Here is a 461,373-nt window from a genome sequence, read left to right as displayed (position 1 = left end):
CGTAATCAGCATGGCGATCAGCGGTCTTGCTGCTTTGGTCCGGAGGTCACGGAGGCTGACATTTAAACCAAGACCAACCATAGCGGATGTTAGGATAAAGGTGGTGGCGGTTGAAACCCCATCCATGGCTGCTTTTGAAACAGGGATGGATTTGCCAAGGATATAGCTTCCGAACAAGCTCATCAAAATAAAGCCTATGAGAAACCAAGGAAATTCAATTTTTGTATCTCCTGTATTTCCGGAACTGCGTTTTTTCATCCAATACATAAGAATAAAGCACAATGGAACGAGCAGGAGTACCCGGCCTAGTTTGGCGAGCAGGGCAATGGCCAGGCCATCTGGACCTGCAGGTGCCCCGGCTAAGGCAACATGGGCAATTTCGTGAAGGCTGATGCCGCTCCAGATGCCATAATCAATGGCCGATAACGGGAGAATAGGTCTTAAGATCGTATAGGTTATCGAAAAAATTGTCCCCACCAAGGCAATTATTCCGACCCCAATGGCTGTATCTTCGTCCTTTGCCTTGAGAATGGGCGAAACGGCGGCAATTGCGGCAGCCCCACATACACCGGTTCCGACACCAAGTAGAAGCACGAGGGAGGATTCCGCTTTTAGCAATCTTCCTAGCCATACGGTTAACAATATCGCAAAAGCAATGACACCGATATCACGGGCAATTAACCCCAGCCCTTGATGAATGACTACATCTATGTTTAACTTGAGCCCGTATAAAATAATCGCAAAACGTAAAAAGCGTTTGGCAGAAAATTGAATCCCCGCGCGTAGCACTTCCGGATAACCGAAAGATTGCCGGTAGATTACCGCAATCACAATTGCACAGGCAAGCGGTCCGACACGATCAAACCCTGGGACTTTTGCTAATGCAAAACCGAACGCTGCAATGACAATGGTAAAAACAATTCCTCCCAGCCATAAATAAGCGGAAGGTTTTGTTTCCGGCTTTTTAAGAGGTTTTTCGTTCTGTTCGTCATGAGGTAAAATTCTTGCACTTTGACTTCCCATTCCAATCACCTCAAATGATTTGATTTTGTAACTTAAGCATACTCGCGATTGGTGTATAAGAAAAATAATGATATATAATAGGGATGATAAGTAAATTTATATACATAGGTTATTTTTGAAAAAGGGGGCAGAGGATGGACCAGCATTTAGAGGTGTTTATTAAAGTGGTGGAGAAGGAGAATTTTTCAAAAGCGGCGGAGGAGCTGCATATGACCCAGCCGGCGGTGAGCCAGTATATTAGAACGTTAGAACAATCGATTGGCACAAGGCTCTTGGAAAGAAGTAATAAGTTTGTCCGCCTTAATCAGGCGGGTGAGATCGTTTATCACCATGCGAAAGAAATCATCGCCCTTTATACCAAAATGCAGTCCTTAGTCGATGACCTGACCAATAAGGCGAGCGGCCCGATTGCGATTGGGGCGAGCTATACGTTTGGCGAGTATATCCTGCCGCATATTATTGCCAAAATGAAGGAGCAATACCCCGACATTCACCCGTCGATTCGGATCCAAAATACAAAGGAAATCATTGAGCTGGTAAAAAAACATCAATTGGACATCGGCATCATTGAAGGATTTTATGAGGAAAATATCCTAAATTCAAAAGTGGTTTCTAAAGATCGAATGGTCATTGTTGCTTCACCTCGGCATCCTCTTTTAGGCGAAAAAGGGGAAATAAGTCTGGCCAACTTGGAGGAAGAAACATGGATTCTCAGGGAAGAGGGCTCTGGGACCAGAGAGGCTGCGGAAAATCTGTTTCGGAGGTACAAGTTCACCCCGAAAAAAGTCATGGAATTTGGCAGCACCCAACTCATCAAGGAATCGGTTGAAGCAGGACTTGGCATCAGTTTGTTATCAAGCTGGGCGATTAAGAAGGAGCTCACAAACGGCTACATTGGCACCCTTCGCGTAAAGGGACTCCCGTTTAAACGCAACTTCTCCATCCTAACCCACGCAACCTACCAAACAAAAGCACTACAAACATTCATAGAAACACTAAAAACATACCTCGGCGACCCGAAAAAGAGCAGATTTTGAAGCATGGGGACGGTTCTTCTGCCTCACAAAGTGAGGCAAGAGAACCGTCCCCATGCTTCACTTGACAGAATCTTTAACAAATAGTAATATTTAGTACGTGATTATAGTGTTTAGGTGATTTCTTTCAATATAGAACTTTAGCATATGGTTAATAATGATCTATTGGCTTTTATGAAAAAGGAATCGTATTGAAAAGGAATTCAAGCTTTTAATGAATTACATATGATTAAGGTAGACTATTTAAAAGCCCGATTGGGAAGTTAAAGGTAAACCGGCAATCTTCAAAGTTTAATGGTGGGAGTATGACCATTAAGCTTAGAGTTTGCCGGTTTTTTTGTTTTTAAAAAAGAGATTCATATTATTAAAATCTAAGAGGGAGAGAGCGAGGATGTTCAATTATTTGGAGCTAATTTCATTACCGACTGCATTTTTTATCATTCTAGCAGTTTCCTTGGTAAGCGCCATTTTCCTGCTATGGGAAAAGGTCCCCGTACGTTTTGTTCGATATCACATCGGCATCATTTCGTTGCCGCCAATCGTCGCCATGTGGGGGCTGTTCTCTAGCAAACAGGATGGAAGTGTGCTGTATGGACCTTGGCGTTTCGATTCGCTCTCATTACTCCTCGCCCTTTTTGTCCTGACCATTGGTGTCATTGTGCAGCGCTACTCACTACGGTACTTATTCGGTGATCGTTCTTACCGAAAATATTTTACGCTGCTGACACTCACTACATTTGCTGATACCCTTGTCTGGCTCAGCAATGACCTTCGGATTCTGTTGGTCTGCTGGGGAGTGACCCTTTTGGGCTTGACCCTGCTGATCAGATTAAATAAGGAGTGGCAGGTGGCCAGAAAAGCAGCTGCCTCCTCCGGCCGGATATTTTTACTTAGCTGGGTGATTCTGCTCGTGGCTGTTATCTGGATTACACAAACGACAGGACAATGGCAGCTATCGGCTATTCTTGAAAAAAATAACCTGGCTCAACTTGCATCATGGGAGAGGACCTGCCTCAGCCTCCTATTGATTGTGGCGATGATCATTCCATCGGCACAGTTTCCTTTCCAGCGCTGGCTGCTGGACTCAGTCGTGGCGCCGACGCCTGTTTCGGCTGTCATGCATGCCGGCATCGTCAATGCCGGCGGTCTGATGTTTACCCGTTTTGCACCGCTCTTTAACGGCGGTGATACAGCCCAGCTAGTTCTGCTTGTTCTATCCGGCATTTCCGTCCTGCTTGGGACTGGAATTATGCTAGTTCATGTTGATTATAAACGGCAGTTGGTCGGCTCGACCATAGCCCAAATGGGATTCATGCTTGTTCAGTGTGCCTTAGGCGCGTATTTGGCAGCGATTATTCATGCTGTCTTACATGGATTATTCAAAGCGAGCCTTTTTCTGCAGGCAGGTTCCGCCATCCAGCACCGGGAAACTCATTCCTTCAAAGGCCGTCCGTTCCCCGTTTTGTGGACGATCACCGGAGTAGTTTTAGGTCTTATTTTTTCGATTGGCTATTGGCTGAATTCCGGTGGAGAGGGTTATCACATCATCAGCACCCTCATTTTAGGCTGGTCCGTGATGTTTGCTTGGACCGGACTCGTTGCTTTTGGATCTGGCCGGGTTGGCAAAGTGGCAGGACTTGCGTTCCTTGCGGGAGCGGTCATCATGTTCAAATTCATCCATACGCTCTTGGACAGTCTGTTACATGAAACGGTTCTGTCTGGTATGCAGCCACCCACACCTGCGGTCATCTTGGCCCTGATTATCTTGCTGGGCGGCAGTGCTTTTGGGTTATGGCTCGCACGCCATCGTTCCTCAACGGCATTTACGGTTATTTATCTTTGGCTTGTCCATTTGGGTGAGCCTCACAAAGATTTAGTGGAAAGTCATCCAAAATACTTGTCTTATAGGAGGTCATTCAGATGACACCGACATTGGCCAGAACATTAAGTTGGGAAAAGGAACAAGAAAATCTCAGTCTTGATATTCATGATTTAGTGAAATCAGCTAGCGACGTCATCGCACCGCTCGGCCCGATCAGCAAGTTCGCGGCACGCAGCCCCTGGGCCGGGGTAGAACGGCTATCCTTTGAACAGACAGCACGCCGGTTTAAAGATGTTTCTGATATCGAGATGTTTCCCAATGATTCTTTATTAAAATCAGCACGGGACCAAGGCGAAATTGATGTGAATTTTTTAGAAAAAGGGCTTCAGCAATGGCTTAAGCAGCACTCTTTCGGACTCCCGCTTAAAGCAGCAGAGGAGTTTTGCTGGGGGGCACTAACAAAGGATTTGCCTTCTTCTGATTTGATGGCACTTCCTGAAGTAAAAAGATTGGCAAAGAAACTTAGTGGCTTTAAGTATCAACTAAAGACCAGACAATCGGTAAAAACTCTTAGTCAGCGTTTCGAACAGATCGGCGGCGAGTCCGTGTTAAGGGATCTCAACCGCCATCTGATTAAGTGGTGTAAATTGTTTTTGGATGAGTCCCAGGCTGTCTGGTCGATGCCAAATCGCAAGGAGGGTTTCTACCAGGCATGGCACCAAATGGCCTCCTTAGACCCAGCCTTAACGCTAGAGGAACGTAAACAGATAAAAAATTTGCCGAAAGAAGCGGACATAGCTTTAAATGAGGCTTTGTCCCATTTAGGAATCCATCCTTCGGAGACACAAGAATATCTAGAAGCTCATTTGCTGGCCCTGCCAGGCTGGGCGGGAATGATGCTTTGGCGCTCGCAGCAACGTAGTAACGAAAGCTCCTTGCTTGCTGACTATTTGGCAGTAAGAATTTCAATGGAGCTAATCTTGATAAAGCCATATCTTCCTTTGCCCACCCAAGGAACGGAAGCGGACGTACTCCTGGAATCTTTAATTGCTGCCTGGCTTCATTGGGGGAACTTCCCGATCAAAGCATGGTCGCAACTGTCTGCCGCGGAGCAAAAAGCCCGTTTGAACCTTGCTTGGCAATTTGATCACATTGTCCGCAGCAGACTTTGGATGGAAGCTTGGGAACAAACATATGAACAGCAATTGAAGGAAAAAATCACTGCGAAACAGCAGTCAGCGTCTAAGACAAAAGCTTCGTCGTTGGCGCAATTTGTTTTTTGCATTGACGTAAGGTCGGAGCCTTTCCGCCGTCAGCTGGAACAGACAGAGGGCTTTGAAACCTTTGGGGCAGCTGGATTTTTCGGCTTGCCGATTGAAACCTGCAAACTCGATAGCCATCATAGCCATCCATCCTTGCCGGTATTGAATAGACCGCAATTTAAGGTAAAAGAATACTTGCCTGAATCGCAATACCAACCGTTTCACGAGCGGCTGCAGGCAGTTAATTCACTGCAAGGTACCTTTAAAACCATGAAGCACAACATGCTTGCAAGCCTATTACTGCCGGAGGTAAGCGGACCGTGGCTTAGTATGCAGACACTGGCTCGTACTTTTTTACCAAGAAGGGCTGGACGCACGTTCAAGAAACTGCTTGACACCTGGTTCAGGAAACCGGATGTGAAGCTGACGCTTGACCGGATGGAGGACCCTGCTGAAACGGAGATTCCGATTGGTTTTTCAGAAGAAGAAAAAGTACAATATGTGGAGCAAGCCTTAAAAACAATCGGGCTCACCGATCATTTCGCACCACTCGTGGTGATTTGCGGACACGGAAGTCACAGCACCAATAATCCCTATGCTGCTTCGCTCGATTGCGGGGCCTGCGGCGGGACATCGAGCGCCTTTAATGCGCGGGTGCTGGCAGCGTTGTGCAACCTTCCGAATGTACGGGAGGCCCTCAAAGCAAGGGGGATTTTGATTCCGGAAGACACCGTTTTTGCAGCAGCCGAGCATATTACCACACTTGACGAGTTGCAGTGGGTTTATCTTCCTAACCTTTCGGGCAAGGCTGAAGATGCGTATACCCGCATCCAAGCGGTCCTGCCAAAGGTGAGTGAGGAGGCTAACGCCGAGCGAATCCGGGAATTACCAGGTCTTAAAGACCGCTTGAAAAATCCGAAAGCGGAAGCGGAGCGGTTGGCGGAGGACTGGAGTGAAATCCGTCCGGAATGGGGGCTGGCCGGTAATGCTGCGTTTGTGATTGGAGAACGAAGCCTGACCGAGGCGTGCAATCTCGAGGGAAGAGTGTTTCTCCATAATTATAACTGGAAAAAGGATAAAAATGGTTCGCTGCTGAGCGGTATCATTGCTGGACCGGGAACGGTTTGTCAAATGATTAACCTGCAATATTACGCATCGGCCGTTGCGCCTCATTATTATGGAAGTGGAAATAAAGCGACCCAGACCGTGACGTCCGGAATCGGCGTGATGCAGGGGAATGCCAGCGATTTATTATCCGGACTCCCATGGCAGTCCGTGATGCAATCGGACGACACCGTCTATCATGCGCCGTTACGGCTGCTGGTGGTAATCCAGGCACCAAAGGAATATGTGGAACGATTGTTGAATCAAGACCGGGTATTTTTTCAAAAAGTCCAAAACGGCTGGCTGCGGCTTGCGTCGATTGATCCGGAAGGGAACTGGAAAAGCTGGTCTTAACGCTGCTTCGGTGTAAAATATTTTTAGACAGCTTTGGTTATAAAGTAATATAGCCATTTATGGTAGAGAAGGGATAAAAGTCGATATGGAGAAATCAAAAGGCGCTATTGAAGCTGAAATTAGTAAAGCATTAACGCAATGGGAGAAAAGCTATCTTGGACGGGGTTCCCTTTCTGTTAAGACTGACATTTTACGGGATATGGTGATTGTTGTATTAAATGGCATCCTAACCCCTGCTGAATATGCCTTATGCAGAGATAAAGAGGGATTGTTATCAATAAAGACGACCCGAAATGGCTTGGTGGAATCAGGTCAAGAGGAGCTAAAGCAAATTATTTTCTCGATAACAGGTCAGGAACTCATCAGTTTCCATACCGACATCAGCACCCAAACCGGCGAACGGGTCATGGTTTTTAAACTATCAGGGAATTTGGAGAAAGAACCATCGTAACAAAGGATTTTGGCTGAATTCAATTCAAAAACGGGGTGAACGTAATGAATATGAACGAAAAGAAAAAAGTGCTGTTTGTGATGGGAATGGAGCAAAGTCCGGAAAGTATCATAGAAAAGATGAGCAGTCTTGAGCCGAATAATATCTTAGTCTTGCAATCTTATGGACCATCCATTGCACCCTTCAGTGATCTCATGCGGGACATCATCCTTGCTGTCTATCGGGAAAATGTTGAAGAAATCTTCGTTAGCGTTCCAACAGCTAATCGAAAGAATGCTAGAGAAACACTTAAGAAAATATACGATAATAAAGAATTACAAGAGAAAATTAAAACATTAGATTACCTGTTTAAAAATAGCATGCCTGAACACCCAAAGGGCAGCATAAGAGAATGGCTTGAGGGCAACGAATCCTCATCGTCAGCCAACAGTATCCAAAATAATGCTAATGTCATTCGAAACCATCCACTAATGCCTTCAAATGTAAAAGTTACAGAATTAATTATCGAAACTAAAAATCTAGCAAAAGTGATGCATAGGGACGGTTCTCTTGCCTCAAATTATTGATGCATGGGGACGGTTCTCGTGCATCATTTGGAGACTCTATTAACCCCCAAAAAAGGGCTGACTTCTTTTTGGAGTCAGCCCTTTCTTTTCAAGTTCATAATTCCATCCCATTTAATAAATCCCTTAATGCCCGCAGCTCCTCTTTTGAAAGTGTGACGCCTTTTCCCATCTATTCATGACCGGGTGCCCAATCCCGCAAATCATATTTGGGTTCTTTTCCGTTCCAGCTAACGAGATTCAGCTCCTTACTCCATCCCTTAGGTGATTCGGATAGTTTGCCCATGGATGCGGTTATTTCATATTTAATTTCCGCCATAAATATTCCTCCTCCATTTAATCTACTGCCTCTTATTATGGTCAAGGCCGCATTCAGATAAACAACTCTATTAAACTATGGATAGTGCTTAATGGCGAGAAAAATCAAGCACCAACCGCACCGCCTTGTTACCAATCTTGATTTTACATGCAGTCTAGAACAATTTTGATGCATCAGAACCGTCCCCATACATCACTTGCGCCTCTCCTAGTATTACAAATAGGTTTAAAAGGTATGTATCAGAACGGCACTGGTTTAAAAGGAGGCAATTATGGAGCATGAGAAGCGGATGCGGAATATCATTTAGGGCTTACGGGAAATGGGTAAATTCCCATTTATTTGGATGATGGTTTGGTTGCGGGAAGCCATTCTTTGCGACAATGGATGGCTGAAAAGTTTAATCATAATTTTGACGAATATGATAGGGCCATTGATTCTGTTTATAATAGCACCCATATTGGGGGTTCCCAGTATCATCACATAATCGACGGCAATCACTCCATCTGATCGGCTTTTGGGGCAGTAAAGGATGTCAAGGCGGACGACTCCTTTGTCACGGAGTTTTTGGAGGCAGGTGAGCATTTATTGCGGGATACTGCCTCCGTATCAGGAATCAATCCCATCTTCACCCTTTCTCAAGGCCAGTTTGATCAGCTTACCGATATTGCTTGGCATTTCGGCATTTTGAAGCCATTTTTGGCAGATGCCTTAACCATCAACGGCCCGGAACTCCTGGGTGGAACGATTGCGATATTATCCACCCTGCTGGGGGAAAAAACATAATTCGTCCTGTGTTTCGAGACTATCAGGCGCCTATATCGTCTCATCGCTGGCAAGTGCCAACCCGCTGCTTTTTCCGGTGGCTGGCGGTGGTCTCGTTTATTCTTTTTTAAAAGTGACGGATAAGAAAGGGGCCTTCGTTCAGTAAGGCAAGGGGGCGATAGTTTCAGGCGGAGCCCTGCTTGCCGGCGGATTGGTTGGCGGGCCTGTCTGGGTTGGATGCCTAGCTTCCATTGGCGCAGCCATGGCGCTTCATTATTAGATGGATCACCCAGAACAGGCGTTTCAGCGAATAAAAGATATGGTAAAACCGGCTCCCTCGATCCTCCGAAAAGTATCACTGTTGATTGTGTAGGTGAATGAAATGGATTTTTCTTTTAAAAGTGAAATCGTAAACTTGGAGGCGTTTCAGCCGGTTTTAAACGAGCTTAAGCAAATTGATGCAAACATGGGCGAAAACATAGAAAAGTCGCTGCGGGCAGCAGTGTCCGAAAGCCATGCCCTGTTAAAAGCGGAGCGCTCAAAGGAGCAGCTGCAGCTTTCCCTCATGAAAGAGCAGCTGATAATCCAGGCTCAAAGCAGTCAATATTTAATATTACTGATGAAATAATGAAAAAGAAAAATCATTTATTGGAGTTCAATCGCAGGGTGTAGAACGAGTTTATGAATTAGGTGGAAATGGAGGTTGTTTCATTTTTACAGGAAAAACAGGCTTTGATGCATTGAGAATTGAGCTGGACGGCTCGTGGTACAGCGGTCTTAGGGATTCCGCGAAAAAGGGCGGCGGGATGCTGTTAAATGTAACGATGGAGAAAATTAATGACCTTAGGGGCTAGGAAGTCTTTGAAAAAAATAAAATGGGCGATGCTCGAATGATTGTCGAGGCACAATTGGAGAAGCATTTAAATCAACAAGTGGTCACAGCCAAAATGGAAACCGTTATTGAAGGCGCCCTCAAGCGATACAAGGGGAAGTGGATATAAGAGATAGCAGCTAATTTGCCCAATCTAAAAAGATTATCTGCTTTTTCCATCGCCACTTCGGCGCAGGTAAAATTAAAGATTGGCTTTCAGTTTGGCACCGCTGAACAATTCCTAGCGATGGGCTTGGGGTCGGCTGTCATCGGTGTGGTTGGTTTGGTGGCTGGCATACCCTTTCATACGCATTAGGGAATGTGTGTTTCCGCCGATTGCTGTATTAACCGCCGTTATTACGGTTGCGTTTGGTTTTCCGACGAAAGAAAAGGCAATTGAAAAATGAAAAAAAGACATTGATGAGGCAGTAAACCGCTATCTCCAATTTCTGCCCCAGCAGTTATATACCTTAAAGCTGACAGAATTGGATCAACGGAGCATTTCCACTTATATGGAGGAGGTCGGCCGGGATATTATCATAGAAACCCTCCTCCAATGGGAGACCCATTATTTTGGCCGCTTGAAGATGGAACATTTCCGAAAGTTGAATCAGACCTTTGTCCAGCATTTGATGTTTGTAAATGAAGCGATGGAGGAACTTTACAGAGAATTTTGTAGGAAAAAGTTCCCGCTTTTTTGGTAAAATAAATCTATTAAGTGGAGTTGAACATGACAGGGTCGCAACAAAGAGGAGAAAAAAATGTTAGATAACAAGATGAAAATTATTAAATTACTAGACTTTTTAACTCCAATTTTGGCTGAATATTTGTACAGGCATTTGAAAAATAAATATAAGCAGAATTGGTGGCAGGCCGGAGTTTTGGGCAAATTGGAGGAACACCACAAACGGGATTTGCCGAGCGGGGGTGAGGACCAGTCACTCCTGAATAAATTAGACATCGATAAATTGACCATCTTAATAGCGATTGTTCATTGGGAGGAGATCTTCTTACCCTTGACGACCTCAAGAGTTCGGACATATATCAGGGAAATCCGTGATATTCGGATTCATTTTTATGCACATCGGGGGATGGAACCGATTGAGGATCGAGAAGTCAGCAGAGCCGCGGATACCATCACTCGTGTACTGGAAATAATAGGAGAGCACGAAAAAATTCTGGACCTTCAAACCCTTTTGCAAGACATGGAAAGGTTTCAGCCTGCAGAATCAGAGCAAATTGACCGGCTTGATAACAAGGTGGCGGAATTGGAGGCCCTGCGGCTCTTGCTAAAGGATGAAGAGGAAGGCAGCCGTTTGCTTCATGAGCTAGCCGAACAGGGGAGATGGATTCCAAAGCACATTTTGAGCTATGACCTTGGTTTTGATTTGTTTCCGCCTAAGGAAATCAAGGAAAAGGTTAAATATCCTGTTGAATTAATTAATCTATTATTAAACGCTGAAAATCAGTTAACACCTAACCTATTATGTGTTTTAGGAGATATCTACCAACTTGGTTTAGGTGTCCCTAAAAATCAGAAAAGTGGAACGGAGTATTTTTTTAAGGCGGCTGAACAAGGGGCGGCGAAAGCGCAATATTTAGTGGGCAAGATGTATGAGGAAGGAAAGGTTGTTCCAAAGGATTATCAAAAAGCAATTTATTGGTACGGAATGGCGGTAGGAAGAGATTCAAAAGAAGCGCAATTTTCGTTGGGTTACCTGTATTACGAAGGAAAAGTTGTTTCGCAGGACTTTGAGAAAGCGTGGAAACTGTGCCAAAAGGCGGCAAATCAAGGTTCAAATGAAGCAAAGTATTTGATAGGTTCTATCCATTTAAAAAGAGGAAGCTATAAAAAAGCTTTGTTTTGGCTGCAAAAGGCGGCTGATCGGGATATTGCCGAGGCCCAATATTTGTTGGGGTATATATATTATAAAGGAAAAGGTGGCGTTGAAAAAAATTATAAAGTGGCCATGCAGGTACTTGTGAAAGCTGCTGATCAAGGTATTGCAGAGGCACAATTCCTAATTGGCGAAATGTACTGTGAAGGGAAGAAAGGTGAAATTAAAAGGAACTATAATAAAGCCATGCAGTGGTATTTAAAAGCAGCGCACCAAGGGCATGCTGAGGCACAAATAAAGTTGGCCCATCTATATAACAAAGGAAATGTTGACAAAGAGTAATATAAAGAAGTAATGAAATGATTTCTAAAGGCAGCTTACTAAGAGATAAAGAGAGACAATACTGGATTGTCTGATAATATTTTCTAGGGTACGGTGTCATATGTGACAACAAACGAAGTAAAGAAATGGTGTCAAAAAGCGACTCATCAAGGTATTAAAGAGGCAATAATCCTAATAAATTATATAGGGAAACATGGTTGAGGCACGGGAACGATTCCCGTGCTTATTTTTGTATAAGGCATAGGGGGAATGAATTTGGAGAAAATGACTGAATGATATTCTAGTGAATAAAAGCACAAAAAAATTATTCCAAAATGGAAAAAATTAATAATCATCTTCCGTTAATATCCAATTTTTTGTACAATGGTAATATATTAATAGGCATAAAGAATTATATTTATAGAAAATTCAGAAAATAGGAGGTGGCATAATTGAAGGATAACGGTAATCTCTTTGAGAAATTAAAAGAATCAGTTTTCGGGCCAAAGTCGAGTAAAGACGGAAATACAGCTTACCATTCCACAAATAAAGATTCATGGGAGAAACATGAATTGGAGCTCCAATCTTCAAAAAGTATTGAAACAGGTCCAAGAATAAATATAGGTAATAATGAGGAGTTAAAAGAGAATCCATGTTCAGTTTCTAATTTTGTCGATAGTGAGATTCCGAAAAGCGGGTGCGAGAGTGTAATGGCTACTGTTGAAAAAATTAATAGAATGGAAGTTTCAAAAAGTGACTATTTTGATGAAATTGGGGGGGATTTCTCGAATTACTTCGACACGGAAAATGTAAAAAGAGAGTTTGAAAACCAATTTCAAGACCGGGTAAACGAAAAAGATGAAAAAGTTACATCCTTAGAGGGTGAAATAGCTGAACTAAAAGTAGAAAAAATAAAATATGAAATACTTGAAGACGAGATGAAGGCGCTACGTGAAGAAGTAAAAAAATATAAAACAACGAATTCGATTTCTCAAACAGGAATTTCTGAATGTTCAGTGTATAACAAAGGGACCTCATCCAATATTTTTAAGGCAGAGTTCGTAAAAATAATTGAAAATGCACCTGTTAGAGAAATTCCCAAGAATGAGGAGAGTCAAAAGGGTTATTCTTTTAAAGAAGCAGTGGTAACCATAGAAGGCACTTCAGATTCCACTGGTGAAGAAATCCCTATGGGAAGTTTCGAAGTTTCTTGTTTCGAAGAAACTGCAGAAGGTGCTACAGTGCCTTCTGATAAGGGGGGGGCGGTGGAAACCTCCGAAAATCCTGCTATTAATGAAATAATTGTAACTGAGGAAAATACGATAGATTTTGGTCATAAAGTTGAGGAACCAATAGCAGATCCTTCTCACGCGGTTTCTTCACCGGCCTTAAACAATGACGAAGCATTTGGCAAAGAAAAGGAAAACAATACTGTAGAAACAAACGGACAAGTCTCTGAAGAAGAAGTTTATGAAAAGTTAAGTAAGCAAATTCATCAACTTAATCAAGAGGTTGCTAGGAAGTTCAAAATTGATGAAAGCAAAGATAAGATAATCGATAATTTACACCGGGAATTACAAGGTTATAAGGACAATCAAACAAAGGACCTTGTGAAACCGATTATTTTGGACTTAATTATGATGATTGACCGCACCAAAAAACAGGCAGATGAATTTGATCAAGCGAAAGACCAGTATCCTCAAAAGTTGGTAAATGTTATTAAGGATTTTGTCCAAGATCTGGAGGATATTTTATATCGTCAAGGGATTGATTCGTATAACTGCGAAACAGAAGATTTTGATGCGAAGCAGCAGTATATTGTGAAAAGGATCAAAGTCGATGACCCTTTAAAGGATAAAAAGGTAGCAGAAGTAGTAGGAAATGGATACATATGGGATGAAAAAATCGTTCGTCCCGAAAGAGTAAATGTCTATGTGTATGACCAATCAAAATCAACCATAAATATTGACTAACGGGGAGTGTTTTTAGTGGCTGAAGTGAAAAAAGTTTTTGGTATTGACTTAGGGACAACCTATTCTTGTATTTCCTATATGGATGAGCATTATAAAGCTGTGGTCATTCCAAATTCGGAAGGGGAAAGAATTACTCCATCTGTTGTTTTTTTTGAAGATACCGATGGAGAACAGCCGAATATCATTGTCGGTTCTGTTGCGAAGGAAAGCGCAAAGCTATTTCCAAGTGATGTCTCTTTATTTATCAAAAGGCAAATGGGAACTAATTTGCCATTCTATCGTGGGAACGAAAAATACAGGCCGGAGGAAATCTCCGCTTATATTTTAAGAAAATTGGTCCAGGACGCGGAGGTTCACATCGGTGAGAAAATTGAAGACGTTGTCATTACCGTTCCTGCCTATTTTGGAATAAATGAAAAAGAGGCAACCCAGCGTGCCGGAGAAATTGCAGGTTTGAATGTTGTAGGATTAATTCCGGAGCCGACAGCGGCAGCCATTGCCTATGGTCTTTCGAAAGATAGCCACAAGAAAGTATTAGTGTATGATCTTGGGGGAGGTACATTTGACGTAACGTTGATTGATATCTCACTAGAGTCCATTGAAGTGATAGTCACCGGCGGAGACCACAATCTCGGTGGTAAAGATTGGGATGATGCTATTATTGGTTATTTATCCGATCAATTTAAGGAAAAAACCGGGATTGAGGAAGATATCTTAGAAGATGAGGAAACAGCCCAGCTATTGCAGCTGGAGGCAGAAAAGGCCAAGAAAACATTAACTTCAAGAAAAAATGCGCCAATCGCTGTCATTCACGGTAGTGAAAGAGTCCGAATCGAGCTTTCCCGTGAAAAATTTGAAGAACTTACTGAACATTTGCTCGAACGAACCATTGAACTGACAAAGCTGATGCTTGAAGAGGCGAAGAAAAAAGGGGAAGGCAAGGATCGTATTGATGAAATTATCCTTGTCGGCGGTTCGACAAGAATGCCCCAAGTTCAGGCACGTCTAAGCAAAGAATTCAATGTTTCCATCAACGTATTTGATCCGGACGAGGCTGTTGCCAAGGGTGCTGCGTTATATGGCATGCAAAAGTCGGTTCAGGATTGGGTAAAATCAAAGGTCAAGGAATCGGAAGCAAAAGGTGTTGACAGTGACAAAGCTGTCGATGATGCAATCGATGAGTTAGTGAGTAAGAATCCAGCTATAGGTGCTGCATCAACTGTTCAATCATTGATAAACAAAACCATTATCAATGTAACAAGTAAAAGCTTCGGTATTGTGGCCTTCGATGAGAATGAAGAAAAAAAGGTTTTTAACCTAATTAAGAAAAATGACCAGCTGAAAGCAGATGTTACAAGCCCATTTGGAACACATGAAACAGACCAACAGTCTGTCCTTCTTGAAATTATGGAAAGCGAAGTATCGGATGATCTGCTTGAAATTGAGAATGCAGTAAAAATTGGCGAAGCCATTCTGGAATTGCCCGCAGGTCTGCCTGAAGGCTCTCAAATTGAAGTATCATTTATTCTGAATGAAGATGGTCGGCTTTTTGTGAAAGGCTTGGAGGTAACGGATAATCGAATTGTTGAATCTGAGTTCCAAACAACATCCATTATTTCAAAGGAAGAGGTCGAATTGGCGAAGAAGAGAAGTAATGCTCTACAAGTCAGCTAAGATAATGAGGGATCAAAAATGAAGTATAGCTTAGGTATTGATCTGGGAACAACTTATTCCGTTATGGCGGTGGTGGATGAGTCAGGCAAACCGGTTGTCTTGCCAAATAAAGAGGGCCAAAACACGACCCCTTCGGTTGTTTACTTTGGCGGCCAGGAGCCGGTTGTTGGCGAGGAGGCAAAGGATTATCAATCCATGGGTTCAGAAAACGTTGCTGCCTTTTTTAAACGGTCGATGGGGGAAAAGTATTATCGGCAGGAATTTAACGGAAAAACCTACGATACCATCGAATTGTCCTCGTTAGTTTTAAAAAAATTGAAAAGTGATGCTGAGCTTCAGCTGGGACAGGTGATTACCGATGCTGTTATCACTGTTCCTGCCTACTTTAATAACAGCCAGAGGGAAGCGACGATTAAGGCAGGCGAGAGGGCTGGGCTCCATGTATTAAGAATCATCAATGAACCAACCGCCGCCGCTATTTCCTATGGGATGAGGGACGGACAATCGAAAAATGTCATGGTTTACGACCTGGGCGGCGGCACGTTCGACGTGACGGTTGCCGCCATTAAAGAGGAGTCGATTGATGTTTTGGCCACGGACGGCGATCATAATCTTGGCGGGAAAGATTGGGATGACTGCTTAACCATGCATGTCTCCGAACGGTTTCGTGAAGATTATGGGCTCGACCCAATGGACGATGATGAGGCCTTTAATAGTATTCTCGTAAGCTGTGAAAAGGCGAAAAAGACACTTTCCGCCCGCGGAGCTACCACCGTCAGGGTGGCTTGCGGCGGCAAAAGCGGCACATATGAACTGACACAAGCCCTTTTTGAAGACTTAACTTCTCATTTGATCGAGCGAACCTGGAAGCTTTCTGAACATGCGCTTGAGCAAGCGGGACTGAAGTGGCAGGACTTGGCCGAGATAATCTTGGTAGGCGGCTCAACAAGAATGCCGATGATTGCCAAGTATATCGAAAAATCTACCGGCAAAAAGCCCAAAACCGGACATAATGTCGATGAGGTGGTGGCTTTGGGGGCGGCTATTCAAGCAAGCATCGAAGCTGCACACAAGGAGAAGAAAAGGCCCGTTTTCTCATTGGGGCCAGCCAGGAAAATCCATGATGTTATGAGCCACAGCTTAGGAATGGTCGCCAAGAACACGGATGCCACCCGGTTTATCAACAGTAAAATCATTGCAAAAAACAAACCCATTCCGGCGACAGAAAAAAAGCCGTTTAAGATTCAGACCAGTCCGAGCGGGGGTAATGCTTTAGAGATTTATATTTTACAAGGGGAAAGTGAGCGGCCGTTGGATTGCACCATATTAGGGAAATACGTTGTTTCAAATATCACCCATGTCCCAAAAGGGCAAGCGGTCATTGAGGTTTCCTATTCCTATGATCAAAATGGTGTGGTCAAGGTTATGGCGCATGAACGGAGCACCGGCGGCCAGCTGCCCATTACCATTGAGGAACTGACGGATGACCTATCTTGGACGGATGCAGCTCCTCCTGCTTCCGAAGTCGTGTATCAGCAGATGTCGGTATTGATTGCGATTGATTTATCGGGGAGCATGAGCGGAAGACCACTCCGTGAAGCTCAAAAAGCGGCTGTCCGTTTTGTGGAGGACATGAATTTGGAACATACGTCAGTAGGATTGATTGGCTTCGCTGATGATTCACTTGTTACCTTGGACCTTTCGCAAAGCGATAAAGATCTTGCTAGGGAGATTGATAGATTCCGGACGTTATTCGATAGAGGCAAGGTGGGCTATGGAAACTGGGGTGAGCCGTTTACCGATGCCAATAAACTCCTGTCCGGAATAGAAGGGCCGCGGTTCCTCATCGTTCTCACCGATGGCGTCTGGGATCGGCCAAAGGAATCCATTGATGCGGCACATAGGTGCCATAAGGCAGGGATTGAAGTAATTGCCGTCGGTTTTGGTGAGGCCAATAGGCATTTCCTGAAGGAAATCGAGACAGCAGATGAAAATGCTTTAAATACAGACATAACCCAGCTTGTCAGCTCCTTCTCAAAAATCGCACAGGTTTTGACGGAGTCAGGCCTAAGTTATAAAAAGCAACAAAAGCTGCAATTCTTTAACTAGGAGGAGGGGCATTCCTCCTCCTCGATTTATTTGCGAAAAAAGGTGATGAATCAGAGATATGGCCGAGCAGAATTATTATCTACTTCTCGAATTAGAAATAGATCCCCCAGAGCATGATTATGACAAAATCAAAGCTGCGATTCAGAGCAAGAGGGTGCACTGGTCAAGAAGGATTAATAATCCCAAATTTCAAGATGAAGCGCAGGCTAATATGGATTTATTAGATAATGCGGAACGGGAAATGAAAGATCCTGATATAAGGGCAAAACATGCAAAGGATGCTTTAGAAGCCCAACAAGAGGCAATACGAAAAATAGAAATTGAAGCGTATGAAAGGCTGAACCGATATATTAGTGTGCTGGCCCAAAAAGGGGTTATTTATGAGCGTGAAATTGATTTGCTAGAAACCGAGCTGGGCCTCACCAGAGAACAAATAAAAAAGCAAATTACCATAGTTCCAATTGCTGATGCAGAGGCGCAGACGGAAGAGGCACCAATCGAGATCAAGGAAGCATTGAGTAAAGATATAATGCGGCAAATAAATGATTTGCTTGCAAAGCTCATCACCGATCAACCGCAATGGGGCAATGTCCCGACATTGTATGATTTATTGAATTTGTCAGAAAAGGCTGGTCTTGAAGAACTTTATGATATGGCGGAAAGCCGCACCAAATTAACTTTTAGCAAAGGTGCAACCTCTCAGGTTACAAATGAACGAAACGCCCTTGCCCATGCGATGAGAGTTTTTAAAAAAGAAGAGTTGCGCGCCCAGTACGATGAGGCCGTAAAAAATCAAAGATTTGAGCCTGTTTGTGATTTGATTAAAATTGCCGGAAGCACTGGGGAGCTCGACCCGCTTGTCTATGAGGGGCTTGTCACCCAGGCGATGAATGAAGGTTTGGTTCAATCCGATGCTGAACAAAGAATCCAATTATTTTGTAAACGGGAAAAAATCAGAATCGGGAAGCACGAGGAAGACAGTCAGCCGGAGAAGTTGAATCTGTTGCAATGCGGAGTTTGCGGCCTTGTAAATGATGATAAAGTGAGCTCCTGTAGAAGGTGCGGAAGTGATTTAAAGACCATCTGTAAAAAATGCCACGCCACATCTTCAACCGCTGATGATTACTGCTCCAATTGCGGAATTTCCTTTGCGGACTTACGGATCCAGGAGCATTATTTAAAACGTGCAGAATGGGCTTTGCTCAGAAATGATTTTGATCTGGCAATCGAGTTCGTCGGGCAGGCAAGGTATTATTGGGCAGACAATGAGGAAGTGAAAACGGCCTCCAACGAAATTGAACAGGCCAGGAGTCGCCTGAAGTCAACCCTCCAGGCGGTCGAAAAGTTAATCGTCGAGAGAAAGTTTTATAGCGCGGAAAAGGAATTAATAAAGGTTAAGCATAACTATCCAAAGAATGCAGAATTGGCCATTCTTGACCGTACCGTAAAAAACAAAATCAATCTTGCCGAAGCCTTGCTCAACAAGGCCGGAAGTGCAGCGAACACACAGGAAATAATCCAGTATAATATGAGGGCACTGGAAGAATGCGCCGACTGCCAGCAGGCGATTGACAATCTTAATCGGTTTCCTCCTAGACCGCCTCATCATCTTGAGGTGAAGACGAATATGGATTACATTCGTTTGGATTGGGATTCCCTTTATAAAGGCGATAATATCTTTTATGTTGTAGAACGCCAGGAAGGAACGTCGGGCCCAATAAAAAAGCTTGCGGAAACAAGATATCACTCTTTTCTTGATAAAACTTCGGAGGCGGGGAAGCATTATTTTTATACCATTTACACTGTCCGGGGGTCACAGCAATCAGAAAATGGAAGTGTAATCGGCCCTGTTATGAGAGTGGGAGAGGTTGGTCAGTTAAGGACGATTGCAGGAGAGGAAGGGATTTCTCTTACGTGGAAGACCCCTGCCGGTACAAAGATTGAAATTTGGCGTAAAGAGGAGACCATCCCAACTGAGCAGGGAGATGGGAAGAAAATTAGTGCAACAACTTCTCATGAGTACCTTGACACAACGGTTGAGAAAGACAAAATCTATGGATATTTGATCATAGCCGAATACGTGGATCCAAAAGGAAAACCTGTTTTTTCAAAAGGTACTGGGATCCTTGCCACAACTGCTAATCGGTGCGGTTGCAAAATTTCAATAGAGGAACGGTCCGATGAATTCTCTTTCCAATGGGCAAATCCTGAAAACGGAACAACCCGTTTATTTTTTGCAGAGTATCCATTTGAGAAAGTCGCGGCAAATGAATGCTTCCTCTATAACCGTTTTATTAGCGGTTTAGATGGGAAGCCGATTATACTCACGGAACCGGGTGTATATAGAATCAACAACGATTTCAACGGAATCCTGCATATTCTTCCGGTGACCCAGTATGGGGACTGCACAGTTGCCGGAGAGGCTTTTATGATTACATCCATTCAACCTGTTTCCCGTGTAAAAGGACGACGCTATGAAAATGGAGAGCTCCTCCTTACATGGAGCTGGCCAAGAAATGCAGAAAAGGTAACGGTTAGTTATAGCGAAATTGGTTTCTCCGATCCATTAGCGCAAAATAGGGAATGCTCAAAAACCTATTATGATAGTTCCGGAGGTTTTAAGATTGACCATGTTGGAGCGGACAAGCGATTTTTCATCACGATTCTTGTCACGGAAGAACTTGATGGGAAAAAATATTATTCCAATCCGGTTCAGTACCAATACCCTGAGATGGATTTGGCGGAGATTGGCTATAGTTTAACCGTTAAGAAGAAGTGGTTCTTCTTATCGAAAAGGCAGGCATTCTTAACGATAAAGGCACCTGAAGCGGGCATTCCGGATTTGGTGGTCGTTCAGCAAAAAGGCAGGGTGCCAAATGAATTGAAGGATGGAGTAGTCATAAAAAGAATTAATGTTAAAGAAGGCAAGGAAAATTATGTTGTTGATTTAACTAGCCATTTGAAAGACGATTCCTATATTAAATTGTTTTTCGTAGAAGGCAATGACTCCGAAGGCCATTCTTTTATACTAAAGCCAAAAGGCCAGCTAAAGCTTTTTTAAAAAAAGGAGTATTCATGTTGAATATCTTCTATTGACTATACTTCTTGCTTAAAGGAATGGAGCTGCATTATGGGAGAAATTTTTATTTCAAAAGGGTTTTATATTGGTTACTCAATCTTTCTGGTTCTTTTATTTATCGGGCTCGCTTGTTTCATTTTTATCCCGTATTACCATGCAAAAAAGAACAGCGAGCTGGCTGTTGACAAGCTGAAAGACGTTGGCGGGCATTCTCCATTGAACCGGCGCATCATGGAGTTCCATAGCTGGGTTGAGGAGAATGCGGCGCTGCCTTTTATAAAAGAGTGTATGAAGCCGGCATGGGATTATTTTAAGCAAAAATATCAACAATCAGAGGCAAAGCATTACGATTTTGCTCCCGATGTTTATGATTTCTTTTTGGAGGATCAGTTTATCCAAAAATACGGGAATCGGAAATTAGCCGAAGTCATTCCCGGGATATTTCTAGCATTGGGGATTTTCGGGACCTTCCTATCGATTGCCGTGGGTATTTCCAAATTGAGTGTAAATGGCGATGCCACAGCCATGCAGAATGGCATCGAGGTACTGCTTCATGGGATGGAAGGGAAGTTTATCTCCTCTTTGGTGGGAATCTCCTTATCAATCATTTGGCAGGGTCTTGACAGAGGGGCAGGGTATCCATTTTTGGCAAAGAGCTTTCAGCAATTGCGCCAGCAGTTAGATTATACATTTCCTACCAAGGATGAAAGTTCAGTATTGTTGCAGCTGTTAAAGAATGAAGAGACCCGTGTGAATGAATACCGGGAGTTAATAAAAAATGATATCGTACCAGAACTTTCTAAAACAATCAGCGAAGGTTTACAAACTGCTTTAGTGCCGGCGATTGAAAAAATGAAGATTGATATTTTGGAGCTCCAGAAAAATGGTGTTTCCGAAATGGTCCATTATTTTATTGATTCTTTAAATAGCATGGCTGGAAGCCATATGAATGAGCTTGTAGAAACCGTCAATAAAACAATGGAGTGGCAGGAGCGGGTACGCAAGGAAGTCGACCTGTTAGTCAAAGCCATTCAGGAATCTTCAGAAACACAGATGAAGATTACCGAAAAAAATAATCTGATTTCGATGGACATTGTTTCCTACGCCGACCGTTTAGAAGAAATGGTTAGCCAGTTTTCAGATGTGACCGGGAAAATGAACATTTATCAAGCCGAAGTGGCTAACTTGCTTGATAAATTAACATTGGAACGGGATTTATTCCACGAGTTCTATTCGAAACATATGGGTAACCTGCAGGATGATATTGATAAGATTAATAGTTTAACAAAGCACCAGGTTGAGTATCAAAGCAAGTTGGAAGGTAATTTACAGATGATGCAGGATTTAAGTCATTTGCAAGTAGATTTAGCTTCCTCCTTAACAGATCAGGCTAAGAATGCCCAGTCGATGACAGATGAGCTAAATAAGACGTTAACGATGATTGAACACCATGGTTCGACATTTATCCGATTACAGTCAGCGATGAAAGATGAATATGATAAGTTATCCGTTGACAGAAAACAGCAGGACGAGCAGTACCAGCAGATTCTCACCAACGTAAGCATCCAGTCGGCCAACATAGATGACCAGGTTAAAGCGTTAAGGGACATTTGGGATTCTGCATCCAACACCTTATCAACATCCATCAATCATTTCATCAGGGATATGAATCAAGGGCTATCTGATGCATTCAAGCGAATGGATAGTGAACTTGCAAGGTCCGTTGACTATCTTACAGAGAGTACAAATGCCATCCAGAACGGTGTTTCAGAGTTACCGAATATTATTGGCGATTTAAAACAATCCCTTGATGAGGTTAATAAGAGAGCGGTAGGGTGATAGGAAGTGTCCAGAAATTATCGTAGGATGCAGCGGAATGTTGTCCATCATGAAGAAGAAAAAGAGAGCAGTTGGGTATCATATACCGATCTGATGTCTGCCTTACTGATTATTTTTGCATTGGTTTTAATGGTAACCATGTTTTCTATGCAGCAGTTATCGGAAAAAAGGGAGGAAGAAATAGCAAATTATAAAGCAGAAATAGATAAGCGGGATAAAATGATCCAGGATATCATCGGGGTAAGAGAGAAAATTATTAGTCGATTAGTTAAGGAATTCAATGGTCAACTCGAAATAGACAAGAAAACAGGGGCGATTACAATTCCAGGCGGTGTATTTTTCGACTACAATAGCACGACCATATCACCTGCCGGCAGGACGTACCTAGATGAATTTATTCCAAAATATTCTTCGGTCCTTTTGTCTGATGAATTTAAAGATAATATTGCGCAAATCATTGTAGAAGGCCATACAGATAATCAAGGTACCTATATTTATAACTTAAAGCTATCTCAAGATAGAGCGTTATCAGTAGTGGAAGCAATTTATGGACCAGACTTCAGAGCATTTGACCAAAAAGATGCATTAAGAGAGATTATTACTGCTAATGGCAGATCCTTCAGTGACCCAGTATTGGTCAACGGGCAGATAGACCCAGATAGATCGCGAAGGGTTGTTTTTAAATTTAGTTTAAAAGAGGAGAGAATGTTAGACAGAATCCAAACAATGTTAAGCGAAATTGGAAAGTAAAATATTTTACCCATTAAGGAATGAAAGCCAACTATCCCGAAAATTTAAGATAGTTGGCTTTATTCTTGAACCGTCCCCATGCATCAAGACATATTCCCGTCATTTCCTTCATACATATATAAGTGGTACAAAAATCCGTATAGAAGGGATTTGTCCATTTGGAACGGAAAATGAATATATGGGTCCGCTATAAGAAGTCAACGTATAAAATTAATCTGCGGGATGGCCTTTATATTTGGGGGCAATTGTTATGGCTGTTGAGTAGGCGAATTTTGCGGGGCTTAAAAAGGGTGCTGCTTAGGTCGAGGAACCTGATTATTGTCTTCGTATGTGCCGTGATCTTTAGCCTTGTCATCATTCCAATTGGTCTTATGATGGAAAAATATCATACCTGGTACGATGCCCTATGGGATTTGCGGACGTTTTTCTTTACCTCAATATTTATTGTCTTCGTGACGACGAATGTGAATGAGGAAAAAAGACGGAGAGAAGGGCTGCGGAAGCAATTTGAGATTTATAGTGGCTATAGTTTTTATGCGGAATGGTATCTCAACCGTCTTGTTCATCTTGTGGGGATTCCTATTTCTGAAAAAATTTTTTTAACTGACCAAGACTTCGAGAATTTTGAAAAAGTGGTAACGGAAAGCCACCAAACGGTCGGGTTTACTTTTTCGGGTTTAAATAATAGAAGATATAAGAATCTCTATGTGTATTTGATTGCCATCCATAAAAAACAACTTTCTCACTTGAGAGATGTTTTATATTTTATCAATTCGGCCGATTCGGATTCGCTAGAAACGCACAGGGACCAGGCCCGGCAATGGATTTTAAGCGGCATCGATATGATTGAAGAGGAAATTCTACTAATCGAAAATCTCCATGACAACTACACCCCCCAGGACCTGATCCACTTTGTCCAAAACTCACTAACTTACAATCTCTACATCATCGCCGAACTAAGAAGACCCTGGCGGTGGGACCACCAACGAAACATGGAAATTCGAAAAAAGCTCACCACAAACGGCCAACATATAAAAGGAACGTTCGACTCGAATCAATACTGGATGTGAGGCATGGGGACGGTTCTTGTGCCTCATTTCAGGTGCTTTTAGAGTAGAATGATGCTAATTTTAGGAAGAAAAGCCAGCTATCCTAAAAAGGTGGTTGGCATTATTCTTGATGGGGCTCTCAGACGACTCTGGATTGATTGGTCCACTAAATCCAGTTTTAATAGAAGGGGAAAATTTTTAAATAAAAAACGACAAGTTTGTATAATCTATGAAAAAAATGTCCATCCTTGAAATATAGTATCTTGGGGAAGTTTATGAGATTGGCAGAAATAGAGATATTTTAAAAGGTAGGGGTGGCTATTAATGACAGTAGAAGAATTAAACAAGATTATTGAAGTTAAAAAGATGGATTTAGAAGAATGTGAACAAGAACTTTATAACCGTTACTATCCTTCCATCGTCAGAGTCGCAATGATGAACTACATATTGGCCTTGAAAGAGCAAATAAAAGAATATGAAGCGTAGGGACGGTTCTCATGCATCACTTTTACTGTGAAGTTGGAGGGGGAATGATGCAGAAGAACCGTCCCCATGCATCCCATGCATCACTAATTATTATACGGGCTGATTTATAAATAACCGCCCATTTCCAGCTAGTTGGGTGGTTTCCCCTTCGCTTGTAGCACTTTGTCAAAACTTGTAATATAATAATCTTTGAATATGAAACCGTTTTCAATTATAATAAGAACAGGTGGATGGCGCGTGTGGCCATCATGGTATTGTGCGTAGGGCGGGGCCGATACTGTTAGGCTAGGCATTTAACCGAGGAATAAAATCTTAAGGTAAAATTATTTTTATTTAGATATGGTGTATGTCTAGATTTCCAAATCACGACGAAGAAAGGGGAAGAGACGTGGAAAAAAGTAAACCTTCGTTTGACGACTTTTTAAAAGAAGACCGATTTGAACTTCAATCTTATCTCACTTACCTGTTTACCCGTATTTCCGACTATTTTCCGGAACAAACAGAAGAAAACATGATCAATCAATAAAAACATGGAGACAAATACATGAGCAAAAATAAATAAAGCGGCCAATTTCATTTAAAATGAAATTGGCCGCTTTTTTGATGTATGTTGACGGTTCTTGTGCACCAAACGTGTCCCTGTGCCTCAACAAAATGAGGCATGAGAACCGTCCCCGTGCATCATCCTACGAGGCAACCCTTAGTATCAGGATGCCGATAAAGGCCAGGATGAGGCCGGTGACTTCGCGTCTATTCCAGGCTTCTTTGAGGTAGAAGCGGGCGTAAAGAATGACAAAGGCCACGTTCATGGCGACGATGGCGGAGACAATTCCGGTAATCCCATCACGGAAGGCAGGGAAGATTAAAATCATTCCCAAAGCATTGGTGATCCCCACTCCCATTCCAACACCGAGTGTTTTTTTCACGGTCCAGCTGCTGGCACGACCCATATCTTCCGACTCAACCGCAGCTGCGGCTTCATGTCGGGCTTTGTTTGCTTTGGCGTTGCCGAGTGCCCATGATAGTCCGAACAAGACAGCACCAGTTGCAAACATGACCGTTAAAGCAGGAAACGTTGACGTGCCAGACAAGGTAGCTAGTTTTACTGTCGTATCGGTAAACCCGAAAAACAGCATCGTCAAGATTCCCCATTGAATCCCTTTTAATTGATTGAGCTTGAGATCCTGTGAATATTTGATTAAAAGCAAACCTGCCAAAACGATGAAAAATGCAATGAACTGCCACGTTGAAAGTGCCTCGTGCCAAAGGATATAGGCAAGAATCACGACTACGAGCGGCGGCAGTCCTGTAAATAATGCGATAATCGAGGCCTTGCCGACGGCATAACCCTTATACATCGAGGCATTAGCGATAAACGAAAATAGCCCCAAAAAGAAACCTAACAATGCTTCGATCGTCCACGGCTGCTGGAACAATACATTGCTGGCCAGTGTGATAACGGTTCCAGAAATATAAACGCCTAACAGCATAAGATTACGATCAATCGGCCGCTGCGAGGTCCAATGATAAAGAATCCCCCGGAGCCCAAAACAAGCAGCTGCCAAAACAGCAAAAACAAACCACATAGCAAACTCTCCTAAACTTTAAAAATACACTCCTTCTAGTATACATCAAACGCTTACATGGGGGAGTTTAGTTTTTTTGTCATTTTATGGGGGTTAATTTTAGGTTTGAGGCATGGGGACGGTTCTTGTGCATCATTCCTAGACGGTCTTAGATTGAATGAGGCAGAAGAACCGCCCCCTTGCATCTTTTCATCCATGGATGATTTTGGCTAAAGTGAGGCAAGAGAACCGTCCCCATGCATCTTTTTGTCTGATTTTTGAACACTATTTGGAAAAAAGTTATTTTTATGATAGATATAGTAAAATTGTAATAGATTTAGGTTGTGTTCGGGGGAGATTCTTTTGCAGCTTAGGATAAATGACCTGTTAAATAAGCCTGTTATTTTTCGTTATGGATTTATGATTGTTATGGCGATTAATCTCTTTTTCCATTTTCTTAAAATGGGAGAGCAAAATTTATATATTGGTTTTATCCTCGCTGTTGTTTTTTTAGGCATCGGCTATTATCGGCGGTCCGTTTCATTCTTGGTTACCGTAACCACGTTGGTGGTGTATTTCAGGTTCCAGCTGGACCTGCAATCTAACACGTTACTAAGATTCATGATCCTAGAAGTTACGTATCTTATCATTCTGTATATTTCGGTTGGATTTATGAAAAAAAGTCAGAAGATAAAGGACGATCATTTAGAATTAATCTCCGCTTTATCAAATGCATTAGATTCAAGAGATACCTATACATCGGGACATTCCCATAATGTTTCCGACTATGCTGCAAAAATTGCTAAGCAATTGAAATTGTCGAGTGAGATGATTGAATCCGTTAGAATAGGAGGATTACTTCACGATATTGGTAAAATCGGGGTCCCAGAATCCATCCTGTTAAAGCCAGGAAAACTAACGGAGAAGGAATTTTCTTTTATAAAAAAACACCCCGTAATAGGCTGTGAAATGGTTAAACACGTGAAGGAGTTTCAAGAAAAGGGGATTTTAGACATCGTTTTGTACCATCATGAAAGATTCGATGGAAAAGGTTATCCAAGCGGACTAAAAGGGGAAGAGATCCCATTAGCCGCTCGAATCGTCGCGGTTGCGGACAGCTTTGATGCCATCATCTCAAAACGTGCCTACAGTCCAGAGGTGCCGGTAGAAATGGCGCTGCTGGAAATTGAAAAACATAAGGGGAAGCAATTTGACCCTGATATTGCGGATGCTTTTTTAAGCCTATTCGAATGGAAAAAAGAAGACATCATGATGAAGAGAAACGACCATTTTCCTGTCGGCAGCCTATTGGCCAAAAAACAAAGGGACCGTTTCACAGGCACACTTTAAAAACCGTGAGAATAGTCCAAGTGAAACTTTCCGAAGGGTTAAAGCATTTTTTAAATGATAAGAAGGATGTTGGTCTTATGGCAATTAAAGGCAGGGTTGTAACGTTCTTAATGGTTTTAATCATTAATTCCTTGTATATGAGCTATTATTTTTATAGGGATGGATATATAAGCTGGTTTGAAATAATCGGATTGCCTATCATGCTTACGTTTGCTTGGTGGTTCGGGAAACAATATGATATTGCCATCTATTATTCAGAGAAGGATATCTTGACGACACTTTATAATAGAAGATTTGTTGAGAAATATATTTCTAGCCAAAAGGACCAAAACTTTGCTCTTTTGCTGCTGGATGTGAATGATTTTAAGGTGATCAATGACGTTTATGGCCATAAAGCTGGAGATCAATATTTAATGACGATCGCTGCTCAATTAAAGAAAAGTGTAAAGGAAAAGGATATCCTCGCGCGGTGGGGTGGAGATGAATTTTTAATCATTACCCTTGGAACCAAGAAAAAGGAAAACTTGGCTGAAATGATCGACAAAATCCATCAAAATTTAAAGGATGTATCACCAGTTGAGCTTGAAATTAGCGTATCCATCGGCGCAGCCCTATATCCCAGCGAAGGAAAAACATTTGACGACCTACTGAAATTAGCTGATATGAACATGTACAGCATGAAGGCGCTTAAGCATGGGTGAGGCATGGGGACGGTTCTCGTGCCTCAATTTTGTCTACGAAGGAAGGGGACGGTTCCGCTGGCAAAAGCAAAAGCCAGATGAATCGTCCCCTTGGTTTTTCCTAAGTCTTTTACAATTTTTACAATCCCAAAAGTATTTGTATCCTACAAACTCCTAATACTACCTCCATAAGGAGGCAGTATATGAACTTCGATTATTTTATTATCGCAATGATTTGGATTGTTTCTATTATCACTTTGCTTATAGTCGTGCCGCGGCTAAGAATTCGGGAGTATATGGCGGTTTTTTTCTTTTTTCAGTCATTAACTTGGATTTTTGGCATTGTCCTTACAGCCTTTGGCTCCTTATCAACGGAAGTTCGCCTATTTGAAAAGGCAACCAAAATTAGTTTTACCTCGGAGTTTATGTTCTATCCGACCATGGCCGTTGTCTTTCATCGCTGGTATCCCGACCAGGGCGGGAAACTAAGAGTAATTCTCCACTACGTTCTTTTCACCGGGGGCATTATTTTATATATGTATTTACTAGCGACGTTTACTAGAATTATGAGAGTCGATGCCCAGCAACTAATTAGATTCTTTTTTAATTTTGTATTTGAATTTTGGGTCTGCAGAAAATATATCGCTTGGCTTATGGGAACCACAAAGCTCCAGGCTCATCATGAAGTGGGAGGATCGGAAGAATGGAAGTGACATTCCTCTATGCAATCTGGTCCATCACTATCTTCTCATTGGTCTTAATCCCTAGAAGACGTTTAAATGAAGCAAGTGTCATTTTTGTTTATCAGCAGTTAATAACTTGGTCTTTAGGCCTTATTGTGGCAGAGTTAAATTGGATCGAATACCCAGTCCGGGAGTTTGCCTCGGTTAACAGAACGAGCTTCACCTTTGAGTTTTTGGTCTATCCTGTCATAAGTATTTTTTATGTCTTGCATTATCCGGTTCATAAAAGCATTTGGAAACGGATCCTTTACACAGCTGTGATCACAACCGTGTTAATTATTTCAGAAGTCCTTTTTGAAAAATTCACCAACCTAATAAAATACATCCACTGGGAATGGCACGTCTCTTGGATTTCAGTCTACGCCACCCTATACGTAGCTCAACGTTTCCACCGCTGGTTTTTCAAATTTGGGTGAGGCATGGGGACGGTTCTCATGCCTCACTTTTCCCCAGCTTTGGTTGGAGAAGAGAAATGATTTTTTTAAAAAAAGGGGTTTCGCCGTAATAAACCAGGCTCACCCCTTTTTTTCTGTCTTAAAATAGTTGCCTGATCATGTCCTCCAGCTGTTGATAGGTATTTACTTCGTATTCGGGCTGGATATGAGGATGGGACTTGGCCCGTTTTTTTGTATTCACCCAAATCGCACTCCATTCGGCTTGCACTGCTCCTGCGATATCATTCGCAAATGAGTCGCCAATCATATATGAATGAGTACTGCCAGTTTTGGTTTTGGCATTAACATAATCGAAATATTCCTTGTCCGGCTTAGCAAAACCAATCTCACTTGAAATAAAGATATGTTCAGACGGGATCCAGTTCCCTATATCCAAGGCGTTGATTTTTGAACGCTGATGGGCTGACGGACCATTTGTCGTAATATACAGGGGAATGTTTTTCTTATATAAATACTGCAGAATCCTTTTCATTTCTGGAATAAGTGAAATCTTATATTGGTGTTCCTTATACACCTTTTGAAATTCATCAGCCTCATCATCCGAAATTTTCCTGCCCAAATCATGAAAGGCATGTACCATTCTATATCGATGCATTTGTGCTAAAGTCATTTCCCCGGACTCTGTTTGGGCAAAGACTCTATCACTATACTCTCTGCTTTTCGTAAATAAATCTACTATTGAAATATTATTAACACTAGGAAAAACACTATCAAATGCTATCCGAAACGGCTCTAACTGATCATATAAGGTATCATCCAAATCAAAAAAAACTGCTTTCATACCTGACACTCCATTATATTTATTATCTGATTTTTATTATACATAAAAAGGTATGGGTGCTCGCTCTATTTGTCTTTTATACGGTTCAATTAGACAATCCAACAGGGCCTAGTGGCTGGGCGACTATTATAACATGACCAACTTTGGGCGATAACAAATAAATGGTATGATATTCCTATAAAAAGTCTAGTAAAAAATGAGGGCTATGATGGAACACGAGAAGAGATTAAAAAATATTCAAATGGGTTTATCAGGAGACGGCAGAATTCCCATTGCAATGGATGCCGGTCTGGTTACAGGCAGTCATTCGCTGGCACAGTGGATGGCGCAGCAATTTAACCATAATTTCGATGACTATGATAGAGCGATTGACTCTGTCTATAATTCTATCCATGTAGGGGGTTCTGCCTACCACCACCTGCTAGATGGACAGCATTCTGTTTGGGGAGCCTTTCGTGCTGTAAAGGATGTAAAGGCGGATGATTCATTTCTTACGGAGTTTTTACAGGCAGGGGAGCATTTACTGAGGGACATTGCTTCTGTTTCCGGAATTAATCCCTTTTTCTCCCTAACTTCTGACCAATGGGATAATCTTGCTGGGATTGTCCAGTCGTTCGGTATTTCCAAACCTTTTCTAGCCGATGCCCTAACCGTTAATGCTCCGGAATTATTGGGCGGCAGTATTGGACTATTATCGGCGTTGTTGGTCGGAAAAAAGCAGGACCCAACCGCAGTATCAAAGCTGTCAGGAGCTTATATTCTTTCGTCGATTGCGAGTGGAAATCCAGTTCTTTTTCCTGTTGCTGCCGGAGGCCTGGTCTATTCGCTTATAAAAAGCGACAGTAAAAAGGAAACGTTGGTTAAAGGGGGAAAGGGAGCGATTGTTTCAGGAGGGGCGCTGCTTGCAGGCAGTATAGTTGGCGGTCCCGTCTGGATTGGTTGTTTGGCATCCGTCGCTGCCGCCATCAGCATCAACTATGCTCTAGAAAATCCCGAAAAGACGTTTACCAGGGTCAAAGAAATCATTAAACCTACAGCTTCCATTCTTCGAAAGGTCTCTTTATCCATAGGGTAGGTGATTATGTTGGATTTTATTTTTAAAAAAGAAATCTTAAAATTAGAGGCGTTTCAACCGGTTCTGACAGAAATAAAAAGTGTCGACCCGGCAATGGGAGAGAACATTGAACAAGCGTTGAAAGCGGCTGTGAAGGAAAGTCATGAGCTCATTATAAAGGCCAACACACCGGATCAGCTGCATATTGGATTAATCAAGGAGCAATTACATATCCAGGCTCAGAGCAGCCAGTATTTAAATATAACTGATGAAATGACAATGAAGAAGAATAACCTGCTTGAATTTATGCCGCAAATTTATAACCAATTCATGAATGAAGTTGAGCAGGAAATGACCCGTTTTTTTCAGGAAAAGAAGCGGAAAATGTATGCAGAGATTAACCAGGATGGTTCCTGGTATAGCGGCCTTCGGGACACGACAAAGAAAAGCGGCCAGCTTTATAATTTTGCGATTGATAAAATCAATTTGGTTTCAAAAGAGATTCAAGGTAAAAAAGTAATCGCTGACCAGCATTTAGTGGATACTAAATCGATTGTGGAAAAGGTGCTTGAGAAGCATTTGAGTAATCAGACGGTAACAAATCAGGTTACGCAAATTTTTGAAGCAGCTGCCAAAAGGTATAAAGACGCTTGGATGCAGCGGATAGCAGACAACGTCCCGGACATGAAACGGATATCTGCGTTTTCTCTTACCCAAACAACCAAGGCCAATTTAAAAATCAATTTCCAGTACGGGGACGCGGAAACAGTATTGGCCATGGGAATCGGCTCAGCCGTATTTGGCACGGTTGGTCTCGCGATGGGCTGGCATACTCTAACATACGCCCTTTTTAACGTGTTTCCGCCTATTGCACTCTTTGCAGCCCTTGCCACTGTTTTGGTGGGTGTCTTAACAAAGGATAAGGCAGTAGAGAAACGAAAGCAAGACATTAACGAGGCGGTAACACGATATCATCATTTCTTTTTACAACAGCTGTATGTTCTAAAATTGTCAGAACTTGAGAACAAAAGTATTTCTGAATATATAGAACTCAAGGGCCGCGCAATCGTTGAGGAGACGGTAAAGGAATGGGAAAGAAAATACTTTAGAAAATTGAGGATAGAGCATTTTCGGAAGCTTAATCAGGCGTTTGTCAGGCATCTCATGTATGTGAATGAAGCGGTTGAGGAGCTTGAGTGAGGCATGGGGACGGTTCTCGTGCCTCATCTTTAGTTTGGGCATCGGTTAGAGTATAACCGATGCTTACTTACTTCTTACTTAAATGGGAGTAAAAAGATGAATATATCCATGTTTTTTATATTATTTATTAAACTATTATTTGAATTTGCACCTAAACCGGATACGAATTCTATTTATTCCAAATAAAATCCTTTGCTTTCCATAAACACCCGCATGTGCGTTCTTCTCTTATCCTTCATAAAATGGGCCATGGACTCAGTCCAGTTAGTATTTTTGTTATTGGTAGAACGCATCTGATAGTAGCTGCTCATGGTTTGGTCATAGTCATCAAGTAAACTCTCGTATTTCTCCTCATCGTAGACATTTTCATGGAGAATCGCGTCTAACGGCAGTCTTGGTTTTACCTCGTTCCTTTCGGCAGGAACTCCTAAGCATAGTCCAAATAGTGGAAATACTTTGTCTGGAAGACCGACAAGCTCGCTAATCGGGCCGGGAGTATTCCGGACACCGCCGATATAGCAGCCGCCGTAACCTAGTGATTCCGCCGCCGTGATGATATTTTGGGCGATGAGGGCGGTATCGACTGTTGCAACTATAAAATTTTCCAAATTATCATGTTCAATGACAATCCCATTCTTCCTGCCGGCAGCTTCCAGGCGCTTTAAATCACCGCAAAATAATAAAAATTCGGAAGCGTCACTGATATGCTTATTTTTTGCAAGTTCAGCGATTTGGTCCTTTTTATCTCTGTCGGTGATGCGGATAATCGAATACGCCTGGACAAAATGCGAGGACGCCGCACTAGTCCCCGACCTGAGGATTTCCAACAAATGTTCTTTCGGGATCGGTTCCGCCAAATACTTGCGGACAGAGACATGACTTTGCATTACATTAATAGTTTCAGATAACGAATTCGTGTTTTTCATCTAAACCTTCCTTTCTTGAGGCAGAGGGACGGTTCTCGTGCATCAATCTTATTAAATTTTGGCTTGAGAGAATCGCCCCCATGTTTTTTGCCTATCCATTGCTAGAGTTTATTATAACTTATTGGAAAAGAAAGATTCTCGTATCACGGGGACGGTTCTCATGCATCATTTCAGCCGGTAGTTCTGCCATTCAAAGCTGAGTACACCATTTTAGTGCTAAGAATTGACTATGTTCCCTGCCAGCATCCATTTTTGAGGCAAAAAAACCGTCCCTATGCATCACTTATTACATAAATTTCCCAACATCGGCGAATATTAAGTCTATATTAAATTCTAGATTTGATAGGAGCCTGGGAATGATGGAAATCGCCAATATATTAGTGATTATTGAGTTTGTTTTTATTGCGCTTGTGCTGCTGGGTGTGGTTCTTTTTATCGGGTATTTGTTGGTTTTCGACCGGAAACAGAAGCAGCATTCGATTTTGCGGAATTATCCCGCGTTGGGCCGGATTCGTTATTTTTTTGAAAAAATTGGCCCTGAGATGCGGCAGTATTGGTTTAACAATGATACGGAAGGAAAGCCTTTTTCGCGGGATGATTATGAGCACATTGTCAGGAGCGCGAAGTATAAGCGGGATGTCGTGGGCTTCGGGTCGAGACGCGATTTTGATGAAGAGGGATTTTTTGTCCGCAATTCTATGTTCCCGAAACTAAACGAAGAAATCAAAATGGACCAGGAAACAATGGTTACGACGAAAAAATATATTTTGCTAAATGACCCGCTGTTTACGGACCGGAAGGAAAAATGGGAGGATGACGATGCGCTGGCCAACTTGCTGCATGATGATGATGCGGTCGTGATTGGTCCCAAAACCAGGCACCCTTTCGTTGTCAAAAGCTTAATCGGCATGTCAGCGATGAGTTACGGCGCATTGGGGAAAAACGCCATTACGGCGCTTTCCAAAGGTTTGGCCCTTGCGAAGGGGACCTGGATGAATACCGGCGAAGGCGGCTTGTCCCCATATCATTTGGAGGGCGGTGCCGACATCATTATGCAGATTGGCCCGGCCATGTTCGGGGTTCGTGACGAAAATGGGGAAATGGATTGGGACGAATTAAAGCGAAAAAGTGAGATTCCGCAGGTGAAGGCCTTTGAAATCAAGCTTGCGCAAGGGGCAAAGACCCGCGGCGGGCATATTGACGCAGAAAAGGTCAATCCGGAAATCGCTGCCATCCGCAAGGTCGAGCCCTATAAATCGGTGGACAGCCCGAATCGCTTTAAACAATTTGGCGATATCGCGTCGATGTGTGATTTTATTGAAAAAATTCGCGAGCATACAGGGAAGCCGGTTGGTATGAAGATTGTCATCGGTAGTCCTGATAGTGCGGAGGAACTCGCCAAATATATGAAGGACTCCGGAAAAGGTCCGGACTTCATTACCGTCGATGGCGGCGAAGGCGGAACGGGCGCATCCTATCAAGAATTAATTGATAGCGTTGGCCTGCCGATTAAGTCAGCGCTTCCTATATTAGATCTAACCTTGAAAAAATATGGTGTGCGTGACCGCGTGAAAATCATTGCTGCGGGGAAACTGTTTACGCCCGACCGGATTGCCATTGCCATAGCGATGGGGGCGGATTTGGTCAACATTGCCCGTGGGTTTATGATTACTGTCGGCTGTATTCAAACGCTAAAGTGTCACTCGAATGCTTGTCCGGTGGGAGTGGCCACCACAGACCCTGACCTGCAATATGCACTCGTAGTAGATGAGAAGAAATACCGTGTGGTAAATTACCTTGTCACACTGCGACAAGGACTATTTCGAATTGCGGCAGCGGCCGGACTGGACTCCCCCGTCCACTTCCGCCCAAACCACATCTGCTACAAGGATGATAAGGGTATTGTAGTTACATTAGAGAACATTCTTAAGGAAATGGAGCAGCAGATTGGGTGAGGCATGGGGACGGTTCTCGTGCATCATTCCATGTGTGTGGGAGTGGTGCGTGTGACGGTTCCCGTGCATCATTTCAAGGTCGCAATACGAAGCCTTACCGATGAAAAGGCCCGACTAGCCGATATAAGCTAGTCGGGCCTTTATTTACACAAAAATTTTCGTTTAACTCATGCATTATCCAAACCATTTTGAGGCAAAATAACCGTCCCCATGCATCACATTTATATCTCTATGCGCGTGATAAAATGTCGATCTTCTACGCTATCGAGCGAGAATGCTGGGCCGCGCCCGTCAGCGACGTCAATGATGAGTTTGGTATTTTGCCAGTATTCGTACTGGCTTTTGTGCATGTAGAAAGGGACGCCGCCGATGCTGCCAAAACAAATATCAGCATCGCCTAGGCGAAAGTCGCCTTCTTGATAGCACATCGGGGCGGAGCCGTCGCAGCAGCCGCTTGATTGGTAAAACAAGATCGGCCCGTGCGTTTTTTTCATATACTCGATGAAATGAAGTGCTTCATCTGTTACAGCCAAGCGTTCGGCCATTTTCCTTCGTTCCTTTCGATTTAGAAGAAGCCTTGTGCTTTGCGATCATAGCTTACTAATAAGCATTTTGTTTGTTGATAGTGTTCAAGCATCATCGCATGGTTTTCACGGCCGATACCGGATTGTTTATAACCGCCAAAAGCAGCCCCTGCTGGATATTGGTGATAAGTGTTGGTCCAAACCCGTCCGGCTTGGATGGCACGTCCAGCACGGTAAGCAATGTCGCCGCTGCGTGACCATACACCGGCACCTAAACCATATAATGTATCGTTGGCAATTTCGATCGCCTCGTCAAAATCTTTGAAAGTGGTAACAGCGAGCACTGGGCCAAAGATTTCTTCTTGGAAGATTCTCATTTTGTTGTTGCCTTTGAAGACTGTTGGCTGAATATAGTTACCAGTTTCCAGACTGCCGCCAAGATGGTTTTCATCGCCGCCAATTAACAGCTCGGCACCTTCTTCTTTACCTTGTTTAATATAAGAAAGGATTTTATCCTTTTGTGCTTGGGAAGCTTGAGCACCCATCATGACCTCTGTATCAAGCGGGTTGCCCACTTTGATTGCTTTTACCCGTTCCAAAGCACGTTCGATAAATTTATCATAGATCGATTCTTGGATTAAAGCGCGAGAAGGGCATGTACAAATTTCGCCGGAATTTAAGGCAAACATCACAAAGCCTTCGATGGCTTTATCTAAAAATTCATCATCTTTGTCCATTACGTCTTCAAAGAATACGTTAGGAGACTTCCCTCCAAGTTCGAGAGTGACAGGGATAATGTTTTCGGTTGCATATTGCATAATTTGACGGCCGACAGCAGTTGAACCAGTGAAGGCAACCTTTGCAATTCTCGGATTGGTGGCAAGCGGTTTGCCGGTTTCAATACCAAAGCCGTTGACAACATTGAGTACACCGGCAGGAAGCAGGTCTTGGATTAACTCTACTACTACCAAAATGGATACTGGAGTTTGTTCAGCTGGTTTTAGGACAATACAGTTACCTGCGGCTAGTGCTGGGGCAATTTTCCATGCTGCCATTAAAATTGGGAAGTTCCATGGAATAATTTGTCCGACAACACCAAGAGGCTCGTGGAAGTGGTAGGCGACCGTATCATTGTCTAATTGAGTCGTACGGCCCTCTTGTGCACGAATGGCACCGGCGAAGTAGCGGAAGTGGTCGATAGCCAAAGGAATATCAGCATTTAAGGTTTCGCGTACGGCTTTCCCGTTATCCCACGTTTCAGCCACTGCGATCATTTCTAAGTTTTCTTCTAAACGGTCAGCAATTTTATTGAGAATGCTGGCACGTTCCGTTGCAGAGGTTTTTGCCCAGGCATCTTTGGCAGCGTGGGCTGCATCCAAAGCAAGCTCAATGTCTTCTGCTGAAGAACGGGCTGCTTTTGTAAAAACTTCACCTGTAACCGGGGACTTGTTATCAAAATATTGGCCTTTTACCGGTGCAACCCATTTGCCGCCGATAAAGTTATCATATTTTTCTTTGAAATGAATAACTGCCCCTTCAGTATTAGGATTTGCATAAATCATGATGAATCTCCCCTTTGATGTATATTTCGAAAACTCGCCGTAATGAAACCGCTCTTATTTTCGCTGAGAATCATTATCAGCGCTTTCTCTATCTTTATGTTCTGCCTATTTTTAAAAGAGTTCAAGAAATATGCTCGGTGATGCACGGGGACGGTTCTTGCATCACACACTCCGAGGGGTTGGACAAATCGGAGCTCTCTATGGAGCCCTAATCGGCGGGTCAGGCGGATTTTTTTTGATTTCAGGATGTGTCGTTATAGAAATTTCTGAGAGTGACGTCCTTCACAACTGGTTTTTTCTAAAAAATGCTCTTCCCAATTGAGAAGAGCATTTTTGTGATCTTAATAGGCATATAAACAGTGACCGGGTTTCTAGGCCGACCTCTTCGACCCGAGGGTTTCCTGTACTTGGGCTCCTAACTTTTGGAGCTGTTCCACAATGCTTTTGATTTCTTTTATAGGCTGCAACAGTTCGTTCGCTTCTTCGAGAAGAGAAGGGTCAAGTTTGCCGTCCATTATATTTTTTAAATAAATGTCAATTTGATCAGCTAAAAGGGCATTTTGCTGGATGATTTGCTGGTGAAATTCAGCCGCCGTTTCCGGGACCTTGAGGGAATTAAAGGATTCAATTTCTTTTTTCATTTGCAGGAGCTTTGTTTTGAGGTCATTTGCTGCTGTTTGGCTCTCAGCAGCCTGTGTGATAAGTGGAGGGATTTCATTGGAAAACTGCGATACCTTTTCTAAATAGTTCTTGGCGTCCTTTACATAGTCAAGCGTATCATATGCGCTGTTCAAAAAGGAACAACTGCTTAAAAGCAACAAAAGACCAGCAAAGAAAGCCGCTAACCACCTTTTCATGTAAAAAACCTCCGCTTCGAAATTAGGCATTGAACTGCACCTATTATCATCATATGTGCAGGGAATTGGAGGAAGACCCGGAGGAACGTGGCCAGAAAAAGGCGTATAAAAAATTTCCATCTCATAAGAAAAATAAGGCGAGGCTAGTCACGGTTTGACCTTATAGTACTTATACTCAAAAGGGAAGGCATCCAGATAACATTTGGATGACTTTTGTGTGGGTTTTTCTTATCATAAAAAAAGCAAGATTCTCCACTTAAAACTATCCTTAAGATTACTAGCTTGTTAACGCAAATATTCCATGGCAACCTACAATTTTGAGGCAAAAGAACCGTCCCCATGCATCACTTTTGTGTAAGTTAAACTTACAGATATGTCGGTAAGTTTAACTGTTTATTTATCAAGATTAACTTTATAATGTAGATAATTCTAAATTTTATGATTATTTGAGAAAGGGGATGGATATGAATTCGTTACAGTTGAATTTAAGGACGTTTTTGGAGAGGACGGCTAGGTTTTTTCCTGATAAAGAGATTGTTTCACGGGAGTCGGATGGTTCGATTTTTCGTTACAATTACGCGGAATTTTATCAGCGGGTAAAGAGATTAGCTAACGTTTTAAAATCCTTAGGCATTGAAAAAGGGGATAAAATTGCTTCGATGGCCTGGAATAATCATCGGCATCTGGAGCTGTATTTAGGAGTCCCGTGCTATGGTGCAGCGCTGCATACCGTTAATATTCGCTACGGCAATCCCGAAATTATCTATACCATTAACCACGCTGAAGATAAGGTTTTATTTTTCGATGAAGATTTGTTGCCAATTGTGGAAGCGATTTCGCCGCAATTGCCTAATATCGAGGCATATGTCTTCCTTGGCAAGAACCTTCCCGATACCGAAACAAAGCTTTCGCCGCTTTATTGTTATGAAGAGCTTCTAGATCGGGCGGAACCGGAGTTCCAGTTTAACATGCTGGACGAGTATACGCCTGCCACCATTTGCTTTACATCAGCTACCACGGGGCTTCCTAAAGGAGTTACTTACACGCAAAGAAGCCTATACTTATACACCTCAGCCTTGCTTTATACAGATGTAACCGCCATCTCAGAGAAAGATTGCATCATGCCCATCGTTCCCATGTTCCATGTTAATGCCTGGGGGCTGCCTTATGCCGCTATTGCCACAGGCGCAAAGTTAGTATTGCCGGGTACTCGCCCGAATGCTCATCAGCTATTGTCATTAATAGAATCCGAGAGTGTCACCGTAACGGCTGCAGCCGTCACCATCGGCGTTGATATGGCCAATATTTTAGAAGAGCATCCCTATCAAATTTCCAGTTTAAGAGCACTTTTCCTTGGGGGACAAGCACCACCTAAGGCAATTATTGAAAAATTTCTCTATCAACACCGCGTTCCGGTCGTCCAAGGCTATGGCGCAACAGAAACTTCCCCACTAATTACATTTTTGCATTTTAGAAAAGATCAGGACAACAACTCAGAGAGTGAAAATATACATTATCGCACCAGACAGGGCATCTTAATTCCTGGAATTGAAATGAAAATCGTCGATGAATTCGGCGAAGAAGTCTTATGGGATGACCAGCAAATGGGCGAAATTCTGGCCCGAGGCCCATGGGTGGCCAGCGAATATCTGAATGATGAGCGTTCCGCCTCTTCCTTCGACAATGGCTGGTGGAAGAGTGGCGACATTGCCACGATTAACAAACAAGGGGCGATTCGGCTTGTCGATCGGAATAAGGATTTGATCAAGAGCGGCGGGGAGTGGATTTCCTCCGTTCAACTTGAAAATGAATTAATGGCCCATCCGGAAGTGGCGGAAGCATGTGTTGTCGCGATGCCTGACGAAAAATGGCTGGAACGTCCGCTGGCGTATGTCGTCCTTAAACAGGATGGAAATACAAGTTTACTAGAACAAGAGCTTACCCAATGGTTAGGTGCCAGGTTCCCTAAATGGTGGCTGCCGGACCGATATGTTTTTACAAATGAAATCCCTAAAAATGCCAACGGAAAGTATAATAAGAATCTTTTGCGCCAGCGTTTTAGTGAAAAGCTAGTTTGAAAAAAATCATAAATTTACGAAACAAGAGGTGGGATGGGTATGGAGGTAACTGAAAAAGTACGTAAGAAGCAGATGAGAAAAGTGGCACTAGCCAGTATTGTAGGAACTTCGATCGAGTGGTATGACTTTTTCCTATATGGAACCATGGCAGCATTAGTTTTTCCAAAATTATTTTTTCCAGAATCAACTGCCTTTATGGGGGTTTTGCAATCTTTCATCACATTATTTATCGGGTTTTTGGCGCGTCCGCTTGGGGCGATTATCTTTAGTTCCTACGGTGATAAAATCGGGCGAAAGGCGGCCTTGGTCACTTCGTTATTGTTAATGGGAGTCAGCAGTACGGTGATGGGATTATTGCCTACCTACGATTCCATCGGCGTGTATGGAGCTGTCCTGCTTGTTATTCTCCGGTTCCTTCAAGGAATTGGTGTTGGCGGCGAATGGGGCGGGTCGGTTACCCTTTCCGTTGAATGGAGTTCTAAAAAATCCCGCGGTTTAATGGGAAGTATGACGCAATTGGGTGTTCCAATCGGAATGTTAGCCTCTACATCCATTGTTTCGCTATGTATCTTTCTAACCGGCGATAACTTTGGGGTATGGGGATGGAGAATTCCATTTATTTTAAGTATCATTCTTGTCTTTATTGGCTTATATATCCGTCTTGGGATTGAGGAATCTCCAGAGTTCGCAAAAATGAAAAAGGAGAACCGCACCGCCAAATCACCAGTGCTTGAATCGATTAAAGGATATCCTAAAGAGATTATTCTGGCGGCGTTTACGCGTCTGGCGGACAATGTGCCGTTCTATATTTATACTACCTTTGCCATCTACTATGCGACCGTGCATCTCAAACTAGATAAACAATTTATTACGAATGCAGTATTACTTGTTTCCGTCGTGTTCTTAGTCGTCGTCCCTTTGTCAGCTCATTTATCGGATCGAATCGGCCGGAGAAATATCACGCTTGCTGGGATGATCATGACATTGGCAATGGCTTTCCCGTATTTTTATTTAGTGAATACAGAGGAAAAGGGGCTAATTATTTTGGCCACCATGCTTGCCAGTGTAGGGCCGGCCGTGGTGTACGGTCCGCAGGCAGCGCTGATTTCGGAAATTTTCCCAGTGCATTTACGGTTTAGCGGCTCGTCCATTGCCTATCAGTTTGCTTCTATAATCGCCGGAGGACTGGCTCCAACGATTTCATTAACCCTATTGGAAAAATTCAAAAGCACTACTGCCATTGGTACGTATGTGACGATTTGCTGTATCATTTCGATTATCGCGTTAACGCTGCTTAAACCGAGTGAAAAGAGGGTATTAAAAGGAGCAGATTCTTCAGAAGTTAGCCAAATTATATAATTGTTAAAAACACTCTTAGCAGGTAATAATAGGCTGCTAAGAGTGTTTTTTTTTCAAAAAAGAAAGATTATAATTCTGATTTGTAAGATTCAATGGACTCCAGCAAACATTTAATGAATTCCTTCTCAACGATGGAGGAATATTTATTCTTTGCTTGGATGCAGATGAGATGGTAGTTTGGCACTTCAATTGGATCAAAATAAGGGATTAAGCAAATATCGCCCCGTACAACCAACGGATCTTTTTTCATCAAATCAGTAAAGAAGCCGATGGCTAAATCGTTTGCGATCACATTTTTCATCACTTCGTCATTGTTTGTATAACATAATATGTTTCCTTGGCCATACCTTAAAAAGATATCCTCCCATGTTTTTCGGTTTGGCCGTTCATTCCGGATGACTAAAGGGTAGTTCAACATCTCTTTGGGAGTAATCACATCCATTTTAGCTAATGGAGAGTTTTTACTAACCGCTACCATTAGCTTGATGGTATAAATAATTCGGGCATTCATATAACGGGAGACTTCCTTATGTGTTTCATCAGTGCCCATTATTAAACCAATATCCGTTTGGAAACTTTTCGCTTTTTCGATAATGGGAACAAGCGTATTTGAATCGATTTCCATTTGGATCTGTGGATATTCTAATTTAAATGATTTTATAGCTTCTAGCAGAAATGTGGAGAAGAAAATAGCGGATGCTGAAATGGATAAGCTGCCCGGCATTTCCTTCGAATGATGGCCCAATTCTTTTAACTCCGTGATTTTATTCATAATTTCATAGGATAATTTAAGAACCGCTTCTCCTTTGTCAGTAAACGTGCTCCCAGATCGTGACCGTATAAAAATAGGAATCCCAAGCTCCGCTTCCAGGCTCGAAATTGCCTGACTAACAGCAGAATGAGAAACATGCAGCCGATCCGCTGCCTTCGAAATATTCCCCCTCCTCGCCACCTCAATCACATACTCAAACTGTTCAATATGCATAAAATCAAGCCACCTTTTGAGGCATGGGGACGGTTCTTATGCCTCATTTTCAGTAATAATTTCATTATAACAGACAAGTTTAATTTATTAATGTGGAACATGGTGAAGCATGGGGACGGTTCTCGTGCCTCAATTCTGTAGATAGTCCAAACCATATTTCACCTAATCCGCCACTAATAAATAGGTGCAGTTTTATCAAGGAAATTCGATTATGATGGAAATGGATGATGCAAATAAGCCAATTAGGAGGATTTTAAGTGTCGCAAGGATTAATCCATCATATAGAGCTATATGTTTCAAATTTAAAGATATCGGCTGACTTTTGGGGATGGTTTTTGGAGGATTTAGGTTATCAAGTGCATCAAAAATGGGATCGGGGCCAGAGCTGGAAATTGGGTGAAACTTATCTTGTTTTTGTGCAGGCAGAGGAAAAATATTTAAATGTAGCATATCACCGATGCCGTGTGGGGCTGAATCATCTGGCCTTTCATGCAAACTCCCGCCAGCAGGTTGAGGAAATAACGAGTAAATTGAAAGATAGAAATGTACCGATTTTATATGAGGACAAACATCCCTTTGCCGGCGGAACAGACCATTATGCGGTGTATTTTGAAGACCCGGATAGAATGAAAGTGGAATTGGTGGCACCTTCGCAGGGATGAAAGGATTATCAAAGTGCTATCGTGGTGTGATTTTGTTCTTCTATCCTATTTTGAAACAGAAGAACCGTCCCCATGCATCAACTATGCCTCCAAACCCTCTCGGGTCTTTCGCGGGGGGTTAGGTTTAAGAGGAAGTAGCCGATGATAAGGATTAGGATGACCAGTGCGTTGATTAAGGTGTTTATAGCAGAATCGTGCTCCACTATAATGAGCCTGATCATGGCGGTAATGCCAATGTATAGGAAGTATCGAATCGGAAAATGGTATTGTTCTTTGAAGTATTTAACAATCATCGCGATGAACTCAAAATATAAAAAGAAGAGCAGGATATTGGCAAAAAACTGCTGGTGGTCATGGCTGCCATTGTCCATTAACATCCGTCCAAAAATGAGTAATTCTTTCACCAATAATATTGCTAGAATGGTAGCCAGCAAGACAAGCGTCACATTCAAAAATAGTTGCAGAGCCCGTGGAAGTATCCGCAATAGAAAATTGAAATTCTTTTTTACTTGTTCCATGCACATCATCCCCTGTAAATTATGAAAGAGGCAGAGGGACGGTTCTCATGCCTCATTTTAGTACGTTGTTTTTTGGTAGTTGCATTGCCTGACCACTATTTTGAAACGCAAAAACCGTCCCCATGCTTCACTCCATCACTCCAGTTCGAAGGTGTGGCTGAAGTGGGTTTTGCCGTTTTCGTCTTGGATTTCTACTGTTGCCTGTTGTGTTGCTGGGTCGACGCGGAAGACGCCGTAGTTGAAGAAGCTGCCTTCTGCGTATAGTTTTTCAGGTCCGAAGGTTGGGTCCAATGTGCCAGGGTTTATTTTTACCGCGCCGATTGGGCCGCTGATGAGTTCGTTATAATCCGCTTTTCCGTCGTGGTTGGCGTCATACTTGATGACTTCCGCAAAATGGACATCGGTCGTGACGAAAAAGACGTTCTTGATTCCTTTTTCGATAATAAAATCAGAGATTTCCTTGAACTCGTTCTCATAGCCGGTCGGGTCATTCGGGTTGACATTGTTGCCATTTGCCCATCCGTCCCGTGCCATTGCTTTGCCGGTTGGGATTGAGATTGGCACAGAAGTTGCGACTAGTTTCACTTTGGCATCTGACTCAAGAAGCTGCTGCTTAAGCCATTGTACCTGCTCATCGCCAAGCATGGTTTTATCCGCTCCATCGGCCTCGGTGTTCGGTGAGCGGTATCCCCGGTTATTAAGGATGACCATATCCATCGTGTTGCCCCAAGAATATTTGTGATAAAGCTTGTCTGCCTCACTGCGTTCACCTGAAATCGGCCAGTAGTCCTTGAATGCCTGCAATCCGGTAGGAGTCAGCGGCTGGGACGGTCCGGAAAAATCATTGATTACCTCGTGGTCATCCCAAATGGCAAAGGTTCCTGTTTTTTGCAAAAGGCTGCGCAGCCCGGCATCGGTCCGGTTCTCCTTATACTTCGCCCAGAAATCCTGTACGGTTTCAGACGGAGGATTCGGAACGGCCGGTGTTGCATTATCAGCATAAATGGTGTCCCCGCTGAACAGGAAGAAGTCTGGATTTAAAGCTGCCATCGATTTGTACGATTTAAATGGCGGGATCTCTCCCTGGCCGCCGGTATCCCCGCCCCAAACCATGGTTAACGGTTTTAAGCTGTTTTCTTCCGGTGCGGTTTTGAAGGAACCGTTCACGTTATATTTGCTGGATACCGCATGGGCACGGTAATAATAGGTTGTATCTGGCTTCAACCCGTCAATTTTTACATTCACTGTAAAATCATGCGCCACATCAGCGGGGCTAGTTTTAACAATTGTATCTTTCTTAAAAGTGCTGTCCGTGGAAATTTCAAATTGAACATTTGTTGCCGCGTTAGTGCGTGCCCATAGAATCGCAGACGAATCGGTTACATCCCCGCTCGCCACTCCATGTGAAATAAACGGTTTTTCAACTAAATCGACAAGCAGGTCCGTATTGTTGGTAAACGCACCGTCCACACCCAGGGAAAGCAATGAAACCATATCGTCCTGAGCATTTACGGTCCACGGGTGGATGAGAAGCTGGTTCTGGTGGGCAGCCTCCATCAGCTTCGGAACAACCAGCTCCTTACTTGGGCCGACCCCTGCAGCGTATTCAGAGATTCGCTTCATTTCCTGATGGACATCCTTACCTGCCAGCATGGCTCCAGTATAAAGCTGGATCAGCTTGACATCAGGGGCAAGTGTTTTTAACTTACGCAGTGAGTCCTCGCTGAACGACTCTAGAAAAAGCATTTCGCTGTCAAGGACATTTGTTTTTTTCAAAATATCAATGACTTTCTCTTCCATTCCAGGGTAAACGTTCGGTGCTTTTGTTTCCATATAGAGGCCGACTTTGCCGTTTCCGTGCTGTTTGACAAACTCGATGGCTTCCTCAAGGGTTGGTACCTGCTGTCCGATGTACGCTTGTTTCGCCTTGTCCGGGTAAGCTTTGTTAAACCAGGAACCTGCATCCAAACGCTTGATTTCATCGAGGGTAAAATCCTTTACCCGCCATGGTGCCCGGTCCGGATAAAGCTCCTTGGCATTCGTTGTCCTCGCCAGTGTTTCATCATGCATCGCGATCAGCTGACCATCCTTGGTCATTTGCAAATCAAATTCTACATAATCTGCCTTCAGCGTCATCGCCTGCTTGTAGGCTGCAAGAGTATGTTCCGGGCCATAAGCGGAGGCACCGCGGTGGGCAATCACCGCCACATCAGAGGTAAGCGGGCGCAAAGTCGATTGTCCATTTTCAGTCGGAGAAATTTCAATCGGCTTGGCCAATGCGGCATAAGGGGCGGCGGCCGTTACCGCCAAAGACAAACAAGCCAATCCTGCTACTAAACTCTTTCTCATTCTTCCATCAACTCCTGTAAGAATATGTATTTCATATCTAAAAATACAGGAGAAATATTGAGCCGCTATTAATAGAATTTGAGAATATTGTAAATCGGCCAAAAACAGGTCTTTTGATGCATGGGGACGGTTCTCATGCATCATCGCCAGTTACTCTAAACAAAAGTACCGCCAGAATGGTTCACAGTCTTCATTTTTTCGAAATATTCTATAAAGGGTTAAATCTTTTATAGGGAGTATGTTTATGAATCCTGATTTCAATCCTTCTAAGCTGCATGTTAACTGCTTGCCTTCCTCACCATCGTTGCAGGTTTATGGCCGAAAATACACTTTGACACATTCCGATACGACAGGTGACTTGTTTTTGAGCATTGGCTATCATTATGATTTAACAGGTATTAACGTTTCCAAGCGTGATGAAGTAATGGCAGAATGGATGACAACAAAGAAGGGGGCGCCTATTTTAAGCGGAAATGTGTATGTGAGTGGAGGGGAATTTGATGAACAAACGGCACAGCGGCGATTCCTGATCTTCCAGCGTGAATTGAACCTTGCCCTATCTGCTATCATCTATGGCGACCAATGTCTTTTCCGTCAGTATCCCGAACTGCTCGATGCAAACATCTTTATACACTTTAACTCAATCTATCCAGCCTTTAACCAGACCATGTACTATCGTACTCCGCGTCATTATACGTAGGGACGGTTCTCGTGCCTCATTTCAGTTGTTGCCCGCCATTTCCCCTAACTTAACTATTGGTAATAATCGGATTGACTTTTGACTTCTAGTACACCATTTTTTGAAACATAAGAACCGTCCCTCTGCCTCAAAGCTGACTCAGTACAGGCAATTGTGAGGCAAGAGAACCGTCCCCGTGCTTCAATCTGAGACTATTGATGTATTCCATTATTTTTTTTAAAAAGTTATTATATTTCGTTGTAATGGTTTAATGATGTTATAAAGTCTTGGAGTAGAGGGAAGGTATTTTTGAAATGTCTTTGGATTCTTTGGTATTGGCTTTTTCAACGGCGGACATAGACTATGACATGTTAAAAAATTTAGGAATTTCGATTGGAATTTTGGCTGTATTTATTCTTTTTAGAAACCTGTTTACCAAATATGTGTTTCAGTTGATTGTAAAATTGGCCCGCAAAACACCGACTGAATTTTTAACACAGATTTGTTTGAGTTTTGAGCGTCCTTTAGGGTGGGCGTTTATTATTGTAGGTTTGTACCTGGCGATGGATTATTTCCCTTTTATGGAGCAGCAAAATGCGTTGTTTATCAAATTTTTGCGTTCGATGATCATTGTTTTAATTACATGGGGATTGTTTAATTTGTCCTCTCCTAGCACAGGAATATTGATCAGTGTTAATGAAAAAATGAACAATAAGATTGATTTGATTCTTCTTCCGTTTATTTCGAGGACCATTCGCGTCATTATTATCGCCATTAGTATCAGTATTATCGGGCAGGAATTTAATTATGATGTCAATGGATTGGTTGCCGGCCTTGGCTTAGGGGGACTTGCCTTTGCTTTAGCGGCAAAGGAAGCTGTTGGGAATCTCATTGGCGGGGTCGTGATTGTCACGGAAAAACCTTTTTCGATTGGAGATTGGATCAAGACGCCGAGCGTTGAGGGAATCGTCGAAGATATCAATTTTAGAAGCACGAAGGTTCGAACCTTTAGCCAAGCTCTAGTGACGGTTCCAAATGCGACACTCGCGAACGAAGCGATTACGAACTGGAGCCGTATGGGAAAAAGAAAGATCGATTTTCACTTAGGACTTAACTATAAAACCACGAAGGAAGAATTGGAACGAGTAGTAAGGCGGATTGAACAATTGCTAAGGACTCATGAAGAAATCCACCCGGATACCATTATGGTCGCGTTCGACCACTATAATGAGAGCAGTCTCGATGTTTTGATTTACTTTTTCACAAACTCGACCGTTTGGGCAGAACACGTAAAAATCAAACACGAAATCAATCTAGAAATCATGGCAATACTAGAGGAAGAGGCAGTAGAAATAGCCTTCCCAAGCCGAACCCTCTACGTCACCCCACAAACAAACGAAGTATTCCAAACAATGGGCTCTGTTGATTGAGTGATGCATGGGGACGGTTCTCGTGCATCATTTTTTGGAGCATAGTTTTGTTATTTAAGGGTTTGACAACTATTTTGATGCATAAGAACCGTCCCTCTGCATCATTTTAACGGGACCATCTACTCATTTTTTGTTGTTTGTTATATATTTAAGTAGAAAATGATGGACGGGAGTCTTTTGGGTGTCGTTCTTCATTTGTAAAAGGCAAATCTATCGAAAGGTAGAGACGCAAAGTCACAGGCCTAAGGCATATATCGCTATGGCGGCTGGGTTGCCAAATGAAGAATCGCGAAAAGGCTCTAGTTTAATAGAGTTTATTTCGAGATTCTTCCTTTAAACAAAAACTAGTTTAGGAGGAATTTTTTTATGCAAAAAAGTAATCAGTCGTTCAAAAAGGTTCGCAATGTTCTTGCGACAAGTGTCGTAGCTGCGGGATTTGTGTTTTCTGGTGGAGCAGGCTCGGCGTTCGCGGAGGAACCCGTGACGACTGCTACACCAACAGAAGACACTGTTCAACAGGATCAGACGGTTCAGGAAGGACAAACAGTTGATACAACTACTGAATTTGAATCAACCGATGCAGAGGCAACATCTTCGGAGGCTTCCGAACCAACAACTACCGTGGATGCGGGGGCTGCAGCAGATACTACTGAAACAACAACCGATGCTACGCAAACAGAGGGTACGACAGAAGTATCAGGTGAAGAACCATCTTTACTACCTGGAGATTTTTTCTACTTTGTAAAAAAATTAATGGAGAATGTTCAATTAGCGTTAACCTTTGATGAAGTAAAAGAGTCCGAGTTGCTGGCATCTTTCGCGGAGGAACGCATTAAAGAGGCAGAGGCGTTGCTTGCTTCTGGCGAAGAGGAATTAGCCAATGAAACGCTTCAACAAGCGCTGGAACAACAGGAATTGGCTTTGGCCAAATATCAGCAAGGTGAGGCGGTTGAGGATTCTCAGCCTGGGACGTCTGAAGATGAACCAGCGACTAACGATGATGGTACAACTGTTGAAGGCGACGAAACGGCAGCACCTGTTGACCCAGTCCGGGCAGCGATTGAGGCTAAGTTTGCTGCTAACCTGTTAGCGTTGCAGACCGCTTTGGAAAAAGTGGACAATCCTCGTGCAAAAGAGGCGTTAGCCAAGAATGTCAGCAAAGTCCAAGAAAAGATTGAAAAGAAAATCAACAAGAAGTTAGCGGAGTTGGAGCTTAAGCAGGAAAACACTGGGGACGACCAAGCCGCGGGCGAAGTGGAAGATGAAACCACCAATGAACAACCTGAAGAAGTAAATATGGAGTCTACGGAAGATACCGCAAATACGGCAGATGTTGAAAAAGCCACGAATGAGGCTGCCGAGGAAACTGAGCAAAAGCCTCTTGAGAAAGTTAAGGCAGTTGCACAGACCACTGTAAATCAAGCTAAAGCAGAAGCGCAAAAACTGGCAGAAAGCCAGCGTGAGGCGGCAGTTAAAATAGAGGAACAAAAACGTGCTGATGCGGCAAAACTAGCAGAGCAAAAACGTGAAGAGGCCGCAAAGCAGGCAGAACAAGCGAAAGAACAAGCCCAAAAGGCTCTGGAACAACAACGCGAAAAAGCACAGAAGCAGGCCGAACAAGCCAAAAAGGCCCAGGAAAACTCAAAGAAAACAGAAGGTCAGTAAAAAGAATGATGCATGGGGACGGTTCTCATGCATCATTTTTTGATTCGCCACTGATGCATGGGGACGGTTCTCATGCCTCTAATTTTTTGCACCCCCTAAATGGTAAAAAGATGAAAAGCAATTTAAAATATTATATGATAGAGCTGTAACCTCAGATAAACCCCAGGAACCAGGCAGAACCTAGGGACGGTTCTCGCGCTTCTTAATTAATCCACTTTTACACTACTTCTATATGACTATTCCCTTAATAATAACTATTTGGTCTACAAAACTTTTTATTTAATACGGCCTTTGTACATTTTTTGAGACATAAGAACCGTCCCCGTGCTTCACCTTGTTTCCCCATTTAAATTCAAGGTTAGGTGATTGTGATGCCCCGAAGTGCAAGGTTGAAGAGTATGAGCGGTGTTTACCATATTATGTGGAGAGGAGCGAATCGGCAGGAGATTTTCCATGATGATGACGATTGTAATAGGTTTCTTGATATTTTAGTAAAGTATAAAGTGGAATCGGACTTGGAGATATATGCCTGGTGTTTGATGGGCAATCATGTCCATCTCCTTATCCGGGAAGGTATTGAAACCATTTCCAATACGATGAAGCGGATTGGTGTCAGCTATGCCTCGTATTATAACTGGAAGTACGACACGACAGGGCATTTGTTCCAGGGGCGATTCAGAAGTGAAAATGTAGAAGATAATAGGTATTTACTAACAGTTACTAGGTACATTCATCAAAATCCCGTTAAGGCTGGAATCGCAGACAGTCCAAATGAATGGAGATGGAGCAGTTGCCGTGAGTATTATAGTGAACACCGTGATGGTAGAAAGCTGCTTGATGCAAATTTTATTTTCGAAAAAATTTCCCCTGATCAAACCTTTGCGATGGAAAAATTCAAAGAATATAACGAAAAAATTAACAACGATGAATGCTTGGAAGAAAAAAGAAGAAGGCTGCCTGACGAAGAGGCAAGGGTCGTCATTAAGAAACTGCTTGGCCCTGGGGATATCACTCGCGTAAAGGTATTGCCAAAGGCGCAAAGAAAGGAAGTCTTTCAAAAAGTAAAAACAATCAAAGGTGTATCCCAACGCCAGGCTGCAAGAATTTTAGGGGTATCGCCTAATCTGATATTTAGAGCATGAGGCATGGGGACGGTTCTCCTGCCTCATTTTTCTTTCCTCCGCCCAGCCCATTTTGATGCACGAGAACCGTCCCCGTGCCTCACCCGTGCATCACAACTCCGATTGATCGACGTTTAATTCTATGAGATTTCCATCCGGGTCGGCGCAGAAGATTTGGGCAAAGCCGCTGACACTGTTTGGCTTTTCTAGGACGTTTACTCCATTCTTTTTCAGCCAAGCCAAAGTTTCTGCATAGTTTTTGACTCGAAGGGCAAAGTGTCCTTCCCTGCTGCTTAAGCTTTTGTCTTGCCGAAGGGTTTGCGAGTGGGGAAGCACGATTAAGTGCAGCTGTTGATTCCCTATACCGTACCAAGCTCCTTCAAAATCAAAAGCAGGTCGGGTAAGTTCTTTTAGACATAGTATCTCACTATAAAATTTCTTAGCCCTGCTTAAATCTGTAACATTCAAACTTACATGATGCAGCTCAGTGTACTCAATCAAAGTAGTCAACCCCAATACTAAAATTTCTTAATACAAGGAAATATAACATATATAGCGCGAGGTTTCACGGTTGAGGCATGGGGACGGTTCTCCTGCCTCATTTATTTCTCTATGAAAAACTTTTTGGTAACAGAAGAACCTTCCCCATGTCTCCCCTTGCTTCAGTTAGCCCCATTTTGATGCACGAGAACCGTCCCTATGCATCACTTGACGAAAACTAAATTTCGAAATATCATAATAATATAAACAGTTTTAATAGTGAATGAGAAGCAGTTTCTTAATGGTGAAATTACCCGTTTCATGTAATTTAGGATACCTAGCTTTCCATTGAAAGATAAGGATGGGTTTGTTCTTATTTTTTATGGGGCTGGGTTTTTTTATTTTCAAATTAAGGAGGGACCACGCTCATATGGAAGATAGAAAAATTACGATTGTTGGTGCGGGAACGATGGGTAGAGGGATTGCTCAATTACTTGCGCAAAATCATGTAAACGTTCACATGGTAGAACAGAATCAAGGGATTCTGAACGAAGCCGTGGATAGAATTAGGGACCAGTATGAGATTCTAAGAGAATATGAGTTTATCTCTGAACAAGAAGTGAATGACGCACTTGACCGGATCTCACTTTCAGACAGCCTTCAAGATGCGCAAAACTCCTGGATGGTGATTGAAGCGATACCGGAAATCTTAGAATTAAAGCAAACACTCTTTCAAACGCTGGAAGAAATTTGCGGCCCGGCGACAATTTTTGCAACAAACACTTCGGGGTTATCCATTAACCAAATCAGCGAACAGCTAAAGCACCGCGAACGCTTTATTGGCACGCATTTTTTCATGCCGGCGGCGATTATTCCGTTAGTGGAAATCATCCGCGGGGACGAGACTTCGAATCAAGTCTGTGATGAAGTCATGAGTTTTTTCAAAAAAATCCATAAGGAACCTGTCCTGATTCGAAAAGACATCCCGGGTTTCATCGGCAACCGGATTCAGCATGCGATGGCGCGTGAGGCGATTTCGCTGCTGGAGGAAGGGATTGCGACAGCGGAGGAAATCGATACGGTTGTCCGCTGGAGTCTTGGGGTCCGGCTTCTATTCACCGGTCCACTCGAGCAGCGAGACCTGAACGGCTTGGACGTCCATCACCACATTGCGTCTTACCTTTATAAGGATTTGGAGAACAGGACCGAACCTTCCAGGCTGCTTTCGGAAAAAGTGCAAAATGGTGAGCTCGGGATCAAATCGGGCAAAGGGTTTTACGATTGGGACAAGGACTCCCAAACTGACGCCATTCAAACGAAAAATGCCCAGTTGCTTCAATTGATGAAATGGCTGAAGAAATAGAGCAGCACGCTCATTTTTAAAAAATAAACTACTAGAGGTGTGTAAATCATGAAAACAGTTGATTTATCTGTATTGTTATACGACGGCTTAGTTTCTTTTCCATCCCATCCAAAAGTAGTGTTCATGGATCATATCACACACGATTTTTCCAAACCAAGATACACGGCACCCTGTGAAGGCTATGCTAGCAAGATTTTCATGATGTCTGACCATAGCGGCACGCACATGGATGCCCCCTATCATTTTTTCAAAGATGGCTTAACGATCGAACAGATCCCGATTGATGCGACTATGGGCGACGCTGTTTTAATTGATTGTTCGGATAAAAACCCCTCAGAACCGGTAACGCGGGAAATGGTAGAAGCGGTGGTTGAGAGGGATCAGCTTGAAATTAAAGAGAATAGTATAGTTCTGTTCCGCTGCTGGGACGGAGAATGGAATGGCGAAGGCTTCCATGAGTGCAAATCACTTGCTCCTTCTGTCGGGGATTGGGTTGTGGAGAACAAGATTAAAGCAATCGGCCTGGACCTAGCGAATGCCGATATCAATGACAATATGCAACGGGATGTCCACCTTGCTTTGCTGAGCAGAAATATTCTCATTATGGAGAACATCGTCAACTTAGATAAGTTATCGAAAAAGCATTTCTACTTTATCGGAACCCCGTTGAATTTAAAGGGGTTAACAGGTTCACCAATCAGGGCGATTGCGGTTGAAGAGTGGTAATTAGTTTTTAAAAGGATCAAGAAAGGGTGAGAAAACATGAAAGCAGTTGTCAAAGCAACAAGAGACCATGGGGTAGAAGTAAAAGAAGTGGAAACTCCTAAACTGAAGGAAAACGAAGTGCTTGTCCGTGTCGAGGCCGTAAGCATTTGTGGGAGCGATCTGCACATGTACGAGGGGATGCGTGCGTATGAGTGGGTTTCGACACCTGTCATTCTCGGCCATGAATTTGCCGGCCGAGTCGTTGGCGTGAACAATCCTGACCATGAGCACCTGTTGGACAGCCGGGTCATTATCAATCCATATGTGGCCTGCGGCGAATGTGCGAATTGCCAGCGGGGCAGGACGAATCTTTGTGACCATGGTAAAGGTGCGATGGACAAGGTGCCGGCAAAATCCCTGCAATATGGCTTCCGGCAAAATGGCGGAATGGCCGAATACGCGGCGATTCATTATAAAAATGTGCTGCCGATTCCGGAAACGATGCCGATTGAGGTGGCCGGCATGCTCGAGGCGCTTGGCATTGGCGTACGTGCGCTTGAGCGCGCCGACATTCTGCCAGGCGACACCGCTGTTGTCATCGGACCGGGCCCAATCGGTCTTTCCCTAATCGCATCCTTATCCAGCCTCGGCTTGAAAAAGCTGATTGTAACAGGCTTGTCTGTCGATGAAGAAAGACTGCAGCTGGCCAAGGAGCTAGGCGCGACGGATATTGTATATGCCGATCAGGTGAACGATGTGGAGGCCATATCCGAGCTGACAAACGGTCAGGGTGTAGACCATGTGTTTGAAACTAGCGGATTCCATCAATCAATGGTATCTGGGGTCAGAATGTGCACAAAAGGCGGCGAACTGTTATTGGTTGGCATTTCCGCCAAAGAAACCGTGCTGCCATCAAACGAAATTGTTCGTGGGGAAGTAACGGTAAAAGGGGTTTACGGGGTAACCGAACAAACCTTGAAGCGGACCATCGCCATGGCTGCATCCGGAAAATTTCCTTATCTGAAGCTGGTTTCCCATGTCCTTCCGCTAGAAAAAGCAGTCGAAGGCTTCGAAGTCGGCGTTCAAAAGCAAGGGGTCAAGGTAATCCTAAAACCATAAAGTGAGGCGTGGGGACGGTTCTCGTGCCTCACTTCCTTCGTTTGCAAAACAGGAACCCAACCCTTTCCTTGCTCAAAATGATGCAGAAGAACCGTCCCCATGCATCACCCATGCATCACCCATGCATCACATTTGGTATAATAAGAGTAAAATTAAGGGAGGGTCCAACTTGAATTCACAACATGAGATGAATACGGTGTTGGTGACTGCTTATGCGAAGGCGCCGACTGGAAGTGCGATGTACGAGATTTATAAGCATGCCGGAATTGTTCTGGAGGTTGATCCGACGAACCATTCCATTGTCGACGCAGAGTTTACGTTTATTACCGACTTGGCCAAGGATTTTATCAAGCGGCTAGTGATTGGTTATGATTTATCGAATGGTGTCGACGAGCTGGTCAAACGGATTGAAGAGCATTATTTTGCGCCTTCGGTTAATTCTGTGATTGTCGCCTTGAAAGCAGCCCATAAAAGATATTTTGAAAAAATAAATCAATTGGAAAATAAAAAATAATTTGACAACTAAACGAAAGATATATTATAGTTTTTTTATAAAATAAATACCTTTCGAAAAGCGTCTTCTTAACGATGGAATTACCCATTCCACCTTAAATTAAGAATACCCAGCTTTTCCAAAAGACAATAGGGAACCCTTGTGTTTTCTTATTCCTTTTGGCAGGGCTGGGTATTTTTTATTGACATTATGGTGGGGAGCGGCAGCACAGCGAACGTTGTCATCCATTATTTGTTAATGAGGAAACCTTTTCGATTCCTTTACAATAAGGATAGAAGCTTTTACGAAGGGGATTTTTTTCGAATGTAATGAAAGCGTTAACTTAAACTATTTTTCTAAAACAACAAGGGGGCGAAAAGCATGGAGAAAATTACTGGTTTTTTCACGAATCTGATGAGGAAGTATCTTCCCGATCCATTCGTATTTGCGATTGGGTTAACCATTTTGACGCTAATCTTGGCAGTTCTTGTCGAAGGACAGGGATTCGTGGCCGCTACAACCAGCTGGGGAGCAGGCTTTTGGAATCTGTTATCTTTTACCACCCAGATGGCAGTCATCCTGGCGATGGGCTATGTACTGGCAAAGGCGCCGATTATTGACCGGTTCTTAAACAAAATTGTTTCACTCGTTCATACTCCTCGAATGGCCATTATCGTTGCGACATTGGTCGGAGGAATCGGCAGTTATTTGAACTGGGGCTTTGGTTTGGTAATTGGGGGAATCATCGCCAAGAAACTCGCTTTAAAGGTCAAAGGGGTTCATTACCCGCTGATTATCGCAGCAGCGTACAGCGGATTTACGTTATACGGATTAGGTCTTTCCGCTAGTATTCCAGTGTTGATTTCAACACCTGGCCACCCGATGGAAAAAGCAATGGGCGTTGTGCCGCTTTCGGAGACCATTTTTTCAATACCAATGCTCGTTACCAGCTTGATCGTTATCATCACTCTTCCTTTATTAAACGCTTGGCTTCATCCGAAGAAGAAGGAAAATGTCATTGAAATCAATCCTGAGATTGAGGCGCGTGAACAGGTGGCAGCAGCATCTGCTCTTGGCAACGAAGAAGTGACGTTTGCAACCAAATTAAACAACAGCCGTTTGCTTTCACTGGCAATTGGAATTATCGGTATCATTTATGTCGTGTCTTTCTTTTCAAAGGGCGGCAAATTAGATTTAAACATGATCAACTTTATTATTCTTTTCCTTGGCATTATCCTTTTAGGAACTCCGGCAAACTATGTTTCTAGTTTAAATGACGGAATTAAGACAATTTCCGGTATCATCCTGCAATATCCGTTCTATGCTGGGATTATGGCGATCATGGCGGGTTCCGGTCTGGTTGATACAATTGCTCACTGGTTTGTGCAGTTCTCTTCCAATCACACACTGCCATTCTGGGGACTGGTCAGCTCATTCGTCATCAACTTCTTTGCTCCGTCTGCCGGCGGACACTGGGTCGTTCAAGGACCGTTCATGATTGATGCAGCGAAAGAATTGCACGCATCCATCGCCCATACGTCTATGTCCGTCATGCTCGGAAATGCCTGGAACGATTTAGTCCAGCCATTCTGGATCTTGCCTGCGCTGGCCTTATCGAACCTTAAGTTAAAAGATGTCATGGGTTACACCGTTGTCATGATGTTCTGGGTTGGGATTATCTATTGTGGTGCCGTTCTACTTTGGGGATTCTTTGGGTAAAAATAAAGTAGTATAATATATATAGAAGAAATCGGGTCACAAGTTGACTACGACGATGGAAAGTTGAGATCTTCACGGTGAGAACGGCATCCCCGTTTTCACACTAATGAGGGTAGCCCAGCCTTTCCAAAAGAAGTGCACTAGAGTTGCGCTCTCTTTTGGGATGGCTGGGCTTTTTGTTTGGAAAAAAGGTGTTGGAAATGAACGCCAGTCGAGTTTAGGCGATTAATTTTTAGAGGTGATCGAAGTGCAAAAACAAATGAAGCCAGAAGAGGCAATTCAAAAAATTCAATCAGGACACACCCTGATGGTTGGCGGGTTCGGCCTTGTCGGTGCACCGTTAACATTGATTGACGAACTGACACGCCACGATGTCAATGAGTTGACCGTGATCAGTAATAATCTTGGCGAGGCTGGAAAAGGCCTTGGGATTTTATTGCGCCAGGGAAAAATCAAAAAGGCGATTGGGTCTTATTTTACCAGCAATCGCGAGGTCGGCGATTTTTATAATCAAGGCAAGCTTGAAATTCAATTAATGCCGCAGGGAACGATGTCTGAATCGATTCGTGCAGGAGGTGCCGGGATTGGCGGTTATTTTACCAAAACAAGCGCCGGAACGGAACTAGCAAAAGGGAAAGAAACAAGGGAAATCAACGGTGAGCTTTATGTGCTTGAGTCTCCATTGAAAGCCAATGTCGCGCTTGTCAAAGCGGCCAAAGCCGACACTCTTGGAAACTTGGTTTTTTATAAAACGGCACGAAATTTCAATCCGTTAATGGCAACGGCAGCGGACTTTGTGATTGCCGAGGTCGATGAGATCGTTGAAGCGGGCGAGCTTTCACCGGAAGAAATCGTCACCCCGCATTTGTTCGTGGACGCGATTGTCGAAAGTCAATTGATTTTAAGTAAAGAAGGAGTTGTTTCCAAATGACCAACAAAGATATTCAAGAGTTGATTGCCAAGCGCGCGGCAGCAGAACTGAAGCCAAACTCGGTTGTGAACCTTGGAATTGGCATCCCTACGCTTGTCGCGAAATATGTTGAGCCGGGTTCGGTCTTTTTCCACACTGAAAATGGGATGCTCGGGGTGGAGGAGCTGACGAGCGAGGAGGATTTGGATCCAAGCTTGGTCAATGCCGGAAAGCTTCCTATTTCAGAAGGTATTGGCGCTTCTTATTTTAATAGTGGCGAGTCCTTCGCCATGATCCGCGGCGGGCACGTGAATGTTGCCATCCTTGGCGCGCTTCAGGTTGATCAGGAAGGTTACATTGCCAACTGGGCGATTCCCGGAAAAAACATTATGGGCGTCGGCGGCGCAATGGATCTGTTGAGCGGAGCTGGCAAGGTCATTGTTACGACGAATCATACATCGAAAAATGGCGAGTCGAAAATCGTCGCGAAGTGTTCATATCCGATTACATCACTTCGGAAGATCGATGTTATCATTACCGAATTAGCGGTATTTAAGATTGAAGGCGGAAAGCTCGTGTTAAAGGAACTAATGCCGGGTGTGAGCTTGGATGAAGTCAGAGAAAAGACCGAGGCGTCTTTTGAAATAAGTGAAGAGATTATTGTCTTACAGTAGGGAGTTGGAAAGAATGGATAATCGAGTATTTGTGGTCAGCGCCCAGCGGACGGCGGTAGGAAAAATCGGCGGAACATTGAAGGACCTGCAGCCGGATGAGCTGCTAGTGCCGTTATTTAAGGATTTACTTTCGAAAAATTTCATTCCGGTTGAGGAAATTGATGAAGTCATTATCGGCCAGGCAAAACAAAGCCAGGACCAATCCAATATTGCGAGGAAAGCTCTTCTGATGGCGGACCTGCCTGAATCACTGCCAGGCTATACTGTTCACCGTGCCTGCGGCTCCGGTATGCAGGCCATCCATAATGCGTTTATGGCAATCCGCTCCGGCATCGGCCATGCCTACATTGTCGGCGGGGTAGAAAGTATGAGTGCTGCTCCTTATTACATCCGCAATGGCCGCTATGGATTCTTGTCCGGCAATGCGGAAATTTTGGACCCAAATAAAGAAAGCCAGCCTGGTTCACAGCCTGAGGATAAATATGGCCGGCTGGTGATGGGAATGACGGCTGAAAATCTGGCTGAAGACTATGCGATTTCCCGCGAGGAGCAGGATGTTTTTGCCTATGAAAGCCAGGTAAAAGCACATGAAGCGATTGAAAGCGGCGCTTTTGAGGATGAAATTGTTCCTGTGAAAATTCCCCAAAAAAAGGGCGAGCCGATTATCTTTTCAGTAGATGAGCACCCAAGGAAAACGAGTTTGGAAAAATTAGCTGCACTAAAGCCTGCTTTTAAAAAGGATGGAACGGTGACGGCAGGAAATGCCTCTGGATTAAATGACGGAGCTTCGATGCTTCTAGTCGTATCCGGGGATATGGTCGAAAAATATAAGCTTGAACCGTTAGCGGAAATTACCGCACTTGGACTTTCCGGCGTAAAGCCCGACCGGATGGGAATCGGCCCGGTTGAAGCGAGTGAAAGAGCTTTGAAAATGGCTGGAATCAGCAAAGACGAGTTGGATTTGGTAGAATTAAATGAAGCGTTTGCAGCTCAGTCCCTGGCGTGCTTGAAAGAATTGCAACTGCCGATGGAAAAGGTAAATGTCAACGGCGGAGCCATCGCCCTTGGCCACCCGATCGGCAACAGCGGCGCCAGAATCTGCGTATCGCTCATCCACGCAATGAAAAAAAGACAAGCAAAATGGGGCCTCGGCACCCTCTGCATCGCCGGCGGCCAAGGGATTGCTACCGTTTTCCGTTCTGTAAATTGAAGCATAGGGACGGTTCTCATGCATCATTTTTTCATGGGGACGGCTCTTAGAAAAATAAATGTTTGGAGATGGTGACATGTCAACAGAATTTAATGGGTTGGAATTTTTCGAACAGGTATACGGTCAGGTTCCAGAATGGGTAGCCAAAATGCATCATTTTGCTCCTAAGGCGCTTGAATATTACACAAAATTACGGGGCGAAATTTTAGTAGACGGAGCCCTTTCCAAAAAAGAAAAAGAATTAATCTTAGTCGGCATCAATGCGGCCCGCCGATATGAACGCAGCATGATTTATCATACCAAGGGAGCCATTGATTCAGGCGCAACCCTCGAAGAACTTGCAGACATCCTATCCGTCTGCATCATCTCCAGAGGCATCCCAGCCTGGTTCACCGGCGTAAAAGCCCTCGAATACGCGGTATCTGAACTCGGAGTGAAGCAGGGGGACGGTTCTTCTGCCTCATTTTCGGACGAGGCAGCAGTTAGTGCTCTGGCTTATTATGAAAAAGAAGCAGGCGGAGAACTTCCTGGCTGGGTGAAGGTTTTACATCAATACAACCCGGCATGTTTAGAAGGATACGCTGACTTAAGAAAAACAGTCCTAAGAGACCATGTTGTCTCTCGTAAACTGAAAGAACTAGTTTTAGTCGGAATCAACGTCGCGGAAATGTATCCAAAAGGAATTGAACTCCATACCCAGGGAGCCAAAAAATTCGGAGCAACCGACGCAGAAATCGCCGACGTCTCCCTAGTCGCTCTACTGACTGCAGGCATCCCAGCCTGGTTTGAAGGCAGCGATTTTTTAGAGGTTAAGTGATGAGAGGGTGATGCAAGGGGACGGTTCTCATGCCTCATGTGTTTTTTTAAATGATGCATGGGGACGGTTCTCCTGCCTCATCCCTTTTTTGAAATACTATTATAAGTAACAGGGGTGTTTTTTCATGAATTTTATCGATGTAAACGGGGTTCGTCTGCATTACCGTTTCGACGGGGCGGAGGAGCTTCCGGTTGTAGTCCTATCCAACTCGTTGGGAACGGATATCACCATGTGGGATCCCCAAATAGAAGAGTTAACGAAATACTTCCGTGTGCTGCGTTATGACACACGCGGTCACGGGGTTTCTGATGTTCCTGCTGGTCCCTATTCCATTGATCAGCTTGGCCAGGATGTTGTGGGCCTGTTAGACAGTTTGGAGATTGAGCGTGCCCACTTTGCAGGCGTTTCGATGGGAGGCATGACCGGCATGTGGTTAGGTCTGAATGCTCCCGAGCGCCTTGGGAAACTGGCGCTTTGCAATACGGCTGCCTTTATCGGGCCGCGTGAAATTTGGGATACCAGAATTAACGCTGTACAAAACGGCGGGATGGAGCCAATAGCTGAGGGTGTCACAGCTCGCTGGTTTACTGAATCCTATGTGCAGCAGGGGACGGAAGAAGTGGAGCAGGTAAGAAAGGTGTTCATAGAGACATCTGCTGCTGGCTATGCTGCTGCCTGTGCGGCTGTTCGCGACATGGACGAGCGTGACACGGTGAAAAATATTACTGTGCCGACATTGGTCATCTCAAGTAAAGATGATTTGGCTACTCCACCACGCGACGGTCAATACTTAACCGACCAAATTGAAGGTGCACGCTATGTTGAACTTGAAGGTTCTCACCTTTCGAATATCGAATCAGCAAAAGAGTTTACAAAGGCATTGGTAGATTTTCTTCGAGGGATTGCTTAAATTATTATCAAAAAAAGACCTTAAAACGTCGTATCACAGCTTAAAGCCCAACCAGCAATCGTCCGCTGGTTGGGCCTTTTTGTGTGAAAAAAACGGAATGATGCACAAGAACTGTCCCTCTGTTTCATGCGAATACTTATAATGAGGCACGAGAACCGTCCCCATGCATCACTTACCCAATTTAAAAAAGATTGACTATGATGATTCATTCTATTAATATATCCATATACTTAACTGCGTAAAAGCATAAAAGCATAAAAGCGTTGAACTATTAAAGCGACTGATATCATCTTTGAAATCAGAGCCTGAGAGGGAACTAAGGGCCAGCTTCGGCCGTTATAATCCGCTAACTAGGGTGGTACCGTGGAGCTTCCTTCCCTTTTAGGGATAGGGGGTTTTTTATTTTATTAAATTATCTAAGGAGAAGGTGTACATGAAAAAGGAACTGTCTACAGGGAAGTCGCTCATTCCTATTATTGCTTTGATTGGCGCTGCTGCGTTTTCTATTTTCATTTGGAAAGCGGGGATGCATATTCCGTTAATGATTGGAGTAATCGCAGCAGCCATTGTTTCCATTATGGCTGGGTGGAGCTGGGATGATGTCCAAAAGATGATGGTAAATGGTGTCGCAAGGGCATTGCCTGCCGTATTTATTTTGCTTATTATCGGTATTATTGTCGGCACATGGATTGCGAGCGGAGTCATTCCGACGATGATTTACTATGGATTGTCCATTATTAAACCTGCCATGTTTATACCGATTGTGGCACTGGTTACCGGAATTATCTCTATTACACTAGGAAGCTCATTTACTTCTATTGCAACAATTGGCCTTGCTTTCATGGCGATCGGACAAGGCCTTGGTTTCTCTCCAGGGCTTGTAGCAGGAGCAGTGATTTCAGGTGCCTATTTTGGTGATAAATTATCTCCCTTGTCTGATACAACCAACATTGCTCCAGCGATGGCTGAAACCGACTTGTTTAGTCATGTCAAGCACATGCTTTGGGATACGATTCCAGCTTTTCTACTTTCCATTCTATTGTATTGGGTAGTGGGCCAGTCAGCAGGGATCAATAGCGGGGCAGACACAAAGGTCATTGGTGCAATGAAAACAGGTTTGGATAATGTTTTTGTCATACACCCCTTACTATTATTGATGCCAGTATTAACCATTATTTTAATGGTTAAAAAAACACCTGCCATTCCGGCATTAATGGGTGTCGGTATTTTAGGCGGTGTGCTCGCCATCTTCGTTCAGGGTTCTTCAGTAACTACTGTCATTCAAGTCATGACAAGCGGATTCCATGTAGAGTCTGGAGTAAAAGCATTAGATTCCTTGTTAAATCGAGGCGGACTTATGTCGATGCTGGGGACAATTGGCTTGTTAATTTTAGCAACCGCACTTGGGGGAATTTTAGAAGAGACGGGTTCGTTCGAAGTATTAACTAAAAAGTTGATGTCAAAAGTTCATTCTACTGGCACCTTAATCAGCACCACCATTCTTTCTACCTTTATAGTCGCATTTGCCAGCGGGGCACAATTTTTAGCCATTATTTTACCAGCCAGAACATTTGTTAAGAACTATAAGAAGATGGGGATTGATACGAAGAACCTTTCTCGCTGTGTAGAAGCTGCAGGAACTGTTGGAATCAACCTTGTTCCGTGGGGGGTACCTGCTGTATTTGCTGCGGGAATACTCGGTGTTAGTCCAGGTGAATTTATTCCGTTTGCGTTCTTTGCCTTCCTTGTCCCACTCATGAATATTTTATTCGGATTTACCGGTTGGACGATTACAAAGAAAAACTACGAAGGCGAAACAAATCACAAAAGGAGTGTTTCACTATGAGTGAGGTCATCTTAAGCGTATTAGGAACTGCTCAAGATGCTGGGCTGCCCCATCCCAATTGTTTTTGTAAAAATTGTTCAGAGGCAATCAGAAACCCGAAGTTTAGACGCCTTGCCGCATCGTTGGCGATTGTCGAACCCAATGATCAAACATGGCATTTGATTGATGCATCACCTGATCTGAAGGAGCAAATGGCAAGGCTGCAAATGAAATACGATCTGCAAACCAAGCTAATGGATCATATTTTTTTAACTCATGCCCATTTGGGACATTACCCCGGTTTATTATTTTTAGGACGAGAAGCCATTGGCGCAAAGGGAATCCCGGTAATGGCCGGTTCAAAAATGAAGTATTTATTAGAAGAACAGGCTCCATGGAGCCAATTAACGAAGCTTGGCAATATAAATGTCCAAGAAATCCAGGATAGCCAAGACGTTCAGGTTTCTCCTCTGGTTACGGTAACACCTGTTGAAGTACCGCATCGAAATGAATTTTCGGAGACATTTGCTTTTTGGATTAAGGGGCCAAATAAGAAAGTCCTCTATATTCCAGATATTGATCGCTGGCACGAGTGGGACCATGACATTCACTCCGTTTGCGAGGAAGCAGACATATGTTTACTCGATGGGACCTTTCATTCTGAAAAAGACCTTGAACATATTGGGCGGGATTATCGCGAAATCCCCCATCCGCTCATGACAGAAACAATGGATTTGCTGCAAGATTTAACAACAACGACTGAGATTTATTTCACCCATTTAAATCATTCAAATCCGGCAATCGATTCAGAGCAGGAGATTCGGAACCAAATTGAGGCAAATGGATTTCATATTGCAGAAGAGGGAGTGGAGTTTAGGTTATAATCCTGCTAAGTAATTTGGGCTCGGTCATAAATATTAATGAAAGCCAATTCAAATGCGAATGGCTTTCATTTTTTGCCTTTTATACTAATGTTTCTCTTAATTTAGATCATATTTTTTACACTTTAAAATAAAAATCTTCCGATACTAATTAGACTGCTGAGAATTCCCAGCCCCCCTAATGCTCCTTTTCCAACCTTAAGTAAACCTCCGAACATCCCCGGTTGACCTTGACCCGCGTTATTCCACCAGCCCATCGGAACTCTTGGATTACCCCAGCCTGCTGGATATCCATAATTTCCCAAGACCAGCGGACGTCCAGGACCTCCCCAACCCATCATTTGCCCTTGAGTGTTCCAACCTGTTTGATTCACTGGCGACCAACTGGCTGGCTGACCCTGGGTACTTAAACCAGTTTGATTTATGGGGGCCCAACTGGCTGGCTGTCCTTGAACACCTAAACCTGTTTGATTTATTTTCGCCGCCCAATTAACCGGATGCCCAGGATCATTATTAACCGGACCCCACCAACCTACTGGATTAACTGGACCACTCCAGCCTGCTGGAATTCCAAGACCATTTAATTGGTTAACTTTAGGCATTTGTTCTTGCAGGTGTAATGGTGATACCGAAATTTGGTTATTATATGACTGCCTTTGTCCACTTAATTTCGTATATTTATAATGGTACATCTGCATAACTCCCCATCTTAAAAACATAATGTTAAGGTTAGGGTATGTAATTTGACTTTTTATGATTGGTTAAATAACTACGTGAATAGGCCAAAATAAAAAAGTGCGCCGGGAGGGCTTGCATAAACTTTTTATAGAAAAAAAGAGCTTAAAACGTCGTATAACAATCTAAGGCCCAATCAGCATTCGTCCGCTTGTTGGGCTTTTTTCCGTGATAACAGCCAATGAGGCAAAAGAACCGTCCCCGTGCCTCACCCAAAGTTAAAAACAGCTTGGTTTCTGACGATTTCTGTGATGTAGTTCATGGTCATTTGCATGGCTTCTTCTGGTGTGTATTGCCTGCGGTTGTTTAGGATGTTGGTGAACATGCCTTGCCAGATGAGGATGGTGATTTCGTTGATGGCATCGATATTTTCCACTTTGATATAACCTTCCTTTAGGGCTAATTCCAAGTATGATCTTCCTCGTTTGGACATGTTCCGTTCGAATAGAATCGGTTTTAGCTCCTCCGGGATGGTGATCAGTTCCTCCGGATAAATCTGATAATAACGTTCAAGCAGATTTTCCGGTTGTTCTCCTAGGTCCATGATAAAGACAGCATGAAAAATCTGCGGGTTTTGGAACGAGTGCTTGCAGAAGCATTCCCAGGCCAACAAGTATTTCTCAATGGGATTATTCCCTTTATCCATATATGTGGCCACTTCATCTGTATAGGGCTTTAGAAACTTCATCGCCGCGAAAAAAGTTAAATGTGAGATCTCGGAAAAATAATTATAGATGGTGGCACTATTGTAGCCTGCTTTATCGGCCACCTTCCGAATGGTGATCTTATTAATGCCCTCTTCCTCAATAATTTCCGCCGTCGCTTCTACAAAATATTGCCACATACGGCTCATTTGGATTTTCTTCTTCATCACAGCCATTTCTCCTCACATCCATCATCTTTTTTGAGTATATCAAATTTTTAGAATTTTCATTGAAAAATTTCGGATAGAATAATATAATCTTAATTATAAAGTAATCATGATTATATTTTAACCAATTTTACCACGATTGGGGGCTTTTAGAAACTATTTTACTAGAAATGAAATTTTCACAAAGGAGTGAAAGAATGGGGAAGGTAAAAATTGATCCGATTGTATTTTGGTCTTCATTAATTGTTATTGTTGCTGCAACCTTACTACTGGTCTTCAATCGTGAAACGGCGGAGCCGTTATTAAACAACATGATGACAGACATTACGTTTAAGCTGGATTGGGCGTTTCAGTTTCTGACTGCAGGATTATTTATCTTGCTAGTTTGGCTGATTTTTGGACGCTATGGAAAAATCAAACTCGGCGAAGGAAAGCCTGAATTCTCCAACTTCAGCTGGGGCGCGATGCTGTTTTGCGCCGGGATGGGTACGAGTATTATGTTCTGGTCGATCATGGAACCGATCTATTATTATACCGGCCCGCCATTCGGCATCAAGGCAAAAAGCCCTGAAGCGGCGGAGTGGGCTGTCACCTACGGTTTATTCCATTGGGGGATTTCAGCATGGTCATTGTATGCGCTTCCGACCGTAACCATTGCTTACTCATTCTTTGTGAAAAAGCAATCCTCTTTAAAAATCAGTACGGCCTGCCGTGGCATTCTCGGCAAACATGCCGACGGTTTAGTTGGGAAAATCATTGATATCCTTGTAATTTGGAGCTTGGTCGGAGGACTTGGTACTTCCCTGGGACTTGGTGTTCCGATGATTTCTGCCGTTATTGGAGAACTTTTGGGAATGGAACAATCACTTGGCTTAAGCATCATCATCATTCTTATCTGGACCGTTATATATTGCTCGAGCGCCTATCTTGGACTCTATAAGGGCATCCGTAAATTAAGTGACATTAACGTGTACATGGCCTTGGCGCTCGCCTTATTTGTGTTGCTAGCAGGACCTACGCTGTTTATTTTGTCCTATTTTACAAACAGCTTTGGTCTGATGCTGCAAAATATTGTACGCATGAGCTTTTATACAGACCCGATTAATAAAGGAGGCTTCCCACAGGGATGGACCGTCTTTTACTGGGCCTGGTTTGCGGCAACCGCTCCATTTATGGGTCTGTTTGTTGCCCGTATTTCAAAAGGAAGAACAATTAGGGAATTAATCAGCGCGGTTCTGTTATGGGGCTCGTTAGGAAGCTGGCTGTACTTTGCGGTGTTTGGCGGTTATGCGATGAACCTTCAGCTGAATGATATTGTCCCAATCACAGAAATTCTCGACAAACAAGGAGGCCCTGCCGCGATTGTCGCTGTCTTAAAATCTCTGCCGCTCAGCACCATTGTCTTGATTTTCTTCGTGGTTCTCGGCTTTATTTTCCTAGCGACTTCATTGGATTCAGCCACTTATATTCTTTCTGCTATTGCCACTAAAGAACTAGTGGGTGAGCAGGAGCCGGCGCGCTGGCACCGTCTGTTATGGGGAGGCATTCTGGCCATTATGGCGGTAGCCTTGTTAATGATTGGCGGGCTGAAGGTCATTCAAACTTCCTCCGTGATTGTGTCCGTTCCGGTTATCATCATTTATCTGTTGCTGACAGTGTCCTTACTCCGGTGGTTAAAGCAAGATTACGGCAGCCCATCTTCAAAAGACCTTGATTTAGAGGAAAAGGCGGGCTAAGTCCTCAAAGAAATGATTGCTAACGCGCAGTGTGCCGCCATGGCTGCTGCGCTTATCCTTATCAGGCGTTTTTTGAAAAATTTTAGGGAAAAGGTTTTGGAGGTTTTTTCATGGTTTTTAATGTACGTGATTCTAATCTTTCTATTAAAAAGGAATTCCCGCGCAAGGTCCGTGTAATCGAGCATGTTTGGATTCCGATGTCGGACGGCACGCGCCTTTCTGCAAAAATCTGGCTCCCGGAGGATGCCGAACAGCATCCGGTGCCGGCAATTTTAGAATATATCCCATACCGGAAAAATGATTTTACGGCATTAAGGGATTCGATCCGCCATCCTTATTTTGCGGGGCATGGCTATGCGAGCATTCGCGTCGATATGCGGGGGGCTGGCGATTCGGAAGGAATTCTTTATGATGAATACCTGCCACAGGAGCAGGAGGATGCCCTTGATGTATTAAGCTGGATTGCGGAACAGCCATGGAGTACCGGAGCGGCCGGCATGATTGGCAAGTCGTGGGGTGGCTTTAATGGCCTTCAGGTGGCTGCAAGGCGTCACCCTTCTTTAAAAGCGATTATTACCCTTTGCTCGACTGACGACCGCTACGCCGATGATGTCCATTATATGGGGGGCTGCGTGCTGGCATCTGATATGCTTTGGTGGGCTTCGACGATGCTTGTTTATAATGGCCGTCCTGCAGACCCGGAAGTGGTCGGGGAAACGTGGCGCTCGAGCTGGCTTGAGCGGCTTGAAAAAACACCGCCATTTGCCGAGGAGTGGTTGAAGCATCAGCGAAGGGATGCCTATTGGAAGCATGGTTCTGTCTGTGAAAATTATGCGGATATCGATATTCCGGTCTTTGCTGTTGGCGGCTGGGCAGACGGTTATACGAATGCTATCCTGAGGCTGCTAGAGGGATTGCCGGGACCACGGAAAGGATTAATCGGCCCGTGGGCGCATGAGTATCCGGAGGTAGCAGTTCCCGGTCCGGCGATTGGCTTTTTACAGGAAGCCTTGCGCTGGTGGGATTATTGGTTAAAGGGAATCGACACCGGCATAATGGAGGAGCCGATGCTGAGGGCTTGGGTGCAGGAAAGTGTACCACCGCAAGTAGATTACGAGGAACGTCCTGGCCGGTGGGTGGCCGAAACAGCCTGGCCGTCGCCGGCGATCGAACCTGTGGATTTTTGGCTGGATGAAAAAAGAATGTCAGAATTGGTCCCGGGTGAAAAACAGGAAATCCTCGTTTCTAGTGTCCAGCAGCATGGACTTTATTCCGGTGTTTGGTGCCCATTTGGCCAGCCGGGCGACCTCGCTTCTGATCAACGGCTCGAAGACGGGCTGTCGGTGTGCTTCGCTTCAGAACCCATGACGGAACCGGTGGAAATCCTCGGTTTTCCGGAGGTAACAGTGGAATTGTCGTCTGACCGGCCGAACGCTTTGCTTGCCGTCCGGCTTTGCGATATCGCGCCAGACGGGGCCTCAACCTTGGTCAGCTGGGGCATGTTGAATTTAACTCATCGGGACAGCCATGAGTTCCCAACTCCGCTTGTTCCAGGTGAGCGTTATACCGTAACCGTCAAGCTCAATGCGATTGGGCATGTGCTGCCTGAAGGACACCGCTGGTCGGTCGCGTTATCGCCAACCTATTGGCCGCATGCCTGGCCATCGCCGGAACCGGTGACCTTGAAAGTTTTTACAGGTGAAAAAACGCGTGTGACCTTGCCGGTACGGCCGCCGCAGCCGCTGGATCAGGAACTGCCTGAATTTGGTCCTCCGGAAACCGCCGCTGTCGCCGAACGGGAAATCCTTAGGGCCGAGAACCGCACCCGGAAAGTCCACCATGATTTAATTAACGGAGTATGGGTACTCGATGACTTTTCAGACGAAGGAGCCCGCCGCCTGCCTAGTAATGGTCTCGAATATGGCAGTATTAATCGGAATGTTTACACCATTAAAGAGGGCGACCCGCTGTCGGCCGAGGTTAGCTGCGAATGGACGCTGACGGTGGGCCGCGGAAGCTGGCAGACACGTCTTGAGAGTGTGAGTACCATGAAAGCAGATGTCTCTAAGTTTTATCTCACCAATGAATTGACAGCTTTTGAGGGTGAGGAGCAAGTTTTTTCAAAAAAATGGAATAAGGAAATTCCGCGCGATCTAGTGTGAAATGATATAAATGATCCCCTGGTGAAGACCTAGTCTGCCAGGGGGTTTTTTGAGGGAAAAAGTAGATTTGGGGGGAGTTTTAATGAAGATAAATAAAAGGATTCAAATTTTTCGAGAGTTTATGGAGCAGAAGGGCGTCAGACTTAGTCTGATTTGGGATCCCGACAATCAATATTATTTAAGCGGGTTTCGAGCGATTATCTATTCGCGTCCCATTGTGACGCTCATCCATGCGGATAAAACTGAACTTATTGTTCCAGGGCTGGAAGAGCTTCATGCCTTAGAAAAGGCAAAAGTTGACAAACTCTATGTTTATTATGAGCAGATTGATATGTCTCACAAGGAGATTTCCTATTTAGATCATTTAACTAGATTGCTAAAAAAATATCCTGCCGGAACAAAGCTTGGCGTTGAATTGGGGCTGCTGCCTGCGAGCGTCTATTTATTTTTACAAGAGCAGGGCTTTGAGCTTGTCGATGTTGGCCAAAAAATTATTAACATGAGAGCGATTAAAGATGAACAAGAGATAGAGCTGCTGAAAATTGCCGGCCAGCTGTCCGACTATGCGATCGGCGAATCGCTCAAACATGCACGGGCCGGAATTAGTGAATTGGAATTCGATTCGTATGGTGACAAGTTTTTATTGGAAATTGCCTCAAAGGACTATCCGGAGGAGTTAATTGGCTACGCGAATTGGACCTGTTCCGGAATCAAGCGGAGCGCCATGCCGCACCTTTACTCCAGCACGCGGAAATTTGCCGATGGCGATGTTGTCGTTCACAGCCGTCAGGTGTGGTTTAACGGATACCGAGCCGAAAACGAGCGGACGTTTTTTGTCGGAAAGCCATCTGAAAAACAAAAGGACTTATTGAAATTGGCGATCGAGGCGCAGCGGGTCGGCATGGAAATGATTCAGCCGGGAATTACGGCAAAAGAGGTCGATATTGCGTCGTATCAGGTTTTTAAAAAGGCTGGTTACGGAGAATATGTGAATCATCGAATCGGACATGGGTTAGGATTATCGGAACACGAGGAACCGTACTTGCGGTTTGATAATGACTTGGTGCTCGAGGAGGGCATGGTTTACACTATTGAGCCAGGCGTGTATGTGCCGGGCCTTGGGGGCTTTAGGCATTCCGATACGATTATTTTGACCAAGACAGGAAGTTTTTCGATTACCCAATACCCTCGTGAACTAGAATACATGCTTTTTGATTAACAGCTGAGGTGGACGTCATGTCGTCAATTATTCTTACCATCATTGTGATTAACGTTTTATATGTTTCTTTATTTACTTTGAGAGTGATGATTGTCATTAAAGGTTACCGGGTCCTAGCCTCAGTGCTGTCGATGGGTGAGGTGTTTGTCTATTTGATGGGACTGACGATTGTCCTTGATAATCTTGATAAACCCATGAACATCGCAGCCTACTGCTTTGGTTGGGGACTAGGTGTGTTTGTCGGCAGTAAAATTGAAGGGTATTTGGCTCTTGGTTACGTCGTGATGGAGGTCATCGTGGAGCCGGTGGACTGTATCCTGCCTGACAAACTCAGGGAACAGGGCTATGGAGTCACTTCTTGGGGGGCCGATGGAAAGGAAGGCAAGCGGCTGGTCATGAAAATCCTGGCCAAACGAAACCGCGAACAAAAACTCAAAAACCTCATCCTATCCCTATCACCAAAAGCCTTCATCATCTCCTACGACCCCACCCACTTTAATGGAGGGTTCTTGCTAAAGAGGCTTGGGTGAAGCATGGGGACGGTTCTCATGCCTCATTTATAGAAAAGGAGAAAAGGGGACGGTTCTTTTGCTTCCAAAGTGAAGCAAAAGAACCGTCCCCGTGCTCTATTTCGACGTATTTTCTGATAGGATGGATGATATTTTGATGTAGACTAATAGGTCTTCTTCGGAAAATTGGTGTAGTTTGTTTAGTATTTTGGTATATTCCGCTTTATCTAATTGGTAATGGAAATCGTAAACCATCTTTCCTTTTTCTGTTAGTTCTAGGATGAATTCCCGTTTATCGATTGGATTTTTGGATTTTAAAACTAGGCCTTTTTTAATTAGTTTATTAACCATTTGAGAGATGGCGCCTTTTGTTTTTTTTGTAAGATTGGCAAGTTCGGAAGCAGTTGTTTGGGTCTTGTTTCCGATTAAATTGATTGTATGTGCTTCGACCATATAAAGCTCATCTTCGGTACCGTACTTTCTAGGTATACTTTCGTAGGAGCTAATTTGTCTGGAAAGGTCATAGACAGATTCCATTAATTCATAAATAATCTCTTCCTTTTTCATTTCTGCTCCTTTTTAAAAATTTAATAGATTCTTATCTTTATTATAGCATAATACTTATTTTTCCAGTCATTTTTATCAGATGGAATAGCCTCCAATATCGATGAGAAGAAAGACCTAACAATTATATTTCGATATAGTTGTTTTAATTTTCAGAATTTTTATTGACTAAATATAGTATAGTTGCTAAACTATATTTAGATGGTTTAGGTACTAAACTATCGTTAAAAGGATTTATTTTAAAAGTTCTTGAAAGCGTTTTAATTCAAAAGAGGGGGAGTTGATTTCAAGTGAAGTACGATTTTGACCAAATCGTCGACCGCAGAAATACGTATTCCTTGAAATGGGACGGCGGCGATTTAATTAAGGAATTGGGAATTACCAAGAGGTATGATCAAGAAACTTTGCCTTTATTTACGGCGGACATGGATTTTCCCGTTCCACAGCCTTTACTCGATGCTTTGCATCAAACAGTCGAGCATCGGATATTTGGTTACTCCATTTTTCCAAAGGAGTACTTCGAGGCGATTCAGCATTGGTTTAAGAAGAGACATGACTGGGACATCCAAACAGAAGAAATTGTCTATAGCCCGGGAACGGTCCACGCATTAAATGTGGCGGTACGAGCTTTTACAGAGCCAGGTGATGGGGTCATTATTCAGAGACCAGTCTACCCCCCGTTTACAGCAGCGATTGAAGGAAACGGAAGACAAGTCGTCAATAACGCCCTGATCCGCGAACAGGATGGAACCTATTCAATTGATTTTGAAGACTTCGAGACAAAAGCAAAGAATGAAAACACGAAGCTTTTTATCCTCTGCAATCCGCATAATCCCACCGGAAGAATTTTTACACCAGAAGAATTAACAAGATTAGCAGATATTTGTGAAAAAAATCAGGTTATTATCATTGCGGATGAAATTCACGGGGACTTAATTCGCCGAAACCAAACCTTTATCCCAATCGCCAAAGCGGCAGCGAACACGCAACATATTATTACCTGCACGGCCATCAACAAAACCTTCAATGTGGCCGGGCTTCATTGCACCAATGTCATCATTCCGAATCCTGAGCTTAGGAACATCTTCAGTCAAGCCATGGGGTTCCAATTACCATCGCCTTTTACCGTATCAGCTTTAATCGCTGTCTACCATGAAGGAGAGGAATGGCTTGAACAGTTGAAGGAGTATTTAGATGAAACGATGGAATATGTTAAAGGCTTTTTTGCTGAAAAAATGCCACATGTAAAGGTACACATTCCGGAAGGAACGTATGTGATGTGGATGGACTTTAGTGCCTATGGAATCACGCCAGAAGAGGTTCATGATCGTATTTACAACAAAGCCAATGTCTTATTGGAAGATGGTAGTATGTTTGGTGAAGAGGGACAAGACTACCAGCGAATTTGCGTATCTTCCCCAAGACCGATTATTAAGGAAGCGCTGGTAAGGATCGAAAAGGAATTTGCCGACCTTGCGTCTCCGAACCACAATACAGTTACCACACGATGATGCAGCAACAATCCCAAAAAAACATATAAGAGGTGAATGAAATGGCTAGTCAAGAATCTAATTTAAAAAAGGTTTTAGGTCTTGGAGATGTAATGAGTATTAGTATCGGACAAATAATTGGTGCTGGAGTCATGGCCCTCACTGGAATTGCTATTGGGATGACGGGGAGCGGCGTTTCGTTGGCCTTTGTCATTTCATCCATCTTTACGATATTTATGGTTATTCCAGTTGCCGTGATGGGTTCTGCGATTCCGACAACAGGAGGATTGTACAGATATACAAGCCGGCTATTGTCTCCAAAAATCGGGTTCTTTTGGTTAACGTTATTTATTCTTGGACAGTTAACCCTGGCCATGTATGCGATATCCTTTGCGGAATATGTTCAAGGTCTTGTGCCGAACGCACCGTTAAAGCTGATCGCCTTTTTGCTTCTGACTGTGTTTTATATTGCGAATATAGTGGGCGTACACTTCGCAGCCCTTGTTGAAAAATTAATGGTTGTTGTCTTGCTGCTTGCCTTGATTGTTTTTGTTGTCTGGGGAATGCCAGAGGTAAATTATGCCGTGTTTAATTCAGGAGAAATGTTCACGGGCGGCTTTGTTGGATTTTTTATGGCGGTAGGATTGTTATCCTTTGCTACCGGCGGTGCGCAGGTCATTGCCGAGCTAGGCGGGGAGATGAAAAATCCGGGGAGAGATATCCCGCTGACGATCATCACAACGACATTGGGTGTCGGAATCTTGTATGCGTTTATGGCGACGATTGCTGCAGGGGTGCTGCCGATTGCCGATGTTGCGAACAAGCCTTTAACAGATGTGGCCAAAACGATTTTACCAAAACCTCTCTTTATCTTCTTTATGGTGGGCGGAGCCATGTTTGCCTTAGCGACAACGTTAAATGCGACTCTTTCCTGGGTTACCAAAGGAATTATGATTGCCTGTGAAGACGGCTGGCTGCCAAAATCCTTAGGGCAAGTAAATAAAAAGTTTGGAACACCGCACTGGTTACTTACTTTATTTTATGTGATTGGAATAATTCCTATTTTAACAGGACTTTCTTTAGGCGTCATATCGGCACTGGGTACTGGAGTATTCTTGCTGGCAAATATGATTCCGGTTTTCGCTGCTACCAAGCTGCCTAAAAAACATCCTGAGCTATATCAGGCGGCACCATTTAAACTCCCGCCGCTGGTTTTAAATGCCGTTGTCTATATTGCGATTGCCCTATTATTTTTCCAAGGATATTTACTCATGTCATCATTATCTATGCCAATCATTATCGGGACGATTGTCTATATAGTAGCTGCCGCAGCCTACGTTATGATAGTAGGTAAAAAAATAACCCACGATCCCGGCCACTTCGGCTTCGGCGGGCATGTAAACCCAACTGAAAACCCCAAGAATATAGGAGTCTAAAATGATGCATGGGGACGGTTCTCATGCCTCACTTTGTGAGGCAGAAGAACCGTCCCCCCGCATCCAATGAAATGGAGGTAAAAGATTTGATAAATGAAAGTTTATATAAAAAGTCAAATATTCGTAGATTGCCGGAATTAGGAAAGCTTGCGCCCGAAACATTTAAAGCTTTTGTAAAGTTTGACCAACTAGCTTTGGCGCCAGGTGCGATTCCTCAAAAAACAAAGGAACTCATTGCTGTCGCTGTGGCACATGTAACGGGTTGCCCTTATTGCATTGATGGTCATGTTTCGAAGGTGAAAAAACTAGAGGCTTCGAAGGAAGAGATGCTGGAGGCGATTATGGTCGCGACTGCTTTGAAAGCAGGTTCGGCCTTGGCACATAGATTAAATGCCTTGAATGCCTATGATGAGGATGGGGAAGAAGAGCTTTACAAACGCTCAAATATGAATCGATTTGGCGAATTCAAAGAATTAGGGCCAGAATCCTTTCAAGCCTTTGTGAAGTTTGATACGCAAGCTTTGAAAGCCGGGTTATTAAGCTGTAAGGAGAAGGAATTAATTGCTGTTGCTGTCGCCCATGTGACAGGCTGTGCATACTGTATTGAAACTCATACGAAAAAGGCCAAGCAATTGGATGTTACGAAGGAAGAGCTCGTCGAAGCCATCTTTGTCGCAACCGCACTAAAGGCAGGGTCTGCACTGGCCCATAGTGTGAATGCGCTAAACGCATACGATGAAAATTAAATAGTGAGGCGTGGGGACGGTTCTTGTGCATCATGATGCACAATAACCGTCCCCATGTTTCATTTTTAGGTTTATAGCAAATAATAGAAATGGTAGTAAAATTGTTTTTTGAAAAGGATTTGAGGGAACGTAATGTTACACACTGTGGTTTCGTATTTAAGATTTGCGCTGCCTTTTCTTTATTTGCTGGGTTCCTGGCGCTGGGGTGATTGGAGGAATTGGAAGGAGTACTATCCAACCATTCTTTTTTTCGTAACCGTGAACTTTTTTATTTCTATTATTATGTATGAATATCCACTATGGACTTATAAAGAATCTTTTTTTATTCCCAACCATACTATTGTTGATTTTATTATTGCTTTTTTGATTTTCCCCCAAATAGCCTTTATATTTCTTTCAAAATACCCTTTTCAGGCAAAAATGCTTAACCAGATAGTATATATATCTTTCTGGGTCATCTTTGGTATCGCATTGGAAAGCCTTTTTAAGGCTGCAAACCTCATCTCCTATGATCATGGATGGAATTTCTGGTGGTCTCTCATAGTCTGGATTTTTATGTTTTTTGGCCTGCGCCTCCACCACACCAGGCCCATCTTAGCCTGGCTCGTCTGCTTCATATGTACAATTTTTTTAATAACATACTTTAACATCCCCCTATCGAAATACAAATGATGCATGGAATGATGCATGGGGACGGTTCTTATGCTTCACTCGAAATGATGCACGAGAACCGTCCCCACGCCTCCCCACATTACTCATCAAACAAACTCTATTACGTCCTCCACAGGAATCCGTGTGGTTTTGAATGCCGGTGCCGCTGCTTTTCCTAGGGAGATCAGGAGCATTGGCATGTAGCGGTCGGATACTTGGAACTTGTCCATGAATTTTTGTTTGTCAAAGCCGCCCATTGGGACAGTGTCGTAGCCTTTTGCTTTGGCAGACAGCATTAGCTGCATCGACACTAGGCCTGTATCAAAGGCCGCTATATTTTTGCGAACTTCTTCGGGTAAGTTTGAGTACAAGCTGTTTGAACCAGCAATTAGACGGTGCATGTTGGCTTCATCCATATATCCGGCTTCATTAGCACTTCGGTACACCTTCTCAATATTTCTGTACATTTCCTTATCACCCAAAATTGCAATCACGGCTGAAGAGGTTTCGACCTGCTCTTGATTGTTTGCAATCTGCCGGAGCTCTTTCTTCACTTCTTGGTCCTCAATCACGATAAATCGCCAAGGCTGGAGATTGCTTGAAGAAGGAGCCAGGATAGCCTCATTTAAGATTTCTTCAATTTCCTCGCGGGCTATTTTAAAAGTAGGATCATATTTTCGAACAGAGTGACGTTCTCTGATTACATCGCTAAAACTTTGTGCATTCATAGTTGCAGTGGACATTCTTATTGCCTCCTTTTGAAAAATAAAACTTACTAAAAGTAAGCTATTTTAGTTTCGTGTTTTAGCTTACTATTAGTAAGTAAATGAGTCAAGTGAAAACTATTGTGATATAATGTGAAAATATTGGTGAAAAGCAAATGAGGTAAGAAAATGGAAAAATCAAACTGTACCTGTAGCGAACAAGAGATTAGTAAAATTTGTAAGGATTTTCACGGAACGATTGAATTTATCGGAAAACGCTGGATGGGGATTATCATCTATCAATTACTCAATGGGCCTAAACGCTTTCATGAACTAGTGGAGAACATCCCTGGCATTTCTGACAGGCTATTAACAGAACGGCTGCGAGATCTTGAAAAAGAAGGCCTGGTCATCAAAAAAGCCCTTGTCCCTTCGCAAAAGAAGGTCGAATATGAATTAACCCCAGCAGGCAAGGAGCTTGAAACGGTTATTACTTCGATCCTTCACTGGGTTAAAACAAGGCAGAAGTGAGGCATGGGGACGGTTCTTGCGCCTCATTAATGCACAAGAACCGTCCCCACGTATCAAAACTACTAATAAAAAAGGGCAGCAATAACATGCTGCCCGTAGCTTCGGATATTGAGGATCTACAGTTGGTTTGAGACTATCGTTAGTAATGCACTAAGAACGATAGTGGCAAAAACTATAGAGACATATACAAGGTTTTTCTTCATCTTTTTCCTTCTTAGTACTTCCTCCGGCGTAAGCCAGTAACTCTTCGACATCAAAATTCCCCCTATATATTTGATGGCAGCTGGCTGGCCTTGTTCCATCACAGAGGCCCCTATAGCTTTGCGTCATCACCTTTCAGTGATTTTGCCCTTACATAGATTAAAGGATTTTAAGAAATTTGTCTATATTTGTCGAAAATGAAACGTGGGGACGGTTCTCGTGCCTCATTTTGGGCTCGTTGTGATGCACAGGGACGGTTCTCGCTCCTCATTCCCGGCTCGTTTTGATGCACAAGAACCGTCCCCATGCATCGTTCTAAAGCTCTCCTATTGTTAATAGAATATATTAATTTGAGGAAGTTGAAAGTGGTGAATGTCGAGGATGAAGGAAACTGCCCATATAGAGATTAGTGGGATGTATTGTGCCGCTTGCGCCGCCAGAATTGAAAAGGTTGTCTCCAAATTAGACGGGGTCGAGGAAGTGCAAGTCAATCTGGCAACGGAAAAGGGGCGCGTTACATTCAGTAAGAATCGGACAAGCATTCAAGAAATTATAAATAGAATCATTAAGATAGGCTATGATGCAAAAATCGACCGGCAGAATCATGTTCAGTCCGAATTGGAGAAACGGAAAGAAATGACGGTTCTCAAGCGGCATTTTTTTGTCTCTGCCTTGCTTACTTTACCTTTGGCGTGGGCGATGTTTGCGCATTTTACATGGGCTTCTTTTATTATAGTGCCAGAGCTGTTTCTCCAGCCCCTCTTCCAATTTGCTTTGACGATTCCGATTCAATTTGTCATCGGGTTCAAATTTTATGAACGGGCTTGGAAGGCGCTGAAAAGCGGCAGTGCGAATATGGATGTTTTAGTCGTGTTAAGTACGTCGGCCGCCTTTTTTTATAGCCACTATTTAACATTCACGCATTTAAATAGTTCAGCACATCCTGTGTTGTATTATGAAACAAGCGCCTTTATCATTACTTTCATTTTATTAGGAAAATTTCTTGAAGCTAGAACCAAAATGAGAACCACACAGGCGATTAAGCAGCTTTACCAATTACAGATGAAAACCGCCACTTTGTTTTTGAATGGAAAGGAATCTCCATCCCCTGTTGACAGACTGTCTCCGGGGCAGGTGATTATTGTAAAATCTGGCGAAAAGGTCCCGATTGACGGGAAGGTAATCGAAGGGAGTTCGATGGTTGACGAGTCTTTGTTAACAGGAGAAAGCATTCCTGTTGAAAAAAGCAACGGTGATGCTGTCTATGCTGGGACCATCAATCAGAACGGCACTTTAAAAATAAAGGTCACAAAACGGGACTCTGAGACGACGTTGTCGCAAATCATTCGGATTGTCGAGGAGGCGCAAGGATCTAAGGCGCCGATTCAGCATATCGCCGATAAAGTGACCGGCATTTTTGTCCCGATTATTATTTTGATTGCGCTGCTTACGTTTGTTCTGTGGTATTGGATGCTTCAGCCGGGGGTTTTAAGCGAGGCACTCGAGAAGATGATTGCCGTCTTAATTATCGCCTGCCCTTGTGCCTTAGGGCTGGCCACGCCTACGTCCGTCATGGTGGGGAGTGGACGAGCCGCCCAGTCGGGGATTCTTTTTAAAGAAGGGAAGTTTCTTGAATTACTTGGGAAGAGCACCACGGTAATCTTGGATAAAACCGGAACGATCACGAAAGGCGAGCCGCACGTTACGGACGTGTATGTAGAGCATGTTAGTGAGGGAGAGTTCTTTGCCATTATCGGTGCGGTGGAGGGATCTTCGGGCCACCCAATCGCGAAGGCTATCGTAGCAGAAGCCCGAAGAAGGATAGGTAGTCTTCCAATTGCAAATGAGGTTGTCGCGATCCCGGGTTATGGGATTAAGGCGGTTGTGGACGGAAAAGACGTGTTGATTGCGAATCCAAGTTATTTTTTGAAAAATAAACTTTATATCCCGCGTAGAGCGGGTAAGGAAATTGGACGACTTGAACAAGAAAGGAAGACGGTGATGGCGGTTGCGATTCAAAACCGCTTTGCCGGGATGATTGCTGTTGCCGATGAGGTAAAATCAGCCTCGAAAGTGGTGGTATCTGGCTTGAAAGGGATGGGACTGGACGTCATCATGCTGACAGGCGACAACCTTGAGACTGCCAAGGCGGTTGCAAAAAAGACCGGGATTTCAAAGGTGAAAGCGACCGTCACACCACAGCAAAAGGCGGAAATCATCCGAGTATTGCAGAAGCAAGGAAAGAAAGTAGTGATGGTGGGGGACGGGATGAATGATGCTCCGGCCTTGACTGTCGCCGATGTCGGCATCGCCATGGGGACCGGCTCTGACCTGGCCATCGAATCCGGCGACATTACCGTCATCAAAGGAGATTTAAGCAAAGTGGTTGAGGCCATCCAAATCAGCAAAGCCACTATGACCAACATCAAACAGAACTTCCTCTGGGCCTTCCTATACAACATCATCAGCATCCCATTCGCCATGCTCGGCCTCCTAGCCCCCTGGCTCGCCGGCGCCGTCATGGCCTTCAGCTCCGTCTCAGTAGTCCTAAACGCCCTTCGCCTAAACAGAATGTGATGCATGGGGACGGTTCTCATGCATCATTTTCAGTGCGTTTTCCAATGATGCATGGTGATGCACAGGGACGGTTCTTATGCCTCAATTTCAAAAGCAGCTTGCCTACGATAACGGGCAAACTGCTTTGTTTATTACATTAAAATGAGGTTATTTTTTATTGGCTTGACGTCCGCTTTTTTTCTGGCTTTGTGAACTGGTGTTTCCAATTTGAAATTCATTGCCTAATTCAATATCGTTTCTTTTATCGTGTTTCTCAATTTGTTCTCGCGTTTGATCTCGTTGCATACCCTGGCTATTAGACACGATTCATTCCATCTCGCTTTCCGATTAGTCTTTTTAAAAATTGCAAATAAGGCATGAAAAAAAGGGGGTACTGAAGCAAATCAGTATCCCTTTTTTGTGGAAGTACAGAAGAAATCCTGGGTTGGGTCTGTTCCGAAGACTTTTCTGATCTCACACAACTATTATTATGTACTCATACTCAATATTATATTAGGTCATGGGGACGGTTCTCGTGCCTCACTTTCGAAAACTGGCTTGCTTACATCTCAGGCAGGGTGGTTTTTTTTGCTAAAGGAAAACTCGAAATTTGTTCGAGTATGGAGGAAAAGTATCCTCTATTTCCCAAGCAATTTTCGACGAGTTTTTCCACTGCATTCAAGGAAAAATGTATAATAACGGGGTTTTGTAAGGATTCAACCAAACGATTGGTTGAAAAAGAAAAACGGGAACCCTGTAAAAGTCTCCCGAAAAATCATAAAACAGTCTCTTTGAACTCGTCATTTTGATGCACAAGAACCGTCCCCATGCATCACCCATGCATCAATTTGTGGTAAACTATATAATATTTAATCCTATATAAGGTGTTTGATTTATTTGGAGTTTAAACAGTTGGAGTGTTTTATTGAGGTTACACGGACGGGGAGTTTTACGACGGCGGCGGAGAATTTGTTTATTACGCAGCCGGCGCTGAGCAGGATTATTAAGTCGTTGGAGGATGAGCTGGGGACGCCTCTGTTCATTCGGACGAGGAAAAAACTGGAGCTGACGGATGCGGGGCGGGTTCTCGTCAAACATGCCGTAAAAGTCGAGGAGCAGCTGCAGCTATTGAGCGAAGAGCTTGATACCGTGCTTAAGTTAAAAACGCGGCATGTCCGCATCGGGCTTCCGACGATCACCAATTCGATTTTTTTCTCGCAGCTGATTGCATCGTTCCATCAGGAATATCCAGAGGTGACCTTCCAATTAGAAGAGGATGGGTCGAAACGGATAGAAGAGAAGATTATCAATGGTTTACTCGACTTTGGAGTCATCGTTCTTTCTGAAGAAAATGATCTTCTGGACAAATATATGTTTGTAAAAGAAAAACTGAAACTGGTTGTTCCACCATCACATCGTCTGGCCGCCAAAAAAGAAGTGTCACTGCAGGAACTGAAAGAAGAAAGCTTTATCATGTTTAATAAGGATTTTGAGCTGCGAAATCTCGTCATCACGGCCTGCAGGCAGGCGGGCTTTCAACCGGCGATTATTTCTGAAACCTCACAGTTGGACTTTATTCAGGAATTGGTTGCCTACAATATCGGGATTACATTATTGCCTGAGACTACTTGTTTGGAATTGAAAAATGATTTTAAAACCATTCCCGTCACTAATCCGGTGATTGAATGGAATCTGGCGTTGATTTGGAAAAAGGATGAGCACCTATCGAAGGTTGCCAAAGAGTTTATCCGCTTTGCGAGGGTAAAACTGGCGAAGGAAAACCCCTCCACTGGAAATTATTAGAAAGCTTCCTCTTGTAAAAGGGGGAGCTTTTTTCGGTTCCACCTGACAGGAGGCGCTTTCATACAGTTTTGTTATGAACACCATGTTCTATCGGCATTGTATTATAACACAGTGGCCGTAATATAATTTTCTATATCAAAAAAATTAATGCCAACGGGGCTGCCGCTTCGAAAGGTATTTTTATATATAGGGTGATGGAAATGCAAACAAAAAAAGTGAAAGAAACACGTGTTGTTCAAACCGACCAAGTGCTCATCAATGATTTGAACAACTACCATACATTATTCGGCGGCGTTCTAATGAAGAAAATGGATGCCTGTGCAGTGCTTTCTGCCCGCAGACATACACGGATAAAAGAATGTGTAACAGCATCAACGGATTCCGTCAATTTCATCGAACCAATTCGCGTCAGTGATTCGGTCTGCATCGAATCCTTTGTCAGCTATACAGGGAAAAAGTCAATGGAGATTTTCTGCAAGGTAGTTGCTGAGGATTTGGAAACAGGAAACCGCAGAATTGCGGCAACGGCGTTCTTTACGTTTGTTCCTTTAGATGAAAATAAACGGCCAATCGAAGTGCCAGCGGTGATTCCGGAAACAGAGGAAGAAAAGTTTCTTTTTGAAACAGGCAAAGAACGTGAACAAATCCGCAAGCTGAAAAGGCAGCAAAACAAAGAACTCGTGTCTAAACTTACAGTAGATAAGCCATGGGATTAATACGAATCAAGGGGGAGAAATACATGGTCATCGTTTCAAGCTATAACGAATTAAAAAATGTGCAAACAGCTATCGAAAAATTAAATGCTTCCATTTATCAAAAATTTATTAATATCATTAAACTGACTCGCCAATTTCATTATGGATATCAATATATGGGTTCCTTACTGATGGAGGAAGACTCAAGCCATTACGAGCCAGCAACCCAGGATGAATACGTTCTGTCAGTTTATTATGGTGAAATAGAAAAATTGAAAACAGACAACAAATTCCGTGACCTAAAACAACTGCTAAACAACTACAAACAATTAGGCTACGTAAACATCAGCAAACTCGCATTAGGCGAAAACCCACAAGCACTAGTCGGTCCAACTCTCATCAGATAATGATGCATGGGGACGGTTCTCGTGCCTCAAAAATTGAGGCACAAGAACCGTCCCTTTGCTTTACCTGTGCCCCCATTTCCCTCTCTTCTTTTTCAAGCAAAGACAATACCCATTTCTGTTAAGAAAACATGGAAATCAGTCCAACTTCATCTATTTTCGACTAATTATGACAATTTTGGGACGTAAAATGATCCTTTGTGACGATTACTATAGTGGGGCAGTTTTAACCAAATAGAGAGAGAATTGGAGACATGATGATTTTGACGAGAGAAATGGTTGTAAATGGGGAAATGACGCTTAGCAGGAAAGTGACGTACGGAAACGGCAAGAAAACGCAAAGTCTGCCAGTATTCACTTCAAGGATGGAAAAACGTGAATATTATAAAAGCATCCAGTTTGATATCCGAAATGTGTTAGATGTTAAAGGCTTCTTAAAAGACATTCGGGCAAATTGGAATACATATGTTTCACAGGTTAACGAATGGATTCAAAGCAATGTCGTGAAAAAGCTTGTTGTGACAGGCATTTTTACCGTAGTTTTTGGTTTGTTTACAAGTGCAGCGAATGCCGCATTTATTCAAGAATACACCTATCAGGTTAAATCGGGTGAAAATATTGAAACCATCGCGGCAAAACACGGAGTCACCGCGCAGGAGATATTAGACGCCAATGGGATTAGGTCCATTAACGGTAAAAAAATTCTATTGCCAAAAGTGGAAGACAGGACTGTGAACGCCACAACCCTGAATGTCCGTTCCCGGCCGAACACGGATAGCAGCATACTTGGAACCTATAAAAAAGGGGAAAATGTCAAGGTTGCATTTATCGAAAACGGATGGGCGGCTATCCTGATTAACGGACGCGTTTGTTATGTTAGTGCAGCGTACCTTTCGCAAAAACAAGTTATTGCTTCTCAAGCAAAAACGATGTTTGTGACCGCCACATCATTAAGAGTCAGAGAATCTGCTTCCATGAGCGGTGCCGTACTCGGTTCGTTAAAGTTTAACGAAGGAGTGTCCGTGATCTCAACCTCTTACGGTTGGGCGCAAATTCAATACAATGGCAAAACAGCATTTGTGAGTGCAGCCTATTTAACCAATAACGCACCTGCAATTGCAAATAATGATTCTAGTATAAACAACAACAGCTCAACGACAAGTACATCTGTGTATGTGATTAAGAGCGGGGATACTTTTACAAAAATCAGTAAAGCGCTTGGGTTCTCAGTTGCAGCCATTCAGGCACTAAACCCAACAGTGAACCCGGTCAAGCTGAAAATTGGCCAAACTATTAACATCCCTAGTGAGGCAACTGCCTCCGCGCCAAGTCAAATTAGCGTAACAGCACAAATCGGCGGAGTAAACCCAAACGGTGTCTTTCGTTTCAACACCCCTGATGGCCGGACCTACAGTGCAAAAGCATCAGGCAACATGATCAATGAACTTTTTAACCGCCAAGGAAAACAAGTGACCCTAACCCTTGAAGCCAAAAGAGGACAACAAATGACCTTGGTCGCGCTTAGCTAAAACTCGGATACGCGGGGACGGTTCTCGTGCCTCACCAGTGGTGTGATGCATGGGGACGGTTCTTGTGCCTCATCCAGAACATCCGCAAAATAAAATAAATATCCCAAGACTCCTTCAGCACAACACTGCGGGAGTTTTTTTATCACAAAATCGAAAAAGGATAAATATTCCAAAACAGTAGTTTAAATGATAAAATGATTAATAGCACAATGGGCCAGGTTCCTATGTAATTAGAAAAACTCTTCTAAAGGAAGATGATCAAAATGGATGTCCATATAGAAAAACGAATATGGTCCTCGCTTGATACCTTTATTTTTTTCATCCGGATTTTCTGGATTGTCTTTAATGTATCGATCAATGCACTCCCGCTTTATCCAGACCCCGCCCAAAAAATGCTGCTCTCCATATGGTTTTTGCTCATTTTGGTTGTTCCCTACCTTTTTTACAGGCCTGGGAAGATTCAGCTCCACCTCTATTTAACCGCAGAATTGACCCTGACAGGCAGCATGTTCATCTTTCTGGTCAGCCAATTCCATCACTTGGGCCCGGAAATCCTAAGCATCATCAGTTTCCCGCTTTTCACCATCGCCTTTGTCAGCCAGTCCCGCCCATATATTTGGATTTCCCCCATCCTGAGCGCAGTTCTTGTTTTTACAGGAGCGCTGGCCGGCGATTATTTTTTCAAACAGGATTCCTGGGGGCGGTTTGCCGATATGGCGATGCTATACGGCTTCGGGTTCATGCTCGGGAGGATCGGTATGATGAACCAGCATCGCAATGAACTGCTAAATTTCATCCGTGAAAAAAATAAAACCCTGGAGCAATATACGAAAAGAATTGAAGAATTGGTGATAAAAGAAGAAAGAAGCCGGGTTTCAAAGGATATGCACGATACGGTGGGACATGTTTTCACATCGGTGATTGCCAGCCTTGATGCGCTTCCGTTTATCATCAAGGCCAATAAAGAGGCGGCGGTCTCCTCGATTCAGGAGCTATCGCAGTTGACTCGAAAAGGCTTGGCGGATGTTCGAAAAACCATCCATCAGCTGTCGGGGGATTGGAGAGACCAGGCCTTGACTGCCATATGCCAAAGTTTAATTGACGAATTCTCCACCCATACAGAGACAATCGTTGATTTTCAGGTGAGCGGGCATGAAGCCGAAATCACTGATGGAGGAAAGCACGTCCTGATGCGCAGCCTTCAAGAGTCTCTGACCAACGCGAAACGGCATGGGCAGGCGACAAATATAACAGTTACCCTTCAATTCACCGAGACGATGATTCTATTGCGCATAAAGGATAATGGCGTGGGTCGTGAGCAAATTCAATATGGCTTCGGTCTTAAGTCGATGAAAGACCGGCTGATAAACCTTGGCGGCTCCTTCCATATTGAGTCCAATGAAAAACAGGGAACGGCAGTCACCTGTATGGTTCCAGTTCCAAAGGAGTGGAGTGAAGGATGATTCGATTAATGATTGTTGAGGATCAAGAATTAATTCGAAAAAGCTTAAAAATTGTCTTGGAAAGCATATCAGACCTAAAGGATATTGTATTGGCCGAAAATGGGGAAGCGGCGATTGCCCATTGTGAGCGGTCGGTGCCTGATGTGATTTTGATGGATATTGACATGCCAATCATGGATGGGGTTCAGGCCACCAAGGTGATTAAGGATACGTGGCCGCAAGCCAAGATTATCATTTTAACGACGTTTGAAGATATCGACCACGTCCGGACCGCACTTCAGGCAGGCGCAGAGGGTTACATTTTAAAAGCGGTGGATCCGCAGTTTTTGCTAAGAGGAATCGAACTTGTCTATTACGGCGGTTCGCTTGTGCCGCAGCATTTGGCAAGAGAAGTTTTTCAAAGTGTGTCCGAATCACAGGCCGCTGCCCCGGAGGAAGAGAAACCTTCCGCCAGCAACCCGTACGACCTGAACCAGCAGGAATTGAAGATTTTGAGCCTTCTCTCCCATGGCTTCCAGAACAAGGCCATTTCGGAAAAAATGTTCTTATCCCTAGGGACGGTGAAAAATTATATCTCCAGCATCTATTCGAAGCTTGATGTTAAAAACCGCTCCGCTGCGATTACAAAAGCAATGGAGGAGTGCCTGCTGCCGGAAAAGAGAAAATAGATGCAAAAAGCTGACCTATATTGGCAGCTTTTTTTAATGGGGCGAAACCCAGCCCCTCCTTCATCATTGAAAAAAAGTCATGGTAGAAAGTAACCGAAAGTCATCTTCCCCCCTGAAAGGTTATGACTTTTCGGCACTACGATGATGCTGTTTCAAGCGTTACATTAGAGATACAAATTCACGGGGGGTTTTTAAATTGAAAAAGAATTACATTCGCTCGTTATCGATTGTCTTGATAAATGTCTTAACGCTGTTTGCCTTAATGGTTTTTTGGGGCAAAAGGATGGATCCCTTGAACATCGTCCAGTGGGGGACGCTTACGGTGATTGGGGCTGTGCTCCAAACCGTTTCAATCCTGCTTTTCTACAAATATGTCGATAAAAAATCTTTTTCTACGTTACGGCTTAAGCTGAATCGGAAGGATGTGCTATTTTCGATACTTTCCGTATTGTTAACGGCCGTTATGGTCTTGATTTACCTGTTTCAGGCTGCCAAAGTGGATCAATTTTCGGTTGAATGGAATCTTGCGGTGTTTTCGAACGTCACGTTCTACCTGCTGCTGTTGCTTGCGGCGTTTGCCTGGTTTCAGGCTGCCTTAACGGAAGAAGTGTTGTTCAGATGGTACCTGGTGACCAACCTCGACCATCTTAGTACGATAAAGCTTTACTTGATTACTAGTTTGTTTTTCATGCTGTCCCATGTATTCAAAGGTTTCGATCCGATTTACATCCTGTTTTTGCTGACCACCAGCTGCTCGCTTTTGTACGTTTATTTGCGAAGCGGACGAAAATTGATGCCAGTCACCTTTGCTCATATGGCCCAAAACCTGACCATCAATCACCTAATCGGACCAAGCGACATCGCCATCCTCCAATTCACAACAGAACCAAGCATCATCCACCTAATCGCCCTATTCATCCTTTACAACGCCCTAATCATCGGCCTATCGACCATGATTTACAGAAAGTAGAGCGTGGGGACGGTTCTCATGCCTCACTTCAGCTTGATTAACACCACCATTTTGATGCACAAGAACCGTCCCCATGCCTCATTCCCTCTAGGTCTGAGGTCTTAGTTACAATTACAGCAGCTGCCCGAGGTTGATGGGGGGTTGGAAACTCTATAATAAAAAAGGTAAATACATCCAAATACATCCGAATAAAAAGGGGAAAAGAAGTTATGAAATCGTGGATTAGGTTTTCATTAAAGAATGCGGGGGTTATTTTTATCGCCATGTTGATGGTGATTGCTGGGGGGATTTATTCCGTCAAAACAATGAAAATGGAGTCGATGCCGAATGTTGACATTCCGTATATCATCGTTCAGGTTCCATATGTCGGCGCTACCCCGGAGCAAGGATTAGAGGATATCGGCAAACCGCTCGAAGAAACGCTGTCGGGAATCAAGAAGCTTGATAACTTATATATCGAAGCCCACAGTAATGTGGTTGTCGGAGTTCTGGAGTTTGAGATGAGCAAGGATATGGATGAAGCGGAGAAGGAAGTCACGACAGCAGCCTCAACGATCAAGCTGCCTGCCGGTGCAGAAAAACCGGAGATTCTAAAGGATGGCCCTTCCGCAATGCCGGTCTTTACCTTTGCACTGTCGTCGGAAACTGCTAATCAATCCGACCTAACGCAATATATCAACGAGCGGATCAAGCCGGCCTTGACCGGAATTGATGGATCTGGCGCCATCGATATTTCGGGTGAAACTGAAAAGGAAGTGGCCATCAAGCTCGATCCGGAAAAAATGAAGCAGCACGGTGTGACCTATGATACGGTCAAGCAAACACTGCAGGCTCACCATTTTTCATTCCCAGCCGGGCAGGTCAATATCAATGAAAAGGCATTAAATGTGCAGGCCGATTTCAAGCTCGCTTCGGTTGAGGATGTAAAGGCAATTCAAATCTTGGCGCAAGGGCCAACCGGCGTGGTCGAAAAATTGCGGCTGGCCGACATTGCCGTCATTTCTTACACAAACAAACAAGAAATGGTGTATACCCGCCTGAATGAAAAGCCTGCAGTCCTTGTTGAAATGAAGGCACTGCCTGGCGCCAATACCGTTGAAGTCGTTTCGCAAGCAAAGGAAAAGCTGAATGCACTGGATCTTCCAGCTGGCTACACCTTAACGAAATTATTTGATACGTCAAAAGAAGTGAAATCATCTGTCGATGGCATGCTTCGCGAGGTATTGCTCGGAACATTGTTCGCCGTAATTGTCACTTTTCTTTTCTTACGTAACATCAGGGCAACGCTGGTGGCTGTGCTTTCCATTCCGCTGTCCATCTTGGCCTCAATGATTACGCTGAAGTATTTTGACTATAGCTTAAACATGATGACACTCGCCGGAATCGCCGTGGCAGTCGGCCGCGTCATTGATGACTCAATCGTGGTCATCGAAAATGTGTACCGCCGCACACTAACAAGCCCTAACCGAAATGAAAAGCTTGTGCTGACAGCGGCAAAGGAAGTGGGCGGAGCCATCACTTCTTCAACGTTGACGACGATTGCCGTCTTTGGCCCGCTTTCCTTTGTACCTGGAATCATTGGCCGCTTCTTTGCCCCGTTCGGCATTACGGTCATTGTGGCACTGGCTTTCTCATTGATCGTCTCGCTAACTGTCGTGCCGCTGTTGGCGAAGTTATTTTTACTAAAAATAAAACACCAAGAGATCAAGGAATCCATTTTTGAAAAAGCATATCGGCATACGCTAGCCTGGGTGTTGAATAAACGGGCAATCACGATCATTTTGGCTGTTGTCCTATTTGCCGGATCGCTAGTCTTAGTTCCGCTAATTCCAAAGAACTTCCTGCCGCAGGAAAAAGCCGTATCGTACCGTCTGACAGGTGATTTACCGGCTGGAACTTCGTTGGAAAAATCAAACCAGATTGCTGTAAAGATGGAAGAAATCTTAAAGAAGGAAAAACAGGTGAAACATGTTCAAGTCGTGGTGAATGGGGAATATGTCCGTTTATCGATTGACCTGAAGGATGACACCACGAAGAATCAAACAACTGATTTTGAGAAACGGGTCCGAAACAAGGTAGAAAAGCTTGATTCTCAAATGCTAGTAGCGCTCAGTCCCGTTGGCCTTGTCGGAACAAGCGGCTTGGCGTTAATGGTTGAAGGCGGGAATGCCGAGGATTTAGAGAAGGCTGGAAAAATGATTACAGAAAAGCTGAAAGGTATCGATGGTCTGGAAAATGTCGAATCCAACCTTTCTGGTGTGAAGGAACAGCTGCAGCTGGAAATTGATGATGCAAAAGCGGCTGAAAAGGGGTTAAACCCGATTATGGTGGCAGGTTATGTTAGGGAGCTGATTTCCGGAGATACGGTTGCCAACATGCAGGTGGAAGGAAAAACGACAAACATTCATTTGTCCTTGGCAGGGGATTCGTTAGACTCTATTGATAAGATTATGAGCCAAAGCATGGCGAATGCACTGGGACAGCAGGTCACCCTTTCCGAAGTGGCAACCTTGAAAAAGGCACCAAGTCCGTCTGCGTTATACCGGTTGAATCAGCAGCAATATGTGCAGGTGACGGGCCGTATAACCACCGATAACGCTTCGGGTGTGCAGGCAGAGGTGGATAAACGGATGAAAGCCTTGGATTTGCCGGCAGGAGTCACCTATCATTCAGAAGGCCAGGCGCAAGCAATGAATGAAGGTTTTACGAATATGATGATTGCCATGGCAGTCGCTGTTGTGCTGGTGTTTATTGTGATGCTTGTTGCATTTGGCAACACGTTAATGCCTATAGCAATTCTCTCGTCGCTGCCATTCTTATTCTCCGGCGGATTGCTGGGATTGTATTTGACGAACCAGGCACTAGGAATGCCGGCGTTAGTAGGATTTTTAATGTTAATCGGAATCGTGGTCACCAATGCCATTGTGCTGATGGACCGGGTGAAGCAAAATGAACAGAAGGGCATGGAACTAAAAGCCGCCCTGCTTGAGGCTGGAAAAACCCGCCTTCGTCCTATCCTGATGACGGCACTTGCCACAATCGGCGCTCTATTGCCATTGGCCCTATCCGACGAAGGCGGACTCATCTCCAAATCACTCGCCATCGTCGTCATATCCGGCCTGCTCACATCCACCCTGCTCACACTCGTCATCGTCCCAACCATGTACCACCTACTCAGTGGTGCACGGGGACGGTTCTTGCGCATCATCGCTAAGGGTGAAAAACGAAACACAGCGACGGTTCTCGCGTTTCATCAGCAAAAACAGTAAAAAAAAGCCCGACTCCCTAATCAAGGGAAACGGACGAAATCTCTTTCTAATAGGTTGTCTTTATTGAAGTTGCCAATAAAAAATGCACATGCGGTTTGCATCCCAAACCCCATGTGCATTTTTTTGTAGCATCAAGCTTACAGGTGCTTATTTCTTTTCAACTTTCACTAACCCTTTTCCAAAATTATGCTTATCAAAATAGCAAATGACCGTATCGTGAACTTGAACCCTTTCACCCTCGCTGATTTTATCCGCAGAAAATTCGATTTTCGTCCCGTCGGTACTTTTACCGTAGTATTGCTCACCCTTAATATCGGTAATCTCGTATTCTATAGTAGTGAACCCAGCGGAGTCGCTGCTTGCCGTTGGCGTATTGTTCACAGGAGAAGGTGTATTATTTTTCAGCAAAACCAATGCCAATAAAACTGATAAAAGAATAACCAAGATAATTAGTTTTTTGAACATATTGCTAACCCCCATATATGTATTTTATGAAATGAAAGGCAAAAGTAATATCCCTCTAAATTCCCTCGGACTTTATACCTATAAAGGGCTCCCGTGATACTTTTTGAGGCACAAGAACCGTCCCCATGCCTCACACCTATTGATTTTGAAAAAGTAAAAACCTTCAGTTGTGCTTTTTAAAGAAGATTATTCTATAATTGGGTGGGCCGGCAAATAGCGGCTTCAAAGTATGTTTGGACTAGTCGAGGAAAATAATAGTTGATATGGTTTGGTTCGAACAAGTTTGTTTAAGGTGTGTGAAAATAATGTTAGAAGAGATATTATCACAAGTCCAAAGTGGCAAATTAACGGTTTCTGAGGCAAAAGAAAAGTTAGCTACCTATGAGAATTTGGGGTTTGCAAAGGTCGACCATCACCGGAAGAATCGGCAGGGGTTCCCGGAAGTGATATATGGGGAAGGGAAGACGCGAGAGCAGATCCTTTCCATTATCCATGCAATCCGGTCAAAAGATAACGATGTATTGGTGACACGAATTTCAAAAGATAAGGCGGATTATATCCTTCAGGAACATCCGGAATTTATTTATAATGAAACAGCGCAAATTCTCTTTTGGAAAAAGAACACCACTAAAGTGGATGATTATCAAGGCTATATTGCCATTGTTTGCGCAGGCACGTCCGATCTGAAAGTGGCAGAAGAGGCTGCGGTTACGGCCGAAGCGCTGGGCAGTAACGTCCGCCGCTTTTATGATGTAGGTGTTGCAGGAATCCACCGCTTATTTGATAATATTGAACAAATCCAACAGGCGACAGTCTCCGTCGTTGTTGCAGGCATGGAAGGGGCACTGCCGAGTGTGGTTGGCGGTCTTGTCTCTCATCCGGTCATCGCCGTTCCGACGAGCATTGGATATGGTGCAAATTTCAACGGTTTGTCCGCCCTGCTGACGATGTTGAATTCCTGCGCCTCAGGTATCAGTGTGGTCAATATTGATAATGGATTTGGTGGAGCATACAACGCTGTCCTGATTGATAACATCGCAAAAAAAGGAGCAAACCAAGGATGAGAACACTTTATATTGACTGTTTTTCAGGGGTCAGCGGGGATATGTTTATCGGCGCCCTCCTTGATGCAGGGGCAGACCCTGCTGTTTTAGAGAAAGAATTAAAAAAGCTTCATTTTGAAGATGAATATCAATTAACCTGGAAGAAAATTGTGAAGAACGGTATTACTAGTACGAAGTTTGATGTGTTGTTGACACATGCTGACCATCACCATCATGAGCATGATCACCATCATGAACACGAGCACCATCATGAGCACGACCACCATCATGAGCATGACCATCACCATGAACATGATCACCATCATGAACACGACCACCATCATGAACACGACCACCATCATGAACACGACCACCATCATGAGCATGACCATCACCATGAGCATGATCATCATCATGAGCACGATCATCATCATGAACACGATCATCATCATGAACACGATCATCATCATGAGCACAATCACCATCATGAACATGACCACCATCATGACCATGGTCATCACCACCGGTCATACAGTGATATTGTAAAAATGATTGAATCATCTGATTTGGGAGCTGAAGTAAAAGCAACTTCGTTAAAAATCTTTCGCAAAATTGGTGAAGCGGAAGGACATATTCATGGTGTGCCATTAGAAAAGGTTCATTTTCATGAAGTAGGTGCCGTCGACTCCATCATTGATATTGTTGGTGCAGCAATCTTACTTCATCAACTAGACATACAGAAAGTCAAGTCCTCACCTATTCCTGTCGGCACAGGAAGAATACTTATCGACCACGGCATTTATCCAATCCCGGCACCAGCCACATTAGAAATTTTAAAAGGTGTGCCGATTGAACAAAGTGATGTCAGATTTGAACTGACAACCCCAACAGGTGCAGCGATTGCAGCCGTACTAGCAGAGGAGTTTTGCACCATTCCATCGATGGAAGTAAAGGTCATTGGTTATGGTGCCGGCACGAAAACCTTCAAAGACCGTCCAAATGTTCTTCGTGTTATCATTGGAGAATAGACCAATAGGAATTTTGAATAAGAAATGCGGATAAAGGTGTTAGCCCTTTATCCGTATTTTTTTTGAAAACAAATTTTTAAGGAGAGAATAAATAAAAAGAATGGGAAAAATAACGTTAGCCAGTAATTTATTAAGATGTTGAATGTAATAAGTGGTAATTTTCTGATCGTGTTTCATAACTGTTGAAAAAATAAACAAAATCAATCTGTTTTATCCTATTGACAAGATTATTCGTTACAGTATAAAATGATAACGTTCCCAATGTGATGCAAATACCAACGTTATTTTAATTTCGGTTTTGTTCGAAACATTGAGCGGATAAATGTGTTGCAAATATTATCTATTTACCATGATTTAGGTAAAATGCACCAAAGTTTAAAAAGGGCTTTCACAAACGACTCTAACAAGTCTTTATTTTTTCTTCTTATTTGTAAGCACTTGCACGTGTGATAAAAGAGAATTCTGTGAAAGTACTGAGACTTTAAGGCATGATAAATCTAAAAGCATCATGTGTAAAACGATAGGTTGCAACATTTAAAAAATAAAAAAAATACTACATGGGGGATGACATTATGCCTTTAGTCATAATTGCTATCGGGGTACTATTATTACTTCTTTTAATTATGCGATTCAAATTGAACACATTTGTATCCTTAATTATTGTTTCCTTTATCGTTGCCCTACTATTGGGAATTCCAGTGAAGGATGTTGTTCATTCAATTGAAACCGGTTTAGGCGGGACACTTGGCCATATCGGAATCATTTTTGGACTTGGCGCCATGCTTGGCCGCTTGATCGCCGATGCAGGTGGTGCACATCGCATTGCCACAACGTTAATTGACAAATTTGGTGAAAAACGAATTCAATGGGCTGTTTTAATCGCTTCATTCATATGCGGTATTGCCTTATTCCTTGAGGTTACCATTGTATTATTAATTCCGATTATCTTCTCAATCGCAAAAGAAGCAAAAGTTTCGGTTGTTAAATTAGGTCTTCCAATGGTTACGGCTGCATTGGCAGCACATGCTTTCTTGCCGCCGCATCCAGGTCCAATTGCTGTTGCTGCTGAATATCATGCAAATGTTGGTCTAATGTTACTGTACGGAATCATTGTTGCGATACCAACTGTTATTATTGCAGGTATTTGGTATCCAAAATTGGCTCAAAAAATTGTTCCATCTGCATTCAATAGAGAAGTCAGTTCGTCCTTTGGTGTGGCGAAATCATTTAAATTAGAAGAAACACCTGGTTTTGGAATCAGCGTTTTCACTGCCTTATTCCCTGTTATCTTAATGGCGATTGGTGCGATTGTCGATATTATGGGATTAAAAGAAAATGCGTTAATCACCGGAATTCGCTTTATCACGAACTCTGACACCGCTATGATTCTTTCCGTTCTGTTCGCTGTTTACACAATGGGCATAGCAAGAAAAATTCCGATGGGCAAGTTGATGGATTCCTGTGGTTCAGCTGTCAATGCATTAGGGATGCTGCTATTGATTATCGGCGGCGGCGGTGCCTTAAAACAGGTTATTGTTGATGGCGGCGTTGGTGATTATGTTGCTAAATTATTTGAAGGTTCTCATATGTCACCGGTTCTGTTTGCTTGGATTGTCGCAGCATTACTTCGTGTTTGTCTCGGATCAGGAACTGTTGCAACCTTAACAACTCCTGGCTTGGTTCTTCCGTTACTTGCAACTATGCCGAATGTTAACTTAGAGTTAGTTGCACTTGCAACTGGTGCAGGTAGTGCCATTGCATCTCACGTTAACGACGCGGGATTCTGGATGGTTAAAGAATCTATGGGCATGACTTTGAAAGAAGCATTCGGAACCTATACCGTTCTTTCCACAATCGTTGCTGTTTCCGGATTAGTATTTACTTTAATATTAGATATGTTCTTATAAAAAACAAAAGGGGGCCATTTTATAGAAATTCTATAAAATGGTTCTTTTTTTTGGCTAATAGGAAATTATAAATTTTTTTCAAAATTTATAATTTCCTAACGCATAAATTCAACTACGCCTCTGGCTTCGTCCTATCGGACTCGCCAATCGGCGAGTTTTCATTTAAAAAGATATATTCTTGAAATCGCTTTAGTAATTACTTTTACTTTGAGAGAAATTCGCTTATAATAAAAATGTGTTGCAAAATGCAAAAGAGAAATTTTTTTAAAAAATGTTTGTTTTGCATCAATAAAATATATACGAAAATATAGATAGGTGGAAATCTGCATGAACGAGAAATATGAGCGTTTGAAAGATATCTTAATAGAGATGGGCAATGTGGTTGTTGCTTTTTCCGGAGGTGTCGACAGTACGTTATTATTAAAAGTGGCGGTTGATGTTTTAGGAGTGCAAAACGTATTGGCTGTAACGGCAGATTCTGAAACATACCCTTCAAGTGAACTAGAAGAAGCGAAAAAGCTCGCCAAGCTGATCGGGGCCACACACCAAGTAATTGAAACCTCTGAACTGAATATTCCGGGCTACGCAGAAAATGACCGGAACCGCTGCTATTTTTGCAAAAATGGGTTGTTCGAAGAAATTGTACCAATTATGCATGAAAAGGAATTTCAAAACGTGGTCTATGGTTTAATCGCCGATGACATGAGTGAACATCGTCCTGGCGTTCGTGCAGCGAGAGAGCATGGAGTCCGCGGTCCGCTTCAGGAGGCGAATCTCTTTAAAGAAGAAATCCGGGAGCTTTCCAAGCAATTAAACCTGCCTACCTGGGAAAAACCATCATTAGCTTGCCTATCATCTCGGATTGCCTATGGTGAAAGAATTACTCAGGAAAAATTAACAAAGGTAGAAAAGTCTGAGGCATATTTAAAATTACTAGGGATTCGGCAAGTTCGTGTCCGGACGCATGAAGAGATCGCCAGAATTGAGGTTGAACCTCAAGATATGCAGTTAATTTTAGCAAACCACCAAGAAATCCAAGAAAACCTTCGAGCGTTTGGCTATAAATATGTCACCCTTGATCTTCAAGGCTATATGAGCGGCAGCATGAATAAGGTACTAACACCGAGCTTTACTAAAGGTGAATCCTGATGGAAAATAAAAGAATAGAGGAAATTTAGTAGGTGAGGGGAACATGATTAAAGCGTTGGTTATTGTCCCGTATGAGGGGCTATACGAAATGATGAAAGAGATTCAGCAGGAAGTCAAAGATTTTCAACTTGATATTGAATTAGGGAACCTGTATGAAGGTGTCGCTATTGCAAAAGAAGCCGAAAATAACGGCTATCACGTCATCATCAGCCGCGGTGGTACTGCGTCCTTGATTCAGGAGGCCGTATCAATCCCTGTGATTGACATTCAGGTGACCGGCTATGATGTATTACGCATCATCACTCTGGTAAAAGGGTTTTCCCGGAAATCGGCGATTGTTGGATTTTCGAATATTACCCAAGGTGCTGCAACAATCTGTAAGATTCTTGATTTGGATATTAAAACACTAACGATTTCAAAAGATACTGAGGTTAAAGAAATTTTAACGAATTTAAAGAAGCATGGCTATGAAGTGATTATTGGCGACGTTGTCACAGTCCAAGCTGCAAAGCAGTTGGGACTGACCGGAGTGCTGATCACTTCCGGCAAGGAAGCGATTATGGAAGCATTGGAAGAAGCGAAAAGATCCCATCGCATCTTCTCACAGCTGCAGCAGGACGTTTCATTATTTCAATCCATTCTTGATTGTAACGAACAACCAATCGGTATTTTTAACAAAGAGGAGAAACTCATTTACGGGAATGAACGTTTCAATCGCGAATTTCATTGGATGATTGTTGAAAATTCCAACGATATAAAAAAGCTGATTCAAGAAACGCTGTTAATGAAGGAAAAGCAAACAAGAACCATTAACATTAATCAGTCATTCTGGAATATCACTGCTTGTCCGCAAAATGGTACGATTGCTTTATTTTTCGAAAAAAATATTCAGAACCAAGCTGCGATGCAGGATGGGGAGAGGGAAGCGAAAAATGCTATCGAATTCCATACGTCCGCTTCGTATGTCCCGATTTCCGGAAAAAGCGAGCCGATTCAGAAGGTGTTAAAACAGATTGATCAATACAGTGCGAACGATGAACCTGTGTGGATTTCCGGTGGGAAGGGTAATGGTAAAGAATTAGTTGCCCACACCATTTATGTGAAAAGGAATAACGTGTACGACCCGTTTGTTGTGCTCCATGGTGATTTATTAAGCACAGAGCAGCTGAGGAATTTCATGAGTGACTTTCTTGAAAAATATGCTCATGGAGTCATTTATGTAAAAAACATTGACCAATTGAGCGCAGATATGCAAAAAGAGTTATACCATTTCGTCAAGAATGCTCATCACACAAAAGTAAAGTGGCTGGTGTCATCCGAAAACAACATGGAAGAAAAGATAAAAACCGGCACGTTTGATCGTGACCTATACTCTACGCTCGGTCAGCAAAAAATTTACATCCCGCTACTCCGGGAACGCCGGGAGGATATAGAGGATTTCGTTCATGTTTTTATATCTGACCTTCATCCGAAATATGGAAACGCTGTCGTTGGAATTCGCACCGATGCTTTGGCCGAGCTTGCCCGTTATGATTGGCCGGGTAATGTGGAACAGCTAAAGCAAGTAATCGAACAATTGTTTAAACAAACAAGTTCTTATTACATTGAAAAAGAAGATGTGGCGGCGGTTTTAGCAAAATGCGAGCAGCCGGAGAAAAAGGATGAAGCCTTAACTCCTATCGATTTAACCGGTACATTAGAGGAAATCGAAAAACAAGTCATCACCAAAGTTCTTGAAGAAGAAGGCTTAAACCAATCAAAAGCAGCCAAACGCCTTGGCATAAACCGCTCCACACTGTGGCGCAAGCTTAAATAATAGCTTGCGTCTTTTTTTGTGTTGTTTGTGTTGCAAAACGCAATAAAATAAAAGTTTTTATGACATTTTTTCTATAGATATTGCCAAATGCAACATTTTGTTTTAATATTAATAGTGCTGAAAGCGTTTTTAGATGAAAAATAAAACGGCATCTAGAGCCTTTAATTAAAAATCAACTGATCTGTTGCAGAACTTATCGTACCAGTATGTATAGGCGATTTAAGTCAGTTGAAAAATAATAAAACTCGAGACAAGACAAACTAGAATTAGCGTAAAAGGGGGTCGGGATGCAGGTGAAACTAGCGGTTATAGCAGACGATTTAACGGGTGCCAATGATACTGGTGTACAATTTGCCAAACAAGGGTTAAACACGACAGTGCTATTTGCCGAAACGCAATTACAGCCAGTACATTTACGTGCAGATGTGATTGTCTTAAATTCAGACAGCCGTGCCTTAACGTCTGAAAAGGCTTATGAAGCGGTTTTTAATCTAGCGGCACAATTGAATAAATTGTCTGTTTCAAAAGTCTTCAAGAAAATTGATTCTACCATGCGGGGAAATATTGGTCCGGAAATCGATGCAGTCATGGATGCATATAAGTTAAAAACCTCGTTTGTGGTTCCGGCTTTTCCGAAAAGCAATCGCGTGACCATGAACGGAAATCATTATGTGAATGGTGTTCTTTTAGAGGAAACACCGATCGCTCAGGATCCTGTCTGCCCGGTAACAGAAAGCTACCTGCCCAAGTTGCTGCAGGAGCAAAGCAAACGGGAAGTCGCAATCATTTCCATTTCCGATGTACGAAAAGGAAAAAACCATTTATTTAAAAAAATGAATGAGCTAGCCTCGGAAAGTGTTTCAAAAATTATTATTGTAGATGCAACGACTGATGAGGAATTAAAAACTATAGTCGAAGCTGCAGAATTTTTAAAGGAGAATTTCCTTTGGGTAGGTTCAGCCGGAATCGCTTATCATCTTTTTAACACTGGCCAGCCCGAAGAGCGATTACGTCATCAACAGTCGGGTGAACGGCTTCCAGTCCTGGTCGTTGCAGGCAGTGTAAATCCTGTCATTGACCGGCAAATTCAAGTCTTGAAAGAAAACTATCATGTCAAAGAAATTGTCATTTCCCCGGAAGAATTCTTTTATGAAGATAGAAGAAAACGGGAAATCGAACGGATTGTGAAAGCTGGCCAGGCGTTGCTGGAAAAAGGCGATCTAGTGGTCACGACCAATCGCGAACGCGGGGCTATTAATGGAGTGAAGGACCTGCAGCAGAAGCTTGGATTATCCAACTTTGATGTAGGATATACCATTGCCGAATCGATGGGCGTGATTGCCGGCCAATTAATTGATAGCAAGCCTATTTGCGGGGCAGTTTTAACCGGCGGGGATATTGCAGGAGCCACTTGTAAGGTATTGAACGGTGAAGGAATTCGGGTCATTGGTGAAGTGGAAGCCGGGATTCCTTACGGGAAATTGTTCGGCGGCTTCTTTGACGGTTTGCCGCTTGTGACAAAAGCGGGTGCCTTTGGAACGGACCAAGCCCTCGCTAATGCTTTACAAACCATTACAGATGTAAATGCTCATGTTAAAAACTGCGATTGGCGTCATACTGATCCGTCTTATGTGTGTGGCTAATTACAACGCTTTTATATGAAGATATTTTTAAAATAGAATAACGGGAGGAAACGAAAATGGCAGCAAATAAACCAATTATTGCAATTACAATGGGAGACCCCTCAGGTGTCGGACCGGAAATTATCGTGAAGTCCTTGAATGACAAAAACGTCTATGAAAACTGCCGCCCATTTGTAGTCGGCGATTTAAAAATTTTAAAAAGAGCTTTGGGTGTTACCAATGTTGATCTTCAATTAAACAGCATTGCAAATCCTGAAGATGCCAAGTATGAATACGGAACTATCGATATTATCGATCTAGATTTAGTTTCCGAAGATTTACCTTGGGGACAAGTTTCTCCAGAGGCTGGAAATGCAGCATTCCGTTACTTGGAAAAATCCATTTCTTTTGCGAACGAACAAAGAATTCACGGCATTTGTACCGCTCCTTTAAATAAAGAAGCGCTTCACAAAGCCGGCCATATGTATCCTGGCCACACTGAAATTTTGGCAGAATTGACCAATACAAAGGATTTCGCGATGATGCTTTCTGCACCAAACTTACGGGTGATTCATGTAACTACCCATATCGGCCTTCTTGACGCTATTCATAAAATTAATGCTGAGCGTCAATATACTGTCATCAAACTTGCGCATGATACATTGCAAAAAGCAGGGATCAAGTCTCCACGTATTGCAGTTTGCGGCATCAATCCGCATGCCGGTGAAAATGGCCTGTTTGGACATGGGGAAGAAGAAGAAAAGATTGTTCCTGCTATAGAAAAAGCGCAGGCAGAAGGTATTAATGTACAAGGTCCGCTTCCTGCTGATACCTTGTTCTTCAGAGCAAGACGCGGTGATTTTGATATTGTTGTAGCCCAATATCATGACCAGGGCCATGGACCAATTAAAGTATTGGGTCTGGAAGCAGGCGTAAATATTACCGTTGGTCTGCCAACAATCCGTACTAGCGTTGACCACGGAACTGCTTTTGATATCGCTGGAAAAAATATTGCGGATGAGCAATCATTAAAAGAAGCAATCCGCATGGCGATTGAATTGGCTCCTGAGAACTTGGCAATATAAATACGATGAAATAGAAGCAAGAGGTCATTATCCGATCTCTTGCTGCCTTTGTATGTGTGAAATTCTTTTATGAATAAGGTGTTTATTTTTGAAAGGGGAGTAGTACAATGTCTTTTCCTAAAATGGCGAAAATAAGACAAAAATTTCAAGTGGAAAGTTTACAGGATATCCCTGGAACGATTGCAGAACAATTTCAGCAAGTCAATGCCGATGAAAAAATCAAGCCGGGCATGGAGATTGCCATTACCGTAGGCAGCCGTGGGATTAACAATATCCCGTTAATCGTGAAGAGCGTGGCGGATGAAATTAGGAAGAGAGGCGCAACTCCATTTGTCTTTCCAGCAATGGGAAGCCACGGCGGCGCTACAGCTGAAGGGCAAAAAGAGATGGTCGAAAGCTTAGGTGTAACCGAAGAATACACTGGCTGCGAAATCCGTTCCTCCATGGATGTCGTGGAAGTTGGCGTAACGTCAGAAGGAATCCCTGTTTATGTAGACAAAATAGCTTACAATGCAGATGGCATCATCGTTATGGGCCGCATCAAGCCGCATACAGATTTTAAAAATAAAATTGAAAGCGGCGTCTTAAAAATGGCGTCGATCGGAATGGGTAAGCATAAACAAGCCCTGGCTTTACATACTTATGGCATCAAAGGAATCAGCGAAATGATGCCTGAAGTAGGGAAAGTGGCGATTGCCAAGTCCAATACTCTATTTGGAATTGGCATTGTGGAAAATGCTCATGAAGAAACGGCGATTATTGAAGCGATTGAACCGGATCAGATTGAAGAACGTGAAAGAGAATTATTGAAAAAAGCATTTACGTTGATGCCAAGCCTTCCAGTCGATGAAATGGATATTTTGCTCGTCGATGAAATCGGCAAAAACTATAGCGGTACCGGCTTTGATACAAACATTATCGGCCGGATCCGGGTGTTGGGCGTAGAGGAGCCGAAAAAGCCAAGCATCAAATATGTCATTGCCTCCAATTTAAGCGAGGTCAGCCACGGCAACGCTTTAGGAATCGGCTTAGCGGATTTAACTACCAAGCGTTTATTTGAAAAAATCGATATCAAAACCATGAACGAAAATGTCGTCACCAGCACCTTCTTAGCTCGTGCAAGTATTCCAATTGTCCTGGACAATGACGAAGCAGCATTGAAGGCAGCACTGCGCGCTACCTGGGGAGTGGCACCGGAACAAGCAAGAATTGTAAGGATTCCAAACACCCTCCACATCGGCGAACTATACGTATCAGAAGTCATCTTCAACGAACTAAAAGACAAAGACAACATCGAAGTACTAGAAGAACTCCAAGAAATGAAATTCGACCAAGATGGATATTTCTTGCCAATGCATTGATGCATGGGTGATGCATGGGGACGGTTCTTGTGCATCATTATTAAAAGCAGCTTTCAAAGTTGGAAGCTGTTTTTTTATATGTATTGGAAAGAGGAGTATTTTTACATAATATAGAAATGATGTTGATAGAATTTAAATAGGAGAGAGGTAATCATTATTCTCGGTATTGTATTCTGGATTTTTATCATTGCCTGCTTTGTGTTTAGTTTTGTCGGTCTTGTATACCCGATTATTCCTTCAGTGCTGCTCATTTGGGCAGGGGTAGTGCTGTATCACTTTGGAATTAACCCAAATGAACTTTCTTGGCTTTCGTGGACCATGCTTGCCTTATTGACAATTGTTTTATTTTTGGCGGATTATTTGGCAAATCTACACTTTGTCGATAAAGCTGGCGGTTCTAAATGGGGGATGCGGGCGGCAACACTAGGGTTAATCATCGGAAGCTTTGTGATTCCACCTTTTGGCGTCATTATTGTCCCGTTTGTTTTGGTATTAATCACGGAAATGCTGCAAAAAAAATCCTTCCTAGAATCCACGAAAGTGGCGTTTGCTACCTTGATTGCCTTTTTAAGCGGGACGGTTGCAAAGGCCGTTATCCAGCTGATTATGATTGGTGTGTTTGCTTTTGATGTAATTTTCTAAAAAGTCCTCCTTGGGTAGGTTTCGTTGGCCATCCCTTTTCGCTGTATCACTATTTTACATGGCAATCAAAATAGTAATTTCATCATCTGAAACTATTCCACTTTTATTTATTTTTTATTTAGTTCCATTATCACTTTTTAAACATAAGGATATGATAAGGAGTGGAATGTGATGAAAAAGGAACAGGATCAGTTTGATATCGAAACGCTTCAGCTTATTCAAAATAGACTTGATTATATTTACTCCATCGCCAAGAGGTATAACAGTGATCAGCCTGAATTAATGGACACGATTGAAAGTTTAGCAAACGTAGCAAACATGTTTGCAAAGAATAAATATGAAGAGTTGAAGGGTAAGGAAGTAACAGCGAGCCAACAAGGAAACATTGTAAGAAGGCTGGCAAACTCATACTCCAGAATGAGAGAGTATGAAAAACAAAAAGATACAGACTTTCCGGAATGGAAGCTTTGAAACATGGGTGATGCACGGGGACGGTTCTCGTGCCTCATTTTCGTTTTCTGAGGCACAAGAACCGGAAACATAGGGCCGGTCTCATTCCCCATTTCGAAAGCAGCTTGCTAATAAAAATTAGCAAGCTGTTTTATTTATTATGAAAATATAAATTCTGATGCAGACATTCATATTCTCGCAAAGAAAAACCCCTCCTGCTGCCATGAAGCAAAAGAACCGTCCCCATGCCTCATCCCCGTGTCTCACCTACATATAATTTCCCTCAGCGGGGATAATAAAGCCAACTTATCCTCAAATTGGAGATTTGTATGCAGAGCTTAGTAAAAATTTTGATTCCAAGACAGTTGTTTATGTTGCTTATTCTTTCGACTGGATTGCTTAACCATGTGATTCTTATCCCGAATTTGCTCACTGCTGCTGGGCGGGATAGTTGGTTAAGTGTTATTTTGGTTTACCCGATTGCCATCTTCTTTTCATGGCTAATTCACTTTATTGTCAAAAAAAGTCCGAAAGAGGGACTCTTTTCATTGATGAAACAGCGTTTAGGCAGGGTGTTCTCGACCATCCTGTTTATTCCGATGATGCTCTTTTTGTTGACAAGCTGCTATATCACCTTAAGGGACTTAATGATTTGGTTAAGTGCCTATTTTCTTGCCGATGCTCCCATTCTTATGATTAATATTATTCTAATTTCTGTATGTTTTCTTGTTACACTTGGCGGGGTAAAAGCAATGGCGATAGCGAGCGGATTCCTTTTACCGATTGTGATGCTGCTAGGGTTCTTTATTGCATTTACAAACATTCATCATAAGGATCCTAGTTTGTTGTTTCCAGTTCTCGCCGAGGGTTATGCCCCTCTTATGAAAGGGGCCATTTATGGACTGGCTGGTCTCCTCGAGATATACGTGGTTATTTTATTACAGCCATATTCCCAAGAACCTATTAAATTTAGACAAATGTTCGTTTTATTATCAATTTTAACGGGCTTAATATTGGGACCACTATCCGCCGCCATCATGGAATTTGGCCCAACAGATGCAGTCAATTTTCGGTATCCTGCCTATGAGCAATGGCGTATTTTAAGTATCGGTGAATATATCTCTAATTTGGACTTTTTCGCTTTATACCAATGGCTGAGTGGAGCATTAATCCGGGTAGGTTTATTCATGTATCTGCTAGGTACATTTTTCACTTCGAGGAAGCAACCCTACAGGCTGAACCCAAAGCTCGTTGTCGTTATGTATCTCCTTTTATTCGGTCTCATGATGATAAAAGTCGAGACTTTTTATTTCTATAAGGCTGTTTATGATTATTTCTTGCCGGCATGCATGGTATTTTTTCTAGTACAAATCCTGTTATCTGTTGTGCTTGTTTTAGTTTTTAATAAAAAGGGTGATCATCTTGGCAAGGACACGCAGCTCGACTCCATTTCATAAAACAGGTACAAACGAAAAAGCCGAAGAGCTAAAAAATCAATTTGCGAGGAGTCAGGATTTCCGATGTAAAGTGCATCATATAGGACAGGAAAGCTTTGAAATGCTTTATTTTGAGAGCATAATTGATGGGTATTATTTAGATCAATACATCCTGCCTAAACTTGGTTTTCATAATGAAATTCCTCTAAAAAACAAATTTAAATCCCTTTTTCAAGCAAAAGATATGACCTTGAAATCGATTGAAGATTTATCCGATTTGCTTTTTGAGGGAGAAGTCCTATTCAAAATCGATGATGTCCTTTTAAGTATTCTAGCATGCGACTTTCCCAAACGAATCCCTGAAGAGTCAGCGCTCGAGACTTCGATAAGAGGCCCAAAGGACGGATTTGTTGAGGACATAAGAACAAATATATCCCTTATCAGAAGAAGGTTGAATAGCTCATCACTATGTCTAGAAAAATACACGATCGGAAAAAGAAGTAAGACAAAAGTGGCTCTCATGTATTTAGAAGATGTCATTGATCAGAGAGTTCTTAATGAGATTCACAAAAGGCTGGATAAAGTCGAAACTGATGTTTTATTGAGTATTCATGAACTTGAGTCATTTGTCCGAGATCGTCCGTATTCTGTCTTTCCTACTATGGATTATACAGGGAGACCGGACTTTATTGTTCAGTCATTGAATCAAGGGAGATTTGCTTTGCTTGTGGACGGGAATCCTACTGTATCTGTCGCCCCCACTAGTTTACTGGTACAGACCAAATCTCCCGAGGACAATTACATCAGTTATGCTTATGTTTCAGTCGAGAGGATCATCAGACTGATAGGGTTAATGATATCCGCATTTTTACCCGGTTTGTGGATCGCCTTATCATCCTTTAACATTGAACAGATTCCATACACACTGGTAGCAACCGTAGCAGTCTCTCGTTTCGGCCTTCCTTTGTCTTCTCCCATTGAAATGGTGATTATTCTCTTTTTATTTGAGCTGTTTAATGAAGCTGGGGTACGCTTGCCGAGGGCGATCGGGCAAACGGTAGCGGTATTAGGAGGCTTAATTGTGGGGGATGCAGCCATAAGGGCAGGCTTGACATCTCCCACTATGCTGGTCATAACTGCGATCACCTATATTTCGTCATTTACGTTAGTGAATCAAACATTAAGTACAGGAATCACGGTTATCAGGTTTTCTGTTATTTTACTTAGTACCTTTTTCGGATTATTTGGAGTGGTGAGCGGCTTTATTTTAACGATATTTTATTTTTCAACGCTTTCTTCCTTTGGCATTCCATACCTCGCGTCGGTTGCACCTATAAGTGCAAAAGAAGTGATGAAGGCATTCTTAAAAATTCCGAATCAATTTTATAAATCGAGAGCTGCATCCACAAGCCCGAATGATCCCACAAGGGGCGATCAATCATGAGAATAATGAAACTCGTTTTGGTTATCGCCTGTTGTCTAATCTTTACCGGCTGTACGGGAATAAAAAATATTCAAGATATCACTTATATCGTGGCGATTGGTATGGATTATGATGTGAAAAAGAAGGAATATACTGCGTACATTCAAGGTTTGAATTTTGCCAATGTAGCAAAGACAGAGGGAGGGAGGCCTGTAGAACCGATTCCGACTTTTGTGGCATCAGCCACTGGTGAAACACTAAATTTGGCGGTAAGTAAATTATATAAAAAGTCAGAACCGCCTTTGTTTTTTGGACACGTTAAAACACTTGTGTTAAGTCAACAGTTAATCGAACACAAAGCGAAAGAAGTAATTAAAGAAGTAGGCAGAAATCGTTCACTTCGCCCCACGCTTAGAGTCGTAACGACAGAAGAGAATATCCAAAAGGTTTTTAATACAAAAGCATTATTTGACTATCCGGCGGTGTATACGGTGATTTTTAAAAAAGATGGCAGTGACCTGGCCGAGGATGAAATAAGGCCCACCACGCTCATGCGTTTTTTAAGAGACTATTATGAACCGATGGGGGCGGCCAAACTGCCATTAGTCAAAATTGATAAAAATAGTTGGAAGACTGAAAAGAACTTCCCCATTTTATTTTTTAATGGATATACTGTGTTTCAGCACAAAAAGTTTATCAAAGTTCTTCCTTTTAATGATGCAGTTTATATTAATTGGCTGCTCGAAAATAGGGTTGCATTAGATCGAAAAGTGTTAGATAACGGAAAGTTGGTAGCTGCTGTCAGGCTGACTACGCCAAAAATGAAAATAAAATACGAAAAGGGCGCAGCTTCACCAAAGTTTTCAATAGAGCTTTTTGCGCATGCTGATTTACTGGAAAAAATAGAGGATATCCCCATGAAAAAATTAAAGAATTTAATTGAAAGCGATATAAGAAAGAACCTTGAAACACTTTATAAAAAAGGGGTAGACGACCAGATTGATGTCCTAAACGCCGGGGAAAAATGGTATCGGGCCCACCCAAAACAATACCAACAATTAAAAAAATCAAAGAACTTTTATTTAGATAAAAAATCCCTAAGTAAAGTTACCGTTAAGGTACAAGTCTTTCATTATAATGCCTATAAATATGACCTGCGAGGCAATGGGGATTTTTGAGGCACGGGTTGAGGCACGGGGACAGTTCTTGTGCATCATTTTGGTGGTGCAAAAGAACCGTCCCTATTTATCATTTCCAGTAAAAACCAGGGGACAAAATGTAATCGCTTCCATTATAATAGAGATAGAAAGAGGAAAGGGGATGCAGCAATGGAACTATTAATGGAACTACTAGCCAACAACCTGTCGGAGGAGCCTTGTGAAGAAAATTCCCCAACAATAGAAGAAGAGAATTATGATGTGTCTGACTATGATTATAATAAGAGGATATGGTTTTAATAGATGAAACGCGGGGACGGTTCTCGTGCATCAATGATGCACGAGAACCGTCCCTTTGCTTCACCCTCAGTGAACAAAATGGTCGGTATTTTTATCAATATATAAAGTACCATCCTTTTGCAGTTCTGCGTAAAAAACGTCTGAAAGGTCTGTACCGTATTTGGCTAATTGTTCGTGGACCCAGGCCATATCTAGGTTAAATGGCTGAAGGTTCTCATAAATGATTTTCCCATCCGCTATTACCTGTATGGGAATCGGAATCTGCGCAGCTTGAGGCCCTCCCACGCCCATTGCCTGTGCCGGCAATGGTAAATCCCCGCGATTCAATGGCTGCTTTTGTTCTTTCAGCAAAACAGACAATTCCCCATTTGTCTCCAAAATCGCATAATCCACCTCCTCGATCGAAAAAACATCTTTATTCCTTAACAAGACTTGCAGTTCATCCATGTCGAGTCGCTGTTTTTTCAAGACATGCTCGAGTATTTTTCCTTGTTTGATAACGATGACCGGTTCCCCTTCAATAACCTTGCGGAAGGATCTTGATTTGACATCGTAAAACGCCACCAGCAGGGTCAGTCCGCACCATGTTAAAAGGCTGACAAAGCCTGAGGTAATCTTTAAGGTTGGGTCAACCGAAAACGACCCGGCAATCGCTCCAATGGAAATGCCGGTGATATAATTAAAAAAGGTAAGCTGTGAAACCTGCTTTCGACCCATTAACCTTGTTAAAAGAAAAAGTACCACAAAGGCACCGACTGCCCTCGCGAAAATCTCTACCACGAATCTCTCACCACCTAAATTGTTTATAAGCAATAGAAGTTTTTTTATTTTCACCGAAAACTATCATAAATATGCGAGAAAACCTGGCAGGAACGCGGTGGTGGTTCTTGTCTAAATGATGCATAAGAACCGTCCCCGTGCCTCACCCCTGCCTCGCTATGACCTTTTTCCTATGTTTCTTCCATTTCTCTTTATTGGTAGAAATAGTATAATGAGAGGAGAGTATTTTGAATATTTGTCAATTGATGGAAAACACAGTACCTACTAAGGGATGTCTTGAAGGAGCGGAGTTTTACATATGAAGGTCATGTCGATTGCTGCCCTTTTTGATGAGCATATGGGGATGAATGAAGCGTTAGGAAAATTAGTTGAGAGTCCGGAATTAACGATTTGGTATAGGGATTTGTCAAAGGATACGTTATGGGTATCGAAGGGAAATGCCGCCATCTATGGGTATACACAGGATGATTTTATGAATAAACCTTTTCTGTGGCGGAACTCTGTATACCCGGACGATCGGTGGATTCTTGACGATGCAATCGCCCGGCAGCTTACGGACAGCCCGACGACCGTGGAATATCGCATTATTCGTTCGGATGGCGAAGTAAGGTGGATCGAGAATCGCACCCATTCGATTTTGGATTCGAATGGAAAAGTCAGCGCTATTAGCGGGTCCATCTATGACATTACCGAGCAAAAAAGAGAGTCCCTACAATTGCAGGAACAGCTCATCATGAACGAAAAAAGGTATAAGTCACTTTTTAACTACAACCATGATTTAGTATGTTCCCTGGATTTAAAAGGGAAAGTGACGAGTGTCAATAAAAGCTGTGAGGCTTTAACTGGATACAGTGAAGCAGAGTTGATGAGTAAGTCTTTTAGAGATTGGGTTTATAAGGCCGATCTACCTAAAACCTATCAAGCTTATAAAATTGCGAAAAGTGGCCACTCCGAGCGGATGGAATTAAGAATCGTCCATAAAAGCGGTGAAATTCTCTTCACTAGCACAACCAGCATTCCAATTATGATTGATGAAAAAATGGTCGGTGTGTACTGTATTATCAAAGACATCACCAAGCATAAAAAACTGCAGAAGGAATTAGAAGAAAACAACCTGCGTTACAAATCGCTTTTTGAACATAATGCAAACTGTGTCTTCTCTATTGATTTAGATGGGAAGTTTACAAGTATTAATTCTGTTTGTGAAAATCTTATGGGGTATCGAAACGATGAATTGCTAAAGCAGCAATCTTTTCAAAGGTTCATTGTTCCGGAAAAGCTGCCAGATACCATCTATCATTTTGAACAATGTAAAAATGGCACACCGCAAAATTTCCGAACGTCCATTAAAAATAGAAATGGCTTGATTGTTCATGCCAACGTGACCATTGTTCCCATCGTTCAGGATGGGCAAATTAATGGCGTCTTTGGCATTGCACAGGACATTACCAATCAGGTGAAAATCGAAGAAACCAATGAGCATATGGCGTACCACGATTATTTAACCGGCCTGCCCAACCGAAATAAGTTAAATACGACCCTTTCGAAGGAATTGGTTCTTGCTCAAGAACGAAACCAGCAGGTGGCGATTCTCTTTTTAGACCTTGATCGCTTCAAGTTGATCAACGACACGCTTGGCCATACGACTGGAGATCATTTATTAAAGGAAGTAGCGGAACGGATGAAGTCATCCCTGCACGATAAGGACATTGTGTTCAGGCAGGGCGGAGATGAATTTATCATTATTTTAAAAAATGCCGATCGCGATGTCGCTTCCATCGTATCGAGAAGAATACTCGATATTCTGAGTGAGCCTTTCCAAATCGAAAACTATGATATTTTTACATCTCCGAGCATTGGAATCAGCATGTATCCGGAAGATGGCGAAAGCGTGGAAATCCTTATCAAAAAAGCGGATTTCGCCATGTACCATGCCAAGAATGACGGAAAAAATAATTTTAAATTTTATTCCCAAAAAGAACGTAAATCCAACATGAATCCATTGAAAATCGAGATGGACCTCCATAAGGCGCTGGAAAAAGAAGAGCTGCTTCTTCATTACCAGCCAAAGGTGAATTTAAAAACAGGGAAAATAACCGGGGTGGAGGCGTTAATCCGCTGGAACCATTCGGAATTTGGGATGATTGCTCCCGGTACCTTTATCCCGATCGCGGAAGAAACTGGGTTGATCACTCCTATTGGCGAGTGGGCCTTGTTTACCGCCTGCAAGCAATGCAAGGACTGGCAGCGCAAAGGTTTTTCGACCACGGTCTCAGTTAATCTCTCGGCACGTCAGTTTACGCAATCCAATTTGCATGAAACCGTTGCAATCGTCTTGTACGAGACGGAGTTAGAGCCTCGATTTTTAGAGCTTGAGATCACGGAAAGCATGACGGCCAGTATTGAACGGACTATTTATACGTTACAAAAGCTAAAAAAGCTTGGTGTGCGGATTAGTATCGACGATTTTGGAAAGGGATTTAGTTCGTTAAATTACCTGCAAAAATTCCCCGTCGATACGTTAAAAATTGATCAGGAGTTTGTCCAGCGTGTGCACAAAAACCCAAATGACGAGACCATTGTCAAAACGATCATTTCGATGGCGCACAATTTAAACTTGAGTGTGGTAGCGGAAGGAATCGAGACAAAGGAACAGTTATTGTTCCTGCAGCAACATCTTTGTGACGAAGGGCAGGGTTACTTTTTTACAAAACCTGTAGCGGCCGAAGAAGTTGAAAACAATTGGTTTGCCATTCAGCAGATGGTAAAGGAATTCGGCTTATCTCAAGACGTCAACGAACGCAAGTGGGCGGAAGAATTCGTCAGGATTGCGAGAAAAGAATTAAATGAAACCATCCGCCTTCAGCAAGGGATGACCTTTAAGTATAAAAAAATTAATGGCCGTTTCATTCATACCCTGTGTGATGGGGAGTTGCTGTATCGGCTTGGCCTTATCCCTAGTCTTGTTGTAGGAAAGAGTTTAGCAGAGTTTTTACCTAAGGAGTATGCCGAAGACAAGGAAGTTTACTATCAAAGGGCTTGGGACGGGGAAGAACATGTTTCCTACGAAGGCGAGCTGAATGGCGTTACCTACCTTGCTGCGTTAAGCCCGATTAAACGAGGCGGGGAAGTCGTCGAGGTCATCGCTTCGTGTGTGGATATTACGGAAAGAAGAAAAGTGGAGAAAGCCTTGCATGATAGTGAAAATAAGTACCGGTTGATTACGGAGAATATGACCGATTTGATTATTTTATTTGATCGGAACGGAAAGAGTGTTTATGCCTCTCCGTCTCATCAAACCGTACTCGGTTATGCTCCTGAATTTTTTATAGGAAACAATACGGCACATCTGATTCATCCGGAAGATGCCCAGCTTATCGAGAAGCTATTTGCAGAGGTGTTGGATAGCAAATCTCCGCTGAAAGTGGAACTTCGCTTTTTACATGCGAACGGGGATTGGAGACTGCTGGAATGTAATGGCACGCCGGTTATTGGTGAGAATGGAGAAGTGGAACATATCATGGTGGTCAGCAATGATATTACCGAGAAAAGAAGAGCAGAGGAGCTGCTATCGAAATCGGAAAAATTATCATTGGTGGGTGAGCTAGCGGCCGGTGTTGCCCATGAAATCAGAAATCCGATGACCTCGATTAAAGGGTTTATTCAGCTATTCCAGCAGGGAATCATCAGGGACGAATATTTTGATGTGGTACTTGGCGAGTTCGACCGGGTGGAGGACATTATTAAGGAGTTTCTTTCCCTGGCAAGACCTCAGGAAATCCAGCTGAAGCAAGTGAATATTCCAGTTTTGTTAAAAGAGGTGGAGACCTTAATCAAATCGGAGGCGCACCTGAAGGATGTGGAAATTCTGCTGGAAATAGAGCCAGATCTCCCGACGATAATGTGCGACACTAACCAAATCAAACAGGTGCTGTTGAATCTCTGCAAAAATAGTATGGATGCGCTGGATACCAAACGAAAAGGTCTGATTAAAATCACGGTAGGGGTTGAGTGTAACCAGCTGCTGCTTCAGGTCATCGATAACGGAATTGGAATCAGTGAGGAGCGTATCAAAAGACTTGGTGAGCCTTTCTACAGCAACAAGGAAAAGGGGACAGGCCTTGGCCTGATGATCTGCTTTAGAATCATCAAGCAGCACAATGGAACGATCACCTTTCAAAGCAAAGGAAACCACGGTACCACCGCGCAGGTGAGGCTGCCGTTATAGGAGATAACGCGTATGACAACATTGCAAAATCAAAAACTATCAGAACGATTCGAAGTGGCCTTCAACCAAATACATGCCTGGCTGCAACGGAATATAGTGGAGGAACGATCCGACAAGTTTACCGACCTGCTTCGGTCAGGGTTTCCGCGTCATTCGATTATTCGAAAGTACTACCATGACTTGAAAATGTTTGCCCGCCTCCGGAACTCCATTGTCCATGACAAGGTGGAACTAGGGTTTTATATAGCGGAGCCGCATGAGGCTGTCGTTGAAAAAATCGAACTGATTGCCGAGTTGCTCTTAGAGCCAAAGGCGGCATATTCTATTGCTTCTAAACCAGTATTCTACTATTATGAAAATGCTAGACTAAAGGATATCTTAACAGTTATCCAAAAGAAATCCGTTTCGCTTTTTCCTATTTATGATGAGAACGGTTTTAAGTGGCTGTTAACGGCGGAGGAAATCATCGGTTGGTTTGCCAATCATCTAACCGGCAACAGTATCGTGATTGACGAAGTAGAAGTAGGAGAGCTGTTTTCTGAAAAAAGAAATCGCCGTGTCGAGTTTGTTGGCAAAGATATTGATATCTTCGAGGTAGAAGAGATTTTTGAACAATATCACTTAAAAAATCAAAAGCTTGAGGCCGTCATCATTACAGAAACCGGAGAACAGCAGCAAAAACCGCTCGCCATTGTCACCTCTTGGGATTTAGTAGAAATTGATGCTATAGAGTAAAGGGTACCTGACCCCCGCTGCATTAACACTTTAAAGCAGCGGGGGTCAGGTACCTGTTTTATTTGCCCTTAATGAAATATTGAAAATATTACGTTGACAAAGGTTTTGACGGAACTGGTTAAATAGTGCCAGTTGGACGTGAATTTTTCGATATCGAAAGCGACAATCGCAATCAGAAGTGCGGCAAAGGCCAGGATGTAATTCGTCTGCGATACCTTTGCAATATTTTTGTCGAGCGTCCTGCCGCCCATCGTGTCGATAATATGATGCCATAATTTGACCAGCTGTCCTTCGCCAATATCCGTGATTTTCTTCTGCTTATTTAGTTCCTTTTTTTCATAGAGACAGTATTGATAGATGGAATTGATCATCGCTTTGAGAAAATCGTCGCTGACCCCGGCCCTTGAATAGATAATCGTCGAAGGGATACTGATGCGAATGTTATACTTCTTGCCAATCGGTGATAGTTTACTAGGTTCGGTGATATCAAAGGCCATTGTCGTTGTATCATTCGAGAAGACCGGGTCTTCTTTTTTCATGAAAAAGTTAAACCCTTCATGGATAATAAAAAGCGGGTAAATGTCAAAGTCTATAAACTTTAGAGCCCGGTTCGGCTGAATGATGGCATTTTGGATAATTTCCTTTGAATAGGATTTCAGGTTTTGCCTTATATTACGCAGTTCAGGGTGTAGGTTTTCCCCTTCAAGAATAAACCGGAAAATGACGCGATGATGGTAATATCCCATTTCCGCTGTTGTGATGGTACAAGCCGATGTGTGAAGGCTTGCCATTATTTCCTTTTGATTCAAAGGATAGTTAACCCATTTACTGGGCTGGTTGACTCTTTTGATGCCCAATTGATTTTCGATATTGGTATTGATTATGTCTAATTGTTCATTGCTAAAAACGATATTTTCGTCTTCTTCCCCTTGAAATGTAAACAGTCCAAGTATGTATACTTCCGCTTTCAACTGTAACTTCCCCTTTTCCCCTTTGCCATTTTTCTATTTAACGAAGTCATGGACGGTTTTTGATTGAAAGGCCTCATGGATGCTTTCGAATGATACGGCGTTTGGATATTCAATCCGCTGGCCAATCATGACCACCTTGCCGGATTCGCGGAACATTGGCAGGTCATTGGCGGAGTCGCCAAAGGCCAGGATATTTTCCTTCTCTATTTGTAATTCTTTCGCCAGCTTTTTTAAAGCGGCCCCTTTGTCCACCCCAACAGGAACAATGTCGATGGCATCCACATGCACATACATCACGACCTCTTTTTCAATCGGGGTCAGCATTTCCCTGATATATTCCGCAAGGTGCGGGACTTCCTGTTGGTTTTTTGGAAAAATAGTCAAGGCGATGCGGTTGGGTTGAATCCAAATCTTATCCTTAAAATCTGCCACGGCTTTCTTTTCGATTTCATCTAATACCGGAGGTCTTTTGACAATATAAGATTCCTCTAACGTGGCAGCATTAAAAATAACGCCGCCGTTTTCGCCGATTATTTGGGCCTTTTTCAATCCCATCCCCCGCGCCAAGCCTGCTAAGTAATAGGCCGGTTTCCCGGAACAAATTCCAATCATGAGCCCGCTTTGTTCATAGTGCCTTAATTGTTCCGCCACTTCCTCAGGAATTGCTGTTCCGTGCTCAGACAAAGTCCCGTCCACATCAAAAACCATTAACTTCATTTTGTCACATTCCTTTATACCAGCTGCACATTTTTGCGATTCTTTTGCCATAGCTAATTTTTCCTATTAATAACATATTATCCTTTAAATAAGGGCTATGTAAAGAGCGGTGACCGGCACTGGGACGGCCATCTTAATGAAATTTTTGCTCATCATAAGATTCTCTAACACGGAACCAGGGGGATACTTGAATGTGAATACCTTACAGCTTGTTCGCCAGCTAATTTTTCCTACATATATAAACCAAAAAGGCCCTTATCGATTAAGGGTCTTTTTGGTTTGCCGCTGTGTTCGATTGTTCAGTCTCTGCTTTAGCCTTCGAGTCTTCCTCATAATTGGTCAGACCTGCACTCGTATGGGCAAAGTTGTTGCGGTCACCGTGGATATTGCCCAGGCCCTGATTATGTTTTTTATTGCTTTTAAAATCCTCGATGAAGTTGTTGCCGATACTGAACACGGAGGCTGCTTGAATGCTGCCAATCTTGATGTTGCCGATATGAAAGGTCGGCGATAAAATGGGGGATGCCACGGATTACTCATCCTTCCTGCCTTTGGTTTTGATCCAATAGCCGTGAGTTAGTGTGTTCTCATTTCCTGATAAAGTCCCGATTACTTCATTTATCGTCGAGTCGCTGTGAAACTGTTTATGGGTATTCTTTTTTCCAAAGAACACCCCCGATGAGTCGCTGATATTGGTAATGCTGATCTTTCCCAACGAAAGTTTCATCCGAATTCAGCCCATTTCTTTTTTCGTTATCATATTCCGGGTGTGGGCGAATGACACAACTTTTCCGGAGGTTGGGCGAAATTCACCATACGAGCACTGTTCATATGAATTTAAAAAATGGAAGTATAACCGTCCAAACGAAGAACCTGCAGGCCGGGGGTTTCGTGGGGGACGTGGGGAACCTGCCTTTAGCCGCCATTTCGGAAACGGAAGCCTTTAGAGGTTTTGGTAATGTTTTCGTTTGAGGGCGCGGCCTCTTCTTCAGACATGGCCTCTTGTTTTAGCTCCTGCTTGTCAATCTTTTGGATAATCGAAGCGGCGAAATCATCAGAGCTGGTAATGTTCGTGCCAATCAGCAGCTTCCCGCTTAACTCATCAATTTCGATGTTATCTAATTGAAAGGTGATGTTCTCCAGATAATCGATTTGTACTTTATCGATATGGATGCTCTTTCCGTTTGGTTCCTGCTGCTGCTTTTCGAGGAGCTCAATCATCCGGTCCAGCTTATCTAAAAGAAGGGAGTTTATTCCATCATCGTTTTTCGTCTGCTTCTTCTTCCGAGAAAAAAACTTGAACATAAACTCCCCCCTTTGTTACGAATTTAAAAGGCTCGCCCAAAAACTTCCTACTTCTAACTATATGACTTTGTTGGAGCGGTTATTCAGTGGCCTGCCTCGCACTTCTCTGGGAAAGGATTGTGGAAATTTCACGGCAATTTTTGGCTGTTACTGTCCATATCGGCGGGTCCTACGGATATTTCGTGTTAATATTTTGCTGATTTTGTCAGAGGAAGTGGTACATTCGGACAATTTGTGTTAAGTTGCCCCCGATTTTGTCCGAAGAGCTCGGTCATTCGGACAATTCGTGTTAAGATTTTCCCAGTTTTGTCCGAAGAGACCAGTACTTCGGACAATTCGTGTTAATATTTTGCTAGTTTTGTCCGAAGAAGCCCGTCATTCGGACATTTTGCATTCATTTGCCCCTCGTTTTGTCCGAAGAAACCCCTCCTCCGCCAAAAGACCCATTCCTCTCCCCAGCCCTTCTCCCTCATAAAGGTCTTGTGGTAAAATAAACCTGAATTTTCCTTTTAAGTGGGTGATGGCATTGCCTGTGTTAAGGCTGTCGAGAATAGAAAAAAGAACGAAGGTGGAGGGCCCTGGCTTAAGGTATTGTATTTGGGTTCAAGGCTGCCCAATCCGCTGCGAGGGGTGCTTTAACCCGCATACGTGGGACCCTAACGGCGGCATCTTAATGGATATTGACGAAATCTACGAAGATATCAAAAGTACTTTGGAAGCATCACCTGAACTAGAAGGCGTCACTTTTTTAGGCGGCGAGCCGTTTAGCCAAGCCCAGGCGCTCACCATCCTTGCGCAAAAAATAAAAGCACTGAAGTTATCGATTGTGACGTTTACCGGCTATGAATATGAAACGATTTTGAAGTCGCCTAATTCAAGCTGGCACAGCCTATTAAAAGAAACAGATTTATTAATAGACGGCCCCTACATCCAAAGCCAGCATGACCTGAGCCGTCCGTGGGTTGGTTCGAAAAACCAGCAGTACCGCTTTTTGACGGATGCATATAAGCATCTTGAAACCAAACTGGCGCAGATTCCCAACAAATTAGAAATAAGGCTCCATCCCGACGGAACGATATCCGCCAACGGAATGGCGGAGCCAATCGATTTACATATGTTACTAGAACTAGATTACGAAAGAAGGAGATAGATAACATGAGTCTTGAAATTGTGCTCGTTCCGTTGGCCATTGCTGTCACAAAAGAGGTTGTCGAAGGAATCGCCAACCGTTCGCAAAAAAACAATCAGGACTACGCCGTCCTTCCGACCAGAATGAAGGATGAGTCCCTGCTTCAGCAGGCGCTGGAGGAGTGGAGCTGTTCGTTCCGCAAAGCAGAGACACTCGATTCACTAAAAACAAACAATGAGAACGAAGTGACGTTTATCGTCAACGAAGAGGGCTGCTACTCGCTTGTCCTCCCGAAATCAGCCGACATCAAGGCATTCGAGGAATGGATTGAGAAGGTAGAGGGTTCCTACACCCATTACCTGCAGCAGCGAGTCTATCAACATTTACTAGAAAAGGCGAAGGAACAGGGAATGGTTTTAGAAAAAGAAGAACTGCTCGAAGATCATTCCATCCAGCTCACCTATTTGGTGAATCGATAAAAGGGGGAGCACGACTTGGCGAAAGTATATACAGACAGGGGCAGGAAATGGGAGATGTTGAACAGCTGGTGGATCATCTTCACGTTTCTGCCGATCGGCATGACCAGTTATATTGCATTTTTCTATGCCGGCACCAAAGTGAAAAACAAGCGCTGGCGAATCTATGGGCTTGTTTATCTGGCAATCTTCCTTCTGGCATTTATCCCAACCTACACTGAATTTGAAGCGATGATTTTTCTGGCATTGTGGATTGTTCCGATTATCCATGCCTTTAAAATCCGCCCGGCCTATCTGGTTCAATTGGATGTGTTAAAGGCTAATGAAAGATTGTATTTGGACCAAGAGGTTTCGAAGCTTAGGCGGGAGGCGGAAGCGAAGTTTGGCAAGACGCAAAAGCCGCCGCAGCCGAAAAGGGAGGCCTACGTGAACCAGCAGGAGGCAAGCACTGCACCAATGTCCCCTCCAATCCAGCCGCTTTTTTCCGAAAAACAAGAAATCAAGAAACTCAATATTAATCTAGCATCGGAAAAGGAAATTGCCGCTATCCCTGAGATTGGGATTATTTTAGCAAAAAAAGTCGTCGTCAAACGTGAGGAACTTGGCGGCTTCGAATCGTTTGAACAGTTCGCGCAAATCATGGGATTGAAGGAGCACACGCTGGAAAAAATGAAACATCGTCTGATTTTCTCCGAAATGGACCATACTGATACACATATCCATTCTGGAAGAGTCATTGATTATTAAGTAAGTAGGCAAGCCGGGCGGTTCCGGCTTCCTTTTTGCCCGAACCGTTCCAAACCAAGGTGGAACGGTAAAAATAGAGTCGATCTATTGCCAGGTCCATTCCAAAACAAAGGGGAACGGTAAAAATAGAGTCGATATATTGCCCGAACCGTTCCAAACTAAGGTGGAACGGTAAAAATAGAGTCGATATATTACCAGGTCCATTCCAAAACAAAGGGGAACGGTAAAAATAGAGTCGATATATTGCCCGAACTGTTCCAAACCAAGGTGGAACGGTAAAAATAGAGTCGATATATTACCCGGTCTATTCCAAAACAAAGGGGAACGGTAAAAATAGAGTCGATATATTACCCGGTCCATTCCAAAACAAAGGGGAACGGTAAAAATAGAGTCAATATATTGCCCAAGCCATTCCCAAACAAGAGGGAACGGTAAAAATAGGGGTGGTATATTGCCCGACCCATTCAAAATCAAAAAATAACGAAAAAGGTGCGATATTAAACCAGTTGAAGAGTTTCCCCATGAAGGCCCTATGAGGACAAGACGCTCCAAAAAAACGAGTAAAGTGTCCTCATAAAGATCCCATCAATACGATCACTCCAAGTAATCTAGAAAAAGGAGGAAGAAAATGGCTATCGTCAAACAAAAAGGAACGAGAACACTTCTGGCCAACCTACTGAAGGCCAGATTTCCTTATTTATATATCCAAACCTGGGAGGAAGACCGCGTCCTATCCCTAATTCGCTCGGTAGCCCAGGATGCGGAACTGATTAAAACACCGCGCGAAGTGTTTACCTGGAGCATCACAAAGGGGATTCAGGACCATAACCGGCAGTCGGTCGGCATCGGTGACAGCAAACAGCCGATGAAGGTGCTCGAGTTTATTGAAAAGCATGATAAACCGAGCATCATTGTGCTTCAGGACTTTCATATCTATTTCGGCGGCCAGGGGCGGCATGCCGACTTCCAGGTGATCCGAAAGCTAAGGGATATTTTATTAAAAATAAAGCAAAGTCCGAGCCCGATCAATGTCATCTTCACCTCGCCGTTTCTCGTGATTCCGGATGATTTGCAAAAAGACATCACGATTGTCGATTTCGACCTGCCGAACTTCCACGAAATCCACGCAGTACTCGACGAGATGATTCGCGTCAATCAGCAAACGGGCCGGATTCAAATCTCCTTAACCACCGAAGAAAAAGAGCGACTTGCAAAAGCCGCACTAGGGCTGACCTTGTCAGAGGCAGAAAACGCTTTTGCCCGCGCAATGGTCGAAGACGGCCGGCTCGATATCAGTGACGTCAAAGTCATCTTGCAGGAAAAGGAACAAATCATCAAGAAAACAGGTATTCTCGAATTTATCGCCAGCGATTTAAAAATTGAGGATGTCGGCGGACTAGAAAACCTCAAACGCTGGCTTTCAAAGCGGAACAAGTCGTGGCTCGATTCAGCCCGCAAATATGGCCTGCCCGCGCCAAAAGGGGTACTGATTACGGGCGTTCCTGGCTGCGGAAAAAGCTTAATCAGTAAAGCGATCAGCTCGATGTGGCAGTTGCCTCTGCTAAGACTCGATATGGGAAAAATCTTCAGCGGGCTGGTTGGCAGCAGTGAAGAAAATATGAGAAAGGCGATTAAGACCGCCGAAGCGATATCTCCGTCCATCCTCTGGATTGACGAAATCGAAAAAGGGTTCAGCGGCATTACAAGCGGCGGGGACAGCGGGACCTCATCACGGATCTTCGGACAGTTTTTAACATGGATGCAGGAAAAAACAAGCCCTGTATTTGTCATCGCAACAGCTAACAACATTTCCGGACTACCGCCGGAATTAATGCGGAAAGGACGCTTTGATGAAATCTTCTTTGTCGACCTGCCGACGCTCAGGGAGCGAAAAGAAATCCTTAAGGTACACATCCAGAAGCGCATCAAGGATGAGGAAGTAAAGGGAGATTTCCGATTAACGGACGAGGTGCTTGATAGGCTTGCAAGAAACTGCGACGGCTTTGTCGGCGCAGAGATTGAGCATCTTGTCATCGATGCCTTGTTTGAGGCCTATTCCAATGACCGGCCGATTCGTCTGGAGGATTTCGAACGGGCGATTGCCAATACGGTGCCATTGTCAGTGACCCAGGCCGAGCAAATCCGCGGAATCCGAGAGTGGGCCAACGTCCGTGCTGTAGCAGCCACACCGCAGGAGGATCTCAAAGAATATGGAAAAGACCCTGTGCTTGTACCAGGCGGCGGATTGGAAAAGGCAGATAGCCCAAGTTATGCGGATGATGTCCGCTTTAACCGCGGCGGCAGGACAATCGATTTCTAAAAAGGGAGTGAAGAGGGCAGATGGAGGAAAAACTTCAAATCCGCATTTTTCCCGATGGCCGGATTGAGGCGGAAACATTGGGTATTAAAGGGGAAAAGTGTACAGATTATATATTGATATTAGAAAACATTCTGAACGCCCAGGCCGTCCAAGCGGAATATACGAAGGAATTCTACGAAACCGAACAAGTCGACCTGCAGCAAACTCAGCAGAATACTTTAAAATAAAACCTACTATTTATCAATAATAAGCGAAACTCGCCGCTGTAGTGGCGAGTTTTTTTATCGTGCTTCAACCGTAAAGACAAATCTGCCTTAATCCCAAAAAAAATGGAGTCTCGGACATACCCAACTGTTTTTTGCAAATAATAAAATTGCTAAATAATAATCGAGGAGGACTAGTATGCAGCAGAATCAACAAGCTAAACCAAATACAGCTTCTGTTATGAAACCAGAATTTGCCGGAACGGATGCTCAACAAGTTAAACAACAAATTCAAAAGGATGTAAGCGCAGGACAAGGTGCCATGACTTCCCGTGAGGCAGGAGCAATGCGCGATTAAAAAACCACTCTAAGTGGTTTTTTATTTTTATTCAGCTAACGCAAGGGAAACGCTTTCCTATAAAATGGTAATTTAGTCTCTTTTTGTAGGACATTAGTTATGTGAGAATAAGATTATGGATAATTATGGCGAATCGCAAGCTGGTTTTGCAGCGTTAGAGATAGCATGCAAGGAGAAGAATGATGAATGTTACGTTAATTAATAAGGAGCGGATTCACTCGATATCCCTGCCGGAAAAGGTGCGGGGACAGTATTGGATATACGATTCCAATGGCAAATCCTCCAGAAAACTGATCGGCATTGAAGGGATCAATGGAGAGTGGATTTTAAAATCGAATAAGGATGTGAAGGTTCTCGACAATACCGGGAAGCCGATCCGAAATACGGTCTTGCAGCCGTTAAGCATATATAATTTAGGACTTTATACCCAAGACCAAAAAACGATCATTTTCACAGAGCCGAGCACGGACGACCGACAAATTTTTACAAAATACTTGGTTAACCGAGATATCGAAATTACCATCGGCCGGACCGAACAGAACGACATTGTGCTGGCCAATCGTTTTGTCTCGGCATCCCATGCAAAGCTGTCGTTTCATAACGGCCAGTGGCGCATCGAGGATGAAAACAGTTCAAACGGAACCTTCGTCGCTGGGGAAAGAGTGAAAAACAAAGCCTTAAAGATTGGCGACACCATATACATAATGGGTTATAAAATAATCATCGGCAGCTATTTTGTTGCTTTTAACAATCCGGATGGAACACTCTCAATCCGGACCAATGCCTTAAAGCCGTTCATACCGCAAACGGTCGAAACCCCGGATGAAGAGGAAGAGTACGAAGTACCGGAAACCGACTATTTCTACCGTTCGCCCCGCTTTAAGCGCGATGTCGAAAAAGCGGTTATCAAGATCGATTCCCCGCCGCCGAACGCGATTGGCGAAGAGATGCCGATGATGCTGGTGATTGGCCCGTCGATGACGATGGGGATGGCCTCGATGGCGACTGCGCTTTTTGCTGTAAACAACGCGATGGCGACTGGCGATATTTCAAGGGCGATTCCGTCGATCGTCATGTCGTGCAGCATGCTGCTTGGAACCATCCTCTGGCCAATCCTAACCAAAAAGTTCGATATGCGGCGCAGACGGAAAAAAGAGAAAATTCGCCAGGAAAAATACAAGGATTATCTCGACCGAATCGCTGTCGTCTTTAATGAGGAAGCGGAAAAGCAGGAGGAAATTCTTCGGGAAAATCATGTTCCCATCAGCGATTGCATCAACCGGATTGAAAATGTCCAGCGCAATCTGTGGGAGCGCGGCCCCGGCCAAAACGACTTTCTGAAATTGCGGGTCGGCACAGGCAGCGGCCTGCTTGCAGCAGACCTTACCTATTCGGAGAAAAAATTTTCGATTGACGATGATAACCTGCAGGAAGAATTGTACACTTTGGTGGAATCGCCAAAGGTTTTGAAAAATATTCCGATTACCCTATCGTTATATGAAAATCATATTTCCGGCGTCATCGGCGCACGCAAGCAGACAATCGAGTTTGCCAAAGGGTTGATTTTTCAATTGGCTGCTTTATACAGCTACGATGAAGTGAAAATGATTTTCGTCTATGACCAGGAGGAAGAAGCACAATTCGGCTTTACAAAATGGCTCCCTCATGTGTGGAGCAACGATAATAAATTCCGCTTCATTGCCACCAACAATAATGAGGTGAAGGAAGTTTCGGCGTATATCGAAAAAGAAATCGAAATCCGCGCGAATACCAATGACAGCGAGATGGAGGATATCAAGCCGTACTACATCGTGTTTGCCCTAAGCAAAGAGCTCGCCTTCAAAGCCGAGATGCTGAAGCAGGTGTATGCCAAGAAAGAAAACCTGCATATCAGCGTCGTCACTTTTTATGATGAACTGAAAAACCTGCCAAAAGAGTGCTCGATGGTGGTGGAGCTGGAAGAAAACAGCGGGAAGCTGTTCGACAAAAACGATATTACTGGGAAGACGACTTCTTTTACACCGGATATCTTCCTAAACGGTGCCGACCCTTACCAGTTGAGCGTGAAGCTGGCCAATGTTCCGCTTGATGAGCTGGCCAATTCCTTTAACCTGCCGCAAATGGTCACGTTCCTAGAATTATACGGTGTGGGCAAGGTGGAGCACTTAAACGCTTTGACCCGCTGGAAGGACAACGATCCGACAAAGTCACTGGAAGCGCCGGTCGGCGTCGACACTCTCGGCGAATTGTTCAAGCTTGACCTGCATGAAAAATTCCACGGCCCGCACGGCCTAGTCGCCGGTATGACGGGTTCGGGTAAAAGTGAATTTATCATTTCCTATATCCTGTCGCTGGCGGTAAATTACCACCCGCATGAGGTGGCGTTTATTCTAATCGACTACAAAGGCGGCGGGATGGCGAAATCGTTTGAAAAATTGCCGCACACAGCCGGCATCATCACGAACCTGGACGGCGCGGCGATCAAACGCTCGCTGGTGTCCATCGAAAGTGAATTGAAGCGCCGCCAGGCTATTTTTGCCGAGGCCAGCAAGCTGGTTGGCGAGAGCAATATCGATATCTATAAATATCAAAAACTATATCGCGAAGGAGTCGTCCGCGAGCCGCTTCAGCATTTGTTTATCATTTCCGATGAGTTTGCCGAACTGAAAACGCAGCAGCCGGAGTTCATGACGCAGTTAGTCAGCGCCGCGCGGATTGGCCGGAGCCTGGGCGTCCACTTGATTTTGGCTACACAGAAGCCTAGCGGTGTCGTCGATGACCAAATCTGGAGTAACAGTAAATTCCGGGTCAGCCTGAAGGTGCAAGAGCGGGCCGACAGTATGGATATGCTGAAACGTCCGGATGCAGCCGAGCTTACCGATACAGGGCGATTTTACCTGCAGGTCGGATATAACGAATTGTTTGAAATGGGGCAGTCCGCTTGGGCCGGAGCGCCATATTACCCGTCCGATAAGGTGGTTGTTGAAAAAGATAACAGCGTAGTCGTTATTGACCGGAACGGCCGTCCGATTAAACAGGCGAAGATTGATAAAAAGAAGGGCCTTTTCACAAATCCGAAAAAGCAGCTTGATGTGATTACTGATTATTTAAGTAATATTGCGGCTGAGGAGAATATTAAGATTCGTCCGCTCTGGCTTGAGCCGATTCCAGCCCTTATTCTTCTAGAAGATATTCGAAAAAAATACAATGCAGATCGTGGTACTTGGCTAACCTCGGAAAATAAACTAGATGTTTTTCAGGAGGCTGTCAGCGAAATTGCAGCGGCAGCGGAAACCGTGCAAGAAGACGTTCGGAAATCGTTCACGTCTGCAAACCGGAGGGCTTCCTTTAAGCTCAACCCGGTTATCGGCGAATACGACGACCCGGTCCACCAGCAGCAATGCCTGCTTCGCCTGCCGCTCACCGACGAAGGCAACACCATCATTTACGGAGCAGCCGGCACCGGCAAGACGACCTTCTTAAATACGATGGTTTATTCGCTCATTCATGAGCATACCCCGGACGAAGTCAATCTCTATCTATTAGACTTTGCTTCGGAAACATTGAGGGCTTTTTCAAAAGCACCACATGTCGGCGATGTCATCCTTTCGTATGAAAGCGAAAAAGTCAGCAACCTGTTTAAAATGCTGCAGGGCGAAGTGGAAAAGCGGAAGAAGCTGTTTGCCGATTACGGCGGGGATCACCGGTCCTATGCCGAGGCAACGGGCCAGAAAGTTCCGGCGATTGTCGTTGCTATCCATAATTTCTCTGCATTCACTGAGATTTACGATGAAAAGGAAGAAGCAGTCTCCTACTTGTCGCGTGAAGGCACAAAGTATGGAATCTATTTCGTCCTCACCGCACTTGGAACCGGCGCTGTCCGCTTCAGGCTGCTGCAGAACTTTAAGCAGCTAGTAACCTTGCAATTAAATGATCAGGCCGATTATGCGACGGTGGTTGGCAAGACGGATGGTTTATTCCCATCGAAATTCAAAGGCCGCGGCCTCGTCAAGCGGGATGCTATTTATGAATTCCAGGTCGCGCAAATTACCGCCGGACCCGTGCCATATCCAACTATTCAAGCAGAATGCGAGAAGCTGCAGGAAGCCTGGATAGGAACAGCCGCTAAGAGAATTCCGATTTTGCCAGAAAGAGTGGACCACGAATTCCTGGCTGAATATTGCGGTTCAAAGGGAAGTCTGAGCATTCCAATTGGCGTGGAAAAGAACTCGCTGCAAATTCACTATTATCCGTTCGGCAAATCCTATATCCATATGATTCTATCAGCCGGAAGGGAACACGAGTTGTTCGTCCATGATTTATCTCAGTTCATGGCGCAACAGGCAGGCTTAGATGTAACTGTGATTGACGCTGAGCAAAGTTTTATTGAGAAAAACAATGCTGGTTTCAAATATTATTCAACAACCAAAGAGTTTGAGGAGATAATGGCCGACCTGTTTGATCTCGTCGTCTACCGCAACAACACCTTCAAAGAGGCATTGGAAGAGGGGCGGACAGTGGAGCAATTTGAACAAAAGGTGATTATCATCAATTCGGTTGCTGCTTTAAAAAATGCTCTTTCGAATCTGGGGGCTGAGAAACTTGGCTTAATTCTGGAAAAGGGCGACGCGAAGTATAACGTGACCGTTATTTTTGCTGAACAATACAAGAATCTGTCCGGGCTGACCTTTGACAAATGGTACAAACAACATATTCACAGTGGAAATGGTATTTGGATTGGCAGCGGCATTACCGAGCAATTCCAGCTCAAGCCGGCCAAGACCACATCCGAAATGCGTGAGGAGATGCAGGCGGAGTTTGCCTACTCCCTCCAAAATGGGAAGGCCGTCAAGGTCAAGTTATTAAACTCGCAAAAGGAGAATGATGACGACGATGAATAAAGTACTCGTGGAAATTTTTCTTCCTGCTGCAGACCAAAGCTACGATGTGTACATTCCGTTGGAAAGTCAAATGAGCGAGGTCCTCACCCTAGTGTCGACGCTAGTGACCGACCTCTCCGATGGCAAATTCAAAGCGATGGGCAGCGAGGTTTTATGCGATGCTGAAACAGGAATTATTTTCAATATTAACATGCCAGTTGCCGAACTGGGCATCAAGAACGGTTCGAAACTCATGTTGATATAAATTTTTACAAAAAGAGAAAGGAGAATGACAAATGGCGAAAAGAATTAGAGTCACACCTCAAGAACTTGAGGCGGCATCCAAAAAATTAGCCGAACTATCCGAAACCTATACAGGTATCTATACCCAGCTTATGCAGGCAGCGAACACCATGGGTGAAGCATGGGAGGGCGAGGATAACCTTGCTTTCGTTGATCAGATCAACGGCTTTAACCAGGATTTAAAACAAATGGCCGATAAGCTTCAAACGGCAAGCCGCACGCTTGATACGCAGCGCGCCAACTACGCTGCTACCCAAGAAAACAATATGGTTCAAGTTAGAAAACTAACAAACTAGGAAGGAGTGACTAAACAATGGCAGGTTCCATTAAAGTAAGCACGGCCCAGGTGGCTGATATTGCAAATACGATTGAAAGACTGAACCAACAACTGATGGAAGAATTAAAAAACAGCCAAAGCACGATAAAAAATCTTACCAATACATGGGAAGGGGAAGCAGCACAAGCAACGGTTTCCGCTTATGACGAGTTTTCCGCGAAGTACTTCCAAACCTATTACGACATTCTTGATAACTATGTAAAGTTCTTACGTGTCAATGTTGACCAAGGCTACTTTGAAACAGAAACAGCCAACGTTAACTTGGCTGACGCTTTTAAATAAACGAATTTTTGGAAAAAATTATGACGCTAAAGGTGATGGCATGCCAATCGCCTTTAGCTTGACCTTGAAAATAATTCCGCCCGGATGAAATAGATACTGATACTTGGTTTTTCTCAAAGAAAGTGGGTATTAATATGCTGAAAAAAATATTGAAAAAGGTGAGTGTCATCGCAATGGGACTATCAATTTTTAGCTTGATTGGCTGCAGCGAAATGGATAAAGAGCAGGCCACCGATGTCGAAAAGCTGCTCCAAAAAAAGTATCACCAGGAATTTGAAGTGACCCATATTGGCGGCCGATATGGGACGGCGACGAATGATACGGTTACCACTTATGTCCACCCAAAGGACCAGAAGGACTTGGTATTTAAGGCGGTTACGACAAAGGATGGAGAGCTTGTGAGTGATGGCTATATTCCAAGTCTGATTAGCAAGTCCTTCAATCAAATTATCACTCGGGAGCTTTCTTCTGCAGGAATTGAGAGTGAAACACACACAGTAGCGATGGAAGCAGACAGTTCGGCGGAGACCAATCCGGATATTTCTTTGGAAGAATACGTTAAGGCTTATAAACCAGGCTATTTTTCAGGAGATATCATTGTCAAGGAAAAGCCTGATCTGTCACCGGAACAGTTTGAAAAGGCACTGACTGCGGCTTATCAAGCCGGGGTAAACACCGCCTATCAAGTGACTGTTCATGTGATTGCGGAAGATGAATATGACAAATGCGTAAAGAAATTTAAAGAGGTTCCTTATGTCACCAGTTCATGGTTTATTGACTACAACGTTGTAAAAGAATTTGACGCAGTTGCGGACGCCAATGGCTATCATTTTGCCGATGCTTCGGCAACAGCTAAGGACGGTGAGTAGCGTTGGCAGATAAGACTGCTTTAACGGAGCAAGAATTGAAATTTGCCACCGATATCGCTTATCTGGATTTGGAACTCCTAAAAGACAAATCACGCAAAAATATTCCTGGTTCTGTTGGTGCAGGACACAGCCCGGACAATACTGTCGGGGGGCTTTTGAAAATGAAGGCGGACGGTAGCTCAAACTATTCACAGGGCCATTTTGATCAGCTGACTAAAGGCAAAGACGTGGGTAATGATCAAAGTGTCAGTCTAGATGCAGGTAAAATCAATCAACTGCCTAGTGAAGCGAAGGATTGGAAAATTGTCAAAACGTTTGACCAAAATAACCCTGGGCAATCAGGTTTCTATGGTGTCGTTATCGAGACCGATAAAGGCTTAATCGTCTCCTTCCGCGGCAGCGAATCACCCTCAGAGTATCAAAATATTCAGCAGGACTGGCTCAAGGCTGATGCTGCTTTAATCTCTGGCAGGCTTACAGACCAACAAAGAGATGCGCAGCGATTTATCGATGAGCTTAAAAAAGACGGCTATTTTGACAAGTACGACAATATTTCGTTTGCCGGGCATTCGTTAGGGGGAAATCTTGCGGAACACGCGACCTTCTACGCGGCAAAGCTTGGCTTGGCCGACCGGATTGATAGAACGATCAGCTATGATGGACCGGGCCACTCCAACGACTATTTGGAAGCGCACAAAGAGGAAATTGCATTGGCAACGAGTACGGTACAAATGGATCATGTTCTGCAATCTCTGGTAGGCGGCATACTGCAGCATGCCGATGGGGTGAACTATTTTTATGCCGATTTAGTCGGAGAAGGTGCGGTTCAGCATGGTACGGAAAATGTACACTTTGATGAAAATGGCAATATTGTGCGAACCGACCAGCCTAATGCTTTATCCACCATCATCTCAAAGTATATTACATCGCCATTTACGCAAGGCTTGGACCGCCTTATTAGTCCTGCGGTAGGTTCTTTTTTAACTACTGCTTTGGTCGCCATAACTGACGCCGGCTGGAAGCTAAAAAACGCCTTATATCAAGATGGAAAAATGACCACTGCCGGAAAAATTCTAGCGGTAACCGTGACAGTCGCTCTTGTTGTCACCGCCATCGTTGCGGGTCCTGCTCTGTTGGCGGCAACCGTTGCTCTGGTGGAATTTGCGTTTGTTGCGATTGGATATGTGGCACTGTTTGTTGCTTCGGTGATTGCGTTTGAGGTTCTAAGTGATGTTGCCGATGCAGTTGCGGCGTTTGCGGAATATGTGTTCACGGACTTGATTCCGGAAATTATTGACCGGGTGGCCGAAGGGGTGGCCCAATTTGCGAACTGGACCAAGAAACAGCTGACAGAATTCCGGGATATGCTGGCAGAGAAATTTAATCATTTTCTTGGCGGCTTGAAAAATCTGTTTGGTTCCGGTCCGAAAGCTGTTCCGACGCCGCATATTCGGATTGACACCTATAAACTCAGGGCTTACGCGAATCGGCTGGATTCGGTGAAAGCGCGGATTTCCGAAGTCGATTCGAAATTGAATTATCTCTATCTATCAGAAGGCCTGCTTGACATCATCCATTTGGCGATTGCAGAAAATCTGCCGACAAAAAGGCAGATGAATAAAGTCATAGATTACTTGCGGGATACGGCCGCCGACTTTGACGAAGCAGAAAATCGGATCATGAGTATTTAAGGGCAGGGGGCGAAAGAATGAGCGGTTTAAGCAGTGCAAAAGCAGAATTAAGCAGTATTATTTCCGAGCTTGAGTCCATCGAAGCGGGGCTCCGCCATGATTTTAAAGGAATTGGCAGCGAAGTCGCCGCGGCCCGCATCCGTGATTTTATTGAGGAATGTGAAAGGGCAAAGCGAAGCTTAAGCAGGGTAAATCCATCTAATCTATCAGAAGCCTTTTTAGCGAAATTAGGGATAGGCAAAGGCTGATAAGGGGGCAGTGAAGCGATGAGTCAAATAAAAATTGATACGGCGAAGGTCGTAAACACGGCCAGCCGGATTACCACTATCAATCAGCAAATCGATGCTGAGTTTGCACGAATGGAGAAGGCCATCGCGCATTTGAACGGCAGCTGGCAAAGCAGGGCTTCGGATCATGTCATCGGCCGTTTCCATTCTATTAAACATGCTTTTAAAGACAGCCGGTTTCAGGTGATGCAGAACTATTCCAAATTCCTTGTGCAGCAGGTATCGGACGGCTACAACAAGACGGAGACTGTCAATACAAATTTGGCAGACTCTTTTAAATAGGAGGAACGGAAAATGAGCTCTTTCATTGATGTCGATTACCGTGAGTTTGAAAAGGCGGCTTCAGCTGTGGAGGACTATGTGGATAGGCAAAAACAAAAGATGTCACAGGCGAATCAAGAGGTAGCCTCCCTTGGGGAAGGCTGGCAGGGCCGGGATTTTGAACGGCTTCAGTCCAAATGGAATGAGCTGGATAACACCGGTTCCACAGCCGTAAACCTGCAAAAGAGCCTCAAGGATTACGCGGATGTGCTCCGGTATGTGGCCGTTCAATATAAAAAAGCGCAGAAAAAGGCGATTGATCGAGTGAATAGTTTATAAGTTTAGTATTTTAAAGCAGGAGATAGTTATGGGAAAAACAACTGTTGAACAGCAGGCAAATAAATATTTGGTCGTGAACAAGCTGATTGTACCCGAGGCCATTAATGAACGGGAACTGAAGGGCATTGCAGCGGGACTGTCTGGCAGTCTTTTGCCGGTTACGGCCGAGAAGACGAAAAAGGGACTCGTTCTAAGGTGTTATGTCGAGGGGATGATGACGCTGCAATCCTATTTCAGTGGGATTGTCAGTAAGAAAATGTTCTTGGGGACGATGGCCAGAATTGCGGCGGTTGCCAAGGAATGTGAGAAAAACTTGCTAAATGTAAGCAATCTCATGTTGAATTGGGAAACGATTTTTCTCGACCCGCGGACGAAAGAGGTCAAATGCATTTACTGGCCGATTGTCAACAACCAAAACGCGAGTGTAGTGCCTGACTTTTTTAACGATATTACCTTTCGGGTGGTGTTTAATAAACACGAAGACAATGGCTATGTGACCTCCTATTTGCAATATTTCCGCAGCCATAGCCCATTTTCAATTAATGGTTTTGAAAAATTATTGTTTGAATTGCTGGGGAAAACAGTCGACAACAAGGGGTACTTGCCGTCCGGTTCGACGGGCAGTGTGGGCGAAGGTCCGCGGGAATCCGGGAGGATTGGGTATGGGACCGGAGCTGGGAAGACCGGGAATGCGGCCAGTGAAAAAGCTCGCCCCTCGAGCATTGCCTATAATCCGTTTGGCAATCAATATGATTTTTCAAAAAAATTAAAGGCATGTCCGCAGTGCGGGGCCAACAGTATGGAGGATGCCAAATTTTGCTCGGCGTGCGGGGCGCCCTTGGAGGGGCTGGCGGGCAGGCTTGAGGCTGCTGCGGAAACAAAAGAGCCTTTTGTGGCAGTGCCATCCGAAACGGAACATTTCAGTGGAACGACGGTTTTGGGTGTTGAGGATGTTGGCGGGACAACGGTACTTGAGGCTGATGTGTACGAAGAACCCCGCTTCCCTTATCTGGTCAGGGAGAAGACGCAGGAAGAAATCAGCGTCGACAAACCCGCCTTTCGGATTGGCAAGGAGCGCAGCTTTTGCGATTATTTCGTTTCCAGCAATAATGCCATCAGCCGCAGTCATGCCGATATTATCACAAAGGGCGGCCGCTATTATATCATCGACAATAATTCTACCAACAAGACTTATGTCGATGGCCGGGTGATTCCGGTTATGAAGGAGATTGAAATCTTTTCAGGTACAAAGCTGCGCCTAGCTAATGAGGACTTTACTTTTTATATATAGACTGTTTGGTCAACGGACAAAACCGTTGGAAAAATCAGAGGAAATGTCCGAAGGCAAGGTACCGATTATTTAGGCAAGGAGTTTAGATAATGGAAGTGTTATCCACGGCAGTTACAGATAAGGGGATTAAGAAACCGACGAATCAGGACAGCCTGCTTATAAAGGTTGCCGAAACATCGATGGGAGAGGTCGTTTTAGCTGTCATTTGCGATGGGATGGGCGGACTCTCCAAAGGGGAAGTGGCCAGTGCCAGTGTCGTTCGTGCTTTTTCAGAGTGGTTTGAAACTGAACTTCCGGAACAGCTTGCCCGGAAGGATTGGGACGATATCCAGTATCGCTGGGAGCGAATCATCAAAGAGCAAAACCAACGGATTGCCGAGTATGGGCGCAGGGTGAGAATCCAGCTGGGCACGACGATTACTGCGCTGCTTCTCATCGACACCACGTTCATGTTGATTGGCCATGTCGGCGACTCGCGCGTCTATCGAATCGGGGAGAGGCAGCTTGAAATCCTGACAGAGGACCAGACGGTGGTCGCTAGAGACCTGAAGCGGGGTACGATTACGCCGGAGCAGGCTAAAACTGACCCTCGGCGAAATGTCCTCCTACAGTGCATCGGGGCATCAAAGCTGGTTGAGCCTGAATTTATCCATGGCCGCGCAACCCCTGGCGAAGTCTATATGCTTTGTTCCGACGGGTTCCGCCACATGCTTACCGAGGAGGAAATTTTTCAAGCATTCTCCCCGCAGGTATTGACGGACGAAGCGGTAATGGAAACACACGCAATCACTTTAGTGGAGCTTAATAAGCAAAGACAGGAAACAGACAATATCACTGTGCTGCTTGTAAAAATTCAGTAGGGATGGGGATTTCACGTGGCAGCAATTGGATCCGTTATAGATGGAAAATATGAAATACTGAAGCAGATCGGCCAAGGCGGGATGTCCAAGGTGTACCTGGCCATGGACAAACGCCTCAACAAGCAGTGGGCCGTGAAAGAGATTGAAAAAAGAGGCAGGGACAAAAACAACGAGGTCATTATCCAGAGTGCCATCGCCGAAGCGAACATGATTAAACGCCTCGACCACCCTTCTTTGCCTCGGATTGTCGACATCATCGACAATGGCAAAGTTATTTTTGTCATCATGGATTATATCGAAGGGGAGCCTCTGAGCAAGATTATGGAGGAGTATGGCGCCCAGCCCCAGGATCTGGTGATTGAATGGGCGAAGCAGCTTTGTGAGGTGCTCGATTATTTACATACCTGCAATCCGCCGATTATTTATCGGGATATGAAGCCGGCGAACGTGATGCTGAAGCCGGATGGCAATTTGAAGCTAATTGACTTTGGGATTGCCCGTGAGTACAAGGAGCAGAATCTTGCAGATACCGTCAGCTTAGGAACGAAGGGTTACGCGGCCCCGGAGCAGTTCGGCGGGAAGGGTCAGACCGACCCACGGACCGATGTTTACTGTTTGGGCGTGACGCTCTATCATCTGGTGACCGGGCACAACCCATCCGAGCCTCCTTATGAGCTTTACCCCATCCGCCAATGGAACCCGTCGTTGTCGGGCGGTTTGGAACGGATTATTGAAAAATGCACCCAGCTGAATCCGGATGATCGTTATCAATCGTGTGCCGAGCTGATGTATGCGCTGAACCATTACGAAGAGGCTGATGACCTTTATCGCGCCAAGCAAAAGAAGAAGCTGCGCGGTTTTTATGCGCTGGCGGGGGCTTCTGTGTTGAGCCTGGGCATTGGCATTCTTGGACAGGTGATGAACATTCAAACGAATAATGCCGATTACAATAAAACGGTTCAGATGGCGGAGAAGGCTGCAACCGATCAGGCGAAGATTGATTATTTTTTAAAAGCAATCGATATTAAGCCGGTTGAAACGAAGGCCTATTTGGGATTGCTCGGCGCATTTAAGGGAGATGCTGCTTTTTCAGTCGAGGAGGAGGAGCAGTTTAAGAAAAAAATCAACGCCCACCTTATCGAGTTTCGCGACAATCCAGAGTATCCTGACCTCGCTTTTGAAGTCGGTAAGATGTATTGGTATTACTACGACTATGGAAAGAGTGAAAATAGCGACAACCAGATTACGAGAATGAAAAGCTCCATCCAATGGTTCGAGGACGCCGTCCAGTACGGCTCGAAAAAAAGCGATTATTACGAGATGGCCTTGATTTACCGCGATATCGGCCAGTTTAATCAGAATATCACTCTCCATATTGAAGAGGCATCCGACAAAGGCAAATACAAGCCGTATTGGGAAAATATCAAGGGGCTGATAAAAATGGTTGATAAAAGCCCTGAAGAGAGTGAAATTGTTAAACTCGAACTCTATAAATTGACGATGTATTCGATAGAAACTTATGCCAGGAAGTTTAAATTGGATGGCGTGAAGGAAAGCGACCTTCGTGCAGTGACAGAGGCCGTCAAGCAGAGCACCAAGGATGTCGAGGTCACCGCTGAGAAGACGGAAACAATTAAGAAGGACGTTGTCGATCGCTTTGCCCTCACCGAAAAAGCTGTTGATAACGCCTTTCGGAAGGAATAGGGGGTGACGAACATGGGAGCAGCAGCATGGCAAATCATTTCCATCGTCGGATATTCCCTCGCCGCCGTATTGTTTATTGTTGCGGTAGTTTTATTTTTCAAAATGAACATTTTGGCCATCATCGGCGATTTGTCTGGTCGGACCGCCGCCAGGCAGATCGAGGAAATCCGCGAACGAAACAAAATGACGGGCAGCAAGCGCCACCAGCCGGATGCCTTTAATCTCGACCGCGGGTCGCTGACCGAGCCAGTCGGGGTTCGCAGGCTGTGGACAGGGCGGACTGGGAATACGGGCAGGACCGGAAATACGGTCATAAATGGGAACACGTCTCGGGCCGGGAACCTGGCCGGAGCTGCAGCAAGACCGGGGGATACTGTTGGAAGAACAGGGAATATGGGGAATGCGGCATATTCTGTTGTGAACACAGGGAACATGACTGACACAGCTGCCCCAGGATTTACTGGTGCTAGAGGGAATACGGTAAGTACTGGCACCGAGTTTAATACTATAAACACGGGTTTTACTGGAAAAGTAGATCCTAAAGTTTTCGAGAGCGGCTCCTCTGAATCAACCGAAGTGCTGGCGAATGCCGGGACGGAGGTGCTTTTCCAGGCAGATGAACATCTATCAGAAGGTACGGCTGTCCTTTTAAATGAAACCGAGGTCCTTCTTGAGAGCAGTACGGAGGTGCTGTACGAAAGTACAGAGGCATTTGAGCCTGGCGTAGTGTTGCTGGATTCAGGAACCGAAGTATTGGATTCGGGGACCGAAGTCTTGGAAAGCGGCACGGAGGTTTTAATAGAAACAAATGAAACCACCGTATTAAACCCTGCCGTTGAATTGGAAGATGAAGAAGATGCCCCACTTGGAAAGATAGAATTTAGGATAATTAGAGATATCAAGATTACGCATACGGATGAAGTGATCTAGAAGCGGGGGAAGGTAACCAATACAGTGTATTGGTGCCCGAAACCACCAAAAGATTGCTGGAAAGGTAACCAATACAGTCTATTGGCGCCTGAAATCGGCAAAAGATTGCTAGAAAGGTAACCAATACGGTCTATTGGCGCCTGAAATCGGCAAAAGATTGCTAGAAAGGTAACCAATACAGTCTATTGGCGCCCGAAACGGCCCAAGGATTGCTGGAAAGGTAACCAATACAGTCTATTGGTGCCCGAAATCGGCAAAAGATTGCCGAAACGGTAATCAATACGGTCTATTGGCGCCCGAAGTCGCCAAAGGATTGTCGAAATGGTAACCAATAAGGGGCTTAGTAACCCAAACGTAAAAAAATCGCCCAAAGTGGTAACCAATAGGTATTTTAATAAAATAGTATTTTTTTAAGGGGTGGAGAAAAAGTGTTCACAAAGAGAAATTCAAGGGCAACCCGCTTCTTGGCAGTCATCCTTTCCATTCTGCTGGTTGCCTTTAACATATCGGCCGGCGCCATCATGCCGGTTTTTGCCCAAACAACAGACACTGGGACTGGTCAAACTACAGCAACTGGCGGGACAATAACCGAATCTGGCGGGCAACCGCTAACCACAACGCAGGAGCCCACCGGCCAAAGTGGAGCAACCACATCTAGTGACTCAACTGGCACTGGAGGGACAGCCGACTCCGGAACGCCAACTGACCCGCCTGAGACAGCAAACTATCAAATTACAGCTAATGTAACAGCGGGCGAGGGCATGGTCAATATCAATGAAGCGGATTACACCGCCCCTGTTCAGGTGAAATCAGGGTCAGATGTTGCCATTGTCATCACGCCTGAACCAAATTACGAAATTAAGTCGGTAAAAATCGCTGGGCAAGAACAGCCGTTAACGGACAACCAAAGGTACACCCACACGATTTCATCGATTATGGCCGACACCACCATTGAAGTCGAATTTGTGTTAAAAACATACACCGTCACCTTCCAATACAACGCACTTGAAGGGACGGTAAAGGACGACGCAAACAAAACCATTAGCTCTCTCGGCGGAACGATCAACGTCCAGCATGGCAATGATTCCTTTTTCACGGTAACTCCGTTAACAGGTTTTCATGTCGAAAGCATCAATGTCGATGGCGACAATCTCGACTTGACAAAAGATGTGACGCTAATCCAGCCGGACAGCTATAAGTACACCTTCACAAATGTTACAGCAAACCACGACGTGAAAGTAGAGTTTGTCATCAACACCTACGCCGTTACGGCTAGTGTCAACGGCGGCAACGGAGATGTGAAGCTGGATAAATCCACAGTCGATTATGACGGCGCAGCAACAGCCACGATGACACCAAACCAGGACTACCGGGTAGCTTCCATCAAGGTAAACGGAACGGCTGTGGATCTTGCCGCTGATGCGAATTTTACAGAAAATGAGGACGGGACTTATTCTTACACGGTTAAAAACATTAAAGAGCCAATTTCAATCGAAGTAACCTTTGAGAAAATCCCGACACTAGACGGAACTTGGTCGCAATTCGTTTCGATTACACCAACCGCCGGTGCATTACTCGACTCGTATAAAGAAGGCGGCAAAGAAATCCGCGTCTATTCAAAGGACGCTGTGGTGCAGGTTGCGCCAAATCCGGAATCGGCCTACAACCTTATCAATCTGCAAACCTCCGCCGGCTCCAGCAAAAAGTGGCAAACGGAGTACACCTTCAATAAATCCACTTCGATTAAAGACATGAAGGTGAAGATTGCAGGCACGAAAAAGAGCGAGCAAACGGTTAACTTGGATGGCGATATCTTGCTGGTATTCGATAACCAAGGTCCGGCCGTCAAAGAGCCTGCACTGGATGGAAAAAACAAAACCACCATCAATAACGTGACATGGTTCAGTGACACAGTGACCGTTTCCGGTGAAATCGATAACGGAACCCAAAGCTTCGACGGTGTCGCCTACTCTACTCCTATTGAAAAAGTCTTTTACAGCAATGCTACGGATGCAGCGGTTGCTCCAAGCGAGGCAGCATTCGATGCAAAAACCAACCGTTACACCTTTGGCCCAGTCGAAAAAGGCCAATACAAAGTTTGGGCTGTTGACAAGGCGGGTAACCAATCCCCCGAAAAGCTAATCAACATTAACATCGACCAGACGAACCCGACACTAGCAGACGGCAAAGCTGTGAAAGTTGAACAAATTAACGACGATACTTGGTCCCAGGTTTTAAACATCCTTACATTTGGAATGTTTTTTAACAAAGGAATTCAGGTAACGGTGAAAGCCATGGATGGGGAATCTGGTGTTCAGAAGATTACGTTGTATGCAAACACTGCGAATTCTACTGATAAAAAGCAGGTTCCATTAGTTTCCGAAACCTTCAGCAAAGATACCCGGACAGCCGAGGCAGTGTTCCTCCTCGATGATGAAAGTTTCGAAGGGACGTTTTCCGTTGAAGTAGCCGACAATGTAAATAACAAACAAAATTATGATGTTAACGAAACGAATATCCAACCGGAAGGCAACGGACACTTCATGATTGACCGGAAGGCGCCGACTGCGGAATTAACGGTTGTCTCAGAAAAAAGTCCGTATGTGGTTAATGATACCGAGTTTTACAGCGGTGATGCGAAAGTAAACATCAAAGCAGAAGACCAAGAATCCGGCGTCAACACTGTGACTATTAATCTAAATGACAAGAAATATAAAGAATATGATTTTTCACAAGAAAAGCAAGTAAGTCCGGCGATCGAAGCGATTGACACAAGCACGCTTGACCAAGAAAATCGCTTATACGATTTTTCCGTTACGGTAAAAGATAATGCTGGCAATAAAACGGATGCAGCGCCAAAGAAAATTTTTGTTGATGAAAACGAACCGGTTCTTGCAGACGGAGAGGCAGTCACTTTTGCTGTCATCAACGACAGCACGATTGCCAAGGTGTTAAACTACCTTAGCTTTGGAACATTTTTTAATAAAAAAATTGAAGTGACAGTGAAGGTCAAGGATGACGCTTCCGGAATAAAGGACTTAAAGGTAATTGCTGTTCCAGAGAACGCGGGGGAAGAGGCACCGGCGTTAACTCGGGAAAGCTTTGAAACCCAAGGTCTAACTGCCGAAGCGACCTACACTCTGGATGTGGACCGTTTCAAGGGAACGTTCCAAGTCGAAGTCACTGACAATGTGAATAACAAGAACCAGACGCCATATTTGGTGAATTCGAGCAATTCAAATATCAAGGCCAAGGATAGCGGTGTTGTGATGATTGAAAAAACAGCACCTGCTGCAGCTATCAAAATTACTGCTAAAGACGGCGTTTCATCCTATGCGGCTGATGATACAAAAGAGTTTTACAACGGCGAAGTCATGTACGATGTCGATGTGCAGGATGCCGATTCCGGTGTCAATGCGGTAAAAATCAACGTGAACGACCAGCCTGTTGATGAGTATTTTTACCATGAAGAGTCGACGGTCCAGCATCGCCCGGATTTGGCGGCGACGGATACCGGCGATTCCAGGATTACCAGAAATGAAGATGGTTCCTACCATATCGCTGTTGAAACTGTTGATAATGCTGGGAATGCGGCACAGGTTGAAAAAACTATTTTCATAGACCAATCGAGCCCAATGATTACCGATTTTCATTTTTCAACGGACGAAGAGCAGCAGGATGCAACAGAGAGTCTCCAGGAAGCAGTTGAACTCACGGAATATGGCTTCTTTTTCAAAAAGCCGATTCAGGTGACGGTGAAAGCGGAGGACCCGGTGATTGGCTTTGAAGCAACGAGCGAAGTTAAATCGATGGTGATTTATCTGCAAGATTATGAGAATGGCAAATTCTATGCGGTGCTTGCGGATGGTTCGCTGCAGGAAATCACGTCAACGGCGGTTGACAGCATTGCCGCTGTTCCGACATCAGGTGAATTCAGCTTTAATGTCCCTGCGGCATTTAAAGGGCAAATTTTTGCAAAAGCGACGGATCACGTCAATAATACAAGTGCTTTTGCCACACCGGACGGCACGGTCATTGAGGATGAAGCGCAGCACGCCAAAGAGGCACATATTACGCTTGAAAAAGCAGAAACATCCTATCGTGACAATCAGGATCTCGAGCTTTACCCGAATAACGTGGATGTGAAGCTAACCGTGACCGACACTTACTCAGGCTTGAATGAGGTAGAATGGTCGGTGGTAGCACCTTATGATACGGCGAATAACCAAGGCGGACGCCTGCAGCTTAATAATGACGGCTCGTTTGCGGATGGCGGCAATCCAGACGGCTGGCAGGTAGCGAAGACTGATAAAAACCTCGTTACCGAGATGACTAAAACGATTGCGGTCAGCAACAATAGCAACGCCATTGTGGTCAAGGCGAAGGTGACGGACCGGGCTGGCAACACGTCGGAAAAAGAGCTGACGTTCAGTATCGACAAGACCGCGCCGCAGATCAAAGTAACTTATGACAACAATTCGCCGGATCAGGATTATCCTGATTTTTATAAAGCAGACCGAACGGCAACCGTTGTGGTGACGGAACGGAACTTTAATCCAAAAGATGTGGAACATTTGATTACAAATACAGATGGGGCTGTTCCTTCGTTGGTTGGCTGGAGTACCGCAGTTAATACAGCCGACCCGGATAAAACAACACATACAGCAACAGTGAAATTCAGTGCGGATGGCGATTATACCTTTGATATCAAGTATAAGGATAATGCCGGAAATGCGGCACCAGCAGTGCCGCAGCAGAAGTTTACGATTGATAAAACCATTCCTGTTATAAAAGTTTCCTATAATAATGGCTCGGCGGCCAACGGCAACTATTATCGAGCAAGCCGGACGGCAACGATTTCGATTACCGAGCATAACTTTGATGCCGGGCGCGTAAGGGTGACTGGTACGGCCAGTGATAATGGGTCTGCCGCGGCATTCCCGAAAGTGAGCGGCTGGAGTTCGAAGGGTGACGTCCACACAGCGACGATTCAATATGCTGTGGATGGCAAGTACAGCTTTGATATCGATTTTACCGATAAGGCTGGGAATATTGCCGCCGATTATAAGGCAGAGGAGTTCACCGTTGATCAAACGGCGCCTGAACTAACAATTACCGGCGTTCAGGATCAGTCGGCCAATAACGGAGACGTGATTCCGGTGATCACTTATTCCGATACGAATTTTAATCAAAAGGCTGTAAGCATCAAGCTGACAGGAGCGAATCACGGCCCGGCAGCGCTCGATGGCAACTATGCCGATGCGCCAAATGGCCAGGTGTTTACGTTTAAAAACTTCGAGAAGAAAAAAGAAATCGATGACCTTTATACGTTAACGGCGACGCTTGTGGACTTTGCCGGAAATGAAACCTCCAAAACGATTCGTTTCTCTGTGAACCGCTTTGGTTCGGTTTATGTGTTCGATGATGCACTTAAGGCAATTGACGGAAAATATGTGCAGAAGGAAACGGACGTTATTGTGACCGAAACGAACGTCGACAGCCTGAAAGCTGATACGATTCAAGTCAAAATGACGAAGAACGGTACGCCTTCTGACTTGGCGGAGGGTAAGGATTATACCGTCACTGAAACCGGCGGCGCCGGGCAGTGGAGCCAATACAAGTATGTGGTGAAAAAATCGCTATTTACCGGCGATGGCAAATATACCGTTGCGCTTTATTCCGAAGATGCAGCAGGTAACATCAATGAGAATATCGATGAGAAGAAGCAGGCTGAAATCTCCTTTGGTATCGACAAGACCGCTCCGGTGATTGTGCCGATTGATATTGAGAGTGGGGAGCAGTATCCGGTTGATACGAAGGCCGTAACGGTTTCTGTTAAAGATAATCTAGTGCTTAAGGATACCGAAATCTATCTAAATGGTAAAAAAGTGGAGCACAAGGCGGACGGCGAAAACTACACGTTTGATATCCAAAGCTTAAACTCCAAACAGAATGTGAAGATTATTGCGGTAGATGCGGCCGGAAACGAGCTGAGCAAAAAGGTTAATGACATTCTTGTTTCCACCAACCCGATCGTCCGCTGGTATAACAATAAGACCTTGTTTATGGGATCGATTGGCGGTGTCGGCAGCCTGGCAGCTGTAATTACAGCGCTAGTCCTTGTCCGGAAGAGGAAAACTTATGGAGCCGAGACTATTGAAAAGTAATGAGAGGAGGGAGACGTAATCATGTTTAAAGATACATCACTTCTCGTTTTGATCATTGCAGCCGCCGGATTGGTTGTGAATATTATTACGTTGATCGTAGTCATTGGGGTTTTAAAGAAGTTTAAAAAAGAGGCGGTGATGTTGGATGCTGGGCAAGCCGCTGTAGCAGTGGAGGCCTCGGTGCAAAAAGAGAAGCCGGCTGGCGGGCAGTCAAAGCCTGCCGCAGCTGCTGGTGCAGGAGTAGTCTTTTGCCGTAACTGCGGGAGCCCATTCGACTCCAACAACGCTGCCTGTCCACAATGCAACACACCGCGTGGCTACAGAAAAGAAGAAGGGACCTGATTCCTTAATTGAGGTCATATGTTTAGAGGCTTGCCGTTTCGGCAAGCCTTATTTTTTGTTTCCTTTCCTTTTGGAAAATCGCCCTTTACTTTACCCGTGAGGTTTCCGAAAATGAGAGAACGGTAAAAATAGACGTCCTATTTTAAAATAAACGCCTTTTCTCCTATAATGGAAATAACAATATTCTTTACGGGAGGCAGGAAACCGATGCTAGCAGTCATAGAAAAATTAGAAAATAGCTACATCGCACGATTCGAGCGGCAATTTGATCATTCCATTGAGGAGGTATGGTCCTGGTTAACGGACAACGAAAAATTAGCCAAGTGGTTTAACGAGCTTCGAGTTGGTGAGCTGCGCGAAGGCGGGTTTATGGAGTTCGATATGGGCGACGGAACCTTTGAGAAGATGGCCATCATGGACCTCAAAGATCAATCCGTATTGGAGTTTACTTGGGGAAGTGACATGGCAGTGCGATTCGAACTTTCCACGGAAGCCTCGGGCTGCAAGCTGTTTTTAATAGAAAAGATTGAAAAAATTACCCCCCACACCCCAAAGGACCTTGCCGGCTGGCATGTATGCCTTGATGTGATTAAGGCCCTGATGGAAGGCGAAACCATCGAACGGATGGAAGAATGGAAAAAGTGGTATGAGGAATATAAACAAGCTGTTGAGAAAGTGTCTCCAAATGAATAAAAGGTCCAGACTGGAAACAGACACATTAGGAAGGAGAACTTTATGCGGTATTTACTGTTATTAATTATAGCTGTTCCGGCAGCAGAAATCGGATTTTTGCTTCTTTCGGGAAAAACAATCGGGGTCTGGCCTACCATCCTGCTTATTATTTTGACCGGCGTGTTAGGGGCATACTTAGCCAAAAGAGAGGGTCTACAAACTATCAGGAAGGCCCAGGAGCAGCTTCGAATGGGACAAATCCCGGGCGAAGCGGTTTTGGACGGCATTTGTATCATGATCGGCGGAATCCTGCTGTTAACACCGGGGTTCTTGACTGACATATTCGGCTTCCTGCTCCTATTCCCTCCAACCCGAAAGCCGGTTAAATTTCTTATGATTAACGCACTAAGAAAACGAATAGAAAAAGGCAATATACGAATCATAAAATAGGCAAGGGGCCTGAAACCCTGCTTCTGCAAAAGTTTAATGCGGCAAAGCAGCGGGATTGGGCTCCTGTTTTATTCGATAAAGGTAATTTTAAAAAAATATAAGGGGGTAGCAGGATGAATTTATCAGGTAACACGATTTTAATAACCGGCGGTGCCTCTGGTATTGGCCTGGCGTTTGCAGCGCGGTTTTTGGAAAGAGGGAACGAGGTCATCATAGTAGGCCGGCGCCAGGAAAAGCTTGAGGAAGCAAAGGCAAAGTATCCTAAACTACATATACATGCTTGTGATGTATCTAAATTAGAGGAACGGGCCAAGCTTTCGGAATGGGTTACCAAAGAATTTCCTTCTTTAAATATCTTGGTCAACAATGCCGGCATTCAGCAGCGAGTGAATCTCCTCAAACCAGATAAGGATTGGGGCTATTATCAAAATGAAATCGCCATTAACGTGGAAGGACCCATTCATCTTTCGATGCTCTTAATCCCGCAATTAAAGAAGCAGAAGGACGCGGCCATCATTAATGTTTCCTCTGGCCTGGCGCTGATGCCGGGTGTGTGGGTCCCAATCTATAGTGCGACAAAAGCAGCCCTTCATTCCTTTACGGTTTCCTTAAGGCAGCAATTAGCGGAAACGAGCATAGAGGTGGTTGAAATTTTCCCACCAGCAGTGAATACAGATTTAGGCGGGGCGGGACTGCATACCTTCGGGGCACCTTTGGCCGATTTTGCTGATACTATTTTCCAAGGTTTCGAAAATAACCGCCAAGAAATAGGCTACGGTGATACCGAGAATCGGCTTAAAGCCACAAGAGAAGAAAATTTAAAAGGAAGCCAAAAGGCATGGGAAGGATTTTTGAAAAATAACCCGGATTGGCGGGAGTGAACGGTGTTGTAATCAATAGAGAGTGACATTCTGGTCCCCGCATCTGTGATGCATCAAGGTTAATCATGGTTTCCTCCATATTTTTATGATTGAAACAATGTGATCACCGTGATAACCTTGAGATTATGTAGAAAAAAAGAGGTGAGGGGATTTTGAACATAAAAGCTTTAACCATTGCGTTGTTTACCGTTATGATATGGGGAGCATCTTTCCCTGCCATTCGTGTGATTTTACATGGAGGCTATTCTCCAGGGCATCTAATCCTCACTCGATACCTTATCGCTTCGGCACTATTTGCGATTTACGCGCTATGGCCCGGTGTTAAATTCCGTCTGCCACAAAAAGGGGATATACTGAAAATTGTGATATTGGGTTTTGTAGGGATCAGTATTTATCATATCGGCGTTGCTTTCGGTGAGAAAACCGTAAATGCAGGAGTCGCGGCGATGCTGATTTCGTCAACGCCTATTTTTACTGCCCTAATCGCTCTATTCGTATTAAAGGAACGGCTAGGGTTGTTTGGCTGGATAGGCTTAGGTTTGGGCTTTTTGGGAATCGGTATCATTGCACTTGAAACAGCAGGCTCGTCTTTCCATATCTCCAGCGGTGTGTTCCTTCTATTAATCGCTGCTTTGGGGACATCGGTGATGTTTGCCTTTCAAAAGCCTCTCTTGAGACGTTATTCATCGATCGAATTAACAGCCTACTTTACCTGGGTTGGAACGATTCCTTTTTTTATTTACTTTCCGGGATATTTTCAAGAACTGCAGCACGCATCCCTGGATGCCCATTTATCGGCTATTTATTTAGGGATTTTTCCAACTGCGATTGGCTATGTCACATGGACAATCGCCCTCTCCTTAGGAAAATCCGGGTCGGTTATGAGCATGATATATTTTGAACCGGTATTCGCCATCCTCATTGCCTGGATTTGGATCAATGAACAGCCAAGCGTCATTTCCATCATCGGGGGCGCAGTTGCCATTGCCGGAGTTATCGTCGTCAACACACTGGGATCCAAAAAACACACACCAGCAATCGAACCAGTAAGCGTCCAGCCCCCGCTGTGATGCATGGGGACGGTTCTCATGCCTCACTATTTTGAGGCATAAGAACCGTCCCTATGCATCATTTTTGTGCAAAACTTGATGGATTGATGGTACAATTGATGGTATAATGAGCCTGAACCTGTCATATCGTGAGGAAGGTAGATTACGATGAAACCATTGCAAAGTGATAGTGTGATCCCGCTTTATCATCAGCTTAAGGAAAGATTAAAACAATCGATTGATAGTGGTGACTGGAAGCCTGGGGATCAAATTCCATCCGAGCATCAATTAATGAATAATTATAATGTTAGTAGAAATACCGCAAAAAAAGCAATTGAGGAACTCGTTCAGGATGGGCTGCTTTATCGAATTCAGGGAAAAGGCACGTTTGTGGCGAAGCCGAAGCTGATGCAGCAATCCTTAATGGGATTATACAGCTTCAGCAAGGGCTTTAAGGAAAAAGGGATGGTCCCTAATGACATTGTCATAGACATCCGGGAAGTCAAACCAACCCCGGAGATTATGGAAGAGTTGCAGGTAACCGGCGATGAACAGGTCATTGAAATGAAGCGCCTTCGCTGTGTCGATGATGATCCATATATTCTGGAATCCTCCTTCTTTCCAAAAAGAGTGGTACCGAATATTGAGCCTTTGAAGAGAGTGGGAGAGACCTCCCTGTATGATTTGCTTGAGGAGGAATTTAACGTCATTGTGAACAGGGCAATTGAGGCATTTGAACCCGTTTTAATTCGTCCGGACGAAAGTGAATTCCTAAAAACAGAAGCTGGGAAACCCGCTTTGTTGTTAGAACGAACCGCCTTTGACACGAGCGGTAAGCCGGTAGAATTTTGCCGTTCGATTGTGCGCGGGGACCGCTGTCGGTTTTATACAGAACTTACGTAGGTTCGTCTTACTTAAAAAAAGTCTCACTGCAAAAGGTGAGGCTTTTTAAAAAATGTATGATTCGCGTGAACATTTAGGGCAGGATCATATTTACAAGAAATATTTTATTATAATGGATTGACTTAAAATTACGAATGGTGCTATATTCTTATTAATTCAAAAAATTTAAGCAATTGCCGTTGTAAGCTTTGACCTCGAGGTGTTTTACTAGTGGTAAGATTAAAAGATATTGCGGAATATGTAGGCGTTTCCATCTCTACGGTTTCGCGGGTCATTCAAAACGACCAAACACGAAATGTGAATCAGGAAACGAAGAATAAGATTTGGCAGGCGGTTAAGGAGTTAGGTTATACACCGAACCAGCATGCCCGTAACCTTGTTCACAACAAACAACAGAAAAGCAATACACGAACGATGAAAATTGGCTGGGTGGCCAATCCAAAGCAAGCGGAAATCAACCCGTACTTTTCCGATATCTATACCGGAATTCGTGATACATTAACGAATCAAGATTACACCCTAATAAGTATTACCAAGGATGAGCTGGAAAATGAATCGCTGCTTCTTAAGACAATTCATGACTTGGGGATTGAAGGGTTGCTACTGATCGACAGGATTGATGACAGCCTGATTGACTACATACGAAAAACAATTCCTGTGGTAGGACTAGACTTTTTCTATACGGATAAGAATATCGCCATTGTCGATTATGATCGTAAGGAAGCCATTAAAACGGTCGTTAAGCATTTGATTAGCCAAGGACATCGAGAAATTGGGTTTATTGGCGGCGGGGCAAATGAAACCTATAAGGATTTGCATGATGAATCCCGGTTTAAAGGTTTCCAAGCTGCCATGGACGAGGCAGGACTTACTGTTAAGCAGGAATGGATAATCAACACCAAGTGGAAAATGGAAAACAGCTATGAGGGAATGAACCAGCTGATTAAAAGTAACCCTGAATCATTGCCAACCGCTATGGTATGCGCCAGTGATATGATGGCCATAGCTGCGATGAGAGCTGCAATTGAAAATGAGTTAAGAATTCCCGAAGACATCGCCTTCTTTGGTGTGGATAATATCGAAATGGGAAAATATTCTTCACCACCGCTTTCAACTGTTGATATCCCTAAATATGAAATGGGAAAAATGGCAGCGAAAACAATTATGGAAATGGTAGAGGAAAAAGTAACACTCCCTATTAAAATGATTTTGCCCTTTAAATTGGTTATTCGTGAGTCATCTGCTATAAAACGGACCTAAACGGTTCCTTTTTTTAAAAGCCTTTGGAAAACGTTTGGGTAGAATACGGAAAATTTTCCGAAGAATGCAAAATGAGAGGAGAAGGATTATGAAAAGAATGACAGCAATCCTGATAGGTGCGGGTGACAGAGGGGCAAGGGCCTATGCGCCATATGCTGCGGCTTATCCAACTGAATTGAAGATTGTCGGTGTCGCGGAGCCGTGGGCCGAAAGAAGAACAAAAGTGCAAGAAGCCCACCAGATTCCAGAGGAAAATTGTTATGAATCGTGGGAAGAAGCATTGCAGCAGGAGCAGCCAATTGCCGATATTGCCATCATTTGTACACTCGACAGAGATCATTTCAAGGTAACGATGAGAGCGTTAGAGCTGGGTTATCATGTTCTGTTGGAAAAACCAATGTCCCCTGACCCATTGGAATGTATTTTGATGGAACAACAGGCGAAAACATATAACCGGCAGCTGACCATCTGCCACGTCTTGAGATATACCGATTTCTGGTCCACGATTAAAAAGGTGATTGCGAGTGGGGATATTGGTGATGTGGTCTCTCTACAGCTGAATGAAAATGTCGAAGTCATGCATATGTCCCACAGCTTTGTCAGGGGAAATTGGAACAACAAAGAAAAATCAAGTCCAATGATTCTTCAGAAATCCTGCCATGACATGGATATTATCTCGTTTGTGATGGGCAAAGAGTGTAAACGTATAAGCTCCTATGGCTCGTTGATGCATTTCAAAGAGGAAAATGCCCCAGCTGGTGCGCCGCTCCGATGTTTGGATGGCTGTCCTGCCGAGCTTGAGTGCCCATTCCATGCTGGTAGATATTATCTTGGCGAAGGAAAGGGCTGGGCAAAGAAATTCACCGAGGACCATACAAACGAAGGGATTATCAAAGCTTTAAATAAAACCCCTTACGGAAAATGCGTGTACCGCTCCGACAATAATGTTGTTGACCATCAGGTGGTAAATATGGAGTTCGAGGACGGTGCCACCGCCACCTTCAGCATGTGCGGCTTTACAAGAGAGCAGACGCGAATTGTCCAGATTATGGGGACAAAAGGGGAAATCCGCGGAAATATGGAGGAAAACAGAATTTCAATCTTTGACTTCCTGACCAAGCAAGAAACCGTCATCCATTTCGATCGGCCTATGGGCGGACATGGCGGCGGTGATCATGGAATCATGAGAACATTCCTCCGGGAAATCCAGTTTGGTAACACCGAGGGCGGGGTTTCTTCCGCATCCGCCTCCGTTAGAAGCCACCTGATGGCATTTGCCGCTGAAGAATCTCGCGTGCATGAGGGCCAATCGATTAATATAGATGACTATTATCAAAGTTTACAAGAAACTAGTAAAGCTTAAAGTTGGAAAAATTGGATTGTCACACCGCGTTTTCGTGGTGATGCAATAATAAACTAAAAGCAAGTAGAAGGAATGGGAGAATCAACTCTATTGGGAAAACGTTTGGTACGGAGGTGGTAAGCGTTATCTAAATATGTTAAGAGAAACCTAAATGAATCAACATGAAGTTTATCATCTAGAAAAACCCTTATGTGTAAAAACAGTAATGAATTGAAAAACTATTAAACTATTTTTGAAAGAAGGGCAAAAGGATGAGAAAATGGCTAATCATGCTTCTAACTGTGGTTCTAGGATTATTAGGGCTTGCAGGCTGCAGTGATAGTGACAAAGCTTCTAGTGATGCGAAGGACGGAAAAGTCGAAATAACCTATGGCATTTGGGATAAAAAGCAACTTCCTGCCATTGAAGATATTATCAAATTATTTAACGAAAAATATCCAAACATCAAGGTGAAAACGGAGATTACTCCTTATGGACAGTACTTTCAAAAGCTTGAAACAGCAGCAACGGGCGGCGCTTTACCTGATGTTCTGTGGATGAACGGAGCTCATGTTACTCAATATGCAGAGGGTAAAGTAATCCTTCCATTAAGCGATATGGCCAAAAAGGATAATTATAGCTTGGATAATTATCCGAAATCATTAATCGACCTTTACACCGTTGACGGAAAAGTTTATGGAATTCCAAAAGACTACGATACCATCGGTTTCTGGTACAATAAAAAGATTTTTGACGATGCAGGTGTACCGTATCCGGATGAAAGCTGGGATTGGAATAAATTAAAAGATGTGGCGAAACAGCTGACAAACAAAGATAAAGGGGTTTGGGGTTTTGCCTCTACGATTGCCAACCAAGAAGGCTATTATAATTTCATTTGGCAAAATGGAGGCTATGTTATTTCCAAGGATGGCAAAAAAGCTGGATTTGATGATCCAAAAACAGTCGAAGCCCTTAAATTCTATACCAGTTTCATAAAAGAAGGTTTATCACCAACACAAGCCCAAATGACAGAAACGGCAGCTTCTGAGCTTTTCTCTTCCGGAAAAGTAGCGATGATGCTTGATGGCCCTTGGATGGTACCGGAATATAAGAAGAACCCTGATTTAAATGTAACCATTCTCCCAAAAGGCGAAACCCGTGCGACAGCGATTCATGGATTGTCCAATGTGATTGCGGCCAATACAAAGCATAAAGATGCGGCATGGAAATTTGTCCAGTTCTTGGGCTCTAAGGAAGCTGCCGAGATTTATGCGAAAACGGGAACCGTCATTCCAGCGTTTAACGGTGCGCAGGATACTTGGGTGAAATCTGTTCCAAGCCTTAATCTTCAAGCCTTTATTGATGCAAGCGAATACTCTGTGCCGCTGCCGAATGCGAAAAGCACAGGGGAAATTTGGCAGTACGAGGTTGATATCCTGAAAAAGGCATGGAGCCAAGAAGAAAGCATTGAAGATGCCGCAAAAGAATTAACGAAAAAAGCAAACGAGGCTTTATCTAAGTAATAAAAAAAAGAAGAGGAGAATTGATTTCTTCTCTTCCATTTCCTTAAAGGGAGGGAATCATGTGAAAGAAATTCCTCTTCAGACCGAAGTCAAGCCAGCAAAAAAATTAAAGGCTGTGAGCCTTGCAAAGACCAGAAAGCGTTCCGATTATTTTTGGGCGTATCTGATGATTGCCCCGACGATGCTGGGGCTGGCTATTTTTTACCTGTGGCCAATCATCCAAAATTTTTACTTTAGTTTTACGGAATGGGGCTCTTTTGGCCAGTATGAGTGGACAGGGCTCGACAATTACAAGCGGATGCTTGAGGATGCCACGCTCCTGCAATCCTTTAAAAACACGAGCATCTATATAATCTTTACTGTGCCGATTGGAATCTTCCTATCTATTATTATAGCCGTTTTGTTAAACCAAAATATTAAGGGGAAATCGGTTTATCGGACGTTGTATTTTTTACCCGTGATTACCATGCCAGCAGCCATCGCCATGGTTTGGAAATGGCTGTATAACGCGGATTATGGGCTGCTCAACTATCTGTTATCATTAATCGGAATCAAAGGGCCGCAATGGGTCACCGATCCGCATATTGCCTTGTATTCGGTCATTGCCGTCGCGATTTGGAGTGGGATTGGCTATAACATGGTTATCTTCCTTTCCGGGCTGCAGGGAATTCCGAAAATGTACTATGAAGCAGCCGAAATCGATGGTGCCGGCCCAATCACGGTATTCTTTAAGATTACGCTGCCGCTGCTCTCACCTGTCATTTTCTTTGTGACCATCATGTCTCTCATCGGGGCGTTCCAGGTGTTTGACTTGATTTTCATGATGATTGGAAAAGGCAGTACGGCATTAGAAAGTACGCAGTCGATTGTGTATTTGTTCTACCAGCACGCCTTCGTCTTGAATGACAAGGGCTATGCGGCCGCGATTGCGGTTCTGCTGTTGGCTGTCATCCTAATTATTACCGCGATTCAAATGGTGTTACAGAAAAAGTGGGTTCATTATGATTAAAGGAAGTGGTACCATTGCAAAGAACAAAACAGTTTGTTACAAGTAAAACATTCCTTATCCATTTCATCCTGATTGTCGGAGCGGTGGCAATGGTAGCGCCTTTCTTGTGGATGATTCTCACCTCGTTAAAAACGTACCAAGAGTCCATTCATGTGCCCCCCGTTTTCATTCCTGAGGAGTTCCAATGGGGGAACTACAAAGAGGTATTTGGACTTCTGCCCTTTTTCAAATTTATGTATAATACGGTCATTATCACACTGCTTCGGACTGCCGGCCAGCTGTTTTTGTGTTCGCTTGCAGCCTATGCGTTTGCCCGGATTGAATTTCCCGGCAGAAATGTCCTGTTTTTGTTAGCGCTGACCGTGTTAATGGTACCGGGTCAAGTGTTTTTGCTGCCGCAATATATGATTATGGTAAAGTTAGGCTGGCTCAATACCCTGTCGGCTGTTGTTGTGCCAGGATTGTTTAGCGCTTTCGGAACCTTCCTGTTGCGTCAGTTCTTTATGGGGCTTCCAAAAGAGTTGGAGGAGGCGGCCCGGCTTGATGGCTGCAACCATTTCCAAATCTATTGGAAAATCATGCTGCCACTCGCCAAACCGGGGTTAATTGCACTGGGGATTTTCACGACGCTTTGGAGCTGGAACGAATTGATGTGGCCAATGATTGTTAATAGTTCGCCGGAATCGATGACATTATCAGTCGGCTTATCCTCCCTGCAAGGCCAATATTTGACCAATTATCCGATTCTCATGGCAGGCTCTTTCTTGGCAATTCTGCCAATGCTGATCCTGTTTATCTTCCTGCAAAGGCAGTTCATTGAAGGAATTGCCGTTACCGGTGGAAAATAAGAATTTGCTCGGAAGTTTTTTTATCTGTTGGGTTGACCCTACAAGTAAGGATGTTATAATAAAATTACAAAGTAAATGAACTCATAGCTTCAGTGTCTATGAGTTTTTCTTTAAATTAACTTGTACCAACAACCCATCCTTACATAAATTTTTTTACAGTCGAGGTGCTAAGTATGAAAAAAGCCATTGGCCTTGATATCGGCGGGACAAAGATTGCGGCGGGTATCATTTCGGAAAACGGTGAATTGTTAAAGCGCGCCGAAGTGAAAAGTGATCCTTCAGATAGAGAGCACATGTTTACTAGAGTTGTTGAAGCAGTCGAGCAGGTTCTGAACGGTTCTTCTTTTTTGATTACTGACATAGAAGGCATTGGTGTCGGCGTACCGGGCAAGGTGGACCGGGAGACCGGAATCGCTGTTTTTCAAAATAATCTGCCTTGGGCCCAATTTCCGGTCGCTGACCGCCTTAGGGAACAATTTGGACTCGAGCGAATTGAAATTGACAATGATGTCTATACGGCCGCCTTTGCCGAGTGGAAGGCGGCTGGTGGAAACAGAAATGAAACGTTTGTCTATGTAACCGTCAGCACGGGCATCTCCTGTGCCATTATCCATCAAGGTTCCTTTTTCAGAGGGGCGGGGTTTGCCGGTGAGTTTGGATTAATTCCAATTCTAGCAAATGTAGCTGGGCCGAAATTAGAGCGCCTGGAAAAAGCGGCAGCCGGGCCAGCCATTGCAAAATTGGCCGAAAAGGTACTGTCGGGGACCCTATCGACTAAGGAAGTTTTTGAACGTTATCAAGCGGGCGCGGCCGAGTACCAACCAATTATCGATGAAGTGACGAATCATTGGGCACAGGGCCTTTATTCGATTTCCTGTCTATTAGATCCGCATCAAATTGTGTTTGGCGGCAGCGTGATCGCCAAAAATCCTTTTTTACTTGAAATCATAAAAGAAAAACTAAAATCCTATCAAATTTCTGAACAGCAGCATGTATTAAAGCGGATGTCCGTCAGCACCATCAAGCAGGATAACGGCATCGTCGGAGCGGGCCTCAGGGTATTTGAAGAAAATTAGGGGAGTGTTGAGAATGTTTACGTTAAGTTTGGAAAAATTAAAGCCGTTAGGTGCAGAGATTACCACAGCGGAAATTAAACAGCAGCCTGAATTATGGGCAGAAACGTTTACACTTTATAATGAGAAAATTGAAAAAATCCAAGCATTTTTGCAAAACATAACAGAAAAGCATGGACGGGTTCGCGTCATTTTTACAGGGGCTGGAACTTCTGCTTATGTCGGCGACACCGTTACTCCATATTTAAAAGGAAAAGTCGATGAAAATCAGTGGGATGTGCAAAGTGTTCCAACGACAGCGATTGTGTCCAACCCTTATCAATTATTGAAAGCCGATATCCCGACATTGCTGGTTTCTTTTGCTAGAAGTGGCAACAGTCCGGAAAGTGTGGCGACCGTTGAGCTTGCACAGCAAATCGTCACGAATCTCTACCAAATCACGATTACCTGCTCAAAGGAAGGGCAACTGGCACAGCGGGCAGCAGGGGATGACGAGAATCTTCTATTATTAATGCCGGAGAAATCCAATGACCAAGGCTTTGCGATGACCGGAAGCTACACCTGTATGGCGCTAACTGCCCTGCTTATTTTCGATACATTGTCAGATGAAGAAAAGGGACAGATTGTTAAAACCATCCGCACTATGGGGGATAGTGTCATCAGCAGAGAAGCGGAAATCTCAGAAAAGCTTGCAGTTGATTTTGAACGGATTATTTATCTTGGTTCCGGCGGCTTTGAGGGCTTAGCACGAGAAGCTCAATTGAAAATTCTTGAATTAACCGCCGGGAAAATGGCCACCGCTTTTGATTCATCACTCGGATTCCGACACGGTCCGAAATCATTTGTGAATGATAAAGCTGTCATATTCACGTTTGTGTCCAACCAGCCTTACACCCGCCGGTACGATTTGGATATGTTGAATGAATTGAAGCAGGACCAGGTTGCGAGCCTCATTTGTGCGATCAGCGTCGACGGGGACAGCAATTATTCGGGTGACACTTTCTTATTTGACCGTGAGGCGGGCACTGTACCGGATGCTTATCTGTCACTGCCGTTTGTGATGGTTGGGCAGACAATCGCTCTGCTTGCTTCTATTAAAGTTGGAAATACACCGGATACCCCATCACCAAGCGGAACCGTCAACCGTGTGGTTAAAGGGGTAACGATTCACGAGTATAAAAATTAACAAGGATGTTATCCGCATCCATTATTCATAGAGGTGCAGGTATGGAGCTATTTATTTATGCAGATCAGTTTTTTCTTGAGGACGGGGTGGCAGGCCCTGGTTATCTGGAACTCAAAGAGGGCAAATTCTCCTATTACCATCATGAACTGCCGAATCCGTCTGCTACAGTCATCGATTATTCCGGCTATTGGATTGCTCCGGGTTTGGTTGATACGCATATTCATGGCTTCCAAAACCACGATGTCATGGACAATGACCCAGAGGGGTTAAAGGCAATTTCCGAGGGGCTGCTCTCGTGTGGTGTGACTTCGTTTTTGCCAACCACTCTGACCTCCTCTACGGAGGCATTGAACGATGTGGTCACGATAATTGGCGAACATTATTCGAGCGTTCCAGGAGCGAAAATCCGAGGAATCTTTTTAGAAGGTCCATTTTTTACAGAAAAACATAAAGGCGCTCAAAACACCAAATATTTCTGTGACCCATCAGTGGAAAAGCTGGAAACCTGGCAAGAAAAATCAAATCGTTTCATCAGAAAAATTGCCCTTGCTCCAGAACGGAATGGGGCACTGGAATTTATCGAACATGCTGTGAAGGATCAGGTAACGGTGGCGTTAGCCCATAGTGATGCCACCTATGAAGAGGCAAAACAGGCGGTTGAAAAGGGTGCATCGATCTTTGTTCATACCTTTAATGGCATGAGCGGCCTGCATCATCGTGAGCCGGGGATGGCAGGTGCGGCGATGACTCTGCCGGATGTGTTTGCGGAAGTTATTTGTGATGGTCACCATGTCCATCCTGCAGCCGCCCATATTTTAATGAATGCACGGGGCAGGAAGGAAACGGTTCTCGTTACTGATTGCATGATGGCAGGCGGGATGCCGGATGGCCGTTATCAGCTCGGTGAATTTCCAGTTGTAGTGAAAGGCGGGGCTGCCCGTTTGGAGAGCGGAAGCCTGGCGGGGAGTATTTTGCAATTAATCGAAGCTGTTAAAAATGTAGTGGATTGGGGGATTGCAACCCCGGAGGAAGCCATCTATATGGCGAGCACCGCACCTGCGAAAAGCATTCAGCTAGACGAGGAATGCGGCAAAATCGCCAATGGTCTTGCAGCCGATTTTATTGTGCTGACACCGGACCTGGAGCTTGCGGCGACGTATCTCGACGGTGTTTGCCGGTACAAGGCAGAAAACTTCACGCAGAAAGAGGGAGTTCGATGATTTTAACGGTCACGATGAACCCGTCCGTGGATATTTCTTACCCGATTCCTGAATTTAAGCTTGATGATGTAAACCGGGTCGCCGCCGTTAGAAAAACGGCAGGCGGCAAGGGGCTAAACGTCACCCGTGTCATCAAGCAGCTGGGCGAGGACGTTCTCGCGACAGGCGTGCTTGGAGGAACGATTGGCGAGTACATTGTTCAGGAATTGGAGAAAGCCGAGATTGAAAGCAAATTTTTAAAGATAAACCAAGAATCAAGAAACTGCATCGCGATTCTCCATGACGGCAAGCAGACGGAAATTTTGGAATCGGGACCGACCTTGACGAATGAAGACGGTTCTGCCTTTCTAGCAAAATATGAAACCCTTCTGCCCCAAGTTTCTATGGTTACCATCTCGGGCAGTTTACCGAAAGGTCTACCTTCTAGCTTTTACCGGCACATGGTCGAGATGGGTCGGGAAAAGGGTATTCCTGTCATTGTGGATACATCAGGGGAGTCGCTGCGGCAAGTTCTGTTACATAACGTAAAGCCATTTGCCATTAAGCCCAATATCACGGAGCTAACGCAGCTGCTCGACAGGGAAGTGGAACAAAGCATTAGCAGCCTGTCGCAGGCGTTAGAAGACGACATGTTTCAGGGAATCGAGTGGATTGTCGTATCCATGGGCGGGGAAGGTGCATTTGTTAAGCACAGTTCAGATTTTTACAGGGTTACCATCCCTCCGATTGATGTGGTGAATCCAGTTGGCTCCGGTGACGCAACGGTTGCCGGGCTTGCTGTGGCTTTGAAACACAAGCAGCCCGTCCCGGTGGTGCTGAAAACGGCAATGACCACGGGAATGTTAAATACGATGGAAGCAGCCACAGGCGATATTAATACTGCTCATTTCAGTCGATTTTTTGAATTGGTTCAAGTGGAAAAAATAGATTAATAGGGGTGATTGACCATGTTAAAGCTAACAAAAAATAAACAAGAAGCGCTTAAACGTTTGTCAGATGAAAATGGGATCATTGGTGCATTGGCGATTGACCAGCGCGGTTCCTTGAAGAAAATGATTGCCTCCGGTAGCAAAAGTCCTGTTGGCGATGAAGGTATCGTCCGCTTTAAGGAATTAGTTTCGCAGGAGCTGACACCCTATGCAACTTCGATTCTATTAGATCCGGAATATGGGCTTCCTGCAGCAAAAGTCCGTCATCCAGAAGCGGGCTTATTAGTGGCCTATGAAAAAACAGGCTACGATGCGACTGCTGTGGGCCGCTTGCCTGATTTATTGGCGGACTGGTCGGTACGGCGCCTGAAGGAAGCTGGAGCCGATGCAGTAAAATTCCTGCTGTATTACGATGTGGATGAAGATGAAAAAATTAATGAATATAAGCACGTTTATATGGAGCGTGTCGGCTCCGAGTGTGCGGCGGAGGATATTCCGTTTTTCCTTGAGATTGTTACCTACGATGCCCAAAACGATGATGTGAAAAGCTTGGAGTATGCGAAAGTGAAGCCGCATAAGGTGATTGAGGCGATGAGAGAATTCTCCAAGCCGCAGTACCAGGTGGACGTTTTGAAAGTAGAAGTGCCTGTTGATATGAACTTTGTTGAAGGGTATACAGATGGGGATGTCGCTTACTCGAAGGAAGAAGCAGCTGGCTATTTCAAGGAGCAAAGCGAAGCAACGGACCTTCCGTTTATCTTCTTAAGCGCCGGTGTAAGTGCCCAATTGTTCCAGGAAACATTGAAATTTGCCAAGGCATCCGGGTCCACCTTTAATGGTGTCTTATGCGGCCGGGCTACCTGGAAGAACGGTGTTGCTCCATTTGCCGAACAAGGTGAAGACGCAGGCCGTGCTTGGCTCCAGGGCACTGGCAGTAGAAATATCCTAGAACTGAACGCAGTCTTGAAAGAAACGGCCAGCTCTTGGTTTGAAAAGACCGCTCTAGGAATCTACCGCTAAATTAAAGATTCATAATATTTCATATTTAAAGCCGGGTTCGTCATGAATTCCGGCTTTTTGTCTATGGTTCGTGATGTTAGCCACAAACTTAATTTTTCTAAAGGTCCTAATCGATTAAACTCAGTACGGCTTCTTGTTTCCTTTAAAACCATACCGGTATTTAATTTACTACTAAATATTTTACTACTAAATATTTTAATGTTAAAATAAATTTCAAGAGGAGATGGATGACAATGTCTAATAGATTAGAAGGTAAAGTGGCTCTCATCACTGGAGGCGCCGGAGGTATAGGCAAAGGGATGGCAACGGCGTTCGTGAAAGAAGGCGCGAAAGTTGCAATCGTAGACCTAAATGGGGAATTAGGTCAGCAAGCCATTCAAGAATTACGTGAGTATCAGCCTGAATCGATTTTTATTGAAGCCAATCTTGCTGAACATGATAAGCTTGGAGTCATCATTAAGCAGGCTGTCGACCACTTTGGAAAGCTTGATATTTTGGTGAACAATGCCCATGCTTCAAGGCAGGCACCATTTGAACAAACAACCAAAGAAATGCTGGATCTTTCTTTTAACACAGGATTTTATCCAACCTTTTACCTGATGCAGGCTGCTTTGCCATATTTAAAAGAAACAAAGGGAAAAATCATTAACTTTGCGTCTGGTGCGGGAATTAATGGGGATGCGACTCAAGCATCTTATACGGCCGCAAAGGAAGCCATCCGTGCGATTTCCCGGGTTGCCGCAAATGAATTTGGTCCGTTTGGCATCAACGTCAACATCATCTCACCGATTGCCAACTCGCCTGGTGTCCAACAATGGGCGAAGGAACATCCTGATTATTACCAGGGTATGCTTTCAAGAATACCAATGAGAAGATTAGGGGAAGTTGAAAGTGACATTGGCAGAGTCGCTGTCTTTTTAGCTAGCGAGGATGCAAACTATATTACCGGACAGACCATTATGGTAGACGGCGGGGCAATTAAACTCGTCTAGGAGGATCCTTTGGAAAAAGATAATATTTTTAAACTTATTCATACAGTTGAACTATTTACAAATGAGGCAATTATCCGCTGGAACAAAGCTTTTCAGCATAATATCGGTATATCTCCCATTCTCGTATTGGCTGAACTAAAAGTGAAAGGGCCCCAAAAACAGACGGTATTGGCAGAAAAGCTAGGCTATACACCCGGGGCAATGACCAACATTGCAAATCGACTAATCAAGCTCGGTTTTGCGGAACGGAAATACAATGAAGAGGACCGGCGTACTGTGTTCTTATCCATTACAAAGGAAGGTACTGCTGTTCTCCGTGAGGCGCAGAAAAAGGGGCAGGAATTAAGAACTCAATTATTTCAGGTATTAACTGAAGAAGAGGTACAGCAATTTTTATCTATTCATGAAAAATTGCTGAAAAACTTCGAACATATTTAACAGCGTTATTTTTTAATCTTTATGTACAAAGGGGACGAGAAGATGAGAAGAGTGGAAGGAAAAGTTGCGTTAGTGACAGGCGGGGCTTCCGGAATTGGGCTGTCAGCCGCCACTTTGCTTGCAAGAGAAGGGGCAAAGGTAGTAATCGCTGACTTTAATGTTGAAGGTGCGAAAGAGGCAGCCGCAAAAATTAAGCAGCAAGGCGGGGAAGCAGCTGGTATTTTTCTTGATGCGGGGAACGAGGAATCGATTAAGGCTGCGGTTGATTTTACGGTAGAACATTACGGAACAATAACCGTCTTATTTAATAATGTTGGCCTGACAAATCTGCATAAAGATCTTGATGTTGTCAATATTGACTTGGATGAATGGGACCGGCTGATGAATGTGAATGCCAAAAGTGTTCTTTTGGGCAGTCGATTTGCGATACCGCATATGATTAAAGCAGGGGGCGGGTCGATCATTAACACAACCTCAATGGCCGCATTTGCCGGTGACTCCACCCGTTCGGCTTACGGTGCCTCAAAGGCAGCAGTTGCCAACCTGACTCGCTATATTGCAGCCCAATACGGAAAAGATGGGATACGTTGCAATGCAGTAGCACCAGGGTTAATTCTGACACCTGCCGCAAAGAATAATATGCCGCAGGAAGTGCTTGATATTTTTGCGAAATTTAACGCACTGCCGTACCATGGTGAAGCGGATGATATTGGTTACACGGTAGTGTTTCTTGCTTCAGATGAATCTAAATTTATTACCGGACAAACGATTCAAGTGGAAGGCGGGCACTATATGGCCAATCCAAGCATTGCTGATTTTAATCAATTTTTGGAGAAAGCACGTAATCAATAGGTTTGTGACGAAATCTTAAGGACCTGTGGAGGTCCTTTTTTCAATACAATAGTGGGTGTTTCATTAAGTTTCATTAACCTGGTGTTTAAATTAGTTGCCTATGCATTTCGGTCTCTATAAGATCTATAAGACCAAGTCATAGGATCTGATTTCTGAAAATATTGAATAATATAAAAGCCGATGGTACACTAAAAAATAACTAAATTTGTTAATAAAGCACCAAGACTTTTTCTCCACCTTTTGCACTTTCTATTTAAAGTCGAGGAGGTAATGATGTTAAATCATAATATTGCCAATCAAAACCGGAAGGATGGCAAGGGCGCCAGTCGACTGGCCGAACAGCTATCAGCGAAGATCGATAATTTTCTTATTCTTTGTGTCTATGAGCAGGAGCATAAATTGGAAGAAGACGAGTGGGGAGAAGTGAATCAATCAAACGGATCGCTTATGGGGATTCCACTTTTTACCAATGTTAATGGAAGCAGGTCATTTATTATTTGGGATCGAGTATATCAAGAGAGCGCACATGTCTTTAATAGCCTGCGGTTATTAGCAAGAAATCGATTAATACGATTAATTGCGGAAAATATAGTGACATTCCTGTTAACGAAGTACAAAAAGTTATCCCCTGTCTTCACCAATATTCTTAATGATAAGAGATTGAAAAATAGATCCATTCAATATATTGAAGATATCTTAAAGAGAGACACTTTTTTAGTGAATGATGAGGCATGGCAAAATTTCTGTAAATGGTTCAGAGTTCATTTGACTGAATGGGTATTGGAGGACATGGAACATTCACTAGGGAAAAACAAGTTAGTTACACTCGATAAAAAAGAATTAAATGAACTTTTCTATGAATATATTTCCAAGAATTTATCTAGTAATAATCAATTCCTCTTGCGATTTACTGATATTGTTAATGCTTATACATTTGACTGGGTTCAGAAGATTATCGACTTTTTAAATCTAGAAAATTACTCTGTCCAGCAAATTGAAGCAATGCTTTATTTAAAGGAAGACACGTCACATTTTGAGTTCCCAATGACTTCTCCGATCAACGAATTAACCTTTAATTTAGCGGTTCATGATTATATATACGTCATGAACAATTCACCATACCAATCTGTCCGCGAAGCATTTTATAAAATGTGTTTTCACCAAAATGAATCTGATTTATGGCCTACAACCGCTTTGGTAAAAGGCAGTTTAGAAGGAATTCTCCAAATTAAACCATTTAAAAAAGACCATTATCCGTTTAACAAAAACCACTCTATTGTCAAAGATACATGGAATGATGTCCAAGTTTTATCCGACTTGGAAGCTGATATATTTGACGCACTATGCACATTTTTCTTATCTATCGCTAAGCATACTGACGACATAGTGGAAATTCAATTAGATGACCTGTTAGCGATTAGAGGTTTAAAACCCAAATTAGGTGGTGAAGGCCGCCGCGGAGGGTACGAGGAAAAACAGAGACGACAAGTTTTGAAATCGCTCTCAATTATTCAAAAGCTTTGGATTGAATTGGAGAAGACGATCGTTTATGAAAAAGGGAAGCCTGTTGAGACAAAGCTGCAGGGAAGGGCGTTTGTTTTTGTTGATCAAAATCACAAGGAATTTCCAATAACAGAAGAATCTATAGAAAGAAAGATTAGATATAAAGTGGATCAAGTTTTTGCAAAGTACCTGTTTGGTTCTGGACGCCAAGTTGCACTTCTCCCATTAAAAGTATTGCATTATGATCCATATCGAAAAACTTGGGAAAAGCGGCTATTAAGATATTTAAGCTGGCGGTGGCGAATTCAGGCAAGGAAGGGTCATTTTCTACAACCGAATAAGATAAGCACATTGCTAGAGGCGATCGGTGTGAGAATAAATGAGCGGACGCCATCACGGACAAGGGAACGATTCGAAAAAGCATTGGACACTTTGCAGCAGGATGGTTTAATTGGAGCATGGTATTATGAAAAATGGGATGAGGCAATAGCAGAACAAAAAGGCTGGGGCCGGATCTGGATGAACGCAATGATTCTAATAGATCCACCTGAATTTATTAAGGAGCAATACCGTCCAATCAAGAGAAGTCAGCAAGGAAAGAGTATGAAGCATCCATCGAAAGAGTTGATCGGGGAAGTGGATGAAATAATCGGAGAGCGTTTCAGGGAGACCCGAGAAAAATATAATCTGCCATTGGCTGTTGTATCTGAGGAGCTGGAAATTTCAACTTCCTATTTAAGTAATATTGAACGAGGAAAAAAGATTCCATCTAAAAAAATACAAACAAAACTGTTGAATTGGCTGGAGCGATTTCAGTAAGCAAGGAATGACCTTATGCATAGAAAATGTGCATAAGGTTCTTTTTTGTTCAAAAAGCTGCTAAAAAAAGGTTTATCTCTTACCAATGTCGTGGTAGTTGTGAACGGTTGTCGTGATCATTGTGTACATAAAAAAATGCTGTTATTTTTTCAAGCTTGTCAGGTTCACCTTTTTTAGCATTTTTCCATTTTTATTTCGCCTAATAATTAAATAATATAAGATGATTTATTTTCTGAATTTTTAAAATCAATCATTTATGATAAGAAACAAGTTTTCAATTTTGAGATTGGGGTGGTAAACGCAATGAATGAAAACGCTTCCTATGAAAGTTTGGAGCCATTATTTTTTCCCCGTTCTGTCGCCGTATTAGGCGCATCAGAAAATCCTAATAAGCTTGGTCATATCCAAGTAAAGGCTTTATTAGATGGGAATTTTACAGGAGAAATTTATCCGATTAACCCGAGGTCATCAGAGATAGCTGGCTTGACATGTTACCCATCTTTAACAGAGGTCCCTGGATCGGTTGATTTAGCGATCTTCTGCGTTAGTGCCAATCAAGTTCAACAAAGCCTGGAGGATTGCGCCAAGAAAAGAGTAAAGGCCGGCATCATCTTTGCCTCAGGATATTCAGAAACGGGGGAAGAGGGAAAAAGGCAGCAAGCAATAATGGCGGAGATGGCCCGCAAGAACGGTATCCGCTTCATTGGCCCTAACTGCGTGGGCTTGGTCAACACCATTAACGGACTAGTCGGGACTTTTTCTCCAGGGGTTATGAGCCACCCCTTACAGGAGGAGCGGGCTGTAGGTTACGTTTCACAAAGCGGCGCCTTTGGCGTTCTTACGTATATGGCAGCAGCGCAGCATGGACTGACCTTTAATTATTTTGTGAGCGTGGGGAATGAAATGGATATAGAATTTGCGGATGTCGTCGAATACATGATTCATGATCCGAAGACTAAGGTGATCAGCGGTTATCTCGAAGGGGCGAAGGATCCAGCTAAATTGCGGCGCTTGGCAAAAGAAGCACTTAATTGCAATAAACCGATAATTGTTATGAAAACAGGGCGAAGTAACGCAGGAAGCCGGGCGGCAGCTTCTCATACCGGATCTCTTGCCGGCTCTGATCAAATCTACGATGCCTTTTTTAAACAAACAGGAATAGTCAGAGCGAATGACTATGAAGAAATCATTTCTTTTTCCAAGCTCTTCTTGTCAGGAAAACTTCCTACGGGACGCAATACTGTGATTATTACCAGCTCAGGTGGCAGAGGAATCAATGAAGCCGACCGCTGCGAAGCGAATGGGCTTCATATCCTCCCGCTTTGCGAAGAAACACAGAAGAAAATTAAACAGTGTATCCCGTCATTTGCTAGTGCATCTAACCCGATAGACCTGACTGCTGCCGCGTCGGTGACAAACCCTGAGTTATTTATTGCACCACTAAAAGCGCTTGTCGAGGATCCGGAGGTCGATAACATTATCTTCACAGAGTTCCCCATGTTTTGGGAAGCACATCATCCACTGCTAAAGGAATTTATCCAAACCTGCAAACACTCCGATAAATTCGTGCTCGTGACGACCTTCCCGTTACAAGGAATGTCGATTCCAAAAGCTGCACCAGAACTAGAGAGAAATGGCATTCCTGTGATACCAGGTGATTTGAATCCGATTAGTTCTCTCGCCAAACTTGTCGGATACAGTGACAAATACCGGAAGAATCAGCTGGCCAATACCCAGGAGAAAGCTTTTAAACAAGAGAGGCAGGATGCCAAACAATTATTGCATCATCTGCTAAAGCCGGGTGCCGCTCTAAGTGAATTTGAAGCCAGTAAATTGTTAGCGCAATACGACATTCCAACTGCAAAAAAGGCATTGGCGCAAACCTTAGAAGAAGCGGTTCAGCATGCTGATACAATCGGTTATCCGGTCGTCCTGAAGATTGATTCTAAAGACATCCCGCACAAAACGGAGGCAAATGGTATTCGGTTAAATATTGAAAACGAGCGGGAGCTGCAAAGCGCCTATGCTGATATTCTGCGCTCAGCCAAACTGTATAAATCAGACGCTGTGATAAACGGAGTATCTGTTCATGAAATGCTGCCAAAAGGCATTGAAGTCATTGTAGGCGTTACAAAGGATCCCGCCTTTGGACCGGTCATCATGTTTGGATTAGGCGGCATTTTTGTAGAGACATTTAAAGACATATCTTTCCGGGTTGCACCTATCACCAGACAGGATGCTGCCGAAATGATTGAGGAGATAAAGGCAAGGGCGATTCTTAAGGGAGTGCGGGGCCAGTCTCCAGCAGATCTGGATGCCATTATGGATGTGCTGTTGAATATCTCTGAGTTGATTATGGATGCGAATGGGTTGATCGAGGAATTGGATATTAATCCAATCATTGTCTATGAAAACGGCCTAAAAGCAGCGGATGCTTTAATCATCGCAAGTCATCCAGTTTTGGAACAATCAGAGGTTATGGGGTGAAATGATGGAATTAGATAACAGCATTATCGGATTAACAGGTCCAGCGTTTCTATTTGAGGTAGAGAAAAGACATATCCGTCAATTTGCACAAGCAATTGGGGACGATCATCCGCTTTATACAGATGAGGAGTATGCAGCAAAAACCCCTTATCGAGGAATTATTGCTCCCCCTACTTTTCCGATTGTCATCGGAGCTGAGGGAGAAGGAATTTCTCTAGATTTGGATCCAAAAAGAATGCTGCATGGTGAGCAGGAATTCATATATCATCGGCCGATTCGTCCCGGGGACCGGCTCATTTGTCAGATGAAGGTGGCAGATTTATATGAAAGGGAAGGGAAAAGCGGCAAAATGCAATTTTTAGTCCTGGACACAGAAATTGCCGATGAAAGCGGAAATATGGTTGTCGTTAGCCGGATGAATATTATTTATCGTCCCAAACTGCAGCAGGCTTAAAAAGCTGAGCTTTTGAGCAAAAGGGATAATTCAACAGTCTGTTTATCAGGAAGGAGGAGAAGAAGTTGTTAAAATACGAAGATTTGCAGCAGGGACAGGAGCTTCAGCCATTGGTTAAACCGCCTGTTACCAAGGTGCAGTTAGTGAAATATGCTGGGGCTTCAGGGGACTTTAACCCGCTTCATACGGATGATGAATTTGCCCAAAGTATCGGAATGCCGGGAGTGATTGCCCACGGTATGCTCATCATGGGGTTTTTAGGTGAATATGTAAACAGTCTGGCCGGTACTAGTGCAGAATTAGCCAATTTGCGGATGAGATTTGGCAGCATAACACAACCGGGTGACAAAATTACTTGTTCGGCAGTCGTTCAAGAGCTCTATGAAAAAGACGGGAAACAGTTTGCAAACCTGGAGCTAAAAGCACAAAAAAGTGCTCAGCAAGTCGTTGGTTCAGGACAGGCTATTTTACAGTTTTTTTAAAAAGAAAAGGGGTGTTTTATCGTGGCAAGTATTAAAGAACGCTATGCCATTGTTGGGGTAGGAGAGAGTGAGAGGTCAAAAAATTCCGGAACCACTCCCTTGCATCTGTCTTTGGATGCAGCAAGGGCGGCCATTAATGATGCCGGTCTTACCGCTAAAGATATTGATGGGTTTATGAGCTACAGTGAAAACGATTCTTGTACCTCCCATCAATTAGCAACTTATTTAGGGGTTCGTCCCAAATATGTAAAGGACATCCTTGGCGGTGGAAGCAGTACGGAAATGCTGATCGCAGATGCCATCGGGTTAATTGAAACAGGGCAGGCCAATACAGTTCTCATTTATCGTTCCATGAACGGCCGCTCCGGCGTCAGAATGGGAGGCGGAGGCTGGGATGTAAATATGCTCCAACATGCGATTGACGGAGGCAGCTTTATCATTCCATATGGAGCAGGAAGTCCTAGTCAATGGTTTGGATTATTTGCCACCCGCCATATGTATGAAACCGGCCTTACAAAGGAACATCTAGGTCATGTGTGTGTAAGTTTTTACGAGCATGCGCAGCGAAATCCGAAGGCCTTTTTCTATGGGAAACCATTGACGATGGAGGAATATAAACAGACTCCGCCTCTCAGTTATCCATTTAACAAACATGATTTTTGTTTGGAATCAGATGAGGCAAACGCTATTATCGTGACCACGGCTGATCGGGCGAAAGGCTGTAAATCTAGGCCTGTTTATATTATGGGGATTGCGGCCAGACAATGTGTGTCACATGCTCATTACTGGACCAATTTGTCGGAGGTAGCTGCTGATTATGTCGCCCCTGAAGTGTTCAAAATGGCCGGTGTAAAGCCGGAAGACCTGCATGTTGCCTCTATTTATGATTGTTATAGCTGGGTGGTGCTGCGGCAGCTGGAGGCTTACGGAATCGCTCCCCGCGGAGAAGTGGGTGACTTTGTAGCAGAGGGAAACCTAAGAATGGGAGGCAAGCTGCCGAGTAATACTGCCGGAGGCATGCTTTCGGAAGGATATACACATGGGATGAATAATGTGTTGGAAATTGTCCGTCAAATCCGTCACGAATATAAGGGAACGGATCGCCAAGTAGAAAATTGCGAAATTGGGCTATGCACCGGCTGGGCGGGACCTGATATTGCAGGTGCTATGATTCTAAGAAACTAGGAGGGAAAATGATGGATAATCAAAAACCAATTCCACTAAAAAATCAGGATAATCAGCCCTATTGGGATGGAGCAGATCGTCATGAGTTAATCATCCAAAAATGTGAAAGCTGCCAGAATTATTCACATCCACCTGGTCCAGCGTGTGCAAAATGTGGAAGCACTGAACTCAGCTGGGAAAACTTTGGTGGTGATGTAAAAGGGACGGTTTACTCGTACGTCATCTCTTACCGGCCGTTCCTGCCGGGATTCCAAGATTCCCTGCCGCTTGTCATTGCGATTGTTGAGCTTGAGAAGGCACCAGCTGTAAAGATTATCGGAAACGTCCTGGAGTGTAATCCAGAAGATGTCCGAATTGGAATGAGTGTCAGTATGACATGGCGGGACATCACGAATGAGCGTGCCTTGCCACAATGGATTCCCGCATAATAAGGGACGTTTAATAGAGTTGAAGGGAGGAGAAAGGGAATGGATTTTTCATTTACAGAACAGGAAGAAGCATTTCGCATGGAGCTAAGAACATGGCTCGAGGAAAATTTACCGGATGGCTGGCTGGAGGGAAATAGGGAGCTGCCTGAGGAGTTAGGGGAGTATTCTAAGTTTCTTAGAGATTGGCAGAAAAAATTATATGAAGGCGGCTGGGCTGCGATTGCCTGGCCGGAAAAATATGGGGGAAGAGATGCAAGTTTAATTGAGGAAATTATTTATCAGCAGGAAATGGTTCGGGTGAAGGCCCCGCCGCTGGTGAATTATGTTGGAATTCATATGGTTGCGCCAACCTTAATGCAGATAGGGACAGAAGAACAAAGAGAAGCCTATATCCCGAAAATCCTTACTGGCGAAGAGGTATGGTGTCAGGGCTATTCAGAGCCTAATGCGGGGTCGGACTTAACGGCCATTCAAACAACTGCTGTAAAAGAGGGAGAAAAATGGATCATTAACGGTCAAAAGGTCTGGACGAGTTTTGGACATTTAGCCGATCGCTGTTTTCTTCTGGCCCGTACAAGCAAAGGGGAAAAGAAGCACAAAGGGATTACCGTTTTCCTTTTAGATATGCATCAGCCAGGAGTCGAGACACGGCCGATTATCCAGATGGATGGAAAACACGATTTTAATGAAGTGTATTTAAATGACGCCGTTGCCTATGATGCCGATATCATCGGGGAAGTCGATGAAGGCTGGAAGGTAATGATTGCCTTGCTTATGCATGAAAGGACGGGGATTGGGGCACAGGTATTTACACTTGAGCAGCAATTTCAAGATTTAGTCTTCTTAACAAAAGAATTACAGGAAGAAGGCCGTCCGTTAATTAAAAGTCCTTTTGTCAGGAAGACGATGGTAGATTTATATACCCGTTCACGAGGTTCGCTATTAAATTATTATCGTAACTTAACAAAAACAATCAAGAACGGTCATCCCGGTCCAGAAGGGTCGATGGATAAGCTTCAGGTCAGTGAATTGACAAAGGAACTGTTTGCCCAATCTATATCCATTCAAGGGCACCGGGGGATGTTATGGAAAGAGGATGCTGTCTACGGGGATTCCTATTGGCAGGAAACTTATCTATATTCGTTCGGAATGACCATCGGCGGCGGAACAAGCGAGGTTCAAAGAAACACCATTGCAGAACGGATACTTGGATTGCCAAAAGATATGGGACGTTAGTGATTATGGAGGTGAAGATGAATGGATTTTTCATTAAATGAGGAACAAGAAGTATTTGGCACATATGTACGAAAGTATTTAGCTGATAAAGGACAAACAAAAATTGCCCGCCAGTTTATGAATGGTGATGTAGATTACTATCAATCTATCTTTTCAGGGTTAGTGGAATTAGGCTGCGCGTCCATTAATATTTCCGAAGAGTATGGTGGAATGGGACTTGGGGCATTGGATCTTGTCCCAGTCCTTGAGGAGTGGGGACGCAGTGTTATGCCTGGCCTATATCTAGAAACCAATGCATTTGCTGTGCCAATCCTTGAAAAATATGGAACAGAAGAGCAGAAGAAAAGATATCTTCCAGCGATTGCGGAAGGTTCCCATACCTTTTCGATTGCCTGGCTTGAGCCGGAAAGCAGCTGGCATCCCTCTGAAATCAGGATGACTGCTGTGTTAGAAGGTGAGGATATCGTTTTAAATGGAATGAAGACTTTAATACCAGATGCTGAGCTTGCAGATAGCTTCATTCTTATTGTTCGAACTGCAAATGAAGGAGGCAAAGACGGAATCTCACTTGTCATCCTTGATCGTACTGAGCAGTTCGAAATTCGCAGACAGAAGAATATTGATGAGTCACGCCAGCTCGGAGAAATAAAGCTTGATAACGTAAGGGCAGGGCGAGAACAGCTGCTAGGGCCGCTGCATCAGGGCTGGGATATTCTCGAGGAAGGATTACTCGCTATTAATGCGGCACTAGCCTCGGTGATGGTGGGGGGAATCGAGAAGATAGTGGAAATGGCTGCCGAATACGCAAAAATCAGAGTTCAATTTGGTCAGCCGATTGGCCGGTTCCAGGCCATCAAGCATCGAATCGCGGATATGAAAGTAGATCTTGAGACTGCAAGATCATTAGCGTATTATGCCAACTGGGCACTGGAGAATCAAGCTGAAGATCGTGTTCAAGCGATTGCAGGTGCCCGTCTTTTTGCGGCAGAAGCATTTAATCGGGCAGCTGGGCAAAATGTGCAGATACATGGAGGAATTGGATTTACAGAAGAAATAGATTGTCATTTATATGTCAAGCGGGCGCGTTTTTATGAACATTACCTTGGCGGCACCCACTATTACTATGAGAAAGCTGCGGCTGCGTTAGGGTGGTAAAAGGGAATATTAGTAGTTTAAAAGGGGTGAACCAATTTGGAGACAGCCAATAAGATTCGGGAATTTAATAATCTCATAAATGGAAAAATACAGCCTGCTGCATTGGGAGAAACACTCGATAGTGTAAATCCTGCAGATGGCAGGGAATGGGCAAGAATTCCCCTGAGCACGGTGGAGGATGTAAAGGAAGCAATTTCAGCTGCTAGGAAGGCTTTTGGGAAGTGGGCTTCGGTTTCCGCAATGGAACGAGCCGCATTCCTAAGACAAATCGGTGATTGTCTTTTGAGCCATGCAGAGGAGTTAGCCATGCTTGAAACGAACGACAGCGGCTGGGTAATCCGCGAAACTAGCTATGGATTAATTCCGGTGTTAAGGAGTATATGGTATGATGCCGCACAGTCAGCTTCGATTGCAAGCCGGGGCGAGACCATTCCATTAAGCCCGCAAACTTTTGGCTATACACTAAGGGAGCCATTAGGCATCGTTGTTGGAATTCTGCCATGGAATTCACCGCTGTTCACTTTTACCATCAAAGCGGCATATGCACTTGCAGCCGGAAATGCCGTGATTATCAAACCATCTGAATTTGCCTCGGTGTCCTGCTTGCGCTATGGTGAGATACTGAATGAGATTCTTCCCGCCGGGATCTTAAATGTGGTTTCCGGGGACGGACTAATAGGGGAAGCGTTGGTCAGCCATCCTGATGTCAATCGGGTATCTCTTACGGGGTCAGGCAACACTGCGAAGGCCATTGTCCGTTCAACCGCTCAAGCACCAAAGCCGCTTACATTTGAATTAGGCGGGAAGTCGCCTAATATTGTTTTTGCAGATGCAGATTTGAAAAAAGCGGCTGAAGGAGTGACCATCAATGGGATATATACAGGAAACGCAGGCCAGCTTTGTGTGGGAGGGTCACGAATTCTAATTCAGCAATCGGTATTTGAGGAAATGATTTCATTAATGACAGAAGTGGTAAAGAAAAATACCGTACTTGGAGATCCAATGGATCCACTTACAACCATGGGGCCAATCGCCAATGAAGCTCAATATAACAAGGTAAGGAGCTTTATTGAATTAGGAAAACAAGAAGGTGGAGAAATCATCTTCGGCGGGCGCTCAGGCGGTGGGACTATCTTGCCGAATGAACCCCAATTTGCTAACGGGTATTGGATAGAGCCAACTTTGATTCGTGTCGGGCATAATTCTCTACGCATTTGCCAAGAAGAGATTTTTGGCCCTGTTGCAACTGTTATGACTTTTGAAACGGAGGAGGAAGCTCTGGCAATTGCCAATGATACCAGTTTTGGTTTAGGAGCAGGCGTTTGGACATCAAATTTAGATCGTGCACACAGGATGATCAGAAAATTAGAATCAGGGAATGTATGGGTAAATACGTATCGCCATGTTGGTCCGGAATTGCCATTTGGGGGAGTAAAAGACAGCGGTTTTGGAACTGATTCCATTCTTGAAAACACAAGGGAAAAAACGTGTGTCATTCAGCTAGGGTAATCATGAGGGGCGGCTTTTGCCGTCTCTTTTACTCGGTTTGGTCAGGATAAATTCCAGTTTTTCTATATACGGAGGGGTAAATAATGGGGGAAAAATCAGTGCGCAGGTCTTTTCATTTCTTATGTCTGGGAATTCTGCTAATCGTATTTGCGGAAGCAACACATATACCGGCCTATCCTAAAATGCTTGAACACTTCCAATTGGGAGCGGGATATTCCGTATATATGCAGCTTGGGTTTGCTTTAGGTTTAACGGGATTTCAGCCGTTAATGGGATGGCTGTCTGACACATTTGGACAGAAAATTGTTATTTTGTTCGGAGCAGCTTTACTCGCGATTGGTTCCCTGTTAATTGCCGCTGCTCCCGCGTTCTGGGTTTTGGTCGTAGGGTTGTTTTTGAAAGGATTTTCAGGGGCCGCAGTGATTCCCGCTGGTGTTTCCTTCGTAGGAAAATACTTCACCCATGAGCAGCGCGGAAAAACAATGGGGATTTATGGATTTTATACGGTTATCGGAGGTCTGGCAGGACCGCTGTTAAGCGGAATCTTTGTTGATCAGCTTGGCTGGAACTCTATCTTTTTCCTTTGCAGTCTATTGGGCGTCATTACTTTATTACTATTTGCTTTTGGAGTGCCGGATGTAAAAGGAACCAAATCTTCCTCTTTTGATTTTTTAGGAGTATTGTTCGTCTTTTTGTTATTAGGAGGTCTTCTGACCGTACCAACATTTATTAATAATTATGGAATTTCCTCGTGGATGTGGGTTCCTGCCCTTGCTGTTTCGGTCGTGTCGTTCATTTTATTGCTTGTTGTTGAGAAAAGACAGAAGAAGCCGCTGCTCGATATCCAATATGCAAAGACCAGAAACTTTTGGGCTCCCTCCGTTATTGCTGTTATTATGTACATGTCCTTCAGCAGCGTGATGTATGTTTTAACCTTCTTCGTACAGAGTGTACAAGGGAAGTCTTCGATGGTTGTCGGCATGCTGCAATTCCCGCTTTTTTTAACAATGGCATTAGCTAATATCGTGAGTGGCCGGTTAATCAGTAAAATCTCAACCCGCAGGTTAATTGGTTCAAGCATTGTAGTGCTGGTAGCCGGGGTAGGCATGTTATCAATGGCTAAAGTGGATACCTCGTTCCTCTATCTATTCATTTCTATGAGTTTAATTGGTGCCTCTATTGGTACGGTAGGCCCTGTCGTTAAATCTGTGATTGTTTCAAAAGCAAGTCCATCCCGCCTTGGGGTCGTATCTTTTACTTATATTACAATAGAAAATGTTGCTTCACGTGTCGGGGCCTCTTTTGCCTTGGTTACCTTTGCTCTTTTTTCAGCAGGAGGACACGCGGTAGGTGCTCTGTCTAGTACGGCTTTGTTATTGACCATTTTTACAGCTGCCTCTTTACTTTTCCTCGTCTTTATACCTAAAAAAATTGCAGGAAATCAGCAGGAAACAGAGGCGTTGGAGGGTAATGCTGAAGGAACTGAAACTATTTCAGTATAATCTTGACTAATGTAAATTAATTGTCTCTAAGAGTAAAGATTGATATCTATATATTAGGTTGCAGGGGCTGTCTTAATCAATTAAGACAGCTTTTTTATTAAGCCTTTTTTCAATGACCTGATTATCACTTGGGGCCTAATATACAGTAAATAAATAAGGAAAGCGAATCTGGGGGTATAAAGTTTTCACCTTCCGTCATCTCTCTGTTTCTCCCTAGAATGGTAATTGTAAGCGTTTTAGCTTATAGAAGGGGAAGGAGATGGAAGTAGATGAGAATGAGAGATTCAAAACACAAGCAGCAAGATTTCCAGCAAGGAAAACAGTATCCTAAAAAAGAGGGGAAGCGTTATGGAAAACGGCTCACCGCATTAACATTAACAGCGGCTTTGACGGTGCCATTAACCATTGTACCACCTGATACAGTTAGCCCGAAAACGGCATTGGCAGCTTCAAGCACAGCCACTTCTGCAGGCGTGCAGGACCTATCAACTCGTGCCGCACAGCTAGAGAGTGACGCTCGAGCAATAGGGATCCCGCTTTTCTTGTTTGAAAACGGCATCCCGAAGACGTTTAAAACAGACAACGGGGCAGCGCTCGAACTGGATGGCCACCACTCAAAGGACGGCCAACACTCGCTAAAATGGAACTACACGAGCGGCTCAAAATTAATCGTCAATGAGAAAATTGGATTTACTCCATTTGTCCCTAACAATCAAGACCAATCAATCAAGTCATTTGTCGTCTGGGTCTACAATGAAAAGCCCGTAAACGACACTGCTACCTTTCAATTTGGCCGAGGCAATCACGTTGACAGCTGGTTTGACATGAACCTGAACTTTACAGGATGGCGGACCGTCTGGGTATCATTTGAACGTGATATGCAAGGAATACCGCACCCGCACATGAACCGCATGACCGTTGTTGCACCTAAATCCGAATCAGGGACATTGTATTTTGACTCCATGATGCTATCAACTCCAATTGACCCGCGGCACCACACCCCGGATGCTCAAGTACCATTTGTGAATCCGGACGTGATGGAAGCAGCAAACGCCCATTGGCTTGGTCTCCTGAATTATTCCAAGCTTACACCACCAGAACCTCAAACCAATGTAACCGAAGAAAGCCTGGCTGGTATCCGCCAAATCGAAACAAAATTCACAGAGTTACTTTTTAAAAAGCAAAAGGTAACAGATACACTGCTAGCTGACATTCGCAGCCGCTATGCGTCATTCGGAATATCCCGTGATGAATATGGAATACACGGTGCTTCCCTGTTTATGCCGCACTTTGACCAGGCTCCGGCGGCCATAAAACCGGATTTTAAAGAGCTTAGCAATACAGCCGATCTTAGGGCTTTCACTGACTTCATGGATTTAGTAGCTAACACGTATCTGTCTGCCACGGATGAGACGACCAAAAATGAGCTTAAACAAATGTATATCGACTTGTCCGATCATTTGGCCGATCAAGGCTGGGCCGACGGAAGCGGGCAAGGAACGATGCACCATCTCGGCTATAATATCCGCGGGTTTTATTCATCCGCCTTCCTGATGCGGGATGTTTTAAAAGAAGCCGGTCTTCTGGAGCGGACTCAAAAAGCTCTGTTTTGGTTAAGTGGTGCGGGAAAAATTTATACACCTAAAGAAGAGGTTATCAGCAATATCGACATCCTAAACACCACCTTAAATGGAATGCTGGCCAGTATCCTTGTCCAGGAGGATTCGAAGGGAAAAATAAGAGATATGGAAAGCTTCACCTCTTGGCTGTCACAAGGACTTCTTCCGGCAAATGGATTAGATCCTGCCTTTAAGAAGGACGGCTCTGCCTATCATCATGATAATCATTACCCGGCTTATGCAAAGGATGCCTTTAACGGCGTGACACCGATTATGTATGTTTTATCAGGCGGTCCTTTCAGAGTCAGCGAGGAAGCCCATGCAACATTGAAAAAGGCATTGATGTCGATGCGCCTGTATTCAAACAAAACCCAGTGGCTGATCAGTGTAGCCGGGCGACATCCGGATGGAAAAGGTGCGTTAGCATTGCCTCCTTATCGGTATATGGCGTTAGCGGGATCTCCAGACGGAAAAGAGCCGATTGACCATGAAGTGGCGGCTGCTTATTTAAGGCTCATCGACAAGGATGATACATGGTCTAAGCAGTTCAAGCAGCAGGGTATTACGGCAGAGGCAGCACCAACCGGATTTTGGTCGATGAATTACGCCAATCTTGGCATTCAAAGACGGGACAACTGGCTTGTCGGTGTAAAGGGCTTTAGCCGTTATTTGTGGGGGAATGAAACCTATCAGGATGCCAATTTATATGGACGCTATATGTCCTATGGCCAAATGCAAATTATGGGTGCCTCTAATCACCGGGACAGCGGCTATGTGCAGGAAGGCTGGGATTGGAACCGCTGGCCGGGGACCACGACGATTCATCTGCCATTTGACAAATTGCGTTCTGATGTCCGAAACGTCGACCGTTTTAGCGGCATCGAAGAAATGCTGATTTCCGATGAGACGTATTCTGGAAGCTTGAGTCTCCAAGGACAAAATGGGATGTTCGCCATGAAGCTGCATGAGCATCCAAAATATGATGGAACCCATCGGGCACGAAAATCCTATTTCTTCTTTGACAATCGAATTGTTGCCCTTGGTTCGGATATTGAAAATAATAACAGTGAATATCCAACCGAAACGACACTGTTCCAAAATTACATGGAAACAGAAGCGGAGCCGGTGTGGATGTCCAACACAGGCGCGATTTCCGCATTCCCTTATCAAAATCAGCTCGCACTCACCCAAGATGCATGGCTAATTGATAATAAGCACAATGGTTTTTATGTACCGTCTGGACAAACGATTTCCTTTACAAGGTCATTGCAGCAGTCCAAGAACCAGAAGGACGGATCAGACACGTCTGGGAATTTTTCAACTGCTTGGATAGATCATGGAAAAGCACCAAAGGACGGAAAGTACCAGTATGCCGTTTTGGTGAATACGAATGAAAACCAAATGGCCGATTTTGCTTCCTCCATGAAAGATCCCGGCATGGCCCCTTACACGGTCCTCCAGCAGAATCGGTTCGCCCATATCGTTCAAGACCGTCTAACTGGGATTACAGGCTATGCCTTGTTTGAAGCAAACGACTCTATCAACCAAGGAATCGTGCGAGGCGTCGATACCCCATCGATGGTGATGACGAAGATGGATGGAGAAAAGTTAGTCCTTAGCGCGGTTGACCCTGATTTACGCTTATACGAGGGTACCGAAGCGGACCAATATGATGAGAATGGTGTGCAAAAGGAGGTCAGTATCTATTCCCGTACATGGCGCCATGCTGAAAGTATCATGCGCCCGATGAAGCTGACTATTGAGGGGGAATGGACACTTGCTTCAACAGATTCCCGCATTAGAATTCTCTCATCTGAGAACGACCGTACCGTAATAGAGTTTGATAGCAAGAATGCACAGCCACTAGAAGTTGTCCTGCAGCCAAAATAAGACGAGGGGACGGTTCTTCTGCTTTTGAAGCAGAAGAACCGTCCCCATGCATCATGATATATCCTTAATCAAATCAAACAGTCGTAGTTCGTTGACTTCGGTGATGATTTCTTTGGTGCTGTTTTTGTCGAATTTTTTCAACAGGCTGCTGATTTGCTTCTTGATGGTTTCGACTTCGACGGCGCGGATGTCAGCAATTTCCTTGCGCTTTAGGCCGCTGCAAAGCATTTTTAAAATCTCCAGCTCCGATTGGGTCAGGTTGGCAATAATCTTAAAAAAGTGCGTTAATTGATCCTCTGATTTTTTGATACGGGCAAACTCCGTTCTAATTTTTTCTGCAATAATCGGCCGGATGGGCGATTGGTTGTTGTAAGCCGAATAAATCGCTTCAATGATTTCTTCCTTTGGGGCCGCTTTCATTAAATAGTCGACGATGCCGGTTTGAAAGGCGGCAAAGACAATATTATTATCCTGGTGAACCGTCAGCATAATGATTTTTGTATCGGGTAGAATCTTATGAATCTCTGAAGCTGCCTTAACCCCCGCCATTTGACTCTCCATTTCAATGTCCATCAAAACAATATCCGGTTTCTTAATGGCCGCATAGGCCACAGCCTCATAGCCGCTTTTGGCAGAAGCTGCAATTGAAAGGTTGTCCACACTGTTGATGATTCTTTCAAGCCTTCTGCGATGGGCTTCCATGTCGTCTGCTATTAAAATATGAATATTTTCCACGAAAATACCTCCCCCCAGATACGGGGTATATTTTATACCCTTTTTACCAGTGGCAATAGAATATCAAACTGTGTATATTTACCTACTTCACTTTTAACCTCAATCTTGCCGCTGTGTGCTGTGATAACTTTGTGGCAGAAGGATAAGCCAATTCCCCAATTGGTGATGCTTGGCTTTGTAGAGAAGAAGGGGGTGAAAATTTCTTCCACGTGATCCGCTTCAATTCCTGGTCCGTTGTCCCGAATCGAAATCGTACCCCACTGATCTACATAGTTTACACTGATCCAGATAGACCCGCCAACATTAGAAAGAGCCTCCACCGAATTTTTAAGGATATTATTGAGCACCTCGTAGATGTATTCTTCATCCATGTAGACAAGGATGCTAGAATTTGTTTTCTCAAAATGTATTTCAACATCCTTCAAACTGGAATGAAACCGTTGAATCGCCCTTTCAATAGGGATATCGAGCGGAACGGCCTTAATGTTCAACGTGATCTGCTTCAGCTTATCATTCGCTTGATTAATGCTTTGGAACGACTGCTCGCACGATTCGGTTATCAGTTTAAGGCTGTACAGCGCATCTTCATCATCTGCGAATTTCTCCTGTAAATATTCGGCCTCAGAGCGAATTGCCAGCAGATGATTTTTGATGGCATGGGTGAATGCCCGAAGCCCTAATGAGGCAGTGTCAATTTTCTTCTTGGTAATGATATTGATGTTGGAATAGCGCGCTTCGTTCGCTTTGAATTTGTAAATATTATAAAGCATGATGCCGATTGCCCCAATGACCAAGAGCGGGAAAAAGCGGTATTCCATTAAAAACAAATTAATCGAAGGCTGGACATAATTGATAAAGCTTTTACTAAAGGTGATTCTGACAAAGTTGGAGGGTGCCCAGTAAAAAATAAACAGGTGTACAAAGGTTAATGGCAGCAAACTAATAGAGATATAGAATGTATGATCTCGAATCGACCTTAATTGGTAATATCGGATGTAATGGTACAAAAATAAGGCAAGGCTGACAATCAGATAAGTGTCATTCAACACTTGAAAGACAATATCGCCCGTTCGGCTCAACTGCTCATACAGGACCATCTTATCTGCCTGAAATGCTAATTCCTGAAGCATCAGATTAAGACTTGGATCGTAAAAAAGAAACTGAATAACCCCGACAATCCCTAGTCCCAGGTAAACAAAACGCAATCTAGGGTGGCTCCTGAGACTGCTGATGAACGAAATAGAAAAACTAAGGAAGGAAAAATAAAATAAGATAATCCCCAGGTTAAACAGCCGAATTAACGTATGTGCATCAAAGTTTCTCAGGACAAGGCGGTTCCAGGTTCCAGGACCAAAATCAATGAATTGATTGACCACATTATAGTAATAATTAAATTTTGATAAATAGAGGGTGAATGAAATATAGGCCAAAATCCACCCGATGGTTAACGTACATAAAAAGAAAATGGATCTGCTGCTAAGGTATTTATAGATAAAAAAGATTAAAAATACCATAAAAACTAGGCAGAGAAAGATCATGATCGTCACTCCCGGCTGCAAAAAGGGGGAAGAAAATTTTCGACTTATTTCGAAAACTGTAAACCCTTACACTGAGTATATAACAAACTATTAGAAATTTTAAGGGGGACAATGTATGAAAAAACGTTTTAGTTTAGTTGCTTTGTTGCTTTTATGTTTTAGCTTGATTGTTGGCTGTTCCAATGGCGACACAGAGAAAAGCAGTGCAAAGCCAAAAGAAGAAAAGAGTTCCAATGAAAAAGTTAGTTTGAAAATGGCCGTTTTCCCTGCAGATGAAGCTATTTTTAAACAAGGCTATGAAAATTTCAAAAAGGATCATCCGAATGTCGACATTACATTCGAAACCTTCCCGCAGCAGCAATATTATGAAAAAATCCGCATGCAGCTTTCTGGCGGAGAAGGCTATGACCTATTTACTGGTCAAATGGATAACATGGTAGACACAGGAATTCTGGCACCGCTAGATAAGTACATTAAAGACAGCGGCGTCGATGTTTCCGGATACGGGTCGATGTATGACACCTATAAATATGATGGAAAAGTACTCAGCCTTCCTTACCGTAAGTCCAATTGGATGCTCTACTATAACAAGACTTTATTCGATCAAAAAGGCGTTCCATATCCAAGCGATGATATGACGTGGGATGAGTTCCGTGAATTAGCCAAGAAGATGACAAGCGGCAGCGGAGAAAACAAAGTATACGGAGCATACCTGCAGCAATGGCCGCAAACTTGGTACATGGGTGCTGTTCAAAAGGGAGCATCGATTATTGATAAAGACCTGAAACCATTTAAGGATGCCTTGCAAACAAGGGTTGACCTTGAAAAGGACGGTTCGATCATGAAATGGTCTGAACAGGTTTCAACAGGAGCACATTATAATGCCGCCTTCCAAAAAGGAAATATTGCGATGAACATCATTGGCGATTGGCATGTTGCCCAGCTTCGTCAGGGGGAAAAAGAAGGAACCTTAAAGTTTGATTGGGATGTTGTGCCAATTCCGCATCCAGAAGGCGTTGCCAAGAATACTTCATTGGCATTGCCAGTTTCGATCATGATGAACAAAAATACGAAACATCCGAAAGAAGCATTTGAATTCCTGAAGTACATGACAGGTAAAGAAGGGGCAGAGCTTCTTGCTGGAGCAGGCTATTTAACTGGATATATGGACAAGGATGTTGAAGCGGCTTATCTTGGCGACGGTTCACAAAAGCCAAAGAACCTTCATTATTTCTTGGAAACAAAAGAATATCCAGAATACCCAATGTTACCAGGTGTGAAAAACGTGGTCGTTGAACAAATCTTCAAGCAAGAGGGAGAACTTGCATTAATTGGCCAAAAATCAGTTGATGACACCATCAAAGACATCACGAAACGAGTAAAAGACGAATGGGCAAGTAAGTATGGAGAAAAGTAATTAGCATCGAACTTGGCACTGCTCTAAGGTCTTCATACAGCAGTGCCAATTTTTTTAAAAGAAAGGATGAAACAGTATGAAGCCTGGTAAAGCTGTAAAATCGAAAGCGATTAGGCGAAATCGAATCACCGCTTATACCTTTCTTCTGCCAAATATTATTGGCTTCCTTGTATTTATCTTCGTTCCCGTGATTGCCTCCTTCTTTATGAGTTTCACCTCTTGGAACGGCTTTGGGAATATCGAATTTATTGGACTAGATAACTATAAACAGCTGTTGAAGGATGCTAATTTCAAAATTTCATTTATTAATAGCATCTTGTTCATGTTAATCTCTGTGCCGATTACGCTATTTATTTCGGTGTTGATCGCGATTGCCTTAAACCGGGGTATCCGCTTTGTCAAAGTGTTCCGGACGGCCGTTTTCCTGCCGTATGTCACAGCGACAATTGCTGTTGCAGCTGTCTGGCAGCTTATCTTTAACCCGTCAATGGGTCCGATTAACGGAACATTAATGAAGCTGGGGATTGACTCACCTCCCGGCTGGCTATCATCGCCATCCTGGGCGTTAATCTCCGTATCGATTGTCTATATTTGGCATTCAGTTGGCTATTATATGATTCTATTTTTAGCGGGATTGCAAAACATCCCAGATTATCTTTATGAAGCAGCCGAATTGGACGGTGCGGGACCGATTACGAAGTTTTTCCATATCACGCTGCCATCGTTATCTCCTGTATTGTTCTTTACCACGATTATTGGTGTGATTAACTCGTTTAAAGTATTTGATTTAATCTATGTGCTGACAGGGGGAGGACCGGGCCGGTCGACCCATGTGCTCGTCTACGACATTTACAATACAGCCTTTAAACAATTTGAGTACGGGTACGCCTCAGCGATGGCTTATGTATTGTTCTTGGTGATTCTAATCATCTCAATCATCCAATTTAGTGGACAGAAAAAATGGGTGAACTATTAACTATGACTAAACCGACAGAAAGGAGCGGAAGTATTGTATGAATATTGCCACTGAAGCTCAAGTCTATACACCAGAAGTAAAAAAGAAGAAAAAATTCGCGGTTGGTCAAGCCATTAAGTACATCGTGGTTATTTTAGTTTCCTTGACGATGGTCCTTCCGTTTGTTTGGATGCTGTCTGCTTCTTTGAAACTGGAAACGGAGATTTTCGGATTTCCCATCAAGTGGATCCCGGAAACCTTCCGCTGGGAAAATTACAAGGAAGTTTGGACGGCTGTGCCCTTCCATATTTATTACTTAAATACGTTAAAAATTGCCGTCATCACCACCATTTTGGTGATTATCAACAGTTCACTGGCCGGCTATGCGTTTGCGAAAATTAAATTTCCGGAAAGCAACCGCCTGTTTTTCATCTATGTGGCCACAATGATGATTCCATACCAGGTCATGATGATTCCGCAATTTATGCTGATGAAGCAGCTTGGCCTTGTGAATTCGCACTGGGCACTGATTATTCTTGGCGCCTTTAATCCATTTGGCGTGTTTCTGTTCCGCCAGTTCTTCCTATCAATCCCGGATGAATTGCTGGAAGCAGCAAGAATCGACGGCTTGAGTGAGTTTGGCATCTACTGGCGGATTATCCTGCCATTATCCAAACCGGCCATCGCGACACTCGTCATTTTCTCATTCATGCATTCCTGGAATGATTTCTTGGGACCGTTAATCTATCTGACATCGGATCATTTATACACATTGCAGCTGGGCATCCAGCATTTTATCACTGAGTATAACACCGAGTATTCCCTGCTAATGGCGGCAGCGGTATCGGCTGTTGTGCCAACCATCATTGTTTATTTCTTAGCACAGGATCATTTCATCAAGGGAGTTGCCAACACGGGAATCAAAGGATAAAGGAGCGAAATGATGAACAAAAAGCCTGCAAAAGGATTGTCTGTTCTGATCATACTGTCTTTACTCATTACCATGTCCGTCAATGTACCATTGATTTTTGCTGATGAAACTACTAATCGATTATTAAATACAGGATTTGAAGAAACCGAGGTGGCTGCGTCTGGTTGGGACCAATTAGGCGCAGCCAACTGGAGCGTGTGGAAGCCGACAGGCAGTCCGCTGGTGGCGATTTCCGAAGATGCTGGACACACGGGCAAGTATGGGTTGAAAATTTCAGCCGCACAATCTGCTAGGGCGGCCGTTTCCCAGGATGTACCCGTCAAAGGGGGAAAGACTTATCAATTAAGCACGTGGCTGAAGACTAACAATCTTGTCAGCAGCCAGGGTGCGAGGATGAGAGTCGTTACCTATGAGGGAAAGACACAGCTTGGTCTTCTTTACTCATCCCGATTGACTGGAACCAATGATTGGTCGCAAATCAAAATGGAAGTAAAGACTCCGGAAAATTGTGATAGCATCCGGGTACAGCTTTTCTTTGAAACGGGAACAGGAACGGCCATGTTTGATGATGTTTCGTTGAAATTGACCGATCCGGCCACGTCCATTTCGATTGAAAATAAGGACGTAACGATTAAAGAGCAGGAGACAGCTGTTTTGAATGCCAAAATGGAACCCGCTGACGCCAGCACGAAAATTTCTTGGTTTTCAAGCGACAATTCTGTTGCCACAGTGGATAACAACGGCAAAGTAACAGGAGTAAAAGCCGGCGAAACTGTGATTATGGCTATAACAGATAATGGCCTGACTGCCACTAGTACGTTCAAGGTTTTAAGAAATGACGCCCTTGAACGGCCAGCGATTGAACAATTGGAATTGTCTCCAAAAGAACTATCATTAACGGCAGGGCAGCTCCGCCTGCTGCAAACACAGGTTACTCCGGAAAATGCAGACGCCGGCCAGCTTGTCTGGACGTCCTCCAATGAAGAGGTCGCTTCAGTAAAGAATGGTCTTGTGGAAGCGAAAGCTCCGGGAACAACGGTCATTTCTGTTGCGACAGCTGATGGGCAGATTAAAAGTGAAAGTCAGGTCACTGTTACAGCTGCTGTCGTTGATGAATACGACAAGCTTCGTCATAAGTGGGAAAACCAAATGACCAGTCTCGACTACTACGATGCTTCGAATGAACGAATGAAGCAAATGGTGGCCAGTCAAACGAAATCGGCGGAGTCCTTATGGCGGACAATGGTTAAAAACAAAGACCGTTCCTTCCTTTGGTATGAGTCCAGAAGCACTGATAATTCAGCCGATATTCGCGACAACTACCGGAATCTGACGACCATGGCCAAGGCATTTGCTAATGAAAATTCGGCCCTTTATCGCAACCCGCAATTGTTAAAGGATATTGAGGATGCCCTAGAGTGGCTTTATCAAAATCGCTATAACGAGAATATTCAGCAGTACAGCAACTGGTGGCACTGGGAAATCGGCGTGCCGAATGAACTAAACAGCATCATGGTACTTTTATATAATTATTTGGATCAGGAAACGATTCACCGCTATCTGAACGTGATTGATCATTTCCAGCCCGATCCGACGAAATCAGGTGCGACGACTCCTAGTAATTACCGCGAAGCAGTCGGCGCCAACCGTATAGATGTCAGTAAGGTAGTTGGCGTACGCGGCGTTCTTGTGAAGGATGGTGCGAAAATCGCTGCAGCCCGCGATGCACTGAGCCAAACCTTTGAAAACGTGACGTCAGGCGATGGTTTTTATGAAGATGGTTCGTTTGTTCAGCATGAGGACGTTGCCTACACCGGTTCTTATGGAAATGTGTTAATCGAAGGGTTGACTGATATGCTTGATTTATTAAGCGGTTCGACCTGGGCTGTAACGGACCCTAATGTGTCCAATGTCTATGACTGGATTGAAAACGCCTTTGAACCATTCATGTATAAAGGCGCATTGATGGATATGGTCAGAGGAAGAGCGATTTCCCGCAGTTTCCTTCAGGACCATCAGGCCGGGCAAACGATTACCAAAGTAGTGATTAGGCTGGCGCAAATTGTACCGGAGCCGTATGCAGCGAAATATAAGAGCATGGCCAAATCATGGCTTCAGGAAGATACGTACCTAGATTATCTTTCAAGCTCCAGCAATTTCAAGGACATGGTCCTGGCCAAAGAGCTGTTGCAAAATCAAGACATCAAGCCAAGGGGCGAGCTTGATTACCATAAGACCTTCGCGTCGATGGACCGTGTGGTGAACAGAAAACCTGGCTACGCTTTCGGCATCAGCATGTATTCCAACCGGATCCAAAACTATGAAGATATGAATGATGAAAACCGCAAAGGCTGGTACACAGGCGAAGGGATGACCTATTTGTACAATGCCGATCTCGCCCAATACAGCCAAGATTTCTGGCCTACCGTTGACCCTTATCGGATGCCTGGAACGACCGTTGATACGATGAGACGGGCAGACGGGAGCGGGGAACATAATTCACCAGAGTCTTGGGTTGGGGGATCGACGCTGGACCGATTTGGTACAGCTGGTATGTCTTACAAAGCTTGGAATAGTACGTTAACAGCAAAAAAATCATGGTTTGTGTTCGATAACGAGATTGTTGCACTTGGCGCAGGAATCACAAGCGGGGATAACAGAACGATCGAGACGGTTGTTGAAAATCGGAAAATCCGTGACAACGGCTCCAACGAAATGATTATTAATGGCGAAAAACCAGACTTAACCGATGGGCAAAACCATACGGCTGAAGCCAAATGGGCATTCTTAGAAGGAAATGTGCCGGGGGCTGATATCGGCTACTACTTCCCTGAAGGAAAAACCCTTACCGTGAAAAAAGAACATCGGACTGGCGCTTGGAAGGATATCAATTATACCGAACCAGCGAAATCAATTACGCGTTCCTACGCCACAATGTGGTTTGACCACGGCGTAAATCCGGCAAACGACACGTACTCTTACGTGCTGTTGCCAGGCTTAACATCGGAACAAACAAGCGAATATGCCGCCCAGCCGGAGATTTCAATTTTACGAAATGACGTGGCCGTTCAAGCGGTGCAGGAGCTGAAGGGAAATATCATCGGGGCGAACTTCTGGCGGGATGAAAAACAAACAGTTGGACCGTTAACGGTTTATCAAAAGGCGTCGGTAACGATGCAGGAGATGGATGGCGTGCTGACACTGGCTGTTTCCGACCCAACAATGCAAAATACCGGCATGATTGACATTGATTTTGACGGAAAAGCCTTCGAGGTACTCGAAGCCGATGAACAGGTGCAGGTTGTGGAAACGAAGCCTTCCATTAAATTGAAAGTGAACGTCAATCAGGCACATGGAAAGTCCTTCACTGTCAAATTAAAAATGATTCCAAGTGTAAAAGGAAACAGTCCACATTCGATTAGATAAACCTAAGAAAAAAAGGAGCGAGACAAATGGAGAGTCAACAAAGACCGAATCTCATCTATATTTTTGCCGATCAATGGCGCCGTCAGGCTGTCGGCTATGAAGAGGAGGACCAGGTGATTACGCCAAATATCGATGCTTTTGCGCAGGAGGGGACGATTTTTTCCCATGCTGTCACCTGCTCTCCATTGTGTTCTCCTCATCGGGCCTCATTGCTGACGGGCAGGTACCCAAACAGCACGGGGGTCTATACCAATTGTAAGGTCGGCGCCGACGTTATGTTGAGTCCGGATGAAACTAGTATCAGCGATGTGCTCTCAGAGAACGGCTACCAGACGGCCTATATTGGCAAGTGGCATCTTGATTTGCCGGAATTAAACGTCACCGACAAGCCGGAATCCGGGGCATCCGGCTGGGATGCGTATACCCCGCCGGGACCGAAACGCCACGGCTTCCAATACTGGTATTCCTACGGGGCATGGGATGAGCATCTTGCTCCGCATTACTGGCAGGACAGTCCGGAAAAAATAAAAGTCAGTCAATGGTCGGTTGAGCATGAGACGGACCAGACCCTTAAGTATCTTCAACACCGGGATAAAGAGCAGCCGTTTGCCTTATTCTTATCGTGGAATCCCCCGCACAGTCCGTTTGATCAGGTGCCGGAAAAATACCGGAAGCTGTACGACAGGGAGCAAATAACCTTAAGGGAAAACGTAAACCAGGCTACCTTCTTGGTGCATACCGGAGAACTAGTGGATGGCGGCATCGAGGAATTAAAGGATAAGCAATTAAACTATTTCGCTGCCATCTCAGGTATCGATGACCAGTTCGGAAGAATTTTGCAATTTTTAAAGGAAGAAAATTTGGAGGAAAACACGATTGTCGTGCTGACGTCGGACCACGGTGAAATGATGGGGTCCCATGGCTTGATGGCGAAGCATGTGTGGTTTGAGGAATCAATCGGCGTTCCTTTTTGTGTTCGCTGGCCAGGGGTGATTCCGCAAACAAGAACGGAGCTCCTGCTGAACACCGTCGATATTATGCCGACCCTATTGAGACTGCTGGATTTGGAGGTTCCTAGTTCGGTAGAGGGGGAAGATCTATCCGGGTATATCCTGAACCGCCAGAGCGGCGGACCGAAGGAAGCGTATATCAGCGCCTATCCGGGCCGCAAGGAAGCGATTGAAGCGTTTCGTGAAGCAGGACTGGATAATCGGGAATTTGGCTGGAGAGCCGTTCGAACCCATGACTTTACCTATGTGATTCACCATGGCTATGCCCCTGGTGATAAATTGGTCCGTTTGCTATACGATTTGAAAAACGATCAATACCAGCTTCACCCTGAACAGATTGAAGACCCATCCGCCCATTCGGCCGCCTTGGTGCTTGAAGAAAAGCTGTGCCGCTGGCTGAACGACTTAAATGATCCTTTTTACAACAAACTTAGAGGTGTTATGAAATGACCGTATATGCTGCCGAAGTACGCAAGGAAGACATTAAAAATATCGAACGTTTTACGAAAGCTCCAGCAGTCGACCGCGCTTTTGTGGAAAAAGCCATTCAGCATGTGTTGGCTAAAATTGACCAGAGCTTAGATATATTCACAGACAAGTTTCCCGATTCAAACAGTGTGAATCTTGTCTACAAGCCAATCGAAAACGTGGAATGGACGACAAGCTTTTGGACGGGAATGCTGTGGCTCGCGTATGAGTACACCGGGGAAGAGAAATACCGGAAAGTGGCCGAAAAGCAGATTCAGAGTTTTAAAGAACGGCTCGAAAAACGAATTGAAGTTGACCATCATGACCTGGGCTTCCTCTACACATTAAGCTGTGTCAGTGCCTATAAGTTGACTGGCAATGAAGAAGCAAAGGAAATCGCATTAAAAGCAGCAGATTTGCTCATTACCCGCTATTACGATAAAGCCGGAATTATCCAGGCCTGGGGCGACCTTAACGATCCGAAGCAGCGCGGCCGGATGATCATTGACTGCAACCTGAACCTGCCGTTGCTTTATTGGGCATCGGAGGTAACTGGAAAGTCACATTATCGGGAAATGGCCCAGTCGCATGTCAAGCAGGCAGCCAAATATATTGTCCGTGAAGACGCCTCCACTTTCCATACGTATTACATGGATCCGGAAACAGGCGACCCATTGTACGGCAATACTCACCAAGGTTTTGCGGATGATTCGTGCTGGGCGCGCGGGCAAGCTTGGGGTATCTATGGGTTTCCGCTCAGCTACCACTATACAAGTGATTGGAGTCTAGTTGAGTTAGCGAAGAAACTGACAAACTATTATTTAAACCGTTTGCCGGAAGATGAGATTTGCTACTGGGATTTAATTTTTACAGAGGGTGACGAGGAGCGGGACAGCTCAGCGGCAGCGATTACAATCTGCGGCCTGCTCGAGATGGCAAAGCACATGCCGTTAACCGACCCGGAAAAACAAATCTATGAAAATGCTGCCTTAAAAATGGTGCAGTCACTATATGAAAACTATCGGACCGAAATCGACAGTGAGGCTAATGGAATCCTTAAGCATGCCGTCTACTACAAAGCCGGCGGCCGCGGTGTGGATGAAAGCTGCATCTGGGGCGACTATTACTATTTCGAAGCATTAATCAGACTTGTGAAAGATTGGAAGATGTACTGGTAAATCTTAATGATTTGAAAGGGGAAATGTTAGGATGGATGGCAAGCTTTATAAAACAATGGAGTTTATCATGAACGCGTTTTTGCTGAATGTACTTTGGCTGGTGATGTGCCTGCCCATCCTGACCATTTTCCCCGCCACTACTGCCATGTTTGGGGTGGTCCGGGAGTGGCAGAAGCAAAAAGATATTCGCGTCATTTCAGCTTATTTCCGTCACTTTAAAGGAAACTTTAAGCAAAGCTTCGTTCTTGGCATTTTATGGCTCGTCTTTACCTGTTTTCTGATCGGTGATTTTATCATCACCAATCAGATGAATTCGAGCCTAAAATACGCACTATTTGCGTTTTTTTTCCTATTAAGTATCGTTTATCTGTTTGCGTCGATTACGATTTTTCCTGTCATCGTTCATTACCGGGTATCTTGGAAAGACGCGATCAAGAATGCCATGCTGCTTTCGATTGGCAAGCTTCATTTCACGCTTCTTTCCCTTGTGATCATCGCCGGGGCGTTGGGGATTGTTTTTTACTTCCCAGCAGCTTCAATGTTAGTCTTTAGTGTTGCTGCCTACCTGATTTATGCCTTGGTATCAAAGGGGTTTCATACGGAGAGAAAAGTTCAAACTAATGGCCAGACAGCCGCTGTTTAACATTTCAATTTCATCATGAAAGAAGGGGCAATCATGTACCAGATTCTAGTGACAGGACATGGCGGATTTCCATCCGGTATCCAATCCGCTCTCCGCTATTTAATGGGGGACATCCGAATCTATCCATCTTAGAGCTTCCTGAAGGGATGACTCACGCACAATGATGTGCACCTTTATCATAATCTGACTGTTTTACATAATGGCAAGAAAGTGACGTTTTTTTAAGGAGGGGCGGCCATGAAAAAGTATAAAGTTTTAAGCGGCGTGATTGAGTCTGGTGTTGTCGCGGTTGTTAGAGCAGATAGCAAAGAAGAGGCGATTGCCATTTCTGAGGCTTGTGTGGCAGGCGGAATAAACGCTATTGAAATTACCTTTACCATCCAAGATGCCGAGGCGGTCATCAAGGAACTGGCTTCACATTTTGCGGATCGTCCGGAAGTCATCATCGGGGCAGGGACGGTATTGGATGAGGTTACCGCAAGAATTGCGATTATGGCTGGCGCCCAATTTGTTGTCAGCCCTTGCTTTGATGAACGGACGGCCAAGCTTTGCCACTTATATCAAGTTCCCTATATGCCGGGCTGCATGACGATTACAGAAATCAAGAATGCACTGGAACATGGGATTGACTTGATCAAATTATTCCCGGGGGATACGTTGGGGCCGGGCTTTGTGAAAGCCGTCAAGGCTCCGCTGCCACAGGTGAATATCATGCCGACCGGCGGAGTCAATCTCGATAATGTAGAACAATGGATTCAAAATGGCTGTGCCGCTGTTGGTGTCGGAGGGAATCTGATTGCACCGGCAAAGACGGGAGATTATGACAAAGTTACGGAGATTGCTAGGCATTATGTAGAGAGAGTCCAGAGAGCACGCGGGGGTTTAGGATGAAAAAGGTTGTCACACTGGGAGAGATCATGCTGCGGTTATCGACACGGGAGGGAGTTCTTCTAAAACAGGCAGATCAACTGAGCGTGCATTATGGGGGAGCAGAGGCAAATGTTGCTGTATCATTAGCCAATTTTGGTTATCAGGCCTATTTTGTAAGCAAGATTCCTTCCAACCCGTTAGGCATGGCGGTCGAACGGCATTTGAAATCCCATGGAGTCCAAACCGATTACCTCATCAAAGGCGGAGAACGGCTGGGAGCCTACTATATCGAAGCCGGGGCAGGCGAACGAAGTGCACAGGTGACCTATGACCGTAAGTACTCGAGTTTTTCGGGTCTTGAAGCCGAAGAGGTAGAGATTGAGAGGATCCTGGCTGGAGTTTCCTTACTCCATGTTACGGGAATTACCCTCGCCCTGTCCGCCTCTTTACGCCAGCTTGTCCAGAGTATTTTTCAAAAAGCAAAGGAAATGGGGATTAAAGTCAGTTTTGATTTTAACTATCGTTCCAAGCTATGGTCGCAGCAGGAGGCAGCCGAAGCGTTTCAACAGCTGATGCCGTATGTCGACATTTGTTTCTTTGGTGAATTGGACGCTGTGCATTTGCTTGGGCTTCCCCAGGTTGACCGTGAGCTGCCAGCAGGAGAAAGACTAAAAATATATTATCAGAGGATAAACGAGCTTTATCCCAATCTTGAATATTTGAGTTCCACCTTCCGCACGGTAATTTCAGCATCAAGCAATCGACTGCAAGGAAACCTCTTTGTTAATGGGGAGCTGTTTCAATCGAAAGTGCATAGGATTGAGCCGATTGTTGACCGCGTTGGAGGGGGTGATTCGTTTGCAGCAGGAATTTTGGCGGGCATTTTGGAAGGACTGCCTGCACAGCAGATCATTTCTTTCGGAACAGCTGCCTCTGCATTAAAGCACACCGTTCAGGGGGACTGTAATCCGTTTACTTGGGAAGAAGTTCTTCAGTTTGCCGCTGCGGAATCAGGAGCAATTAAGCGGTAAGATTTTTTTGCTTTTGAGGTTGTAATTTTACACTCTATCGGCGGATTTTGAGGTCCTATCGGCGAATTTCAGTGTTCTATCGGCGAATTTTTGCATTCTATCAGCGAATATCAAGGCTCTCTCGGCGATTCGCAGTAATCATCTAAAAAAATCACAAAAAAAGGAGATATGAATCATGGAAACACGTTATGCCCACCATCCGGAGGATATGAAAAAATACACAACCGAGGAATTAAGAAGAGAATTCCTTGTTGAGACATTATTTGAACTAGGTCAGGTCCATTTAACCTATACGCATGTTGACCGAATGATATTTGGCGGAGTTACTCCTGCTGATCAGGAATTAACGATTAAGCTGGACAAAGAATTGGGAGTAGAGTATTTCTTAGAACGCCGTGAGCTTGGAATCATCAATATCGGCGGCGAAGGCTCCGTTGTCCTTGATGGCACTGAATATGAAATGCAGCAGCGTGACGGACTTTATGTCGGCAAAGGAACAAAGGAAGTGTTATTCCGTTCCAAGGATGCCGCCAATCCGGCGAAGTTTTATATCAACTCTGCACCGGCTCACCACACGTATCCTACTGTAAAAATCGATATCAACAAAATTGATCCGCTGCAAATGGGAGCTCCAGAAACATTAAATGAGCGGAAAATCTATCAATATGTGCACCCTAACGTTTGTCAGAGCTGCCAGCTGCAAATGGGCTTGACGATGCTGGCACCGGGAAGCGTGTGGAACACGATGCCATGCCATACCCATGAGCGCCGGATGGAAGTGTATTTATACTTTGATATGGAACCGGAAACTCGCGTTTTCCATTTCATGGGGAAACCGGATGAAACAAGACACATAGTCATGAAAAACGAACAGGCAACGATTTCACCAAGCTGGTCCATCCATACAGGTACCGCAACAAGCAATTATACCTTTATCTGGGGCATGTGCGGCGAAAACATTACGTATAGCGATATGGACCATGTAAAAATGGAAGATTTGCGCTAATTAAAACACAGAAGATGCATCATGAGCCCCGACAAGCGCGCTAGCTTTGCGGGGCTTAGACGTTAAATTCTAGAAAAATATCATTTTGGAGGTAAATAGAATGACTCTTACATCATTTTCACTGGATTACTTTAGTCTTGATGGGAAAGTAGCGATTGTTACAGGGGCCAATAAAGGGTTGGGGCAGGCATATGCTGTAGCGCTTGCCAAGGCCGGTGCCGATCTTTTTGTTGTCGCGAGAAGCGGAGATTGTGAAGAAACTCGGGCCTTAATTGAAGAAACGGGCCGCAGAGCTGAGTTTTTTCAAGCAGATTTAAGTGACCGGGCTTCGGTCAAGCAAGTTGTTCCCGGGTGTCTAAAGGTATATGGGAAAGTGGATATTTTGGTCAACAATGCCGGCACCATCCTTCGTTCACCTTTAGTCGAGTACAAGGAGGAAGATTGGGATACCGTCATGGAAGTCAATTTGAATTCGTTGTACCTGTTAAGCCAGGAGGCAGCGAAAGTGATGGTAGAGCAGAAGAGCGGGAAAATCATCAACATCGCCTCGATGCTTTCGTTCCAGGGCGGCAAGTTTGTCCCTCCTTATACTGCCAGCAAACATGCCGTTGCGGGACTGACAAAGGCCTTTGCCAATGAATTGGCTGAACATAATATTCAAATCAACGCTATTGCACCGGGCTATATTGCGACAGACAATACGGCCCCAATTCGAGCGGATGAAAAGCGAAACGTTGAAATCCTGTCGCGTATTCCGGCTGCACGATGGGCAGATCCGTCTGACCTGATGGGCACCGTTGTTTTTTTAGCGAGCAAGGCCTCTGATTATATGAATGGGCATGTTCTGGCAGTCGACGGCGGCTGGCTGGCGAGGTAAAACTCTATCTGTCCACTTGGGTTATAAGATCTGTGTCTCAAAAAATTTCTTTTTAGGATGGTGTATTTATGGGGAAAAATCTAAAGAAAATTTTAGCGACATCCGTGACATTAACGACCTTTTTTACAGTTCCGGCGATAGATTCCAACAACTCCGTTCAGGCTTCTGAACCGACGGCATCTGCTGTCACCGAGACAAACCCAGCAGAGACTGTAAACGACCTTAATCAATTAAAGGTAAACTTTAAAGAGTATCTGGTTGGCAATGAGAGTTTGAATACGAACCCATCGCTAGTCAGTAAAATAAATTCTGTCCACAATACAGCCAATACTAGACTTGGGGATTTCCTTCCAATAGAGGGAAGGGCACAAGGTCTGTTCAAAGGCGTCGTTCTTGGCGAAGATCCCAAAAATTTAAGCAACTCCTATTTATATTTATATCAAATGGCACTAGCTGCCAAGACCTATAAAGACCCTAGCCAAGCCGGATATAATTTTTACGAAAATAAGGAATTGATCAATAAGGTAATTGATGGGCTGGATTGGCTGTACGCCAATCACTTTGCCGACCAGGAAAAGGGGTACTACGGGAACTGGTATGAATGGGAAATCGGCGCCCCGATCAATGTTACGAAAATCCTGCTTTTGTTAGAGGATGAGATTAGAGCTTCTAAACCAGAATTAATCGATAACTATGTTAAGTCCATGGACCTTTATTTAAGAAATGGAAAAGTCGGGGATATTGATTTAACCGCCCGTCAACACACAGGCGCCAACCTTGCCGATATCGCCACCAACCGAATCATCCAAGGGGCACTTACTGGAGATGGGCAGAGGGTTTCAAAGGCAGTAGCCAATATCCTGACTGTCTTTCAAACGATTGACCCTAATCATATTGTGAATGGAAATACGGATGGATTTTATGAGGACGGCTCATTTATCCAGCACCACCGAGTTGCTTATACCGGTTCCTATGGAAAAGTTCTCTTAAATCGGATTATGCAAACCATGAATATTTTAAACGGCAGTTCTTATAATCCGGAAGAAATATTGGTTCCAACCGTTCAGAATTGGTTATATCAAGGGTTCTCCCCCGTTATCTTTGAAGGGTATATGATGGAAATCGTCAAAGGTCGAGCAGTTTCAAGAACGGGGACAGGGTATCAGGATGTAACAAGCATCGTGGAGGCAATGCTTGATTTATCGAACAAATTAAATGAGGAAGACAGTAAGCGTTTAAAATCCTACATCAAATATATTGCGCAAACGTCCAAAGGAGGGATTAATCCAAACTCTTTCACCTCCTATAATGCCATTATTACCTTTAACAACATCATGGCAGATAGCCAAATTGAGGCTAAAGACGCGATTGCGGAAGAAAATCATTATGCGTTTAATTTAATGGATAAAACGGTCCATTTGCGGGATTCCTACGCATTTGCTTTTTCAAGAAGCTCCGACCGAATCAGCAAGTATGAATATATGAGCGGCGAGAACTTAAAGCCATGGTTCCAAGGTGATGGCGCGTATTACTTATATCTATCAGGAAGAGATCAGACGAAGTCATTTGGGGCCGATTATTTGGCAGCCATCGATCCTTATAAACTCCCAGGGACCACTGTCCCTGTAGAGGAGAGAAAAACCATTCCTGAGCTGTATGATGGAAAGCTTTTCTATGAAAATACAAATCATCCATTAAATTTCTATGCATCCTCTGTGTCGCAAAATGATTATGTTTATTTTCCAGTAGGAACAAATCATTACTCTGGTGGAGTCAAGCTTGGGAAATATGGAGTTTCCGGTATCCAGCTTGGCGATGAGATTGGTTATCGGGATAAACAGGCAGGGCTGCTCCCTGAAGACTTTGTCGCATATAAAAATGCCAATGCCAATAAATCAGCCTTTATGTTTGATGATGAAATCGTTTTGTTAGGTTCCGGCATTCAGGATCAACTGGGGAGAGAGGTTATTTCTACTATTGATAACCGTATGTTCGACAAAAACGAAACGAGTTCGGTAGCTGGAGAAACCTATGAAAATGTTAAATTAGCGAACCCGGCTAATAGTCAATACGACCTAAAATGGATTCATTTCAATACGAATGGAGAAGGAACAAAGGTAGGTTATTACTTCCCTGAGCTTTCCAATATTCAGGTTTCAACAAACACGGTAACGGAAAGCCTAAGAAAAATCCGTACTGGCAATCCAGACACCAAGATTACTAAAAACTTCTTTACCTTAGGAATGGATCATGGAGAAAATCCACAAAATGCTAAATATGCTTATGTAATTTTGCCGAACTTTGGTGAAAACGAAACGGAACAGTATGCAAATAATCCAGGTGTGAAAATTTTAGCTAACACCGAGGATGTTCATGCTGTTGAGCAGACGAAGCTTGGGCTAAAAGGATTTAACTTTTTTGGTGATAAAAAGAGAACGGTTAGTAATGTAACATCCTATAATCCAGCATCGATTCTTGTAAAGAAGGATGGCGATACGGTAACCGTAGCGGTCTCCGACCCGACGCTCAGCTTGGAAAAAATGAAGCTTGAAGTTGACCTATCGAGGCCGGTAGTTGTAGAGGCCAGCAAGGGTGTGAAAGCCTCTGTATCAAGTAAAAAAGCTTTGATTCATATTGACTCCAAGAATTCTAATGGGAAGAGCTTTGAAATTAAGTTCAAGATTAAAGAGTAAAGGGACTTTAAGACAATAGCACCATGAGAAGAAGGCAAAAATGTCTTTGATGAGCCTTCTTAAAGACAAATCGGCATTAGTAAGAGTCGAAAATGTCTTTAATTCAAGCTGCCACTGGCGAGGTAGGTATATTTGTAAATTTAAAGGCTCCCGCTTTAGGTTTAGGATGCAAATTGGGATGTTATGACTGGAAAGAATAATAAGAAAGGCCGGTGAATTAAAAATAACCACCGGCTTTTCTTTTAATCAAAATAATCTTTTTCTATTAAAAATCTTTCTATTAATTACTCATCCCATGTTGCGTAAGATTTCTTTCCCTTACTCTTTATTCCGGCTAATAAAATTTGACCATTTCCGAATACAGGTTCACGGGCACCGTCTATAGCAGGGTCTACAAATTGGAAAAACCATTCGTCCAATCGTTCTCTCATTTTAGAAACAATATCGTTCAGTTGAGGCACATCAATTAAATTATTCTTTTCGTCGGGGTCATTAACTAAATCATACAGTTCGTGAGGTCCATAAGGATATCTATGAACATATTTCCATTCCTTGCTTCTGATCATTCTTACAGGACCGTATTCATCAAAAACGACGACACTCTCTCTTTCTTCTATCTCCTTATCTTCTATTATATAGTTAAAACTTTTTCCAGGGAGTTCGTTGGAGATAGGATTTTCAATACCTACATACTCAAGGATGGTAGGCATAAAATCATAGCCACTTAAAAGTGAATCGTTTACTTTGCCGAGTGGAATTCTTCCGGGTTGACTCAAAATGGCTGGAACTTTTACAGAAGTGTCGTACATGTTTTGTGGGAACGTACCATTTCCTTTTCCCCAAATTCCATGATGACCCATGTTCATACCATTGTCCCCAAAGAAACAAACAAGTGTATTTTCTGATAATCCAAGTTGCTCAAGTTTATCAAGAATACGTCCGATGTTCATATCCATTGCAGAAACTGCAGCATAGTATCCCTGGAGATTCTTCTCTCTTGAATGTTGATATCCAGGTGGATTTTTGATCATCCATGGATGGTTTTCTTCTATGGGGCAAGAATCAAAAGTACAATCTGAATATAAATCTAGGTATTCCTGAGGGTGATGACCAACCCATGGACTATGAGGCGCTGTGTAATGGACACTCAAATAAAAAGGTTGATCGGATTTTGAATTTTTATCAATGAATTGAAGGGCATCATTTGTAATTGCATCTGTAATGTATTCCGGTTCTATTATTCTTTCGCCATTACGAATCATTGGGGCATTATAGTATGGGCCGCCGCCTGATTCATGTACATACCAATGGGTAAAGCCTTTTTGTGGTAACGTGCTATTACCTAGGTGCCACTTACCGCTAATGCCACAAGTATAGTTACTTTTTGCTAACAAATCTACGTAAGTTAATTGGTTTTCTAAGTATTCAATTGGATTATCTTTTGTATTACCTTCTCTTATCCAATCATGTACTCCATGCTGAGAAGGGATACGCCCCGTTAGCATGGATGCTCTAGCAGGTGAACACACTGGTGAAGTACAAAAAAAGTTTTCAAATCTAATGCCATTTGTTGCAAGACGGTCTAAATTTGGGGTTTTAATTTCGGTATTACCTGCACACCCCATTGCCCATGCACCTTGGTCATCCGAAAGGATAAAAACAATGTTCGGCTTGTTTTGTGAGTTTTTAAAAGTCATAGGAAATCCTCCCAGGAAATTTGATTATATATTTTGTTGTTACACTGAAACACCGCGTAGTTAGGGGTTAAACAAAGTATTTTAATAATTATATACCTATAATGGGTTGACCCAACAACCCGTTAACATTTATAATTATAAATAAATTTCAGAATAAATGCAATTTACAGAACGAATTAAATTCTGAGCTTAATAGTCTTGGGGGGTGGGATGCAACAAAGTAATTTTTTCAAATTATCGGTTGATGTTATAAAGGCAATTAAGGGTTTTGAAGAATAGGGGGGTACTAATGAAACTAATAAAATTGTTTACGGTTGGTTTAATGATCTTTTCATTATTGCTGGCAACAGCATGCAGTAATTCGGCTTCGAGTACAAAAGCAGACAAAGTTACACTAAAGTATTGGTCCATGTGGAACAAAGGTGAAGCTCAGCAGATCGTCATTCAAAAAATCATTGATGACTATGAAAAAGCTAATCCAAATGTAGATATAGACGTTCAATGGATGGGGAGGCAGGTTTTGGCAAAGGTCCGAACTGCTTCATTATCAAACGACGCACCTGATTTGACTGATAAATCTTTTGATGAATTGATGGGAACTTTGATCAGTAAGGATTTGACAGAGCCTTTAAACGACTTACTTGAAAAACAGATACCAAATGAGAAAGTCCCATTTGAAAGTGTATTAATTGATAACTTGCTAGAAAAAGTAACATACAAAGACAATGTAGTCTTTATTCCCTATGAAGTGATTAATTCAGGTTTTCACTATAACGAAAAGTTATTTAAAGAACTTGGGGTATCTGCACCAAAAACATGGGATGAATTTGTTTCAATCGGTAAAAAGATGAAATCAGAAGGTATCGCACCGCTGGCTCAAGATGGAAATATCGATTTTTATAATGCTTACTATTATTATTGGCTAACGAATAGAATTCTCGGACCTTCAAAATTCAAAGAGGCAGCTGGAGATAAAACAGGTGCATCATGGGATGACGCGGGCTTCTTACAAGCGGCTGAAAAAATTGAAGAAATCGTTAAAGCAGGGTTCTTTATGGAGGGATATCAGGGCAGTCAATATCCAGCTGCACAAACTGCATGGGCCCAAGGTAAATCGGGGATGACTCTTAATGGTAGCTGGCTTTCAAAGGAAACAAGTTCCTATGCCCCTGCAGGATTTAGTTATCGTGCTTTCCCTTTTCCTCAGGTAGAAGGTGGTAAAGGGGACTATCATAGTACAGAATTTTATTTAATTGGCTGGACTGTACCTAAGGGTGGTAACGTGGGATCAGCAAAAGACTTCTTAGCTTTTGCGATGCAGAAGAAATATCAGCAAGAATTAAGTGGTAAATCAAGTGTTATTAGTTCTCGTAAAGATATTCCAGCACCAGAAACTCTTAAAGATTTTAAATCTATGATTGAAACAAGTACGGGTTATCACCCGGTATATGATGGATTAAGAGAAGCTTATCCTGAATGGTGGAAGACAGTGTTTTTACCATTAGATGATAAGTTGGTTTTTGGAGAAATTACTGCTTCGGATTTTATAAAAGAATTAAAAGCTCAGTCTATCAAGTATTGGCAAAAAAATTAAGGTAATACAGGTGACCCGTCTTCTTACTCCCTTAGAAGACGGGTTCATTAAAGGAGGCTGTTTGATGGAACGAAGTAGAAAAAAACTCATTGTTCCTTATTTATTGCCAGCTATTATATTATATCTAGGGTTTTTCCTTATCCCAGCTTTTTATGGGGGGTATATTAGTTTTCAAAAGTGGTCTGGGTTTAACGAAGCAATGCAGTTTGTAGGTTTAGAAAATTATTCTCGCATTTTTAGAGATCCTGTTTATTGGAGTTCTTTTAAAAACATGATGTTAATCTTAGTAGTCGGGGGAATTTATGTTTTCCTCATCAGCTTTTTATTTACTGCGTTGATGAGTCATGGACTAAAGGCAAAAAAAGCAATTCGGGCCATTATTTTTTTCCCTCATATAATCGCTCCAGTTGCTATGGCTGTTATTTGGAATTATCTATATCGGTATGACATTGGATTATTTAACTCAATTCTTGGTGCGTTTAATGTAGATCCTATAAATTGGACCGGGCCTCAAAATATCATGTCGTCAGCACTCATAAGTATTGTTTGGTATAGTGTAGGTTTGTATCTGGTTCTTTTACTTGCGGGTGTGGATAAGATTCCTAATACACTTTTTGAGGCAGCAAGAATCGAGGGAGCTTCAACCTTTCAAATTTTCGTGAAGATTACCTTGCCCCTAATCTGGGATGTAATGTCCATTGCTATTATTCTATGGGGAATTCATGCTATCCGCTTGTTTGACTTCCTTTTTGCACTAGGGGGAGCAGAACCGCCAGTGAGAATCTGGAATACAGCACTGTATCAATATTTGTTAGGGTTTGGTGAACGGACACCGATTTATGATTTGGGATATTCAAGTGCTATTGCGGTTTCAATGGTATTGATTGTTGTAATCTTTGTAGTTTTTGGAAGAAAGTTATTTAGACGAGATGTTTATGAATTTTAAATTGGGGGGGAATCGATAATGGGAAAAAAGATTTTTTTCGGGGCTTTTTCTTTTCTTGGAAAGGGATTTGTTTATCTATGGGCCCTCTTTATTTTATTGTTGCTTTTTTGGGTATTCCTATCATCCCTAAAAACCAATCAGGAATTATTTACGAGTATTTGGTCTTGGCCAAAAGAATTTCAATGGGGAAATTATTATACAGCATGGATACAATCAGATTTAGCTAGTTACTTTTTAAATACTATTTTTGTAGTTACACTGTCTGTTATCGGGATTGTTGCAGTTTCAGCTCCAGCTGCCTACGTATTGTCCCGAATAGGTTTTAAAGGAAGAGAATTTATCACGAATTCATTTGTTATTGGGATAGGGATTCCATATCAAGCAGTCCTAATTCCTATTTATCTTGTTCTATTAAAACTGGGAATAATCAATACCCTTTTTGGATTAATTGTTGTATATGTTGCTTTATCCTTACCGTTTTCAATCTTTATTTTAACTGGCTTTTTTAACACATTATCGACAGAAATTGAGGAAGCTGCTGCTATTGATGGAGCTACCGCAAACCAAACGTTTTGGAAAATCATGTTGCCTATGGCCCGACCAGGTATTATTACAGTGGTAACCTTAAACGCCGTGGGGTTATGGAATGAGTTTCTTTTAGCTAAAGCATATATAAACGTGGATGATAAATATACGTTGTCAGTTGGGTTGTATCAATTCTATTTATCCATGCAGTATAACTCGGATTGGGTAGGACTGTTGGCAGGAGTTATTATAGTAATTACCCCAATTCTACTGTTCTATTTCTGGCTCTCTGATCGTGTTATTGAAGGGATGACAGCCGGAAGCGGGAAGTAGCTTATCAAATCCTTCGGAATACAAATATAATATTTTTCAATCGGAGGGGTGTTAAGATTATGAAAAAGCCAAATATCTTACTAATCACCAGCGACCAGCAGCACTACGATACAATCGGTGCCTTTAACCCTGAGATTTCAACCCCGAACCTCGACCGGCTGGCAAGGGAAGGAACGACATTTCAGCGCGCCTATTGTCCGAATCCTACCTGTACGCCGGCAAGGTCGTCCATTATCACTGGCACCTATCCAAGCCAGCACGGTGCCTGGACACTAGGAACAAAACTAAACGAGGATCATCTGACAGTCGGAGATGTTTTCGTTGAAAATGGCTATCGGACTGCACTTGTAGGCAAAGCTCATTTCCAACCGACGCGAGCAACGGATGAATACACGTCGCTGGAGTCAATGCCGCTCCTTCAGGATATCGAGTTCTGGAAATCTTTCAATCAGCCATTCTATGGTTTTGAAAAAATCGAACTGCTTCGCAACCACACCAATGAATATTTAGTAGGCCAGCATTATGTGGCTTGGCTGGAGGAAAAGGGGTACCATGACTGGAAGCAGTATTATATGCCGCCAACTGGAACGATGGATCCGTCGATTACCTATCAGTGGGGGATTCCTGAAGAATATCACTATAATAGTTTTATTGCGGAAAAAACAAATGAGCTTCTCGAAACCTACCAAGAGCAGGACGAAAATTTCTTCCTATGGGCGAGTTTTCCCGATCCGCATCCTCCTTATTTAGTTCCTGAACCGTGGGCCTCAATGTATGACCCTGATAAGCTGACGATTCCGGAACTTTCCCCGGGGGAACATGAGAAGAATCCGCCGCATTTTCAAAAGACTCAGGAGGAGAATCCTGATTTTTCCTACCTGGCGGAAACCGGCTTTGGCATTCACGGCTATCACTCCCACCTGCTGCCGGAAGACGACCGAAAAAAATTAGTGGAGAACTACTATGGTATGATTAGTTTTATGGATAAGTATATTGGTAAGATTCTAGATAAGCTGGATGAATTGGGCATCGCCGATGATACCATTGTTGTTTTTACAACAGATCACGGTCATTTCTTCGGCCAGCATGGGTTGCAGTACAAAGGCGGGTTTCATTATGAGGATTTGATTAAACTTCCATTTATTGTCCGCTATCCTGGCAAGGTTCCAGCGCAAAAGGAATCGCATGCCATGCAATCGCTGGTTGATTTGGCTCCGACCTTTTTATCAATAGCCGGCATCCCTGTCCCGCCCATTATGTCGGGCGAAAACCAAAAGGATGTTTGGCTCGGCAGCAAAGAAAAAGCAAGGGATCACATCCTATGTGAGTTCCGCCACGAGCCAACGACTATTCATCAAAAAACCTACGTGGATGATAGATATAAAATAACCATCTATTATCGGCAAACCTATGGTGAAATATTTGACCTCAAGGAGGACCCAAAGGAAGTAAATAATTTATGGGATCATCCTGACTATCAAGAGTTGAAAAAAGAGCTTCTATTAAAATACGCCTGGGCAGAGCAGCATAAAGAGCAGCTGCCAATGCCGAGAATTTCACATGCATAAGGACGAAGGACCAAATTTTACAACAAGAAGGAGATAATCAAAATGGCGCAGGGCTGTTTAACTTCCCAACAACATTCACATATCGGTGTCATGTGGAAAACCGTTTCCGAAGCGTGCAATCTCGCTTGTGATTATTGTTATTATAGCGGCTGCGGCGGCCAGCCGGGGAAAATTGATAAAATCGATCCAGCTATCCTTGAAAAATTCATCAAAGAATATATGGTGCTGACCAACGGGGTAGCCTCCTTTGCCTGGCAGGGAGGGGAACCGCTATTAGCCGGCTTGGATTTTTTTAAACAGGTTGTGTTTCTGCAAGCAAAGTACGCACCAAAAAATACCATCATCAGCAACTCGCTGCAAACGAATGCTACGCTGATTACCGAGGATTGGGCACGATTTTTTAAACAATACAATTTCCTCATCGGGATCAGTCTTGATGGCCCAAAGGAAATCAATGATGCGAGAAGGGTGACCGGGCATGGGAAGGGAAGCTTTGACCGGGTAATGCGTGGAATTGATTACTTGCGAAAACATCATGTCGATTTTAATATCTTAACGGTCATTCACCAAGACAATGTGGGGCGGGCAAAAGAGCTGATGGAGTTTTATCAGCAAGAAGGCTTTTCTCATGTGCAGTTTATACCTTGTATGGACTTTCGGGCGCAGGAGCCGAATAAACCGGGACAATATTTGATTACTCCGGAACAATACGGTCAGTTTTTATGTGAGGCGTTTGACATCTGGTATAACGACGGCAATCCGAACCGGTCTGTCCGTTTCTTTGATAACATTCTGAGTGCCTATCTGCATCAGGAGGCGGAATTATGTATTCACCGTCAGACCTGTCCGAAAACGCTGATTCTAGAACAAAATGGCGACGCCTATCCGTGCGATTTTTATATTAATGATGATTATAAGCTCGGGAATGTTGGTCAGAATTCACTAATAGACATCCTTAATAGTCCAAAGTATGATGATTTTCTTGGCTTGAAGCCTACTTTGCCGGAGAAGTGCAAAAGCTGTGAGTTCTTAAAGCTATGCCATGGCGGCTGTCCAAGAAATCGAGCCTGGAGCCAAGCAGATGAGACGGTGAATCCAGATTATTTCTGTGAAAGCTACATGCAGGTTTATAAGCATGGACATGAACGAATGGAAAGATTGGCAGAAAGTATAAAACTTCAATGGTTACAAAATCATCTTAAAGCAGGCCGTCCAAAGCCCGAGCGAAATGATTTCTGCCTATGCGGCAGCGGAAAGAAGTTCAAAAAATGCTGTGAAAAGTTTGTTCAAATGGTTTAACTTTCCTTAATGGGGGAATGAAAATGGATCTGACAACAGGCTTCTTGCTTTTACTTATTGGGATCCTGGCTGGAGGTTATGGAACGATAGTCGGTGCCGGCGGCGGTTTTATTTTTGTGCCGGCACTGCTGCTTCTTTTTAAAATGGAGCCTGCAATTGCTGCAGGATCAGGACTTATTATCGTGTTAATTAATTCTTTGTCTGGTGTGGTTGGTTACGCAAAGCAAGAGAAGATTCAATATCGAACGGGGCTTACGCTCGCTATTGGTGCCCTGCCTGGTTCCTTTCTTGGGGTTTGGCTGCTCCAACTCTATTCATCTAGTTACTTCTATGTGATATTTGCTACGTTGTTGGTTGGATTGGGTATCTTTTTATTTACTAAAAATCTTCCAGATAAATTAAAAAGGCACCAGCCTTCTGATGGGTATGCATACATAGCGGCAGGTGACTCCAGCGGAAATGGGGATACCCTTTATACGGGTGATAATGAAGATGTCAGTTTGTTCGAAAAATGGCTGATTCCGCTCGGGTTAGTGATTGGCATTTTATCCAGTTACCTCGGGATCGGCGGCGGCTGGCTTCTCGTTCCCATCTTAATCTATGTATTTAAAGTACCGACACACAATGCGGCGGCCACGTCCATTTTTTCGCTCTGCCTTTATTCAACGATCGGTGTGATTGCGCAGCTATTCTATGGCCATGTCGATTGGCCAGCTGTCATCTTTGGCGGCATCGGTGTGATCGTCGGCTCACAAATCGGGGTCCTGCTCTCGCAAAAAATCCCCGGCAAAGTCATCATCCAAATGCTGTCCGTACTATTAATATTTATTGGAGTTCGGATGTATTTTTCTTGAAAGAAGCATGGGGACGGTTCTCATGCCTCAAAATTTTGAGGCACAAGAACCGTCCCCATGCATCAAAACCCCTGCGAGCTTAGGCCCCGGGGGTTTCGTTTATGTGGAAGTTTTCGTTTTCTGCTATTTTCTGCATTGGTGGGGCGGCTTTTTGTTTTTTGCTCATGAAGAAGAAGACGCCGAGCAGGACGAGGAGGCCGCCGGCGATTTGCCAGCCTGATAGTCGCTCTCCGAGTAAGATGACAGCCAAAATGGTGCTGCCGACCGGTTCGCCGAGAATACTCATCGAAATGGTCGTGGCGTTCACATAGTTTAGCAGCCAGTTATTAATCACATGGCTAAGGCTCGGAACGATTGCCAAGAGCAGGAAAATCCCCCATTCCTTCGGCGGATAATCGAGAAACGGCACTCCGGCCCACAGATTATAAACAACAAGCACAATCCCCGCACAAAGGAACACGCTAAAGCTGTATATCCAGTGGGATACATTTTTCACGACGGTTTGCCCAATAAATAAATAACCGACCACCGCGATAACGCTGAAAAAGGAGAGCAGATCGCCACGGATGGCATCAGCGCTTAAACCGAAGTCTCCCCAGCCAATCATCATCGCTCCGATGATTGCTATCCCCATTGTTGCCAGTGCGGAAGCAGTCGTTCTTTCTTTAAAAAGAAAAAATCCGCCTACCAGCGAAATGATCGGCTGCAGGGCGAGAATGATGGTCGAGCTTGCAACCGTGGTTAACTTTAATGAGCCGAACCAAAGAACAAAATGCAGGGCCAGAAAAACTCCGGAGAAAAAGAGCATGGCGCCATTCTTTGGACTCACTTTTTTAAACTCCTTGCGTTTCACCCAGACCATCGGTGCCAATAACAAACTGGCAAACAACATTCGGTACATACTTAAAATTGAAGCCGGCGCGTCGGACCATTTCACAAAGATAGCCGAAAACGATATGGCAATAATGGATATAGTGAGCGCCAGGCTGATGGATTTTGAACTTATAGATTGTTTCATTGCTGCTTCCTTCCTTGATGGTGTTTTGAATGAACTCACACAAATCTATTACTATTATCGCAGATATTGTTCGAAATTCGTAGACCTTTATTTTCCATGTCCAAAACCAATCAAGGGGGGAATTAATTCTTAACAATAACTATTTAATCTCATTTTATGGTAAGTAATCTTTTGTTCGAGCTTGCACTGCAACTCATAGTCAAGACAGTCTGCAAGCAACAGCTCATGGTAATTCACCCTAAACAAGTGCCACTCTTTTTTGAATTTAGCTAATAATGTATTCATTCCATTTTCAACCCCTCTTCTATTGTCATAAATCGCAGGAGTCCGTATTCGGAAGCTGGCTAGCATGATGATCGGAATGACCAATGACCTTAGCCCCTGTAGCTTTGCGTCGCCATTTTTCAATGGGTTTGCCTTTTTCGTACGATTTATGGAATTACTACTATTTTGACGATGAACAACTTGTCTCAGCAAGTGTTTTCCCGTTTTTTATATTGGGAAAAATTATTCCTGGACTTTCAGAATCATGATATCTACCCTTCGGTTAGCTTGGCGGTGCTCTACTGTGTCATTCGGATACAGCGGCTTTTGCTCGCCAAAGCCGGCAAATTGCAATTTATCAGAAGAGATGCCATTTTGCTCGAAAAAGTAAAGAACGGACAAAGCACGGGCAGAAGACAATTCCCAGTTCGACCTGAATCTGCCCCCGGTAATCGGGACATTATCCGTGTGGCCCTCAATGCTGATAGGGTTTTGCACTCCTTTAATCAAATCCAGCAAGTCACCCAAAATTGCAGGGGAATTTCCCTTCAATTCGGCGCTGCCGGACTCAAACAATATGACATCCTTAAGGGAAAGCTTGATTCCCTTAGGCTCGTCTTGAACGGTGATGACCTTCTCCAAGCCGCGTGCCTCGATATAGCTTTGAATATTCTCCATCAGGCTATGCAATTTTTCATTCTCTTCCTGTTTCTCTTCCTCGCCGGCAGTTTTTTCGAGCGGCTTCACCGTAGGCGAACTGGCATTTTCTTTTAAAATCAAACTGCTTCCTTTGCCGCTCAAAGCTGAATTCATCGAAACCATGATTTGCTGCAACTTTTCCGAATTGATACTGCTCGAAGCAAACAGGACGATAAACAAAGCAAGCAGCAGGGTCAAAAGGTCCGCGTAAGGAATTAACCAGCTTTCGTCCATATGCTCTTCATGGTCTTGCAGTTTCCGCCTCCTCACCATTCTATTCCTCCTTTCTTACAAGATGTCCTATTCAAAACGAAGCCTCTATTTTTCCAGCTTGAACTCACAGTCTTACAGACTCTCAACCTCTTTCACGACCATTTCCTCCTGTTTCAAACGTGCCTTTGTTGGCAAATAAACAGCCAGCTTTCGTTCAATCAATTTAGGTGTTAACCCTTCCTGGATGGCAAGAAGTCCCTCCATCATCATCAGTTTCAGGTCCTGCTCTTTTTTCGCAATACGCTTCAGTTTATTGGAAATCGGATGCCACAGGACATAGCCGGAAAAGATCCCTAACAGTGTTGCGATAAAGGCAGCGGCAATCGAGTGTCCGAGTTTGTCCATGTCCTGAAGATTTCCGAGCGCAGCAATTAAACCAACCACAGCACCCAAAACGCCTAGTGTCGGCGCGTACGTCCCCGCCTGGCTGAAGACGAGGCTGCCGGCCTTGTGCCGTTCTGCCGCTGCTTCCAGTTCACTGAACAAAATATCCTCCATTTGGTTCCGGTCACTGCCGTCAATAATCATTTCAAGGCCATTTTTTAAAAAAGGATCCTCGACGGACTCGGCAATTTCCTCCAATGCGAGTACGCCTTCACGCCTCGCCACCATCGACCACTCCACCATCATCTCGATGACTTCATCTTGGCTGGGCTGCTTTGGTTCGACAAAAGCAATTTTCAACAGCATCGGAATTTTTTTTATTTCACTCAAGGGAAATGCGATAAACAAGGCAGAGATCGTTCCGCCAAAAATAATTAAAAAGGCAGCAGGGTTCGCCAGTGCTTCAAACGACGCGCCTTTTAATACCATCCCTACACCGATAGAAACGATAGCCAGAATCAAACCGATAAATGTCGTCATAAATTTCTCCTTTTCTAATGATTGCTAAAATTAATAATTTATTGTAATTTAGTTTTACAAATATCGACAATCACAAACTTAAGCGTTTGGAAGGTGTTTTCCCTTGAAAGTAAGTCATGGATTTGGTGTCACGAACGATAAAATGTTTTTTCAAAAAGAAACGAAGCAAGCTGAATCATCTTCATTCCAACAGATTTTGACAGATTCAAAGACCAATTTGGTAAAAGAGCAGCTAAGCTCCCTTTTAGATGGGATTCGAAAGCAAGGGGAGCGATTGGTTCAGTCACGAACGGCTGCTGATCTTCAAAAATATAAAAAATTAATTCAATCCTTTTTGCAGGAAGTTGTAAAAAATGGCCTCTCTTTAGAAATAACGGATTCTTTCACGTCAATGAATAGGGGGAGGAGGCTAAAAATTATTAAAGAGATTGATAGAAATCTGTTGGAGCTGTCAAAGAAAATTTTAGAAAAAGAGGATGCAAATATTCAATTGCTTGATAAGATAGGGGAAATCAAAGGCCTGTTAATCGACCTCTATCTGTAATTTTGACACCAAAAGGATGAAAATAATGAAAAAAATCCTAACGCTAAGTGTAGTTCTTGTGTTAATCATCGCGGGCGGTCTTTTTTACTATCAATATCAAAAAAATAACCCTGTAAGCTCACAGGATAAGACGCTTGATCAGCTCGCTAATCAGACCATTCAAACGAAGCAAATCAGCACCAACCTAAATTCGGAAAACTTAATTCAAGTCCAGTTTTCGATTGAAATGGATTCCAAGAAAACGTTGAAGCAATCAGAAAAAATAAAGCCAATCATTGAAAGCGACATTATCAAGATTCTGTCTAAATCAAATAAAGACGATTTTAAGGATATTGCTGCCTTCGAAGGAAAAATCAAAGACAAGCTTAACGAGCGGTTCTCTGATGGGAAAATTATGAACGTCTATACAACGGAACTGTTGATTCAGTAAAATTTTAAAAAAGGAGAATGACGATGCTTAGAGGGATCGACACGGCGGCGTCCGGCATGATTGCCTTGCAAAGAAGGCAGGAGGCGTTGACGAATAACTTAGCGAATATTGAAACGCCTGGCTATAAAAAAGTGGATACAACCTTACGCTCCTTCCCGGAGGTTTTGCTTGAGCGGATTCATGACTCTGGGAATGGCAATGGCTCGAATCCGACAGGCTTCTCCTTGGTCGGGTCGTTGCAGCAGGGGGTCTATGCGCAGGAAAATATCTCAAGCTTTGCGCAAGGGGACCTTGTGACCACTGATAATCCCTTGGATGTGGCCATTGATGACAGGGCTTTGGCGGGGCAAAATGGGCAAAAGCCTGGTGCGTTTTTCGCTGTTATGACTGGTGCAGGTGAAGTCCGCTATACCCGGAACGGCAGGTTCACGGTGGACGAAGCGGGTCAGCTCCGCACGACCGAGGGGTATACGGTGCTAAACCCTAATGGCCAGCCGGTTCGGACGAGTGCGGAATTGGCCGGCGGTGATGTTTCTATTAGTGCGGACGGGGAGATTATTCTTTATCCGGATGATCTTTCTAGGAGGACGGTTCTGGATCGGATTGGGCTTGTTTTAATTCAAAATCCGAACGACCTGATTAAAGACGGGAACGGACTGTTCAAGCTGGAGGGAGGCGGAAACCCGCCGCCGTTATTGACCGAATTGCCGGCCGGTGTGCAACTGCGCCATAAGATGATTGAAAAATCGAATGTCGACCCGACAATGACAATGACGAACATGATGGAAAACGTCCGTATTTACGAAGCGAATCAGAAGGTTTTGCAGGCTTATGACAAGTCTCTGGAGCTGTTGAATTCGATTGGTAGAGTGTAATTTACACAGGTTTCTTACAAGTTTTACGGGGATTTTTTATGAAGGACTGAGCGTGTCGTCGCAAGTGGGGAAATGTCCTTCATCGAGGTTATGAAGGACAAACGGGGCCGCGGCAATCGGGGAAATGTCCTTCATCGAGGTTATGAAGGACAAATGGGGCCTTGGCAATCGGGGAAATGTCCTTCATCGAGGTTATGAAGGACAAAACGAGTCGCGGCAAGTGGGGAAATGTCCTTCATCGAAGCTATGAAGGACAAAACGAGTCGTGGTAGTCAAGAAAATGTCCTTCATCTAGGCTATGAAGTACAAACGGGGCCGTGACAGTCAAGAAAATGTCCTTCATCCTTGCCCACCATGGACACACAAGCAAAGGAGATGAATCTCATGAATACATCGCTATATATCGCCACAAGCGGCTTAAATGCCTATCAAAAAAAGTTAGATACGATCGCCAATAATATGGCCAATGCTGAAACTGCCGGATTCAAGAAAAGAGAGGCATCCTTCGAAGAAAACTTGGCGACTTCCATCGATAACCAGAAGGCTGTCAATCGCGAAGTTGGCAGATTGACCCCAAACGGGATCCGCACAGGCTTCGGGGTACACATCACTGCAGCACAGTTGAATTTGGAACAGGGGGCAGCCAAAGCAACCAACAACCCTTTAGATTTTATGATTGATGGAAAAGGATTTTTTCAAGTGGGCAAAGGGAACGAGGTGTTCTATACACGTAACGGATCCTTTCAGCAGAGCCCAACAGGTAATGGCACATACCGGTTGGTAAACGCAGAAGGCTGTTACCTTATGGACCGAAACGGCGCCCCGGTGGAAATTCCGGAAGGAGCGTCGGTTTCCGTTAACGAAAATGGCTTCATTTCGCCAACCAACCAGCAAATGGCCGTAGTGGACTTTGTGAATCCCCAGCAATTAGTCCAAGCGGGTGGAAATGTCTATCGGTTTACAGGTGGAGCGAATGAAGTGCTAGGTAATCCGGCTGCGCAAATTCGCCAGGGCTATCTTGAAGCATCCAACGTCGATTTGAGCAAAGAAATTACGGACATGCTGACAACACAGCGCGGCTTCCAATTTAATTCCCGGTCGATTTCCTTTGCGGACCAAATGATGGGGATTGCTAATGGGATTATTAGAAGTTAAGCTTTAGAAAAAAAAGAGCCGTTTTCCACGGCTCTTTTCAAGTTAAATCACGATTTTCTCTTTACTTTTCTCCCAGAGGACCTTAAATAGCTTTTGTTCTGTTTTTTCATCTAGCGGATGAAAATGAACCCCGTATTCATAAAAATCATTTTCCAAAATCTTTCTTCTACGGATCTGACCGGTCAGCGTGAAGGATTCCTGCAAGAAGGCAAACTCGACCGTTATTTCATCAATTTTACCTATATCGACCAAAGAATGCAGTTTCATGCCGGTGATGCTGATATCGCGAATCAGCCCTTTATATTCCGGTTCCCCCGAAGAAGCGGGATAGAACCAGCAATCCTGATCCAGCAAGCTAAGCCGGAATGCTGTCCGACGATTCGTTTTTTTCGGAACAACATGTTTTTCTTTTTGGAAAAAAGTTCTTCCTGCGTATAAAATAATAACCAATACCACTACTACACATAGGCCGAGGATAATATGCGACGTACTCAACTGTGATTCCCCTTATCATTTTCTCAATAATAAAAATTTACCATTCAAAACCAAATCTGAAAAGGGGCTAAACACTTTTGAAGAAATGGCCGTTAATAAATTATAAAGAATGAGGCATGGGGACGGTTCTCGTGCCTCAATGATGCACGAGAACCGTCCCCATGCTTCACCCGGAAAGGAGCCGGTCGTATGAAAGTTAATGATTTTAGCCGTTTGCAGGCTTATCAATCGTATAAAAATCAGGTTAATAAGACGCCGCAGCAGGATGTGAATAAAAAGGTTCAGGTGGATAAGGTGGAGTTTTCACCTGCTGCACAGGAAAAAATCAGCGCGGAACGAGAAAAGAGAATCGAGGAATTGAAAAAGCAGATTGAAAGCGGCACGTACAAAGTGGACAGCAAGAAAATTGCTGAGAAATTATTGGATTCTTGGGACAGAGGGACGGATCAATGAAATCGGTTGAGCCGTTAAAATCGATTCTTCAAGAAATGATTACAGTCTATGAAAACCTGCTCGCGGTAGGGGAGGAAAAGCGGGCGGCCCTGATAAAAGGTGACCCGGAGCAACTGCTTGCTATTTTTCCAAAGGAATCCGCTCTGATTAAGGAAATCAGTCTACTCGAGGAACAGCGCCAGCAGGAAGTAATTTCCCTTCAGAAGGAGACTTTAAGTGAGTTAATCGCAGAGCATCCATTCGCGGATCTTTCAACCTATCAAACCGAACTTAAAGCAAAATTAACAGAATTAGAGAAGCAGCATGAGCTGAACCGGCAGCTGGTCGAGTCGTCATTAGAATACATCAACAGCATGCTGTCATTATTTACACAAAAACAAGAACAGCCACTAACTTATTCGGCGAAAAATTACATGCAGACGAACACATCGAGAAGCTTTTTCGATGCAAAAGTGTAAGGGGAGGGTGCGAGATGACTTCAACATTTCATGGAATTGAAATTGGAAAGCGGGCTATTTTTGCTTCATCCACAGCCCTCAGCGTAACCGGGCATAATATCTCCAATGCCAATACAGAGGGTTACACCAGGCAAAAAGCCGTCACCGCAGCCTCCAATCCGCTTACATATCCGGCCATGAGTGCGGGAAAAGGCCCCTATCAGTTGGGAACAGGTGTAGATACGACAGAAATCACCCGCATCCGGGATTCATTTTTGGACGGACAGTTCCGGACACAAAACGAGCAGCTTGGGTATTGGAACGTGAAACAGGATACACTGTCAAAAATCGAACAGACCTTAAACGAACCTTCCGATAATGGATTGCAGGCAGTCTTCGATCGCTTTTGGCAGTCATGGGAGGATTTGTCGAAGGAGCCGGATAGCTTATCAGCACGCGCTGTGGTTCTTTCCAACGGCACTGCGCTGGCGGACTGTTTAAATCAAATCTCCAATTCTATCGATCATTTAAGCCAAGATTTAAAAAATAACATTTCTACGAAAATGACAGAAATGAATAATTTGACCAAACAGGTGAGTGGGTTAAATACGCAAATCGCAAAAATGGTCGCTTCCGGACAAGAGCCTAACGATTTAATGGACAAACGCGATTTGATGATTGACCAGCTTTCGAAATTGGCTGACATTGAAGTGAAGCCTGCGGCGGGCGGAATGGTTGATATTTTTATCGGCCAAAAGTATTTGGTCAATGGTGACCAAAGCAGCACAGTATCCTTTGACAGCACGAATAACCAGCCATTGCTGAACGGGCAGAACATTTCCTTGAAATCGGGCGAGCTGGCCGGCATGGTGGATTCTTTAACGAAGGATATTCCTTCTTATATGGCAAAAATCAATGAAATGGTGACGGTATTCAGTTCAGAAGTAAACAGCATCCATGCCGGTGCCAATGCTATGAATCTGGATGATATTCAAAATAGAAAAATAGATCCTAACGCCGCTCTGGAGCGGATTCCGTTTTTCGTGACAAAAGCAGGCACATCTCCAACAACAGCCGGCGACATAATGGTTAACCCACTGATTACAGCTTCCTTAAATAAAATTGCCGCGGCACAAGAGGCGAGTGCGGGTGATGCTCAAAACGCCAATCAGTTAAATAACTTAAAATTTAAGGTTCTTTCTTTTTCCAATCAGTCTACTACCTTGAATCAATTTTACCGGACGCTGGCAGGAGAGATTGGCATTAAAACGCAAGAGGCACTGCAGATGGAAAATAACTCGGACTTGTTAGTGCAGCAGGCAGAAAACCGCCGTCAGTCAGTATCAGGCGTTTCGATTGATGAAGAAATGACAAACATGGTCCGGTTCCAGCAATCCTATAATGCGGCATCGCGATACATATCGGTCATGGACGAGGTTTTAGATAAATTAATAAACGGAACGGGTCGTGTAGGGGTTTAGTCATACGCGGAGGTGAGTAAAGTGCGTGTTACGCAAAAGATGTTAAGTACGCAAATGATCCGGAATATTCAACAGAATTACCGCTCCTTGAGTCAGTATCAGGAGCAAATTGCTTCGGGCAAGGCGGTCAACAAGACTTCAGATGATCCGGTAAAATCTATTCAAATCATGTCCTACCGCTCAGCGCTGGCAGAAACGGGACAGTTTAAACGGAATGCTGAAGACGGGCTGGACTGGTTGGAGGCCACGGATAAATCCTTGGACGACTTGACGCAGGTGATGCAAAAAGCGCGCGAGTTGACGGTCCAAGGCGCAAATGGCGTCAATAACCAGGAAGCCAGGCAATCAATCGCCATAGGTTTAAAGGAACTCATCGGAGAAATCGGCGATATCGCTAATGCGAAAATCGGCGACCGCTTTTTATTTGCCGGAACCGATACCGACACTGCGCCGTTTCAGGATGGCAAGTTTATGAATACCAATCAGAACTCCCTATCATGGAATGTTGGCCAAGGCATCTATATGAACGTCAATGTCAACGGTGCGGAAATTTTTAATTTTCAAGCCGATGGACTTAATTTATCTGAACCTATTGAAAAAATTGCCGGCGAACTGGATCTGGGCAACAATCCTGAACAGCTGCTAGGCACTTTGGATAAGCAGTTAAATAATCTTTTGGCTCATCGTTCTATGGTCGGAACTAATGTGAACCGTTTAGAAATGATGGTCAACCGTTTGGACGAAACGGAAATCACCACCAAAAGCATCCTTTCCAAAAATGAAGATGCCGACATGGCGAAGGTGATAACCGATTTGACCAACCAGCAAACGATTCTAAACGTAGCACTGTCATCTGGGGCAAAGTCAATCCAGCCTACGCTAGTGGATTTTTTAAGATAATAGTTATATTAGAGGTGTTCCCGTGTATGAAGGGAGCGCCTTTTTTTTGAAAAAATGCAAGAATCTACAAAAAATAATTAAAAAACACACTTCATCCTCTCTCCATTCCGCAAAAAATGTCGTTAAAGAATAGTAGAAAGGCAATAAACCAATTTACCTACACTAGGAGGAAAAAAGAGATGAGAATTAACCATAACATTTCAGCACTAAATGCTTATCATCAATTAAGTGCAAACTCAAATGCAGCTTCAAAGAACTTAGAAAAACTTTCTTCAGGTTTGCGTATCAACCGTGCAGCTGACGATGCGACTGGCCTAGCAATCTCTGAAAAAATGAGAGCACAGATTCGCGGTTTGGACCAAGCTTCCCGTAACGCTCAAGATGGTATTTCTTTAATCCAAACGGCTGAAGGTGCAATGAACGAAACACACAGCATCCTGCAGCGTGTTCGTGAACTAGCAAACCAAGCAGCTAACGGAACTTCTACTACGCAGGATAAAGAAAATATTCAAACAGAGGTAAATCAGTTAATCAATGAGATTGATCGAGTTGCCAGCGATACAGAATTCAACAGCTTCAAAATCTTAAATGGTGATATCTCTAAAACTGCTAAATTTGCTCAGTCTTCTGGAGGTTCTGTTGCAGGTGTTGTGGCATCTTCAACAGCAGCTGCTGGAACAACAAAGGTTACAACGACTGCTGCATTGGGGTCAGCAACTTCAGCAATTTGGGAAACTGGAGCTCTTTATGATTTAAGTGGCACCGCAACACCAGCATCAGGGGGTACAAAGTTAACAGACCTTGGTACAGATACCACGAAGTATGGGTTACAGGTCGGGGATGAAATTACCTTATCGGCCGTTGTTGGGGGTGAAGTAAAATCTGCTGTTTATGTTGTTACTGCAGACAGCACTTTAGATGATTTTATGTCTTCTGTTAAAAATACTTTAGGAGCATCTTCTGTAACCGGACCAGGTGTGCCCAAAACTGCAGTTACAAACGCTGACGGGCTTGATGGTAGTGCAACGCAAGCAGATTCGATGGTGATTGTGGGTCAATCTGGAGCGGCCAATGATATTAGTGGAATTCATTTTACAGCAACTTCCTCAGAAGGCATTTCTCGTACTTCATTTAATGATGAAATGAACGGTGGGAAAAATGGCGGACTCAAACAGATCCAAGTAGCTGCAAATGCCGGCGATTCCATTGCACAGGTTGATATAGATGGTGATGGAAATGCTGAAACTGGAGATGGAAGAATCGCTGTACGTTCGAATGCAGTTGTACAAGTTTCCAATCTGCAACTAACATTTTCAGATTCAATTACAGCATCCACTTCTAACATTACTGTAGGTTCTGCCAATAATACTGTATCCATTCACGTCGGAGCTAACTCAGGACAAACATTAGAAATAGGTATTAACTCTATGGATTCAGTAGCTCTTGGCCTTAAAAAAGACGGTGTCAATATCTCTCTTATGAGTGAAACAAGTGCCGAAGATGCAATAAATGTCTTAGATAAAGCAATCAGCACGGTTTCCTCTGAACGTTCTAAATTAGGGGCAATACAAAACCGTTTAGAGCACACAATTAATAGCTTGGGAACTTCATCAGAAAACTTAACAGCTGCTGAATCCCGCTTAAGAGACGTTGACATGGCTAATGAAATGATGCAATTTACGAAAAATAACATCCTATCTCAAGCAGCACAATCTATGTTGGCTCAAGCAAATCAACAGCCTCAAGGAGTATTACAGCTATTACGTGGTTAATAGCTAGATTAAAATTTAAAAGAAGTCTCTTTTTTGGAAGGGACTTCTTTTTAAGCTATCTATTTAAAATTAAATAGGAGGAAAAGGGATGCATACAGCAATGAAGAAATTTAATATAGTCATTTTGGCTATATTATTATTTCAATTGTTTTCACCTGTAGGTTCCGTATTTGCAGCTACTAACCTACCAGCACCAACAAACTTTGGACCGTATCTTTCTGGAGTTGACAATGTAATTTTTTATTGGGATAAGGTTAGTGGTGCAGCGGGTTATCGTATTTATGAATTAAATGGGGACCAGAGGACTATTGTAGCTCAAACAACTAGCCCAAGCGGCTATATTCAAAGTGTTTCTCAAGGGACACATACGTATGCTGTCACGGCGTATACCAGCACAGGCGAATCGGCATTGTCAAACACTGGTACTATTACAATCAAATACCCTGTGATGCAACCGCCAAAAGGACTGACCTCTAGTGTTTTAAGCGGAAATAATATTTCATTAAATTGGAACGCAACTGAATTAGCTACTGGTTATAACGTGTATGAAGTGAAGAATAACCAAAGGGAGCTATTAGCTACAACAAAAGAAATTAGTCAGTATTTTAGTAATGTTACCGAGGGACAGCATGTTTATGAGGTGACCTCCTACAATACCAAGTACGGCGAATCTTCACCCAGCACTACTCAAATAAACGTTGTTTACCCTGTAATGGAAGCACCAAGTGATTTTCTTTCATATATCAGTAATGTCAACAACATCATTTTTTCTTGGCAAAAGGTATCTTATGCTACTTCCTATAATTTATATGAGATTGTAGACGGTGAAAGAAAATTAATCAGTAATTCTACTGAACAGTCCTTTTATTTGCCCAATTTGACAGAAGGTGAGCATGTTTATGAACTAACCTCCTACAGTTCTAAATTTGGCGAATCAAAAGTAGCGAGTAAAACTAGTGTTAACATCATCTATCCAGAAATGCTTCCTCCAGAACAGATTTATTCCTACAACTATAATGGTAATGATTTATTTTTAATGTGGTCTTCAGTAAAATATGCAGATTACTATGAATTGTATCAAGTAGTGGATGGTAATGATGAACTCATAACCACAACAAAAGATCAATCCTATTATTTTATTAACCTTCCAGAAGGAAATTATACTTTTAAAGTTGTTGCTTTTAGTAACCGTTTTGGAGAGTCTCCTGCGAAAACATACGATGTAAAAATTGTTTTTCCTAAAATGCAGGCTCCAGAAGCAAGTATAAAGAAGAGTGACACAACAAATGGTGCCTTAATTTATTGGACTGCAGTCCCTTTTGCAAAAGAGTACGAGGTCTATGAAATAATAGATGGTCAACCAACCTTATTAGAATCTACCAAGGAAACTTCTAAATTCGTTGGTGATTTATCGCAAGGTAAACATGAATATGCCGTAGTTGCAAAATCAGATCGATTTGGAAACTCTCCATATTCTAATGTCGTATCGGTTGATATTACACCGGTCCTGCCAGCACCTGAAGCAAGCCAACCAGTAGTTAACGGTGATTCCGTGACCCTTTCCTGGCAGCCAGTAGAAGATGCGGCATCTTATAACATTTATACAGAAGTCGACGGTGAACGTGTCCTCGTAGGCACAACAACCGATCCAAACTACACTTTGCCGGCTCCAGAAGAACAAGGCACCCACGAGTACCAAATCGTTCCTGTAACAGCTGACGGAACAGAATCAATTGACTACGCAACTGTTACAGTAGACATCGATAAACCTTCCGATGTCACACCGCCTGTAACGACCGCTGATACCAACTTAGAATGGTCAAAAGATGATGTCGGCGTTACGTTAACTGCAACAGACGACTTAAGCGGCGTCAAGACCACCTACTATTCTATCGATCTTGGCGAATTTATAGAAGGTACGACTGTTGTTCTTGATAAAGAAGGTGTACACACCGTTTCTTTCTACAGCGTGGACAATGCAGGCAACGTGGAGGAAGTGAAAACGGTTGAAGTAAAAGTCGATAAAGAGGCACCGCAAACCGTGATCAATACTAGTGCTTATTGGTATAACAAGGACGTACAAGCTGAATTAACTGCCACCGACAATCTGTCTGGCGTGAAAGCAACCTTTTATTCTGTTGACGGCTCTGAATTTGCGGAAGGAACCAGCTTCCCTCTTGAAACAGAAGGCGTCCACACCGTTTCTTTTTACAGCGTTGACAATGTTGGCAATGTTGAAGAAGTGAGAACAGTTGAAGTAAAAATCGACAAAACTGCACCCGAAACCACTGCTAACACAACTGGCGACTGGTACAACCAAGGTGTCACTATTGAATTAACAGCAGTTGACAATCTATCGGGCGTTCATTCTACTTACTATTCCGTAAATGGTTCTGACTTCCAAGAGGGCACCAATATCGTACTCGATAAAGAAGGCGTCAACAAGATTACTTTTTACAGCCTCGATAATGCTGGAAACCTCGAGGAAAAACAAACCATTGAGGTTAAAGTAGATAAAACCGCTCCAATAACAGTAAGCAATGTAGAGGACAAATGGTATACAGAGGCAGTGAACGTAGAGCTTACAGCGACCGATGATTTAAGCGGCGTGAAAGCAACCTACTACTCTATCAATGGTTCTGAGTTTGCCGAAGGGACTAATTTTGCGCTCGATAAAGAAGGCCTCAACACAATTATTTTCTACAGCGTAGACAATGCCGGAAACATCGAGGAAAAACAAACAGTCGAGGTTAAAGTGGATAAAACTGCACCAACGACAGTAAGCAATGTTGAGGACAAGTGGTACACAGATACTGTGAATGTAGAGTTAACAGCGACCGATGATTTAAGCGGCGTAAAGGCCACCTATTACTCTATCAACGGTTCTGAGTTTACAGAAGGTACAGGCTTTGTGGTCGACAAAGAAGGCGTGAACAAGATTACTTTCTACAGCGTGGATAACGCAGGTAACGTCGCGGAAAAACAAACTGTTGAGGTTAAGGTGGATAAAACCGCTCCAACAACAGTAAGCAATGTAGAGGACAAGTGGTACACAGACGGAGTAAATGTGGAGCTTACTGCTAACGATAACTTAAGCGGAGTGAAAGCAACCTATTCCTCTATTAACGGCTCTGATTTTACAGAAGGCACTAGCTTTGTTCTTGATCAAGAAGGGGTCAACACAATTTCCTTCTACAGCATCGACAATGCTGGAAATGTTGAGGAAAGTCAGACGGTTGAAGTGAAAACAGATAAAACTGCCCCAACAACTGTTAGTAATGTTGAGGATAAATGGTATACAGACGTAGTGAATGTAGGGTTAACTGCAACCGACAATCTAAGCGGCGTCAAGTCAACCTACTATTCTATCGATGGCTCTGAAATCGCTGAAGGCACAAGCTTCACTGTTGCAAGCGAAGGCCGCCATACAGTTTCCTTCTACAGCGTCGATCAAGCAGGCAATGTTGAAGAAACGAAGACAGCTTCGGTTAAAATCGATAAAACCGCTCCAACGATTACGGCTGATTTTTCAAAGGAATATGCCCTTGGTACAGTTCTAGACCTAAGCTACCAAGCAACTGACAATCTATCAGGCATTAAAGAGACATCTGTGGAAGTCAATGGTGTAGTGAACACGACTGGTAAAGTTACACTCGATAAACCAGGCACTTATACGCTTAAAATCACTGCCATTGATAATGCCGGCCTAAAAACGACAGTTACAAAGACGGTTTCCGTTTATATCCCGGCAACGATTGAAGTTCTACCAAAAGTCATGAACGGCAACAAAGGCGTTTTCACGGTTCAGGTGTCACTGCCGAAGCCATATAGCTTCGCAAATGTTGATTTATCAACAGCAAAACTGAATGGCGTTCAAGCTAATAACGACAGCAAAGGCTTAGAGAACCAAGCCAAAAAAGGTCAATTCAAATTTAATCGTGAAGATTTTGTTTGGGATGACAAAGAAGAATTTTTAGAATTCCGTGCGATGGTTGACGGCTATCTTGTCGTTGGCAGCACGACTGTAAAGGTTATTAAATAATTAAAAAGAGGCTGCCCCAAAGCCTAGAAAAGGGGCAGCCTCTTTATAGATTACGCTGTAAATGAATAGAAAAAGTTGTTAACACCCTTGACCCAGTTGTTATTTAACCCGGTTGGGTCGTTCGCGGCGCCGACGGGAGCGTATTTGGCACCGATTTTGGCAATCGTATCGTAGCCCTTGTCTAAATAATTTTGTCTTAGGTTACGGGCCATGTCAGCAATGCTTTCCGCAACGGATTCGTATTGGCGCAGGCCATTTTTGCCCATCATGCCGGCGATATTATTTTTCACATTGGCCGCATGGGACTTGCCGTTGCCAGATTCATGAACGGCGATGGATGCCAGCAGATTAGGATTGATATTATATCTTCGTCCTGCTTCAACAAAAAATTCGCCCATATTGCTCAATTTGCCTTTAAGGGCACTATTTAATTTATCAGTTGAAACATCAGTAAAACCTAATGTCATATTATCATCAAGTAAATGTGAGTAATCTTTCATCCCATTCAGAATAGGAGAGTTGTTCGTAATAAAGGACCCACTCGAATTCTCAGGGACATACGTATTTTGCTGGTCTTGCCCACTCAAAACAGCCTGCAGCAAATTCGTAAAAATATCACCTGTCGGAAAAAGGCTCGCTTCACTGCTGATGCCCTTTCCACTAAGGCTTTTTGAAATTGAAAGCAGGGCCATATTTTTAAACCACTCAGAAGAAACTGGACTATAACTCATGATAAATACCTCTGCAAATTAATTGGTAATTGGAAACAATAACCGTTTTTAATATATATTACTCTATTTTTTTAAAAATTTAAATGATAGAAAATACAAATTTTTTTGTTTATGATTAAACTACTTTCGCCGGAAAGGAGAATAATTTGTGATTCCATCCACTTCGATGAGTTCCACAAGCCACAAATTATCAGAGAAAACTAGCAGCAGTAAGCCGGAAAATCAACAGCCAGGTTCGTTTATGGAGCTGTTGAATGCATTGAAAAATGGGACAGGTTCACCTCAGAATCTTATTTCGATGGTTGACCAGGTCTTAGAGCAGCCTGACGCATCAAATCAGGAACAGGACCAAGACAGCGAGCAACAAACTCGAGATGATTTACTTGCTTTTATCAGTTCATTTTTTGAAAAGACGAATCCTGCACTTGCTCCTCTTCAAACGACGATTGCGGAGGCAGCCCACAACGAAGGGAAGCAAGCATTGCCGGCGCTGCAGACGGAGCTAGAAGGAATATTGGGTAAGAAGCAAGCTCAAGAATTAATAAAGTCATTTCAGGAACAGCTTAAATCAAATCAAAACACTGTTCAGGTGCAAAACCCGCTTCAACAACCAATCCAATTTGTGCGGGAGCAAGTTTACCAGCCAGAGAATGCGGTCGAGATAAAGAAAAATCTACCTGTTTCTAAACTTGAACCCGATTCTGATTTCAAACAGCAGCAATTCGACGGAAAAGAAGTTATTTTTCAATCCCTAACTCGCCCGGGAAGTGCAGACCAGCCAGCTGCTAAGAATGAACCTACCCAACTAACAAAGGTTTCTAAGGAACAACTGGCAGCAGAGGTGATGGGCTTATTAAAGAACCATACCAATCTACAAAAGAGCTCTGACATCATCGAAGCGAAATTTTCACTGACGCCGGAGCACCTTGGGGAGATTGATATAAAAATTGTCATTCAAAAGGGGCAGGTAACGGCGCAATTTCTGGCAGATACCGCCCATGGAAAAGAAATGCTAGATTCGCAAATGTCACTTTTGAAGGCTTCCTTGCAGCAGCAAGGCTTTCAAGTGGATAAAATTGAAGTCGCTCAAAGCGGCCAGATGTTACATAATTTTTCCCAGCAGGAGAGTCGGTCGCAGCAGGACCATTCGCAGCAGCGCCAGCCCAAAAAGAAAGTGAATCGTGATGAGTTTTATCAAAGCCATAACACGATTGACACATATATGCATAGAGGGTCCGATACGACGATTAATATTCTTGCATAAAAGGAGATGAAGAACATGACATCCGTAAATACAACCACACCATTCTCGAATACGCTCAGTACAAAACAGACAAACCAAGCCACAAATTCATTAGGCAAGGATGCATTCCTGAAACTACTGACTACCCAATTGCGGAATCAGGACCCAACCCAGCCAATGGAGGACCGGGAATTTATTTCCCAGCTGGCCCAATTTAGCACCCTTGAACAGATGTCCAACTTAAATCAGGCCTTTGCCCAATTCGCCAACTCGAACACGAAAGATATCAGCTACTATTCCCATATGATCAGCAAGGAAGCGTCCTGGCTGGATGCCGAAACAGGTCTTCAGGCGAGCGGCATCATTAATGGGGTCATCAAAAAGGATAATCAATTTTTTTATAAAATAAATGACCAAGAGATTCCAATTGAATCAATCATTTCTGCAAAAAACCAAAACTAACAAACTCTGGAGGTAGGTAACATGCTTCGTTCTTTAAATTCAAGTGTATCTGGTATGAAGGCGTTCCAAAACAAATTAGATGTCATTGGTAACAATATCGCCAACGTGAATACGGTTGGTTATAAGAAAAGCCGTATCATGTTTCAGGATGTGTTAAGCCAAACCGTCCGCGGCAGTTCATCACCGGATCCGGTCGGCGGGTCGGGCGGAACGAATCCGGTGCAAATCGGGTTAGGTGTGAAAACGGCGTCGATTGATACGATTCACATGGCCGGAAGTCCGACGACTACGAATCTATCATCGGATTTATACATGGATGGGGACGGATTTTTCGTGGTGCAAAGCGACAGCGGGGCAAAGTACTTAACACGTGCCGGTAACTTTGACCGGGACGGCGCCGGCAACCTCGTGAATCCACAAGGATATAAAGTTTTAGATTCTGATGGGAATCCTATCCAAGTTGATTCAGATGTTTATGTTTCCTACACCATTGATTATAATGGGGTTATTAAAGGGGTCACTCCTGCTGGCACCGCCGATGAGATTGCCACTTTAGGTACGGTTGTTGTTTCCAATCCAGGCGGCTTGAAAAAAGTGGGCGGTTCCCTGTATGAATTAACAGGAAATTCCGATACAGAAACCAATATTGATAATCTAATTGCGAAGCGTTCTGATAACCATGCTGGGCAAATTGTTTCCGGCCAGCTGGAAATGTCAAACGTGGACCTGTCCGAAGAGATTACCGAAATGATTACCGCACAGCGCGGTTTCCAGGCGAACGCCAAGGTGATTACCGTGTCCGACTCCATTTTGGAAGAATTGGTGAATTTAAAGCGATAATAGTTTCAAATTTTTATAAGGGAGGGAAAGTATTACTGCTTTCCCTTCGCATCATTTTATGGTGGTGGAACCTACGCAATGAAAGAAAAAATCATTCAAAACAGCCAAGACGTCAAAGTTTATGATTTTAAAAAAGCGCTTCGCTTATCGATGGAGCAGGTTCGTGTTTTGACGAGAATCCATGATAATTTCGCTTATCAGCTGGCTTCCTCAATTTCGACGCAATTAAGAACCATCGTGCAAGTGGATGTGGTGTCGGTCAATCAAATGCTTTACGAGGAATTCATCAAGGAACTGCCGGCTTATACAATTTTAAACGTTTTTGAAACGTCCGAAAAAGGGCGCATGATTATGGAGCTAAAGCCGCAAATGGCATATGCCATCCTCAATCGTCTGCTCGGCGGCCGGGAGCTTTCGGCAGCCTCCGGGGATAAAACAACGTTAACGCAAATTGAGAATAAAATTCTTCATAAGCTGTTCGAGGGCTTTGTAGAGAATTTACGGAAATCGTGGAAGGATCTCATGAACGTTGATATGAAGGTGATTGAGATAGAAACGAATCCCCAGTTTCTGCAGGTCGCCATCCCGAATGAAACCGTGATTGTGATTGCCTTTACGATTAAAATCGGTGATGTGACGGAAAAAATGCACATTTGCATTCCGTATATCATTTTGGAGCCGTTTTTGCCAAAGCTGTCATCCTATCAATTGTTCTCGACCCGAAGTCACGCCAAAAGCACGCAGGAATCCAAGCTGTTAAAGTCCAAAATTGAAGAACTGGAAATCCCGTTAAGCGTCGAACTAGGGCGCTCGAAGATTTCGATTGAAGAGTTTTTATCGTTAAACGCCGGGGATGTCATCCAGTTGAATCAGTTGTATGATGAACCGTTAAAGGCGAAGGTGGGCAAAGAAGTGAAATTCTTTGTTAAACCGGGTGTGAAGAAGACACGGCTGGCAGCCGAAATCGAAACTGTTTTAGAAAAAGAGGGAAAATAAGATGAGTAACGAGGGGAAAATTTCAAGAGAAGAATTGGAAGCTCTATTAGGCGATACCGAAAAGGAAACGAAGCCGTTTATTTTTCAAGACTTGCCGGATGAACCGCAAAAGCGGGAACCGGATGACTCCGTTAATTTGGATTTGCTCATGGATATTTCGTTGGAGCTTGTCGTGGAGCTGGGCCGGACGAAAAAGAAAATTAACGAAATTCTCGAACTCACACAAGGCTCCATTATCGAACTGGACCGTGTCTCCGGAGAGCCAGTCGATGTCTTGATCAACGGAAAAATTGTCGCCAAAGGAGAAGTGGTCGTCATCGACGATTATTTTGGGATAAGAATTACGGAAATTTTAAATAAAACAATCAATTAACCTCCAGAAAGGCTTTCGCGGCCTTTCTTTTTTTCTGTATTCTAAATATATCCGCGGATTTTTTAACGATATCTGCGAATTTCCGAATATATCCGCAAATTTTTAAATATATCCGCGGATTTCCGAATATATCGGCGAATTCTAAAATTTATCCGCGAATCTTATATCCGGCCCCCCACTCCCCAAAGTTTTCAAAAAGAACTAAACGTTACCCAGCAACCTGCCGTAATTATTAATAAAGCATGAAATGAACGTACGGAGGATTCCCAAAAATGATATCAAATGATTTTCGCTTATCCGGTCTGGCGTCGGGGATGGATACTGAGGCGCTTGTGACCAAATTAATGAACGCGGAAAAAATCCCCTTAAACAAGGTAATTCAAAATAAGACGATGACAGAATGGAAAATGGATGCGTACCGCGATGTGAATACCAAATTTCTCGATTTGCGGTCTTCGATGGAAGCGCTCAGGCTCGAATCCACTTTTCAAAAAAGCAAGCTGTCGTCCTCGGATGCCGCCAAGGTCGATGTTTCTCTTACAGGCACCTCAAGCAGAAGTGAATACGTGATTTCCTCTGCCAAACTCTATCAGCCGGGTACGCCTTCCTCTGTCAAATTCGCACAGGCAGGAGTAGCCAATGATAAAGCCGAACTAGGATCGGGATTTAGTTTTACCCTAAACAACGAACCTATCAGCCTTACTGCACAGGATACAATCCAAAGCTCGATTACAAAAATTAATGCCTTATCCACGAAAACAGGGGTGACGGCCACTTATTCCAGCGGCGATAATGCTATTATTTTCACCTCAAAGGATGACCAGACAGGTATCAGCATTGCCAATGTATCCAACAGCTCAAACGTGCTTAAGATTACAGCGGGTACGGTAGACAGCCAGCAGAATGACTTCCCAGCAGGAAACGCCAGCGGGGCTGTCGGTACCTCACCCGTCTCATCAACACCCGGCGAGGTCACCATTAACGGAACGACCATCACGATCAAAAGCAACCAATTTACCTACGACGGCATCCAGTTTAACCTAAAAACCGAATTGCCGGCCGGAAGCAATGTCAACATTACGAAGAAACCAGATGTCGATGCGATTTTTGACACAATCAAAGGCTTTGTTGACAAATACAACGAAACAATCAAAACCCTTCACGACAAATTGGGCGAAAAGCGCTATAAAGACTATACCCCTTTGTTAGATGACCAGAAGAAGGATATGAAGGACAAAGAAATCGAGCTGTGGGAGGAAAAAGCAAAGAGCGGCCTACTATCAAATGACCAGATGATTGCCTCCGCTCTCGACAAAATGCGGTCCATCCTCTATTCCAAAGTCAGTGACAAAGATCCTGCCATAATGAACAGTGACTTCGATACGCTAGCGGAAATCGGCATCACCTCAAGTACTAACTACCGGGATAATGGCAAGCTCGTCATCGATGAAACGAAATTGAAAGCGGCACTGGAAAATAATCTAGACCAAGTCGCTCAGCTTTTTTCAAAAAAATACGATATGGGGGCTTCCACCAACAACACAGTGAACAATGCCGAAGAGTTTCAAAACAGCGGGGTCGCCTGGCGGTTGTATGACCAGCTGAACGAAACGATGAAGGACATAACGAAGACGGCCGGTTATTCAAGTGATACCTACCTATCCAAGGCGTTAAAGCGGCTGGATGAGCAAATTGATTCCTGGGAGAAACGCCTGCAGACAAAGGAAAGCTATTACTGGAAGCAGTTCACCGCGATGGAGCAGGCCATCCAGAAGTCGAATACGCAAAGCAGCTGGCTGATGCAGCAAATGGGTGGTGGAATGTAATCGATGGAGCAACAAAAAGAGCAGTTTTTAAAAGATTACTATCAGCTGACAAGCAATCTACTAGAAACGAATGAAGTAGAACTTATTGAACAGCTGCTCCAAGAACGGGACCAGTGCATTGAGAAAGTAAACGAGCTAGATCAACGTAACGGTGCCATCCTCATGAGCGAAGCCATCAAGGAAGAGCTCCGGCACATTCACACGTTAGAACGAAAGCTTCAGGAAAAATTAACTAGGGCCAAGCAAACTATTCTTGCGGCGATTGGTTCTCTCCAAAAAGAGAAAACGATCAAACAGCAGTATGGGGAACCAGCTGCGGCAGCGGTAAGCGGAATTTTTTACGACAAGCGAAAATAAGGGAAAGGTGTGAGACTTTTGGCTTTGAACAATGCCTATCAATCTTACGAAAATAATCAAGTATTATATGCGAAAAAAGAAGAGCTGCCCCTTTTGTTATATACCGGGGCGATTAAATTTATCCTTCAGGCCAGAATGGCGATGGAGAAAAATGATTGGCAAAGGGCGAATGACCGAATCCAGCGGGCTCAAAAAATTGTTACCGAATTAATGGTTACCCTGAATATGGATATCGAAATCTCAAAATCTTTTATAGTACTTTACGATTACATGAAGGAAAAGTTAATAGAGGCGAATATCAAAAAGGACGAGCAGCTGTTAATCGAAGTGGAAAAAATGTTAACAGAACTGCAGGATACCTGGAAAGAAGCGCTGAAAATAGTACGGCCTGCTTAACTAATTTTAGTTAAGTAGGCCTTTTTAATTAATTTTGTTGTCAACTGACTAAAACCATTGTATTATTATTTTTGTAGGAAAAATTCGACAATATGATTTTCCAAAAATCGACAAATACAATCCGATAATAGCAAACCTGGGGAAACCCAGCGACGCAAAGCTATAGGGGCTAAGGATCCGAAGGGATTACGCCAGCCAGTTGCCGAAGAGACTCATAGTTTACCCTATTAGACTATTCTTCGGAATGGTCTTTTTTATGTCCTAAAAATTAAAATTTAAATATTCTGAATTTTTTATAGGAGAGCTGACCCATGTCGATACTTCAAAACATCAATCTAGTCCAACGTGCTTTAGATGCCTCTGTGTTAAGACATAATGCCATTTCCAACAATATCGCCAATGTGAACACTCCAAACTATAAACCACAAAAAGTTATTTTTGAAGACATTTTAAAACAAGAACTTTCCGGTGCTGGCTTTGACGGGAAGAGAACCAATGCCAAGCATATCCCAATCGGCATAGCTGCTTCAAGCAAGCCTTTGGTGACCCAGGAACCTACTGTCATGCAAAATAGCGGCAATGGGGTGGATATGGATAGTGAGATGACGGAGTTGACCAAAAACTCGATTTGGTACCAAACATTATCATACCAGATAAGCGAAGAATTCAATTTACTTAAAACAGCGATTAAGAGCAGGTAGGTGATTCATAATGTCAATGTTCCAACCCTTAAATATTAGTTCTTCAGCCCTAACCGCCCAGCGGTTAAAAATGGATACAATCTCCTCCAATATCGCCAATGCGACGACCACCCGGGGCCAATTGGTGGAGGGGGTCTGGATGCCTTACCGGCGGAAGATGGTCGAGGTGCAAGCGAATGGGACGGGAGGAACCCCGTTCAGCCAATTCTTGCAAAATGAAATGAATTCAAATGGGGTCAAGGTTACAAGAATCGTAGAAGACAAAACTCCGTTTCGGCCGGTTTATGACCCGACCCATCCCGATGCCAATAATGAAGGCTACGTGATGATGCCAAACGTGGACATTACAAAAGAAATGGTCGACCTGATGACAGCCTCCCGTACATATGAAGCGAACATCACAGCCTTTAATGTTGGAAAAAATATGTCGCTGAAAGCTTTAGATATTGGCAGATAAGGAGTGTTAAAGAATGAGAATTGATCAGCTGTTTCCGGCGAAAGCATCGATAGTGGGAAAAACCCAAAATGCACAGCCCGCTTCCGTGTCAGGCACCTCTTTTTCGAACTCGTTAAGCGAGGCCTTACAGAAAGCAAATGAAACAATTGTCCAATCGGAAAACATGTCCGAAAAAATAGCCACAGGTGAAATAAAAAATATCCATGACGTCACCATAGCTGCACAAAAAGCACAAATCGCCCTGCAGCTGACAACCCAAGTAAGGGACAAAGTAGTCGAAGCCTACCAAGAAATCATGAGAATGCAAGTTTGAGGCATGGGTGAGGCATGGGTGAGGCATGGGGACGGTTCTTGTGCATCACTTTTCAGAAGCAAAGGGGCGTTCTTGTGCATCACCTTATCAGGAAGTCATGTGAAGAATGCAGGTTTTAAAGGTGCAGCCGATTCTTGGCTAGCATAGCGGAGGGCTTATGAATCAGAAATTAAATGATTTCAAGGAAAAACTCTCGCAGTTTTGGAAAAACGCGAGCAAGAAAAATAAAACATTATATATCGGGACGTTTATTTTACTAGTGGCCCTGCTCAGCTTTGGTATTTTTTATTTTTCCAAGCCCAGCCTTGTTCCTTTGTATGCCAATAGTTTGAGTCAAAAAGAAATTGGCGAGATTAAGGCCGTCTTGGAAAAGCAGGGGGTTACGGACATAGAAGTGACCAACAATGGCACGCAAATTCTCGTTCCGAAAGAGCAATCTGCAGATCTGATCGTCAACTTGGCGGCAGAAGGGTTTCCAAAAAGCGGTCCGATTAGTTTTTCAGAACAGACCAAGGATTTGAAATTCGGCGTCACCGATCGCGAACTTGATGCCATCGAGAGAGAGGTCATTCAAGGGCAGCTGGCCAATTTGATGACGAAAATCAACGGCGTCAAAAATGCGGAGGTCATGATTACTCTTCCAAAGGACAGCGTGTTTATTCGGCCGGAGGAAGAAGGGAAAGCCAGTGCATCGATTATTGTTGACCTCGAGCCAGGCTATCAATTGGAAAAACAGCAGATTAAAGCTCTATACCATTTGGCATCGAAGAGCATTCCGAATCTGCCTGAAGAAAACATCGTCATCACCGATGAAAATGGCCAGCTTCTTTCCTTGCCGCAGTCAGGCGATAATGCCTTTGCCGGGGTAGACAGCTATGAAAGCCAACGGGAGATCAAGCAAAAGGTAGAGGCAGACATTCAGCGCAGCATCCAGCAGATGCTCGGCACGATGCTTGGGCAGGATAAGGTGCTGGTCCAGACCTTTGTGAAGCTGAATTTCGACCAGGTGAAGACGCAGCAAAACTTAGTCGAACCGCTCCCGAATTCCGATAAGGGAATGGCCGTTAGTGTTGAAGAGGTCACGAAATCCTACAGTGGCGAGGGGGCCGTTCCGAGCGGTGTAGACGGCACCGGTGAAGGCGATGTGCCTGCCTATGCGGCTGAAGGCAGCGGCGGAAAAAATGACTACCAGGAAAAAGTTAATCGCGTCAACTATGAATTCAACCGGATTACAAAGGAAATGGTCGAAAGTCCGTATACGATTGACGATTTGACCATTAACGTCGGTGTGGAACCGCCGAATCCGAAAGTTCCGTCATCCTTAACAGCAGATACACAGGATAATATCCGAAATATTATTGCCAACGTAGTACGCACAGCGATAAAGGACAATAAAGGGCTAACAGATGCTGATATTAACAACCGCATCACCGTATTCCCAAGAGAATTTGCTGGTAAAAAGGATTTAACACCTGCCAAGACGGATTTAAGTCAAAAGGAAACTTATATGAATTATATCTGGATTGGAGCAGCAGCATTAGGTCTCCTTTTGGTCGGTGGTTTAATTCTTGCCGCCCTGCTTAGAAGGAGAAAGAAAGAGGACATGGAGTCAGCCTCAGAATTTTTAGAAATGAAAAAGCTTACCGATTTTGAGCCTATCATTAACAAAAAGGAATCAGTGCAAAACGAATTAAATCAATTGGCTGGTAAAAATACGGATGAATTTGTCGACCTGTTAAGGTACTGGTTAAAGGAAGAAAAGGAGGGATAACATGCGGAAGTTAACGGGAATTCAAAAAGTTGCGATCCTTTTGGTTGCTTTGGGGAAAGAGGGGTCTTCAGCAATTTTGAAACAGCTGAAGGAAGACGAAGTGGAATTGATTACAAAGGAGATTGCCCATCTTCAATGGATCGATGCCAAGGTGAAGGAAGATGTGCTCAGAGAATTTTACCAAATGGCATCTGAGCGGAAGGTCGTTTCGACAGGTGGTGAGCACTTTGCCAAGGATGTGCTCGCACTCTCCTTTGGCGAAGAAAAGGCGAAGGAGATGCTGAACCGCTCCTCCGAAAAGAATCGAAAGAAGCCCTTTTACTTTGCGCAAAAGGCGGAGCCAGTTCAAATCCTCAACCTTTTGCAATATGAAAATTCCCAAACCATCGCACTCGTTCTTTCTTATTTGGAGCCGAAAAAGGCCTCAGCGATTTTGTCTTCTTTTTCACCGGAAAAGCAAGCGGAAATCGCCACAAAAATTGCCTTGATGGACACGGTTTCGCCTGAAGTGGTTCGGCAGGTAGAGGAAGTGCTGCAGGAAAAACTGTCGACGACGACTTCGCAGGATTATTCAGTCAACAACGGGATTGACAATATTGTCAATATCCTGACCGGGGTGGACCGAAGCACGGAAAAGCATATTTTAGAATCGTTGAGCAGGCAAAATGCGGGTCTCGCCGAAGAAATCAAAGGCAAAATGTTCGTCTTTGAAGATATCGCCTTACTCGATAATCATTCGATTCAACGGATTTTACGGGATGTGGACGGTGAAGACTTATACTTGGCATTGAAAATTGCCAGCGAAGACCTCAAAGAGGCTATTTTTAAAAATATCTCCAAACGACGTGCGGAGGCGCTCGAGGAACAAAGCCAATTCGACCGTCCTGTCCGCTTAAAGGAAGCGGAGGAAGCGCAGGGACGGATTGTCCGCATCATTCGCAGGCTCGAAGAAGAAGGCTCCATCATCATAGAGCGAGGGGTGGAGGAAATTGTCATCTAATCTTTTTAAAGCTACATTCATCTCGCCCGTCATTGAAACGAAATACTTATCTTTACATAAAGGGAAGGATTCCTATTTTCCACATTCGGACCAAAGCGCCGAGGAAGTCCTGCAGGAAGCAGAACAGCAGGCGGCGGAAATCGTCCTCCAAGCCCAAATGAAGGCGGCAATGGAAAAAGAACAAGCGGCCGAAGAGCTGGAGAAGTGGAAGTTTTTAGAGCAGGAAAAAGTGATGGCGCAGCTGGAGGAAATCAAGCAGAAGGGATTCCAGCAAGGCTATGGCGAAGGCCTACAGCAAGCCCATCACGACTACACTGGTAGAATCGAGCTGGCCCAGGAAGTGCTCGAAAAAGCGTATGAAGAGAAAAAGGCCATTATTAAGGAGTCCGAGCCGTTTGTCATTGATTTATCCATTCAAACTGCGGCCAAGGTAATCCATAAGGAATTGGCAACAAACCCGGAGGTGCTTCTTCATCTGATCAAGCAGAGCCTACTGTATTCGAACGAACGATCGTCGATTTCGATTTGTGTCAGTCCAGATGATTATGAGTTTGTGCAAAACCAGCGCCAGCAAATCCTAGAATCTGTGGAAGGGCAGATAGAGGTGAAAATCTTGCCGGAACATTCGATTGAAGAAGGCGGCTGCGTGATCCGCACCTCGTACGGAAGCATCGATGCCCGGATAGATGTCCAGCTGAAGGAAATCAAACAGGCACTCCTGAAAACGCTGAGGGATGATACGTATGAACAAGCTCTTGAAAATTGAAAAATATTTGCAAACGCTGCAGACCATCAACCCGATTAAGTTTAACGGAAAAGTCACCCAAGTCATTGGCTTGACGATTGAATCGCAGGGGCCTGATGTAAAGCTGGGCGATGTCTGCCTTATTTATCCGTCTTCATCTGAGAAGCCGTTAGAAGCAGAAGTCGTAGGCTTCAAAGGAAACCGGGTTCTGCTAATGCCATTGGGGGAACTTGTTTCCATCGGTCCTGGTTGTGAAGTAGTCTCAACAGGGAAGCCGCTTACCGTCAAAGTGGGCATGGAATTATTAGGAAAGGTGTTGGACGGTTTAGGCAAGCCAATGGATGAAAGTCCGCTTCCGTCCGGTTTGGTCGAGGTCGACACCAACAATAATCCTCCAAATCCGTTAAAGCGGCCGAGAATACATACGCCTTTGAATGTCGGGGTCCGCGCGATTGACGGACTGCTCACGGTTGGGAAAGGCCAGCGAGTCGGCATTTTTGCCGGAAGCGGCGTTGGAAAAAGTACCTTGCTCGGGATGATTGCCCGGAACACTAGCGCGGATGTCAATGTCATCGGCCTGATCGGCGAACGGGGCCGGGAGGTGCTTGATTTTATCGAACGGGACCTTGGTAAGAAGGGTTTGGAAAAATCGGTCGTGGTTGTGGCCACTAGCGACCAGCCAGCCTTGGTGAGAATAAAGGGCGCCATCATCGCTACAACGATTGCAGAATTTTTTCGGGACCAGGGGTTGAGTGTCAACCTGATGCTTGATTCGGTTACCCGTTATGCGATGGCGCAGCGGGAAATCGGCTTGGCTATCGGGGAACCGCCGACTACAAAAGGATATACCCCATCAGTCTTTGCAATGCTGCCGAAGCTTTTGGAACGGGCTGGAACCGGACCGCGCGGGGAAATCACTGCTTTTTACACAGTGTTGGTGGACGGCGATGACATGAATGAGCCGATTGCTGATACGGCTAGAGGAATCCTCGATGGACATATTGTGTTAGACCGAAAGCTTGCGCAGCAGGGACACTTCCCGTCGATTAATGTGCTGAACAGTGTCAGCCGGGTAATGAAGGATATCGGGGACCCGGAGCATCTTCGGAGTGCGGAAATCCTGAAGCAGCATATGGCCATATATAAAGAAGCAGAGGATTTAATTAAAATCGGCGCCTATAAACAAGGAACGAATGCCGAAATTGATTTATCCATTAAGTACAAGGTTTGGATAGACAGCTTTTTGAAGCAGGGCGTCAATGAAACCTCTCATTTAGATGATGCAGTCGCGGCGATGATTCAACAATTTGGAGGAATGGCTAGATGAGTTTCCAATTTCGGTTTGAAAAGATATTAAATATGAAGGAAAAAGAAAAGGAATCGGCTCTAAATGAGATGAATATGGCTCGGAAAAAGAAGGAAATCGCCGAGGGAGAACTGCTTGAGCTTGTGGAACGGAAAGAAAGTTATTTACGAGATTTCGAGCAAAAAACTTCACTTCGAGTGACGGAAATGCTGGAAAGAGACCAATACCTATATTTTTTGGATAAGCAAATAGAGAGGGTTAAGAGAAAGGTAGCGGATTTGACAAGGGATTTCAATCTAAAAAACCAGCTGCTGCTATCGAAAAATCAGGAAGAAAAGGTTTGGTCAACCTGGCGTGAAAAGTCCTTTGATGAATATTCTGAGAAAGTGAAACGGGACGAGCAAAATATGTTAGATGAGATGGCGGTTATTCGGTATTTTCACAATAGATGATTTCGATTCGCCGATAGAACTGTTCAATTCGCCGATAAAACTAGAAAATTCGCCGATAGAATCGTTGAATTCGCCGATAGAACCCGAAAATTCGCCGATAGAGTGTAATTTTACATAAAAAACCACCACTTTAAGGAACATGAATCACGAAAACAGTCTAAAAACCCAAGAGGGAGTGCAATCCAATGAGCGAAAAACCAATCAAACAGATCAAAGCAGTCCAATTTGCCCCTCTTTTTGATGAAACAAAGCCATCGGGTTCAGGAAATGAACTCTATTCGATCGATGACGTTAACCTGCAGCTGATTGTCGAGCTCGGCAAGACCCATATGAAGGTGAAGGATATCCTCAAGATTAAACCAGGCGTGATTATTCCGGTAGACAAGCTGGCCGGGGAGCATGTAGATGTGGTAATCAACGGATCCGCCGTTGCTGAGGCCGAGGTAGTGGTCGTCGATGAGAAGTTTGCCATCCGAATTACCGATATCGTTTCCAAGCAGGAACGTGAAGAAAGAATGCACGATTAGAGGTGAACCAGTTGCGGATAGTTCCTTTTTTAAAAAAAATCAGCCTTGCCTTTGCAATTGTATTCCTCTTTTCTTCATTTAATAGTCATCAAGTCGCGTTCGGAGCAGGCAGCGGTACCGTTTATGATGCCTATTCCAAGGATCAGCAAACTAAAACCGTACAAGGGAACCCTTCGGCCACAATGCCGGAACAGCCGTCCCTTGTCCCATCTTTTATCAAATTTATATTTTCATTTGCAGCGATCATCATTTTGCTGCTGTTATGCTTGAAATTTTTAAAATCGAAATCGAAACCAATATTATCGCAAGGCCCCATCCATTCGCTGGGCGGATACCCATTAGGCGGCAGCAAGTCCCTGCAAATGGTCATGATTGGGAAAACCTTGTACATTTTAGGCATCGGAAACGAGGTCCGCCTCCTGCAGACAATCGAACCAGGTGAGGAACAGGACCTTATCATGCAATCACTTGTAGAACAGACTGAGCAAAAAAAACAGCCCATTAACATTAGAAAGTTTTTTAAAAAAGGGGCTGAGAAACAATCCCAACAGACGGAAGACTGGGAGCAAACCCTGCTGTCCCAAATCAATCAAGTTAACCAAAAGAGTATTCCAATTAACAAACTAAAAGACTAGACAAAATGGCGGAGATTCAGTTGGCAAAAAAAATTCTCATTTTCATACCAATTTTCTTATTTCTTTTTCAAGATGTCAGCTTTGCTGCTCTCAATTCCCCTATTCCTGGGATTAATACATCATCCGAGCCCCAGGCAGTGGCCTCGTCGATTAAAATCATTCTCTTATTAACGGTTCTTTCGGTGGCCCCGGCCATTTTGCTGCTGATGACGTCGTTTACGAGGATTGTGATTGTGCTGTCGTTTGTCCGCACTTCCCTTGGTACGCAGCAAATGCCGCCCAACCAAGTCATAGTTGGTCTGGCACTGTTTCTGACGATGTTTGTGATGGGACCGATTTTTTCGGATATCAACCAGCATGCTTTGCAGCCGTTGATGGATGGAAAAATCACACAGGAGCAGGCATTTGATACCGCCAGCAAACCGCTAAAGGAATTTATGGCAAAACAAACGAGAGAAAAGGATTTGAATCTCTTTTTGGATTATACAAAATCGGAAAAACCGAAAACGGTTCAAGATATTCCTTTGCACGTCCTAGTGCCGGCGTTCGCCATCAGCGAGTTGAAAACAGCCTTTCAAATGGGCTTCATGATCTTTCTGCCTTTTTTAATCATTGATATGATCGTATCCAGCATTTTAATGGCGATGGGCATGATGATGCTCCCGCCCGTCCTCATCTCACTGCCATTTAAAATTCTATTATTTATCCTGGTGGACGGCTGGCATCTGATCGTCAAATCCTTGCTTACTAGCTTTTAGGGGGTCAGACCCCCGCTGGTTCACCGCATTAAAGTACCGGGGGTCTGACCCCTCAAGTAACGGAGGTTTTCATCATCATGACACCGGAAATGGTCTTCGAAGTATCCAGGCAAAGCGTTTATACCACTCTATTAGTTGCTGCACCGGTTTTGGGAATCGCGTTGGTGGTCGGCCTTGTCATCAGCATTTTTCAGTCGGTAACCCAGATTCAGGAGCAAACTCTAGTGTTTGTTCCAAAAATCATCGCAGTGTTTGTCGGGTTGCTCCTGTTCGGTCCGTGGATGCTCCAGCATCTATTGGACTTTACGCAAAATATCTTGGGCAATCTGTCCCATTTTACAGGGTAGTGCTGCAGCATGGAATGGTTGAATCAAATTCCCGACTTCCTGCTTATCCTGGCGCGGATTAGCTGTTTTTTCATCACTGTACCGGTGTTTATGATGAGAACAATTCCGGCACCCTTTAAGATTGGCTTGTCGTTTTTCATGGCCGTCATTGTATTCATTTCCGTGGAGCCGTCACATGCACCACTGGCTTTTACAGGCGGCTATATCGTGCTGCTTATTAAAGAAAGTTTAGTAGGTTTGGGGCTCGGCTTCATCGCATCGATTCTCTTTTACGCCATCCAATTGGCAGGCACCCTGATTGACCTGCAGGCGGGCTTTTCAATGGGCGCGGTCTTTGATCCGCAATCGGGTACAAATGCCAACTTAACGGGCAGGCTGAAAAATGTAATGGCGACCCTGTTTCTCCTGTCGATGAATGGCCATCACCTGCTGCTCCAAGGAGTATTGGAAAGCTACCGCTGGATTCCGGTAGATGCGCTTGTGCCTGCCTTTACGGACGGAAGAATCTCAACGTTTATGCTGGAAACTTTCAAAAGCTCGTTTGTGATTGCCTTTTTACTGGCGGCGCCCATCGTGTTTACGTTATTTTTGGTGGATTTGGTGTTAGGGATCATCGGGAAAACGTCCCCGCAAATCAATCTAATGGTGGTCGGATTTTCCGTGAAAATAGGGGTTCATTTTCTTGTCATGCTTATGGCATTGCCGAGCTTTTTCCTATTGCTCAATACGTTGTGTTCAGAAATGGTGGAATCACTCAGCCAGATGATTCGCATTATGGGGGCGTCATCATGAAGGCCAAGGGTTCATTTTACCTGACAATAGATTTGCAATTTTTCTCAGAGGAAAAAACGGAAAAAGCGACCCCGCAAAAAAGAAGGGAAGCGAGAAATAAAGGTCAAGTGGCCAAAAGTATGGAGCTTTCTTCGTCTTTGATGCTTGCTGCCTTTTTCATATTTCTTCTTATTTACGGAAAATATCTAGGGACTCAGCTGCTTTTTCTGTTCCGCGAACTTTTTTCTTCCTATTTAATAGGAGAGCTGTCACCTGCTGGCATCCATAAGCTATTCGCAGACCTGACCATGCTTTGTTTTAAAATCGTCTTGCCGGTGTTGCTCGTCTCGTTCGTAGCGGCATTATTTTCAAACTACATCCAAATCGGGTTTTTGTTTACAACGGAAAACCTTAAATTCAATTTGAAAAAATTAAACCCCGTCGAAGGGGCGAAACGCATTTTTTCGATGCGCTCGTTGGTGGAGCTGCTGAAAAATATCCTGAAAATTACCTTGATTGGTGGCGTTTCCTACTGGCTTTTAAAAAAAGAAATAGGAACCATCCTGCAGCTTTCGCAAATGGGAGCCGCACAAATGATTTCCTATCTGTTTACCTTCATCATCAAACTAGGGCTGATTACTTCCATTTTATATGTCGTCATCGGAGTGGCCGATTTTATTTTTCAAAAATATGACCATGAAAAGAAGCTGCGAATGTCGATTAAGGAAATCAAGGATGAGCATAAAAAGAGTGAAGGGGACCCGTTAGTAAAAGGGAAAATCAGAGAGTTGCAGCGGGAGATGTCGATGAACCGGATGATTCAAGACGTACCAACTGCGGATGTCGTCATCACCAACCCGACTCACTATGCGATTGCGATTTCCTATGATGCTGCAAAAGCATCGGCCCCGATAGTCGTGGCCAAGGGTGTCGATTTCATGGCGCAGAAAATCAAAGAAATCGCTAAAGAAAATGGCGTTATCATGACAGAGAACAGGCCGTTGGCCCGGGCGTTATATGCAAACGTGGAAATCGGCGAGGAAATCCCGGAGGACTTATTTAAAGCGGTGGCGGAGATTCTCGCCTATGTGTATCGATTAAAAAGAAAATTCTGAAGAAGGAAGGTGAAGAGATGAAATTTAAAGATATTTCCGTGCTGCTTGCGGTATTGCTGATTGTCGTTATGATGGTCATTCCATTGCCGCCATTTCTCTTAGATATTTTGCTTATTATCAATATCTCGTTATCGATCACGATTTTATTAGTAGGAATGAATACCAAAGAGCCTTTAGATTTCTCTATTTTTCCTTCTCTCTTACTGATCACGACTCTTTTTCGCTTGGCGTTGAATGTATCGACAACTAGGGCTATCTTGTCACATGGGCATGCAGGCCAAGTTGTCGCTACCTTCGGAGAGTTCGTCATCGGCGGGAATCCTGTGATCGGTTTTATCATCTTTTTAATTCTGATTATTATCCAGTTCCTCGTTATTACGAAAGGCTCCGAGCGGGTAGCAGAGGTAGCGGCGCGCTTTACCTTGGATGCGATGCCGGGAAAGCAGATGAGCATTGATGCCGATTTAAACGCCGGACTCATCAACGAGAAGGATGCCCGGGCCAGACGGGAGAAGGTCGGCCATGAAGCGGATTTCTACGGGGCCATGGACGGTGCCAGCAAATTCGTTAAAGGGGACGCCATCGCTGGAATCATTATTTTGTTTATCAACGTCATCGGCGGTTTCATCATCGGGATGACGATGATGGGAATGGATTTTTCCCAGGCCGCCAGCACGTTTACCCTGCTTTCTGTCGGGGACGGGCTTGTCAGCCAGATTCCGGCGCTGCTTATTTCGACGGCGACCGGTATTATCGTCACCCGCGCTGCCTCCGATGGCAACCTTGGCGATGACTTGACCCGCCAGCTATTTGCCTATCCGAAGCTGATTTATGTGGTAGCCGGTTGTATCGCCTTATTCGGTCTGGTGACGCCAATCGGTATCTTGTTGACCTGGAGCATTGCCGGTTTGCTTGCGTTTGCTGCTTATAAAATGCAAAAAGCGAAGGAAAAAGAGGAAGAAGCGCAGGAGGAGATCAGTGATACTCCTCCTGCGGAAGAAAATAGTCCGGAGAATGTGCTTAACCTTCTTCATGTCGATTCACTTGAATTTGAGTTTGGCTTAGGATTGATTCCATTAGCCGACACCTCCCAGGGAGGGGACATTTTGGATCGCGTGATTGCGATTCGTAAGCAGGTCGCATTGGAATTGGGGCTGGTCATTCCGATTATTCGGATTCGCGATAATGTCAATTTGGAGTCCAATGAGTATGTCATCAAATTAAAAGGAAACGAGATTGCTAGAGGGGAAATTTTTCTAAACCATTACCTGATGCTGTCGCCAGAGGATGAGGACCATGACATTATGGGAATTGAAACGACCGAGCCGACGTTTGGTCTGCCGGCTTTATGGATTCAGGAGGAGATGAAGAAGAAAGCGGAGATTTTCGGATTTACTGTTGTCGATGCTGCATCCGTTATTACTACCCATCTCGCGGAAACAATCAAGCGGTATGCCCACGAAATTTTGGGAAGAGAAGAGACAAAGCAGCTGCTTGATAAGGCGAAGGAACATTACCCATCCTTGGTGGAGGAATTGGTTCCGCAGCTGTTATCGGTCGGACAAGTTCAAAAGGTTTTGCAAAAGCTGTTAAAAGAAAAAATCTCCATCCGGAACCTGCCGGTTATTCTTGAGACGCTTGCCGACTGGGCCGTTTTCACAAAAAATCCGGACTTTTTGGCCGAATATGTGAGACAAGGACTCGCACGGCAAATTACCAGCCAATTGGCCGTCAATAAAATGATTCAAGTAATTACGGTGAATGCCAATGTGGAAAAGGTGATTTCCGAGAATGTTCAGGAAACGGAGCAAGGCGTGTATTTGACGCTGGACCCACAAACGATTCAGCAGCTTGTTCATGCCATTAATGATACTGTACAACAGGTGGTTAACGTGGGTATTCAGCCAATCATCTTGACTTCCCCGGCGATCCGGATGTATCTCAAACAAATTGTCGAGCGGATTAATGCCGATATGCCCGTTATATCGTTTAACGAGCTGGAATCTGATGTTGAAGTGCAAAATATTGGTGTCGTTCATTTTCAACATGCTGGAGTGGTTGCCTAATGAAGATTAAGAGATATATAGTCGATTCCCTGCCGCAGGCGATCCAGCTGATTCGCCAGGAGCTGGGAGAGAATGCCGTCATTCTAAACACGAAGGAAATCAAAACGGGCGGGTTTTTCGGTCTTTTTCAACGAAAGCAGTTAGAAGTGATTGCGGCTTCGGAGGTGGCAGAGAAGAAGGCTGAGGAGCTGCCGGTGCCAAAACAGCCGCAAGCGGAAGAATCGGAAGTGCTGAAACGGTTGGAGAATGTGGAGAAGCTGCTGGAGAATTTTTCGAAAAATGAAGCACTTGTGGAGTCTAAACAATCGGGCCAAAAGCTTCGGAAATGGCTTGCCAAGTTAGAGGAGCAGGAGGTTGACGAGGAAGTCATCCGTTTTATTGAAAAGAAAATCATCACACAATCCTCTTCGTTAGAGGAACTAACCGAACAACAAGTGGGGGAAATGGTCCAAGATGCCATAACGGGACTGTTTCAGGACGGTATCGCGTCGGAAGGGTTGGATTCTGAGGTCAACATGATTACGCTGATCGGCCCGACAGGGGTTGGCAAAACGACAACGATTGCGAAGCTCGCTTCCAGGCAGGTGTTATATCAGCGCAACAAAGTCGGCCTTTTAACCGCAGATACGTTTCGGATTGCGGCAGTGGAGCAGCTGCGGACCTACGCAAATATCTTAAATGTGCCGATTGAGGTCGCTGATAGTCCAGAACACGTGAAGCTTGCAATGGAGCGTCTAGAACATTGCCAGATGATTTTTATGGACTCAGCAGGCAGAAATTATCTGGAGGAGCAATATATCGAGGAAATGAAGGAGCTTCTCTCCAAAGCGTCCAAGCAGGAAAACCACCTTGTGCTCAGCATGACCACTAGATGGAAAGATATGAAGCAGATTGTGGAAAAGATGAAATCGCTGCAAATCGACAAGATCATCCTGACGAAGTGGGATGAAAGCACCTGTTTCGGGGCGGCCTTAAATTTGGTTTATCACTACCCCTACCCTTTATCTTTCCTTTGTTTGGGTCAGGGGGTTCCCGAGGACATCATGCTGGCAAAGGCGCAATATATGGCGAAAAAGATAATGGGAGTAGATGAACGTGCAGGATCAGGCGCAGAGACTGAGAGAATTGTATCAGCGTTTTAATGGCAGGGAGCAGAAACCAGCTGCTGAAGCGGCGATAAAGGCCCGTGATGGAGCAGCATCCGAAACGGCAATTTCCGCCCGGCGCGAAATAACTCCAATAACAGATGCAGTTCCACAACACGAAAAAGCAACAAAGGTCATATCCGTCACCAGCGGCAAGGGCGGGGTCGGCAAATCTAATTTTGCATTAAACTTTGCCCTCAGCCTGAGCGAATCCGGACAAAAGGTGGTCCTAATTGATTTCGATATTGGCATGGCGAATCTTGAAATTTTACTGGGAATGACCCCGAGGCACCATCTCATCGATATGGTGAAGGAGAAAAAGACCATCTGGGATGTCCTTGAAAAAGGCCCGAACGGACTAGAACTGATTTCCGGCGGGAGCGGTTTTGAGGGAATTTTGGATTTAAGCCATGATAATGCCGATTATTTATTTGCCGAACTTGGAAGGCTGCAGGGGTATGCCGACATTATCCTGTTTGATACAGGAGCGGGTCTTTCCAAGGAGTCGCAGCGCTGCCATCTGGCGGCGGATGAAATTATCCTAGTGACCACGCCGGAACCTACTGCCATTACAGACGCTTATTCAGTGATTAAAATTCTGCATAACCAGGACGCAAGTCTCAACGTTCGGTTAGTGGTCAACCGTGTCGTCAATTCCAAGGAAGGAATCGAGATTGCTGGCAGGGTACGGACAGTGACGAGACGATTTTTAAATAAAGAGATTGAGATTCTTGGGTTTATGCCGAATGATTCACTTGTATTTCAATCCGTTCTTGAGCAGACGCCATTTTACTTGAACTATCCGAAGTCGCAAGCGGCTAAGTGGATGAAGGACATGGTAAATATTTATTTGCATGGAGACGCCGGCAAATGCCAGGGCGCCACCGGAATCAAAGGGTTTATCCAAAAGATGTCTCAATTTGTGGTAAAAAAGTAAACAGTATCTAGGGGAGAGGAGGAGGTACCGTTGAAGCAGCAGCATGAAGAAGAGTTATTTAATCGCTATCTGCCATTGGTTTATAAAATCGTCAAAGCTATGAAAAGAAGCCTGCCCCGCCATGTTGAGGAAGATGAGCTTGTTTCGTTTGGAATGATGGGTCTATTAGATGCTTTCCGGAAATACAGCCAGCGTGACAATATCAAGTTTGAAACTTATGCGACCCAGCGAATTCGCGGCGAAATTTATGACGGACTGCGCCGAAACGACCCGCTGTCACGGACATTGCGGAAAAAAGAAAGAGAAGTTATGAAAGCCTTCGAAACATTAGAACAAACGCTGTTCAGGCAGCCAACCCTAAAAGAAGTCAGCGAATTTCTAAAGATGAGTGTGAAAGAGTGCAAGGATATACTTACGCAGGCTTCTTTTGAAAAACAAGCCTCTTTGGATGAGCCGGTTGAGAGTGGGGAGGAAACTGTTCTCAAAAGGGATTTTCTTTCCGATGATTCCGTTGTTGACCAGGCAAAGCAGGTAGAAGAGAAAGAGCGCAGCCAAATCCTCTCCTCCCTCATCGATGAGCTGCCCGAAAAGGAAAAAATAATCATGTCCCTTATTTACGAAGAAAACTTAAGCATGAGCGAAGTTGGCAGAATCCTCGGCCTACACAAATCACGAATCTCCCAACTCCACTTAAGAATAATAAAAAAGCTAAAACTAGCTTTTGAAAAGGAGTATAACTGATGCATGGGGACGGTTCTTGTGCCTCGTTGAGGCACAAGAACCGTCCCCATGCATCGATTTTTATATAAAAAATAGGATAAAAGACTCAACGCCGGATGAAAAACGGTCGTTAATAGTATTATTCATTTCATATAAAAATCGTAAATAAGGGGATTAGGTTACAATGGCTTTAAAAACGAAAGAGAAGGATTTCAGGGTCAACATCCATTTTCCGTTGGAATCTGAACTGACTCTTATTAATGTTGAAGCAAATTTGGAAAATGTCATCGTCATCGTCGAGAACGTAGGCCCAGGAGGGTTAAGGTTTATTTCAAACTTATACTTAAGGAATGACCAAGAAGTCATTTACTCCCTTAACTCAGATGTATTAGAAGACAAAATCCTCCTCCCGGGAACTGTCATCTGGAAAGAAGAACTGTCAAACGAGCTATACCAATACGGCGTCCACTTCAACACACCTGAAACCACACGTTCCTACCTGAACAAACTGCTAGGGGCCTAACTCCCACGCCATCAACGCAATAAAGCGCCGGGTTCCTGACCCGGCGCTTTATTGCGTTAAACTTGCTTAAAAAATAAGAGATGACGTAGAAACGTGTCGAAATTTGTGAATTGCTCTTATATAGGTAATTTTCTATAATAATAAGTAGAAATATGTCGATAGAACTATACGGAAGGGTCTTTATCCATATCCATTGTACTATATCTATTGAAAATTACCTACTTTTAGGGCGTGATACGTTGAAAACAGTACTAGTTCTTTTCCTATTTTATTATCCATTAGCTATGGGAGTAGTGTGGATTATTGGCAGTTTAATATATTTTGTAAAAAAAGAGCGAAATCAGGATTTTCCAAATTATCGTGATGAGGAATTACCATTTGTGTCTTTATTAATCCCTGCTTATAACGAGGAAAAAACAATTGAAGAAACCATAAACTATGCTTCACATTTGAATTATCCCCATTATGAGGTAATCGTCATCAATGATGGCAGTAAAGATCGAACACTTGAAATTCTAAAATCATTATTGCATATGAATCCAAAACTACGTGTCGTAAATGTTGTCGACAATAAAGGAAAGGCTAATGCCTTAAAACAGGGCGTTTTAGCTTCTAAAGGGGAGTTCATTGCAACCATTGATAGTGATGCCATCCTGGATAAGGATTCCCTAAGATATATTATCCCTCATTTTATCACCCCGCATAATGGGGAGAGGGTCGGTGCTGTAACCGGTAATCCTCGAATCAGAAATCGGTCAAGCTTGCTTTCTAAAATTCAACTAGTTGAATATTCCAGTATTATTGGGTTGATCAAAAGGACCCAAAGAATAATTGGAAAAGTGATGACCGTGTCCGGTGTTTTCGTTGTCTTTCGCAAAAAAGCATTGTTGGACTCTGGAATGTGGGATACCGATTTAATTACTGATGATATAGGCGTAACCTGGAAGCTGCAAAGAAGGTTTTGGGATGTGCGCTATGAACCAAGGGCACTTTGTTGGATGCTGGTCCCCGAGACAATCAAGGGAATATGTAAACAGCGTCTAAGATGGACACAGGGTGGAATTGAAGTTATTTTGCGTCATCGGGACATCTTTTTAGACTGGCGGCAGAGAAGGCTTTATCCAATCTATATTGAACAAGTGTTAAGTATCCTATGGTCCGTTATTTGGTTTATTTCGGCTATTATTTTTTTATACCGAGCTATTTTTCATCAAAATAATTTAATCCCTATCATGTGGATTGGAAATTATCTCTCCATTATTTGTTTGCTGCAATTTCTGGTTGCTCTCTTTATTGAAAGCAGGTACGAGAAAAGGATATTAACCTATTTGTTGTGGGGCATTTGGTACCCGATCATTTATTGGCATATCAATGCATTGTTAGTCATCATGGCACTGCCTAAAGGAATTAAAATTTTAAAAGAGAATAAAAGTGAATTTGCAACCTGGGAAAGTCCAGATCGCGGACTTCACTTATAAAGAAGAAAGGAGAAGCCCATGATTATTCATATAAATAGGTCTAAAGCAAGAAAGTGCTTTGATATTCTATTAACGATTTTTGGCTGGTTTTTTCTTTTAATATTTCTTTATTATTTTATAATCCACTTTGGTTCGGAATTTAGTCTAAGATTTTATTGGTTGAGTATTTCCAATGCTAACGCTATTGTGAACTTTACCATTTTGTACAGTGTATTAATTACGTTGTCATTACTATGGTGGAGTACCTATAATAAATGGAAATATGGTTCCCTCAATAGGAGGGCTTTTCCTCAGCCTGCCCATAATCATGAGATTGCTTACTATTTCCAATTAACCGAGGAAGAGATTGAACGGGTTCAAAATGATAAGTATGTTGAGGTTCGTTAATTTTAGTTTCATAGAGTTGTTAAACTGGAGAAAAGGACCGTTCATGAAACGGTCCTTTTCCTTTATTAATGCGCACTTTGTACAAGTGGATTCGTCTTCAGTTTTGTAAAAACGATGAAGCGCTGTGGTGCGTTTCCGATAAAATGAAATGGATAGCACGTCGTTAACGTTAGTGTTTCGTAATCGGTTGGAACCGCTATGGTTTCATCTGCCGCGTCGACGATTTTAAACTCGGTCGTTTCGTAGATAAAATCGCCGTATGGGGTCGTGAACGTAATTTCATCCCCGACTTTTAAGTTTTCCAGTTTTCTAAAAACAGTGTCCCGGTGGCCGCTTAAAATCACGTGGCCGCCCTGGCCAGGAAGCGTACTTCCCGCCATATGGCCAACCCCCATTTTCAGTTCGTTGTCATGTGTTCCTTGAACAACAGGATAACTTAAATTAAGAGAAGAAATGGATAGTTCTCCTAATTTTGAACCCGGTTCCGGCAGGGTTGACCATGCCTCCGTGTTAAATTTCCTGGCGTTTTGCTCAGGCTTGTAAGGCTTGATGACGGTTTTCGCTAATAGAGCCGTTTCCTTTGTCATTTCCCAGCCGAAGAATCCAATCGTTGCTGCCCCTGCGATGATGAGTAATGCGGGAATTCCAAGTAAAATCCATTTCACTCTATTTTTCTTTTTTTTCCTGGAGGATTTCATAGATTAAGCTTGACTCTCCATTCTGCGGATCGTTCTCATAGCAGGTACAAAAGCAATTCCGCCTAAAACAATTAAGAGACCGCCAATCGCCATGCCAAATGGAAGATCTGTAGCTGTTTCTGGTAATTGAGAAGCCGGCATTGGAACAAACTTACCAGATGCTTCAAGGCTTTTCTTCGCTTCAACTGCTGTTTTCAGTGCAACAAGCTTCGTGTTTAAAGCAGATGCAGTGAAATCAGATAGTTTTGGATCAATCACGGCTAATAGGTTGCCATTAAGGTCTTTAACCTGAATGTTTAAAGTCTTGGCATCTTCCAGTTTAAGCTTGCTGAGATCAATGGCGTTGCCATTTTTATCAACAAAAGCTACTTGTAAATGGGCTTTTTGGGCGCTGTCTAAAAATAGACGGCCAACCTCTGCACGGTCGGCATTTGAAAGGTTTTCAGGTGATGAAACCGACTGTAATTTTGCTGCAGCTTGTTCAGCATTCTTCACAATATCATTGAATTCGCTGTCTGTAAGATTAACAGATTGCAGATAAGCATATAAATAGTCTACTTGATTCAAACCTAATGCCTTCAATGAATCTACCAATTTTTGAGCGGAGTCTGTTGTAGCAGCAGATGCTTCGGTCAATGCAATAGGGCTAAATGCAGACAAAGAAAGTCCTAAAGCCGCAACAATTGCTCCTTTTTTCCAAACATTATGTACCATTATCCTATCATTCCTTTACAAAACATTATGATAATATTAACATATTTCGCCATAATAATCCATTTGTCCCATATTAATTTTTTGTAAGAACTAAGATTTATGCGGATGGGTGTCGAAAGTCCATCCTCATTTCATATTTGTTCGATTATTTTATTTTGGAGTAGAATGGAATAAATAGGATTAGCTTGAAAGGTGGCGTGAAAATTTGAGGAAAACAGTTTATGTAACGAAGAGGCTGCCGGATGAAGTATTGGCAAAGCTTTCGGGCCAGTTTGAGTTACGAATGTGGGGAGAAGAAGAAACCCCTGTCCCAAGGGAGATTTTATTGAAGGAAGTAGCAGAAGTTGATGGCCTTTATTGTTTTATCACGGACACAATCGACAAAGAGGTTTTCGCACAGGCTAAAAAGCTTAAAATGGTCAGCACCTGCTCGGTTGGCTACAACCATATTGATGTCCAAGCTGCAGTTGAAAAGGGTGTCAAGGTGGGTTATACACCCGGTGTCTTGACTGAAACGACTGCCGATCTAACGTTTGCCTTACTGATGGCCACAGCGCGAAGGGTTGTGGAGGCTTCGGACATATTACATAACGGTAAGTGGGGGTCATGGTCACTTATGCAGATGACCGGTCAGGACATTTTCGGCGCTACTATCGGAATTATCGGCCTGGGACGGATTGGCGAAGCCCTTGTGAAACGGGCAAAGGGCTTTGATATGAAGGTTCTTTACAACAGCCGGTCGCGAAAGCCGGAAAAAGAGGAAGAGTTGGGTATCGAGTATGTTGACCTCAAGAGTTTGCTACAGCAATCTGATTTTGTCTGTCTCATGCTTCCATATAGCGCAGAGGTGCATCACCTCATTGGCAGTGAAGAATTAGCTCTGATGAAAAAGAACGCGATTCTAATAAACACGGCTAGGGGCGGGATTGTCGATGAGGACGCCTTGTACCATGCCCTGAAAAACGGCGTTATCTGGGGTGCCGGGCTCGATGTTTTTGAGCAGGAGCCGGTTTCGCTCGATAACCCTTTATTAACCCTGCCTAACGTAGTAACGCTCCCGCACATTGGCAGCGCCAGCGTCCAAACGCGACTGGGGATGGCCCATATGGCGGCTGATAATTTAATTCATGTGTTAAATGGGAATGTGGAAAAAGCGAACGTTGTCGGGAATTAATTTGAAAAAAGGAGGACCTTACACGGATCCTCCTTTTCTCTATTCTAAAGTATATACACTTTTGTTTTGCGCCTTATAGTTGAATTTATTTTTATACATCTCCTGATCGGCGAATTCCAGGATTTCATCAAGAGTAACCGGAGTACCCGGCTTATAGTGGTAAAACCCATGGCTGGCGGAAATTTTGTACGGCTTCTGTCCAGCATCGTTAATGTTCTTGAACGCATCCTCGATATTCATCCAAACCTGCTCGACATTTGCTATTTCTTTTTCAAAAAATACAATGATGAATTCGTCACCACCAAGACGAAACAGGAAATCGTCGCACTGGATATGACGTTCAATCGTTTCGCAGCATGTCCTGATCAAATCGTCACCTATTGCATGTCCTAAGTGGTCATTGACCTTTTTTAATCCATTAATATCAATGAAGAATAGGATGAACTCACGAGCAGTGGGGCCGGCACTTAACTCATGCCTTAAAAGTTCGATTCCGCTGCGGCGGTTCCGCACCCCTGTCAGGACATCGATGGAGGCGTGCTCCATAAGCTCCTGTTCCTTTTTCTTAATGTCGGTAATATCGGTAGTGTCAATGAGAACGCAGGTTTCATCATGATAATCCACCAACTCAAAATGCAAAAGCGACCATTTCTTTTGACCGGGAGCAAGCTGCTGCTCTGTCACGTAGTTTTTGACACTATTCTCCTCATACAACCGTTTCATAATATCTTGTTTTTCAGCGGGATTGCCAAACAAGAAACCGGCATCGAGAGCCGCTAATTCTTTTCCCTCCAGTTGATAGTAGTGGATAGCTTGCTGATTGACCAACTGGATTTCGTTGTCCAGATTAATAAGGATCAAAGGATTTGGATTCCGCTGGAACAAGCGGCGGAAGCTTTCTTCATTTTTGGTTAACTTCCTCTTGTTAAAAAAATCACTTTTTCGAAATCTGTAAAAGGTTAGAGCAATTGTAAACGCGATTACGGCGGCACCGGTTGAATTGACAAGATTTAACACGAAAGAATAATTAATTTTTCCCAAAAAGGACAGTCCGGCGATAGAGATGAGATGAGCGCCGAGCATCATCATGAGCATGTGCTTTGGCCGGATGGGAAAAATAATCGCAGCCGCAAATAAAATAATCAGATAGGCGTAGATGTTTCCAGTGTTCAGCTGGCTGTTAATGGATGACACGGCTCCAATCAGCAGATACAGCGAAATATAAGAATTTACAATGAAGCTTTTGGAAACCGTGTGGCGCTTACTGTGCCGGTATAGCATGATGAATACAAGGGAGATGGCCAGACCAAATAGATGCACCACTTTAAGGGTCCATTTAAAGGCAGGCTGATTGAGATTTTGCAAAAAGAAAAAGTCAACAATAAAAAAGCATGGATAGGTAAAGATGAGCATATAGGAAACGAGCTTTAATCTCTCAAAGAGGATGTCGTAGTTTGATTGTTGGAACTCGCGGTCAGGAACGGAATTCTTTTGCAGTTTTATAGTATGTTTCTTCAAGTCTATCATCCTTTTTCCGCCAAAATCCGTTTTTTTCAATGTAGTGTAACATAGGTAGTGAAGCCTGTCCACGTAACATTTAAACCATTTTTAAGAACCATTTCATTTAAAAAATGCCATTTTCAGAGTATTATGGATTTAGTACATATTTTTCAAAAATAAATAGGAATGGAGTGAATGAAATGAAGGCAGTTGTGCATGCGGACAAGGCTGGTTTTGAGGGACTGGCTGTTCGTGAAATGGAAGAATTGAAGCCAGGAGTTGGTGAGGTACGGGTTAAGCTAAAAACGGCAGGCCTTAATCATCGTGATTTGTTCGTGCTGGTGCGCCATAAGCCGACTGACCCGCCGCTCATCATCGGATCGGACGGCGCCGGTGTGGTTGATGCGATCGGTGAGGGAGTTGTTGATGTCAGGGTCGGCGATGAGGTGCTGGTCAACCCGAGCCTTGGCTGGAAGGAAAAGAGCGATGCACCGCCGGCTGGGTTTGAAATTCTTGGTCTTCCATTCCATGGAACCTTTGCTGAGCAGGTAGTCGTTCCTGCCGATAACGTTGCTTTGAAACCTGGCTATTTAAGCTGGGAAGAGGCAGGTGTGCTATCATTAGCGGCGCTGACAGCCTACCGAGCTTTATTTACACAGGGCCAGGTGCGCGAAGGGATGAAGGTATTGATCCCCGGCATCGGCAGCGGAGTTGCGACTCTATTACTGCAGTTTGCCAAAGCGGCAGGGGCGGTTGTGTATGTGACTTCCCGTTCGTTAGAAAAATGTCAGAAGGCATTAGAGCTTGGTGCGGATAGGGCGTTTGACAGCAATGAAGACTGGGAGCAGGCGCTTGGCGGTGAAAAAATGGATCTTGTCATCGAATGCGTCGGTGCGGCAACCTTTAATAAGTCATTGAAGCAGCTCCGCCCGGGTGGAACGATTGTTACTTTTGGAGCTTCGGCGGGTGACGTCGTCGAATTCAACCTGCGCGACTTTTTCTACGGCCAGTATAAGTTGCTTGGAACCACATTGGGGAGCGGCGAGGAATACAAGGAAATGCTTGAGTTTGTGACGAAGCATGAAATTAAGCCAGTTGTTGACCGGATGTACTCATTAAAGGAGTTCGGCTCGGCATTCGAGCGGATGGAAAAGGCGGAGCAGTTAGGCAAGATTGGGTTTTATATTGGATAATATTTTAGTAAAGTGCCTGGTACCAGCTTTTTGTGCGGTAGCAGGCGTTTTTTTTGAAAATATAATACCTGATTTGGAGCGTCTAAAGGGGTTGGCGGATAACATCTTAAAGTCGGCGGATATTTTATAAAGTTTGGCGGATATTATCGAGAAAATGGCGGATAACCCGAAGAGTTAGGCGGATACCTCTTGGAAATCAGCGGATTCTTAATCAGTAGGATCATAACATTCCATCAAAAGAAAGAACGGGTCCAAGAACCCGTCCCATTAACTATTTAACAACAGCCCCAACTCTACGCTCCACAAACCGCTGAATTCGCTTTAAAGCTTCCTGCAGCTGTTCCATCGAAGTAGCATAGGAGCAGCGGATATACCCTTCGCCACTTTCCCCGAAAGCATTGCCCGGTACAACAGCGACTTTTTCTTCCAACAACAGTTCCTCGGCAAACTGCTCGGAACTCAGGCCGGTCGCCTTGATTGATGGGAACACATAAAAGGCCCCGCCTGGAATATGGCAGTCCAGACCGATATTGTTCAACGTGTCCACTACATAATTACGGCGGCGGCGATAGCTGTTTCGCATCGCTTCAACCTCATGGTATGTGTTGCGCAGTGCCTCAATGGCCCCGTGCTGAAGCATATGCGGTGCACACATGGTTGTGTATTGGTGAATTTTTAGCATATGCCCGACAAACTCAGCAGGAGCTGCCAAGAATCCCAGCCTCCAGCCTGTCATTGCAAAGCCTTTGGAAAAACCATTTATTAAAATCGTCCGCTCATACATGCCTTCAATCGCAGCGAAGCTTGTAAATTCCTCGTCATAGGTTAGTTCCGCATAAATTTCATCGGAAACGACAAGCAGGTCATGTTTTACGATCGTCGCGGCGATTTCCTTCAAATCTTTACGCGTTAAAGCCGTACCGGTTGGATTGTTTGGCGAACAGATTAAAATAGCTTTCGTTTTTTCCGTGATCGCCGCTTCAATTTGCTCGGCCGTGATCTTAAAGCCGTTTTCAGGTGAGGTGGATACAGGGATTGGTGTCCCGCCCGCCAATGCCACCAATGGTGCGTAAGAAACGAACGACGGTTCTACGATAAGGACTTCATCGCCAGGGTTTACAATTGCCCGAAAGGCAATGTCGATTGCCTCGCTCGCCCCAACAGTGACGATAATTTGGTTTACGGGATTATATTCCACGTTAAAGCCTCTCTGTAGATAGGCTGCAATTTCCTCACGCAGCTCCAGCAAGCCAGCGTTTGCTGTATAGGAGGTGAAGCCTTGTTCGATGGATAATATCGTTGCTTCACGCACGTTCCAAGGAGTGATGAAATCCGGTTCTCCGACACCTAGCGAAATAACGCCCTCCATGCCGGCGGCCAAATCGAAAAATTTCCGTATTGCTGATGGCTTAAGTTCTCTAGCTGTATTTGACAGATATTTCGAAATGTCATTACTCATGGTGTAACCACCATTCTGCGGTCTTTTTCGTCGCCGCTGTCAAAACAAACGCCATCATGCTTGTATTTTTTCAACATGAAATGAGTGGTTGTAGAAACAACACTTTCAATTGGCGATAATTTTGCCGAAACAAAGGAAGCGACTTCGTGCATTGTTCTTCCTTCGACAGTAATGGATAAATCGTAGGCACCTGACATCAGATACAAGGATGATACCTCAGGAAAACGGGCGATTCTTTGAGCTACTTCGTCAAATCCTACCCCGCGCTTTGGTGTGACCTTTACGTCAATCATGGCAATAGTATGTTCCTGCCCCTCAACCTTGCTCCAGTTGATCAATGTTGGGTAGCTCATGATGACTTTTTGCTCTTCCAGCTTTTTGATCGTTTCGCGGACTTTCTCCTCGCTGCTCATGACCATGGACGCGATGGTCGCCGTTGAAATTTTGTGGTTTTCTTCAATGATTTTTAGAATTTCAATTTCTTCACTATTAAGCTTCATAAGGGGGTACCTCCTAAACTAGCTAAACTTAAAAAATCCTACCTATGATTTTAATCCTTCTCTGCATGAAAGTCACTCCCAAATACTGTTATACAACAAATATATTGTGCTAGCACAAAAAAAGCCCACTTCAAAAAGCGGGCTGCCTGTTCTTATTAAATTACTTGCTTATTCCACTGAAATGAACACATCCGGAAATCCGGCATTTTTAATGGCGTTCATCCGTTCTTCGGCATTTTCGCGGCTTGAGAAGGCCCCGGCCTGAGCCCGGTACCAAGTTGTTCCGCTAATCACAACGGTAACAACGAACGCCTCAAAACCCTTTGAGTGCAGCAATGCCACCTGCTTGTCCGCATTTTCTTGGGACTGGAACGAGCCGGCGATTACTTTGTAAAGTGTGCTGGTGCTGGGCGGTGGGGCAGGGGCTGATTTTGCCTGTAAATTAAAAGCCTTGGCAAGCCCGTTTGCATGGCCTTGAGCGACATCTTGGCGCCACGATGACTGTTTCATTAGCGCAGCATCATGCGCATTCGTAATAAAGCCGTTTTCCGATAGCATTGCCGGCATGGCCGATTCGCGGAGGACATGGAAGTTGGCCTTTTTCATTCCGCGGTCAAATAGTTGGTTCATTTTTACGACTTCCCCATGGATGATTTCGCGGTACTTTGCCGTTTGCGAGGAATCTGACAGGCCGTTATAAATATAATCCTCATATCCTTGGGCAGCGCGTGAAGCGGAATTAATGTGGATCGACAAATAATAATCGGCCCCCCAGGCATTTGCCTCGTTCGTCCTTGCCTTCAAGCCTTTCGAGATATCGCCTTCCCGGCTCATTTTTACTTCAACATTTTCAAATTGATTGATTAAAATGCTGCGCAGTCTAAGCGAGATATCGAGCGTCACATCCTTCTCATTCAATCCATTGCCTTGGGCACCCGGATCGGTACCGCCATGGCCTGGATCAAGATAAATCTTCATTTCATCACCTCCAATCTGATTCACCTATATCTTATGAAAAAAGGTTGGACAAGGTTCGGGCCGGTGTCTGCCAGCTGTTTACCCTCTCCATCTTTTATTTATAAAAAAAGCCCCCAAAAGGGCAGGGTGTGGAAAAAATTATTTTGGAATCCTCCATTGTAAAAAAGAAAAACCCTTTTATAAAAAGGGCTCAAAACAATCTAATCAAACGTTTGAAGAGGAAATATGCTTTCATTTTTGAAAAAATCAGTAAATCAATCAACTCTTATGGCTTCCAATTAGATAATGCAAACTATGAAAATATGGGAAACTACTGCTCGTTTTCCCCAAACGTTTAATTAGCGGTAAATTCCTTAATATGGAATATCCTTTTGGATACTATCCAAATTTTGAATCGAGAAATTCACCATCCGTTTATACAGGTTTAAAACCGACTGACCATACGTGGTTCCCGGTACAGCCCACTTGCCGTTTAAGGAGGTCCATGTTGGGGCAGAACCCCTGTTGACAAGGTGGAAACGAGGGTCCACTAATGGGTATTGGTTTGGCAGTGGGTTCGTGGTTGCATAGGCGAACAAGTGCTGCAGGTGAGCGATTACCCCTTCTTCAGGTGTTTGGAAGCTGGCACCTGGATTGTTGGGACCGGTTGCTCCGATGCCGGCGAAGTTGTCCTGCCCAGGCTTGACGACGCCAGTGAATCGGAAGAAGTTTGTCTCGTGAACGGCCTGTGCAAATGCGACGTCTCCGCGAATTCCGTAGTATTCGCCATATTTTAAATAAAGGCTTCCCAAATCGGGGGCGCTTGGATTGACGTTTTTTACAAAACGGTTCATATGCTCTGGCGATAGGAAGGTTGGTCCGAAAATAGAGTTAATAGATGAATCTTGGACAGGTGCGCTCGGGGTTTCGCTGACTATGTCAGAGCGACTGCTTGAGTCAGAATCGCCACCTAATGCAGTACCATTATTTGGGTCAGCGGTGTCGGATGGGGCGGATTCACTCGCTTCATTAGTGACACTATCGGTACTAGAACCGGCATCTGGACTAGGAGCATTACCCGAAGAATTGCTGTCAGACGCCTCGGAATTATCCGGTGTACTGCTTGTTCCTCCTGTCGGGCTTGTGGCAGTTACGCCGCCTCCTTCGATAATAATGAATGAATCATTAAATCCGGCAATTTGCACAACTTTCAAGCGCTGTTCGGCGTTTTCCCGGTTCGCGAAAGCACCTATTTGGACGCGGTACCAGGTCCCACCTGAAATGTTTGTAATATCCACAAAGGCATCAAATCCCATGGACCGAAGTTTGGCTACGCGCTCGTCTGCATTTTCCCGTGATTTGAACGAACCGGAATAGACTTTGAAGAGGGTTCCGGACACGGGAGTTGACTGCGCAGGCGCTGGCTGAGGGGCAGGAGCAGGTGTTGGGGCGGGCGCTGGCTGCGGCGCTGGTGCAGGATTGGTTTTTCGAACAAGGTTAAAGGCTGCGGCAAGACCGTTCGCATGACCTTGAGCGACCTTCTGCCGCCACGCATCTTGCTTCATTAGCGCTGAATCATGAGCGTTAGAGATAAAGCCATTTTCCGTTAAGACGGCTTCCATATTGGACTCACGCAGCACATGGTAATTGGCTTGCCTCGTGCCGCGGTCAATTAACTCGTTTACTTTCATTACCTCTGCATGAATGATACCTTGGATCTGGGCTGTTCGTGAGGACCTAGAAAGGCCGTTATAAATATAGTCCTCATAACCTTGGGCGGAAGCGCCCGCTGAATTGATATGAATTGACAGGTAAAAGTCTGCGCCCCAAGCATTCGCCTCGCTTGTCCGGGCACCGAGGCTTTTGGTGATATCACTATCACGACTCATTTTGACCGATACATTTTCAAACTGATTGACTAAAATGGAGCGCAGCTTCAATGCAATATCCAAGGTGACATCCTTCTCATTTAGACCGTTTCCTTGAGCGCCAGGGTCGTTTCCGCCATGCCCCGGGTCTAAATAAATCTTCATTTCATCTCCTCCATTTCACTTATTATCATATATATCCTATGGCAAGAGTTTAAATTGGTTCGGGCCTAGTACATTGTGCCTGTGTTCCCGACTTTCTGGGCAAGGAGTACTTTTTGTGAAGTTTTTTGGAAAAAGGCTAAGAAACCGAAAATAGGGCATCATTTTTTTAATAATGGTATAATACATAAGTCACGTGAATCTTATATAAGGGGAAATGAATGATGATCCTTGTTGTAGGCGGCGCAGGTTATATTGGCAGCCATCTTGTGAAAGAACTAGTTGAAAAAGACGAGGTAGTCGTATTGGACAACCTGTCTACCGGCCATCGCGATGCCGTTGACAGCCAGGCGATTTTTGTAAAAGGCGACCTTGGCAATGAAGAAGATTTGGACATGATTTTTCATAGTTATCCGATACAGGCCGTGATGCATTTTGCGGCAAACAGTCTCGTTGGCGAGTCAGTCGTCGACCCAATGAAATATTATCAGAACAACGTTGCTTCTACTTTAACTTTATTAAAACTTATGATGAAACACAATGTTAAAAACTTTATTTTTTCATCCACAGCGGCTACATACGGGATTCCAAATGTGGACATCATCGATGAATCAACGCCAACGGCACCAATCAATCCGTATGGCCATTCAAAGTTAATGATCGAGCAGATTTTGGCTGATTTTTCAAAAGCCTATGATTTACATTATGTTGTACTAAGGTACTTTAATGCTGCAGGAGCACATGAATCTGCTGTGATTGGGGAAAACCATGATCCGGAAACGCACTTGATTCCAATTATTCTACAGCAGTTGTTAGGCCAGCGGGAAAAGATTTCTGTTTTCGGTTCGGATTACGATACCGAGGACGGCACATGTATCCGTGATTATATTCATGTCACCGATTTGGCTTCGGCTCATATTCTTGCACTTGAAGCGCTGTTAACTGGAGAGAAAACGGCGGAGATCTACAATCTCGGCAACGGGCTCGGATACTCAGTTAAAGAAGTAATTGAAACGTGCGAACGAGTAACAGGTGTGAAGGCTAATGTCGAAATGGCTGACCGCCGCGCCGGCGACCCAGCAAGACTCGTAGCCTCTTCCGATAAGATTTTCAACGAACTCGGCTGGAAAGCAGAACGCAACCTAGAACGCATCATCGCCGACGCCTGGAACTGGCACCAGGAGCAGCGATACTGATGCATGGGGACGGTTATTTTGCCTCATTTTAAATAGAACTAGCACCATCAAATTAAAAAAGTCCAATTCGCATCGATTCAGCGGATTGGACTTTTTTGCATATTGGCGTTTTTTAATGCTGTAAAAAGGCAAGCTGGATGAAGAACAGCACCGCAAAAACATAGACAAGCAGGTGTACGTCACGGCCTTTTCCTTTCACCAATTTTAACAGCGGATAGCTGATAAAACCAAGGGCGATACCAGTTGAAATGCTCGAAGTGAGCGGCATGGCCAAAATCGTCAAGAAAGCAGGGAACGCTTCCTCAAGCTCGCTCCAGCGGATTTTTGCAATGTTCCCCATCATCAGGCTGCCGACAATAATCAACGCCGGAGATGTAATCGCCGAAATCCCGGATACAGCACCGACTAGCGGCCCAAAGAAAGCGGACAAGATAAACAGAACGGCAACGGTAAGAGTGGTCAAGCCAGTCCGGCCGCCGGCGGCAACCCCGGATGTTGACTCAATATAGGCCGTGGTTGGGCTTGTCCCAAACATCGCCCCAATTGCAGTAGCCACGGAGTCAGACAGCAAAGCGTGACGTGCCCGAGGCAGCTTGTCACCCTTCATTAATCCCGCCTGGTTTGCAACCCCGACCATCGTTCCGGTTGTGTCAAAAATCGTTACTAAAATGAAAGAAAAAACAACCGCGTAAAGGCTGTGATGAACGACATCGCCAAGCGCTGTGATGGGATTGGCGACCATCAACCCTTCTGGAAGTGAAGGGAAGGATAAGAAACCTTTATCAAAAGAAAGCTGTCCGGTGAAAAAGGCAACAATTCCAGTGATAATCATCCCGAAAAATAAAGCCCCGTTCACTCTTAAAACCATAAGGATAAGAGTAACGGCTAGTCCTAAAATGGTTAACAGAGCAGATGCTGAATGAAGATCGCCGAGACGGACTAGATTGACTGGGTCCGCGACGATGATTTTGGTTAGCCGCAGGCCGATAAAAGCGATAAACAGACCAATCCCGGCGGTAATTCCATGCTTCAGATTCTCCGGAATGGCTTCAATTAATTTTTCCCTGAGGGGAGTTAATGACAAGATGACAAAAATAATACCGGCCACAAAAACAGCGGCAAAGGCGGTAGTGTAGCTGATGTGCTGACCGCCGACGACGGAATAGGCAAAGTAGGCGTTCATCCCCATTCCTGGCGCGATGGCGATTGGATAATTGGCGAACAGCGCCATCCAAAGACAGCCCACAACAGTAGCTAAAATAGTGGCAGTAAAAACCTGATCAAACGGAACGCCCGCATCAGCAAGAATAACCGGGTTTACCACGACGATATACACCATCGTGAAGAAAGTAGTGATCCCCGCAAGCACTTCTGTTCTTATGTTTGTACCATTTTCTGTAAGTCTAAACATCTTAGTTCCTCCAAAACACGAACGATATAATAAATACTTTATAATATTATTCGTATTTAAATAAACTTGCAATAGGTAATTTTATATTTCCCATACATTTTAATGATTATTATAAGGCTGGCAACAAAGGTGTCAGTAACCGTCCGTGGACAAATGTCCGCTCAGGGTGGACACTTGTCCCGGCGGCGCCTGGTCTAAATTGCTACTATTTGGACGTGTTAAGACATATTCTTTGGTATATAGGCTTTTCCATCGTAAAGGAGTGCATCATGAGGAGAAGAAATGTACCAGTAAAAGGGCTGTTTATGGGGATTTTGTTGATAGCTGCGGTTTTGATGATGGTGAGATGTGTTTTTGTTTCATCGGACCAGCAGGCAGTAGCTGTGGTGAATGAGTTTTATCAATATGAGCAGCAGGGTGATTTCGCCAGTTCCTGGGCGCTGTTCCATTCCGAGATGAAGAAAAGATTTGGCAAAGGCGCCTATATTCAGGATCGCGCCCATGTATTTATGAATCATTTCGGGGTTGAAACATTTACCTATACACTTGATGGTGCTGAGAAACTGGATAAATGGGAAATGTCGAAAGAAGGACCTGCCTTCAAAAATGTCTACAAAATCCTCGTTACCCAAACCTATAAAGGAAAATACGGAAACTTTGATCTCAAACAAGAGGTCTTCACCGTCAAAGAAAAAGAAAAATGGTGTATTCTTTGGGATTACAATGGTCAGTAATAGATGGTGTCAGGCACTGCTCGTGGACTGTGTCCGCCTCAGGCGGACAGTTGTCCTGGCTGTGCCTGTATTGCTGTTGAGGTTTGTCCTTTAGTATGGAGGAAACTAATAGATGTTTCCCGAATTAAGAACAATAAATATAAACAATATACTGGAGGTTCTAATGGGATACATAGAAGATTTGCGGAAAATTGTTGGAACACGGCCGCTGATATTGGTCGGTGCCTGTGTGGGGGCACTCGATAACCAGGGAAGGCTTCTTCTCCAAAAAAGAGCCAACGGAATGTGGGGGCTTCCTGGCGGTCTTCTGGAACTAGGTGAGTCAGCGGAAGAAGCGGCAAGACGCGAAGTATTCGAAGAAACGGGAGTTGAGATTGGCGAACTCGAGCTGGCCGGCGTCTTCTCGGGAAAGCAGTATTTTGTCGAGCTGCCGAATGGCGACCAATTCTATCCCGTCACGATTGCATACAAATCAAAAGATATTAAAAACGCAAACATCAAAATTGATGGGCATGAAACAATAGATGCTGGATTTTTTGACATCGGAAATCTTCCGGAAAAAACAAGCCCGTTAGTGGCTAGCATTATTAACACGTTTGGATGATGCATGGGGACGGTTCTTATGCATCATTTCCGTGGCGTAAGAGCCCCACTATCGAACCATATCTTTTAATGAACGAAGAGGTGAAGTTATGTTAGACAAAATAAAAGGTGCTCTTTTTGGTCTGGCCATTGGCGATGCATTGGGTGGCACTACTGAATTTTTAACAAGGGAAGAAATTCGCAGAAAATATGGGAAGGTAATTGAGATTATCGGCGGCGGGGTCTGGAACCTGGCAAAAGGGGAAACCACCGACGATACGGCGATGACCGTGGCTGTGGCAAAAGGGATTCTAACGAACCCGGAAAACCCAGTTGAAGCAATTGGGGAGGAATTTTTAAAATGGTATCGCACGAACCCTAAAGATATTGGGAATATCATTCGTTCGGTTTTAAGTACATATGGCGAAGGCAACTGGGCAGTCACTGCCGAAAAAGCCCATAACCACTATCTTGGCGGTAAATCCGCAGGCAATGGCACATTAATGCGCTGCCTGCCCATTTCATTAGCCTACCGGGACCTAAAAAAAGTTGAAGAGGTGACAAGGGAACAATCTAAAATGACACATTATGACTCCTTAGCCGATGAAGCCTGTGTCATCTATAACCGAGTCGCCTATCACGTCCTTCATGGCACAGGACTGAAGGAGGCCATCCAAGCCGAAATCAAGGGAACCATCTATGAAACTGCCTTAAATGGGCAAAGGCCAACACCCCCGCCGGATGGTTTCGTTGTAAACACCATGCATTGGGTTTTATACTGGCTTCTCAACTGCGAATCCTTCTTGGAGGTTGTGATTGGTGCGGCTAACGAAGGGTATGACACGGACACAGTCGCCGCCATCGCAGGCGGATTAGCGGGCTTAGCCTGTGGCTATAAAGAGCTGCCACGAGGGTACTGTGATGTATTGCTTGTAAAGGACGATCTAGAAGAGCTAGGATTAAATCTCTATGAATTAGTCAAATAGAAATAGGCTGAGCCATTTTAAACAAGAATAAAAAAGCTGGTCAAACCATAGGGGTACGGCCAGCTTTTTTATTTAAAATGAATATCTCGAGATTGCTGTCTAGGTATAAAGCTGCTAACAAAAAGCGCGATAAAAACGCCGGCGGAGTCAAACCCAATATCGAATAGCCTGCCATCGCGGGTAAAATATAATTGTAGAATCTCGGTGAATACCCCGTAGGAAATGGCCAGAATCAGCGCCACCCCTTTTGCTTGAAAACGTGATTGGAGCAGCAGTGTCAGGATGAAAAATGCGCTGAAATGCCCCACTTTTTGAAGCAGAAAATCACCGCTAAGGTGGGATGGCAATGGATCCAAGAATACAGATAAGTTTGGATGACGTTCCCACTCAAACCGAATCTCCCCAAACCGTATGAATTGATCAAAGCTATATGTACACGTAGAAACAAAAATGGCTCCCGCACAAAGTAGGATTAGTAAAACTCTCATAAAAGTGCCTCCTCTAGCCTCCATTTTGGTCTTCGGGAATTTATTTTATACTCGCTTAGACTTGCTGATGGCCTTGGTTTCCCTTAAATTTCTCCATTTTAATTCATATTCTAAATCATTCTACAAATACTATTTTTGTTTGTATGATTTTTTGACAGGTAAGGGGAGGATTTTTCTTTAATGAAGAGGATATCTTTTGTGGCTGTGTTGGTGCTTTTGATAGCCGGGCAGCTCACAGGTCATATTTTTCCGAAATTAGCCAACGCAGTAAGGGAGGATCCTGCGGTTCAGTTACGCCTGCTTGAAACCACTGATTTGCATGTATTTTTAGCAAACTATGATTATTACCAGACAAAAGAAGATAACAAGGTGGGGCTGGTAAAAACGTCCACCTTGATCAAACAAGCCCGCAGCGAGGTAAAAAACTCATTGCTTTTTGACAACGGAGATAATATTCAAGGGAATCCCTTGGGTGATTATGTCGCAAAGGTAAGAGGGCTAAAAGATGGTGATGTCCACCCGGTTACAAGGGCCTTTAATATGCTCGGGTACGATGCGGTCACCGTCGGCAATCATGAGTTTAATTATGGGCTGGACTTTCTAACGCGTGCCTTTGAAGGAGCGAAAATGCCCGTCGTCAACGCCAATGTATACGACGCCGCTACAGGAAAGCATTATTTTGAACCTTATGTTATTTTTAACAAAAAAGTAATCGATGATGAGGGGCAAAGTCATGTCATTAAAGTCGGGGTCATTGGCTTTGTACCGCCGCAAATCATGGAGTGGGATAAAGCCAATTTGGAAGGCAAGGTTACCACAAAGTCGATTGTAGAATCGGCGAAAAAATTTGTCCCGGAAATGAAAAAGAAGGGGGCGGACGTGATTGTTGCACTTGCCCACACCGGAATCAGCGCTGAACCCTATTCACCTGACATGGAAAATGCAGCTTACTACTTAACACAAATCAGAGGCATTGACGCCGTATTTACCGGCCATTCGCATAACTTATTCCCGGGTCCGCTCTATGCGAATCTGCCAAATACAAATCTTGAAAAAGGAACTATCTACGGTAAACCAGTCGTGATGGCGGGTTCGTTCGGAAGCCATTTGGGTGTCATTGACCTTAAGTTGCAAAAAATTCGTGGAAAATGGGCGGTCGCTGGCGGCACAAGCACGCTCAGGCCGATTGCCGATGAAAAAGGCAATTCTCTTGTGGCAACTGATGAAGCGTTAATGAAAGAAATCTTACCGGAACATATCGGTACGATTGATTACGTCAACCAGCCGATTGGCGAGACTACCGCACCGATTTTCAGTTATTTTGCCCTTGTTCAGGACGATCCGTCCGTGCAAATTGTCAATAATGCGCAAACGGAGTATTTGGTTGAAAAATTAAAGGATCCAACCTACAGCAAATTTGCAGGCATTCCGGTCCTTTCGGCAGCAGCTCCATTTAAGGCTGGCGGACGCGGTGGGCCTAGCTATTACACGGATATCCCGGAAGGAACACTTGCAATTAAAAATGTCGCTGACTTATATTTGTATCCAAATACGCTTCACGCTGTATTAGTGAATGGAGTTCAGCTAAAGGATTGGCTCGAAATGAGTGCGGGGCAGTTCAACCAGTTGAATCCGGCAGCGGGAGGTGAGCAGCAGCTGATTAATCCAGATTTCCGGTCCTATAATTTTGATATCATAGACGGTGTTCAGTACCAGGTGGATGTGACCAAGCCTGCAAAATATGATTATAACGGGAAGCTGATTAATCCGGATTCGAGCCGAATCGTGAACCTAACCTATCAGGGCAATCCGATTACTGCCGATCAGAGGTTCATTGTTGCAACAAATAATTACCGTGCATCTAGCAAAACCTTTCCGGGGGTTAGCCAGGGTGAAGTCATCCTTCAGTCACCGGATGAAAATCGCCAAATCATCACGAACTATATTCGCGAAAACAAAACGATTAACCCGTCTGCGGACCAGAACTGGTCTATTGCAAAATTCCAGGGCACAGTGGTCCCTGTATTCGAATCCTCGCCAAAAGCGCAGGATTATACGAAGCTATTTAAAAATATTCAATACATCGGACCATCGAGTGGCGGGTTTGGGAAGTATTCAATTGATTTAACAGATTAGTTCTATTTTGTAAGGCCCTTTGTCATTTTAAGGTATGACAAAGGGCTATTTTTTGTCTGAAAAACCTTGTTGTTACCAAAAAAGTTCTAAGGAATGTCGTGAGGATAACGGATTTTGTAGTGAGATTCAAAAATTATGTAGTGAGAGCTGCAATTTATGTAGTGAGAAATGAGCGGATTAAACACTTTTCCTAAATTTCCCAAAAAGTGTCGTGAGGATAATTGATTTTGTCGTGAGACCCCATTTTATGTCGTGAAATCCCAAAATTATGTAGTGAGGCACAAAAAAGCAGTCTAACCAGGGGGTACCCCAAGTCAGACTGCTTTACGTATCTAAAACAATTATTGTGTCACTCTCTGGATTCGTCCCTCGGCCTTATATTCAAATGATTTTGGCAGGGATTTGACAAAGTCAACTGTTGCTTGTAAATCCTCAGGGCCTACTTCTAAACCTGTTGAAAGTGCTCCAATACCATAGCTGGCGTTGCCATACATATAGTTATTGACAACAACGGAATACTCTTTCGCTGGATCTATTTTGCTGCCATCCGGCAAGAAGATGTCGACAACCTGTCCAGTTCCAGCGGTGCTGTCATAAGTGTAGGTATACTTGAATCCTGCAATATGGAAGTCAAGACCTTTTGCAGTAATTTGCTTGTTCAATACTTCTCGCAAATCGGCACCGCTAAGGTTGATTTTATTTAACACGTTGCCAAATGGCTGAATGGAGAATAAGTCACCAAAGGTAACCTCGCCAGCATCTAAATTAGCACGGACTCCGCCGCCATTCATTAAAGCAAAGTCACTGTTCATAGCAACTTTCATACCATCGGCAATTAAGTTGCCCAGTCCATTGTCGCCAAATTCTGTCGATACAGACGGGTAAGCTTTTATTAAGGTCGTTGCAGAATTCCCTACTACTTCGGCCTTAATTGGGGCAATTTGATCTTCATACTTTTTCATAATCGCTGAAACTTCAGGATCAGGAGTGTAATCAGATTGATAAACCGTTACAATTTCCGCCTCTTTTTTTACAATATCACCTGTTTCAGGATTAATCACAAGATCCACATCTGAGAAGGCAGAGCCATATGAATAAGCTTGGACAATTAGCTTGTTATCTACTACTTTGTCATTATAAACATGATTATGGGCTGCAAAGATAACATCCACTTCATCGTCAACATTTTCTGCAATTCTTGAAGCATCGAATGCATCAGTATAGCCGTTTTGGATGGCAGGATTATGGGCAAGCACAACGATAGCCTTAATGCCTTGAGCTTTTAATTCATCCGTGTACTTGTTGATGGCTGCTGCTTCATCGGTAATTTGCAGATTTTCATTTCCTTTGGTCACGATCATATCCGGAGTTTCCTGTGTGATGACTCCGATAAAACCAATTTTTACCCCGCCCACTTCTTTAACAGTATAAGGAGTGGTGATTAATTGACCTGTTGATTTGTCATAAGCATTTGCTGCTACAACAGGAAAATCCATTCCATCATATCCTGGAGTTCCCTTACCCTCTGGATGCTCGCCGCCATTTATCATCCGGCGCAGCTCGGCAATACCTTCGTCAAATTCATGGTTTCCAAGAGCTCCGACATCCATGCCCAATGACTCCAATACTTCAACAGTTGGTTCATCTTGAAAAAGGGCAGAAATGAGCGGGCTGCCACCAATCATATCTCCAGAATTTACGAGCAAGGTATTTGTATTTGTGGCCTCGCGCTGACGGAGCGCTGCAGCTGTGTATTCCATGCTACCAGCAAGCCGGGTGCCTACTTTTGTGTCCGTGTCCAGCTGACCATGCAAGTCATTTATGCCGAGCAGCTGAACGTTTATAGGCGTGAAGCCAATATCTAATTTGAAAATACCGAAGCCTGCTGCATCTGTTTCTCCAGTAAAGGAGATATTTCCGCCATCCTTTAGATATTTCTCAGCCACTGGTGAGGATGTAAAGGTTACGTCCACGTTTCCAGGAATCGGAGCAATCGACCAGTTTTGATCCGCCGTCGGGGTGATGACTTTCTTTTCTGAGATATAATCCATTAAAACTTGACGGTTTTCATCAGCAGAGTCAATGACGAGTTCAGAACCCTTAAGGCCAGGGAAATTACCGCCGCCGCCAGCACGATAGTTATTCGTTACCACGATAAAGTCTTGGTTTGGATCGACAGGCTGTCCGTTATAATTCAGGTTGACGACACGGCTTGAATCAGGATTAATAACATTTCCTGCCGGATCGTATTTAGGAGGTGCGGTTACATCGATTTGATAGTTCACTCCATCAATAACGTCAAAGTTATAGACAGCAAACTTCGAATTTAATAATTCTTGTGGAGCTGTTTTGGACGGATCGATAGTATTAAACTTCCCAGCAGACATTTCAATCCATTCTTTGACAACAGAGCCTTTGACTTTAACAGCCTTCAAGGTATTGTCATACAAGTACAAGTCACCCGCGCTGCGGATTGTTAAATCTCCTGCCGGAATTTCTGTATATTCAGCCACTCCGTTTCGTCCAGCTTTAAAAGGTGCGCCGACAGAAAGAATCGGCAGGTTTTGAAGCTCAGGTTTATTAGTCGCAATGTATTTTTCCGCATACCATTTTTGCGCATTGGTGACAACTTGGATAGAAGGGTCATCCTGCACAAGGGCAAAATAGCTGTAAATATCATCGGTAGTTTTGCCGATTGGGGTATTTACGTACTTGATTGTTGCTTGGTGATCGGCGTTAACCGCATCGACAATAGATTGAACTGGTTCCACCGTCTTTTGGGTAACAGTTTTCCCATTAGCATCTTTTACGTCTTTGTAAATTTCGCGTGTAGAAGATTGTGAATCCGCTACCTTCCACTTGCCCTTTTCTTTCACAAGGTCGAGGTCGATAATCCCCAGCGAACCACCGCCATAGCCAGCTTGTACCGCAGGAACTCCGTTGATAGTTCCTTTGTCGTTATTTACACCAGGAAGCGGCTGACCATCAGCACCTTTAAACAATCCGTCTAGGGCTGAGACTGATTTTGCCGGGAACAACTTATGCGTATGCGAGAACGTAATCGCATCAATTCCAGGCACTTCACTTAACGCATAGATAACGTCTTCCGTGTTTGCTTTGTTGCCGCTGAAACCGGAGTGTGTCATCGCCACAATGACATCGGCGCCTTCTTCACGCATTTGCGGAATAAATTTGTTGGCAGTGTCCACGATATTTTTCGTAATAACTTTGCCATCTAAATTTGCTTTATCCCAATCGTTGATTTGCGGCGGAACAAAGCCGATAAATCCGACCTTGATAACATGCTTCTTGCCTTGTTCATCAACGACCTTTTTATTAATAATTCGATAAGGAGTAAATTTGTTGATATCATTTTCAGGGTTATTGTCATGGTCATCAACATAAACGTTGGCATTTATGAATGGGAAATTTGCATCATCATAAGCTTCTTCCAAAAAGTCGAGCCCATAGTTGAATTCGTGATTTCCCAATGTTGCCATATCATAGCCCATTTGGTTCATCGCTTTAAATACAGGATGGACCTCGCCGTCCTTTAACGGAGCAATTTTTGCAAAATAAGTACCGAGCGGAGTCCCTTGAATCAAGTCCCCATTATCCACCAAAAGGCTATTGTCTGCTTCGTTACGGGCATCCTTGACAAGTGCTGCGGTGCTCGCCAATCCAACCTTTAAGTATTCGGCATTTTTGTAATAATCATAGTTTAATAGATTCGTGTGCAGATCCGTTGTTTCCATTAGACGGAGTTCTACCAAAGGATTTATAACATCTTTTGGCCCCGCTGCGCTAGCTTTTGCCGCTGGAAAAAATGGAACAGTTACAAGTGAAACTGCTAGCGTGGCGGATAAAAATTTCCTAGCCCTGTTTAATTGTCTCTTTTTCAACCAAATTCGCCTCCTAGTAATCTATTTTTTTACTTCAGGAAAAATTGGAATCCCCCCTAAAAAGAGTTTATGTACCATTTCGTATCTTTAAAAGAACAAAATTAGCACTATTATAAAAATACGTTCTTAATAGAGCGGTTATGTCCATTTTTAGGTAGTTTTTCCTTATTTTTCACCCGAGCTTTTTTATAATATAGAACTTTTTGAAGTTTTGTAAGGGAAGAAAGTCTTAGGTCTAAAAGTACCTGGCGGGAATTTTTAACGCGCCATAAACAATTACTAGATTTTGTTGTATTCTATTAGAAAGTACTTATGTAAAGGATGGCAATTTTGATGAAAAAGACAGCAAAGGACATCTTATATATTTTTCTCGGTGCCCTTATTTTTGCGATAGGGGTGAATTATTTTACCATCCCAAATCATCTCTCTGAAGGCGGCATTTTAGGGATCACCATTGTGGCTCACTATTTGTTTGGCTGGTCGCCAGGGGTTGTGAACTTCGTATTAAATGCCGTGCTGATCCTAGTCGGGTATAAATTCTTTGAAAAAAGAGCCTTCGTTTATACGCTAATTTCACTTGCAGCCTGTTCAGGGTTTTTATTTTTAACAGAGGATATAGGAAGAAAGCTGACGGAGGATACCCTGCTTGCCTCGTTGTTTGCCGGATTGCTGGTGGGGGCAGGTTTGGGCTTCATTTTTCGCGCGGGAGGAACTTCCGGAGGCACGACTATTTTGGCAAGACTAGCGAATCAATTTTTTGGCTGGAGCATAGGAAAAGCGATGCTTATCATTGACATTGTCGTGGTGGCAGGGTCGATATTCATCATTGGCTTGGAAAAAGCGATGTTCACACTGCTGATTGTCTATGTCGGGGCGAAAGCGATAGATTTCATCGTCGAAGGGCTCGATGAACGGATAGCTGTGTTAATTATTTCTAATTTGCCGGAAGTGGTCTTAGCTGGCATCACAGAAAAAATGTCGCGCGGCCTCACCGTCCTCGAAGGATATGGCGGCTACACTGGCCAGAAGAAAGAAGTCCTCTACATTGTCATCAACAAACAAGAAATCGTCCAACTCAAAAACATCGTCAGTGACATTGACCCAAACGCATACGTTACCGTCCACAACGTCCACGAAATGATGGGGAAGGGGTACAAGGCAGGATAGGTGTCAGCCACCGTGCAGGGATAAATTGGCGTTTTGTCCACGTGTGGTGGACACTGACAGAATGTTGTATGATATGTGATAGTTCGACAGGTTTACTGTTTTTGGCATAGTAATCAAAAGGATATAGGAGTATAATCTTTTAGAAAAGGGAGGTGATTGTGTTGGACGAGAAACGATTTGACAGGTTAGAAGAAATGCTTTCTAATTTGATTGGAATGGTAGGCGGGATTAAAACTGAACTGTCAGATTTACGAGGGGAACAGCAAGGAATAAAAGCAGAATTGTTGGAATTACGAGGGGAACAGCAAGGAATAAAAGCAGAACTGTCAGAATTACGAAGTGAACAACAAGGGATAAAAGCAGAACTTTCGGAAATGCGTTCCGAAAACCAAAAACAATTTGCGGAAATTCATGCTAAGCTAACCGACATGCAAGCAGACCAGGACCATATTTGGGAAAAGGCTGCTAGAAATGAACGGGAGCTGGCAAAACTTAAAATACATCTTCAGTTATAAGACCTCCATTAAAAATCTGCATATACAATCCGTATCATTTTCATTCGGTTGCTCCATGATTAAAAGTATTTAAAAAAAGGAAGCATCCTCATTCTTTAGAAGTTGGGTTACTTCCTTTTTATGTTTTGGTAATGTAAAATTCAGTTGGCTATTTAGGAGTTAGAATCTGCCTTTAGAGCATCCTGGCTTTCTTTCACGAATTCATGGTTTTGGGTTAATTCATCGACTTCGGTTTGAAATGTCCCATGGATGCGGTTGATAATACCTGATATCCCACTGGTAAAACAGATATCGATGATTTGTTTCGGCGAAAAATGCTCAGCAACACGCTTATACAATTCATCGGAAATTCGGATGTCCTTCACCAATGCCTCTGTATATTCCAAAATCAGCCTTTCTTTTTCGGTATATACCAAACTGTCCCGCCATTGACGCAGCTGCTCTACTTTTTCCTTCGATAAACCCACGCTCCGACCGAGCATAATATGGGTTGGTATTCAGTAGTGACATTGGTTCAGCGCGGAGGTATAGAGATAAACCAGCTCCGCCATTTGGGGCTCTAATTCCCCTGAACGGTATGTTGCCAAGCTCATGCCCATTAATCCCTGCAACGCCTTTGGATGGTTGCCGAGAAGCTTATAAATATTCACAACCTGCCCATTCATATTCTCTAGCCTTTTGTACATCTGCTTCGTCTCATCCGTTGCCTGTTCATACTCCACATACGGGACCTCGCCATCAAACTACCTCCTAAATAAGATACCTGCTCGTACACTTTATCATAATTTTCAGAAAATGTAATGTGGAGTCTGATATGGTGCGTCAGGCACCCAGCGTGGACAAAAAGGCGTTCTGTTCACGCTGGCGGACATTTAGTATGTTTTTACAGCTCATTGTAGTTTTTCGACTGCTACCCGGCCGGAGAAGAAGGTGGCGCCGCCACCCATATCGGCAATTCGGCCTGGAGTGAGGATGTTTACTAGGTGCTTTGTTTCTGTTTTTACCGTTGCGTCCGATATCCCGATTTTATCTGCCCATAATCCCTGGGTCACAACGACTCCCGAAAGAACGCTGTCCCCGACAGCGGCTTTCAGCTCAATCTCGCCGCGATGATTCCAGACTCGGACCTGCCCACCATCTTCAATCCCCAGCCGCGCTGCATCCTCCCAATTCATAAAAAGAAGCGGCTCCTTTTCCAAAGAAACATGCTTATCGTTGTTAGAGAAAGTCGAGTTAAGGAAATTATGGTTCGGACCCGGGACAAATTGGAACGGAAACTCCTTGCCATCGTCCACTAATGGCACGTAGGTTGGCAGGGGCGGGTACCCGTCCTTCTTCATCCGCTCCGAATATAATTCGATTTTCCCACTTGGTGTCGGTAGCCTGCCCGGGAATAACGGCAAAACATTCGCCTTCATATAATGGAGCTCTGCTAGAAACTCGTAGCTCACACCGCTCAAATAAGGATTCTGCGGGTTATCGAGCGCACCCCTAATCATTTCCGCTTCCGTCTCAGTAAACGCAGTCTCCGTAAAGCCCATTCGCTCAGCGAGCAGTCGGAACACCTCGACATTCGACTTAGCCTCGCCGAACGGTTCGATGACAGGCTGCTGCAGCTGCACAAAATGATGCCAGTACGAAGTATAGAAATCGGTGTTTTCGAACGACGATGTCGCCGGAAGTACAATATCCGCATACTTGGCCGTTTCTGTTAAAAATAAATCGTGCACGACAGTAAACAAGTCTTCGCGGGCAAGCCCTTCACGCACCTTCTTGCTTGAAGGGGCCACAACCGCCGGGTTAGATCCGTATACATATAGAGAATTCACCTGTGGGTCAAGCGTCAGCAGGGCATCGCCGAGCAAATTCATGTTCACACTGCGTGTGTTTTTATTTTTCAAAAGATCAGGCCGTTGCAGCCTTGCTGCATTATGGGCCAAGAATCCAGAATTGCCTTTGATGGCGCCGCCGCCCTTTACAAGCCACTGGCCAGTCAGCGCCGGCAGGCAGGAAACCGTCCGGACAAACATGCCGCCATTATCGTGGTGCTGCGGGCCGTTGCCAATCCGAATAAAAGAAGGCGATGTTGTCCCATACATTCGTGCCAATCTATAGATATCGTCAACTGGAACCCCGGTAATTTCCGAAACAGCCGCTGGGTTATATTGCTTCACATGCTCCCGTAGTTCCTCGTACCCAACCGTATATTTTTTCGAAAAATCATCATCGACCATGTTTTCGTTAAACAAAATGTGCATGATCCCGAGGGCTAGGGCGCTATCCGTGCCCGGCAAGATCGGAATAAACCAATCTGCCAATCTTCCAGTTTGATTTTTATGGACATCGATGACGACAATCTTGGCGCCGTTTTCACGGCGGGCCTTTTGCGCCAAAGCCACCTGGTGCATGTTCGTGCTCACCGCATTGATGCCCCAGAAAATGAACAATTTCGTGTGAATTGTATCCTCAGGGTCAATGCCAAAGCTGCCGCCCATTGTATACTTGTAGCCGACCGCTCCGGCCGAGTTGCAGATGGTCCGGTCAATCCTTGATGCACCAAGCCTGTTCCAAAAGCGGCGGTCCATGCCTTCAGCAGCGAGTCGCCCCATATTTCCGTAAAAGCTATAGGGAAGAATGCTCTCCGGCCCGTCCGTTTGAATCAGTTCCTTCCAGTGGTCCGTGATGGTGCTCAGCGCTTCGTCCCAGCTAATGCGCGCAAAACGTCCCTCGCCCTTAGCCCCGACGCGCTTCAGCGGATATTGCAGGCGTTTTTCGTCATGAATCCGTTCCGCCATGTTCCGAACCTTATTGCAAATGTGCCCTTTTGTCACGGGGTGTTCCGGGTCGCCCTCGACCTTGACAATTTTTCCATCCTGTTTATGAAGCAACAGCCCGCACTGGTCTGGACAGTCAAGCGGGCAAACCGCATGAAAAATTCCATCCCGCGGAAGATTTTCGTAGGAAGGCATAAGCATTCTCCTTTTAAGAGCTTGATAGATTTATACTATCCCAGAAGGTGCTTGATTGTCACGAATCGAGAAAGAGGAGAGCGAAACATACTCAGGTCATTTTAGGACTGGGATGTCATTGGATAAAAAGACGTCCAAATCCATCCAGCCTCACCGCGACAGAATCAGCTGATGGTTGCTGTGGTTTGGCGGAACCATTGGGTAGACATTCTCCTCCTCAACGACGTCAAACTCCATCAGAGCCGGCCCATCCAGACGCATAGCCTCCGCTATAATCCGCCTTGCGTCCTCCTCGGTTCGAGCCCGATACCCTGGCACACTATAGGCCTCGGCCACCCCAGCAAAATTCGGCGAGCCGATTTTTACAGAAGAATAGCGGCCATGATAAAACAACTCCTGCCACTGGCGCACCATGCCCAAATAGCCGTTATTCAAGATTGCAATCTTGATTGGCAGGCGGTACCTGACGGCCGTAATCAACTCCTGCAGATTCATTTGAAAGCTGCCGTCGCCAGACACGCACAAAATGGGCATCCCCGAACCCAAACGCTCGGCCCCGGAGACCTCAACCGAAGAACCTGTCACCCCAGCAGCCGCCCCGATTGCTGCCGGCAGCCCATAGCCCATCGTGCCCAGCCCGCCCGATGTCACCAACGTCCGTGGTCTCGTAAACTGATAATGATGCGTCGTCCATATCTGGTGCTGTCCCACATCCGTCACTACTACTGTGTCCTCACTAGAAAACTCGGCCAGCGTGCGAATCACCGTCTGCGGGCTCAATACGCTCTTCGACTTCTCAAAGCGCGGCACCGTCCGCTTCCAATCCACCGCCTCATTTACCCAAATTTCGCCGTTTGCCCTGATTTGTTCATAATCCAGTTCCTCTTTTAATTGAAAAAGGAACTCAGCGGCGTCTTTGACAATCGGCAGGTCTACGGAAATGATTTTATTGATCTCAGCCGGGTCTATGTCCACGTGAATTTTTTTCGACTTTGGCGAAAAGCCGCTCACCTTTCCGGTCACCCGGTCGCTAAACCGAACTCCAATCGAGATCAACAAATCGCAATGGTGAACCGCTTTGTTGGCGGCATACGTTCCGTGCATCCCAAGCATCCCCAAAAACAGCGGGTTCCACGTATCCATCGCACCAATCCCGAGCATTGAACTAACAACCGGAATCCGCGAGCGCTCGGCGATTTCCCGTAAATGGCTCGTAGCCCCCGAAGCAATTACCCCGCCTCCGACAAAAAGCACCGGCTTCCTGGCGTTTTCAATTAATTCCTTCGCATGAATAATAGATTTCCTGCCCGCTTCATTAGTCCTTTCGCCTCTTGGTGCGCGGCTATGGCTCATCCGTTCAGCGCCCATCGTCACACTTTTGGTAGTCAACTCCACCAAGACCGGTCCGGGGCGTCCCTCAACGGCAAGCTTTAGGGCGTTATCAAGTACACCTTGCAGCTGCCCCGCCCCAGTTTTAAAAGAATACTTGGTAATCGGCATCGTAATTCCCGAGATATCTAATTCTTTGGCGGATTCCCCGTTTAATAGATTAGCTGAAAATGGACCGGCAATAACAACGATCGGGACAGAATCACTATAGGCGGTTGCAATCCCGGTGATTCCGCTTGTTACCCCGGCGGCCGTTGTCATCAGGACTACTCCGGGCTTACCGGTAGCGCGGGCATAACCGTCGGCAGCGTGAACGGCCGCCTGTTCATGCCGAAGTTGTATGCAGCGTATATCCGGATGTTCAGCCGGTAAAACCCCCTCGTTATGACAGCCAAAAACACATTCCACCCCTAGTTCATGAAGCGTCTCCATAAACGAATCTACTTTAAAAACTTCCTTCAACAAAATATTCACCTGATTTCACAGTTTTTAAATAGTTTAAATTATCAGTCAAAATAAGTATGTGATTTACATCAACGGAGGGTTGTTTTTTAAAAAAAAGAACCTTGGCCCATTTTCACACACTTTTCACACAATTCTCCCAAAATTATCCCGAACCCCTTGTCTATACTTAGATTAGAAACAAGTAAAGGAGTGTTAGAAAATGAAAAAAACTCTAATTGCAGGTGTTGCCGCCCTCACGCTTTTAGGAGGAGCTTATGGAATCCAAAGCGTTTCAGCAGCTGCCAGCAATCCGAAATCAGTGGAAACGAAAGCCTCAGGCGGTCACCTTGGCAAGAAGCTTGAGCTGGCCAGCCAGTATAAAGACCAAATTCATCAAATCAACCAGCAACGAAAGGAACGACTGAGCCTGAGGTCGCAAATCGTTGATAAAAAGGACCAGCTGTTGGACTTGGTGCTGGAAGCTAAAAATAGCGGCAATAAAGAGAAGTTTCAGCAGGCCAAGGATGTAAAGCGGCAAGTAAAATCAATGAACAAGGAATTAAAAACTCTTATGAAGGATGGCCGAAGCGACCGGAAATCCTTAAAGGATGCTGTGAAAAATGGCAATGGAAGTGAGGTCTTTAAAGAGGTAATTGCCACCCAGCAGCAAGTGAATGAAAAATTAAAGCAAATTGCCGCCGATCTGGACAAATTAATAGACATTTTTCAATAAAGGTAAAAGGGATGGTGTATTTCGCTGTCCCTTCTTTATTATATAATTGAAAAGTGAGGTGAGCCGTACGATGAAGCATGTTTTTGTTGTGGATGATGAGCAGAATATCCGAGACATTTTACAAAAATATATTGAAAATGAAGGCTACAAGGTAACGCTGTTTTCCGACGGCCGTCAAGTCTATGAGGAGATGTTGCGGCTGAAACCTGATTTGCTGGTGATTGACATCATGATGCCGCATCTCGACGGGCTTGAACTTTGTAAAAAAATCCGCTCGGCTAGTGATGTACCGATTATTTTTGTCTCGGCACGGGACGGCGAATTCGACCGAATTCTCGGGCTTGAGCTTGGCGGGGATGACTATTTAACGAAGCCATTCAGTCCAAGAGAACTAATAGTACGTATGAAGAATATTTTGAAACGGCTGGAAAAATCAATGGCCGTCGTAACAAAGCAAACATTAAGTATCCGGGACGTCACGATAGACCCCGAAAGAAGATACATAGAAAAAGACGGGCAGGAAATCAAGATGACTACAAAGGAATATGAACTGTTTGTGTTTCTGGCCCGGAAAAAAGGAAAGCCATTTACCCGGGATGAACTTCTTGAGTTTATTTGGGGTTACGAATATGCAGGAGACGGTCGACTGATTGATGATTTGGTTAAACGGATCCGTAAGAAATTAGATCAACACCAATCTTCCGTAGAGCTTTCCACAATCTGGGGATACGGGTACAGGCTGGATGAGTAGGATGAAAATTGGATCAAAGCTGTTATTATCTTATTTTATATTAATTATCAGCATTTTTTTGATTACTAGCTTTACGTTTCATTTCCTATCGCAGCGGTACTTGCTGAAGGAAACGGAGGTGCAGCTTAAGAAGGAAGCGAAAGTAATCAGCCAGATTCTAAGCAGGTCTTCTTTTTCAAGCGAAGCCGTTCGTGAAAAACTAATGAACCGCCGGGCACTGGCTGTAACGGAGCGGTTAATGTCTTCGAAAATGATAATTTGGACGAGGAATCGGGACATTATTTATTCGGATTTAAGAGGGGTTTCTTTGGACGATGTCCTGGGGGAAAGTAAGGGTCCTGGCCGGAACTTTGTCTCGGAATCGCTGGCTGTCACTTCGAAAAATGGAAAAACGATTGGGTACGTGACCCTTGTGGCGAGACTTGATGAAGTGCAGAAGGTAAATCGTTTGATGCGACGATCCCAGTTGTTCAGTTTGTTGATATCCGCCGTGATTGCGGTTGTATTAGGGTTTATTTTTCAAAAAGGTTTAACAAGGCCGCTCAGAAACTTAACGGAGCATATGAAAAATTTCTCGCTTAGAGGCCGGGGTCAGGAAATCAGGTTGAATTCAGCGGATGAAATTGGAGAATTGGCAGACAGCTTCAACGCCTTATCGCGCAAGCTTAAACAGTATGATGAGGAGCAAAAAGTGTTTTTTCAAAATGCCTCGCATGAGTTGAAGACACCGTTGATGGCGATTCAGGGAAACGCCGAGGGAATTTTGGATGGCGTGGTGAAGGGCGAGGACATAAACAAAAGCCTGAACGTCATCATCGCCGAAAGTCAGCGCTTGAAGCGGATTGTGGAGGGCATTACTTATTTGGCGAAGCTGGAGAATGTGGAGGACTGCTTTAAATTTCAAGAGTGGCCGCTTGAGCAGTTGATCCAGGAGGCGGTCGAAAGCGTTGCAGCCCTTGCTGAAAAGCGTGGCGTAAGGATTATGGCCGAGACCGGGTCAACGGGGTTAGTAAAGGTGGACCAGGAAAAACTGAAGCGCGCGTTGATAAATTTACTTGGGAATGCCATTCGTTATGCCGAATCGGAGGTGCGAGTGAAAGCGGCTTTTATGGGTGAGGATTATGGAAGGAAATTAACGCTAGTGATGGAAGTCCGTGACGATGGCCCAGGCTTTGCATCCGGCGAGGTTGAAAAAGTATTCCAGCGCTTTTACAGCGGTGACACTGGCGGCTCGGGAATCGGATTGGCCATTACCAAAGCCATTGTTGAAGGGCACGGCGGCTCAATTGTGGCGTTTAATGGGGAACTGGGCGGAGCGGTATTCCGAATTACCCTACCTGAGATGGAGTAAGCAGCTTTAATTGACGGTAGCAGGGCTGTAACTGTCGGATGGCACGGTTTTACTGTGGGATAACGAGCTGCAACTGTCGGATAAGGGACCGTAACTGTCGGATAACCGACTTTAATTGTCGTTAAGTCCTGTTACTCTCGGATAATCGACGGTTACTCTCGGATAGGGATCAAATACTCTCGGATAAAGCCGGTTTACTCTCGCATAAAGGATAAATACTCTCGACAGAGCCAACTTGCTCTCAACTAACTGCGGGCGCCCAGCCATGAAGCGCCAAAAAGTCATCCCTAGGCGTCGAATCTTGCAGTTTTCCCAGGAAATTTTGTAGAAATAACACCGCAAATTTCCTTGGCTTATTTAAGTTGAAGTTGCTAAGCTATGTTAACCTTTCACCAATCCCCCCTCCACCCATAGGATATTACATAAGAATGGGTGGGAGGTTTTTTCTATGTATCCTTATTCAAATTACCTTGACGCGATAAACCGGCAAGGCAATAAATTGATAGGTGAAGTGGAAAGGGCGATCAATGGGGAGTACAGTGCCATTGATTGTTATGCTAAGCTGGCTAATTTGGCTTCAAATAAGGAGGAGCGAAATCGAATTCTGGAAATTCGCCAGGACGAGATTAAGCATTATCAGCATTTTGTAGAGATCTACAGAAGACTGACAGGGCAGCCTCCGCAGCCGAAAATTATCGAGGAATGTTCCGGGAATTATCTAAACGGGTTGGAGTTTGCGTTAATGGATGAACAGAAAACAGTCGATTTTTATATGGAAATTTCCGATACCGCAAACGACCCATTTATAAGAGAGGTTTTTCGCAGGGCAGCAGTGGACGAACAGAATCATGCGGTGTGGTTTTTGTACTTTTTTTCAAAAAGAAAATGAAAAATGTCCCCGGTAAGCAGTTTCCTTACCGGGGACATTTTGCTAGATGGAACATGATTAGTCCCCACTGCCACCTGAATCGCCTCCACTGTCGGAACTGCCATAATTATTATCGTTATCATTAGCGGTATCATTTAAATAATCTCTATCATCATGATGATGGCCAGAGGATTTTTCCTTCTTAATGCTTGGGAAAATTAATAAAGCCAAGATAATCAATATGGTTCCAAAGAACTCTTGCGTTCCGAAAATAAGGTAAATACCCAAAATCAAGAGTGCTGCACCAACCAGCCTTTGAAGCAATCTTATTGCATTCAGAAAAATCCCCCCTTATAAAATAATTATTTTCAAGTAGGACTTTTTATGTATTACGAACAGTTTACAACCTTATGAGTCCCTTATGAAAACAAGCCCGCTGACAGAGGGGCAACAGCGAACCCTAAATGATCTATTAAACAAAAAAGGGCTCAGCAAACGAGCCCAAATCAAAATCATCCGCCTCGCCCGGACTATCTCCGACCTTGAAAGAAGCCCCTGCATCACCGACCAAAGCATCGCAGAAGCCATTCGCTTGAACAGCGGGACATTGAAAAGATGAACTATTTTTTAGCTAATAAGAAAGTATAAACTTTCTGTTGAAAGCTTTAAACTTTCTTAACGCATAAATTCAACTACGCCTCTGTCTTCGTCCTATCGGACTCGCCAATCGGCGAGTTTTCATTTAATCCTCTCCTTAATGTTTTCTGTATGGACCAGGATTAGTAGAAAAATCATGCCTAATACAATAGCAGGGATAACCCAATTATCTGTTTTGAATATCAATAACACAGGAATAAAAAGGAACGACCCAAAGCCTGCGAAAGTGAAGCTTTTTAAAAAGGGAAAGAGTACGAGAAATGAAAGAACAATTACGGGGGCTATCAGCGGTTCGAAAGCAATAATTCCGCCGATAAAGGTCGAAATCCCCATGCCGCCTTTAAACTTAAGAAAAATCGGTTTAAGATGGCCAACAATGACAAACACCAGTCCCAGCAATTGGACAGTCTCTGAAAAATGCAGTAGATACCGCCCGGCAAGTACCACAAAGGCCCCTTTCAAGGCATCACCAAGAAAAGTCAGAACAAAGGCCTTTTTTCCATAAACACGCCCAGCATTCCTTGCTCCGACATTCCCGCTGCCCTGCTCCCGGATATCCTGCCCTTTCAACAACATGGACACCAAGTAGCCGAACATGATATTACCAACAATATAAGAAACAAGATAATACAACCAGACCATTGTAATCACTGCCTATTCATGTACTTTTTGGAAAAACGCTGCTCTTCACTATTATAATATGTATCTATTGTTTCGGCGGAGATTTATTAAAGCGGATATGTGCTTAAATAACAATAGGGTTCGGCCGCTAACGAACCGAACCCTAAATATTTTATATAAATAAAAGCAGGCTGATTGCCATTACAGCCATCCCGCCAATCAACCCATAGATGGACAGGTGGGCTTCGTCATACCTTTTGGCGGCTGGGAGCAGCTCATCAAGGGAAATGAATACCATAATCCCAGCTACTGCGGCAAAGATAACCCCAAACATAATATCGTTCAGAAAGGGCATTAAGAATAGGTAAGCAGCTAGTGCCCCAATCGGCTCCGACAGCCCCGAAAGAAAGGATAGCTTAAACGCTCTTTTTTTATCGCCGGTGGCAAAATAGACCGGAACAGAAACCGCAATTCCTTCGGGGATATTGTGGATGGCAATGGCCACAGCAATGGCGATTCCGAGCTTTGGATCCTGGAGGGCAGAGGTAAAGGTAGCAATCCCTTCTGGAAAGTTATGAATGCCAATCGCAAGGGCCGTGAATGTCCCCATTTTTAGTAAGTCTGGTTTCTTACCGGCCGCTGCAACGTCTCCTCCGGTACTAGTCATATCCTCGACCGTTCTGAGTTCATGCGGGTTGCTTTGCTTTGGAATAAATTTATCGATGCTGGCAATTAAAAGCATCCCCGCAAAGAAGCCGCCGACAGTCAGCCAGTTGCCAGGAACGGTCCCCATAGCATCCACTAGTGCCGTTTTTGCCTTCACAAAAATCTCAACCATGGACACATAAATCATGACACCCGCGGAGAATCCAAGTGTGACCGAAAGAAACTTTGTATTCGTGTGCGAGGTGAAAAATGCAAGTACACTGCCAATCCCTGTGGCAAGGCCGGCAAATAAAGTTAACCCAAAGGCCAATAGCAAATTTTGAGTCACTTTTTTTCCTCCCTTTATAAAAACAAATTTATCTTTCTCGAATTTTGTCTATCTTTCCAAATAACATAAAAACAGTTATATTTTTATATGCTTAAACCCAGAAATGTTTCCTTTTGACGGGCAAGGGGATGGTTCTTCTGCTTCTGAGGCATAAGAACCGTCCCTCTGCATCACAAAAAAACTGGCTAAATGGGGTAAGTTGCCCATTTAGCCAGTCAGGTACTTCTCTTGTATTTCTTTATTGTAATTCCAGTTGTTTTTTTAGTTCGGTTTGGATTCTTGTCTTTTCTTCTGGTGAGACCAGCCCATAGTAAATTTTATTGATCATCGTCCCGGTTTCTTTGATTTCCATTTGCTGAATCGTTTTACCAGCGTCTTTATAATTTTTTTGGATGTCTGCCATTTGATCGAAGGTTAGGTTCGTTTTTATGTTTTTTCCAATTGCTTCAAAAATGGAGGAGAAACTTGTCAGGCTTGATAGGCTCATGCCTTCATCAATTACTCCTTCAATGATCTGCCGCTGTCTCAACTGCCGGCCAAAATCCCCTCTTGGGTCTTCATACCTCATTCGTGAAAAACTTAAAGCCTGCTCTCCGTTCAGGTTTATTTCTCCTATAGGAAAGTGGGAATTGCCTTGGGAAAAATCAAAATCATTATAAACTTTAACACCACCGACAGCATCCACAATATCCTTAAAGCCTTCCATATTAATCTGCATGTAGTAATCAATCGGAATATCAAGAAATTCTTCGACGGTAGCCATGGACATAGGAACTCCGCCAAAGGCATAGGCGTGGTTAATTTTATCCTCTGTTCCTTTTCCGACAATTTCCGTTCGGGTATCCCGCGGGATGCTGAGCATTTTTACCGAATTATTATTCGGATTGACAGCCAAAACGATTATCGTGTCGGAACGGCCTTTGTCCCCTTTTCGTTCATCGACACCGAGCATTAACACGGAAAAGGGCTCCTTTTTTTCCAAAGCGACCGGCTGGGTCCGTTTTTCAGGTACCGTCCGCTTAACCGGCTGGTGCATGGTAACCACAGCATCTTTAAGGGAGTGGTAAACCATAAACCCATAAACTCCTGCCGCAACCAAAACTAGTAAAAGAAAAATCCCTGTTACCTTTAACCACTTTCTACCTTTCTTTGAACGAACCTCCATCATGTGGACCTCCAAAATATGTAGTTTAATAGTGTAACAATAGAGTTTTTATGCTATGAGTGTCAGGCACCGTTCGTGGACATTTGTCCGTCTGAGGTGGACAGTTGATTATCCAGTCGGCCCTTTGAAGCGGCAGCGTTATTGATTGTGGTAGTGTGTGAAAGATTTAATGTTAGAAAATGCGAGTTTTGTAACCGTTTTGGATGTGGAAAATGAATCTTTTGGTACATTTAAATATATAGTAATTAGGGATATATTATCACCCTTTGAAAAAAAATCCAATTTATAGGCATGTTTCGATAGGGTTTAAAAGTTTGGGGCCTATCACTGGCACTTTCGAAATAAGTAAAAGGGGGATACAGTCTTTTTGAACTGTATCCCCCTTTCGGCAGCTTTCTACTAACCCAGATGTTTACTCCCCATTACCATCTTTATTTTGCTTTTTCTGCTGCTCCTGCAGGGCAATCAGAAGGTCCTGGATATCCACCTTGCCGTCCTTATTCAGGTCGTTTAAATTCATTTCTGGTGCTGATGGCGCCTGCGGCACAGTAGGCGTAGAGCCCTGCCCACCCATATTCGCACTCGGTCCAGCGGCCGGAAGCACAGCTGCGGCTGCCTTATTTTTCGACCCGCCGGCAAAGGTGAACACCAACAGAATCAGAACAAGCAGACCAGCCACACCGTCACCAATATAGAAGAAGGTGGCATAATCGGACCAAAGCATCTTGCTTTTGCTCATTTTCTCCTCAGAATTGCCGATATACTCCTTTATTTCCGAGTGATTTGGATAAATCCGCTGGACTGCTTCGAATTTTTCCAAGGCATGTTTGTAGTAGCCGCCCCAATACAATTCAAGGCCTTCTTTATAAAGCCGATTCGTTTCGCTCTTCGTATTTCTGACACCGGCTTGGTTCACAAATTCTTTGACGGTATTGACCGGTACGGCAAAATTAAAACCCTGCACCTCTTGACCGTTGACCGTATCACCACGGAATGTCAGAAGCCCAATAATTTGCCCTTTTTCGTTAATGACAGGTCCGCCGCTATTTCCGTGCGTTGCTGCGGCGTTAATTTGAATTACCGGACTTCCTTGGTCGGTCTTTTTGTCAGTCGCGGAAATTTGCCCGGCATTCATGGTGGAAACGAGGGATGAATCAGGTGACAGGAGGTCCGAATCGGCAGCAGCAGGATAGCCGCTTACCCAAATATTATCCTGGTTTTGGACTTCGCTGGAGTCACCAAGCGGGATGGACGGCAGGTTCTTTCCCTCTATTTTAACGACGGCTGCGTCCTTCCCTTGGTTAATCGGCGCACCGTAGCTCTTAATTTCCCCATCGAGAACATCTCCACCTGGTAAAATAACCTTTGTGACGCGCTTAATCTCCGTATACTGAGTATAGGCGACTAAATAATTATAAGCAGTATTGTAATCAACCTGGAAGTGGTCTGCCATGATGGTCACCAGCTGTTGAAAGGCTGCATCGGCCACCTCTTGGTCTTCCATTTTTCCATATTCGACGACATGGGCATTGGTAACGATATAGCCGTCAGAGCTAATAATCGCACCAGAACCGGACCCACCGATAAGCGTTTGATATTTTAACTGTTCCAAAACTGCTTCGACTTCAGGGTTGTAGTCATTAAACTGCCACCCAACCAATGCATAGTCAATAATTCGCACCACAGCAGGCTTCGTGTATTCATTCAGCCTTTGGGCTTGCGATACATTCCCTTTGGCAGGCTTGATGTTGATCAGGACAAAGGAAGCGACGATCGCCGCAATCAGCAGCAAGCTGATCGGAATGGTAAATAGGGCCCTCTTCTTCAATGCATGATTCACCTCTATATTCGGAATTTTTAAAAAACCAACAATGGCAATATATTCGGTGGATAGGGAATGGGAATTTGTACCTGAAAATTGGACTTTAAAGGCTGTTAGAAAGGGCGGGCTTAATTTCAAGGTGCATTTTGTTATAATGGATTGAGTGGCAACTGCAATAATTTTTCAAAAAAATATTTAAAGGGTATAATGCTTTATAGAACAGACAATGGAGGTCATTATGGAAAAGGAATTAAAGGTTATGACAGTGTTTGGGACAAGGCCTGAAGCAATCAAAATGGCGCCGCTCGTGAAGGAGCTTGAAAAGTATCCGGAGCAAATCAAGTCAATTGTGACAGTGACAGCGCAGCATCGTGAAATGCTGGACCAAGTTTTGAATATTTTTGAAATCACGCCTGATTATGATTTAAATATAATGAAAGAAAGACAATCATTGGTCGGTGTGACCACCCGGGCCTTGGAAGGCCTTGACCAAGTTTTGGCCGACGTTAAACCAGATATCGTGCTGGTTCACGGTGATACATCGACAACGTTCGTGGCAAGTTTAGCAGCTTTTTATCATCAGATTCCAATTGGTCATGTGGAGGCGGGGCTTCGAACGCACAATAAATATTCGCCTTACCCTGAAGAAATGAACCGGCAGCTGACAGGTGTACTGGCTGATCTTCATTTTTCACCAACGGTCCAGTCCAAGCAGAATCTATTAGTGGAAAATAAGAAGGAAGAATCTATTTTCATAACTGGCAACACAGCAATCGATGCGTTGAAGACGACTGTAAAAACCCAATATTCACATCCTGTATTGGACAGGCTTGGCGGAGATAGATTGGTGCTTATGACTGCCCACCGTCGCGAAAACACCGGGAAACCAATGGAGAACATGTTCAATGCTATCCGCCGTTTAGTTGAAAAGCACGATGATGTCCAGGTAGTTTACCCGGTACATATGAATCCTGTTGTTCGCGAGATTGCCGGTCGAATCTTGGGAGACAATGACCGAATTCATTTAATTGAACCGTTGGATGTCATTGATTTCCACAACTTTGCCTCACGGGCATATTTGATTCTTACTGATTCCGGAGGTGTTCAAGAGGAAGCACCATCGTTAGGTGTTCCGGTTCTTGTCCTAAGGGATACAACCGAGCGTCCAGAAGGGATTGCCGCCGGTACACTGAAGCTTGCGGGCACCGATGAAGAAACCATCTTCGGAATGGCTGACGAACTGCTTACGGATTCGGCCGCACACGACCAAATGGCTAAAGCCTCCAACCCCTACGGCGACGGCATCGCCTCTGGGCGCATCGTCCAAGCCATCCTTTACCACTTTGGAAACAGAGGGGATAGGCCAGAGGACTTTGGGGTTTAAAGTCAAAGGGTGTCATTAAAAGTGTCAGCACCGCTCGTGACATTGTCCATGTGGGGCAGACGTTCTTCGAATTTAGGTTTGAACTGGCTAACCTTTGTAAGTATTGAGCTTTTTAGCCCTCTTGTCTCCTGTGAGGAGGCAAGAGGGTTATCCCTATTTTTAAGTAGAAAGTTTTGTCGTTTATGAAGTTAAAGAAAATTCATCATATCGCCATTATTTGTTCTGATTATAAGAAGTCAAAGGATTTTTATGTGCGAATTCTTGGTCTCAACCCAATAAGCGAAACATATCGGAAGGAGCGAAATTCCCATAAGCTGGATTTGGAAGTGAATGGCCACTACCAGATTGAGCTTTTTTCCTTCCCGAATCCACCCAAGCGCCCAAGCTATCCGGAGGCAGCAGGTTTACGGCATTTAGCCTTTGAAGTAGAGAACATCGAAGAAGCGGTTCACCATTTAACAGAGCAGCATATAGAAGTGGAACCAATCCGCATAGACACCCTCACCAACAAGAAATTCACCTTCTTCTCAGACCCTGACGGCCTTCCCATCGAACTATACGAGATATAAAAAAACCACCACCCGATTCCTCAAAAAATAGGTCTCAGGTCGTAGTTTGTTTGCGATTCAAGTCTATAGCGGGCAGGAGTTTTTTCATGTATTGTGGAATTAATAGATGGAAATAACTTTCATTTATTGGCAATTCATTTAATAATGAAACATTCACTTCTTTCATACGTATGAATAGAAGTGATGAAAAGTCAGGAGTCGATTAAAATGAATCCCATTCTTTCGTTAATTCTCCGCTCGTTTGTGGCTGTACCTGTTACCATTATTGCGGGCTTTGTCAGCTTTTTCTTTATGAACATAAACTTTCTGCCATCGATTGGTATTGCGATTGCCGCAGGAGTTCTAACCCATTTAATCCTTGGGCCAATCATGACTTCAACGTTTTTGAAAAAACACCAGCTGTCATGGAGGGAATACCGTTATATTCGAAAAAATTTAGCGGATGCCCAGAAAAAAATCCGCCGCTTGAATAAATCGCTTTTTAGTATTCGCGACCTGTCGTCTGTGAAGCAAAGAATTGACATACTTCGTATCACTAAAAAAATTCAAAAGATGGCTCTCAAGGAGCCGAAGCGTTTCTATCAGGCCGAGCCGTTTTATTTTTCACATCTCGATTCAGTTATCGAGCTGACGGAAAAATACAATTTTCTTTCAGCGCAGCCGAAAAAAAGCTTGGAAATTAATCAATCTTTGATTGAAACAAGACAGACCTTGAATGAACTTACCAAGGTACTTGAGGAAGATTTATATCATGTGGTCTCAGATGATGTGGACCATTTAAATTTTGAAATTGATGTTGCCAAACATACGATAAAAAAACAAAAAGAAGCTAAATTCCCTGAAGAAAATAGGTGGTTAAAATGACCGAAAATAATAATCCATTGCAAAAAGGTGATTTTTTAAATGACATTCTTGCTGACCCGTTTGGTGACGGGCTTCAGCCTGCGAAAAGCCCTGTGCTTCAGCAGCAGGGAGAAGCACCTCGGCCAACGAAACTCATTGATGTCATTCCGGAGGAGCACCGCGCTAAAGCCTATCAGCTAGCTGAACAAATTGACCCGACCAACCATCAGGCGATGATTCAGTACGGGACACAGGCCCAAGGAAAGCTGCTCTCGTTTTCTCACGCCATGCTTGAGCATGTTCAGCAAAAGGACGTTGGTGAAATTGGAGAAATCATCAGCGATTTAATGAAGCGCCTCAACGAAGTGAATCCGGACGAGCTAAAGGACAGCAAGCCGTCCTTTTTTGGACGGATGTTTGGAAAAATCTCTAGCTCGCTTCAGGAGGTTCTGTCTAAGTACCAGAAAACGGGAGCACAAATTGATCGCATCAGCGTGAAGCTGGACCGCAGCAAAAACGTACTGTTATCCGATATCAAATTGCTCGAACAACTTTACGAAACGAATAAAGAATATTTCCATGCTCTCAATGTATATATTGCCGCCGGTGAAATTAAGCTTGAGGAAATGCACGAAAAGACAATCCCACAGCTAAAAAGAGAGGCAGATTCCACCAATGACCAGATGAAGTTTCAAGAGGTCAACGATATGATTCAATTTGCGGACCGGCTCGATAAACGTCTCCATGATTTGAAGTTAAGCCGAGAAATCACGATTCAAAGTGCACCGCAAATTCGCCTGATTCAAAACACAAACCAGGCATTAGTGGAAAAAATACAGTCTTCTATTGTCACAGCCATTCCGTTATGGAAGAACCAAGTGGCGATTGCGCTGACACTCATCCGCCAGCGGCATGCAGTCGAGGCCCAGAAGCAGGTATCGAAAACAACGAACGAGCTGCTGCTAAAAAATGCTGAGATGCTAAAAACGAATACGATTGAAACGGCCAAAGAAAACGAGCGCGGACTTGTCGATATTGAAACGCTCAAAAAAACACAGGAAAACCTGATTTCCACACTGGAGGAGACGCTGAGAATCCAGGAGGAAGGCCGCCACAAACGCCGGATTGCCGAGCAGGAACTTGCCACGATGGAAAACGACTTAAAACTGAAGCTCCTTGAAATCAAAGGAAAATAAGAAATGCCCCCGCAAAGGACACGTTCAGGATGCGGGGGCTATTTTTTTGTAAGACAAATTTTGTCTTAAACCGCTCTGAGAATCGTCGCAAAAAAAGACATGGGTTCGTCCCCCGCCTTTATTCGTCAACTTTAAAGATTTACTCGCCTAATTTCATGATTTACTCGCCCAAATCTAGATTTTACCTGCCAAGCCCTATTTGGAGAGGCCAAACCTACCAAAAAAGGTACCTTTCAATTACCCTTTTTGGTGTTATTTCCATTAATTTGGAAATGCCTTCCGATTAGGTTTGGTTACTTTCCAAATGGGGAGAAATATTTTCCACATTCATGATGTTACTTACACTTTTTGGTCGAATACTTACCAAAATACCTGGTTTACTTTCCAAACTTATTTTTCAGGGGGGATTCGCCCAAAAAAGCCAGGCGGCGAGCCTGGCTTAGGTAATATATGAGATCTTAATAATACCTTTCTAAAAATTACTCGCTGGATTTGGGATTTTACTCGTCAACTTTTGAGTTTTACTTGCCTAATTTCATGATTTACTCGCGCAACCCTATTTGGAGAGGCCAAACCTACCAAAAAAGGTACCTTTTCAATTACCCTTTTCGGTGTGATTTCCATTTATTTGGATATACTTTCCGATTAGGTGTGGTTACTTTCCAAATGGGGAGAAATACTTTCCACATTCATGATGTTACTTACACTTTTTGGCCGAATACTTACCAAAATATCTGGTTTACTTTCCAAACTTATTTTTTAGGGGGGATTACCCAAAAAAGCCAGGCGGCGAGCCTGGCTTAGGTAACATATGGGATCTTAATAATACCTTTTTAAAAGTTACTCGCCCAACCCCGTTTCATGAGTCAACCCCCAACCCCAAAATCTATTGTCGGCGGCCCTAGACCTGTATCAATTATTCACCGGTACCGCATCATAATATTCCTCTAGGGTAATCCCATGTTTGGTGATAACCTTGGCGACGGCTCTACCAACATAACGAAGGTGCCATGGTTCGTATTTGTAGCCGGTGATGGATTCTTTTCCTTTCGGGTAGCGGATAATGAAGCCATACTCGTCTGCATGGTTCGCGAGCCACTTGGCCTCCACCGTTCCCGCAAAGCAATCCTCCGCAGGGCACTTTCCGTTCCCGCCTGTCACATCAATGGCAAGACCCGTTTCATGCTCGCTTGTCCCAGGCTCGGCACTATACATTTTCGCTTTTTTAATGCCATCTTGATTGACGTAATAATTGAACAACGCCTTTTGTGCGGTATACGATCGATAGGCCGAAACTCCGGCAAGACTGATGCCCTGTTCTTCGGCTGCGGCAAATAATTTTTCGATAGCCGCAGCCGCTTCCTTTCGCATTTTTTGTTTTTCCGCTTTTTTATTAGAAATATACGGGATGCTTGGATATACTAAATCTTCAGGTTGATAGTTTTCAGGTAAGATATTGTACTGATTTACAAGCACAGGAATACTTTCTGGGTTGAAAACCTCTTGCACCTGCTCCTCACGGTGTTCCGACTTTTTCTTAGAGGCAGCAGGTGAGGAGTTGTTCTTAACATCAGATTCGGTCCGCGTTACACCTTTATCGTCCTGGGAAAAAAAGCTTTTCCCCATGCAGCCGGTTAAAGGGAAGATGAGAAGCATCAAACTAGTTATCACAGAAAATACTTTTACCATCGCAAACTTCCTTTTTAAAAATGAATTTGATAACAGCATGGACACAATAAAGCCACTTTTAAACATGCTTATAAAAATAAGCCCCACTAGCAACGAGGTCCTTTTTCCTATAAACAAACGAATGATCATATTGTCAGTAGACTAACCTTATGTGAATTTTCAAAAAAATTAGTACCCAAGACTCTTTTCATTTTAAAGTAGGTTATTTATGCTGTTTACAAACACATAAATCGTACGAAACGGCAAAGCTATTGAAAAATGGTGACGCAAAGCTATAGGGGCTAATGTTTAACAACGATGCTAGCCAGCTACCGAACACGAATACTCCAGCGGTTTATGTAAGACAAGTGAGGAGGTTTTCATGTGTTAAAGTTATGGCAAAAGGGAAAATACTATTATCATGTCTATCTGTACAGACATAATGAGCTGCTGCAGCAGGATTGTTTATGCGAGAAGCTAAGGTGGAAGTTGAAGATTAAAGCAATCTATCACAATAGCAAAGCGATTGAACTAGGATTTAAACTAAATCCTATAACCTGAAAAATGGTTTCTTTTAAGATAGCAAATCCTTAAGGTGAAATAAGATGAAAAATGTCAGAGGGACAAGGAATCTTTCGACACTTTTTTCGCCACGACAAAAAAGAAATCGGCTGTTCCACAGCCGATTTCTTTTTACATCTATACATATATTAGTGAGACATTACAGCGCTGCCATCATCATGTCCGTCTTTAGTCACCTTCAGAACCGCTACAGCTCCTTTGGTGGCATGGTTGAATTGGTGGGTTACTATTGGATAGCTTCCTTCTTTTGTTACAGTGAACTCAACCACGGCGCCGCCACTTGCTGGCAGAAGCACGGTTTGCATGCCTTTCATGTGGTTGAATGGATTTCCGTCGATATACACATCATCAAAAACAGTTCCGACTACATGGAAGCTAGAAACCTCATTCGGGCCAACGTTGTCGACGTAAAGTCTCACTTTGTCACCAACCTTGGCAAGGAGCGGTTTGTCAACAAGGGAGCCAACGGAACCGTTTGTATTTGGGTCACCGTCTTTAAGGGCCTTGGCGGAAAAGACTACGTATTTAGGAACCCCATTCGTAAAGTCGTCAAGGTTGTTATATTTATACCATTCGTTTTGCACAAGCGCATACTCGCGTGTCACCTGAGTATCAGTAGGATAGCCTTCCTTCGGTTTCACAATAATCATGCCATGCATCCCATTCGCAATATGAGCGAGCACCGGCTTCGTACCGCAGTGGTACATAAATACGCCAGGATTGTCAGCAGGATAGCTGAAGCTGCCGGTATGATCCGGCATGACATTCGCAAAATCAGCGGAAGGTGCCGCATGTACGGCATGGAAGTCCATGCTGTGCGGGATGGATGGATCCATATTCTTTAAGGTAAAATTAATTTTATCTCCTTGATTGACAACAATTACTGGACCAGGCGCTTCACCGTTAAATGTCCAAGCCTTATACATTTCGCCTTTATTGATTTCAATGTCAGTAATTTGAGCGGTCATTTCAATATTGACTTCATGCTCGCTAATTCGTTCCATTTTAAGAGGAGTTGGTTTTTGGTTCAGGCCTTTATGGGGTGCGAATACTTCAACTGCAGCTTCTTTGTCTGTCTGCGCCTCCACCTTTTTTTCCACTGAAAGATCAGTTTTTCCACAAGCACCAAGAATTAAAGCAGATGTGACAACCAGTGTTGCTGCAACCTTTGTAAACTTACCCATTTTACTTCCCTCCATTAATAACTCCTAATTTATTTTTTTGATTAATGATTACACTTTCATTTTACTTTTATTAGAAAAGCTTCTAGTGATGCTGGTCACTCAAAATAGGGGGGTTCTTGAACAATTTGTGAATTGGTGAGCAAAGTAATATTTATATGGTGTAAATACTAATTTCTCAGCTGATAGTGGTAATTCTATTAATAAAAGGAGGCGCTTTTTTTGAAAAACAAAAACGACGAAACAAGCAAAGGTTTGAATCAAATTTTTGAAATTATTAATGCAAAAGGAGATGAAGGGGAACTTCGGGAGATTGTAAAAAATAATCAAGAAGAACAGTCGCCCGAAATACGGTCACAGAAGCAATAAACTCCCTGGAACTAGAAGCTACTTTCTAGTTCCTATTTTTTTGTGCATAACGTGTATAACTTGTGGATAAATCTTTGCCGATTGTGGGTAACTAGTGTATCTTTGTGGGTATTTGACTTTTTAGAAAAATATTTTTTGGGGTCAAAACGTGGATAACCTGTATAAATCTGTTGATAACCATGTGGATACTGTTAAAAACTTGTTTATAAACTATGGATAGCCACAAATCAGCTGTGGATACCTTTATTTTTCCCCTCTTGAAATGCTTGTCTTAAATGGGCGGGAGGTGGCCGAACAGATGGGTGAGTTCTTGCACTTTACAAATGGTGCCCATTTCTCCCCCTTTCTAGGCAGAACAACCTTACTTAAAATCACTTTCTGAATAGATTAATACTAGCTTAATTAGAGGGGAGGACAAGGCTCGCCTGAAGGCTTATTGGAACATCCGAAGAATTAGCCTAGGGGGCCTTATTCAGTCCTTTCGTGAAAAAGGAGGACTACATCCGTTTTGAAAATATTAATCGTCGGAACAGGCTATGTCGGGACGACGACCGGACTTATTTTTTGCGAAATGGGGCATCAAGTAACCGGCCTGGACCTCGATGAACGAAAAATAAACGCGCTGCAAGCGGGTAAACTGTATTTCTACGAGCCTGGCCTTGAGGATTTATTGACCAAGCATGTCAGCGCTCAAAACATCCGCTTTACAACTGACACCGAGAAAGCCGTAAAAGAAAACGATGTTATTTTTATATGTGTCGGCACACCATTGGGAGCCCAGGGAAAAGCAGATCTCACTTTTGTAAAAAATGTTGCAGGGACGATCGGCCACTATATGAACCATTATAAGTTGATTGTGACCAAAAGTACGGTACCCGTGGGCACTGCTGAAAACGTCACCAATTGGATTAAGGAGAAACAGCTAGCCCCCATCCCTTTTGACATCGTATCTAATCCAGAATTCCTGCGTGAGGGTTCTGCCCTTCATGATGCACTTAATCCCGACCGGATCGTTATTGGTGCTTCAAGTGACAAAGCTAGAGCAGTCATGCGTGAACTATACAAGGGCTTTCAATGCCCAATTATTGAAACCAACCCGCAAGCCTCCGAAATGATCAAGTATGCGGCCAATTCCTTCCTTGCCATGAAAATTTCCTTTATTAATGAGTTAGCCCGGGTTTGTGATGCACTAGGGATCAACGTCAATGACATTTCCACAGGGATTGGCCTCGACCACCGGATTGGCCCGCATTTCCTCCGTGCTGGAATGGGCTTCGGCGGCTCCTGCTTCCCCAAGGATGTCAATGCCTTAATCCAAACGTCCAAAGAAACGGGAAGACCGCTTTCGATATTGGAAAAGGTTGTTCAAGTAAACGACGAACAACAGCTTTATTTTATGAAGAAAATCAGGCAGGTGTTGGGCGGAAACTTGGAAAACAAAACAATTGCCGTGCTGGGATTAGCCTTTAAAGCCAATACGGACGATACACGGGAATCGCCAAGTTTGATTTTGATTGAAAAACTGCGCGGGGAACAGGCTACGGTTCAAGTCCATGATCCCGTCGTAAAATCATCGGGATTAATACAGTTTTCGAAGGTGGAGGAAACTGTGAAAGGTGCCGACGCAGTCATTCTTTGCACCGACTGGAACGACTACAAAACCTTAGACTGGGCGGCCCTTAAGCCATTGATGAAACAGCCTATCATCTTTGATGGGAGAAACATGCTCAATAAAACCAAAATCGAGGAACTTGGCTTTCGATACCTGGGAGTCGCTAATCACTAAATCTCCACAACAAAAGGGGACAGCACTCCGATGGGCTGTCTCCCTTTGTTATTTTTGGCTTTGTAAAACCAACTGCAATCCCAGGCCAATATAGATGGTCCCAACCACTTTACCCTGCCAGCGGGCAAATCGGCTGTTCCGATTGGAAAAAAGCCGCTTCCCGACGGAGCTTGTCAAAAAGGCCAAAAGTGTTGTATACAATATGCTCATTAATACGAAGGTGAGGCCGAGAGTCAACAGCTGCAGAACAACCGGCGTTCCGTTGTGATGAACAAATTGCGGAAGAAAGGCCAAAAAGAACAGCGCAGTTTTCGGATTCAACAGTTCAATGAGCAGGGCCTGGCGGAAGGACGTGACCGCCGAGCTTGGTTTAGCAACCGCAACAGCCTCCGTTTGACTTTTTGCTTTTTCTAAAAATGATTTAATCCCAATGAAAATCAAATAAGCAGCCCCTAAATATTTCACGATTTCAAAGGCAAGGGCAGAGGTCATTAAGATGGCCGAAAGTCCAAGCACTGCCGCAATCGTATGGATCAAGTCCCCAACGGCAATCCCCACACCTGTGATGATCCCTGATTTTCGCCCGCCGTTTGCGGTCTGTGTGACGGTTAACAGGACGGCAGGACCGGGAATAAGAAATAGGACAAGCACTACCAAGATAAAGGATAGCAATTTTATCACTCCATGGAAAAATTGTAGTGACGCCATTTTATCATAATATTGAAAATATTATAACGCGTTGAAGTAAAAAAGCATTCGAACGTACCATTAAAAAAACTTCTGCCCGAAAGTCGGCGCCAGGAGTTTAACTTAATTAACTTACATTTTCAATATAAATAGCCTTATGCAATTCAGGTAAATGAATACAAAGCTTGTCATTCCTTCTAAGCCGGTGGCCGGTTTCGGCGTCAATCAACTCGCCGCCCATGTCAATCGTACAACTGGATTTATTGAGGAGAAGCAAAGTATTATCGGTTATCGGCACAAAGGTAATTTGGTCTGTTTCGGAAAATTCCTGATCGAGCAGGAACAGCTGTCGCAAGTGAAATTCCCCTTTAAATGCTTTTAGTTTTTTCACCTTTTGCTCTGTGCTCACTCCCGTTTCTTCATCCTTTATCTCGACCACAATTTGGCCGCTAAAGCCGCGGTTTTCCTTCCTCTTTTTTGCAGCAAAGGAGAAGCCCGGCACCGCCAGCAGAAACACTACAGCTGCTACAATCGCAATGTACAGCCATGGGATCGAATTTTTTGAAGGGGAAGGACTAACATCCCCGGCAACAGGCTCAATGTCTTTACCTCCAGTCGCTGCAATTTCAAAAGTTTGCGGATTGGTCTCACGGAAAAAGCTGTTGCCTTCAGCCCTCACTGTCACTTCATAGCTGGAGGAGTCCCCGGCTTTAAACTCGCCGAAAAACCCTTTGTCCCCAGCCTTTAGAGGGATTTCTTCTGTTTTTCCTGAGGCTGAGTCCTTTACGTAAAGATTGGCCTTTAGCGTTGGATATAGATCCTTATTGACGATTTTCTTGCCGTTATCCTCAAAGAAAGCTTCAATCTTCACGGTGTCGCCCGCTTTAATATTTTTTGCCAGCGGGGCAAGCTTTAGCTGCAGGTCATTGTTAAAGACAAGCTTCACATCCACCTTGTCCTGAGGGAAGCCCTTCAACTTCAATGTCCAATTTCCTTGAACGGGATTAAGCAATTTCAACATTGAATAATTCTTTGACTTCGTTAATGAGATGTTGTCGGAAGGAATGGTGACTTCTTTTCCTGACGGATCGATCAGCTTTAGCTCAACCGGCTTACTAGAAATCAGCGAAATATTGGCCTCCAGGACATTTTCGTACGGAACGGTGAACGGAACATCCTGAAACTCTTCGGTTGCCGTCACATCTTTAACCGGGACCATTTTCAATTTCAAATGGTCAGCAAAGATTTCACTAAGGATGCCTGGCAGGTCAGCGGCATTATTTGTTTCGAAAAATTTCCCGTTCGTGCCGGCAGCAATATTCTGCAGCAGCTGTTTATTCAGCTTGCCATCAGCATTTAAGCCAATGACATATATCGGATAGCCCTTCGCTTTTGCATCTACTACCGACTGGGCGAGCTGCTCATCGGCCTGCTGATTAGTTTTCGGCTTGGTTTTGTCCAAATCATTGTTGCCGTCGGCCAGCACTACGACAAGTGGAATATAGCCAGATTCATGGCCAGTGTCCAAAAATTTCAGGGCCTCAGCAACTCCAACGGAAATATCGGTGTTATTGTATTTACCAAGCGAATCAATAAAACTCTTGATTGCCTGTTTATCCGCTTCCGTTTGGATTTTCGTGAGCTCCTTTTTGCTTTCGACATCATTTCCGTAAGCAATTACCCCGATCTTGTCCCCTTTAATAGAGGACATGTCCACAAACATCTTCATCGCTTCATTAGAAAGACCATTCGGGTCACTAGACAGCATTGACTTGCTGACGTCGACCACCAGCACCCCTTCAATCCGTGAAGAAAGCTCCATCTGGGCGGCAGCCTCAGCTCGGTAACCTCCCGCCGTACTAAGGATGAAGACAAACACAGCAAAAAGGTAAATCCACTTTTTCAACATCTATGTAACCCCCTACTTGTAATCTATTAACAGAAAAGTGTTCAATAAATAAATATGGACTGTTCTTTATATAATACTATTCTACCAACCCTGCCGTATTTTACATAAAATATTTGTCTAAAAAAACAAAAGTATTATCGACAAATTTCGAGTGAGGCATGGGGACGGTTCTCGTGCCTCAAAATGGGGAATTACAAAGGCGTATGGGCGGTTTACGGATAATGGTAAGAATATTTTGATGCTTATCACATAACAATATGTTAAATTATTTCTATTAAACTCAAATTCAAGTAACCATCAAAAAGGGGAAATCGCATGACAAGAACATGGAAGTGGATCATTGGCTGTTTCGTATTCTTGCTTTTATTAAACGGCTTAGGAATCTTGGCTGTACATTTATTAAGTAAGTAAATTTTGAAAATCCCCCAAAAATTAACCTATAGGGAATGACGTTGATGACAACGAATTTAACTAAACCTATTTCAATTAAGCTGTTGATTGGTATGCTAGTAGTGGTCTTTGGAGCTGAAATCCTGCTTTATCTCAACCGCTTCAGCTATCTCGCTGGAACCCTTTATGACGCGGTGATGGTCGCTTCGCTTTTTATCGGCATCAAGTTGCACCGAAGGCTCGCACCTCCGCTGGTGCAGGGCCCAAGTAAAACGAAACGGCAGAAGGTCCTTCAATTTACGGGTGCTTTTTTGATTTTCTTTCTGGGTAGCACAGTCATCAACATCTATTCAAGTATGACCTTCGATGACTTTAACTCTGATTATGACCAATATGTGCAAACTTATACTGACACGCAAACCTACCAAGAAGAAGAGAAGGGAACTACAGCAGCAGCAGAGTCAAAATTTTGGAGTTATATGGATAAAATCGATACAATTGGCGCTGATCTTTATACAGACGCCCTGGCCGGTTTGGAGGAGGTTTGGCGGTTAGCTTACATGATCCTTCTCCTCGCCATCTTCAAAAAGCTTTTTCCAAAACGGTGGGAGAGCGGAACAAGGGATGTCTTCCTATTGGTTGCCCTGTTTTGGACCTCGCTTTTTTTCGGCATCGACCACACACTCGATACCGAGCAGGCATGGACGGTAAAAATAGGGTCCATCGTAACCTTTGCTAACATGGGCTTCCTGTTTGGAATCATCCTGTTATGGACACGAAACCTATGGCTGACCGTGCTGGTTCACTCTCTTTACGATATCACTGCAACCCTGTCATGGTATTACATCGACTATGCTGTCGAACTTTTTGCAGGTGGATTGCTGGTGGTTCACATGATTTTATTCCTACTGGAAAAATCGGCGCAAAAACGCATTCAAACACCGCTAGAACAGACTGAGGCGGCGCAAATAGAATAATAGAAAAGGGCCACAGAATCTGATCTGTGACCTTTTTTGTTGATCGTTATAATAAGATGGAACCGAATCATTCCTCATAAAGATAAGATTTGCCATTTATCCAATATTCAATCGCCTTATTTTCCTGTACATGATATTTTATCTTTTGGCTGTCAAAGGCCTTCAGTAAACTATCCTTAGCCAATTCCTGTTTTACATCAAGCTCGATTAAAAATTTTTGAAGCAGGCCATGATCAATCGTTTTCGTTTCAGCAAGGTACGTGATAATGAAAAGGCGCTGCTCATAAACACTAAGCAGTTCCTGTTTATAATCACGAAAGCCCGAAGGAACCGGCAAATCCTTTAGCATTGTGACCAGATCGTTCTGCTTCGCTTTATCCGCTTGAAGATTGGGCGCTCTATTTTCTAGGCAGTCCTCCAATAATGTTGAACTTTCCCTATGGTACCTTTGCTCTTTTTTTAAAAAGGAGACAATCTTCTCATTTTTTAGACCTGCCAGGTTCATAGTTAGCAAAGAAGAAAACAATATTAGTAGAATAATTCCGAGGGCTGCAAATATCCAGTTTTTATGTGAGTTTGTTTTAGCTGGAATGGGGTTTTCGCTTATCAGTTGGTCCCTGTAAGAACCATTTGCTTTCAGTTCCTCCAGCTCTTGTTTGACTTTTTGTTGGGCTGGAGTCAGCACGATAGCACCCCGATTTCCATTCATAATACTATTATCCTACTACAAAAGTACTGATAAAATCCATTGATTCCCTAAATTGTTTTAATTAAATAATTTTACGAATATAGATATGAAACGGAAACTACATACTTTACGAATTGTTATGGAATTTTTTCCTAGTACTTTTGAATTATTATTATATTAACATTATTTACAATATTCAGACACAATGATAGAATTTCAATCAGACTCTTCTGAAAATATAAAAATAGGAGTCTATTATTAGGGGGGATACATAGTGAAGAAGAACTACGGTCTAAAGGTATTTTCCAGCATCGCAGCGACCACGTTAGCCGCGTCGGCATTATTTGCAGTGCTGTTTGTTGGGACAAAAGCAGCACCCTTTTCAGCCAAGCCAGCATATGCGGCGGAGGTTCAGTCGGCTCCGGTTGACTTGAACATCATTGATCAAGACCGGCTCGCCAAAGCTTTACAGGAGCGGGGGCTGATTTCAAAGGACGCTTCTTCTGAAGAAGTGGTCAAGGCGGTAAAGGACTACATCAAGCAGAAGCAGGGCGAAAAGCCTGGCAAGGCAGACAAAACCTTAACCAAAGAACAGCAGGAAATGGACAAAAAAGCAAAAGACTTTTTAACGAAGCAAAAGGACAAGCTAGCTAAACAGCTTAACAAAGGACACGAAAACTTCAAAAAAGGTAAACCTACTGGCGCAGTTAAAGTAGACTCTGCCAAGCAGGCGGCATATAACGGGGGCGTTCGTGAAGATAAGGTTCTTGTGCTTTTAGTAGAGTATGCTGACTTCAAACACAACAATATTGAGCAAGAACCAGGATATATGTGGTCAGATGATTTCAGCAAAGAGCATTACGAAAAAATGCTGTTTGGGGATGAGGATTTCACCCTATTTAATGGAGATAAGGTAAAAACTTTTAAACAATATTATGAAGAACAATCTGGCGGCAGTTATACAGTGAAAGGAACTGTTACTGATTGGCTGCAAGTACCAGGTAATGCAGCAGATTACGGCAGTGATAACCCTGAAGGCGGTCATGATAATGTCCCTGGAAAAAAAGGTCCGCGCGGACTTGTTAAAGATGCTTTGAATGCAGCGGTAAAATCAGGGGTTAATTTGGCGGAGTTTGACAACTTAGATATCTATGACCTTGATGGTGACGGAAACATAAACGAGCCAGACGGATTGGTTGACCATTTGATGGTTCTGCACGCGGGTGTCGGTCAAGAAGCCGGTGGCGGGGCCCTTGGAGACAGTGCAATTTGGTCACATCGCTGGGTACTAAATGGAGTTTATCCAGTAGCCAATACAGCAGCCTCTGTGGATTATTGGGGCGGCAAAATGGCTGCTTATGATTATACAATTGAGCCTGAAGACGGAGCAGTTGGCGTATTCGCGCACGAATATGGTCATGACTTAGGGGCTCCAGATGAGTATGATACACAATATACCGGCAATGGCGATACGGTTGCACAATGGTCGATCATGAGCGGCGGCAGCTGGAGCGGCCATATTGCCGGAACACAGCCGCCAAGTTTCTCGCCGCAGGTGAAAGAATTCTATCAAAAAACAATCGGCGGAAACTGGGCTAATATTACAGAAGTAAACTATGAAGATATCGATCAAAATGGTCTGGCGACTATTATCGATCAGAGTGTTACTAAATCTAAGAATCCTGGTATTGTAAAAGTAAACCTTCCGAGCAAAAAGGTTCCTGGCATTGCACCTGAATTTGGTGCAAAATACTATTACAGCACAAAAGGTGATGACCTTAATACAGTACTGGAAACCCCGGTATTTGATTTAACAACTGCGACAGCAGCAGATTTCTCTTACAAACAGTATTATAAAGTTGAAACTGATTATGACTACCTATATGTCAATGCTGTAACGGAAGATGGCAAGAGCGTAAGACTTGATACAATTGGTGATCAAAACACTTCAGGTGGTTTTGAGACTTCTCAAGGCAAATGGGAAGATAAATCTCTAGATCTAAGCCAATTGGTCGGTAAAAAAGTGAAACTTGTATTTAATTATGTAACAGATGGAGGTCTTGCTCCAGACGGTTTTGCAATTGATAACCTTCAATTAACAGTTGATGGACAGGTTGCATTCTCTGATGATGCAGAAGGGACTGCAAAAGTAACCTTAAATGGTTTCGAAGTATCAGATGGCTGGATTAGCAAACCTCACTACTACTATCTTGAATGGAGAAACTATGCTGGCTCCGATAAAGCACTAGAATTCTCCCGCGGTGTTAAATATAATACTGGTTTAGTAGTTTGGTATGGTGACGATACATTTACTGATAACTGGGGCGGCGTTCATCCTGGTGAAGGCTTCTTAAGCGTCGTCGATGCCCATCCAGAAGCAATTGTAGGTACCCTGAATGGTCAACCTTCCATCAGTCAAAGTACAAGATACCAAGTGGCGGATGCTGCGTTCTCATTGGATCAGGCACCTGCATGGACGATTGATTCTCCGACCCGCGGTCTTTTTGAATATCCAGGCCTTCCAGGCGTTACAGCATTTGATTCAACAAAAACATATATGAACAATATGATTCCAGATGCTGGAGTAAAAGTTCCGGCACAGTATCCGCTTAAAGTCCAAGTCATTGGCGAAGCGAAGGATAACTCTGCTGGGGCGGTTTGGGTTCATAAATAATAGGTTAAGTGAGACATCGGGCTTTGCTCGGTGTCTTTTTTATGTAAACAAACAGTTATTGATATACTTTATCGTTCACACCAAAGCAGCAGGTACAGACTCATTCACATTCGTAATTTTGTACGTTTATGAATAAAGGGCAAAGGTTGTTTTTGTGCTTTAAGTATTAATTATAAGATATATAATGGAATATATATTAAAAAAGGTAATCTTTTTGACAAGTATTATTTCGAAGGAAAGGTGTGAAATAAATATGCAAAAGGTAAGAAAGGCCATTATACCGGCAGCAGGCCTAGGAACGAGATTTTTGCCAGCAACCAAAGCTATGCCTAAAGAAATGTTACCAATTGTTGATAAGCCAACTATCCAATACATAGTTGAAGAAGCGGTTGCATCCGGCATTGAAGATATTATTATTGTAACCGGTAAAGGTAAGAGGGCAATAGAGGACCACTTTGATTATGCATATGAACTCGAGCAAACTTTACTTAATAAAGGCAAATTAGACTTATTGGACAAAGTTCAAGAACCTTCGAAAATGGTGGATATTCACTACATTAGACAAAAAGAGCCGAAGGGTTTAGGGCATGCAGTCTGGTGTGCAAGAAATTTTATAGGGAATGAGCCTTTCGCAGTGCTGCTTGGAGATGATATTGTTCAAGCTGAAACTCCTTGCTTGAAACAATTAATGCAAGAATATAATAGGACCCATTCATCTGTAATTGGAGTAAAGAGGGTTCTCGATAATGAAACCAACCGTTACGGTATAATTGATCCGATTGAACAGGCAGGGTGTTCATTTCAAGTAAAAAACTTCGTTGAAAAACCGGAACTGGGTACTGCACCTTCCAACTTAGCTATAATAGGAAGATATATTTTTACTCCCGAGATTTTCATGTTCCTTGATAAACAAGAAGTAGGGGCAGGAGGGGAAATTCAGCTTACGGACTCCATTCAAAAACTGAACCAGATACAACGTGTGTTTGCGTATGAATTTGAAGGAAATAGATATGACGTGGGTGAAAAGCTTGGTTTTATTCAAACAACTATAGAATTTGCGCTTCAGAATGAAGATTTAAGGGAAGAGTTGATAAATTTTATTGAACAAAAGCTAAACCAAAAAAACACTTATTAAAGTTTTCCATAAAAAAAAGGAGGTGCCTAAGGTTTTAGGAGCCTCTTTTTTGGATAAAAAGGTTTTATTGTTTTCTACACCATAGATGAGCAACTGTTAACGCTACTATTAAATAAAATCATTAATTTTATGGTGAATTTCCTTTTTAAAATTATATAAACAGATTTTTCTTTGTCAAAAGGACCTTTCTAATGTGCATTAATTCACCAATAAACATATTGGGTGTTGTCGGTATTTTCCAATGTATATTAAGTTGTTTTATTATATATTTAAAACAATATTGTTTTGTTAAAAGGAAAGTAATAAAAAGTCAAAGATAAATTTATAGACAATGCGTTATTTTTAAAGGTGGAATTTTTTATGAAACAGAAAAAAATGAAGTAATTGAACCGGATTTCTATTATGTCATAAAAAAAGTATATGATAAAGTTCAGACTGAAGAGAATATTACATTAAATAGAATAATTGATGAGTTAAAAAAGGACTTGTGTACTTTGATAAAAAAACATTTTTTATGAATTGGTGATAAATCATCTAACTAATTAAATTAAAATTGTTTACAATAAGTATAAATCAATTAGACTAGGTACTGTTAGTTAAAAACTTCTATTTAATAATAAATTTAACAATTTAATTCTTTAATAGTTTATCTTATACAACATGAAATGCGGGGGAAAGGGTTTTGAAATTTATAAAATTTTTATATTCATTATCAATTTCTTTTTTTATTTGTTTTATACTTAACATAATATTAACGTGGATTGCTATACCGTATGACAATAAAATGACTCTGGATTATCTTAAACATCGTCCTTTTTGGTCAGGAACCTTAGTTTTGTTCCTTTTATTTAATGTTTTCTTCTTTTTAAGAAAGAAAATTTATCTAATTATCTCTACTTTTATATTTGTATTATCAGTTGGTATCAGTTATATAAGTTCCATTAAAATGGACAAGCGAAGTGATCCATTAATTCCACAGGATATTTATTTAATTAAAGAATCCTGGAATATGGCAGCAAAATATGTTGATACTACGCAAATTCTCTTATTTGTTATTGGGGGAATTTTTCTTTTATTAATCTTTTTTATATTTTTAAAAATTAAATGGAAGTCATCAGTGGCATTTGGTTTGAGATTAATTATTTCAATTATATGTGTCTCTTCGTTATTTATTTTAAGTAATATTAATGATGATGAAACTTGGAATAAATTTGGAGTATCAAATAAAATAAGGACTCCATTCCATAATTTACAATCAAACGGGTTTGTTATGGGGAATTTCCTTCAACTAACAATGATGCATCAGCAGAAACCCAAAGATTATTCAAAAGAAAATACTGAAGAACTAATTACTTATTATCAAAAAAAACAAAATAGTCTTGTTTCAAGGTCCAATACCAACCAGATTAAACCAAATATAATAGTTCTTCAATTAGAGGCTTTTTTTGATCCAACGACACTTCCAAATGTGAATTTCAGTGAGGACCCTATTCCGTTTTTTCATTCACTTCAAAACCGTTTTACTTCCGGAAAATTAGGGGTAAATGTATTTGGGGCAGGTACAGCAAATACAGAATTTGAGGTATTGACTAGTATGAGCCTTCAACTATTCCCATACGAAACACACCCATTTACCTCCCATGTGAATCAACCCATGGATTCTGTTGCTCACCAATTGAAAAAATATGGCTATACAACAAGTGGTTTGCATAACAATGTGGGCTGGTTTTATAAGAGGGAAGATGTTTATCCTCGATTGGGAATTGATTATGCGATGTTTTCAGATAAAATGAAGAACGCAGAGTTCGTTTACGATGTTCCTGGCGTTCCAAAAGATTACGTGTTATTTGATAAAATTATACAAAGAACTCAAGAAACCAAGGGAAAGGATTTTGTACTTGGTATTACCATGGAGCTGCATGGTCCGTATGCTTTATGGTATGGGCACGATATAAAAGCGACAAGTAACGTCTTGCCCCAAGAGCATGTTGATATTTTAGAGGAATATGCCTATAAGATAAATGAAGTAGATAAGGCTTTAAATAAATTAATTAATTTCTACGAAAATAGCAAAGAGCCTACGATGATAGTCATGTATGGAGATCATCTTCCATGGCTGGGGGATGATAGAATAGTCTATTATGAAACAGGATATGATGACAAATCTGAAAGCATTGAAAATCATGATAGAATGTATTCTACACCATTTTTAATTTGGGATAACTATAGAAATAAAGGTAAAGAAAATATAAACTTGGGTTCATCATTTCTAATGCCTTATGTTTTAGAAGAAAATGGAATTAAAGGAAATGGCCTGCATTCATTTTTACAAGATAAAATGAATGATGGAATATACCAATTGCCTCCTGTAAACTATCAGCAACAGGCAGGGTGGACAAAAACTGCTCTCCAACAGTACCAATATTTGCAATATTATTACCTGAACGAACAGCCATCAAAATAAAAAGGAACGATTCTTTCCTTTTTATGTGCAAGTGGTAAAACCTTGTAGTCAATCACTTAATAGAACATGAACGGTTTAATAATGGGAAACCTCAAAAGGGGTTTCCCTTCTTTTATTATGTCATAAGTTTAAATTATTAATTGCACAATATTATTTGTCTAGTAAGGAATAGGATGAAAATTCTGTAGGTTTATGCATATTTTTGTAAATTTTAAGAGACTTTTTTCTTAAAATTTACAAAAAAATCTATATAATAGTAGTTAAGGGGGGAATAGGAATTGAATTTTGGCAAAAAAATGGCACTATTTGGTCCTTTTTGTCTGTTATTGTTAATTTTATGTACCGCTGGGAATGTTTTTGGACAGGAACTAAATAAAACTGACAATCTGACAAAAATAATAGAAACAACTGCAGAAGCTCCAATCTTAAACAAGGACCAAAAATTAATGGGAAAGCTTATCCCAGGCGTTCAAATTAGTGTTGACACAATTCAAGATGGGAAAGTTTACTTTCAGTGGAACGGAGAATTAGTGTTCATTGAAGAACAAAATGCTAAAGTTGTTGAATCTGAAAATGTAACTTTTACGTCTATTGCACCGATGCTAGAAGAAAGCCAGGGAAAAATTTTGACCCATGCTGAAACCAATGTCTTCTCCGATGCAGAATTTTCCACCTCATTTCTAAAGTTAGAACCTAATTTGGAATATGGGGCTGTCAAAGCGGAAGAAGATTATTACATGATAACTGTGGGGAATCGTGCTGGCTTTGTTAAAGCTGAGGAAGTGGAATACATAAATGAGGAAAATGGACTAGCCAGCAGTTCAGAGGCTAATTCAGTAAGCACGGAAGAACCCGATAGCATTTATAAAAATTCAGCAAGCACAGCTGAACCAGATGGGTTAGGTGAAAATGATCTATCTCAAAACACTCTAACTTCATCGAATAATCCGATACCTGTCAATGTTCCTGCATTTTCTTCTACTGACCGTTATTTTGAAGTGACTGTTGAAACAGTGCCAATTTATGATAATAGTACCGGAGTACTGGTTGAGGTAGGGCGTCTGAATAAGGGACAGGTATTCCAAAGAGTATCCGATTATGGAGACTGGCATCAAATAAAGTTTGGCAATGGATTCGGTTATGTTTGGAAGGCAAGTACGGTTCCTGCAAGCGGCACTTCTATTAAAAATCTGAACAATGGGCTGTCCAATACGAACCTTTACTTTATACCGCAAACGCAGTTAACTGTTTATGATAACAGTTCGGGCAGTTTAATTCCTTTCGCCTCTTTAAAAGCAAACATCCAGTATCCTATTTTGAGTGACTATGGAGACTGGTATCAAATTGATGTTGCAGGAAGAATCGGTTACGTTTATAAACCGGCCACAACTAGACCCTTTATGTCGTCCGACCGCTATTTTCAGGTAATGGAGGACAAGGTAGGAATCTATGATAATAGTACCGGCGCATTAGTGCGTGTCGGAGAATTGAAGAAAGGGCAAGTATATCCAAGGGTGTCTGATTATGGAGACTGGCACCAGATTAAGTTTGGTAATGAATTCGGTTATGTGTGGGAAGCAAGTACAGTTCCTGCAAGCAGTTCATTCATCCCAAACCCGAACACCGGCCTAACGAATTCAACTCTATACTTTTTGCCAAAGCAGCAACTTACAGTTTATGACAATAGTACAGGCAGCTTGGTTCCATTTGCATCATTAAATGCAAATATTCAGTATCCTGTTTTAAGTGACTATGGAGACTGGTATCAAATTGATGTCGCAGGAAGAATCGGTTACGTTTATAAACCGGCCACAACTAGACCCTTTATGCCGTCCGACCTCTATTTTCAGGTAATGGAGGACAAGGTAGGAATCTATGATAATAGTACCGGTGTATTATTGCGTGTCGGAGAATTGAGTAAAGGGCAAGTATATCCAAGGGTGTCCGATTATGGGGACTGGCACCAGATTAAGTTTGGAAATGGGTTTGGTTATGTGTGGGAAGCAAGTACAACTCCAGCAAATAATCCTTTAATCCAAAACCTGAATCCAGGCTTAAAAAACTCAGCTCTATACTTTTTGCCAAAACAGCAACTTACAGTTTATGACAATAGTACGGGCAGCTTGGTTCCATTTGCATCATTAAATGCAAATATTCAGTACCCTGTTTTGAGTGATTATGGAGACTGGTATCAAATTGATGTTGGAGGAAGAATCGGTTACGTTTATAAGCCGGCCACCACAAGACCGTTCTTTTCTTCCGATCAGTTTTTTCAAGTTGTAGAAAACTATGTAGGAATCTATGATAATAGCACCGGTACCTTAGTGCGTGTTGGAGAATTAACGAAAGGGCAAGTATATCCAAGGGTATCCGATTATGGAGACTGGCACCAGATTAAGTTTGGCAACCGGTTCGGTTATATTTGGAAAGGTAGTACTATTCCTGCTGCTGGCAATATGATTAATAACTTAAATACAGGTTCTTCTAATTCGAAAAATAGCTTCTTTTCAATGGAAAAACTCACTGTTTATGACAATAGTACCGGCAGTTTAGTTCCATTTGCGACAATAAATGAAAACGTGCAGTATCCAATTATAAGTGATTACGGCGATTGGTACCAAATTGATGTTTCCGGCAGAATTGGCTATGTATACAAAGAAGCGGCTCGGTCCCCTTCCGGCCCTTTGGAGGGAAAAGTAATCGTGATTGATGCTGGGCATGGTGGAAGTGACCCTGGGGCAAGCGGGGTATATAATTTGGAAAAGAATTTAACTCTAAGTACCAGCTTGGAGTTGGGAGCAATTCTTGAGGAAGCTGGAGCAAAGGTAATTTATACAAGGGATAGTGATGTATATCCAACACTTCAGCAACGAGTGGATATCAGTAAAGCCGTTAAACCCGATGTTTTTATAAGTATTCATTTTAATTCGTATACTAATAAAAGTACCAATGGCATTGAAACGTATTATTATGATGCAGTTAGGGATCAGCGGTTGGCTAATGAAATTCATCTCGGTATTTTAAACCAGGTAGGTTTGGCGGATAGGGGTGTTAGGTTTGGTGATCTCTTTGTCCTGCGTGAAAATTCACAACCTTCGGTTTTACTGGAATTAGGGTTTATATCCAATCCGCAGGAGGAAGCTTTAATTGCCACAACTGCCTATCAAAAGAGAGCTGCACAAGGAATATTAAATGGATTAATAAAATATTTCGAATAAAACCGCTAATCCTTAGCGGTTTTTTCTTATACTTAAAGGTCAAAAATAAAAAGAAAACCTCCACGGAAGATAGTAAATATAAAATTACCATCTTCGTGAAGGTTTTATATTATTTGAATACAGGAATATCAAAAACCGCAAGATAATAATCTAATTGTTGATAGATTTTTTCAATGTTTAATGTTTGTTTTACAGCCCATCCTATGTCAGTTGCATATTGATGAGTTGCGGAGCTAACCTCAGGGTATAGGCTTTGTATTGTCCCGTTTCTATCTTGGTATATAAAATCAGGATTCCATCTCATTTTATAAATTGTATTTTGGCCCCTGCCGATGTAGTCACTCTTTACAAATTCAGCCCCGTAGATAATAGCTGATTCAGGAGTGAACCACCCATTATTATAAGCAGTTTGTGCACCGCATTGGAGAGGACATGAATCAATTGCCCCAATACCGTACATGTTATACACATAATATTGAGGAACTTCTTTAGATGGGTCTACAATTGTAACAATCCCGTTGTTTACTTTGATTGGAACACCGATTGATAGATCAGAGAAGCCTTGACCTGTCTCTAATAATGCATGTGATACAAGGTATACTTCATTCACACCGTATTTAACCGAAGCATCTATAAAGGCTTGTCCCTTTCCAGATAAAATACCTTTACCAGAAAGGATTTGATTTAATTTTTCTGTAGGAACATCTGCAAGTACGTCTAATCTGAGATGCTGGAATTTACTATTCAATGCAGGGTTTAAGTACGGAAGAGTGTCAACACTCTTTGCATTTCGCCAAGGCGTGTATGAAATTCGATACCATCCATTTATCTCTTCTAAGATTGTTACTTTTGTATCGTATTTCAAAGACCCATAAATAAATGTTTCAGGGGTGCTATTCGGGAACTCTCGTACATTTAATTTGTCAGCAGTAATATAATAACCAGAGCTGTGGTTTTCATCATTCAAATAAGCAACATATTGCTTGCTAATGTAAGCTGGATTATTTCTATACAAATCTGTTTGTGGAACAGCTGACATTTGAGTTGAAAGGAATTGGTCTAAACTATAATTATAATATCGATAGTTATCGACAATAGTAGGGCCAAATTGCAGATAATTTGTATCCTTGTATACATATCCTATTCGTCCAGAAACATCGATTTGCAACCAGTCTCCCAAATCGCCAATAATTGGGTATATTACGTTTGTCTGCAATACTGCATAAGGAACAAGAGATCCACTCGTATTATCGTAGACTGGAATGTTTTTCATGACTTTAAAAGTTCGAGGAGAATTTGTTAATCCTTTGTTCTCATTCTTTAAAGCGGCATTCTCTACTACCTCTGTGGCTCCTTTCCAAGTATACCCATAACCATTGCCAAATTTAATTTGGTGCCAATCTCCATAATCAGATACCCGGGGATATACTTGGCCTTTCTTTAACTCGCCGACACGTACCAAGGAACCGGAACTATTATCAAAAATTCCGACATTATCTTCCATTACCCTGAAGTATCGGTCGGAAAGTGTGAAGGCTCTGGTAGTAGCGGGTTTATAAACGAAGCCTAATCTGCCAGAAACATCAATTTGATACCAATCCCCATAATCATTGATAATAGGGTACTTGATGTTAGTAGTTAATGATGCAAAAGGCACTAAACTTCCTGAGCTATTGTCATAGACTGTAAGCTGTTCCTTTGGTATAAGGTAAGTGTTAGTCTTTGTGAGACCAGTGTTCAGGTTTTTTATAGAAGACCCGCTTGCAGGGACTGTACTTGGTTTCCAAACATAGCCAAACCCACTGCCAAAATTGATTTGATGCCAGTCCCCATAATCGGATACCCTCGGATATACTTGCCCTTTTGTCAATTCCCCAACACGCACTAATGTACCAGTGCTGTTATCATAAATCCCTACCTTATCTTCCATAACCTGAAAATAGCGGTCTGAAGAAATAAAGTTTAATAGAGTAGCTGGCTTATAAACATACCCAATCCTTCCGGCTATATCAATTTGATACCAATCTCCAAAATCGCTTAAAATAGGGTATTGAATTTTTGCTTGTAATGAGGCAAAAGGAACTAGAGTTCCTGAACTATTATCATAGACTGTAAGCTGGTCCTTTGAAGTAAAGGAGCGATTCAAATTTTGAACACCAGTGTTCAAATTTTGAATAGCCGCGCTGCTTGCAGGAACAGTACTTGGTTTCCAAACATACCCGAATCCATTACCAAACTTAATTTGGTGCCAATCACCATAATCGGATACCCTTGGATATACTTGACCTTTCTTTAACTCGCCAACACGCACTAGGGAACCGGAGCTGTTATCATAAATGCCCACCTTATCTTCCGTAACCTGAAAATAGCGGTCTGAAGAAATAAAAGGCAAAACTGTAGCAGGCTTATAAACATAGCCAATCCTGCCAGCTATGTCAATTTGATACCAATCTCCAAGATCGCTGATAATAGGATATTGAATGTTCGCTTTTAATGAGGCAAAAGGAACTAAGGTCCCTGAACTATTATCATAGACTGTAAGTTGTTCTTTTGAGATAAAGTAGCGATTCGAATTTGTAAGGCCTGTATTTTGGTTTTTAATTGAAGTGTTATCCGCAGGAACAGTGCTAGCTTCCCAAACATACCCAAATCCATTACCAAATTTTATCTGGTGCCAATCACCATAGTCCGATACCCTTGGGTATACCTGCCCTTTATTTAGTCGCCCAACCTCTACTAAAGCCCCGGTACTATTATCATAGATTGGTACTGTCGTATCCATTACTTTAAAGTATCGATCTGTAGTAGAAAATGATGCTGCCGGAATGACGGTCTGTTGAACATTGCTGTCAGATGCAGTGCCTGTTAACGGTTCTGCCAAAGATAAATTATTTTCCCTTTGACTGCTTTCATCGTTAATGGGTACGAATTGGACGTCATCTGCCTTAATAAAACCAACTCGGTATCCTACAGAAATCGTATAGTATCCTTCATTTACTTTCATTACCGAATATTCAGCTTCAGATGGCAACTTCAGAAGTGGAGATAGAAAATCAACCTCCGAATAAACTTGAGTTTCATTATTAGTTACGATTTTCCCCTGAGTTACAACTTCTGAAGGATTAATAGGTGAAAAGGTTAAATTTTCAGGTTCAACGATTTTTGCCTTGTCTTGTAAAATATAGGCTAAAGCACCATCCCACTGAAAATATATTTTTCCATCCTGAATTGTTTCGATACTGAATTGAATGGCAGGATTAAATTCTCCAATTACTTTTTGGTCCGTGTTAAAAATCTCCGCATTATTTATAGTTTCAACATATTTTACCTGTTTGTCAGTTTGATTTACTTCTTCACCATAGGCTAAATTGGGAAGATATAAAACCGACAAAAACAGACAAAAAAGACCAAAAAATATGGAATTTTTATTAAACCCCAATATTGCATCCCTCCTCTTAAATTCTATTATATATTTTTCTACAAATTTTTTAAGAGGAAAATTAAACAAAATCAAAAAAAGTTATTAATAGGTTCAGAGGAAGAAGTTATTCAAAAGTAAAAGGTTAACAAAAAGAATTGTTTTTCTAAAAATATATTTGGTTGCTTATGTTCAGAAAGCGAATTATTATATTAATTAAATTGATTTAGGTGAAAAACTAAGGAGAGTAAAATATATGGGTATAACTCAGAGGAAAATTGGCCTGGATCTTGTAAGGGTATTTGCAACTCTGTTTGTTTTATCAGTGCACTTTTTTGCCAATACTTATTTTTATTCAACTCCTGTCGACGGGAAAAATATGTATTTACAAGTGTTTTTAAGAATGTTCTTTCTAATATGTGTTCCCTTGTTTATGATATTAACGGGATATTTACAATTAAACAAAGATCCAAATAAGGATTATTACAAGAAAATTTATCCTATTTTGATTGTTTATTTAATTTACTCTTTGTTAGCAATATTGACTAATGTATTCATATTTAAAGAAGAAAAAAGCATTTCTGAATGGATTGGTGCTGTTCTAAACTTTAAAGCGGATGGTTATGCATGGTATGTAAATATGTATATCGGATTATTCTTGATAGCGCCTTTTTTGAATATATTATATAATAACATTCAAACAAAAAAACAAAAGCAATTATTAATATTGGTTTTTTTAATTATAACAGCTTTACCAAGTTTTTTTAACGGAAAGGCAAGAGGGGCACTATATTTCCCGGATTTCTGGATCCAACTTTATCCCATCACTTATTACTTTATAGGAAATTATATTAGGGAATATCAATTAAAAATTAGTAAAATGGTAGGTGTTTTTTGCTTAGTTTTAATTACCTTAATTGAGTGCTGGATAGAGATTCATTATGTCTCTGATGTGTTTTTAGGCATGGCAGGATCGTATTCCTCACTTATTGTTGTCATGCATGCAACAATTTTCTTTTTGCTTTTTTATGATGTAAACTTTAATGGCGGTGGTTTATTTCTAAAATTACTTTCCATTATTTCTGTCCTTTCATTAGACATATATTTAGCCTCATATATCACAGATAGAATCGTTTATAAATATTTTTTGGAACACCATTTTCAATCCCAGCAACAATTTTTATATTGGTTCTTCCCGGCAGTTGGGACAACATTCATATTTGCCTTGACATTATCGTACATTCGTTATAAATTCATCAAGGTGAGATGAACCAAGGGTTTCTAAAAGTTAGGTAACTGGCTTTTGGAAGCCCCTTTCTGTTTTGTTTGTCTGTTGCTTTCCACTCCATTCAAATTAGGAAAAATTAATATAATCTTTAACATATTACGTCTTTGGAAATATAGTTATTCACTTTTTAGCTAGAAACGAGGTCTATTAAAGCCTATTTTGATTTAAGAACAAAGTAAGTTATAATGTTTGTTGTATTCAAAATACACCATTTTTGGTGTATTTTTTTATGGGGTTTTTCAAGGTAATCATGCTTCATTTTTTTTAGGAGGGGAAAACATGAGGAATCAAATATATTATTTCGATTGGCTACGTGTATTTGCAACAATTGCTGTTGTAACCATTCATGTAACAGCTAATTATGTTTCAACGATACAATCAGGTCAAGAATTCACATGGGTTTTAGGGAATTTTTTTGAGACAATTTCACGATGGTCTGTACCTGGTTTTGTAATGATTAGTGGAGCTTTGTTATTAAAAGATGAAAAAGAAATACCATATTGGGATTTTTTAAAAAGACGTTTAAGCAAGGTTGCAATTCCATTTGTAGGTTGGAGTGTAATATTTTATATTTACGGAGTATACAAATGGTACTTTCCCAACTCTATTAAAGAAGGTATTAAATTATTCCTTAATAACGGTATCGCCGGCCATTTTTGGTTCTTTTATATGATTATCGGGTTATATTTAATTACTCCTCTATTAAAAGTATTCATCAAAAACGCTGAAAAACGTCACTTACAATACTTTTTAATCCTTTGGTTGTATGCTTCTTTTTTTACAAAGATGTCAAATTTTTTGTGGGGTATGCAATTTTCTTTAGAATTATTTTTTGTAACAGATTATATAGGATACTTCGTTTTAGGCTACTATCTTAATCAATATGATATTAGTAAGCGATGGAGGAAAATTTCATATATTGGATTATTTGTGGGTTTTATTTTAACATTTTTTCTAACTTATTTTTACACAATAAATGCTGGTGGGAAGCTAAATCAGTTTTGGTACGAATACTTCTCACCCAATGTATTACTATGTGCAGTTGGTTTGTTTGTTTTCTTTCGTTATAATTTTAATGATCGGAAATTACCATTACTCCTATCTGGAATTAACCAGGCAAGTTTAGGTGTATATATATTTCATTATTGGTTATTAAATAATTATTTATGGAAGGTATTCCCCTATGTGGAACAATTCCATTCCATAATAATAGAAATACCATTAAAAATTTTAATTACTCTTATTTTTAGTACTATTATTACATTAGTGCTGAAACGAATCCCATTAGTCAATAAACTTGTACCTTAGTAAGCAAATAAACTAAGAAGGGCTATGTGCCCTTCTAAGTATCTATTTACATGCTAATAATTATGTGTTTTTAAGAAATCCTTCAGCCCTTTAGCATCCTTTGACCATATGCCAAATCCCCGACCAAATAGATAATGTACCCTTGGCTGATATCACCATTTATTTGTTGAGATAAGGTAAGATAAACCCGGGGATTCATAAAAGTCAGGCAACTGACTCTTGGAAGCCCCAACCTTTTTTCGTTGGCTGTTAAATTAACTGTTGATTTCGACTTCATCCAAATTAATAAAAAGAAATTAATCATTTCCAAAATTACGTCTTTCTGGATTTCAAATTAGAAGATAAAATGGATTTATATACCACAAGTCTGGGGAGATAATTATGAAAAAGTGGTTTTCCATTTTTATTTTCGGCCTGATTTTTTTGTTTACACAGCCTGTAAATGCTCAATACTATGAAGTTCAAAAAGTCTTGAAGGTGTATAAAGAACCAAGTTTTAATTCCCAATCTGTGGAAAGTGTACAACCAGGTGAAGTTTGGATCGAATATACCTCCTCATCGGGTTGGATGAGGTTATCAAATGAGAGATGGATTGCTCCTGAGGGTGCAAAAGTTACTATTGATAGGACTTTTGAAGCCTACGATACCCCATCATTAGAGAGTCAAAAATTGACCTTCGCTCCCCAAATTGTAATTGCCCATGATGGGGCAATTAATGGTCTCCTGCTGATAGATACTTGGGCGGGGGCTAAATGGACAGGCGTTAATGGTATGCCTCACAAAATGAGTGAAACCTTTGCGGCTTTCGATTATCCAGGCTCTACAACACCGGTTGCCTGGTTTGCTCCACAAACTGTATATATCTTGAAAACAACTGACACTGCCTGGTCACAAATAAATACCTATTTGGGTCCGAAATGGATTATACGCTTTCCTCATTATCAAACAATAAATAGAACTTTTTGTGCCTATTCCAGCCCACGGTATTCTAATGTTGCTAATATATTTGCTCCGCAATCAGTCAGGGTATTGAAGGAGATTGAAAATGGATGGATACAAATTTCAACTTATGCAGGAAATATGTGGGTAGCACCCAAAGGGTCTTCTATGTATATTGATAGGACATTTGCAGCATATGATAGCCCGTTAGGACGTTATATAACCAGCTTTGCGCCGCAGACTGTTTTTGTAAAGGAAGAATCAACATCTCCTTTTGGTTGGTTAAAAATTCAAACCTATTTGGGAGATCAGTGGATACAACTTCCCAAATAAAGACTAAAGGCTGCCTAAAAATCACCCCGCAAAAGGGCCCTTAGGTCAGCCTTGTTTTTCTAATATTCTTAAAATTTTCTAAGTTAGTTGAAAATTTCCTCTGTTATTTAAACGTCTTTATTGCTTCTTCATAAATTTGCTCGAACTTACTAGCCGCAGCAAGGTGAGAATACTCCTGCTCTACCTTTATTCTTGCATTTCTAGCTAAAAGCTTTCCAAATTCGGGATTATCTAAGATTCTTATTATAGAATCCGAAAGGGCGTCAACGTCTTTATCCGGCACCAGAAGGCCGTCTGTTTCATGATCAAATATTTCTTTTAGTCCACCTACTGCCCCTGCAACTACCGGAGAACTGGATCCCATTGCTTCTAAGGCAGAAATAGAGGTAGCCTCTTCTACTCCGTATGAATGAACACTCGGAACTAGGACAATATCGGATAAGGCATAAAGGCTTTTCATCTTTTCATGAGGAACTGAGCCTAATAACTTAACATTGTTCTCAAGTCCATTTTTTGAAATTTCCTCCTTGATCTTTCCTAACTGTTCACCTGTTCCAGCATATACCAAAAGGGTATTTGGATGTTTTTTCAGAACTTTAGGTAATGCTAAAGTTGGATAAACGACCCCGTTTTTTTCTGTAAGCCTTCTTGGAACAAACAATATGTTCAAATTATCAGGGATATTGAATTCCTCTTTTACAGAAGTTGTATCGGCTTTTTCAGGTTGAAATGAGCTTACATCAATAAAGTTTTTAATCGTGATTGCATCGACATTCGCCTTTTCTTTTATATATTCACGAATCCGTTTATCAACCGCGACAACTTTTGTGGCATTTTGATATGACTTTTTTTCAATTTCTTGGACTCTGAAATCTTCTTTACTATGTTCAATTAACGCCCCACGGCTTATCGCCTCAAAAGAATAATATCCGTGGACTGTTGCAACAGTGGGTAAACCGGAATCGATGGATGCAAGTGCAGCAAAAACATCTTGAGAATTTATAACGTCATAGTTCCCTTTGCGGCTAGCTAAATATGTAGAAAGCAATTTTTTCTTTTGTGAGTCATTCAATAATTGTCCTTTTCCTTTACTTACTCTGTTTAAAAGATAGCCGGGTGCCTGGGAGTAGACTTTTCTAAAAAGAGGGTTCATGTCAGAAAAGGATAATACGTCCACTTGGTGCCCCTTTGCTTCTAATCCACTTTTTAATGTTGAGACATGAGTTGAGAGCCCACCCTCGTGGGGGTATTCGAAGATTGTCGTAATTAAAATTTTCATAATAGATTTACCTCTCTTTTGTGAATTTAAAAATCAATTGCAAAAAAATATCTTAGCATATTATTTACAAATTGATGTAATTAATTAGTTGTTGTTGTTTACAATTTATCATAAAAAAATTATAATGATAAATTGTATTATAGAATTGTTTCCTTTTATTTTTAACCCCCCTTTTAAAAAAATCTCGGAGGAGTATTATGTCAAAGTTTGCAAAACAAGTCATGGAAAAATATGAGATTTTCCTTGTGATTTTTTTAGGATTACAACCCTTGATCGATGTGCTTACCACTTATAGTTTATCATTAAACATTAACGTTACTTTTGGAATTTTAATACGATTTCTTATTCTTTTTATTAGTATTGTATATATTTTCCTTAAATCTTTACAGTTAGACCAAAAAAAATATATATATTATTTTTTAATTCTATTTTGTGTGTTGGCTGTAGGAGTCGTTAATAACTTTAATAATAAACCCATTTTTTCCGTTGGAGATGAAGGGAAGTTTATTGTTAAAGTAGTTTATTTATTGGTTATGTTATGTGCATATTTGCTTTCTTTTAAGTCTTTATCATCTAAACTAACAGTGGAAAATAAGTTGATGAGATATCTGCTGTTATCTTCTTTAATTATTAATATTGTTTTTGTCATCTCTATTGCTACGGGAACAAGTTTAACTAGTTATGATTTCTCGAAAATTGGTTATTCAGGTTGGTTCTTTGCTGGTAATGAAATTGGCGCAATTTTGGCTATAAGTTTCCCTGTGATTTTACTTTATTCAATCCGTAGTACCGTTGCTCTTAAAGATATTTATAAGTGGATTCCTTCAATCCTTATGATTTTTTCGATGCTCGCGGTTGGAACAAAGGTAGGATATGGCGCATGTTTAATTAGCCTCCTAGTCTCATTGGTGATGAGTTTTTATGAATTGTTCCAATCCAGACGAACACCGGCATTAAAGACTCATAAACTGAGGAGCCTAATTTTAAGTGCCATAACAATAATGCTAATTCTCATTACGCCCTTTACTCCGATTTATAAAAATACATTTACTCACTTAAATTTATTAGGGATTGATTTGACAGCTAAAGATAATCCTAATATTAAGAATAAGGAAAGTGAAAAGAAAACAAATAATCATCATAAAACTGAAAAGCAGGAAACCATAAATAAGAAACAAATTGAAAACTTAGTGCTCAGTAGTAGAGACGTATTTTTGGATAAACAGAAAAATGACTATCAAAAAGCTCCGATATCCCAAAAACTGTTTGGGTTGGGGTATGCAGGTAATTATACAGATGTGCCGAAGATGATTGAGATGGATTTTTATGATATATTTTTCTCTTTTGGAATCGTTGGATCATTAGTCTTAATATTCCCTTTGATTTATTTAGGATTTAAGCTGATTTTTTATGCTTCGTCTAACCTAAAAAAGGTTTTTAATTTGAAATATGCTTTATATGTAGTCAGCTTATTGTTAGCTTTTGGCATTGCGTTTTCTGCAGGACACGTATTGACTGCCCCTGCAGTAAGTATATACATTTCAGCAATTTTCGCTTTTCTTCTAGTTGATCTTCAGATAAAAGGTGCTTAGTTGAATTTTTCGAAAAAAAGGGAGAAGAGTTGTTTCTTCTCCCATTAATTTTATTGATTTTTTCTTTGTAACACTTAACTGTTGATTGGAGTTCAAATTGATAGCCAAGTCTAATAGACATCCATGGAAAAAGTTTAAACAAAAGAAAATTATAAAGTCGTTATATACATTTTTTTATGGCTGAGTTTCAAAAAATAAACGAATACAAAACGTATTATAAAAAATAATACATGAAGAATAATGGTTGCTTTAAAATGTTATAAAGGATGCGAAAGAATGGATAAGATCTCGATATTAATGCCAACGTATAATGATGCAGCATATATAGAAAAAAGTATTCAATCAATTCAAAGGCAGTCTTATCAAAATTGGGAACTAATTGTGGTAAATGATGGGTCCACAGATGAAACTGAGAAAATTATTCAGTCTATAAATGATGATCGAATAAAATACTATGCTCAAGAAAACAGCGGCCAATTAAATGCAGTTTTACATGCTTCAAAATATATTGAAGGAAATATTGTCCTGTTATTTCATTCGGATGATGAGCTAGCCAATAATGAAGTGTTTTCATTAATAATAAATACCTTTAATACTTCACCGGATATTGATGGCTTATATGCTGACTATTTAACAATTGATGAAAACAGTAGAATTAGCGGAACCATGAAAAGACCAGATGAAATTGATAAAAAAGAATTAATAAGAAAAGTATTCTTTCATAAAGGGGATAATCTTATTGGAGATACCTTTATTGTGAAAAAGGATATTTTTGTACAATACATTCTGCAAAATTACATATACGATAACACTATATATTATGTGGATTATAAGAATTTTAACGTTCTTAATTTAAAGAAAATTAGCCCTTGGTACAAATATAGGGTCTTTGGAGAAAATTATATACACAGTGATGTTGGGAAATTTGAAGTAGCCAATGGCTGTTTTCGAACAGTATACAAATTGCTTTTTAACCATTTCAAAACGGGACCAATGCTAGCTCTATCAAATTTAACGTTATTCAAAATCTTCCGCAAACTTAAGTTGTATAATTTTTCAAAGGTCTCTAAGGGAGACTCTGTAGACATTCAGCTTGCAATAAAACTATTTGAGCTATGGAAGAAGGAGTTAGTGGTAAAGGGATATCCTAAAATATCCATGATGCAAATAAGTAAAATTCTGCATTCTTTAAGCAGTATGCACAAGACATCTAATCCTCTTTACCTAAAAAGGGAGGAAACAGATTCTATTTCCTATCTTTTTTATGGGAAAGATGCAAGGAGATTTTACAACGAATATAAATCTGATTCAATTAATAGTGTTTACAAAAAAATACTGGAATCAAATTATGACCATATTGTAGTGGATTGTAAGGAAAGTAAAGAAATCGTCCAGAAAATATTACTTTTTTATTCATTTTTTTATGAAATAAAGGTGGAGTGATCACCAAATGTTCAGTTCATTAATGAAACGGAGCAATTTTAAACAAGCTGTTGTAGTTATTTTTCTTTTTGATATATTTGTTAGAGTCATTCAGTTTTTAAGGGAGCTAGCTTTTTCCACTTTTTATGGTTTCTCAAAGGTAACCGACGCTTTTAATTTCACTGTTAATATTTTGGGAACTCCTCTAAATTTAATTGCAGATGCGCTGCTGGTAGGAATAATTCCCTCGCTAAATAAAAAAGAAAGCATGCAGGAAAAGACAAATTATGTCTTTTCACTAATGATTGCTTTTACAAGCATCATAACGGTTTTATTTATTGGATACTTTTCTTTTTTTAGCTATTTTATGAAGTTATTAGCTCCCGGTTTTGAATCTGATACATTAACACTTACCTTTAAATTCTCTATTCTATATAGCGGAATAGGTTTACTGCTGGTGCTTAACCGTATTATTGATAATTTTTTTAGATCAGAAAAAATATTTGGGTTGGCAAACTTCACGAATTTAGTCTCTTCTGTTATAAGCATTTTGATACTTTTTTTGCTCTACAAACAAACTTCACTAGCGATTACAATTGGAATGCTGGTTGGAACAATTCTTTCGTTTGCCATACTTTTTTCTAGATTACCGTTAAAAAAAATGACGTGTTTTGACAGAGATGCAGTGGTATTGATTAAAAATTCTTTGCCATTGCTAATAAGCGGAGGGTTAGGGGTAATTAATACATTTGTAGACAAATCCTTTGCGACTCTTTTTGCCTCAGGTACATTAACGATATTGTCTTATTCAAACATGATTGTGCTTTTAATAAGTTCAGTCATTACTAATGCTATTAGCAGCGCTTCCTATTCGTTTGTTGCATCGGAAATCGCAAATAATGAATTTAAAAAAGTACAGGCGCGCGTCAGCCAGATAAATTTCTTCTTTCTGTTTATCTATAGTCTCATTTGTCTTCTTTATATTATTTTGGGAGAGTTTTTCCTTAAGCTTTTATTTCATAGGGGGAATATATCACTGACAGATATAGATATGCTATATCGACTAACTTTAATCTTTATCCCAATGACCATTTTCAGTTCAACGGGGAGCATTGTACTACAGGTCTTTTATTCATTTAATAATTTAAAGGTGACCACAATCATAAATTCCATGTGTGTGTTATTAAATATTCTTCTTAATTTCCTATTTATAAAAAAGTTTGGGGTATATACACTGGCAGGCTCAACTTTAATTTCATCTATTGCGGCAACACTTATTAACTCATATTTTCTTTATAAAAAGTATCAAATATGGGCTTTGGATTTTAGGATGATTTTATTCGCTTCATTTATAACTGTATTTACTATATCTTGTTTGATATTAGATGATTTGTGGCTTCAATTGATTATTTTATTAGGTTTAATGCTTGTATTTGTCATTATATTTAATAAAGAATCAAAAGAAATTAAGACTCTTTTTAAAGGTTATGTATTACGAAAATAAATGTAAAGATTAATTGAATTTTCCTAAGAAAATTTAGGAAGAGCGAAAAAAGAGAGGTTCAGTAGTATCATGCGAAATAGTAAAATTAATATTTTAAATATTGATTTTGAAAACATTACAAAAAATGAATTACTACTTCGACTGAGGGATTATATTTCCGAAAGAAAAAAAACTTTCGTAGTAACAGCAAACCCTGAAATCGTAATGTATGCCAATCAAGACAACAAGTACCAATCAATCATTAATAGTGCGGATTTTGTAATTGCTGATGGCATTGGTGTTGTAATCGGTTCTAAAGTATTGGGGTCACCGCTGCCTGAAAGAATTGCCGGCTTTGATCTTATGGTGGAACTACTTAAGCTTGGAAACGAAAACGGATGGTCTGCTTATTTTCTAGGATCTAAGAAGGATGTAATTGAAAAGGCTGTTCAAAATATTCATCACAGTTTTCCTAGCTTACAAATTGCGGGGTGGCACGATGGTTATTTTAACTGGGAAGCCTCTACAATTCCTGAGGAAATAAGAGAAAAAAAACCTGATCTTATATTTGTTGCATTAGGTCTTCCAAGGCAAGAAAAGTGGATTTATGAAAACATTGGAGGATTTGAGAACGGGCTCTTTATGGGTGTTGGGGGAAGCTTTGATGTGCTTTCCGGAACGGTTAAAAGAGCGCCAATAGTTTGGCAAAAGTTGAACCTTGAGTGGCTGTATCGATTACTAAAGCAGCCTAGTCGTTGGAAGAGAATGCTCGCTTTACCTCTTTTCATGGTGAAAATTTTTAGAGAAAAACTTCGCACAAAGAAATAAGGGGATAATCAATGAAGGTATTGCACTTAAATGCAGGCAATGAAACTGGTGGGGGAATGGTCCATATCCTTTCCTTGTTAAAGGAGTTAAATAAAGAGGAGTTTGTTTTGGGTCTTTTGGAAAAGGGTGTTTTTGAAGAAAAGGCAAAGGCTGCTGGAATTCAAACGATAACATTTGAACAATCCTCTAGATATGATCTATCAGTACTATTTAAAATAATTTCTTTTATAAAAAATGAAAAAGTTGATATTTTACATACCCATGGAGCTAGGGCAAACCTTTATGGTTATTTCTTGAAAAAGTTTACCTCTGTGACGTGGATGACTACTGTTCACAGTGATCCTCGGAATGATTTCCTTGGAAGAGGTATTAAGGGAAAGGTATTTACAAAATTAAATCTTGCTGTGCTAAAAAAACCTGATCATTTTTTTGCAATCTCCAAACGTTTTACAGATATGATGGTGGAATTTGGTATTAGCTCAGATAAAATTACGACTATCTTTAATGGAATTGATTTTTCCGTTCCCATAATAAAAGAAGTTTCCAGGAAAGAAATGAAACTTTCCAAAGAGGATTTCGTCATATTAATGGTAGCACGTTTAGACCCAGTGAAACGGCATCAACTTGCACTTAAGGCTGTCAAAGAGGCCATCAAATTTCATCCAGAAATTAAATTACTCTTGGTCGGGGATGGTCCTATGCGAAATGAGATTTTGCATCTTATAAAAGAATGGTGCCTTGAAAAACATGTGACAGTTCTTGGCCATAGAGAGGATGTAAACGCACTTTGTGCCCTTGCCGATATTACATTGCTGACCTCAAAAACTGAAAGTTTTCCATTAGTTTTATTAGAATCTGGGAGGGAAAACACCCCCGTCATTACGACCGATGTTGGTGGAGTTAGAGATATGATTCCAGATTTTTCATATGGATTTATCGTTTCTAAAAATGAAAAGGCTGAAATTGTATCTTTTATAGATAAAGCAATTGAAATGCGAAAAACAGGTGGTTTGGCTATAATGGGGGCAAAGTTTAGAAGTTATATTTCCAAGCATTATTCGATTGAATCTTTTGTAGATAGTATTTTCAGCGTATACAAAAGGTATCAAAGGAAGTAAATATTTGTTATGAAAACATTGAACAAAAGAAATATATCGAACAATATACCCCTAGTTAAGTAGGGGATTCATTTAATGGTACTCCTATCTAAATATAAAACTATCCAATTATTTATACCAAATTGTAACAAATTAACATGATTTTCGTCAGATTTCGTGGTATATTAGTATGTAAAGTGTAACTACAGTTTTTGTTAGGGAATTTATTAGTTTTTAGTAAAAGTAGTAAATTTAAACTTATTGTAACGTATTTGGAAAGTCAGTGAATCTGAAAATCTATTTAAATTATATAGTAACTGTGTTATAATCCACATGGTACAGTAGAATACGTTTCTATGAAAATCATTGTTTAATAGATAACAATCTTTATAAGTAACCTAACGGTTGCTCCATTAGACTGTTTGTCTTTATGGATATATGAATGGGTTTAATAGTTATGAGGAGGATCATGATGGTCTACATCACCTTGTTTTTATGCTTTATTTGCTCGATATTACTAACTCCTTTGGTAAAAAAATTAGCTTTCAAAATAGGGGCAACTGATAAGCCGAATCAGCGAAAAGTTCACCAAAAAATAATGCCACGTCTTGGCGGATTAGCTATTTACCTAAGTTTTATTGTAGGTATGCTTATTATGCGTCCCGACGCACCTTATGCAATACCGATTGTTTTAGGAAGTATTATCATCGTTATTACAGGTATAGCTGATGACGTAATGGAATTATCAGCTAAAATTAAATTTTTAGCCCAAATAGTTGCAGCTGCAATTGTTGTTATATGGGGTGGAGTCCATTTGGAATTTATTAATCTTCCATTCGGTGGGCAAATTGATTTTGGATATTTAAGTATTCCATTGACGATTTTCTGGATTGTAGGTATTACTAATGCCATCAACCTTATTGATGGGTTAGATGGTTTAGCTGCCGGTGTATCCTCTATTGCCTTAATCACCATTTCCGGAATGGCTATTATTATGGGTGACGGTTATGTAACAACGGTTGCATCATTAGTTTTGGCTAGTACACTTGGATTTTTAATCTATAATTTTCACCCGGCGAAGATCTTTATGGGTGATACGGGTGCGCTATTTTTGGGCTTTATGATTTCCGTATTATCATTACTTGGTTTTAAAAACGTTACATTAATTTCCTTTATCGTTCCTGTTATTATTCTCGGTGTTCCGATATCTGATACATTCTTTGCCATTATTCGCCGAATTGTAAATAAGAAGCCTTTATCTGCACCTGATAAATCGCATTTACATCACTGTCTGCTTCGTTTAGGATTTACACATAGACAAACGGTGTTAATCATTTATGCAATGGCAGCTTTCTTCGGATTAATGGCGATTATTTTCTCGCAAGCAAAGCTTTTAGGAGGATTCTTCCTCATTTTAGTCTTATTAATTGTAATTGAGTTGATTGCAGAAGCAGTCGGTCTTGTCGGCAAAAATTATCGACCATTAATGAAAATGATGCGAGTTCTCCTTATAACAACAGTACGTAATAGATAAAACTAAAGAGCCAGCCCTTTTGGGCTGGCTCTTTAGTTTGACTAGTTTGTTTGGTTGACAAAAAGAAACCTCATCACAAAATGTGATGAGATTTCTTTAATTATTAGTAGAAGGATTATTGTTTTGATCTGTATTAACAATTTTTCCGTTTGTGCTAGCTTGTACCGTATTTGATTCCAAACCTAGTTGGGTTTTTAAAACTGTTTTAGCTTCTTCTAAAGATGTTTCATCAAGCTTGTAGTAATAAATCCCTTTGATATATGCATCGCTGCCCTTAAGGTTTAAGGTCTCAATGTTAAGACCACCGCCAGTGAGCCCATAATCCATTAATGATTTCATATCATCGAATGACATATTGGTAGTCATATTTTTTCCAACAGCTTCAATTAGCTCGCCATGCTTTGTAATCGATGATGCAGATAAAGCTTTGCTAAAAATTGCTTTAAGAATTTGCTGCTGTCTTTGACCCCTCATGAAGTCAGTATCTTTATGACGAGTTCTTGCCAATGCAAGTGCTTGTTCTCCGTTTAATGTTTGTAGGCCTTGCTTTAAACGTATGGCATTTGGCCGATCATGCGAGTCTTGCTCTGAAAGGGCATAAGGTACCTCAACTTCAATTCCATCGAGAGCATTGACAGTGTCGATAAATGCATAGAAATTTACTTTTACATAATAGTCAATCGGTATATCAAGAAGTTCCTGAACGGTTTCAATTGAAAGTGCCGGTCCACCGAAAGCGTGAGCGTGGTTAATTTTATCATACTTATTCTTTTTAGGAATATAAACGTACGAATCACGCGGTATACTCAACAGTTTCACTGTTTTTTCCTTTTTGTTTAGGGTTGCAACCATAAGTGCATCTGAACGAACAGCATCACCATATTGCTTGGCACGTTCTTTGCTTTCATCTACACCGATAAGGAGTATTGAGACATTATCCATTTTTGGGTCTACTTTTACTTCCCTTTTTGATACGGCTTTTACAGGTTTATAAGATTTGTGAACCACTGATTCTGCTTTCTTTAGCAGAAATGTTGCATACCCTGCACTACTTAAGGCTACTACTAATATCGGAAGTAAAATCAACATGAATATTCGTTTTCGTTGTTTTTTCTTTTTTTCTCCACGGTTTGAACGTGTAAATTGCGGCATATCATTTCTCCTTTAACAAAAATAAACAAGAACAACAATATTATAAACCAGTTTTCATTTTACACTTTTTTACTCTCTGCGTAAATTGAATTTTTTTGTCGATATTTAAATGAAATAATTTGAAAGGGAATTTAATTTTAAGGAATTCTTATTTTTACCATCTGTAATTTGTTTTGATTTAGCCAAAATGGACAAACTTACATCAAGGAGGATTTATCCATGCTTTATCTTACCTTGATTATCTGTTTTGTTGTCTCGGTGCTTTTAACACCGATTATAAAAAAAATTGCCTTACTCATCGGAGCAACGGATCAGCCAAATCAAAGAAAGGTTCACCAGTCCATCATGCCCCGGCTAGGGGGGTTAGCAATATTCATCAGTTTTATAGTAGGGATAGTTCTGTTACGACCGGAAAACCAAGCATCTATTGCAATATTAATTGGCTCTTTTATCATTATCGTTACCGGTTTGCTTGATGACATGATTGAATTGTCTGCTCGATATAAGTTAATTGGGCAAATTGCCGCAGCCTGTTCAGTCATTTTCTTAGGAGATTTGAAAGTGGTGTTTATCAATCTTCCTTTTGGTGGTGTACTCGAGTTTGGATTTTTAAGTATCCCATTAACCCTTCTTTGGATTGTTGGAATTACTAACGCAATAAATTTGATTGATGGACTTGACGGTTTGGCTGCAGGGGTTTCTTCTATTGCTTTAATTACTATTTCGGGGATGGCAATTTTACAGGGGAATATATATGTTGTGACAGTCGGATTGATTGTTCTTACTAGCACGCTGGGATTTTTAATTTACAACTTCCATCCCGCTAGTATTTTCATGGGGGATACAGGAGCACTGTTCCTAGGATTCATTATTTCAGTCTTGTCTCTTCTTGGTTTTAAAAATGTCACCTTCATATCATTTGTTATCCCGGTTATTATCTTAGGCGTTCCGATTTCAGACACCTTTTTTGCCATTCTTAGAAGAATCATCCATAAGAAACCACTGGGTGCACCAGACAAACAACATTTGCACCATTGCATGCTACGCATGGGATATTCTCACCGGCAAACAGTGTTACTAATTTACGCAATGTCCGCCTTCTTTGGATTGGTGGCAGTCATTTATTCGCAGGCCCGGATTGGCGGTGCATTGTTCTTAATTGCTTTAATTGTACTGTTTATTGAGATCATTGCAGAAAAAATCGGCCTAGTGGGCAGAAACTACCGGCCCATCTTGAATATTTTACAAACACTACGTACTACTACCGCTAAAAAGTAAAAAGGTTCTTTAGAAAGTGAGTGTTGACAAACGAATAGGATTTTTCAAAACCTGTGTAGAATCGATTCTTTACAGGTTTTTTATTGACGACCCAACGTCGTTAATGTAGTATTTAATGTGCTTTGTACTATTCAAAACAATAAACTTTATAAGGAGGGTAGCATCAGGAAAGGAGAGTTTTTAAAGCGCCAGAACTAACCAAAAGTATGTTGGTTAGTAGACGAGGTGGAGGATTATCGAAATGTTCGGCGGATACCTCCCGGTTGAAACGCACAACCGTCAATTTCTTCCTTAAAACACAGAGGCAACTCGGTGCACAAAGGGGAGAAAATGCACATACTAAAATAATGTTGAAAAAGGTATAGACAGATACCTATAAAAAAACAGAGATAAGGGGGCAGGTACGCCTCCAAAGCTTCTTGCCCCCTATATCAGGGAGGAAAAGAATAAATATGTGCGGAATTGTTGGATATATTGGAAATTTAGATTCGAAAGAAATTTTACTAAAAGGTTTAGAAAAGCTTGAATATAGAGGCTATGATTCAGCAGGTATAGCTGTTAAAAACGAAAACGGGATTCAAATTTTTAAGGAAAAAGGACGCATCGCCGACCTTCGCAGCATTGTCGATGAAAATGTATTGGCACACGTTGGAATTGGCCATACACGTTGGGCAACACACGGGGTTCCAAGCAGAGGAAATTCCCATCCGCATCAAAGCGCATCCGGCCGCTTTACGCTTGTTCACAACGGTGTCATCGAAAACTATGATCTGCTAAAGCGTGAATATTTAGCAGATGTTTCTTTCAAAAGTGAAACCGATACAGAAGTCATTGTGCAGCTTGTCGAGAAGTTTGCAAACGAAGGCCTAAGCGTATTAGAGGCCTTCCGCAAAACATTGACACTTTTGCATGGCTCATATGCACTAGCGCTTTTGGACGCAAAAGACAACAACACCATATATGTAGCAAAAAATAAAAGCCCGCTGCTGGTCGGCCTAGGGGACGGCTTCAATGTGGTCGCAAGCGATGCGATGGCAATGCTTCAAGTAACCGATCAGTTTGTTGAATTAATGGATAAAGAAATCGTCATCGTAACAAAAAATGCTGTAACTATTCAAAACTTAGATGGAGAAGTCATCAGCCGTACGCCATACACAGCCGAGCTTGATGCCAGCGATATTGAAAAGGGGACATATCCTCACTATATGTTGAAGGAAATTGATGAGCAGCCTGCTGTTATACGTAAAATCATTCAACATTATCAAGATGAGCAAGGCAAGCTTGTGATTGACCGCGACATCATTGATGCTGTAAACGCTGCGGACCGCGTCTATATCATTGCTGCAGGGACTTCTTATCACGCAGGACTTGTTGGTAAGCAGTTCATTGAAAAAATGGCAATGATTCCGGTTGAAGTCCATATCTCCAGCGAATTTGGCTACAATATGCCGCTTTTATCTGAAAAGCCATTGTTTGTGTTCATTTCACAAAGCGGTGAGACTGCCGACAGCCGTGCCGTGCTCGTTCAGGTAAAAGAAATGGGCTATCCAGCGTTGACGATTACAAACGTGCCTGGATCGACATTATCACGTGAAGCGGATTATACTTTATTGCTGCATGCCGGTCCGGAAATCGCTGTAGCTTCGACTAAGGCTTATACAGCACAGTTGGCAGTTCTTGCAATTTTAGCCGAAGTGACAGCCAAGAGCCGCAGTTTAGAAGTTGGCTTTGATCTGATTCATGAGCTTGGCTTAGTTGCTAATGCGATGGATGTTCTATGTGACTCTAAGGAAATACTTGAAGTCATTGCCCGTGAATTCTTCTCAGTCACACGGAATGCTTTTTTTATCGGCCGCGGCATTGACTTTTATGTTGGCTTAGAAGGCGCCTTGAAGCTTAAGGAAATTTCTTATATTCAAGCAGAGGGCTTTGCTGGCGGCGAGTTAAAGCATGGAACGATTGCCTTAATTGAAGAAGGTACTCCGGTTATTGCTCTTGCCACACAAGAAAGCGTAAATTTAAGCATTCGCGGCAATGTGAAGGAAGTAGTTGCCCGCGGCGCCAACCCATGCATAATCTCAATGAACGGACTTAACATGGACGAAGACAGCTTCGTCATTCCAGAAGTGCACGAATTATTAACACCACTTATCTCTGTCATACCATTACAAATCCTTGCCTACTACGCAGCCCTGCACCGTGACTGCGACGTCGACAAACCACGCAACCTCGCTAAATCGGTAACGGTGGAGTAGGTTTAATAAGATATAAAATAAGTTTTGTTCAGGTACATTAAAGAATATAGTTACTCGCTTTTAAAATTGGGAATCCCTACTCCTTTTGGATAGGGATTCTTTCTTTGCTGAATTTACTTTTGTTTACTTAAAACTAATGTTTTCCTCAAATCCATCATGCACAATCAAAACGGCTAACGCTGAAACTTTTTTTCTTTAAGGGTGTCGATGTGTACAAAATCAAGACGGTCATAAGATTCGATAACAAAATTAAAAGAATGTCTATTTGGATAAAATAAAAGCGGCATTGTTAGCCGCTTTTTTAACGATTATTATCGAATTAAATTCGTATCGTTTTTGGTAAGAAGGATAAAATTGTGATTTTCGACGGTGACTTCTGAATCTTTTGGCAAGGTAAAATGTTTATCTTGGCTCATATCGTAATAAACGTTATCTTTGATATAAAGAGTATTTTCATCTTTAGTGATCAGGATATGGTCACCTGAAACAGGAGTCGGAAGTTCATCAATCAGTTGTTTTTCGCCATCTTGATAAGAACAAATGCTTGTAACGTATCCATCTTGGTCTAGCTTCCCGTAATAAATTGTATCTTCGTAAACGGAAAGGATCGTAGCATTGGATTCAATGTTCTTTACGGAAGAATTTCGGTTCAACCATATGTTGTGAGACTTGTCTTCATAGAACAATTCGTTTTTTGTTGATAACAATGTAGGTTTTTCAATGTAACTATTGCGTAATGGAACATTTGTCATTTTTCCGTTTGTATTAAAGTGATACAATTTGGTAATGGTGTCATTACCAATTAGTGTATACACGTCGTTAGTAAACGGACTGTAGCTGATTGATTTAAACGTAGAAGTTGGCGTAACACCTGTGAATGTTGTGATAATCCGCTCTTTTTGTGTCCCTACTTGGAAAGTCTTTAGGACCAAATGGTCTTTTGGGGATTTTGATCCAATAAAGAGACTGTCGCTCCGGATCCATTTGATATAGTTTATTCCGTCTTCTTCATTTGCAGAATACAGCTCGGTATTATGTTCTAAATCAATGATATGAAGCTGATTGTTATTGCTTACATATGCCACATATCTTTGATTTTCAGAAATCGAAACTAATTTGACTTTTTCTTCTGCTAAAAGTTTCTTGTTCAAAATAGGCGTTTCTACTTTTTTCTTTGTGCTTGTTTCGGACGCAGATGCAGTAACGGACTGCTGCGCTTTCAATGCATTGTCATAGTGCCAAAAGACACCTGTTTCCAATGCGGAGATGAACACTAAAGCAAGCAAAAATATTCTCACAGTCTGTCATTCCTCCTTATTCTTGTGGCATCACGATGAAACTTGTTGCGATTTTTCGTTCGCCAAGAACATCAGATGGTTCGTTGATTAACATACCATCTTTTACCATTGTGGCAGATGAACCGCCATCTAAATTCGCTGCGTTCACAGCACCATATTTCAACATTAAATGCATTAAGTCTTTCATGGTGGCACCCAGGTTATTTGCTCCGTGAATCATTCGTCCATCAGTGACGATCATAATGACTGTACCATCTTCTCTTTGGCCAATGGCCGTTCTTGGTGCTGCTCCCCAACCACCATCACCTTTGACAAGCCCTTTTCCGTCTTTTACAAGAACAGGTCCAAATGATAATGCTTCTGTTACGTCTCTTTCAACTAATTCTTTGTCTGTATAGGTACCTACCAATAAAATTCCGTCACGAGTAAATCCGACAATCGGTGAGGTTCCGCCTGTTGTCACAAATTGACCGTTTTGTATGGTGGTACCCAACGGAACTCCACCCGTTCCACGATACCCAACGTCCTGAAACATTCCGCCGTTGATGCCCGCTATCGCTTTATAGTCCTCCACCATTTCACTTACTGTTTGACCGACATCTCCTTTATATTTCGTTACAGCCACACGTATTCGAGTTGGGTCTGGGACCAACATGATTTTGGCGGAATACGTTTTGTCTTTAAAGTTTTCGATTGTAATAGAGTCATCCGTATTGTTTTCCAGATGGGATTTGATATTTTTATAAATCTCTTTATCTTTATTTAGATCTTTTTCGACTTCCACCATCATACTTGGTTTGTTTTCCTCTGCAGATACCGTCCACATGGATAAAGGTGCTAAATATTGTGGATGCATAGAGGTGCTAAAGATTCCGATCACATAACTTTTAAGTGAGTCAAACGGTCCGTGGAAGACCAAAATAACACTAGAAACCCAAGCGTATATAACAGAAAGAAAAATATACCCAATGATTTTTAAAAACTTCACGAAATGCACTCCCTTACAAACAATGCAAGATTTTATGGAATCAAACAGAAATCTTTCTAGTTCAAATCTATTATTTAATATCCATATTTTTAAAATATAAAACGCAAACACTAGACTATTGTAATGGAAAATGTGCATTTTTTCCATAAGAGAATGTTGGCAGCATTGCCAAAGGTGGAATTTAATCTGTTCTGCTTTGGAGTAATTAAACATTGATTAAATAAAAAGGGCCTCGAAAATTCGAGAGCCCTTTCAAAATTTATTCAACATAAAAATATGTCCTGCACCAAAAATAGTCCAAACCTAATATTTTTTCCCAATTGCCTCCCGCCAAATGTCCTACTATAATTCAAATAAAGAACATCCTGAATTACCGCACAAAGTCTTCTTCTAAATAGACCGTTTCGCCCTTGCCCAGCGTACATTGCCCATTGGTCAGTTCCACCATCCAGTCCATGAAGATTTGAACCTTATCTTGCTCGACATAGACATCAATTTGGACGTTATCTAAATAGAGAATATCTTTAATTTTGTGCTCGGAAGAACGCAGTTCCCTTTCAATTTTCCCAAGCCAGGTGTAGTCGATTTTCACCTGCATGATTTGAACAAGCCGTCTTTCGACAACACCGACTGCATCTAGACCTTCAGAAGTAGCTTTTCCGTATGCGCGAATCAGGCCGCCTGCACCGAGCTTGATCCCGCCAAAATAGCGGGTGACCACAACAACCGTGTCCTTTAGTTGTCTCTTTTTCAAAACTTCAAGGATGGGGACGCCGGCTGTGCCACTTGGCTCGCCGTCATCGTTCGCTTTTTGGATTTGGTCATGTTCGCCAATTAGGTAAGCTGAGCAGTTATGGGTGGCGTTCCAATGTTTTTTCTTGATGCCCTGTATAAAGTCTTGGGCCTCTTGTTCGGATTCGACTCTTTTCAGTTGGGCAATAAAACGGGACTTTTGGATATTTATTTCATGTTCTCCATACTCTTTTACAGTTAAGTAACGAGGCAGCATGTTAAACTCCTTTCTTTAGCAAAAACGTAACACTAATGTAATATAATGTTTTTTAAAAAAATTAATGTAATATACCTATAATATGGGTGTAAAGTTCGAATGATATAATAAATACAGCTTTATAGTACCTTGTAATAGGCTAAAGGTAGTAGTCTAATATAGTAATTATACTACTTTTTTACAAAAGTCACGTAAGCAATAATTATAGCTTAGCAAAGTATTTCAAAAAATGGTAAAGTATGTTAAAGGCCTAAGGGAAAAAAGCCCCGGAGGAATCAGAAATGAATTTAAAGCAATTAGATTTGAAATCGATTGATGACATTCGTGAAGCGATGATTGAAGCTGTTACCTGCAGCAAAAGTGATATCTTCCGCATCAGCGAGCAATGCCGTACTGATTTTGACAGCATCACCAATGAGCTGGCGAACATTAAGGAAGTGATGGCTAAGCTTATTGAGGAGGGGAATCAGTTGGAGGCGCAGGTTACTGCCGCGAGGCACAGACTTTCAGAAGTAAGCATGAACATGAAAACCTTCTCGGAGGAGGAGGTACGTGACGCCTACGAAAAGGCGCATCAGCTGCAAATGGATCTCTCCATCAATTGGCAATACCGCAAGCAGCTTCTTGAAAAAAGAGAAGAACTTGAGCACAGGCTTGTTGGTATAAATGATACGATTGAACGTGCAGAGCAGCTGATTTCGCAAATCTGCGTGGTCATGAATTACCTGCAGAGCGACTTAAAACAGTTTGGCGAAGCGTTTGAAAATGCCAAAGCGAAGCAGGATTTGGGCTTGAAAATTATTGAGGCCCAGGAGGAGGAGCGCAAGCGTCTCTCGAGAGAAATTCACGACGGTCCGGCGCAAATGCTGGCAAATGTCATCATGCGTTCTGATATTGTGGATCGTGTTTTTCGTGAGAAAGGTCCTGATGATGCATTCGCAGAGATTCAGAGCTTTAAGAAAATGGTTCGCTCAGCACTTTATGAGGTCCGCCGGATTATTTACGACCTGCGTCCAATGGCATTGGATGATTTGGGGCTCGTTCCGACCCTCAGAAAGTATTTACAGACCATTGAAGAATATCATAATCATTCAAAAATTGAATTTGTGAAAATAGGAAATGAGAAGAGACTTCCGACGAAATATGAGGTTGCCCTCTTCCGGCTTATTCAGGAATCGGTGCAAAACGCGCTCAAGCATGCCAATGCCTGCTCCATAAAAGTTCAATTGGAAATGACCGATACCAGTGTGAAAGTGTTAATAAAGGACAACGGCGTCGGTTTCGATACGAACCAAAAGAAGCCGGGTTCCTTCGGCATGATGGGTATGAGGGAAAGGGTCGACCTGCTTGAAGGCGATTTGACGGTTGATTCGAAAATCGGCAAGGGCACCGCTGTTTCCATCCATGTGCCGTTAATGAATTAAGCTTAGATTATAAACGAAAGTAACATTCTCTGATGGGGAATTTTTGAAAACTAGGAGGCGTTACACATGACTACAAAAATTATTATTATTGACGATCACCAGCTTTTTAGAGAAGGTGTTAAAAGAATACTAGAATTTGAGAAATCGTTCCAGGTTGTGGCAGAAGGCGATGACGGCACCGAGGCATTAACGCTTGTTGAAGAGCACCGTCCAGATGTTGTCATCATGGACATCAATATGCCACAAATGAATGGTGTCGAGGCAACCCGCGAGCTAGTCGCTAAATATCCGGATACAAAGATTATCATCCTTTCCATTCATGATGATGAGAATTATGTCACTCATGCACTGCAGACAGGTGCCTGTGGCTATCTGTTAAAAGAAATGGATGCCGATGCGTTGATTGAAGCGGTCCGTGTCGTGGCAGACGGAGGTTCCTATCTGCATCCGAAGGTAACTCATAATTTAGTCAATGAATATCGCAAACTAGCAGCAGGTGTGACGCGCGGAGGTTCTTACGTGCAGACGATTGAAATCCGCCGTCCGCTTCATTTATTGACACGCCGTGAGTGTGAGGTACTGCAAATGCTTGCTGATGGAAAAAGCAACCGCGGCATCGGCGAAGCGCTTTACATCAGTGAAAAGACCGTTAAGAACCATGTATCTAATATCTTGCAAAAAATGAATGTTAATGACCGTACTCAGGCTGTTGTTGTGGCGATTAAGAATGGCTGGGTAGAAGTTAGGTAGTTATTTTTCTGAAAAACTAATTTTATGTTATGATTGGAGAGCACGCGTAATGCGTGTTCTTTTTCTTCTTTGGAGAAAGGTGTTTTGATAAAATAATGAGCAGTATTATTGTAAAAAAATAAGGATGGTAAACATACATATGAAAACGGCAATTGTCACAGACAGTACCGCATACATTCCCAAGGAATTACTAGATAAATGGAATATACATATGATCCCGTTGAATGTCATTTTCGGCAATGAAGTCTACCGGGAAGAAGTCGATATTCACTGGCAGCAGTTTTTCGAAGAGGTAAAGACAAAGGACCTGCCGACTACATCCCAGCCGCCGATAGGCCAATTTGTGGAGTTGTTCGAACGGTTTGCGGCGGAGGGTTACGATGCGGTTATCAGTATCCATTTATCGAGCGGTATCAGTGGCACATATCAGGGCTCGGTAACGGCTGGAACGATGGTCGAGGGTATCAAAGTATTTTCCTTTGATTCGGAAATTAGCTGCATGGTTCAAGGGTTTTATGCATTAGAGGCTGCGGAATGGGCATCTAGGGGAATGGATCCCGAGCGGATTATGGCTCGCTTGGAAGAACTGAAGAGCACAGCCCGCGCTTATTTCATGGTTGACGACCTGTCGCACCTACAGCGTGGCGGAAGGTTATCAGGAGCAGCCGCTTTAATCGGCAGCTTGTTGCAGGTTAAACCTCTATTGCATTTTGTGGACAAGGTAATCGTCCCTTTTGAAAAAATTCGCACTCGCAAAAAAGCAATGAAACGAATTGCAGATTTACTTGGAGAGGATGCAATGGGCGGCGGCCGCTACCAGGCTGTAGTGATCCATGCCAATCGCGAGGAGGAAGCACTGGAATGGAAGAAGGAGCTTGGGGCTCTTTATCCAAACGTCGACTTTACCATCGGCTACTTCGGGGCTGTTATTGGTACCCATCTTGGGGAAGGTGCTATGGGCATGGGGTGGATGAAGAAATAAGTTTTTGAAGTTACTGGCCATTCCGGGTTACTGGAATGGCTTTTTTCAGCATCTATATGGTTAGAGGGATTAAAAAGGTAATTTAAAAAGTGGTTTGGCGGATATTCTTTGAGATTGGGCGGATTCTGGATAATAGTTGGCGGATATTGGACTAGGTTTGGCGGATAACTCCTGAAATTCGGCGGATATCTATTTATAATTGGCGGATAACAAGGCGAGGTAAATAAATTAAGTTCATGGCGTTAAGCTAGGCCGGACGAGCATTAAAAGGGTAATATTAGATTGGTTTGGCGGATAAGTTTCCGATTTAGGCGGATACACGTACAGGTTTAGCGGATATATCTCCAGGATTGGCGGATAACCTCCGTAAGTTGGCGGATATCATGCTTGTTTCGGCGGATATCCTAACCAGCCTCCTCCTCAGCATCATCAAAATCTATAAAATTCACACTGGTTAAAATTCGACAATATTTCCCTGAAAATATAAAATATAGGTAGAATTTCATCGAAATTATGTAAAGGAGCGATGATTCCATTGTTAATGAGAGAACTGCCTGTACCACAATGGCTTATCTTGACCGAAGCTTTACACTATCGACTCATACCTGGCCATCCCAAACATCCTGAAGTCGAAAAAGACCTTGCGAAAATTAAAGCCGGTTATAAAGGTGAACTTACTTTAAGTTATTATGTAAAGCAACTTCCAAACGAAAAATATTACATTTTCCACGACCTCCAGCTGGAACTCAACGGAATACATTTCCAAATTGACACTCTCCTTATCTCCCGTAATTACATTCTCATTATTGAAGCGAAAAATATAATTGGTACGTTGATATTCGATAATGTTTTTAACCAATTAATACGTATTAATCAAGACGGTTCAGAAGACGTTTTTGAGGACCCACGCGTTCAAGCTGAAACGCTGAGGATGCTTCTTGGAAGATTCCTTGCGAAATATGGAATCAACTTTTTACCAATCGACCAGCTTGTTTTTTTCAGCAATATAAAAACCAATTTAAAAACCAACTCCAATGATATCAATGCTTTTAAAAAGGTATGTAAGAGGAGAGATCTTTTTAATAAAATTGAAGTATTTGAAAAAACCTTCCCACAATCAAAGATTGATGACAATACCCTCCTTAAAATAGCAAATTTCCTTTTAAGCAAGCATACTCCAAAAAAAATTAACATCTTGGAAAAATACGGCCTAACGGCAAGAGACATCATTTCTGGGGTCCGATGTCCTCAATGCCTCAACATTCCGATGAAATATGATAAAGGTAAATGGCATTGCTCCATTTGTCAAACAACTTCGAAAGATGCTTATATTGAGGCAATTAAGGACCACTTTCTTCTGATTAAACCATCGATTACCAATGCCGAATTACGAGGCTTACTCCACCTGCCAACTAATGATACTGCTCAAAAAATTCTCTTCCGTTTACATCTGCCTTACGAAGGAAAAAACAAAGCCCGTCTTTACTTTCCGTCAAAACTTTAATAAAAAAGAAGGTGCCCCAATGCGTTTTCAAATAAAGGAAGAAAAACTCATCCCGCAAAAATTTCCCGCAGGAGATTCCTATCGAATCACACAAATCCCAGAAATCCCGCAGCCGTCATTAAACCCTGACTTTCCATACAGCCGCGAACTTCAACAGCTTCTCACCGGCAAGCAGCTCCTCCTTGAAGATATCCAGCACCCACTAAACGAAATTCAATTGCACTATGAAAATGGCTATGTTACATATCGTAAAGGAATTGACTATATTGGGAAAAAGCCAGTGTGTATGCGATGTGGAAATAAGGACCCGCAAATGTTTGTCCAATACCCATGTACCCGCTGCGGTGAGCCTTGCCTTTATTGCCGCCACTGTATCATGATGGGAAGAATCAGTGAATGCACCCCATTAATCGGCTGGAATGGTCCGGCGCCTGACACCGCCATTCCGCAAAAAATTATGGCCTGGAATGGTATTCTTTCTGAAGGGCAGCGGGTGGCTTCCGACAAGGTAGTTGAGGCTATCCGGCAAAAAAAGGAGTGGCTTGTTTGGGCCGTTTGCGGGGCCGGAAAAACAGAGGTGCTGTTTGCCGGGATCGAAGCCGCACTGGCCGACAATAAAAGAATCTGCATCGCCACACCGAGAACAGACGTAGTTCTTGAACTAACGCCAAGACTTAAGGCTGCTTTTCCTGAGATCGAGGTCGCTTCTCTTTACGGTGGAAGCGAGGACCGCCATCTTTATGCCCCTTTAACCATCGCCACTACACATCAGCTTCTCCGCTTTTATCAAGCGTTTGATGTGCTGATATTGGACGAGGTTGACGCCTTCCCTTACACGGTCGACGAATCGCTCCAGCATGCAGCGGTTCAGGCCAGGAAACCGTCTTCCGGGATGATTTACCTGACTGCTACCCCCAATCAAAAATGGCAAAGAGAATGCCGCACTGGCAAACGGTCGTTTATTACCATTCCGGCCCGGTTTCATCGCAAGCCTCTGCCTGTTCCTGAATTTGCATGGTGCGGCAACTGGCAAAAGCAGCTCCAAAAAGGCAGGCTTCCCACCAATGTCCTTCGGTGGATTAAAAACAGGCTCGAGAGCGGCAAACAGGCACTTGTTTTCTTCCCTCATATAAAATTAATGGAAAAAGCACTCCCATTACTGTGCAAGCTCGATTCCAGAATCGAGGCCGTTCACGCGGAAGACCCTGAACGTAAGGAAAAGGTGCAAAGGATGCGGGCCAAAGAAATCCCACTGCTGCTAACGACCACCATCCTTGAGCGGGGCGTTACTTTTCCCAATATTGATGTTGCCGTTGTGGGTGCCGAGGATTTGATTTTTACCGAAAGTGCCCTTGTGCAAATCGCCGGCAGAGCTGGCCGAAGCAAGGATTACCCAGATGGAGTGGTGATCTTTTTCCATTATGGAAAAACAGAGGAGATGCTGCAGGCTAGAAAGCAGATTGTCACGATGAACCGAGAGGGGGTGAAGCGGGGGCTGATTGACCTGTAATCGAACTTTCAAAGAAAGGGATAAAACAAATGAATTTTCTCAGTCAAAATCGATGTCTTATCTGCCAGGAAATAATATATCCGGATATAGGATGGAGAGCTATTTTTTCAAGAGAAAAAGAGCAACGTGTATGCGCGGATTGTGATGCGAAGTTTGAAAAAATAGAAGGAGATATCTGCCGGATGTGCAGCAGACCGTTCCAGCTGTTGGACGAGCAATTTCGCGACGGCGAATTATGCCATGATTGTACGCGCTGGGAAGAGGACCCGGACTGGCAAGGATTCCTTCAAAAGAATACTTCAATTTTCCTTTATAATGATTTTTTAAAAGAGGTAATGGCCAAATATAAATTTCGCGGGGACTATGTACTCGCCAAAGCGTTTGCGGTTTACTTCAAGGAGGTTATGAAAGGTTGGGAAGCTGATTTATTTGTGCCGATTCCGTTAAGCGAAGAAAGGCTTTACGAACGGGGCTTCAATCAGGCAGCGGCAATTTTGACAGAATCAGGAATAATGCCAACTGATATACTTTCGCGGGTCCACACCGAAAAGCAGTCCAAAAAATCCAGGTCGGAGCGAATCCATCTCCCCCAAGTATTTCAAATCGATACCCATATCAACCTTCATGGAAAAAAGGTCATTCTCATGGACGACATTTACACCACCGGCTCTACCCTAAGGCACGCTGCAAAACTCCTCAAACAAGCAGGCGCCGACGCAGTCTGGTCCATAACAATAGCTAGATAGGAGTAATGGTTTCAGGCGCCGAGCGTAGACACTGCCCATCTCAGCCGAACAATTAGGGGTAATCCTCGATCGTTTCAAATCAATTTCCCATATTCCCTAAACTTATTAGTGGCAAATTGTCCCAATCAATATTAAAATAAAGATGAACAACCATTCATAATAGTAAATTTCCCCACATAAGTCAAAGGCTGTTTAAAACATTGTCACTATTTTCCCATTGTTTTTGTCAATAAATCGACAAACAATTTATGTTGATTCAGCAGGATAATCATAGGGTAAAATAGAAATGTAATACATAGCCTTAAAATAAAGGAGGACTCCACACATGAACTATAACGTACGTGGTGAAAACATTGAGGTAACTCCAGCAATCAGAGAGTATGTAGAAAAGAAAATCTCAAAATTGGAGCGTTATTTTACAGAAGCACCTGATGCAAAAGTTAACGTGAATCTTAGATTCAATCCAGATAAAACTTCCAAGGTCGAGGTAACAATTCCACTTCCAAATTTAGTACTGCGTGCCGAAGAAACAAACCAGGATATGTATGCTGGGATTGACCTGATCACTGACAAGCTAGAGCGTCAAATCAGAAAGCACAAAACAAAGGTGAACCGCAAGTTCCGTGAAAAAGGAAATGTTGATTTCCAATTCACAACTACGAATACTGCAGATGTCCATGACGATGAGGAGTTGGAATTAGTTCGTACAAAACGCTTCGACCTTAAGCCAATGGACAGCGAAGAAGCAATCCTGCAGATGAATATGTTAGGCCATAACTTCTACGTGTTCACAAATTCCGACACTAACCGTACAAACGTTGTATACAAGCGTAAAGACGGCCGTTACGGTTTAATCGAAGCACATTAATAAACTATCAAAACGCTGCTGGGGCGCCTATCCCCTGGCAGCGTTTTTTAATGGGTGATGCACGGGGACGGTTCTTTGCATCACTATGAAAATATTCCGGTACCCTAAATTCAGAATCTTCTTTATAATGGAAGTAATATGCAAATGAAAGAGGGGTTCTCAATTGAATTTTGATTATCAGTACAATCCGTATCCATCCCACCGAACGACTGTGTTTGCACGGCGGGGAATGGTTGCCACTTCCCAGCCGCTTGCTGCTCAAGCAGGTCTTGATATCCTAAAAAGGGGCGGTAACGCCATCGATGCCGCGATTGCAACGGCAGCGGCATTAACGGTCCTTGAACCAACCTCTAACGGCATCGGCAGTGACGCCTTTGCACTCGTTTGGACGAAGGGCAAGCTTCACGGACTGAATGCCAGCGGCCCGGCCCCAAAATCGCTGACTATTGATGCAGTTAAGGCGCGCGGCTATGATAAAATGCCGGCACATGGTCTTATCCCTGTAACAGTTCCAGGCGCACCTTCAGCATGGGCAGAGCTCTCCCAAAAATTTGGCCGCCTCCCGCTGAAAGAGGTACTCCAGCCTGCCATTGACTATGCCGAAAACGGCTATCCATTGATGCCTGTTCTTGCGAAAAACTGGGGACTTGCCTACCAGCTTTACAAACAAACGCTCACCAGCGAAGAATTCCAGCCATGGTTTGAAACATTTGCCCCTAATGGGTGCGCGCCAAAAGCAGGCGAAATCTGGCGTTCTCCGGACCACGCAGAAACGTTGCGCTCCATCGCTAATACGAATGCTGAAAGCTTTTATCGTGGGGAAATCGCTGACCAAATAGCAGCCTTTTCCGAGCGCTACAATGGATTTATTTCAAAAAAGGACTTGGAATCGTACAGGGCCGAGTGGGTTGAGCCGATTAAGCTGAACTACCGCGGCTACGACGTGTGGGAGATTCCGCCGAACGGACAGGGGCTTGTGGCGCTGCTCGCATTGAATATCGTCAAGGGCTTTGAACTTACTGAAAAGGAAACTATCGATACATATCACAAGCAAATCGAGGCTATGAAGCTTGCCTACACCGACGGCAAGGCCTATATCACTGATCCAACTTTTATGAAAATGAAGATAGCTGATGTTCTTTGCGACGAGTATGGTGATACGAGACGTCGGGAAATCACTGACGAAGCGCTCCAGCCACTTCCGTATGAGCTGCCGCGTGGAGGAACAGTCTATCTCGCTGCCGCCGATGGTGAAGGGAACATGGTGTCATACATTCAGAGCAACTATATGGGCTTCGGCTCAGGTATTGTGGTGCCAGGCACCGGGGTATCGCTGCAGAACCGTGGTCACGATTTTTCATTGGACCCTGCGCATGCCAATGCACTAAGGCCGGGCTCCAAAACGTACCACACCATAATCCCAGGTTTCTTGACAAAAGGAGATCAGCCAGTTGGGCCGTTTGGTGTAATGGGCGGCTATATGCAGCCACAAGGCCATATGCAGGTCATCATGAATACGATTGATTTTAGTTTGAACCCTCAGGCTGCGCTGGACGCTCCAAGGTGGCAGTGGATTGAGGGGAAGAAAATTCAAGTCGAGCCGCATTTCCCGAACCACATTGCTCAGGCCTTGGCCCGGAAAGGACATCAGATTGAGGTTGCCCTTGACACAGGCTCGTTTGGTCGTGGGCAGATCATCTGGCGTGACCCGGATACTGGCGTTTTGATGGGCGGCACTGAACCACGGACAGACGGGGCTGTTGCGGCTTGGTGATTCAAGGGTGGCGGAAGCTCGGAAATGGTTTTAAAAAACTCCGTTCGGCGGATAAACCTTAAAATTCGGCGGATAACAATTCTAATTTGGCGGATATTTCCGAGATTCGGCGGATAAAACAGCATACTCGGCGGATATCCGCTCTAAATCAGCGGATTATTCAAAAGGAGAGGCAAATCAAATGACATTTTCAATCGTCGGTTATGACCCAGTGGAAAAAGAATGGGGCATTGCCGTTCAATCCAAATTTTTAGGCGTAGGAGCGGTAGTTCCTTGGGCCAAAGCAGGAATCGGGGCGGTTGCAACCCAATCCTATGCCAATACGGCTTACGGTCCAAGGGCTCTTGAACTGATGGCACAAGGAAAGTCAGCACAAGAAACACTTGAAGTCATCCTTGCCGATGATCCTGACAAAGAAATGCGCCAGGTTGGACTCATTGATGCAAATGGCAATGCCGCAACATTTACCGGAAGCGCCTGCTATAACTGGGCCGGTGGCGTCACAGGACCATACTTAGCTGCGCAGGGAAACATTTTAGTTGATGGAAAAACGGTCCAAGCGATGGCTGGAATTTTTCAAAAAGCGGAGGGAACATTGGCTGAAAGGCTTCTTGCTTCCTTAGATGCCGGGCAGGAAGCGGGCGGTGACAGCCGCGGCAAACAATCTGCCGCCCTTTATGTTGTGAAAGAAAAAGGCGGTTACGGCGGCTATAACGACCGGTACATCGACCTTCGTGTGGACGACCATCCTGATCCAATCAAGGAGTTAATCAGAATCTACCAGCTTCAGCAGCTCTATTTTTCGCCTTCTAAGCCAGAAAAAATAGCATCAGTTGAAGGAGAAGTTAAATCAGAGGTAACACAACATTTAAAACGTTTAGGGTACCTTCCGGGCGCTGACACTAGCGACGATGATATCGATCAGGCGCTCACCACTTTTATTCATACGGAAAACTTCGAAATGAGAGAACAAAAGAGGGGCTGGATTGACCTAGAAGTCCTTGAATTTATGAAGAATAACAAGAAATAAACGTTGCCCTCCACTTACTGGAGGGTTTTCTTTTATTGGGTTTGTTTACCATTTACTCAAATCATCTAGTTAATTTTCACTATCATCATAGTGTTTTTTCTCAAAATCTATTGAAAATATGGTAAAAATCTATTAAATTGGAAAAGTATACAATATAGGTCTTTTGGAGGAATAAACAGGATGGGTAAAGCGTTTTTAAAGGTTGCATCTATTTATTTTACAATTGGGGTTTTGGCAGGAATCACGATGGGAATTATCCATGACTTCCGTCTGGCATCAGTACATGCTCACATTAACCTGCTTGGCTGGGTGTCGATGGCAATATTCGGACTTATTTATCATTTTTATCCACAGGCTGCCAACACGAAGCTCGCAAAAACTCATTTTTGGTTCTATAATATCGGTTTGCCGGTGATGATGATCGGAATTGCGACACAGGTTTTAACTGGAAGTATGGCGGCCCTGCCGGTAGCGGTTATCGGCTCCATTGTTGTGGTTGTAGGCGTTATTTGTTTCACAATTAACCTTTTCAAACATGTTGGAAAAGGTACAAACGTACAATCTGGTAATAAATTTACAGTTTAATAGGACTTTCTTAGACGGCTATCTTATATTTTGATGGTCGTTTTTTTGTAATGAGTAGGTAAATATAACCTTTTACAAAAAATTTTTAATAACACCTACAAAAAAGAAAAAGACCTGACGTAAAGTTTAGTAGAACTTCACAAGGAGGCAATAAAAGACATGAAAAACAAGAAACTGACAAACATAGTAACTAGCGGTGTTCTGGCATCTTCACTTATTTTTTCAGTAGGAGCAGGGGCGGCCTTTGCTACTGGTAATGACACAGCGGAGGATTCTGCAGTAACAGGTACGACTACAGAACAGGTTACAGATCAAACAGCAACGACTACTGAAAACGCAACTGATGAAACCACTACTGAACAAGAAAGTAATGCAACAGAAACAACAACTTCCGAAGAAGCTGAAACTCCATCAGACGAAGCAACAGTAGAAGACACTGATGCTGACGAAACTGTGGCGGCCGATGATGAAGCAACTACAGAGGACCAAGCAAAAACAGAAGATGTTGAAAAAGCTGAAGCGCCATCATTGGTGCCTGGAGATTTCTTTTATTTTGTAAAAACCATCACTGAAAAAATCCGTCTTGCATTTACTTTTGACGATTATAAAGAAGCACAGCTATTGGCTCAATTTGCTGCAGAACGTATTGCTGAAGCAAACGCTTTGATTGCAGATGGTAAAACGGACGAAGCGGAGCAGGTATTGAAGGAAGCTGTCGCAACACAAGAGGATGCAGCACAACAACTTACAACTTCTGAAGAAGGCACAGATGCTGACACAGAAGCCGCTGATGTGGAGAAAGCGGATGATACTCAAACAGCTGAAGGTACAGTTGAAGGCAAACTGGCCAATAACATCGATGCACTACTAGCATCTCTTTCACATATTAAAAATCCCGTTGCACAGCAAGCACATATGAAAAACATTCAGAAGACTTTTGTAAAGCTTGAGAAGAAGTTTGCCAAGCTTGAAGAGAAAGATGCTGATTTTGCTGAACAAGTGCAGCAGATTGAAGAAAAAGTTTCCGACGATCAAACAGCAACCGTGAAAAAACATGGTAAAGCGCTAGGAAAGCAAAAGAAACAAGAGACCGAAACAGCAGTTGAAGAAACTACTCAAACTACAGACGAAGCTACAGCTGTGACAGAAGAAAGCAGCCAAGGCGAGGATACTGCAGTTCAAACTGAATCTGCTAATAAAGGGGCAGAGCACCAAGCTGCAGCTCAAGCAAAAGCCGCGGAAAAGCAAGCTCAAGCCGCTGCAAAAGCTGCTGAAAAACAAGCAGCAGCAGCACAAAGAGCTCAAGAAAAACAAGCCCAAGCAGCCCAAAAGCATGGTGCGGCCGCTAATAAAGCTGAACAAGCACATGGGAACGGAAAGAATTAAACCTAATAAATCTTGATTATAAGCATGATTTCGGTTAAACCGGGGTCATAAACACTGAGCCAGGGGGGAGCCCTGGCTCTTTTTGTCATTAAATTATGTTGTTAAACCAGAAGATTTTGTATAGTAAAGATAGGAAAATGTAATACAATCCAAATTATGTAAATTTACGTCGTGAGACCACGTGTTTTTGTCGTGAAGGTCTAAAATGATGTCGTGAACTTCCGAAACGATGTCGTTAAGCCCCTAATTTATGAAGTGAGGACTAATTCGAATGCTACAAAACCAAATAAAGAGCCGGCAATTCAATTGCCGACTCATCTATATACAAATATTATTTCCCTGCTCCATGGCAATTCTTATACTTTTTCCCGCTTCCGCAAGGACATGGGTCATTTCGCCCAACATTCTCCTTATTGACCTTCGGCTTCTTCTTAACTGTCTCGCCGTCTTCCTTCGGGTTTACAGCATGGCCCTGGGCAACCTCTTGGCGCTCAAGGTTATTGCGAATTTCCGCCTTCATGATGTACATGGCCGCTTCATCCTCAATCGACTCAACCATTGCCTCGAACATTGCAAGACCTTCATGCTGGTACTCGCGTAAAGGATCCGTTTGTCCGTAAGCACGCAAATGAATCCCTTGGCGTAGCTGGTCCATCGCATCGATATGGTCAATCCATTTTGAATCGACAGCACGCAATGTAACAACCTTTTCGAACTCACGCATTTGCTCAGAGGACAGAATCTGTTCTTTTTCCTCATAATGCTCTTTACATTTAGCAAAAATGAACTCGACTATCTCTTCCTGATCCTTGCCTCGAAGGTCATCAACTGTCACGTCGCCTTCCCCAAGCAGGTTTGCATGGGCAAAGTCCACAATTCCTTTAAGATTCCATTCTTCCTCATCTGCGTGTCCAGGCGCATTGACATCGACATGGCGCTGAATGGAGCGCAAAATCATATTCTGGACAATTTCACGTAAATTCTCGGATTCGAGCACCTCATCACGCTGCGTATAGATAATCTCGCGCTGCTGACGAAGCACATCGTCATATTGCAATAGCTGTTTACGGGCGTCAAAGTTGTTGCCCTCCACGCGTTTCTGCGCACTTTCCACAGCACGAGATACCATTTTACTTTGAATTGGCTGGGTATCATCCATTCCAAGCTTTTGCATCATTGCTTTCATATTGTCAGAACCGAAGCGGCGCATCAATTCATCTTCCATGGACAAGTAGAACTGAGTAATACCAGGGTCCCCTTGACGTCCGGAACGTCCGCGCAGCTGGTTATCAATACGTCGGCTCTCATGACGCTCAGTACCAATAACAGCAAGTCCGCCCAGCTCTTTAACGCCTTCTCCGAGTTTAATATCAGTACCACGGCCGGCCATGTTCGTCGCAATCGTGACAGCTCCAGCCTGACCTGCTTCCAAGATTATTTCCGCCTCACGTGCATGGTTTTTCGCATTCAAGACATTGTGGCGAACACCCTTTTTCAAAAGCAGCCGGGAAATCAGTTCAGACGTCTCAATTGCGACTGTACCCACAAGGACAGGCTGTCCCTTTTGATGGCGCTCGGCAATATCTTCGACAACGGCACGGAACTTGCCTTCCATTGATGCGTAAATTAAATCTGCACGGTCATCACGGGTAATAGGACGGTTTGTCGGAATGACGATAACGTTCATATTATAAATGTTGCGGAATTCTTCTTCTTCAGTTTTCGCTGTACCAGTCATACCAGATAATTTTTCATACATCCGGAAGTAGTTCTGGAATGTAATGGTTGCCATGGTCATACTTTCGTTTTGAATTTCGACGCCTTCCTTGGCTTCAATCGCCTGGTGCAAGCCTTCGCTGTAACGGCGGCCCTTCATCAAACGGCCAGTGAACTGGTCGACAATCACAATCTCACCGTCTTGGACGACGTAATCGACATCCAGGTGCATCGTTACAATCGCCTTTAGCGCTTGGTTAATGTGATGGTTCAAGGTCACATGAGAAATATCAAACAAGTTTTCAATGCCAAATGCCTTCTCTGATTTGCTGATACCTTCTTCGGTGAGCATAACAGCTTTTGTTTTTTCATCGTACGTATAATCAACGTCCTTCGCTAACGTACGAACAAACGCATTTGCCTGCATATAAAGAACTGTCGACTTCTGGGCAGAGCCTGAGATAATCAGCGGTGTCCGCGCCTCGTCAATCAAGATCGAGTCAACCTCGTCGATGACGGCAAAATAAAGCGGGCGCTGAACCTTTTGCTCTTTGTAAAGGACCATGTTATCGCGCAGGTAATCGAAGCCGAACTCGTTGTTCGTACCATACGTAATATCGCAGGCGTAAGCTGCTTGTTTTTCATCCTTATCCATGCTGTTTAAGTTCAAACCGACGGTCAGTCCTAAAAATTCATACAGCTGGCCCATCTCGGTTGCGTCACGGCTTGCCAGATATTCGTTGACTGTGACAACGTGCACGCCTTTTCCGGACAAGGCATTCAAGTAAACCGGCATTGTCGCCGTTAATGTTTTACCTTCACCGGTCTTCATTTCGGAAATATTACCCTCGTGGAGAGAAATACCCCCCATCAGCTGAACATGGTATGGATAAAGGCCAAGCACGCGGCGGGCACCCTCTCGGACAACCGCAAACGCCTCAACCAATAGGTCATCCAGCGTTTCGCCCTTTTGGTAGCGGGCCTTGAACTCTTCCGTTTTTTCACGCAGCTGCTCATCTGTTAAACGTTCTGTTTCTGAGGCAATCGCATCAATTTTTGCAGCCAGCTTGTCCAGCCGTTTCAGCTCACGTTTATTTAGGTCAAACACTTTATTTAAAATCCCCATATTTGATGAAACGCTCCTTTTATCTGAGACTCAAAAGCATTTTTAGAAAAAATGAATCCAATAAAAATCTCTAATTTTCCTATTTAATCTTACCATTTCCACTATGCAGGTGACAACAATGGAAGAAACACAGCAAAAATTCCCGGCTATACATCTTATTATCCACTTCAATTATGGCAAATCTGTGAAAAATGTATAGAACTTATGAGTTGCCTTTAAGAGTCTATGGTTATTTGTATATTTTTGAATATAGATGTATAAAAATTAGTTTTAATACAATTTTACAATCTGCGTATATTGTTAACTAAACCCCTATATTACAACGTTTGTGTGTTGTTTATTTGGAGAAATGTATCAATTCTGTGAATGTAAAAATATTCACAAATTGTACATTGGATTCTCCTTTTTAATGTAAGATACTACCTTTAGAGAGGTAGCAATGGAAAATAAATAGAGAACCAATCAAATATGGGAAGGGTGAGGAAAATGGCCTTTTGGGGGAAAAAGAAAAAAGAAACCGATCCCGATGCAAGAGAAGATAGAAAAAAGGTGGGCCTATTTCGCAGACTTTGGCAAAAAGTCAAAAACATAGATTGGAAGGACCCGGTCACAAGATGGAAAGTCATGTTCATTTCACTAATAGGGTTGATTGTAATTGGAGGCGGTAGCTATGGTGCACTGGCCATCACCAACTCGCCGGCGTTCTGCTCGAGCTGTCACGAAATGGCACCAGAATACTCAACCTTTACGGCCAGTGCTCACAATAATATCACGTGTGTCCAGTGCCATATCAAGCCGGGCACCATCAACATGCTGACTCACAAGGTTAAGTCGTTGAAAGAAGTTTACTATCACGTTACCGGGGTGCCGGAACAAATTGTCCAAACAGAAGATGAGGTTGTTTCGAACGAGAACTGTATGCAGTGTCACTCCAAAAACCGCCTTGTCACCGCTTCTGGTGACCTAAAGGTTAATCACAAAGGCCATATTGAAGAAGGAATCCCTTGTATCTCCTGCCATGCAGGTGTCGTTCACGCTAAAATGGCTGCCCGCGGTATAAATACTGAAGAAGTTCGCGGTGAGTATACGAAAGAAACAGCTGAAAAAATCATGGAAAAGAAATACTTGCGCCCGAACATGGGGACCTGTATCGATTGCCATGACAAAGTGAACAATGGCGAAAAGCCTTGGAAAGATGTGGCATACCTTGTTCCGCCGAATCCGGAGGAAGTTGAGAAGAAGATTGATGAAACTAAAAAAGAATCAGTCGGTGAAACTGCGAAGGAAACAACAGCAAAACCTGCAGAAGGAACTGCCGGAAGCGGAACGGCTGAAGAATTAGCAAAAGCCCATGAAGAAAAAACGCAGGAACTAATTTTACAAGCAATCGGTAAGCAGCAAAAAGACGTTAAAATCTCAATGTCCTGTGAAACTTGTCATAAAAAATTAAACATTCCTAAAACGCATAAAGCAGTTGATTGGAATCAGAACCACGGTACGACAGCCATTCAAAAGTTGGATCAATGTATGAACTGCCACCAGGATTCCAAGTGGATAAGAGAAATTCCGAAGGAAGACATCATTTCCTTGCTCAAAATGGGCAATGAAAAAGTAAAATACACGCCTAACGTTACTCTTGCAAAAGACCAGGCCCGCACCAATAAGTTTTGCGCTTCTTGCCACGCAGATCGTCCAGAAGGGCATGGTGAAAGCGACCAATGGCTGACCACTCACTCCAGCCAAGCAAAAACAGCAGATCAAAAGGCGGAATGTTTTGTCTGTCACGATCGTGAAAAACCAGCTGCAGACTCAACTAGTGCCAAGGCGCCTACAGATGTTTATTGTCAATATTGCCACAGAACAGGGTTTAAAGATGAAGTTAAAAATTGATCAATCTTAAAAATGGAGGGACGCATTATGGATGATGAAAGAGAAACACGAACGGCCCCTCCCCGTTTTCGATATAGAGGGTTTAAATTTTTGACGCTGGCATTGTTCTTTCTGGCCCTGTTCTTCTTTCTCGGATTTTCAGGGCTGAAGGCGTCCTCTAGCTCAAAGTTTTGCGCTTCCTGTCATGAGATGAAACCAGAATATTATACCTGGAAAGCTTCGACGCACAGCGAAGTCGAGTGTGCGAATTGCCATATTGGGTCAGGGGTCGAAAATGTAGCGAAGGATAAAGCCGAGGGGCTATTAAAGGTTTATAAAAAAGAAGCGAATACTTACACCGCACCAATTCAGATGCCAAAAGAGATTCCAAATTCAGCCTGCGAGTCATGCCATAATATGAAAACCCGTGAGGTAACCAGCTCAGGGGATATCATAATTCCGCACGATAAACACCTTGCGAAGGATATCAAGTGTACTCAGTGTCACAGCGGAGTGGCTCACGGAAAAATTGCGGAACGAAATGTGACGTTTAAATCTGATTACTCGAAGTGGGATACAGCACTGGGCAAACAGATGATGAGTGATGTGAAGTTTACCAGTCCTAAGATGGAAACGTGTATGGAATGTCATGAACTTCGTAACGTCTCCAATGCATGTGAGACATGCCATAATACTGGAATGGAACCTAAATCGCACAAGAAAGCTGATTTCAAAACAAAAAATCATGGCACTTTAGCAAAAAAGGATATTAAAAGCTGCAATAAATGCCATGGACTTATGTCCGAAACAGAAGTAGAAGGTATAAAAGAGGTTCCGGCTTCACAGCAATTTTTAAGTAATGGAGCGACCAAATCAAAACAAGTGTCTGCTCAGGACTATGCAAAAGAAAACACATTTTGCCAAAACTGTCATACGACGAAACCGGAAACTCACGTAAAAGGATTCGTCAATATACATGGTGCAATAGCAAAGGATAGCAAGGAAAAATGTCTTGCCTGCCACGATTACCAAAAAAACGGTTTCAATGATAGTAAGACTATTGCATGCAGCAGCTGTCATCCGGCCATGCATGATGGGAAAAACTATAAGGAACGCCATCCAATTGACCTTACAGGGGTTACAGCACCGACTGAACAGTGCTATACCTGTCACAACAAGCCGAAATGTACATCTTGCCATAAAGAATAATAGTAATTAACCAGATTAGGAGGGCGAACATGGAAGCGAAATTACAGCCTAATGCCCAGGAACCTACGAGAAGTACCCAAAAAGAAAAAAAAATTAAAACCGATCGTTTTAAATGGTGGCAATCCCTTATTCTCCTTGTGGGAACCCTTGCAATATGTTTATCTGCAGGCTATTACATTAGTGAAAAATATTTGTGGAACCAGAAGGATGACGAAATTGCCAAACAATTAACCTATAATAAAACGCTTGTAGAGCAAAAACCAAATGATCCGAGCCTCAGGGTTCAGCTTGGCTATACCTACTTCTTAAAGGGGGATAATGACAACGCCCTTAAGGAATATAAAACAGCAAAAAACTTGGATAAAAATTATTATGCTGCTTATTTGAATTTGGCGATTGTATATGATCAAGAGAATAGAAATGACGATGCACTGCAAATGGCCACAAAGGCAGCAAAACTGGCACCGCAGGACTATAAAAGTCTTCTACTAAAAGCTAGAAGCTATAGAAAGCTAAAAATGTATAAAGAAGCAACAGCGGCATTGGAACAAGCAAATCGTTTCAAACCGGGCAATACAGATGTTATTTATGAGACTGGCTTAGTAGCCGAAGACCAAGGAAAGCTAAAAGAGGCAGAGGATATCTACAAAGAATCACTTTCTTACGACCCTACCTTTAAACCAGCAATCAAAGCATTGGATCGCATAAAGTCTAAAAACAAATAATGAAGGAGATGGAAATGCCATGAAAAAGAAGACCACCTATATATGGATGGGATCCATAGTGGCACTTAGCATCGTGCTGTTTGCCGTCATCTACTTTTTCCATCTTCAGGATGACGCAATAAAAGTAGCAGATAATTTGAAGACTGGAGGGCAGCCAACATTGAGTTACTATATCCAAGGGGATTTGAATGATCCTCTTGAGAAACCGATGGATGTAACAAAAGTTGGAGAATTCGTATATGTGACTGACACAAATCACAAACAGGTTCAAGTTTTTGATAGGTCTGGCACGCCAGTTTTTAAATTCGGCAAGGAAGGCACTGATAAAGGACAATTTAAATTTCCTTACGGCATTGCCGGGGATAAGGACGGAAACATCTATGTGGCAGACCTATACAATGCCAACATATCCATCTTTAATGAAAAGGGGAAATTCATCAAATACTTTGAAGTGGCAGATAAAGCAGATCAATTAAAAGGTCCAGGAGGTTTACGGATATATAACAATCAGCTTTATGTAACTGATATTCCAAATAATAGAGTTGTAGTTTTTGATTTACAAGGCAAAAAAATGCTTGAGATCACTACTGCAACAGGAAAAGAAGACCTTCTCAATGCGCCGAATGCAGTGACCGTTGACGATGACAAAAATATATATGTCTCCGATACAGGAAAGCAACGACTGGTTGTCTATGATAAAACTGGAAAATATAAGCGCACTATCAATGGCTCAGCAGACAATAAGGGCAGCTCCAAGTTCGTTAATCCACGAGGAATTGGGGTAGCTTCAAACGGCACGCTGTTAATGGTCGATAACATGACCCATTATGTTTATGGCTTTGACAAGGATGGAAAGCAAGTTTTCCAATTTGGCGGAATTGGAAGCGACAAAAATCAATTTTACCTTCCTAACGGATTATTCGTGGATGACAAAGGCGAAGTGTTAATTACGGATACCGTAAACGCCAGGGTAGGCTTTTATTACTAAAATACTTATTGCATTTAAGGAGGTGATGCCTTAAATAGAGGAAAAGGTCAGGTTTTCAGATTAATAGAGAGAGAAATAAGAAAAAGAGAAAGAAGCAAGAAAACAGGGAGGTTTTCTGGAATGAGTAAGTTTAAACTCAGCTTCTCACTAGTCTTAACGATTATACTAGTGGGAATACTCAGCACTTCTGTATTTGCTAGAGGCGCCTATTGGGGCAGCTTAACTGGCGACAACAGCGGATGGTCTTTTAAATTTATCAACACTAGCGATGAAGCTAAAGATTTTACTGTAAAAGTTTATTCAAACGAAGATGGATATACCAATGCGTTGTATACATCTCCTGAAAAAACAGCAGTAGCTCCTCACCCAGAACCAACTGGCGCTGCGAGCGAATATGTAACAATTACTGTTACACCGGATAATGTTAATTTCCAACTTGGTGTCATTTACAAATTTGTCCTTGTTGATGTAACAGGTGACAATGAACTAGCTACTGAAACAAAATACGGTGTCACAACTGTAAATGATACTAATAAGAAATTGTATAACGTAGCTGATGACCCTGGAATGGTAGACGTTGACGGATCAGGACTTGTAAACGCCAACCATACCGGCGTACCGGGAGCTGCCAGCAAAGGCGGCAATAAGCACGGTTTCTACCAAAACAACACAAACTCTTGCGCTGCTTGTCACCAGACCCACACCGGCGCTGATGAATTATTATTATTTAAAGACGGCGTTTACAGTACATGTTCTGCCTGCCACGATGGTACAACAGGTGCATATAATGCATTTGCAACATCCACTGCAGAAACTACAAAAGAAATCGCTGGTACTTTCAACATTAAAACCGATTCTGCACACAATGGTTCACTTCACCAATCAGACGGCTCAATTAACGTAAGTGCTGCTCCTGGTGGAGGCAAATCAAACACTGCAGTTTGGGGTAATGAATTTAACTGTGCAAGCTGCCACGCACCGCACGGAGCAGGTTCTACAATGGAAAACAACTTGAACATGGACCCGTTAGGCTGGGGCGGAGTTGAGTACAAAGCATTAGCAGCAGGTAAAACTCTTGATGGTGCTACTGATGCTGAAAAGGATGCATTAAATGGTAAATTATTCAAGGATCTTACTATCATCGATTTGGATACAAATCCAGCTGGATTAGCATCATTCATTAAGCCATACGTAGTTGCTAAGAAAACTGTAGCAGCTGCTGATCTTTCTGCTACTGATAAAACAAAAGAAGGTTATATGTATTCTCGTGCAGGTGTTCAGTTAGGTCAAAAGGTTATCCAAACTTACAGATGGACTGGCAAAGCTTATGTTAAAGACTTCTCTCTATGGTTAAGAGGATCTAGCCGTGAAGCTGCTAATACAGTCTTAACTGGTGCTCCTGCTACTGGTCTGACAATTGTTTGGAGAGATGGTTTTGCATTTGGTGCTGCCGCATCTGTTGATTCAGTTACTAAAGCACAAATCTCTTTGGGTATTGATGTTGAAACTACAACAAACATTAGATCACTATTTGATAGTGGTTATGCAAATTATATTTATGACAGTGGTACAGAAATGAGTAAATACTGTGCATCTTGTCACACTGACTATTTGTCTACCGTACGTGCTAACCTAACTGGTACTTATACTCAAGCACACCGTCACACAACTGGAAAGGACAACTTAACTTGCGTACGCTGCCACTACGGTCACGGTTCTGATGCTACTATCATGAAAGACGCCAACGATGAATCTTATTTTGAAGGCGATCATAAAGGTGATTTAAACTATTATGTTGATCCAAACCCATCTTCTGCATTAAAACGTTACACTGGTATGTCAGTATGTTACGCTTGCCATGGCGGCGGAGGCCAGTTCATAAATAACCCTGCCAATGAAGCAATTGATGGACCTACTAGTGCAATTTATGGTTCTCATGCGGTTGTTAATGATGCCGGAGTTCAATATGATGACGGTGAAGCTCCATTAAAAGCAGGTCAACCAGGTACTAGAGAATAAAAAAAGCCAACAAATAGCGCCACTACTTGTTAGCTTTTGAAAAAGTATATTTTAATTCCCGCAAAGAGCAGGGCAGCAATTTTTGTTGCCTTGCTTTCATTTTATTATCCTATATCGGACACAAAATTGTCAAATTCTTTGACAAAATATCGTCAATAAATTGCTTTATTTCTGCCCCAATTTCCACCTATCTTCACTGCTATAATAGATGTGTAATCCTTGTATATAACTCTACAACCTACATTAAATACATAAATCCATAAATAAGCGAGATGATATCTGGTGAAAGTCTTCCCCTTGTATAATAAATCCTATATTTATATTTTCTTGATTGTTTTGCTTTTGGGAACTACGATTCTGTCGTTTCCGTCCATCGATGCATTTTCTGCCAGTGATCCAGTCATCACAATAGAGTCTCCTTCCCAGAATGAGGTGCTTTCTACTAAAGATGTTGTGATTTCAGGCACATATATTTCTGAGTTTCCAAGGTCCGAGTTGTTATTTACAGCTTCTGAGGATGGAGTCGAAATTGTAGATTCTAATTGGCAGATAGATGAAACAAATCACAAATGGACCTTTTCAACATCCGCCTTATCAGAAGGAGTTCATTCCATTCTCATTAAAATGGAAGAATCATCACAAACATCTAGTCCTGCGACGGCATCTATCGATTTTACGATAAAAATGCCAACTGTCTCTGTAAAACCTGCTATTTCCATAACAACACCATCACCATCTGAAGTTTTTGATTCAACAAATATTTTAATCTCAGGAACCTATACTGCTGATGAACCAAAAACTGATTTATTGTTTACCCTATCAGAAAATGGCAAGAAGATTTCCGATTCGTCCACTAATGCAGGCGATTGGACGATTAATGAATCCAGTTCGCCAAAACAGTGGTCTTTTTCAACAAAGACATTGCCGGAAGGTACTCATACTGTTTCGGTGGAAATTACCGATAAAGTAACAGGTGAAGTGGCTAGTGCCACAACTTCCTTTATCGTGGCTTTAACTAGACCATACATCGGCGATACAAAAATTATCTTCCCAGACAATTCGGAAAAAAAGTCCGAAGATTTAACCAGCGTTCCGCTTAATGCGAAAATCAAGATAACTGTTGTTGACGACCAAAGAATGGATCAGCTTAAAAGCAAAATTGATACTGGAAGCTATAACCCTATAAAAGTAATATTGGGCTCGGATTCTATTAATGGAACGACTCAAATCGGTGAGCCAGTTTTAAATAATAATAAATACTATTACGATATCACCTTTACTCCTGCTGCTGGTGAATTAAAAATTAACAGGACATATCTGGTGTACCTAGATCCCGAACTTGTTGATGATTTGGACAATCCGGTATTTACGAAATTTTTTAAAATTACAACCAAGACAAATGCCGATTGGGATGATATTGACAAGCAGAGTCACGCATCGTCCAATCCTCATGGACATTACAAGTTGAATACAAATATGTGTGCTTCCTGTCATAGTACACATACGGATTCACCATATGACAATCTGGATGGAAAAAGTAAAATCACGCCTTCCAGGGATGGTGGTTCCTATCTTATTGATTTTAATGAAAAGTTAAATGGTAAAGATTCACAAAACTACTGTATGGCCTGTCATGACGGTACTACGAATGCACCGCTAATTGACGGAATAACAAGTAAGTACCATCATGATAATCCGGTTGAGTATTCATCAACTGGAAAGGACAATTTAAAGGAAGCAACATCATGCACAAGTTGTCATAACCCTCATGCGGAATGGTCAGAGGAAAACCCGAATTTGTTAAAGGACCATTATGTCTATAAACATAATTCGGAAGATCAAGAGAAAATGGGAGCCACCCCATTAACGGTGGACAGTTTGGATACATCTTGTGAAACTTGTCATGATAATACGATAAATTTTGCTGGAATACCTGCGGATAAAGGAATGTATGAGCTATTAAAATATAACAAGTCTTTAACTGCATTAGGCACTGAAACAACTAAATTTAATCAACCTACAGATTTTGATGTTCCTAACAAAACGATTTCAGATTATTCCTTATGCCTAAGGTGCCATAATCTTGATAAGAAAAAACAAAATAAGGTTAGTTCAGATATCGAATCCTTTTATCTTGACGCCAATTCCGGCCATAATTTTAGCCTTTCGGTGAATGCAACTACTCAAAGAGATGGCAGCCAATTAAATGGCCCAATCCCATGTGCGGAATGCCATGAAACACATGGATCGAACAATCTGTATAATTTGCGGGAAATATTGGGTAATAATCCAACAGTAACTGATAAATATAGAACTTCAGGGACGTCATGGAATGCGGTAAATGAACGGGAGTTCTGTACCAAATGCCATAATGGGTCAACTGAAATTTACGGTATAAAGGGCAAGGCGATTTATGATGATGCAGGTCAGGCCATTAATTCAATTGTTGGCCATAATAAAAATGATATTGATCAGGCATGTTCCAAATGCCATAGCACCAATAACTCATTTATCGAGGCCGCCCATGCACCTAAGAAGTAGCCGTAAAAAACGAGAGGGAAATTTCCTCTCGTTTTTGTGCGTTTGGGAAAGAAAATAATATTAGCATCTTTAAAATGGGTATAAATACCCACAAAAGGATACTCGTATAAGCAAAAAGGCTCAATGTCGATATTTTTGCAGGATTATATTTACATTGAGACTTTCTCATTACCGTGTGTTTTTCTGTTATTAAATTCATTGTATTATCCAAAATTAGTGAATTAGATCTACTAGTTTTAGATCTTTTTTAATCAATAAAACAAAAGGGGGGATAGGATGGGAACTGCCATTTGGTTTAAAGAAAAGTAAATAGAGAAGAGAGACAAAACATGTCTCACAAAATGGGGGAGTTTTAAGATGAGTCGTAAATCGATTGGTATCAGCGTGGTGTTCATTGCTGCTATATTGATGCTAAGCACATTTTATGTTTCCGCTTTAAGTAATAATTTTTCGAATTACAAGCCTTCCAGTAATGGTACGACTACCGTTTCAAATCCGGATATATCTACCTATGTAAAAAGTGCAAATGATTTGGATGATCAAAGCTTGAGCATGAAAATAAACGGCACTCAGGTAAATGCACAATTTTCGTACAAAGTCGAACGCAAGGAAGGGACCATTTTCTATAAAGCATCCGATTTAAAGGATGGAACCAACACCGTTGAAGTCAGCATCAATGACAATGCAGGGAACACTCTTAACGATTCCTGGTCCTTTATCGTAAAGGAAGCGCCTAAGTTCAGCAATCTCAGTCCTGTAGATAAAAGTGAACAGGCTAGTTTGAGTCAATTATCTGCAACAATAAAGGATAATACAACAGTTGATTGGAGTTCAGTAAAGCTCAAATTAAATAATAGTTATGTGAGCAGTGTTTCCATAAATATTAACCCCGAAACTGGTACTGTAACATATAATAAAAATTTTGCCAGCGGCAGTTACACTGCGGCTCTGGAAGCAAAAGATATTAACGGTAATTTAAGCACGAAAACATGGAGCTTTATTGTTGATAACACAGCACCAATCCTTGATTATTTTAGTGGCTTAACCAATGGGGCCACCCTCACTAACAGCACATTGAATATTTCAGCGAGATTAAAGGATTTAACGGAAATTAAGGACAATGTGAGTTTAATGTTGGATGGAACGCCGGTAATTTTTGACTTTAAATATGAAGGATATCAGGATTATAGTGATTATGTTGTTACATCCAAGAAAACAGCTTATATTACGTATACTGGGACAATTCGCAATGGTGAACATACTCTGTCATTATATGCTGAAGATAAATGGGGCAACAGCATGACCCGAAACTGGAAGTTTACCGTTGCAGTCAAACCTGTGGTTTCAGATGCAACGCCATTTAAATACGGAGTAGATAATTTAAAGCCTGCTATTTCTGCGGTAGTAACATCGCCCAACGGGTCAGTTAATGCCGATTCAATCGTAGTGAAATTGGACGGACAACCTGTAGGCTTCCAATATGATGCAGTTTCTGGCTTAGTAAGTTACACTCCTTCCGAAAATTTGGAGAATGAAGCATATCATACTGTTTACGTTTCAGCGACTGACCTTTCCGGTATATCTATCACAAAAGAGTGGAAATTCTATACCAATACCTACCCGGATATGAAGGATTCAAATATTTCCAACTGTACTTCCTGTCACCAGGCCAATAGCTTTGAGGGAAGCAATGGTGATTTGGAAAATGTCCATAGCAAAAAGCTATATTTTAACGGAACACATTCCAACAATCGTTGCGACAACTGTCACAATTATATTTCCGTCCCGGCAAATTGCAGTCAGTGTCATGAAGATCCTGATGGGACATTTGCTTACGCGCCACACGGATCAACACCATCAATCAAATATCAGCCAACCAATGTAGATCCTACGACGCCATTAAGGGTAACGGAGAATCGCGAAACGAATGATTGTATCCTCTGCCACCAGCCTGGTTCACAGGTTAAAGGCTATACAGGATATCAGTCGACACCTACAAGACTTCTTAACAATCATGATCTTCCGGAACTTCATAAGGCAAATAATGAACCGGATTGTACAGGATGTCACGCAAAATCACTAACGCACGAACATGCCCGCGATGGCAGACAAGATGCAAATGGCAACCCAATCACTTGCAATACTTGTCACCAAAGTACGAATCCAGCAGTGGTGCAAGCGATTAAAGATAAAAATACATCTTGTACATCCTGCCACTCTAGGGATACTGTCCATAAGGACATCCATTCGAAGTGTGCAAACTGTCACTCAAAGGGCAGCTATGAAGATTCACGGCATGTAAATTAATTCACAATCGCAAAAATAGATAAAGGGGCTTTCCAGAAAGTCATATTATTTGGCTTTCTGGTAGCCCCTTTTTAGACTTCCTTTGATTTTAACTTCTTTATCATATCTTTTTCAACCATTCCTTAAGCCCTTCAACCTTCCCCCACAAATGCAAATGCATCGCCACATACACAATAGCTTCGTTCTCATCCCCGAAACCGTAATATTCAGGCGTTTGATTTGGCAGCTTCTTTTTGCCGGTTAGGTAATATAACACAAACCTATTACTTTTTTTTGCCTGTTTCACTAATGTTTTTGCTTTTACGGTATAGCCGTTTACAAGCAGCTCTAGCAAAAGCCTATTGTAGATAGTTTCTGTTGTTTCCTCATCAAATTTTTCCAACAGTTCCTCGGCCTTTTCAAATTCTTCTTTTTCCATGTAAGCCACAAACAAGGAAGTACGGACACCCTGATTATCCATTGGGTTCAACCTGAGCAGTTCCTCATAATGCTGGATAGCCTCATCTTTTTTCCCTAGCAGAAAGATTGTCTCGGCATAATTGAACTTTGCCCGCATGTACGGTCTTGTTTCAATCAGCCCCCAAAAGTAACCTTCGTTTTCTTTAAAAAACTCTTTGCCGAGATGCTTTTCGCCAACCTGCATGCCATGCCAATACAATTCCGCAGATTCTTCGGGCTTTTGTGCAATATCACCAAGTAAAACAAAGGCATCTACACAATACGGATTAATATTGATTGCTTCTTGAATGAGGTGGAGAACTTTAACCCCATCTGCACGCAAGGCCTCAAAAACTAATTCCTGAGCACGGTCTTCATTTCGTCTTGAAACCTTCTTGGGCAATTTGTCAGGAATATTTATCGTAAAGGTGGAAGCTTTACTTGGGTTTCCTCTACGCACCTTTTCATCTTTTCCTTTCGGAAACTCAATGACCTCCGCCTCTTCGAACTTTGGTTCCTCGTCACCCCCGTACACAATATTCATCATTTCGCTTATTTCTTGGCTTAGGACATTTTCCATGTCCGATGAGATGGTGGAAATGGACCTAGCGGACACGCTGTATATCTGCCCAAGCTCCTTTTGTGTAAATACTTTTTCCAGCATCGGCATCATTTTTTGCATTAAATAATGCAGCCCGGCGGCATATAGATTCGGATTCTGAATCCGCTTTTTTCGCTTTTGGCAATAACTAAACCAAAGGACAATCCCTGCGTCCACAACTGGCGCAGGCGTGTCGAAAGCTTCTGCTTGTGCTTTGAAAAGGTCGGCAACTTCCTTGTAAACCGGGGCGGGCCATTCGATGTCATCCGTTTCGATTAGGCCGCCAACCATCGGCAGTTCGCTCAAAACTTCAATGAAAAAATCATCCAAATACTGTTGTGGGGACGGATAGTCGGCGGCGATACTGCTATCCTCGATATAAGAAAAAGCAACCTCAGGTTTTAAATCCGGCAAATCAAATGGCGCTGGGAAAAACGCAAAGTTTTGTCCAAATGGTACCAACATACCCAAAAAGAGAGCGCCTTTCTCAAAATCAGCCGGCGTACCTGTAATAATTGTCTCAAGCTGTTCCCCCGTAAAGCCATCCTCCACTGTCAGCTTGTTATTTTCAACTTTTAAGACTTTCCCGGCAATCGTTCGACCATTCGTCCATGTTTGAAAAATTTGCTTCAGCTTCGGCCGTTTAATTTTTCCAGCTTCGGCCGCAATAAATTTCTCAATAACTTTTTTTCCGTCATCCAATTCTTCAAAAAGGGAAAACCAGATGGCATGAACCACTTCATAGAATTCCCGTTCTTCTTCGTCCTCTAGCTCGAGGCTGCTATACTCCACGAACATTTCAAAATCATCTTCGATTTCTGCGCCAAAATAATTGAACGCAAAATGAATCATTTGCTTCTGCAGCTCGTCGGCTTCACTTTCAAGTAAATGGGTGATGGACACAGCTTCACTTGCGCCGCAGCATTTTTTATACTTTTTGCCGCTCCCGCAAGGACAAGGCTCATTCCGGCTTGGTTTCTCCATCTCGCTTTACACCTCTTTTTTCTCTATAAATTCTATATTAACCTGTGCTGCAAATAGCTCCATTAGCCGAAATGCTTGAAAAGATTCGATGCTTGGAATCTCTACATAACGGTCTATATTTTCCTCATCATCCCAGTCTATTCCTTCTTCGCCGGTTATGAGTGGGTCTTCGTCATAGACAACTTGTTTCGTCTCTAAATCCAGGTAAGACTGTCCGATATTGTTCGTTAAATATGTATCAATTAGTTCATCCAATAAATTCATATTTTACACCTGCTCATATTTAATAGTACCATTTTCGACAGATTCATATAGGAAAATACGAAGGTTTTAGGGGATAATTTCTTGATTATCGCTAAAAATGACCAAAAAAACAAATTACACCTTTTTTTGAACTTTTCCCACTTCTCAAGTTATAATGAACAAGGACTTACAAGCATTTAAGGAATACACTATAATAAACGTTATAACTTTTTAGAGGTGACGAAAATGGAATTAGCGGAAATTCGCAATGAACTTGAAATTACGGCTAAGAAATTAGCGGACTTTAGGGGGTCTCTTTGACCTTGAAAACAAGGAAGCCAGGATTGCAGAGCTAGAGGACGAAATGCTCCACCCCGATTTCTGGAATGATCAAGAAAAGGCCCAGAAGGTAATCAGCGAGGCCAATGGATTGAAGGACCAGGTTCATGAGTTTTATGAACTGCACGAATCATTTGAGAACCTGGAAGTGACCTATGAGCTGGTGAAAGAAGAAAGCGATGCCGAGTTGCAGACCGAACTGGAAGAAGAGCTTCAGCAGTTGACAGACCGGTTAGGTCAATTTGAATTGCAGCTTCTTTTAAGTGAAGAGTACGATAAAAATAATGCCATCCTTGAGCTTCACCCGGGTGCCGGTGGAACAGAGTCACAGGACTGGGGCTCCATGCTGCTAAGAATGTACACAAGGTGGGCCGAGAAAAAGGGCTTTAAGGTAGAAACCCTTGATTATCTTCCGGGTGATGAAGCAGGCATCAAAAGCGTGACCCTCGCTATTAAAGGGCACAATGCCTATGGTTACCTGAAGGCAGAAAAAGGAGTTCACCGCTTGGTAAGGATTTCGCCATTTGATTCATCTGGCCGGCGGCATACATCTTTTGCATCCTGTGAAGTAATGCCGGAACTAAACAATGATATCGAGGTTGAAATTCGGACTGAGGATTTACGGGTAGATACGTACCGTTCCAGTGGCGCAGGCGGACAGCACGTTAACAAAACAGAATCAGCCATCCGAATTACCCATCTCCCGACCGGCATTGTGGTAAGCTGCCAAACCGAGCGGTCGCAGATTCAAAACCGCGAGCATGCCATGAACATGTTAAGATCTAAACTTTACCAACGAGAAATTGAAGAGAAGGAAAAGGCGCTGTTGGAAATTCGCGGCGAGCAAAAGGAAATCGGCTGGGGAAGCCAAATTCGCTCTTACGTCTTCCATCCGTATTCCATGGTAAAGGACCATCGTACTAATGCTGAAACTGGTAACGTTCAGGCTGTCATGGATGGAGAATTGGATCAATTTATTAATGCTTACTTACGTTCACGTATTTCATAATAGGAAATAATAATTTTTAAAGCCTTTGTCGACTTAGTTGGCAAAGGCTTTAATTTTGGAAAAATATTTGCGGATCATGGTGGATTTAATGAAGATTAATGAGCGGTCTGATTGATTTATGATTATTTCGTAGAGGTTATTTTTTAGAGCCAGAAATTAATTCAAACATTTTATCATGGCTTTCCAGTTTATCTTCGATACGGCGAAAATGGCTTCTAAATTCCGAAGCGTTGTTTTTTACTGTTTCTTCTAGAGATTGAATCCGATCTTCAATTCTGTCAAAACGAGAGTTCATGAGGCTGAATTGCTGGTTTACTTGATCAAATTGCTGGTCTATTTTGGTAAATCGCTGGTCTATTTTAGCAAATTGCTGATCTATTTTGGCAAATTGCTGATTCATCTGCTCCATCATTTGCTTTATTAATTGTTCCATCATATTCACCTCCTCATTTACAGATTATAACATATCAGCAGCTAACATCCGACAAATTATTCACCTCACGGGCTATTTCAATTTCAAAAACTCTCCTTATGAAACCAATTAAAAATACAAATGCTAAATAAAAATTTACCCCTTTATCGCGTTAACCCAATGCCATTTACACCATATTTCTCCCATGCTATACTCTCAATCGGAATTTAATAAGAGAGGTATCATTTCATGAATATATTGAGCAATTTAACAAACACTTATCCAAAAACTAGAATCGCCGCCGACTACCTTTTTGTTCTGGTCGGTGCAGCCATTATTGCGATTACGTTCAACGTTTTTCTCTTGCCAAACCAAATTGCCTCGGGCGGGGTCAGCGGCATCAGCACTATTTTAAAATCTGTGCTCGGCCTTGAGCCCGCCTACGTCCAATGGGCTTTCAATATTCCATTGTTTATCGCTGGAGTTATGTTGCTTGGAAAACAATTTGGCGTCAAAACACTAGCTGGAACTGTTTTTCTACCATTTGTAGTTTTTTTAACAAAAGGTTGGGAACCGTGGACTCATGATGCATTGCTTGGTGCCTTGTTCGGCGGGATTGGCGTTGGTCTTGGTCTTGGGATTGTCTTTAGAGGAAATGCATCGACTGGCGGAACAGACCTTGCCGCACAGATTATTAATAAATACACGGGTTTTACTCTAGGTAGATGTGTCGTTATGATTGACGGCCTCATCGTCCTCACAGCGGCCATCGTTTTTGATATTGAAAAAGCCTTATATGCCTTAATCGGACTGTATGTAACCAGCAAAACCATTGATTTGGTTCAGGTCGGTTTTGGCCGGTCAAAGATGGCGATGATAATTACTAATAAGCAAGAAGAAGTTCGTGCAGGAATTTTGCATAAAATAGACCGTGGTGTGACAAAACTATCTGCATACGGTGGTTTCACCGAGCATGAACGCCCAGTTTTGATGTGTGTGGTGGATCAAACGGAGTTCACAAAATTGAAACAATTGGTCAAAACCCTTGACCCGTCTGCATTTATCGTGGTTATGGATGCCGCAGAGGTGTTAGGGGAGGGTTTCAAACGCCCATAACATTGGTATAATTAATCAGTGATGGGATTATTTACATTAGGGGGAGTAACAATGAAGAAAAAGTTGCTAACGTTGTTATTAGGAACATCATTAGTAATGGGACTCGCTGCTTGTGGCGGCGGCGGGGACAAGGACACTGGCGGCGGTGGTAAAGACACTGCAACCGGTGATGAAGCTGCTAAGATCTTTGATCAAAAATGCTCCAGCTGCCACGGGGGAGACCTTAAAGGCGGAGTAGGACCTAACCTAACAAAGGTTGGCTCTAAATACTCCAAGGATGAAATCCTAAATATCATTCATAATGGCCGCGGCGGAATGCCTGCAGGCGTCATTACTGGTGATGATGCTGACAAAGTGGCTGAGTGGCTATCTGCGAAAAAGTAAAAACTACACAAGAAACGCTCTGTTCCCATACAGGGCGTTTTTAATTTTTCACCCCCGGAAAATAGCTTAATCCTAACTACTTTTTCCAGAATCTCCTTCCCCCTAATGCTTGGACATTCAAATTATGTATGTTATCCTAATATGGTCCGTGAAGAAAATTCGACAAAAGAACATGAATTTACTAAAAATATTGTTACATGTAAAGAAACATGTCTCTTTTTGTATTTTTGAAAAGAAACTGTAATATAAATACCACTTTTTTTGACAAATTATGATGTTATAATACTATTATGCAGAAATATGCATATAGTTGTAGGTATTTTGGCCGTATTGTCGAAATTTGTAAAACAAACTTAAAACAATAGGTGATTTTATATGATAGAAATGCAGGAAGTATACAAAAAATATCCGAATGGCGTTTCCGCTATCAACGGGATTGACGTCCGGATTAATCAAGGTGAATTTGTTTATGTCGTCGGGCCAAGTGGTGCCGGCAAATCTACATTTATTAAAATGATGTACCGCGAAGAAATTCCAACCTCTGGAACAATCACGATCAATGGAGCGAATATTGCGAAGTTAAAGATGAGCAAGGTTCCGTTATTCCGTCGTAACCTGGGCGTCGTCTTCCAGGACTTTAAACTGCTTCCAACTCTAACAGTCTATGAAAATGTGGCATTCGCTTTAGAGGTTATTGAGGCGCAGCCGAAGGTAATCAAGAAACGTGTCATGGAAGTTATGGACCTTGTTGGCTTGAAGCATAAAATTAAAATGCTTCCTTCCGAGCTTTCCGGCGGTGAGCAGCAGCGTATTTCGATTGCCCGTTCCATTGTTAACTCACCAAGACTCGTTATTGCCGATGAGCCGACAGGGAACCTTGACCCTGATACATCATGGGAGATCATGAAAATTTTTGAAGAAATCAATAATCGCGGCACAACTGTCGTGATGGCAACCCACAACAAAGAGATAGTCAATACTTTAAAACATCGCGTCATCGCCATTGAAGGCGGAAGAATTGCGCGTGATGAACAAAGAGGTGAATACGGTTATGAAAATTAGAACAATTGGCCGTCACGCCCGGGAAAGTTTAAAGAGTATTAAAAGAAACGGCTGGATGACATTTGCTTCAGTTGGTGCCGTTACCGTTACCCTTATCTTAGTCGGTGTCTTTTTTGTGATTATGATGAATTTAAATAAAGTGGCCGATACGATTGAAGAGGACGTTCAAATCCGCGTTCATATCGACGTTGCTGCCAACAAGCAGGATCAGGATGCCTTGAAAGCCCAGATTCAGGCCATTCCAGAAGTGAAAAGTGTTAAATTTTCTCCTAAGGAACAAGAATTGAAAGATTTAGTTCAGAGCATGGGTGAAGAAGGGAAAGCCTTTAAGCTTTTTGAACAGGATAACCCTTTAAATGACGTGTTTATTGTAAAAACAAAAAATCCAACCGACACAATGAAGGCGGCGAAAAAAGTGGAAAAGCTCCATTATGTCGCCAAGGTCAAATACGGTCAGGACAAGGTTGAAAAACTATTTAAGTTCATTAAAGCCAGCCGAAATGTCGGAGTTGTGTTAATCCTAGGCTTGTTCTTTACGGCGATCTTCCTTATTTCCAATACAATCAAAATTACGATTATTGCGAGAAGAAGAGAAATTAAGATTATGAGGCTGGTAGGAGCGACAAACTCCTTTATTCGCTGGCCGTTCTTCCTCGAAGGATTATGGCTTGGAATTATCGGTTCAATCTTGCCGATCATCTTAATCGGCATCGCGTATTACCGGGCCTACGATTATATCAGCCCTAAGCTGGTTGGGACATTTATCAAGATCCTGCCGTTCGATCCATTCTTCTACCAGGTTGCCGGTATCCTCCTTCTAATGGGTGCCTTTATCGGAGTTTGGGGCAGTGTCATGTCGGTAAGGAAATTTTTAAAAGTTTAATATGATCAGGAGGGAACCGTATATTGTTCCTTCCTGATTTTGTGTGTTTTATAGAATCATTTGAAAAATAGGGACGATTAACCTATGAGCGAGAGAAACGAGGGAGAAATCGGAATGAAGAAGACGATAATTACGCTGACCGCTGCTGCCACCGTCGGACTTGGGACTGTCCTTGGAGGCTTGCCGCTGACAACAGAAGCAGCCTCTATTTCCAGTCTGAAGGGTGAGCAGAATAAGATCCACAGCCAGCGGTCCGAACTTAAATCAGGAATTAACGATGCGAATGCAAAAATTAATGATCTGCAAAATCAAGAAAACAATGTTCATAATGAAATTAGCCGTCTTGAAGCTGCTATGAACGACACAACGAGTAAAATCAATCAAAAAAATGCAAAGATTGACGAAACAAAGGCTGAAATCGCCAAATTTCAAGAAGATATAAAGGTCTTGCAGGAACGGATTGAAAAACGGAATGTTCTTTTGAAGGATCGTGTCCGCAGTTATCAGGCAAATGGAACTGTCATAAATTACCTGGATGTTTTGCTAGGGTCGCAGAGTTTTAGTGACTTTATTGACCGGGCAAGTGCGGTAGCAACATTTATGCAGGCAGACCAGGATATTTTAAAGCAGCACGAGGCTGACAAAGCTGAAGTGGAAGAAAAGCAGAAAAAAGTAGAATCAGATCTTGCTAGTTTAGAAACGATGGTCGCTGATTTGAAAAAGATGAACGAGCAATTAAGCGCACAACGTGCTGAAAAAGATAATTTATTGGCTGCAATAGCTGACGAAAAAGCAGAAGCACAGGAATATGTAGTGGACATGCAGGAGCAGGAGCAAATTCTTGCTGCTCAGGAGGCTGCAATTCAAAGGTCAATCAAAGCTCAGCAAGCTGCTGCCGCCGCCGCTGCAGCTGCAGCAGCCGCTAAGCCGTCCAGCAATGGCAGCAATAATGTAGCTGTAGCTGCAGCACCACCAGTTTCAGGAGGCAGCTTCACAAGACCGGCTGCTGGTGTCATTACTTCGGGATTCGGCGGAAGGGGCGGCAGCTTCCACTACGGCGTTGACATTGCCAAGGCGGGCTCTGTGCCGATTGTAGCCGCTGCCGACGGTGAAGTGTATGTTTCCCATTTCTCAAGCAGTTATGGTAACGTCGTTTACATTTTGCATAATATCAATGGTCAGTATTATACAACCGTTTATGCGCATATGAGCACGAGAATGGTGGGCGAGGGCACTACCGTGACGAAGGGCCAGCAAATCGGACTTATGGGTAATACCGGCGACTCCCACGGCCAGCACTTGCACTTCGAGCTATACAGAGGCAAATGGCAATATCACGCGGCTATCAATCCGGTGGGAATTGTGCCATTGTAAAAATAATAACTTACACAGGCGGGGCAGAGGCTCCGCCTGTTTTTTGCTAATAGGAAGTATAAATTCAACTTTGCCTCATGAACCATCCTAACGGACTCGCCAATCGGCGAGTTTTCATTTAGCTAATAAGAAAGCATAAACTTTCTGTCGAAAGCTTTATACTTTCTTAACGCATAAATTCAACTACGCCTCTGTCTTCGTCCTATCGGACTCGCCAATCGGCGAGTTTTCATTTATCCTCTCTGCCACTCATAACTCGTCCAATCCTTACATATATCTTAATAATCGGGCAGGAATTCGGAGCCTTTTTAGAAAATAGATTATTAAGCGTACTATATGAGGAGGACCTTTAAATGAATCAAAAATGGATAGCCTTGATGATGGCAGGGTCGCTGATAACAGGGGCAGGTGGCACATATGCGAGTATGCAGTTTTTAGAGAAAAAGGATGCATCCTCCCAGCTAGAACAGGCATTGATCCCGCAAAACAAGCCTAAAGCTGCCGATGTCCAGACGGCGGCATCCGAAACGGAAGCCAAGGATTTGAAAAAGGTGGAGAAGGCTTATGAACTGATCCTAGACAACTATGTCGAAAAAGTAGACCAAGATAAGCTGGTCGAGGGCGCCATCCAAGGGATGCTTTCGGTATTAAAGGATCCATATTCTGTTTATATGGATAAGGATACAGCCCAGCAATTTACACAAACCTTGGAATCCTCCTTCGAAGGAATCGGTGCCGAAGTGGGAATGGTCGACGGCAAAATTGTCATTGTCTCGCCTTTTAAAAATTCACCTGCTGAAAAAGCAGGAATCAAGCCGAATGATCAAATTTTAAAGGTGGACGGGGACTCTGTTGAAGGGCTAGACCTGAATAAAGCGACGCTCAAAATTCGCGGCAAAAAGGGGACAACCGTCACTTTGGAGATTGCCAGAAAAGGCCTCAAAGAACCATTGACAGTAAAAGTAAAGCGCGATGAAATTCCGCTTGAAACAGTGCATTCTTCCGTCAAAAAGCAGGACGGCAAAAAAGTCGGCTATATCGAGATTACTTCTTTTTCCGATCAAACAGATGAAGATTTTAAAAAGAGTTTAAAAGAGTTAGAAGATGACAAAATTAAAGGACTCGTGCTTGATGTGCGCGGCAACCCGGGCGGACTCCTCGAGAGTGTTGACGAGATTTTAAAAGAGTTTATTCCAAACGATAAGCCGTACGTTCAAATTCAGGAGAGAAACGGTGATAAGAGGCGCTTCTTTTCAACGATAACTGAGAAAAAGCCGTATCCGGTAGTCGTTCTCACAAACAAAGGCAGTGCTTCAGCTTCGGAAATTCTAGCTGGAGCGTTAAAGGAAGCGGCCGGCTACCCGATTGTGGGCGAGAAAACATTCGGCAAGGGCACTGTTCAGCAGGCGATGCCGATGGAGGACGGCAGCAACATCAAGCTGACATTATATAAATGGCTGACTCCGGATGGAAATTGGATTCATAAGAAGGGCATCAAGCCAGATGTGGCCGTTAAGCAGCCGGTTATCTTCTCTACTCATCCGCTTCAGATTGAAAAGCCGCTTGTTAAGGACATGAACAATGAACAGGTGAAGAACGCTCAGGAGATTCTAGACGGTTTGGGACTTGCTCCAGGGCGGACGGATGGTTATTTCAGTGAGGAAACTGCAGCAGCCGTAAAAGGCTTCCAGCAAAATCACGATCTTCCTGCAACTGGGAAAATTGACGCGAAAACGGCCTCCAAACTAGAAGAAGCCGCGATGAAAGAAATGAAAAAAGAGAAAAACGACCTGCAGCTGCAAGCAGCGTTGAGGCTGGCGGCGAAATAGGGTATCTTTTTGGAGCAGAGCAGCAGCCCTTGGATAGAGGGTTGCTGCTTTTTTGTGCTCCTGAATCCGGTTTGGCGGATACCATTCGTATTTTGGCGGATAGCTCAAACAGGTTGGCGGATATTAGAAAAATTGAGCGGATAACTTCATAAAATTGGCGGATATCCAGTCATATTCGGCGGATAACCGCAATCAGACAAAAAAACCACCCGCTCCAAAATAACTATTTTAAAAGTTTCTATAATCTAGCAATATGTTTTATGGTTTTAATTTGGTAAAATAAAACTTAGAGACTTTTAAATTCCATTACTAGAAACTTTGATAGAGGCAGGTGACAGGATTTGGTACAAATATGGCTTGTGGAACTTCTCAAAGGGACAGGCAAGTTATTTCTTCATCCTGTTTTATACTATCTCGTTTTCCTTGCAGGAATCTTGGGTGTGATGAGGGTAAAACGTGAACGGAAAAATTTTCATGTTCGGGCGGAGGATGCCTATTTTGAGCTGCGGCAACTGTTTCCTCTCGGGCTTATCATCGGTCTAATTCTGTCGGTCATTGTAGTCGCCGCGGGAATCGCTGTGCCATTTGCGGCAATCATGCTAATCGCGGGGACTACCCTTTTGTGGTCATTGACCACCAATGTCCGTTGGATGTCGCCGGCTTACACGGTCGGGGCTGCATTCTTTGCGGTCATCCTGTTTGCACAAAACAATTGGTCGATTCCGTTTTTTTCAAAAGCCTTTAACCAGATTAGTGACAGGATTTATCCATCCATCGTGGTCATTTTGGGTTTCCTCATAATCGCTGAAGGGATCCTTATTTTAAAAAATGGTACCAAGGGGACTTCACCAAAGCTGGTTAAGAGCAAACGCGGCCAAAGCATTGGTGCCCATGAGGTGAAGCGCCTCTGGATGCTTCCAATGCTTATGCTGGTACCAGGAAATGCGTTAAAACTGCCATTCGATTGGTGGCCGGTATTTCATTTGGGTGTGACAGAATATTCTTTTATTCTAGTACCCTTCGCCATTAGCTTTCATCAGCAAATCAAAGGGATGCTTCCAAGCGAAGCCGTTAAAAAGCATGGCCGTCAAGTGATTACGCTTGGAGTATTCATAACATTGCTTTCAGCGGCGGGCTATTGGTATCCGCTATTATCGATTGTGACAGTCGGACTTGCTGTCATCGGCCGGGAAGCTATATCATTATTCGCTTACTTAAAGGATGACAACAAACCAGTTTATTTTTCGAAAAAAAATAACGGCTTGATGATCATTGGCATCATTCCGCAATCGCCGGCAGATAAAATGGGTCTCAAGGTCGGGGAAACCATTGCGAAAGTGAACGGAATGCAAATTCGTGATGAGTCAACATTTTATGAGGCGCTCCAAAAAAATCGTGCCCATTGCAAGCTTGACGTTCTCGATACAAACGGCGAGATCCGCTTCGTCCAGCGCGCCCTTTTCGAGGGTGAACACCATGAACTCGGAATCCTTTTTGTACAGGAACAACGGAAATATGGGAAAAAGACAGGGTAATGTAATTGGGATTTAAAAAAATAGGGGTTTTTGCACCTATGAAACATTCATTCGTTAAATTTTCATCATGACCTGTTGTTATCCTATGTAAATGATGCTATGATGATATATGTCTAATGTCTTGCAGTCATTAGTTATATCATACTAACTAAAAGTATCCTTTTTTAATAATCTATAAATCATTGTGATGGTAAATGGTAGAAACTATTATTATTAGTCGTCTTGACCGTGGCCTAACTTCCTTTTTGTGAAGTTAGGCCTTTTTATTTTTATAAGGGGGATTTGAATGGTTGCAACGCAAGAAGATCTGCTATCTGTAAGCAGTTCTTTCAGTAGAATTATCAAGCAGGGGGTTGGGAAAGGCCCTGAAACATGTTATTCTGTGTTAAAAGAAAACCGTCTATACATTTATATTCGTAACTTTAAGACATCTGCAGAAGAAGTCTTAATCGACAAAAAAGAGTATAACTTGGTAATGAGATATCGATCCTCTGTAATATCTGCATTATCCAATGAGTTATTGCAAGAGGCATCTCAACTTTTAAGGATTTCCTTCGATTCCTTTCATCAAGATTGGAACTTTCATACTAACTCCGGTATTTTGTTATTAGTGGATAATACTTTCAATCCGGATGTAAAGATAGATGAAGAGTTTGAAAAGAAGTTATTTCAAACAGTACGAATGGTTGGTTCACAGCTGCATAAATTCCCGTACGACCTTAAGGTTGTCAAGTATACTCAGGATATTTGTGCGATTGAATCTCAAGAGAGCAAGCTACCACTGGAATACTTGTTATTGGAACAGGGTCAAACAGACCTATTATTAACTTATACTATAGAAATAAAAAAGGGATACTTTAAGAATAGGGGATTATTTGAAAAAATATTTAATAGGTCAATCCAGGATATATTTTTGATGTGGGATTGTAAACATAATAAGAGCTATTTGATTTTTACCTTTAACAAGGTTTATTAGTAAATAGTAAAAATCATACTGCCTGGACATGATAATGTTAAGCAGTCTTTTTTTGCCTTTGTCGAAAGAGAGGTCAAATCACTTATGTCATCAATACTGCAGCAAAAGTTAATGGATATAAGCAGCCTAACTAGCAAATTGTTAAGGAAAAGTTTTGGCCGTGGCCCGGAATCCTGCTTTGCTTACGCAAATGAGCGATTTCTAGTTTTTTACATACGAGGGTTTTTGTCTCCTTTGGAATCGACCTTGCTCGAGAACGGTAATTCAGATAACATCGAAATTTCGCGAAATATAATCATGAAAACGGTCCTGTACCAATTGAAGGCAATTATCGAATTAGAATTTGAACAAAATGTTGAATCGTTTTACCACGATTGGAATTATCCACAAAATACAGGTATGATAACGGTCCAATTTGAAGGTGAGATCGCTAAACAAAACCTTCTGAATATTGACCGCCCTATTGATTTAACGCTATTAACGGATGAAGTTGAAAGAATTAGTATTTTAGTTCAAAAAAGGCCTGAAAGAACAGAGGCAATCTTTATCTCTCCAAAAATCTATCTGGTACAGCGGGATGGAATTTTAGTTCAAATTGAAAAAAAGTTAATTGAAAAGGGATATGAAAATACACTTATGGTCGCAAAGGATGAACTAGAAAAGTTGTATTTACATCATGATAACCGCTTTGAAGAAATTTTTAATAACCCTGTCGCTGATATCTTTGTGGATTGGGACTTTAGTGAAGATAGAAGTATAATGTGTTTTGTGCTCAAGTAGAGATGAAAGTATAGATAAGGATAACTTTGATAATATTCATGTTTTATGTAAATGAAGAAAGCCGAGGGAGCCAACATCCCTCGGCTTTCCTTTTTCTACAAGGTCCGATATTTTTTCAATGCAAAGATATTTAGCACGATAAAGATGGCAGCGAAGATCACCAGAGCAATTAGGTCGCCTGAAATATCGGCTAAGCCCTCACCTTTATACATAACACTTTTCAAGGCATCGCCGGCATAATACATTGGCATGACTTTGGCGATGGCCTGCAGCCAATCGGCCATTCCCTCAAGCGGGAAAATTCCGGCAAAAAACACTTGTGGGACGACGGCGATTGGGATAAATTGCATCATTTGAAACTCAGAAGAGGCAAAAGATGATAATAAAATCCCTAAGGATAGGGCCACCAGCGCTAACAGTAAATTAATCAAAATCACATGAAAGATGGAACCGACCAGGACGATATCGAGAACATTTATAGAGTATAGGACAACAATAATGGTTTGAATGACGGCAAAAATCCCATAGCCAACCAGGTAAGCAGTAACTATTTCTGCACGGCGGATCGGCGTCGACATCAGCCGCTCCAGTGTTCCTGTTGTACGTTCGCGCAGCAAGCCGATCCCGGAAATGATAAAAACAAAAAAGAATACAAAGAAGCCAACCAGAATCGGACTCAGGACATCAAAAAAGACTGTGTCCGTATCTCCATAGACATATTTAGTTTCCATCTTTTGTCCCACTATACCCGCCAATGCCGGGTTCTGCTGAATGAGTTTGGCCTGAACAAGCGATGCGGCTGCTTGGTTGACCTTCATTTGCAAGGCCTTTGCCTTGGATGGGTCATCGTTCTGCAGTGTTAATTTCATTTTTCCATTTTCCTGTTCGAGCACACCGTCAAGGTTATCGTCCGTAATGGTGTTTTTGGCGGCTTTATCATATTCCTTTACGGTAATGTCCGCCTTTTTGAGGACTGTTACAAGACTTTCATCAATGTTGACCACACCTAATTTTGGATCAACCGTATTGCCGTTAAATAAAAAGAACATCAGGGTCAGTATTAGTAACGGGGCGACAAACATTAACCCCAGCGTCCGTTTATCACGGAGCAGCTGCTGGGCAATTCTTTTAATCAGGGCTGTAATCCTCATGACTGCTTCACCCCCGCTTTTAAAAATACCTCATCAAACCGTTCTACTTGGTATTTTTCCTTTAATTCTGCCGGCGTGCCGCTTGTTAAAATTTGACCATCGCGAACCATCGCAACATAATCGCATCTTTCCGCTTCATCCATCACATGGGTGGTCACGATAATTGTTTTTCCCTCAGCGTTTTTCAACCGCAGCAACTCATTCCAGATTGATAGTTTTAACTCTGGGTCAATCCCAACAGTTGGCTCGTCGAGGATTAAAATTTTCGGATCCTGAATCAAGGCAATCGCGAGCGACAATCGCCGCTTCATTCCCCCAGAATAAGCGGACACCCGCTTTTTTAGGTCGTCCGTCAAGTTGACCAACCCGGAAGCGTAAGCAATCCGATTTTTCTGTTCATCTTTTTTTAATTTGTAGAGCGATGCGAAAAATTTCAAATTCTCTTCTCCAGTAAGCTCGGCATATAGGGCATCAGATTGGGCCATGTAGCCAATTTCCTGGAGGATGGCGAGATTCGGCATTTTTGTGTTCAAAACCTGGATTTCACCGTTATCGGCTTTTTCCATCCCGACAATCATTTTGACGAGTGTGGTTTTCCCTGCCCCCGATGGCCCGATGAGTCCGTATAATTGTCCTTTTTCAATGGATAGGTCTACACTTTGGAGAACTACTTTTTTGCTAAAGCTTTTACTGACGTTTTCAACTTTTATGGCTGGATTCATCTTAATGATCCCCCCTTAATCAACACATTGTTGAGTTTCTATATATCCATATTAAAATGCCGACAGGGCAATTACAATGAACAATATGAGGCAAAGTGTTGATTGTTATAGAAATAGCCGTAAAATCACGCGGGCTTGTTCCGAGGAGTGAGTCAGTTTTTGATTCCGGCTACATGCCCTGGACCCAATAAAATCATTTTAGCGGCAATTAAGGCCATTTCCTCCGGGGGCTTTTTCATCCCCGTTTCCAGCCAGTGCTGAATCAGCCCTAGTTGGGCGGAACTGACAAAGGCGATCAAGTATTCCGCAGGAACAAGCATATCTTCCGAATTAAGTTTTGAAGCGATATTTTGAAAAAATTGCTGTTTGATTAATTCCTTCAGTTTAACTTGAAAGGAGGCATCCCCTTTTGGACCCAAAACTACCCTCATAAATTGGGCATTCTCCTGAAAATATTTAAATAACTTCAGAATGACAGGAAATGGCTCATCCTGGCTCGTAGAGTGAAGTGCATCTTTTGGATTGATTCCGCTTGCGTTATCTTCTATTTCTTTCAGAATTTCTTCTTCACTTTGCTCCAGCAAGTCGTATTTATCCCGGTAATGCAGGTAAAAAGTGCCGCGGTTGATTTGTGCCTTTTCAGTTAAATCCCTGACTGTGACGCCTTCGAACCCTTTTTCCTCCATTAACTCTGTCAGGGCACCACGAATTAGCATTTTCGTTCGGGCAGCTCGTTTATCATGTGTTTGGTTAGCCATTTTCAGTGCCTCCAAAAAATATTTATTTAATAAATACAATATAATAAAAGGTGCAGATATTAATCAACACAATGTTTCTTAATTGGAAAATGGATAAAAGTTTTTGGTGGAAAGTTAACGACAAAGTGAGAAAAACATTACGAAAAAATAGGTAATATAATGGTATTTACGTATATTTAGTCGAGCCTTTGCGAACTATAAACGATGGATTTTCTAATTTAAAGAGGTGATTGCGATGCTGATTAGCATAATAAATGGTATCAATGCGCAAAATGTCCTTTTTGAAGAAGCTGCCTCCATCGTTTTTTATTTTACGATCTACTCCTTTTTCGGCTGGGTGCTTGAAAACAGCTATAACTTCTTTACAAAAGGAATTTTTATCAAACCAAATTTTTTGTACGGGCCGTTTAAACCGATGTATGGCTTTGCGCCTGTACTGCTAGTTTTGCTAACTAAACCGGATTCCCATTGGGTTCTCGTGCTGCCGCTATGTTTCACGATTCCCACTTTGGTGGAATATATAAGCGGGGTCCTGCTCCAGAAACTTTTCAGACAACAGTGGTGGGATTATTCCGGCACTCCCATGCAACTGCACGGCCACATTTGCCTGCCATTTTCCCTTTGCTGGGGTGTGCTCTCGCTCCTATGTCTAAAATGGATTCATCCTGCTGTTATCAAAATGTTTGAGGTTTCAGAAACGCTATGGAACTGGACATGGCCTGCCCTCATGTTATACTTCATCGCTGATTTAGCGCTGACAGTACGGAAGTACATACGGGGGCCTGAAACTATTAGCAATCTTGACACTGTGGAATAGCGGGTACCGTTCCCTGACATCCTTAACAGTATTGAATAACTCCAGTCGGTAGCCGGACCGCATAAGTCACACTAGCATTGTGTAAATGCTCCTTTTTTCGCAAGAAGAAGGAGTTTTTTTCATGAGTGTATAATTTTGTTTATATAGATTTTTATGATGGCTGGTGCATATGTTAATAGAATAGAAGCGGGATCGGAGAGTGGAAAAATTATGAGACTGGAAGGAAAGGAGATTTATCTTCGCTTTTTGGAGGAAAAGGATGCGAAAGCGATGACGCAGCTTACGATTAAAAACCGCGAGTTTTTTCAAGAAACTTCACCTAAGCGAAGTGAGCACTTTTACTCCTTTGAGCACCAATTGAGGTCGATACGGTTTGTCATCCAGTGCCGGGAACTAGAAACGCAGTATTCGTTTGGGATCTTCTTAAAAAAAACGAATGAGTTAATTGGCGATATCGAATTATTCGATATCGTTAAAGATTCATTTCAAAGCTGTTATGTCGGTTACAGCCTTGACCGTCAATACAACGGTAAAGGATATATGACGGAAGCAGTGAAGCTTGTAGTAAATTATGCTTTCAAGGAACTCGGACTCCATCGGATTGCCGCAGGTGTCATGCCTTCCAATATTGGCTCCATCCGCGTTCTTGAAAAAGCCGGTTTTGAAAAGGAAGGCATTGCGCGGAAAAATATTAAGATTAATGGGAACTGGGAAGACCATCTTCAGATGTCGATTTTAAATGAAATAGAGTAGAAGAGAAGAATCAGACGCTTCTCTTCTTCTGTTTTTATATAAAAAACCATTTTGAAGTAAATTAACAATAATTATTGGACAATGGGAGAGTGGTTCCTATTTATAAAAAACAAGAACGGATGCTAGTTTGGCTCGCCTTTATAGTTGCAGCCGTCTTGGCACTATCTATTATCGGTCGTATTTTTTCAGGTTAATGAAAAGCTGATGGAATGGAGAACATAAGGACGTTTCGAAAAAATTCCAAACCACCAAAGATGAAACATACATAACATTTCCTTAGAAAGGTGGTCCAGTGAGGAAAAATGGTTAACCAAGAAGCGGTTTTTTTCAGCCGGGTTCTAACCGAGCTGACTCTATCCTTCCATATCATATACGCAACGATCGGCGTCGGGGTACCGCTGATGATTATGATTGCCCAATGGGTGGGTATCAAGAAACAGGATGAACACTACATTTTATTAGCAAGAAGGTGGACAAGGGGATTTGTTATCACGGTGGCGGTGGGTGTCGTGACCGGAACAGCGATTGGTCTGCAGCTGTCGCTTCTCTGGCCGAATTTCATGGAACTGGCAGGAAATGTGATTGCCCTGCCGCTGTTCATGGAAACGTTCGCCTTTTTCTTTGAAGCCATTTTTCTGGGAATCTACATTTATACCTGGGATCGTTTTAAAAATCAGAAGAAGCACCTTCTTTTATTAATACCTGTAGCATTGGGTGCCTCCTTTTCCGCCATATTTATTACTATCGTCAATGCTTTTATGAACGCCCCGCAAGGCTTTGACATTGTAAAAGGGCAGCTGGTGAATGTCAGCCCGCTGGTTGCGATGTTCAATCCGGCAATGCCGACAAAAGTTGCTCATGTCTTGTCCACGGCCTATATGACCTCTGCGTTTGTCCTGGCTTCCATCGGGGCTTATCGCCTTCTCATAAAGGGCTCCAAGCAAATGTATCACAAAAAAGCTCTTTTCTTAACGATGAAGCTCGGCCTGATTTTTTCCGTGGCCACCGCAGTCATCGGCGATTTTTCCGGAAAATACCTTGCTGAATACCAGCCGGAAAAATTAGCTGCGGCAGAGTGGCATTTTAAAACAGAGAAAGGCGCACCGCTTTATCTGTACGGAGTTGTTGATAATGGGGAAGTGAAATATGCTTTAAAAATTCCATTTGGTCTTAGTATTTTGGCACACAGCAATCCAAATGCAGAAGTAATTGGGCTCGACCGTTTCCCTGATAATGTGGAACCTCCTCTCTATATTCATTACCTATTTGACACAATGGTCACTATCGGGATGGGATTGACGTTCCTTGCCTTTGTTTATGTCCTTGGGATGCATTGGAAATGGAGGATTATTTATAAAAAATGGTTTGGCTGGCTGCTGGTGCTTTGTGGGCCATTGTCGGTGATTGCAATTGAAGCAGGCTGGTGGATGACGGAGGTAGGCCGGCAGCCGTGGATTCTCCGCGGCATCATGCGGACAAGTGAGGCAGCCACGGGCAGCGGTCAGGTCGATACGATGTTAATGCTGTTTTCGCTGCTTTATCTCATCCTTGGGATTGGCAGTATTCTCGTCCTGATTAAGATGTTTCGTAAAAATCCAGTTGAACAGGAACTGGCGGACCGCGACGCGGAAAAGGCAGGTGACCTAAAATGACGCTCGAAATACTTGGAATAACGGTTCTAGGAGTATTTTTGTTTGGCTATATCATCGTTGCCTCTATCGATTTTGGTGCTGGGTTTTTTAATGCCTTCAGTGTCGTCACGGGAAAAGAACACATTTTAACCAGAGTAATTCAACGTTACCTTTCTCCTGTATGGGAAGTGACCAATGTGTTTTTAGTATTTTTCTTTGTTGGGATGGTCGGCTTTTTTCCAAAAACTGCTTATTACTACGGGTCGACGCTGCTTGTTCCGGCGAGCATTGCGACGATACTCCTGGCGATACGTGGCGCCTATTATGCTTTTACAATCTATGGAGGCCTGAAGTACAGACGATACACCATCCTGTACGGATTGACTGGATTATTTATTCCTGCTTCCTTGTCCATCGTGCTGGTTATTTCCGAGGGCGGTTTTGTCACAATAAGAAACGGCGGACCAGAGCTCGACTACTGGGTGTTATTTACTAGCCCATTATCGTGGAGCATTGTCGTGTTAAGTTTGACGTCGGTTTTATATATATCTGCCGTCTTTTTGACCTGGTATGCTCAAAAGGCGAAGGATTATAATGCAGCAAATCTGCTTCGAAAATATGCCCTTGCTTGGGCGGGACCGGCAATTATTACCGCATCCGGTATCATTGTGGAGATGAGGACGCATAATCCCGAACACTATGAGCGTCTCCTTAATTTATGGTGGCTGTTCGGGTTATCAGTTTTGTTTTTTGCTGGAACCGTGTATTTGCTTTGGAGAAGGATTGCCTACGGTTTCGCCTTTGTGCTATTGGCTGGGCAGTTTACGGCCGCCTTCCTCGCATACGGAATATCGCACTATCCTTACCTGTTGTACCCGTACCTTACGATTTATGACGGCTTTACAAATAAAGCAATGGCCACTGCGTTGGTGACGGCCTTTATTGCCGGGCTCTGTTTGCTTATTCCATCCCTTTACCTGCTGCTCAAGCTGTTTTTGTTCAACAAGGATTATGTGCAAGGGAACCGCAATGATCATGTATAGTGAGGGGGCTTCTTTTTGGAAGAATTCTTAATGTTTTACGCGCCGTTTATTGTAATATTTCTTTCTGTGGCTGCCGCGTTCTGGGCTGCCGGTAAAGATGACGCGGTTAAAAAATAAATTTCATTGCCCGTGAATTATGATAAAATGAACGAAAACATCCATTTACAGGGAATGAGATTTGATGAAAATAGATGAAGTGGATCGAAAAATTCTTGCCATCCTGGCTGAGAACGGCCGGGCGTCCTATGCCGATATTGGCAAGGAACTGAATTTGTCGCGGGTGGCGGTCCGCGAGCGGGTTAACCGGATGGAAGAGTCAGGCATTATTGAAAAATTCAGCGTGGTTATTAATTCTGAAGCTGTCGGGAAAAAGGTATCTGCTTTTTTTGAGGTTGACTGCGAGCCTGCGTATCTCGTCTCGGTGGCGGAAAACCTCGCCAACAACCCGAATGTGGCAAGCTGCTATCAGATGACAGGCCCGAGTACGCTGCATATGCACGTTCTCGTTGAGGATTTTGCTTCGCTTGAAAAATTTATCAATCAGGAGCTTTACGCGGTGGAAGGCATTACCCGGGTCGAAAGCCAGATTATGCTGCGCCGCTTCAAAAGCCGTACCGGATTAAAGCTATAATCCTTGAAGGTCATCCTTCATGGATTATTTTTTTGGGGAAAATAATAGACAGTATTATAAATGTGCGTTAAAATGATGAAAAATCTAAATAATTCCAATTGTTAATAATAATCATCTTTTTGGTTAACAAACGAAATGATATGGCATATATCTTTTAACAAGTAGTTTCGAGTGAAAAGGAATTGATAAGAATGAAACAGTATCTTGATTTGTTTGTGGCTTTTTTTAGGTCAGGAATGCTTGGGTTTGGCGGCGGCCCCTCTGCAATTCCACTTGTCCATAAAGAAGTCGTGGGAACTTTTAAATGGATGAATGATGAAGAGTTTGGTGACACTTTGGCCCTCGCGAACGCCCTTCCCGGTCCGATCAACACGAAAATGGCAGGATATATCGGTTATCGAGTGGCAGGAATCCTTGGGCTTTTCACAGCGATCCTTTCCTCGATTCTTCCGACCATCGCCTTAATGATTATCTTGCTGACGTCGTTGTCTGCCTTTAAAGACCAGCCGTGGGTACAGGGAATGACGAAAGCGGTCGTTCCGGTTGTGGGTGTTATGCTCGCTGTCCTGACCTGGCAATTTTTCCAAAACGGCCAGAAGGGGATGGGCTGGAAAGGAAATTTGGCAATGGTCGCAGTGAGTTTTGTTATTATGGAAATTCTCGGGATTCACCCGGGAGTCCTTATTGCCGGCCTGCTGGCTTGGGCGTTATTTGGCCGTGAGAAAAAGGCGGAAACCGAAGCTGTAGAAAAAGAGAGGAAAACGATATGATGCTTCAGTGGAAAATCTTTTTGGCGTTCTTTATCCCGGGCATTCTTGGCTATGGCGGCGGTCCTTCATCCATTCCGCTGATTGAAAACGAAGTGGTGGACCATTACGGCTGGCTGACGGTGCAGGAATTCAGCGAAGTGCTGGCGCTCGGAAACTCGCTGCCCGGCCCAATTGCGACAAAGATGGCGGGGTACATCGGCTACCAGCAAGGCGGCATTCTTGGAGCAATCGTTGCTGTGTTCGCCACAGTTGCACCATCACTGATCCTGATGATTTCGCTTCTGGGTTTGTTGTATAAATTTAAAGATTCCCCGAAAGTGAAGAAAATGACTCTGTACGTAAGGCCAGCTATCGCCGTTATGCTTGGGGTCATGGCTTATAACTTCTTTTCAGGCTCCTATTTTAATATCGGCATTTGGCAAACCTTGTTTCTGGTCGTTGCCAGCTATGTACTGATGGAAAAATTAAAAATCCACCCGGCATTCGTGATTATGGGCGCGCTTGGTTATGGAGCAGTGTTTTTGAGTTGAATATACCTATTTTAAGGAGGGCCTTCGCGGTTCTTCTTTTTTTGAGGGATCAATGCGGCGGTTATCCGCCGAATTTGCAGGTTAATCCGCCGAAACCCAGATAGTATCCGCCAAATTCGGGGGGATATCCGCCAAACTTTTGAAAGTATCCGCTGAAATCCGAAAGTAATCCGCCAAACCTTTTAAGAGCTATAATTTCATTGGAAAAGGTCATTAATTTGCTAGAATAAAGGTATCTAAGACTAGCTTGCAGAAATGTAAGTTTAATAAAAAATAGGAGAAATAACGTGATCAAGACATTAATCGAAATTTTACTTGTTTCAATAAGGTTGGGATTAACTTCATTCGGTGGTCCTATCGCTCATTTGGGTTATTTTCATGAAGAATATGTCCGGCGCCGGAAATGGCTTGATGAAAAGAGCTATGCAGATCTGGTGGCATTGTGCCAATTTCTCCCCGGTCCCGCCAGCAGCCAGGTGGGGATCGGTGTCGGCGTCATGCGCGGCGGCGTATTAGGCGGAATCCTGGCATTCATTGGATTTACGGCTCCTTCAGCGGCAGCCCTTATTTTTTTGGCTCTTTTTCTAAAAGGAATGGAAATAAATGATGCTGGCTGGATCCACGGCTTGAAAATTGTTGCGGTTGCAGTTGTTGCCCACGCCATTCTAGGAATGGCCCAGAAATTAACACCGGATAAACCCACAAAGACAATCGCGCTCCTGGCAATTGTAGCTGTGCTGCTATGGCAAACTGCCTATTCTCAGGTCGTGATCATAGTGCTAGCAGGGCTGGCAGGGTTGATAATTTTTAAAAGTCGAGAAAACAGCCAAGAAACAGTCAATGTTGAGTTTCCGATTTCGCGGCGTTTTGCCGTAATATGTTTAGTCAGTTTTTTCAGCTTATTGATCGTTCTCCCGCTGCTAAGAGGAGTAGCCTCCACTAGCATGCTTCCTTTATTCGACAGCTTTTACCGCTCCGGGGCGCTGGTGTTTGGAGGCGGTCATGTGGTTCTGCCATTGCTCGAACGCGAATTTGTTCCGACCGGCTGGTTATCAAAAGAGGAATTTCTGGCAGGGTACGGAGCAGCACAAGCAGTACCAGGTCCTTTATTCACCTTCGCCGCATATATAGGGGCAGTTATCAATGGATGGAAGGGCGGCCTCATCGCAACAATAGCTATTTTCTTGCCAGCCTTTCTGCTCGTTTTCGGGACGCTTCCGTTTTGGAGCACCTTAAGGCAGAGCCCGCGAATAAAAGGAGCCCTAACAGGAGTAAATGCTGCAGTTGTCGGTATTCTAATTGCCGCCTTTTATAATCCAATTTGGACAAGTTCAATTCATGCGCCTCAGGATTTTGCCCTTGCCGCTGTACTATTTTCCATGTTAGCTTATTGGAAACTGCCGCCATGGATTGTGGTGGTATCGGGAATAATCATCGGTTCTCTATTTTCTATCTTGTAAAAAGTCGTTCTACTCCTGGAGCGGCTTTTTTAATGGAAAAATAAAGGCTTCCTTCTTCAATGAGTAATGAAAAAGCTTCGGCTCCTCATTTAATGGAACATGAGCGACTGTATTTTCTAAGATTTTAATTTTTGCGGAATTGACCTTCCAGCTTTCATGACAAATATCTCCCCGTAACAGATGCGTTCCCCACTTCGAAAACAGCGTATATCTCTCAAGCAGCCAGCTGTCGAGACTGCCTGGAACCAATGGGGCTGCCTTTCCGAGGGGCTCATAAACAGCTGAAAATTTCCCATTCCCAAACGTCCGCTTGCTTTTAAAAACAATTGCCTCTTTATGAACTCCCATTTCTATATTTGCCAGTCGAAACGGTAGGGAAGCCGCCTTAGCCCCCATAACAGCAAGCGGATGGTTCGCATCGAGTGAGAAAAAGTAAACCCCTGAAATCCCACGGTACCTAACGTATGTACGAACGTTCAATTCTAAAAAATGATTCAAAAGAGGCAGCTCAGGAAAAAAACGTAATCGCTGGTGTGTAACCTTGAAGGGAAGAATGGTCACCCATGCCCTTCCTTCAAATAAATCCAACTCCAACTCCCGCGGGATAAGGGATCTTATTGTTTCCGCTTCTGCCTCCCAATGTATAAACATCAAATGCTCCCAGGTTTGCTTTATCATCCAAGAATCCATTTTAAACCTCTCTTTTTTAAAACTAACATTCAAATCACCATTTGAATAAAAATGTTTGACATTCAAACCTGTATTTGAATATGATATATTCAAATACAGGTTTGAATGAAGAAGGTGTTACTTATGAAGGAACGCGATGTTTGCGAGATTAATTGTGTGGATAGTGAAAAAACAGCACGAGTTCAGCAGCAGCTTGAGAACAGCTCGCATATCCTAGAAGTCACCAAGCTTTTTAAGGCATTGTCGGATGAAACACGGATGAAAATTGCTTATGCGCTTACGCTCGAAGACGAGCTTTGTGTTTGTGATGTCGCCCATATCGTCGGGGCGACGACGGCAACGGCATCGCACCATTTGCGCCATTTAAAAAGCCTTGGCCTCGCCAAATACCGCAAAGAGGGCAAGTTAGTTTATTATTCCCTTGATGATGATCATGTAAAACAGTTAATTCATATTGCCTTTGAGCACCAGGTAGAGGTGATGGACCGTGGGTGAAGCGCTTGAAAAACAAGTTTACCGCGTTCAGGGTTTTTCCTGAACGAGCTGTGCCGCCAAGTTCGAAAAGAACGTGAAACACCTGGAGGGTGTTGTTGATGCACAGGTCAATTTCGGAGCTGCGAAGCTCACTGTCTATGGAAATGCCAGTTTGGAAGAACTGCATGAAGCTGGCGCGTTTGAAAAATTAACCATCTACCCAGAAAAAGAAAAGCGGGCACCTGCACCGAAAGAACCGTTTTGGAAGCGGTATTCGCTGCTGGGCTTGTCCGTATTGTTCCTGATTGCCGGGTACCTTTTTACAACTAACCTTTTGTTTGCCGCAGCCATTCTACTGGGAGGGTTCCCTCTTTTTAAAACAGGCCTGAAAAACCTAACCCGTCTCGAGTTTGATATGAAAACGCTGATGACGATTGCGATTATTGGGGCAGCCATCATCGGCGAATGGAGTGAAGGGGCTGTCGTCGTCATTCTGTTTGCCATCAGCGAGGTGCTCGAGGGATACTCAATGGATAAAGCGCGGGCTTCGATCCGTTCGCTGATGGAGATAGCGCCGGCAGAAGCTGTGGTTGTCCGAAACGGCCGGGAATTGACGTTAAAAGCCGAGGACATTGAAATAGGCGACATCATGCTCGTCAAGCCCGGGCAAAGGATTGCCATGGATGGAGTAATCGTTGAGGGGGCGTCCTCCGTAAATCAAGCAGCCATTACAGGAGAGTCGATCCCAGTTGAAAAGTCCGTCAATGACGAAGTGTTCGCAGGAACGCTTAATGAAGAAGGCTTTTTAAAAATAAAGGTCACTAAACTGAGCGAGGACACGACCATAGCAAAAATTATTCATTTAGTGGAGGAAGCGCAGGCGGAAAAGGCGCCGTCTCAAGCATTTGTCGACCGTTTTGCGAAATACTACACGCCGGTCATTATGGCGGTTGCAGCACTGGTTGCGGTGATGCCGCCGCTTATATTCGGAGCCAGCTGGCAGGAGTGGATTTACCAAGGGCTCGCCGTGCTGGTAGTCGGCTGTCCGTGTGCGCTGGTGATTTCTACTCCAGTCTCGATCGTAACGGCCATCGGAAATGCCGCCCGAAACGGGGTCCTTATCAAAGGTGGCAGTTTTTTAGAAGAGACAGGCGCCTTAAAAGCGATAGCTTTTGATAAAACAGGTACATTGACAAGAGGGGTTCCGGTAGTAACCGATTTTATTAATTTTAGCGGGGACGATAATCTCCTTGAAAAAGTCGCTGCACTTGAGAGCAAGTCCCAGCACCCGCTTGCAGGAGCGATTATAAAAAAAGCGGTACACACCGAATACTTGGTCGAAAACTTCTACTCGATTACCGGAAAGGGTATTAAGGGTTTAGTGGGCGGCACGGAATATCTGGTCGGAAACGCAAAGCTTTTTACGGAAATTCCCGCGGAGATTCAAAGCCACATTACCTTTTTGCAAAACCAGGGTAAGACAGTGATGATCATCGGTACGGAAAAAGGTATTCTAGCTTTGATTGCCGTTGCTGATGAGGTCCGCGACCGCAGCCGCGATGTCATTGAGCGTCTTCATCAGCTGGGGATTAATCAGACTGTTATGCTAACCGGTGATAACCGAGCGACGGCCGAGTCGATTGGCCAGCATGCTGGGGTTAGCAGCATTGAAGCTGAACTTTTGCCAGAGGATAAATTAGCTTTTATAAAAAAGTTGAAATCGCAGTTTGGAAGAGTGGCGATGGTTGGCGATGGTATCAATGACGCCCCAGCCCTAGCTGCTGCGACCGTTGGAATTGCGATGGGCGGGGCCGGGACGGACACGGCGCTGGAAACAGCTGACATCGCTCTAATGAATGATGATTTGAACCAGCTGCCGTTTACGATAAGTCTAAGCCGGAAAACATTGCGGATTATTAAACAAAATATTACCCTGTCTATAGTGGTAAAGCTTTTGGCTCTGCTGCTTGTCGTACCCGGCTGGTTGACCCTCTGGATTGCCATCTTCGCCGACATGGGCATGACCTTGATTGTCACATTAAATGGATTGCGTCTTTTGCGGGTTCAAGACTGAAAATGTGGTTTTTTTAGGATTCGCAGATATATTTCGAAATTCGCAGATATAATCAGGAATTCGCAGATATATTTTATAATTCGCAGATATATTTTATAATTCGCAGATAAAATCAGAGATTCGCAGATATCTTGGGAAAATTCGCAGATATATTTTAGAGCGCGATAATCTATTTCTAAATACGCTTATTTTTTGGCTGAATTCGCAGATATTGCTGATTAACGTGGTAAATCCGCTGTTAAACTCCACGAAATCGCTGATATATTGAAAGCTTCCTGTCATAATGAAAAGCTATGTATCGAAAAATCAAGATCAGAAAAAACTAACCGTATCGTAATCGTAATATTTTCGTTTTAGAAAAAGAGAAATCGCAGGCCTGTATCAAAAAGGCTAATGGGGGGAAGAACATGGGTCACCATCATCATCACCATCATGGACACGGTCATGGCCACTCGCATGGTCATTCACATACAAGCAACAAAAAAGCGTTATTAAGTTCCTTTATTTTAATAGCAGCCTTCATGGTCGTGGAAGTTATCGGCGGGCTTTTAACCAACAGCCTGGCGCTGCTTTCAGACGCGGGGCATATGCTCAGCGACGCCGCTGCACTAGGGTTGAGCTTTTATGCAATTAAGCTTGGGGAAAAGGCAGTTTCTCAGGAAAAAACATATGGCTATAAACGATTTGAAATCATTGCGGCTGCGTTAAATGGCTTAACATTGATTCTAATTTCGATTTATATTTTTTACGAAGCCTTCCATCGCTTTTTCAATCCGCCGGAAATTCAAAGCACCGGGATGCTGGTCATTTCCGTCACAGGTCTAATCGTGAACATTATTGCTGCCTGGATTTTAATGAAAGGTGACAAGGATGAAAATTTGAACGTCCGCAGCGCATTCCTCCACGTTCTTGGCGATATGCTAGGATCTGTTGGGGCCATTATAGCGGCATTGCTCATCATGTTCCTCGGCTGGGGCATCGCCGACCCGATTGCCAGCGTTATTGTTGCTGTGCTGATTCTAATCAGCGGGTTTCGGATCACGAAGGATTCTTTCCATATTTTAATGGAAGGGGCGCCGACACAAATTGATATAAATCAGGTGAAGGAGGCGCTCGGAAAAATTCAGTATGTAAAAGAAGTCCATGACCTCCATATTTGGACTATTACCTCCGGGTACCCGGTGTTGAGCTGCCATGTCACCATTTATGATGACGGGGTTCATGATGATATTCTCGCCCAATCACAGAAAATTCTCCATGATGATTTTCATATCGAACACAGCACCATTCAGGTCGAAAAAGAAGCAATCGGCTGTCCGAGCCCGCATGGAACGTGTAATTGAAAAAGGAGCCGCTATGGCTCCTTTTTCAATTCAAACCTTATTTCATCGAATTAAAGCTTACAGCAATTTTTGCCCCAACAACAGCATTGTTTTTAACTAAAGCAATGTTGGCATCCAAGCTCTTGCCTTCTGTCAGTTCTTTCACCTTGCCGAGCATGAACGGTGTTACATCTTTACCTGTGATGTGGCGTTCTGCCGCCTCTTTCAATGCTGTTTCGATAACGCCATTAATAAATTCCTCTTCCATGGCATGTTCTTCAGGAATAGGGTTGGCAATTACCGCTCCGCCTTTTAGGTTTAAAGCCCATTTCACTTTTAAGGTAGAGGCGATTTCAGCTACATCATCGGCACGCAGGTTTAATGAAAATTCACTCGTGCGTGTGTAGAAAGCAGGAAGGACATCAGTTTGATAACCGATAACTGGTACGCCTTTTGTTTCTAAATATTCCATCGTTAATCCTAAATCGAGAATCGATTTAGCACCTGCACAAATGACAGCCACATTGGTTTGTCCAAGTTCCTCTAAGTCTGCTGAGATATCCATTGTGGTCTCGGCACCGCGGTGAACCCCGCCAATACCGCCGGTCACGAAGATATGAATATCGGCCAATTCAGCACAAATCATCGTTGCTGCTACTGTAGTTGCGCCAAGTTTTTTAGTCGCAAGCAAATAAGCTAGGTCGCGTCTTGATGCTTTTGCTACTCCGGAACTTTTCCCGAACATCTCTAACTCTTCATCCGATAATCCGATTTTAATTTTTCCATCAATGATAGCAATTGTAGCTGGAACGGCTCCATTGTCACGGATGATTTGCTCCACTTCACGGGCGGTTTGCACGTTCTGCGGATAAGGCATGCCATGAGAAATAATTGTAGATTCTAGGGCAACGATTGGTTTTCCTTGTTCCTTTGCGGTACGTACTTCTTCAGATAATGTAATATATTCTTTCATGACTTATTCCCCCATGTCTTTTAATAGTTGTTCTGCAGATAAATCCTGTCGAACCGTATATGGTGATTGTAAGGTTTTCGATGCATTGATACTTCCGGCCTTAGCAATTTCCAATAATGTCCTACCTTCTAGCCAAGAGTAAATAACAGCCGAAGAAAAAGCATCTCCTGCCCCGGTTACATCAACGATTTCCTTCGCTTCAATAGGGGGTACATGGAAAATGCCTTCCTCTTTATTCCCAACCATGGAGCCTTCTTTTCCATTAGTGATGACCACATTGGAAATCCCCAAAGACAGCCATTTTTCCACGGCGTTTTTCCAATCTGAATCATTTTTGATTTCATGATGAAAATAGGTTTCCGATTCATCCCGATTCGTAATAAGCCATGTTACACCATCAAGTTCATCTGGCAAACGGTTCATCTTTGGTGATGAAACAGGTATTAAGACGATCGGCAGGTTATGGCTTTTGGCAAAATGACACAAATATTGGACCGTTTCTTTTGGGCAATTTAAATCGACGATGATACATTTTGATTGTGTAAAAAATCCCTCATGCTTCCGCAGTAATTCAGGTGTAATGGCTTCATATACATCCATATCCGCAAGCGCAATGACTAATTCGCCGCTGGAGTCAAGAACGGCTGTGTACGAGCCCGTTGCTTTTTCTGCGAATTTGGAGACTGTTTCTAAATTCATGTATGACGCCGAGGAATCTTCGATAATGGTCCAGTCCTTATCTGCGCCGGCAGCAGATATAAGTGAAACCTCCAGCCCTAGGCGACCCAAGTTTTCAGCGATATTCCGGGCAACCCCGCCGGCATTCTGGGTGACATAGCTGGGATTGGAAGTACCCAACTGTGCCTGCCCTTTAATATGAAATTTACGGTCAATATTCGCTCCGCCAATGCAAATGACATGCTGTGATTCACTTAGAATATAGGCCCTACCTAAAATATGACCTTTTTTGATCAGCCCAGAAATCATGTTAGCAATCGAAGGCCGAGACAATTCTAAATTTTGCGCAAGCTCTTGCTGCGAAATATAGGGGTTTTTCCGGATTAAATCGAGAATCAATTGTTCTTTCTCAGTCAGTTTTTCAGGCATAAACTCACCCCATAAATTACACTAATCTAAAATTCCCCTAATCAGTGCTATTATTGTTTTGGATTAAATGTCTTTAATTCATCACGTGTTTCAGGAACCTTTACAGCACCTGATTTGATTTTCTCAATCCAGTCTTTAACGGTTGCATCAATATCGGCTTTGTTTGCTGCCTTTTCATTGATTGGTGCTAGGCCGACACCATCTTCGGCTAAACCGTATAGCGCAACTTTACCACCAGGGAAATTACCGTCTTTTGTTTTAGTGGCAAGGTCTTTAACTGCTACATCCACACGTTTTAGAGCAGAGGTAAGGACCACATCCTGACCCATGTCAGATTGGTCGCGGTCAACACCGATAGCCCAAATTGCTTTGTCGGGATTTTTTGCCTTTCTGTCATTAGCTTCCTTGAATAGTCCAACCCCTGTTGCACCTGCAGCGTGGAAGATGACGTCCGCTCCTGAAGAATACATTTTAGAAGCGATTGCTTGTCCAACCTCAGCTTTATCAAATGCCCCTGCATATTGAACATCGACTTGTACCTCCGGTTTAACAGCTTTAACTCCAGCTATGAAACCAGATTCGAAGCGTTCGATAACGGGAATTTCCATTCCGCCAATAAATCCGATATGGTTAGATGTTGTTGTTTTTGCAGCTGCTATTCCCGCAAGAAATCCTGCTTCCTGCTCTTTAAAAAGAATGCTCGCCACGTTTGGAAGCTTTACTTCAGCATCGACGATGGCAAATTTAGAATCTTTTTGTTGCTTTGCAATTTCTTCAACTGCAGACGGCATTAAGAAGCCAATCGCATAAACTAAATCAAATTTTTCACGAACAAGTCTGTTTAAGTTTGTCGTATAATCGGCATCCGATTTGGAAGCAAGGTAATCATACCCGCCTCTCCCCTTCTTCAAGCCATTTTCCTTACCAAATGCTTGCAGGCCTTCCCAAGAAGATTGGTTAAAGGATTTATCATCGACACCACCGATGTCAGTAACCATACCAACAGAAAATGTGTCCTTTTTGCCGCCGCCAGTGTCTTTGTTATCGTTACTTTTTCCACATGCACCCAAGAGCGTGCCTGCTGCAAGAACAAGTGATAGTGCCATACCAATTTTACGTTTTTTCATTTTGTGTGCCTCCCTAAGTTGTATTTAAGTGTTTCGAACTTTTGTTTATCGTATAAACTTTCGTTTGTATTATACGACTTAAAAAATTCTAGGTCAACCTTTTTAAACAAATACTAAATCTTAGTATTTCCCAAAAAACATTTCATGTGCTGTTTAAACGAAATCGATATGGATAATCTATTGAAGGTGGTTAATTTTTACAAAAATGACAACTATTAAAGGAGGCTGGGCAGTGTTACTAGTACCGCGTGAGTTAGACAAGCTTATGATTGTGGTAGCCGCTGATCTTGCTAGACGAAGACGGGAAAGAGGATTGAAGTTAAACTATCCCGAAGCAGTGGCCTTAATCACCTATGAAGTGTTAGAGGGGGCAAGAGACGGAAAGACGGTAGCGGAATTAATGAAATATGGGGCTACCATCTTAACGCGTGATGATGTCATGGAAGGAATTCCGGAAATGATTGACGACATTCAGGTAGAAGCTACTTTCCCTGACGGAACAAAACTTGTGACTGTTCATGATCCAATTCGATAAGAAGCAGCAGGAGGGATAATCAAATGGAATGGGAACCAGGTCAGTTATTTTTAAAAGAGGAACCAATCATCTGCAATGAGGGCCGTGAAATACACAGGGTCAGAGTAACTAATACAGGAGACCGGCCGGTCCAAATCGGTTCGCACTATCATTTCTTTGAAGTAAATGATGCCCTGAAGTTTAATAGGGAGGACGCTTTTGGAAAACGGCTAAATATTCCTGCTGGGGCAGCAGTTCGTTTCGAACCAGGTGATGAAAAAGAAGTAGAATTGGTTTGCTTTGGAGGGGAACAAAAGGTTTATGGATTTAATAATAAAACCGATGGGTCCGTTGAAAGTGGGTGTGGAAAATGAGTTTTGAAATGCCGCGCAAGCAATATGCCCAGATGTTTGGGCCAACTACTGGAGATTCGATTCGTCTAGCGGATACCAATTTAATCATTCAGATTGAAAAGGATTTTACCACCTATGGAGAAGAGGTCGTCTTTGGAGGCGGAAAGGTCATCCGCGACGGAATGGGACAGCATCCGCTTGTCACCCGCGGCGATGGGATACCTGATGTCGTGATAACTAATGCAGTTATATTAGATTACACCGGAATTTTTAAAGCAGATCTAGCGATTCGTGACGGGAAAATTTCCGGAATCGGAAAAGCGGGAAATCCGCTGGTGATGGATGGGGTTGATATCGTCATCGGGGCTTCCACTGAAATCATTGCCGGTGAAGGAATGATTGTGACAGCAGGCGGCATTGACACACACGTCCATTTTATTAATCCGGAACAGGTGCCTGTTGCCCTTTCAGCGGGGCTTACTACTTTAATTGGCGGTGGCACAGGTCCATCTGCAGGTTCAAGGGCGACAACGGTTACACCGGGGGAATGGAATATCCATCGCATGCTTGAGGCAGTCGAGGGCCTGCCGATCAATGTTGGTTTGACCGGAAAAGGCCAAGCGGCAACCGAAGAACCGCTGGCTGAACAAGTACGGGCCGGTGTGATTGGACTTAAGGTTCACGAAGACTGGGGTGCTACACCTTCAGCCCTTGACCATGCTTTGCAGGTAGCGGATCAATATGATGTGCAAGTGGCACTTCACGCAGACACCTTAAATGAAGCAGGATTTGTTGAAAATACGATGGCGGCGATTAAGGACCGGGTCATTCACATGTATCATACGGAAGGCGCCGGAGGCGGGCATGCACCTGATTTGATTAAATCGGCAAGCTTTATGAATGTCCTGCCGTCCTCCACAAATCCGACGCTTCCATATACCATCAATACAATTGATGAGCATCTTGACATGCTGATGGTTTGCCACCATTTGAATCCTTCCGTACCTGAAGATATTGCCTTTGCCGATTCCAGGATTAGAAAGGAAACGATTGCTGCTGAAGATATCCTGCAGGATATGGGGGTTTTTAGCATGACCAGTTCCGATGCTCAGGCAATGGGCCGGGTTGGCGAGGTGGTCACCCGAACCTGGCAGGTGGCCGACAAGATGAAACTGCAAAGAGGCTCCTTGCAAGGTGACAGCAAACTATCTGATAATAACCGGGCCAAGCGTTATATTGCAAAATATACGATTAACCCAGCGATTACCCATGGGATTGCAGATTATGTCGGGTCGATTGAAGTAGGGAAAATCGCTGACCTTGTCATTTGGTCACCCGCATTCTTCGGGGTGAAACCGGAATTGGTAATAAAAAGCGGCTTCATTGTAATGGGGATGATGGGGGATGCCAATGCTTCTATTCCAACACCGCAGCCGGTAGTTTGCCGGCCGATGTATGCAGCCACTGGAAAAGCCTTGGCGAAGAGCTCGATTACGTTTGTGTCTCAGGCAGCTTATGAAGGTAAAGTTCACGAAAAGCTTGGCTTGGAAAAAGTAATTCTGCCTGTCCACGGAATCCGGAAGCTAACCAAAAAAGACATGAAGCTTAATTCGGAAACACCTGAGCTTTCCGTAGATCCGCAAACATATGAGGTAAGAGTGAACGGGGAGCATATCACATGTGAGCCAGCTGAAAAATTACCGATGGCCCAAAGATATTTCCTATTTTGAGGTGAAAAGGCATGTTAATTGAACGAATTGAAACCAATATTGAAAATATGGAAAAGGAAGAAATATTCAGACGCCATATTGAAAAAGTATACCTCGAAAGTGATCATCTCGTGAAACGTGTTCAGCGAGTTAAAACTGACCACGGCCGGGAAATCGGCATTCGTCTGAAGGATCCACGTGACCTTGTGGCCGGAGATGTGTTGTTTTTGGATGAAAAAAATATGATTGTCGTTGACGTAATTGCTGATGATTTAATCGTCATTAGTCCCCGCAATTTGAAAGAAATGGGGACCATCGCGCATCAATTGGGTAATAGGCACCTTCCAGCCCAATTTGAGGGTGATGAGATGATGGTCCAATACGATTACCTTGTAGAAGACCTGCTAAAGGAGCTGGAGATTCCCTATAAACGGGAAAATCGAAAAGTGAAGCAGGCGTTTCGCCATATTGGTCATAGTCATGGAGAGTAAATTATTAGCATTGTTTCAGCTTTGTGATTCCAATTTTCCAACAGGAGCCTTTAGTCATTCCTACGGTTTGGAAAGCTATATCCAAGAGAATACGGTTCATAATTCTGACACCTTTTCACAATGGCTGCAGGTTTATATTGACGAGCAGCTCATCTATTCAGATGGGCTGGCAAGTCTCCTTGTATATCAGGCATTGGAAGAGGATGATTTTGCTAAAGTCTGGAAGCTGGATCGATTATTGACTGTCCAAAATTTGCCGCGGGAAACGCGGGAGGGCAGCCAAAGAATGGGTGAGCGGATGTTAGAGCTTGTTCAGTCTTTATATGATGCACCTGTTCTAGCAATTTATAGAAAAAGGATTAGCGCAAAGCAATCTTTTGGTCATCCTGCGATTGTCTTTACGATGGCAGCCCATTATCTTGGTGTACCAAAACCAACAACTGTTTTATTTTACCTTTATTCAGTTGTATCCAGCATTGTTCAAAATGCCGTACGAGGGATTCCATTAGGGCAGACGGCAGGTCAGAGAATCCTTCATGATATTCAGCCTGTTTTAATAGCAGCTGTTGAAAAAATAGGTCAGATGGATGAAGAGGACTTTGGCATTGTCTCACCTGGTATCGAATTATCCCAAATGAGGCATGAACGTGTGAATATACGAATTTTCATGTCATAAAAAAAGAAAGGATGTTTTCATTATGGATCCAATTAAAATCGGTGTAGGCGGCCCTGTTGGGGCAGGAAAAACGATGTTAGTGGAAAAATTAACACGTAAATTGAATGATGAAATTAGCATGGCAGTTGTGACAAACGACATTTATACAAAGGAAGATGCTAAATTTTTAATGCAAAACGGCGTACTTCCCTCCGACCGGATTATTGGCGTGGAGACCGGCGGCTGCCCGCATACGGCCATTCGTGAGGATGCATCAATGAATTTTGCGGCAATCAACGAACTAAAAGAAAAACATCCGGATGTCGAGCTGATTTTTGTGGAAAGCGGCGGCGATAATCTGGCAGCCACCTTCAGCCCGGAATTGGTCGACTTCTCCATCTATATTATTGATGTGGCTCAAGGAGAAAAAATTCCGCGCAAGGGCGGGCAAGGAATGATTAAATCTGATTTATTTATTATCAACAAGACCGATTTAGCCCCGCATGTCGGAGCCAGGCTTGACGTCATGGAGTCAGATACAAAGGTTTTCCGCGGTGACAAACCATTTGTCTTTACCAATCTAAAAGATGATTCAGGGCTGGATCATGTGATTGATTGGTTAAAGGAAAATGCATTATTAAAAGGATTGGCCTAACCATGAAGGACTGGACAGGTGTTCTTCATCTCGAAGCAGAGGAACGGAAAGGAAAGACTGTCGCGAAAAATGTGTATTTTCAGGGCGCATTTAAAGTAATGCGCCCTATTTACCATGATAATTCCGGTCAGGCCTGCTATTATTTATTAAATCCTGGCGGCGGCTATTTGGATGGTGACCGCTATCAAATGAAGGTTTCCCTCGGTGAGAATGCCAGGATGACGTTAACCACACAAGGAGCCACAAAGATTTATAAAACACCGAATAGGCATGCCTACCAGGAATCAGAGATTACTCTTCAGGCAGGCAGCTACCTTGAGTTTATTCCTGATCCGTTAATTGCTTACCAGAATGCGAAATATAAACAAAAAAATGTAATTCGGATGGACAAAACTGCCACTTTTCTTTATTCGGACATCATTACCCCTGGCTGGTCACCGGAAGGAGAACATTTCAGCTATGAAACCATCCAATTGTTGAATGAGATTTACATTGATGATGAACTAGTAGTTTACGACCATATAAAATTAAAACCATCCCAACAAAATTTACGTGGTCTCGGTTTTATGGAGGGGTATTCCCACTTGGGTTCGATGCTTGTGGTTGGGACGCAGTCCGGCAGTTCCTTGCTTGACCAGTTATATTTGGCAATTGAAATGAATACAAATGATTATAAAGTTGGACTGTCCTCACTGCCGGTCCCAGGATTTACGTTACGTGTGTTTGCGAATTCCACTCAGGTGATTGAAAAAATTTTTTCGGACATTCATCGGATGATTAGCCAGGAATGGTTTAGCAGGAAACCAAGCTTTCTTAGAAAATATTGATAGTTAACCCGGTAAACCAAAATGGCTGCCGGGTTTTTAATAGATAGATAAAAGTAAGTTTGGGGAGGAAAGAAAATGGATGTTACCTTTTTTTCGGTATTGGCGTTAGGGTTTATTTTGGGCATTAGGCATGCGATTGAACCGGATCATGTGATTGCAGTTTCGACGATTGCAAGCCAGAGCAAAAAACTTTGGCATGCATCGCTTGCCGGCGTTTTTTGGGGAATTGGGCATACAGCCACACTATTTATTATTGGGATTTTTTTAATTCTAATGAAAAATGATATTCCAGAAAAATGGGCCATGACGTTGGAATTTTTGGTAGGAATTATGCTGGTATACTTAGGTGTCGCAGCGATGTTATCGATTCGAAAAAACCGCACGCCTCACCGAGAACATGGCCACGTACATAATCCTGCGAGTGTAAATCGGGGGAGATATTATAAATCCTTATTCATCGGATTTGTTCACGGGCTTGCCGGCAGTGCGGCGATGGTGCTGCTGACGATGAGCACGGTTCATTCGGTGTGGCAGGGAGCATTATATATTATCGTGTTTGGCATAGGTACGGTCATTGGCATGTTAATTTTTACAACAATTATTGGCATTCCGTTCATTATGAGTATGAAACAAATGGTTACAAGTAAGGCCTTGATTTTAACTACAGGCGCTGTAAGTACTGTGTTTGGGTTTTACTATATGTATAATCTAGGCGTAAATGATGGTTTATTTAACCTTTGGATGTAACCTCCGCATACGTCTTTAAGTTTATGGAAAAACTCTAATTGAAAAAAGGAGGTTAAGGGCATGTTTGAAAATTTCGAAGTCAACCATTTATTTGAGGATTCAGTCCGGAAACACCCGCATTTCTCACTAAGTATTGAGGGTCAAGAGTATAAGGGAATGGTTAAAGATGATAAAATCCATTGGTACCAGCCGCATCCTAAACAAAAGATTGAAGAAGAGCATTTAAGTGCTGTTGAAAGTCAGGTCTATGGTATGATGCAAGAGCATCTCGAGTAACGGTAAAAGGATGTCCAAAAAGGGCATCCTTATTTTTTTAGCTAATAAGAAAGTATAAACTTTCTGTCGAAAGCTTTAAACTTTCTTAACGCATAAATTCAACTACGCCTCTGTCTTCGTCCTATCGGACTCGCCAATCGGCGAGTTTCCATTTAGATTCTTGGCATAATCTTTCTTGCAGCAAGAAACACCCATGTGCATAATACGAAAGGCATTGTTAATGCCGGTAGTCCATAAGGTAAAAGCCAGGTCACGACACTACCGGTAATGGGAACAGTTAAACAGGCGGCGATAATACCGGTTAATAGCGGATACCGGGCAGTTTCCTTAAAAACAATGGCTACAGCAATTATTGTTAAAATGGCATTGTACCCATAAAGCCCCATAAAAATTAGATGATGCTCTCCCCCAAGACCGTACGATGTTAATAATGCTGCTGCATTTCCAACTATAGCGTAAACTCCCAATCTCCATCCGGCCCAGAATACAGCGATAAAAAGTAATACTCCAGAAAAGTTGTTATCAAGGAAAAAAATTTGTCCAATTCCATTTACTGCACCATCAAGCCAATCTGTCTCCCCTTTGATATTTAACGTCCAATTAGATAAAGATTGCGGGGTGAGATTTGGGCTAATCTTAAATGATACCAGGCGGTAAGTAGTCAGCAGCAAAAACCAGGTTAGGACGATAAAAGGGAACGTGAGAACGGGAATTTCCGATTGCGATTTCCGCATGAAATGGGCCATCGCTGCTGTAAAAACGGATGCAATGGCAGCGCCAACCAATGCAATGAGAAATCGGTCATCACCGCTTAAAAATAAGGAAAGGGCCATCCCAGTGAGTACTGAGTTATATCCATATAACCCCTGATTGACGCTTTCTGCACTAGCCCCGCCAATTTTTCCGATTAAAGTTCCGATAACAGCGGATAAAAGTGTGACCACCCCTAGAGAAACGGAGGCGATGGTGATTGCAGCCAGAATAATAAACCCAGAGATGGCATTTTCAATTAAAATTACTTGAGAGATTCCTTTTAAAGTAGACACCAGCAGCCATTTCAATGAGTCCCTGTTCATACTATTACCTGTATTGTCATGAATGACAACCACTCCTTTGCAGAGAATGAAAGCAGCAATTTGTTTTATAAAGAAACCCTTAATAAATTTCCCCGAGAATGACGAAAGTATGAGGATAAAGAAGGTAATCTTGTTAACTTAAGCTTTAATTCGTCCAAATTAATCTTGAAAGGTCTTTTGCAAGGTTCAAATAAACCAAAATAGTCCAAAGGTCAATATATAAAGATATTTCAGTAAAATCTAAATAGATGAAATATTCTATTGAAATATTATCTTCAATTAATTTATAATTTTTTTATCACCTTGTTATATAACATCTTTGAGGAGAAAATTTGTAGTACATAACAAAGGGGGAATTTTATGTTTGAGAAACTGGTCACAAGCATTACAGGTTATTTATGGAGCCCGCCACTCATCGTCTTCATCGTTGCGGTAGGGCTGTACTTTAGTGTCCGCACCGGATTTTTGCAAATTCGTCATTTTAAAGAAATGATTCGTTTAATCTCTTCCGGTAAGAGTTCCAATGAGGGGGTATCTTCCTTTCAAGCATTGGCCATGTCATTATCAGGCCGTATAGGTGTCGGTAACATTGCTGGAACGGCAACGGGAATTGCCTTTGGAGGACCAGGTTCTGTGTTTTGGATGTGGGTGATTACCTTTATTGGTGCAGCATCTGCTTTTGTGGAATCCACACTTGCGCAAATTTACAAGGAAAAACAAGACGGAGAGTATCGAGGCGGTCCGGCCTTCTATATTGAAAAAGGGCTTGGATGGAAATGGTTTGCGGTTATTTTTGCGATTGCCACTCTCCTTGCTATGGCTGTATTGATGCCGGGTATTCAGGCAAACTCCATCGCAGAGGGCATCAGCAATGCATTTGGCATTGACAGGAAGGTTACTGGTTTAGTAGTTGTGGTCCTAATGGGTCTTATTATTTTTGGCGGGGTTAAGCGGATTGCTAGAGTGGCAGAATTTGTCGTGCCGTTTATGGCTGGTGCATATTTATTGATTGCTATTGCCATTATTGCGGTTAATTTTGATAGAATTCCAGAAGTATTTTCCCTTATTTTTAAGAGTGCTTTCGGAGCAGAGGAAATGTTTGGCGGAATTCTCGGTTCGACGATCATGTGGGGTGTAAAACGCGGTCTATATGCGAATGAAGCAGGACAAGGTACAGGTGCCCACCCCGCAGCGGCAGCAGAAGTATCACACCCGGCAAAACAAGGACTTGTACAAGCATTTTCGATTTATCTTGATGTATTCCTAGTAGTTACATCGACTGCACTTATGATTTTATTTACAAATTCGTATAATACCATTAATGAAAAAACTGGCAAAATCCTAGTTGAGCACCTCAAGGGAGTGGAGAGTGGTCCTGCTTTCACGCAAGCGGCAGTTGATACCATCCTGCCTGGATTAGGTTCAGGATTCATTGCTATCGCTTTATTCTTCTTTGCTTTTACAACCATATTTGCCTACTACTATATTGCGGAAACTAATCTAGCATATTTAGTAAAGGGTAAAAATAGGAAGTTGTCTATGACAGTTTTAAAGATTGTCCTTTTAGGTGCTACTTTCTATGGGTCTGTAAAAACAGCAGCAACCGCGTGGGCCATGGGGGATATCGGACTTGGAATCATGGTATGGTTGAACTTGCTGGCCATTCTTTTATTATTCAAACCAGCACATATTGCTTTAAAGGATTATGAAGCACAGCTGAAGCAAGGGCTGGATCCAGAGTTCAATTCAACTAAACTGGGTATCAAGAATGCAGATTTCTGGGCTGATGGTTATAAAAAGTCTGAAAATGATGAACAGAAACGTGTAGCAAATTAAGCAAAAAAATGTATAAAGCAGGACAAGGCAGCAGGGAGGAGTACCAATTTCCTGCTGCCTTTATTTATTTCCTTAATATTATGATGAAACAAGTGCCCTGCCCCACTTTACTTTCAACCGTAATTTCTCCGCCGTGTGCTTCCACTAATTGCTTGACAATCGAAAGGCCCAAACCAAAGCCGCCGGTTGCCCTTGATCGGGATTTATCCACTCTGTACAAGCGGTCAAAAATATAAGGAAGATCCTCTGGGGGGATGCCAATCCCCTGATCCTGAATAGTTATTTGAATGGTCTCGTTATTTTCCGCCACTTTGATAAAGGTTGTGGCACCTTCCTTTGAGTATTTAAGACTGTTATCAAGCAAATTCAAGATGACTTGCTCAAACCGGGCAGGATCCAGGTCAACAGATAAATTTTTAGGACAATTTATCAATAAATCGTTTCCTTTATTCTTAAAAGCAGGCAGCACTTTATCATAGACTGATTTTAAAAAAATAAATAATTCCATTTTTTCTTTTGTGATGGAAAATGTGTTCTGGTCCAATTTCGCAAGGTCGAATAACTCCTTCAGTAATTCGCTGACACGCCGGGATTCTTCCTGGATGATATTCAGGTATTGGGCCCTGTCCTTTTCATCCAGGCCCTGTCTGCTGGCGATATCAGCGTATCCGCTAATATAGGTCAGCGGCGTTCGCAGTTCGTGTGAAATACTGGCCAAAAATTCATTTCGTTCTTTTTTTAGGTGATTTAGATCATTTGCTAAAGTCTGAATCGATAGGGCCAGTTCCCCTAATTCATCCTTTGAAGGTGTCGGAAGAGTAACGGAAAAATCCCCTTTGCTCAATTTCTTAGTTGCTTTTGTCATCGATATTAGCGGCTTCGTTAAAACCTTTGATAAAAAGAAAATCGTAATCAAAATAAAGAAGAGAATTAATAAAGAGGCCAAAAGAAAATGCTTATTCAACTGTGTGATAAGTTTTTGAACCTCAGCAGTGTTCTTGAACATGTAAACATATCCCGCTTTATTTCCATTGCTTTTAAAAGCTGTCACAGTTGCGATATAAGGTTCCCTTTGCCAATCATCTTCTATGATACTTCCATTTCGCGGAAGGTCTAGGATTGGCTTTTTTAATACCGCCTGAATATTGCTATCCATATTTCCAGAAGAAACCAGAACATTTCCCTTTGTATCTGTAATCACGACCTCTGTATCCGTGTGGGATTCCATTAAACCAATATGATGCAGCGTGGAGGGGTCTGCACTAATTTCTAAGACAGCACGATGACTGTTTCCCCTAGCCTGCAGTGCGTGTATTTCCCGGTCCACTTGAGAATGAACTAAATTGTTGTGAAGAAACCCCATCGAAAAAACTTCGATAACTAATATGCAGAAAAAGAACCATAAACCGAATTTAATGGAAATTTTCATGATTTACTCCGTTGCGATTCCGATCCCTCATTAACCCATTTATAGCCGACTCCCCATACAGTGAAAAGATGCTGATTAATCGGAAACCCGGCATGACGTAATTTATCCCGTAGGTTACGAATATGGGAATCAATGGTGCGATCGTCAATATTGGATTCTAGGCCCCAAATCGTTGAAAGTAAATGCTCACGGGAGAATACCTTTTGTGGATTTTTTAAAAATAAACCAATCAGAGCAAATTCTTTTGGAGTGACCGAAACAGGCTGGTTTTGATATTTTAATTCAACTGAATCTTCTTTCCATTCCAGTCCTTTAAACATTAAATGATGATCGTTGTCTTGACCGGTTCTTCTTAAAAGTGCTTCCACTCTAGCTAAAAGTTCTGCCTCGTGAAATGGTTTGGTTATATAATCATCTGCACCTTTTTTTAGCCCTTTCACTACGTCTGCCGTTTCACTTCGGGCCGTCAGCATGATAATTGGGACATCTGAAAACTCACGGATTTTTTCGGAGGTCATCCAGCCGTCCATTTCAGGCATCATCACATCGAGAATAACCAGGTCAATTTTTTCTTTTTGTAGAAAATTTAACGCCTGTTTACCGGATTCGGCTTTGATACATCGGTAGCCGTTTGGTGTGAGGTAAAGGCCCAAAAGGTCAAGCATTCGAGTTTCATCATCGACAAGAAGAATTGTTTTCATATTTCCACCACCTATACAATGTTTATACCATAATGATAGAAGAATAGTTCCCTGATTTTTTACAAAAAAAGCAATTTATATTGTTCTTGTATCAAGAATATGTACTGACGGTCTTTAAAAGGTTTGGATTTCGTCATTTTTTCTCCATAAAACCTGCACGATTGTGTGTTAGACTAATTCTATTAAAATGGTATTTAAGGTGATATCATGTACAATTTATTTAGCAAAATCAGTGCAGTGTTAAGCCAACCGTTTTTTGATATGGCAAATAGTTTAGAATCATGGCCGATTATTTTTGCTATAATTCTAGGGTTGGTAGGAGCCCTTGCCCCCTGCCAGCTGACAGGGAATATTAGTGCCATCACCCTTTATGGCAACCGTTCGATTCAACGGAAAATTGCCTGGAAGGATGTTTTCTTTTTTACTCTGGGAAAAATAATTGCCTTTTCTCTATTAGGTGTTTTGGTTTGGCTGCTTGGAAAAGAAATTGAACAAAACCTTACCTTTGTTTTTCCATGGCTTCGCAAGATAATGGGACCCTTATTAATTTTTGTGGGACTATTTATGGTAGGGATCATAAAATTTAGAGGGACGTTCAATCTCTTTAAGGGAACGAAAGAGTACAAACATGAAAATCCTTTTGGATCCTTTATGCTTGGGTTTAGTTTTTCACTAGCCTTTTGTCCGACCATGTTTATTCTGTTTTTTGTTACCCTAATGCCAGTTGTGCTCTCAAGTCCGTATGGATTTATTCTTCCTCCAGTATTTGCCCTAGGTACTGCCATTCCATTATGGATTATCATTTTAATCATTTGGTATCTCGGTGGAAGCGGTGCGATCATGAAAAAAGGGAGAAAGTTTGGGGCATTCATTCAAAAAGCTGCTGGCATCATTTTGTTGCTTTTAGGAATTTTTGATACATTAACTTATTGGTCCTTATAAAAGTTATTTTGAAAAACAACGAATTCCTTCGTTGTTTTTTCAAATGAGGTGATTTACTTGGGGAAGAGTGTTAATGAAATAATAAAAAATCGATATAACAGAGTATCACGAATTTATGACATGATGGACCGGATGATTAAAGAGCACTGGAGACAAGAGCTTCTTTCAACCATTTCCGGTGATGTTCTTGAGGTTGGAATAGGGACAGGAGGAAATCTGGTTTATTATCCTAATTCTATCAACTCTCTTACCGGCATAGATTTCAGTCAAGGAATGTTGAAATATGCAAAAGAAAAATCGGTAAAAATGAAGTGTAATTTTCCGGTAGAATTGGTAGAAGGAGATATCCAGGAACTCCCTTTTCCTGACAACACATTTGATGCAATCGTTGCAACATGTGTTTTTTGTTCGGTACCGGATCCGGTTAAAGGTTTGCAAGAATTAAAAAGAGTTTGCAAACAAGACGGCTGCATTAATATGATTGAACATATGAAAAGCGACAATAAATGGGCGGGATTTGCCATGGATTTATTAAATCCTTTAACTGTAAGGCTTTGGGGGGCAAATATTAACCGTGAGACTATAAAAAATATTAAGTTGGCAGGTCTTAATATAGAAACGAATGAGTCATTAATGGGGTCAATTGTCCGAAAATTGGTTTTAACAGTAAAATGACGTGTGACTATTATTCACACGTCATTTTTGATTGTACGGAGTTTAGGGAGTAATACTAATCCCATTTGGAGTATTGCCGACCTGTATTGTTTTGATCACCTTATTTTGAGCATTGTCAATGATGCTTACAGTATCTTCAAACATATTTGTTACATATGAAAGTTTATTATCAGGGCTCGTTACCACACCATGTGAGCCTTTGCCTGTTTCAATTGTTGCCACCACTTGTTTCGTTTTTAAGTCTACCTTCGACAACGAATGAGACGGGGAATCTTCTGTTCCCTGGTTCGCAACATAAGCAAATTGGTTATCCTGTTGAATGTACACTTGTGCGGGACCATTGCCGACCTTTACTTTGTCTACTTTGTTTGTAGCTAAATCGACAATAGCGAGGGCATTTTCTTGATTCAATGTAACTACTAAAGTTTTATTATCATCGGTTATTCCTGTGGTAACCGGTGTTGTGCCCACCTCTATTTTTTTCTCCTCTTTCATGCTTTCAAGATTTAAGATACTGACTGAGTTTTCTCCCATATTTGCCACATAGGAATATTGGCTGTCCTTCGATATTCTAAATCCATGCGGGCCTTTACCGGTTGGGATTGTTTGAACAATTACATATTTTTTCGTATCAATAATGGAAACGTTGTTATCTTCATTGTTTGTTACTAAGGCATACTTCCCATTTTCCGTAAAGACGATGTGGGCAGGGTGGTTTCCAACCTCGACTTCTTTTAAAACCTTATCGGTATTGGAATCGATGAAGATCGCTTTTCCCTTCATTTCCATGGAATCATCATGTCCATGCATCATTTCCGGAACAACCGTAGCTGCCACCACTTTTCCATCAGGTGAAACCTGGACGTTATGAACAGCTCCGTCAACTTTAAGAGTCGAGATAACTTTTTGGTCTTTTACACTGATTTTTGAAATGCTTCCACCCTCATTTGCGGTAAATAGAAACTGACTTTCCTGATTCGCAGCGGGAGCTTCCGTCTTCTTATTTGTATTTTCGTTAACGTTATCAGATGTCTTCCCGCACCCGGTAAGAACTAATGCCAGCATTAAAATGCTAGTGAAGAATAGAGCGATTAATCTCTTCATTTGTTATTTCTCCTTTCGTTTTCACTGTCATGATAGTTCTTTGGAACAGCTTAATGTAGTGATGTTCATCACAGCAAAAAAACATTAAGGGTATTCTTTAAACTTTTGTGAAAATCCATAATTCCTGCAAACTTTTTCGTTAAAATGAATAATCTTTGTAAACGATCAATGAAATAATAGCAAACCTAAAAGAGATGGATGTTAATAAAATTGCTACAAAATCTTGTTACTTTCTGCACAAATTCTTTATACACTTCGAACATAGATTAATATTCAATTCTAAAAAAAGGAGATGGATGTATTTTGAATCAGGAACATCTAATGAAACATACACTCCGGCAAATGGAGAGGGAAGCGAAATCTTCAATAAACAAGAAGAAAGTTTCCCAAAGCATCTTCAGTCGTTTGTCCAATGCTTTAGTGGTAAATAAAAGGTTAAACATAAAAGGGGGAATGGACCATGATTAATTGGATAATAGGAATTGTTATTTTTTTAATAGCCGGCGGGGTTCTCGTTAAAAATATTAAAAGATCGGCACAAGGAAAATGCCCTTCATGTTCTTCGGATTGTTCTTGTAGCGAGGAAAACTGTCAGTGCAGCCAATCTTAGAAAAAATATAAAAAATAGCTTCCAGATAGGAAGCGATTTTTTATTTGGTGCATATCAGAATGGCTAAAATTTTATACATTCTAAAAGTAAATACTTGGATTTTGAGCGTTTTATGACAATGAGGAAAAATGCACAAATTCTCGATACTTTTTTGATATATTACATACATAAAGAACATTATTTTATTATAAAAGATACTTAGAGGTGAAAGTAATGAAAAAATTAGCTATATTTTCAGTTTTGTCCTTAAGTTTAATTCTCTCCGCTTGCGGATCGTCAGGGGAATCGAAAATTACCCCTGTAAAAAGCGGTAAAAAGATTGAAGACATTCACGGTGTAGGTGTGTCAAGCGATGGTATTACATACTTCGCTACCCATGAAGGGCTTTTCTCGACAAAAGATACAGGGAAAACATGGAATAAAGTGGGGGCTGCCAGCGATGATTTGATGGGTTTCCACTTGCGTTCGGACGGAACGATGATAACAAGCGGTCATCCTGGAACAAATTCTGATTACCCGAATCCAATGGGAATATTACTTAGTAAAGATAAAGGATTAAGTTGGAAAGAAGTCGAATATACAGGCAAAATTGATTTCCATTTACTAACCTCCTACCATCATGATCCAAAAGTTATTTATGGGTTCAACCAAATGGGCACTGGGCAATACGGGGCAGGGATATATAGCAGTACAGATGGCGGGGAAAAGTGGGTCAAGGTAGAACCGAAAGGATTACCTAGTGATCTTCATAAAGTATATTCTTTACTAGTCCTCCCAGAAAATGAGAAAACATTATTGGCTGGTACCGAAGAGGGAGTTTTCATTTCTAAGGATGGAGGGAATACCTGGGACGTATTTGATGATTCCCGCCTCATTACAGCGATGACCCTTATGCCGAATGGGAAAGACATTATTGCCTATTCAATAAGTAATATGAATCAAGGTGTCATGATTAGTGAAGACATGGGTGAATCGTGGACAAGTATCGGTTTGAATTTAGGGGAGGATGCAGCTTCCGCTATTTCGGTAAATCAAAAAGACGCTAAACAAATAGCTGTTTCAACATTCAATACATCTCTTTATGAAACAAAGGATGGGGGAGAGAATTGGGCGCAAATTATCACATCTGGAAAATTAAAATAATCATGTAAGAAGCAAGTTAAAAACACCAGTAAAGTCAAGATTCTATCTTGCCTCACTGGTGTTTTTTGGGGGGATTTATTTTGCTGAAAGTTCGCTTTCTGTTACCCATTTATGATTGGTTACTTTTTCCCCGGTTGTGGAAGTGTAATCAACCATATAAACAGTGGTTTTTTGAGCAGAATCAATGACTGCCTTTGCACCTTTCATGCCTTTCATATGGTCCGCCTCTACAATCACTTCATCACCCGGTTTATACGGCTTGTCACTGGCATCCTTAATTTCTTCATGAATGATCCATTTATGATTAGTGACTCTTTCTCCTCCAGTCGTTGGATCATAAGAAATTGAATACACTGTTGTATCATATGCTCCTGCGATGGTTGCTTCGGCACCGTTCATTCCTTCCATGTGGTCAGCATGAATAATAGCTTTGCTGCCAACTTTAAAGGTCGGATTCTCTGCTTCCTTTAAACCTTTTGGAACTTCACCTGAACCTGAATGATTCATTCCTTCCATTCCTTCATGGCCCATAGTGCCTGTACTCTTTTCTTGCTCTGTTTTCTCACCTTTATTCATATTTGAATGATCAGTCTCATTACCACCATTAGAGCAAGCAGCTAAAAATACCGCAAGGATCAATGTAAGAAGAAATAAGGTAGTTTGTTTAATTTTCACTATATTTACCTCCTTAAACTTGTTTATTTTGTCAGTATATAACACAAATATGCAGAATTAATGGAGAACCGTAGGTAATTCCTAGTATCTTTAAAAAATAATATAACCAACTTTGTAAAAGAAATGGTACAAAAAACAATAAAATTTGATACAGAATGGTTCTTATGGAATTCTTTGTGTAACAATCTCATCGGTACAGATGATCTCATTTATTAGTTGAGAAATAGATTTTTCTTTCAAAATGTTGTCACTCCCTCTCCTTAAAAACTGCACAAATATGTTGGAAAATAAGGCAAAGGGAAAAAGATTCTAAAGAGATAAAAAGGGGAGTGGTTATGGTGGAATGGGTGCAATATTTAATTCTTTTACTTTGTCCGCTAATGATGATCTTTTGTATGAAAGGTCATATGGGAGGTCACAAACACCACGAAGAAACCGATATTACGAAGAATTTAAATAAAAAGATTAAATATCTTCAAGATGAAAATGAGATGCTTCGGGAAGAAATTTTGCATCTTTTGAAGTCAGAGAAAAAAGAGTCCTAATTTATAAGGCCGTAACCTTTACAAGGTTCCGGCTTTTAAAAATATTTATTTTGAAATCTGGGAGGCAAAGTATATGAAAGGAATCAAGATTATATTTTTTTTAATCGCCCTGTTCGCAGTTGGGGCAATCGGCTTTTATGCTACAAATTTAATTATTAACGGGAATGAGGCAGAAGGCAAGTCGATGGCCGATCAAGTAAAACAAAACCAATCCAATGTTGCTAAAGCAAGGCCAAATGTTGAAGGTATGAAAAGTGAATTAACAAAATCCAATTCGGAAGGAGCAGTTGCCATAAAAACCACTTTATTGCCGGAAAAAAGCAGCGGCGGCCAACTAGTTTTTGAGGTGGTTATGAATACCCATTCGGTTGATTTATTACGGTATGATCTATCCCAACTTGCTTCCATTTCCTTTGGGGCAGATATAAATAATACGGGAACATTTGAATGGCTGCCAACAAATAAAGATTCACATCATATGATGGGGAATTTAACATGGAATGGGACACTTGATAAAAATTATAAAAATATTGATCTCGAAATAATTAAGATTGATAATATTCCTTCCAGAAAGTTTACCTGGGGAAAAAGTAAGGCAATTGATGAAATTTTGAGCAATTAGAGAGAGTCTTCTATGAAGAGCTGGCTGTTTACAATATTGGAAATTTGAATATTTAGTGAATTGTTAGATAAAGGTATTATATACAATAGGGGGGTATAGTAATATATTGTTTGTAGGAGGGTGTGTGATGAGGGGGAATTGCCCACATTTAGATACGCCACATGATAAATCACTGAATACCAATAAATTACCCCGGCTATATTCTGAAAGCACAAAAAGGGATATAGAGTTACGTCTTAACCGTATTGAGGGACAAATTAGAGGGATTAAGGGGCTTATTGGCAGGGATACTTATTGTGATGATGTAATTGAACAAATTGCTTCAGCTCAGTCACCCTTAAACGGAGTCGCTAAAATTCTTCTTGCTGCCCCCAATGATAAGAAAATGGCTCCTCGCCGGCATTGTTTATTTACTTATCGTAATGGCGGCTTATGGATTATATATACTGTAACCGTTCAACCAGATTCTATTTCTCCACATAATGAGACGGTAAATCATTGATAGCTAGTTAAGGCATAGTGGTTAAATACCTCTATGCCTTTTCGTTTTAAATAACAACTATAAAATAGCTTCTCCTTAATTTCTTGATATTTTTAAAGTATGATGATATTACAAATACCTCCTGATTTAAAAGGAGCCAAATACAATGAAAAAATTATTAATAACAAATAGCATTTCCGTTAAATTGGGCTTACTTTTTAGTGGAATATTTATTACTTTGCTGTTTATTTTAGGCTCAATCCTGTATGGGGTCTTTACCCATTTATTTGTTGATTATATTAAACAGGACTTGCTGGTAAGAGGAAATAATCATGCCATCGTTCTAAAGGAGCAATTTAACCAGCCAACAATCGAGCATGTTGTCAGAATGGAAACAGGAGTAACGACAAAGGTATTAATCACGGATTCCGGTCAAAGGGTTCTTTCAGGCTCTATACATGTTAGCCGGGATGTAGAGAAGCATTTGCTGGCAAAAGACAAAAAACTTACGGAAGGAATCGTCTTAGAAAGTGATTGGAAGCATCATAATTATCTAATCACCGTTTCCCCGATTGGAAAAAATGAAGGCTATGTTTATATGTATTACCCTTCCGGCATTCTACGAGAGATTGTCATAGTATTAAATGTATTAATGATTGTTGTAGGTATAGGAATTTTACTATTGGCTTTCGGAATGATTGGCATATTGTCAAGAAGGCTTACAAAGCCTTTGCTTATGATGAAGGAAGCAACAAATGAAATGGAATTGGGGAATTACAGGCAAAACATTCCTATAACAGGTAGTGATGAAATCGCCCAATTGGGAAACTCTATTCAGTCACTGGGGGAACAACTTGACTATTATGAAAATAGCAGAAATGATTTTCTTGCTGCTGTTTCTCATGAGCTTCGCACTCCATTAACCTATATTAGGGGTTATAGCGATATTCTAATCAAAGGCATTGATAAAAGCACTGAGGAACGTCGTGAGTACCTAAAGATTATCAATGAAGAGACAAAACGGATTTCGCATCTTGTCAATGACTTGTTTGACTTGAGTAAACTGCAAGCAGGAAAATTTGAGTTAGAAAAGGAATGGACAGATATTAATTGGATTATCCAAAAGGTGATAACAAACCTAAAACCTGCCGCTGAAAAAAAGAACCTGCAAATAAAAGCGAGTTTAAAGGATATTCCTGGGGTTTATCTTGATACGCGAAAAATGGAACAGGTTTTTTACAATTTAATTGAAAATGCGATTAAATATACCACTCAAGGCGAAATATCTATCCGCTCCTATTTAGAACAAGAATTAATCATTATTAAAATTACAGATACAGGGATTGGAATTCCTCAATCAGACTTGCCAAAAATTTGGGACCGATTTTACCGTGTAGACCAATCACGAACGAGAAAAACAGGCGGTACCGGGCTCGGTCTATATATAGTTAAAAAAATCATCGAATCCCACGATGGGGAAATTACAGTGGAAAGCATGGAAAACAAGGGATCTGCTTTTACAATTTATTTGAAAAATAATTGCTAATTAAAGGAAGAGGCCGATGAAGAAAATATTAATAGTCGATGATGAGTTTCAAATGAGACAGCTTTTACGGCTTTATTTACAGCAGGAAAATTATATGGTGGAAGAAGCGGAAAATGGAAGGGAGGCTTATGAGAAAGTCGTAAAAAATGATTATGATTTAATGATACTGGATGTTTTAATGCCAATGATGGATGGCTGGCAAACACTTGAGGAAGTACGGAAGGTTTCAGATTTACCGATCATCATGCTAACGGCAAGAGGGTCTGTTAAGGATAAGGTTACGGGTTTGACCAGGGGGGCAGACGATTATTTAGTAAAACCGTTTGAGGAAGAAGAATTGCTGGCAAGAGTCCAGGCATTGCTGCGCAGGACCTATCCTAGTGAAGCCAATGAGGAAATTTTGAAATATGAAGGAATTATCTTAAATCTGACTGCACATGATGCCACCTTTATGGATAAAAAAATAAGTCTTACTCATACAGAGTATGATTTACTGAAAGAGCTGATAAAGCATCGTGGAAAGGCGTTATCAAGGGAACAGCTTGTGGAGTTAATATGGGGGATAGAGTTTATGGGAGAAGATAGAACCGTGGATTCACATATTAAACATCTCCGCGATAAGCTGAAAACAGCCGGAGTAAAAAAGGATATCGTCAAAACAGTTTGGGGGATTGGATATAAAGTGGAATAAGGTGAGAGAATGAAGAAATTATTACCGATCACGATATTAATATTTTTTATAATTCTGGGAGTATCGTTTTTGATATTTGTCCTAAGAATGATTTGGTTTCCCCCAAACTCAATGGGAATGATGATGGGGAAACAAATGATGCTTCATCATATGTATTTTTGGTTTGGCCAAACCTTTTGGTTAAGCTTGATTTTTGTAGGAGTACTTATTTTTGTGTGGTTAATCCTTAATAGAAAGAAAAATAAAAAGTAGTACAAAAAAGCTTTCAGAAAGGTGTGTTAAACTTCTGAAAGCTTTTTTGTTTGAACGGAAATCTCCATATTTTCTACATGTTTCTCTTCTATAATTAAAGTGTAGATAAGAAAAGGCAATAAAAACAGTAAAAAAGGAGAGATTGAAAATGAGAAAAACTTTTATTACAGGGATTTTAGCCGCTTCGTTAATTGTTGGCGGAGGGCTAGGTATTATAAGTGCACAAGCAAAAGATAATCCGGATACTGCAGGAAAAGCTAAGCAGGTACAGGGGATGGACATCAACCAAATGAGCGAAATGATGAAATCAGGCAATCTGGGGAATATGCAAAACATGATGGAATCAGGCAATATGGGTGACATGCAAAACATGATGAAGGATGGTGTCATGAATTTTGGTCAGATGAAACCCTATATGAAAGAAATGCATCCCGATTTAACAGATCAGCAGTTGGAGGAACATTATAAAAGCATGCATGGCACTGGCGGATCAGAGAACAGTAAAAACTTTCAATAGATAACGTCAAAGCACTTCATGAAAGCTGTCGAGAATTCGGCAGCTTTTTATTTGGCAAAATTTTAAGAGGGTCAAAAAAGAAAAGCGGGACGTAAATGTCCCACTTTTAATAAATTATTGTCATTAAATTAAAAACATTAATTATGATGATTTGGCCGTTGCCGTGTTATTTTGTTTGAAAACTCGTTTTCGGAAAAAGGGAACTACCCAATTATCTAAACCGTAACGTCCAGCGTTAAAGCCTGCAAACAAGATGATGGTACCAAGGAATATGTCTACCGGGTTTGAGGATACCGTACCTGCCAGAAAGAAGGAATAATTCATGATAAGTGCAAAGAAAGCAGCTGCTGTTGTCAGACATCCAAGGATAAGGCCTAAACCGATCAGGAATTCCCCAACTGGAACGATTACATTAAATACGTCCACATTTGGGAGTGCAAAGGAATTAAGGAATGAAACATACCAACTATATAGAATATCTCCTTCTGGGCCTTTAACAGGGTTTGTGATGGCATTTTTCAAGAATCCCGAAGCGTCGAATCCACCCGTAAGCTTGTGAAACCCTGCTGTCAGAAAAGTATACCCAAGATACAATCTCATCACCGTCAATATCCCTGCGGCAATCTTGTTATCTCGCAGCCATCTTACAGCCATTTTAAATTACTCCTTAATAGAATTATTTACATCTTAAGGATAGCAGTTATTTTTATAAAAAAGGGATTTTTGAGGGACTTTTCAAAACATTGTAAAAATGATTTGAACATATTTTTAACAAAACAAATTGGGAATTTCCCTCCATCATTTCTTAATATTTATATGATTTATGTAGAACAACAAATTATGGACGTCTTAAAATAAAACTTACAATAGATATTGTTAATACTCGTGGCTCAAAAAAATACGGCCCAGAATGGCCGTATTTTTTTGAGATAAAATCAGTAATTATTCAGGCTTGTTGCCCGCTTTAGAATCAGGTGTAAATCCAGGTTTAAAACCTTCGTATTTGACCAGATCCACCATTCCTGCGGTAGCATGATGTAAATCATGACAGTGGAACAGCCAATTGCCCGGGGTATTTGCTTCAAATGCAATGACATATTCATCACCCGGCTTAAGGTTGATTGTATCCTTCATGATTGGTGATCCTTCCACCGGTACGCCATTCTTGCTTAGTACTTGGAAGAAATGACCATGCAGGTGCATAGGATGATCTCCTGTAGGTGAATTGTTAACTAACTTAACTTTCACTTTATCCCCTTTTTTCACTTGGATGGCATCAGTGTTAGGGAATGATTTCCCATTAATTGTATAAAAAGTATTTCCATCCTTTTGGGCTGTATTTAAATCCATTGTATATTCCACGTCATACTTCTGGTTCAATGTAAACTTACTTTCTGTATTTTTGCCATAGGAATTGAAATTAAAGACAGGAAGTGTTTCTTGCTGATTCGATTGATCTGCCGTATCTTTTGCTCCCTCGTAGCTAATAACTGTTTTCATTCCGCCTGTTCCATTCATGTCTCCATGATCCTCAAGGAACCATTTGCCAGGGTTATTAGCGGTAAATTCGATATCATAGCGTTCACCAGGAGCGATGGCTACAAGTTGGTCCTGAATTTCCTGCGGCTCATTCAGTTCCTGGCCATCAATAGCGACAACCTTGAATTTATGACCGTGAAGATGAATGTTATGAGATAAGAAACCTATATTAATAAGTCTCAATCTAACTTTTTCACCTTTTTTAACGGATAACGGTTTAATAGAATCACCGCTTTTTCCATTAATCGTATAGATATCGTACATACTCATATCATGAGTCATGGAGGCTTGCCCATCTTGGGATTCACTTTGCTGCTCACTATTATTGCTGGAATTACCGTGATTCATTCCACTCATATTGCTATGATCCATTCCGCTCATCTGTGAATCCATTTCCGTTGGGTTGCTCATCCATTCATCAAGCATTAATGTAAAATCTTTGTCATAGGATTTCTCTTTTGGCTCAACGATAAAGGAGCCGTAAAGTCCCTTATCCAACTGATTAACACCGTCCTGATGGGTGTGGTACATATAGGTTCCTGGAACGGAAGCTATAAATTCATAGGTGAATGATTCCCCAGGCTGGACTGCATTTTGCGTTACACCAGGGATTCCATCCATCTCATTCGGCACAGGAATACCATGCCAATGAATAGAGACGGGATCGGGAAGTTCATTTTTTAAATGGATCTTAACTTTTTCCCCTTGTTTGACCCGGATTTGCGAACCGGGAACGGAACCATTGAACGTCCAAGCTGTTACATTTACATTATTATTTAATTGGTGATTCGCTTCCTTGGCAACAATATTAATGGTATTGCCTGTCAGAATTTTCGTGTCCGTACTTTGAGGTAATCCTGCCTCCTTTTTTTCTTCGCTCATATTCATTTGATCATGATCCATCCCGCTTGTTTGTCCATTTTGTGTTTTTGAACAAGCAGCCAAAATTAATATGGTAATAGCTATTAAAGTGAGAAATTTAAATTTCACTTCATCTACCTCCTTTTTTCAACGTTAATCATAATAAATAAATTTGCAGAAAGTATGAATTTGGAAATGAAAACGACAAAAGTCACTTTATCTCCTACATGATTGGATTTTTTGAAACAGGTAATGCACAAAATGAATTTTAAATTGACTTTTCAAACTACAAATTTTCTGCATATTTTAATGATAAGATTTCCAGTAAGGAGGGATTTTCTTATGCCAAAGTGGAGTAGGAGGAAATTTTTGGGTAACTCGTTAAAGGGTACGGCGGGGTTGTTAACAGTTTCGGTTTTACCTCTAGGCCTGGCAGCATGTAGTAAAGACGATAAACCAAAAGACGTCAGCTCCATGGCGAATTTGGGACCGCTGAGTGAACTTGAGAGGGGGGAGTTTCCGAAAAAAGTCAATTATAAGGTAACTTACAAGGACGCATGGGTGACCCAGGAGGAAGAAGGATTCGTATATATTAATAAGAAAAAGGATGGTAATTTATTAATTATGGCGCCTATTTGCACTCACCTGGGCTGTACAGTACCTGAGGCAGATGAAACCTTAAAAAAGGAAGGTGTATATTTTAAGTGTCCGTGCCATGACGGTCAATATGATGAAAATGGCATCAATGTAGCAGGCCCGCCACCCCGTCCGTTTGATGTTTATGAAGCAGTTATCCAAGATGGAAATCTATACATCTCCGTTTTTGACAGAATTAAGCGGGAAAAAAGCTAAGGAAGGTGTTATTATGGGATGCTGTGGACATGACGGAAATAAAAAAAGTATTTCAAACAAGTGGTTTGTCCTTATATGGGTTTCAACGATTGGAATTGCAGCAGCCATCGGCTACTTTTTACAATGAAAAAAATATATTATAAGATTTAGGCTGTGTTCCTTTAGGGATCCAGCCTTTTCATTTTCTTCATTTTTTCTGCAAACTTTCACGATAATTAAACGCTATAGTTAAAAAAAGATGTAATATCCAGAATGGAGTGACTATAGTGGAAACAAAAAGTAACTTTAAGCAAGAATCAATAAGCATTTTGGTTGAGATAAGGCATCTGGTATCCGAACATCTAAAAGTCCAAAAAAGTGTATTTGATTCTTCAGTAAGACCCGGAATTCGAATTCCATTCTTCTCTAAAAAAATTGATTTCAAAAGTTTATATGAAACTAATAAAAAAATTCAGAACGAAGTAAATAAAATAATTAAACGAATGCAGAATGACAAAAAAGAATTAAATATAAATCCCTTTATTTTTGGTGGAATAAGGGAATATGCACTTTTATTTCACAATTCTTGCGACAAGCTTTCACAAATTGCTTTAGCATTACACCTTGATTCAAAAAAACAAAAAAAATTAACAAATGAAGAATACAATAAATTAGTTAGTGAATATCGACTAATGGAAAACTCAAGATTGCAAAAAGGTACAACCATACAAAAAATCGCATATATGCTTGCGGAAGATTAACATTTAACCACTTGCAATTTAAAGAAGTTCAAAAGAAAAGCGGGACGTTAATGTCCCGCTTAGTGCCTTTGTTAGTTAAAAAAAAGATATTAAATTATTTTAAACTCCGGTTCAAGAACGCCTTTGTTCTTTCATGCTGAGGATTTGTAAACAATTCAGACGGATGACCGGATTCAAGGATTTCACCATTATCCATGAAAACCACTCGGTTAGCTACCTCTCTAGCAAAGCCCATTTCATGAGTCACAACAATCATTGTCATGTGTTCTTCAGCCAGATCCTTCATTACATGCAGTACCTCTCCAGTCAATTCCGGGTCCAAAGCAGAAGTCGGTTCATCAAACAGCAGTATATCAGGATTCATCATCAGCGCACGGGCGATGGCTACCCTTTGTTTTTGTCCGCCTGATAAGTTAGCTGGGTAAGCATTCGAGTGACCGGTAAGGCCAATTTTTTGCAGTATTTCTGCGCTCTGCTGTTGGATAGCGGCGGAAGACTCCTTTTTTACCAATCTAGGGGCAAGCTCCAAATTTTCCTTAACCGTTAAGTGTGGAAAAAGGTTAAAGTGCTGGAAGACCATACCCATCTTGGCGTTAATATTCTTGATTTCCGCGGGTCTAGAATAGACGCCATCCTTCACCAAATAATCTCCGGAAACACGTATGCTGCCGCCGTCAATTGTTTCAAGATGCACTAGGCTGCGAAGCATCGTACTTTTCCCTGAACCCGATGGGCCGATTACCGCCACTACATCATTTTTATTTACATCAAAGGTAATTTGTTTTAATACCTCTAAATTGCCATAGGACTTTTTTAGATTCGACACTTCGATTATTGCCATATCTGTTCAGCCCCTTTCTTATGCAAATTTGAACCGCTTCTCAAACCATTTAAAGAACATGGTTAAGATTAACGTCATGATTAAATAAATAATACCGGCCACAAGGAAAGGGGTAATCGTAAAATCACGGTTTACCGCTGTTTCGGCAAAGTGGAGCAATTCCGGAACAGCAACCGCATAAAGTAGAGCGGTGTCCTTAACAAGTGTCACTGATTCGTTTGCCACTGCCGGAAGAGCAATGCGGAACATCTGCGGCAGAATAACGCGTGTCATTGTTTGAAATTTATTTAAGCCAAGAACCTGGGCCGCTTCATATTGGCCTTTATCAATGGCTAGAAGCCCACCACGAAAAATTTCCGCAAAATAGGCGGCATAGTTAAGTATAAACCCTAAACAAGCTGCAACAAAGCGATCCAACACCAAATATTCACCTATAACTGGAATCATCGGCAGTCCGAAACAAATGAATAATAGCTGTAGCAAAAGCGGCGTGCCGCGCATCACATAAATATAGGCCTGGGCAATCCAGGATAGCGTCTTAAAACGGCTTCTGACTGCCAACGTCAATAAAAAGCCAAGCGGTATCGATACGACAATGGCGATTAAAAACAACAGAATGGTCATCTGTGCCCCTTCGAGCATGGGTCCAAGAATGGAGACGATATAATCAAATGACATAGTAGGATTCCTCCAAAAACAAAACAGGGTTTCCCATGGAAATCCTGTTCCGTATAATCTTCATTATTATTATTTTAAAACTTTATCTTCGCCAAACCACTTTTCTGAAATTTTAGCGGCAGTGCCGTCTTCGTTCATTTCATCTAAGGCTTTTTGCAGTTTATCTAGAAGCTTTTCATTTCCTTTTTTTACACCGATTCCGTACTCTTCAGGAGCAAGGGATTCATCGAGAATTTTAAAGGATTCTTTTTCTTTGGACATGTAATACTTAATAACAACCTCATCAATGACAACAGCATCCAAACGGCCACTCTTTAGGTCGTTCAACGCAAGGACGTTGTCTTTGAATTCTGTTACTGTTTTGATTTTGTCTTTAATTGGATTAGCATCTAAGGCATCTGATGCAGAAGAAAGAGATTGCAAGCCAACCACTTTGCCTTCTAAATCAGCTAATTTTTTTATGTTAGAATCAGAGCGAGTAACAACTACTTGGGCATTTTTTAAATAAGGCTTTGTAAAAAGTACTTTCTTTTTACGTTCATCTGTAATAGTGTAACCGTTCCAGATGAGGTCGATTCGGCCAGAGCTTAATTCGGATTCTTTTGTTTTCCAATCGATAGGCTGGAATGTAACCTTTTGACCCATTTTTTCAGCCGCTGCTTTTGCATAATCAATATCAAAACCAACAATTTCGTTCTTTTCATCGCGGAATCCCATAGGGGCAAATTTATCATCGATACCAATGACTAGCGTGTCGTCGGCCTTAGCTGCTTTTTCAGCGGAATTGGAAGAACATCCCGTTACGATGGAAAATACGGCAGCTATTGATAGAATCATAGTTGCTAATCGTTTCATTGTTATATAAACCACCTTATATTTAATTTATACTTTAATCCTTTATCACACTACCATATTATAATACTAAAATATTGATTATTACAATAGCAGAAAAATAATAATAAGATTATGAATATTTTAATATGCAGTCGAACCAATTTTTAATTAGCATTTTAAAATACAAACTTTCTGCATTGAGTTTCAATTTCCTAAAATAACCATTAGGCATCCCTTGTTAAAGGGATGCCTAATGTAATTTATTATCTAATGGTTAGTTGTAGGTGATAATTCACTCTCAGTTTACTTTCTCAGTATAATAAATAAAAATGTGCAGAAATTGTAAAGACAATCTAATTTTAAGATTGAATGTTTTTTAGAATGGTTTGGAATTCCTCGAAAGAAATCTCGCCTCGTGCATAACGCAACGTACAATTTCAGCTGCATCAACAGATGTTGAATTCGCATTTATAAAAATAGGTTCTTTTTTAGGAGGTTGTTTTTTATTTTTTAAATATTAGGTAGAGAACGAAAATGGTCAGCCCTGACAATAATAGGGTGGAAAAATGCACACCGAACACCCCTCCGCCGCATAATCCGCCAATTGTATTATTGAAAGCTCCATATGTGCCGTTCATCATGATGGTATATCCTCCCAAATTTAGTTTTTTATAATCGATTTTTTATTTTGGTGTATTCATCTGCTGATATTTGCCCTGATGCATATCTTATATCAATGATGCGTTTTGCTTCATTCACACTTGACGTTTCATTGGATTGGAATTTTTGTGTAAGTTTCTGCAAATCACCTGACTGATATAAATAAAAACCAATTACTAAAATAAGCAGTAAAAACATTTTTCATTCCTCCAAATCTTAATTTAGGGTGGGCTGGGCTGGCCATCCAGCCGGCCTTATTAGAGATTACCCATCATTCCTTGATAATACTGGCTTTTTGCAGAACCGCCAGTTCCATGCATACTCTTATACATTTCTTCCAATTGCTGGTCGCTTAAATCTGGATGCATTTGTCTCATGTATGGTTTCATCTGACCGAAATTTACATTACCATCTTCCATAAACTGTTTCATCTCTTCAAAGGTTCCAGATTTTACCGAATTGGACAATTGCACTGTATTGACTTCTCTTGTCTGCATGTAGACTGATGCGTTTGTTGATTGATCCTTCGCATAGGTTGTGTAAGCTCCGGTTCCTCCTGCTATAAGTGCTGCTGTAAGGACTCCTGTTATCATCATTTTCTTCATTTTGAATTCACTCCTCATTTTTATAAAAGATTTCTCTTGATTTGTTCGAATTCTTCGACGGAAATATCGCCATTTGCAAGTCTGCTTTTTACAATTTTTAATGCCTCTGAATCGGCTGTTGGTAGAGTAATGTTAGCCACTTTTTTCGGATTTTGCTTGTTTAGGGCTAAGTAAAACAAAAATCCGATTGCTGCCAAGAATAATATCATCATGAAAGAACCACCTCCCATCATGCCGAATCCTCCATATCCTGAACCCATCATGATTTATTCCTCTTTTTTACTTTTTACCCCTACCTGATAGGGTATATTTGAAGTTTATTGTATAAACGTGGAGAAAGTATGGAGAAAAACAAATCAACTAAAAACTTCAAAAAGATGTCACAAACTTTATTAATCATTAAAATAGATAATAGATTCATATTGCGAAAAAAAGCTCTGACAAAGGGAGATTCGTCAGAACTTTTTTCTAATTAAAAAATGGGATATTCTTCTGGGAAGGAGATATAATCAATTACCACATCATTATGTTAATAAATAAATTTGCACAAAGTATGGAGAAACAATGACAGCTTTGCGTCTTACATTTTTACTAAACGGTTTTTGAAATTTTATTTAATATTGATACATCATTGCCAAATTTACACATCGCATCGCAATCACACCGCAAATCATGAAATAACAGATATGAAATAGATTGTGAATCAAGGGAACGAATCGATGGCCGCAGCAATTGGGCTTTGATTTCTTTTTCTCTTTTTTCGGGTGCAACTAAATAAAATTGACAGGTCACACCTTGAAGGGAGAGTGACAAATCAGATAATCGCAAAATTCCTGAATAAATGGATGTACTTTTTTCAACTTCAAAGCCAGCAATTACTTTTTCCTCTTGATCTAGCCATAAGACATCAATCAAGGCAATTGTGTCGGCCACTGCAGGTGAAAAGTAAAAAACGTTTAAATTTTTTATGGAGTATTCACCGAGCTTTTGACCGTTCCATTCCCGTTTGTGGTCATTTCGCGCAATCCATACTTTATAACCTAATGATTTTCCCAAACGGGCAAGATGGTATTGCATTTCGGAATGGGTATTTTCTTCAATTTCATCTTCCTTAACTTCCTTCTGACGGCGGGTTTTGGCTTTTTCGATTTTTTCGCTTTCCTTGTATAAAAACTCCAAAGCATTTTCCTCAATAATCATCCGAGTGCTGCCGATTTCAAACAGCAACCCGGCCAGAGCACCTAAATCTTTAGAGAGCATGCTGCGGAACTGATCATTTTCTTTCAGCATTTTTTCCCTCATCAAAAGGTATGCTTCCCAGGAGCCTAATTTTAGTTTTTGCTTATATAACAAATTGAACCCATTGACGATTGCCGTATTAAATGGTGGAAACATAGTGGGATGCAAAAAGTATAAAATATTTGCAACAGCGGGTCCCAGACCTTTGATTTTTAAGGAGTCTAGTGATTGAATCTCTTCAATAACTTTTTCTGGACTGGCTGCTTCCAAACACGCTTTTAAAAACCGCCCAAAGGCTTTTTTATTATGATTATTTTCATAGATATCGGGGATTCTTAATTTTGGTTTCCAATAAAAAGCATGGGCCGCGCCTTCAAAAATTTGTTTTTGTTCAGAAATAGCAGTTACAACTATTTCCAGGCTCGAGCCTTTGAAATCATTTCCGAATATATCCTCTTCAATTTCGTTTATTACTTTACCTAAGCCTTTTCTAATTGTTCGAAAGGCTTTCAAACGATCATTACTATGTAAAAACCATGTATGGTAAACAGATTCCGTATCATTCTTATATAATTCTATTAATGACTTCATAATGGATAGTTCCCTTCCAAGAAAATGTCTGTAGGTATTATATATTTGTTTGTTGTTGGCAGGATATGACAAAAGTCATTTTAAATATGCAAAATAAAAAAGGCCTGGCAGTAATGCCAAACCTTTTGGAAAAATTTAATTTATTTTTTGATTTCGTAAGGCTAATTTAACTGCAAAATAAACGACTCCGCCTATAACAGCTAGACCAATCAGCCACATCAGAATACACATCATCATTCCCATGGCTCCACCCATCATTCCATAAGAGCCCATCATGTTAATTCACCTCGATTGTTAAAATCGGTTCATCATATTTTCGCTATTCATGCCCTCAGTTTCACCCATCATTCCTCCATCTTTATGGCAGGCATTATACATTTTTTTCTAAATCCGCTTTTGTTGAATCTGGATGCATTTTTTCCATGAAAGGAAGCATTTCTTGAAAACTGAAACCATCTTCTGAGTTATTGCCAGCTGCGAACACAGCAGTTCCTGCACCAAGGATTAAAGCTGCACTAAAAAGACCAACTGCCCATTTCTTCATTATTTCTACAACTCCTTCCTATTTTTATTACCTTAATCTTATCTTAGAATTTTGCAGAAAGGATGGATATCTAGTGTCAATGTTATGAAGATTTATTTTCCAACATACAAATAATGGTTTTACAAATGTATGAACAAATGCAGGAAGCGGGAACGAAGACATATTATGTCCATTAAAAATGCATAAAAACTGCAAATTTACCCACTAGATTATAGTTATCAAGCAAGCAAATATTTTCTTCATATTTAACTTAGTGGAGGTGCAAAAAGTGAAAAAGATATTTCTCATTTTATTTGCTTTAGGATTTATATTCTCATTTGATTTAAAAGCTTTAGCGGATGAAGGTCACTCTCATGATCAAAGTGTGAAAAATGCAGCAGAAAAGTTCAAAAATGGCAGTACTGATGCTTCACAGACAAGCAGTGATGATCATGCAACCATGGAGGGTATGGACCATGACAGTGGAAGTGGTGATCATGCAACCATGGAGGGCATGGACCATGGGAGCGGGAGTGATGATCATGCCAACATGGACGGTATGGACCACGAGAGCGGAAGCAATGGTCAAGCTACTCATGAAGAGAACGGCGGACACAGTCACGGCGCAGTAGTCGAAACACCGCCAAATTATAAAGTGTTAGGCACATATGGTGCTGTCAACCTATCATTTGTCATGATTGGCATTTGGAACAAATGGTTTAGAAGGAAGGAGAAATAACTATGGCAATGCCTGAGGAAAAACTAAAACCAAAAAAAGAACCTTTTGACCTGCTCTCCATTCCAATCGTTAAAAAGTTTGTAAAAAGCAGGTGGTATCCCGGAATTTTTCAATGGATTGTCATCACCGTGTTTTCGATCATTGTATTTGAATTAGTTATGGGAACAGTAAACCCAAGTAAAAACTTTGGAACAACGATGACGTGGGTACTGTGGTGGCCGATCATTCCAATCATATTTTTAGTAGCAGGCCGCTTTTGGTGTGCAATCTGTCCGTTTGGCAAATTGAGTGACATTGTTCGAAAAACTATCGGCGCGAACCGGCCCATGCCAAAGTTTTTAAGAAAATACGGAATATGGTTGATAGATTTATTCTTTATTGCAATTACGTATAGTGACCACGTTTGGGGTATTGTAGAATCCCCAAGGGGTTCCGGATATTTATTGCTGCTGCTCGTAACAATGGTAGTAGCGACCTCTGTTTTTTATGAAAGAAGAACCTTCTGTAAAACACTTTGCTTCCTGGGCGGATTGGCCGGAAACTATTCTAGAACCGGAGCAGTTAAGTTAACCTCTACACCTGATATTTGCAAAACGTGTAAAGTGCAATCCTGCTATCGGGGAACCGAAAAGGTCGAAGGGTGTCCAATGTTCCAATTTCCAAGAACAATGGAATCCAGTGCGGAATGTAATCTTTGTGCCAACTGTGTGAAAAACTGCCCTAACGACTCTATTAAAATTGAGGCGAGAATTCCAACAAAAGAACTGTGGGGCTTAAAAAATCCGAAGATCGAGCACGCCTCACTAGCCGCTGTAATTATGGGTATCGTGTTCGTTCAAAACATTACGATGCTTGAACCTTGGCAGAACATACTAAGCGCTATTGGAACTGTTACAGGAACCGCTAATTACACAGTTAACTTTACAGTAGCCTTTATCATTGCGATGGCGCTTCCGATTCTATTACTGTTAGGTACTGTAAAACTTGCTTCATTCTTTGGCATGGAAGGTACTGTGAAAAAGAACTTTACCCTTTTTGGTTATGCGATTATTCCGTTGGATCTGGCTGGCCACTTGGCACATAACCTGTTCCACATCTTTACTGAAGGAAAAGCTATCTGGTATAACTCAATTGGTTTATTTGGAGTACAGTCGAATCCAACAAGCTTAAGCTTGGCTTCGACACCTACGGTTCAAATGATTCAGTATGCGATTATTATTATCGGATGGATAGGCACCACTTATGTTGTATACAGAATGGCTAAGAAATCAAGCTTTAAAGCAGTGTTGCCATATTATGTGCTGATGCTTGCCTTAGCAATTGTGAATATTTATTTGTTCTCATTACCTATGATGCATAGGGTTTAATGAAGTAAAAGTTAAACCAGTATTACATCTTTATTAACTGCCAACAAAGCATCAAACATGTAATTTATCTAGTTTGATGCTTTTGTTGGCTTAATTCATCAAATGTAACTTATTCATAACGTAAAGCATCAATTGGACTGAGCTTTGATGCTTTATTAGCAGGGAGGATGCCGAAAATAATCCCGATAAAGGCAGAAAAACTAATTCCAATGAGCACAATTAATGGGCTCATCGTGGCAGTAATTGGTGATACTTTTGAAACAATTATCGTACCGATTGTGGCTAACCCCATTCCAATCAGTCCTCCCAAAGAAGTTAACGTAATCGCTTCAATTAGAAATTGCAGGAGTATTTTTCTGCGTGTTGCGCCGATTGCTTTCCGAAGTCCGATTTCCCTTGTTCGTTCTGTAACCGAAACTAGCATAATATTCATGACGCCAATCCCGCCAACTAACAGGGAAATACCTGCAATACTTCCAATCAGCAGTGTCAGCAACGAAATCATCTTATTTAATTCCTTTTCATAATCTTCGAAGCTATTTGTTGTATACTTTCCATCTTCCAGTCCTTTTTTTTCTGTCAAGGCTTCTGCGGCCAGTCTGCCAGTCACTGAAACTTTCTCAGGATCACTTGCAATCACAGATAATTGTTCAATTTCCCGATTGCCAAACATCATCGAAATGACAGCCCGAGGCATCATCATTTCACCGTTATCCTTGTTCCGGAATTGCTCAGGAACAGGTGATTCATAGACACCAACAACTTTATAAGGATTGCCGTTTAAATCAATGATTTCACCAATAGGATTTTCAGATTCCTTGAAGAATTTCTTCCGGGCGACAGAGTCAATCATGACGACCCGATTCAGCCCATCATTATCTGCAGCATAAAAGGACAGGCCTTCCAGTACCTTAATTTTTCTGGCAGAGAAGTATTCAGCACCGACTCCGGTGATTTGCATGTCTCCCTGCACATCATTGCGCACCATCATCCCAAAGCCTTGATTGGTCGCAATAACCGCTTTAACGCCAGGAACCTCAGCAAGTGTTTGGACATCATCGGTGGTCAGTTCAGGTTCCATCCAAAACGTCGGCTCTTCACCCTCGGGAGGCATGTATTCATAGAAAATATTAATTGCATTTTTATCGGTTCCGAAAAATTCATTCGTCATTTTAGTTCTGGTACCTTGTCCGATTGCCACTATAATGATAACAGCGGCAACACCGATAATAATTCCAAGCATCGTTAAGATGGACCGGACCTTATGATTCCAAATCGAGGAAAGGGCGATTTTAAAGCTTTCCCAAATATTCATGAGGCTACCACACTCCGGTCATCTGTAATCATGCCATCTTTTATTGTAATAATCCGCTTCGCGTAGGCTGCGATCTCTTCTTCGTGGGTAACGATAATCACCGTTTTTCCTTCCTTGTTCAGCTGTGTAAACAGCCTCATAATTTGGGCGCTAGTTTTCGAATCGAGAGCTCCGGTTGGCTCATCTGCTAGAATAATTGTGGGATTGTTGACAAGAGCCCTAGCAATGGCGACCCGCTGTTTTTGACCTCCGGATAATTCGCTGGGGAGATGCTTCATGCGGTCTTCCAAGCCCACCTTGGTGAGCATTTGTTTCGCCCTTTCGGTTCGTTCCCGTTTTGATACCCCTGCATATATGAGCGGAGAGGCAACATTTTTCAAAGCATTGTCTCGTGGGAGCATAAAAAACTGCTGGAAAACAAAGCCGATATGCTCATTTCTTAATTTTGCCAAGGCGCTCTCTTTTGCGGAGTTGATGATTTCGCCGTTTAATTCATATATTCCAGATGTCGGGTAATCCAAAAAACCAATGATATTCATCAACGTCGACTTGCCAGACCCCGATGGCCCCATAATCGCAATAAATTCTCCATCTTCAACAGTTAAATCAATTCCATGGAGGACTGGAACCTCAAGTGAACCCTTTCCATAGGCTTTTGTGATATTATTTAGCTTCATCAAAAGAGGTCACTTCCATTCCATCATGGATTTGTTCATTCGGCGTGATCACGACAAGCTCACCAAGCTTTACTCCATCTTGAATTTCAATGAATTCATCATTCATTGCGCCTGTTTTCACTTCGCGTCTTTCCAGCTTTTTCTCTACTAAAACATAGACCACCTTGACGCCGCCTTCATCAACGAGCGCCGGGTGTGGAACTGCGAGTGGTTTTTCAGCACCGCCGACTTTAATTTCTAATGAGACATGGAAGCCTTGCCGGAGCTCTGAAGTATCATCCGTTATCGCTACCTTAAACGGATACATTGTTACATTGCCTCCGCCTGGAGGACCTCCAAATTCCCCACCGGCACTTCCGCCGTCTTCCGTAGGGAATTGGGAAACAGATTCGATCGTTCCCTTCCATTCCCGGTCTTTAAATACCTTTGGGCGAATGATGACTGGCTGCCCGTGCTGAATCTTGACGGCATCAAACTCACTCATGGACCCAATCACTTTATATGGCTGATTTGAAATAATATGGATGATAGGTTCTGCTGACCCGGTTTCGGTTTTGGCAACGTTAGGGTCTACCTTTACGATTATGCCATCCATTTTGCTTACAACCGTCATGTCATTTTTCTGAGCAGTTAGCTCTTTAATCTGATCTTCGGCAGTGGCAATTTCGGATTTTGTGTTTTCATATTGCATCTCCAGCTGGATTTTTTCATTCGACAGCTGATTTACACTTTCTTGGGTAACAGGGGCCTCTTCTGTACTGTCCGAATTGGAAGCCTGTGTCTGCACTTTCTTTTTTGCGTCATTAAGTCGCTTCGTTAGGTCAGCAATTTGATTTTGCTCTGTTTTTGCCCTGCTAGTAAGCAAATCTTTGCTGCGGACGGCTCTAGTAAGTTCGTTTTCTATTTTGGCAGAATCGTATACCAGCAGTGCGTCACCGGCTTTGACAGCCTGGTTTTCTGCCACCTTAATTTCTTTGATTGCTCCTTTTGGAGGCTCAATAAAGATCTTTTGCTCGCTTTCTGGCACAATTTTCCCGGTTACGAGAATCGATTGGGCCAGTTCTTTCTGACTTACTTTTTGAACGGTTATTCCCATTGGTTTTGGTTCCGCTCCCGCCATTTGACTCTGTGGCTTAGTAAAAAAATAAGCGGCTGTTCCCCCGATGATTAATACTGTAATAATCGATACAATCCAAATCCATACCTTTTTCTTCACAATGAACCCCCGTCTAGTAATTTATTTTTCTCTCATATTAACTATAGAATATTTTACAGATAATTCAAAAATAATATAAATATGGGAGATTTGATAGATAATTGGAAAATTATCTATTATAATGACGAGATTTTGAACTTATTGGATTCACTAATTTTAGAAAAAATAGTCTGGCGAGAACTGGCTATTGATGGCGTAAGCAGGGGGAACACCTATTGTGTCACCACAACGAGAAAAAGGTACAGGGCTTTCATGAGCGCCTGTACCTTTTTCTCTTAAACAAATGAATTATTTCGCCACGATAATCTTATAGAATCTGATTTAAAAACCTTTGTGTCCGCTCGTGCTTCGGATTGGAAAAGATTTCACTTGGATGTCCTTCTTCTATTATATTGCCGTCGGCAAGCATAACGATTCGGCTTGCTACTTCTTTTGCAAAGCCCATTTCGTGTGTCACGATGACCATTGTCATTCCTTCACGGGCTAAATCCTTCATTACTTGAAGTACCTCGCCCACAAGCTCAGGGTCCAATGCCGAAGTTGGTTCGTCGAATAGCATGGCTTTTGGCTCCATTGCCAATGCTCTGGCGATGGCCACACGCTGCTTTTGCCCGCCAGATAATTGGTCTGGGTAGAAGTTGGCTTTATCCTGGAGGCCTACTTTTTTCAGGAGGTCCATTGCTTTAGAACGGGCCTGATCTTTAGATACACTCTTTACATGAACAGGGGCCTCAATAATATTTTCCAGCACTGTCATGTGCGGGAATAGGTTGAAATGCTGAAATACCATTCCCACTTTTTCTCTTATCTTATTAAGATTGGTTTTTGCGGGATTGATTTTTTCCGTATCGATGATAATGTCTCCGGCTTCGGCTGTCTCTAAAAAGTTTAAACAGCGGAGAAGGGTACTTTTCCCTGAACCACTCGCACCGATTAGGACAACAACCTCTTTTTCTTTTACGTGTAAATCAATATTTTTTAAAACTTGTAGTTCCCCGAAGGATTTTGATAGATTTTTAATTTCAATCATGCGGCTGCTGCCTCCTTCGGTCTACTGACATCCAACCTTTTCTCCAATCGGTTTGTGAACCACGTGAATATTAACACGATAATCAAATAATAAAGTCCGACAACAAAGTAGGTTTCAAATGGCATATAGTTTTCCCCTTGGACGGTAAGGGCAGTGTTAAATAAGTCTGTTACAGAAATATAGGCAACCAGGGAAGAATCTTTTAAGCTGATAATGAACTGATTCCCCAGCGGCGGGATGGCTCGTTTGAAGGCCTGTGGAAAAATAATTCTGCGCATTGCAAGCGGGTAGGACATCCCTAGCGATCTTGCAGCTTCCATTTGCCCGCGGTCAATCGATTGGACAGCCCCCCTGAAAATTTCCGCTATATACGCACCGGTATGAATGCTTAACGCAAGCGCCCCGGCTGTAAAGCTGTCAAGGGTTAGAAAATTCGCGATTCCATAATATAGGAACATAATTTGAACGATTAACGGAGTCCCGCGGATAAGCCCAATATAAATATCAGAAATCCAATTAAGAAATTTGATAGAAGAGATTTTAAAACTGGCAAAGATGATTCCAATGATTAATGCAAATAGCAGAGAAATAATTGTAATGGAAATCGTCATCCATGAGGCTTTCAAGAAGGCAACACCATGCTCACTGAGGATGCCGATAATATTATGCCAAAAAGTCATGATTTCATTTCAACCTCCTTTGAAAAAACGTAAGCCCCAAGCATGGAGCTTACGTTATCCAATTTTCCTATTTTGCGTCTTAAAGATGTGAGTGTGCTTACTTTTTAAGTAAGTTTTCGTTGAACCATTTTTTGCTGATTTTTTCGTAAGTGCCATCCTTCTGCATATCGTCAATGGCTTTGTTGATTTTATCAGCAAGCTCTTTGTTACCTTCTGCAACCGCAACACTAACGCGGTCCTCATTTAGCAGGTTGCCAATCGGCTTAATTTTTAAACCTTTTTCGTTTTTCGCATTCAAACCGACGATTTTATCAGTAATAACGGCATCTAAACGGCCAATTGCTAAGTCCTGAAGAGCGTTAACATCAGATGGATATCCTTTTACTTGATCGGATAGTTCCAGGGCCATATCTTTCCAAGTGCTAGCCTGGATTACACCGATTGTTTTTCCCTTTAAATCATCTTTTGAAGTAATATTACTGTTGTTCTCAGCCACAAAGATTTGGGCGCCGGATAAATAATATGGGTTTGTGAAGTCTACTTGCTTATCACGTTCAGGTGTTGCTGTCATACTTCCGATAATCGCATCGTATTTTTTAGCTTTTAAACCTTGGATGATCGTTTCCCATTGATTAGTCACAGGATTTGCTTTTACACCAATTCTTTTGGCAATCTCATTTCCAATTTCTACGTCAAAACCAGTTAATTTGTCGTCTTTCTTAAAGTTTAATGGCGGATATTGCCCGCTCATCGCAAACGACAGTGTACCCTCTTTAATTAGACCTAAATCTTCACCCTTTGCCTGGTTTGTTTTAGCTGTGTCTTTCGAACCGCATGCTGCTAAAATCACCAGTAATGCAGAAACTACTAATATCATAAGTTTTCTCATGATGCTTCCCCCTTTTTAATATAAAAAGCACCGTCCATGTGACGGTGCCTGACACCCTCATTAAAAGCTTTGAATTAGATAGTTCTCCACAATTCTTAAAGGAATTGTGACAGTTCTGCCCCATTTCGAGTGCAGCCCCAGCCCTCTGAAAACAGTGATTTCAGATGCTTCGGCGATTTATCCTTTTTCCTATTTTCATAGATTTCACTGAATCTCCAATAGGATACTTATATAAACCGCGACCTCTACCTCATCTCAAAAGCTTAAAGATGAGGAATTAATATTCTTTTCGCAATAATTAGTATAAGTAAATATTTATACATAATCAAGTATAAATTCACTAGAATATTTCCCCATTTGAAAAGACTTGACGAAAATTTGTTAATTGGTATACATTTTTCTACAATACTAATCTTATAAAAAAGGGGTCAGAATGATGCTGCAATGCCGTGAGGATGTATTGGCATTCACGAATCAGCTCGTGAATATCGAAAGTATTGTGAATACAAAGGGTGAAAAAACAATTGCCCAATATTTATATAAATTTATATCTGCTTTTCCTTATTTTTCAAAAAATCCTTCTCACATGACGATGTCTCAAACCATACAAGATGAACATGAAAGATATAATGTATTGGCATTTGTCAAAGGTACAAAAGGGAATAGCCGCCGTACAGTCATTTTGATGGGACATATGGACACGGTTGGAATTGATGATTTTAATCATCTAAAAGAACATGCGTGTTTTCCGGATCAGCTAATGGCTGCGTTAAAGAGGGAGGAACTGCCGGCTTCAGCGAAAGAACATTTAGAATCGGGTGACTGGCTGTTTGGCAGAGGCGTACTTGATATGAAAAGCGGAGTGGCTAGCCATCTCTATCTATTAAAATACTATTCTGAGCATCCGGAAGAGCTTGATGGAAATATCGTCTTTTTGGCAGAATGTGATGAAGAGGACAGCTCTCACGGAGTTTTATCTGCCTTAAAGGTTCTGAAAAGCTGGAAGCAGGAGCATGGTTTTGACTATGCTGCGGCGATCAATTCCGATTTCGTCTCCCCGCGCTTTGCAGGAGATGAAAATCGCTATATCTATATGGGGACAGTAGGCAAGCTTCTGCCATCCTTTTTTATTACTGGTGCAGAAACGCATGTTGGCTCTTGCTTTGAAGGGCTTGATCCTAACTTTATCGCGGCGGAGCTGACGAAGCAGATTGATTACAATCCCGAGCTTTGCAATGAGGCCTTAGGTGAAATCACGGTTCCCCCTGTTTCTTTAAAACAAACAGACCTGAAACCGTCTTATACCGTTCAGACCGCGTTGTCTGCCTATGTATATTACAATTTCTTCATCCATTCCTGGTCTCCAAAGGATGTACTGGTAAAATTAAAAGAGCAGGGTCGGATTGCATTTGAAAATGCCTTGAATGCTTTTGATGAAAGATATAAGCAGTTTAGCAGCTTAAGCGGCGAACCATATTTCAAACATCCTTGGCAGCCAAGAGTGTTCACATATGAAGAAATGGAACAACAGTTGGTTATGGAGCACGGTGATACCTTTATTACGCATATGAATCAATTTAAAGAGAGTTTATTAGAGGATAAGGAACTGGATACCCGCATGTTTGCGGCAAGGGTCGTAGAAGAGGCGTGGAACTGGATGAAGGACAAAAACCCTGCCATTATCCTGTTCTATTCATCACTATATTCACCAAGAATTGAGCTGTCCGGCAAGACAGAACAGGAACAGGCCCTGATTGATGCTTTAAATCAGGCAGTAGAATCGATTCAGCCAGCCTACCCACATCCAATCGTAACGCGGAATTTCTTCCCGTATATCTCAGATATGAGCTTTGTAGCTCTAAGTGATGACGAAGAAGGAATAGAGGCTGTTTCCAATAATAATCCTGGCTGGGGAACAAAGCATTACGTGGAGTACCAAGACATACGCGACTTAAATGTGCCGGTCATCAATATTGGCCCTTATGGACTAGATGCCCATAAAAAGCTTGAAAGAATGGAGATGTCCTATTCCCTTGAAGTGGTGCCGAATCTGACCAATCTTGTCATCCAAAATTTATTAAAATAATGAACTGGGGTGTCCTGTGGGACGCCCTATATTTTTTTGCCAGTAAATTATAAAATAAAGAATACTATAAGGAGCTTTAAAATCGGAGGAACAGATGGAGGCGCACATTCTAGCGTGGTTTGAAAATAGCGGCACATTGGCAATATGGATAAGTATCTTATTGAATATCATTATTAGTTTCTTGGGGGTTGTTCCGAGCGTCTTTCTAACCGCAGCCAACATCAGCTTCTTCGGATTTGGCCACGGATTGTTGATTTCGATTCTTGGTGAGGCCTTTGGAGCCATTATTAGTTTTTATTTATATAGAAAAGGTATCAATAGGGTAAAAAACAAGATTGCGATAAAAAATAAATTTTTAGATAGATTGCAAAATACGCAAGGTATGGAAGCGTTTTTTCTGATTATCGCACTTAGGATTTTTCCGTTCATCCCTTCTGGAATGGTGACGCTTGTTAGCGCTGGAAGCAAGGTAGGGATTGTTAATTTTTCCATTGCCAGCACGCTTGGAAAAATACCCGCCTTATTAATAGAGGCTTACTCCGTGAAGCAGGTTTTGGATTGGAGTTTACAAGGGAAAATCATCTTAGGGTTACTTTCATTTTTTATGGTCGTTACTTTGATAAAAAGGTTTAGAAAATAAGACAAGGGTTCCTACGAATAAAGTGCAGGATACCCTTGTTTGGTTTCTTATTTAAAGATTAATACTTTTCCAACTGTGCCGTCGGAGCTTTCCCCAACTACACGGAATTTTAATCCGTAGTTTGGAACATTACGGCCTGCATCAACTAGGCCAGGGTTGCTGTAGTCAGACTTGTCATCAAAAAGCGGATTCCGCTGAGTGAAGTTGTCGGTTAACGTAAATTGTGATGGATAATTCAAGAACATCTTTTCAGTTTTGCTTAGGCCAAATGCAGCGTCATGTAATTGGTAACGAGAGGAGCTGACAGTTTTATCGCTCCAAGACAATGCATGCTGGTCAGCATCTACTACACCAAGGAAGCCATCTCCAGGGTGAACGCCAGTCCAGTTGTTATCATAGGATTCGTCTACATACCAAACAACCAGGCCTGGGTCATAACTCATTAAGCTTGCACCGCGTCGGATGTGAGATAAGCCGGCATCGACACCGTTATGTGTTCTCCACTCTAATAGATAATAGTGTGTGGTAGTATATGTGCCATCATGCTTCGTAAACCCGTCTAATGCAAATTGTGAGTCGCCCTCAGCACCGTCAGATACTAGTTCTTTGCCATCAGCCGTCACTTTTACATTATCCACGAAGAAGCCATCTAAATTGGAAGCCCAGTCTGTCATATAACGGAATTGCAGCTGAATTTTTTGTCCTTTGTATGCTGATAAATCAATTGATTCATGGACCCAGCCATTACTTGAACCGGTATAACCAGGAAGGTTGTCTTTTATGGCTGGATATCCATTAGGGTCAAGTGCTGAGCTTGTACGGGAGCTTGACAGCGATTTCCATGTAACTCCGTCATCTTCAGATACTTGGACCATTGCGTAATCCCATTCTTTTTCAATGTTATACCAAGTGTCGAAATCAAGGGTGACATTGCTAGCGTTTGTTAAATCAACGGATATTTCCATTTTATGGTCAGCTTCGTCTCCTTTACCGCCAAAATACTCAAATTTTCCATCCTTTGGCGTATTCAGGACGTTCACCTTGTCAGGTAAATCAATTCTTACAGCATCATTATTTGTACCCTTTGTTACTCCTTCATCAAGGAGGACAGTTGAGCCGGCCTTCGTAATGTTGTCAGCATTAAGAGTGGTACCAGTTAACCAGTTCCCGCCATGCAGGTTTTGCAGCATTTCTCTTGCGTATGGACTAAATCCCGGTGGCTCAGTTCCAGGAATATCTCCGGCCCAGCTGCCGGCTGACATAATGGACCAATATTCAACCGCTTCACCAGCACCAGTATATTGAGTATCATACTCATCAGGAAGACCTAAGTCATGACCGAATTCGTGAGAGAATACTCCGGCTGCTCCGTCTTCGGGTTCGATGGTGTAATCATAAGCCCCTAAAAGGCCTCCAAAGCGATCACTATTAGATTTTCCGCCAGGAACAGCTGTAAGCTTTCCGAGATTCCATCGGTGTGACCAAATCGCATCTCCGCCTAATTTACCGCCGCCGGCCTCTTCGCCGACACCAGCATGAATCACCATAAGGTGGTCGATAATACCGTCTGGTTCATTAAAAACGCCGTCACCATCATAGTCATCACGATCCCATACATCATATTCACTAAGGTCAACATTTGGATCCGCTCCAGCTTTTTTTAATGCTTCATAGACAAGTGTTCTTGGACGGGCATCGCTTCCATCCGGAGTTGGATAGTTCCCGCCATAATACGCTGCAGGATGATCCGCTGTATACCACCCAGCTACTGTACCATCAACCGTATAGCTGCCTCCGGATTGTTGTTCATAATACTGTTTCATGGAAACGAGGTTTTCGCCGTTAGGTCCTTCGTAGCCATTTGCTCCGAAAATCATATCTTGGAAATGGTCATGGGTATAGTCCTCATACCACATGTCCGTCTCATCTTTTGTGATCGAGCTTTTCTCGTAATCTGGGAAATCAATTGCCAGAACAAGAACCTTGTCGTGGCGGACATTCTCGTCGTAACTCTCTTTTTGGACAGCGTCTACGGTATTTTTGTTTGCCTGTCCTAATTTATTACCATTTCCATTTTTAAGTCCGTTTGATTTTGGCTGGGCACTTTCTTTAACTGTTCCTAGCCCGGCAGGCAGCTGGTCTTTTGTCTTGAAAGCTTTGCCTTTTGCTTTTAAATATTGTTGTAATGCCTTTTCCGCCTCTGCAGGGCTAGCATTTTTAGCAATTTTTCCTTGACGCTTCAGCATTTCTATTAATCTCTCATCATTAGCAATCCCTAGGTCAACCGTTGACCCCTGTGCCGATACTTTTGCTGCCGGCCCTGCGGCTTTTCCGGTAGGTACTGCGGCCACGTTCAGCATTCCCAGCCCTAAAGATAGCGCTAGTGCTGTAGAAAATAGTTTTCTTCTTTTCATAAAGCCCCTCCTAGACAATATTTGTAACCGCTTTCACTATTTGTTTCTAAAAAAACTACGCTATGTACCATTCCCCCTACAGGGTTACTAAAAAAACTTAGTGTCCCTAAGAAAATAGAATCTATTTTAATAATAAAATTGGTACAGAAAATTGTAAATATTTAAAATATTAAATGTCAAAAATAGATAAATTATCCTAAAAATCGGAAACGTGCTTCATTGTTTGATAAGCATTCTTCGGCATAAAGTGAGAATTTTCTCCTATTTTTTCAAGTGATTAGGTTTGGTAAAATATTCATTATTCGTTAAAATAGGAAATTGGAATTATATCCCGTATCATAGGGAAGAATTAACGCTTTAAAGCATTGGAGGTCAGGCACCGCTTGGCAATGCTTTAAAGTGATGATTAGGAGGGGTTTTGTGAAGAAGAGAGATAACCCACTGGACAAGCGGTTTAAGATTGCCCACCGGGAAGCGTTAATCGGCGTGGTTCTGGTTGTAATCAATTTTGTATGGTGGTACGGGTTTGCTTACGGTTTGGGGTCCAAAAAGGTAGAAGATTACTCATACATATTCGGCTTGCCGGCCTGGTTTTTCTATAGCTGCATCGCCGGATTTATCGTAATGATCATTCTTGTCAGCCTGACCGTGAAATTTCTATTTAAAGATGTACCGTTTGAAGAGGAAGAGAGGAATGCCGAGTGAACTGGGCAGTCATTACGCCATTAATTATTTTTTTATTCATCATTTTTGCTGTCGGCTTCTGGTCGAATAAATTTGTCCTCAAATCCAACTCGTTTTTGGAGGAATATTTTTTAGGCGAACGTCAAATGGGCGGCTTCATTCTCGCAATGACGATGGTCGCCACCTATGGCAGCGCTTCAAGCTTTATCGGCGGACCGGGTGTTGCCTATACACAAGGTCTGGGCTGGGTGCTGCTGGCGATGGCCCAGTTGGCGACCGGTTATTTTACCTTAATGGTCTTGGGAAAGAAATTTGCCATTATCTCTCGCCAGTACAAAGCCATTACTCTGATTGATTTTTTGAAAAATCGTTATCATAGCAAGACGGTCGTTCTATTATCAGCGGCAAGTATTATCATTTTTCTATTCTCATCGATGACGGCTCAATGGATTGGCGGGGCTAGGTTGGTGGAGTCGTTAACGGGACTGCCGTATACGGTCGCTTTATTAATCTTTGCTTTCTCAGTCCTTGTCTTTGTTATTGTGGGCGGTTTCCGGGCTGTTGCTCTGACAGATACGATTCAAGGTGTCGTCATGTTCATGGGGACTTTAATTCTTCTTATTGCTACCATTAAGGCAGGCGGGGGAATCCCAAGGATCATCTCCGATTTGGCGGCAGAAAATCCTAACTTAATCAGCCCATTTGGTGCGGAACGCACTTTAACTCCAGCGTATGTTTCCTCGTTTTGGATTTTAGTTGGGATCGGCGTCGTCGGCCTGCCGCAGATTGCGGTTCGGGCCATGTCCTATAAAAACTCAAAGGCAATGCATAATGCCATTATCATTGGAACAGTTGTGGTCGGCTTTATCATGCTAGGCATGCACCTCATTGGCGTTTTCGCAAGACCAGTGCTCCCAGGTGTTAAAATCGGCGATACCGTTATGCCGCTGCTTTCTATGAAAGTGCTCCCGCCTTTTGTTGCGGGTATCGTGCTAGCGGCTCCTATGGCGGCCATCATGTCAACGGTTGACGCCCTGTTGATTTTGGTCAGCTCGGCATTGGTGAAGGATGTTTATCTAAATTATATTAAACCGACCGCCAGCGACCAGCAAATTAAAAAGGTAAGTTTCAGCGTAACGGCGATTATTGGTGTCCTGGTCATTTTGCTCGCGTTGAGTCCGCCTGATTTAATCATTTGGCTCAATCTATTTTCGTTTGGCGGCTTGGAGTCCGTGTTTATTTGGCCGGTTATTTTAGGTTTGTATTGGAGCAAGGGGAATAAATATGGGGCGATCACATCAATGATTTTGGGGATGAGTTCGTACATTATCTTTGACCGATTTTATCCTAATCCCCTCGGAGTGCATACGGTGGTGCTGCCAATCCTGATTTCCCTGGCCGGATTTGTCGTCGTAAGTATTTTTACTAATTCTAAATCTAACAGTTTTGTACTGGAAAAATAAGAAGCACTTCAGGGTGCCCCGCTTCGAGACTATTTTTGTTGCAATTTTCTTTATGAATTTTTAAAATGAATTAACAGAATGAAGAGGTGGGGGATCCCATTGGTAGAGGTTATTCGCCATTTATCGGCGCTTATCATGCCAGGTTTATTAGTGTTATTTTTTACAAGGGTTACATACAATCGGGTGATTGGCCTTGTCCTGACGGTGGCGCTTATTGCAGCATCTGTATACAAGGGGTATACCAATACATTTGTCTTGATTGTCATTGATGCCTTTTCGCTGACCGCCGGTTTCTGGCTCGCCGCGAAAATGAAGCCCAAAACCGTTAGAAAAATTGATGGATAATAGTCTGCCTTAATTGGCAGGCTTTTTTTTAGTTTAAATGAGGCTCTTTTTGCACGGGGAAGGGTAAAAGAGGGGGCATCGGTAAAAATAGACCTCTTATTTTTACCAGAAAGAGTATTTTACAAAGGAAAGAAGGAAATAGATAAAAAACGAATATTAGTTCGCATATTATTGGTTTGATTTTGGGTAAATGTGTTAAAATGTTAATATGCAATTTAGGAGGATACACTTTCTAGCTTCCTCAAGAAAGTGTGAACGGTAGTTTTCTAAAAAGGGAGGGAAACCGTGTGAAGGACCAATTTGAGTTAGTTTCAAAGTATTCCCCACAAGGCGACCAGCCGGGTGCCATTAAAGAACTAGTCGAAGGCATCCGAAACAATAAGAAGTACCAGACGCTTCTTGGTGCAACAGGTACGGGGAAGACTTTTACCATTTCAAACGTGATAAAGGAAATTAATAAACCAACCCTTGTCATCGCCCACAATAAAACATTAGCCGGCCAGCTCTACAGCGAGTTTAAGGATTTTTTTCCAAATAACGCTGTAGAGTATTTCGTCAGCTATTACGATTACTATCAACCAGAAGCCTATGTTCCGCAGACCGATACATTTATTGAAAAAGATGCCAGCATCAATGATGAGATTGATAAACTGCGGCACTCCGCGACTTCTTCTTTGTTCGAACGCAAGGACGTCATCATCATCGCCAGCGTATCCTGTATTTACGGCCTCGGTTCGCCGGAGGAATACCGGGAGATGGTGGTTTCCCTCCGCACTGGCATGGAAATTGAGCGCAATCAGCTGCTTCATCGTCTGGTTGATATCCAATATGAACGAAATGATATCGATTTTAAGCGCGGGACGTTCCGTGTACGTGGCGATGTGGTCGAGATATTCCCGGTTTCCCGCGATGAACACTGTATGCGGGTTGAATTTTTCGGGGATGAAATTGACAGGATCCGCGAGGTTGACGCCCTGACCGGTGAAATCATCGGTGAACGCGATCATGTGGCAATTTTCCCGGCATCCCACTTCGTTACCAGGGAAGAGAAGATGCGAATAGCCATCGAGAATATTGAAAAAGAGCTTGAAGAACGGCTTGCCATAATGCGTGAAAACAATAAGCTTCTAGAGGCACAGCGGCTGGAACAGCGCACCCGCTATGACCTTGAAATGATGCGCGAAATGGGCTTTTGTTCCGGAATTGAGAACTACTCGCGCCATCTGACCCTCAGACCGGCAGGCTCGACACCATATACATTATTAGATTATTTTCCAGAAGACTTCCTTATTGTAATTGACGAGTCGCACGTAACCCTGCCGCAAATCAGGGGAATGTTCAATGGCGACAAGGCACGGAAGGAAGTTCTGGTTGAACATGGTTTCCGCCTTCCATCTGCGTTGGATAACCGGCCGCTCACGTTTGACGAGTTTGAAAAGCATATCCACAACATCGTCTTCGTTTCAGCGACACCGGGACCTTATGAGCAAGAGCATACACCAGAAATGATAGAGCAAATCATTCGCCCAACTGGACTACTAGATCCAACTATCGATGTCCGTCCAATCCAAGGGCAAATTGATGACCTGATTAGCGAAATTCAGGATCGCGTTAAACGAAACGAACGCGTCTTGGTCACGACTTTAACGAAAAAAATGTCCGAAGACTTAACGGATTATCTGAAGGAAATTGGTATCAAGGTCCAGTATTTGCACTCGGAGATCAAAACGCTTGAGCGGATTGAAATTATCCGTGAGCTTCGTCTTGGCAAATACGATGTTCTAGTCGGAATCAACCTGCTCCGGGAAGGTCTCGATATTCCGGAAGTTTCTTTGGTTACCATTCTTGATGCCGACAAGGAAGGCTTCCTCCGTTCGGAACGTTCCTTGATTCAGACGATCGGCCGGGCGGCCCGGAATGCAAACGGTCATGTCATCATGTATGCGGACCGAATGACCAATTCAATGGAATTGGCCATCAGCGAGACGAAGCGCCGCCGTGCTATACAAGAGGAGTACAATGAAAAGCATGGCATTACGCCTATGACTATTCAGAAGGATATACGTGATGTCATCCGCGCTACCCATGCGGCAGAAGAACAGGAAGATTACAAACCGACTGCAGCATTTGGCAAGATGACGAAGAAGGAACGAGACAAACTGATTGGCGATATGGAAAAAGAAATGAAGGCTGCCGCCAAAGCGCTTGATTTTGAGCGTGCCGCAGAGCTTCGTGATTTAATTTTGGAATTAAAGGCGGAAGGGTAACAAAACACCGCTTTTATAAACGGAAGGATGACGTAATGCATGGCAATGGAAAAATTAATTGTGAAAGGTGCCAGAACCCACAATTTAAAAAATGTCGATGTCACCATTCCGAGAGATAAGCTTGTTGTATTGACAGGACTTTCCGGGTCAGGAAAGTCCTCGCTCGCTTTTGATACGATTTATGCAGAAGGTCAGCGCCGCTATGTGGAATCACTCTCGGCCTACGCTAGGCAGTTTCTCGGACAAATGGATAAGCCCGATGTGGACATGATTGAAGGCTTGTCTCCGGCAATTTCAATCGATCAAAAAACAACTAGCCGGAATCCGCGCTCAACGGTCGGAACGGTGACCGAAATCTACGATTATTTAAGATTGTTATTTGCTAGAGTCGGACATCCAACCTGTCCGATTCACCATATTGAAATCTCCTCACAAACCATTGAGCAGATGGTCGACCGTGTTCTCGAATATCCAGAACGGACGAAAATGCAAATCCTCGCTCCAGTGATTTCAGGGCGTAAAGGACAGCATGTTAAGGTATTTGAAGACATTAAGAAGCAAGGCTTTGTCCGTGTCCGAGTTGACGGGGAAATGCTCGACCTGAGCGATGAAATTGAGCTTGATAAAAATAAAAAGCATTCGATTGAAGTGGTTGTTGACCGGATTGTCATTAAAGAAGGTATTGCCGCTCGTGCCGCCGACTCCATTGAAACCGCCTTGGGTCTTGGCGAAGGAAAGGTAATCGTTGATGTCATTGGCGAGGAAGAGCTTCTGTTCAGTGAAAACCACTCATGCCCTCAATGCGGTTTTTCGATTGGGGAACTGGAACCGCGGATGTTCTCATTTAACAGTCCGTTCGGAGCTTGCCCGCAATGTGATGGCTTGGGCTCAAAGCTTGAGGTTGATCTCGATTTGGTGATTCCAAATAAAGATTTGACCTTGAAGCAGCATGCCATTGCTCCATGGGAACCAACAAGCTCACAATATTACCCGCAGCTGCTGGAAGCAGTCTGCAATCATTATGGTATTGAAATGGATATTCCTGTAAAGGACCTTCCGGAACACCAGCTTGAAAAAATTCTCTATGGCTCAGGTTCGGAAAAAATTTACTTCCGCTACGAGAACGATTTTGGGCAGCTCCGCGAGGGCTATATCCAATTTGAAGGTGTCATTAGCAATGTCGAGCGCCGCTACAAGGAGACAAGCTCTGATTTCATCCGCGAGCAAATGGAAAAATACATGGGCCATCAGCCATGCCCGACCTGTAAAGGCTACCGTTTGAAGAAAGAAGCACTGGCTGTTTTAATCAACGGGCGTCATATCTCCCAAATAACAGAACTTGCAATTGATGAAGCGAAGGCATTTTTCTCGAGCCTTCAGCTTTCCGAAAAAGAAGAGCAGATTTCTAGATTGATTTTACGAGAAATAGACGAGCGCATAGGCTTCCTGATCAATGTTGGCCTTGATTATCTGAATTTAAGCAGGCAGGCAGGAACCCTTTCAGGTGGAGAGGCTCAGCGGATCCGCTTAGCGACGCAAATTGGTTCCCGGCTGACCGGCGTGCTCTATATCCTGGATGAACCATCTATCGGCCTTCACCAGCGCGACAATGACCGGTTAATTGGGACGCTGCAAAATATGCGTGATATCGGCAACACGCTGATTGTCGTTGAGCATGATGAGGATACGATGATGGCGGCGGATTACTTGATTGATATTGGTCCGGGTGCGGGGGTGCACGGAGGTGAAGTCGTTTCCGCTGGGACGCCGGCAGAGGTGATGGCTGACCCGAACTCGCTGACAGGCCAGTATTTGTCCGGGAAAAGGTTTATTCCGCTTCCGCTTGAACGCCGCAAGCCGGATGGCCGCTACGTCGAAATCAAAGGGGCGGCCGAAAACAATTTAAAAAATGTCAACGTGAAAATTCCATTAGGCCAGTTTATTGCCATAACGGGCGTTTCCGGTTCTGGAAAAAGTACGCTTGTGAATGAAATCCTTCATAAGGCGCTGGCACAGAAGCTTAATCGCGCAAAAACGAAGCCAGGCCAACACAAGAGTATTAATGGTATAGAACATTTAGAAAAGGTCATTGATATCGACCAGTCACCAATCGGTCGGACGCCGCGCTCCAATCCGGCAACTTACACCGGCGTGTTTGATGACATTCGTGATGTGTATGCTGCCACAAACGAATCCAAAGTCCGAGGATACAAAAAGGGCCGCTTCAGCTTTAACGTAAAAGGCGGCCGCTGTGAAGCCTGCCGCGGTGACGGGATTATTAAAATCGAAATGCACTTTTTACCTGATGTGTATGTTCCTTGCGAGGTTTGTCACGGTAAACGCTACAACCGTGAAACGCTCGAGGTAAAATATAAAGGCAAAAATATTTCTGAAGTTCTCGATATGACCGTTGAGGACGCAGTGAAATTTTTCGAAAACATTCCAAAAATCAGCCGCAAGCTCCAGACGATTTATGATGTGGGACTAGGTTACATGACGCTTGGCCAGCCGGCAACGACGATGTCGGGAGGGGAAGCACAGCGCGTCAAGCTTGCCTCCGAGCTGCACCGCCGCTCCAATGGCCGTTCGTTCTATATCTTGGACGAGCCGACAACCGGCCTCCATGTAGACGACATTTCACGTTTGCTTGTGGTGCTGCAGCGGTTAGTCGAGAACGGCGACACCGTATTGGTCATAGAGCATAACCTGGATGTTATCAAAACCGCCGATTACCTGATCGACCTCGGACCAGAGGGCGGCGACAAAGGCGGTACGATTGTGGCTACGGGAACGCCGGAAAAGGTTGCTGAAGTTCCGGGATCGTACACAGGTAAGTACTTAAAGCCGATCCTCGAGCGGGACCGCTTAAGAATGAAACAGGAAATTGAAGATAAAAGTGCAATCAATGCATAGATAAGTTCTAGGAAGAGCCGGAACCTCTTAAGAAGAGGGACCGGCTCTTTTTTGTTTGGAAAATCACTATTTAATGGGTGTTGTTAGCCTCGGAATTGGCGTTCGGCGGATAAAAGCAGGAAATTGGCGGATATGATGCTCGGTTTTGCGGATATACCCAAAGTTGTGGCGGATATAATCGGGAATCCAGCGGATAAACGGATAACCCCAAAAGTCCTATCTACAAACTGCCTTAAATTGAAATAATTTCAATAAATTGGTAAAATAATAGTTAGATAGACTAAAAAAAGGAGATTACCCAATGATATTGCGCAGAATCCTTCAGCAATTTCTATTATGGATGATTACCATTATCTTATTTTTAACGTTGTTATTCCAGCCGCGCACAACGGAGTATCAAACCGGGCCAAGAGGGATGTTTATCAGTGCAAAATACTCCTATACCATTGAAGCTCACGTTGACCAGTTCAAAGAATTCTTTCACTATATAAAGGAAAATAAAGGTCTTGGCACGGTGTACAATGGTTTTTCATTGACAGAAAATATTTGGCGGACCTTTAAAAAGAGCATGCTGATTACGATTCCGGCGCTTCTCATCGGCTTTTTTCTGGGCATTGCTAAAGGGATATTCGATTATAGGATCAGGAACAAAAAAGGAAAACTGCTGGGGGTCAGCACGACAAGATTCTTCCTCTCCGTCCCCGACTTATTTTTAATCATTGCCTTACAGCTTCTCATCATGGAGGCTTATGAAGCCGGAATTCTGCCCCATATCAAAGTGTATGGCAGCGGATTCTTGAGCGTCGTGATTCTTGATATTATTTTTCTAGCCATTTATCCGTTATTTTACATCGCGAACATCACCTTTTTCAGCATCCGCGACGAGCAGGGGATGGACTACATACGAACCGCTTTTTCCAAGGGAACTTCCTCACTTAAAGTTCTATACCGCCATGTCTTAAAAAATAGTTTCCTTAAAATCTTGAGCCACACCAACACCATTACCCTTTACACACTATCAAACTTGTTTATTGTCGAATATTTAACCAACTATCGCGGAGCAGCTTACTTTTTCTATGAAACCGTAACCTCGCCAGCATCTTTTGTAAACGGCCAGCAATTCAAGGTTGGGGTGTACCCGGCCGCAGGGTACATCATCCTGTTTACTGGCTTTATTTTTGTGGCGAAAATTCTGACGGAAATTGCCAGGGGACTGGTTTCTCCACTGGAAAGGAATCGATAGACATGAAGAATTGGAAGCTATGGATCAGTTCGCTGTTTTTGCTGCTGCTGGTATTTATAATGTTTGCCGGTCCCTACCTGCCATTTGTTGATCGAAACTTGGAACAAACGGGAGTGGTGAAAACGGAAGAGGGTAAGTTTATCCTGCCCCCAATTCCGCCGCGTGAAGGATTTCCGCTTGGCACTGATAAATATGGAGTGGACATCCTCAGTCAGATTATTCTTGGGGCCAAAGAGACATTGGCAATTGTCGTCAGTGTGGTCATCATCCGTTATATTTTGGCCATCCCGCTTGCTATCGGGGCGTTTTACTCAAGGCTCTTGGAAAAACTGCTTCACGGCTGGCAGCAGCTGTTTTCCTTTATGCCACCCATTTTTTTCGTGTCCTTTTTCGTCACGCTGCCATTTATCTTTTTTTCGGAAAATCGCGGTCCCTGGATGATTACTGTCATCGCCATCCTCGAAACAGGAAGGGTAGCCGACGTCATTCTCCAGCACATGAAGGAAACAAAACGGAGGCCGTATATTGAAGCGGGCATCGCGGCCGGAGGTTCGCCGTTTAGTCTTTTTCAAAAATACTATCTGCCCGTCGTCATTCCAACTATTATTATCTTAATTATCAACGATATGGGGCGCGTACTATTTTTAATAGCGCAACTTGGGGTCGTTCATATTTATGTGACGCATAAATTTGTTACCTTAGAGGGTGGTTCATATGAGGTTGTGAATACATCCCTGGCCTGGCCGACGATGTTTAGGACGATCACCACTGACATTTTTACCTATCAATGGATTCCGTTTTCTGTCATCGGTGCCATCGCCATCACCATTTTTTCTCTTAATCTATTTGCCGACGGACTGCAGAAGTTTTTTGAAAATAAATACCGAACGTACCGGGCGGATTTATAAAAAGCAACGACTTCAAAATTTCGAAACCTTTCCCGGACCAATCCGTAAATAAAGGATAAGGGGTGGTGGAGAAAATGGAATCGAGAAAAGTTCTATCAAGTCTGTGTTATTTCAGCATTTTTTTCGCAGGATTTCTTTTTCCGTTGGTTGTTTATTTTGCATCGGGGGATGAAGTTACCAAAGGGCATGCAAAAAAATCATTGCTGTCGCATGTGCTGCCGGCCGTTTTAACGCCTTTGGCTGTTGTGGCTTTTGTTTTTGATTTCGCCAACTTCGAAAATCAATTCCCTTTTGTTTTTATTATTAGTCTGATTGTCCTTGCAATCATATGGGTCGTTGTGATCATATGGAACATTATAAAAGGCGTAAAGGTCTTAGTGGCTGAATAATATTTTATGAAGAAAAATATTAAACCTTAGAGGGTGGAAACCATGAAAGAGGAACGTACGCGAATTTTGAAAATGGTCGAAGAGGGTAAGCTGTCAGTTGAGGAAGCCTTAACCCTGCTCGAAGAATTGGAGAAGGCTCAAGCTGCGATGGAGCAAAAGCAGGCGAAAATCCTAAATGAGCTATCATCGGCCGTTCACTTTGAGGAGGCGAAAAAGGAAGATCCTGTTTTTGCTAAGTATCAATCGACAAAGGAAAAGATTTTTGAATTTGTCGATACTGCCTTGAAAAAAATAAAAGAGATTGATTTGGACCTGAATTTTGGCCATTCCTATGAAATTTCGCATATATTTCACCATGGCAATGTAGAACTTAAGGACATGGATATTGACCTGGCGAATGGCTCCGTGAAACTCGTTGCTTGGGATCAGCCGGATGTTCGGGTGGAGTGCCAGGCAAAGGTTTATCGCGTTGACAATCAGGATCAGGCCCGCCAAAACTTTTTACGGGATGTTGCGTTTACAGTGGAGTCCGAAAAGCTGAGCTTTTTAACCCAGCAAAAATGGATGAAGGTGGAAGCCGTGATGTTCGTGCCAAAAACGCAGTATGATAAGGTACGGGTGCGGATCTTTAATGGCTCCATTTCCGGCGGTGATATTAATGTAAATGATCTCCGTGTGAAAACCGCAAATGGGAAAATTAAGCTGGAACAGCTCTCAGGCACGAAAGCAGAGATAGAAACAGCAAACGGGAAAATTAAGGTCAAGAACAGCCGCTTTGATGAGCTCGAGGCCGAGACGATAAATGGTGCGATAAAGCTTGATGGTGATTTTAAAAAGGCGGAGGCCCAATCCTTTAATGGGCACGTCAGCGTGAACTTGAGCGGTGACCGCTGCGAATGGATTCATGCCAAAACAACGTCAGGCCCAATTGATTTGTATATTCCGGAGAGTCTGCCGGTAAATGGTGAGCTTAAAACTAATCTTGGCGGCTTTAATCTAAAGCTTGTCGGCGTACAGATTTTAGAGGAAAAAAGCGAAATGATTCAAAAATCGCTTCGCTTCCAATCCGTCAATCATCCTGATAATATGTTAAAAATATATGCGGACTCTAAATCGGGTTCGATTTCATTGCAAAAATCGTTTGAATAATTAAGAACTTTGCAAATATATTTTAATGAACAAGCTTTATTAATTTTTTGTAATAGGAGTTTGGTTACATGAGATGGCTGATAGGATGTTTAATCAATGCAGTTTTGTTCATGGCGTTTGCCGGTTATTTTGACGATAGCTTATATCTGACAGGATTTTGGGCAGCGCTGCAGGCCAGCATCCTTTTGTCCATCTTAAATATACTAGTACGTCCATTGCTGATCCTGTTCACTCTTCCGGTGACGGTCCTGACAATGGGGTTGTTCCTGTTCGTGATTAATGCGATGACGCTTGAGCTGACAGACTATTTAATGGGAGATGCATTCGAAATCTCCGGTTTTGGCATGGCCCTCTTTTTCTCCTTGCTCATGTCACTCATCAATATTATCCTTCAAAAAACGATTATGGACTCAGACAGATCTTCAAGGAAAAAATAAACGAAATACCCGCCCCAAACTGGGGGCGGGTATTTTTGTATGGAGACACGTTACACATTTAAACAACTAAAGTATGGTTTCGATAAAAAAAATGTTAAAATAGGAGCAAATTGATTTTTTGATGTAGTTTGTTATGAAATGAGTGGAAATTTGAAGGAGGTAGCTTCCTTGCCTAAGGTCCGTACAAAAGATGTGTTAGAAAAATTTCAGCTTGAATTGATTTGCGGAGAAGAGGGTATTAATCGCCCGATTACGATGAGTGATATTTCCCGGCCTGGAATTGAAATGGCCGGTTACTTTGAATATTACCCGGCAGAACGCATTCAGCTTTTAGGAATGACAGAGTTATCTTTTTTCGAAGAGCTTCCTGAAAGAGATAAAGCTTCCAGAATGGAGCGGCTATGCACCGATATCACACCGGCTATTATTGTGACGAGAGGCTTGGAGGTTCCTCCTGTGTTAATTGAAGCAGCAGAGCGGGAATCAGTACCGGTTCTCAGAACCACTTTAAAGACGACCCGGTTCTCAAGCCGTCTGACCAATTATTTGGAAAGTAAACTGGCGCCTACCACGGCTGTGCATGGGGTATTGGTGGACGTTTACGGCATTGGTGTGTTAATTACCGGAAAAAGCGGCGTCGGTAAGAGTGAAACAGCGTTGGAGCTTGTTAAGCGCGGACACCGTCTCGTTGCCGACGACTGCGTGGAAATCCGTCAGGAGGACCAGGACACACTGGTGGGAACGTCACCGGAATTAATTGAGCATTTATTGGAGATCCGCGGCCTAGGCATCATCAACGTGATGACGCTGTTCGGTGCTGGGGCAGTCCGTAGCAACAAACGGATTACGCTTGTCATCAACCTGGAAATCTGGGATGCCAAGAAGCAATATGACCGCCTTGGCTTGGATGAAGAGAAAATGAAAATCATCGATACTGAGGTAACGAAGCTGACCGTACCGGTCCGTCCAGGACGGAACATTGCCGTCATCATTGAAGTGGCAGCGATGAACTACCGCCTCAAACGTATGGGTGTCAATGCCGCTCAGCAATTTACCGACCGCCTGTCCGACGTTATCGAAGATGTCGAGCATGAAGAGATGTAAAGGGTAGGAATTCGTGGCGGAACTAATGAACCACATGAACAGTTTTAATAGGAAGAGGAGAGTTAGATGAACGAAAATATTCAGCCGCTTAACCCCATTGCCTTTTCGCTTGGTCCCATCCAGGTGCATTGGTACGGGATTATCATAGGCTCCGGCCTTGCTCTTGCGTTGTACCTGGCAATTCGTGAAGGAAACCGCCGCGGTCTGCCGAAGGATACGTTTGCCGATTTAATGCTGTGGGCGATTCCGATTGCCATCATTTCTGCCCGCATTTATTATGTTATTTTTGAATGGGGCTATTACAAAAACCACCTGGCGGACATTCCACAAATTTGGAACGGTGGAATTGCTATTCACGGCGCCTTGATTGGTTCCGTCCTGACGGCATACATTTTTTCAAAAAAACGGGGGATTTCTTTTTGGAAAATTGCCGACATTGCAGCGCCGAGCATCATCCTTGGGCAGGCTATCGGCCGCTGGGGCAATTTCATGAACCAGGAAGCCCACGGCGGGGAGGTTACCCGCACATTCCTTGAAAACCTGCATTTGCCGGAATTTATTATTAATCAAATGTACATTAACGGAGCTTATTATCATCCAACATTTTTATACGAATCGCTTTGGGACTTCGCCGGTTTTATTCTGTTAATGCTCCTTCGCCGCGTCAATTTCCGCCGCGGGGAATTGTTCTTAACGTATGTGATCTGGTACTCCATCGGCCGCTTCTTCGTCGAAGGCCTTCGTACCGATAGCTTAATGCTCGGCAGCCTGCGCATGGCACAAACCATTTCGATTGCCCTAATTGTTGGTGCGATTATCATTTTAATTTACCGCCGGAAAAAACAGCTGTCAAAAACAAGGTATTTGGAGCAGACAAACTAGGTTCTTAAAATTATTAGATAAAATGAAACAACATGTAAAACATAAAAGGGAGTTTTGGGGAAATGCTGTTCAACTCGATTAAAAACGGACTGCTGTCCGGCTTAAAGACAACTTGGACATTGGGGAAAATCATTTTTCCAGTTACGCTGATCGTCGCCGTGCTGCAGTATACACCAGTATTGCCGTGGATCATTAAGCTGATTTCCCCGCTGATGAAGCTTTTGGGACTCTCTGGAGATGCCGCCATTCCGCTTGTTCTTGGCAATTTCCTAAACCTTTATGCGGCAATCGGAGCCATATTGACACTCGATTTTTCTGTAAAAGAAGTGTTTATTTTAGCCGTTATGCTATCCTTTTCACACAACTTATTTATCGAATCCGGTGTTGCGATGAAGGCTGGCGTCAAGCTTTGGGTCGTCCTGACAACAAGGCTGGGATTGGCGATTGTTTCTGCTGCGGTGATAAATCTTGTCTGGCATGGCGGCAGCGCCCCAGCCAAGTACGGTTTAATCGAAGCGCAAACAGGGCATCCATCAAGCCTCGGCGGAATCTTTTTACAGGCGATTGAAAAAGCGGGCCTCGGTATCCTGCAACTCGCGATGATTGTTATTCCGCTTATGGTGGTCATTCAGATTTTGAAGGATATTAACTGGTTGAAAAAGTTTTCGAAAACGATGGCTCCTGTTACCAAATCGCTTGGCATGCAGGAGAATACCTCCACGACCATGGCTGCAGGTCTCTTGTTTGGGCTGGCGTACGGTGCAGGCGTCATGATTCAAGCCGTTAAAGAGGATGGAGTCAGCCATAAAGACGTGACCTTAGCATTTATTTTTCTCGTCGCCTGCCATGCAGTTGTCGAGGATACATTAATTTTTGTACCGTTAGGCATCCCGGTTTGGCCGTTGTTCTTGATCCGGCTGGGGGTAGCGATTATCTTAACCTTAATCGTCGGCACCATTTGGCGGCGGTCAGGTCTACTAAGAAAGGAAGCGGCATAGTGAAAATTACTACAATCCTATTTGATTTGGATGGAACTTTGATTGATACAAATGAATTAATTATCGCATCGTATTTGCATACATTGGAGAAATTTTATCCCGGCAAGTATCAGCGCGAGCATGTTTTGCCGTTCATGGGTCCAACTCTCAGTGAGGCGTTTAGCACAGTAGACCCCGAGCAGGTAGACGATATGATTGCTGAGTACCGGGCATTTAATGTTGCAAATCATGATTCCTTTGTGAAAGAATTCCCTGGTGTATTTGAAACCATTCAAGCTTTAAAGGAAAAGGGCTATAAGCTTGCAATCGTCACGACTAAACGTCTTGATGTGGCGATGATGGGACTGCGCTTGACGAAGATGGATTCGTTTTTTGATACGGTCATTGCTTTGGATCATGTCACCAAGGTCAAACCTGATCCAGAACCAATTTTGAAAGCATTGGAACAGCTTGGTTCGTCCCCATCTGAAGCGATGATGGTCGGCGACAATCTCCACGATATTTTAGGCGGAAAAAATGCTGGGGTGTTGACGGCAGGTGTCGCTTGGTCGGCTAAAGGCCGCAATCACATTGCCGAGCAAAACCCAGATTACATCTTAGAGGAAATGCCGGATTTGTTAAAAATCCTTGATAAATAAAGAGTCCTCGGAGAGTGAGAAGTATGAGGAAAACGACCCGCTACCCTGTTAAGGGAGCGAACTCCCTTTGGCAGGTTTACAAAACGGTGTCTTTCTGGAAGGTTGCCAAAAATTTTATTGTTATTCAATTGGCGCGCTATACTCCTTTTATGAGTATGAAAAACTGGCTGTATCGAACTTTTCTCGGCATGAAGGTAGGGGAAAAGACTTCATTCGCGCTGATGGTTATGCCGGATATTATGTTCCCGGAAAAGATCAGCGTCGGCTGCAACACGGTCATCGGTTTTAATACGACGATCCTCGCCCATGAGTATTTGATAAAGGAATACCGCTTGGGTGAAGTTATCATCGGAGATGAAGTGATGATCGGCGCCAACTCGCTTATCATGCCCGGGGTGACGATTGGCGATGGGGCCATTGTCTCAGCGGGTACGATGGTACATAAGGATGTTCCACCCGGCTATTTTGTCGGGGGCAACCCAATGCAGGTCATTTATACAAGAGAGCAGCAGGCCGAGCGCTGGGCCGATGATCCGATTTATGGGAAAAAAGAATAATTGAAATGGAAGTCTGGTCTGGGTGTTTGACCAGGCTTTTTTTGATAGTGTTTTTTGTGATTTGGCGGAAACTTACAGGGCTTCGGCGGATTTTCAGATAAAGTTGGCGGATACGTTTCCTAGTTTGGTGGATAACACTCTAAAATTGGCGGATAGTTGCCAGTCTGATCTTTTGAAAGCAACATTTTTCGTGTATAAAATCCAGAATCCAGCGAATAATACATAAGATTTGGCGAATCAGCCAATACCCCCAGCCAGAAATCCCACAAAAAGTCTTTATATTCAATGTTTTTTCATTGACGAAAACCACGACAAGGTTTAAACTACATATAATTAACTTTAATTCTCTAATACATTAGCAGACTAAAGTGTTCGAAAAGGATGGGAAAGATGAGCCGCTTGTTTATGTTTGAAAAGCCTTTAGGGATGCGGGATACGCTCCCGGAATTATATGAAAAAAAGCATCAAGTACGTTCCTCAATTGCGGATACGATGAAGCTTTGGGGCTATCAATTTATTGAAACCCCGACTCTTGAATACTATGAAACCGTTGGTGCGGCATCGGCGATTCTCGATGCCCAGCTTTTTAAATTGCTTGATAAAGAGGGGCATACCCTCGTTTTACGGCCGGAAATGACAACTCCGATTGCACGCGTGGCGGCTTCCAAGTTATTAAATGAGGATCTGCCGGTTAGATTGGCGTACTCGGCAAATGTATACCGGGCCCAGCAACGCGAGGGCGGCCGGCCCGCTGAATTTGAGCAGATTGGTGTCGAATACTTGAATGACAATACTGTCTCCTGCGACGGTGAGACGATCGCTTTATTAATTTCTTCTTTAAAAAAAGCGGGCTTGTCAGAATTTCAAGTCTCAGTCGGACATGTCGGGTTTTCCCAGGAACTGTTCATGCAGATTCTTGGCACCAACGGCAGGGCGACAGCACTAAGGAAGTTTTTATATGAAAAAAATTATGTCGGCTATCGCGAAAGCGTACAGTCGTTCAACCTCTCTTCGATTGATAAACAAAGGCTGTTGAAGCTGCTTCAGCTAAGGGGTGGCGAAGAGGTAATTGAATACGCCTTGGACGTTATTGAAAATGACAAAGGCAAGCAGGCAATCACAGAATTACAAGAGCTGTGGGATGTCATTAAGGATTATGGTGTCGAAGAGCATGTGAAGTTTGATTTTTCAATCGTCAGTCATATGAGCTACTATTCTGGCATTTTATTTGAGGTTTATGCTGGGAATGTCGGCTTTCCGATTGGCAACGGCGGCCGCTACAGCTTACTTGAGAAGTTTGGAAAAAATGCAACTGCAACAGGGTTTGCGGTCCGGCTTGATATGCTGCTCGAGGCAATGGGAGGCGGCCAAACGGAAACTACCGGGCATTGCATTTTGTTCAGTCAGGAACGGCGGAAGGAAGCCTTCGAACTTGCTCGGAAACTGCATGAGGAAGGAACCAGAACAGTGCTTCAGGACATTACAGGCGTTAAAGACATAGATGCTTTTACTAAAAAATTCGCCGATACGACCTTTTTAATCGGAGGTGGACAGCGATGAACGATGTATTGACGATTGCCATGCCAAAGGGCCGAATTTTTGAAGAAGCGGCGGAATTGCTGCGGAAAGCAGGCTATAAACTTCCGCCGGAATTTGATGATTCCCGTAAACTCATCATCGATGTTGCCGAGGAAAACCTGCGCTTCATTCTGGCAAAGCCGATTGACGTGGCGACCTATGTTGAGCATGGTGTAGCAGATGTCGGAATTGCCGGAAAAGACGTTTTGCTCGAGGAAGAGCGTGATGTCTATGAGCTTCTTGATTTAAAAATCAGCTATTGCTATTTGGCAGTTGCAGGGCTTCCTGATACTAAAATGAACGATGTGGCACCAAGAGTGGCGACGAAATATCCGAATGTTGCTGAAGCTTATTTCCGTGAGCAAGGGGAGCAAGTCGAAATCATTAAATTGAATGGCTCCATCGAACTCGCCCCGATCATCGGGTTATCTGACAGAATTGTTGACATTGTCTCTACCGGCCGGACCCTAAAGGAAAATGGGCTTGTGGAATACGAAAAAATTGTTGATATTACGTCAAGACTCGTTGTAAATCCAGTCAGCTACAGAATTAAAGATGCGCAAATTGACGACCTAGTCGCACGTCTTCATGAAGTTGTGGGGGGTTAATAAATGAAAATACAAAGAGTGCAGGATCTAATTTCGATAAAAAGATCAATTGAAGCAGGGACCTCCGAGCAGCAAGCTGTTGTCAAAGGAATCATCGCCGATGTCCGCAGCCGTGGGGACGAGGCATTAAGTGAATATACTGAGAAATTCGACCGTGTAAAGTTATCTTCTTTTTCCGTAACAGAAGAGGAAATTGCAGAAGCCTACGGGAAGGTTGATGAGCAATTTATTTCCATCGTTCGTGAGGCAGCGGAAAATATCCGTACATACCACGAAAAACAGCTTCGTCCTTCCTGGATGACGACGGAGGAAAATGGCACAATTCTTGGTCAAAAAATTACCCCGCTTGATTCAGTCGGCGTATATGTGCCGGGCGGAACGGCTGCTTACCCTTCATCGGTGCTGATGAACGTGGTTCCAGCAAAGGTTGCCGGTGTGAAAAGGATTGTCATGGTTTCCCCGCCGGATGCTGATGGGAAACTTCCTGCAGCGGTACTTGTTGCCGCAAAGGAAGCAGGTGTAGTAGAAATTTACAAGGCTGGCGGAGCCCAAGCCGTGGCGGCGTTAGCGTACGGTACGGAAACCATTCAAGCCGTAGATAAAATCACCGGTCCGGGAAATATTTACGTTGCGCTTGCTAAACGCGAAGTATTCGGCGATGTCGACATCGATATGATTGCCGGCCCAAGTGAGATTGCTATTTTAGCAGACGAAACAGCCAGGGCAGACGAGGTGGCAGCTGACCTGTTATCCCAGGCGGAGCACGACCCGCGCGCCTGCAGTGTATTGGTAACACCGTCATTGGAGTTGGCCGAAGCGGTTGCAGCAGAGGTTGAAAAGCAGCTTGCTGTGCTGCCACGAAGAGAAATTGCCGCCCAATCAATTGCGGATTATGGAGCTATCTATGTAACGGAAAATATCGATGAGGCGGTTGAAACGGTTAACCAGCTAGCGCCAGAACACCTTGAAGTGATGACAGCAAACGCAATGGAGCTGTTGGGGAAAATTCGTCATGCCGGAGCTATTTTTATCGGACGATACAGTTCTGAACCAGTTGGCGACTACTTTGCCGGACCGAATCATGTGCTGCCGACAAATGGAACGGCCCGCTTTTCGAGCCCGCTTAATGTCGATGATTTTCAAAAGAAATCCAGTGTGATTATATATAGTGAAAAAGCATTAAAGGCTAATGGTGCAAAAATCGCGGCATTTGCCAGAATGGAAGGGCTTGAGGCCCACGCTCGCGCAGTTGAGGCGAGACTAAAAAACGATAACTAGTGGGGTGAGCTCATGGAACGAGTTGCAAGTGTGGATAGAAAAACAAATGAAACGAAAATAAAGCTGACGTTTGATGTGGATGGTGAAGGACGTTCCAATCTGGAAACAGGGGTACCATTCTTAAGCCACATGCTCGATTTGTTTACGAAACACGGACAATTTAATTTAACAGTGGATGCAAATGGTGATATTGAAGTCGATGACCATCACACTACGGAGGATATTGGCATTTGTCTGGGACAGGCGCTTCGTGAAGCCCTTGGCGACAAACGTGGTATCAAACGTTATGGCAATGCTTTTGTTCCGATGGATGAAGCATTGGCGCAGGTAGTGGTCGATCTTAGCAATCGCCCGCATTTGGAAATGCGTGCGGAGTTCCCTGGCCAGAAGGTAGGAACCTTCGATACCGAATTGGTTCATGAGTTTCTCTGGAAGCTAGCCCTGGAGGCCCGGATGAATCTCCATGTAATCGTCCATTATGGAAAAAATACACACCACATGATTGAGGCTGTTTTTAAAGCACTTGGCCGGGCACTCGATGAAGCCACAACCATCGACCCGCGCATCAAAGGTGTTCCATCTACAAAAGGAATGCTGTAGATTTTAGAAAATTCGGGGAGTAACAGGCACCGCGTGCCACTGCACCAGAAAGGATGTTTATATGATCGGTATTGTAGATTATGGCATGGGGAATTTATTTAGTGTAAGCAAGGCGCTGGAACGTCTGGGGGCAGATTATTTCATTTCAGCCAATCATAGTGAATTGCTTGAGGCTGATGCCCTGATTTTGCCTGGGGTTGGTGCCTTTCGTGATGCGATGGAGCGTCTGCCTGCAAATACAATCAAGGAATTTGCTGCCACTGGAAAACCGTTACTTGGTATTTGCCTTGGCATGCAGCTTTTGTTTGAAAACAGTGAGGAAAATGGTTTTACGGAAGGTCTTGGTCTCTTGCCGGGCAGTGTCCGCCGTTTCCCTGGCCGCTCCGAGAACGGTGAACCATACAAGGTTCCCCACATGGGCTGGAACCGGCTTAAGTTCGTGAATGCCTCGCCGCTTACTAGCAATTTGGAAGAGGATTATGTCTACTTCGTTCATTCTTATTTTGTGAATGCGGAAAACTCCGAGGTCCTCATTGCCAAAGCGGATTACCATGAACAGGTTTCCGCTGTTGTCGGCCGCGATAACATTTTCGGAATGCAATTCCATCCCGAAAAAAGCAGCCGGCTAGGAATGGCCCTGCTTGATAATTTTTTAAAAATAGCAGTTGAAAGGAAGGCAGTACGATGACTTTCACCATTTATCCCGCAATTGACATGCGGGGCGGGAAATGTGTCCGCCTTCTGCAAGGCGATTACGACAAAGAAACAGTTTACGGCGATTCTCCATTTGACATGGCTCAGACCTTCGCGGCTGATGGTGCCGAATGGATCCATATGGTGGATCTAGACGGGGCAAAGGATGGCAAGCGGGTAAATGACCGTTTTGTGATTGAGGCGGCTCAGCAACTCGCTAATGTGAAAATTCAAATCGGCGGCGGGATTCGTTCCGAGGCTGATATTGCCCATTATTTAGAGAATGGTGTTGACCGAGTTATTATCGGAAGCATTGCGGTTTCCAATCCAGAGTTCGCTATTGATATGATTAAAAAGTTCGGCGGGCGGATTGCCGTCGGAATCGATGCAAAAAATGGCTATGTGGCTACACATGGTTGGCTCGATACTTCTGAAGTGAAGGCGGTCGAGCTTGGGAAGCGCTTCGCGGATGCAGGGGCTGAGACTTTTATTTTTACCGATATTGCCACAGACGGAATGCTTTCAGGACCCAATATTGCTGCTGTCAGTGAACTGGCTGAAGTTACTGGCAAAAACGTCATTGCCTCAGGCGGAGTGAGCAGCCTAGCGGATTTACAGGCCCTATCCACGGCAAAAGGCATCGGTGGAGCAATCGTTGGCAAGGCCCTTTATGAAAAAAGATTTACCTTAAAGGAAGCTTTAAAAATTGGTCAGCTTTAAAACAAGGGCGGGGGAGAAATCATGACTTTAACGAAAAGAATTATACCCTGCTTGGACGTGAAGGACGGGCGGGTAGTAAAGGGAATTCAATTTGTCCAACTGCGCGACGCCGGCGATCCGGTAGAACTGGCGCGGATTTATGATGAGCAAGGGGCCGACGAGCTTGTGTTTCTTGATATCTCGGCTTCGGTTGAGGGACGAAAGACAATGGTTGAGGTCGTTAGGGCGGTTGCCTCCGAATTGGCCATTCCTTTTACGGTTGGCGGCGGCATCAATTCATTGGAAGATATGAAAAAAATTCTCCGTGCCGGGGCCGATAAGGTTTCCTTGAATACTGCGGCGGTCCAGAATCCGGAGCTTATTCGCGAAGGGGCCGACTTTTTCGGATCCCAGTGTATCGTTGTAGCCATTGATGCAAAATATGATTCAGAGCTTGGAACATGGCGTGTTTATACACACGGCGGCCGTAAGCCCACTGACAAAAAGGTAATTGATTGGGTGAGGGAAGCAGCGGAGCTTGGAGCCGGTGAAATTTTGCTGACCAGCATGGACAGCGATGGCGAGAAAAACGGTTTTGACCTCTCTCTTACGAAGGCGGTCAGTGAAGCCGTTACGATTCCGGTGATTGCTTCAGGCGGTGCCGGAAATGCGGAGCACTTTGGTGAAGCCTTTTTGGAAGGTAAAGCCGATGCCGCACTTGCCGCATCCATTTTTCATTACAAGGATACTTCAGTGCAGGAAGTTAAAAGCTATTTGCGCGAAAAGGGACTGGCCGTCCGTTAAAAACGCCGGCCTATGGATCTTTTTTATAAAAAACTAAGTTCGATTTCAAAAAAGGAAGTGACGGTCCGATGAATCCGGACACTATCAAATTTGACGAAAAGGGATTAGTCCCTGCTATTATTCAGGATGCAGAAACATTAGAAGTTTTGACGCTTGCTTATATGAATAAAGAGTCGCTTGCGAAAACATTGGAAACAGGTGAAACCTGGTTCTACAGCCGCTCTCGCCAGGAATTGTGGCATAAGGGGGAAACAAGCGGCAATACGCAGTCTGTCGTCAGCATTAAGTACGATTGCGATCAGGATGCTTTATTGGTGCTAGTGAATCCTAAAGGACCAGCCTGCCATACAGGAGCAGTCAGCTGTTTTTCAGGGGAAGAGGTTGCAGATCGCAAATCCAGCCTAGGGGACTATCAAATTTTACAAACCCTTGAAAAGGTCATTTTGGACCGCGAACAGGAGCGTCCGGAAGGTGCCTATACCACGTACCTTTTTGAAAAAGGTGTCGATAAAATTTTGAAAAAGGTTGGCGAGGAAGCAGCCGAAGTCATCATCGCAGCCAAAAACCGCGACCATGGAGAACTGAAATGGGAAGCAGCCGACTTGCTTTATCACCTGCAGGTATTGCTGGTGGAACAAGGCCTTCCATTTAAGGAAGTTTTGCGGACACTAGAAGAAAGACACAAGGACCGGTCCTGATTTTGGACCGGTTTTTCTATTTGAAAATACCTATTTTAGGAAGGGTTCGTCCTTTTTTAAACGGTTTGGCGGATATCTATTCCATTTTGGCGGATATTCAACTGAATACGGCGGATATTGCCCCCAACTTGGCGGATATCTCCGTGCACTCAGCGGATAACTTTCCATATTTGGCGGATTCCCTTTTCTGGTTGGGTTTGATCAACCTTCTTACCAAAATAATAACCATTTTTAGCTAAACCCCGCTCCGGAAATTTTTCCATAACGCCCAAAGCCCTAAATCCTTCTCGTACAAGACTCAATTGTGTTATACTACATTAGTTATGAAAGGATGATGGAGGACTGCATGAGTAAAGACGCAAAAGCAAGAATGCAAAAGGGGAAAATACTCTCATTTGTTCCTACAGGGGAATATTATTTCAAGAAAGGAATTAAGGCATACCATCGCCGTGATTTTTTCAAAGCGAAAAAATATCTGGGACGGGCGCTGCAGCTTGAGCCGGGCGAACCGATGATTGCGTGCCAGCTGGCCATTGTATCTACTGAACTTGGCGAGTTTGAAGATTCCAACCGACTCCTGCATCTCATCCTTGAAGATCTTGACCATGAAATGGTGGAGTGCCACTACTTCTTAGCAAATAATTATGCCCATTTGGGATTTTTTAAAGATGCTTATCACCATGCCAACTTGTATATGGAATTGGATGCAGGTGGGGATTTTTCAGAGGATGCGGAGGAATTGCTTGAGCTTCTCGCATTGGAGTCGGATGATTTGGCTGAAGAGTTCTTTCAGCAGGACGACCTAATCGTTAAACAGGAGCAGGCTCGCGAGCTGCTCGAATCAGGTTATTTCCCAAAAGCGATAGAATTATTAAAGGAAGTCATCAAGGAGTACCCGGAATACTGGTCTGCCTACAACAACCTAGCGCTCGCTTATTTCTATTTAGGCAAAGGCGAGAAGGCGGACGCCATCTTAAATGATGTTTTGAAAAAGAACCCCGGGAATCTGCACGCGCTATGCAATAAAATGATATTTGCCCATTATCAAGGGCGTATCAAATATGTCAATGAGCTGTTTGATAGCTTGAAAAAAATTCAGCCGCTTTTAAGCGAGCACCAATTCAAGCTCGGAACCTCTTTCGCGCTTGTCGGCGAATATGAGAATGCTTATGTTTGGCTGAAAAAGTTATATAAAAACGGCTTTGATGGGGATGGCCCGTTTTATTATTGGCTCACCTATTCTGCTTATTTCACAGGCAGGGAAGTTTTTGCCCAAAACGTTTGGAAAAAGCTGCTTGAAATTAATCCTGACAAAGAAGGCCAGGAACCGTGGAATACAAATGAGCAGGACCGTGCAAACGGGTTTGAGGACCATTCCGGTTCGATTTTTCAAAAACTAGAAAGCGATTATGTCGAGGAACGGTTATTTGCTCTATTCCTGACAACTGTTTCGGATAAAAAGGATGAAATTATCACCTCAAAACGCCTTTTTCAAAATCAGAAATTTACGGCGCTGGAGAAGGAATACATCTCGTTAATCCGGTCGGGAAGACCGTCACGGACGGCCGATGCGCAGGAAGTCGCTGAGCTGTTTTATGAAAACCATCAGCCAATTGGGACAATTGAGGCCGGTTTATATTTAATGTGGTTTTCCGTTTTTGTGGAAATGTTTAAAGCAAATATGCAATTGAAAAATAAAAGCGCCTGGGCAGGTGCAGTCGAGTACGTATGGCACAGGCTGCGCAGTGAAAAAGTGTCCCAGCAGGAAATTGCACAGCGCTACGGAACCTCATCGGCAACAATCGGAAAATACGTAAAGTTAGTCAACGAGCTTTTAAATTAAAATTAAAATCACCCCAAAATCGCCGGAAATGAGCAGATTTTTGGACTATAGATCAATTGTTTAATACGATTAAGTTGGGAAAGCTAAACTTAATCGTTTTTTTTATACAAGGAGTGAAAACGACCATGACTGAAGAAAAAATTTATGATGTCATCATTGCTGGGGCGGGTCCTGCCGGGATGACAGCTGCTGTATATACATCACGTGCAAATCTATCGACCCTCATGATTGAACGGGGAATGCCGGGCGGCCAGATGGCTAATACCGAGGATGTTGAAAACTATCCGGGTTTTGAAAGCATTTTAGGTCCAGATTTATCAACGAAAATGTTTGAGCATGCGAAGAAGTTCGGTGCTGAATATGCTTATGGTGACATTAAAGAGGTTGTTGATCATGGCGATTATAAACTCGTCAAAGCCGGATCAAAGGAATATAAAGCCTACTCCGTCATCATTACAACAGGTGCAGAGTATAAAAAAGTCGGAGTGCCAGGCGAAAAAGAGCTTGGCGGCCGCGGAGTATCCTATTGTGCAGTCTGTGACGGAGCATTTTTCAAAAATAGAGAGCTTTTTGTCATCGGCGGAGGGGACTCTGCAGTTGAAGAGGGTGTATACTTAACTCGATTCGCATCTAAGGTTACCATCGTGCATCGCCGTGACCAGCTTCGTGCACAGAAAATTCTTCAAGACCGTGCCTTTGCTAATGAAAAGGTTGATTTTATTTGGAATCATACCATTAAATCGATTAATGATAAGGACGGTAAGGTTGGCAGTGTGACATTGGTATCAACAGTGGATGATACAGAACAAACCCTGCCTGCTGATGGCGTGTTCATTTATATCGGAATGGTGCCGCTATCTAAACCATTCGAGAGCTTAGGCATCACAAACGAAAATGGCTACATTGAAACAAACGAAAAAATGGAAACAAAGGTGCCAGGCATTTTCGCAGCAGGAGATATCCGTGAAAAAACACTTCGCCAGATCGTAACGGCGACTGGCGACGGCAGTATTGCTGCCCAAACAGCCCAACACTATGTGGAAGAATTGAAAGAGGAAATGAAACTGAAAAAATAATTAAAAAGTTTCCCAACATTTTTTACAAAAAGTTAATCCTGTTTTAATTCAACTGTAACAGTAGTGAAATAAAAGTATAGTATGATTATGGAAATTGACCCCCTTTAAAAATATATACCTTTTCTGCACAGGTCCAGCAGCCTGTGCTCTTTTTTTGTGTTCAGCAAGAAAGCTACATAATAAATACGGGAACTCGCCAATCTGGCTCTAATTGTAATATTTGTAAGATGTAATTTGCAGAAATATCAATTTTCAATTGATTGTGAGCGGGTTATAAAAATAGTATAATGAGAAGAATATATGAGGTTGTTATCTTAAGATATTTTGCAATATGTGTTTATATAAAGAGGGTGAAATGTTGTGCAGCGGGTCACCAATTGTGTGTTAATTAGAGAAAATAAGGTATTGTTGCTGCAAAAACCGCGGCGTGGCTGGTGGGTGGCACCTGGCGGAAAAATGGAGCCGGGCGAGTCTGTCCGGGATTCCTGCATCCGGGAATACCGTGAAGAAACGGGCGTATATTTAAAAAATCCCCAGCTAAAAGGAATTTTTACGATGATTATGATGGAGGGCGACCAGCTTCTGTCGGAGTGGATGATGTTCAGCTTTGTGGCCCATGATTCCGATGGCTTGGACCTTGATGAGTCGGATGAAGGCAAGCTTGAATGGCATACTTTTGACCAAATAAAAGGCTTGCCGATGGCTGCAGGAGACTACCATATTATCGATTATATGATCCACGGCAAGGGTATGATTTACGGTACTTTTACTTATACAAAAGACTTTCAGCTGATTAGTTACCGATTAGATCCAGGTTAATTCGAAATAGGAGGAAACAAAAATGAGTACCGGTTCGACAAGCGATATCCAAATGGTCATTATTACTGGCATGTCCGGCGCAGGGAAAACAGTCGCCATTCAAAGCTTTGAGGATTTAGGATTCTTCTGTGTCGATAATCTGCCTCCTACCTTACTGCCGAAATTCCTAGAACTTATGAAGGAATCAGGGAATAAAATGAATAAAGTTGCCCTTGTCATGGACCTGAGGGGACGGGAGTTTTTCGATCATCTTTTTAAAGCGTTGGATGATAATCTTGCAGAAACCTCCTGGGTTACACCGCAAATTTTATTCCTTGATGCGGATGATGCCACATTGGTCCGCCGCTATAAGGAAACAAGACGGTCGCATCCACTCGCAAAATCAGGGTCACCTCTTGAAGGTATTACCCTTGAACGGGAGCTTCTTGAGGAGTTAAAAGGCAGGGCACAATTAATTTACAACACTTCCCAGATGAAACCGCGGGAATTACGTGAGAAGATATTAACGGAGTTTACGGCGAATAAACAATTAATTTTTACAGTTAACGTTATGTCGTTCGGTTTTAAACACGGCATTCCCATTGATGCCGACCTTGTTTTTGATGTGCGTTTTTTGCCCAATCCGCATTATATTGAACATATGCGCCCGAAAACAGGACTCGACGAAGATGTCTCCAGCTATGTCTTAAAATGGAACGAAACACAGAAATTTTTGGAAAAAGTAACAGACCTTCTGAGTTTCATGCTTCCTCATTACAAAAGGGAAGGCAAGGCCCAATTGGTGATTGCGATTGGCTGTACGGGCGGCCAGCATCGTTCTGTGGCGCTCGCTGAATACATCGGCCGATTTTTCCAAAAGGATTATAAGACGATTGTTTCTCACCGTGACATCGAGAGGAGAAAGGAAAAGACAACATGAGAGAATTTGGGCAGCCTAGAATAGTCGTCATCGGCGGAGGCACAGGGTTACCTGTTTTGCTTAGAGGCTTAAAGCAGTATCCTGTTGATATTACCGCTATTGTCACCGTAGCTGACGATGGCGG

General features: G+C 42.8%; 413 protein-coding genes, 1 pseudogene and 6 riboswitches (2 of these 420 running past the window's edge). Of the genes and pseudogenes, 316 read left to right on the top strand and 98 right to left on the bottom strand.

Going from position 1 to position 461,373, the window contains the following annotated elements; all coding sequences use genetic code 11:
* On the bottom strand, positions 1 to 1,023 hold the 5' portion of the coding sequence (locus tag V5M37_RS26910; RefSeq protein WP_423799939.1) for a YeiH family protein. 39 nt of this gene lie to the left of the window's left edge; only the first 1,023 of its 1,062 coding nucleotides appear in the window; it begins with the start codon at positions 1,021 to 1,023; the stop codon falls past the left edge of the window.
* Between the two features lie 134 nt (positions 1,024 to 1,157).
* Here V5M37_RS26910 and V5M37_RS26905 point away from each other — a divergent pair, with 134 nt between their 5' ends.
* From V5M37_RS26905 to V5M37_RS26885, 5 genes are all read left to right on the top strand, one after another.
* Entirely contained in the window at positions 1,158 to 2,060 is a 903-nt protein-coding gene (locus V5M37_RS26905) for a LysR family transcriptional regulator (RefSeq protein WP_423799938.1), read from the top strand.
* Positions 2,061 to 2,448: 388 nt separating this feature from the next.
* A complete protein-coding gene (locus V5M37_RS26900) occupies positions 2,449 to 3,981 on the top strand; it encodes an NADH dehydrogenase subunit 5 (RefSeq protein WP_423799937.1) in 1,533 nt (510 codons plus the stop codon).
* Positions 3,978 to 6,599 carry a DUF2309 domain-containing protein gene (locus tag V5M37_RS26895; protein WP_423799936.1) on the top strand — a complete coding sequence of 874 codons (2,622 nt, stop codon included), beginning with the start codon at positions 3,978 to 3,980 and terminating at the stop codon, positions 6,597 to 6,599. Before V5M37_RS26900 ends, V5M37_RS26895 begins: the two co-directional genes overlap by 4 nt.
* 85 nt (positions 6,600 to 6,684) lie before the next feature.
* Positions 6,685 to 7,050 carry a DUF2294 domain-containing protein gene (locus tag V5M37_RS26890; protein WP_213143841.1) on the top strand — a complete coding sequence of 122 codons (366 nt, stop codon included), beginning with the start codon at positions 6,685 to 6,687 and terminating at the stop codon, positions 7,048 to 7,050.
* 44 nt (positions 7,051 to 7,094) lie between these two features.
* A complete protein-coding gene (locus V5M37_RS26885) occupies positions 7,095 to 7,616 on the top strand; it encodes a carbonic anhydrase (RefSeq protein ID WP_423799935.1) in 522 nt (173 codons plus the stop codon).
* Between the two features lie 94 nt (positions 7,617 to 7,710).
* Here V5M37_RS26885 and V5M37_RS26880 read toward each other — a convergent pair.
* Positions 7,711 to 7,932 (bottom strand): annotated as a pseudogene (locus V5M37_RS26880) (YdbC family protein).
* Positions 7,933 to 8,517: 585 nt separating this feature from the next.
* Between V5M37_RS26880 and V5M37_RS26875 the strand changes: the two are divergent.
* From V5M37_RS26875 to V5M37_RS26815, 13 genes are all read left to right on the top strand, one after another.
* Entirely contained in the window at positions 8,518 to 8,715 is a 198-nt protein-coding gene (locus tag V5M37_RS26875; protein ID WP_423799934.1) for a hypothetical protein, read from the top strand.
* Positions 8,716 to 9,076: 361 nt separating this feature from the next.
* Complete coding sequence (locus V5M37_RS26870; protein WP_423799933.1) at positions 9,077 to 9,322, top strand: hypothetical protein; 246 nt, start codon at positions 9,077 to 9,079, stop codon at positions 9,320 to 9,322.
* Between the two features lie 388 nt (positions 9,323 to 9,710).
* Positions 9,711 to 9,881 carry a hypothetical protein gene (locus V5M37_RS26865; protein WP_423799932.1) on the top strand — a complete coding sequence of 57 codons (171 nt, stop codon included), beginning with the start codon at positions 9,711 to 9,713 and terminating at the stop codon, positions 9,879 to 9,881.
* Positions 9,882 to 10,326: 445 nt separating this feature from the next.
* Positions 10,327 to 11,745, top strand: coding sequence for a Swt1 family HEPN domain-containing protein (locus V5M37_RS26860; protein ID WP_423799931.1), 1,419 nt, complete (start codon positions 10,327 to 10,329; stop codon positions 11,743 to 11,745).
* 431 nt (positions 11,746 to 12,176) lie between these two features.
* Complete coding sequence (gene grpE / locus V5M37_RS26855) at positions 12,177 to 13,697, top strand: nucleotide exchange factor GrpE (RefSeq protein WP_423799930.1); 1,521 nt, start codon at positions 12,177 to 12,179, stop codon at positions 13,695 to 13,697.
* Positions 13,698 to 13,712: 15 nt separating this feature from the next.
* Positions 13,713 to 15,371, top strand: coding sequence for an Hsp70 family protein (locus tag V5M37_RS26850; RefSeq protein WP_423799929.1), 1,659 nt, complete (start codon positions 13,713 to 13,715; stop codon positions 15,369 to 15,371).
* Positions 15,372 to 15,389: 18 nt separating this feature from the next.
* Positions 15,390 to 17,480: an Hsp70 family protein gene (locus tag V5M37_RS26845; protein ID WP_423799928.1), complete on the top strand. Its 2,091-nt coding sequence runs from the start codon at positions 15,390 to 15,392 to the stop codon at positions 17,478 to 17,480.
* A 58-nt stretch (positions 17,481 to 17,538) separates the two neighbouring features.
* Positions 17,539 to 20,541, top strand: a complete 3,003-nt coding sequence (locus V5M37_RS26840) for a hypothetical protein (protein WP_423799927.1) — start codon at positions 17,539 to 17,541, stop codon at positions 20,539 to 20,541.
* A 69-nt stretch (positions 20,542 to 20,610) separates the two neighbouring features.
* Positions 20,611 to 22,398: a hypothetical protein gene (locus tag V5M37_RS26835; RefSeq protein ID WP_423799926.1), complete on the top strand. Its 1,788-nt coding sequence runs from the start codon at positions 20,611 to 20,613 to the stop codon at positions 22,396 to 22,398.
* A 6-nt stretch (positions 22,399 to 22,404) separates the two neighbouring features.
* Positions 22,405 to 23,148: an OmpA family protein gene (locus V5M37_RS26830; RefSeq protein WP_423799925.1), complete on the top strand. Its 744-nt coding sequence runs from the start codon at positions 22,405 to 22,407 to the stop codon at positions 23,146 to 23,148.
* 290 nt (positions 23,149 to 23,438) lie between these two features.
* Positions 23,439 to 24,218, top strand: coding sequence for a hypothetical protein (locus V5M37_RS26825; protein ID WP_423799924.1), 780 nt, complete (start codon positions 23,439 to 23,441; stop codon positions 24,216 to 24,218).
* Between the two features lie 303 nt (positions 24,219 to 24,521).
* The gene (locus tag V5M37_RS26820; RefSeq protein WP_213143861.1) at positions 24,522 to 24,683 is read left to right on the top strand and encodes a hypothetical protein; all 162 of its coding nucleotides are present in this window, start codon (positions 24,522 to 24,524) and stop codon (positions 24,681 to 24,683) included.
* Positions 24,684 to 25,071: 388 nt separating this feature from the next.
* Positions 25,072 to 25,209: a hypothetical protein gene (locus V5M37_RS26815; protein WP_423799923.1), complete on the top strand. Its 138-nt coding sequence runs from the start codon at positions 25,072 to 25,074 to the stop codon at positions 25,207 to 25,209.
* 160 nt (positions 25,210 to 25,369) lie between these two features.
* On the opposite strand, the gene V5M37_RS26810 is transcribed toward V5M37_RS26815, so the two are convergent.
* Positions 25,370 to 26,269, bottom strand: a complete 900-nt coding sequence (locus V5M37_RS26810; RefSeq protein WP_423799922.1) for an EamA family transporter — start codon at positions 26,267 to 26,269, stop codon at positions 25,370 to 25,372.
* 342 nt (positions 26,270 to 26,611) lie between these two features.
* On the opposite strand from V5M37_RS26810, the gene V5M37_RS26805 reads away from it, so the two are divergent.
* The 4 genes from V5M37_RS26805 (at position 26,612) to V5M37_RS26790 (ending at position 29,437) form a co-directional block, all read left to right on the top strand.
* Positions 26,612 to 27,598 carry an HD-GYP domain-containing protein gene (locus tag V5M37_RS26805; RefSeq protein WP_423799921.1) on the top strand — a complete coding sequence of 329 codons (987 nt, stop codon included), beginning with the start codon at positions 26,612 to 26,614 and terminating at the stop codon, positions 27,596 to 27,598.
* Between the two features lie 20 nt (positions 27,599 to 27,618).
* The gene (locus V5M37_RS26800) at positions 27,619 to 28,299 is read left to right on the top strand and encodes a diguanylate cyclase (RefSeq protein WP_423799920.1); all 681 of its coding nucleotides are present in this window, start codon (positions 27,619 to 27,621) and stop codon (positions 28,297 to 28,299) included.
* Between the two features lie 182 nt (positions 28,300 to 28,481).
* The gene (locus V5M37_RS26795) at positions 28,482 to 28,991 is read left to right on the top strand and encodes a CBO0543 family protein (protein WP_423799919.1); all 510 of its coding nucleotides are present in this window, start codon (positions 28,482 to 28,484) and stop codon (positions 28,989 to 28,991) included.
* Positions 28,982 to 29,437, top strand: a complete 456-nt coding sequence (locus tag V5M37_RS26790; protein ID WP_423799918.1) for a CBO0543 family protein — start codon at positions 28,982 to 28,984, stop codon at positions 29,435 to 29,437. The genes V5M37_RS26795 and V5M37_RS26790 overlap by 10 nt, the downstream gene beginning before the upstream one ends.
* A gap of 118 nt (positions 29,438 to 29,555) precedes the next feature.
* Here V5M37_RS26790 and V5M37_RS26785 read toward each other — a convergent pair whose 3' ends face one another.
* Positions 29,556 to 30,257 carry an HAD family hydrolase gene (locus tag V5M37_RS26785; RefSeq protein ID WP_423799917.1) on the bottom strand — a complete coding sequence of 234 codons (702 nt, stop codon included), beginning with the start codon at positions 30,255 to 30,257 and terminating at the stop codon, positions 29,556 to 29,558.
* Between the two features lie 208 nt (positions 30,258 to 30,465).
* On the opposite strand from V5M37_RS26785, the gene V5M37_RS26780 reads away from it, so the two are divergent.
* Positions 30,466 to 31,332, top strand: a complete 867-nt coding sequence (locus V5M37_RS26780; RefSeq protein ID WP_423799916.1) for a hypothetical protein — start codon at positions 30,466 to 30,468, stop codon at positions 31,330 to 31,332.
* A 6-nt stretch (positions 31,333 to 31,338) separates the two neighbouring features.
* A complete protein-coding gene (locus V5M37_RS26775) occupies positions 31,339 to 32,511 on the top strand; it encodes a hypothetical protein (RefSeq protein WP_423799915.1) in 1,173 nt (390 codons plus the stop codon).
* A 173-nt stretch (positions 32,512 to 32,684) separates the two neighbouring features.
* Here V5M37_RS26775 and nfsA read toward each other — a convergent pair whose 3' ends face one another.
* On the bottom strand, positions 32,685 to 33,437 hold the full coding sequence (gene nfsA, locus V5M37_RS26770) for an oxygen-insensitive NADPH nitroreductase (RefSeq protein WP_423799914.1): 753 nt from the start codon (positions 33,435 to 33,437) through the stop codon (positions 32,685 to 32,687).
* Positions 33,438 to 33,796: 359 nt separating this feature from the next.
* On the opposite strand from nfsA, the gene V5M37_RS26765 reads away from it, so the two are divergent.
* Positions 33,797 to 35,392: an FMN-binding glutamate synthase family protein gene (locus V5M37_RS26765; protein ID WP_423799913.1), complete on the top strand. Its 1,596-nt coding sequence runs from the start codon at positions 33,797 to 33,799 to the stop codon at positions 35,390 to 35,392.
* Positions 35,393 to 35,613: 221 nt separating this feature from the next.
* Here the strand turns inward: V5M37_RS26765 and V5M37_RS26760 are convergent, their stop codons facing one another.
* The 3 genes from V5M37_RS26760 to V5M37_RS26750 all read right to left on the bottom strand — a co-directional run bounded on the left by V5M37_RS26760 (position 35,614) and on the right by V5M37_RS26750 (position 38,335).
* Positions 35,614 to 35,937 (bottom strand): DUF779 domain-containing protein, encoded by a 324-nt coding sequence (locus tag V5M37_RS26760; RefSeq protein ID WP_423799912.1) that lies wholly within the window; start codon positions 35,935 to 35,937, stop codon positions 35,614 to 35,616.
* Positions 35,938 to 35,957: 20 nt separating this feature from the next.
* On the bottom strand, positions 35,958 to 37,478 hold the full coding sequence (gene exaC, locus V5M37_RS26755) for an acetaldehyde dehydrogenase ExaC (RefSeq protein ID WP_423799911.1): 1,521 nt from the start codon (positions 37,476 to 37,478) through the stop codon (positions 35,958 to 35,960).
* 371 nt (positions 37,479 to 37,849) lie between these two features.
* Complete coding sequence (locus V5M37_RS26750; protein ID WP_423799910.1) at positions 37,850 to 38,335, bottom strand: DUF6376 family protein; 486 nt, start codon at positions 38,333 to 38,335, stop codon at positions 37,850 to 37,852.
* 464 nt (positions 38,336 to 38,799) lie between these two features.
* Here V5M37_RS26750 and V5M37_RS26745 point away from each other — a divergent pair, with 464 nt between their 5' ends.
* Both V5M37_RS26745 and V5M37_RS26740 read left to right on the top strand, forming a co-directional pair.
* Positions 38,800 to 40,413, top strand: a complete 1,614-nt coding sequence (locus tag V5M37_RS26745) for a long-chain fatty acid--CoA ligase (RefSeq protein WP_423799909.1) — start codon at positions 38,800 to 38,802, stop codon at positions 40,411 to 40,413.
* Between the two features lie 39 nt (positions 40,414 to 40,452).
* Positions 40,453 to 41,772, top strand: coding sequence for an MFS transporter (locus V5M37_RS26740; RefSeq protein WP_423799908.1), 1,320 nt, complete (start codon positions 40,453 to 40,455; stop codon positions 41,770 to 41,772).
* A gap of 67 nt (positions 41,773 to 41,839) precedes the next feature.
* On the opposite strand, the gene V5M37_RS26735 is transcribed toward V5M37_RS26740, so the two are convergent.
* Complete coding sequence (locus V5M37_RS26735) at positions 41,840 to 42,757, bottom strand: LysR family transcriptional regulator (RefSeq protein WP_423799907.1); 918 nt, start codon at positions 42,755 to 42,757, stop codon at positions 41,840 to 41,842.
* A 257-nt stretch (positions 42,758 to 43,014) separates the two neighbouring features.
* Here V5M37_RS26735 and V5M37_RS26730 point away from each other — a divergent pair, with 257 nt between their 5' ends.
* Positions 43,015 to 43,419 carry a VOC family protein gene (locus V5M37_RS26730; RefSeq protein ID WP_423799906.1) on the top strand — a complete coding sequence of 135 codons (405 nt, stop codon included), beginning with the start codon at positions 43,015 to 43,017 and terminating at the stop codon, positions 43,417 to 43,419.
* 77 nt (positions 43,420 to 43,496) lie between these two features.
* On the opposite strand, the gene V5M37_RS26725 is transcribed toward V5M37_RS26730, so the two are convergent.
* Positions 43,497 to 43,937: a phosphate-starvation-inducible protein PsiE gene (locus V5M37_RS26725; protein ID WP_423799905.1), complete on the bottom strand. Its 441-nt coding sequence runs from the start codon at positions 43,935 to 43,937 to the stop codon at positions 43,497 to 43,499.
* A 135-nt stretch (positions 43,938 to 44,072) separates the two neighbouring features.
* Complete coding sequence (locus V5M37_RS26720) at positions 44,073 to 46,286, bottom strand: glycerophosphodiester phosphodiesterase family protein (protein WP_423799904.1); 2,214 nt, start codon at positions 46,284 to 46,286, stop codon at positions 44,073 to 44,075.
* 244 nt (positions 46,287 to 46,530) lie between these two features.
* Here V5M37_RS26720 and V5M37_RS26715 point away from each other — a divergent pair, with 244 nt between their 5' ends.
* The 4 genes from V5M37_RS26715 to V5M37_RS26700 all read left to right on the top strand — a co-directional run bounded on the left by V5M37_RS26715 (position 46,531) and on the right by V5M37_RS26700 (position 51,202).
* On the top strand, positions 46,531 to 46,986 hold the full coding sequence (locus V5M37_RS26715; protein ID WP_423799903.1) for a staygreen family protein: 456 nt from the start codon (positions 46,531 to 46,533) through the stop codon (positions 46,984 to 46,986).
* A gap of 293 nt (positions 46,987 to 47,279) precedes the next feature.
* Positions 47,280 to 48,395, top strand: a complete 1,116-nt coding sequence (locus V5M37_RS26710) for a mechanosensitive ion channel family protein (protein WP_423799902.1) — start codon at positions 47,280 to 47,282, stop codon at positions 48,393 to 48,395.
* A gap of 193 nt (positions 48,396 to 48,588) precedes the next feature.
* Positions 48,589 to 48,674, top strand: a riboswitch (cyclic di-GMP riboswitch).
* An 87-nt stretch (positions 48,675 to 48,761) separates the two neighbouring features.
* Complete coding sequence (locus tag V5M37_RS26705; RefSeq protein WP_423799901.1) at positions 48,762 to 50,060, top strand: DUF5667 domain-containing protein; 1,299 nt, start codon at positions 48,762 to 48,764, stop codon at positions 50,058 to 50,060.
* 398 nt (positions 50,061 to 50,458) lie between these two features.
* Complete coding sequence (locus V5M37_RS26700; RefSeq protein WP_423802690.1) at positions 50,459 to 51,202, top strand: transposase; 744 nt, start codon at positions 50,459 to 50,461, stop codon at positions 51,200 to 51,202.
* A 90-nt stretch (positions 51,203 to 51,292) separates the two neighbouring features.
* Here V5M37_RS26700 and V5M37_RS26695 read toward each other — a convergent pair whose 3' ends face one another.
* Positions 51,293 to 51,682 carry a VOC family protein gene (locus tag V5M37_RS26695; protein ID WP_423799900.1) on the bottom strand — a complete coding sequence of 130 codons (390 nt, stop codon included), beginning with the start codon at positions 51,680 to 51,682 and terminating at the stop codon, positions 51,293 to 51,295.
* Between the two features lie 409 nt (positions 51,683 to 52,091).
* Here V5M37_RS26695 and V5M37_RS26690 point away from each other — a divergent pair, with 409 nt between their 5' ends.
* The 12 genes from V5M37_RS26690 to V5M37_RS26635 all read left to right on the top strand — a co-directional run bounded on the left by V5M37_RS26690 (position 52,092) and on the right by V5M37_RS26635 (position 64,290).
* Complete coding sequence (locus V5M37_RS26690) at positions 52,092 to 53,024, top strand: 3-hydroxyacyl-CoA dehydrogenase NAD-binding domain-containing protein (RefSeq protein WP_423799899.1); 933 nt, start codon at positions 52,092 to 52,094, stop codon at positions 53,022 to 53,024.
* 48 nt (positions 53,025 to 53,072) lie between these two features.
* Positions 53,073 to 53,750: a cyclase family protein gene (locus V5M37_RS26685; protein ID WP_423799898.1), complete on the top strand. Its 678-nt coding sequence runs from the start codon at positions 53,073 to 53,075 to the stop codon at positions 53,748 to 53,750.
* A gap of 36 nt (positions 53,751 to 53,786) precedes the next feature.
* Positions 53,787 to 54,848, top strand: coding sequence for a zinc-dependent alcohol dehydrogenase (locus V5M37_RS26680; RefSeq protein WP_423799897.1), 1,062 nt, complete (start codon positions 53,787 to 53,789; stop codon positions 54,846 to 54,848).
* Between the two features lie 169 nt (positions 54,849 to 55,017).
* A complete protein-coding gene (locus V5M37_RS26675; RefSeq protein WP_423799896.1) occupies positions 55,018 to 55,362 on the top strand; it encodes a DUF3870 domain-containing protein in 345 nt (114 codons plus the stop codon).
* Positions 55,363 to 55,722: 360 nt separating this feature from the next.
* Positions 55,723 to 57,060 (top strand): short-chain fatty acid transporter, encoded by a 1,338-nt coding sequence (locus tag V5M37_RS26670; protein ID WP_423799895.1) that lies wholly within the window; start codon positions 55,723 to 55,725, stop codon positions 57,058 to 57,060.
* A gap of 247 nt (positions 57,061 to 57,307) precedes the next feature.
* Complete coding sequence (locus V5M37_RS26665) at positions 57,308 to 57,991, top strand: CoA transferase subunit A (protein WP_423799894.1); 684 nt, start codon at positions 57,308 to 57,310, stop codon at positions 57,989 to 57,991.
* Positions 57,988 to 58,644 carry a 3-oxoacid CoA-transferase subunit B gene (locus V5M37_RS26660; protein ID WP_423799893.1) on the top strand — a complete coding sequence of 219 codons (657 nt, stop codon included), beginning with the start codon at positions 57,988 to 57,990 and terminating at the stop codon, positions 58,642 to 58,644. Before V5M37_RS26665 ends, V5M37_RS26660 begins: the two co-directional genes overlap by 4 nt.
* A 13-nt stretch (positions 58,645 to 58,657) precedes the next feature.
* Complete coding sequence (locus V5M37_RS26655; RefSeq protein ID WP_423799892.1) at positions 58,658 to 59,854, top strand: thiolase family protein; 1,197 nt, start codon at positions 58,658 to 58,660, stop codon at positions 59,852 to 59,854.
* 76 nt (positions 59,855 to 59,930) lie between these two features.
* Complete coding sequence (locus V5M37_RS26650) at positions 59,931 to 60,671, top strand: carboxymuconolactone decarboxylase family protein (protein WP_423799891.1); 741 nt, start codon at positions 59,931 to 59,933, stop codon at positions 60,669 to 60,671.
* A 124-nt stretch (positions 60,672 to 60,795) separates the two neighbouring features.
* Positions 60,796 to 61,581 (top strand): 3-oxoadipate enol-lactonase, encoded by a 786-nt coding sequence (gene pcaD, locus V5M37_RS26645; RefSeq protein ID WP_423799890.1) that lies wholly within the window; start codon positions 60,796 to 60,798, stop codon positions 61,579 to 61,581.
* 433 nt (positions 61,582 to 62,014) lie between these two features.
* Positions 62,015 to 63,427: a Na+/H+ antiporter NhaC gene (nhaC, locus tag V5M37_RS26640; protein ID WP_423799889.1), complete on the top strand. Its 1,413-nt coding sequence runs from the start codon at positions 62,015 to 62,017 to the stop codon at positions 63,425 to 63,427.
* Positions 63,424 to 64,290: an MBL fold metallo-hydrolase gene (locus tag V5M37_RS26635; RefSeq protein ID WP_423799888.1), complete on the top strand. Its 867-nt coding sequence runs from the start codon at positions 63,424 to 63,426 to the stop codon at positions 64,288 to 64,290. Before nhaC ends, V5M37_RS26635 begins: the two co-directional genes overlap by 4 nt.
* 122 nt (positions 64,291 to 64,412) lie before the next feature.
* Here V5M37_RS26635 and V5M37_RS26630 read toward each other — a convergent pair whose 3' ends face one another.
* Both V5M37_RS26630 and V5M37_RS26625 read right to left on the bottom strand, forming a co-directional pair.
* Entirely contained in the window at positions 64,413 to 64,979 is a 567-nt protein-coding gene (locus V5M37_RS26630; RefSeq protein ID WP_423799887.1) for a hypothetical protein, read from the bottom strand.
* Positions 64,980 to 65,230: 251 nt separating this feature from the next.
* The gene (locus V5M37_RS26625) at positions 65,231 to 65,893 is read right to left on the bottom strand and encodes a TetR/AcrR family transcriptional regulator (RefSeq protein WP_423799886.1); all 663 of its coding nucleotides are present in this window, start codon (positions 65,891 to 65,893) and stop codon (positions 65,231 to 65,233) included.
* 197 nt (positions 65,894 to 66,090) lie between these two features.
* Between V5M37_RS26625 and V5M37_RS26620 the strand changes: the two genes are divergently transcribed.
* From V5M37_RS26620 to V5M37_RS26605, 4 genes are all read left to right on the top strand, one after another.
* Positions 66,091 to 67,629 (top strand): BCCT family transporter, encoded by a 1,539-nt coding sequence (locus tag V5M37_RS26620; RefSeq protein ID WP_423799885.1) that lies wholly within the window; start codon positions 66,091 to 66,093, stop codon positions 67,627 to 67,629.
* 110 nt (positions 67,630 to 67,739) lie between these two features.
* Complete coding sequence (locus tag V5M37_RS26615; RefSeq protein WP_423799884.1) at positions 67,740 to 69,791, top strand: CocE/NonD family hydrolase; 2,052 nt, start codon at positions 67,740 to 67,742, stop codon at positions 69,789 to 69,791.
* Between the two features lie 82 nt (positions 69,792 to 69,873).
* A complete protein-coding gene (locus V5M37_RS26610; RefSeq protein ID WP_423799883.1) occupies positions 69,874 to 71,010 on the top strand; it encodes a M24 family metallopeptidase in 1,137 nt (378 codons plus the stop codon).
* Positions 71,011 to 71,027: 17 nt separating this feature from the next.
* Positions 71,028 to 71,540, top strand: a complete 513-nt coding sequence (locus V5M37_RS26605) for a DUF2179 domain-containing protein (protein WP_213143906.1) — start codon at positions 71,028 to 71,030, stop codon at positions 71,538 to 71,540.
* A gap of 96 nt (positions 71,541 to 71,636) precedes the next feature.
* Here the strand turns inward: V5M37_RS26605 and V5M37_RS26600 are convergent, their stop codons facing one another.
* Positions 71,637 to 72,086 (bottom strand): MarR family winged helix-turn-helix transcriptional regulator, encoded by a 450-nt coding sequence (locus V5M37_RS26600; protein WP_423799882.1) that lies wholly within the window; start codon positions 72,084 to 72,086, stop codon positions 71,637 to 71,639.
* Positions 72,087 to 72,373: 287 nt separating this feature from the next.
* Between V5M37_RS26600 and V5M37_RS26595 the strand changes: the two genes are divergently transcribed.
* From V5M37_RS26595 to V5M37_RS26580, 4 genes are all read left to right on the top strand, one after another.
* On the top strand, positions 72,374 to 73,594 hold the full coding sequence (locus V5M37_RS26595) for a MalY/PatB family protein (protein WP_423799881.1): 1,221 nt from the start codon (positions 72,374 to 72,376) through the stop codon (positions 73,592 to 73,594).
* Positions 73,595 to 73,635: 41 nt separating this feature from the next.
* Positions 73,636 to 75,009: an APC family permease gene (locus tag V5M37_RS26590; protein WP_423799880.1), complete on the top strand. Its 1,374-nt coding sequence runs from the start codon at positions 73,636 to 73,638 to the stop codon at positions 75,007 to 75,009.
* Positions 75,010 to 75,095: 86 nt separating this feature from the next.
* Positions 75,096 to 75,755 (top strand): carboxymuconolactone decarboxylase family protein, encoded by a 660-nt coding sequence (locus V5M37_RS26585; RefSeq protein ID WP_423799879.1) that lies wholly within the window; start codon positions 75,096 to 75,098, stop codon positions 75,753 to 75,755.
* A gap of 132 nt (positions 75,756 to 75,887) precedes the next feature.
* The gene (locus V5M37_RS26580; RefSeq protein WP_423799878.1) at positions 75,888 to 76,427 is read left to right on the top strand and encodes a CBO0543 family protein; all 540 of its coding nucleotides are present in this window, start codon (positions 75,888 to 75,890) and stop codon (positions 76,425 to 76,427) included.
* Positions 76,428 to 76,513: 86 nt separating this feature from the next.
* Here V5M37_RS26580 and V5M37_RS26575 read toward each other — a convergent pair whose 3' ends face one another.
* Positions 76,514 to 77,149, bottom strand: coding sequence for a nitroreductase family protein (locus V5M37_RS26575; protein WP_423799877.1), 636 nt, complete (start codon positions 77,147 to 77,149; stop codon positions 76,514 to 76,516).
* A 150-nt stretch (positions 77,150 to 77,299) separates the two neighbouring features.
* On the opposite strand from V5M37_RS26575, the gene V5M37_RS26570 reads away from it, so the two are divergent.
* A complete protein-coding gene (locus V5M37_RS26570) occupies positions 77,300 to 77,641 on the top strand; it encodes a winged helix-turn-helix transcriptional regulator (protein ID WP_423799876.1) in 342 nt (113 codons plus the stop codon).
* A gap of 116 nt (positions 77,642 to 77,757) precedes the next feature.
* Here V5M37_RS26570 and V5M37_RS26565 read toward each other — a convergent pair whose 3' ends face one another.
* Positions 77,758 to 77,895, bottom strand: coding sequence for a hypothetical protein (locus V5M37_RS26565; RefSeq protein ID WP_423799875.1), 138 nt, complete (start codon positions 77,893 to 77,895; stop codon positions 77,758 to 77,760).
* 21 nt (positions 77,896 to 77,916) lie between these two features.
* Positions 77,917 to 78,001: riboswitch (cyclic di-GMP riboswitch) on the bottom strand.
* A gap of 222 nt (positions 78,002 to 78,223) precedes the next feature.
* Here V5M37_RS26565 and V5M37_RS26560 point away from each other — a divergent pair.
* Positions 78,224 to 80,419 carry a heavy metal translocating P-type ATPase gene (locus V5M37_RS26560; RefSeq protein WP_423799874.1) on the top strand — a complete coding sequence of 732 codons (2,196 nt, stop codon included), beginning with the start codon at positions 78,224 to 78,226 and terminating at the stop codon, positions 80,417 to 80,419.
* Between the two features lie 147 nt (positions 80,420 to 80,566).
* Here the strand turns inward: V5M37_RS26560 and V5M37_RS26555 are convergent, their stop codons facing one another.
* Positions 80,567 to 80,722: a hypothetical protein gene (locus tag V5M37_RS26555; protein ID WP_423799873.1), complete on the bottom strand. Its 156-nt coding sequence runs from the start codon at positions 80,720 to 80,722 to the stop codon at positions 80,567 to 80,569.
* A gap of 573 nt (positions 80,723 to 81,295) precedes the next feature.
* On the opposite strand from V5M37_RS26555, the gene V5M37_RS26550 reads away from it, so the two are divergent.
* The 8 genes from V5M37_RS26550 (at position 81,296) to V5M37_RS26515 (ending at position 91,199) form a co-directional block, all read left to right on the top strand.
* Positions 81,296 to 82,201, top strand: a complete 906-nt coding sequence (locus V5M37_RS26550; RefSeq protein WP_423799872.1) for a LysR family transcriptional regulator — start codon at positions 81,296 to 81,298, stop codon at positions 82,199 to 82,201.
* Between the two features lie 200 nt (positions 82,202 to 82,401).
* On the top strand, positions 82,402 to 82,917 hold the full coding sequence (locus tag V5M37_RS26545) for an acyl-CoA thioesterase (RefSeq protein ID WP_423799871.1): 516 nt from the start codon (positions 82,402 to 82,404) through the stop codon (positions 82,915 to 82,917).
* A gap of 23 nt (positions 82,918 to 82,940) precedes the next feature.
* Positions 82,941 to 83,303, top strand: coding sequence for a hypothetical protein (locus tag V5M37_RS26540; RefSeq protein ID WP_423799870.1), 363 nt, complete (start codon positions 82,941 to 82,943; stop codon positions 83,301 to 83,303).
* 251 nt (positions 83,304 to 83,554) lie between these two features.
* Positions 83,555 to 84,829: an SH3 domain-containing protein gene (locus tag V5M37_RS26535; RefSeq protein WP_423799869.1), complete on the top strand. Its 1,275-nt coding sequence runs from the start codon at positions 83,555 to 83,557 to the stop codon at positions 84,827 to 84,829.
* Between the two features lie 263 nt (positions 84,830 to 85,092).
* Positions 85,093 to 86,292, top strand: a complete 1,200-nt coding sequence (locus V5M37_RS26530; protein ID WP_423799868.1) for a sensor histidine kinase — start codon at positions 85,093 to 85,095, stop codon at positions 86,290 to 86,292.
* On the top strand, positions 86,289 to 86,960 hold the full coding sequence (locus tag V5M37_RS26525) for a response regulator (protein ID WP_423799867.1): 672 nt from the start codon (positions 86,289 to 86,291) through the stop codon (positions 86,958 to 86,960). The genes V5M37_RS26530 and V5M37_RS26525 overlap by 4 nt, the downstream gene beginning before the upstream one ends.
* A 196-nt stretch (positions 86,961 to 87,156) precedes the next feature.
* The gene (locus V5M37_RS26520; protein WP_423799866.1) at positions 87,157 to 87,930 is read left to right on the top strand and encodes a CPBP family intramembrane glutamic endopeptidase; all 774 of its coding nucleotides are present in this window, start codon (positions 87,157 to 87,159) and stop codon (positions 87,928 to 87,930) included.
* Positions 87,931 to 88,139: 209 nt separating this feature from the next.
* Entirely contained in the window at positions 88,140 to 91,199 is a 3,060-nt protein-coding gene (locus V5M37_RS26515) for an efflux RND transporter permease subunit (RefSeq protein ID WP_423799865.1), read from the top strand.
* Between the two features lie 147 nt (positions 91,200 to 91,346).
* Here V5M37_RS26515 and V5M37_RS26510 read toward each other — a convergent pair whose 3' ends face one another.
* On the bottom strand, positions 91,347 to 91,664 hold the full coding sequence (locus tag V5M37_RS26510) for a hypothetical protein (RefSeq protein WP_423799864.1): 318 nt from the start codon (positions 91,662 to 91,664) through the stop codon (positions 91,347 to 91,349).
* 305 nt (positions 91,665 to 91,969) lie between these two features.
* Between V5M37_RS26510 and larB the strand changes: the two genes are divergently transcribed.
* From larB to V5M37_RS26440, 14 genes are all read left to right on the top strand, one after another.
* Entirely contained in the window at positions 91,970 to 92,728 is a 759-nt protein-coding gene (gene larB / locus V5M37_RS26505; RefSeq protein WP_423799863.1) for a nickel pincer cofactor biosynthesis protein LarB, read from the top strand.
* A complete protein-coding gene (locus V5M37_RS26500; protein WP_423799862.1) occupies positions 92,725 to 93,735 on the top strand; it encodes a LarC family nickel insertion protein in 1,011 nt (336 codons plus the stop codon). The genes larB and V5M37_RS26500 overlap by 4 nt, the downstream gene beginning before the upstream one ends.
* A 572-nt stretch (positions 93,736 to 94,307) precedes the next feature.
* Positions 94,308 to 95,642 (top strand): gluconate:H+ symporter, encoded by a 1,335-nt coding sequence (locus V5M37_RS26495; protein WP_423799861.1) that lies wholly within the window; start codon positions 94,308 to 94,310, stop codon positions 95,640 to 95,642.
* A 327-nt stretch (positions 95,643 to 95,969) separates the two neighbouring features.
* Positions 95,970 to 96,791: an ATP-dependent sacrificial sulfur transferase LarE gene (larE, locus tag V5M37_RS26490; protein ID WP_423799860.1), complete on the top strand. Its 822-nt coding sequence runs from the start codon at positions 95,970 to 95,972 to the stop codon at positions 96,789 to 96,791.
* A gap of 43 nt (positions 96,792 to 96,834) precedes the next feature.
* Positions 96,835 to 98,607, top strand: a complete 1,773-nt coding sequence (locus tag V5M37_RS26485; protein ID WP_423799859.1) for a PrpR N-terminal domain-containing protein — start codon at positions 96,835 to 96,837, stop codon at positions 98,605 to 98,607.
* A gap of 287 nt (positions 98,608 to 98,894) precedes the next feature.
* A complete protein-coding gene (locus V5M37_RS26480) occupies positions 98,895 to 100,250 on the top strand; it encodes a four-carbon acid sugar kinase family protein (RefSeq protein ID WP_423799858.1) in 1,356 nt (451 codons plus the stop codon).
* A gap of 56 nt (positions 100,251 to 100,306) precedes the next feature.
* The gene (pdxA, locus tag V5M37_RS26475; protein ID WP_423799857.1) at positions 100,307 to 101,314 is read left to right on the top strand and encodes a 4-hydroxythreonine-4-phosphate dehydrogenase PdxA; all 1,008 of its coding nucleotides are present in this window, start codon (positions 100,307 to 100,309) and stop codon (positions 101,312 to 101,314) included.
* Positions 101,315 to 101,421: 107 nt separating this feature from the next.
* Positions 101,422 to 102,675 carry a lactate racemase domain-containing protein gene (locus V5M37_RS26470; protein WP_423799856.1) on the top strand — a complete coding sequence of 418 codons (1,254 nt, stop codon included), beginning with the start codon at positions 101,422 to 101,424 and terminating at the stop codon, positions 102,673 to 102,675.
* 198 nt (positions 102,676 to 102,873) lie between these two features.
* On the top strand, positions 102,874 to 103,317 hold the full coding sequence (locus V5M37_RS26465) for a DUF456 domain-containing protein (protein WP_423799855.1): 444 nt from the start codon (positions 102,874 to 102,876) through the stop codon (positions 103,315 to 103,317).
* Between the two features lie 171 nt (positions 103,318 to 103,488).
* On the top strand, positions 103,489 to 103,788 hold the full coding sequence (locus V5M37_RS26460; RefSeq protein WP_423799854.1) for a hypothetical protein: 300 nt from the start codon (positions 103,489 to 103,491) through the stop codon (positions 103,786 to 103,788).
* A gap of 308 nt (positions 103,789 to 104,096) precedes the next feature.
* The gene (locus V5M37_RS26455; RefSeq protein WP_423799853.1) at positions 104,097 to 105,224 is read left to right on the top strand and encodes a GerAB/ArcD/ProY family transporter; all 1,128 of its coding nucleotides are present in this window, start codon (positions 104,097 to 104,099) and stop codon (positions 105,222 to 105,224) included.
* The gene (locus tag V5M37_RS26450) at positions 105,190 to 106,647 is read left to right on the top strand and encodes a spore germination protein (RefSeq protein WP_423799852.1); all 1,458 of its coding nucleotides are present in this window, start codon (positions 105,190 to 105,192) and stop codon (positions 106,645 to 106,647) included. The genes V5M37_RS26455 and V5M37_RS26450 overlap by 35 nt, the downstream gene beginning before the upstream one ends.
* Positions 106,644 to 107,804: a Ger(x)C family spore germination protein gene (locus V5M37_RS26445; protein WP_423799851.1), complete on the top strand. Its 1,161-nt coding sequence runs from the start codon at positions 106,644 to 106,646 to the stop codon at positions 107,802 to 107,804. Before V5M37_RS26450 ends, V5M37_RS26445 begins: the two co-directional genes overlap by 4 nt.
* 30 nt (positions 107,805 to 107,834) lie before the next feature.
* The gene (locus V5M37_RS26440; RefSeq protein ID WP_423799850.1) at positions 107,835 to 108,083 is read left to right on the top strand and encodes a hypothetical protein; all 249 of its coding nucleotides are present in this window, start codon (positions 107,835 to 107,837) and stop codon (positions 108,081 to 108,083) included.
* Between the two features lie 66 nt (positions 108,084 to 108,149).
* Here V5M37_RS26440 and V5M37_RS26435 read toward each other — a convergent pair whose 3' ends face one another.
* Entirely contained in the window at positions 108,150 to 108,863 is a 714-nt protein-coding gene (locus V5M37_RS26435) for a DUF421 domain-containing protein (protein WP_423799849.1), read from the bottom strand.
* A gap of 298 nt (positions 108,864 to 109,161) precedes the next feature.
* On the opposite strand from V5M37_RS26435, the gene V5M37_RS26430 reads away from it, so the two are divergent.
* Positions 109,162 to 113,091, top strand: coding sequence for a PAS domain S-box protein (locus V5M37_RS26430; protein ID WP_423799848.1), 3,930 nt, complete (start codon positions 109,162 to 109,164; stop codon positions 113,089 to 113,091).
* A gap of 12 nt (positions 113,092 to 113,103) precedes the next feature.
* Positions 113,104 to 113,826, top strand: a complete 723-nt coding sequence (locus V5M37_RS26425; RefSeq protein ID WP_423799847.1) for a hypothetical protein — start codon at positions 113,104 to 113,106, stop codon at positions 113,824 to 113,826.
* Between the two features lie 68 nt (positions 113,827 to 113,894).
* Here V5M37_RS26425 and V5M37_RS26420 read toward each other — a convergent pair whose 3' ends face one another.
* The 5 genes from V5M37_RS26420 to V5M37_RS26400 all read right to left on the bottom strand — a co-directional run bounded on the left by V5M37_RS26420 (position 113,895) and on the right by V5M37_RS26400 (position 116,819).
* The gene (locus tag V5M37_RS26420) at positions 113,895 to 114,797 is read right to left on the bottom strand and encodes a hypothetical protein (protein ID WP_423799846.1); all 903 of its coding nucleotides are present in this window, start codon (positions 114,795 to 114,797) and stop codon (positions 113,895 to 113,897) included.
* A gap of 33 nt (positions 114,798 to 114,830) precedes the next feature.
* Positions 114,831 to 115,565, bottom strand: coding sequence for an HAD family hydrolase (locus tag V5M37_RS26415; RefSeq protein ID WP_423799845.1), 735 nt, complete (start codon positions 115,563 to 115,565; stop codon positions 114,831 to 114,833).
* Between the two features lie 211 nt (positions 115,566 to 115,776).
* The gene (locus V5M37_RS26410) at positions 115,777 to 116,043 is read right to left on the bottom strand and encodes a hypothetical protein (protein WP_423799844.1); all 267 of its coding nucleotides are present in this window, start codon (positions 116,041 to 116,043) and stop codon (positions 115,777 to 115,779) included.
* A 3-nt stretch (positions 116,044 to 116,046) separates the two neighbouring features.
* Positions 116,047 to 116,229: a hypothetical protein gene (locus V5M37_RS26405; RefSeq protein WP_423799843.1), complete on the bottom strand. Its 183-nt coding sequence runs from the start codon at positions 116,227 to 116,229 to the stop codon at positions 116,047 to 116,049.
* 200 nt (positions 116,230 to 116,429) lie between these two features.
* Positions 116,430 to 116,819 (bottom strand): hypothetical protein, encoded by a 390-nt coding sequence (locus V5M37_RS26400; RefSeq protein WP_423799842.1) that lies wholly within the window; start codon positions 116,817 to 116,819, stop codon positions 116,430 to 116,432.
* A 520-nt stretch (positions 116,820 to 117,339) separates the two neighbouring features.
* Here V5M37_RS26400 and V5M37_RS26395 point away from each other — a divergent pair.
* From V5M37_RS26395 to V5M37_RS26150, 50 genes are all read left to right on the top strand, one after another.
* Positions 117,340 to 117,969, top strand: coding sequence for a 4Fe-4S single cluster domain-containing protein (locus tag V5M37_RS26395; protein ID WP_423799841.1), 630 nt, complete (start codon positions 117,340 to 117,342; stop codon positions 117,967 to 117,969).
* Positions 117,970 to 117,974: 5 nt separating this feature from the next.
* A complete protein-coding gene (locus tag V5M37_RS26390) occupies positions 117,975 to 118,427 on the top strand; it encodes a hypothetical protein (protein ID WP_423799840.1) in 453 nt (150 codons plus the stop codon).
* Between the two features lie 15 nt (positions 118,428 to 118,442).
* Positions 118,443 to 119,171: a ComEA family DNA-binding protein gene (locus V5M37_RS26385; RefSeq protein WP_423799839.1), complete on the top strand. Its 729-nt coding sequence runs from the start codon at positions 118,443 to 118,445 to the stop codon at positions 119,169 to 119,171.
* 628 nt (positions 119,172 to 119,799) lie between these two features.
* Positions 119,800 to 121,491, top strand: a complete 1,692-nt coding sequence (locus V5M37_RS26380) for an AAA family ATPase (RefSeq protein ID WP_423799838.1) — start codon at positions 119,800 to 119,802, stop codon at positions 121,489 to 121,491.
* Between the two features lie 20 nt (positions 121,492 to 121,511).
* The gene (locus tag V5M37_RS26375) at positions 121,512 to 121,718 is read left to right on the top strand and encodes a DUF2997 domain-containing protein (RefSeq protein WP_423799837.1); all 207 of its coding nucleotides are present in this window, start codon (positions 121,512 to 121,514) and stop codon (positions 121,716 to 121,718) included.
* A gap of 175 nt (positions 121,719 to 121,893) precedes the next feature.
* Positions 121,894 to 122,052: a hypothetical protein gene (locus V5M37_RS26370; protein WP_213143942.1), complete on the top strand. Its 159-nt coding sequence runs from the start codon at positions 121,894 to 121,896 to the stop codon at positions 122,050 to 122,052.
* Positions 122,053 to 122,234: 182 nt separating this feature from the next.
* The gene (gene essC / locus V5M37_RS26365) at positions 122,235 to 126,953 is read left to right on the top strand and encodes a type VII secretion protein EssC (RefSeq protein ID WP_423799836.1); all 4,719 of its coding nucleotides are present in this window, start codon (positions 122,235 to 122,237) and stop codon (positions 126,951 to 126,953) included.
* Positions 126,946 to 127,197, top strand: a complete 252-nt coding sequence (locus V5M37_RS26360; RefSeq protein ID WP_217035851.1) for an EsaB/YukD family protein — start codon at positions 126,946 to 126,948, stop codon at positions 127,195 to 127,197. The genes essC and V5M37_RS26360 overlap by 8 nt, the downstream gene beginning before the upstream one ends.
* A gap of 31 nt (positions 127,198 to 127,228) precedes the next feature.
* A complete protein-coding gene (locus V5M37_RS26355) occupies positions 127,229 to 127,531 on the top strand; it encodes a WXG100 family type VII secretion target (protein WP_213143944.1) in 303 nt (100 codons plus the stop codon).
* A gap of 17 nt (positions 127,532 to 127,548) precedes the next feature.
* Entirely contained in the window at positions 127,549 to 127,854 is a 306-nt protein-coding gene (locus V5M37_RS26350) for a WXG100 family type VII secretion target (protein WP_213143945.1), read from the top strand.
* A 134-nt stretch (positions 127,855 to 127,988) separates the two neighbouring features.
* On the top strand, positions 127,989 to 128,723 hold the full coding sequence (locus tag V5M37_RS26345) for a hypothetical protein (protein WP_423799835.1): 735 nt from the start codon (positions 127,989 to 127,991) through the stop codon (positions 128,721 to 128,723).
* Positions 128,724 to 128,725: 2 nt separating this feature from the next.
* Positions 128,726 to 130,414 carry an Mbeg1-like protein gene (locus V5M37_RS26340; RefSeq protein ID WP_423799834.1) on the top strand — a complete coding sequence of 563 codons (1,689 nt, stop codon included), beginning with the start codon at positions 128,726 to 128,728 and terminating at the stop codon, positions 130,412 to 130,414.
* 17 nt (positions 130,415 to 130,431) lie between these two features.
* A complete protein-coding gene (locus V5M37_RS26335) occupies positions 130,432 to 130,662 on the top strand; it encodes a hypothetical protein (protein WP_213143948.1) in 231 nt (76 codons plus the stop codon).
* An 18-nt stretch (positions 130,663 to 130,680) separates the two neighbouring features.
* Positions 130,681 to 130,983 carry a WXG100 family type VII secretion target gene (locus tag V5M37_RS26330; protein WP_213143949.1) on the top strand — a complete coding sequence of 101 codons (303 nt, stop codon included), beginning with the start codon at positions 130,681 to 130,683 and terminating at the stop codon, positions 130,981 to 130,983.
* A gap of 12 nt (positions 130,984 to 130,995) precedes the next feature.
* On the top strand, positions 130,996 to 131,301 hold the full coding sequence (locus V5M37_RS26325) for a WXG100 family type VII secretion target (RefSeq protein ID WP_423799833.1): 306 nt from the start codon (positions 130,996 to 130,998) through the stop codon (positions 131,299 to 131,301).
* A 28-nt stretch (positions 131,302 to 131,329) separates the two neighbouring features.
* Positions 131,330 to 132,592 (top strand): FHA domain-containing protein, encoded by a 1,263-nt coding sequence (locus V5M37_RS26320; RefSeq protein ID WP_423799832.1) that lies wholly within the window; start codon positions 131,330 to 131,332, stop codon positions 132,590 to 132,592.
* 89 nt (positions 132,593 to 132,681) lie between these two features.
* On the top strand, positions 132,682 to 133,452 hold the full coding sequence (locus V5M37_RS26315) for a PP2C family protein-serine/threonine phosphatase (protein ID WP_213143952.1): 771 nt from the start codon (positions 132,682 to 132,684) through the stop codon (positions 133,450 to 133,452).
* A 15-nt stretch (positions 133,453 to 133,467) separates the two neighbouring features.
* Positions 133,468 to 135,156 carry a serine/threonine protein kinase gene (locus V5M37_RS26310; protein WP_423799831.1) on the top strand — a complete coding sequence of 563 codons (1,689 nt, stop codon included), beginning with the start codon at positions 133,468 to 133,470 and terminating at the stop codon, positions 135,154 to 135,156.
* Positions 135,157 to 135,168: 12 nt separating this feature from the next.
* Positions 135,169 to 136,086 (top strand): hypothetical protein, encoded by a 918-nt coding sequence (locus V5M37_RS26305; RefSeq protein ID WP_423799830.1) that lies wholly within the window; start codon positions 135,169 to 135,171, stop codon positions 136,084 to 136,086.
* A gap of 428 nt (positions 136,087 to 136,514) precedes the next feature.
* On the top strand, positions 136,515 to 142,253 hold the full coding sequence (locus V5M37_RS26300; RefSeq protein ID WP_423799829.1) for an Ig-like domain repeat protein: 5,739 nt from the start codon (positions 136,515 to 136,517) through the stop codon (positions 142,251 to 142,253).
* Between the two features lie 21 nt (positions 142,254 to 142,274).
* Positions 142,275 to 142,595: a hypothetical protein gene (locus tag V5M37_RS26295; protein ID WP_423799828.1), complete on the top strand. Its 321-nt coding sequence runs from the start codon at positions 142,275 to 142,277 to the stop codon at positions 142,593 to 142,595.
* Positions 142,596 to 142,802: 207 nt separating this feature from the next.
* The gene (locus V5M37_RS26290) at positions 142,803 to 143,288 is read left to right on the top strand and encodes an SRPBCC family protein (protein WP_423799827.1); all 486 of its coding nucleotides are present in this window, start codon (positions 142,803 to 142,805) and stop codon (positions 143,286 to 143,288) included.
* Positions 143,289 to 143,330: 42 nt separating this feature from the next.
* Positions 143,331 to 143,717, top strand: coding sequence for an FxsA family protein (locus V5M37_RS26285; protein ID WP_423799826.1), 387 nt, complete (start codon positions 143,331 to 143,333; stop codon positions 143,715 to 143,717).
* A gap of 113 nt (positions 143,718 to 143,830) precedes the next feature.
* A complete protein-coding gene (locus V5M37_RS26280) occupies positions 143,831 to 144,598 on the top strand; it encodes an SDR family oxidoreductase (protein ID WP_423799825.1) in 768 nt (255 codons plus the stop codon).
* 152 nt (positions 144,599 to 144,750) lie between these two features.
* The gene (locus tag V5M37_RS26275; RefSeq protein WP_423799824.1) at positions 144,751 to 145,668 is read left to right on the top strand and encodes a DMT family transporter; all 918 of its coding nucleotides are present in this window, start codon (positions 144,751 to 144,753) and stop codon (positions 145,666 to 145,668) included.
* A 147-nt stretch (positions 145,669 to 145,815) separates the two neighbouring features.
* Positions 145,816 to 146,550 (top strand): GntR family transcriptional regulator, encoded by a 735-nt coding sequence (locus V5M37_RS26270; protein ID WP_423799823.1) that lies wholly within the window; start codon positions 145,816 to 145,818, stop codon positions 146,548 to 146,550.
* A gap of 210 nt (positions 146,551 to 146,760) precedes the next feature.
* Positions 146,761 to 147,810 carry a LacI family DNA-binding transcriptional regulator gene (locus tag V5M37_RS26265; RefSeq protein ID WP_423799822.1) on the top strand — a complete coding sequence of 350 codons (1,050 nt, stop codon included), beginning with the start codon at positions 146,761 to 146,763 and terminating at the stop codon, positions 147,808 to 147,810.
* 88 nt (positions 147,811 to 147,898) lie between these two features.
* Positions 147,899 to 149,173: a Gfo/Idh/MocA family protein gene (locus V5M37_RS26260; RefSeq protein WP_423799821.1), complete on the top strand. Its 1,275-nt coding sequence runs from the start codon at positions 147,899 to 147,901 to the stop codon at positions 149,171 to 149,173.
* Positions 149,174 to 149,424: 251 nt separating this feature from the next.
* Entirely contained in the window at positions 149,425 to 150,675 is a 1,251-nt protein-coding gene (locus V5M37_RS26255) for an ABC transporter substrate-binding protein (protein ID WP_423799820.1), read from the top strand.
* A gap of 70 nt (positions 150,676 to 150,745) precedes the next feature.
* Entirely contained in the window at positions 150,746 to 151,684 is a 939-nt protein-coding gene (locus V5M37_RS26250) for a carbohydrate ABC transporter permease (RefSeq protein ID WP_423802689.1), read from the top strand.
* An 89-nt stretch (positions 151,685 to 151,773) separates the two neighbouring features.
* A complete protein-coding gene (locus V5M37_RS26245) occupies positions 151,774 to 152,532 on the top strand; it encodes a carbohydrate ABC transporter permease (protein WP_423802688.1) in 759 nt (252 codons plus the stop codon).
* 173 nt (positions 152,533 to 152,705) lie between these two features.
* A complete protein-coding gene (locus tag V5M37_RS26240; protein WP_423799819.1) occupies positions 152,706 to 153,608 on the top strand; it encodes an ROK family protein in 903 nt (300 codons plus the stop codon).
* Positions 153,609 to 153,621: 13 nt separating this feature from the next.
* Entirely contained in the window at positions 153,622 to 154,791 is a 1,170-nt protein-coding gene (locus V5M37_RS26235; RefSeq protein WP_423799818.1) for an SIS domain-containing protein, read from the top strand.
* A 41-nt stretch (positions 154,792 to 154,832) separates the two neighbouring features.
* A complete protein-coding gene (nagA, locus tag V5M37_RS26230) occupies positions 154,833 to 156,011 on the top strand; it encodes an N-acetylglucosamine-6-phosphate deacetylase (RefSeq protein WP_423799817.1) in 1,179 nt (392 codons plus the stop codon).
* The gene (lacC, locus tag V5M37_RS26225; protein WP_423799816.1) at positions 156,008 to 156,943 is read left to right on the top strand and encodes a tagatose-6-phosphate kinase; all 936 of its coding nucleotides are present in this window, start codon (positions 156,008 to 156,010) and stop codon (positions 156,941 to 156,943) included. Before nagA ends, lacC begins: the two co-directional genes overlap by 4 nt.
* A gap of 15 nt (positions 156,944 to 156,958) precedes the next feature.
* Positions 156,959 to 157,960: a tagatose-bisphosphate aldolase gene (gene lacD / locus V5M37_RS26220; RefSeq protein WP_423799815.1), complete on the top strand. Its 1,002-nt coding sequence runs from the start codon at positions 156,959 to 156,961 to the stop codon at positions 157,958 to 157,960.
* 233 nt (positions 157,961 to 158,193) lie between these two features.
* Complete coding sequence (locus V5M37_RS26215) at positions 158,194 to 158,952, top strand: SDR family NAD(P)-dependent oxidoreductase (RefSeq protein WP_423799814.1); 759 nt, start codon at positions 158,194 to 158,196, stop codon at positions 158,950 to 158,952.
* A 9-nt stretch (positions 158,953 to 158,961) separates the two neighbouring features.
* A complete protein-coding gene (locus V5M37_RS26210; RefSeq protein ID WP_423799813.1) occupies positions 158,962 to 159,390 on the top strand; it encodes a MarR family winged helix-turn-helix transcriptional regulator in 429 nt (142 codons plus the stop codon).
* A 42-nt stretch (positions 159,391 to 159,432) separates the two neighbouring features.
* Positions 159,433 to 160,242, top strand: coding sequence for an SDR family NAD(P)-dependent oxidoreductase (locus V5M37_RS26205; protein ID WP_423799812.1), 810 nt, complete (start codon positions 159,433 to 159,435; stop codon positions 160,240 to 160,242).
* A gap of 273 nt (positions 160,243 to 160,515) precedes the next feature.
* On the top strand, positions 160,516 to 162,564 hold the full coding sequence (locus V5M37_RS26200; RefSeq protein WP_423799811.1) for a helix-turn-helix domain-containing protein: 2,049 nt from the start codon (positions 160,516 to 160,518) through the stop codon (positions 162,562 to 162,564).
* Between the two features lie 303 nt (positions 162,565 to 162,867).
* The gene (locus V5M37_RS26195; RefSeq protein WP_423799810.1) at positions 162,868 to 165,051 is read left to right on the top strand and encodes an acetate--CoA ligase family protein; all 2,184 of its coding nucleotides are present in this window, start codon (positions 162,868 to 162,870) and stop codon (positions 165,049 to 165,051) included.
* 4 nt (positions 165,052 to 165,055) lie between these two features.
* Positions 165,056 to 165,505 (top strand): MaoC family dehydratase N-terminal domain-containing protein, encoded by a 450-nt coding sequence (locus V5M37_RS26190; RefSeq protein ID WP_423799809.1) that lies wholly within the window; start codon positions 165,056 to 165,058, stop codon positions 165,503 to 165,505.
* 65 nt (positions 165,506 to 165,570) lie between these two features.
* Positions 165,571 to 165,987, top strand: coding sequence for a MaoC/PaaZ C-terminal domain-containing protein (locus V5M37_RS26185; protein WP_423799808.1), 417 nt, complete (start codon positions 165,571 to 165,573; stop codon positions 165,985 to 165,987).
* Positions 165,988 to 166,008: 21 nt separating this feature from the next.
* Positions 166,009 to 167,172: a thiolase C-terminal domain-containing protein gene (locus tag V5M37_RS26180; RefSeq protein WP_423799807.1), complete on the top strand. Its 1,164-nt coding sequence runs from the start codon at positions 166,009 to 166,011 to the stop codon at positions 167,170 to 167,172.
* Between the two features lie 11 nt (positions 167,173 to 167,183).
* Positions 167,184 to 167,600, top strand: coding sequence for a Zn-ribbon domain-containing OB-fold protein (locus V5M37_RS26175; protein WP_423799806.1), 417 nt, complete (start codon positions 167,184 to 167,186; stop codon positions 167,598 to 167,600).
* 39 nt (positions 167,601 to 167,639) lie between these two features.
* Positions 167,640 to 168,836, top strand: coding sequence for an acyl-CoA dehydrogenase family protein (locus V5M37_RS26170; RefSeq protein WP_423799805.1), 1,197 nt, complete (start codon positions 167,640 to 167,642; stop codon positions 168,834 to 168,836).
* Positions 168,837 to 168,857: 21 nt separating this feature from the next.
* On the top strand, positions 168,858 to 169,991 hold the full coding sequence (locus V5M37_RS26165) for an acyl-CoA dehydrogenase family protein (RefSeq protein ID WP_423799804.1): 1,134 nt from the start codon (positions 168,858 to 168,860) through the stop codon (positions 169,989 to 169,991).
* A gap of 36 nt (positions 169,992 to 170,027) precedes the next feature.
* The gene (locus V5M37_RS26160) at positions 170,028 to 171,500 is read left to right on the top strand and encodes an aldehyde dehydrogenase family protein (protein WP_423799803.1); all 1,473 of its coding nucleotides are present in this window, start codon (positions 170,028 to 170,030) and stop codon (positions 171,498 to 171,500) included.
* A gap of 83 nt (positions 171,501 to 171,583) precedes the next feature.
* On the top strand, positions 171,584 to 173,002 hold the full coding sequence (locus tag V5M37_RS26155; RefSeq protein ID WP_423799802.1) for an MFS transporter: 1,419 nt from the start codon (positions 171,584 to 171,586) through the stop codon (positions 173,000 to 173,002).
* A 269-nt stretch (positions 173,003 to 173,271) separates the two neighbouring features.
* Complete coding sequence (locus V5M37_RS26150) at positions 173,272 to 176,511, top strand: chondroitinase family polysaccharide lyase (RefSeq protein ID WP_423799801.1); 3,240 nt, start codon at positions 173,272 to 173,274, stop codon at positions 176,509 to 176,511.
* A gap of 51 nt (positions 176,512 to 176,562) precedes the next feature.
* Here the strand turns inward: V5M37_RS26150 and V5M37_RS26145 are convergent, their stop codons facing one another.
* Both V5M37_RS26145 and V5M37_RS26140 read right to left on the bottom strand, forming a co-directional pair.
* Positions 176,563 to 177,246: a response regulator gene (locus V5M37_RS26145; protein WP_423799800.1), complete on the bottom strand. Its 684-nt coding sequence runs from the start codon at positions 177,244 to 177,246 to the stop codon at positions 176,563 to 176,565.
* A gap of 32 nt (positions 177,247 to 177,278) precedes the next feature.
* Positions 177,279 to 178,784, bottom strand: a complete 1,506-nt coding sequence (locus tag V5M37_RS26140) for a sensor histidine kinase (RefSeq protein WP_423799799.1) — start codon at positions 178,782 to 178,784, stop codon at positions 177,279 to 177,281.
* Between the two features lie 115 nt (positions 178,785 to 178,899).
* On the opposite strand from V5M37_RS26140, the gene V5M37_RS26135 reads away from it, so the two are divergent.
* The 12 genes from V5M37_RS26135 (at position 178,900) to V5M37_RS26080 (ending at position 195,289) form a co-directional block, all read left to right on the top strand.
* Positions 178,900 to 180,201 carry an ABC transporter substrate-binding protein gene (locus tag V5M37_RS26135; protein ID WP_423799798.1) on the top strand — a complete coding sequence of 434 codons (1,302 nt, stop codon included), beginning with the start codon at positions 178,900 to 178,902 and terminating at the stop codon, positions 180,199 to 180,201.
* Positions 180,202 to 180,277: 76 nt separating this feature from the next.
* Positions 180,278 to 181,177 (top strand): carbohydrate ABC transporter permease, encoded by a 900-nt coding sequence (locus V5M37_RS26130; protein ID WP_213144019.1) that lies wholly within the window; start codon positions 180,278 to 180,280, stop codon positions 181,175 to 181,177.
* A gap of 37 nt (positions 181,178 to 181,214) precedes the next feature.
* Positions 181,215 to 182,087 (top strand): carbohydrate ABC transporter permease, encoded by an 873-nt coding sequence (locus V5M37_RS26125; protein ID WP_213117518.1) that lies wholly within the window; start codon positions 181,215 to 181,217, stop codon positions 182,085 to 182,087.
* A gap of 12 nt (positions 182,088 to 182,099) precedes the next feature.
* Positions 182,100 to 185,513, top strand: a complete 3,414-nt coding sequence (locus tag V5M37_RS26120) for a polysaccharide lyase family 8 super-sandwich domain-containing protein (RefSeq protein ID WP_423799797.1) — start codon at positions 182,100 to 182,102, stop codon at positions 185,511 to 185,513.
* A 26-nt stretch (positions 185,514 to 185,539) separates the two neighbouring features.
* Complete coding sequence (locus V5M37_RS26115) at positions 185,540 to 186,973, top strand: sulfatase family protein (RefSeq protein WP_423799796.1); 1,434 nt, start codon at positions 185,540 to 185,542, stop codon at positions 186,971 to 186,973.
* Positions 186,970 to 188,169, top strand: coding sequence for a glycoside hydrolase family 88 protein (locus tag V5M37_RS26110; RefSeq protein ID WP_423799795.1), 1,200 nt, complete (start codon positions 186,970 to 186,972; stop codon positions 188,167 to 188,169). Before V5M37_RS26115 ends, V5M37_RS26110 begins: the two co-directional genes overlap by 4 nt.
* Before the next feature lie 31 nt (positions 188,170 to 188,200).
* Positions 188,201 to 188,812: a YesL family protein gene (locus V5M37_RS26105; protein WP_423799794.1), complete on the top strand. Its 612-nt coding sequence runs from the start codon at positions 188,201 to 188,203 to the stop codon at positions 188,810 to 188,812.
* Positions 188,813 to 189,049: 237 nt separating this feature from the next.
* A complete protein-coding gene (locus V5M37_RS26100; protein WP_423799793.1) occupies positions 189,050 to 189,703 on the top strand; it encodes a bifunctional 4-hydroxy-2-oxoglutarate aldolase/2-dehydro-3-deoxy-phosphogluconate aldolase in 654 nt (217 codons plus the stop codon).
* Positions 189,700 to 190,713, top strand: coding sequence for a PfkB family carbohydrate kinase (locus tag V5M37_RS26095; protein ID WP_423799792.1), 1,014 nt, complete (start codon positions 189,700 to 189,702; stop codon positions 190,711 to 190,713). The genes V5M37_RS26100 and V5M37_RS26095 overlap by 4 nt, the downstream gene beginning before the upstream one ends.
* A 175-nt stretch (positions 190,714 to 190,888) precedes the next feature.
* On the top strand, positions 190,889 to 191,719 hold the full coding sequence (gene kduI, locus V5M37_RS26090) for a 5-dehydro-4-deoxy-D-glucuronate isomerase (RefSeq protein ID WP_423799791.1): 831 nt from the start codon (positions 190,889 to 190,891) through the stop codon (positions 191,717 to 191,719).
* Between the two features lie 100 nt (positions 191,720 to 191,819).
* Positions 191,820 to 192,596 (top strand): 2-dehydro-3-deoxy-D-gluconate 5-dehydrogenase KduD, encoded by a 777-nt coding sequence (gene kduD, locus V5M37_RS26085; RefSeq protein ID WP_423799790.1) that lies wholly within the window; start codon positions 191,820 to 191,822, stop codon positions 192,594 to 192,596.
* 68 nt (positions 192,597 to 192,664) lie between these two features.
* Positions 192,665 to 195,289 carry a polysaccharide lyase 8 family protein gene (locus V5M37_RS26080; protein WP_423799789.1) on the top strand — a complete coding sequence of 875 codons (2,625 nt, stop codon included), beginning with the start codon at positions 192,665 to 192,667 and terminating at the stop codon, positions 195,287 to 195,289.
* A 284-nt stretch (positions 195,290 to 195,573) separates the two neighbouring features.
* Here V5M37_RS26080 and V5M37_RS26075 read toward each other — a convergent pair whose 3' ends face one another.
* Positions 195,574 to 196,986, bottom strand: coding sequence for a sulfatase-like hydrolase/transferase (locus V5M37_RS26075; protein ID WP_423799788.1), 1,413 nt, complete (start codon positions 196,984 to 196,986; stop codon positions 195,574 to 195,576).
* Between the two features lie 289 nt (positions 196,987 to 197,275).
* Here V5M37_RS26075 and V5M37_RS26070 point away from each other — a divergent pair, with 289 nt between their 5' ends.
* The 6 genes from V5M37_RS26070 (at position 197,276) to V5M37_RS26045 (ending at position 204,105) form a co-directional block, all read left to right on the top strand.
* Complete coding sequence (locus tag V5M37_RS26070) at positions 197,276 to 198,580, top strand: ABC transporter substrate-binding protein (protein ID WP_423799787.1); 1,305 nt, start codon at positions 197,276 to 197,278, stop codon at positions 198,578 to 198,580.
* 64 nt (positions 198,581 to 198,644) lie between these two features.
* Positions 198,645 to 199,526 carry a carbohydrate ABC transporter permease gene (locus V5M37_RS26065; RefSeq protein WP_378586016.1) on the top strand — a complete coding sequence of 294 codons (882 nt, stop codon included), beginning with the start codon at positions 198,645 to 198,647 and terminating at the stop codon, positions 199,524 to 199,526.
* Between the two features lie 18 nt (positions 199,527 to 199,544).
* Positions 199,545 to 200,384: a carbohydrate ABC transporter permease gene (locus V5M37_RS26060; protein WP_378586013.1), complete on the top strand. Its 840-nt coding sequence runs from the start codon at positions 199,545 to 199,547 to the stop codon at positions 200,382 to 200,384.
* 59 nt (positions 200,385 to 200,443) lie between these two features.
* Positions 200,444 to 201,952 carry a sulfatase family protein gene (locus tag V5M37_RS26055; protein ID WP_423799786.1) on the top strand — a complete coding sequence of 503 codons (1,509 nt, stop codon included), beginning with the start codon at positions 200,444 to 200,446 and terminating at the stop codon, positions 201,950 to 201,952.
* A gap of 42 nt (positions 201,953 to 201,994) precedes the next feature.
* Positions 201,995 to 203,251 (top strand): anaerobic sulfatase maturase, encoded by a 1,257-nt coding sequence (locus tag V5M37_RS26050; RefSeq protein ID WP_423799785.1) that lies wholly within the window; start codon positions 201,995 to 201,997, stop codon positions 203,249 to 203,251.
* Positions 203,252 to 203,274: 23 nt separating this feature from the next.
* Positions 203,275 to 204,105 (top strand): sulfite exporter TauE/SafE family protein, encoded by an 831-nt coding sequence (locus tag V5M37_RS26045; protein ID WP_423799784.1) that lies wholly within the window; start codon positions 203,275 to 203,277, stop codon positions 204,103 to 204,105.
* Positions 204,106 to 204,184: 79 nt separating this feature from the next.
* Here V5M37_RS26045 and V5M37_RS26040 read toward each other — a convergent pair whose 3' ends face one another.
* The 3 genes from V5M37_RS26040 to motA all read right to left on the bottom strand — a co-directional run bounded on the left by V5M37_RS26040 (position 204,185) and on the right by motA (position 207,223).
* Positions 204,185 to 205,123: a DMT family transporter gene (locus tag V5M37_RS26040; protein ID WP_423799783.1), complete on the bottom strand. Its 939-nt coding sequence runs from the start codon at positions 205,121 to 205,123 to the stop codon at positions 204,185 to 204,187.
* A gap of 332 nt (positions 205,124 to 205,455) precedes the next feature.
* Positions 205,456 to 205,551, bottom strand: a riboswitch (cyclic di-GMP riboswitch).
* Between the two features lie 79 nt (positions 205,552 to 205,630).
* A complete protein-coding gene (locus V5M37_RS26035; RefSeq protein WP_423799782.1) occupies positions 205,631 to 206,356 on the bottom strand; it encodes a flagellar motor protein MotB in 726 nt (241 codons plus the stop codon).
* Positions 206,357 to 206,431: 75 nt separating this feature from the next.
* Positions 206,432 to 207,223, bottom strand: a complete 792-nt coding sequence (gene motA, locus V5M37_RS26030; protein WP_423799781.1) for a flagellar motor stator protein MotA — start codon at positions 207,221 to 207,223, stop codon at positions 206,432 to 206,434.
* Between the two features lie 103 nt (positions 207,224 to 207,326).
* Here motA and V5M37_RS26025 point away from each other — a divergent pair, with 103 nt between their 5' ends.
* From V5M37_RS26025 to V5M37_RS26010, 4 genes are all read left to right on the top strand, one after another.
* Positions 207,327 to 207,767, top strand: coding sequence for a YaaR family protein (locus tag V5M37_RS26025; protein ID WP_423799780.1), 441 nt, complete (start codon positions 207,327 to 207,329; stop codon positions 207,765 to 207,767).
* A 25-nt stretch (positions 207,768 to 207,792) separates the two neighbouring features.
* Positions 207,793 to 208,197, top strand: a complete 405-nt coding sequence (locus V5M37_RS26020; RefSeq protein ID WP_423799779.1) for a flagellar basal body-associated FliL family protein — start codon at positions 207,793 to 207,795, stop codon at positions 208,195 to 208,197.
* A 23-nt stretch (positions 208,198 to 208,220) separates the two neighbouring features.
* Complete coding sequence (locus tag V5M37_RS26015) at positions 208,221 to 209,072, top strand: flagellar hook-basal body protein (RefSeq protein ID WP_423799778.1); 852 nt, start codon at positions 208,221 to 208,223, stop codon at positions 209,070 to 209,072.
* A gap of 384 nt (positions 209,073 to 209,456) precedes the next feature.
* A complete protein-coding gene (locus V5M37_RS26010) occupies positions 209,457 to 210,227 on the top strand; it encodes a flagellar hook-basal body protein (protein ID WP_423799777.1) in 771 nt (256 codons plus the stop codon).
* Between the two features lie 42 nt (positions 210,228 to 210,269).
* Here the strand turns inward: V5M37_RS26010 and V5M37_RS26005 are convergent, their stop codons facing one another.
* Positions 210,270 to 210,722, bottom strand: coding sequence for a PilZ domain-containing protein (locus V5M37_RS26005; RefSeq protein ID WP_423799776.1), 453 nt, complete (start codon positions 210,720 to 210,722; stop codon positions 210,270 to 210,272).
* Positions 210,723 to 210,911: 189 nt separating this feature from the next.
* Here V5M37_RS26005 and flgM point away from each other — a divergent pair, with 189 nt between their 5' ends.
* The 6 genes from flgM (at position 210,912) to V5M37_RS25975 (ending at position 219,807) form a co-directional block, all read left to right on the top strand.
* On the top strand, positions 210,912 to 211,175 hold the full coding sequence (gene flgM, locus V5M37_RS26000; protein ID WP_423799775.1) for a flagellar biosynthesis anti-sigma factor FlgM: 264 nt from the start codon (positions 210,912 to 210,914) through the stop codon (positions 211,173 to 211,175).
* Complete coding sequence (locus V5M37_RS25995) at positions 211,172 to 211,633, top strand: flagellar protein FlgN (RefSeq protein ID WP_423799774.1); 462 nt, start codon at positions 211,172 to 211,174, stop codon at positions 211,631 to 211,633. Before flgM ends, V5M37_RS25995 begins: the two co-directional genes overlap by 4 nt.
* A gap of 14 nt (positions 211,634 to 211,647) precedes the next feature.
* The gene (gene flgK / locus V5M37_RS25990) at positions 211,648 to 213,093 is read left to right on the top strand and encodes a flagellar hook-associated protein FlgK (RefSeq protein WP_423799773.1); all 1,446 of its coding nucleotides are present in this window, start codon (positions 211,648 to 211,650) and stop codon (positions 213,091 to 213,093) included.
* A gap of 21 nt (positions 213,094 to 213,114) precedes the next feature.
* Positions 213,115 to 213,993, top strand: a complete 879-nt coding sequence (flgL, locus tag V5M37_RS25985; RefSeq protein ID WP_423799772.1) for a flagellar hook-associated protein FlgL — start codon at positions 213,115 to 213,117, stop codon at positions 213,991 to 213,993.
* 179 nt (positions 213,994 to 214,172) lie between these two features.
* Positions 214,173 to 215,765 carry a flagellin gene (locus V5M37_RS25980; RefSeq protein ID WP_423799771.1) on the top strand — a complete coding sequence of 531 codons (1,593 nt, stop codon included), beginning with the start codon at positions 214,173 to 214,175 and terminating at the stop codon, positions 215,763 to 215,765.
* Between the two features lie 88 nt (positions 215,766 to 215,853).
* Positions 215,854 to 219,807: an OmpL47-type beta-barrel domain-containing protein gene (locus V5M37_RS25975; RefSeq protein ID WP_423799770.1), complete on the top strand. Its 3,954-nt coding sequence runs from the start codon at positions 215,854 to 215,856 to the stop codon at positions 219,805 to 219,807.
* Positions 219,808 to 219,857: 50 nt separating this feature from the next.
* Here V5M37_RS25975 and V5M37_RS25970 read toward each other — a convergent pair whose 3' ends face one another.
* The gene (locus V5M37_RS25970; protein WP_423799769.1) at positions 219,858 to 220,538 is read right to left on the bottom strand and encodes a glucosaminidase domain-containing protein; all 681 of its coding nucleotides are present in this window, start codon (positions 220,536 to 220,538) and stop codon (positions 219,858 to 219,860) included.
* A 148-nt stretch (positions 220,539 to 220,686) separates the two neighbouring features.
* Between V5M37_RS25970 and V5M37_RS25965 the strand changes: the two genes are divergently transcribed.
* The 29 genes from V5M37_RS25965 (at position 220,687) to pgaD (ending at position 245,185) form a co-directional block, all read left to right on the top strand.
* Positions 220,687 to 221,802, top strand: a complete 1,116-nt coding sequence (locus V5M37_RS25965; protein ID WP_423799768.1) for a flagellar hook-length control protein FliK — start codon at positions 220,687 to 220,689, stop codon at positions 221,800 to 221,802.
* A gap of 15 nt (positions 221,803 to 221,817) precedes the next feature.
* The gene (locus V5M37_RS25960; protein WP_423799767.1) at positions 221,818 to 222,243 is read left to right on the top strand and encodes a flagellar hook capping FlgD N-terminal domain-containing protein; all 426 of its coding nucleotides are present in this window, start codon (positions 221,818 to 221,820) and stop codon (positions 222,241 to 222,243) included.
* Between the two features lie 21 nt (positions 222,244 to 222,264).
* Positions 222,265 to 223,083: a flagellar hook-basal body complex protein gene (locus V5M37_RS25955; RefSeq protein ID WP_423799766.1), complete on the top strand. Its 819-nt coding sequence runs from the start codon at positions 222,265 to 222,267 to the stop codon at positions 223,081 to 223,083.
* A gap of 78 nt (positions 223,084 to 223,161) precedes the next feature.
* Entirely contained in the window at positions 223,162 to 224,079 is a 918-nt protein-coding gene (fliM, locus tag V5M37_RS25950; RefSeq protein ID WP_423799765.1) for a flagellar motor switch protein FliM, read from the top strand.
* A 1-nt stretch (position 224,080) separates the two neighbouring features.
* The gene (gene fliN, locus V5M37_RS25945; protein ID WP_423799764.1) at positions 224,081 to 224,452 is read left to right on the top strand and encodes a flagellar motor switch protein FliN; all 372 of its coding nucleotides are present in this window, start codon (positions 224,081 to 224,083) and stop codon (positions 224,450 to 224,452) included.
* Positions 224,453 to 224,724: 272 nt separating this feature from the next.
* Positions 224,725 to 226,278 carry a flagellar filament capping protein FliD gene (fliD, locus tag V5M37_RS25940; protein ID WP_423799763.1) on the top strand — a complete coding sequence of 518 codons (1,554 nt, stop codon included), beginning with the start codon at positions 224,725 to 224,727 and terminating at the stop codon, positions 226,276 to 226,278.
* A gap of 3 nt (positions 226,279 to 226,281) precedes the next feature.
* A complete protein-coding gene (locus tag V5M37_RS25935) occupies positions 226,282 to 226,635 on the top strand; it encodes a hypothetical protein (RefSeq protein WP_423799762.1) in 354 nt (117 codons plus the stop codon).
* A gap of 9 nt (positions 226,636 to 226,644) precedes the next feature.
* Positions 226,645 to 227,031: a flagellar export chaperone FliS gene (gene fliS / locus V5M37_RS25930; protein WP_423799761.1), complete on the top strand. Its 387-nt coding sequence runs from the start codon at positions 226,645 to 226,647 to the stop codon at positions 227,029 to 227,031.
* A gap of 119 nt (positions 227,032 to 227,150) precedes the next feature.
* Positions 227,151 to 227,238, top strand: a riboswitch (cyclic di-GMP riboswitch).
* A 104-nt stretch (positions 227,239 to 227,342) separates the two neighbouring features.
* Entirely contained in the window at positions 227,343 to 227,732 is a 390-nt protein-coding gene (gene flgB / locus V5M37_RS25925) for a flagellar basal body rod protein FlgB (RefSeq protein ID WP_423799760.1), read from the top strand.
* 10 nt (positions 227,733 to 227,742) lie between these two features.
* A complete protein-coding gene (flgC, locus tag V5M37_RS25920) occupies positions 227,743 to 228,189 on the top strand; it encodes a flagellar basal body rod protein FlgC (protein ID WP_423799759.1) in 447 nt (148 codons plus the stop codon).
* Positions 228,190 to 228,202: 13 nt separating this feature from the next.
* A complete protein-coding gene (gene fliE / locus V5M37_RS25915) occupies positions 228,203 to 228,502 on the top strand; it encodes a flagellar hook-basal body complex protein FliE (RefSeq protein ID WP_423799758.1) in 300 nt (99 codons plus the stop codon).
* A 157-nt stretch (positions 228,503 to 228,659) separates the two neighbouring features.
* The gene (fliF, locus tag V5M37_RS25910) at positions 228,660 to 230,273 is read left to right on the top strand and encodes a flagellar basal-body MS-ring/collar protein FliF (protein WP_423799757.1); all 1,614 of its coding nucleotides are present in this window, start codon (positions 228,660 to 228,662) and stop codon (positions 230,271 to 230,273) included.
* 1 nt (position 230,274) lies between these two features.
* Complete coding sequence (fliG, locus tag V5M37_RS25905) at positions 230,275 to 231,273, top strand: flagellar motor switch protein FliG (protein ID WP_378585906.1); 999 nt, start codon at positions 230,275 to 230,277, stop codon at positions 231,271 to 231,273.
* A complete protein-coding gene (locus tag V5M37_RS25900) occupies positions 231,263 to 232,039 on the top strand; it encodes a FliH/SctL family protein (protein WP_423799756.1) in 777 nt (258 codons plus the stop codon). Before fliG ends, V5M37_RS25900 begins: the two co-directional genes overlap by 11 nt.
* A complete protein-coding gene (fliI, locus tag V5M37_RS25895; RefSeq protein ID WP_423799755.1) occupies positions 232,017 to 233,345 on the top strand; it encodes a flagellar protein export ATPase FliI in 1,329 nt (442 codons plus the stop codon). Before V5M37_RS25900 ends, fliI begins: the two co-directional genes overlap by 23 nt.
* Complete coding sequence (fliJ, locus tag V5M37_RS25890) at positions 233,342 to 233,776, top strand: flagellar export protein FliJ (RefSeq protein WP_423799754.1); 435 nt, start codon at positions 233,342 to 233,344, stop codon at positions 233,774 to 233,776. Before fliI ends, fliJ begins: the two co-directional genes overlap by 4 nt.
* 185 nt (positions 233,777 to 233,961) lie before the next feature.
* Positions 233,962 to 234,303, top strand: a complete 342-nt coding sequence (fliN, locus tag V5M37_RS25885) for a flagellar motor switch protein FliN (RefSeq protein ID WP_423799753.1) — start codon at positions 233,962 to 233,964, stop codon at positions 234,301 to 234,303.
* A gap of 11 nt (positions 234,304 to 234,314) precedes the next feature.
* Complete coding sequence (locus V5M37_RS25880; protein WP_423799752.1) at positions 234,315 to 234,938, top strand: flagellar biosynthetic protein FliO; 624 nt, start codon at positions 234,315 to 234,317, stop codon at positions 234,936 to 234,938.
* A 5-nt stretch (positions 234,939 to 234,943) separates the two neighbouring features.
* Positions 234,944 to 235,696 (top strand): flagellar type III secretion system pore protein FliP, encoded by a 753-nt coding sequence (fliP, locus tag V5M37_RS25875; protein WP_423799751.1) that lies wholly within the window; start codon positions 234,944 to 234,946, stop codon positions 235,694 to 235,696.
* Positions 235,697 to 235,773: 77 nt separating this feature from the next.
* Positions 235,774 to 236,043 carry a flagellar biosynthesis protein FliQ gene (fliQ, locus tag V5M37_RS25870; RefSeq protein ID WP_213117565.1) on the top strand — a complete coding sequence of 90 codons (270 nt, stop codon included), beginning with the start codon at positions 235,774 to 235,776 and terminating at the stop codon, positions 236,041 to 236,043.
* Between the two features lie 9 nt (positions 236,044 to 236,052).
* Positions 236,053 to 236,835 (top strand): flagellar biosynthetic protein FliR, encoded by a 783-nt coding sequence (gene fliR / locus V5M37_RS25865; protein WP_423799750.1) that lies wholly within the window; start codon positions 236,053 to 236,055, stop codon positions 236,833 to 236,835.
* Positions 236,832 to 237,929 (top strand): flagellar biosynthesis protein FlhB, encoded by a 1,098-nt coding sequence (gene flhB / locus V5M37_RS25860; RefSeq protein WP_423799749.1) that lies wholly within the window; start codon positions 236,832 to 236,834, stop codon positions 237,927 to 237,929. Before fliR ends, flhB begins: the two co-directional genes overlap by 4 nt.
* 17 nt (positions 237,930 to 237,946) lie before the next feature.
* The gene (gene flhA, locus V5M37_RS25855) at positions 237,947 to 239,995 is read left to right on the top strand and encodes a flagellar biosynthesis protein FlhA (protein ID WP_423799748.1); all 2,049 of its coding nucleotides are present in this window, start codon (positions 237,947 to 237,949) and stop codon (positions 239,993 to 239,995) included.
* Positions 239,995 to 241,137, top strand: a complete 1,143-nt coding sequence (locus V5M37_RS25850) for an AAA family ATPase (RefSeq protein ID WP_423799747.1) — start codon at positions 239,995 to 239,997, stop codon at positions 241,135 to 241,137. Before flhA ends, V5M37_RS25850 begins: the two co-directional genes overlap by 1 nt.
* Positions 241,091 to 242,077 (top strand): MinD/ParA family protein, encoded by a 987-nt coding sequence (locus tag V5M37_RS25845; RefSeq protein WP_423799746.1) that lies wholly within the window; start codon positions 241,091 to 241,093, stop codon positions 242,075 to 242,077. The genes V5M37_RS25850 and V5M37_RS25845 overlap by 47 nt, the downstream gene beginning before the upstream one ends.
* 30 nt (positions 242,078 to 242,107) lie before the next feature.
* On the top strand, positions 242,108 to 242,818 hold the full coding sequence (locus V5M37_RS25840) for a FliA/WhiG family RNA polymerase sigma factor (RefSeq protein WP_378585877.1): 711 nt from the start codon (positions 242,108 to 242,110) through the stop codon (positions 242,816 to 242,818).
* 163 nt (positions 242,819 to 242,981) lie between these two features.
* Complete coding sequence (locus V5M37_RS25835) at positions 242,982 to 243,320, top strand: PilZ domain-containing protein (RefSeq protein ID WP_423799745.1); 339 nt, start codon at positions 242,982 to 242,984, stop codon at positions 243,318 to 243,320.
* A gap of 239 nt (positions 243,321 to 243,559) precedes the next feature.
* Positions 243,560 to 244,798 (top strand): poly-beta-1,6-N-acetyl-D-glucosamine synthase, encoded by a 1,239-nt coding sequence (gene pgaC / locus V5M37_RS25830; protein ID WP_423799744.1) that lies wholly within the window; start codon positions 243,560 to 243,562, stop codon positions 244,796 to 244,798.
* Between the two features lie 18 nt (positions 244,799 to 244,816).
* Positions 244,817 to 245,185: a poly-beta-1,6-N-acetyl-D-glucosamine biosynthesis protein PgaD gene (pgaD, locus tag V5M37_RS25825; protein ID WP_423799743.1), complete on the top strand. Its 369-nt coding sequence runs from the start codon at positions 244,817 to 244,819 to the stop codon at positions 245,183 to 245,185.
* A gap of 65 nt (positions 245,186 to 245,250) precedes the next feature.
* On the opposite strand, the gene V5M37_RS25820 is transcribed toward pgaD, so the two are convergent.
* Together V5M37_RS25820 and V5M37_RS25815 are read right to left on the bottom strand one after the other, a co-directional pair.
* On the bottom strand, positions 245,251 to 245,883 hold the full coding sequence (locus V5M37_RS25820) for a class D sortase (protein ID WP_423799742.1): 633 nt from the start codon (positions 245,881 to 245,883) through the stop codon (positions 245,251 to 245,253).
* Between the two features lie 3 nt (positions 245,884 to 245,886).
* Positions 245,887 to 246,597 carry a cell wall anchor protein gene (locus V5M37_RS25815; RefSeq protein WP_423799741.1) on the bottom strand — a complete coding sequence of 237 codons (711 nt, stop codon included), beginning with the start codon at positions 246,595 to 246,597 and terminating at the stop codon, positions 245,887 to 245,889.
* A 205-nt stretch (positions 246,598 to 246,802) separates the two neighbouring features.
* Here V5M37_RS25815 and V5M37_RS25810 point away from each other — a divergent pair, with 205 nt between their 5' ends.
* Entirely contained in the window at positions 246,803 to 247,771 is a 969-nt protein-coding gene (locus V5M37_RS25810) for a 2-hydroxyacid dehydrogenase (RefSeq protein ID WP_423799740.1), read from the top strand.
* Between the two features lie 39 nt (positions 247,772 to 247,810).
* Here V5M37_RS25810 and V5M37_RS25805 read toward each other — a convergent pair whose 3' ends face one another.
* Positions 247,811 to 249,289 carry a GGDEF domain-containing protein gene (locus V5M37_RS25805; protein ID WP_423799739.1) on the bottom strand — a complete coding sequence of 493 codons (1,479 nt, stop codon included), beginning with the start codon at positions 249,287 to 249,289 and terminating at the stop codon, positions 247,811 to 247,813.
* A 182-nt stretch (positions 249,290 to 249,471) separates the two neighbouring features.
* On the opposite strand from V5M37_RS25805, the gene V5M37_RS25800 reads away from it, so the two are divergent.
* On the top strand, positions 249,472 to 250,464 hold the full coding sequence (locus V5M37_RS25800) for a zinc-binding dehydrogenase (RefSeq protein ID WP_423799738.1): 993 nt from the start codon (positions 249,472 to 249,474) through the stop codon (positions 250,462 to 250,464).
* A gap of 271 nt (positions 250,465 to 250,735) precedes the next feature.
* Here the strand turns inward: V5M37_RS25800 and V5M37_RS25795 are convergent, their stop codons facing one another.
* From V5M37_RS25795 to V5M37_RS25780, 4 genes are all read right to left on the bottom strand, one after another.
* A complete protein-coding gene (locus V5M37_RS25795; protein ID WP_423799737.1) occupies positions 250,736 to 251,923 on the bottom strand; it encodes an aminotransferase in 1,188 nt (395 codons plus the stop codon).
* A complete protein-coding gene (locus tag V5M37_RS25790; protein WP_378583416.1) occupies positions 251,920 to 252,423 on the bottom strand; it encodes an Lrp/AsnC family transcriptional regulator in 504 nt (167 codons plus the stop codon). Before V5M37_RS25790 ends, V5M37_RS25795 begins: the two co-directional genes overlap by 4 nt.
* 168 nt (positions 252,424 to 252,591) lie before the next feature.
* Complete coding sequence (locus tag V5M37_RS25785; protein ID WP_423799736.1) at positions 252,592 to 253,401, bottom strand: N-acetylmuramoyl-L-alanine amidase; 810 nt, start codon at positions 253,399 to 253,401, stop codon at positions 252,592 to 252,594.
* Positions 253,402 to 253,754: 353 nt separating this feature from the next.
* A complete protein-coding gene (locus tag V5M37_RS25780; RefSeq protein WP_423799735.1) occupies positions 253,755 to 255,413 on the bottom strand; it encodes an N-acetylmuramoyl-L-alanine amidase in 1,659 nt (552 codons plus the stop codon).
* A 221-nt stretch (positions 255,414 to 255,634) separates the two neighbouring features.
* Between V5M37_RS25780 and galE the strand changes: the two genes are divergently transcribed.
* Complete coding sequence (gene galE, locus V5M37_RS25775; protein ID WP_423799734.1) at positions 255,635 to 256,606, top strand: UDP-glucose 4-epimerase GalE; 972 nt, start codon at positions 255,635 to 255,637, stop codon at positions 256,604 to 256,606.
* A 112-nt stretch (positions 256,607 to 256,718) separates the two neighbouring features.
* On the opposite strand, the gene V5M37_RS25770 is transcribed toward galE, so the two are convergent.
* A complete protein-coding gene (locus V5M37_RS25770; protein WP_423799733.1) occupies positions 256,719 to 258,017 on the bottom strand; it encodes an NCS2 family permease in 1,299 nt (432 codons plus the stop codon).
* Positions 258,018 to 258,286: 269 nt separating this feature from the next.
* Here V5M37_RS25770 and V5M37_RS25765 point away from each other — a divergent pair, with 269 nt between their 5' ends.
* The 3 genes from V5M37_RS25765 to V5M37_RS25755 all read left to right on the top strand — a co-directional run bounded on the left by V5M37_RS25765 (position 258,287) and on the right by V5M37_RS25755 (position 260,319).
* Positions 258,287 to 258,751 carry a hypothetical protein gene (locus tag V5M37_RS25765; protein ID WP_423799732.1) on the top strand — a complete coding sequence of 155 codons (465 nt, stop codon included), beginning with the start codon at positions 258,287 to 258,289 and terminating at the stop codon, positions 258,749 to 258,751.
* Positions 258,752 to 258,914: 163 nt separating this feature from the next.
* Positions 258,915 to 259,355, top strand: coding sequence for an NUDIX hydrolase (locus tag V5M37_RS25760; RefSeq protein WP_423799731.1), 441 nt, complete (start codon positions 258,915 to 258,917; stop codon positions 259,353 to 259,355).
* Positions 259,356 to 259,443: 88 nt separating this feature from the next.
* A complete protein-coding gene (locus tag V5M37_RS25755) occupies positions 259,444 to 260,319 on the top strand; it encodes an ADP-ribosylglycohydrolase family protein (RefSeq protein WP_423799730.1) in 876 nt (291 codons plus the stop codon).
* A 68-nt stretch (positions 260,320 to 260,387) separates the two neighbouring features.
* Here V5M37_RS25755 and V5M37_RS25750 read toward each other — a convergent pair whose 3' ends face one another.
* A complete protein-coding gene (locus V5M37_RS25750) occupies positions 260,388 to 260,807 on the bottom strand; it encodes a VanZ family protein (protein WP_423799729.1) in 420 nt (139 codons plus the stop codon).
* A 180-nt stretch (positions 260,808 to 260,987) separates the two neighbouring features.
* Between V5M37_RS25750 and V5M37_RS25745 the strand changes: the two genes are divergently transcribed.
* Positions 260,988 to 262,943 carry a bifunctional 2',3'-cyclic-nucleotide 2'-phosphodiesterase/3'-nucleotidase gene (locus tag V5M37_RS25745; RefSeq protein ID WP_423799728.1) on the top strand — a complete coding sequence of 652 codons (1,956 nt, stop codon included), beginning with the start codon at positions 260,988 to 260,990 and terminating at the stop codon, positions 262,941 to 262,943.
* A 341-nt stretch (positions 262,944 to 263,284) separates the two neighbouring features.
* Here V5M37_RS25745 and V5M37_RS25740 read toward each other — a convergent pair whose 3' ends face one another.
* Entirely contained in the window at positions 263,285 to 266,845 is a 3,561-nt protein-coding gene (locus V5M37_RS25740) for a bifunctional 2',3'-cyclic-nucleotide 2'-phosphodiesterase/3'-nucleotidase (RefSeq protein WP_423799727.1), read from the bottom strand.
* 330 nt (positions 266,846 to 267,175) lie between these two features.
* Between V5M37_RS25740 and V5M37_RS25735 the strand changes: the two genes are divergently transcribed.
* Positions 267,176 to 268,012, top strand: coding sequence for a YitT family protein (locus V5M37_RS25735; protein WP_423799726.1), 837 nt, complete (start codon positions 267,176 to 267,178; stop codon positions 268,010 to 268,012).
* A gap of 161 nt (positions 268,013 to 268,173) precedes the next feature.
* Positions 268,174 to 268,527 (top strand): hypothetical protein, encoded by a 354-nt coding sequence (locus V5M37_RS25730; RefSeq protein ID WP_423799725.1) that lies wholly within the window; start codon positions 268,174 to 268,176, stop codon positions 268,525 to 268,527.
* A 152-nt stretch (positions 268,528 to 268,679) separates the two neighbouring features.
* Here V5M37_RS25730 and V5M37_RS25725 read toward each other — a convergent pair whose 3' ends face one another.
* The 4 genes from V5M37_RS25725 to ilvB all read right to left on the bottom strand — a co-directional run bounded on the left by V5M37_RS25725 (position 268,680) and on the right by ilvB (position 273,347).
* The gene (locus V5M37_RS25725; protein ID WP_423799724.1) at positions 268,680 to 268,994 is read right to left on the bottom strand and encodes a carboxymuconolactone decarboxylase family protein; all 315 of its coding nucleotides are present in this window, start codon (positions 268,992 to 268,994) and stop codon (positions 268,680 to 268,682) included.
* 30 nt (positions 268,995 to 269,024) lie between these two features.
* Complete coding sequence (locus V5M37_RS25720; RefSeq protein WP_423799723.1) at positions 269,025 to 269,249, bottom strand: hypothetical protein; 225 nt, start codon at positions 269,247 to 269,249, stop codon at positions 269,025 to 269,027.
* A gap of 168 nt (positions 269,250 to 269,417) precedes the next feature.
* Positions 269,418 to 271,496, bottom strand: coding sequence for a molybdopterin-containing oxidoreductase family protein (locus V5M37_RS25715; protein ID WP_423799722.1), 2,079 nt, complete (start codon positions 271,494 to 271,496; stop codon positions 269,418 to 269,420).
* A 150-nt stretch (positions 271,497 to 271,646) separates the two neighbouring features.
* Positions 271,647 to 273,347, bottom strand: a complete 1,701-nt coding sequence (ilvB, locus tag V5M37_RS25710; protein ID WP_423799721.1) for a biosynthetic-type acetolactate synthase large subunit — start codon at positions 273,345 to 273,347, stop codon at positions 271,647 to 271,649.
* A 202-nt stretch (positions 273,348 to 273,549) separates the two neighbouring features.
* Here ilvB and V5M37_RS25705 point away from each other — a divergent pair, with 202 nt between their 5' ends.
* The 4 genes from V5M37_RS25705 to V5M37_RS25690 all read left to right on the top strand — a co-directional run bounded on the left by V5M37_RS25705 (position 273,550) and on the right by V5M37_RS25690 (position 277,053).
* A complete protein-coding gene (locus V5M37_RS25705; RefSeq protein ID WP_423799720.1) occupies positions 273,550 to 274,062 on the top strand; it encodes a hypothetical protein in 513 nt (170 codons plus the stop codon).
* A 70-nt stretch (positions 274,063 to 274,132) separates the two neighbouring features.
* A complete protein-coding gene (locus tag V5M37_RS25700; protein WP_423799719.1) occupies positions 274,133 to 274,813 on the top strand; it encodes a response regulator transcription factor in 681 nt (226 codons plus the stop codon).
* 1 nt (position 274,814) lies between these two features.
* Complete coding sequence (locus V5M37_RS25695) at positions 274,815 to 276,164, top strand: sensor histidine kinase (RefSeq protein ID WP_423799718.1); 1,350 nt, start codon at positions 274,815 to 274,817, stop codon at positions 276,162 to 276,164.
* Positions 276,165 to 276,612: 448 nt separating this feature from the next.
* Complete coding sequence (locus tag V5M37_RS25690; protein ID WP_423799717.1) at positions 276,613 to 277,053, top strand: ferritin-like domain-containing protein; 441 nt, start codon at positions 276,613 to 276,615, stop codon at positions 277,051 to 277,053.
* A gap of 57 nt (positions 277,054 to 277,110) precedes the next feature.
* Here the strand turns inward: V5M37_RS25690 and V5M37_RS25685 are convergent, their stop codons facing one another.
* The gene (locus tag V5M37_RS25685; protein WP_423799716.1) at positions 277,111 to 277,356 is read right to left on the bottom strand and encodes a hypothetical protein; all 246 of its coding nucleotides are present in this window, start codon (positions 277,354 to 277,356) and stop codon (positions 277,111 to 277,113) included.
* A 64-nt stretch (positions 277,357 to 277,420) separates the two neighbouring features.
* Between V5M37_RS25685 and V5M37_RS25680 the strand changes: the two genes are divergently transcribed.
* A complete protein-coding gene (locus tag V5M37_RS25680; RefSeq protein WP_423802687.1) occupies positions 277,421 to 277,651 on the top strand; it encodes a hypothetical protein in 231 nt (76 codons plus the stop codon).
* Positions 277,652 to 277,770: 119 nt separating this feature from the next.
* Here the strand turns inward: V5M37_RS25680 and V5M37_RS25675 are convergent, their stop codons facing one another.
* The 4 genes from V5M37_RS25675 to V5M37_RS25660 form a co-directional block, all read right to left on the bottom strand.
* Positions 277,771 to 278,331, bottom strand: a complete 561-nt coding sequence (locus V5M37_RS25675; RefSeq protein WP_423799715.1) for a glycerol-3-phosphate acyltransferase — start codon at positions 278,329 to 278,331, stop codon at positions 277,771 to 277,773.
* Positions 278,332 to 278,482: 151 nt separating this feature from the next.
* Complete coding sequence (gene zupT, locus V5M37_RS25670) at positions 278,483 to 279,304, bottom strand: zinc transporter ZupT (RefSeq protein WP_423799714.1); 822 nt, start codon at positions 279,302 to 279,304, stop codon at positions 278,483 to 278,485.
* Between the two features lie 238 nt (positions 279,305 to 279,542).
* Positions 279,543 to 280,469, bottom strand: a complete 927-nt coding sequence (locus V5M37_RS25665; protein ID WP_423799713.1) for a LytR family transcriptional regulator — start codon at positions 280,467 to 280,469, stop codon at positions 279,543 to 279,545.
* Between the two features lie 412 nt (positions 280,470 to 280,881).
* A complete protein-coding gene (locus V5M37_RS25660; protein WP_423799712.1) occupies positions 280,882 to 282,297 on the bottom strand; it encodes a S1C family serine protease in 1,416 nt (471 codons plus the stop codon).
* Positions 282,298 to 282,529: 232 nt separating this feature from the next.
* Between V5M37_RS25660 and wecB the strand changes: the two genes are divergently transcribed.
* The 4 genes from wecB (at position 282,530) to V5M37_RS25640 (ending at position 286,283) form a co-directional block, all read left to right on the top strand.
* On the top strand, positions 282,530 to 283,675 hold the full coding sequence (gene wecB, locus V5M37_RS25655) for a non-hydrolyzing UDP-N-acetylglucosamine 2-epimerase (protein WP_423799711.1): 1,146 nt from the start codon (positions 282,530 to 282,532) through the stop codon (positions 283,673 to 283,675).
* Positions 283,676 to 283,857: 182 nt separating this feature from the next.
* A complete protein-coding gene (locus tag V5M37_RS25650) occupies positions 283,858 to 284,244 on the top strand; it encodes a VOC family protein (protein WP_378583352.1) in 387 nt (128 codons plus the stop codon).
* Between the two features lie 207 nt (positions 284,245 to 284,451).
* Positions 284,452 to 285,108 carry a 5-bromo-4-chloroindolyl phosphate hydrolysis family protein gene (locus V5M37_RS25645; protein WP_423799710.1) on the top strand — a complete coding sequence of 219 codons (657 nt, stop codon included), beginning with the start codon at positions 284,452 to 284,454 and terminating at the stop codon, positions 285,106 to 285,108.
* Positions 285,105 to 286,283 (top strand): toxic anion resistance protein, encoded by a 1,179-nt coding sequence (locus tag V5M37_RS25640; protein WP_423799709.1) that lies wholly within the window; start codon positions 285,105 to 285,107, stop codon positions 286,281 to 286,283. The genes V5M37_RS25645 and V5M37_RS25640 overlap by 4 nt, the downstream gene beginning before the upstream one ends.
* Positions 286,284 to 287,195: 912 nt before the next feature.
* Here the strand turns inward: V5M37_RS25640 and V5M37_RS25635 are convergent.
* Complete coding sequence (locus V5M37_RS25635) at positions 287,196 to 287,972, bottom strand: M15 family metallopeptidase (protein WP_423799708.1); 777 nt, start codon at positions 287,970 to 287,972, stop codon at positions 287,196 to 287,198.
* 231 nt (positions 287,973 to 288,203) lie between these two features.
* A riboswitch (cyclic di-GMP riboswitch) is annotated at positions 288,204 to 288,288 on the top strand.
* A gap of 47 nt (positions 288,289 to 288,335) precedes the next feature.
* On the opposite strand from V5M37_RS25635, the gene V5M37_RS25630 reads away from it, so the two are divergent.
* Positions 288,336 to 288,512, top strand: coding sequence for a hypothetical protein (locus tag V5M37_RS25630; RefSeq protein WP_241114137.1), 177 nt, complete (start codon positions 288,336 to 288,338; stop codon positions 288,510 to 288,512).
* 149 nt (positions 288,513 to 288,661) lie between these two features.
* Here the strand turns inward: V5M37_RS25630 and V5M37_RS25625 are convergent, their stop codons facing one another.
* Positions 288,662 to 289,717 carry a multicopper oxidase domain-containing protein gene (locus V5M37_RS25625; RefSeq protein ID WP_423799707.1) on the bottom strand — a complete coding sequence of 352 codons (1,056 nt, stop codon included), beginning with the start codon at positions 289,715 to 289,717 and terminating at the stop codon, positions 288,662 to 288,664.
* 219 nt (positions 289,718 to 289,936) lie between these two features.
* Between V5M37_RS25625 and V5M37_RS25620 the strand changes: the two genes are divergently transcribed.
* Both V5M37_RS25620 and V5M37_RS25615 read left to right on the top strand, forming a co-directional pair.
* Positions 289,937 to 290,083, top strand: coding sequence for a hypothetical protein (locus V5M37_RS25620; RefSeq protein ID WP_423799706.1), 147 nt, complete (start codon positions 289,937 to 289,939; stop codon positions 290,081 to 290,083).
* Between the two features lie 508 nt (positions 290,084 to 290,591).
* Positions 290,592 to 291,869: a UDP-glucose dehydrogenase family protein gene (locus tag V5M37_RS25615; protein WP_423799705.1), complete on the top strand. Its 1,278-nt coding sequence runs from the start codon at positions 290,592 to 290,594 to the stop codon at positions 291,867 to 291,869.
* Between the two features lie 48 nt (positions 291,870 to 291,917).
* Here V5M37_RS25615 and V5M37_RS25610 read toward each other — a convergent pair whose 3' ends face one another.
* The gene (locus tag V5M37_RS25610) at positions 291,918 to 292,541 is read right to left on the bottom strand and encodes a LysE family translocator (RefSeq protein ID WP_423799704.1); all 624 of its coding nucleotides are present in this window, start codon (positions 292,539 to 292,541) and stop codon (positions 291,918 to 291,920) included.
* Between the two features lie 142 nt (positions 292,542 to 292,683).
* Positions 292,684 to 294,465 carry a vWA domain-containing protein gene (locus V5M37_RS25605; RefSeq protein ID WP_423799703.1) on the bottom strand — a complete coding sequence of 594 codons (1,782 nt, stop codon included), beginning with the start codon at positions 294,463 to 294,465 and terminating at the stop codon, positions 292,684 to 292,686.
* Positions 294,466 to 294,920: 455 nt separating this feature from the next.
* Between V5M37_RS25605 and V5M37_RS25600 the strand changes: the two genes are divergently transcribed.
* Positions 294,921 to 295,832, top strand: coding sequence for a CPBP family glutamic-type intramembrane protease (locus tag V5M37_RS25600; protein WP_423799702.1), 912 nt, complete (start codon positions 294,921 to 294,923; stop codon positions 295,830 to 295,832).
* Positions 295,833 to 295,899: 67 nt separating this feature from the next.
* Here V5M37_RS25600 and V5M37_RS25595 read toward each other — a convergent pair whose 3' ends face one another.
* Positions 295,900 to 296,541 carry a hypothetical protein gene (locus tag V5M37_RS25595; protein WP_423799701.1) on the bottom strand — a complete coding sequence of 214 codons (642 nt, stop codon included), beginning with the start codon at positions 296,539 to 296,541 and terminating at the stop codon, positions 295,900 to 295,902.
* A gap of 253 nt (positions 296,542 to 296,794) precedes the next feature.
* Between V5M37_RS25595 and V5M37_RS25590 the strand changes: the two genes are divergently transcribed.
* The 4 genes from V5M37_RS25590 to V5M37_RS25575 all read left to right on the top strand — a co-directional run bounded on the left by V5M37_RS25590 (position 296,795) and on the right by V5M37_RS25575 (position 306,011).
* Entirely contained in the window at positions 296,795 to 299,194 is a 2,400-nt protein-coding gene (locus V5M37_RS25590) for an immune inhibitor A domain-containing protein (RefSeq protein ID WP_423799700.1), read from the top strand.
* A 253-nt stretch (positions 299,195 to 299,447) separates the two neighbouring features.
* Complete coding sequence (galU, locus tag V5M37_RS25585) at positions 299,448 to 300,329, top strand: UTP--glucose-1-phosphate uridylyltransferase GalU (protein WP_423799699.1); 882 nt, start codon at positions 299,448 to 299,450, stop codon at positions 300,327 to 300,329.
* 682 nt (positions 300,330 to 301,011) lie between these two features.
* A complete protein-coding gene (locus tag V5M37_RS25580; protein WP_423799698.1) occupies positions 301,012 to 302,793 on the top strand; it encodes an LTA synthase family protein in 1,782 nt (593 codons plus the stop codon).
* Positions 302,794 to 303,071: 278 nt separating this feature from the next.
* Complete coding sequence (locus tag V5M37_RS25575) at positions 303,072 to 306,011, top strand: N-acetylmuramoyl-L-alanine amidase (RefSeq protein ID WP_423799697.1); 2,940 nt, start codon at positions 303,072 to 303,074, stop codon at positions 306,009 to 306,011.
* A gap of 109 nt (positions 306,012 to 306,120) precedes the next feature.
* Here V5M37_RS25575 and V5M37_RS25570 read toward each other — a convergent pair whose 3' ends face one another.
* The gene (locus V5M37_RS25570) at positions 306,121 to 309,450 is read right to left on the bottom strand and encodes an N-acetylglucosaminidase (RefSeq protein ID WP_423799696.1); all 3,330 of its coding nucleotides are present in this window, start codon (positions 309,448 to 309,450) and stop codon (positions 306,121 to 306,123) included.
* Positions 309,451 to 309,685: 235 nt separating this feature from the next.
* Between V5M37_RS25570 and V5M37_RS25565 the strand changes: the two genes are divergently transcribed.
* The 3 genes from V5M37_RS25565 (at position 309,686) to V5M37_RS25555 (ending at position 313,297) form a co-directional block, all read left to right on the top strand.
* Positions 309,686 to 310,699, top strand: coding sequence for an acyltransferase (locus V5M37_RS25565; RefSeq protein WP_423799695.1), 1,014 nt, complete (start codon positions 309,686 to 309,688; stop codon positions 310,697 to 310,699).
* 297 nt (positions 310,700 to 310,996) lie between these two features.
* Positions 310,997 to 312,025, top strand: a complete 1,029-nt coding sequence (locus V5M37_RS25560) for an acyltransferase (RefSeq protein ID WP_423799694.1) — start codon at positions 310,997 to 310,999, stop codon at positions 312,023 to 312,025.
* Positions 312,026 to 312,406: 381 nt separating this feature from the next.
* A complete protein-coding gene (locus V5M37_RS25555) occupies positions 312,407 to 313,297 on the top strand; it encodes an S-layer protein (RefSeq protein ID WP_423799693.1) in 891 nt (296 codons plus the stop codon).
* A gap of 103 nt (positions 313,298 to 313,400) precedes the next feature.
* Here the strand turns inward: V5M37_RS25555 and V5M37_RS25550 are convergent, their stop codons facing one another.
* Positions 313,401 to 314,576, bottom strand: coding sequence for a glycosyltransferase family 4 protein (locus V5M37_RS25550; protein WP_423799692.1), 1,176 nt, complete (start codon positions 314,574 to 314,576; stop codon positions 313,401 to 313,403).
* A gap of 197 nt (positions 314,577 to 314,773) precedes the next feature.
* Between V5M37_RS25550 and V5M37_RS25545 the strand changes: the two genes are divergently transcribed.
* The 6 genes from V5M37_RS25545 to V5M37_RS25520 all read left to right on the top strand — a co-directional run bounded on the left by V5M37_RS25545 (position 314,774) and on the right by V5M37_RS25520 (position 322,532).
* Complete coding sequence (locus V5M37_RS25545; RefSeq protein WP_423799691.1) at positions 314,774 to 316,168, top strand: O-antigen ligase family protein; 1,395 nt, start codon at positions 314,774 to 314,776, stop codon at positions 316,166 to 316,168.
* Between the two features lie 276 nt (positions 316,169 to 316,444).
* Positions 316,445 to 317,611 carry a glycosyltransferase family 2 protein gene (locus V5M37_RS25540; protein ID WP_423799690.1) on the top strand — a complete coding sequence of 389 codons (1,167 nt, stop codon included), beginning with the start codon at positions 316,445 to 316,447 and terminating at the stop codon, positions 317,609 to 317,611.
* 7 nt (positions 317,612 to 317,618) lie between these two features.
* Positions 317,619 to 319,094 carry a lipid II flippase MurJ gene (locus V5M37_RS25535; RefSeq protein ID WP_423799689.1) on the top strand — a complete coding sequence of 492 codons (1,476 nt, stop codon included), beginning with the start codon at positions 317,619 to 317,621 and terminating at the stop codon, positions 319,092 to 319,094.
* Positions 319,095 to 319,163: 69 nt separating this feature from the next.
* Entirely contained in the window at positions 319,164 to 319,901 is a 738-nt protein-coding gene (locus V5M37_RS25530) for a WecB/TagA/CpsF family glycosyltransferase (RefSeq protein WP_423799688.1), read from the top strand.
* Between the two features lie 20 nt (positions 319,902 to 319,921).
* Entirely contained in the window at positions 319,922 to 321,019 is a 1,098-nt protein-coding gene (locus tag V5M37_RS25525; protein WP_423799687.1) for a glycosyltransferase, read from the top strand.
* 451 nt (positions 321,020 to 321,470) lie between these two features.
* Positions 321,471 to 322,532, top strand: a complete 1,062-nt coding sequence (locus tag V5M37_RS25520; protein ID WP_423799686.1) for a glycosyltransferase family 4 protein — start codon at positions 321,471 to 321,473, stop codon at positions 322,530 to 322,532.
* Positions 322,533 to 322,628: 96 nt separating this feature from the next.
* On the opposite strand, the gene V5M37_RS25515 is transcribed toward V5M37_RS25520, so the two are convergent.
* The gene (locus tag V5M37_RS25515) at positions 322,629 to 323,684 is read right to left on the bottom strand and encodes an LCP family protein (protein ID WP_423799685.1); all 1,056 of its coding nucleotides are present in this window, start codon (positions 323,682 to 323,684) and stop codon (positions 322,629 to 322,631) included.
* A 219-nt stretch (positions 323,685 to 323,903) separates the two neighbouring features.
* Between V5M37_RS25515 and V5M37_RS25510 the strand changes: the two genes are divergently transcribed.
* Both V5M37_RS25510 and glmS read left to right on the top strand, forming a co-directional pair.
* Entirely contained in the window at positions 323,904 to 324,962 is a 1,059-nt protein-coding gene (locus V5M37_RS25510) for a glycosyltransferase family 4 protein (RefSeq protein ID WP_423799684.1), read from the top strand.
* Between the two features lie 452 nt (positions 324,963 to 325,414).
* Positions 325,415 to 327,217, top strand: coding sequence for a glutamine--fructose-6-phosphate transaminase (isomerizing) (glmS, locus tag V5M37_RS25505; RefSeq protein ID WP_423799683.1), 1,803 nt, complete (start codon positions 325,415 to 325,417; stop codon positions 327,215 to 327,217).
* 311 nt (positions 327,218 to 327,528) lie between these two features.
* On the opposite strand, the gene V5M37_RS25500 is transcribed toward glmS, so the two are convergent.
* From V5M37_RS25500 to V5M37_RS25490, 3 genes are all read right to left on the bottom strand, one after another.
* On the bottom strand, positions 327,529 to 328,515 hold the full coding sequence (locus V5M37_RS25500; RefSeq protein ID WP_423799682.1) for a hypothetical protein: 987 nt from the start codon (positions 328,513 to 328,515) through the stop codon (positions 327,529 to 327,531).
* A 16-nt stretch (positions 328,516 to 328,531) separates the two neighbouring features.
* Entirely contained in the window at positions 328,532 to 329,503 is a 972-nt protein-coding gene (locus V5M37_RS25495; protein ID WP_423799681.1) for a phosphodiester glycosidase family protein, read from the bottom strand.
* A gap of 370 nt (positions 329,504 to 329,873) precedes the next feature.
* The gene (locus tag V5M37_RS25490; RefSeq protein WP_423799680.1) at positions 329,874 to 330,512 is read right to left on the bottom strand and encodes a YigZ family protein; all 639 of its coding nucleotides are present in this window, start codon (positions 330,510 to 330,512) and stop codon (positions 329,874 to 329,876) included.
* A 281-nt stretch (positions 330,513 to 330,793) separates the two neighbouring features.
* On the opposite strand from V5M37_RS25490, the gene V5M37_RS25485 reads away from it, so the two are divergent.
* The 11 genes from V5M37_RS25485 (at position 330,794) to V5M37_RS25435 (ending at position 343,071) form a co-directional block, all read left to right on the top strand.
* The gene (locus V5M37_RS25485) at positions 330,794 to 331,936 is read left to right on the top strand and encodes a sensor histidine kinase (protein WP_423799679.1); all 1,143 of its coding nucleotides are present in this window, start codon (positions 330,794 to 330,796) and stop codon (positions 331,934 to 331,936) included.
* A gap of 66 nt (positions 331,937 to 332,002) precedes the next feature.
* Positions 332,003 to 332,686 carry a response regulator gene (locus V5M37_RS25480; protein ID WP_213144093.1) on the top strand — a complete coding sequence of 228 codons (684 nt, stop codon included), beginning with the start codon at positions 332,003 to 332,005 and terminating at the stop codon, positions 332,684 to 332,686.
* 139 nt (positions 332,687 to 332,825) lie between these two features.
* Entirely contained in the window at positions 332,826 to 333,668 is an 843-nt protein-coding gene (locus V5M37_RS25475; protein WP_423799678.1) for a DegV family protein, read from the top strand.
* A 541-nt stretch (positions 333,669 to 334,209) separates the two neighbouring features.
* A complete protein-coding gene (locus V5M37_RS25470) occupies positions 334,210 to 335,172 on the top strand; it encodes a nuclease-related domain-containing protein (RefSeq protein ID WP_423802686.1) in 963 nt (320 codons plus the stop codon).
* A 19-nt stretch (positions 335,173 to 335,191) separates the two neighbouring features.
* On the top strand, positions 335,192 to 336,682 hold the full coding sequence (locus V5M37_RS25465) for a DEAD/DEAH box helicase (protein ID WP_423799677.1): 1,491 nt from the start codon (positions 335,192 to 335,194) through the stop codon (positions 336,680 to 336,682).
* A gap of 29 nt (positions 336,683 to 336,711) precedes the next feature.
* On the top strand, positions 336,712 to 337,428 hold the full coding sequence (locus V5M37_RS25460) for a ComF family protein (protein WP_423799676.1): 717 nt from the start codon (positions 336,712 to 336,714) through the stop codon (positions 337,426 to 337,428).
* A gap of 325 nt (positions 337,429 to 337,753) precedes the next feature.
* The gene (gene hpf, locus V5M37_RS25455; protein ID WP_378583253.1) at positions 337,754 to 338,296 is read left to right on the top strand and encodes a ribosome hibernation-promoting factor, HPF/YfiA family; all 543 of its coding nucleotides are present in this window, start codon (positions 337,754 to 337,756) and stop codon (positions 338,294 to 338,296) included.
* A gap of 163 nt (positions 338,297 to 338,459) precedes the next feature.
* On the top strand, positions 338,460 to 340,070 hold the full coding sequence (locus V5M37_RS25450) for a gamma-glutamyltransferase family protein (RefSeq protein WP_423799675.1): 1,611 nt from the start codon (positions 338,460 to 338,462) through the stop codon (positions 340,068 to 340,070).
* A gap of 181 nt (positions 340,071 to 340,251) precedes the next feature.
* Positions 340,252 to 341,100, top strand: a complete 849-nt coding sequence (locus tag V5M37_RS25445; protein WP_423799674.1) for a DUF1028 domain-containing protein — start codon at positions 340,252 to 340,254, stop codon at positions 341,098 to 341,100.
* Between the two features lie 180 nt (positions 341,101 to 341,280).
* Positions 341,281 to 341,685, top strand: a complete 405-nt coding sequence (locus V5M37_RS25440) for a cytochrome-c oxidase (RefSeq protein WP_423799673.1) — start codon at positions 341,281 to 341,283, stop codon at positions 341,683 to 341,685.
* A 159-nt stretch (positions 341,686 to 341,844) separates the two neighbouring features.
* Entirely contained in the window at positions 341,845 to 343,071 is a 1,227-nt protein-coding gene (locus V5M37_RS25435; protein ID WP_423799672.1) for a DUF5667 domain-containing protein, read from the top strand.
* Positions 343,072 to 343,402: 331 nt separating this feature from the next.
* Here V5M37_RS25435 and secA read toward each other — a convergent pair whose 3' ends face one another.
* A complete protein-coding gene (gene secA / locus V5M37_RS25430) occupies positions 343,403 to 345,913 on the bottom strand; it encodes a preprotein translocase subunit SecA (RefSeq protein WP_423799671.1) in 2,511 nt (836 codons plus the stop codon).
* 486 nt (positions 345,914 to 346,399) lie between these two features.
* On the opposite strand from secA, the gene V5M37_RS25425 reads away from it, so the two are divergent.
* From V5M37_RS25425 to V5M37_RS25395, 7 genes are all read left to right on the top strand, one after another.
* Positions 346,400 to 347,803 (top strand): NapC/NirT family cytochrome c, encoded by a 1,404-nt coding sequence (locus V5M37_RS25425; protein ID WP_423799670.1) that lies wholly within the window; start codon positions 346,400 to 346,402, stop codon positions 347,801 to 347,803.
* Positions 347,804 to 347,830: 27 nt separating this feature from the next.
* Positions 347,831 to 348,991 (top strand): NapC/NirT family cytochrome c, encoded by a 1,161-nt coding sequence (locus tag V5M37_RS25420; RefSeq protein WP_423799669.1) that lies wholly within the window; start codon positions 347,831 to 347,833, stop codon positions 348,989 to 348,991.
* 29 nt (positions 348,992 to 349,020) lie between these two features.
* A complete protein-coding gene (locus V5M37_RS25415) occupies positions 349,021 to 349,716 on the top strand; it encodes a tetratricopeptide repeat protein (protein WP_423799668.1) in 696 nt (231 codons plus the stop codon).
* 19 nt (positions 349,717 to 349,735) lie between these two features.
* The gene (locus V5M37_RS25410; RefSeq protein WP_423799667.1) at positions 349,736 to 350,704 is read left to right on the top strand and encodes a 6-bladed beta-propeller; all 969 of its coding nucleotides are present in this window, start codon (positions 349,736 to 349,738) and stop codon (positions 350,702 to 350,704) included.
* Positions 350,705 to 350,824: 120 nt separating this feature from the next.
* The gene (locus V5M37_RS25405; RefSeq protein ID WP_423799666.1) at positions 350,825 to 352,723 is read left to right on the top strand and encodes a cytochrome c3 family protein; all 1,899 of its coding nucleotides are present in this window, start codon (positions 350,825 to 350,827) and stop codon (positions 352,721 to 352,723) included.
* Positions 352,724 to 353,020: 297 nt separating this feature from the next.
* Positions 353,021 to 355,264: a multiheme c-type cytochrome gene (locus V5M37_RS25400; protein ID WP_423799665.1), complete on the top strand. Its 2,244-nt coding sequence runs from the start codon at positions 353,021 to 353,023 to the stop codon at positions 355,262 to 355,264.
* Between the two features lie 357 nt (positions 355,265 to 355,621).
* A complete protein-coding gene (locus tag V5M37_RS25395) occupies positions 355,622 to 357,571 on the top strand; it encodes a hypothetical protein (protein WP_423799664.1) in 1,950 nt (649 codons plus the stop codon).
* Positions 357,572 to 357,671: 100 nt separating this feature from the next.
* Here V5M37_RS25395 and V5M37_RS25390 read toward each other — a convergent pair whose 3' ends face one another.
* Both V5M37_RS25390 and V5M37_RS25385 read right to left on the bottom strand, forming a co-directional pair.
* Positions 357,672 to 359,594 carry an SEC-C metal-binding domain-containing protein gene (locus V5M37_RS25390; RefSeq protein WP_423799663.1) on the bottom strand — a complete coding sequence of 641 codons (1,923 nt, stop codon included), beginning with the start codon at positions 359,592 to 359,594 and terminating at the stop codon, positions 357,672 to 357,674.
* Positions 359,595 to 359,600: 6 nt separating this feature from the next.
* Complete coding sequence (locus V5M37_RS25385) at positions 359,601 to 359,858, bottom strand: hypothetical protein (RefSeq protein WP_423799662.1); 258 nt, start codon at positions 359,856 to 359,858, stop codon at positions 359,601 to 359,603.
* Between the two features lie 225 nt (positions 359,859 to 360,083).
* Between V5M37_RS25385 and prfB the strand changes: the two genes are divergently transcribed.
* Positions 360,084 to 361,185, top strand: a protein-coding gene (gene prfB, locus V5M37_RS25380; protein ID WP_423799661.1) for a peptide chain release factor 2 whose coding sequence is annotated in 2 segments (ribosomal slippage) — positions 360,084 to 360,155 and positions 360,157 to 361,185 — 1,101 coding nt in all. Because the reading frame shifts where the segments join, the coding sequence is not laid out codon by codon here.
* 136 nt (positions 361,186 to 361,321) lie between these two features.
* Here the strand turns inward: prfB and V5M37_RS25375 are convergent.
* The gene (locus V5M37_RS25375) at positions 361,322 to 361,618 is read right to left on the bottom strand and encodes a hypothetical protein (RefSeq protein WP_423799660.1); all 297 of its coding nucleotides are present in this window, start codon (positions 361,616 to 361,618) and stop codon (positions 361,322 to 361,324) included.
* Between the two features lie 228 nt (positions 361,619 to 361,846).
* On the opposite strand from V5M37_RS25375, the gene V5M37_RS25370 reads away from it, so the two are divergent.
* The 9 genes from V5M37_RS25370 to V5M37_RS25330 all read left to right on the top strand — a co-directional run bounded on the left by V5M37_RS25370 (position 361,847) and on the right by V5M37_RS25330 (position 371,536).
* The gene (locus tag V5M37_RS25370; protein WP_423799659.1) at positions 361,847 to 362,713 is read left to right on the top strand and encodes a YitT family protein; all 867 of its coding nucleotides are present in this window, start codon (positions 361,847 to 361,849) and stop codon (positions 362,711 to 362,713) included.
* A 51-nt stretch (positions 362,714 to 362,764) separates the two neighbouring features.
* Complete coding sequence (gene cccB, locus V5M37_RS25365; protein WP_423799658.1) at positions 362,765 to 363,097, top strand: cytochrome c551; 333 nt, start codon at positions 362,765 to 362,767, stop codon at positions 363,095 to 363,097.
* A 375-nt stretch (positions 363,098 to 363,472) separates the two neighbouring features.
* Complete coding sequence (gene ftsE, locus V5M37_RS25360) at positions 363,473 to 364,159, top strand: cell division ATP-binding protein FtsE (RefSeq protein ID WP_213144115.1); 687 nt, start codon at positions 363,473 to 363,475, stop codon at positions 364,157 to 364,159.
* On the top strand, positions 364,149 to 365,042 hold the full coding sequence (ftsX, locus tag V5M37_RS25355; protein WP_423799657.1) for a permease-like cell division protein FtsX: 894 nt from the start codon (positions 364,149 to 364,151) through the stop codon (positions 365,040 to 365,042). Before ftsE ends, ftsX begins: the two co-directional genes overlap by 11 nt.
* 114 nt (positions 365,043 to 365,156) lie before the next feature.
* Positions 365,157 to 366,416, top strand: a complete 1,260-nt coding sequence (locus V5M37_RS25350; RefSeq protein ID WP_423799656.1) for a murein hydrolase activator EnvC family protein — start codon at positions 365,157 to 365,159, stop codon at positions 366,414 to 366,416.
* 353 nt (positions 366,417 to 366,769) lie between these two features.
* Positions 366,770 to 368,245, top strand: a complete 1,476-nt coding sequence (locus V5M37_RS25345; RefSeq protein WP_423799655.1) for a S41 family peptidase — start codon at positions 366,770 to 366,772, stop codon at positions 368,243 to 368,245.
* Positions 368,246 to 368,586: 341 nt separating this feature from the next.
* Complete coding sequence (locus tag V5M37_RS25340; protein WP_423799654.1) at positions 368,587 to 369,780, top strand: PDZ domain-containing protein; 1,194 nt, start codon at positions 368,587 to 368,589, stop codon at positions 369,778 to 369,780.
* Positions 369,781 to 370,066: 286 nt separating this feature from the next.
* The gene (locus V5M37_RS25335) at positions 370,067 to 370,756 is read left to right on the top strand and encodes a Na-translocating system protein MpsC family protein (protein ID WP_423799653.1); all 690 of its coding nucleotides are present in this window, start codon (positions 370,067 to 370,069) and stop codon (positions 370,754 to 370,756) included.
* A gap of 84 nt (positions 370,757 to 370,840) precedes the next feature.
* Positions 370,841 to 371,536 carry a Na-translocating system protein MpsC family protein gene (locus tag V5M37_RS25330; protein WP_423799652.1) on the top strand — a complete coding sequence of 232 codons (696 nt, stop codon included), beginning with the start codon at positions 370,841 to 370,843 and terminating at the stop codon, positions 371,534 to 371,536.
* Positions 371,537 to 371,631: 95 nt separating this feature from the next.
* Here the strand turns inward: V5M37_RS25330 and V5M37_RS25325 are convergent, their stop codons facing one another.
* The 3 genes from V5M37_RS25325 to V5M37_RS25315 form a co-directional block, all read right to left on the bottom strand.
* Complete coding sequence (locus V5M37_RS25325; RefSeq protein ID WP_423799651.1) at positions 371,632 to 372,687, bottom strand: ABC transporter permease; 1,056 nt, start codon at positions 372,685 to 372,687, stop codon at positions 371,632 to 371,634.
* Positions 372,684 to 373,409 carry an ABC transporter ATP-binding protein gene (locus V5M37_RS25320; RefSeq protein ID WP_423799650.1) on the bottom strand — a complete coding sequence of 242 codons (726 nt, stop codon included), beginning with the start codon at positions 373,407 to 373,409 and terminating at the stop codon, positions 372,684 to 372,686. Before V5M37_RS25320 ends, V5M37_RS25325 begins: the two co-directional genes overlap by 4 nt.
* 152 nt (positions 373,410 to 373,561) lie before the next feature.
* Entirely contained in the window at positions 373,562 to 374,167 is a 606-nt protein-coding gene (locus V5M37_RS25315) for a TetR/AcrR family transcriptional regulator (protein WP_423799649.1), read from the bottom strand.
* A 235-nt stretch (positions 374,168 to 374,402) separates the two neighbouring features.
* Between V5M37_RS25315 and V5M37_RS25310 the strand changes: the two genes are divergently transcribed.
* The 9 genes from V5M37_RS25310 to V5M37_RS25270 all read left to right on the top strand — a co-directional run bounded on the left by V5M37_RS25310 (position 374,403) and on the right by V5M37_RS25270 (position 381,802).
* Positions 374,403 to 374,984, top strand: a complete 582-nt coding sequence (locus V5M37_RS25310) for a putative ABC transporter permease (RefSeq protein WP_423799648.1) — start codon at positions 374,403 to 374,405, stop codon at positions 374,982 to 374,984.
* A 210-nt stretch (positions 374,985 to 375,194) separates the two neighbouring features.
* The gene (locus V5M37_RS25305; protein WP_378583194.1) at positions 375,195 to 375,737 is read left to right on the top strand and encodes a GNAT family N-acetyltransferase; all 543 of its coding nucleotides are present in this window, start codon (positions 375,195 to 375,197) and stop codon (positions 375,735 to 375,737) included.
* Positions 375,738 to 376,039: 302 nt separating this feature from the next.
* Positions 376,040 to 377,389, top strand: coding sequence for a cytochrome ubiquinol oxidase subunit I (locus V5M37_RS25300; RefSeq protein ID WP_423799647.1), 1,350 nt, complete (start codon positions 376,040 to 376,042; stop codon positions 377,387 to 377,389).
* Entirely contained in the window at positions 377,386 to 378,411 is a 1,026-nt protein-coding gene (locus tag V5M37_RS25295) for a cytochrome d ubiquinol oxidase subunit II (RefSeq protein WP_423799646.1), read from the top strand. The genes V5M37_RS25300 and V5M37_RS25295 overlap by 4 nt, the downstream gene beginning before the upstream one ends.
* A 15-nt stretch (positions 378,412 to 378,426) precedes the next feature.
* Positions 378,427 to 378,528: a cytochrome bd oxidase small subunit CydS gene (gene cydS / locus V5M37_RS25290; RefSeq protein WP_423799645.1), complete on the top strand. Its 102-nt coding sequence runs from the start codon at positions 378,427 to 378,429 to the stop codon at positions 378,526 to 378,528.
* 64 nt (positions 378,529 to 378,592) lie between these two features.
* Positions 378,593 to 379,042, top strand: coding sequence for an Lrp/AsnC family transcriptional regulator (locus tag V5M37_RS25285; RefSeq protein WP_213117673.1), 450 nt, complete (start codon positions 378,593 to 378,595; stop codon positions 379,040 to 379,042).
* A 191-nt stretch (positions 379,043 to 379,233) separates the two neighbouring features.
* Entirely contained in the window at positions 379,234 to 379,812 is a 579-nt protein-coding gene (locus V5M37_RS25280; protein WP_423799644.1) for a chromate transporter, read from the top strand.
* Positions 379,812 to 380,342: a chromate transporter gene (locus tag V5M37_RS25275; RefSeq protein WP_213144491.1), complete on the top strand. Its 531-nt coding sequence runs from the start codon at positions 379,812 to 379,814 to the stop codon at positions 380,340 to 380,342. Before V5M37_RS25280 ends, V5M37_RS25275 begins: the two co-directional genes overlap by 1 nt.
* Positions 380,343 to 380,632: 290 nt before the next feature.
* A complete protein-coding gene (locus tag V5M37_RS25270) occupies positions 380,633 to 381,802 on the top strand; it encodes a chromate transporter (protein WP_423802685.1) in 1,170 nt (389 codons plus the stop codon).
* 9 nt (positions 381,803 to 381,811) lie between these two features.
* On the opposite strand, the gene V5M37_RS25265 is transcribed toward V5M37_RS25270, so the two are convergent.
* Positions 381,812 to 382,492 (bottom strand): YqjF family protein, encoded by a 681-nt coding sequence (locus V5M37_RS25265; protein ID WP_423799643.1) that lies wholly within the window; start codon positions 382,490 to 382,492, stop codon positions 381,812 to 381,814.
* A 123-nt stretch (positions 382,493 to 382,615) separates the two neighbouring features.
* Between V5M37_RS25265 and V5M37_RS25260 the strand changes: the two genes are divergently transcribed.
* The 3 genes from V5M37_RS25260 (at position 382,616) to V5M37_RS25250 (ending at position 386,383) form a co-directional block, all read left to right on the top strand.
* The gene (locus tag V5M37_RS25260; RefSeq protein ID WP_213117676.1) at positions 382,616 to 382,987 is read left to right on the top strand and encodes an ArsR/SmtB family transcription factor; all 372 of its coding nucleotides are present in this window, start codon (positions 382,616 to 382,618) and stop codon (positions 382,985 to 382,987) included.
* Positions 382,980 to 385,040: a heavy metal translocating P-type ATPase gene (locus tag V5M37_RS25255; protein ID WP_423799642.1), complete on the top strand. Its 2,061-nt coding sequence runs from the start codon at positions 382,980 to 382,982 to the stop codon at positions 385,038 to 385,040. The genes V5M37_RS25260 and V5M37_RS25255 overlap by 8 nt, the downstream gene beginning before the upstream one ends.
* Before the next feature lie 407 nt (positions 385,041 to 385,447).
* The gene (locus V5M37_RS25250) at positions 385,448 to 386,383 is read left to right on the top strand and encodes a cation diffusion facilitator family transporter (protein ID WP_423799641.1); all 936 of its coding nucleotides are present in this window, start codon (positions 385,448 to 385,450) and stop codon (positions 386,381 to 386,383) included.
* Positions 386,384 to 386,420: 37 nt separating this feature from the next.
* On the opposite strand, the gene V5M37_RS25245 is transcribed toward V5M37_RS25250, so the two are convergent.
* The 3 genes from V5M37_RS25245 to V5M37_RS25235 are packed head-to-tail and all read right to left on the bottom strand — an operon-like array spanning position 386,421 to position 389,569.
* Entirely contained in the window at positions 386,421 to 387,335 is a 915-nt protein-coding gene (locus tag V5M37_RS25245; RefSeq protein WP_423799640.1) for a pseudouridine-5'-phosphate glycosidase, read from the bottom strand.
* A 3-nt stretch (positions 387,336 to 387,338) separates the two neighbouring features.
* A complete protein-coding gene (locus V5M37_RS25240) occupies positions 387,339 to 388,442 on the bottom strand; it encodes a PfkB family carbohydrate kinase (protein ID WP_423799639.1) in 1,104 nt (367 codons plus the stop codon).
* A gap of 50 nt (positions 388,443 to 388,492) precedes the next feature.
* The gene (locus V5M37_RS25235; RefSeq protein WP_423799638.1) at positions 388,493 to 389,569 is read right to left on the bottom strand and encodes a BMP family lipoprotein; all 1,077 of its coding nucleotides are present in this window, start codon (positions 389,567 to 389,569) and stop codon (positions 388,493 to 388,495) included.
* Positions 389,570 to 389,801: 232 nt separating this feature from the next.
* Here V5M37_RS25235 and V5M37_RS25230 point away from each other — a divergent pair, with 232 nt between their 5' ends.
* The 9 genes from V5M37_RS25230 to V5M37_RS25190 all read left to right on the top strand — a co-directional run bounded on the left by V5M37_RS25230 (position 389,802) and on the right by V5M37_RS25190 (position 395,796).
* The gene (locus V5M37_RS25230) at positions 389,802 to 390,104 is read left to right on the top strand and encodes an urease subunit gamma (protein ID WP_213144166.1); all 303 of its coding nucleotides are present in this window, start codon (positions 389,802 to 389,804) and stop codon (positions 390,102 to 390,104) included.
* A gap of 23 nt (positions 390,105 to 390,127) precedes the next feature.
* Positions 390,128 to 390,457, top strand: coding sequence for an urease subunit beta (gene ureB / locus V5M37_RS25225; RefSeq protein WP_423799637.1), 330 nt, complete (start codon positions 390,128 to 390,130; stop codon positions 390,455 to 390,457).
* Positions 390,454 to 392,166: an urease subunit alpha gene (gene ureC, locus V5M37_RS25220; protein ID WP_423799636.1), complete on the top strand. Its 1,713-nt coding sequence runs from the start codon at positions 390,454 to 390,456 to the stop codon at positions 392,164 to 392,166. Before ureB ends, ureC begins: the two co-directional genes overlap by 4 nt.
* 11 nt (positions 392,167 to 392,177) lie before the next feature.
* Entirely contained in the window at positions 392,178 to 392,636 is a 459-nt protein-coding gene (gene ureE / locus V5M37_RS25215) for an urease accessory protein UreE (protein WP_378583165.1), read from the top strand.
* Entirely contained in the window at positions 392,626 to 393,312 is a 687-nt protein-coding gene (locus V5M37_RS25210; protein WP_423802684.1) for an urease accessory protein UreF, read from the top strand. Before ureE ends, V5M37_RS25210 begins: the two co-directional genes overlap by 11 nt.
* A 22-nt stretch (positions 393,313 to 393,334) precedes the next feature.
* Positions 393,335 to 393,946: an urease accessory protein UreG gene (gene ureG, locus V5M37_RS25205; RefSeq protein WP_423799635.1), complete on the top strand. Its 612-nt coding sequence runs from the start codon at positions 393,335 to 393,337 to the stop codon at positions 393,944 to 393,946.
* Between the two features lie 2 nt (positions 393,947 to 393,948).
* Entirely contained in the window at positions 393,949 to 394,773 is an 825-nt protein-coding gene (locus tag V5M37_RS25200; protein ID WP_423799634.1) for an urease accessory protein UreD, read from the top strand.
* Positions 394,774 to 394,848: 75 nt separating this feature from the next.
* Positions 394,849 to 395,520, top strand: a complete 672-nt coding sequence (locus V5M37_RS25195; RefSeq protein ID WP_423799633.1) for a sulfite exporter TauE/SafE family protein — start codon at positions 394,849 to 394,851, stop codon at positions 395,518 to 395,520.
* Between the two features lie 60 nt (positions 395,521 to 395,580).
* Positions 395,581 to 395,796, top strand: coding sequence for a hypothetical protein (locus V5M37_RS25190; RefSeq protein ID WP_423799632.1), 216 nt, complete (start codon positions 395,581 to 395,583; stop codon positions 395,794 to 395,796).
* 152 nt (positions 395,797 to 395,948) lie between these two features.
* Here the strand turns inward: V5M37_RS25190 and V5M37_RS25185 are convergent, their stop codons facing one another.
* On the bottom strand, positions 395,949 to 396,872 hold the full coding sequence (locus V5M37_RS25185) for an urea transporter (RefSeq protein ID WP_423799631.1): 924 nt from the start codon (positions 396,870 to 396,872) through the stop codon (positions 395,949 to 395,951).
* 360 nt (positions 396,873 to 397,232) lie between these two features.
* Here V5M37_RS25185 and V5M37_RS25180 point away from each other — a divergent pair, with 360 nt between their 5' ends.
* Entirely contained in the window at positions 397,233 to 398,708 is a 1,476-nt protein-coding gene (locus tag V5M37_RS25180; protein WP_423799630.1) for an alanine/glycine:cation symporter family protein, read from the top strand.
* A 64-nt stretch (positions 398,709 to 398,772) separates the two neighbouring features.
* Here V5M37_RS25180 and V5M37_RS25175 read toward each other — a convergent pair whose 3' ends face one another.
* Entirely contained in the window at positions 398,773 to 400,137 is a 1,365-nt protein-coding gene (locus tag V5M37_RS25175; RefSeq protein ID WP_423799629.1) for a sensor histidine kinase, read from the bottom strand.
* Positions 400,134 to 400,838 (bottom strand): response regulator transcription factor, encoded by a 705-nt coding sequence (locus V5M37_RS25170; protein ID WP_423799628.1) that lies wholly within the window; start codon positions 400,836 to 400,838, stop codon positions 400,134 to 400,136. The genes V5M37_RS25175 and V5M37_RS25170 overlap by 4 nt, the downstream gene beginning before the upstream one ends.
* A gap of 207 nt (positions 400,839 to 401,045) precedes the next feature.
* Between V5M37_RS25170 and V5M37_RS25165 the strand changes: the two genes are divergently transcribed.
* On the top strand, positions 401,046 to 401,780 hold the full coding sequence (locus V5M37_RS25165) for a sulfite exporter TauE/SafE family protein (protein WP_423799627.1): 735 nt from the start codon (positions 401,046 to 401,048) through the stop codon (positions 401,778 to 401,780).
* 48 nt (positions 401,781 to 401,828) lie between these two features.
* The gene (locus V5M37_RS25160) at positions 401,829 to 402,455 is read left to right on the top strand and encodes a class I SAM-dependent methyltransferase (protein ID WP_423799626.1); all 627 of its coding nucleotides are present in this window, start codon (positions 401,829 to 401,831) and stop codon (positions 402,453 to 402,455) included.
* Positions 402,456 to 402,497: 42 nt separating this feature from the next.
* On the opposite strand, the gene V5M37_RS25155 is transcribed toward V5M37_RS25160, so the two are convergent.
* Positions 402,498 to 403,559, bottom strand: coding sequence for a beta-propeller fold lactonase family protein (locus V5M37_RS25155; protein ID WP_423799625.1), 1,062 nt, complete (start codon positions 403,557 to 403,559; stop codon positions 402,498 to 402,500).
* Between the two features lie 460 nt (positions 403,560 to 404,019).
* Here V5M37_RS25155 and V5M37_RS25150 point away from each other — a divergent pair, with 460 nt between their 5' ends.
* The gene (locus V5M37_RS25150) at positions 404,020 to 404,169 is read left to right on the top strand and encodes a FeoB-associated Cys-rich membrane protein (protein WP_423799624.1); all 150 of its coding nucleotides are present in this window, start codon (positions 404,020 to 404,022) and stop codon (positions 404,167 to 404,169) included.
* Between the two features lie 213 nt (positions 404,170 to 404,382).
* Positions 404,383 to 405,312, top strand: coding sequence for a F510_1955 family glycosylhydrolase (locus V5M37_RS25145; protein ID WP_423799623.1), 930 nt, complete (start codon positions 404,383 to 404,385; stop codon positions 405,310 to 405,312).
* A 75-nt stretch (positions 405,313 to 405,387) separates the two neighbouring features.
* Here the strand turns inward: V5M37_RS25145 and V5M37_RS25140 are convergent, their stop codons facing one another.
* On the bottom strand, positions 405,388 to 405,987 hold the full coding sequence (locus tag V5M37_RS25140; RefSeq protein ID WP_423799622.1) for a YdhK family protein: 600 nt from the start codon (positions 405,985 to 405,987) through the stop codon (positions 405,388 to 405,390).
* Positions 405,988 to 406,322: 335 nt separating this feature from the next.
* Here V5M37_RS25140 and V5M37_RS25135 point away from each other — a divergent pair, with 335 nt between their 5' ends.
* The 6 genes from V5M37_RS25135 to V5M37_RS25110 all read left to right on the top strand — a co-directional run bounded on the left by V5M37_RS25135 (position 406,323) and on the right by V5M37_RS25110 (position 410,641).
* Complete coding sequence (locus V5M37_RS25135; protein WP_423799621.1) at positions 406,323 to 406,532, top strand: DUF2933 domain-containing protein; 210 nt, start codon at positions 406,323 to 406,325, stop codon at positions 406,530 to 406,532.
* Between the two features lie 73 nt (positions 406,533 to 406,605).
* Positions 406,606 to 407,154, top strand: coding sequence for a hypothetical protein (locus tag V5M37_RS25130; protein ID WP_423799620.1), 549 nt, complete (start codon positions 406,606 to 406,608; stop codon positions 407,152 to 407,154).
* Between the two features lie 127 nt (positions 407,155 to 407,281).
* Positions 407,282 to 407,656: a metal-sensing transcriptional repressor gene (locus V5M37_RS25125; protein ID WP_423799619.1), complete on the top strand. Its 375-nt coding sequence runs from the start codon at positions 407,282 to 407,284 to the stop codon at positions 407,654 to 407,656.
* A 145-nt stretch (positions 407,657 to 407,801) separates the two neighbouring features.
* Positions 407,802 to 409,181, top strand: a complete 1,380-nt coding sequence (locus V5M37_RS25120) for a sensor histidine kinase (RefSeq protein WP_423799618.1) — start codon at positions 407,802 to 407,804, stop codon at positions 409,179 to 409,181.
* A 16-nt stretch (positions 409,182 to 409,197) separates the two neighbouring features.
* Positions 409,198 to 409,872, top strand: a complete 675-nt coding sequence (locus V5M37_RS25115; protein ID WP_423799617.1) for a response regulator transcription factor — start codon at positions 409,198 to 409,200, stop codon at positions 409,870 to 409,872.
* Positions 409,873 to 410,272: 400 nt separating this feature from the next.
* Positions 410,273 to 410,641, top strand: a complete 369-nt coding sequence (locus tag V5M37_RS25110) for a hypothetical protein (protein WP_423799616.1) — start codon at positions 410,273 to 410,275, stop codon at positions 410,639 to 410,641.
* A gap of 141 nt (positions 410,642 to 410,782) precedes the next feature.
* Here V5M37_RS25110 and V5M37_RS25105 read toward each other — a convergent pair whose 3' ends face one another.
* Positions 410,783 to 411,295 carry a DoxX family protein gene (locus V5M37_RS25105; RefSeq protein WP_423799615.1) on the bottom strand — a complete coding sequence of 171 codons (513 nt, stop codon included), beginning with the start codon at positions 411,293 to 411,295 and terminating at the stop codon, positions 410,783 to 410,785.
* Between the two features lie 288 nt (positions 411,296 to 411,583).
* Positions 411,584 to 413,170: a multicopper oxidase family protein gene (locus V5M37_RS25100; protein ID WP_423799614.1), complete on the bottom strand. Its 1,587-nt coding sequence runs from the start codon at positions 413,168 to 413,170 to the stop codon at positions 411,584 to 411,586.
* Positions 413,171 to 413,383: 213 nt separating this feature from the next.
* On the opposite strand from V5M37_RS25100, the gene V5M37_RS25095 reads away from it, so the two are divergent.
* Entirely contained in the window at positions 413,384 to 413,893 is a 510-nt protein-coding gene (locus V5M37_RS25095) for a ubiquinol-cytochrome c reductase iron-sulfur subunit (RefSeq protein WP_423799613.1), read from the top strand.
* Between the two features lie 266 nt (positions 413,894 to 414,159).
* Positions 414,160 to 414,633, top strand: coding sequence for a hypothetical protein (locus V5M37_RS25090; protein WP_423799612.1), 474 nt, complete (start codon positions 414,160 to 414,162; stop codon positions 414,631 to 414,633).
* A gap of 94 nt (positions 414,634 to 414,727) precedes the next feature.
* Here the strand turns inward: V5M37_RS25090 and V5M37_RS25085 are convergent, their stop codons facing one another.
* From V5M37_RS25085 to V5M37_RS25040, 10 genes are all read right to left on the bottom strand, one after another.
* A complete protein-coding gene (locus V5M37_RS25085; RefSeq protein WP_423799611.1) occupies positions 414,728 to 415,474 on the bottom strand; it encodes an amino acid ABC transporter ATP-binding protein in 747 nt (248 codons plus the stop codon).
* 18 nt (positions 415,475 to 415,492) lie between these two features.
* Complete coding sequence (locus tag V5M37_RS25080) at positions 415,493 to 416,152, bottom strand: amino acid ABC transporter permease (protein WP_423799610.1); 660 nt, start codon at positions 416,150 to 416,152, stop codon at positions 415,493 to 415,495.
* A gap of 69 nt (positions 416,153 to 416,221) precedes the next feature.
* Complete coding sequence (locus V5M37_RS25075) at positions 416,222 to 417,007, bottom strand: amino acid ABC transporter substrate-binding protein (protein WP_423799609.1); 786 nt, start codon at positions 417,005 to 417,007, stop codon at positions 416,222 to 416,224.
* A gap of 482 nt (positions 417,008 to 417,489) precedes the next feature.
* Entirely contained in the window at positions 417,490 to 417,627 is a 138-nt protein-coding gene (locus V5M37_RS25070) for a hypothetical protein (RefSeq protein ID WP_423799608.1), read from the bottom strand.
* A gap of 28 nt (positions 417,628 to 417,655) precedes the next feature.
* Positions 417,656 to 417,844 (bottom strand): hypothetical protein, encoded by a 189-nt coding sequence (locus V5M37_RS25065; RefSeq protein WP_423799607.1) that lies wholly within the window; start codon positions 417,842 to 417,844, stop codon positions 417,656 to 417,658.
* 59 nt (positions 417,845 to 417,903) lie between these two features.
* Positions 417,904 to 418,251, bottom strand: a complete 348-nt coding sequence (locus tag V5M37_RS25060) for a hypothetical protein (protein ID WP_423799606.1) — start codon at positions 418,249 to 418,251, stop codon at positions 417,904 to 417,906.
* Positions 418,252 to 418,271: 20 nt separating this feature from the next.
* Positions 418,272 to 418,514, bottom strand: a complete 243-nt coding sequence (locus V5M37_RS25055) for an SHOCT domain-containing protein (RefSeq protein ID WP_423799605.1) — start codon at positions 418,512 to 418,514, stop codon at positions 418,272 to 418,274.
* Between the two features lie 328 nt (positions 418,515 to 418,842).
* Complete coding sequence (locus V5M37_RS25050; protein WP_423799604.1) at positions 418,843 to 420,081, bottom strand: hypothetical protein; 1,239 nt, start codon at positions 420,079 to 420,081, stop codon at positions 418,843 to 418,845.
* Between the two features lie 135 nt (positions 420,082 to 420,216).
* Positions 420,217 to 420,357, bottom strand: coding sequence for a hypothetical protein (locus tag V5M37_RS25045; RefSeq protein WP_423799603.1), 141 nt, complete (start codon positions 420,355 to 420,357; stop codon positions 420,217 to 420,219).
* A 94-nt stretch (positions 420,358 to 420,451) separates the two neighbouring features.
* Complete coding sequence (locus tag V5M37_RS25040; protein ID WP_423799602.1) at positions 420,452 to 420,625, bottom strand: hypothetical protein; 174 nt, start codon at positions 420,623 to 420,625, stop codon at positions 420,452 to 420,454.
* A gap of 268 nt (positions 420,626 to 420,893) precedes the next feature.
* Here V5M37_RS25040 and V5M37_RS25035 point away from each other — a divergent pair, with 268 nt between their 5' ends.
* Positions 420,894 to 421,343: a hypothetical protein gene (locus tag V5M37_RS25035; protein ID WP_423799601.1), complete on the top strand. Its 450-nt coding sequence runs from the start codon at positions 420,894 to 420,896 to the stop codon at positions 421,341 to 421,343.
* Between the two features lie 2 nt (positions 421,344 to 421,345).
* Positions 421,346 to 422,710: a 4Fe-4S binding protein gene (locus V5M37_RS25030; protein WP_423799600.1), complete on the top strand. Its 1,365-nt coding sequence runs from the start codon at positions 421,346 to 421,348 to the stop codon at positions 422,708 to 422,710.
* 109 nt (positions 422,711 to 422,819) lie between these two features.
* Here the strand turns inward: V5M37_RS25030 and V5M37_RS25025 are convergent, their stop codons facing one another.
* The 6 genes from V5M37_RS25025 to V5M37_RS25000 form a co-directional block, all read right to left on the bottom strand.
* Positions 422,820 to 424,025, bottom strand: a complete 1,206-nt coding sequence (locus V5M37_RS25025) for an ABC transporter permease (protein ID WP_423799599.1) — start codon at positions 424,023 to 424,025, stop codon at positions 422,820 to 422,822.
* Positions 424,022 to 424,705 carry an ABC transporter ATP-binding protein gene (locus V5M37_RS25020; RefSeq protein WP_423799598.1) on the bottom strand — a complete coding sequence of 228 codons (684 nt, stop codon included), beginning with the start codon at positions 424,703 to 424,705 and terminating at the stop codon, positions 424,022 to 424,024. The genes V5M37_RS25025 and V5M37_RS25020 overlap by 4 nt, the downstream gene beginning before the upstream one ends.
* On the bottom strand, positions 424,689 to 425,918 hold the full coding sequence (locus V5M37_RS25015) for an efflux RND transporter periplasmic adaptor subunit (protein ID WP_423799597.1): 1,230 nt from the start codon (positions 425,916 to 425,918) through the stop codon (positions 424,689 to 424,691). The genes V5M37_RS25020 and V5M37_RS25015 overlap by 17 nt, the downstream gene beginning before the upstream one ends.
* A gap of 307 nt (positions 425,919 to 426,225) precedes the next feature.
* A complete protein-coding gene (locus V5M37_RS25010; RefSeq protein ID WP_378583118.1) occupies positions 426,226 to 426,948 on the bottom strand; it encodes an amino acid ABC transporter ATP-binding protein in 723 nt (240 codons plus the stop codon).
* Positions 426,945 to 427,628 carry an amino acid ABC transporter permease gene (locus V5M37_RS25005; protein WP_423799596.1) on the bottom strand — a complete coding sequence of 228 codons (684 nt, stop codon included), beginning with the start codon at positions 427,626 to 427,628 and terminating at the stop codon, positions 426,945 to 426,947. Before V5M37_RS25005 ends, V5M37_RS25010 begins: the two co-directional genes overlap by 4 nt.
* Positions 427,629 to 427,725: 97 nt before the next feature.
* Positions 427,726 to 428,520, bottom strand: coding sequence for an ABC transporter substrate-binding protein (locus V5M37_RS25000; protein WP_423802683.1), 795 nt, complete (start codon positions 428,518 to 428,520; stop codon positions 427,726 to 427,728).
* 68 nt (positions 428,521 to 428,588) lie between these two features.
* Positions 428,589 to 428,773, bottom strand: a riboswitch (Lysine riboswitch).
* A 180-nt stretch (positions 428,774 to 428,953) separates the two neighbouring features.
* Here V5M37_RS25000 and V5M37_RS24995 point away from each other — a divergent pair.
* Both V5M37_RS24995 and V5M37_RS24990 read left to right on the top strand, forming a co-directional pair.
* A complete protein-coding gene (locus V5M37_RS24995; RefSeq protein ID WP_423799595.1) occupies positions 428,954 to 430,603 on the top strand; it encodes a M20/M25/M40 family metallo-hydrolase in 1,650 nt (549 codons plus the stop codon).
* Positions 430,604 to 430,697: 94 nt separating this feature from the next.
* Positions 430,698 to 431,243: a TVP38/TMEM64 family protein gene (locus tag V5M37_RS24990; protein WP_423799594.1), complete on the top strand. Its 546-nt coding sequence runs from the start codon at positions 430,698 to 430,700 to the stop codon at positions 431,241 to 431,243.
* Between the two features lie 47 nt (positions 431,244 to 431,290).
* Here V5M37_RS24990 and V5M37_RS24985 read toward each other — a convergent pair whose 3' ends face one another.
* Positions 431,291 to 433,657 carry an immune inhibitor A domain-containing protein gene (locus V5M37_RS24985; RefSeq protein WP_423799593.1) on the bottom strand — a complete coding sequence of 789 codons (2,367 nt, stop codon included), beginning with the start codon at positions 433,655 to 433,657 and terminating at the stop codon, positions 431,291 to 431,293.
* Positions 433,658 to 434,077: 420 nt separating this feature from the next.
* Here V5M37_RS24985 and V5M37_RS24980 point away from each other — a divergent pair, with 420 nt between their 5' ends.
* The 28 genes from V5M37_RS24980 to V5M37_RS24845 form a co-directional block, all read left to right on the top strand.
* The gene (locus V5M37_RS24980; RefSeq protein WP_378583107.1) at positions 434,078 to 434,362 is read left to right on the top strand and encodes a YhdT family protein; all 285 of its coding nucleotides are present in this window, start codon (positions 434,078 to 434,080) and stop codon (positions 434,360 to 434,362) included.
* Positions 434,359 to 435,804, top strand: coding sequence for a sodium/pantothenate symporter (panF, locus tag V5M37_RS24975; RefSeq protein ID WP_423799592.1), 1,446 nt, complete (start codon positions 434,359 to 434,361; stop codon positions 435,802 to 435,804). Before V5M37_RS24980 ends, panF begins: the two co-directional genes overlap by 4 nt.
* Positions 435,805 to 435,903: 99 nt before the next feature.
* A complete protein-coding gene (locus V5M37_RS24970) occupies positions 435,904 to 436,149 on the top strand; it encodes a CsbA family protein (RefSeq protein WP_261363790.1) in 246 nt (81 codons plus the stop codon).
* Between the two features lie 287 nt (positions 436,150 to 436,436).
* Entirely contained in the window at positions 436,437 to 438,416 is a 1,980-nt protein-coding gene (gene uvrB, locus V5M37_RS24965; protein ID WP_423799591.1) for an excinuclease ABC subunit UvrB, read from the top strand.
* Positions 438,417 to 438,455: 39 nt separating this feature from the next.
* Positions 438,456 to 441,329 (top strand): excinuclease ABC subunit UvrA, encoded by a 2,874-nt coding sequence (gene uvrA / locus V5M37_RS24960; protein ID WP_423799590.1) that lies wholly within the window; start codon positions 438,456 to 438,458, stop codon positions 441,327 to 441,329.
* A gap of 301 nt (positions 441,330 to 441,630) precedes the next feature.
* A complete protein-coding gene (locus tag V5M37_RS24955) occupies positions 441,631 to 442,572 on the top strand; it encodes an ABC transporter permease subunit (protein WP_423799589.1) in 942 nt (313 codons plus the stop codon).
* A 2-nt stretch (positions 442,573 to 442,574) separates the two neighbouring features.
* Complete coding sequence (locus tag V5M37_RS24950) at positions 442,575 to 443,480, top strand: ABC transporter permease subunit (protein WP_423799588.1); 906 nt, start codon at positions 442,575 to 442,577, stop codon at positions 443,478 to 443,480.
* A gap of 74 nt (positions 443,481 to 443,554) precedes the next feature.
* The gene (locus V5M37_RS24945) at positions 443,555 to 443,869 is read left to right on the top strand and encodes a DUF4870 domain-containing protein (protein WP_423799587.1); all 315 of its coding nucleotides are present in this window, start codon (positions 443,555 to 443,557) and stop codon (positions 443,867 to 443,869) included.
* 42 nt (positions 443,870 to 443,911) lie between these two features.
* Complete coding sequence (locus V5M37_RS24940) at positions 443,912 to 445,018, top strand: DUF4097 family beta strand repeat-containing protein (RefSeq protein ID WP_423799586.1); 1,107 nt, start codon at positions 443,912 to 443,914, stop codon at positions 445,016 to 445,018.
* A gap of 68 nt (positions 445,019 to 445,086) precedes the next feature.
* Positions 445,087 to 445,455 (top strand): phage holin family protein, encoded by a 369-nt coding sequence (locus tag V5M37_RS24935; protein WP_423799585.1) that lies wholly within the window; start codon positions 445,087 to 445,089, stop codon positions 445,453 to 445,455.
* A 168-nt stretch (positions 445,456 to 445,623) separates the two neighbouring features.
* Positions 445,624 to 446,559 (top strand): HPr(Ser) kinase/phosphatase, encoded by a 936-nt coding sequence (hprK, locus tag V5M37_RS24930; protein WP_213144203.1) that lies wholly within the window; start codon positions 445,624 to 445,626, stop codon positions 446,557 to 446,559.
* 66 nt (positions 446,560 to 446,625) lie between these two features.
* Positions 446,626 to 447,441, top strand: coding sequence for a prolipoprotein diacylglyceryl transferase (lgt, locus tag V5M37_RS24925; RefSeq protein WP_423799584.1), 816 nt, complete (start codon positions 446,626 to 446,628; stop codon positions 447,439 to 447,441).
* A 62-nt stretch (positions 447,442 to 447,503) separates the two neighbouring features.
* Complete coding sequence (locus V5M37_RS24920) at positions 447,504 to 448,439, top strand: nucleoside recognition domain-containing protein (protein ID WP_423799583.1); 936 nt, start codon at positions 447,504 to 447,506, stop codon at positions 448,437 to 448,439.
* Positions 448,439 to 449,077, top strand: a complete 639-nt coding sequence (ppaX, locus tag V5M37_RS24915; protein ID WP_423799582.1) for a pyrophosphatase PpaX — start codon at positions 448,439 to 448,441, stop codon at positions 449,075 to 449,077. Before V5M37_RS24920 ends, ppaX begins: the two co-directional genes overlap by 1 nt.
* Before the next feature lie 23 nt (positions 449,078 to 449,100).
* The gene (locus tag V5M37_RS24910; RefSeq protein WP_423799581.1) at positions 449,101 to 449,634 is read left to right on the top strand and encodes an acyltransferase; all 534 of its coding nucleotides are present in this window, start codon (positions 449,101 to 449,103) and stop codon (positions 449,632 to 449,634) included.
* A 390-nt stretch (positions 449,635 to 450,024) separates the two neighbouring features.
* On the top strand, positions 450,025 to 451,194 hold the full coding sequence (locus V5M37_RS24905) for an ATP phosphoribosyltransferase regulatory subunit (RefSeq protein WP_423799580.1): 1,170 nt from the start codon (positions 450,025 to 450,027) through the stop codon (positions 451,192 to 451,194).
* A complete protein-coding gene (gene hisG / locus V5M37_RS24900; protein WP_423799579.1) occupies positions 451,191 to 451,820 on the top strand; it encodes an ATP phosphoribosyltransferase in 630 nt (209 codons plus the stop codon). The genes V5M37_RS24905 and hisG overlap by 4 nt, the downstream gene beginning before the upstream one ends.
* A 3-nt stretch (positions 451,821 to 451,823) precedes the next feature.
* On the top strand, positions 451,824 to 453,098 hold the full coding sequence (gene hisD, locus V5M37_RS24895) for a histidinol dehydrogenase (protein ID WP_423799578.1): 1,275 nt from the start codon (positions 451,824 to 451,826) through the stop codon (positions 453,096 to 453,098).
* 12 nt (positions 453,099 to 453,110) lie between these two features.
* Positions 453,111 to 453,698: an imidazoleglycerol-phosphate dehydratase HisB gene (gene hisB, locus V5M37_RS24890; protein ID WP_423799577.1), complete on the top strand. Its 588-nt coding sequence runs from the start codon at positions 453,111 to 453,113 to the stop codon at positions 453,696 to 453,698.
* A gap of 61 nt (positions 453,699 to 453,759) precedes the next feature.
* The gene (gene hisH, locus V5M37_RS24885) at positions 453,760 to 454,386 is read left to right on the top strand and encodes an imidazole glycerol phosphate synthase subunit HisH (protein WP_423799576.1); all 627 of its coding nucleotides are present in this window, start codon (positions 453,760 to 453,762) and stop codon (positions 454,384 to 454,386) included.
* Positions 454,383 to 455,111, top strand: a complete 729-nt coding sequence (gene hisA / locus V5M37_RS24880) for a 1-(5-phosphoribosyl)-5-[(5-phosphoribosylamino)methylideneamino]imidazole-4-carboxamide isomerase (RefSeq protein ID WP_423799575.1) — start codon at positions 454,383 to 454,385, stop codon at positions 455,109 to 455,111. Before hisH ends, hisA begins: the two co-directional genes overlap by 4 nt.
* A gap of 21 nt (positions 455,112 to 455,132) precedes the next feature.
* Positions 455,133 to 455,894 (top strand): imidazole glycerol phosphate synthase subunit HisF, encoded by a 762-nt coding sequence (hisF, locus tag V5M37_RS24875; RefSeq protein WP_423799574.1) that lies wholly within the window; start codon positions 455,133 to 455,135, stop codon positions 455,892 to 455,894.
* A 68-nt stretch (positions 455,895 to 455,962) separates the two neighbouring features.
* Positions 455,963 to 456,592: a bifunctional phosphoribosyl-AMP cyclohydrolase/phosphoribosyl-ATP diphosphatase HisIE gene (gene hisIE, locus V5M37_RS24870; RefSeq protein WP_423799573.1), complete on the top strand. Its 630-nt coding sequence runs from the start codon at positions 455,963 to 455,965 to the stop codon at positions 456,590 to 456,592.
* A gap of 346 nt (positions 456,593 to 456,938) precedes the next feature.
* Complete coding sequence (locus tag V5M37_RS24865) at positions 456,939 to 458,435, top strand: tetratricopeptide repeat protein (RefSeq protein ID WP_423799572.1); 1,497 nt, start codon at positions 456,939 to 456,941, stop codon at positions 458,433 to 458,435.
* Between the two features lie 125 nt (positions 458,436 to 458,560).
* The gene (gene trxB, locus V5M37_RS24860) at positions 458,561 to 459,511 is read left to right on the top strand and encodes a thioredoxin-disulfide reductase (protein ID WP_423799571.1); all 951 of its coding nucleotides are present in this window, start codon (positions 458,561 to 458,563) and stop codon (positions 459,509 to 459,511) included.
* A 360-nt stretch (positions 459,512 to 459,871) separates the two neighbouring features.
* On the top strand, positions 459,872 to 460,330 hold the full coding sequence (locus tag V5M37_RS24855) for an 8-oxo-dGTP diphosphatase (RefSeq protein WP_423799570.1): 459 nt from the start codon (positions 459,872 to 459,874) through the stop codon (positions 460,328 to 460,330).
* Between the two features lie 22 nt (positions 460,331 to 460,352).
* On the top strand, positions 460,353 to 461,249 hold the full coding sequence (gene rapZ / locus V5M37_RS24850) for an RNase adapter RapZ (protein ID WP_213117727.1): 897 nt from the start codon (positions 460,353 to 460,355) through the stop codon (positions 461,247 to 461,249).
* Positions 461,246 to 461,373, top strand: the 5' end (the start) of a protein-coding gene (locus V5M37_RS24845; protein ID WP_423799569.1) for a gluconeogenesis factor YvcK family protein. It continues 856 nt past the right edge of the window; the window shows 128 of its 984 coding nt (coding positions 1-128); it begins with the start codon at positions 461,246 to 461,248; its stop codon lies beyond the right edge, outside the window. Before rapZ ends, V5M37_RS24845 begins: the two co-directional genes overlap by 4 nt.

The organism is Neobacillus sp. SAB-20_R2A (genome assembly GCF_049568635.1).
GTDB classification, from domain to species: Bacteria; Bacillota; Bacilli; order Bacillales; family Cytobacillaceae; genus Neobacillus; species Neobacillus citreus.
Note: the sequence above shows the minus strand (reverse complement) of the source record. Positions and strands in the feature narration are given on the sequence as shown.

What these genes read in the sequence shown, in the direction of transcription:
- V5M37_RS26320 (WP_423799832.1), top strand. Translation starts at nt 131,330, where the DNA reads ATGGGAAAAACAACTGTTGAACAGCAGGCAAATAAATATTTGGTCGTG.
- V5M37_RS26370 (WP_213143942.1), top strand. Translation starts at nt 121,894, where the DNA reads ATGCAGCAGAATCAACAAGCTAAACCAAATACAGCTTCTGTTATGAAA.
- V5M37_RS26565 (WP_423799875.1), bottom strand. Translation starts at nt 77,895, where the DNA reads ATGTCGAAGAGTTACTGGCTTACGCCGGAGGAAGTACTAAGAAGGAAA.
- hisF (WP_423799574.1), top strand. Translation starts at nt 455,133, where the DNA reads ATGACTTTAACGAAAAGAATTATACCCTGCTTGGACGTGAAGGACGGG.
- nagA (WP_423799817.1), top strand. Translation starts at nt 154,833, where the DNA reads ATGGAGCTATTTATTTATGCAGATCAGTTTTTTCTTGAGGACGGGGTG.
- V5M37_RS26155 (WP_423799802.1), top strand. Translation starts at nt 171,584, where the DNA reads ATGGGGGAAAAATCAGTGCGCAGGTCTTTTCATTTCTTATGTCTGGGA.
- V5M37_RS26060 (WP_378586013.1), top strand. Translation starts at nt 199,545, where the DNA reads ATGGGAAAAAAGATTTTTTTCGGGGCTTTTTCTTTTCTTGGAAAGGGA.
- kduI (WP_423799791.1), top strand. Translation starts at nt 190,889, where the DNA reads ATGGAAACACGTTATGCCCACCATCCGGAGGATATGAAAAAATACACA.
- V5M37_RS26110 (WP_423799795.1), top strand. Translation starts at nt 186,970, where the DNA reads ATGACCGTATATGCTGCCGAAGTACGCAAGGAAGACATTAAAAATATC.
- V5M37_RS26015 (WP_423799778.1), top strand. Translation starts at nt 208,221, where the DNA reads ATGCTTAGAGGGATCGACACGGCGGCGTCCGGCATGATTGCCTTGCAA.
- V5M37_RS26690 (WP_423799899.1), top strand. Translation starts at nt 52,092, where the DNA reads ATGGAAGATAGAAAAATTACGATTGTTGGTGCGGGAACGATGGGTAGA.
- V5M37_RS25980 (WP_423799771.1), top strand. Translation starts at nt 214,173, where the DNA reads ATGAGAATTAACCATAACATTTCAGCACTAAATGCTTATCATCAATTA.
- V5M37_RS25405 (WP_423799666.1), top strand. Translation starts at nt 350,825, where the DNA reads ATGAGTAAGTTTAAACTCAGCTTCTCACTAGTCTTAACGATTATACTA.
- V5M37_RS24920 (WP_423799583.1), top strand. Translation starts at nt 447,504, where the DNA reads ATGCTGTTCAACTCGATTAAAAACGGACTGCTGTCCGGCTTAAAGACA.
- V5M37_RS25540 (WP_423799690.1), top strand. Translation starts at nt 316,445, where the DNA reads ATGGATAAGATCTCGATATTAATGCCAACGTATAATGATGCAGCATAT.
- V5M37_RS26255 (WP_423799820.1), top strand. Translation starts at nt 149,425, where the DNA reads ATGAGAAAATGGCTAATCATGCTTCTAACTGTGGTTCTAGGATTATTA.
- V5M37_RS25295 (WP_423799646.1), top strand. Translation starts at nt 377,386, where the DNA reads ATGACGCTCGAAATACTTGGAATAACGGTTCTAGGAGTATTTTTGTTT.
- fliN (WP_423799764.1), top strand. Translation starts at nt 224,081, where the DNA reads ATGAGTAACGAGGGGAAAATTTCAAGAGAAGAATTGGAAGCTCTATTA.
- V5M37_RS26170 (WP_423799805.1), top strand. Translation starts at nt 167,640, where the DNA reads ATGGATTTTTCATTTACAGAACAGGAAGAAGCATTTCGCATGGAGCTA.
- V5M37_RS25170 (WP_423799628.1), bottom strand. Translation starts at nt 400,838, where the DNA reads ATGAAAACAATTCTTCTTGTCGATGATGAAACTCGAATGCTTGACCTT.
- V5M37_RS25750 (WP_423799729.1), bottom strand. Translation starts at nt 260,807, where the DNA reads ATGAGAGTTTTACTAATCCTACTTTGTGCGGGAGCCATTTTTGTTTCT.
- V5M37_RS26785 (WP_423799917.1), bottom strand. Translation starts at nt 30,257, where the DNA reads ATGAAAGCAGTTTTTTTTGATTTGGATGATACCTTATATGATCAGTTA.
- V5M37_RS26535 (WP_423799869.1), top strand. Translation starts at nt 83,555, where the DNA reads ATGATGATTTTGACGAGAGAAATGGTTGTAAATGGGGAAATGACGCTT.
- V5M37_RS26510 (WP_423799864.1), bottom strand. Translation starts at nt 91,664, where the DNA reads ATGTTCAAAAAACTAATTATCTTGGTTATTCTTTTATCAGTTTTATTG.
- V5M37_RS26650 (WP_423799891.1), top strand. Translation starts at nt 59,931, where the DNA reads ATGTCAACAGAATTTAATGGGTTGGAATTTTTCGAACAGGTATACGGT.
- V5M37_RS24865 (WP_423799572.1), top strand. Translation starts at nt 456,939, where the DNA reads ATGAGTAAAGACGCAAAAGCAAGAATGCAAAAGGGGAAAATACTCTCA.
- V5M37_RS24910 (WP_423799581.1), top strand. Translation starts at nt 449,101, where the DNA reads ATGAGGAAAACGACCCGCTACCCTGTTAAGGGAGCGAACTCCCTTTGG.
- V5M37_RS26900 (WP_423799937.1), top strand. Translation starts at nt 2,449, where the DNA reads ATGTTCAATTATTTGGAGCTAATTTCATTACCGACTGCATTTTTTATC.
- essC (WP_423799836.1), top strand. Translation starts at nt 122,235, where the DNA reads ATGAATGTTACGTTAATTAATAAGGAGCGGATTCACTCGATATCCCTG.
- V5M37_RS25460 (WP_423799676.1), top strand. Translation starts at nt 336,712, where the DNA reads ATGAATTTTCTCAGTCAAAATCGATGTCTTATCTGCCAGGAAATAATA.
- V5M37_RS26660 (WP_423799893.1), top strand. Translation starts at nt 57,988, where the DNA reads ATGACCAACAAAGATATTCAAGAGTTGATTGCCAAGCGCGCGGCAGCA.
- V5M37_RS26400 (WP_423799842.1), bottom strand. Translation starts at nt 116,819, where the DNA reads ATGTTCAAGTTTTTTTCTCGGAAGAAGAAGCAGACGAAAAACGATGAT.
- hisD (WP_423799578.1), top strand. Translation starts at nt 451,824, where the DNA reads ATGAAAATACAAAGAGTGCAGGATCTAATTTCGATAAAAAGATCAATT.
- V5M37_RS25770 (WP_423799733.1), bottom strand. Translation starts at nt 258,017, where the DNA reads ATGTTTAGACTTACAGAAAATGGTACAAACATAAGAACAGAAGTGCTT.
- V5M37_RS26710 (WP_423799902.1), top strand. Translation starts at nt 47,280, where the DNA reads ATGTCTTTGGATTCTTTGGTATTGGCTTTTTCAACGGCGGACATAGAC.
- V5M37_RS25700 (WP_423799719.1), top strand. Translation starts at nt 274,133, where the DNA reads ATGAAGCATGTTTTTGTTGTGGATGATGAGCAGAATATCCGAGACATT.
- V5M37_RS25005 (WP_423799596.1), bottom strand. Translation starts at nt 427,628, where the DNA reads ATGACTTTTTGGCATAATATTATCGGCATCCTCAGTGAGCATGGTGTT.
- V5M37_RS26075 (WP_423799788.1), bottom strand. Translation starts at nt 196,986, where the DNA reads ATGACTTTTAAAAACTCACAAAACAAGCCGAACATTGTTTTTATCCTT.
- V5M37_RS26860 (WP_423799931.1), top strand. Translation starts at nt 10,327, where the DNA reads ATGTTAGATAACAAGATGAAAATTATTAAATTACTAGACTTTTTAACT.
- V5M37_RS25250 (WP_423799641.1), top strand. Translation starts at nt 385,448, where the DNA reads ATGGGTCACCATCATCATCACCATCATGGACACGGTCATGGCCACTCG.
- fliJ (WP_423799754.1), top strand. Translation starts at nt 233,342, where the DNA reads ATGAGTTTCCAATTTCGGTTTGAAAAGATATTAAATATGAAGGAAAAA.
- V5M37_RS26605 (WP_213143906.1), top strand. Translation starts at nt 71,028, where the DNA reads ATGTCGTCAATTATTCTTACCATCATTGTGATTAACGTTTTATATGTT.
- ureC (WP_423799636.1), top strand. Translation starts at nt 390,454, where the DNA reads ATGAGTTTTGAAATGCCGCGCAAGCAATATGCCCAGATGTTTGGGCCA.
- V5M37_RS24935 (WP_423799585.1), top strand. Translation starts at nt 445,087, where the DNA reads ATGAGATGGCTGATAGGATGTTTAATCAATGCAGTTTTGTTCATGGCG.
- V5M37_RS25850 (WP_423799747.1), top strand. Translation starts at nt 239,995, where the DNA reads ATGAAGATTAAGAGATATATAGTCGATTCCCTGCCGCAGGCGATCCAG.
- fliQ (WP_213117565.1), top strand. Translation starts at nt 235,774, where the DNA reads ATGACACCGGAAATGGTCTTCGAAGTATCCAGGCAAAGCGTTTATACC.
- fliP (WP_423799751.1), top strand. Translation starts at nt 234,944, where the DNA reads ATGGCGGAGATTCAGTTGGCAAAAAAAATTCTCATTTTCATACCAATT.
- V5M37_RS24990 (WP_423799594.1), top strand. Translation starts at nt 430,698, where the DNA reads ATGGAGGCGCACATTCTAGCGTGGTTTGAAAATAGCGGCACATTGGCA.
- hpf (WP_378583253.1), top strand. Translation starts at nt 337,754, where the DNA reads ATGAACTATAACGTACGTGGTGAAAACATTGAGGTAACTCCAGCAATC.
- V5M37_RS25970 (WP_423799769.1), bottom strand. Translation starts at nt 220,538, where the DNA reads ATGAGTTATAGTCCAGTTTCTTCTGAGTGGTTTAAAAATATGGCCCTG.
- V5M37_RS26045 (WP_423799784.1), top strand. Translation starts at nt 203,275, where the DNA reads ATGGATCTGACAACAGGCTTCTTGCTTTTACTTATTGGGATCCTGGCT.
- fliR (WP_423799750.1), top strand. Translation starts at nt 236,053, where the DNA reads ATGGAATGGTTGAATCAAATTCCCGACTTCCTGCTTATCCTGGCGCGG.
- hisG (WP_423799579.1), top strand. Translation starts at nt 451,191, where the DNA reads ATGAACGATGTATTGACGATTGCCATGCCAAAGGGCCGAATTTTTGAA.
- V5M37_RS25975 (WP_423799770.1), top strand. Translation starts at nt 215,854, where the DNA reads ATGCATACAGCAATGAAGAAATTTAATATAGTCATTTTGGCTATATTA.
- V5M37_RS25275 (WP_213144491.1), top strand. Translation starts at nt 379,812, where the DNA reads ATGCTTCAGTGGAAAATCTTTTTGGCGTTCTTTATCCCGGGCATTCTT.
- V5M37_RS25415 (WP_423799668.1), top strand. Translation starts at nt 349,021, where the DNA reads ATGGAAGCGAAATTACAGCCTAATGCCCAGGAACCTACGAGAAGTACC.
- larE (WP_423799860.1), top strand. Translation starts at nt 95,970, where the DNA reads ATGAACGAGAAATATGAGCGTTTGAAAGATATCTTAATAGAGATGGGC.
- flhB (WP_423799749.1), top strand. Translation starts at nt 236,832, where the DNA reads ATGAAGGCCAAGGGTTCATTTTACCTGACAATAGATTTGCAATTTTTC.
- V5M37_RS25105 (WP_423799615.1), bottom strand. Translation starts at nt 411,295, where the DNA reads ATGGCTGTAAGATGGCTGCGAGATAACAAGATTGCCGCAGGGATATTG.
- nhaC (WP_423799889.1), top strand. Translation starts at nt 62,015, where the DNA reads ATGAAAAAGGAACTGTCTACAGGGAAGTCGCTCATTCCTATTATTGCT.
- V5M37_RS26570 (WP_423799876.1), top strand. Translation starts at nt 77,300, where the DNA reads ATGGAAAAATCAAACTGTACCTGTAGCGAACAAGAGATTAGTAAAATT.
- V5M37_RS25095 (WP_423799613.1), top strand. Translation starts at nt 413,384, where the DNA reads ATGCCAAAGTGGAGTAGGAGGAAATTTTTGGGTAACTCGTTAAAGGGT.
- V5M37_RS26445 (WP_423799851.1), top strand. Translation starts at nt 106,644, where the DNA reads ATGAGAATAATGAAACTCGTTTTGGTTATCGCCTGTTGTCTAATCTTT.
- V5M37_RS24955 (WP_423799589.1), top strand. Translation starts at nt 441,631, where the DNA reads ATGATATTGCGCAGAATCCTTCAGCAATTTCTATTATGGATGATTACC.
- ftsE (WP_213144115.1), top strand. Translation starts at nt 363,473, where the DNA reads ATGATAGAAATGCAGGAAGTATACAAAAAATATCCGAATGGCGTTTCC.
- V5M37_RS26670 (WP_423799895.1), top strand. Translation starts at nt 55,723, where the DNA reads ATGGAGAAAATTACTGGTTTTTTCACGAATCTGATGAGGAAGTATCTT.
- V5M37_RS26175 (WP_423799806.1), top strand. Translation starts at nt 167,184, where the DNA reads ATGGATAATCAAAAACCAATTCCACTAAAAAATCAGGATAATCAGCCC.
- exaC (WP_423799911.1), bottom strand. Translation starts at nt 37,478, where the DNA reads ATGATTTATGCAAATCCTAATACTGAAGGGGCAGTTATTCATTTCAAA.
- V5M37_RS25305 (WP_378583194.1), top strand. Translation starts at nt 375,195, where the DNA reads ATGAGACTGGAAGGAAAGGAGATTTATCTTCGCTTTTTGGAGGAAAAG.
- V5M37_RS26040 (WP_423799783.1), bottom strand. Translation starts at nt 205,123, where the DNA reads ATGAAACAATCTATAAGTTCAAAATCCATCAGCCTGGCGCTCACTATA.
- fliM (WP_423799765.1), top strand. Translation starts at nt 223,162, where the DNA reads ATGAAAGAAAAAATCATTCAAAACAGCCAAGACGTCAAAGTTTATGAT.
- V5M37_RS24995 (WP_423799595.1), top strand. Translation starts at nt 428,954, where the DNA reads ATGCTGCAATGCCGTGAGGATGTATTGGCATTCACGAATCAGCTCGTG.
- V5M37_RS26725 (WP_423799905.1), bottom strand. Translation starts at nt 43,937, where the DNA reads ATGGAACAAGTAAAAAAGAATTTCAATTTTCTATTGCGGATACTTCCA.
- V5M37_RS25385 (WP_423799662.1), bottom strand. Translation starts at nt 359,858, where the DNA reads ATGAATTTATTGGATGAACTAATTGATACATATTTAACGAACAATATC.
- trxB (WP_423799571.1), top strand. Translation starts at nt 458,561, where the DNA reads ATGACTGAAGAAAAAATTTATGATGTCATCATTGCTGGGGCGGGTCCT.
- V5M37_RS26495 (WP_423799861.1), top strand. Translation starts at nt 94,308, where the DNA reads ATGCCTTTAGTCATAATTGCTATCGGGGTACTATTATTACTTCTTTTA.
- V5M37_RS26260 (WP_423799821.1), top strand. Translation starts at nt 147,899, where the DNA reads ATGAAAAGAATGACAGCAATCCTGATAGGTGCGGGTGACAGAGGGGCA.
- V5M37_RS26355 (WP_213143944.1), top strand. Translation starts at nt 127,229, where the DNA reads ATGGCGAAAAGAATTAGAGTCACACCTCAAGAACTTGAGGCGGCATCC.
- V5M37_RS26195 (WP_423799810.1), top strand. Translation starts at nt 162,868, where the DNA reads ATGAATGAAAACGCTTCCTATGAAAGTTTGGAGCCATTATTTTTTCCC.
- V5M37_RS25640 (WP_423799709.1), top strand. Translation starts at nt 285,105, where the DNA reads ATGACCGAAAATAATAATCCATTGCAAAAAGGTGATTTTTTAAATGAC.
- V5M37_RS25065 (WP_423799607.1), bottom strand. Translation starts at nt 417,844, where the DNA reads ATGTTTTTACTGCTTATTTTAGTAATTGGTTTTTATTTATATCAGTCA.
- V5M37_RS25510 (WP_423799684.1), top strand. Translation starts at nt 323,904, where the DNA reads ATGCTTTATCTTACCTTGATTATCTGTTTTGTTGTCTCGGTGCTTTTA.
- V5M37_RS25760 (WP_423799731.1), top strand. Translation starts at nt 258,915, where the DNA reads ATGGGATACATAGAAGATTTGCGGAAAATTGTTGGAACACGGCCGCTG.
- V5M37_RS25935 (WP_423799762.1), top strand. Translation starts at nt 226,282, where the DNA reads ATGGAGCAACAAAAAGAGCAGTTTTTAAAAGATTACTATCAGCTGACA.
- V5M37_RS25565 (WP_423799695.1), top strand. Translation starts at nt 309,686, where the DNA reads ATGGGTATAACTCAGAGGAAAATTGGCCTGGATCTTGTAAGGGTATTT.
- V5M37_RS25330 (WP_423799652.1), top strand. Translation starts at nt 370,841, where the DNA reads ATGTCATCAATACTGCAGCAAAAGTTAATGGATATAAGCAGCCTAACT.
- V5M37_RS26375 (WP_423799837.1), top strand. Translation starts at nt 121,512, where the DNA reads ATGGAGGAAAAACTTCAAATCCGCATTTTTCCCGATGGCCGGATTGAG.
- V5M37_RS26425 (WP_423799847.1), top strand. Translation starts at nt 113,104, where the DNA reads ATGACAACATTGCAAAATCAAAAACTATCAGAACGATTCGAAGTGGCC.
- V5M37_RS25425 (WP_423799670.1), top strand. Translation starts at nt 346,400, where the DNA reads ATGGCCTTTTGGGGGAAAAAGAAAAAAGAAACCGATCCCGATGCAAGA.
- lacC (WP_423799816.1), top strand. Translation starts at nt 156,008, where the DNA reads ATGATTTTAACGGTCACGATGAACCCGTCCGTGGATATTTCTTACCCG.
- V5M37_RS26685 (WP_423799898.1), top strand. Translation starts at nt 53,073, where the DNA reads ATGAAAACAGTTGATTTATCTGTATTGTTATACGACGGCTTAGTTTCT.
- ftsX (WP_423799657.1), top strand. Translation starts at nt 364,149, where the DNA reads ATGAAAATTAGAACAATTGGCCGTCACGCCCGGGAAAGTTTAAAGAGT.
- V5M37_RS26380 (WP_423799838.1), top strand. Translation starts at nt 119,800, where the DNA reads ATGGCTATCGTCAAACAAAAAGGAACGAGAACACTTCTGGCCAACCTA.
- V5M37_RS26345 (WP_423799835.1), top strand. Translation starts at nt 127,989, where the DNA reads ATGCTGAAAAAAATATTGAAAAAGGTGAGTGTCATCGCAATGGGACTA.
- V5M37_RS26315 (WP_213143952.1), top strand. Translation starts at nt 132,682, where the DNA reads ATGGAAGTGTTATCCACGGCAGTTACAGATAAGGGGATTAAGAAACCG.
- V5M37_RS26020 (WP_423799779.1), top strand. Translation starts at nt 207,793, where the DNA reads ATGAAAAAAATCCTAACGCTAAGTGTAGTTCTTGTGTTAATCATCGCG.
- V5M37_RS25695 (WP_423799718.1), top strand. Translation starts at nt 274,815, where the DNA reads ATGAAAATTGGATCAAAGCTGTTATTATCTTATTTTATATTAATTATC.
- V5M37_RS25645 (WP_423799710.1), top strand. Translation starts at nt 284,452, where the DNA reads ATGAATCCCATTCTTTCGTTAATTCTCCGCTCGTTTGTGGCTGTACCT.
- V5M37_RS25790 (WP_378583416.1), bottom strand. Translation starts at nt 252,423, where the DNA reads ATGAAGCTTAATAGTGAAGAAATTGAAATTCTAAAAATCATTGAAGAA.
- wecB (WP_423799711.1), top strand. Translation starts at nt 282,530, where the DNA reads ATGGAAAAGGAATTAAAGGTTATGACAGTGTTTGGGACAAGGCCTGAA.
- hisIE (WP_423799573.1), top strand. Translation starts at nt 455,963, where the DNA reads ATGAATCCGGACACTATCAAATTTGACGAAAAGGGATTAGTCCCTGCT.
- fliG (WP_378585906.1), top strand. Translation starts at nt 230,275, where the DNA reads ATGCGGAAGTTAACGGGAATTCAAAAAGTTGCGATCCTTTTGGTTGCT.
- V5M37_RS25325 (WP_423799651.1), bottom strand. Translation starts at nt 372,687, where the DNA reads ATGAGGATTACAGCCCTGATTAAAAGAATTGCCCAGCAGCTGCTCCGT.
- V5M37_RS25535 (WP_423799689.1), top strand. Translation starts at nt 317,619, where the DNA reads ATGTTCAGTTCATTAATGAAACGGAGCAATTTTAAACAAGCTGTTGTA.
- V5M37_RS26140 (WP_423799799.1), bottom strand. Translation starts at nt 178,784, where the DNA reads ATGATCTTTCTCTGCCTAGTTTTTATGGTATTTTTAATCTTTTTTATC.
- V5M37_RS25595 (WP_423799701.1), bottom strand. Translation starts at nt 296,541, where the DNA reads ATGAATGGAAATCGGGGTGCTATCGTGCTGACTCCAGCCCAACAAAAA.
- V5M37_RS26335 (WP_213143948.1), top strand. Translation starts at nt 130,432, where the DNA reads ATGAGCGGTTTAAGCAGTGCAAAAGCAGAATTAAGCAGTATTATTTCC.
- V5M37_RS26620 (WP_423799885.1), top strand. Translation starts at nt 66,091, where the DNA reads ATGGGGAAGGTAAAAATTGATCCGATTGTATTTTGGTCTTCATTAATT.
- V5M37_RS26245 (WP_423802688.1), top strand. Translation starts at nt 151,774, where the DNA reads ATGGTAGCGCCTTTCTTGTGGATGATTCTCACCTCGTTAAAAACGTAC.
- V5M37_RS26840 (WP_423799927.1), top strand. Translation starts at nt 17,539, where the DNA reads ATGGCCGAGCAGAATTATTATCTACTTCTCGAATTAGAAATAGATCCC.
- V5M37_RS26095 (WP_423799792.1), top strand. Translation starts at nt 189,700, where the DNA reads ATGAAAAAGGTTGTCACACTGGGAGAGATCATGCTGCGGTTATCGACA.
- lgt (WP_423799584.1), top strand. Translation starts at nt 446,626, where the DNA reads ATGAACGAAAATATTCAGCCGCTTAACCCCATTGCCTTTTCGCTTGGT.
- fliN (WP_423799753.1), top strand. Translation starts at nt 233,962, where the DNA reads ATGAGCGAAAAACCAATCAAACAGATCAAAGCAGTCCAATTTGCCCCT.
- V5M37_RS26615 (WP_423799884.1), top strand. Translation starts at nt 67,740, where the DNA reads ATGGTTTTTAATGTACGTGATTCTAATCTTTCTATTAAAAAGGAATTC.
- V5M37_RS26845 (WP_423799928.1), top strand. Translation starts at nt 15,390, where the DNA reads ATGAAGTATAGCTTAGGTATTGATCTGGGAACAACTTATTCCGTTATG.
- V5M37_RS25815 (WP_423799741.1), bottom strand. Translation starts at nt 246,597, where the DNA reads ATGGTACATAATGTTTGGAAAAAAGGAGCAATTGTTGCGGCTTTAGGA.
- V5M37_RS26080 (WP_423799789.1), top strand. Translation starts at nt 192,665, where the DNA reads ATGGGGAAAAATCTAAAGAAAATTTTAGCGACATCCGTGACATTAACG.
- V5M37_RS26560 (WP_423799874.1), top strand. Translation starts at nt 78,224, where the DNA reads ATGAAGGAAACTGCCCATATAGAGATTAGTGGGATGTATTGTGCCGCT.
- V5M37_RS26455 (WP_423799853.1), top strand. Translation starts at nt 104,097, where the DNA reads ATGCAGAGCTTAGTAAAAATTTTGATTCCAAGACAGTTGTTTATGTTG.
- fliD (WP_423799763.1), top strand. Translation starts at nt 224,725, where the DNA reads ATGATATCAAATGATTTTCGCTTATCCGGTCTGGCGTCGGGGATGGAT.
- V5M37_RS25085 (WP_423799611.1), bottom strand. Translation starts at nt 415,474, where the DNA reads ATGGCAATAATCGAAGTGTCGAATCTAAAAAAGTCCTATGGCAATTTA.
- galE (WP_423799734.1), top strand. Translation starts at nt 255,635, where the DNA reads ATGATCCTTGTTGTAGGCGGCGCAGGTTATATTGGCAGCCATCTTGTG.
- V5M37_RS25030 (WP_423799600.1), top strand. Translation starts at nt 421,346, where the DNA reads ATGGCAATGCCTGAGGAAAAACTAAAACCAAAAAAAGAACCTTTTGAC.
- V5M37_RS25955 (WP_423799766.1), top strand. Translation starts at nt 222,265, where the DNA reads ATGCTTCGTTCTTTAAATTCAAGTGTATCTGGTATGAAGGCGTTCCAA.
- V5M37_RS26050 (WP_423799785.1), top strand. Translation starts at nt 201,995, where the DNA reads ATGGCGCAGGGCTGTTTAACTTCCCAACAACATTCACATATCGGTGTC.
- V5M37_RS25745 (WP_423799728.1), top strand. Translation starts at nt 260,988, where the DNA reads ATGAAGAGGATATCTTTTGTGGCTGTGTTGGTGCTTTTGATAGCCGGG.
- V5M37_RS24905 (WP_423799580.1), top strand. Translation starts at nt 450,025, where the DNA reads ATGAGCCGCTTGTTTATGTTTGAAAAGCCTTTAGGGATGCGGGATACG.
- V5M37_RS25180 (WP_423799630.1), top strand. Translation starts at nt 397,233, where the DNA reads ATGTTTGAGAAACTGGTCACAAGCATTACAGGTTATTTATGGAGCCCG.
- V5M37_RS26810 (WP_423799922.1), bottom strand. Translation starts at nt 26,269, where the DNA reads ATGTGGTTTGTTTTTGCTGTTTTGGCAGCTGCTTGTTTTGGGCTCCGG.
- V5M37_RS25560 (WP_423799694.1), top strand. Translation starts at nt 310,997, where the DNA reads ATGAGGAATCAAATATATTATTTCGATTGGCTACGTGTATTTGCAACA.
- V5M37_RS26235 (WP_423799818.1), top strand. Translation starts at nt 153,622, where the DNA reads ATGTTTACGTTAAGTTTGGAAAAATTAAAGCCGTTAGGTGCAGAGATT.
- V5M37_RS26745 (WP_423799909.1), top strand. Translation starts at nt 38,800, where the DNA reads ATGAATTCGTTACAGTTGAATTTAAGGACGTTTTTGGAGAGGACGGCT.
- V5M37_RS26120 (WP_423799797.1), top strand. Translation starts at nt 182,100, where the DNA reads ATGAACAAAAAGCCTGCAAAAGGATTGTCTGTTCTGATCATACTGTCT.
- V5M37_RS26285 (WP_423799826.1), top strand. Translation starts at nt 143,331, where the DNA reads ATGCGGTATTTACTGTTATTAATTATAGCTGTTCCGGCAGCAGAAATC.
- V5M37_RS26350 (WP_213143945.1), top strand. Translation starts at nt 127,549, where the DNA reads ATGGCAGGTTCCATTAAAGTAAGCACGGCCCAGGTGGCTGATATTGCA.
- V5M37_RS26240 (WP_423799819.1), top strand. Translation starts at nt 152,706, where the DNA reads ATGAAAAAAGCCATTGGCCTTGATATCGGCGGGACAAAGATTGCGGCG.
- V5M37_RS25765 (WP_423799732.1), top strand. Translation starts at nt 258,287, where the DNA reads ATGAGGAGAAGAAATGTACCAGTAAAAGGGCTGTTTATGGGGATTTTG.
- V5M37_RS25420 (WP_423799669.1), top strand. Translation starts at nt 347,831, where the DNA reads ATGGATGATGAAAGAGAAACACGAACGGCCCCTCCCCGTTTTCGATAT.
- V5M37_RS25675 (WP_423799715.1), bottom strand. Translation starts at nt 278,331, where the DNA reads ATGGTCTGGTTGTATTATCTTGTTTCTTATATTGTTGGTAATATCATG.
- V5M37_RS26125 (WP_213117518.1), top strand. Translation starts at nt 181,215, where the DNA reads ATGAATATTGCCACTGAAGCTCAAGTCTATACACCAGAAGTAAAAAAG.
- V5M37_RS25245 (WP_423799640.1), bottom strand. Translation starts at nt 387,335, where the DNA reads ATGAAAGAATATATTACATTATCTGAAGAAGTACGTACCGCAAAGGAA.
- V5M37_RS25780 (WP_423799735.1), bottom strand. Translation starts at nt 255,413, where the DNA reads ATGAAGATTTATTTAGACCCGGGGCATGGCGGAAACGACCCTGGCGCT.
- V5M37_RS26395 (WP_423799841.1), top strand. Translation starts at nt 117,340, where the DNA reads ATGGCATTGCCTGTGTTAAGGCTGTCGAGAATAGAAAAAAGAACGAAG.
- V5M37_RS25445 (WP_423799674.1), top strand. Translation starts at nt 340,252, where the DNA reads ATGACATTTTCAATCGTCGGTTATGACCCAGTGGAAAAAGAATGGGGC.
- V5M37_RS25185 (WP_423799631.1), bottom strand. Translation starts at nt 396,872, where the DNA reads ATGAACAGGGACTCATTGAAATGGCTGCTGGTGTCTACTTTAAAAGGA.
- V5M37_RS26890 (WP_213143841.1), top strand. Translation starts at nt 6,685, where the DNA reads ATGGAGAAATCAAAAGGCGCTATTGAAGCTGAAATTAGTAAAGCATTA.
- V5M37_RS26870 (WP_423799933.1), top strand. Translation starts at nt 9,077, where the DNA reads ATGGATTTTTCTTTTAAAAGTGAAATCGTAAACTTGGAGGCGTTTCAG.
- V5M37_RS25060 (WP_423799606.1), bottom strand. Translation starts at nt 418,251, where the DNA reads ATGAAGAAAATGATGATAACAGGAGTCCTTACAGCAGCACTTATAGCA.
- hisA (WP_423799575.1), top strand. Translation starts at nt 454,383, where the DNA reads ATGACTTTCACCATTTATCCCGCAATTGACATGCGGGGCGGGAAATGT.
- flhA (WP_423799748.1), top strand. Translation starts at nt 237,947, where the DNA reads ATGAAATTTAAAGATATTTCCGTGCTGCTTGCGGTATTGCTGATTGTC.
- hisH (WP_423799576.1), top strand. Translation starts at nt 453,760, where the DNA reads ATGATCGGTATTGTAGATTATGGCATGGGGAATTTATTTAGTGTAAGC.
- V5M37_RS25800 (WP_423799738.1), top strand. Translation starts at nt 249,472, where the DNA reads ATGAAGGCAGTTGTGCATGCGGACAAGGCTGGTTTTGAGGGACTGGCT.
- V5M37_RS26105 (WP_423799794.1), top strand. Translation starts at nt 188,201, where the DNA reads ATGGATGGCAAGCTTTATAAAACAATGGAGTTTATCATGAACGCGTTT.
- V5M37_RS26780 (WP_423799916.1), top strand. Translation starts at nt 30,466, where the DNA reads ATGGAACACGAGAAGAGATTAAAAAATATTCAAATGGGTTTATCAGGA.
- V5M37_RS26635 (WP_423799888.1), top strand. Translation starts at nt 63,424, where the DNA reads ATGAGTGAGGTCATCTTAAGCGTATTAGGAACTGCTCAAGATGCTGGG.
- V5M37_RS25390 (WP_423799663.1), bottom strand. Translation starts at nt 359,594, where the DNA reads ATGGAGAAACCAAGCCGGAATGAGCCTTGTCCTTGCGGGAGCGGCAAA.
- V5M37_RS26545 (WP_423799871.1), top strand. Translation starts at nt 82,402, where the DNA reads ATGCAAACAAAAAAAGTGAAAGAAACACGTGTTGTTCAAACCGACCAA.
- kduD (WP_423799790.1), top strand. Translation starts at nt 191,820, where the DNA reads ATGACTCTTACATCATTTTCACTGGATTACTTTAGTCTTGATGGGAAA.
- pdxA (WP_423799857.1), top strand. Translation starts at nt 100,307, where the DNA reads ATGGCAGCAAATAAACCAATTATTGCAATTACAATGGGAGACCCCTCA.
- V5M37_RS25650 (WP_378583352.1), top strand. Translation starts at nt 283,858, where the DNA reads ATGAAGTTAAAGAAAATTCATCATATCGCCATTATTTGTTCTGATTAT.
- V5M37_RS25135 (WP_423799621.1), top strand. Translation starts at nt 406,323, where the DNA reads ATGGTGGAATGGGTGCAATATTTAATTCTTTTACTTTGTCCGCTAATG.
- ureB (WP_423799637.1), top strand. Translation starts at nt 390,128, where the DNA reads ATGGAATGGGAACCAGGTCAGTTATTTTTAAAAGAGGAACCAATCATC.
- V5M37_RS25465 (WP_423799677.1), top strand. Translation starts at nt 335,192, where the DNA reads ATGCGTTTTCAAATAAAGGAAGAAAAACTCATCCCGCAAAAATTTCCC.
- V5M37_RS25375 (WP_423799660.1), bottom strand. Translation starts at nt 361,618, where the DNA reads ATGGAACAATTAATAAAGCAAATGATGGAGCAGATGAATCAGCAATTT.
- nfsA (WP_423799914.1), bottom strand. Translation starts at nt 33,437, where the DNA reads ATGAAAAACACGAATTCGTTATCTGAAACTATTAATGTAATGCAAAGT.
- V5M37_RS25490 (WP_423799680.1), bottom strand. Translation starts at nt 330,512, where the DNA reads ATGCTGCCTCGTTACTTAACTGTAAAAGAGTATGGAGAACATGAAATA.
- flgM (WP_423799775.1), top strand. Translation starts at nt 210,912, where the DNA reads ATGAAAGTTAATGATTTTAGCCGTTTGCAGGCTTATCAATCGTATAAA.
- V5M37_RS25150 (WP_423799624.1), top strand. Translation starts at nt 404,020, where the DNA reads ATGATTAATTGGATAATAGGAATTGTTATTTTTTTAATAGCCGGCGGG.
- V5M37_RS26010 (WP_423799777.1), top strand. Translation starts at nt 209,457, where the DNA reads ATGAATACATCGCTATATATCGCCACAAGCGGCTTAAATGCCTATCAA.
- V5M37_RS26790 (WP_423799918.1), top strand. Translation starts at nt 28,982, where the DNA reads ATGGAAGTGACATTCCTCTATGCAATCTGGTCCATCACTATCTTCTCA.
- V5M37_RS26630 (WP_423799887.1), bottom strand. Translation starts at nt 64,979, where the DNA reads ATGTACCATTATAAATATACGAAATTAAGTGGACAAAGGCAGTCATAT.
- V5M37_RS25795 (WP_423799737.1), bottom strand. Translation starts at nt 251,923, where the DNA reads ATGAGTAATGACATTTCGAAATATCTGTCAAATACAGCTAGAGAACTT.
- V5M37_RS25115 (WP_423799617.1), top strand. Translation starts at nt 409,198, where the DNA reads ATGAAGAAAATATTAATAGTCGATGATGAGTTTCAAATGAGACAGCTT.
- V5M37_RS26740 (WP_423799908.1), top strand. Translation starts at nt 40,453, where the DNA reads ATGGAGGTAACTGAAAAAGTACGTAAGAAGCAGATGAGAAAAGTGGCA.
- V5M37_RS25195 (WP_423799633.1), top strand. Translation starts at nt 394,849, where the DNA reads ATGGATGTTACCTTTTTTTCGGTATTGGCGTTAGGGTTTATTTTGGGC.
- V5M37_RS25080 (WP_423799610.1), bottom strand. Translation starts at nt 416,152, where the DNA reads ATGTCATTTGATTATATCGTCTCCATTCTTGGACCCATGCTCGAAGGG.
- V5M37_RS25300 (WP_423799647.1), top strand. Translation starts at nt 376,040, where the DNA reads ATGGTTAACCAAGAAGCGGTTTTTTTCAGCCGGGTTCTAACCGAGCTG.
- V5M37_RS25125 (WP_423799619.1), top strand. Translation starts at nt 407,282, where the DNA reads ATGAGGGGGAATTGCCCACATTTAGATACGCCACATGATAAATCACTG.
- V5M37_RS25050 (WP_423799604.1), bottom strand. Translation starts at nt 420,081, where the DNA reads ATGAAGTCATTAATAGAATTATATAAGAATGATACGGAATCTGTTTAC.
- V5M37_RS26795 (WP_423799919.1), top strand. Translation starts at nt 28,482, where the DNA reads ATGAACTTCGATTATTTTATTATCGCAATGATTTGGATTGTTTCTATT.
- V5M37_RS26470 (WP_423799856.1), top strand. Translation starts at nt 101,422, where the DNA reads ATGTCTTTTCCTAAAATGGCGAAAATAAGACAAAAATTTCAAGTGGAA.
- V5M37_RS26485 (WP_423799859.1), top strand. Translation starts at nt 96,835, where the DNA reads ATGATTAAAGCGTTGGTTATTGTCCCGTATGAGGGGCTATACGAAATG.
- V5M37_RS25785 (WP_423799736.1), bottom strand. Translation starts at nt 253,401, where the DNA reads ATGAAGATTTATCTTGATCCAGGCCATGGCGGTACCGATCCGGGTGCC.
- flgC (WP_423799759.1), top strand. Translation starts at nt 227,743, where the DNA reads ATGTCAATGTTCCAACCCTTAAATATTAGTTCTTCAGCCCTAACCGCC.
- V5M37_RS25070 (WP_423799608.1), bottom strand. Translation starts at nt 417,627, where the DNA reads ATGATGAACGGCACATATGGAGCTTTCAATAATACAATTGGCGGATTA.
- V5M37_RS26460 (WP_423799854.1), top strand. Translation starts at nt 103,489, where the DNA reads ATGAAAAAGGAACAGGATCAGTTTGATATCGAAACGCTTCAGCTTATT.
- cccB (WP_423799658.1), top strand. Translation starts at nt 362,765, where the DNA reads ATGAAGAAAAAGTTGCTAACGTTGTTATTAGGAACATCATTAGTAATG.
- V5M37_RS25755 (WP_423799730.1), top strand. Translation starts at nt 259,444, where the DNA reads ATGTTAGACAAAATAAAAGGTGCTCTTTTTGGTCTGGCCATTGGCGAT.
- V5M37_RS25175 (WP_423799629.1), bottom strand. Translation starts at nt 400,137, where the DNA reads ATGAAAATTTCCATTAAATTCGGTTTATGGTTCTTTTTCTGCATATTA.
- V5M37_RS25435 (WP_423799672.1), top strand. Translation starts at nt 341,845, where the DNA reads ATGAAAAACAAGAAACTGACAAACATAGTAACTAGCGGTGTTCTGGCA.
- V5M37_RS26500 (WP_423799862.1), top strand. Translation starts at nt 92,725, where the DNA reads ATGAGAACACTTTATATTGACTGTTTTTCAGGGGTCAGCGGGGATATG.
- V5M37_RS25165 (WP_423799627.1), top strand. Translation starts at nt 401,046, where the DNA reads ATGTACAATTTATTTAGCAAAATCAGTGCAGTGTTAAGCCAACCGTTT.
- V5M37_RS25335 (WP_423799653.1), top strand. Translation starts at nt 370,067, where the DNA reads ATGGTTGCAACGCAAGAAGATCTGCTATCTGTAAGCAGTTCTTTCAGT.
- V5M37_RS25110 (WP_423799616.1), top strand. Translation starts at nt 410,273, where the DNA reads ATGAGAAAAACTTTTATTACAGGGATTTTAGCCGCTTCGTTAATTGTT.
- V5M37_RS26190 (WP_423799809.1), top strand. Translation starts at nt 165,056, where the DNA reads ATGGAATTAGATAACAGCATTATCGGATTAACAGGTCCAGCGTTTCTA.
- V5M37_RS26330 (WP_213143949.1), top strand. Translation starts at nt 130,681, where the DNA reads ATGAGTCAAATAAAAATTGATACGGCGAAGGTCGTAAACACGGCCAGC.
- hisB (WP_423799577.1), top strand. Translation starts at nt 453,111, where the DNA reads ATGGAACGAGTTGCAAGTGTGGATAGAAAAACAAATGAAACGAAAATA.
- V5M37_RS26760 (WP_423799912.1), bottom strand. Translation starts at nt 35,937, where the DNA reads ATGGCCGAACGCTTGGCTGTAACAGATGAAGCACTTCATTTCATCGAG.
- V5M37_RS26600 (WP_423799882.1), bottom strand. Translation starts at nt 72,086, where the DNA reads ATGAAAAAGGAAGAGATTATTTATGAATTAATGGAATCTGTCTATGAC.
- ureE (WP_378583165.1), top strand. Translation starts at nt 392,178, where the DNA reads ATGTTAATTGAACGAATTGAAACCAATATTGAAAATATGGAAAAGGAA.
- V5M37_RS26705 (WP_423799901.1), top strand. Translation starts at nt 48,762, where the DNA reads ATGCAAAAAAGTAATCAGTCGTTCAAAAAGGTTCGCAATGTTCTTGCG.
- V5M37_RS26055 (WP_423799786.1), top strand. Translation starts at nt 200,444, where the DNA reads ATGAAAAAGCCAAATATCTTACTAATCACCAGCGACCAGCAGCACTAC.
- V5M37_RS25210 (WP_423802684.1), top strand. Translation starts at nt 392,626, where the DNA reads ATGGAGAGTAAATTATTAGCATTGTTTCAGCTTTGTGATTCCAATTTT.
- V5M37_RS26530 (WP_423799868.1), top strand. Translation starts at nt 85,093, where the DNA reads ATGGATGTCCATATAGAAAAACGAATATGGTCCTCGCTTGATACCTTT.
- V5M37_RS26200 (WP_423799811.1), top strand. Translation starts at nt 160,516, where the DNA reads ATGTTAAATCATAATATTGCCAATCAAAACCGGAAGGATGGCAAGGGC.
- V5M37_RS26295 (WP_423799828.1), top strand. Translation starts at nt 142,275, where the DNA reads ATGTTTAAAGATACATCACTTCTCGTTTTGATCATTGCAGCCGCCGGA.
- V5M37_RS26290 (WP_423799827.1), top strand. Translation starts at nt 142,803, where the DNA reads ATGCTAGCAGTCATAGAAAAATTAGAAAATAGCTACATCGCACGATTC.
- V5M37_RS26305 (WP_423799830.1), top strand. Translation starts at nt 135,169, where the DNA reads ATGGGAGCAGCAGCATGGCAAATCATTTCCATCGTCGGATATTCCCTC.
- V5M37_RS25345 (WP_423799655.1), top strand. Translation starts at nt 366,770, where the DNA reads ATGAATCAAAAATGGATAGCCTTGATGATGGCAGGGTCGCTGATAACA.
- V5M37_RS26165 (WP_423799804.1), top strand. Translation starts at nt 168,858, where the DNA reads ATGGATTTTTCATTAAATGAGGAACAAGAAGTATTTGGCACATATGTA.
- lacD (WP_423799815.1), top strand. Translation starts at nt 156,959, where the DNA reads ATGTTAAAGCTAACAAAAAATAAACAAGAAGCGCTTAAACGTTTGTCA.
- V5M37_RS25520 (WP_423799686.1), top strand. Translation starts at nt 321,471, where the DNA reads ATGGTCTACATCACCTTGTTTTTATGCTTTATTTGCTCGATATTACTA.
- V5M37_RS25235 (WP_423799638.1), bottom strand. Translation starts at nt 389,569, where the DNA reads ATGAAAAAACGTAAAATTGGTATGGCACTATCACTTGTTCTTGCAGCA.
- fliF (WP_423799757.1), top strand. Translation starts at nt 228,660, where the DNA reads ATGAATCAGAAATTAAATGATTTCAAGGAAAAACTCTCGCAGTTTTGG.
- V5M37_RS25635 (WP_423799708.1), bottom strand. Translation starts at nt 287,972, where the DNA reads ATGGTAAAAGTATTTTCTGTGATAACTAGTTTGATGCTTCTCATCTTC.
- rapZ (WP_213117727.1), top strand. Translation starts at nt 460,353, where the DNA reads ATGAGTACCGGTTCGACAAGCGATATCCAAATGGTCATTATTACTGGC.
- V5M37_RS25010 (WP_378583118.1), bottom strand. Translation starts at nt 426,948, where the DNA reads ATGATTGAAATTAAAAATCTATCAAAATCCTTCGGGGAACTACAAGTT.
- V5M37_RS26390 (WP_423799840.1), top strand. Translation starts at nt 117,975, where the DNA reads ATGAGTCTTGAAATTGTGCTCGTTCCGTTGGCCATTGCTGTCACAAAA.
- V5M37_RS26735 (WP_423799907.1), bottom strand. Translation starts at nt 42,757, where the DNA reads ATGCATATTGAACAGTTTGAGTATGTGATTGAGGTGGCGAGGAGGGGG.
- V5M37_RS25055 (WP_423799605.1), bottom strand. Translation starts at nt 418,514, where the DNA reads ATGATGGGTTCAGGATATGGAGGATTCGGCATGATGGGAGGTGGTTCT.
- V5M37_RS26205 (WP_423799812.1), top strand. Translation starts at nt 159,433, where the DNA reads ATGAGAAGAGTGGAAGGAAAAGTTGCGTTAGTGACAGGCGGGGCTTCC.
- V5M37_RS25995 (WP_423799774.1), top strand. Translation starts at nt 211,172, where the DNA reads ATGAAATCGGTTGAGCCGTTAAAATCGATTCTTCAAGAAATGATTACA.
- V5M37_RS25600 (WP_423799702.1), top strand. Translation starts at nt 294,921, where the DNA reads ATGACAACGAATTTAACTAAACCTATTTCAATTAAGCTGTTGATTGGT.
- V5M37_RS26625 (WP_423799886.1), bottom strand. Translation starts at nt 65,893, where the DNA reads ATGAAGAAGAAAATCCAAATGAGCCGTATGTGGCAATATTTTGTAGAA.
- V5M37_RS25120 (WP_423799618.1), top strand. Translation starts at nt 407,802, where the DNA reads ATGAAAAAATTATTAATAACAAATAGCATTTCCGTTAAATTGGGCTTA.
- V5M37_RS25440 (WP_423799673.1), top strand. Translation starts at nt 341,281, where the DNA reads ATGGGTAAAGCGTTTTTAAAGGTTGCATCTATTTATTTTACAATTGGG.
- V5M37_RS25480 (WP_213144093.1), top strand. Translation starts at nt 332,003, where the DNA reads ATGACTACAAAAATTATTATTATTGACGATCACCAGCTTTTTAGAGAA.
- V5M37_RS25285 (WP_213117673.1), top strand. Translation starts at nt 378,593, where the DNA reads ATGAAAATAGATGAAGTGGATCGAAAAATTCTTGCCATCCTGGCTGAG.
- V5M37_RS25835 (WP_423799745.1), top strand. Translation starts at nt 242,982, where the DNA reads ATGGCTTTAAAAACGAAAGAGAAGGATTTCAGGGTCAACATCCATTTT.
- V5M37_RS26540 (WP_423799870.1), top strand. Translation starts at nt 82,941, where the DNA reads ATGGTCATCGTTTCAAGCTATAACGAATTAAAAAATGTGCAAACAGCT.
- V5M37_RS25130 (WP_423799620.1), top strand. Translation starts at nt 406,606, where the DNA reads ATGAAAGGAATCAAGATTATATTTTTTTTAATCGCCCTGTTCGCAGTT.
- larB (WP_423799863.1), top strand. Translation starts at nt 91,970, where the DNA reads ATGTTAGAAGAGATATTATCACAAGTCCAAAGTGGCAAATTAACGGTT.
- V5M37_RS25240 (WP_423799639.1), bottom strand. Translation starts at nt 388,442, where the DNA reads ATGCCTGAAAAACTGACTGAGAAAGAACAATTGATTCTCGATTTAATC.
- V5M37_RS26325 (WP_423799833.1), top strand. Translation starts at nt 130,996, where the DNA reads ATGAGCTCTTTCATTGATGTCGATTACCGTGAGTTTGAAAAGGCGGCT.
- V5M37_RS26480 (WP_423799858.1), top strand. Translation starts at nt 98,895, where the DNA reads ATGCAGGTGAAACTAGCGGTTATAGCAGACGATTTAACGGGTGCCAAT.
- V5M37_RS26885 (WP_423799935.1), top strand. Translation starts at nt 7,095, where the DNA reads ATGAATATGAACGAAAAGAAAAAAGTGCTGTTTGTGATGGGAATGGAG.
- V5M37_RS25320 (WP_423799650.1), bottom strand. Translation starts at nt 373,409, where the DNA reads ATGAATCCAGCCATAAAAGTTGAAAACGTCAGTAAAAGCTTTAGCAAA.
- V5M37_RS25555 (WP_423799693.1), top strand. Translation starts at nt 312,407, where the DNA reads ATGAAAAAGTGGTTTTCCATTTTTATTTTCGGCCTGATTTTTTTGTTT.
- V5M37_RS25190 (WP_423799632.1), top strand. Translation starts at nt 395,581, where the DNA reads ATGTTTGAAAATTTCGAAGTCAACCATTTATTTGAGGATTCAGTCCGG.
- V5M37_RS26580 (WP_423799878.1), top strand. Translation starts at nt 75,888, where the DNA reads ATGTTACACACTGTGGTTTCGTATTTAAGATTTGCGCTGCCTTTTCTT.
- V5M37_RS25265 (WP_423799643.1), bottom strand. Translation starts at nt 382,492, where the DNA reads ATGGATTCTTGGATGATAAAGCAAACCTGGGAGCATTTGATGTTTATA.
- V5M37_RS26655 (WP_423799892.1), top strand. Translation starts at nt 58,658, where the DNA reads ATGGATAATCGAGTATTTGTGGTCAGCGCCCAGCGGACGGCGGTAGGA.
- V5M37_RS24945 (WP_423799587.1), top strand. Translation starts at nt 443,555, where the DNA reads ATGGAATCGAGAAAAGTTCTATCAAGTCTGTGTTATTTCAGCATTTTT.
- V5M37_RS26905 (WP_423799938.1), top strand. Translation starts at nt 1,158, where the DNA reads ATGGACCAGCATTTAGAGGTGTTTATTAAAGTGGTGGAGAAGGAGAAT.
- fliE (WP_423799758.1), top strand. Translation starts at nt 228,203, where the DNA reads ATGAGAATTGATCAGCTGTTTCCGGCGAAAGCATCGATAGTGGGAAAA.
- V5M37_RS25370 (WP_423799659.1), top strand. Translation starts at nt 361,847, where the DNA reads ATGAATATATTGAGCAATTTAACAAACACTTATCCAAAAACTAGAATC.
- V5M37_RS26130 (WP_213144019.1), top strand. Translation starts at nt 180,278, where the DNA reads ATGAAGCCTGGTAAAGCTGTAAAATCGAAAGCGATTAGGCGAAATCGA.
- V5M37_RS26700 (WP_423802690.1), top strand. Translation starts at nt 50,459, where the DNA reads ATGAGCGGTGTTTACCATATTATGTGGAGAGGAGCGAATCGGCAGGAG.
- V5M37_RS25025 (WP_423799599.1), bottom strand. Translation starts at nt 424,025, where the DNA reads ATGAATATTTGGGAAAGCTTTAAAATCGCCCTTTCCTCGATTTGGAAT.
- flgK (WP_423799773.1), top strand. Translation starts at nt 211,648, where the DNA reads ATGACTTCAACATTTCATGGAATTGAAATTGGAAAGCGGGCTATTTTT.
- V5M37_RS26150 (WP_423799801.1), top strand. Translation starts at nt 173,272, where the DNA reads ATGAGAATGAGAGATTCAAAACACAAGCAGCAAGATTTCCAGCAAGGA.
- V5M37_RS25705 (WP_423799720.1), top strand. Translation starts at nt 273,550, where the DNA reads ATGAAAAAAACTCTAATTGCAGGTGTTGCCGCCCTCACGCTTTTAGGA.
- V5M37_RS26065 (WP_378586016.1), top strand. Translation starts at nt 198,645, where the DNA reads ATGGAACGAAGTAGAAAAAAACTCATTGTTCCTTATTTATTGCCAGCT.
- V5M37_RS25395 (WP_423799664.1), top strand. Translation starts at nt 355,622, where the DNA reads ATGAGTCGTAAATCGATTGGTATCAGCGTGGTGTTCATTGCTGCTATA.
- V5M37_RS25075 (WP_423799609.1), bottom strand. Translation starts at nt 417,007, where the DNA reads ATGAAACGATTAGCAACTATGATTCTATCAATAGCTGCCGTATTTTCC.
- V5M37_RS25550 (WP_423799692.1), bottom strand. Translation starts at nt 314,576, where the DNA reads ATGAAAATTTTAATTACGACAATCTTCGAATACCCCCACGAGGGTGGG.
- V5M37_RS26100 (WP_423799793.1), top strand. Translation starts at nt 189,050, where the DNA reads ATGAAAAAGTATAAAGTTTTAAGCGGCGTGATTGAGTCTGGTGTTGTC.
- V5M37_RS26590 (WP_423799880.1), top strand. Translation starts at nt 73,636, where the DNA reads ATGGCTAGTCAAGAATCTAATTTAAAAAAGGTTTTAGGTCTTGGAGAT.
- V5M37_RS25515 (WP_423799685.1), bottom strand. Translation starts at nt 323,684, where the DNA reads ATGCCGCAATTTACACGTTCAAACCGTGGAGAAAAAAAGAAAAAACAA.
- V5M37_RS26720 (WP_423799904.1), bottom strand. Translation starts at nt 46,286, where the DNA reads ATGAGAAAGAGTTTAGTAGCAGGATTGGCTTGTTTGTCTTTGGCGGTA.
- V5M37_RS25715 (WP_423799722.1), bottom strand. Translation starts at nt 271,496, where the DNA reads ATGCCTTCCTACGAAAATCTTCCGCGGGATGGAATTTTTCATGCGGTT.
- V5M37_RS26715 (WP_423799903.1), top strand. Translation starts at nt 46,531, where the DNA reads ATGAATCCTGATTTCAATCCTTCTAAGCTGCATGTTAACTGCTTGCCT.
- uvrA (WP_423799590.1), top strand. Translation starts at nt 438,456, where the DNA reads ATGGCAATGGAAAAATTAATTGTGAAAGGTGCCAGAACCCACAATTTA.
- secA (WP_423799671.1), bottom strand. Translation starts at nt 345,913, where the DNA reads ATGGGGATTTTAAATAAAGTGTTTGACCTAAATAAACGTGAGCTGAAA.
- V5M37_RS25665 (WP_423799713.1), bottom strand. Translation starts at nt 280,469, where the DNA reads ATGGAGGTTCGTTCAAAGAAAGGTAGAAAGTGGTTAAAGGTAACAGGG.
- V5M37_RS25690 (WP_423799717.1), top strand. Translation starts at nt 276,613, where the DNA reads ATGTATCCTTATTCAAATTACCTTGACGCGATAAACCGGCAAGGCAAT.
- V5M37_RS26680 (WP_423799897.1), top strand. Translation starts at nt 53,787, where the DNA reads ATGAAAGCAGTTGTCAAAGCAACAAGAGACCATGGGGTAGAAGTAAAA.
- V5M37_RS25040 (WP_423799602.1), bottom strand. Translation starts at nt 420,625, where the DNA reads ATGAAGAAATGGGCAGTTGGTCTTTTTAGTGCAGCTTTAATCCTTGGT.
- motA (WP_423799781.1), bottom strand. Translation starts at nt 207,223, where the DNA reads ATGACGACATTTATCGGTTTGATTCTGGCTATCGTTTCTATCGGTGTA.
- V5M37_RS25200 (WP_423799634.1), top strand. Translation starts at nt 393,949, where the DNA reads ATGAAGGACTGGACAGGTGTTCTTCATCTCGAAGCAGAGGAACGGAAA.
- V5M37_RS26430 (WP_423799848.1), top strand. Translation starts at nt 109,162, where the DNA reads ATGAAGGTCATGTCGATTGCTGCCCTTTTTGATGAGCATATGGGGATG.
- V5M37_RS25045 (WP_423799603.1), bottom strand. Translation starts at nt 420,357, where the DNA reads ATGATGGGCTCTTATGGAATGATGGGTGGAGCCATGGGAATGATGATG.
- V5M37_RS25470 (WP_423802686.1), top strand. Translation starts at nt 334,210, where the DNA reads ATGAGAGAACTGCCTGTACCACAATGGCTTATCTTGACCGAAGCTTTA.
- V5M37_RS26280 (WP_423799825.1), top strand. Translation starts at nt 143,831, where the DNA reads ATGAATTTATCAGGTAACACGATTTTAATAACCGGCGGTGCCTCTGGT.
- V5M37_RS25545 (WP_423799691.1), top strand. Translation starts at nt 314,774, where the DNA reads ATGTCAAAGTTTGCAAAACAAGTCATGGAAAAATATGAGATTTTCCTT.
- V5M37_RS25315 (WP_423799649.1), bottom strand. Translation starts at nt 374,167, where the DNA reads ATGGCTAACCAAACACATGATAAACGAGCTGCCCGAACGAAAATGCTA.
- V5M37_RS26610 (WP_423799883.1), top strand. Translation starts at nt 69,874, where the DNA reads ATGAAGATAAATAAAAGGATTCAAATTTTTCGAGAGTTTATGGAGCAG.
- V5M37_RS26070 (WP_423799787.1), top strand. Translation starts at nt 197,276, where the DNA reads ATGAAACTAATAAAATTGTTTACGGTTGGTTTAATGATCTTTTCATTA.
- flgB (WP_423799760.1), top strand. Translation starts at nt 227,343, where the DNA reads ATGTCGATACTTCAAAACATCAATCTAGTCCAACGTGCTTTAGATGCC.
- V5M37_RS26115 (WP_423799796.1), top strand. Translation starts at nt 185,540, where the DNA reads ATGGAGAGTCAACAAAGACCGAATCTCATCTATATTTTTGCCGATCAA.
- V5M37_RS25820 (WP_423799742.1), bottom strand. Translation starts at nt 245,883, where the DNA reads ATGAAATCCTCCAGGAAAAAAAAGAAAAATAGAGTGAAATGGATTTTA.
- V5M37_RS25260 (WP_213117676.1), top strand. Translation starts at nt 382,616, where the DNA reads ATGAAGGAACGCGATGTTTGCGAGATTAATTGTGTGGATAGTGAAAAA.
- V5M37_RS25155 (WP_423799625.1), bottom strand. Translation starts at nt 403,559, where the DNA reads ATGAAGAGATTAATCGCTCTATTCTTCACTAGCATTTTAATGCTGGCA.
- V5M37_RS26525 (WP_423799867.1), top strand. Translation starts at nt 86,289, where the DNA reads ATGATTCGATTAATGATTGTTGAGGATCAAGAATTAATTCGAAAAAGC.
- pcaD (WP_423799890.1), top strand. Translation starts at nt 60,796, where the DNA reads ATGAATTTTATCGATGTAAACGGGGTTCGTCTGCATTACCGTTTCGAC.
- V5M37_RS25410 (WP_423799667.1), top strand. Translation starts at nt 349,736, where the DNA reads ATGAAAAAGAAGACCACCTATATATGGATGGGATCCATAGTGGCACTT.
- V5M37_RS24985 (WP_423799593.1), bottom strand. Translation starts at nt 433,657, where the DNA reads ATGAAAAGAAGAAAACTATTTTCTACAGCACTAGCGCTATCTTTAGGG.
- V5M37_RS25960 (WP_423799767.1), top strand. Translation starts at nt 221,818, where the DNA reads ATGACATCCGTAAATACAACCACACCATTCTCGAATACGCTCAGTACA.
- V5M37_RS25350 (WP_423799656.1), top strand. Translation starts at nt 365,157, where the DNA reads ATGAAGAAGACGATAATTACGCTGACCGCTGCTGCCACCGTCGGACTT.
- V5M37_RS26360 (WP_217035851.1), top strand. Translation starts at nt 126,946, where the DNA reads ATGAATAAAGTACTCGTGGAAATTTTTCTTCCTGCTGCAGACCAAAGC.
- galU (WP_423799699.1), top strand. Translation starts at nt 299,448, where the DNA reads ATGCAAAAGGTAAGAAAGGCCATTATACCGGCAGCAGGCCTAGGAACG.
- V5M37_RS25145 (WP_423799623.1), top strand. Translation starts at nt 404,383, where the DNA reads ATGAAAAAATTAGCTATATTTTCAGTTTTGTCCTTAAGTTTAATTCTC.
- V5M37_RS24950 (WP_423799588.1), top strand. Translation starts at nt 442,575, where the DNA reads ATGAAGAATTGGAAGCTATGGATCAGTTCGCTGTTTTTGCTGCTGCTG.
- V5M37_RS25605 (WP_423799703.1), bottom strand. Translation starts at nt 294,465, where the DNA reads ATGTTGAAAAAGTGGATTTACCTTTTTGCTGTGTTTGTCTTCATCCTT.
- V5M37_RS26895 (WP_423799936.1), top strand. Translation starts at nt 3,978, where the DNA reads ATGACACCGACATTGGCCAGAACATTAAGTTGGGAAAAGGAACAAGAA.
- glmS (WP_423799683.1), top strand. Translation starts at nt 325,415, where the DNA reads ATGTGCGGAATTGTTGGATATATTGGAAATTTAGATTCGAAAGAAATT.
- V5M37_RS25625 (WP_423799707.1), bottom strand. Translation starts at nt 289,717, where the DNA reads ATGGGTAAGTTTACAAAGGTTGCAGCAACACTGGTTGTCACATCTGCT.
- ureG (WP_423799635.1), top strand. Translation starts at nt 393,335, where the DNA reads ATGGATCCAATTAAAATCGGTGTAGGCGGCCCTGTTGGGGCAGGAAAA.
- V5M37_RS26835 (WP_423799926.1), top strand. Translation starts at nt 20,611, where the DNA reads ATGGGAGAAATTTTTATTTCAAAAGGGTTTTATATTGGTTACTCAATC.
- pgaD (WP_423799743.1), top strand. Translation starts at nt 244,817, where the DNA reads ATGATTATTCATATAAATAGGTCTAAAGCAAGAAAGTGCTTTGATATT.
- V5M37_RS24940 (WP_423799586.1), top strand. Translation starts at nt 443,912, where the DNA reads ATGAAAGAGGAACGTACGCGAATTTTGAAAATGGTCGAAGAGGGTAAG.
- V5M37_RS26775 (WP_423799915.1), top strand. Translation starts at nt 31,339, where the DNA reads ATGTTGGATTTTATTTTTAAAAAAGAAATCTTAAAATTAGAGGCGTTT.
- V5M37_RS26515 (WP_423799865.1), top strand. Translation starts at nt 88,140, where the DNA reads ATGAAATCGTGGATTAGGTTTTCATTAAAGAATGCGGGGGTTATTTTT.
- V5M37_RS25530 (WP_423799688.1), top strand. Translation starts at nt 319,164, where the DNA reads ATGCGAAATAGTAAAATTAATATTTTAAATATTGATTTTGAAAACATT.
- V5M37_RS26750 (WP_423799910.1), bottom strand. Translation starts at nt 38,335, where the DNA reads ATGAAAAGGTGGTTAGCGGCTTTCTTTGCTGGTCTTTTGTTGCTTTTA.
- V5M37_RS25485 (WP_423799679.1), top strand. Translation starts at nt 330,794, where the DNA reads ATGAATTTAAAGCAATTAGATTTGAAATCGATTGATGACATTCGTGAA.
- V5M37_RS26575 (WP_423799877.1), bottom strand. Translation starts at nt 77,149, where the DNA reads ATGTCCACTGCAACTATGAATGCACAAAGTTTTAGCGATGTAATCAGA.
- fliI (WP_423799755.1), top strand. Translation starts at nt 232,017, where the DNA reads ATGAACAAGCTCTTGAAAATTGAAAAATATTTGCAAACGCTGCAGACC.
- V5M37_RS26820 (WP_213143861.1), top strand. Translation starts at nt 24,522, where the DNA reads ATGACAGTAGAAGAATTAAACAAGATTATTGAAGTTAAAAAGATGGAT.
- V5M37_RS26765 (WP_423799913.1), top strand. Translation starts at nt 33,797, where the DNA reads ATGGAAATCGCCAATATATTAGTGATTATTGAGTTTGTTTTTATTGCG.
- V5M37_RS25310 (WP_423799648.1), top strand. Translation starts at nt 374,403, where the DNA reads ATGCTGATTAGCATAATAAATGGTATCAATGCGCAAAATGTCCTTTTT.
- V5M37_RS25280 (WP_423799644.1), top strand. Translation starts at nt 379,234, where the DNA reads ATGAAACAGTATCTTGATTTGTTTGTGGCTTTTTTTAGGTCAGGAATG.
- V5M37_RS26215 (WP_423799814.1), top strand. Translation starts at nt 158,194, where the DNA reads ATGTCTAATAGATTAGAAGGTAAAGTGGCTCTCATCACTGGAGGCGCC.
- V5M37_RS25475 (WP_423799678.1), top strand. Translation starts at nt 332,826, where the DNA reads ATGAAAACGGCAATTGTCACAGACAGTACCGCATACATTCCCAAGGAA.
- V5M37_RS26135 (WP_423799798.1), top strand. Translation starts at nt 178,900, where the DNA reads ATGAAAAAACGTTTTAGTTTAGTTGCTTTGTTGCTTTTATGTTTTAGC.
- V5M37_RS26415 (WP_423799845.1), bottom strand. Translation starts at nt 115,565, where the DNA reads ATGGCAAAAGAATCGCAAAAATGTGCAGCTGGTATAAAGGAATGTGAC.
- V5M37_RS26270 (WP_423799823.1), top strand. Translation starts at nt 145,816, where the DNA reads ATGAAACCATTGCAAAGTGATAGTGTGATCCCGCTTTATCATCAGCTT.